Origin of the sequence: Flavobacterium sp. RSSA_27, from assembly GCF_051547125.1 — a bacterium.
Taxonomy (GTDB): Bacteria; Bacteroidota; Bacteroidia; order Flavobacteriales; family Flavobacteriaceae; genus Flavobacterium.
Window position 1 is genome coordinate 1 of record NZ_JBPTTN010000004.1, and the last position, 338,702, is coordinate 338,702.

290 protein-coding genes and 5 tRNA genes are annotated in these 338,702 nt (G+C 35.1%); 125 read left to right on the forward strand and 170 right to left on the reverse strand.

Annotated features, from left to right (window positions below; all coding sequences use genetic code 11):
* The coding region (locus tag ACSVH5_RS06415; RefSeq protein ID WP_438060623.1) for a beta strand repeat-containing protein at positions 1-3,968 on the reverse strand (3,968 nt) is incomplete at its 3' end.
* Positions 3,969-5,032: 1,064 nt separating this feature from the next.
* Entirely contained in the window at positions 5,033-6,946 is a 1,914-nt protein-coding gene (abc-f, locus tag ACSVH5_RS06420) for a ribosomal protection-like ABC-F family protein (RefSeq protein ID WP_438060624.1), read from the reverse strand.
* Between the two features lie 63 nt (positions 6,947-7,009).
* Here abc-f and ACSVH5_RS06425 point away from each other — a divergent pair, with 63 nt between their 5' ends.
* A complete protein-coding gene (locus tag ACSVH5_RS06425; protein ID WP_438060625.1) occupies positions 7,010-7,396 on the forward strand; it encodes a DUF983 domain-containing protein in 387 nt (128 codons plus the stop codon).
* Between the two features lies 1 nt (position 7,397).
* Here the strand turns inward: ACSVH5_RS06425 and ACSVH5_RS06430 are convergent, their stop codons facing one another.
* The 7 genes from ACSVH5_RS06430 to topA form a co-directional block, all read right to left on the reverse strand.
* Entirely contained in the window at positions 7,398-8,450 is a 1,053-nt protein-coding gene (locus tag ACSVH5_RS06430; RefSeq protein WP_438060890.1) for an NAD(P)/FAD-dependent oxidoreductase, read from the reverse strand.
* A gap of 75 nt (positions 8,451-8,525) precedes the next feature.
* Complete coding sequence (gene gldN, locus ACSVH5_RS06435; RefSeq protein ID WP_438060626.1) at positions 8,526-9,515, reverse strand: gliding motility protein GldN; 990 nt, start codon at positions 9,513-9,515, stop codon at positions 8,526-8,528.
* Positions 9,516-9,561: 46 nt separating this feature from the next.
* Positions 9,562-11,097 (reverse strand): gliding motility protein GldM, encoded by a 1,536-nt coding sequence (gene gldM / locus ACSVH5_RS06440; protein WP_438060627.1) that lies wholly within the window; start codon positions 11,095-11,097, stop codon positions 9,562-9,564.
* Between the two features lie 49 nt (positions 11,098-11,146).
* A complete protein-coding gene (gene gldL, locus ACSVH5_RS06445) occupies positions 11,147-11,791 on the reverse strand; it encodes a gliding motility protein GldL (RefSeq protein WP_438060628.1) in 645 nt (214 codons plus the stop codon).
* Positions 11,792-11,850: 59 nt separating this feature from the next.
* Positions 11,851-13,248, reverse strand: a complete 1,398-nt coding sequence (gldK, locus tag ACSVH5_RS06450; protein WP_438060629.1) for a gliding motility lipoprotein GldK — start codon at positions 13,246-13,248, stop codon at positions 11,851-11,853.
* Positions 13,249-13,355: 107 nt separating this feature from the next.
* On the reverse strand, positions 13,356-14,507 hold the full coding sequence (locus ACSVH5_RS06455; protein WP_438060630.1) for a formimidoylglutamase: 1,152 nt from the start codon (positions 14,505-14,507) through the stop codon (positions 13,356-13,358).
* A gap of 3 nt (positions 14,508-14,510) precedes the next feature.
* Positions 14,511-17,045 (reverse strand): type I DNA topoisomerase, encoded by a 2,535-nt coding sequence (topA, locus tag ACSVH5_RS06460; protein ID WP_438060631.1) that lies wholly within the window; start codon positions 17,043-17,045, stop codon positions 14,511-14,513.
* Between the two features lie 315 nt (positions 17,046-17,360).
* Here topA and miaB point away from each other — a divergent pair, with 315 nt between their 5' ends.
* The 7 genes from miaB (at position 17,361) to groL (ending at position 24,073) form a co-directional block, all read left to right on the forward strand.
* Complete coding sequence (gene miaB, locus ACSVH5_RS06465; protein WP_438060632.1) at positions 17,361-18,806, forward strand: tRNA (N6-isopentenyl adenosine(37)-C2)-methylthiotransferase MiaB; 1,446 nt, start codon at positions 17,361-17,363, stop codon at positions 18,804-18,806.
* Positions 18,807-18,894: 88 nt separating this feature from the next.
* Entirely contained in the window at positions 18,895-20,148 is a 1,254-nt protein-coding gene (locus ACSVH5_RS06470; RefSeq protein ID WP_438060633.1) for a sigma-54 interaction domain-containing protein, read from the forward strand.
* 81 nt (positions 20,149-20,229) lie between these two features.
* On the forward strand, positions 20,230-20,733 hold the full coding sequence (locus tag ACSVH5_RS06475) for an LptE family protein (protein WP_438060634.1): 504 nt from the start codon (positions 20,230-20,232) through the stop codon (positions 20,731-20,733).
* Between the two features lie 27 nt (positions 20,734-20,760).
* Complete coding sequence (locus ACSVH5_RS06480; protein WP_438060635.1) at positions 20,761-21,612, forward strand: tetratricopeptide repeat protein; 852 nt, start codon at positions 20,761-20,763, stop codon at positions 21,610-21,612.
* 3 nt (positions 21,613-21,615) lie between these two features.
* A complete protein-coding gene (secG, locus tag ACSVH5_RS06485) occupies positions 21,616-21,954 on the forward strand; it encodes a preprotein translocase subunit SecG (protein WP_438060636.1) in 339 nt (112 codons plus the stop codon).
* A gap of 141 nt (positions 21,955-22,095) precedes the next feature.
* Positions 22,096-22,371 carry a co-chaperone GroES gene (locus ACSVH5_RS06490; RefSeq protein WP_024982279.1) on the forward strand — a complete coding sequence of 92 codons (276 nt, stop codon included), beginning with the start codon at positions 22,096-22,098 and terminating at the stop codon, positions 22,369-22,371.
* Between the two features lie 70 nt (positions 22,372-22,441).
* Positions 22,442-24,073 carry a chaperonin GroEL gene (gene groL, locus ACSVH5_RS06495; RefSeq protein ID WP_064716469.1) on the forward strand — a complete coding sequence of 544 codons (1,632 nt, stop codon included), beginning with the start codon at positions 22,442-22,444 and terminating at the stop codon, positions 24,071-24,073.
* Between the two features lie 117 nt (positions 24,074-24,190).
* On the opposite strand, the gene ACSVH5_RS06500 is transcribed toward groL, so the two are convergent.
* The 8 genes from ACSVH5_RS06500 to xrtF form a co-directional block, all read right to left on the reverse strand.
* Positions 24,191-24,862, reverse strand: coding sequence for a DedA family protein (locus ACSVH5_RS06500; RefSeq protein ID WP_438060637.1), 672 nt, complete (start codon positions 24,860-24,862; stop codon positions 24,191-24,193).
* Between the two features lie 139 nt (positions 24,863-25,001).
* Complete coding sequence (locus tag ACSVH5_RS06505; protein WP_438060638.1) at positions 25,002-25,346, reverse strand: heavy-metal-associated domain-containing protein; 345 nt, start codon at positions 25,344-25,346, stop codon at positions 25,002-25,004.
* A gap of 20 nt (positions 25,347-25,366) precedes the next feature.
* A complete protein-coding gene (locus ACSVH5_RS06510) occupies positions 25,367-27,376 on the reverse strand; it encodes a TonB-dependent receptor plug domain-containing protein (RefSeq protein ID WP_438060639.1) in 2,010 nt (669 codons plus the stop codon).
* 229 nt (positions 27,377-27,605) lie between these two features.
* Complete coding sequence (locus tag ACSVH5_RS06515; protein WP_438060640.1) at positions 27,606-28,013, reverse strand: HYC_CC_PP family protein; 408 nt, start codon at positions 28,011-28,013, stop codon at positions 27,606-27,608.
* A gap of 51 nt (positions 28,014-28,064) precedes the next feature.
* Positions 28,065-29,420, reverse strand: a complete 1,356-nt coding sequence (locus tag ACSVH5_RS06520) for an MBL fold metallo-hydrolase RNA specificity domain-containing protein (RefSeq protein ID WP_438060641.1) — start codon at positions 29,418-29,420, stop codon at positions 28,065-28,067.
* A gap of 25 nt (positions 29,421-29,445) precedes the next feature.
* On the reverse strand, positions 29,446-30,273 hold the full coding sequence (locus tag ACSVH5_RS06525) for an ATP cone domain-containing protein (RefSeq protein WP_438060642.1): 828 nt from the start codon (positions 30,271-30,273) through the stop codon (positions 29,446-29,448).
* A 58-nt stretch (positions 30,274-30,331) separates the two neighbouring features.
* Positions 30,332-30,772, reverse strand: coding sequence for an exosortase F system-associated membrane protein (locus ACSVH5_RS06530; protein WP_438060643.1), 441 nt, complete (start codon positions 30,770-30,772; stop codon positions 30,332-30,334).
* Complete coding sequence (gene xrtF / locus ACSVH5_RS06535) at positions 30,747-31,313, reverse strand: exosortase family protein XrtF (RefSeq protein ID WP_438060644.1); 567 nt, start codon at positions 31,311-31,313, stop codon at positions 30,747-30,749. Before xrtF ends, ACSVH5_RS06530 begins: the two co-directional genes overlap by 26 nt.
* 55 nt (positions 31,314-31,368) lie before the next feature.
* Between xrtF and ACSVH5_RS06540 the strand changes: the two genes are divergently transcribed.
* The 6 genes from ACSVH5_RS06540 (at position 31,369) to rpe (ending at position 37,738) form a co-directional block, all read left to right on the forward strand.
* Positions 31,369-31,824: a GAF domain-containing protein gene (locus ACSVH5_RS06540; protein WP_438060645.1), complete on the forward strand. Its 456-nt coding sequence runs from the start codon at positions 31,369-31,371 to the stop codon at positions 31,822-31,824.
* A gap of 49 nt (positions 31,825-31,873) precedes the next feature.
* Entirely contained in the window at positions 31,874-32,791 is a 918-nt protein-coding gene (locus ACSVH5_RS06545) for an energy transducer TonB (protein ID WP_438060646.1), read from the forward strand.
* Between the two features lie 155 nt (positions 32,792-32,946).
* Positions 32,947-33,216 (forward strand): 30S ribosomal protein S15, encoded by a 270-nt coding sequence (gene rpsO / locus ACSVH5_RS06550; RefSeq protein ID WP_438060647.1) that lies wholly within the window; start codon positions 32,947-32,949, stop codon positions 33,214-33,216.
* Positions 33,217-33,459: 243 nt separating this feature from the next.
* Positions 33,460-35,592: a polyribonucleotide nucleotidyltransferase gene (locus ACSVH5_RS06555; RefSeq protein WP_438060648.1), complete on the forward strand. Its 2,133-nt coding sequence runs from the start codon at positions 33,460-33,462 to the stop codon at positions 35,590-35,592.
* A gap of 266 nt (positions 35,593-35,858) precedes the next feature.
* Positions 35,859-36,722, forward strand: coding sequence for a sigma-70 family RNA polymerase sigma factor (locus ACSVH5_RS06560; protein ID WP_026707723.1), 864 nt, complete (start codon positions 35,859-35,861; stop codon positions 36,720-36,722).
* Between the two features lie 350 nt (positions 36,723-37,072).
* A complete protein-coding gene (gene rpe, locus ACSVH5_RS06565; protein WP_438060649.1) occupies positions 37,073-37,738 on the forward strand; it encodes a ribulose-phosphate 3-epimerase in 666 nt (221 codons plus the stop codon).
* 47 nt (positions 37,739-37,785) lie between these two features.
* On the opposite strand, the gene ACSVH5_RS06570 is transcribed toward rpe, so the two are convergent.
* The 16 genes from ACSVH5_RS06570 to ACSVH5_RS06645 all read right to left on the reverse strand — a co-directional run bounded on the left by ACSVH5_RS06570 (position 37,786) and on the right by ACSVH5_RS06645 (position 55,086).
* Positions 37,786-38,205 carry a CBS domain-containing protein gene (locus tag ACSVH5_RS06570; protein WP_438060650.1) on the reverse strand — a complete coding sequence of 140 codons (420 nt, stop codon included), beginning with the start codon at positions 38,203-38,205 and terminating at the stop codon, positions 37,786-37,788.
* 384 nt (positions 38,206-38,589) lie between these two features.
* Positions 38,590-38,663, reverse strand: a tRNA-Arg gene (locus ACSVH5_RS06575).
* Positions 38,664-38,678: 15 nt separating this feature from the next.
* On the reverse strand, positions 38,679-39,128 hold the full coding sequence (locus tag ACSVH5_RS06580; RefSeq protein WP_438060651.1) for a GatB/YqeY domain-containing protein: 450 nt from the start codon (positions 39,126-39,128) through the stop codon (positions 38,679-38,681).
* A gap of 197 nt (positions 39,129-39,325) precedes the next feature.
* Positions 39,326-41,266 carry a cell division protein FtsZ gene (gene ftsZ, locus ACSVH5_RS06585; RefSeq protein WP_438060652.1) on the reverse strand — a complete coding sequence of 647 codons (1,941 nt, stop codon included), beginning with the start codon at positions 41,264-41,266 and terminating at the stop codon, positions 39,326-39,328.
* Between the two features lie 75 nt (positions 41,267-41,341).
* Complete coding sequence (gene ftsA, locus ACSVH5_RS06590) at positions 41,342-42,739, reverse strand: cell division protein FtsA (protein ID WP_438060653.1); 1,398 nt, start codon at positions 42,737-42,739, stop codon at positions 41,342-41,344.
* Between the two features lie 6 nt (positions 42,740-42,745).
* Positions 42,746-43,468 carry a cell division protein FtsQ/DivIB gene (locus ACSVH5_RS06595; protein ID WP_438060654.1) on the reverse strand — a complete coding sequence of 241 codons (723 nt, stop codon included), beginning with the start codon at positions 43,466-43,468 and terminating at the stop codon, positions 42,746-42,748.
* Complete coding sequence (murC, locus tag ACSVH5_RS06600; protein ID WP_438060655.1) at positions 43,455-44,804, reverse strand: UDP-N-acetylmuramate--L-alanine ligase; 1,350 nt, start codon at positions 44,802-44,804, stop codon at positions 43,455-43,457. The genes ACSVH5_RS06595 and murC overlap by 14 nt, the downstream gene beginning before the upstream one ends.
* A gap of 32 nt (positions 44,805-44,836) precedes the next feature.
* Positions 44,837-45,928, reverse strand: a complete 1,092-nt coding sequence (gene murG / locus ACSVH5_RS06605; protein WP_438060656.1) for an undecaprenyldiphospho-muramoylpentapeptide beta-N-acetylglucosaminyltransferase — start codon at positions 45,926-45,928, stop codon at positions 44,837-44,839.
* Positions 45,929-45,968: 40 nt separating this feature from the next.
* Positions 45,969-47,258: an FtsW/RodA/SpoVE family cell cycle protein gene (locus ACSVH5_RS06610; protein WP_438060657.1), complete on the reverse strand. Its 1,290-nt coding sequence runs from the start codon at positions 47,256-47,258 to the stop codon at positions 45,969-45,971.
* A gap of 30 nt (positions 47,259-47,288) precedes the next feature.
* Positions 47,289-48,620, reverse strand: coding sequence for a UDP-N-acetylmuramoyl-L-alanine--D-glutamate ligase (gene murD / locus ACSVH5_RS06615; protein WP_438060658.1), 1,332 nt, complete (start codon positions 48,618-48,620; stop codon positions 47,289-47,291).
* Between the two features lies 1 nt (position 48,621).
* Positions 48,622-49,851 (reverse strand): phospho-N-acetylmuramoyl-pentapeptide-transferase, encoded by a 1,230-nt coding sequence (gene mraY, locus ACSVH5_RS06620; protein WP_438060659.1) that lies wholly within the window; start codon positions 49,849-49,851, stop codon positions 48,622-48,624.
* Between the two features lie 68 nt (positions 49,852-49,919).
* Entirely contained in the window at positions 49,920-51,383 is a 1,464-nt protein-coding gene (locus ACSVH5_RS06625) for a UDP-N-acetylmuramoyl-L-alanyl-D-glutamate--2,6-diaminopimelate ligase (RefSeq protein ID WP_438060660.1), read from the reverse strand.
* The gene (locus tag ACSVH5_RS06630; RefSeq protein ID WP_438060661.1) at positions 51,380-53,386 is read right to left on the reverse strand and encodes a penicillin-binding protein; all 2,007 of its coding nucleotides are present in this window, start codon (positions 53,384-53,386) and stop codon (positions 51,380-51,382) included. The genes ACSVH5_RS06625 and ACSVH5_RS06630 overlap by 4 nt, the downstream gene beginning before the upstream one ends.
* Positions 53,377-53,724, reverse strand: coding sequence for an FtsL-like putative cell division protein (locus tag ACSVH5_RS06635; protein WP_438060662.1), 348 nt, complete (start codon positions 53,722-53,724; stop codon positions 53,377-53,379). The genes ACSVH5_RS06630 and ACSVH5_RS06635 overlap by 10 nt, the downstream gene beginning before the upstream one ends.
* A gap of 5 nt (positions 53,725-53,729) precedes the next feature.
* Complete coding sequence (rsmH, locus tag ACSVH5_RS06640) at positions 53,730-54,632, reverse strand: 16S rRNA (cytosine(1402)-N(4))-methyltransferase RsmH (protein ID WP_438060663.1); 903 nt, start codon at positions 54,630-54,632, stop codon at positions 53,730-53,732.
* Positions 54,613-55,086 (reverse strand): division/cell wall cluster transcriptional repressor MraZ, encoded by a 474-nt coding sequence (locus ACSVH5_RS06645; RefSeq protein WP_438060664.1) that lies wholly within the window; start codon positions 55,084-55,086, stop codon positions 54,613-54,615. The genes rsmH and ACSVH5_RS06645 overlap by 20 nt, the downstream gene beginning before the upstream one ends.
* A 369-nt stretch (positions 55,087-55,455) precedes the next feature.
* Between ACSVH5_RS06645 and ACSVH5_RS06650 the strand changes: the two genes are divergently transcribed.
* Both ACSVH5_RS06650 and yihA read left to right on the forward strand, forming a co-directional pair.
* Entirely contained in the window at positions 55,456-56,229 is a 774-nt protein-coding gene (locus tag ACSVH5_RS06650) for an alpha/beta fold hydrolase (RefSeq protein WP_438060665.1), read from the forward strand.
* 24 nt (positions 56,230-56,253) lie between these two features.
* A complete protein-coding gene (gene yihA, locus ACSVH5_RS06655; protein WP_438060666.1) occupies positions 56,254-56,874 on the forward strand; it encodes a ribosome biogenesis GTP-binding protein YihA/YsxC in 621 nt (206 codons plus the stop codon).
* A gap of 83 nt (positions 56,875-56,957) precedes the next feature.
* On the opposite strand, the gene gldC is transcribed toward yihA, so the two are convergent.
* Both gldC and gldB read right to left on the reverse strand, forming a co-directional pair.
* Positions 56,958-57,293 (reverse strand): gliding motility protein GldC, encoded by a 336-nt coding sequence (gene gldC, locus ACSVH5_RS06660; RefSeq protein ID WP_438060667.1) that lies wholly within the window; start codon positions 57,291-57,293, stop codon positions 56,958-56,960.
* On the reverse strand, positions 57,293-58,249 hold the full coding sequence (gene gldB, locus ACSVH5_RS06665) for a gliding motility lipoprotein GldB (protein WP_438060668.1): 957 nt from the start codon (positions 58,247-58,249) through the stop codon (positions 57,293-57,295). The genes gldC and gldB overlap by 1 nt, the downstream gene beginning before the upstream one ends.
* 179 nt (positions 58,250-58,428) lie before the next feature.
* Between gldB and nadE the strand changes: the two genes are divergently transcribed.
* Both nadE and ACSVH5_RS06675 read left to right on the forward strand, forming a co-directional pair.
* The gene (gene nadE, locus ACSVH5_RS06670) at positions 58,429-59,229 is read left to right on the forward strand and encodes an NAD(+) synthase (protein WP_438060669.1); all 801 of its coding nucleotides are present in this window, start codon (positions 58,429-58,431) and stop codon (positions 59,227-59,229) included.
* 89 nt (positions 59,230-59,318) lie between these two features.
* Positions 59,319-59,948, forward strand: coding sequence for a LuxR C-terminal-related transcriptional regulator (locus ACSVH5_RS06675; protein ID WP_438060670.1), 630 nt, complete (start codon positions 59,319-59,321; stop codon positions 59,946-59,948).
* Between the two features lie 62 nt (positions 59,949-60,010).
* Here ACSVH5_RS06675 and dnaG read toward each other — a convergent pair whose 3' ends face one another.
* The 6 genes from dnaG to rlmN all read right to left on the reverse strand — a co-directional run bounded on the left by dnaG (position 60,011) and on the right by rlmN (position 67,144).
* Positions 60,011-61,987, reverse strand: a complete 1,977-nt coding sequence (dnaG, locus tag ACSVH5_RS06680; RefSeq protein WP_438060891.1) for a DNA primase — start codon at positions 61,985-61,987, stop codon at positions 60,011-60,013.
* 595 nt (positions 61,988-62,582) lie between these two features.
* The gene (locus ACSVH5_RS06685) at positions 62,583-63,626 is read right to left on the reverse strand and encodes a hypothetical protein (protein WP_438060671.1); all 1,044 of its coding nucleotides are present in this window, start codon (positions 63,624-63,626) and stop codon (positions 62,583-62,585) included.
* Positions 63,627-63,668: 42 nt separating this feature from the next.
* Positions 63,669-64,337 (reverse strand): hypothetical protein, encoded by a 669-nt coding sequence (locus ACSVH5_RS06690; protein ID WP_438060672.1) that lies wholly within the window; start codon positions 64,335-64,337, stop codon positions 63,669-63,671.
* Entirely contained in the window at positions 64,324-64,884 is a 561-nt protein-coding gene (locus ACSVH5_RS06695) for an RNA polymerase sigma factor (protein WP_438060673.1), read from the reverse strand. Before ACSVH5_RS06695 ends, ACSVH5_RS06690 begins: the two co-directional genes overlap by 14 nt.
* A gap of 158 nt (positions 64,885-65,042) precedes the next feature.
* Positions 65,043-66,020, reverse strand: a complete 978-nt coding sequence (locus ACSVH5_RS06700; RefSeq protein WP_438060674.1) for a polyprenyl synthetase family protein — start codon at positions 66,018-66,020, stop codon at positions 65,043-65,045.
* Between the two features lie 80 nt (positions 66,021-66,100).
* The gene (rlmN, locus tag ACSVH5_RS06705; RefSeq protein ID WP_438060892.1) at positions 66,101-67,144 is read right to left on the reverse strand and encodes a 23S rRNA (adenine(2503)-C(2))-methyltransferase RlmN; all 1,044 of its coding nucleotides are present in this window, start codon (positions 67,142-67,144) and stop codon (positions 66,101-66,103) included.
* Positions 67,145-67,632: 488 nt separating this feature from the next.
* On the opposite strand from rlmN, the gene ACSVH5_RS06710 reads away from it, so the two are divergent.
* The 7 genes from ACSVH5_RS06710 (at position 67,633) to ACSVH5_RS06740 (ending at position 74,241) form a co-directional block, all read left to right on the forward strand.
* Positions 67,633-68,199, forward strand: coding sequence for a YceI family protein (locus tag ACSVH5_RS06710; protein WP_438060675.1), 567 nt, complete (start codon positions 67,633-67,635; stop codon positions 68,197-68,199).
* 19 nt (positions 68,200-68,218) lie between these two features.
* Positions 68,219-69,616: a hypothetical protein gene (locus ACSVH5_RS06715; RefSeq protein WP_438060676.1), complete on the forward strand. Its 1,398-nt coding sequence runs from the start codon at positions 68,219-68,221 to the stop codon at positions 69,614-69,616.
* A 293-nt stretch (positions 69,617-69,909) separates the two neighbouring features.
* Positions 69,910-70,662, forward strand: a complete 753-nt coding sequence (locus ACSVH5_RS06720) for a LamG-like jellyroll fold domain-containing protein (protein ID WP_438060677.1) — start codon at positions 69,910-69,912, stop codon at positions 70,660-70,662.
* A 335-nt stretch (positions 70,663-70,997) separates the two neighbouring features.
* The gene (locus ACSVH5_RS06725; protein ID WP_438060678.1) at positions 70,998-71,558 is read left to right on the forward strand and encodes a YceI family protein; all 561 of its coding nucleotides are present in this window, start codon (positions 70,998-71,000) and stop codon (positions 71,556-71,558) included.
* A gap of 8 nt (positions 71,559-71,566) precedes the next feature.
* Positions 71,567-72,976, forward strand: coding sequence for a hypothetical protein (locus ACSVH5_RS06730; protein ID WP_438060679.1), 1,410 nt, complete (start codon positions 71,567-71,569; stop codon positions 72,974-72,976).
* A gap of 3 nt (positions 72,977-72,979) precedes the next feature.
* On the forward strand, positions 72,980-73,540 hold the full coding sequence (locus ACSVH5_RS06735) for a YceI family protein (RefSeq protein WP_438060680.1): 561 nt from the start codon (positions 72,980-72,982) through the stop codon (positions 73,538-73,540).
* A 59-nt stretch (positions 73,541-73,599) separates the two neighbouring features.
* Positions 73,600-74,241, forward strand: a complete 642-nt coding sequence (locus ACSVH5_RS06740; RefSeq protein WP_438060681.1) for an O-methyltransferase — start codon at positions 73,600-73,602, stop codon at positions 74,239-74,241.
* 174 nt (positions 74,242-74,415) lie between these two features.
* Here ACSVH5_RS06740 and ACSVH5_RS06745 read toward each other — a convergent pair whose 3' ends face one another.
* The 3 genes from ACSVH5_RS06745 to ACSVH5_RS06755 all read right to left on the reverse strand — a co-directional run bounded on the left by ACSVH5_RS06745 (position 74,416) and on the right by ACSVH5_RS06755 (position 76,820).
* Positions 74,416-74,985 (reverse strand): phosphatase PAP2 family protein, encoded by a 570-nt coding sequence (locus ACSVH5_RS06745; RefSeq protein ID WP_438060682.1) that lies wholly within the window; start codon positions 74,983-74,985, stop codon positions 74,416-74,418.
* Positions 74,985-75,383, reverse strand: coding sequence for a Sec-independent protein translocase subunit TatA/TatB (locus tag ACSVH5_RS06750; protein ID WP_438060683.1), 399 nt, complete (start codon positions 75,381-75,383; stop codon positions 74,985-74,987). The genes ACSVH5_RS06745 and ACSVH5_RS06750 overlap by 1 nt, the downstream gene beginning before the upstream one ends.
* Positions 75,384-75,536: 153 nt before the next feature.
* Positions 75,537-76,820, reverse strand: a complete 1,284-nt coding sequence (locus ACSVH5_RS06755) for an acetyl-CoA hydrolase/transferase family protein (protein WP_438060684.1) — start codon at positions 76,818-76,820, stop codon at positions 75,537-75,539.
* A 195-nt stretch (positions 76,821-77,015) separates the two neighbouring features.
* On the opposite strand from ACSVH5_RS06755, the gene ACSVH5_RS06760 reads away from it, so the two are divergent.
* From ACSVH5_RS06760 to ACSVH5_RS06785, 6 genes are read left to right on the forward strand one after another with little or no spacing between them, the layout of a single operon-like run.
* Positions 77,016-77,657 (forward strand): leucine-rich repeat domain-containing protein, encoded by a 642-nt coding sequence (locus tag ACSVH5_RS06760; protein ID WP_438060685.1) that lies wholly within the window; start codon positions 77,016-77,018, stop codon positions 77,655-77,657.
* Positions 77,658-77,673: 16 nt separating this feature from the next.
* Positions 77,674-78,462, forward strand: a complete 789-nt coding sequence (locus ACSVH5_RS06765) for a DUF2490 domain-containing protein (RefSeq protein ID WP_438060686.1) — start codon at positions 77,674-77,676, stop codon at positions 78,460-78,462.
* A 7-nt stretch (positions 78,463-78,469) separates the two neighbouring features.
* On the forward strand, positions 78,470-79,147 hold the full coding sequence (locus ACSVH5_RS06770) for a TetR/AcrR family transcriptional regulator (protein ID WP_438060687.1): 678 nt from the start codon (positions 78,470-78,472) through the stop codon (positions 79,145-79,147).
* Positions 79,147-80,805: a peptidase domain-containing ABC transporter gene (locus ACSVH5_RS06775; RefSeq protein ID WP_438060688.1), complete on the forward strand. Its 1,659-nt coding sequence runs from the start codon at positions 79,147-79,149 to the stop codon at positions 80,803-80,805. Before ACSVH5_RS06770 ends, ACSVH5_RS06775 begins: the two co-directional genes overlap by 1 nt.
* A 4-nt stretch (positions 80,806-80,809) precedes the next feature.
* Entirely contained in the window at positions 80,810-82,165 is a 1,356-nt protein-coding gene (locus ACSVH5_RS06780) for an HlyD family secretion protein (RefSeq protein WP_438060689.1), read from the forward strand.
* Positions 82,165-83,565 carry a TolC family protein gene (locus ACSVH5_RS06785; protein ID WP_438060690.1) on the forward strand — a complete coding sequence of 467 codons (1,401 nt, stop codon included), beginning with the start codon at positions 82,165-82,167 and terminating at the stop codon, positions 83,563-83,565. The genes ACSVH5_RS06780 and ACSVH5_RS06785 overlap by 1 nt, the downstream gene beginning before the upstream one ends.
* Before the next feature lie 243 nt (positions 83,566-83,808).
* Here the strand turns inward: ACSVH5_RS06785 and ACSVH5_RS06790 are convergent, their stop codons facing one another.
* A complete protein-coding gene (locus ACSVH5_RS06790) occupies positions 83,809-84,840 on the reverse strand; it encodes a substrate-binding domain-containing protein (protein ID WP_438060893.1) in 1,032 nt (343 codons plus the stop codon).
* A 168-nt stretch (positions 84,841-85,008) separates the two neighbouring features.
* On the opposite strand from ACSVH5_RS06790, the gene ACSVH5_RS06795 reads away from it, so the two are divergent.
* Genes ACSVH5_RS06795 through ACSVH5_RS06810 form a run of 4 tightly spaced genes read left to right on the forward strand, consistent with a single transcriptional unit; the run spans position 85,009 to position 88,235 of the window.
* Positions 85,009-86,016, forward strand: coding sequence for a PfkB family carbohydrate kinase (locus ACSVH5_RS06795; RefSeq protein WP_438060691.1), 1,008 nt, complete (start codon positions 85,009-85,011; stop codon positions 86,014-86,016).
* Between the two features lie 50 nt (positions 86,017-86,066).
* A complete protein-coding gene (locus ACSVH5_RS06800) occupies positions 86,067-87,110 on the forward strand; it encodes a PfkB family carbohydrate kinase (RefSeq protein ID WP_438060692.1) in 1,044 nt (347 codons plus the stop codon).
* Between the two features lie 10 nt (positions 87,111-87,120).
* Complete coding sequence (locus tag ACSVH5_RS06805; RefSeq protein WP_438060693.1) at positions 87,121-87,570, forward strand: YhcH/YjgK/YiaL family protein; 450 nt, start codon at positions 87,121-87,123, stop codon at positions 87,568-87,570.
* Between the two features lie 5 nt (positions 87,571-87,575).
* On the forward strand, positions 87,576-88,235 hold the full coding sequence (locus tag ACSVH5_RS06810; RefSeq protein WP_438060694.1) for a bifunctional 4-hydroxy-2-oxoglutarate aldolase/2-dehydro-3-deoxy-phosphogluconate aldolase: 660 nt from the start codon (positions 87,576-87,578) through the stop codon (positions 88,233-88,235).
* A 281-nt stretch (positions 88,236-88,516) separates the two neighbouring features.
* Here ACSVH5_RS06810 and ACSVH5_RS06815 read toward each other — a convergent pair whose 3' ends face one another.
* Positions 88,517-89,746, reverse strand: coding sequence for a DUF445 domain-containing protein (locus ACSVH5_RS06815; protein ID WP_438060695.1), 1,230 nt, complete (start codon positions 89,744-89,746; stop codon positions 88,517-88,519).
* 188 nt (positions 89,747-89,934) lie between these two features.
* Between ACSVH5_RS06815 and map the strand changes: the two genes are divergently transcribed.
* The 3 genes from map (at position 89,935) to ACSVH5_RS06830 (ending at position 94,660) form a co-directional block, all read left to right on the forward strand.
* Entirely contained in the window at positions 89,935-90,753 is an 819-nt protein-coding gene (map, locus tag ACSVH5_RS06820) for a type I methionyl aminopeptidase (RefSeq protein ID WP_438060696.1), read from the forward strand.
* A gap of 145 nt (positions 90,754-90,898) precedes the next feature.
* A complete protein-coding gene (locus ACSVH5_RS06825; protein WP_438060697.1) occupies positions 90,899-91,663 on the forward strand; it encodes a class I SAM-dependent methyltransferase in 765 nt (254 codons plus the stop codon).
* A 90-nt stretch (positions 91,664-91,753) separates the two neighbouring features.
* Positions 91,754-94,660: a DEAD/DEAH box helicase gene (locus ACSVH5_RS06830; protein WP_438060698.1), complete on the forward strand. Its 2,907-nt coding sequence runs from the start codon at positions 91,754-91,756 to the stop codon at positions 94,658-94,660.
* 57 nt (positions 94,661-94,717) lie between these two features.
* On the opposite strand, the gene ACSVH5_RS06835 is transcribed toward ACSVH5_RS06830, so the two are convergent.
* The gene (locus ACSVH5_RS06835; RefSeq protein ID WP_438060699.1) at positions 94,718-97,531 is read right to left on the reverse strand and encodes a M16 family metallopeptidase; all 2,814 of its coding nucleotides are present in this window, start codon (positions 97,529-97,531) and stop codon (positions 94,718-94,720) included.
* A gap of 171 nt (positions 97,532-97,702) precedes the next feature.
* On the opposite strand from ACSVH5_RS06835, the gene ACSVH5_RS06840 reads away from it, so the two are divergent.
* The 3 genes from ACSVH5_RS06840 (at position 97,703) to pruA (ending at position 101,172) form a co-directional block, all read left to right on the forward strand.
* Complete coding sequence (locus ACSVH5_RS06840) at positions 97,703-98,965, forward strand: DUF5103 domain-containing protein (protein ID WP_438060700.1); 1,263 nt, start codon at positions 97,703-97,705, stop codon at positions 98,963-98,965.
* 69 nt (positions 98,966-99,034) lie between these two features.
* Positions 99,035-99,421 (forward strand): Co2+/Mg2+ efflux protein ApaG, encoded by a 387-nt coding sequence (gene apaG / locus ACSVH5_RS06845; RefSeq protein WP_438060701.1) that lies wholly within the window; start codon positions 99,035-99,037, stop codon positions 99,419-99,421.
* 122 nt (positions 99,422-99,543) lie between these two features.
* A complete protein-coding gene (gene pruA / locus ACSVH5_RS06850) occupies positions 99,544-101,172 on the forward strand; it encodes an L-glutamate gamma-semialdehyde dehydrogenase (protein ID WP_438060702.1) in 1,629 nt (542 codons plus the stop codon).
* A gap of 350 nt (positions 101,173-101,522) precedes the next feature.
* Here pruA and ACSVH5_RS06855 read toward each other — a convergent pair whose 3' ends face one another.
* From ACSVH5_RS06855 to rsmG, 3 genes are all read right to left on the reverse strand, one after another.
* On the reverse strand, positions 101,523-101,825 hold the full coding sequence (locus tag ACSVH5_RS06855) for a type II toxin-antitoxin system RelE/ParE family toxin (protein WP_438060703.1): 303 nt from the start codon (positions 101,823-101,825) through the stop codon (positions 101,523-101,525).
* A complete protein-coding gene (locus tag ACSVH5_RS06860; protein ID WP_438060704.1) occupies positions 101,822-102,058 on the reverse strand; it encodes a hypothetical protein in 237 nt (78 codons plus the stop codon). Before ACSVH5_RS06860 ends, ACSVH5_RS06855 begins: the two co-directional genes overlap by 4 nt.
* A gap of 85 nt (positions 102,059-102,143) precedes the next feature.
* Positions 102,144-102,773, reverse strand: coding sequence for a 16S rRNA (guanine(527)-N(7))-methyltransferase RsmG (rsmG, locus tag ACSVH5_RS06865; protein WP_438060705.1), 630 nt, complete (start codon positions 102,771-102,773; stop codon positions 102,144-102,146).
* 109 nt (positions 102,774-102,882) lie between these two features.
* Between rsmG and ACSVH5_RS06870 the strand changes: the two genes are divergently transcribed.
* Positions 102,883-103,977: a fatty acid desaturase family protein gene (locus tag ACSVH5_RS06870; RefSeq protein WP_438060706.1), complete on the forward strand. Its 1,095-nt coding sequence runs from the start codon at positions 102,883-102,885 to the stop codon at positions 103,975-103,977.
* Between the two features lie 46 nt (positions 103,978-104,023).
* A complete protein-coding gene (locus tag ACSVH5_RS06875) occupies positions 104,024-105,211 on the forward strand; it encodes a pyridoxal phosphate-dependent aminotransferase (RefSeq protein WP_438060707.1) in 1,188 nt (395 codons plus the stop codon).
* A gap of 118 nt (positions 105,212-105,329) precedes the next feature.
* Here ACSVH5_RS06875 and ACSVH5_RS06880 read toward each other — a convergent pair whose 3' ends face one another.
* Positions 105,330-106,460 (reverse strand): ATP-binding protein, encoded by a 1,131-nt coding sequence (locus ACSVH5_RS06880; RefSeq protein ID WP_438060708.1) that lies wholly within the window; start codon positions 106,458-106,460, stop codon positions 105,330-105,332.
* 401 nt (positions 106,461-106,861) lie between these two features.
* On the opposite strand from ACSVH5_RS06880, the gene ACSVH5_RS06885 reads away from it, so the two are divergent.
* From ACSVH5_RS06885 to ACSVH5_RS06915, 7 genes are all read left to right on the forward strand, one after another.
* A complete protein-coding gene (locus ACSVH5_RS06885) occupies positions 106,862-108,736 on the forward strand; it encodes a peptidase U32 family protein (RefSeq protein WP_438060709.1) in 1,875 nt (624 codons plus the stop codon).
* A 77-nt stretch (positions 108,737-108,813) separates the two neighbouring features.
* Complete coding sequence (locus tag ACSVH5_RS06890) at positions 108,814-109,134, forward strand: DUF6370 family protein (protein ID WP_438060710.1); 321 nt, start codon at positions 108,814-108,816, stop codon at positions 109,132-109,134.
* Entirely contained in the window at positions 109,135-109,710 is a 576-nt protein-coding gene (locus ACSVH5_RS06895) for a Crp/Fnr family transcriptional regulator (protein WP_438060711.1), read from the forward strand.
* Between the two features lie 125 nt (positions 109,711-109,835).
* Positions 109,836-110,552 carry a pirin family protein gene (locus ACSVH5_RS06900; protein ID WP_438060712.1) on the forward strand — a complete coding sequence of 239 codons (717 nt, stop codon included), beginning with the start codon at positions 109,836-109,838 and terminating at the stop codon, positions 110,550-110,552.
* A 44-nt stretch (positions 110,553-110,596) separates the two neighbouring features.
* The gene (locus ACSVH5_RS06905; RefSeq protein ID WP_438060713.1) at positions 110,597-110,878 is read left to right on the forward strand and encodes a GNAT family N-acetyltransferase; all 282 of its coding nucleotides are present in this window, start codon (positions 110,597-110,599) and stop codon (positions 110,876-110,878) included.
* Positions 110,879-110,895: 17 nt separating this feature from the next.
* On the forward strand, positions 110,896-111,123 hold the full coding sequence (locus tag ACSVH5_RS06910; RefSeq protein WP_438060714.1) for a (4Fe-4S)-binding protein: 228 nt from the start codon (positions 110,896-110,898) through the stop codon (positions 111,121-111,123).
* Between the two features lie 5 nt (positions 111,124-111,128).
* A complete protein-coding gene (locus ACSVH5_RS06915) occupies positions 111,129-111,653 on the forward strand; it encodes an NADPH-dependent FMN reductase (protein ID WP_438060715.1) in 525 nt (174 codons plus the stop codon).
* Positions 111,654-111,769: 116 nt separating this feature from the next.
* Here ACSVH5_RS06915 and ACSVH5_RS06920 read toward each other — a convergent pair whose 3' ends face one another.
* The gene (locus ACSVH5_RS06920; RefSeq protein ID WP_438060716.1) at positions 111,770-112,327 is read right to left on the reverse strand and encodes a hypothetical protein; all 558 of its coding nucleotides are present in this window, start codon (positions 112,325-112,327) and stop codon (positions 111,770-111,772) included.
* Positions 112,328-112,675: 348 nt separating this feature from the next.
* Positions 112,676-113,227 carry a sugar O-acetyltransferase gene (locus ACSVH5_RS06925; RefSeq protein ID WP_438060717.1) on the reverse strand — a complete coding sequence of 184 codons (552 nt, stop codon included), beginning with the start codon at positions 113,225-113,227 and terminating at the stop codon, positions 112,676-112,678.
* A gap of 255 nt (positions 113,228-113,482) precedes the next feature.
* On the opposite strand from ACSVH5_RS06925, the gene fabD reads away from it, so the two are divergent.
* The 3 genes from fabD to ACSVH5_RS06940 are packed head-to-tail and all read left to right on the forward strand — an operon-like array spanning position 113,483 to position 114,816.
* Positions 113,483-114,355 carry an ACP S-malonyltransferase gene (gene fabD, locus ACSVH5_RS06930; RefSeq protein WP_438060718.1) on the forward strand — a complete coding sequence of 291 codons (873 nt, stop codon included), beginning with the start codon at positions 113,483-113,485 and terminating at the stop codon, positions 114,353-114,355.
* Positions 114,356-114,372: 17 nt separating this feature from the next.
* Complete coding sequence (locus tag ACSVH5_RS06935; RefSeq protein ID WP_438060719.1) at positions 114,373-114,552, forward strand: hypothetical protein; 180 nt, start codon at positions 114,373-114,375, stop codon at positions 114,550-114,552.
* Between the two features lie 12 nt (positions 114,553-114,564).
* A complete protein-coding gene (locus ACSVH5_RS06940; RefSeq protein ID WP_438060720.1) occupies positions 114,565-114,816 on the forward strand; it encodes a hypothetical protein in 252 nt (83 codons plus the stop codon).
* A gap of 132 nt (positions 114,817-114,948) precedes the next feature.
* On the opposite strand, the gene ACSVH5_RS06945 is transcribed toward ACSVH5_RS06940, so the two are convergent.
* The 4 genes from ACSVH5_RS06945 to ACSVH5_RS06960 all read right to left on the reverse strand — a co-directional run bounded on the left by ACSVH5_RS06945 (position 114,949) and on the right by ACSVH5_RS06960 (position 117,731).
* A complete protein-coding gene (locus ACSVH5_RS06945; RefSeq protein WP_438060721.1) occupies positions 114,949-115,173 on the reverse strand; it encodes a hypothetical protein in 225 nt (74 codons plus the stop codon).
* A complete protein-coding gene (locus ACSVH5_RS06950; RefSeq protein WP_438060722.1) occupies positions 115,161-115,358 on the reverse strand; it encodes a hypothetical protein in 198 nt (65 codons plus the stop codon). The genes ACSVH5_RS06945 and ACSVH5_RS06950 overlap by 13 nt, the downstream gene beginning before the upstream one ends.
* A gap of 146 nt (positions 115,359-115,504) precedes the next feature.
* Positions 115,505-116,518 (reverse strand): UDP-glucose 4-epimerase GalE, encoded by a 1,014-nt coding sequence (gene galE / locus ACSVH5_RS06955; protein ID WP_438060723.1) that lies wholly within the window; start codon positions 116,516-116,518, stop codon positions 115,505-115,507.
* A gap of 82 nt (positions 116,519-116,600) precedes the next feature.
* The gene (locus tag ACSVH5_RS06960; protein ID WP_438060724.1) at positions 116,601-117,731 is read right to left on the reverse strand and encodes a DegT/DnrJ/EryC1/StrS family aminotransferase; all 1,131 of its coding nucleotides are present in this window, start codon (positions 117,729-117,731) and stop codon (positions 116,601-116,603) included.
* A 144-nt stretch (positions 117,732-117,875) separates the two neighbouring features.
* Between ACSVH5_RS06960 and ACSVH5_RS06965 the strand changes: the two genes are divergently transcribed.
* From ACSVH5_RS06965 to ACSVH5_RS06980, 4 genes are all read left to right on the forward strand, one after another.
* Positions 117,876-119,108 carry a 3-deoxy-D-manno-octulosonic acid transferase gene (locus ACSVH5_RS06965; protein ID WP_438060725.1) on the forward strand — a complete coding sequence of 411 codons (1,233 nt, stop codon included), beginning with the start codon at positions 117,876-117,878 and terminating at the stop codon, positions 119,106-119,108.
* Entirely contained in the window at positions 119,105-119,548 is a 444-nt protein-coding gene (locus ACSVH5_RS06970; protein WP_438060726.1) for a GNAT family N-acetyltransferase, read from the forward strand. The genes ACSVH5_RS06965 and ACSVH5_RS06970 overlap by 4 nt, the downstream gene beginning before the upstream one ends.
* A gap of 30 nt (positions 119,549-119,578) precedes the next feature.
* Entirely contained in the window at positions 119,579-121,741 is a 2,163-nt protein-coding gene (locus tag ACSVH5_RS06975; RefSeq protein ID WP_438060727.1) for a S46 family peptidase, read from the forward strand.
* 163 nt (positions 121,742-121,904) lie between these two features.
* Positions 121,905-122,126 (forward strand): hypothetical protein, encoded by a 222-nt coding sequence (locus ACSVH5_RS06980; RefSeq protein ID WP_438060728.1) that lies wholly within the window; start codon positions 121,905-121,907, stop codon positions 122,124-122,126.
* Between the two features lie 107 nt (positions 122,127-122,233).
* Here ACSVH5_RS06980 and ACSVH5_RS06985 read toward each other — a convergent pair whose 3' ends face one another.
* The 3 genes from ACSVH5_RS06985 to ACSVH5_RS06995 all read right to left on the reverse strand — a co-directional run bounded on the left by ACSVH5_RS06985 (position 122,234) and on the right by ACSVH5_RS06995 (position 122,868).
* Entirely contained in the window at positions 122,234-122,581 is a 348-nt protein-coding gene (locus ACSVH5_RS06985) for a YegP family protein (protein WP_438060729.1), read from the reverse strand.
* 113 nt (positions 122,582-122,694) lie between these two features.
* Positions 122,695-122,780 (reverse strand) — tRNA-Leu (locus tag ACSVH5_RS06990).
* Positions 122,781-122,795: 15 nt separating this feature from the next.
* Positions 122,796-122,868 (reverse strand) — tRNA-Gly (locus ACSVH5_RS06995).
* 671 nt (positions 122,869-123,539) lie between these two features.
* Between ACSVH5_RS06995 and ACSVH5_RS07000 the strand changes: the two genes are divergently transcribed.
* Together ACSVH5_RS07000 and ACSVH5_RS07005 are read left to right on the forward strand one after the other, a co-directional pair.
* The gene (locus ACSVH5_RS07000; RefSeq protein WP_438060730.1) at positions 123,540-124,208 is read left to right on the forward strand and encodes a GLPGLI family protein; all 669 of its coding nucleotides are present in this window, start codon (positions 123,540-123,542) and stop codon (positions 124,206-124,208) included.
* Positions 124,186-126,849 (forward strand): carboxypeptidase-like regulatory domain-containing protein, encoded by a 2,664-nt coding sequence (locus ACSVH5_RS07005; RefSeq protein WP_438060731.1) that lies wholly within the window; start codon positions 124,186-124,188, stop codon positions 126,847-126,849. The genes ACSVH5_RS07000 and ACSVH5_RS07005 overlap by 23 nt, the downstream gene beginning before the upstream one ends.
* Here ACSVH5_RS07005 and mutS read toward each other — a convergent pair whose 3' ends face one another.
* Entirely contained in the window at positions 126,850-129,456 is a 2,607-nt protein-coding gene (gene mutS, locus ACSVH5_RS07010) for a DNA mismatch repair protein MutS (protein WP_438060732.1), read from the reverse strand.
* A 149-nt stretch (positions 129,457-129,605) separates the two neighbouring features.
* On the opposite strand from mutS, the gene ACSVH5_RS07015 reads away from it, so the two are divergent.
* From ACSVH5_RS07015 to ACSVH5_RS07025, 3 genes are all read left to right on the forward strand, one after another.
* Positions 129,606-130,046 (forward strand): DUF1573 domain-containing protein, encoded by a 441-nt coding sequence (locus tag ACSVH5_RS07015; RefSeq protein WP_438060733.1) that lies wholly within the window; start codon positions 129,606-129,608, stop codon positions 130,044-130,046.
* A 68-nt stretch (positions 130,047-130,114) separates the two neighbouring features.
* Positions 130,115-130,645, forward strand: coding sequence for an RNA methyltransferase (locus ACSVH5_RS07020; protein ID WP_438060734.1), 531 nt, complete (start codon positions 130,115-130,117; stop codon positions 130,643-130,645).
* Positions 130,646-130,728: 83 nt separating this feature from the next.
* The gene (locus ACSVH5_RS07025) at positions 130,729-132,813 is read left to right on the forward strand and encodes a T9SS type B sorting domain-containing protein (protein WP_438060735.1); all 2,085 of its coding nucleotides are present in this window, start codon (positions 130,729-130,731) and stop codon (positions 132,811-132,813) included.
* Between the two features lie 157 nt (positions 132,814-132,970).
* Here ACSVH5_RS07025 and folK read toward each other — a convergent pair whose 3' ends face one another.
* Positions 132,971-134,110, reverse strand: a complete 1,140-nt coding sequence (gene folK / locus ACSVH5_RS07030; protein WP_438060736.1) for a 2-amino-4-hydroxy-6-hydroxymethyldihydropteridine diphosphokinase — start codon at positions 134,108-134,110, stop codon at positions 132,971-132,973.
* A 136-nt stretch (positions 134,111-134,246) separates the two neighbouring features.
* On the opposite strand from folK, the gene sppA reads away from it, so the two are divergent.
* Positions 134,247-136,007 carry a signal peptide peptidase SppA gene (sppA, locus tag ACSVH5_RS07035; protein WP_438060737.1) on the forward strand — a complete coding sequence of 587 codons (1,761 nt, stop codon included), beginning with the start codon at positions 134,247-134,249 and terminating at the stop codon, positions 136,005-136,007.
* A gap of 237 nt (positions 136,008-136,244) precedes the next feature.
* Here the strand turns inward: sppA and ACSVH5_RS07040 are convergent, their stop codons facing one another.
* Complete coding sequence (locus ACSVH5_RS07040; protein WP_438060738.1) at positions 136,245-137,042, reverse strand: DUF2797 domain-containing protein; 798 nt, start codon at positions 137,040-137,042, stop codon at positions 136,245-136,247.
* 184 nt (positions 137,043-137,226) lie between these two features.
* Between ACSVH5_RS07040 and ACSVH5_RS07045 the strand changes: the two genes are divergently transcribed.
* Entirely contained in the window at positions 137,227-138,741 is a 1,515-nt protein-coding gene (locus tag ACSVH5_RS07045; protein ID WP_438060739.1) for a GH3 auxin-responsive promoter family protein, read from the forward strand.
* A 69-nt stretch (positions 138,742-138,810) separates the two neighbouring features.
* On the opposite strand, the gene ACSVH5_RS07050 is transcribed toward ACSVH5_RS07045, so the two are convergent.
* Positions 138,811-139,245, reverse strand: a complete 435-nt coding sequence (locus ACSVH5_RS07050) for a VOC family protein (RefSeq protein WP_438060740.1) — start codon at positions 139,243-139,245, stop codon at positions 138,811-138,813.
* 8 nt (positions 139,246-139,253) lie between these two features.
* Positions 139,254-139,694: an SRPBCC domain-containing protein gene (locus ACSVH5_RS07055; RefSeq protein ID WP_438060741.1), complete on the reverse strand. Its 441-nt coding sequence runs from the start codon at positions 139,692-139,694 to the stop codon at positions 139,254-139,256.
* A gap of 122 nt (positions 139,695-139,816) precedes the next feature.
* Between ACSVH5_RS07055 and ACSVH5_RS07060 the strand changes: the two genes are divergently transcribed.
* Positions 139,817-139,890, forward strand: a tRNA-Pro gene (locus tag ACSVH5_RS07060).
* Between the two features lie 172 nt (positions 139,891-140,062).
* On the opposite strand, the gene serB is transcribed toward ACSVH5_RS07060, so the two are convergent.
* The 7 genes from serB to ACSVH5_RS07095 all read right to left on the reverse strand — a co-directional run bounded on the left by serB (position 140,063) and on the right by ACSVH5_RS07095 (position 147,293).
* Entirely contained in the window at positions 140,063-141,292 is a 1,230-nt protein-coding gene (serB, locus tag ACSVH5_RS07065; RefSeq protein WP_438060742.1) for a phosphoserine phosphatase SerB, read from the reverse strand.
* A gap of 224 nt (positions 141,293-141,516) precedes the next feature.
* Positions 141,517-142,749: an ATP-dependent Clp protease ATP-binding subunit ClpX gene (gene clpX, locus ACSVH5_RS07070; protein ID WP_438060743.1), complete on the reverse strand. Its 1,233-nt coding sequence runs from the start codon at positions 142,747-142,749 to the stop codon at positions 141,517-141,519.
* Between the two features lie 87 nt (positions 142,750-142,836).
* Positions 142,837-143,508, reverse strand: coding sequence for an ATP-dependent Clp endopeptidase proteolytic subunit ClpP (gene clpP / locus ACSVH5_RS07075; RefSeq protein ID WP_438060744.1), 672 nt, complete (start codon positions 143,506-143,508; stop codon positions 142,837-142,839).
* A gap of 216 nt (positions 143,509-143,724) precedes the next feature.
* A complete protein-coding gene (locus tag ACSVH5_RS07080; RefSeq protein WP_438060745.1) occupies positions 143,725-145,050 on the reverse strand; it encodes a trigger factor in 1,326 nt (441 codons plus the stop codon).
* 364 nt (positions 145,051-145,414) lie between these two features.
* Complete coding sequence (locus ACSVH5_RS07085) at positions 145,415-145,759, reverse strand: phage holin family protein (protein WP_438060746.1); 345 nt, start codon at positions 145,757-145,759, stop codon at positions 145,415-145,417.
* 44 nt (positions 145,760-145,803) lie between these two features.
* A complete protein-coding gene (locus ACSVH5_RS07090; protein ID WP_438060747.1) occupies positions 145,804-146,571 on the reverse strand; it encodes an alpha/beta fold hydrolase in 768 nt (255 codons plus the stop codon).
* 8 nt (positions 146,572-146,579) lie between these two features.
* A complete protein-coding gene (locus tag ACSVH5_RS07095) occupies positions 146,580-147,293 on the reverse strand; it encodes a pyridoxine 5'-phosphate synthase (RefSeq protein ID WP_438060748.1) in 714 nt (237 codons plus the stop codon).
* Between the two features lie 114 nt (positions 147,294-147,407).
* Between ACSVH5_RS07095 and ACSVH5_RS07100 the strand changes: the two genes are divergently transcribed.
* From ACSVH5_RS07100 to murI, 8 genes are all read left to right on the forward strand, one after another.
* Entirely contained in the window at positions 147,408-148,067 is a 660-nt protein-coding gene (locus ACSVH5_RS07100) for a CBS domain-containing protein (RefSeq protein ID WP_438060749.1), read from the forward strand.
* 30 nt (positions 148,068-148,097) lie between these two features.
* The gene (locus ACSVH5_RS07105) at positions 148,098-148,982 is read left to right on the forward strand and encodes an NAD kinase (protein WP_438060750.1); all 885 of its coding nucleotides are present in this window, start codon (positions 148,098-148,100) and stop codon (positions 148,980-148,982) included.
* Positions 148,983-149,147: 165 nt separating this feature from the next.
* Positions 149,148-149,834, forward strand: a complete 687-nt coding sequence (locus ACSVH5_RS07110; protein ID WP_438060751.1) for a DUF6089 family protein — start codon at positions 149,148-149,150, stop codon at positions 149,832-149,834.
* A 1-nt stretch (position 149,835) separates the two neighbouring features.
* Entirely contained in the window at positions 149,836-150,576 is a 741-nt protein-coding gene (locus ACSVH5_RS07115) for an isoprenyl transferase (protein ID WP_438060752.1), read from the forward strand.
* Between the two features lie 7 nt (positions 150,577-150,583).
* The gene (locus ACSVH5_RS07120; RefSeq protein ID WP_438060753.1) at positions 150,584-153,265 is read left to right on the forward strand and encodes a BamA/OMP85 family outer membrane protein; all 2,682 of its coding nucleotides are present in this window, start codon (positions 150,584-150,586) and stop codon (positions 153,263-153,265) included.
* A gap of 37 nt (positions 153,266-153,302) precedes the next feature.
* Complete coding sequence (locus ACSVH5_RS07125; RefSeq protein WP_438060754.1) at positions 153,303-154,343, forward strand: OmpH family outer membrane protein; 1,041 nt, start codon at positions 153,303-153,305, stop codon at positions 154,341-154,343.
* A 20-nt stretch (positions 154,344-154,363) separates the two neighbouring features.
* Positions 154,364-154,861: an OmpH family outer membrane protein gene (locus ACSVH5_RS07130; RefSeq protein WP_438060755.1), complete on the forward strand. Its 498-nt coding sequence runs from the start codon at positions 154,364-154,366 to the stop codon at positions 154,859-154,861.
* An 89-nt stretch (positions 154,862-154,950) separates the two neighbouring features.
* Complete coding sequence (gene murI, locus ACSVH5_RS07135; RefSeq protein ID WP_438060756.1) at positions 154,951-155,727, forward strand: glutamate racemase; 777 nt, start codon at positions 154,951-154,953, stop codon at positions 155,725-155,727.
* 17 nt (positions 155,728-155,744) lie between these two features.
* Here murI and ACSVH5_RS07140 read toward each other — a convergent pair whose 3' ends face one another.
* Both ACSVH5_RS07140 and ACSVH5_RS07145 read right to left on the reverse strand, forming a co-directional pair.
* The gene (locus ACSVH5_RS07140; RefSeq protein ID WP_438060757.1) at positions 155,745-156,263 is read right to left on the reverse strand and encodes a gamma carbonic anhydrase family protein; all 519 of its coding nucleotides are present in this window, start codon (positions 156,261-156,263) and stop codon (positions 155,745-155,747) included.
* Between the two features lie 18 nt (positions 156,264-156,281).
* Entirely contained in the window at positions 156,282-157,280 is a 999-nt protein-coding gene (locus ACSVH5_RS07145; protein WP_438060758.1) for a PorP/SprF family type IX secretion system membrane protein, read from the reverse strand.
* Between the two features lie 149 nt (positions 157,281-157,429).
* Here ACSVH5_RS07145 and ACSVH5_RS07150 point away from each other — a divergent pair, with 149 nt between their 5' ends.
* From ACSVH5_RS07150 to ACSVH5_RS07160, 3 genes are all read left to right on the forward strand, one after another.
* Complete coding sequence (locus tag ACSVH5_RS07150; RefSeq protein ID WP_438060759.1) at positions 157,430-158,323, forward strand: NifU family protein; 894 nt, start codon at positions 157,430-157,432, stop codon at positions 158,321-158,323.
* 156 nt (positions 158,324-158,479) lie between these two features.
* Positions 158,480-158,923, forward strand: a complete 444-nt coding sequence (locus ACSVH5_RS07155; protein ID WP_438060760.1) for a YtxH domain-containing protein — start codon at positions 158,480-158,482, stop codon at positions 158,921-158,923.
* Between the two features lie 77 nt (positions 158,924-159,000).
* Positions 159,001-159,825: a mechanosensitive ion channel family protein gene (locus tag ACSVH5_RS07160; protein ID WP_438060761.1), complete on the forward strand. Its 825-nt coding sequence runs from the start codon at positions 159,001-159,003 to the stop codon at positions 159,823-159,825.
* 2 nt (positions 159,826-159,827) lie between these two features.
* Here ACSVH5_RS07160 and tsaB read toward each other — a convergent pair whose 3' ends face one another.
* The 7 genes from tsaB to ACSVH5_RS07195 form a co-directional block, all read right to left on the reverse strand.
* Positions 159,828-160,493 (reverse strand): tRNA (adenosine(37)-N6)-threonylcarbamoyltransferase complex dimerization subunit type 1 TsaB, encoded by a 666-nt coding sequence (gene tsaB / locus ACSVH5_RS07165; protein WP_438060762.1) that lies wholly within the window; start codon positions 160,491-160,493, stop codon positions 159,828-159,830.
* A gap of 75 nt (positions 160,494-160,568) precedes the next feature.
* On the reverse strand, positions 160,569-161,864 hold the full coding sequence (locus ACSVH5_RS07170; protein ID WP_438060763.1) for an efflux RND transporter periplasmic adaptor subunit: 1,296 nt from the start codon (positions 161,862-161,864) through the stop codon (positions 160,569-160,571).
* A 6-nt stretch (positions 161,865-161,870) separates the two neighbouring features.
* Positions 161,871-163,238: a TolC family protein gene (locus tag ACSVH5_RS07175; RefSeq protein ID WP_438060764.1), complete on the reverse strand. Its 1,368-nt coding sequence runs from the start codon at positions 163,236-163,238 to the stop codon at positions 161,871-161,873.
* A gap of 81 nt (positions 163,239-163,319) precedes the next feature.
* Positions 163,320-164,435 carry an efflux RND transporter periplasmic adaptor subunit gene (locus ACSVH5_RS07180; protein WP_438060765.1) on the reverse strand — a complete coding sequence of 372 codons (1,116 nt, stop codon included), beginning with the start codon at positions 164,433-164,435 and terminating at the stop codon, positions 163,320-163,322.
* A gap of 34 nt (positions 164,436-164,469) precedes the next feature.
* Positions 164,470-165,735: an ABC transporter permease gene (locus ACSVH5_RS07185; protein WP_438060766.1), complete on the reverse strand. Its 1,266-nt coding sequence runs from the start codon at positions 165,733-165,735 to the stop codon at positions 164,470-164,472.
* Between the two features lie 2 nt (positions 165,736-165,737).
* The gene (locus tag ACSVH5_RS07190) at positions 165,738-166,982 is read right to left on the reverse strand and encodes an ABC transporter permease (RefSeq protein WP_438060767.1); all 1,245 of its coding nucleotides are present in this window, start codon (positions 166,980-166,982) and stop codon (positions 165,738-165,740) included.
* Positions 166,975-167,676, reverse strand: a complete 702-nt coding sequence (locus tag ACSVH5_RS07195; protein WP_438060768.1) for an ABC transporter ATP-binding protein — start codon at positions 167,674-167,676, stop codon at positions 166,975-166,977. Before ACSVH5_RS07195 ends, ACSVH5_RS07190 begins: the two co-directional genes overlap by 8 nt.
* A gap of 166 nt (positions 167,677-167,842) precedes the next feature.
* On the opposite strand from ACSVH5_RS07195, the gene ACSVH5_RS07200 reads away from it, so the two are divergent.
* Positions 167,843-169,252 (forward strand): DUF4403 family protein, encoded by a 1,410-nt coding sequence (locus ACSVH5_RS07200; protein WP_438060769.1) that lies wholly within the window; start codon positions 167,843-167,845, stop codon positions 169,250-169,252.
* A 34-nt stretch (positions 169,253-169,286) separates the two neighbouring features.
* On the opposite strand, the gene ACSVH5_RS07205 is transcribed toward ACSVH5_RS07200, so the two are convergent.
* From ACSVH5_RS07205 to ACSVH5_RS07335, 27 genes are all read right to left on the reverse strand, one after another.
* On the reverse strand, positions 169,287-169,547 hold the full coding sequence (locus ACSVH5_RS07205) for a hypothetical protein (protein ID WP_438060770.1): 261 nt from the start codon (positions 169,545-169,547) through the stop codon (positions 169,287-169,289).
* Positions 169,537-170,079: a DUF420 domain-containing protein gene (locus tag ACSVH5_RS07210; RefSeq protein WP_438060771.1), complete on the reverse strand. Its 543-nt coding sequence runs from the start codon at positions 170,077-170,079 to the stop codon at positions 169,537-169,539. Before ACSVH5_RS07210 ends, ACSVH5_RS07205 begins: the two co-directional genes overlap by 11 nt.
* A gap of 1 nt (position 170,080) precedes the next feature.
* Positions 170,081-170,767 carry an SCO family protein gene (locus ACSVH5_RS07215; RefSeq protein WP_438060772.1) on the reverse strand — a complete coding sequence of 229 codons (687 nt, stop codon included), beginning with the start codon at positions 170,765-170,767 and terminating at the stop codon, positions 170,081-170,083.
* A gap of 1 nt (position 170,768) precedes the next feature.
* Positions 170,769-171,410, reverse strand: a complete 642-nt coding sequence (locus tag ACSVH5_RS07220; protein WP_438060773.1) for a hypothetical protein — start codon at positions 171,408-171,410, stop codon at positions 170,769-170,771.
* A gap of 76 nt (positions 171,411-171,486) precedes the next feature.
* Positions 171,487-171,837: a cytochrome C oxidase subunit IV family protein gene (locus ACSVH5_RS07225; protein WP_438060774.1), complete on the reverse strand. Its 351-nt coding sequence runs from the start codon at positions 171,835-171,837 to the stop codon at positions 171,487-171,489.
* Positions 171,838-171,857: 20 nt separating this feature from the next.
* Positions 171,858-172,835 (reverse strand): cytochrome c oxidase subunit 3, encoded by a 978-nt coding sequence (locus ACSVH5_RS07230; protein ID WP_438060775.1) that lies wholly within the window; start codon positions 172,833-172,835, stop codon positions 171,858-171,860.
* 43 nt (positions 172,836-172,878) lie between these two features.
* Positions 172,879-173,466 (reverse strand): cytochrome c oxidase subunit 3, encoded by a 588-nt coding sequence (locus ACSVH5_RS07235; protein ID WP_438060776.1) that lies wholly within the window; start codon positions 173,464-173,466, stop codon positions 172,879-172,881.
* 1 nt (position 173,467) lies between these two features.
* Entirely contained in the window at positions 173,468-174,388 is a 921-nt protein-coding gene (gene cyoE / locus ACSVH5_RS07240) for a heme o synthase (RefSeq protein ID WP_438060894.1), read from the reverse strand.
* An 83-nt stretch (positions 174,389-174,471) separates the two neighbouring features.
* Positions 174,472-176,577: a gliding motility protein RemB gene (locus ACSVH5_RS07245; RefSeq protein ID WP_438060777.1), complete on the reverse strand. Its 2,106-nt coding sequence runs from the start codon at positions 176,575-176,577 to the stop codon at positions 174,472-174,474.
* Positions 176,578-176,593: 16 nt separating this feature from the next.
* Positions 176,594-177,337 carry a deoxyribose-phosphate aldolase gene (deoC, locus tag ACSVH5_RS07250; protein ID WP_438060778.1) on the reverse strand — a complete coding sequence of 248 codons (744 nt, stop codon included), beginning with the start codon at positions 177,335-177,337 and terminating at the stop codon, positions 176,594-176,596.
* Positions 177,338-177,527: 190 nt separating this feature from the next.
* Complete coding sequence (locus ACSVH5_RS07255; RefSeq protein ID WP_438060779.1) at positions 177,528-177,902, reverse strand: VanZ family protein; 375 nt, start codon at positions 177,900-177,902, stop codon at positions 177,528-177,530.
* On the reverse strand, positions 177,895-178,275 hold the full coding sequence (gcvH, locus tag ACSVH5_RS07260; protein ID WP_159690201.1) for a glycine cleavage system protein GcvH: 381 nt from the start codon (positions 178,273-178,275) through the stop codon (positions 177,895-177,897). The genes ACSVH5_RS07255 and gcvH overlap by 8 nt, the downstream gene beginning before the upstream one ends.
* An 81-nt stretch (positions 178,276-178,356) precedes the next feature.
* A complete protein-coding gene (gene sprA / locus ACSVH5_RS07265; protein WP_438060780.1) occupies positions 178,357-185,496 on the reverse strand; it encodes a cell surface protein SprA in 7,140 nt (2,379 codons plus the stop codon).
* Between the two features lie 24 nt (positions 185,497-185,520).
* Positions 185,521-186,102: a Holliday junction branch migration protein RuvA gene (gene ruvA / locus ACSVH5_RS07270; RefSeq protein WP_438060781.1), complete on the reverse strand. Its 582-nt coding sequence runs from the start codon at positions 186,100-186,102 to the stop codon at positions 185,521-185,523.
* A gap of 87 nt (positions 186,103-186,189) precedes the next feature.
* Complete coding sequence (locus tag ACSVH5_RS07275) at positions 186,190-188,475, reverse strand: NADP-dependent malic enzyme (protein ID WP_438060782.1); 2,286 nt, start codon at positions 188,473-188,475, stop codon at positions 186,190-186,192.
* A gap of 142 nt (positions 188,476-188,617) precedes the next feature.
* Positions 188,618-189,043: a CBS domain-containing protein gene (locus tag ACSVH5_RS07280; RefSeq protein WP_438060783.1), complete on the reverse strand. Its 426-nt coding sequence runs from the start codon at positions 189,041-189,043 to the stop codon at positions 188,618-188,620.
* A 177-nt stretch (positions 189,044-189,220) separates the two neighbouring features.
* Positions 189,221-205,414, reverse strand: a complete 16,194-nt coding sequence (locus tag ACSVH5_RS07285) for a PKD domain-containing protein (protein ID WP_438060784.1) — start codon at positions 205,412-205,414, stop codon at positions 189,221-189,223.
* A 97-nt stretch (positions 205,415-205,511) separates the two neighbouring features.
* A complete protein-coding gene (gene queG / locus ACSVH5_RS07290; RefSeq protein WP_438060785.1) occupies positions 205,512-206,435 on the reverse strand; it encodes a tRNA epoxyqueuosine(34) reductase QueG in 924 nt (307 codons plus the stop codon).
* Between the two features lie 2 nt (positions 206,436-206,437).
* On the reverse strand, positions 206,438-207,460 hold the full coding sequence (ruvB, locus tag ACSVH5_RS07295) for a Holliday junction branch migration DNA helicase RuvB (RefSeq protein WP_438060786.1): 1,023 nt from the start codon (positions 207,458-207,460) through the stop codon (positions 206,438-206,440).
* A 72-nt stretch (positions 207,461-207,532) separates the two neighbouring features.
* On the reverse strand, positions 207,533-209,329 hold the full coding sequence (locus ACSVH5_RS07300) for a cytochrome c oxidase subunit I (RefSeq protein WP_438060787.1): 1,797 nt from the start codon (positions 209,327-209,329) through the stop codon (positions 207,533-207,535).
* 28 nt (positions 209,330-209,357) lie between these two features.
* Positions 209,358-210,515 (reverse strand): cytochrome c oxidase subunit II, encoded by a 1,158-nt coding sequence (locus ACSVH5_RS07305; protein ID WP_438060788.1) that lies wholly within the window; start codon positions 210,513-210,515, stop codon positions 209,358-209,360.
* Between the two features lie 20 nt (positions 210,516-210,535).
* Positions 210,536-211,903 carry a quinol:cytochrome C oxidoreductase gene (locus ACSVH5_RS07310; protein WP_438060789.1) on the reverse strand — a complete coding sequence of 456 codons (1,368 nt, stop codon included), beginning with the start codon at positions 211,901-211,903 and terminating at the stop codon, positions 210,536-210,538.
* A 27-nt stretch (positions 211,904-211,930) separates the two neighbouring features.
* On the reverse strand, positions 211,931-212,476 hold the full coding sequence (locus ACSVH5_RS07315; protein ID WP_438060790.1) for a c-type cytochrome: 546 nt from the start codon (positions 212,474-212,476) through the stop codon (positions 211,931-211,933).
* A gap of 8 nt (positions 212,477-212,484) precedes the next feature.
* Positions 212,485-213,009, reverse strand: coding sequence for a DUF3341 domain-containing protein (locus tag ACSVH5_RS07320; RefSeq protein WP_159690111.1), 525 nt, complete (start codon positions 213,007-213,009; stop codon positions 212,485-212,487).
* Positions 213,002-214,405 (reverse strand): NrfD/PsrC family molybdoenzyme membrane anchor subunit, encoded by a 1,404-nt coding sequence (nrfD, locus tag ACSVH5_RS07325; protein ID WP_159690109.1) that lies wholly within the window; start codon positions 214,403-214,405, stop codon positions 213,002-213,004. Before nrfD ends, ACSVH5_RS07320 begins: the two co-directional genes overlap by 8 nt.
* A gap of 35 nt (positions 214,406-214,440) precedes the next feature.
* Positions 214,441-217,491, reverse strand: a complete 3,051-nt coding sequence (locus ACSVH5_RS07330) for a TAT-variant-translocated molybdopterin oxidoreductase (protein WP_438060791.1) — start codon at positions 217,489-217,491, stop codon at positions 214,441-214,443.
* Positions 217,492-217,525: 34 nt separating this feature from the next.
* Positions 217,526-218,863, reverse strand: a complete 1,338-nt coding sequence (locus ACSVH5_RS07335) for a c-type cytochrome (protein ID WP_438060792.1) — start codon at positions 218,861-218,863, stop codon at positions 217,526-217,528.
* A gap of 216 nt (positions 218,864-219,079) precedes the next feature.
* On the opposite strand from ACSVH5_RS07335, the gene ACSVH5_RS07340 reads away from it, so the two are divergent.
* Positions 219,080-219,469, forward strand: coding sequence for an SPOR domain-containing protein (locus ACSVH5_RS07340; RefSeq protein WP_438060793.1), 390 nt, complete (start codon positions 219,080-219,082; stop codon positions 219,467-219,469).
* A gap of 212 nt (positions 219,470-219,681) precedes the next feature.
* On the opposite strand, the gene tsf is transcribed toward ACSVH5_RS07340, so the two are convergent.
* The 4 genes from tsf to rplM all read right to left on the reverse strand — a co-directional run bounded on the left by tsf (position 219,682) and on the right by rplM (position 222,417).
* A complete protein-coding gene (gene tsf, locus ACSVH5_RS07345) occupies positions 219,682-220,506 on the reverse strand; it encodes a translation elongation factor Ts (protein ID WP_438060794.1) in 825 nt (274 codons plus the stop codon).
* A 126-nt stretch (positions 220,507-220,632) separates the two neighbouring features.
* Entirely contained in the window at positions 220,633-221,403 is a 771-nt protein-coding gene (rpsB, locus tag ACSVH5_RS07350; protein ID WP_438060795.1) for a 30S ribosomal protein S2, read from the reverse strand.
* A 172-nt stretch (positions 221,404-221,575) separates the two neighbouring features.
* Entirely contained in the window at positions 221,576-221,962 is a 387-nt protein-coding gene (gene rpsI, locus ACSVH5_RS07355) for a 30S ribosomal protein S9 (RefSeq protein WP_024980376.1), read from the reverse strand.
* Positions 221,962-222,417, reverse strand: a complete 456-nt coding sequence (gene rplM / locus ACSVH5_RS07360) for a 50S ribosomal protein L13 (RefSeq protein ID WP_064715636.1) — start codon at positions 222,415-222,417, stop codon at positions 221,962-221,964. Before rplM ends, rpsI begins: the two co-directional genes overlap by 1 nt.
* 334 nt (positions 222,418-222,751) lie before the next feature.
* Here rplM and ACSVH5_RS07365 point away from each other — a divergent pair, with 334 nt between their 5' ends.
* Positions 222,752-223,777, forward strand: a complete 1,026-nt coding sequence (locus ACSVH5_RS07365; RefSeq protein WP_438060796.1) for a LacI family DNA-binding transcriptional regulator — start codon at positions 222,752-222,754, stop codon at positions 223,775-223,777.
* A gap of 58 nt (positions 223,778-223,835) precedes the next feature.
* Here ACSVH5_RS07365 and polA read toward each other — a convergent pair whose 3' ends face one another.
* A complete protein-coding gene (gene polA, locus ACSVH5_RS07370) occupies positions 223,836-226,697 on the reverse strand; it encodes a DNA polymerase I (protein WP_438060797.1) in 2,862 nt (953 codons plus the stop codon).
* Positions 226,698-226,923: 226 nt separating this feature from the next.
* On the opposite strand from polA, the gene ACSVH5_RS07375 reads away from it, so the two are divergent.
* On the forward strand, positions 226,924-228,159 hold the full coding sequence (locus tag ACSVH5_RS07375; RefSeq protein ID WP_438060798.1) for a metallophosphoesterase: 1,236 nt from the start codon (positions 226,924-226,926) through the stop codon (positions 228,157-228,159).
* 71 nt (positions 228,160-228,230) lie between these two features.
* Positions 228,231-228,527, forward strand: coding sequence for a thioredoxin family protein (locus ACSVH5_RS07380; protein ID WP_064714270.1), 297 nt, complete (start codon positions 228,231-228,233; stop codon positions 228,525-228,527).
* Between the two features lie 46 nt (positions 228,528-228,573).
* On the opposite strand, the gene ACSVH5_RS07385 is transcribed toward ACSVH5_RS07380, so the two are convergent.
* Positions 228,574-229,212 carry a polysaccharide deacetylase family protein gene (locus ACSVH5_RS07385; protein ID WP_438060799.1) on the reverse strand — a complete coding sequence of 213 codons (639 nt, stop codon included), beginning with the start codon at positions 229,210-229,212 and terminating at the stop codon, positions 228,574-228,576.
* Between the two features lie 81 nt (positions 229,213-229,293).
* Positions 229,294-232,575, reverse strand: coding sequence for a glycosyltransferase family 117 protein (locus ACSVH5_RS07390; protein WP_438060800.1), 3,282 nt, complete (start codon positions 232,573-232,575; stop codon positions 229,294-229,296).
* 237 nt (positions 232,576-232,812) lie between these two features.
* Here ACSVH5_RS07390 and ACSVH5_RS07395 point away from each other — a divergent pair.
* A tRNA-Gln gene (locus tag ACSVH5_RS07395) sits at positions 232,813-232,883 on the forward strand.
* 60 nt (positions 232,884-232,943) lie between these two features.
* On the opposite strand, the gene ACSVH5_RS07400 is transcribed toward ACSVH5_RS07395, so the two are convergent.
* Entirely contained in the window at positions 232,944-233,768 is an 825-nt protein-coding gene (locus ACSVH5_RS07400) for a universal stress protein (RefSeq protein WP_438060801.1), read from the reverse strand.
* A gap of 186 nt (positions 233,769-233,954) precedes the next feature.
* Here ACSVH5_RS07400 and rimP point away from each other — a divergent pair, with 186 nt between their 5' ends.
* The 3 genes from rimP to infB are packed head-to-tail and all read left to right on the forward strand — an operon-like array spanning position 233,955 to position 238,594.
* Entirely contained in the window at positions 233,955-234,419 is a 465-nt protein-coding gene (gene rimP / locus ACSVH5_RS07405; RefSeq protein WP_438060802.1) for a ribosome assembly cofactor RimP, read from the forward strand.
* 13 nt (positions 234,420-234,432) lie between these two features.
* Positions 234,433-235,686 (forward strand): transcription termination factor NusA, encoded by a 1,254-nt coding sequence (nusA, locus tag ACSVH5_RS07410; RefSeq protein ID WP_438060803.1) that lies wholly within the window; start codon positions 234,433-234,435, stop codon positions 235,684-235,686.
* 52 nt (positions 235,687-235,738) lie between these two features.
* Positions 235,739-238,594 carry a translation initiation factor IF-2 gene (gene infB, locus ACSVH5_RS07415; RefSeq protein ID WP_438060804.1) on the forward strand — a complete coding sequence of 952 codons (2,856 nt, stop codon included), beginning with the start codon at positions 235,739-235,741 and terminating at the stop codon, positions 238,592-238,594.
* Between the two features lie 368 nt (positions 238,595-238,962).
* Here the strand turns inward: infB and ACSVH5_RS07420 are convergent, their stop codons facing one another.
* Positions 238,963-240,204, reverse strand: a complete 1,242-nt coding sequence (locus tag ACSVH5_RS07420) for an MFS transporter (protein ID WP_438060805.1) — start codon at positions 240,202-240,204, stop codon at positions 238,963-238,965.
* A gap of 206 nt (positions 240,205-240,410) precedes the next feature.
* On the opposite strand from ACSVH5_RS07420, the gene ACSVH5_RS07425 reads away from it, so the two are divergent.
* From ACSVH5_RS07425 to ACSVH5_RS07435, 3 genes are all read left to right on the forward strand, one after another.
* On the forward strand, positions 240,411-241,469 hold the full coding sequence (locus ACSVH5_RS07425) for a Ppx/GppA phosphatase family protein (RefSeq protein WP_438060806.1): 1,059 nt from the start codon (positions 240,411-240,413) through the stop codon (positions 241,467-241,469).
* Positions 241,470-241,595: 126 nt separating this feature from the next.
* Positions 241,596-242,255, forward strand: a complete 660-nt coding sequence (locus ACSVH5_RS07430; RefSeq protein WP_438060807.1) for a queuosine precursor transporter — start codon at positions 241,596-241,598, stop codon at positions 242,253-242,255.
* Entirely contained in the window at positions 242,252-242,827 is a 576-nt protein-coding gene (locus ACSVH5_RS07435; RefSeq protein WP_438060808.1) for a DNA-3-methyladenine glycosylase I, read from the forward strand. Before ACSVH5_RS07430 ends, ACSVH5_RS07435 begins: the two co-directional genes overlap by 4 nt.
* An 11-nt stretch (positions 242,828-242,838) precedes the next feature.
* Here ACSVH5_RS07435 and aat read toward each other — a convergent pair whose 3' ends face one another.
* From aat to ACSVH5_RS07450, 3 genes are all read right to left on the reverse strand, one after another.
* Entirely contained in the window at positions 242,839-243,474 is a 636-nt protein-coding gene (gene aat / locus ACSVH5_RS07440) for a leucyl/phenylalanyl-tRNA--protein transferase (protein WP_438060809.1), read from the reverse strand.
* A gap of 107 nt (positions 243,475-243,581) precedes the next feature.
* The gene (locus tag ACSVH5_RS07445; protein ID WP_438060810.1) at positions 243,582-243,962 is read right to left on the reverse strand and encodes a DUF3127 domain-containing protein; all 381 of its coding nucleotides are present in this window, start codon (positions 243,960-243,962) and stop codon (positions 243,582-243,584) included.
* Positions 243,963-243,974: 12 nt separating this feature from the next.
* Positions 243,975-244,850, reverse strand: coding sequence for a flavin reductase (locus ACSVH5_RS07450; protein ID WP_438060811.1), 876 nt, complete (start codon positions 244,848-244,850; stop codon positions 243,975-243,977).
* 89 nt (positions 244,851-244,939) lie between these two features.
* Here ACSVH5_RS07450 and ACSVH5_RS07455 point away from each other — a divergent pair, with 89 nt between their 5' ends.
* Both ACSVH5_RS07455 and ACSVH5_RS07460 read left to right on the forward strand, forming a co-directional pair.
* Positions 244,940-246,085 carry a sensor histidine kinase gene (locus tag ACSVH5_RS07455; protein ID WP_438060812.1) on the forward strand — a complete coding sequence of 382 codons (1,146 nt, stop codon included), beginning with the start codon at positions 244,940-244,942 and terminating at the stop codon, positions 246,083-246,085.
* A gap of 61 nt (positions 246,086-246,146) precedes the next feature.
* Positions 246,147-246,386 (forward strand): GlsB/YeaQ/YmgE family stress response membrane protein, encoded by a 240-nt coding sequence (locus ACSVH5_RS07460; RefSeq protein WP_438060813.1) that lies wholly within the window; start codon positions 246,147-246,149, stop codon positions 246,384-246,386.
* 102 nt (positions 246,387-246,488) lie between these two features.
* Here the strand turns inward: ACSVH5_RS07460 and ACSVH5_RS07465 are convergent, their stop codons facing one another.
* Together ACSVH5_RS07465 and greA are read right to left on the reverse strand one after the other, a co-directional pair.
* Positions 246,489-246,878 (reverse strand): HIT family protein, encoded by a 390-nt coding sequence (locus ACSVH5_RS07465; protein ID WP_438060814.1) that lies wholly within the window; start codon positions 246,876-246,878, stop codon positions 246,489-246,491.
* Between the two features lie 11 nt (positions 246,879-246,889).
* Complete coding sequence (gene greA / locus ACSVH5_RS07470) at positions 246,890-247,366, reverse strand: transcription elongation factor GreA (RefSeq protein WP_342690055.1); 477 nt, start codon at positions 247,364-247,366, stop codon at positions 246,890-246,892.
* Positions 247,367-247,615: 249 nt separating this feature from the next.
* Here greA and ACSVH5_RS07475 point away from each other — a divergent pair, with 249 nt between their 5' ends.
* Positions 247,616-248,029: a Rieske (2Fe-2S) protein gene (locus tag ACSVH5_RS07475; RefSeq protein WP_438060815.1), complete on the forward strand. Its 414-nt coding sequence runs from the start codon at positions 247,616-247,618 to the stop codon at positions 248,027-248,029.
* A gap of 185 nt (positions 248,030-248,214) precedes the next feature.
* On the opposite strand, the gene ACSVH5_RS07480 is transcribed toward ACSVH5_RS07475, so the two are convergent.
* The 13 genes from ACSVH5_RS07480 to ACSVH5_RS07540 form a co-directional block, all read right to left on the reverse strand.
* Positions 248,215-250,848: a TonB-dependent receptor gene (locus ACSVH5_RS07480; protein ID WP_438060816.1), complete on the reverse strand. Its 2,634-nt coding sequence runs from the start codon at positions 250,846-250,848 to the stop codon at positions 248,215-248,217.
* Between the two features lie 81 nt (positions 250,849-250,929).
* Entirely contained in the window at positions 250,930-251,640 is a 711-nt protein-coding gene (locus ACSVH5_RS07485) for a GLPGLI family protein (RefSeq protein ID WP_438060817.1), read from the reverse strand.
* Positions 251,641-251,704: 64 nt separating this feature from the next.
* Entirely contained in the window at positions 251,705-251,944 is a 240-nt protein-coding gene (locus tag ACSVH5_RS07490) for a hypothetical protein (protein WP_438060818.1), read from the reverse strand.
* Positions 251,945-252,135: 191 nt separating this feature from the next.
* Entirely contained in the window at positions 252,136-252,819 is a 684-nt protein-coding gene (locus ACSVH5_RS07495; RefSeq protein WP_438060819.1) for a GLPGLI family protein, read from the reverse strand.
* Positions 252,820-252,942: 123 nt separating this feature from the next.
* Positions 252,943-253,197, reverse strand: a complete 255-nt coding sequence (locus ACSVH5_RS07500) for a hypothetical protein (RefSeq protein WP_438060820.1) — start codon at positions 253,195-253,197, stop codon at positions 252,943-252,945.
* Positions 253,198-253,475: 278 nt separating this feature from the next.
* On the reverse strand, positions 253,476-254,198 hold the full coding sequence (locus ACSVH5_RS07505; protein WP_438060821.1) for a GLPGLI family protein: 723 nt from the start codon (positions 254,196-254,198) through the stop codon (positions 253,476-253,478).
* A 49-nt stretch (positions 254,199-254,247) separates the two neighbouring features.
* Positions 254,248-254,517, reverse strand: coding sequence for a hypothetical protein (locus ACSVH5_RS07510; RefSeq protein WP_438060822.1), 270 nt, complete (start codon positions 254,515-254,517; stop codon positions 254,248-254,250).
* A gap of 160 nt (positions 254,518-254,677) precedes the next feature.
* Entirely contained in the window at positions 254,678-256,840 is a 2,163-nt protein-coding gene (locus ACSVH5_RS07515; protein ID WP_438060823.1) for a TonB-dependent receptor, read from the reverse strand.
* A 246-nt stretch (positions 256,841-257,086) separates the two neighbouring features.
* Positions 257,087-257,488 carry an alternative ribosome rescue aminoacyl-tRNA hydrolase ArfB gene (gene arfB / locus ACSVH5_RS07520; RefSeq protein WP_438060824.1) on the reverse strand — a complete coding sequence of 134 codons (402 nt, stop codon included), beginning with the start codon at positions 257,486-257,488 and terminating at the stop codon, positions 257,087-257,089.
* A 2-nt stretch (positions 257,489-257,490) separates the two neighbouring features.
* The gene (locus tag ACSVH5_RS07525) at positions 257,491-259,626 is read right to left on the reverse strand and encodes a DUF4301 family protein (protein WP_438060825.1); all 2,136 of its coding nucleotides are present in this window, start codon (positions 259,624-259,626) and stop codon (positions 257,491-257,493) included.
* Positions 259,578-260,207, reverse strand: a complete 630-nt coding sequence (gene pnuC / locus ACSVH5_RS07530) for a nicotinamide riboside transporter PnuC (protein WP_438060826.1) — start codon at positions 260,205-260,207, stop codon at positions 259,578-259,580. Before pnuC ends, ACSVH5_RS07525 begins: the two co-directional genes overlap by 49 nt.
* Positions 260,204-260,920: a geranylgeranylglyceryl/heptaprenylglyceryl phosphate synthase gene (locus tag ACSVH5_RS07535; protein ID WP_438060827.1), complete on the reverse strand. Its 717-nt coding sequence runs from the start codon at positions 260,918-260,920 to the stop codon at positions 260,204-260,206. The genes pnuC and ACSVH5_RS07535 overlap by 4 nt, the downstream gene beginning before the upstream one ends.
* A gap of 63 nt (positions 260,921-260,983) precedes the next feature.
* On the reverse strand, positions 260,984-261,622 hold the full coding sequence (locus tag ACSVH5_RS07540) for a 4'-phosphopantetheinyl transferase family protein (protein ID WP_438060828.1): 639 nt from the start codon (positions 261,620-261,622) through the stop codon (positions 260,984-260,986).
* 296 nt (positions 261,623-261,918) lie between these two features.
* On the opposite strand from ACSVH5_RS07540, the gene ahcY reads away from it, so the two are divergent.
* The 3 genes from ahcY to ACSVH5_RS07555 all read left to right on the forward strand — a co-directional run bounded on the left by ahcY (position 261,919) and on the right by ACSVH5_RS07555 (position 266,886).
* Positions 261,919-263,235, forward strand: coding sequence for an adenosylhomocysteinase (gene ahcY / locus ACSVH5_RS07545; protein ID WP_438060829.1), 1,317 nt, complete (start codon positions 261,919-261,921; stop codon positions 263,233-263,235).
* 191 nt (positions 263,236-263,426) lie between these two features.
* Positions 263,427-264,530 (forward strand): fatty acid desaturase family protein, encoded by a 1,104-nt coding sequence (locus ACSVH5_RS07550; RefSeq protein ID WP_438060830.1) that lies wholly within the window; start codon positions 263,427-263,429, stop codon positions 264,528-264,530.
* Between the two features lie 43 nt (positions 264,531-264,573).
* The gene (locus ACSVH5_RS07555) at positions 264,574-266,886 is read left to right on the forward strand and encodes a patatin-like phospholipase family protein (RefSeq protein ID WP_438060831.1); all 2,313 of its coding nucleotides are present in this window, start codon (positions 264,574-264,576) and stop codon (positions 266,884-266,886) included.
* Positions 266,887-266,950: 64 nt separating this feature from the next.
* On the opposite strand, the gene rpmA is transcribed toward ACSVH5_RS07555, so the two are convergent.
* Complete coding sequence (gene rpmA / locus ACSVH5_RS07560; RefSeq protein WP_159687546.1) at positions 266,951-267,211, reverse strand: 50S ribosomal protein L27; 261 nt, start codon at positions 267,209-267,211, stop codon at positions 266,951-266,953.
* A gap of 24 nt (positions 267,212-267,235) precedes the next feature.
* On the reverse strand, positions 267,236-267,664 hold the full coding sequence (gene rplU / locus ACSVH5_RS07565; RefSeq protein WP_438060832.1) for a 50S ribosomal protein L21: 429 nt from the start codon (positions 267,662-267,664) through the stop codon (positions 267,236-267,238).
* 249 nt (positions 267,665-267,913) lie between these two features.
* Between rplU and ACSVH5_RS07570 the strand changes: the two genes are divergently transcribed.
* Positions 267,914-269,236 carry a M16 family metallopeptidase gene (locus ACSVH5_RS07570; protein ID WP_438060833.1) on the forward strand — a complete coding sequence of 441 codons (1,323 nt, stop codon included), beginning with the start codon at positions 267,914-267,916 and terminating at the stop codon, positions 269,234-269,236.
* Positions 269,237-269,299: 63 nt separating this feature from the next.
* Complete coding sequence (locus tag ACSVH5_RS07575; protein WP_438060895.1) at positions 269,300-271,300, forward strand: M16 family metallopeptidase; 2,001 nt, start codon at positions 269,300-269,302, stop codon at positions 271,298-271,300.
* 161 nt (positions 271,301-271,461) lie between these two features.
* On the opposite strand, the gene ACSVH5_RS07580 is transcribed toward ACSVH5_RS07575, so the two are convergent.
* On the reverse strand, positions 271,462-272,328 hold the full coding sequence (locus ACSVH5_RS07580; RefSeq protein WP_438060834.1) for a DMT family transporter: 867 nt from the start codon (positions 272,326-272,328) through the stop codon (positions 271,462-271,464).
* A gap of 97 nt (positions 272,329-272,425) precedes the next feature.
* Here ACSVH5_RS07580 and ACSVH5_RS07585 point away from each other — a divergent pair, with 97 nt between their 5' ends.
* Entirely contained in the window at positions 272,426-272,800 is a 375-nt protein-coding gene (locus tag ACSVH5_RS07585; protein WP_438060835.1) for a heavy-metal-associated domain-containing protein, read from the forward strand.
* Positions 272,801-272,951: 151 nt separating this feature from the next.
* On the opposite strand, the gene gldD is transcribed toward ACSVH5_RS07585, so the two are convergent.
* From gldD to mutY, 3 genes are read right to left on the reverse strand one after another with little or no spacing between them, the layout of a single operon-like run.
* Entirely contained in the window at positions 272,952-273,512 is a 561-nt protein-coding gene (gene gldD, locus ACSVH5_RS07590; protein WP_438060836.1) for a gliding motility lipoprotein GldD, read from the reverse strand.
* Positions 273,513-273,535: 23 nt separating this feature from the next.
* Complete coding sequence (locus ACSVH5_RS07595; RefSeq protein ID WP_438060896.1) at positions 273,536-273,973, reverse strand: single-stranded DNA-binding protein; 438 nt, start codon at positions 273,971-273,973, stop codon at positions 273,536-273,538.
* A gap of 35 nt (positions 273,974-274,008) precedes the next feature.
* A complete protein-coding gene (gene mutY, locus ACSVH5_RS07600) occupies positions 274,009-275,058 on the reverse strand; it encodes an A/G-specific adenine glycosylase (protein ID WP_438060837.1) in 1,050 nt (349 codons plus the stop codon).
* 133 nt (positions 275,059-275,191) lie between these two features.
* Between mutY and ACSVH5_RS07605 the strand changes: the two genes are divergently transcribed.
* Positions 275,192-275,482: an HU family DNA-binding protein gene (locus ACSVH5_RS07605; protein WP_024981932.1), complete on the forward strand. Its 291-nt coding sequence runs from the start codon at positions 275,192-275,194 to the stop codon at positions 275,480-275,482.
* Between the two features lie 372 nt (positions 275,483-275,854).
* Entirely contained in the window at positions 275,855-277,399 is a 1,545-nt protein-coding gene (locus ACSVH5_RS07610; protein WP_438060838.1) for an Rne/Rng family ribonuclease, read from the forward strand.
* 322 nt (positions 277,400-277,721) lie between these two features.
* Here the strand turns inward: ACSVH5_RS07610 and ACSVH5_RS07615 are convergent, their stop codons facing one another.
* Positions 277,722-278,165: a nucleoside deaminase gene (locus tag ACSVH5_RS07615; RefSeq protein WP_438060839.1), complete on the reverse strand. Its 444-nt coding sequence runs from the start codon at positions 278,163-278,165 to the stop codon at positions 277,722-277,724.
* A gap of 87 nt (positions 278,166-278,252) precedes the next feature.
* On the opposite strand from ACSVH5_RS07615, the gene ACSVH5_RS07620 reads away from it, so the two are divergent.
* Positions 278,253-280,031 (forward strand): 1-deoxy-D-xylulose-5-phosphate synthase, encoded by a 1,779-nt coding sequence (locus ACSVH5_RS07620; RefSeq protein WP_438060840.1) that lies wholly within the window; start codon positions 278,253-278,255, stop codon positions 280,029-280,031.
* Between the two features lie 24 nt (positions 280,032-280,055).
* A complete protein-coding gene (locus ACSVH5_RS07625; RefSeq protein WP_438060841.1) occupies positions 280,056-281,126 on the forward strand; it encodes a DUF3078 domain-containing protein in 1,071 nt (356 codons plus the stop codon).
* A gap of 53 nt (positions 281,127-281,179) precedes the next feature.
* Here ACSVH5_RS07625 and ACSVH5_RS07630 read toward each other — a convergent pair whose 3' ends face one another.
* From ACSVH5_RS07630 to ACSVH5_RS07655, 6 genes are all read right to left on the reverse strand, one after another.
* Entirely contained in the window at positions 281,180-283,840 is a 2,661-nt protein-coding gene (locus ACSVH5_RS07630) for a T9SS-dependent M36 family metallopeptidase (protein ID WP_438060842.1), read from the reverse strand.
* A gap of 93 nt (positions 283,841-283,933) precedes the next feature.
* Positions 283,934-285,277: a deoxyguanosinetriphosphate triphosphohydrolase gene (locus ACSVH5_RS07635; RefSeq protein ID WP_438060843.1), complete on the reverse strand. Its 1,344-nt coding sequence runs from the start codon at positions 285,275-285,277 to the stop codon at positions 283,934-283,936.
* A 58-nt stretch (positions 285,278-285,335) separates the two neighbouring features.
* Positions 285,336-286,052 carry an AAA family ATPase gene (locus ACSVH5_RS07640; RefSeq protein ID WP_438060844.1) on the reverse strand — a complete coding sequence of 239 codons (717 nt, stop codon included), beginning with the start codon at positions 286,050-286,052 and terminating at the stop codon, positions 285,336-285,338.
* A 92-nt stretch (positions 286,053-286,144) separates the two neighbouring features.
* Entirely contained in the window at positions 286,145-288,568 is a 2,424-nt protein-coding gene (locus ACSVH5_RS07645; protein WP_438060845.1) for a ribonucleoside-diphosphate reductase subunit alpha, read from the reverse strand.
* A 193-nt stretch (positions 288,569-288,761) separates the two neighbouring features.
* A complete protein-coding gene (locus tag ACSVH5_RS07650) occupies positions 288,762-289,739 on the reverse strand; it encodes a ribonucleotide-diphosphate reductase subunit beta (RefSeq protein WP_438060846.1) in 978 nt (325 codons plus the stop codon).
* Between the two features lie 258 nt (positions 289,740-289,997).
* The gene (locus tag ACSVH5_RS07655; RefSeq protein WP_438060847.1) at positions 289,998-290,570 is read right to left on the reverse strand and encodes a DUF3109 family protein; all 573 of its coding nucleotides are present in this window, start codon (positions 290,568-290,570) and stop codon (positions 289,998-290,000) included.
* Between the two features lie 251 nt (positions 290,571-290,821).
* Here ACSVH5_RS07655 and ACSVH5_RS07660 point away from each other — a divergent pair, with 251 nt between their 5' ends.
* The 3 genes from ACSVH5_RS07660 to ACSVH5_RS07670 all read left to right on the forward strand — a co-directional run bounded on the left by ACSVH5_RS07660 (position 290,822) and on the right by ACSVH5_RS07670 (position 292,335).
* Positions 290,822-291,400, forward strand: a complete 579-nt coding sequence (locus ACSVH5_RS07660) for a MarC family protein (protein WP_438060848.1) — start codon at positions 290,822-290,824, stop codon at positions 291,398-291,400.
* 95 nt (positions 291,401-291,495) lie between these two features.
* A complete protein-coding gene (locus ACSVH5_RS07665; RefSeq protein ID WP_438060849.1) occupies positions 291,496-291,699 on the forward strand; it encodes a hypothetical protein in 204 nt (67 codons plus the stop codon).
* Positions 291,700-292,335 carry an FAD-dependent oxidoreductase gene (locus ACSVH5_RS07670; protein ID WP_438060850.1) on the forward strand — a complete coding sequence of 212 codons (636 nt, stop codon included), beginning with the start codon at positions 291,700-291,702 and terminating at the stop codon, positions 292,333-292,335.
* Positions 292,336-292,337: 2 nt separating this feature from the next.
* Here the strand turns inward: ACSVH5_RS07670 and ACSVH5_RS07675 are convergent, their stop codons facing one another.
* The 3 genes from ACSVH5_RS07675 to ACSVH5_RS07685 are packed head-to-tail and all read right to left on the reverse strand — an operon-like array spanning position 292,338 to position 294,937.
* A complete protein-coding gene (locus ACSVH5_RS07675; protein ID WP_438060851.1) occupies positions 292,338-293,909 on the reverse strand; it encodes a S41 family peptidase in 1,572 nt (523 codons plus the stop codon).
* Positions 293,910-294,341 (reverse strand): deoxycytidylate deaminase, encoded by a 432-nt coding sequence (locus ACSVH5_RS07680; RefSeq protein WP_438060852.1) that lies wholly within the window; start codon positions 294,339-294,341, stop codon positions 293,910-293,912. It abuts the gene before it with no gap.
* 2 nt (positions 294,342-294,343) lie between these two features.
* The gene (locus ACSVH5_RS07685) at positions 294,344-294,937 is read right to left on the reverse strand and encodes a HupE/UreJ family protein (protein WP_315173008.1); all 594 of its coding nucleotides are present in this window, start codon (positions 294,935-294,937) and stop codon (positions 294,344-294,346) included.
* Positions 294,938-295,200: 263 nt separating this feature from the next.
* Between ACSVH5_RS07685 and ACSVH5_RS07690 the strand changes: the two genes are divergently transcribed.
* Positions 295,201-295,632 (forward strand): TerB family tellurite resistance protein, encoded by a 432-nt coding sequence (locus ACSVH5_RS07690; protein WP_438060853.1) that lies wholly within the window; start codon positions 295,201-295,203, stop codon positions 295,630-295,632.
* Positions 295,633-295,859: 227 nt separating this feature from the next.
* Here the strand turns inward: ACSVH5_RS07690 and fbp are convergent, their stop codons facing one another.
* Entirely contained in the window at positions 295,860-296,873 is a 1,014-nt protein-coding gene (fbp, locus tag ACSVH5_RS07695) for a class 1 fructose-bisphosphatase (protein WP_438060854.1), read from the reverse strand.
* A gap of 169 nt (positions 296,874-297,042) precedes the next feature.
* On the opposite strand from fbp, the gene ACSVH5_RS07700 reads away from it, so the two are divergent.
* Together ACSVH5_RS07700 and ACSVH5_RS07705 are read left to right on the forward strand one after the other, a co-directional pair.
* A complete protein-coding gene (locus tag ACSVH5_RS07700; protein ID WP_438060855.1) occupies positions 297,043-297,519 on the forward strand; it encodes an N-acetyltransferase family protein in 477 nt (158 codons plus the stop codon).
* Positions 297,520-297,588: 69 nt separating this feature from the next.
* Positions 297,589-298,848, forward strand: coding sequence for an aspartate kinase (locus tag ACSVH5_RS07705; protein ID WP_438060856.1), 1,260 nt, complete (start codon positions 297,589-297,591; stop codon positions 298,846-298,848).
* Positions 298,849-298,918: 70 nt separating this feature from the next.
* Here the strand turns inward: ACSVH5_RS07705 and ACSVH5_RS07710 are convergent, their stop codons facing one another.
* A complete protein-coding gene (locus tag ACSVH5_RS07710) occupies positions 298,919-299,281 on the reverse strand; it encodes a DUF2200 domain-containing protein (protein ID WP_438060857.1) in 363 nt (120 codons plus the stop codon).
* A 23-nt stretch (positions 299,282-299,304) separates the two neighbouring features.
* On the reverse strand, positions 299,305-299,673 hold the full coding sequence (locus ACSVH5_RS07715) for a nuclear transport factor 2 family protein (RefSeq protein WP_438060858.1): 369 nt from the start codon (positions 299,671-299,673) through the stop codon (positions 299,305-299,307).
* Between the two features lie 150 nt (positions 299,674-299,823).
* Between ACSVH5_RS07715 and ACSVH5_RS07720 the strand changes: the two genes are divergently transcribed.
* The 3 genes from ACSVH5_RS07720 to ACSVH5_RS07730 all read left to right on the forward strand — a co-directional run bounded on the left by ACSVH5_RS07720 (position 299,824) and on the right by ACSVH5_RS07730 (position 305,866).
* The gene (locus tag ACSVH5_RS07720) at positions 299,824-303,255 is read left to right on the forward strand and encodes a hypothetical protein (RefSeq protein WP_438060859.1); all 3,432 of its coding nucleotides are present in this window, start codon (positions 299,824-299,826) and stop codon (positions 303,253-303,255) included.
* Between the two features lie 829 nt (positions 303,256-304,084).
* Positions 304,085-304,642: a hypothetical protein gene (locus tag ACSVH5_RS07725; protein WP_438060860.1), complete on the forward strand. Its 558-nt coding sequence runs from the start codon at positions 304,085-304,087 to the stop codon at positions 304,640-304,642.
* 162 nt (positions 304,643-304,804) lie between these two features.
* Positions 304,805-305,866 carry a glycosyltransferase gene (locus ACSVH5_RS07730; protein ID WP_438060861.1) on the forward strand — a complete coding sequence of 354 codons (1,062 nt, stop codon included), beginning with the start codon at positions 304,805-304,807 and terminating at the stop codon, positions 305,864-305,866.
* Positions 305,867-306,019: 153 nt separating this feature from the next.
* Here ACSVH5_RS07730 and ACSVH5_RS07735 read toward each other — a convergent pair whose 3' ends face one another.
* The 9 genes from ACSVH5_RS07735 to ACSVH5_RS07775 all read right to left on the reverse strand — a co-directional run bounded on the left by ACSVH5_RS07735 (position 306,020) and on the right by ACSVH5_RS07775 (position 315,526).
* Entirely contained in the window at positions 306,020-306,736 is a 717-nt protein-coding gene (locus tag ACSVH5_RS07735; RefSeq protein WP_438060862.1) for a hypothetical protein, read from the reverse strand.
* A 318-nt stretch (positions 306,737-307,054) separates the two neighbouring features.
* On the reverse strand, positions 307,055-307,717 hold the full coding sequence (gene phoU, locus ACSVH5_RS07740) for a phosphate signaling complex protein PhoU (RefSeq protein ID WP_438060863.1): 663 nt from the start codon (positions 307,715-307,717) through the stop codon (positions 307,055-307,057).
* 79 nt (positions 307,718-307,796) lie between these two features.
* On the reverse strand, positions 307,797-308,555 hold the full coding sequence (gene pstB / locus ACSVH5_RS07745) for a phosphate ABC transporter ATP-binding protein PstB (protein ID WP_438060864.1): 759 nt from the start codon (positions 308,553-308,555) through the stop codon (positions 307,797-307,799).
* A gap of 155 nt (positions 308,556-308,710) precedes the next feature.
* Entirely contained in the window at positions 308,711-309,658 is a 948-nt protein-coding gene (gene pstA / locus ACSVH5_RS07750) for a PstA family ABC transporter permease (RefSeq protein WP_438060865.1), read from the reverse strand.
* 3 nt (positions 309,659-309,661) lie between these two features.
* Positions 309,662-310,846 (reverse strand): phosphate ABC transporter permease subunit PstC, encoded by a 1,185-nt coding sequence (gene pstC / locus ACSVH5_RS07755; protein ID WP_438060866.1) that lies wholly within the window; start codon positions 310,844-310,846, stop codon positions 309,662-309,664.
* Between the two features lie 74 nt (positions 310,847-310,920).
* On the reverse strand, positions 310,921-311,754 hold the full coding sequence (locus ACSVH5_RS07760; RefSeq protein ID WP_438060867.1) for a phosphate ABC transporter substrate-binding protein: 834 nt from the start codon (positions 311,752-311,754) through the stop codon (positions 310,921-310,923).
* A 194-nt stretch (positions 311,755-311,948) separates the two neighbouring features.
* Complete coding sequence (locus ACSVH5_RS07765) at positions 311,949-313,139, reverse strand: porin (RefSeq protein WP_438060868.1); 1,191 nt, start codon at positions 313,137-313,139, stop codon at positions 311,949-311,951.
* Positions 313,140-313,575: 436 nt separating this feature from the next.
* Positions 313,576-314,532, reverse strand: a complete 957-nt coding sequence (locus ACSVH5_RS07770) for a sensor histidine kinase (RefSeq protein WP_438060897.1) — start codon at positions 314,530-314,532, stop codon at positions 313,576-313,578.
* Between the two features lie 310 nt (positions 314,533-314,842).
* A complete protein-coding gene (locus ACSVH5_RS07775; RefSeq protein WP_438060869.1) occupies positions 314,843-315,526 on the reverse strand; it encodes a response regulator transcription factor in 684 nt (227 codons plus the stop codon).
* A gap of 318 nt (positions 315,527-315,844) precedes the next feature.
* Here ACSVH5_RS07775 and ACSVH5_RS07780 point away from each other — a divergent pair, with 318 nt between their 5' ends.
* The 4 genes from ACSVH5_RS07780 to ACSVH5_RS07795 all read left to right on the forward strand — a co-directional run bounded on the left by ACSVH5_RS07780 (position 315,845) and on the right by ACSVH5_RS07795 (position 321,534).
* Positions 315,845-318,592, forward strand: coding sequence for a TonB-dependent receptor domain-containing protein (locus ACSVH5_RS07780; RefSeq protein WP_438060870.1), 2,748 nt, complete (start codon positions 315,845-315,847; stop codon positions 318,590-318,592).
* Between the two features lie 179 nt (positions 318,593-318,771).
* Complete coding sequence (locus ACSVH5_RS07785; RefSeq protein ID WP_438060871.1) at positions 318,772-319,980, forward strand: hypothetical protein; 1,209 nt, start codon at positions 318,772-318,774, stop codon at positions 319,978-319,980.
* Positions 319,981-320,082: 102 nt separating this feature from the next.
* A complete protein-coding gene (locus tag ACSVH5_RS07790; protein ID WP_438060872.1) occupies positions 320,083-320,421 on the forward strand; it encodes a T9SS type A sorting domain-containing protein in 339 nt (112 codons plus the stop codon).
* Between the two features lie 111 nt (positions 320,422-320,532).
* Positions 320,533-321,534, forward strand: a complete 1,002-nt coding sequence (locus ACSVH5_RS07795) for an acyl transferase (RefSeq protein WP_438060873.1) — start codon at positions 320,533-320,535, stop codon at positions 321,532-321,534.
* A 43-nt stretch (positions 321,535-321,577) separates the two neighbouring features.
* Here ACSVH5_RS07795 and tyrS read toward each other — a convergent pair whose 3' ends face one another.
* Positions 321,578-322,870 (reverse strand): tyrosine--tRNA ligase, encoded by a 1,293-nt coding sequence (gene tyrS, locus ACSVH5_RS07800; protein WP_438060874.1) that lies wholly within the window; start codon positions 322,868-322,870, stop codon positions 321,578-321,580.
* 82 nt (positions 322,871-322,952) lie between these two features.
* Between tyrS and ACSVH5_RS07805 the strand changes: the two genes are divergently transcribed.
* A complete protein-coding gene (locus tag ACSVH5_RS07805; protein ID WP_438060875.1) occupies positions 322,953-323,945 on the forward strand; it encodes an NAD-dependent epimerase/dehydratase family protein in 993 nt (330 codons plus the stop codon).
* On the opposite strand, the gene ACSVH5_RS07810 is transcribed toward ACSVH5_RS07805, so the two are convergent.
* Genes ACSVH5_RS07810 through ACSVH5_RS07820 form a run of 3 tightly spaced genes read right to left on the reverse strand, consistent with a single transcriptional unit; the run spans position 323,942 to position 326,444 of the window.
* Positions 323,942-324,364, reverse strand: a complete 423-nt coding sequence (locus ACSVH5_RS07810; protein WP_438060876.1) for a DUF4296 domain-containing protein — start codon at positions 324,362-324,364, stop codon at positions 323,942-323,944. The genes ACSVH5_RS07805 and ACSVH5_RS07810 overlap by 4 nt on opposite strands.
* A gap of 1 nt (position 324,365) precedes the next feature.
* Complete coding sequence (locus tag ACSVH5_RS07815; RefSeq protein ID WP_438060877.1) at positions 324,366-325,706, reverse strand: dihydroorotase; 1,341 nt, start codon at positions 325,704-325,706, stop codon at positions 324,366-324,368.
* A 12-nt stretch (positions 325,707-325,718) separates the two neighbouring features.
* A complete protein-coding gene (locus tag ACSVH5_RS07820; RefSeq protein ID WP_438060878.1) occupies positions 325,719-326,444 on the reverse strand; it encodes a polyprenol monophosphomannose synthase in 726 nt (241 codons plus the stop codon).
* 133 nt (positions 326,445-326,577) lie between these two features.
* Here ACSVH5_RS07820 and ACSVH5_RS07825 point away from each other — a divergent pair, with 133 nt between their 5' ends.
* The 3 genes from ACSVH5_RS07825 (at position 326,578) to ACSVH5_RS07835 (ending at position 328,821) form a co-directional block, all read left to right on the forward strand.
* Positions 326,578-327,219 (forward strand): DUF4271 domain-containing protein, encoded by a 642-nt coding sequence (locus ACSVH5_RS07825; protein ID WP_438060879.1) that lies wholly within the window; start codon positions 326,578-326,580, stop codon positions 327,217-327,219.
* 12 nt (positions 327,220-327,231) lie between these two features.
* Complete coding sequence (locus tag ACSVH5_RS07830) at positions 327,232-327,981, forward strand: uroporphyrinogen-III synthase (RefSeq protein ID WP_438060880.1); 750 nt, start codon at positions 327,232-327,234, stop codon at positions 327,979-327,981.
* Positions 327,982-328,350: 369 nt separating this feature from the next.
* Positions 328,351-328,821 (forward strand): Lrp/AsnC family transcriptional regulator, encoded by a 471-nt coding sequence (locus ACSVH5_RS07835; RefSeq protein WP_438060881.1) that lies wholly within the window; start codon positions 328,351-328,353, stop codon positions 328,819-328,821.
* 92 nt (positions 328,822-328,913) lie between these two features.
* Here the strand turns inward: ACSVH5_RS07835 and ACSVH5_RS07840 are convergent, their stop codons facing one another.
* A complete protein-coding gene (locus tag ACSVH5_RS07840) occupies positions 328,914-329,600 on the reverse strand; it encodes a zinc metallopeptidase (protein ID WP_300977673.1) in 687 nt (228 codons plus the stop codon).
* Between the two features lie 163 nt (positions 329,601-329,763).
* Positions 329,764-332,655: a leucine--tRNA ligase gene (gene leuS, locus ACSVH5_RS07845; RefSeq protein ID WP_438060882.1), complete on the reverse strand. Its 2,892-nt coding sequence runs from the start codon at positions 332,653-332,655 to the stop codon at positions 329,764-329,766.
* Positions 332,656-332,817: 162 nt separating this feature from the next.
* Between leuS and ACSVH5_RS07850 the strand changes: the two genes are divergently transcribed.
* Genes ACSVH5_RS07850 through truB form a run of 4 tightly spaced genes read left to right on the forward strand, consistent with a single transcriptional unit; the run spans position 332,818 to position 335,515 of the window.
* Positions 332,818-333,693 carry a cell division protein FtsX gene (locus ACSVH5_RS07850; protein WP_438060883.1) on the forward strand — a complete coding sequence of 292 codons (876 nt, stop codon included), beginning with the start codon at positions 332,818-332,820 and terminating at the stop codon, positions 333,691-333,693.
* A gap of 38 nt (positions 333,694-333,731) precedes the next feature.
* Entirely contained in the window at positions 333,732-333,974 is a 243-nt protein-coding gene (locus ACSVH5_RS07855; RefSeq protein ID WP_315156650.1) for a DUF3098 domain-containing protein, read from the forward strand.
* A 51-nt stretch (positions 333,975-334,025) separates the two neighbouring features.
* A complete protein-coding gene (locus ACSVH5_RS07860) occupies positions 334,026-334,826 on the forward strand; it encodes an undecaprenyl-diphosphate phosphatase (protein WP_438060884.1) in 801 nt (266 codons plus the stop codon).
* Complete coding sequence (gene truB, locus ACSVH5_RS07865) at positions 334,826-335,515, forward strand: tRNA pseudouridine(55) synthase TruB (RefSeq protein ID WP_438060885.1); 690 nt, start codon at positions 334,826-334,828, stop codon at positions 335,513-335,515. The genes ACSVH5_RS07860 and truB overlap by 1 nt, the downstream gene beginning before the upstream one ends.
* A gap of 355 nt (positions 335,516-335,870) precedes the next feature.
* On the opposite strand, the gene ACSVH5_RS07870 is transcribed toward truB, so the two are convergent.
* Positions 335,871-336,482, reverse strand: a complete 612-nt coding sequence (locus ACSVH5_RS07870; protein WP_438060886.1) for a thioredoxin family protein — start codon at positions 336,480-336,482, stop codon at positions 335,871-335,873.
* A gap of 89 nt (positions 336,483-336,571) precedes the next feature.
* Between ACSVH5_RS07870 and ACSVH5_RS07875 the strand changes: the two genes are divergently transcribed.
* The 3 genes from ACSVH5_RS07875 to frr form a co-directional block, all read left to right on the forward strand.
* Positions 336,572-337,357, forward strand: coding sequence for a patatin-like phospholipase family protein (locus tag ACSVH5_RS07875; protein WP_438060887.1), 786 nt, complete (start codon positions 336,572-336,574; stop codon positions 337,355-337,357).
* A 61-nt stretch (positions 337,358-337,418) separates the two neighbouring features.
* Positions 337,419-338,126, forward strand: coding sequence for a UMP kinase (pyrH, locus tag ACSVH5_RS07880; protein ID WP_438060888.1), 708 nt, complete (start codon positions 337,419-337,421; stop codon positions 338,124-338,126).
* A gap of 70 nt (positions 338,127-338,196) precedes the next feature.
* Positions 338,197-338,702 (forward strand): ribosome recycling factor (frr, locus tag ACSVH5_RS07885; protein ID WP_438060889.1); only part of this gene is annotated, 506 nt, incomplete at its 3' end.

The window sequence follows — 338,702 nt, forward strand, 5'->3', positions numbered from 1 at the left end:
GCAGTTACAGAACCTGTACTGGCTCCAAAGCAAGCCGCATCGGTTTTAGAAGATACTGCCAATGTTATTATCGAATTTATAATTACCGTTGCACTAGCAGTTAACATTCTATTACAAGTTCCGTTACTAATACTTGTTATGTTTAAAGTGGTGTTCGCTATCACTCCAGATACGGTAACATCTACCGTTCCTCCAGCTCCAATTGTAGCTGTTCCTGAAATCGCTCCTGTATAAGTAACCACATTTCCAGCTGTTCCTTTTATAGTAAAAACTGCATTAGTTCCTGAACAAATTGGACTAATTGTCTCGATAGTTGGCTCTGCAGGCGTAGCCGGCTGTGCATTAATTAAAACATTACCACTAGCAACTGAAGTACAACCAAAGGAATTCGTTACAGTATAGGTATAAGTCCCTGGATTCAATCCAGAGATAGTAACTGATGTTCCAGTTCCTGTAGAGGTTACAGATCCTGGCATTCTTGTTAATGTCCAAGTTCCTGTAGATGGCAAACCAGTCAACTCAACACTTCCAGTGGATACTACACAAGTAGGATTAATAATAGTTCCTACGGTAGGTGCAGTTGGTGTACTATTTATTGTAACAACATGCGTAGTAGTCACTGGCCCGCCGCAACCTGCGGCACTAGCAGTAATTGTTGTCGTTCCTGACCATCCTGCGGCATAAGTCACTGCACCTGTTACCGAATCAATACTATTCCCTCCAATTATACTTGCTGCATCCAAATTGTAGGTAATTCCAGTAGTATTTAGTGCTGTAGTGGTTCTAGTTTCAGTTCCTGATCCTTGACAACGAGTTGACGTTGTTGGTGAAAAAGGATTTATGATTACGGCTGGTGTTACCGTCAACAAAGCTGGATTTGAAGTAACACTTCCATTTGCATTCGTGACAATAACCCTATATAAGTACCCATTGAAACCCGTTCCGTTTGAAATGGTAAGGGTTGCGTCACTTGCAGTTGTTGCAGTAGTATAAACTCCTCCATTTGAAATTGGTAAGTAAGTTCCTCCTCCATTTGTACTAACCTGCCACTGATAACTTGTTGGTGTTCCAGTAGCTGAAACAGTAAAAGAAGTTCCTGCACCGCTACAAATAATACTCGGAGCTGGTTGTAAAGTAATTACTGGTGGACTTGTAGCAGTATAAACAGTTATCGAAATAGGGTAAGTACTTGAACATGAAGACCCTCCGGTAATTGTTAAAATGGCATTATAAGTTCCTATTGCAGCAGTAGTTGGGACAGTAACATTAATTGGAGATGCAGACAATGGTGTACTAGTTACATCAGCGAAACCTTGATTTTGAGCAGCTATAGAAAAATCAATACTATAATTTGTTGGCGAATTCGAAGGACTTGAATAGGTGAAAGCTGCAGTTGTAGTTCCTCTTAAAACTGAGACATTAGTACTTGTTAGGTTAATCCCCGGAGAAGGTAACTGCGTATCAAAATTAATTTGTACTGTAGAGGTTATTGAGCAACTTGTATTCAAAAGTTTATAAGCTTTTACATATAACCCCGTTAAATTTGAAGACAAAGCAAAAGTAGATAACGTAATGGCTCCACCTGTACCTACAACAGAAGGCCCTACTTTCACACCTGTACTATTGACTAGTTCATAAATAACTCCCAATTCAGATGCCGCTAATTGTATCGTTCCCGATTGACCATTACAGTAACTTTTACTACCTCCACTATAGGTTTGAATTGCAGGAGGAACACATTGAACAATAGTTGATGATGTCGATAAGGCACTTTCACAACCACCTGTTGAAGCTGTTGCTGTTTTAACTTGTAATACCGCACCTAAATAAATAGCATTAGTATTAACGGTTACAGACCAATTGCCAGCAGTTGATACTTGAACGCGACCTATAGGCAGTGTTTGTGCCAAATCTAAATAAGGAATAGCCCCATCTACATACAATTGAATCCATTCTCCTGGAACACCTGTTCCCGAAACTGTTGTTGCGTTTTCTAAAACAGGTCCAGTTATAGTTGTTGCTGTAGTTATTGAAGGCGATAAAGAAAGAGTTACTGGAGCGGAATAATCGCTATTGGCCTTACAATTCACCCCTTCCACTCTAGCTACAATAGTTGTACCTGACGCTATTGGTGCAGTCGGTATAAAAGTCCAAACACTTCCTGCATTGGTACTAGAGCCAGAAATAGGAGTATATGTGGAACCGTTGAAAGAATAGAGTTTGATAATATTTGTCCCAATTTCTGAAGAAAACACCTGTACTGAATTTAATGAAGCAGCAATACAAGCAGTTTGGTTAAGAATGGGAGTTGATGCTTTTCCTTGAACTGTAACCGATGAAGTTAATGGTGAAATACATTTTCCAGGCTCTGTTTGTTGAGCTGTAATCAATTGACAGGCCACTAATCCTGAAACAGGAATCGACCAATTACCAGAAACTACAGTAGTGGTTCCTATTTGAACACTATTGGCGTATAAATAAATAGTTGAACCAGTTACTCCTGTACCAGAAATTGAAGATGTTGAAGTAGATAATGGCGTAAATGTTATTGCTGGAGTAGCTGAGTTAGTACAATTAGAAGGAGGAGATTGGCAACCAGACCCAGGAGCTTCAGCTGTGGCATACAATTGCCTACCATTAAATCCGTTCCCAGTTGTCGAAAATGTAACAGTTTGTGGAGTAGTAGTTGTAGTAATTATCGCTAAAGGAGTACTATTACCAACCTCATAAAGTCTTATTATTGTACCAATTCCTTGACTAGTAGTAACATTTATTTGATTGCCGTTTTGTTGGGAAAAAGTAGGTGATACGCTAGAACATGGTACCACAAGAGTATTTTGTACTATTTCAACATCACAATTCCCAATCGAAACCCCTTCTCCAGGTGCTTGAGCTGTGGCTCCAATGTTGTCTCCAGTTGCAACTGCTGCTATTGTAATTGTTAATGTTTGAGGGCTTGTTGTGGTTGGACTTGAGGTTCCAATTAATGTCGACCCACTATACACTTTTATAATAGTACCTATGGCTTCGTTTGTAGTCACACTAACCGTAGTAGCTCCATTAACTATAGGCCCATTAATTGTCGGACAAACTGAACGATCTGGACACACTTCCCCTGGTTTACACGGGGTGTAATTGTCTATAATTTCTGTATAACAAGTCTCTAGATTGCCTGAATTACAATCCGTTCCTGCAACATCTGAAGCCGATGATGGATTACATACTGACGATTTTTGGGCTCCCATATTATCCACTATGGCCATACGCATAGGAGTAGTTGCATTGATTGTAGTTGGATTTGGGGTTGTAGCAGCAAAAACGCTTGTCAAATCACTCATCTTCACATAGAAATCATAAAAATAATCGGGATTACCACAACTTGTAGTGAGTGCGACTGATTTTTGGTAATTGGTAGTACCTGCATAAGATATCACTGGGGTACAATTATTATTATTTACATCGTACACAAAAACACCAAAATTGGTAGCCAGTACAATTTCTATTTCAAAACCAGGATTCGAAGCGGAATACTGAGGATCTCTATTAGGACCAGAACCCCCAAATAATCCATCGGTATCTATTAAAATACTGTAACTTTTAGAATTGGGAGAAGAACTCCCCATACGCATTCTGAACAACCAATTTCCGCTGGCATCAATATAGGATTGTACAGGATCTTGATCCCCTTGATCAACAAAATCTGTAAAACTACAACTTGGACCTGCACTCAAATCACTATTTGGTTCAACCTTTGGAAAAACTAATGAAGTATAAGGTATTTCGCTTTCAATTTGATCATCAGTTACAAAACCAAATGATGAAGCAGAAGTATACCCATCACCGTTAGGGTCTAATACTGCTTTGCCAGCCCCAGAAGCAGGACTATAAATTAACCCTGGTGTTTGTCCGCTAACCTTACTTAAAGACAGCAACAATAAAAAGGCAATGAAAATTAGATTTTTCTTCATTATAAACTTAGTATGTATAAATAGATATATTTTTTTCATGGGGTCAAAAGTAATTACGTAACATCATCGATAGCTCGACTAGTTTTCTAATATGCTAAGTAGATTTTTTAAAAAAAGGCTTGAAAAAAATAAAAAAAGATACTTCTTTGAAGAAAAAGATAAAAAAAGTATAGGAGGAGTAAAGTTTTTATTCATAGGCCCTATGTTTTAAACAAAAAAAATCATTGCTTTTAATAATACTATCCTAAAATAATGTTAATAAATTACAAAAAAACAATATTTATTACCTGCAAAAATAACATCTTATTCTATATAACCGAATAATAATGAATGTTTTACGCAAAAAAAGACAAATAATCGACAAAGTGTTCATAAAAACCGACAAAATGCACAATAAAACCAATATTAAAATTATTGGAAACAAAAAAATATTCAAAAAAAATCGACTATTGACATAAAATAAAAAAATAAACAATACATGTCTTGTTAAAAAAAATATATATTTTATTATTTCTAATTACAGTACGATTTATAAATTCTTACATATTAAAAATCAAGATGTTGCAAAAAAAATATGCGCAGCAGCTGAAATAAACTTCATTTTGAGACAGAAACAATCCACAAATAAGTGAGAAATCGCCTAGTATTTTCTATTTTGAATTTAAACCACTTTTCTGAATAGGAGAATCAAGTCAACTATACTTCAACGCTACTTTAAAGTATCAAAAAAGAGGCAATTGGATCTAATAGATTAATTCCAGAATCCGTAGTAGAAAGCTACTACAGCTGAATTCTCTTAAAACCAAGAACTTACTCCTCCCTAAAGCTTTCGGGATAAATTCAAAATACGAAAGTATTAGCTCATTGGTATATATTTTACATAGGTATTCGCTGAACATTGTTTCCTTCTTCAAAAATAGTCCGTGAGTTCTTGCTTTTATTGAATAATTCAGTTTCGATAGGAAGTCTAATGCAGATTCTAGGTTAATAACGGAAATTTTGGCCAATGAATTATAGAATCATTGTTTGAAAAAAAATGGTTCCCTATTTAAGTATAATCCTACCTATAGATTATCAATTTCTTCCTGTACCAATTCCCAGTCTAAAAGCAATTGATCTAATGCCTCCTTCTTTTTATTGTAGGCAACAAAAAAATTAGCATCTTCGATATGTTTATCATAGTTTGAGGCCAACATTTTGTCATCATGTTGAATATCAAGCTCTAATTGGTTGATTTGATTTTCGATTTTATTCAATCTATTGTGCAAAGTCTTATGCTTCTTTTGGTCCTCATAGGAAGTTTTAGACTTTGTAGTGTCTTTGGGAGTGACTTGTTGCGCTATTTCTTTTTTCTCCACTTCACGCATGTTTTCTAAGTTACGTTGCTCTAAGAAAAAATTAATATCCCCAAGATATTCTTTAATTTTTTGATCCTTAAATTCATACACTATGTTTGACATTCCCTGCAAAAAATCTCGATCATGTGATACTAGTAATAAGGTGCCTCCAAACTTTTGAAGTGCTGCTTTCAAAACGTTCTTAGACTTGATGTCAAGATGATTCGTAGGCTCATCCATCAATAATACATTGATGGGTTGCAACAAAAGTTTACACAATGCCAATCGGTTTCGTTCTCCTCCAGAAAGTACTTTTACTTTTTTTTCTACATCATCTCCACGAAATAAAAAGGCACCTAACATGTCACGCACTTTCATTCGATTCGTATCTGTAGCCGCATTTTCCATGGTTTCTAAAAGGGTAATCTCGCCATCCAAATACTCTGCTTGATTTTGAGCAAAATACCCTAACTGAACATTATGTCCTAGCTTTATATTCCCATCATATTTAAATTCATTTACAATGGCTTTAATAAAAGTTGATTTTCCTTGTCCATTTTGTCCAACAAAAGCAATTTTGCTACCCCGCTCAACCAATAGATTGATGTCTTTTAAAATAGTAGTATCCCCATAGGATTTAGATACATTTACCGCTTCAATCACTACTTTTCCAGGCTCTTTAGACACCGGAAATGTAATACTCATAACGGAGTTATCATCTTCATCTACTTCAATACGTTCCACTTTATCTAATTTCTTGATCAGCGATTGTGCCATAGATGCTTTAGAGGCTTTGGCGCGAAACTTCTCAATTAATTTTTCGGTTTCTTCAATTTTTTTTGCTTGATTTTTTTGAGTAGCCAATTGTTTTTCTCTAATCTCATGACGTAATTCCAAATATTGAGAATAGGGTTTATTGAAATCATAAGCTTTACCTAAAGAAATCTCAATGGTCCTGTTGGTTACATTATCCAAGAACATTTTATCGTGAGAAACAATAACTACAACCCCTGGAAAATTTCTTAAAAAACCTTCTAGCCAAATGATACTTTCAATATCCAAATGGTTGGTAGGCTCATCCAGCAAAAGAATATCATTGGATTGCAATAATAATTTTGCAAGCTCAATACGCATTCTCCAACCACCAGAAAAAGTATCCGTTTGATTATCAAAAACTTCCCGTTTAAATCCTAATCCCAAGAGAATTTTTTCGGTATCACCAACATAATTATACCCACCTAAAAGCTCAAATCGATGGGTATAATCCGATAAATCCTCAATGATTTGACTATATTCTTCACTCTCATAATCTGTTCTTGAAACCAATTGATGATTGATCTCTTCTAGCTTTTTTTCAACAATTTTGATTTCGGTAAAAGCTTCATAGGCCTCTTCAAGAACCGTACGTCCTGCTTCAAAATCAATATCTTGACGAAGAAACCCCATGCGTACTTCTTTTTCTTGCGCGATACTCCCTGAGTCTGGAGCAAAATCACGAGCTAAAATCTTTAGCATGGTAGATTTTCCAGCGCCATTTTTACCTACAAGTCCAACCCTATCGCCTGCACCCAAACGAAAAGTAACTTCTTCAAACAAATACGACCCCCCAAAAGAAACTGATAAATTATGTATATTAAGCATAGAATGTGACTAATGTTACATCGGTAACAATCTAAAATTGTACCTTTGATAAAATTTTTGCAAATGTTAAAAAAAGGATCCAAACTAAATAGCATTTTAACAGGAAGTTGTCCGAAATGCCAAAACGAAAGCATGTACGAGGATAAAAACCCACTTAATCTCAGTAAAGTACTAAAAATGAATGAAACTTGCAGCCATTGTGGATTGAGGTATCAAATAGAACCCTCATTCTTTTATGGCTCAATGTATGTTAGTTACGCCTTAAATGTAGCTGTAGGCATAGCAGCATTTATTATATCCTATGTGTTTCTTAAAACCTCTGTAAAAAACTCTTTTTTTGTCATCCTTGGTGCATTGTTACTTTTATTTCCATGGATCTTAAGATGGTCAAGAAATATTTATATCAACTTATTTATAAGTTATGACCCCAGCAACTCAAATAAATTATAAATTATTTCCAATTCTTATTTAGAAATCTTACCCAATTGATTTCTGGAACCAAAGGCATTTTATTTTCGATTTGATTATATAATGCCTTTGCCATTGATGGTCCAAGCATAACCCCTCTCGTTCCGAGTCCATTCAAAATATGAAGTTGAGGATAAAGATTATGAGTACCCACAAGAGGTTTACGATCCCTCACTGTTGGCCTGACTCCAGCAAAGTGCTGCACTACCTCAAAATCACAATTGATGATTTCCTTAATGCGTTCTATCAATTCTATACGCCCTTCTTTTGTTGGCAAATCCGTTTTATCTTTCCAATTATACGTTGCGCCTACTTTAAAAAGTCCCTCTCCTAAAGGTAAAATAAAAACACTTGTATTTACAATAACGTCAATATTCAAGTCGTTTGCTTTTATAATAAACAATTCCCCTTTGGTGCCATCAAGAGGCAAAAAATTAAAATAAGGATTATTATGTAAACCAAAGCCTTCGGCAAAAATGACATGTTTAGCTTCAACTCCATTATACGCTACTCTATCATCTTTTAGAGACAAAGCAGAATAGTTGAATTCTTCCTTACGATACCACCCGAATTTTTTAAGGAAATCATGGTAGTGCTGTAAAAGTAGTGCTGTATCAACATACCCAGTATGTAGTACTTCACCATAACCATATGGCGCATGAATCCCTTTAAAATTTAAAAATTGTAAGTTTGTAGATAAAAAAGGAGAAAGCGCTTTTTTATCAGCTGCCAAAAACCAATTGTTTTGCTCTTCAACAGAAAAAAATTTCCTGTATATAGGTAATTTATGATCCAAAGTAACCGAAAACTTATCCTTCAAAGAATCATAAAAATCGGCCATATCTTTTAACTGATTTTCAGCATCCCAAACTTCAGAAAAACGCTTAAGAATAACCGGATTATAAAGGCCTCCAGCAATACGAGAAGAATTTTGTGAATCATTATCAAAAACAACAACTTGTTTTCCATTATTTATTGCCAATTCTGCAAAAGAAATTCCAGCTAAACCAGCACCTACGATTAAATAATCAATCATATCAATATCCATAAGGTTAAAAACAAAAAACTCTTACCTTATAGTAAGAGTTTTTTGGTGAATGAACTAATTGCATTAGTAGTTCCACATATCTTGTTCGAAATTGCGAATTTTTTCTTTAATTCTTTCCGACTCTAAAAGTTGATTTTGAGAATTATCTTTCATGTAATCTTCAATAGCACGATCACCATAGATATTTTCTTCTTTATATACAACAGCATTAAATCTTCTAGAATTTAAAATCTGATCGAAAGATACTGGCATTGAGGAGTTTTTTTCATTAAATGTTTTTGCCTCATGCAATACTTCTCTTGCAGCTGGGAAAAAGATCCAAAACAATTCTATATAATCTTTCTCTTCACTATTCATCGTGTAAACATCGGGTGTTACAGGACAAATTCCAAGCAAACGATACTTTAATTCACTTTGACGTTTATCAAAATACCAAAACCCTTTAATCTTATATTGACTAACATCTTGCGCAGTAAGATCTTGCTTTAAGATATATTCAGAAGGAATTGATTTAGTAGGACCAACCGTTTCGTCAACATACGTTACGGTTTTCTTTTTTCCAGTTCCAGTAACAACTTTTTTCTTAACCACTCTTGTTCTGTAGGCATCAGGGTCTTGATTGATTAATTCACGTCCTGCATCAGTAGTATCAATACGAGATAAAGAAGCTTGTATATCTTTTAGCGATTTTTTGGTATTAAAATAACTATCGGTATATACTTCGGTAATTTTACCAGATTTCATTGCTTTAGTTAAAACATCATACAACGAACGTCGGTCTGGCCCAATATTAGCAGTATCAATAGGGAAATACAAAGGAAAATTGATTTTTTCTCCTAAATCAATAATTTCCCATGTTGTTTTGCCCATCAATATATCTCTATCATGAACATAACCATAAGCTAATGGTTTATCATTATCAGAAATACGTTGCGCTGCAGTCTTAAGTCCAATTTCACTAGGCTTTTTGGCATTCAAAAGATTGGATTGTGCAAACCCAGTCACACTACCTAAGATAGTGACAATAGCTACTAAAAAAATTCTTACATTCATCATGGTGTCCTTATAAAATATTGGAGTAGTTTTTACAAACGTACTATTATTGTATTTCAAAAATTACTGGAGAAGTTCTTGGTAATAACAATGAACTTCCAACTAATTTAGTCTTGATCTCAGAAATTGTAACTTGATCCCCTCTTCCTGCCTTTGTAAGTGCAGAGATACATTGTGCATTTAAACGATTTCCTTGTACTACAACTGTAGGTTGTCCAGCTATTTTAAAATTAAATCCTACAACATCTAGAACTACATCAAAATCAAAATCAACTAATTTAGCGCCAATGGTTGCCACCTGAAGATTGGATTTAGGTCCTTTAACAACACCCATTTCTCCTCTAATAGTACCAGATGGACCAGGAATACCTTTTATTCTATATACTTTTTTATCCGTAGCAATTTTCCCGTCAGACATTTTACCTGAAACATTTATTACCACTTCTGTTCCATTTCCTGGACTCATGTTGTACTTACCATTACCTACTTTAGTCAAACCAGGTGCAGTTGCCACAACATCTTTATCAGAAATTCCAGCAAAAGAAATCGCCATTGGATTCACCACACCACGATACACAACGTTCATTTTTTCAGCTGCAATAGTAGCAGAATTAGGTCTTGGAACAACTACATATTTCCCTGCAAATTTTAATGGTATTGTTTTTCCATCTTCTAAGAACGAAAACTGTCCGTTGATGTTTTGTTCACCAACACCTCCTGCAGTAAGAGATATCATGGCTTGACCGTTTACCAATTTACCTGGCCCTTGGAAAGATGTTGGTTTCGTGTTCTCATCATAACGACCCAAAACTACTTTACCAGTTACCTGTTCCCCTTGGAAATAAGCATTTTTATCCAATACTACAATCGCTTGATAGTTACTGTAAGATGCTGCTTCAACAGCTGCTTTTCCTAAGGCAGAATTGTAAACGTCTGCTTCTGCTTTTTTAACATCATTTTGCCAAGCTGATAATTTTGCTACTGAAGCTACAGCAGGGAATCCTTTAAAGTGATAGTTTAAATATTTTATATTTACACCCTCTTTATTTTTAACATCAGCTACACTAAACTTACTTTCAACTTCCTTAACGATAGAAGCATATTTTTTATCAGTTCCTAAAGCAGCTTTCATATCTGCTTTGTACTTTTCAATCTTTTCAATAATCTCGTTCCCTTTTTTGGTGTATCCTTCACCAATGAACCAGTTATCGATATTGTCACCTTTGTCCATACTTTCATATGGCAATTTTCCGGTTTCCGAATCAACAGTAAAACCTTTTAATACATCTGCTTTTAAAGTCGCAATATAGGCATCAAATTCTTTAGTGATGACCTCAACTTTATGAGCTGTTGCAGCAGCAGCCACGAAATCACCTTTTGCTTCTGAAGCTTTGGTGTCTAAAGTCATTAATAAAGACTGATTTGTCTGAGTAGAAGCTGCATTTGCACTCTCAAATTTTTCGTTCATTAATCCAAAAGCAGATAATACTTCTTTGGACATGTTCATTGCTAACATTGCGATGAAAACCAGATACATCAGGTTGATCATCTTCTGTCTAGGGGTTAATTTTCCTCCTGCCATTTTTTCTAAATAATTAGTTTAATAAATAATAATTGTAGTTTAAAACTAATTATCCTTTGTTGTTCATTGCAGAAAGCATACCTCCATAAACATTGTTTAATGAAGCAATATTTGCAGTCATAGAAGCCATTTGCTCTTTCAATTTGCTTGCATTTTCAGCAATTTCTTTGTTCGCTTCAGCATTTCTTGAAGCACTTTCTAATTGAACTTTGTATAAACTATTCAAGGATTCCATTTGAGCTGCAGCCATAGATAACTCTTCGCTGTATTTTTTAGTAGAAGCAATTGAATCCACTGTTGGAGAAATTGCTTTAGCCGCTCCTTCAAAATTTTTGATGCTATTTCCTAAACTTGACATCAACTCAGAGTCAATTTTAGCTTCTTTCAACATTGCATCTAATTTTTGAGATAAAATTCCTTGAGCGTCAACTTTCTCTTCTTTTTTAACTTGAGATTTTGCTTGACCATTGGCTAATTCTGGATATACTAAAGTCCAATCCAATTCGTCTTCAACTGGTTCGAATGCAGATAAGGCAAAAATTACTGCTTCAGTTACTAAACCAATAGATAACATTAAAGTTCCTGTAAGTGGTCCAATTTCAAAGTGTGTAATTTTGAATAATGCACCGATAATAACTACTGCCGCTCCCATCCCGTAAGCGAAATTCATTGCTTTTTTGCTTAAAATTGCCATAATAATTTGTTTTTTAGGTTAATTTAAAATATTTAGATTTGGTTTTATTGTTTACTGTATTATTTTTTTCCTTTATTTCCTGTTACTTGAGTCCCCATGTAATCTTGAACCGTTCTAAAACCGATAAAACTTCTTGCAGAATCTGCATATTCAAAATCTCTGGTACTTACTTGTAAAAAGTAGGCTACGTCTTTCCAAGAACCTCCACGTACTACTTTACGTTTATTTGAATTATCTGAAACATTAGGGTTCATAGTCGAAACATATTCGAATCCATTTGGATCGTAGGCATCATTGGTCCATTCTGAAACATTACCTGCCATATTGTATAAATTATAACCATTTGGGTCATATGACTTTGCTTCTACGGTATATAATGCATTATCTGCAGCATAATCTCCACGACTTGGCTTAAAGTTTGCCATGAAACATCCGCGGTCATTTTTTGTATACGGACCTCCCCATGGGTAAGTTGCAGATTCTAGACCACCCCTTGCAGAATATTCCCACTCTGCTTCAGTTGGCAAACGGAAAGAATTCACCAAATTGCGTCCTTTTTGTTTGTTTTTAATATAGGTGTTTTTATTTTGAGTTCTCCAAGCACAGAAAGCTTTAGCCTGGGTCCATTTCACACCAACAACGGGATATTCTCCATAAGCCTCATGCCAAAAATAGTCATTATGCATAGGTTCATTATAAGAATAAGCATAATCTTTAATCCAAACTGTTGTATCAGGATATATATTTATTTCTTCAGTTCTAACAAATTCTTTTCTAGATCCTGTCTTTGCTTTTGCTGCTGCTTGAATATCCATCCATGTATACTTGTATTTCAATTTATTTACATCAATTGTTCTTAGACCGTTGTAGGATTGGTCCATTGGTAAATACATTGAATCCATAACTTCAGTATAATATTCATCTGGATATTTTTTAGTGTCTTTGATCAATTTTACCTTACGATTTAATTTTCTAGAAGCATAAGGATCTTTTTCATTACCTACACTATAATAGTTGTCATACATGTACTTATCGTAAGCAGTCATCTTGGCAGGGTCAGAATCATTAAAGGCAAAATCTCCAATACTTCCAGCATTTTTACCTTTGCTATCGGCAGCTTTCTGCCCATTCATGTCTGCTAGAATTGCTAAACGCATTCTAATTGTTGAATCTTTTACCCATTCAACAAATTGACGATACTGTCTATTCGTAATTTCGGTTTCGTCCATGTAAAAGGAACGCACGGTAACGGTTTTAGTGGGAGCATCGTCGACAGCGGCAATATCTTGATCTGATTTACCCATAATAAAAGAACCTCCTGGAACCAACGTCATTCCATACGGCTTTTCTGGGTGCCACTTACCTCCTTTAACACCTACTAATTCTCCTTTATCGCTTGATTTACCACAGCTAATTAACAAAGTTAAAAATGCCGTAAACACAATGATTTTTTTCATACAAATTTGGGGTTAACTATTCATTATTTAAAGTTTGTAAACCTATTTATTATTTTTTAAATAAACAATTTTTACAAGTAACAAATCTCTCTTTTTTTTATTTTCTTTTAAACGCTGTTTTTACGCTGAGCTTTCCACCATCGCTCAGGCAACTCTTGGTTGCAAGCCGCTAAATACTCTTCATACGAACAGGGTAACAACGTATTCCTTTTCAATTTATTGTTGCCATTAATCAAAAAAGGAATTTCAATCCACCAGCGATCGGTTTTATTACTTTTATAAAAAACCAGCTCATCTTCTTCTAGTGGCACGATGTATTTGATATAATTTTCTTTAGTACCAAAGGGATATTCTCCAGAACGAAATTGGTACCCTTCAATAAAATACCATATAATTTGCGCAATTAAAACGGCTTCTTGTACTGTATTATAATGATTAAAAATACCAAACAAAGACACCTTATCACTTATTCCCGCATAGCGAGACAAAGAACATATCTCCTTCCCATTAAATCCATTCGGCGCGAAAATATTAAAATTTCCGGAATCCGAAGACTTTACAGCTGTTAAATCTAAACTTACTACATCAGCATCTCTAAAAACAGGCTCTGCGAGTGCAATATTATTAGAAATCTCTCCTAATCTGTAGGCATCAAAATACAATTTTTCTATTATATCAATCTCTTCCTGAGAATTATAATACGTTTGATAACCAATATTACAATAGTTAAATAGATTATTAGGAGAATCAATGACCATTTTCGTTAAATACGAAGTGCTTGATAAGCGCTCTGTTTCTTTTCCAAAATCAAATCTATTATCAATCGCAACTAAATTCACCATTTGTTCTAACTCATCATAAGCCCTATAAAGCGCATAAGTTAAGTCTTGCGAACCTCCAATAACAATTGGAACAATTCCTTTTTTAATCAAACTAGCGACTACTTTCTTAACTGCAAAATATGTGTCCATAGCCGTATTACCGGGTAAAATATCACCTAAATCTGCAATTCCCATTTGCCAGTTTCCTAAGAACAACCCATAAAATGATTTACGTACTGCGCTCAAATCAACCACAGATTGCACATTATCTGCACCTCTATTCTCAAGCACTCCAAGTAAAGCAATCTTAACTTCGTTTAAATCTGGAAACGCGTCATCAGTATGCAAGGCAATACTTCCACCAATATGCTGAGCAGACAATTCATTTTTAAAATCTATGATTTCATTATCTATAGGTACAAGAAAATCAAACTCCATGGTTTACTTTTTTTTAGTTACCGTTTTTTTTGCGGTGGTGGTTTTCTTTGCCGTTGCCTTTTTTGCTGCTGCCTTTTTCGCAGGAGCTTTTTTCACAGGTGTTTTCTTTGCAATCATTTCCTGAACTTCGGCTAAAGTCAGTTTCGACGCATCAACATCTTTACTTAATTCGATTTTTATCTTACCTTTTGTAATAACCGAACGTCCCCAGCGTGCTTTTTCAACTAAAATTCCTTCGTCTTCCCAATTGTGAATGACTTTATCTATGTTCTTTTGTAATTTATCCTCAATTAAAAACTCAATATCCGCTTGAGACAAATTATCAAAATCAAATTTTTTCGAAACATTGATGAAAATGCCATTCCATTTAATAAAAGGACCAAATCTTCCGGTTCCTTTCTGTACACTTTCTCCTTTATAAACAGCAATAGGCGCATCGGCCAATGCTTTTTCATCAATTAATTCTTGCGCACGTACCAAAGAAACATCCAATGGGTCTTCACCTCTTGGCAAAGAAATAAAAACTGCTCCGTGACGAACATAAGGTCCAAAACGTCCGTTACTTACTTCAACTTCTTCTCCTTTATAGGTACCTAAATTCTTTGGTAATAAAAATAAATTCAGTGCCTCTTCTAAAGTTATGTTTCCGATATTTTGTTCGTTACGCAAACTAGCAAACTTTTTGTCTTCATCTTCAGCATCTCCAATTTGAGCCATTGGACCAAACTTACCTAAACGAACCGAAACAGGTTTTCCTGAGACTGGATCAATTCCTAAAATACGTTCTCCACTTTCTCGATCTGCATTTGCCTCAACATCTTTTACATTAGGATGAAACTTATCGTAGAACTCTTGCATCATTTTAGCCCATTCGATGTTGCCCTCTGCAATCTCATCGAAATCTTGCTCCACTTTTGCAGTAAAATTATAATCCAAAATAGAACCAAAATTTTTCACCAAGAAATCTGTTACTATGGTCCCAATATCTGTAGGTACTAATTTTCCTTTATCAGAACCTGTATTTTCTTTTAATACTTTTTCAGCTATTTTTCCTGCTTGAAGTGTAAGTTGTGTATAATTTCGTTCTTGCCCTTCTAACGTTCCTTTTTCAACATAATTTCTATTGATAATCGTAGAAATTGTTGGCGCATAAGTAGACGGACGACCAATACCAAGTTCCTCTAACTTCTTCACCAAAGAAGCCTCTGTATACCTTGCAGCAGGTCGAGAATAACGTTCTGTTGCCGTTATGAATGAGTTGGCCAATGGCTCATTTACTTTCAAAGCAGGCAACATCCCTTCTTGCTCTTCCTCATCATCATCATGTCCTTCTAAGTAAACTTTTAGAAAACCTTCAAAAAGCAACACTTCGCCAGAAGCCACAAAAACCTCACTGTGATTATTCGCTTCAATTTTTACATTGGTACGCTCTAATTCGGCATCACTCATTTGAGAAGCTAAAGTTCTTTTCCAAATCAAATCGTACAAACGCGCTTGATCTCTATCCACATTTACGGAATGCAAAGACATGTCTGTTGGACGAATTGCCTCGTGTGCTTCTTGTGCTCCTTTGCTTTTATTAGCAAAAGTTCGTGGCTTAGAAAATTCCTTTCCGTAAGATTTTATGATTTCAGCTTGAGCCGCATCCATCGCTTCTTTAGACAAATTCACACTGTCCGTTCTCATATAAGTAATCAATCCCGCCTCATACAAACGTTGTGCTAACTGCATCGTGATTCCAACTGGTAAATACAATTTACGAGCCGCTTCTTGTTGTAAGGTTGAAGTGGTAAAAGGTGCGGTAGGTGATTTTTTCGTTGGTTTCGTTTCTAAATCTGAAACCTTATATAAGGAGTTGGTATTTTTATTTAAAAAATCTTGTGCTTCTTGTTTGGTAGCAAAACTTTTAGGCAACTTAGCTTTAACCGTTTTTCCTGCTTCGTTAGTAAACTCGGCAACAACTGAATAACTAGCTGTTGGTGTAAAATTCTGAATTTCTCTTTCACGTTCCACAATCAAACGAACTGAAACAGATTGTACACGTCCTGCAGAAAGTCCTCCTTTGATTTTTCTCCAAAGTACTGGAGACAACTCATACCCTACTAATCGGTCCAAAACACGACGAGCCTGCTGAGCATTCACTAAATTATAGTCAATCTCACGAGGATTATCAATGGCTTTCAGAATAGCATTCTTCGTAATTTCATGAAAAACGATACGTTTGGTTTTTTTAGCATCTAATTTTAACTCTTCTGCTAAATGCCAAGAAATAGCTTCTCCCTCACGGTCCTCATCGCTCGCTAACCAAACCATTTCGGCATTCTTAGAAAGTGTTCTTAGTTTACTCACCAAAGCCTTTTTGTCCGAAGAAACTTCATACTTGGGTTTGAATCCATTTTCAACATCTACCCCTATTTCTTTGGAAGGCAAGTCGGCAATATGCCCATAACTTGACTCCACTTGAAACTCACTTCCTAGAAATTTTTCGATTGTTTTGGCCTTTGCAGGTGACTCCACTATTACTAAATTCTTTGCCATATCCCGATTGTTTGTGTCGGCAAAAGTATAGGATTTTTTTAAATTTCAAGATTATTACACTTTAAAAGTAAATTTTATAGTTGAATTGCATAATCTTTAAACGATCAAAAGTGCCATTTTGGAGGCTTCCAAAAAACAATGAAACTATTTTTTACCTTAATTAAATAAATAAAAAACACTGCCAGTAATTCGTTCTTTATCCCATTAAATCATGATTTACAACATAAAGAAAACTCTAAAAACAATGTTAATTCTTAATCTGACATCTTGTCATATTCGTTAATTTTCGCTTATATTTGCGGTTTTAAAATACCCATGGAAAAGATTATTGAAGAAAGTAAACAAGGCGAAAGTCTTGTTTTAGAAAATAAACCAGAAAACTCAAAAAAACTCTTTATAGAAAGTTATGGCTGCGCTATGAACTTTTCTGATAGTGAAGTTGTTGCCTCGATATTATCTACTAATGGATACAACACTACTCAAAAACTAGAAGAAGCTGATTTAGTTTTAGTAAACACCTGTTCAATTAGAGACAAAGCAGAGCAAACTATTCGTAAAAGATTAGAAAAATACAATGCCGTAAAACGAATCAATCCAAAAATGAAAGTTGGCGTTTTAGGATGTATGGCGGAACGTTTAAAAAGTCAATTTTTAGAAGAAGAAAAAATTGTAGACTTGGTAGTTGGTCCTGATGCATACAAAGACTTACCAAACTTACTAAATGAAGTTGAAGAAGGTCGTGATGCTATTAATGTAATCCTATCCAAAGAGGAAACGTATGGCGACATTTCTCCCGTTCGTTTAATGACCAACGGAATTACTGCCTTTGTTTCTATCACTAGAGGTTGTGATAACATGTGTACGTTTTGTGTAGTCCCATTTACTCGTGGTCGCGAACGTAGTCGTGACCCGCAGAGCATTCTGAACGAAATTAAAGATTTATGGAATAATGGCTACAAAGAAGTAACGCTTTTAGGACAAAACGTAGACAGTTATTTATGGTATGGTGGCGGATTGAAAAAGGACTTTGTCAATGCTTCTGAAATGCAAAAAGCCACAGCGGTAGATTTTGACCAATTACTCGAAATGGTAGCTGTAGGATTTCCAAAAATGAGAATTCGTTTTTCGACTTCCAATCCGCAAGACATGCATGAAAGCATTTTGCATGTAATAGCAAAATACCCAAACATTTGTAAACATATCCATTTACCTGTTCAATCCGGAAGCAACCGAATTCTAAAAGAGATGAATCGTTTGCATACTCGTGAAGAATATATAGCATTGATTGACAAAATCAATGCAATTATACCAAATTGTGCTATTTCACAGGACATGATTGCGGGATTCCCAACCGAAACCGAGCAGGACCATCAAGATACATTGAAACTGATGGACTATGTTAAATATAGTTTTGGGTACATGTACAGCTACTCTGAACGCCCAGGAACTTTAGCAGGAAGAAAAATGGAAGATGACGTTCCAGAAGAAACAAAAGCAAGAAGATTACAAGAAATTGTAGATTTACAACAAGCCCACGCTCGATACAGAACAGAACAATACATAGGTCAAACCGTAGAAGTTTTAGTTGAAAAAGTATCCAAAAAGTCGCCAAACGAATTCTCAGGAAGAAATTCACAAAGCATCACTGTTGTTTTTCCTAAGGAGAATTATAAAATTGGTGATTTTGTTAATGTACTAGTAGAACGAACAACAGGTGCTACGCTTATTGGTAAAGCAATTGGGCTTAGCGAGATGAATTAAGAAAAAGTTTAATAGTTTAAAATGGTTTAAAGTCCGTCCCCAAAACAACTTCAAACCATTAAACACTTAAACCTTTAAACAAAACAATATGGAAACAGTTCAAGCAATAAAACAACGATTTGAAATTATTGGGAATGACCCCAAACTCAATCGCGCCATTGAAAAAGCCATTCAAGTGGCTCCAACAGATATTTCGGTGCTGGTTTCTGGCGAAAGTGGTGTAGGTAAAGAAAATATCCCAAGAATCATCCATTCTCTTTCCCATAGAAAACACGGCAAATACATTGCTGTAAACTGTGGCGCCATCCCAGAAGGAACTATTGATAGCGAGCTTTTTGGTCACGAGAAAGGCGCTTTTACTGGAGCAACGAATACTCGAGAAGGCTATTTTGAAGTTGCCGATGGCGGAACCATATTTCTAGACGAAGTGGGAGAACTCCCTCTTACTACTCAAGTTCGTTTACTACGTATTCTTGAAAATGGTGAATTCCTAAAAGTTGGTTCGTCTCAAGTACAAAAAACGAACGTTCGAATTGTGGCAGCCACCAATGTTAATCTTTTTGATGCCATTGAAAAAGGAAAATTCAGAGAAGATTTATACTATCGTTTAAGTACAGTGGATATTACTTTGCCACCACTCCGTGATCGTAAAGACGACATTCATTTATTGTTTAGAAAATTTGCTGCCGATTTTGCGCATAAATACAAAATGCCACCACTAAAGCTAGACGATAACGCCGTTCATGTTTTACAAAAATTCCGTTGGAGCGGAAATATCAGACAGCTAAGAAACGTTGCAGAGCAAATTTCCGTTTTAGAAACCAATCGCGATATTAGTGCGGCTACTTTACAATCGTATCTCCCAATGGAGAGCAGTAATTTGCCTTCTGTCATCAAAGACAAGAAAAGCGAAAGCGATTTTAATACCGAAAGAGAAATTTTATACAAAGTTCTTTTTGATATGAAAAGCGACTTGCATGATTTAAAAAAGCTAACGTTGGAATTAATGCAAAACGGAAGTTCAAAAGTGCAAGAAACCAATCAAAACCTAATTCAAAAGCTATATGGTTCAAAATCAGATAGCGAAATTGAATTTGAAGAAGAGCCAAGAACAGCAGTAATTACCACTCAAAATATTGATAACAATTATCAAGAACCTGAGGAAAATTATCTTTTTGCCGAAACGATTGAAGAGGAAGAAATCCTCAAACTAGAACAAAAAGAAATTGAGTTGATTAAAAAGTCGTTAGAAAAAAACAAAGGAAAACGAAAGGCGGCCGCCGATGAATTGGGAATTTCAGAACGTACTTTGTATCGAAAAATCAAACAATTCGATTTATAAAAATGAATAAATTCCAAATTACTATATTTGAATAAATTTGGAACTAAGAACTTAAAATGGTATTCCTTTCACCACAACTTTATGAGAAAATTATTTTTTTTATTTGCAATCATTTGCCTTTTCACACTGAATAGCTGTGGCGTATACAACTTTACTGGTTCTGGTAAAATTGATGCTAAAACATTTCAGGTGAATTTTTTCCAAAACAATGCCGAATTGATTGAACCTGGAATAGACAGAACGTTCACCTTACAATTACAAGATTTAATTCAGAATCAAACCAATTTGAACTTGGTAAAAAACGGCGGAGATTTAGTTTACGACGGAGAAATTACCGATTACAGAATCAGCCCAATGACTGCAACGGCCGATCAGCGTGCTGCACAAAACCGTTTGAAGATCAGAATTAATGTTCGTTTTACTAATAAAAACAAAGAAACCGATAACTTTGAAAAATCATTTGAGTTTTTCTATGATTATGATGCCAATCAACAATTAACGGGTCCAACATTGAGTGCGGGTCTAAAAGAAATTTTTGATAGAATTTCGCAAGACATTTTTAATGAATCACTTGCTAAGTGGTAAACCAATTAATCCTATCTTGACTATAAAATGAACGTTACTGATTATACCTTTTTGATAAACAAACCCGACACTATTAATAGTGCCTATACGGATGCACTTGGCAATATTCTGAATGAATTTCCATACTTTCAAAGCGCAAGAGCCTTACGTTTAAAAGGTCTTTTCAACCAAAATAGTTTCAAATACAATTATGCCTTAAAGGTTACAGCTGCGCATACCACAGACCGTTCTATATTATTTGATTTCATTACCTCAGAGCATTTTGACACCCTTCAAAATGACTTGTACGACAAAAAAAATCTTGAGCTTATGAATATGGAAGTGGTAGATAGTGAAATCGTACATCCAAAAACTATTTTGGAACAACAACAAAAAGCACTAGAATTATCTATACTAACGTCTATAAAAGAAGCGACTAATAATAACGATACTATTTCCGAAAACAAATCGGAATCGGTTATTGAACTCGGCAAACCCATTGACTTCACTCCAAATGAAAAGCACTCCTTTCAGGAATGGTTACAATTATCGAGAACACAGCCTATCGACCGAAGTATAGAAAACAATTCAAAAACCTTCGAAGATAGTATGGAAGAAGAAAGAAAGAAAAAAGCAGCATTGATTGATAAGTTCATAGAAACCAATCCTAAAATTGCGCCAATCAAACCTGGCACTGCTCCAGCCCCACAATTTGAACTCAATTCTTCAGACAATACCCACTTAATGACAGAGACTTTAGCAAGAGTTTACTTGGAACAAAAAAAATATCAAAAAGCGATACAAGCTTATGAAATATTAATTTTGAAATATCCAGAAAAAAGTAGTTTCTTTGCAGACCATATATCAGAAATAAGGAATTTACAAAATAACAATAATTAAACAATGAGCACATTTTCAATTTTTTTAGTTTTAATAACTATAGTTTGTTTTTTACTAATCGTAGTAATTATGGTTCAAAACCCTAAAGGTGGCGGATTATCATCATCAATAGGAGGATCACAAATGTTGGGTGGTGTTCAAAAAACGACTGACTTCTTAGATAAAAGTACTTGGACATTAGCTACTATCTTGATTGCTTTAATTTTGCTTTCAAGCTTAAGTTTCACTGGTTCTATGAGTGATACCGATTCTAAAATCATCGAAAAAACAGAAACTGCTGCTCCTCAAACAGCTCCAGTTCAAAATGCACCTGCAACTCCTGCTGCACCTGCTACAAAATAAGAGAAACACATACATTATAAAAATGCCAGCCTGTCAAAGCTGGCATTTTTTTTAGGAAAAATTGTCAGTTTATAAGGGTTGGCACAATTTCTGAAATTCAAGAATCGATTAAAAATTAATTCTAAATAAAAAATAAAAACCATGGCATTAAACATTAAACCCCTATCGGATAGAGTTCTTATCGAACCTGTTGCCGCTGAAACAAAAACAGCTTCAGGGATTTTTATTCCTGATACCGCAAAAGAAAAACCTCAAAAAGGAACTGTAATTGCTGTTGGTAATGGAACCAAAGACCACGCAATGACAGTAAAAGTAGGCGATACCGTACTTTATGGTAAATATGCGGGTACAGAATTAAAATTAGAAGGAACCGATTATTTGATTATGCGCGAGGATGATATTCTTGCAATTATCTAAAAAATTAAACAGTACGGACAAGTCGCAACTTGTCCCTTCAATTTATTAATTATTCTAAAAAAATAAAAAAATGGCAAAAGATATTAAATTTGATATTGAAGCACGTGACGGTTTAAAACGTGGGGTAGACGCATTAGCTAATGCAGTAAAAGTAACACTTGGACCAAAAGGACGTAATGTTATTATTGGAAAAGCTTTTGGAGGACCAAATGTAACGAAAGACGGTGTAACGGTAGCTAAAGAAATCGAATTGAAAGACCCATTAGAAAATATGGGAGCTCAAATGGTAAAAGAAGTAGCTTCAAAAACCAACGACTTAGCGGGTGATGGTACTACAACTGCAACTGTTTTAGCACAAGCCATCGTAAAAGAAGGTTTAAAAAACGTAGCCGCTGGAGCCAATCCAATGGATTTAAAAAGAGGAATCGACAAAGCCGTTGAAGCTATTGTTGCCGACTTAGCCAAACAAGCTAAAGTTGTAGGAAGCGATTCTGAGAAAATCAAACAAATTGCTTCTATTTCTGCTAACAATGACGAAGTAATTGGTGAATTAATCGCTACTGCTTTCGCAAAAGTTGGAAAAGAAGGTGTAATCACTGTTGAGGAAGCCAAAGGAACCGAAACCTTTGTAGATGTAGTAGAAGGAATGCAATTCGACAGAGGTTATTTATCTCCTTACTTCGTAACGAATCCAGAGAAAATGGAAGCTGAATTAGAGAATCCATTCATCCTTTTATACGATAAAAAAGTTTCTTCATTAAAAGAATTATTGCCAGTTTTAGAACCGGTAGCGCAATCAGGAAAACCATTATTAATTATTGCAGAAGATGTTGATGGCGAAGCTTTATCAACATTGGTAGTAAACAAATTACGTGGTGCCTTGAAAATTGCTGCTGTAAAAGCACCTGGTTTTGGAGATAGAAGAAAAGCTATGTTGGAGGATATCGCTATCTTAACAGGAGGAACTGTAATCTCTGAAGAAAGAGGCTATACGCTAGAAAACACTACTATCGATATGTTAGGAACTGCCAACAGAGTAACTATCGACAAAGACAATACTACTATTGTAAACGGTGCTGGAGATACGGAATTGATCAAAAACCGTGTGAACCAAATCAAAGGTCAAATGGAAACTACGACTTCTGATTATGATAAAGAAAAATTACAAGAGCGTTTGGCTAAACTAGCTGGTGGTGTTGCTGTTCTTTATGTAGGTGCTGCTTCTGAAGTAGAAATGAAAGAGAAAAAAGACAGAGTTGACGATGCTTTACACGCTACTCGTGCCGCTGTAGAAGAAGGTATTGTTGCTGGTGGTGGTGTAGCATTATTGAGAGCAAAAACTGTTCTAAGCACACTAAAAGCAGACAACGCTGATGAAGCAACTGGTATCCAAATCGTATCTCGTGCGGTAGAAGCTCCTTTGAGAACTATCGTAGAAAACGCTGGATTAGAGGGTTCTGTAGTAGTAGCCAAAGTAGCTGAAGCAACTGGAGATTTTGGTTACAATGCCAAAACCGACGAATATACAGATATGCTAAAAGCAGGTATTATCGATCCTAAAAAAGTAACTCGTGTAGCTTTAGAAAACGCAGCTTCTGTTTCTGGAATGATCTTAACTACAGAATGTGCTTTGATTGATATTAAAGAAGAAAATGCCGGAGGCGGAATGCCAATGGGAGGCGGAATGCCTGGAATGATGTAATTTCAAGTACGAGGTACGATATACGAAGTTAGAAATAAAAAAAATCCGAAGTTTAGCTTCGGATTTTTTGTTTGTATAAATCAACTAAGGACTGATCACTATTTACTATGGACTAAATTATTCAGGTCTCTTCTTCAACATTTTCATAAAAACTGGAAAAGTAGAAACCAAAATAATCCCAATTACAATATATTCAATGTGTTTTTTCAAGTCGATACCATATTCAAGAAAAACCCCATACAAATAATGTCCAGCAAATATTAAAAGAAACGCCCACAAAAAAGAACTTAAAATATTGAAGAACATAAATTTCTTTTTATCCATAGAAACAATACCCGCCACTATAGGAGCAAACGTTCTGAAAATAGGTAAAAATCTAGCATAGATAATAGCTTTTCCTCCATACTTTTCGAAGAAATCTTTCGATTGTAATAAATACTTTTTCTTAAACCAAAAAGTATCTTCTTTTTTGAATAAATAATACCCACTTTTGGCACCAAACCAATAGCCTACCATATTCCCTAATACTCCAGCAATAGCAACCATAACAGACAAGAACGTTACGTTGATAAAATCACTTTCAACCACGAAAAGATTTTCAACTAAACTACGACTATAAATTCCTGAAAGAAAAAGTAAACTATCACCTGGAAGAAAAAAACCAGCAAACAGTCCTGTTTCGGCAAATACGATAAACAAAACCACATACAACCCAATTTGAACGCCACCAATACTCAATGTGATATAAAACTCAGGATTTAATAATTGGGTCCATTCAAAATTATTCATATTCGGGCTTAAATTTGGATTTATAAGTTGGTGAAAATAGGCATTTTTTAACAAAGGCACAAAATAAACCCCGATTTTAAACTTTTATTAACGGTTTAAAAAAAACACCCAAAACAAGAGTTTTGGGTGTTGTAAAAAATTATTCTTTTCTCTCATACATACAACAGGTATGCAACTTATCATAATCTTCTTTTGTCGCTTTTACTTCATCAGTGTCATGCCCCACTTTGGCAATAGCTTTTTTTACCGCCAATGGAGAACATTTCTCTTCATTAATAATCAAGGTTAATTGATGACTATCAATGTCCCAAGTAGCTGACTTCACTCCTTCTACAGAAAGAGCAGCCTTTTGAATGCGTTTTTGACACATGCCACAATTTCCATTTACTTCGGTTACATATTTGGCATTTTTGCTCTTTTTTTCTTGTGCTTGAGCAACAAAACCTACTAAAGCAACTAATACAACTAAAACTATTTTTTTCATGATTTCTATTTATTAAAGGTTTATTTTATTTTAAAACGTAGCCCTGCATAATACATTTGACCAAAGATTGGCGCATATACAATTGAGGCATCAAAAGTAGGGCCAAAAGGAGCTTCTGCTCCAAGTATGGCCTTGCTTTGCTTGTAATTACCAATGTTTTCTCCTCCAACATATATTTCAAAATTAGAAGAAAACACATGCGTAACTTGAGCATTAATCAAGTTATAAGATGGAGAAAAATCAGGCAAACGATCTTGAGCAGGATTCGAGGCTGTAACTGGCAATTGTTGTTTGCCTAACCAGTTATAAGTCGCATCAAAACGCCATTGGCTTCCTGATTCACTTCGCCCTGTTTCATATTCTAAATTCCCAAAAAAACGATGCTTCGCTTGTAAGGGCCTTTGGTAAACACCTGATAAATATTGCGTCTGAATATCATAATACTTATAAGCAGAACGCAAACTAAAACGATTCGCTAGTTCATAATTGAATTCGATTTGCAAACTCGTCGCATAAGATTTCCCTTTTAGATTATAAAACAAAACTTGCTGCGGCGATTGCATAACATCAACAACCGCTTGATTTTGAAAATCGGTTCTGTAAAGATCAAATCCTGTATCGCCGTTTCGTCCAAACAATTGAAATTTTTGATTAAAACTTAAACCATAATTCCAAGCAATTTCTGGATTCAAACCATAGATTTTTCCATCGGTATCCAAAATAGAATGCGTTCTAGAACTAGCAAACAACGATTGATTTTCGGCAAAAATATTCGCCGCACGTTTTCCTCTTCCTGCCGAAAAACGAAGCACCGTTTTCTCCCAAGGATTATAACGAAGATGCAAACGGGGCGTTACAAAAGTCCCCAATCGATTGTGATTATCAACTCTTCCGCCTAAAACCAAACTAAAATTATCATCGTTATCATACGTATATTCAAAAAAAGCACCTACCGAATTATCTACCCTTCCATAATCTGTCAACCCTACAAACTCTTTGTAATTATCGTACGCAAAGTTGATTCCAGTTGCAAACTTATGTTTGGTGTTGTTAATGATAGAGTTGAAAATCAAATTCGAATAGAAGCTACTTTGCTTAATATCGTACACATTCAATCCATAATACGAATTTTGATCGTGTAATGTAAAAGCATTTTGAAAACCAATACTTTGAAACGGCATATCTTTGAAGACATACCCCACTTTCGTTGCCAAATCCAATCGTTGGGTATTGATTTCAGAACCCCAACGATTAGTGGTACCTCGGTCTGTATCGGGATCAAAATCAACCTCGCCCGATTGTTTTTTATCATTCATATACCTGAAATTGATAAAACTCACTAACCCGTTCTCCGCATCATAATATTGGTAGCGATTCATAACATTGATTTGCTTGGCCAACGGATTATCCATAAAACCATCGTTGTTCTGGTCCATTTTAGACACACGAGTGTTACCGTGTACAAACAAACTACTACTCCACTTTTGAGACAATTGCGTGTTAAAATGTGTGTTCAACTCAAATCTCGAATCTGTAGAACCATAGGCATTCAAAAAGAAAGGAATATCGTTGATAGGCTTAATCAATTCGGTGTTTATTTGTCCCGAAATGCTCTCGTACCCATTCACCACACTTCCCGCGCCTTTGGTAATTTGAATACTTTCAACCCAAGTTCCCGGAGTAAACGACAAGCCATACGCTTGGGATGCCCCACGAACGGATGGCACATTTTCTTCCGTAATCATCAGGTACGGACTCGTCAAACCTAACATTTTGATTTGTTTCGTGCCCGTCAAAGCATCCGAAAAATTCACATCGATAGATGGATTGGTCTCGAAACTTTCGGCCAAATTACAACAAGCCGCTTTAAGCAACTCTTTGCTGGTTACCAAGGTAGTGTTGGTGGTAACCGTGAAGGATTTTTGCAATCCTTTTCGCTTTTTGGTCACCTTTACTTCGTCTAGATTTTCTTGTGAAAAAACCGGAAACGCTAGTAAAATGGTGGCTAAAAGCACTATTTTTTTCTGCATTGTTTAATCTGATTTATGCCGTCGTTTCAGCTTATTATGGGCGTAACCCCATTTAGTCAAGGGGGCAACAAAACCAACGTGCTATTTGCCCCCTCGCCTAAATGCGGTCGGGCTATACGCGTCCGCCGCGGCGGACTGCTGCTATCCCTTACGCAAACCTGCACATAAGGACAAAAATGCTCAAACGACAACTGTTTATAAAATTTTTAAGAAATTAAATAAACAAAAATCAGGCGTAAAAAATGTATTGATGGTATAATTGGTAGAGCGGAGGCGCATTGATAGCAACATAATAATCGTTGACTACCGCTTTTTGAAAATGAGGTGTTGTTGTAAAAACTGGAACTTGTTGCACTGGCACTAAGAAAGGAGCCGAAATGTCAAAAAGTACAATTTTTACAGTCGCATTATCCGACTTTTTCTCAAAATGCACCACTTTATCTTTACAGCAAGAATCTTTTTCGACAACTGCTGTTTTTTCACAACAGCCTTCTGGCTCAGTCAAAGATAAAAGTTCAGAATGCAAACTTATCGAAGCAATAGAGTCGCCACAATAATGCACATTAATAGCCATCCCTATATTGGAAACCAATAACAGGAATGCCAAAAATAAACTAGTGCTCTTCTTTACATTCATACTGCGAAATTAATAATTGGATTATAGTAACAACTAAAATATTTGTTAAAATTACAAATCAAACGTTTGTCCCATCATCGGAACCACACAATCAAAGCCAAATTGCTCTTGTATTTTTATTCGCAATTCATCTGCAGGTTGATTTTCTCCATGCACCAAAAACACTTTCTTAGGTTTGTTTTCTAAAGCCGATAACCAATGTAATAAGTCCATTTGATCACCGTGAGCAGACAAACCTTCAATCTCTAGAATGGTTGCTTTCACCCCATAATATTTCCCGCGAATCTTAATTTCTTGAGCACCTTCTAATAATTTTCTACCTCGAGTTCCTTCGGCCTGATACCCAATAATAATTACTGTTGTTTCTGGCAAACCAATATAGCGTTCTAAATAACTTAAAACCCTTCCTCCAGTTATCATTCCACTTGCAGCAATCACAACTTTGGGCTGTTTATTGTAAATTATTTCGATAGTTTCTTTATAATCTGAAACCATAGTAAACATTTTACACATTCCAACATACTGTTCTTGTGTTAATTTATGCCATTTCGTATTGTGCTCAAAAAGATCTAGCATACTAATTCCCATTGGAGTATCCATAATATAAGGAACCGAAGGAATTCGCCCTTCTTGTTGTAGTTGCCATAATAAAAACATCACACTCTGAGCTCTTTCGACCGCAAAACTGGGCAAAATCACCGTTCCTCCTTTGGCAATTGTGTTGTTGATGTACATTTCCAACTCCAATTTTGGGTCGGTGTCGGGGTGCAATCTGTTTCCATATGTACTTTCCAAAAACAAATAATCGCCTCGAGTTGGTAAGGTTGGTGGAAATAGCAATACATCATTGTCGCGCCCAATATCACCAGAGAAAACCAAATACTGATTTTCTAAATGCAATTCGATACTACAGGCCCCAAGAATATGCCCAGCATTACTAAAAACCGCTTCAATTTCGGCATCCAAAGCGATAGGCGTTTTGGTTTGAATCACTCTAAAATGGGAAAACACTTCTTCGGCTTGAGCCACCGTATAAAGTGGTTTAGCGATTTGATGTTTTGAATAATGGCCTTCATTCGCTTTATTTGCTTCTTCTTCTTGGATTTTGGCACTGTCTAGTAAAATCAGTTTGGCTATAGCAGCCGTGGGACTCGTACAATAAATTTTTCCATTAAACCCTTGATCGACCAACCTTGGCAACCAGCCACAATGATCTAAATGTCCATGAGTCAGCAAAACAAAATCAATGGTTGCTGGCAAAATAGGCAAAGGCTCCCAGTTCAATTCTCGCAAAGGCTTGATCCCTTGAAACTGCCCACAATCAATCAAAATTCGAATTCCGTTACTTTCGACGAGGGTTTTAGAACCTGTGACGGTTCCTGCTCCTCCAATACAGGTAATTTTCATGAGAACTATTTTTTAAATTAATGCATTAAGTACCGCACAATTCTCTTGCTTCTTTGAGTACATTTTGAATTCTATTAGAACTCAAGCCAATCGCATTCAAAATCGAAGAATGGGTCAAAATACCTTTAACCAACAACAAATCTTCTTGTAATAAATGTTCCTTTTCAGCAAGAGACAATGTGGTCAAACATGTGATGGGATATAACTTATTTTGATCCACTTTAGACTTTAAACAATTATTTTCAGGATAATTCCAACTCAAAAGTTGTAATCCTGAACAATGTGCAAAAGTGATTGCATCAGTCGTAAATCGATTATTGGTTACTATCCAACAAGAAGACAGAGTACTTTTGGAATCAAAAAAAGGATGCAATTTTGTTTTTAAATCATTAAATCTAGACAAAATATACATCGGCACTTTTACATCCGAAGCCACTTCTCTACCCGCGTGAAACTTGCATTCCACCATCCCCATTTCCGAGTCTTTTTGAATCAAAACATCTATTTCGTGCGTGACACATTTGCCTTGTAAAACTAAATTGGTTTTCGTGAAATAACCTTCCGATTCAAAAAGGCTGGCAATATATTTTTCAAAATAAAAACCAGCGGGACCTAACATTCGTATCGCTTCACGCAAGTTGTAACGCGCTGCATGTGCATTTGAATTTTTCTTTAGCAAGGCAAAAGCCAACTTGTAAATTTGTTTGGTGGCCATCCCATCAAAAAGTTGTGAACTGATAGTAGTAATAATTTGTTGGGCTTGTTCAGTATTGGCCCCAGCTTTTAATAGCGATTTCAATAACTTATTGGAATTAAAATCAACCACATCCCCTGAAAATTTGACAACTTTCATTACACTTTAGTTTTAACATTGAATATCTAAAATCCAACTAAAGGTACGTATAAATAAGCTACTTAAGGCGTTTTTGGTAATAAAATCCAGGGATAAAAAGCAGGATAAAAATAGGTTGAATCAAAAACCTACGCACATAAAAAAGTAACAAATAGTTTTGATTATGAAAAGAAAGTATGTAAAAAAAAGCCAGTAGTAAAACCACAAAGAAAACTGCAAACAGCACACCCGAAAACTTAACTATATCCCGGTCTTCAAAAATAACATACAACAAAGCCAAGGATAGCAAAGAATTCAATCCGTATCTCAAAAGCAATCCTAAAAACAATCGAAACGGTTCATATTTTGGGAAGGGCAAAGTAGCATACTCACTTTTAAAAAAAGTCAAAAAAGGATCATAAAACAATTGCGTTTCAAATTCGCGAATTAGTGCTAAAAGAAAAACAAGCAGTAACCCAAGAACGAGTTTAACTTTATTTTGATGTAGATTTTTTTGCATAAGTAGAAAAGTAGTTGACCCAGACAAACCATAAAATAAAAACAACCCCATAAATAAACAAAGGAAAAATCACCCCATGCAAAAGGTGCTCATAGGCAGGAAAACGATACAAGAGTAGACTCAAAACAGCAATTCTAATCACGTTGAGCAGATAAATCAATACACTACCTCCAATCAAAAACAACAAAGTTGTCCTCAACCTTCCTGCAAAAGCAATCACAAAAGAAACAAAAAGTATTATAACACTTATCGCATTACATCCTTCAATTATTCTTGCCACTTCTCTTTGGTGAATCATGATGGTTATTTTGGTATTTTGCTGATATTCCACAGCCGAATTGGATTCGCATACTTGCAAGACTCTTTCAACGTGACTAGCCACAAGTCGGGTGATACCATCCAATTGATTATTTTCATTTCCAGACAAATACCATTGATACAAAAAAGTAAGTAAGATATACGAAAATAAAAAAGCCCCAATGAATTTCAAAAATGGCTGATAAAGCGTCCAATAGTTTTTCAAAATTGATTTTTTTTTCAAATTTATGTAATTTATAAGACTAGCATTAAATACTTTTGTGTAAAAACAATTTAAAATGACATTTCAAGAATTACAACCAAAGGTAATTGCCATTACAAGCAACGATACTATTACTAGAGACGAGAAATTATTGGCCATTTGCCAACTTTTGAACAAATCGATTGAATACTACAATTGGGTGGGATTTTACTTCGCCAACCACGATACCAAAACCTTGCACTTAGGACCTTATGTAGGAGCCGAAACAGACCACACCGTTATTCCTTTCGGAAAAGGAATTTGCGGACAAGTAGCCGATTCGAATGCTAACTTTGTAGTTCCTGATGTGTCAGCACAAGACAACTACATTGCATGTAGCTTTACTGTAAAATCAGAAATTGTGGTACCACTATTTGTAAACGGCATAAACATTGGCCAAATTGATATTGACAGTCACGTTATCGACCCTTTCACTGAAGCCGACGAACGATTCTTGGAGTTTGTGAATGAGGAAATTGCTAAACTTTTTTAATACAACCATCTTTTCAATGTGTAAAAAAAAATTTCTATTTTGTCTGGTATTGATACTTTTCATAACTCATGTTAATTCACAAAGCAACAACAAAAAATTATTTTATGTAGATTCCTATTTAACCACCTCTAACGAAAATAATTTTGAATACATCAAAGAAATTGAAGATTATGATTCCAGAAAAAAAGAATACAATATTAAAATCTATTACAAGTCAGGCAAAATTTACTTAATCGGAACAACGACAAATAAAGACCGGGTAAAATTAGAAGGAAAGTGTCTGTATTATTTTGAAAATGGCAAAAAGAAACAAGTAGCTAATTATCATGACAATCTTCCAACAGGCAAACAATTTTATTATCATGAAAACGGTGTTTTTAAAGCCGAGACAGAAGTCGAAATTAGTAAAGACAAAAAAATTTCTTATACTAAAATTCTCAACTATTTCGACGAAAACAATGTTCAAAAAGTAGTTAATGGCGAGGGAGAATATAGTGAGGACTATGATCACAACAAAGAGAGGTCTAAAGGACTGGTAAAAGACTTTCTCAAAGAAGGATTATGGAACGGTGAAATAAAAGAGCTTAAAGCGTCTTTTAGTGAACAATATAGCAAAGGAAAATTAGTAATAGGCCACAGCATTGATTCATTGAACAACAAATATACTTATACTGAAATTGAAGAAAGAGCCCATCCGAAAAAAGGAATTAATAATTTTTATAGTTATGTACAAAACTGTGGTATAATACCCAAAAACATTGAAGGAGGAGTTTATGGCCAAATATTGCTTAGCCTTGAGGTAACCGAAACTGGAAAATTAGAAAACATCACAGCTTATGCAGATGATAAATTTGGTGTTACAGCAAACGCTATACAATTAATCTCTCAATATGAAAACTGGATACCAGGAAAACACAGAGGCATTATTGTTAAAACACATTTCACGTTACCTATTACTTTTAAGTAAATTAAAAATATTTCATGATTCACAATAGATTAAGCTGGTGCTCAAAATAAAATAAAGAAACGTTTAATTTGTTCATATCGTAATTATTTTATACTTTTGCACCCGTCTTACAAGAGCTGTAAGTCATACATAAAAATCATTTAAATAATATTAGCATGTATTTAACTAAAGAAGTTAAAGCGGAAATTTTCGCTAAACACGGAGGAAAAGCAGAAAATACTGGATCTGCAGAAGGACAAATCGCTTTATTCACACACAGAATTAGCCACCTTACTGAGCACTTGAAAAAAAATCGTCACGATTATAACACTGAGCGTTCTTTGGTACTATTAGTAGGTAAAAGAAGAGCTTTGTTGGATTACTTGAAAAAGAAAGATATCAACAGATACCGTGAGATTATCAAAGTATTGAATATTAGAAAATAATCAATATACAAAAAAGAGGTGCGAAAGTGCCTCTTTTTTTATTCAAAATATACATTGAACAAATTAAACAAAAACACCTGATAATCATCAGAATAAGTAGTCTAATTTCTATAAATGTATAGCGTCTTTTGCTATATTTGCAATAGGTAAAAAAGTTTGGTTTTTCATTGGGTTTTAGGCAATAACTACACACAACAACTACAACACAACTAAAACCCATTGTTTAATCACAAAAAAATAAGTATGATTCCACAAGTTTCAAAAGAAATTATCGATTTAGGAGATGGCAGAAGCATCTCAATCGAAACCGGAAAATTAGCAAAACAAGCTGACGGTTCAGTAGTAGTTAGAATGGGTGATGCCATGTTATTGGCTACAGCCGTATCAGCAAGAACTTCCAATCCAGGTGTAGATTTTTTACCCCTTACTGTTGATTACCGTGAAAAATTTGCTGCAGCTGGCCGTTTCCCCGGAGGTTTTTTCAAAAGAGAAGCACGTCCAAGCGACAGCGAAGTACTAACTATGCGATTAGTAGACCGTGTATTGCGTCCACTTTTCCCAGACGATTACCACGCAGAAACACAGGTAATGATTCAGTTGATGTCTCATGACGAAAAAGTAATGCCAGACGCTTTAGCAGGTTTAGCCGCCTCTGCAGCATTAGCCGTTTCTGATATTCCATTTTACAACTTAATTTCTGAAGTACGCGTAGCTCGTGTAAACGGAAAATTAGTAATCAACCCAAGTAGAGAAGAACTAGCAAACTCTGACATCGATATGATGATTGGTGCCTCTAAAGATTCTGTTGCTATGGTGGAAGGCGAAATGAAAGAAATTTCAGAAGCCGAAATGGTAGAAGCCATCAAATTTGCTCACGAAGCCATCAAAATCCAAATTGAAGCACAAGAACGTTTAAGAGCTGCGGTTGGTTCTCCAGCCTACAGAACTTACGAAGGCGAAAAAGAAGATGAAGCTATTTATGCAAAAGTAAAAGCAGCTGCGTATGACAAATGCTACGCTATCGCTCAAGAAGCTTCTGGAAAAAGCGAAAGAGGCGAAAAATTTGCCGCTGTAAAAGAAGAAGTAAAAGCCTTGTTTACCGAAGAAGAATTAGCCGAAAACGGCGATTTAGTTGGTAAATATTTTTATAAAACAAACAAAGAAGCGGTTCGTAATGTAATCCTAGAAAAAGGATTGCGTCTTGACGGAAGAAAAACTACTGAAATCAGACCTATTTGGTGTGAAACCGATTATTTGCCTTCTGTTCACGGGTCCTCTATCTTTACTCGTGGAGAAACCCAAGCATTGGCTACCGTAACTTTAGGAACTTCTAGAGAAGCAAACCAAATCGACTCTCCATCAGAACAAGGTGAAGAGAAATTCTATTTACACTACAACTTCCCTCCTTTCTCTACTGGTGAAGCAAAACCACTAAGAGGAACTTCAAGAAGAGAAGTAGGTCACGGAAACTTAGCACAACGTGCATTAAAAAATATGATTCCTGCTGATTGTCCTTATACTATTCGTGTGGTTTCTGAAGTATTAGAATCCAACGGTTCTTCTTCTATGGCAACCGTTTGTGCGGGCACAATGGCCTTAATGGATGCCGGAGTTCAAATGGTAAAACCAGTTTCTGGAATTGCTATGGGATTGATTACTGACGGACAAAATTTTGCAGTACTTTCAGATATCTTGGGCGATGAAGATCATTTAGGAGATATGGACTTTAAAGTAACCGGAACAGCTGACGGAATCACAGCTTGCCAAATGGATATTAAAATAGAGGGTTTACGTTACGATATCATGGAGCAAGCCTTAGCACAAGCACGTGATGGACGTTTGCATATTTTAGGCAAATTGACTGAAACTATCGCTACACCTAGAGCTGATGTAAAAGCACACGCTCCAAAAATCATTACTAGAACTATTCCTGGAAACTTTATTGGCGCTTTGATCGGGCCAGGTGGAAAAGTAATTCAAGAATTACAAAAAGCCACAGGAACTACTATCGTAATCAACGAAGTAGACGAGCAAGGTGTGATCGAAATTTTAGGTACAGATCCTGATGGAATACAAGCAGTATTAGCAAAAATTGCTTCCATTACTTTCAAGCCTGAAATAGGCGAAGCTTATGAAGTGAAAGTAATTAAAATGCTTGATTTTGGTGCTGTGGTAGAATATACTGCTGCTCCAGGAAACGAAGTGTTATTGCACGTTTCTGAATTGGCCTGGGAAAGAACAGAAAATGTAGCCGATGTCGTAAAAATGGGCGATGTTTTCCAAGTGAAATACTTAGGTATTGATCCTAAAACTCGTAAAGAGAAGGTATCTAAAAAAGCATTAGTACCTAGACCTCCACGTGAGGAAAAAAAATAAGTACTTTTAGATCAAAATGTTATTTAAAAAGCCCTTTATTCATTCCTGAATAAAGGGCTTTTCTATAATGAATCACAAAATAACATTTAAAAGTGTCTCATTTATTTAATCTAAAAAATTCATTTATATTTATCTAGAGTCCCATTTTTAAACTAAAATTGAATGTATATTTTTTATTATTGGAAAAAAATTGATAAATATGTAACTTTTTTGAAACAACATCCGTATAAGTATTTGTACGCTTAAACAATAAGGAGACAAATACCATGAGACAACTAAAAATCACCAAGCAGGTAACCAATCGTGAAACTGCATCATTAGACAAGTACTTACAAGAAATCGGAAAGGTAGATTTAATTACTGCCGATGAAGAAGTAGAATTAGCACAAAAAATCAAAGCCGGTGATCAAAGAGCTTTAGAAAAACTTACTAAAGCCAATTTACGTTTCGTTGTATCTGTAGCTAAACAATATCAAAACCAAGGATTAACATTACCCGATTTAATCAATGAAGGAAACTTAGGATTGATTAAAGCAGCTCAGCGTTTTGACGAAACTCGTGGTTTCAAATTCATTTCGTATGCCGTTTGGTGGATTCGTCAATCGATCCTTCAAGCTTTAGCAGAACAATCACGTATCGTTCGTTTACCCTTAAACAAAATTGGCTCTATCAATAAAATCAACAAAATGTACGCCTTATTAGAACAATCTAATGAGCGACCACCTTCTGCTGAAGAAATTGCAAAAGAGTTAGACATGACTGTAAATGACGTTAAAGAGTCCATGAAAAACTCTGGTCGTCACTTATCAATGGATGCACCTTTAGTTGAAGGAGAAGATTCTAACCTATATGACGTTTTACGTTCAGGAGAGTCACCAAATCCAGACAGAGAACTAATTCACGAATCATTGCGTACTGAAATTGAGCGTTCTTTAGAAACGCTTACTCCAAGAGAAGCAGATGTAGTTCGTTTGTATTTTGGTTTAGGTGATCAACATCCAATGACTTTAGAAGAAATTGGCGAAACCTTTGACTTAACCCGTGAACGAGTGCGTCAAATTAAAGAGAAAGCTATCCGTAGATTAAAACATACTTCTAGAAGTAAAATATTAAAAACCTATTTAGGATAAAATATAAATTCCAAAAAACAAATTCCAAATACCAATTTTACTATTTTTGGAGACTGGAATTTCAAATAATTGGAATTTTAAAAGTAACGACAGCCTGATTAACTGTTCGTTTTTTGATTGATGATTGAAAACTCCGGCTGATTACCGGAGTTTTGTTTTTTGCAGGACAAACAAAACTCCGGTCAGTTCGTTTCACTCGGGTTTCCGGAGTTTTGTTTTTTGCAGGACAAACAAAGCCTAGACTTTTATTAGAATACTATTTATATACAACTAGCTTGAATCCCTATAAATTCTATGCAAACATTGCCATTAAAAAATTTATCTTTGCGAAAAATTAATACAACACAACAATGAGTAAAAACACAATTATAGCGCCATCAGTTCTTGCGGCCGATTTTGCTAATTTACAACGCGATATTGAGATGATTAATAACAGCCAAGCTGATTGGTTTCATATTGACATCATGGATGGCGTATTTGTACCTAACATTTCATTTGGCATGCCTGTATTAGAAGCAATTGCAAAACATGCAAGCAAAACAATCGATGTACATTTAATGATAGTAGACCCTGATCGTTACATCAAAACGTTTGCTGATTTGGGCGCCAATGTGCTAACTGTTCATTACGAAGCTTGCAATCATCTTCACCGAACATTACAGGCTATTAAAGCTGAAGGAATGCTGGCAGGGGTAGCTATCAACCCACATACATCTATTGATTTATTAGAAAATATAATCAACGATATTGATTTGGTTTGTATTATGAGTGTAAATCCAGGATTCGGAGGACAGTCTTTTATTGAGAATACCTATAATAAAGTGACTAAATTAAAAGATTTAATTATTCAAAAGGGAGCCAACACCATAATTGAGATAGATGGCGGAGTTACAAATAAAAATGCTAGAGCATTAGTTGAAGCCGGAGCTGATGTATTAGTAGCAGGAAGTTTTGTTTTCAAAGCTGAAAATCCTACAGCAACTATTACTGATTTAAAACAAATTACAACGATTTAATAAAGAAAAAAGGCTATTGCTGACTTCAGCCAATAGCCTTTTCTTTTTTAATACTCATCAATCAAATATTGTATCAAATCGGTGGTAGTAACTATTCCCACCAAAAGTTCACCTTCACAAACTGGCAAGGCATGAAAATCATTATGGATTAAAATTGCTGCAGCTTCCTTAATAGTAGTTTCAGGAGAAATTGTTGTTACTTTTTTAACCATTACTTGTTCTACTGAAAACATATTATAAACAGTGGTATCCACTACTTCTTCATCCTCATCAATCGCATCTGCAAAAGAAATACGAAGTAAATCAGTATAGCTTAAGATGCCTAAAATTTTATTTCCATTTACTACTGGAATATGACGAATTTTATGGTGTTTAAACAAACTTTCTGCTTTAGTTAAATCATCGGACAAATACAGTTTAACTAAATTTGTAGACATAATTTTTGAAACTGGAACATTACTTTTCATAACCCTTACATTTAAAATCCATCAAATTTAATTGAAAAAAAAATCATGAAACCTGATGATTGTCAGGTCATAAACAAATTGTTTTGAGTAAATTATATCAACTGTAAGAATTATAGACAGCTTTTATAGAAACAAAATAGCCTTTTAAATACAATCCCTTTAATTTACTATGTCTATCAGCATTAGCAATTTCACTTATGTTCTTAAAGATTCAAAAAAAAATGCACTAATCGAACCTTAATTGCTACTTATAGATTTTGAAAAGAATATAATTCAAAGCATAGCCACTCATAGTCACCTTGTCTTTTTTATAACTTCCAGGATGATTTTTTAGTAAAAAAAATAATGCAACCACTAGAAAACCAAGTGATTGCATTAATTTTGTGACCGCGACAGGGTTCGAACCTGCAACCCTCAGAGTCGAAATCTGATATTCTATCCAGTTGAACTACGCAGTCGATAGTGGTAAAAAATTAAGTCAATAATTTTTTAACTATAGTAGAAATAGTTTTCCCTTCAGCTGTACCTCCTAACTGAGCAGCAGCTATACCCATAACTTTCCCCATCGCTGCGATGCCAGATGCCCCAGTATCGGCAATAATTTTAGCTACAATAACTTCTACTTCAGCTTCACTTAATTGAGCAGGTAAAAACTTTTCTATTACTGCTACTTGTGCTAATTCTGGCTCTGCTAGATCTAATCTATTTTGCTCTGCGAAAATCTTAGCACTGTCTTTTCGAGTTTTAACAAGCTTTTGAAGCAATTTAATTTCTTCAGCTTCTGAAATTTCATCTTTAGAACCAGTTGCGGTTTGAGCTAAAAGCAATTCTGATTTAATAGCTCGTAAAGCTTCTAAAGCGACGGTATCTTTTGCTCTCATGGCGTTTTTAATCTCGTCCATGATTCGTATTGATAAACTCATTTTTTATGTGTGTTTTTTTTTATTTTTTTTTCTTAGAACTCTATGGCTTTGGCAGATTGATGTTACCGCATTAAAGCGTAGCAAATTTAGAACATTTATGTTGTAATAACAACTCACATTAAACATCCTAATCACAATAAAAATCAAAAAAATAGCCTGAAATAATTTCCAGGCTACTCAATATTGTATTTATAGCATTAATCTACATTATCATGTAAATAAGAATTATTCGAACGAAATTGTAAATCGTTATTACTGTCTGTACTTACCGAAATTCTTGAATTCTGATTTACAGCTTGTGTATTAGATAAATCAAGTCCAAGCCTTTTATAAGCTGGCTCTCGTTCTAATTCATCTATTCTATTAACGTTGTTATGAAACTTATAATTAAATTCCTTTAGCTTTTTTCTTCTTTCCTCAGCTCTAAAACGTAGCGTTTCTTCAATAGTCATGTCCATTGGAGAAATAGATTCTGTACTCACTTGATTATTTTCCATTGGAGAAATTTGCTTCATTGTGATATTCAATTCGGCAGGAATTTCTTCTTGAACTACTTGTGGTTTTGACTGCATAAAATCATTTTCAACCTCCATATACTCTTCTAGAGAGTATTTAATAATTCCATTGTCAGTCAATTCGGTTACAGGAACTAAATGCGTTGGCTGTACAACATTAATATCATGAGCCTCGCTTGCTAATTCAAAAACTACTTTTTCCTCCACCACTGGAGGAACAAAAGAAGGCTTTGGACTTAAAGGTAATTCAAATGAAAAAGCAGTCTGTTTTGATTCCTCTTTCATAATAGTTTGAGGAATTTGGGCTTCTTCTCTTGTTGGCAAAGAAATATTAAAATCAAAGTCTTCAATTGGAGAAACGATTTCGAAAGTTACATCTAAATTTTTGATAAACTCTGACATCACAATCAAATCCTCATTGTTCATTGATGGATTTTTAACTTCCAAAACAATAGGTGTTTCCTCTTCCAATTCCTCTTCCAATTCAAAAACTACCCTCTCGGATTTTAAATCTTCATTGCTCTCATTTAGATTAAATGTAGTTACTGGAGTAGGAATCAAATTGTGTTCACTTTTTTGCTCTTCACCTAGAGTATGAATGATTTTTTTTGGTTCTGTATTGACAATTTCATTCTGCTGCTCAACATCAAAACCGGTAGCGATAATCGTTACAGAAATAGCATCTCCTAATGATTCATCTTCACCAACACCCATGATAATATTAGCATTATTACCAGCTTCATTTTGAATATGATCATTAATTTCCCCAATTTCATCAATAGTAATCTCATTTGTTCCAGAAACGATAAGCAACAATACGTTTTTGGCGCCGGTAATTTTATTATCATTTAATAATGGAGAGTCCAATGCAGCAATAATGGCCTCTTTAGCTCTATTTTCACCAGATGAAGTTGCAGAACCCATGATAGCTGTACCGCTATTATACAAAACAGTTTTAGCATCTCTTAAATCAATATTTTGGGTATAGTGATGCGTTATCACTTCAGCAATTCCTCTTGAAGCAGTGGCCAATACTTCATCAGCTTTAGAAAAACCAGCTTTAAAACCTAAATTACCATAAACTTCTCTTAACTTATTATTATTGATTACAATCAAAGAGTCAACTTGTTTTCGTAATTTTTCGATCCCTATAATCGCTTGTTCTTGACGCACTTTACCTTCAAATAAAAAGGGCAAGGTAACGATACCAACTGTCAAAATATCTCTTTCTTTGGCTAATTGAGCAATTACTGGAGCTGCACCTGTTCCTGTACCTCCACCCATTCCAGCAGTAATAAAAACCATTTTGGTATTACTATCTAACATTTTTTCAATGTCACCAATACTCTCAATAGCAGACTGATGCCCCACATCTGGGTTGGCACCAGCACCAAGTCCTTCAGTTAAATTTACTCCCAATTGAATTTTGTTGGGTACAGAACTATTTTGCAGCGCTTGAGAATCTGTGTTACAAACTATAAAGTCAACACCGATAATACCTTGCTTAAACATGTGGTTAATGGCATTACTACCGCCACCACCTACTCCAATAACTTTTATCACATTTGATTGGTTTTTAGGTAAATCAAATGAAATGCTTCCAAATTCTGAGTTGCTTGTCATCTTATTGGGTTTTTGAATTTCTTATTTATATTTTTTGCTCTCTTGCTTGGGGCAAAAAGGGCTTTAGTTTCGTATTTATTCTGCGTTATCTAAAAATTCTTTGATCTTATCTACATATTTATCAAGAAAAGATCTTCGGATTTTTGTTTCTGTAGATTCTGGATTTGGTACATGTTTATCTTCTTTGACATCCAAATCTACAACGACTGGAGTTTCTATTTCTGGTGCTTTAATGGTTTCGACAACACGGTCTCTCGGATAGGGCACTCTTTCTACAACTGGGTTTCTGTTAATTTTAATAGCGCTTTGAGTGTTTTTATCAATGCTATTCATCACCAAACCTACTGCTGTAGCATAAAGTGGACTTGAAATCTCAACATCTGAATTACCTGCAAGATGTTCATTTGGATATCCAATCCTAGTATCAATTCCTGTAATGTACTCTACCAATTGCTTAATGTGCTTTAATTGAGCGCCACCACCAGTTAAAACGATACCTGCGATTAATTTTTTACGTGGATCTTCATGACCGTATAATTTGATTTCTGCAAAAACTTGTTCGATAATTTCCACAACTCTAGCATGGATAATTTTAGACAAGTTTTTCAAAGATATTTCTTTGGGTTCTCTTCCACGTATTCCGGGAATAGAAACGATTTCATTGTCTTTGTTTTCACCAGGCCAAGCAGAACCAAATTTTACTTTTAACAACTCAGCTTGTTTTTCTACAATAGAACAACCCTCTTTGATATCTTCGGTTATCACATTTCCGCCAAAAGGGATTACTGCTGTATGGCGAATAATACCGTCCTTGAAAATAGCTAAATCAGTAGTTCCTCCACCAATATCAATTAAAGCAACACCTGCTTCTTTTTCTTCTTGACTCAACACAGCATCAGAAGATGCCAATGGTTCCAAGGTAAGACCAGACAACTCAATCCCTGAACTTTGAATACATCTTCCTACATTCCTGATAGAGGAAGCTTGTCCTACTACAATATGAAAACTACTTTCTAATCTTCCACCGTACATCCCAACAGGTTCTTTGATATCAGACTGACCATCGATTTTAAATTCTTGAGGAAGGACATGAATTATTTCTTCACCTGGTAACATGGCCAATTTGTGAACCTGACTAATTAATTGATCAATATCACAATCACCGATAACCTCTTCTGGATTATTTCTACTGATATAATCGCTATGCTGAATACTTCGAATATGCTGACCAGCAATACCTACTACAACATCTTTGATTTTATATCCCGAATTGTTTTCGGCTTCATAAATAGCTTGTTGAATAGACTGGATAGTTTGAGTTATATTATTAACTACACCTCTAGCCACGCCAAGGCTTTTGGATTTTCCAACACCTAATATTTCCAACTTTCCGTATTCGTTTTTTTTGCCAATCATGGCTACTATTTTGGTTGTTCCAATATCTAGACCTACCGCAATATTCTCTTTTTCCATTTTCTATTATTTAGTACACACTACTTGTTGCGCAAATCGAAGATCAATTTTTTTATAATTAGCAATTGAACTGTCTAAAACTACTTTTTGAAAAAACGCTTTATAATTTTTGAATTTCTGTTCTACATTTACCAATTGACCAAAATCAATTTTAAAATTATAATTTCTATTCAACATTAAAACGCTACCATTTGGCATAATCTGCATTCCAATGATGTTTTTTTTAAGAAAAACATCGTCGTAAATCACACGAAAAAGCTTCGCAAAATCGGTTCTATTTTCATCGTTTATTTCACCCGAAACAAGAAGAACTCGTGCTGTATAATTTGAAGACAAAGGCATTTTATTTCCTTTATAATCAATATAAAAAGAAGCTCCTCCATCATAAATTCTTGCAATTGGAGTCTTTTGTTTAACCACAGCTTTTAAAACACCATCAACACTAATTGACACTTGTGATTTTTCAATCATAGGGTGCGCATCGATAGATTTCTCGAGTTTATTCAAATCTAAGGCATCCCTACCAATAGTTTTAGGGTCTGTTCTATTTTCTATTAACAATTTATTAACCGTTTTTTGATCAATAAAAAGTTGATTTTCTCCTACAAAAACAACTTCTGCTTTAGTGATTTTTCGGTCAATACTTCGCTTTCCTGTAAACGAATACAAGAAAACAACTACTGCTAACATGAACAGCAATCTAACGGTTGACCAATTAATTTTTTTCATCTAATGCTTGTTTTATACTTGGAACCATTTCCCCTAAGTCTCCTGCTCCGATAGTTACAATTACAGTAGCATCAGAAGAGAGCATAGCTTCAATCAATTGCTCTTTTAACACTAATTTTTTATGCTTAGTATTCATTTTATCCATAAGCCATTGCGAGGTAATCCCTTCCATGGGTAACTCTCGAGCGGGATAAATATCTAACAACAATACTTCATCAAAATCAGACAAACTCGATGCAAAATCATCTGCGAAATCTTTGGTTCTACTGAATAAATGAGGTTGAAAAACGGCCAACACTTTTTGATTAGGATACAATTCTCTTACGGCTTGATGCACTGCGTTAATTTCAGTAGGATGATGTGCATAATCATCGATATACACTAAATTCGAACGTTTGATTTGATATGAAAAACGTCTTCTTATCCCTCTAAAAGTTGATAATGCATTAGCAATAGCCTCGGTTGGGGTGCCATAAGTTTTTGCCATTGCCAATGCCATCAACGCGTTCATTAAATTATGTCTACCAGGCAAGCCAAAACGCAAGTCAGTAATAACTTCTGTTGGTGTTTGTACATCAAAAACATAACTAGAATCCTTAACTCGTATATTAAATGCTTTAAAATCAGCCTCATTATTTATTGCACAAACTAATCCTTTTAGAGGCAATCCCTCAGCAACAAATAATTTGGATCGATCTTGTACTTTATCAGCAAATTCTTCGAAAGAAGCTTCGATGGCTTGGCTCGTTCCATAAATATCTAAATGATCGGCATCCATGGAAGTGACACAAGCAATATCTGGATGCAAATGCAAGAATGAACGATCGAATTCATCGGCCTCGACCACGGTTACAGTTTTGCCAGCTCCAATTAAATTTGAATTATAATTCTCTACAATTCCGCCAATAAAGGCCGTTACATCAGCCCCGCTTTCATACAAAATATGCCCTAAAATACTTGAAGTAGTTGTTTTTCCATGAGTCCCAGCTACTGCAAAACTAAACGTATCTTTTGTTATAATACCCAAAACTTCAGCACGTTTTTTTACTTCATAATTATGAGATAGAAAGTAATTCCATTCCAAATGCGATTTTGGGACCGCTGGAGTAATAATCACTAGCGTATTTTCAGGTTCAAAATTGGCAGGAATCAATGCAATATTATCTTCAAAATGAATAGTTATCCCACTTTCTATCAGCTCATTCGTTAGCATTGATGGCGTTTTATCGTATCCGCATACTTCCTTGCCTATATTTTTAAAATAGCGAGCCAAAGCACTCATACCGATACCACCAATACCAATAAAATAAACGTTATGTATTTGATTTAAGTTCATGTTTCGATATTAAAAATTCAACTTCATTCTATTTATTTTTTAATCAATTTTTCAATTGCATCAACAATTTGAACTGTTGCTTGTGGCAACGCCAATTTTTTAATGTTATCCCCCAAGAGTTGTTGTTTTCCTTTGTCCTTCAATAAAGCTTCAATAACTATACTAAATTCATCATCTAAGGCAGCTTCCTTAATCATAATTGCCCCTTTTTTATCCACTATAGCTTGTGCATTTTTAGTCTGATGATCTTCGGCAACGTTAGGAGATGGGATAAAAATAACTGGCTTACCAACTATGCATAACTCTGAAACAGATGAAGCACCTGCTCTTGAAATCACAAAATCAGCAGCAGCATATACTAAATCCATTCTTTCAATAAATGCCACTACTTGTACTTGTCCTGAATTGTATTTAGAATAATCATCCAAATACAACTTCCCACATTGCCAAATAATTTGAACTTGTTGGGCTAAAAGGTGATTTAGTTCTTTTTCTATCAATTGATTAATTCTTCTAGCCCCTAAACTGCCACCCAAAACTAGAATTGTTTTCTGATTTGGATTCAATTTAAAATGTAAAATAGCTTCCTCTCTTTTACTTTCTACATCAATCAAATCTTGACGAACTGGATTACCTGTCAAAATCATTTTTTCTTTCGGAAAAAAACGTTCTAAGTTTTCATAAGCCACACAAATTGTTGCTGCTTTTTTACTCAGTAATTTATTTGTTATTCCTGGATAGGAATTTTGTTCTTGAATAACTGTTGGGATATTCAAAAAGTTGGCAACTTTCAACAGTGGTCCACTCGCAAACCCGCCTGTACCAATAACTACATCGGGCTTGAAGTTTTTAAGAATTTTTCTAGACTCCCATAAACTACTTATTAATTTTAAAGGGAATAAGGCATTTTGAATCGTTAATTTTCTTTGTAAACCAGCAATCCAAAGTCCCTTAATAGCATAGCCTGCCTGAGGAACTTTTTGCATTTCCATCTTGTCTTTGGCTCCTACAAAAAGAAATTCGGCGCTTGGATACCTGTTTTTTAGTTCATTTGCAATTGCAATTGCAGGATAGATATGACCACCTGTGCCTCCACCACTCAATATGAATTTTAATTTTGTCATAATAAAAAATTTAAAACAAACAATTGACTACTATCAGCAACTATCGATTAAGTATCGCATTCATTGGTTTAGCATGATCTTCTATAGAATATTTTTCTTCCACATTTTGATTTTCAGATTCGATTTGTGCATCGATCAATTTTTGCAAGGCTTCTTCTCGAATTTGTTTTTCTTTCAATTCTTGAGCGACTTCCTCTTCCTTTTTGGTTACACTTAGAATTACTCCAAGAGAAAAACAGGTCATCCAAATCGAACTACCTCCACTACTTATTAAGGGTAATGTTTGGCCTGTTACAGGCAATAATTCAACAGCAACAGCCATATTGATCATGGCTTGAAAGATCATCGGAAACCCTAAGGCAACTACAATTAATTTTCCAAACAAAGTTGTAGCTTTATGGGATGCAATTACAAAACGAAACATTAATAAAAGGTACAAACAAACAACAGATAAGCCACCTATCAATCCCCACTCTTCTACTATAATGGCAAAAATAAAATCAGAGGAGGATTGAGGTAGAAAATTTTTCTGTACACTTTTTCCGGGTCCTAAACCATAAAGACCACCTGTAGCTATGGCTGTTTTGGCTTTTTCGATTTGGTAGTTGTCTTCATCTGATTTATTTGACATGAATCGTTCGATACGATTCTCCCATGTACCTACTCTACTAAAAAATCTAGAATCGGGAAATGCTTTTGCAACAAGTACAAAAAACAGCAGCAACACTATTCCTGAACCAATGATAAAACCAATGTATTTTAAAGGATATTTACCTATAAAAGTTAACATGATTACCATTGAAAAAATTAAAGCTGTGGTAGAAAAGTTAGAGGGCAAAATAAAAATCAATGTAATAAATACCGGCAACCATAATTCTAATAATGAGGATTTAAAATCTATTGGAGTTTCCCTTTTTTTGGATAAGTAGCGAGCAACAAAAACAAACAAAACAATGGCAGCCATTGTAGAAGGCTGAAAAGTAATTCGAATAAATGGTATTTGAATCCATCGACTTGCGTTAGCTCCTGCTATGACAGTCCCTTTTATTAGAGCATAGGCTAACATTATCCAAACTACAGGCAATGCAGCTTTTGAAATGGCTCTAAAATACAAATAAGGAACTTTGTGAACCCAGTAAATAATTAAAAAACCTATACCAATATGGGCGAGATGTTTCAGCAAATATCCTAGCGTATTTCCTTTACCCAAACCTATATATGCCAAATTACTACTGGCACTAAAAACAGGCATAAACGAAAACAAAGCTAATAAAGCCACGAATGACCAAATTACTCTATCTCCTTTTAACTTGTTTACTAGTTCCTTCATTATCAACTATTTTATACTGATTTATTGTATTTACAAATTATACACTGCTTGTTTGAATTGACGACCTCGATCTTCATAATTCTCAAATAAATCAAAACTTGCACAGGCTGGAGACAATAGTACAGCATCTCCTTTTTCAGTATAGCGTTGCGCCATTCTTACAGCATCGTTCATAGTATTAACTTCAATCAAATCGTCGACCACATTGCCAAAGGCTGCAATAATCTTGGAATTATCGATTCCCAAACAAATAATTGCTTTTACTTTTTCGCGAACCAAAGACATTAACTCATTATAATCATTTCCTTTATCAACGCCTCCAACTATCCAAACTGTAGGAACATTCATGCTATCCAAAGCAAAATAGGTAGCATTTACATTGGTTGCTTTTGAATCATTGATGTATTGTACATTTTGAATTTTAAGAACTTTTTCTAACCGATGTTCTACACCTTGAAAATTGGATAAACTTTCGCGTATCGTAGCATTTCGAATATTCATCAATTTTGCTACAGATGTTGCTGCCATAGCATTTTTCATATTGTGTTTGCCTTCTAATGCGATGTATTCGGTCTCCATTGAAAATTCTTCTTGATTCATTTTAACTTCCATAATGTTATTTTTTAAAAATGCTCCTAATTCTAGTGTTTTTGATATTGAAAAAGGTATTAATTGTGCTTTTGTTGTATTGTGTTGTAACCATTCTTGAGTTGCTTCATCATCTGCATCATAAATCAAATAATCTGATTCAGTTTGATTCATGGTAATTCTGAACTTTGAAGCAATATAATTTTCATACTTGTATTCGTATCGATCTAAATGATCGGGACTAATATTAGTTAGAATTGCTATATGTGGTTTATAATTAAATATCCCGTCTAATTGAAAACTACTAAGCTCTAACACATATACATCGTAATTGTTCTCTGCAACTTGCCAAGCAAAACTTTTTCCAATATTACCCCCTAAAGCCACATTCAAGCCCGCTGTTTTTAGTAAATGATACGTAAGCATGGTTGTGGTTGTTTTCCCATTACTTCCCGTAATCCCTATTGTAATTGCATTAGTAAAAGGAGCTGTGAATTCAATTTCTGAAATAACTGATATTCCTTTTTCTACTAATTTCTTTACTATCGGCGCTTTATCAGGAATACCCGGGCTTTTCATTACCACAGTAGCATTTAGAATCAACCCCTCAGTGTGCCTTTCCTCTTCCCAAGGAATTCCATATTGATTAAGAACGTCTTTATAAGTTGGCTTAATTTTACCAAAATCGGAAACAAAGACTTCGTAACCCTGTTTTTTTCCTAAAATAGCAGTTCCAACGCCACTTTCGCCACCTCCTAAAACAACTAATCTCATGTTATCTCAATTTTAGTGTTACTATAGATAAAATAGCCAACATGACAGCTACAATCCAAAAACGAGTAACTATTTTACTCTCATGATAGCCTTTCTTCTGATAATGATGATGTAAAGGCGACATTAAAAATATTCTTCGCCCTTCACCAAAACGTTTTTTGGTATATTTAAAATAGCTTACTTGTAATACCACTGAAAAGTTTTCAACTAAAAAAATACCGCATAATAATGGAATCAACATTTCTTTTCTTACTGCAATGGCTAAAACCGCTATGATCCCCCCAATGGTTAAACTTCCAGTATCACCCATAAAAACAGAAGCGGGATAAGAGTTGTACCAAAGAAAACCAATAAGTGCACCTACAAAAGAGAAAATAAAAACTGTCATTTCTCCCGAATGGGGGATATACATAATGTTGAGATAATTGGAAAAAATGATATTCCCAGAAACAAATGTGAATATACCAAGTGCAAAAACCGATACTGCCGAGGTACCCGCAGCTAAACCATCGATTCCGTCTGTTAAATTGGCACCATTTGAAACAGCAGTTATGATAAAAATAACAACTGGAATAAAGATTAACCAAGCCCATTTTTCATAACCTTCGCCAGTCCAAGCTAACAACTCTGCATAATCAAATTCATTATTTTTAAAAAATGGAATTGTTGTAGCAGTAGATTTTTCTTCAATTGGAGCTGGAAGGATTTCTGTTTGAGCAACCGACTTAAAAACATCAACTTTACCAGTATCGGTTCTAACAGTTACTACTGGGCTAAAGTAAAGAACGGAGCCTACAATAAGGCCTAATCCTACTTGACCAAAAACTTTAAATATCCCTTTTAATCCTTGTTTATCTTTTTTGAAAATTTTGATGTAATCATCCACAAAACCAATAATTCCCATCCACAAAGTGGTTACAATAAGCAGTACGATGTAAATGTTTTGTAGTCTTGCAAACAAAAATACAGGTACTAAAGTGGCAAAAATAATGATAAGACCACCCATTGTAGGTGTACCTGCTTTTTCATTTTGACCAGCTAGTCCGAGTTCACGAACAGTTTCACCTACTTGCTGTCTTCTTAAGAAACCGATAATTCGTTTACCATATATTGTAGAAAGCAATAAAGACAACATAAATGCCAAAGCTGATCTGAAAGAGATGTACTGAAAAACTCCTGTTCCAGGAATATCCATTGTTTTGTTCAAATATTCAAATAAGTAGTACAGCATATTTTTCTATTTTTAAATTTAAATTTTAATCTCCGTTTAAAGAATGATGAAAGGAATTTAGTCCTTAGTTATTTTCCTAACTGAATTAATGTTTCTTTTACAATTTTCATATCATCAAAATCATGACGAACTCCTTTGATTTCTTGATAGTTTTCGTGTCCTTTTCCAGCAATGAGAATAATATCATTGGGTTGAGCCAATTGACAAGCGGTTTTTATAGCCTGTTTTCTATCTGTGATTACTAAAATATTTTTGAGGTTTTTTACTGCTACCCCAGCTTCCATCTCGGCAATAATTGTTTCTGGATCTTCATCTCTTGGGTTATCCGAAGTGAGGATAGCTTTATCACTTTTTTCTGAAGCAATTCCCCCCATGATAGGACGTTTGGCTTTGTCTCTATTTCCGCCGCAACCAACCACAGTTATTAATTGTTCATTTTGAGTACGCACATCATTTATCGTGTTCAAAACATTCTCTAGTGCATCTGGCGTATGAGCATAATCAACAATAGCCGTTATATTTTGAGCCGAAACAATAAATTGAAACCTTCCCGAAACACTTTCTAATTCAGACAACAAACGAAGTACTTCCAAACTTTCTAAACCTAATTCAATTGCAGTACCATAAATTGCCAATAAATTATAGGCATTGAATGTACCTATCAATTTTACCCAAAGTTCATTATCATTAATTTTTAGCAATAAGCCCGACAATTGATTTTCAAGAATCAAGGCTTTATAATCAGCATAAGTTTTAAGGGCATAAGTACGTTTGATTGCTTGGGTGTTTTGCAACATCACAGCTCCATTTTTATCATCAGCATTAGATAAAGCAAAAGCAGTTTTGGGTAGAAAGTCGAAAAATGACTTTTTCACATCACGGTATTCTGCAAAAGTGGGATGATAATCCAAATGGTCGTGTGAAAGATTGGTAAACACTCCTCCTACGAAATGCAATCCTTCGGTTCTTTTTTGATGAATTCCGTGGGAACTTACTTCCATGAAACAGTAGTCGACACTAGCTGCAACCATAGTTGCCAAATAATGATTGATGGTTAGAGAATCTGGAGTCGTGTGTGTTGCTTTGAACTCAGTCTCATCAACTAAAATTTTAACCGTAGAAATCAAACCTACTTTGAACCCCGCTTTTTTAAAAAGTTGATATAATAGAGAGGCAATGGTAGTCTTACCATTAGTTCCTGTTATTCCAACCAATTTTAATTTTTGAGAGGGATTATCATAAAAGTTAGCGGCCATGTAGGCTAATGCAGCATTAGTATCATTTACTCTAACATAAGTCACATTTTGATGTAAAACTTTTGGAAAGACATCACAAACAATAGCAGTTGCGCCTGATTCTATGGCCTTCTGAATATAATCATGTCCGTCAGAAACAGTACCTCTGATTGCTATGAATACATCATTGGATTCTAATTTTCGTGAATCAAAATGCAAATGATTGACCGCGATATTGGTGTCGCCATGCAACGCCTCAATTGCTACTTTATACAGTATTTCTTTAAGTGTTTTCATGATAATTCTAATACTATTGTTGCATTTTTAGCTATATCTTCTCCAGCTTGAAGCGATTGTTTTTTTACTTTACCTATTCCAATTGCTTTTACTTTTAAACCTAAATTTTCAAGTAACGCAACGGCATCCATTCCTATCATTCCCTGAACATTTGGAATTACTTTTATTTTTTTTTGAGCTTTGGCATAATAGGAATTATAATTTTGCTCTTGCTTTTGAATTTTTTGATTTAGGTTTTTAATTTCATTAGTTGTTGGTGAATCGGTAAATATTTTTTGAGCAATTCGCTTAAAAACAGGTCCCGCTACATCAGCTCCATAGTAATTATTATTGATTGTATTGGGTTTGTGCACTACTACAATACAAGAATATTTTGGATGATCTGCTGGAAAATACCCTACAAATGAGGAGGCGTAGTATTTCTCAGCACCGCCCGATTTTGCATAATTTACTTGAGCTGTTCCTGTTTTTCCTGCCATGGAAAAATCTTTGGAATACAACTTAGATCCGGTTCCTTTTTTGACCACATTTGCCAAAACTGCTTTGAGTTTCTTTATTGTCTCTTGTGAACAAATTTTGGGATTCAAAACTACTTTGTCATATTTCTTGATGGTTTTGTTCCATTCTTTAATTTCAGACACAAACAAAGGCTTCACCATTTCTCCATTATTGGCTACTGCATTATAATAGGTTAAAGTTTGCAAAGGAGTTACAGAAACACCATAACCATAGGCCATCCATGGCAATGATAATTTAGACCAACTTTTGTGAGAAGGCTGAGGAATATATGGATTTCCCTCGCCATTAAATCCTATACCTAGCTTTTTATTTAAGCCATACGCATTAATATGGTTTACAAATTTTATAGGATTGGATTTATAATTATTGTAGACCGCTTGAACCATTACGGTATTAGAGGAAACTTCAAACCCTCTTGCTAATGAAATTTTACCATAACCCCCTTTATGAGAGTCCCTAACCGATTTACCAAAATATTTAATTTCGCCACCTTTAGTATCAAAAACAGCACTAGTATCAATTAATTTATCTTCTAACAAAGCCATTAAATCTACCAACTTAAAGGTAGAACCGGGCTCATGTGATTCTCTTACTGCATAATTCAATCGCTCAGAATAGAGGCCTGTCTTTTCATTTCTTCCAAGATTAGAAATCGCTTTTACATAGCCTGTTTGTGTTTCCATTACTACCACACAACCATGATCTGCTTGGTATTCTTCTAATTGCTTCAACAAAGCGTGATGTGCAATATCTTGAATAAAAACATCAATGGTAGAAATCACATCATAGCCGTCTTGTGGCTCAACTTGATTGACATCACTAATTGGTTTCCATTGTCCTTTAGCAATTTTTTGTTTGAGAATACGACCATCTTTTCCATTCAAATATTTACTATACGCTCCTTCTACTCCAACTGGATTGATGTGTCCGTTTACATCTCTTCCTATATAACCTATTGTTCTCTCGGCAATTTTACCAATAGGATGTTCACGAACTGTTTCTTGTTCTACTATAATCCCCCCTTTATAAGGCCCTAGATTGAATAAAGGAAAACCTTTGATTGCTATATATTCGGTATAACTCAAATCTCTAGCTACTAGAAAATATCTGTTTTTATTTACTCTTGCCCTTCTTAAATCACGCTCAAATGTATCTGAAGATTTATTTAATAGTTTTCCTAAAGAATCCGCTAATGGTTTAATGTTTTTTTCAAACACTTCTGTTTTAGGTGCACTAGCATCAAATCGAATCTCATAATTAGGAATTGAAGTTGCCAGTAGGCTTCCATCAGCTGAATAAATATTCCCTTTATTGGCAGGAATTACAAAGTTTTTAACCGTTCTTTCTTTGGCTAATTTTCTATAGTAATCACCTTCAACCCATTGAATATTTGTGAGCTTCACAGTAATCGCAGCAGCCATGATGAACAGAAAAAATGCTACTAGATAAATACGATACGATATGTTTTTATCTTCTACTGCCATAATTTTTCGAATATATTCGGGTCTTCTTCTTTTTTAACTTTAATTTTTACTGGTGGCACCGTTGATGGATAAATTTGTTTTGACTCCATTTTTTTTGAAACGGTAGACTCCATCTTTAACTTCATCAATTCGGATCTTTTATCAACAAATTCAGAACGGAGTTCTTTAACCTCGTTGTTTAGCTCATTGATTTCAAAAACCTTTTGCTCGAATCGTTGAGTATTTGCAATCATAAGAATAGCAAGTACAATCAGGAAAACGATAAAACGCCAATTCTTGATAGCATCATCATGAATCAAATATTTCGCTTTTAAAATGGCGTAAATTCCTTGTTTCATAATCATTATCTCTTTTCTGCAATACGCAATTTGGCACTTCGTGCTCTGTTATTACTTTTTATTTCTTCATTCGAGGGAACAATCAACTTGCCAATAGTTTTGAAAGGCACTGAAAAATTGCCAAAAAAATCACGCTCAGGTTCCCCTTCAAACATGCCATTTTTCATAAATCGCTTTACTAATCGATCCTCAAGGGAGTGATATGAGATCACACTTAATCTGCCTTCAGGGTTCAAAATCTCTAAGGATTGTTCTAAAAATTCTTTTAAAACATCCATTTCCTGATTCACTTCAATTCGAATGGCTTGATAGATTTGAGCCAAAACTTTATTACGAACTTTTTCTGGTAAATATTTCGCCAAAATCAACTTCAGCTCCTCGGTTGTTTTGATAGGGTGCTTTTCTCTTGCCTCAATAATGGTTCTGGACAAAGCCGGAGCATTTTTTAGCTCACCATAATCCCAAAAAACTCTTCTCAAATTTGCATCATCATATTCATTGACCACACGATAGGCACTCAAATCATTCTTCTGACTCATACGCATATCCAGTTCTGCATCAAAACGAGTAGAAAAACCTCTTTCAGCTACATCAAATTGATGGGAAGAGACACCTAAATCAGCTAAAATCCCATCCACACTTTTAACGCCATAAAAACGAAGAAAGCGTTTTATGAATCTAAAATTCTCATTAATTAAGGTAAATCGTTCATCCGGTAAGGCATTTGCCAAAGCGTCTTCATCTTGATCAAAAGCAAACAATTTACCATCAGGTCCCAATCTTCTAAGAATTTCGGCCGAATGCCCTCCTCCACCAAATGTCACATCTACGTAGACACCGTCTGGTTTGATATTCAAACCATCAACCGTTTCTTTTAACAATACTGGATTATGATATTCCATTGTCATTATTATTAAGGTTACCCATAACTTCTTCTGCTAAATCAGCAAAATCAAGATCCTCTCCACTTATCGATTTCTCATACAAATCTTTATCCCATATTTCTACTATAGTCACAGCAGAGGAAAATACTACGTCTTTAGTAATACTAGCAAAGCCAACTAAATCCTTAGGAATCAACATTCTTCCTAAAGCATCAATCTCGACTACTTTCACACCAGCAGTAAAACGACGAATAAAATCATTGTTTTTTTTCACAAAACGATTCAATCCATTTACTTTTTGCATCATTACATTCCATTCTGCCATCGGATACAACTCTAAACAAGGCTGAAACACCGAGCGCTTCAAAACGAAACCGTCTTGAAGAGAAACTGCCAATTGCTTTTTTAAAGGAGAAGGCAACATGACCCGTCCTTTAGCATCGACTTTACACTCATATGTACCAATAATTGCGTCCACCAATTTTTTATTTGATTGTATAAAGCAAAAATATATAAAATTTTACCACATTTTACCACTTTATACCACTTTGTTGATAAGTTTACCCACTTAAATATAAAAAACCTTAATTTATGGACAATCAACACGTTACCTCCTTGGAATTAATTTTGTAAGAAAGTTAATATCTCTAAAAAAAGAGCTAATTAATCTTATTAAAACCTAAGCAAAAACAAAATGATTTTCTAGTTAATTTGACTCTATTTTTAACTATGAGTAGTATATAAATAGATACTATTTGGAATTATATCAGTAAAAATCAACCCTAACAAATTATTTTAATTTAATAAATCCTATATTTGTAAAAATTGAAATTGAGCAACATAATAAATGGAAAAATACTATAAAATAGAAGACAAGTATAGCTATTACGAAGCTGGCGAAGGCATCCCAATTGTAATCCTTCATGGGCTAATGGGCGGATTAAGTAACTTTGACGCTGTTGCAAGCTATTTTTCTGAAAGGGGATATAGAATAATCATTCCCGATTTACCTATTTATACCCAAAATATTTTAAAGACCAATGTAAAAAGCTTTGCCGTGTATGTCAAAAACTTTATCACTTATAAAGGGTTGGATCGCGTTATACTTTTGGGCAACTCCTTAGGGGGGCATATAGCTTTGTATCATACCAAAATGTTTCCTGAAAAAGTAGCTGGCCTTGTAATTACAGGAAGTTCCGGACTTTATGAAAGTGCCATGGGTGATAGTTACCCCAAAAGAGGAGACTATGAATACATCAAGAAAAAAGCAGAAGATGTTTTTTACGATCCAAAAATTGCTACACCAGAATTAATAGACGAAGTGTTTGCAACAGTGAATGACCGTATCAAATTAATCAAGACCTTAACAATAGCCAAGAGCGCTATCCGTCATAATATGGCCAAAGATTTACCAAAAATGCATGTACAAACCTGTATAATTTGGGGAAAAAACGACAAAGTAACTCCTCCAGATGTTGCAGAAGAATTTCATAAACTAATGCCAAACTCAAGTTTATATTGGATTGACAAATGTGGGCATGCCGCCATGATGGAGCACCCTGAAGAATTCAACAAAATTTTAGAAGATTGGTTAACCCATACCCATTTACCGACTCATTAATCCAAAAGATTTAGGTACCTAAAAATGAAAATCACTACTGCAGAATTTATAATCAGCAATTCTGATGTGAGCAAATGTCCAAAAGATTTTTTGCCAGAATATGCTTTTATTGGTCGATCTAACGTCGGGAAATCTTCATTGATTAACATGCTAACCAATCATAAAAAATTAGCAAAAACTTCGGCAAGACCTGGAAAAACACAATTGATTAATCATTTTTTAATTAATAATAATTGGTTTTTAGTTGATTTACCTGGTTATGGCTATGCTAAAGTATCCAAGAAGACAAAATCAATATTTCAAGAATTCATTACAGATTATTTTGAATCAAGAGAACAATTAGTATGTGCTTTTGTGCTTATTGATATCCGCCATGAGGCCCAAACTATCGATATTGAATTCATGTCGTATATGGGTGAAAGCGAAATTCCATTTTGTATTATTTTCACTAAAGCTGACAAAATAAGTCGCGTAAAGATTGATTCGCATATTGCTGCCTATAAAAAGAAAATGTTAGCCAACAATTGGGCCGAAATGCCTCAGTATTTTGTTACTTCTTCTACAGAATCAACTGGCAAAGAAGAAGTATTACACTATATAGACGAAGTAAATCAAGAAGTTTTCAAAAACAACAATACGTTTTAAAAACAAATTCCAAAATTAAAAATCCAAATTCCAAGTTATTACCTTTTGGAATTTGGATTTTTTTATGAGTACTGGATTACTATCTATTTTTTCAATTCTAATTTTTCGGCAAAATAATCACAAAAATCCATCATAGTGTCTGCCATTTTTTCGTCATTGGTAGCTCTTTTGAATGTTTCTGACATTGCCACCAGCGTTTGATGAAAAAAAATCTTCATTTCATCAACTGGCATATCTTTGGTCCATAAATCAATTCGCATACTTTCTTTATGATTGCTATCCCAAATAGAAAGCATAATTGCTTTTGCCTCTTCGGCAGTTACTCCACCATCTTCTGCGGACCAAAGTAACTTTTCGGGCACTTTATTTTCATCTAATTCAATTTGAAACTTAATTTCTGAGATATGAGTATTTGACATTATTTTTTAGGTTTATATTTTGATAATTCGAAAATTTCTTTGGATTTCTTAGTCAACAATTCGTTAATCGAAATGTCATTATTTTTCATATAAGAGCGCACAATTTGCCAACCTATCCATGCTCCTACTTGTCCTGGTGAATCATTATCGATCTCTAGATAAAATTTAGAAAACGGAGCTGGGCTTAAAAATCTAGGGATCAATTTTGAATCCATACTATACAGCATTTCTTTATCAACAAAATAGCGCCAAATATAACCTTCATTTTCAACACACCAATTGAGTTGTTCTGTGGTATATCCAATTCTATTTGCATCAGCATATTCAGGCAACAACAATTCTTTCAAATACAATTCTTTTCCTAAATAAATCATCTGTGATAAAAAACTTTTATCCACTTCAGGTGCAATCTTGGTTTGAACAAAACTTGAAGCTATATCGGCAACAATCTGGCTTTGTTCCAAATTTTGCTTAATATACTCTGGAAACTGATAAAATTTATGGTTTTTGCCCAAATACAATTCCAAAGGAACAAGTACTAAACTATCAGCATAGATAGATTTTGTATTATAATCCATTTCTGATATTAAGGTTACTACTTTGGGAGTTTTTGTTTTTGGGAAATATATTTTAATATGTTTGAACAAGGTCTCAATTTCTTGACGTACGGGTTCAAAATCACGATACTTTTTTTGCACTTCTGCATACAATTCTCTCCATTGTGGATGTTGCATTTTTTCAATCCAAACGGCATCTTCGGTTCCTGTTGGAAAAAAATAAGGGTATTTTTGTTTTAATTGACTCAAATCTTCAGGTCTTGTTTCAAAAAAAGCTTGATCAAATCGATCTGCTTTTATTTCTATTGAAATTTCTTCTACAGTTGTTTCAACTTTATTTTTTTTATCACAAGAGAGTAAAAAGAAACAAATTAGTAATGGTACTAAATAGATTTTCATGAATATAAAATTTATTTGTGCTTTAATTGAAGGACCGTTAATTCTTCCAGATTATGTCTTGGATTCATCGCCCTTTCATATTAATTATTTAATTTAGCTTTTAAATGTTTTAAAACAAAAATCCCGTTTTGAAAACATTTTGCAAATATACATTCCTGCTTTTTAAAACATAAACTAATATGATTAAAAAAACGACTTTATCGCCAGAAAAAGTAAACACTCAAATAGTAAAATGGCTAAAAGATTATGCATTAAATGCAAAGTCAAATGGATTTGTAATTGGAATTTCTGGCGGTATAGATTCTGCTGTAACTTCTACTCTGTGTGCACAAACAGGTTTAGAAGTGCTTTGTATCATGATGCCAATTCATCAAGCGCCATCACATGTTAGTCGAGCTGAAGAACACATTAAACAATTACAAGAGCGATTCCCAAATGTAAAAAATGCCACTTCTGATTTAACTCCTGTTTTTGAAGCTTTCAAAACAGCAGTTCCCGTTTATGAAAATACAGCTAAAATGAATTTGTCTTTAGCTAATACGCGAGCCCGTTTACGAATGAGTACTTTATATTACTATGCTGGAATTCACGGACTATTGGTTGCCGGGACTGGAAACAAAGTGGAAGATTTTGGCGTTGGTTTTTTTACTAAATATGGAGATGGTGGTGTAGATTTAAGTCCAATCGCCGATTTGCTAAAATCAGACGTATATGCTCTTGGTCATTTTTTGAAAGTGCCCAACTCAATCTTGGTTGCAGCTCCAACTGATGGCTTATTTGGTGATGACAGATCAGACGAAGATCAATTGGGGGCTAGTTATGACGAACTCGAATGGGCCATGCTACAAGTTGAATTAGGAAAATCGATTTCGGAATTTGAGGGTAGAGAGAGAGATGTTTTTGAGATCTACAATCGCCTACATACAGCTAACCAACACAAAATGAATCCAATACCTGTATGTTTAATTGAAAAAAAATAAAAAAAATATACTAGTTAACAGTTTTATTGTATTTTTTTTACTACATTTATGACATCATTTTGATAGACAACTCTTAAAAAATAAATACCATGATTAAAGTTTGTTTAGCAGATAATTATCCTGTAACCCATTTTGGAGTTAAATCGTATTTTAAAGACCACGATGAAATCTCTATAGTAGCCAATGTTGGTAATTTTTCAATGGTACAAGACATCCTTCAAAATAAGGACATAGATGTATTGATTATTGACTTAGAACTGGAAGGACTGGCGAGTATTTTTGAAATTAAGGCAATGTTGAAAAACTTCCCTAAAACAAAAATTATTATTTATAGTAGTCTTTCGGAACAAATTTATGCACCAAACGCCATTAAAGCTGGTGTTTCAGGGTATGTTCACAAATCCGAAAAACTTGAAACCCTTGGACAATCCATTGTAAAAGTACAGCAAGGAAAAATTATTGTAAACGAAAATGTTCGTAAAAACATGGCTTTAATAGCCAAACAAAGTAAAAGTGAACGTTTGTATCGTAAACTTTCTAACAGAGAAATAGAAGTATTACGCTATTTGAGTGACGGTAAGAAAAACCATGAAATAGCTGAAATTCTTACTTTAAACGAAAAAACAATTAGTACCTACAAGTTGCGTTTGTTAACCAAACTAAATGTAACCAATTTGGTTGACTTGGTTAATAAAGCAAAAACTTTAGAAATCGTATAATTCGATTTAAAATTTACTTAATACTACATAAACAAAAAAGGAAGTCAATTGACTTCCTTTTTTTATAAATATGTAGAACGAATTCTCCCTATAGCACCTGTCAAGTTGACCTTTAGCTTGTTGTAATCATTGATCATCACCTTTAACTCTTCTACATCTGCTTCAGGGTTTGAAGTGAATTCGTTCATTAAATCCAAGATTAGTTTATTAATTAGATATTCCCGAATGGATATGATAGTTTCTGAAGTGTGTTGACTTACTGTTTCTGTTTTTTGTTTCACAAAAATGTTTTGTCCTTCCCAATTATGAAGAACGATTTGTTCTTCTTCCATTAAAATATCGGTAACTTCTTGGGCAAATTCAGGATTTAAATTTTTTAGATAATTATCGATTCCATCCGTTTCATTTTGAAGATAATACGAAATCAGATCATTAAAAATAGCCCTAAAAAGCGGATGAGCAAGCTCAACCTCATCTTCTTGTAAGCTCAAATAAATTCTCTGAAAAACTTTGTACTCCTTTTTTTCAACCACATGAACGATATCACCATCGGGATTCGCTTTTAAAAGTACATCTTCAAAAATTTCGCTTTTATTCCCGTAGAGTAATAAGATTTCTATGATTTTCCTTTCTAAACGATACAGTACATCTACTTTCTCTGTTGGAACTGGATTCTCATTTTTAACAACTTCAAAAGCTTTTTGCTCTTGTTTTTGTTTTTTCCCAATCTCTGCAATGTCTTTTTGGACTAACTGAGCCAAGGTACTCACCAAAACTTGCTCCGAGATATCCATAATTCTGGAGCACTCTTGCAAATAAATCTCTCTTTGAATTCGGTCAGGAATTTTGGAAATACTCGTGACCATATCCCGAATCAAATCGGCTTTTTTGATAGGATCATTCTTAGCTTCATTCATTAAAAGAGAAGCTTTGAACTGAATAAAATCCTTTGCATTGTTCTCCAAGTAAGCTACCAAATCATCATAAGATGTTTTTTTGGCAAAACTATCTGGGTCATCGCCATCAGGAAAAGTACACACTTTTACATTCATCCCTTCCTCCAAAATCAAATCGATTCCTCGAATGGAAGCACGAAGACCCGCAGCATCACCATCAAAAAGTACGGTAATGTTTTTGGTCAACCTATTGATTAATCGGATTTGGTCGGGTGTTAAAGCCGTACCTGATGAAGCAACAACATTTTCTATTCCAGCTTGATGAAATTGAATTACATCGGTATACCCTTCAACTAGATAACAATTATTTTGTTTGGCAATGGCTTGTTTAGCTTGGAAAATCCCGTACAAGACTTTGCTTTTATGATAAATTTCGCTCTCGGGTGAGTTTAAATATTTTGCCGCTTTTTTATCATTTGTTAAGATACGTCCTCCAAAACCTAAAGTTCTCCCCGACATACTCTGGATAGGAAACATCACCCTGCCTTTGAATCGGTCAAAAGGGCGGTCTTCTTTTGGAATAGTTAAACCTGTGCTTTCTAAATACTGCAACTGGTATCCTTTGCCCAAAGCTTCTTTGGTAAAAGCATCCCAAGTTTCTGGGGAATAACCTAAACCGAATTTTTTTATGGTTTCGTTGGTGAAGCCTCTTTCTTTGAAATACGAATAACCAATCGCCTTGCCTTCTTCGGTATTTAATAGTGTGGAATGAAAATAATTCTTAGCGAATTCAGACACCAAAAACATACTTTCACGAACATCAGTATTGGCTTTTTCGGCATCGGTTTGTTCTGTTTCTTCGATTTCGATATTGTATTTTTTGGCTAAATATCGAATGGCTTCGGGATAGGTAAAATGCTCGTGCTCCATTAAAAAAGCTACTGCATTACCGCCTTTTCCAGAGCTAAAATCTTTCCAAATTTGTTTAACTGGCGACACCATAAAAGATGGTGAACGCTCGTCTGAGAAGGGACTCAACCCTTTGAAATTGCTTCCTGCTCTCTTTAATTGTACAAAATCTCCAATAACCTCCTCTACACGAGCGGTTTCGAAAACGGTATCTATGGTTGTTTTTGATATCAATGTATAAGAGTATAAAGTTGGCAAAGGCCAAAGATACAAAGTTAATTTTGGATTATTAAACTTAGCATTATTACGCAGGCGTTCGCTTTTAAAAGTTTCGCCACGAATTACACGAACAAACACTAATTATGACTATTTGTATTTCACTAATTTTTAAAAACAAATTGAATTAGTGTAATTCAAATTTAAGTTCGGTAAAAAATTAGTGACAATTGGTGTAATTCGTGGCTAGCTTTTTTAAATGCGAACGCCCTGATTATTACGTCATAGATTCGTCTATAAAGTTTTTAGCCACGAATGCATTGATTTACGACAAATTAGCGTGAAATTTTAATCGCAAGGTTCGCAAAGGAAAAATCGCAAGGTTCTCAAAGTTTTGGATTTGTGGTTCAATTGAAAAAAGTTGGATAGAATGCTACTAATTATTTTTAAAAACATTATTATTCCTATTCTTTCTTCCAAGTAAAAAAACCATTCTAGTCTTATAGCCCCGACAGAAGGGAAAAACCTCGTGAGCTGGGGTTCAGCTCACGAGGTTTAGGAATGATGGCGGGAACGATGTTGCCTGAAAAAGCCTGATGATTCGCTCCTAATTTTAATTAAAATCGAAACGAATTCCCATTGAAATATTGTTTTGATCTACCGCATTGTTTTTAAATAATGGATTCAAGTCGTATTTTACATACAAACTAGTCTCTTTGTACCCGATGTAGGAACTCAAACCATAAATAAAGTTATTAGTATTGAAATCAGATTTATTTTTAACAAAAACTTTATCATCGTTTTCACGGTATTCTAACTTCTGTTTGGATTTTAAATTGATTCCTGCATAGCCTCCCACTCCAAATCGTAGGGATTTGTGGGTTCTGAATTGACGTTTATCATCGTTCATTGTACTGCCCGAAAAATCAAATTCTAAATGCATTGGCACTACTAAATAGACGTTTCTAAAACGGGATTCTTTCAAATTTTTGGCGTACACTTCTAGGTTGGTTTGGTCACCGTTTACGACAAAAGCACGGTTTTCGGTAGGGCGTAAATTATTATACATTACAGACATACCGTATTTGAAATGCAATAAATTATGCTCTTTAAGTATTCTAGTGTTATAAGTTGTTCCCCATTCGTAAAAATGAGACCCCATAAATTTAAAGTCTTTGTCTTGATATTTACCATCAACCATAAGATTGTTTAAACCTGCCGCGAAAACAAATTGACTCGTGGTTCTTCTTTCCCCAAATTTCTTTTCTTTCTTTTTATTTTTAAAGTCGAAATCGTCGTCCCAGTGAATTACTAAGGTTCGGGAAGAATCACTTTCTTTGATTTTTCCGTCTACTTTTAGCTGTACCAATTCGTTCAATTGTTCTTGTTCTTTGGCTACTCTGGCTTCGATATTGATGGCTCTTGCTTCGGCCAATACTTTCTTTTTCTCGTCAGCTTGTTCTTTGGTAATTTTGCCTGCTTGTTGCTGAAGATTTACGGCCTCAATTTCTTCTTTCAGTGCTGCTTTTTCTTCCTTGGTGATTTTTTCAATGCGTGTTGCAATTTCCTTAGCTCTTTTTTCGAAGGATTCTTGCCCTATCATTTTGCTGGCGAATAGACAAAATAAGGCGGCTAGATAAATGGTAAAATTTCTCATGATTACTAGTTTTTAAAAAATTTGATTGATGATTGATTGTTTTTATTCTTGATTGTTTCTGTTGGCCAAAGCCACTTTAACGGTTTGATAATTTTTATTCACTTTTGCAATTACTTTTTCTCTAAAAGAGAGTTCTAATTCTCCATCAACTTGAGATAATAATGTAGAAGGATCGACTTGAATTTTTTGCTTTTTTTGAATTCCTGTAGCTACTACTGGCACATTTTCGTCTATTGCAGCAATAGCTTTATGTTCTGTGTTTTTTTCGATAGTAGTACTAATTGGATTGTTGGTGGTTGTGATTGGATTGTTGATTGAAAGCTCCTGATGATTTGTTTTTGTAGTTCTTATTGCATTATTGGTAAACTTAGAGACATTCGTTACTACAGCGGATTTAGACTGAATCTTTACTTCGTTTGTTGGTTCAATAGAAGATTGTGTAGTAACCGAATCTTTATCTGCAGAAGAAGTCACCACGATTTCTTGAGATGGTGTTATAACATTACTTTCTTCTGATGTGCTAAAAAAGAGTGTTCCTACCAATAATAGTCCCGTTACACTTGCTGCCACATACCACCAAGTCATTTTTTTCTTTGGCTTTTCTTGGACAGACAACATGGCGTCTAGTCGGTCCCAAGCTTGAGCTGATGGAGCAATTTCTCGATTGGAAAGCTTCTCTTTGGCTTGTTGTTCAAAATTATTTAGTTCCATTTTGCTTATTTTTTAAGCAGTTGATCTGCTGTTGTAACATTTTTCTAGCGTGCGATAATTGTGATTTTGAAGTACCTTCTGAAACACCAAGCAATTGAGCAATTTCCTGATGTTTGTATCCTTCTATAGCATATAAATTAAACACCATTTTATAGCCTTCTGGAAGTGTGTCAATTAAAGTTTGGATTTCTTCTACGGAGAACTGATCTCCAATGGCATCAAAACTTTCTTCTACAAAAAACTCGTCTTCGGTATAGTTCATTTTTTTATTAACTCTCAAAAAAGAAATACATTCATTGACCATAATTCTGCGGATCCAACCTTCAAAACTTCCTTTATGTTCAAAATTTCTTAGATTCACAAAAACCTTCATAAATGCGGTAATCATTACATCTTCGGCTTGATGAATGTCTTTGATATACTGTCTGCAAACTCCTAACATTTTTGAAGAAAATTTTGAATACAGCTGTTGTTGCGCCTGCCTATTGTTTTCAATCGCAAGTTGAATCAATTTTTGTTCTTCATGATGTAATGGAATTACTTTCATATAATAAAGCGTGTTGGTCAGCAGTTGTTGTTTTTGTAAAACCGACTTCTATTAGCATAGACGAGGCAAGCAACAAAAAGGTTGCATGCAGTTGTTTTATTTTTGATAAAAAAATAGAAACACCAATGATTACGTTACTTTACAGACGAAAAAAAAAATTATTTTTTTCTTTCGATTACATAATTGACCATTAAGGTCAAGGCCGATTTATAATCTGAAGTGGGGAAATTTTCAAGAATAGCTAATGCTTCTTGTTGAAAGTCAATCATTTTTTGTTCGGCATAAGAAAGTCCACCATTGTTAACTACAAAAGCAATGACTTCTTTTACTCGCTTTTTGTCTTTGTTATGGTTTTTGATGGAATTAATTAACCAACTTTTTTCTTTTGAAGTACATGTATTGAGTACATGAATTAAAGGCAAAGTCATTTTTTGCTCTTTGATATCAATTCCAGTAGGTTTTCCGATAGCTTCTTCGGTATAATCGAACAAGTCATCTTTAATTTGAAAAGCCATACCTATAAGCTCTCCAAACTTGCGCATTTGTTCAACGACAACTTCATCATCACTTACAGATCTAGCGCCCAATGCACAGCAAGCCGCAATAAGTGTAGCCGTTTTTTTTCGGATAATTTCGTAGTACACCTCTTCAGTAATATCGAGTCTTCTGGCTTTTTCTATTTGCAATAATTCTCCTTCACTCATTTCGCGAACGGCTACTGATATGATTCGTAGCAAATCAAAATCGCCGTGGTCAATGGATAACAATAAACCTTTGGACAACAAATAATCCCCAACTAAAACCGCGATTTTATTTTTCCATAAAGCGTTGATGGAGAAAAAACCTCTGCGGCGATTGCTATCGTCTACAACATCATCGTGTACTAAAGTAGCAGTATGAATCAGCTCAATCACACAAGCACCTCGATAAGTACGCTCTTCTACTGTTCCTCCAGAAATCATCTTTGCAGTAAGAAAAACAAACATTGGTCGCATTTGTTTTCCTTTTCTGTTTACTATATAATAAGTAATTCGATTGAGTAAGGCTACTTTTGAAGACATTGATTCATAGAACTTTTTCTCGAAAAGTTCCATTTCATCAAAGATGGGTTGTTTTATTTGTGAGGTGATATTCATTTAGGATTCAAATATAGCACATAATATAAAAAAAGACATATATAATACTAGTTTAAATTTATAGGATAATGTTTCAATTATTACGCTTCTTTATTTGCTAATTGTCCGCAAGCAGCATCAATGTCTTTTCCTCTACTTCTTCTCACTTTGACAACAACACCAATCGCCTGCAAGCCTTTAATATAAGCAGCTATCGCCTCTTCAGATGCTTGCTGAAACTCACCATCATCAATAGGATTGTATTCTATCAAATTGACTTTACAAGGAACATATTTGCAAAATTTCACCAAGGCATCAATTGACGCTTTATCATCATTGATTCCTTTCCAAACAACATATTCATAGGATACCTTACTTTTGGTTTTACGGTACCAATACTCTAGAGATTCACGTAATTCTTTCAAAGGAAAATTGGCACTAAAAGGCATAATTCTAGCCCGAGTTTCGTCTATTGCAGAATGAAGTGAAACGGCTAATTTGAATTTCACCTCATCATCGGCTAATTTCTTGATCATTTTTGGAATACCAGAAGTAGAAACCATAATTCGCTTTGGAGACATTCCTAAACCTTCTGGAGAAGTTATCATTTCGATGGCTTTCAAGACATTGTTATAATTCATCAAAGGCTCGCCCATTCCCATAAAAACAATATTAGACAAGGGATGATTATAATAGAGTCTACTCTCTTTATCAATAGCCAATACTTGATCATAAATTTCAGCAGGTTCTAAATTTCGCATTCTTTTTAATCGTGCTGTTGCACAAAAATTGCAATCCAAACTACAACCCACTTGACTCGAAACACAAGCTGTGGTTCTCGTTTCGGTAGGAATTAAAACCGATTCAACCACCAACCCATCATGCAAACGAACGGCATTTTTGACTGTGCCATCTTCACTGCGTTGCATGGTATCTACTTTAATATGATTGATTACAAAATTTGCCTCTAACATGGCTCTAGTAGCTTTAGACAAATTAGTCATGTCGTCAAAGCTATGCGCTCCTTTGGTCCATAACCATTCATACACTTGTTGACCTCTATAGGCCTTGTCATTATTATTTAAAAAAAAGAGCTGTAACTCTTCTTTAGACAATGCTCTGATATCTTTTCTTTCTAAATTCATCATACAAATTTATTCATTTTTTACACGAACAACGCATTTATTAACGAATCCCTTATTTTTCCACAAAACCATCGAATTAATACCATTTCACCACTAATTCCTGTAAAAATATAGGTAAAAACCATTTTTAAAATAGTTAATGGTTTTATTTAACATTTTTAATTACAATTTACTAAATACAAGACCTAAAAAAAACAACATAGTTGCCCAAGAATAAACAAAAAAATCAGCACTCTAAATATATTTTTATAGTTTTTTTCTGATTATTTTTTTCATAATTACCATTCCAAAACAATTAAACTTGTCACTAAAACGATATAATTATGTTAATTATTTCTAAAATTTTCAATACCTGATTTTTATCATATTGCACCAACTGAATTCTAGTGAAATTTGTCATATTAATAATCAACGATATTTATTTTGAGATATCACTAATCAAAACGTTCTTTTTAACAAACTAATTAACAAGTTTACAATTTTAAACCATGAAAAAAAATAAATTAAAACCGTTCTTATTATCCTTAATAGTAATGACTATTGGATATACAAGTTTTGCACAGAAAAAATATGCGCTAGACACCAAAACCCTTTTCACAGTTGCGGGAACATCGACCATGCACGATTGGGAAATGAAATCAGGTTCTCAAACAGGAACTGCAACTATTACAGTTACTGATTCAAAAGTAGAAGACATCAATGCTATAAACATTGATTTGGCCGTTGAAACCATCAAAAGTGGTAAAAGCGGTATGGATAAAGTGGCTTATGAAACCATGAATACCAAAAAATTTAAAACAATTAAATATGTTTTAAAATCAGCCACCAAAGTAAATGAAACCACTTGGAATCTTGTTGGAACTTATACCATTGCAGGAGTGAGCAAAGAATTAAAAACTCAAGTAAAAGTTAGTGTATCCCATGGAATAGTAACTATTAGCGGAACCAACAAAATCACTTTTGATGAATTTGGCATGAAAGCCCCTACTGCATTATTAGGAACCATCAAAACTGGAAAAGACCTTACTATAAAATTCAATCTTAATTATAAATAAACAACAAATAACAAACAAAATGAAAGTAATTTATTTTTTAGCAGCTGCTTTATTAGGTATTACTGCTGTACAAGCACAAAATAGTTTTGGACAAATGCAAAACATGATTCCAAGAGACAAATCTGGGCTTAATGTTTTTGACGTAAAAAAAGACTCTGTTGAATTCAAAGGTCTTAGTGTAGACTTAGGAGCTGCTTTTGCTTTACAATTCCAAGCTATGAACTCATACAATGGACAAACTGAAGGTTCATTCCTTGCTCCAAATGGCAATCAAATTACTGGGTATAGATTAAACAATTTGAGTAATAACTTTAACTTACCTACTGCTAACATGACTATTGGTGCTCAATTATTTGATGGGGTACGTGTAAATTTAGATTTATATTTAGCTTCTAGACACCACAATGAAACTTGGGTAAAAGGTGGTTACTTACAAATCGACAAGTTAGACTTCATTAAAAAAGATTTCTTGAAAGACTTCATGAAATATGCTACGATCAAAATTGGTCAAATGGAGAACAACTATGGAGATGCTCACTTCAGAAGATCAGATAATGGACAAGCTTTAATGAACCCTTTCATTGAAGGTAACATTATGGATGCCTTCACTACTGAAATGGGTATGGAAGTATACTACAACAGAAACGGTTGGGTTAGTATGTTAGGAGTAACCAACTCTAAACTAAACCAAAACGTTGTTGAATTTGTACCTTCAGCTCCAACTGCTACAGCTCCAAATCCTAACACTACTGTTAGCCCAACTATCTTGGCTAAATTTGGTTATGACAAACAATTGAACGAAGACTTAAGAGTACGTTTAACAGGTTCATTATACCACAATGCTAACACAAGTGGTAACTTATACTCTTCTGAAAGAGCGGGTAGCCGTTACTATGGTGTAATGACAAATCAAGCTTACAAAAATGGTACTACTACTGTAGACAACAACCAAACTAAAGATTTAGCTGCTAACCATACTACAGGTCGTTTTAACCCAGCATTTGGAAACAAATTAACTTCTTTCATGATCAACCCATTTGTAAAATACAAAGGATTAGAGTTCTTCGGAACATTTGAAAGAGCTGAAGGTGGAAAAGCTAGAGGTATTGATGACACAAGAGTTGTAAATCAATATGCTGCAGATTTAGTGTACAGATTTGGTAGCACAGAACAATTCTATGTAGGTGGTAGATACAATGTAGTTTCAGGACAATTAGACAACAACAACTCAAAAGAAGCATCTATTAATCGTGTTGAAGCTTCTGCAGGTTGGTTCATGACTAAAAACATCTTAGCTAAATTAGCTTATGTAAACCAAAATTATGTTGACTACGATCAATTTATTGGAAACAACGTTAACAATTTATACGAAGGAAAATTCAACGGTTTAATGTTTGAAGCTGTTATTTCTTTCTAATACCATACATTAATAATAAGATTGTTATTGGATTTTTGGGTGTGGTACTTCTTTACAATAAGAAGTGCTGCACCCATTTTTTTTTCATATGCTCATTTCATCAAAGAATTACATCCAATCTTAAATTCCAAAAATAGTACCCGTAGAACTTCAAAAAACAATCCATCGAAAACAAAAAAATAGGTTTTAAACGAGTTTTTAGACCGTTTATCGTAAAAGTTTCATACCTGAAAAAAAAGAATTTAGTTTAGTTGCTATAATTAATCTAACCTTTTCATCCAAAGGCTTTTACCATGAAAAAAATAACACTTTCAACACTTCTATTGACTTATTTTGTTTCGTTTGCTCAATCTCCAATACATGAGTTCACTTTTGATGGAAATTTAAGCAATTCCAACAAATCAGTCGCTTTTCAAGGCATAGGTAAGTTTACAAAGGATCGATTTGGAGTAGACAAAAAAGCCCTAAGAGTATCTAACGAAAGTTTGGTAGCCAACATAGATAACTTACCACAAAATGACTCACCACGCACCATTTCCATATGGGTCAAATTTAATGATATTACCAATTCCAATTACATTTGGGGTTATGGAGCTGCAAGAAACAACTCCTATTGTGGCCTTATCCATCAAGGCACATCCACTGCCGAATCTTCCTTGAATATAGCCGCTTGGGGTTTCAAAAACGACTTCATCATAGCCTTACCACTTTCAAAGGAAATATGGTATAATTACACCTATGTTTACGACGGCAAAAATGCCGCTATCTATAGAAATGGTATTTTACTCGAAACTTTTTTCGCCCCCAATAGACAGACTATTGGCAACTTCTTCAAAATAGGAAATGTAAATTCATTAGTTAGCATTGATGCCGATATTGATGATTTAAAAATTTATAACATAGCCTTATCGAATGAAGCAATAAGTAACCAATACCTTTCAAATGTTCCTACCATAATAGTAGAGAACAATAGTTCTATTAAAAAAAGTAAACAAGAAGTCAAGAAAAAGATTCCAAGCACCAAAGCAATTGTAATGAATAAATAAATTTTCACAAGAGTAATAGCACAACTATGTAGCATTACTCTTTTTTCATTTATATATACTAGCAAATCAAGTCATTATGAAGTATTATAAATATTTCATTTACAAAAAAAATTTTTTTATCAATTAATTATTCCTACTTTTACTAATATTAATTCACTAACTAATAGCGATTTGACCTTGATGCCTATAAAATTATAAACAACCAACTCCAATTTTAGTTCTTACAAATACAGCTTTTTCTCAGCTCCAAGTTCGTTTTCTTTCCGTTTTTTTTTAATTAATTATATATCATTAATTCCTAAAAAATAATAACTAATAACTAATAACTAAAAAAGATGAAAAAAATCCCTTACTTTATTTTGAATTGCTTACTTATCTGTTCCCTTTGGACAGCAAAAGCACAAAAAAATTATGTTTTAGACAATAAAACAAGTTTTGTTGTAGAAGGAACCTCAACCATGCATGATTGGGAAATGACATCAACAGCAAAAAATGGTACGGCCAATATTACTGTTACTGACGGAAAAATAGTAGACATCAATCATATCACTATTGATTTACCAGTAGAAACCATAAAGAGTGGTAAAAGTGGCATGGATAAGGTAGCCTATGAAACTTTAAATACTAAAAAATTCAAGACAATCAAATATGTTTTGAAGTCTGCGGACAAAGTCAATGAATCCACATGGAATTTAACTGGAACCTACACTATAAATGGTGTTAGTAAAGAAATCAAAACTCAAGTTAAATCTTCTGTCAGTAATGGAATAGTGTCTCTTCACGGATCCAACAAAATTACTTTTGAGCAATTTGCTATGAAAGCTCCAACTGCAATGTTAGGAACCATTAAAACAGGAAAAGACCTTACACTAAAGTTTACTCTTAATTTTAAATAAAAACAACTATGAAACTAACTAAAATTTTAACCGCAACAGTATTCTGCATTTCAGCAATGAATGCACAAGATCGCTTTGGACAAATACAGAACCTCATTCCAAGAGATAAAAATGGAATTAACGTTTTTGATGTAAAAAAAGACGACGTAGAATTTAAAGGAGTTAGTATTGATATAGGTGCTGCATTTTCATTACAATTTCAGGGAATCAAGTCTTATAATGACCATCCTACAGGATCATTTCAGAATAACAATGGAGGACAAATTACCAATTATCGTTTAAACTCCCTTGAAAATAATTTTAATTTACCCACTGCCAACATGACCATTGGTGCACAGTTGTATGATGGTGTTCGAGTAAATCTAGATTTATATCTTGCTTCAAGACATCACAATGAGACTTGGGTAAAAGGAGGATACTTACAAATTGACAAACTCGATTTTATAAAAAAAGATTTCCTTGCCGATTTCATGAAATACACTACTATAAAGATAGGTCAAATGGAGAATAACTACGGTGACGCCCATTTTAGAAGATCAGACAATGGAAACTCCTTGGTGAATCCTTTTATTGGTAACAATATCATGGATGCTTTTATTACCGAAATGGGAATGGAAGTTTACTACAACCGCAGTGGTTTTGTGAGTATGATTGGAGTAACCAATTCTAAATTGAATCAAAATGTTCAAGAAATCATTGGTGCTAAACCAACTACAGCAGCTCCAAATCCAAACACCACTATAAGCCCTACCATTTTAGCTAAATTAGGCTTTGATAAACAGGTCAGTGAAGACTTAAGAATTCGAATTACTGGGTCTTTATACCATACTGCAAATTCAAGCGGAAACTTATATTCCTCAGATAGAGCAGGAAGCCGTTTTTATGGCGTGATGAGTCATGCTGCCTATACAGGCATCCCAAGTTCTTCAAATACTACAGGAGCTGTAGCTAATAATTTTGATCCTGCAGCCAATAAAGATACTGGGCGATTCAATCCTGGTTTTGGAAATTGGGCAACTTCTTACATGTTTAACCCATTTATAAAATATAAAGGATTAGAATTTTTTGGAACACTCGAGTTTGCTTCTGGAGGTGACGGCAGAGGGGTTGATACCAAAAGAACTGTTAATCAATATGTTGGTGACATAGTCTATCGTTTTGGTTCTGAAGAAAAATTTTATTTGGGGGCAAGATATAATCTTGTTGATGGCAAGCTAAAAAATGCTGATGCCAATAATGTTTCTGTAAATCGATTTGAAGCTGCAGCGGGCTGGTTTATGACTAAAAATATTTTATCTAAACTGGTATATGTGAATCAAAATTATAATGATTTCCCACAGTTTGTTGGAGGAAATCCTAATGATTTATATGGAGGTAATTTCAAAGGTATCATGTTTGAAGCAGTAATCACATTCTAATACATGTTACAAAAAATTTCATTACTTTTAATAGGTTTGGCACTTTTCTCTTGGACAGAAAGTGCCAAACCTACTTTTTTTTACCAAAAACTACCCAGAGTAATTCAAAAAATTGAGATTAATATCAAAGGGAATTCTACTGTTGGCAAATACACTTGCGGCACTGTATTATATAAAAAAGACACTTTAAATATAGAAGCTTTAGAAAAAAATGTAATTAAAGCCACTATACCCATGACAAGTATAGACTGTGGAAATAGAATAATGACAAAAGATTTGCAGAGCACTGTAAAAGTAAAAACATTCCCTAATAGTTTTGTTACAATCAGCAACCTAAAATATACTGCCAATAATTCTTTTAAATGTACTCTTGTTTTTACTTTAACGAATAAAACACTCACTTATAGAGATTTCGTATTGACTTACAACAAATCAACGCAGCAGGCAACAGGTAGATTACCGCTTACTTTTTCTGATCTAGGCCTAAGCCCACCGGTAAAAATGGGAGGAATAATAAAAGTAAAAAATGAGATCGAAGTAGATTTTGATTTGTTTTTTAAATAACGAATCAATTTTAGCTAGTGAATTAATACCTTTGCAGCTTGAAACAAAAACAACTTCAAATGCATTTTTTATCTCAAGATTTAGAAGATTATATTGAGCAACATTCCGAAAAAGAACCCGCTCATTTAGCTGCTTTGAGCAAAGAAACCTACCAAAAAATTCTATTACCTAGAATGCTTAGTGGTCATTTTCAAGGAAGAGTTTTGAGTATGATTTCTAAACTAATTCGTCCGAAGAATATTCTTGAAATCGGGACTTACACTGGCTACTCGGCTTTGTGTTTGTGCGAAGGAATGCAAGAAAATGGACAACTTCACACCATAGACATCAAAGAAGAATTGGTTGATTTTCAACGAAAACATTTTGACAAGTCGGCTTGGGGAAATCAAATTGTACAGCATTTAGGAGAGGCAATTGATATTATTCCGACCATTAATTTGACCTTTGACTTGGTTTTTATTGATGCCGACAAAGAAAACTACTTGAACTATTTTGAACTCATTATTCCAAAAATGAACCAAGGTGGAATTATTCTATCTGATAATGTTTTGTGGAGCGGTAAAGTTGTGGAGCCTTTGCAAAAAAATGATTTGAGTACCAAAATATTATTGGAATACAATACTTTATTAGCCAATGACCCAAGGGTAGAAACAGTTTTACTTCCCATTCGAGATGGACTTACGGTGAGCAGAGTGCTTTAAATTCCAATACCTCTTTTCAAAATACGATTCCTAGCCCAGATGGGAATGAAAATCCTTTTGGATTGAACGGTATTTTTTCTTGACTAAAAAAAGCGACTGGAAGAAGCTCTTTTTTGGTCTTAGAAAAAAACAGTTTCAAGCCAAAAGATTGTAATGGACAGCTGGATCAAGCTCCTAAAAAGAAACTGGAAAATATTTTTTTTGAAAGATTTGATACCCTTTATAGAAAACAAAACCAAAGGTAAAACCACAAAAATATCCTGTAAGAATGTCTAACGGATAGTGCAGACCTAGGTAAATTCGGCTATAGGCAAAAATTAAAGGCCATAAGAAGAGTAGTCCAAAATACCGAAACTTTTTTCGCAATACCAAAAACAAGAAGCTAGCCACCGCCATAGAATTGGCTGCGTGACCTGAGAAAAAACTAAAAGAATTTCTGGATTGCACTATGCGAATTATGGTGTTGATATCCGTATTATTGCAAGGACGCAAACGTTGCACTGTATTTTTCACCAAATTGGTTGTCTGGTCTGTAAAAGTGATTAAAACCGCAACAAAGAGCAATAAAAAAAGGGTTTGCTTGGCTCCAACTTTTTTGTAAATGATGTATAAAAGCAACAAAAAAAAGGGAGTCCAATTGACTTGCTTGGTGATGAACAACCACAAACCATCGAAGGTTGCAGAACCTAAACCATTTAAAAAAACAAACAACTGAACATCTAATGCTTCTAGCTTGTCTAACATTACATTTGTCTTTTTATAGGTCCTTCGATTTGACTACTCTCTTCAGTGATTGGTGCCTCAGAAGGTTTTCCTTCTACCGCGTTTGCTGCATTGTTGATTTCGGAAGTTAAATTATTGGCAAAACTAGTAATGGAATTGGTTGAATCGCCAAATAGATTTTGTTTGGCTTTTTCTATTTCGGTATTGATGCCTCCCGTTAAATCGGTTACTGTTTTCTGATCCAATCCGTTGGCCTCTGCCCCTTTTTGAATTTCATATTTAATATCATTTGTTGCATGTTTTAATTGTGCCATTGCTTTGCCCATAGTACGCGCAATTTCTGGCACTTTATCAGAACCGAACAACATCAAAACGATAAACATGATGAAAATTAATTCTCCTCCTCCTATTCCAAACATAAGGTTACTTTTTTGTTGCGACAAATATATTAATTTTAATACAGTTGCTTTTTAAATATTTCATAAATATAAGGGAGCTAAAGATAGACATGAACCCTCTCTTATTGCGATAGTATAAAAATAAAGGCAATCGCTATTTAATGTATGCCCTTACTAAAATCTTCTACCAGTAGTAAGTAATTCAAAATAAGCTTTATCAATCCACTCTTGATGGTCTGGATGTGCTATTTTAATCATTTCCTTAGCTCTATCTTTAAGTGTTTTACCATACAAATCTGCGATTCCGTTCTCGGTAATGATGTATTGCACATGAGATCGGGTAGATACTACTCCAGCGCCTTGCTTTAAAAAAGGTACGATCCTACTCTCTCCTTTATTGGTCACTGAAGGCAAAGCGATAATTGCTTTTCCGCCTTCGCTTAACGAAGCACCACGAACAAAATCCATTTGCCCCCCCACTCCAGAATACAGACTTCCACCAATAGAATCTGCACATACTTGGCCAGTTATATCAACTTCTATTGCCGAGTTAATAGCTACCATTTTAGGGTTGCGTCGTATTTTAGCAGTGTCATTTACATACGATGATTCTCTTAACTCAATAAAAGGATTATCATTTGCAAAATCGTATAATCGTTTAGAACCCAACATAAATGTTGACAATACACGTCCACGAGTAACGCCTTTGTAATTGCAATTGATGACATCTTTCAAAATTAAATCTATTACACCATCGGAAAACATTTCTGTATGGAGTCCTAAGTCTTTATGATTCATCAAATTGGCTAAAGCTGCATTTGGAATGGACCCAATACCTAATTGCAACGTACTTTTATCATCTATTAAGGAAGCAATATGGGCTCCAATTTTTGCTTCTAAAGGTGAAATAATGTCTTCTTCTTTTTCAAAAATAGGACAGTCCACTGCTACTAAATAATCAATCTCAGAGACATGTAAAATTCCATCTCCAAAAGTTCTAGGCATATTAGGATTGACTTGTGCAATAACGGTTTTGGCACTTTCTATAGCCGCTACAGTGGCTTCTACCGAAACCCCTAAAGAACAATAACCATGATTATCAGGAGGCGAAACGTGGATAAAAACCACATCTAGTGGAACCACTCTTTTTCGGAACAATCTCGGCAATTCACTTAAAAAAACAGGAGTATAGGATCCATTTCCTGCTGTTAACGTGTGTCTTACATTTTTGGCTATAAAAAAAGAATTCACATGAAAACTTGCAGCCAATTCTGGATTAGCATAAGGTGCTGGGCCTTCGGTATGTAAATGACAAATTTCAACATTCTTTAACTCTGAAGCTCGATCCGCTAATGCTTTTGTTAACGCATTGGGTGTTGCCCCTGCGGCATGAACATATACTCTATCATTGGATTGAACTGCTTTTACTGCTTCTTGGGCAGTGACATACTTACTCATAAATACTGCGTTTAATTCTTATAAAGGTAGTTTTTAAATCTATTATCTCAAAACACAGTGATGATTACAGCCCGATTAAAAAGGACTAAAAGCCTAATAAAAAGTTAAAAAATATTTTAATTAAAAGTAATACTATTACTTTTGTGACTATAATTACTATATTGTAATATGATCACTTTTTAAAAAATACAGCGTATGAAAACTATTATTCATTTTGTGTTGGTATTTGTATTGGGGCAACAGCTATGTTGTGGTCAAATTATTGATTCTCCTGAAACCAAAAAAGTATATACCAGTTGGGAACAAGCTATAAAAGAACCAGAAAAAGTATATCGTTTGAATTTAAGCAACCAATCTTTGAATTTAGATTCTCCAGCTTGGTCCACTTTCCAAAACCTTGAATACCTTAATCTAAGTAATGATCATTTAAAAAGATTACCTGCTGGTATATCAAAATTGAAAAAATTAAAAGTATTAGAATTGAGCGGCAATGACTTTAGCAAGGTTCCCGATGAAATTAGTGCTATTGAAAGCCTTGAAGAAGTGTACTTGAATGAATTTAAAAACATCAATTTACCACAATCCCTAGAGGCATTGGCAAAACTACCAAAACTTACTATGCTCCATTTAGAAAACAATAATTTAGAACGTTTACCTGGTGAGATTACCTTGTTAAAAAATTTAGCCCAATTGTATTTGAACCAGAACAGATTCAAAGAATTCCCAAAAGAAGTTAGAGGTTTAAAACATTTAGAGCAATTGGATCTTAAGGACAACGCTATGCCAATTCCTATGAATCCTCAAGATATGAATTTTGGATTTAGAATAAATTTCTAAATGATAGTTCTTCTGCATGAGAAATAAAATATTTTTACTACTACTGTTCCTTACCGAAATCGTATTTGCACAAAGTACAAGAATTACAGACAACAATTCGATTGGATGGTTAAACTATATGGGTACTTTCAAACTTAACTCAAAAGTAAGTCTTCACACAGAATTCCAATGGCGAAGAGATGAATGGATTAAAAACCACCAACAAAACTTACTTCGCCTTGGTGTAAATTATCAATTAGATCCCAAAGTACAATTGCGTCTGGGTTATGCTTTGGCAGAAACCTATCCTTATGGAGACATCCCAATCAACCGCTTTGGGAAAGATTTTACAGAACACCGAATGTATGAAATGGTAACACTTACTGAAAAAGTAAAAAAGGTAGAATTGTCACATCGTTTCCTACTAGAACAGCGTTGGATTGGAAGATATTCAACTGCCAATCTCTCTATAGAAGACGATTACTTATTTTCGAACCGTTTTCGATATATGTTCCGCGCACAAGTTCCTCTAAAAGGCAACACTATAAGCGACCACACACCTTATGTAGCAATTTACGATGAAATTCTGATTGGATTTGGTAATACTGTCATCGAAAACATCTTTGATCAAAATCGTTTTGGGCTGCTTTTTGGATATAAATTTAGCAGCACTTTTAAACTTGAAGCAGGATACATCAATCAAATTTTACAATTGGGTCGCGAGATAAACGGACGTAACGTTATACAACATAACAACGGATTTATCATTAATACCCTATTTAACTTTGATTTACAAAACAAATTTAAAACTATATCGAAATCCTAATTACAACATGGATAGTATTTTAAACAACCTAAAAATTCAAGTAAATAGTAAAATCTATGTAAAAGATCCTGAAACATCTACTTTAGGAAAAAAAATCATTGAACATAGTATTTTACTGATTAACGAAATTGGTTTTGAAGAATTTACCTTCAAAAAGTTGGGAGAATTAATTGGCTCCAACGAAAGTTCGATTTACCGTTATTTCGAGAACAAACACAAATTATTAGTATATTTATCTTCATGGTACTGGAGTTGGATGGAGTATCGTTTGGTATTTTTGACCAACAACATTACCAATCCTCTAGAAAAACTTACAAAAGCAATTCAAGTAGTGACTGAGAAAGTAGAAGACGACAGCGCTACTACTCATATTAATGAAAGTATTTTGAATAAAATCATTATACAAGAATTTACCAAAACCCTACACACCAAGGATGTTGATGAAGAGAACCGAGAAGGCTTCTTTTTGATATATAAGCGAGTCATAAATCGAATTGTACAAATGGTTCTAGAGGTGGATCCTGAGTATCCTTTTGCTAAAAGTTTAATTTCATCGATAATGGAAGGGGCTTCACATCAACATTTTTTGATGAATCACTTAAAAACTATCACCAATTGCAACTCAGAGGTAAGCCCATCCGATTTTTATACGCATTTAATAACGACTCTTTTAAAACGAAACTAATGACACCATTACAACGCTATTATAATTTATTGTTACTAGACAAAAAAGATGTTTACCAAATTATTTTTTATGCCATTTTTGCTGGTTTAGTGAGTTTGTCACTTCCATTGGGTATTCAGGCTATTATCAATTTTATTCAATCGGGTAGAGTAACTGTTTCCTGGGTAGTTCTTGTTGTATTTGTAGTTATCGGAGTAGCCTTAGTTGGAATTTTATCGCTAATGCAACTTAGAATCACTGAGAATTTACAACAAAAAATATTTGTTCGCTCTTCATTCGAGTTTGCAGCACGTTTACCTAGAATCAAATTTGAAGATTTATATGATAGCTACCCACCTGAATTAGCCAATCGTTTTTTTGATACAATGACAATTCAAAAAGGGACTTCAAAACTACTAATCGATTTTTCGGCGGCTTTGCTACAAATCATTTTTGGTATCATCTTACTATCGTTCTATCATCCCTACTTTATTATGTTAGGATTTTTATTGATCGTATTACTCTATTTAATCTTTAAATACTCCTATTTCATTGGACTAGAGAACAGTTTGAAAGTTTCTAAATACAAGTATAAAGTGGCGGGTTGGCTACAAGAAATGGCGCGCAACAATTACAGTTTTAGAAAAGAACGCAATTATGATTTTGCCTTACAAAAAAACGACAAATTCGCAAGTGAATACCTACACTACAGAGAATCGCTTTTTAATGTTTTGAAAAGACAGTTCAGCCATTTGATTGTTTTTAAGGTGATCATTACTGCCAGTTTACTTTCCATAGGTGGCTATTTAGTGATTTCTCAAGAAATGAATATTGGTCAGTTTGTCGCTGCCGAAATCATTATTTTATTAGTTATCAATTCTGTAGAAAAAATCATTTTAGGACTTGAAACCTTATATGATGTCTTAACTGCAGTTGAAAAAATAGGATTAGTTACCGACCTAAATATGGAGGAAGATACCAATTATGAAGCCAATAAATGTTTTCATGCTATTTCGCTTACAACGGAAGGATTGGGTATTCAATTTCCTGGAGCGGCAAAGAAAATTTTAGACAACATCAATTTGAAAATAGAACAAGGAGAACGCGTTTTTATTGATGGTAAAAATGGTTCAGGCAAAACAACCTTGATACGAATTTTGTCGGGTTTACTTCAATCTTCAGAGGGCGCTTTATATATTAATGACGATACTTTTAAGAAAATAAATCTCAAACAATATCGCTCACAAATTGGTAACATTATTCATAGTGAGACACCTTTTGAAGGGACTATCTTGGACAACATTATCTTTAATAATCCAAATTGTTCTGATGAAGATTTGAAATGGGCTTTGGATGGTGTGCAACTTAGCCCTTACATCAAAGCATTGCCAAAAGGTCTCGATACTCAAATTTTCCCTGAGGGCCAACAATTATCCTCCTCGAATGCACAAAAAATACTTTTGGCAAGGAGTATCATCAACAAACCAAAAGTATTGTTCTACGAAGATCCAACGGATGCCATGGACGAAAAAGTAGCTAATGAAATTATTGATTTTATTACCTCAGACCTAAACAAATGGACGATAATTGTATCGTCAAAAAATCCGTATTGGAAGACAAAATGCAACAGATTCCTGACTATGGAAAAAGGACAAATCATTTCGGATATAAAAAAATAAAACCATGTTAAATATTTCAGAAGGCAACAAAACCAGCTTAGAATCATTACAGCGTTATAAAACTGTAAAGGATTTAAGTAATAGAACACATTATAAAATTTTAAATAGAATCATCTGGACGGTTTCTATCCTATCGGTTATCGCGTTATTTTTACCTTGGACACAAAACATTTCGGGATCTGGAGCCGTAACGACATTAAAACCCAACCAAAGACCGCAATCCATTCAAAGTGTGATTTCTGGACGAATTGAAAAATGGTACGTTCAAGAAGGAGATTATGTAGAAAAAGGCGACACCATCATGTTCATTTCAGAGATCAAAGAAGATTATATGGATCCAAATTTGGTAGCCAATACCAAAAATCAAGTCAATGCCAAAAAACAGGCTTTACAATCGTATGGTTCAAAAGTAACCACACTTTCCTCTCAAATACAAAATATAGAAAACGAAAAAACGCTCAAATTAGAACAAGCCCAAAACAAAATCAAACAAGGTTTGTTGAAAATAAAAAGCGACTCAATTGATTTAGAAGCCGTAAAAACCCAACTCAAAATCGCCAACACTCAATTTAATCGCGCGGTACAACTGAACAAAGAAGGTTTAAAACCGCTGACCGATGTAGAGGAAAAAAGATTGAAATTACAAGAAGTTGAAGCCAAAATCATTACCCAAGAAAATAAACTTTTGACCAGTAAAAATGAGTTTATCAATGCCAAAGTGGAAGTAGGCAGAATAAATGCAGAATATGGTGAAAAGGTTGCCAAAGCACAAAGCGATCAATTTACTGCACTGAGTAATCAGTATGACACTGAGGCGCAAGTAAACAAATTAGAAAACCAATATGCCAACTACAGTATCCGTAATGGAATGTATTATATCAAAGCGGTACAAAGTGGCTATATCAACCGTGCGATACAAGCTGGAATTGGAGAAACCATCAAAGAAGGAACACCAATTGCTACCATTATGCCTTCCAACTATGATATAGCTGTAGAAACTTTTGTGAATCCTGTTGACTTGCCACTAATTAGAAAAGGAGAAAAAATCAGGGTTTGGTTTGATGGATGGCCAACTATTGTTTTTTCGGGTTGGCCCGATATGTCCTACGGAACTTTTGGTGGACAAATTGTAGCCATCGAAAATTTCATTAGTGATAATGGAAAATTCAGAGTTTTGATTGCTCCAGATCCCAACGAAGATCCTTGGCCTAAACAACTACGAGTAGGCTCTGGTGCAGAAACAATTGCGTTGTTAAACACCGTTCCTGTTTGGTTTGAAATTTGGAGAACCCTCAACGGATTCCCACCAGATTACTATAAATCAACAGCTAAACAAAAATCATCCAAAGAGAAAAAATAATGAAGAAGTTCCTACTTGTTTTCATACTATACGGTACTTTTTTACAAGCTCAAAACACTACTGCTGTTAGTCCAAGTAACGAATTCAGCTATAATGAGTTTTTGGGTTATGTTAAAAAATACCATCCTTTAGTAAAAAATGCCGATTTAGAAATCACCCGTGCTCAAGCCAATTTGATGATGGCAAGAGGTGGATTTGACCCAAAAATAGAAGTTGATTTTGACAAAAAGCAGTTCAAGGATAAAGACTATTATTCTATTTTGAATAGTAGTTTTAAAATTCCGACTTGGTATGGCATAGAAGTTAAAGCGGGTTTTGACAACAGTGAAGGAATTTACTTAAACCCACAAAATACGCTTCCTAATCAAGGATTAACCTCTTTCGGGATTAGTGTGCCGTTGGGGCAAGGTCTTTTGATTAACCAACGAATGGCTGATGTTCGCAAGGCCAAAATGCAAGTACAATTGAGCCAAGCCGAAAGAAAACTTGAAGCCATTGCGGTATTGTATGATGCTTCGGTAGCGTATTTCAACTGGAAAAGAAACTATGATGAAGTTCAGTTATACAAAGTCTATCAAAAAAATGCACAAATTCGTTTTAAAGGTATCGAATCCTTAATCCAACAAGGAGACAAACCCGCGATTGATAGCATAGAAGCAGGCATCATTGTAAAAAACCGAACGCTAAGTTTGGAGGATTCGGAATTGAAATTAGCAAAAGCCAAATTGGAGCTTTCCAACTATTTGTGGTTGGACAACAGTATTCCACTAGAACTTTCGGATGCGTTGATTCCAGAAAGTAAATTGGCTACTACGATTCAGGAAACCTTACGCACGAATGATTTGCAAAATCAAGATTTTTCGATAACCAACCATCCAAAAATCAATGCGTTGGAACGCAAAATAGATATGCTCAATGTAGACCGAAAACTCAAAGCGAATGCCTTATTACCCAAAATCGATTTGAGCTATTCGTATCTATCGGAACCCAGTTATATCGATAATTATCAATTTAATGATTATAAAATTGGAGTAAATTTTGCCTTTCCTTTGTTTTTAAGAAAAGAACGAGGTGGATTGAAATTGGCGCAATTTAAAGTACAAGAAACGCAATATGCTTTGAGTTTAGAAAGAGTCCAATTGACCAACAAAATTACGGCTCAAAAAACAGAAATCACCTCGCTTACCAAACAACGCAGTTTGATTGAGGGCTTGGTTAAAAATAATGAAACAATGCTGCAATCTGAAGAACGATTGTTTTCGTTTGGAGAAAGTTCGTTGTTCTTGATCAACACGCGTGAAAATAATTTAGTTTCGGCTCAACTGGCGGCGATTGCCTTAGAAAATCGGTTTTTGATTTCGAATTCGGAGTTGTTTAAGATTATGGCAAATCCTGATTGATTTTTTGGGAGTTAAAACATATCAGCCATAGAAGTTATGGTTAAAATTATGGGTGTTTTTGAACCATATAAGGAAATGAAGGACATATAAGAGTTAACCTAAAAGCAAAAAATGCGTGTGATTTAAACGCTAAGGTCGCAAGGGTTTACGCAAGGATTAACAAAGTCTAAAGTACCTTTTTATAAGACTAATCAATTATCCGATTGGTTGATTCCCTCCTTATTTTTTTGTTTTCTGCTACATTTACCATTTTTTGTAATTCTCTTTAACTATTATTTCTAATGGCATGGCATGTGATTGTGATGAAAAATTTTCATTCAAAACTATTTTTTTATACAAATGATTGATCGCCAAATACCCTTGCTCTTCGGGTTTTTGATGAATCAAAAAATGAATGACACCACTGTTTAAAAATTCAACATTCTGATCCAAAAGTTCATAACCTACAACACGAATTCCTTTTAATTGATGATCTTGTATGAATTTAGCAATTAAATATGCCCTTGAATTAGGAACAAAAACACCATCAATTCCTTCAAATAGTTCTTTGGTCAAAAAATGTTCCGTATCAAATCCACTTTGAATTTCGGTAAATGTAAAAAGAGACTCTTCTGTATTTTGCTCAAAATAATCATAAAACCCCTTTAACCGTTGCAAATTAACATTAGTTCTAACAGTACTTTTAATATTTCGAGTAATATTTACAATTAGAATTTTGGTGGGAATGGTACAACCAAAGCTGATGAGTTTACCTCCCAAAAATCCACTTTGATAGGAATCCTGACCTATGTAAGTGTGCCAATTAATTTCTTGCAGATTGGAATCAATCAACACCACTGGGGTTTCCTTTTTTTGGTATTTTTCTAAAAATTGAACCGACTCATCATGAAAAACAGGAGCAAAAACCAACCCATCATAATCTTCCTGTAATACTTTTTGAGCTTGATTTAAAAAAGAAACCTCGTTATCTTCAAAAAAACAAAAATCAGCGGAAACGCCAAAAATCTCAATTTCCTTTATCGCTTTTTCAATACCAATAATAGGGTAATTCCAATAGTCTATTTCTTTAACTCTTGGAATCAAAATAGCAAATTTTATTTTTTTATTCAACGCCAAATTGCTGGCCAATACGTTTTTTTTGTACCCTACTTCTTTTATAATAGCGTTTACTTTGGCAATATTCTCCTTCGAAACTTGTCCTCGATTGTGAATAATCCGGTCTACCGTGCCTACTGATACATTGGCCATCTGTGCTATTTCTTTTATAGTAACGATAAGTTTTGACTTTTAAGGATTTAGACTTTTTTTTAATTGAATTTAACTCAATTTTAAGTAAATAGATAAAAACAAATATAGAAAATTAATTTATATTTGCAATCTCCGTGTGCGCACACGAAGCAAATTAACTTAATGATATCGATTACAAATAGCCTCTACAACACTATGGGAAAAAAAATTGTTACGTTTGGAGAAATTTTATTACGATTAACCCCTCCAAGCCATTTACGCCTTACACAAGCAACCGCTTTCGACATCTATTATGGTTGTGCTGAGGCTAATGTAGCGGCTTCTTTAGCCAAATTTGGACTACCTGTAAAATTTATTACTGCAGTTCCTCCCAATGAACTTGGCGAATCCTCCATTAGCATGTTGCGTTCTTTCGGAGTTGAACCTATTCCGTTTATCCAAGGTAAACGTTTGGGAATTTATTATTTTGAACACGGAGCGTCTGAACGACCAGGAAAAGTAGTATACGATAGAGAGGATTCCTCTTTTTCAACTCTACGCAAAGGAATGATCGATTGGGAAACGCTATTTAAAGATGCTGATTGGTTTCATTGGTCAGGTATCACACCCTCCCTTTCTTTAGAATTAGCCGAACTTTGTGAAGAAGCTTTAGAAGTGGCTTCCAAAATGGGTCTAACCATTTCGGCCGATTTGAACTACCGCCCTACCCTTTGGAAATATGGTAAAGAAGCCTATGAAATAATGCCTCGTTTAGTACAACATTGTCATTTATTATTAGGCGGAGCCGATAATTCGGAACAAGTATTGGGCATTCCGACCCAAGCTGAAGATGCCGAAGATCAAGTTTTTGCTGCCTGGATGAAGCAATTTCCAAAACTCAAAACTATAGTAAGTACACATCGTATGCATGCCAATGCTTCTTCCAATGGAGTGGGCGCCTCTTTATGGAATGGCCAACAATTATTACAATCCCGTCAATACAATATTTCTCACATTATTGATCGTATAGGAGCTGGAGATGCTTTTATGGCCGGAATAATTTATGGAATAATCGCTTGGCCGGATGACCATCAAACCGCACTTGAGTTTGCAGTGGCTGCCACTTGTTTGAAACACTCCATTTCGGGAGACATCAATTTGGCCACAGTCAACGAAATTAAAGCACTCATGTCGGGGCATGGAGGCGGAAGAGTGTCACGATAATACACAATTAAAACAATAAATAAGATTATAACAATTTAAAAAACAGTACAATGGCAAAAAAAGTAGTAACATTTGGAGAAATCATGTTAAGATTAGCTCCACAAGGATTTTTAAGATTTTCTCAAGCAGACAATTTTGATGTAGTATATGGTGGTGGTGAATCGAATGTGGCTGTTTCTTTAGCAAACTTCGGAATTCCAGTTGATTTTGTAACGCGTTTACCAAAAAATGATATTGGCGAATGTGCTATGATGGAAATGCGCAAAAGAGGTGTTGGTGTAGATAAAATTGTTTGGGGTGGTGACCGTTTAGGGATTTACTTTTTAGAAACTGGAGCTGTATCCAGAGGTAGTAAAGTAGTATATGACAGAGCGCATTCTTCTATGTCTGATATCCAACCTGGTATGGTAAATTGGGAAGAAGTATTTCAAGGAGTAGAATGGTTCCACTGGACAGGAATTACTCCAGCTATCTCTCAAAGTTCTGCAGATGCTTGTTTAGAAGCTGTTAAAGCAGCTAGCAAACTAGGAATCACAATTTCAACCGATTTGAATTACCGTGCGAAATTATGGAAATATGGTGGAGATCGTGAAGCGATCATGACTGAATTAACTTCTTATTGTGATGTGATTTTAGGAAATGAAGAAGATGCTGAAATGCACTTTGGTATCAAACCAGAAGGTTTAGCGGTTCAAACACACGGACACGATGTAAAAGCAGAAGCATTCTTATCGGTTTGCCAACAAATGATGGCTAAATTCCCAAAAGCTAAAAAAGTGATCACGACACTTAGAGGTTCTATCTCGGCTTCTCACAACACTTGGGCTGGAGTTTTATATGATGGAAAACAAATGTTGCAAACACGTCAATACCAAATTACTGATATTGTTGACCGTGTAGGAGGTGGAGATTCTTTCATGGGTGGATTAATCTACGGATTGTTAACTTACCCAGACGATGACCAAAATGCATTAGACTTTGCAGTAGCTGCTTCTTGTTTGAAACACACCATTAAAGGAGATGCTAACTTAGTAACTGTTGATGAAGTAGCCAAACTTATGGGAGGTGATGCTTCTGGTAGAGTAGCAAGATAATCTAGAAACCATGATTATAGATTCTTTAAAAAACGCAGCAAAATACACTAGCTTGCACCCTTTGTTTGCTCAAGCATTTGATTATATTCATCAAAATGATATTGCAACAATGGCTGACGGAACCACTACCATTGCCGAAGGACTAAAAGTAATTGTAAATACTGCTCAAGGCAAAAAAGCCGAAACTAGTTTGGCAAAGTTTGAATGTCATGATCAAAATATCGATATTCAAATTTGTGTGAGAGGCAAAGAAACCATTGCTTGGATTCCAAGAGAGAAGTGTTCTATTCCCAATGGTGAGTACAATCCTGAAAAAGATGTGCGCTTTTTCCACGACAAACCCGATATGTTTTTTGACTTAACCGATGCACAGTTTGTGATTTTCTTTCCAGAAGATGTTCACGCACCGATGATAGGTGAAGGAGAAATTAAAAAAATAGTAATCAAAGTAAAAATATAATCCGAATGAGCAATATTCAAAAAGTTACCAATGCAATTAAAGAGCAAGGAATGTTACCGTTGTACTTTAATGCAGACGAAAACGTAACAATCGAAATCCTAAGAACCATATACAAAGCAGGAATCAAAGCAGTAGAATATACCAGCCGTGGAGAAGCAGCATTGAGCAATTTCACTAAGATGATTGAAGTGCGAAATACTGAAATGCCTGATATGTTGTTAGGTATTGGAACAATCAAAAACCTGCAACAAGCCAAAGACTATTTGGCAGTGGGTGCTGATTTCTTTATTAGCCCAGGGTTTGTTCCTGAAGTAGCCGAATTTTTAATTCCTAAGGACATTTTATACAGCCCAGGTTGTATGACCCCTACCGAAATTATTGCTGCCGAAAATGCTGGTGTTACCTTTATTAAATTATTTCCTGGCAACATGTTAGGACCTGATTTCTTAAGCGGTATTAAAGATATTTTCCCAAAGTTAGTGTTCATGCCAACAGGTGGCGTTGACACAACCAAAGAAAACATCGAAGGATGGTTTAAAGCTGGTGTATCCGCAGTGGGAATGGGTAGCAAATTGATTAGCAAAAAATTAATGGCTGATCAAGATTATGCTACTATTGAAGCCGAAACCAAAAAAGTATTGGCTTTGATTCACACGATTCAATAATCAGATGTAGTAATGGTTTTGTATTTGTATTGTATTTAGTATTCAATTGAAAACATATGGCTTTTTTCTTAAAAAGTCAGTTGTAGTACAACCATTTTATTCTATTTTTTAAGTAAAAATGATCGCTATTTTTGGCGATCATTTTTTTTCTTGTTTTTAAAAAAAGGAAATTACTCTTTTTTAGCAATTAGTAGATTGATTACCTTCCATTTCAGTTGATCAAAACATGGAAGTACAAATTAAGGAGGCCATTAGCAAATATGGAAATTCATTAACTACAATCAGAGCAATAATTCAATGAAATAAATGAACAACCCTACAATTCCACCAACAAGAGTTCCGTTAATTCTGATAAACTGTAAATCTTTCCCAACCTGTAGTTCTAACTTTTCAGATACTTCGGCAGCATCCCAACTTTTAACCGTAGAAGCAATCAATTCGCCAATAGCATGCTTATTTTTGATTAACACCTCCAAAACATCATGTTTAACAAAAAGATTTATTTTTTCTCTCATCAAAAAATCTGAAGCTATATTTTTTCCAAATTGCTGAAGCAAACTCACTATACTTGTTTGAATCAAAGAAGCATCACCTTTGGCAATATCTTCGGTAATTCCTTTTTTTACCTCGTCCCAAATTCCTATCAAGTAGGATTGTACTTCTTCTTTTTGAACAAAATCTAAGACCGTATCATTAACTTTTTTTTGCAATTCAGGCATGGTTTGTAGCTCCATTACAAATTCCTGAATATAGGAATCGATGCGTTCTCGAACTTTACTTTCAGGGTAACTGGCTTGTTCTAAAAACTCATACAATCCATTAAAAATGGCAGTAGTAATTTTTTTATCTGCTAGTCCAAATGTCAAAAAAGGAGTGGACTTTTTTACTTTCTCCTCAATAACATCTTTATTGTTTTGCAATTCAACCAATAAAGTTTTCAAAACATTTGTAACCAACTGTTGTTGTTTTTTGCTTTTAGACAAAGCTTCCAAGCCTATTGCAATCCATTGGCTAAAATTGATGGTACGCACCCTTTTTTGAAATTGCTCTTGAACAAATCTTTGAATTTCGACATCATCAATACTTTTTAAAATCGAAGGCAAAACATGTTCAACAATTAGACTACCTACCATCAAAGCATTTTTTTGCTCAGCCAACCAATGTGCTGCTTTTAATCCAGGATTGAATTGATCTACTTTGAGTTCCAAATTCTTTTTCACCAAAAATTCTTCCGAAACAAAACTCCCTAAGTTATCGCCAATTTTGTCTTTTTTATTTGGGATAATGGCCGTATGTGGAATAGGAATACCTAGAGGATGTTTAAACAAAGCCACTACCGCAAACCAATCGGCTATTCCACCTACCATAGCTGCTTCACCGAAAGCCTTTAGAGGACCGCAGTTTAAAAAGAGGCCTAGCAAATAAAGCACAAAAGCAATTCCTAAAACCACTAAAGCAAATCGTTTCATTTTGAACACCTCTTTTTCATTTAGATTTTTTTGGTTATCCATAGCGCTAGTATTAACAACTTTTAGCTAAGTTATTGTTTTTTTCTTGTTGATTTACAAGCAAAATGAGCATGTCAATCAGTAGCTTAAATTCCATAGGTACATCCTATTTTAAACTTGAATTAAAGAAAAAGTTCAATCGATAAATTATTTTAAAAGTCGTACTTTTGCCCACTGAAAATTTAGCTGCTATGATTATTGTAAAATCAAGAGAAGAAATTGAATTGATGCGCGAAAGTGCTTTGATTGTTTCCAAAACGTTAGGAATGATTGCCTCCGAGATTAAAGAAGGAGTGACTACTTTATATTTAGACAAATTGGCCGAAGCATTCATTCGCGACCACGGTGCAGTACCGAGTTTCTTGGGATTGTACGGTTTCCCGAATTCGTTGTGTATGAGCCCAAATTCTCAGGTAGTACACGGTATCCCGAACAACAAACCGCTAGAAAGTGGGGATGTGATTTCGGTGGATTGCGGGGCTTTCAAAAATGGATTTCATGGGGATCACGCTTACTCTTTTGAGATTGGCGAAGTAGCACCTGAAACGAAAAAATTATTGCAAGTTACCAAAGAATCATTATATGTTGGAATTCGTGAATTCCGATTAGGCAATCGCGTGGAAGATGTAGGAAATGCGATTCAGAAATATACCGAAGCCCACGGTTATGGCGTGGTTCGTGAATTAGTAGGTCACGGTTTAGGGCAGAAAATGCACGAAGATCCTGAAATGCCAAACTACGGCAAGAGAGGTCGCGGTAAACTTTTTGTAGAAGGTATGGTGGTGGCCATAGAACCGATGATCAATATGGGAACCAAAAACATCAAACAACACAAAGACGGCTGGACCATCACTACTGCCGATGGAAAACCAAGTGCTCACTTTGAACACGATGTAGCCATCATTGATGGAAAACCTGAAATTTTATCGACTTTCAAATACATTTACAAAGCATTAGGCATTGAAAGCGATGAAGAAGAGGAGTTTAGAAAGGTGCCTTTGGTGGTGTAAACACTAATTGCACGAATTTGAATTAAGACAATATCTACTGCGATTGCTAATCAATTATAATTCAAAAATTTCAAAAAATAATATAAAACGATTCATAAACACCGCTAGAGAATTCTAAATCTTTGTGAATCTTAGTGTAACAACTATGAAAAGACTTTTCAAAACCGTACTCAATACCATTCCGCGTCCATTATTAATTCGTTTGAGTTATGTGGCGCGACCCATCATTGCTTATACCTTAAAAGGTGACAAATTTACGGACCCAATTGATGGCAAAAGCTTTAAATCGATGTTGCCTTACGGATACGAAACGCAACGCAATAACGTGCTTTCTCCAAGTACGCTTTCGCTAGAAAGACACCGCTTGTTGTGGTTGTACCTCAACGAGCAAACGGACTTTTTTACAGCACCAAAAAAAGTCTTGCATTTTGCTCCTGAACAAGCTTTTTACAAATTGTTTCGCAAACAAAAAAACTTGGACTACACCACAACCGATTTGTTTTCGCCTTTGGCAGATGTAAAAGCAGACATTTGCAATTTGCCGTTTGAAGACAATCAATACGATGTGATTTTGTGTAACCACGTTTTGGAGCACATCCCAGACGATACCAAAGCGATGCAGGAATTGTACCGCGTGTTGAAACCTGGTGGAATGGCTATTTTACAAATTCCGCAAGACTTAAATCGTGAAGTGACCTTTGCGGATGACTCGATTACCGACCAAAAAGAACGCGCCAAAATATTTGGACAATACGACCATGTACGCATTTATGGGCGTGACTATTTTGACAAATTAAGAAGCATCGGTTTTACTGTAATCGAAGAAGATTATACCCGCAAAATTGCTCCTGAATTGGTAGAAAAATACTGTTTGGCCAAAGGCGAAATTATCCCGGTTTGTTATAAATAAAACTTTGACAAATCAACACGAATGTCACGAATTAGCACGAATTGTTTTGGTGTAATTTGAGTTAGTTTACCATCAATCACAAATAAACTTTTGGAACCCGAAAATCATTTCCAGTTTTGCTTTGACATCAGTTTCGAAGCGAGACTCAATTACTATATTCCTACTGCCTATGTAGTTGGGCATACGGATACCATTACCTATTTAGAAAAAAAAGCCAGTCCAGAAGTCCTTCAAAGTATGGGGATAACTCTGGGAAACTTGGATGCTGCAACACAAAAAATAGTATCGCTTTGTGAAGTACTCCAACCTGAAGCCTTGTTTAAGAAATACCGAACTAAATCCAAATCGGCCAAAACTATTGAAGATTTACTGAAGGATGAAAAGTTAAAATTAGGTATTGAGCAATTTATAAAAATAAGCTTAGCGCAATTTTATACTTTAGTACAAGAGAACGATTTCCCTCTTTCGTTGAACTTGGGGAAAGAAAAAGATTTTCGTATCAGCCGAATCAGCACTCAAAATCAAGCTTTGGGCACCGAACTGCATTTTGACAAACACGACAACGGGATTTCGTACACCTTACAACTGAAAGATGCTGATACTACATTTTACCCCTCGAATACTAAAATTACACTTTTATTAGACGAGCCGGCTTGGGTTGTGGCACATCATAAACTGTATCAACTACAAGACATTAATTCTAAAAAAATCACGCCTTTTTTGTCCAAAAAAGTAGTGGAAATCCCCTCAAAATTAGTGCCCGATTATTTTGAAAAGTTTATCAAAGACATAGCCAAAAAAGTAGACATTACGGCTACAGGATTTGAGGTCATTACTCGCGAAACCATACACCATTGTAGCCTACAATTGGTCTATGACTTTTTCAAAAACAGCTATTATATTGGGCTTTTATTTGATTATGACGGCTATGTGTTTGATGCCACCAAACCCAAAAACACTCATTCAGAAATCGACCTGAAGGATTTGAACAACATCCAATTGGTACAATTCAAACGAACGGATGCCGAACTCACCTATAACGAGGCCTTATTGGATTTGGGACTAAGTAAAAACGAGAATAATTTGTTTTGGTTGAACGAAAATACAGCCAATCAAGACCCATATGTTAGTATTCAATGGGCTATCGAAAATAAAGAAAAGCTAGAATCCTTAGGTTTTTCATTAGAAAATTTAAAAATAGACGGAAAGAAAATCGATAGCAATACCGTAACGATTGCATTCTCCAACACCATTCAAAACGACTGGTTTGACATCAAAATGACGGTGGTTTGTGATGATTTTGAATTTAATTTCAGCGAGTTAATTCCGAATATAAAAAACAAAAATCGCTTGTTTGCCTTGCCCAACGGAAATTACTTTTTGATTCCGTCAGAATGGATGACGCGCTACAGTGCGATGGCAAAATTAGCCAAAATCAAAAATGGAAATCTTGCGGTGCTCAAAAGTAATTTTGCGGTTTTTGAAGACATTCCGCAGTTGAAACAGTCCTTGCACGTGAAGGAATCTATTCAATACCAACCTTCGCCTTTGGTTAAAGCCACCTTACGACCGTATCAAATAGAAGGCGTACAATGGCTTTTGGAAAATTACAACAACGGATTAGGTGCTTGCCTAGCCGATGATATGGGATTGGGAAAAACATTGCAAACCTTATCCACGCTGGTCGCGGTACAAGAAAAACTAGAAATTGAAAAAGCCGAAAACATTCAGCTCGATTTGTTTGGCAATGAAATTCCTGTAGCCAAAGAATACTTAAAAGCGTTAATTGTGCTTCCCTCCTCTTTGGTGTTCAATTGGTACAATGAAGCTAGAAAATTTACGCCTCACTTTCGAAGAATTCAGTATGTAGGTCAAGACCGAAAATTACTATCTAAAAAATTAGAAAAATACGACTTGATCTTTACCAGTTATGCGGTGGTAGCGAGAGATTTTTCGATTTTAGAAAAATACCATTTTCGCTATTTGATTTTGGACGAAAGTCATTACATCAAAAACAAAAATTCGAAAATCTTTAAAGCGATTAATCAACTGCAAACCACTCATAAAATCTCGTTGAGCGGAACGCCGATAGAAAATTCATTAGACGATTTGTGGTCACAAATGCAATTTATCAATCCGAATATTTTGGGGAGTTATGCTTTTTTTACTGAACATTACAAATTTCCGATTGAGAAAAAACAAGACGAAAACAGTCTGGCAGAACTCAAAACCTTAGTGAGTCCTTTTATTTTAAGACGTACCAAAGAGCAAGTTTTAAAAGACTTACCCGAACTCTCGGAGCAAGTATTCTATTGCGAAATGGAACCCGAACAAGAGAAATTATACGAAGAAGAAAAGTCGAAAGCGAGAAACGCCCTTTTAAAAACAGATGGTTCTGGCATTGACAAAATCAATATTATCAATACGTTGATGCGTTTGAGACAATTGAGCAATCACCCAAAAATGGTCGATGCTAAGTCTGAAATGGATTCTGGAAAATATATGGCAGTGACGCGTTATTTGGAAACCTTGGTACAGTCGAATCAAAAAACGATAGTATTCAGTTCGTTTGTGTCGAATCTGGAATTTTATAAAAAATGGAGCATCGAAAACAATATTGATTTTTGCGAACTCACTGGCGCTACCCCACAAAAAGAACGCGCCTATCAAGTCCAGAAATTCCAAGAGCAAGAGCGCACAAAATTGTTTTTCATTTCCTTAAAAGCCGGTGGCGTGGGGCTCAACATTACCAAAGCGTCTTATGTTTTGTTTTTGGATCCTTGGTGGAATCCTTTTGCCGAAAAGCAAGGTATCGGTCGTGCCCATCGCATTGGACAGTTGAACAAAGTAAATGTAATTCGATTCATCACTAAAAATACTGTAGAAGAAAAAATCATTCGTTTGCAGGAAAACAAAAAACTGCTTTCGGATGCATTACTTGATGAACAGCACATCAGCCCAGAACTTGAAGAAAATTTAGATTTTATTTTAACCTAAAAAAACCTGCTACTTCATTGAAATAGCAGGTTTTGGTTTTGTGTTCTCTTTTGTGATTTATGATTTGCTTTCAGGCATCAATATCCCGATTACTTTGTCTTTTGTTAAATACTTTTTAGCCACATCTTGAATGTCTTTTGCAGTTATAGCATTCACTTCTGCTTCGTATTTCAAGGCGTTTTCAGGATTGTTGCCATTGATGTATGATCTAGTAAAATTAGTCAACCAAAAACGGTTTTCTTTACTGTCTTTTCTATAATCAGCTAATTCTCCTTCTTTGTATTTCACTACATCTTTTTCCTCTGGACCGTTAGCGATTATTTTTTGCAATTCGTTCAATGCCGATGCCGTAAGCTTCTCCGCATTATCAGGACCACAAGGGAAACCAATATTGAAACTAAAAGAACCATAAGGCACTTTGTTCATACTACCACGAGCAGAAACACCATATACCCCACTTTCGGTCTCACGCAATTGCTCAACTAATTTGATAGTCAAAACTTCTCCTAATGCTTCCAAAGCCAAGGCTTCTTTAGGAGAATATTTAGCCTCTCCGTAGAACATAATGTTCACATTACTTTTTGGATCGGTTCCTTTGTTTACCACTTTCTTCAAATCACCTTTTAGCATTCGGTAACCTAAGTCTACTGTTTTCTCTTTAGTTGCTGTTGCAGTTAAAGACGCCAAGTATTTAGTAGCAAAAGCTTCAATGGTTTTATCATCTACATTTCCAACGAAGAAAAATTCAAAATCGGCTGCATTAGCAAAACGCTCTTTGTATTTGTCATACGCTAATTTATAATCTGTTTCCGCCCATGATTTATCTGTTGGTAAAATTCCGTTAAATCTTGGATTTTCTTTATTCAAATAGGCATAAAACTCTTGTTGAAAAAAATATTGAGGATCAGATGCCATATTTTTGAAGAAACTCACCTGTTTTTGTTTAAACCCTTCAAAAGCTTCTGGATCAAAATTCAAATCAGTGAAATAAGCATGCACCATTTGGAACAAATATTCTAAATCTTTTGGAGTAGTATTCCCTCTAAGTCCTTCTGTTGTCCCTCCAATGTATGGATTGACACGTGCAATTTTTCCAGTCATGAATTTGTTGATGTCATTCAATTTCAATCCAGAGAATCCTGCTTCGGCAAGAGCACCGTTGGCAAATTGTACTTTTTTCATTTCTTCATTCGAGTACAAATTGCTTCCTCCTAAACTTACAGCTTCAAATAGCACTTCGTCGTTTTTGAAATCGGTAGTTTTGTAAACTACTTTTACGCCATTAGACAAGACTAACGTTTTCGTACCTAAAGTAGCATTGGCTTCTCTTTTCACTACAGTTCCAGCTTTTACCTCTTTTCTAAGTAAACTAGTCGCTACCGCCTTGTCTTCATAAGGTTTCAAATCCGCTTCATTAACTTTTAAAGCATCTAGAACTTCTTGCTCAGTCACTTTTTTTAAGTTATCTTTTTGAGGCCCAGTCAAAACAACCACACGGTTATCTTCTTTGATGTAATTTTTTATCAAATCATTTACATCTTTTAGAGTAATAGTTGGCATTAATTTTTTCATGGTCTCGAAAGTCCATTCTATTCCAGGCATCGGTTCTTTCTCAAGAAAGTTCGATTGCATTTCACTAACAAATCTCTCTGAATTGGTTTTATCCTTATCGTTATAGCTTTTTTCAATTTGTGCTAAGAAACTCGCTTTGGCTCTATCCAATTCACCTGAAGTAAAACCATATTTTTTAGCTCTTTCATTCTCGTTTATCAAGACTTTCAAAGCACTTAACTGCTTATCTTCAGCCATCATAGCAAAGGATTGATACGCTTTTTTAGTTCTAGCATAGGTTCCCCCATAATAGGAAACGCCATAAACAAAAGGAGGTGTAGCTGTATTTGTCAATTCTCTCAAACGATTATTCAAAAGAGTAGAGAACAAACCATCTACAAGATTACTTCTAAAATCTCCAACCGTCACGATTTCCTTAGGCGCATTGTAATCTTTATAAAGTAATTGTACTTGAGCATCAGTTGCTTCTTTATCATTTTCTACCGCCACAAAAGTTTCTTTATGATTAGGCACTTCAAAAATTTTTCTTACTTTTTCATTGACTGGATTTTTATAAGCTGAGAAATGTTCTTTAATTTTTTTTTCCATTTCAGCCACATCAATATCTCCAACCACAATGACGCTCATCAAATTTGGACGGTACCAATCTTTGTAAAAACGAGTTAAGGTTTCGTATTTGAATTTTTCTAAAATTTCTTTTTGACCAATAGGCAAACGATCGGCATACTTTGAATTGTGCATCATTTTAGGAAGATAATGCCCCAACATACGATTGTCTGCGCCTAATCCTAAACGATATTCTTCTAAAACGACACCGCGTTCTTTATCAATTTCCTCAGGTGTCAATACCGTATTGAATGCCCAATCCTCGATAATTTGAAATCCTTTTTCTAATTTTTCTGGATTATCAGAAGGAATCGGAAGAAAATAAACAGTTTCGTCAAAGCTGGTATAGGCATTCAAATGCTGACCAAATTTAACTCCTATACTTTGCAAATAATCTACTAATTGATTCTTCGGAAATCGTTTGGTTCCGTTAAAACACATGTGCTCCATAAAGTGAGCTAAACCTTGTTGGTCATCGTCTTCCAAAATAGAACCAGCGTTTACCACCAATCGTAGGTCAACCTTTTTTTCTGGTTTGGCATTCTTTTTAATGTAATAGGTCAACCCATTATCGAGTTTACCAGTTTTGATATTCGGATCAAATGGAATAGCTTGTCCATAATCCATAGTTTGGGCTAATATTGTTACTGGAAACAATAATATACCCAATGCGAATTGGTTGAATTTTTTCATAAAAAATGTTTTGTTGATAAAGTAAAACTATAGATTTAACGTCAAATCAAAATCATTATTATAAAAAAATTAACAGAAATTACTTCCAAAAAAAACTCGCCAACGATTTAACTACAAAAAAACGTAATAAACAAAGGGGTTTAGTATATTTACAGTACAAAAAAATCAAAAATGCGATATTGTTTTTTAAAAATATTCATAGGATTGCTTAGTTTTTTATATTGCAAAACTATTGAAGCCCAAGCACTTCAAGAAACAATCCCTCCTTATAACATTAAAACTGTTTCCTTCATGGACAATGGTCAAAATGTAATTCCGGTTTTTAAATTAGGGGAATCTTTTGAGTTGAATTTTGATGATTTATTTGGGAATGAAGCCAATTACTACTACGAAATCGTTCATTGTGATTACAATTGGGTGCCTTCGGATATTCCCAAACAAGAATATTTAAAAGGCCTTGATAACCAAAGAATTATTGATTATTCAAATTCTTTCAACTGTCTTCAATTGTATTCGCATTACCAACTAAGTATACCGAATCAGTTTACGCAATTGGCCTTGAGCGGCAACTACGTGGTCAAAATATTGAATGAAGACAGAGACGTTGTTTTTTCTAGAAAGTTTATCATCTACGAAGATCTAGCCTCGGTTAGATTGCAAATCAAAAGAGGTAGAAATTTAAGTACCATCGAAAGCAAACAAAATCTAGATTTCTCAATAACGTCTAAAAGCCTTACATTCCAAAATCCGCTGCAAAATGTCAAAGTTTTATTGCTACAAAATCGTCAATTCAATACCGGCATCAAAAACATTACTCCACAATACACTATTGGCAACGAATTAATATACAAATACGATAGCGAAACTCAGTTTTGGGCAGGCAATGAATTCCGTTTTTTTGACAATAAAGAAATCCGAAACGCCTCAAACAATGTTGCTAAGATAAGTTCGAATGGAGGTATTTATAACAGTTACTTATTTACAGACGAAGCCAGAGCCAATTTTCCTTATAGTTTTACTCTTGATGCCAATGGAAACTTTGTGGTACGAAACTTAAATGCCACCAATCAAAAAATTGAAGCAGACTATGCTTGGGTGTATTTTAGTTTGTCTGCACCAAGCTTTCGTTTAGACAAAGATATCTACATCACCGGAATGTTCAACAACTTTGCCCTTACTCCTGAAAACAAAATGGAGTACAATGAGAAAAAAAACCTTTATGAAAAAGCGCTTCTGATCAAACAAGGGTTTACCAATTATCAATATGTGATTGCAGATGCTAAAGGAAAGCTAGATCCCGAAAACAGTATTGATGGTAATTTTTATCAAACTGAAAATGAATATGAAGTAATCGTATATTACAGAGAAAACACACAAAGATATGATCGCGTAATTGGCTTTGTAGCCTTGAATTCTGTTAGTATTACGAACTAGCCAAAAAAAAAGTAATACTTTGTTTTTTTTTGTAAATTTGTCGCTCATTACATAGTAGTTAACCATCCCATGGTATCACAAATAACAAGAGGTATAAAAATTTCAGTAATCACTAGTTTTGAAGGTACTTACTTCAAAAACTACAAAATTCATTTTGCCTTTAGTTATCAAATTACTATTGAAAATCATAGCAAAGATACTGTTCAATTGAATTTGCGTCATTGGGAAATCTACGACTCTTTAAATCATAAAGAAGTAGTAGACGGCGAAGGTGTGATTGGCAAAAAACCAGTTCTAAAACCTGGCGAACAACATACCTATAGCTCAGGCTGCTTGCTATCTTCTCCTTATGGTGCCATGCAAGGTTATTTTAGCATGGTCAATTTTACCACTACTAAAAACTTTAAAGTTATTGTACCAACTTTTCGATTGTGTGCTTCATTTGCTTTAAACTAATTTGACTTTAATTCTTGTGTTTCGCTCGAAGTTTTGATTTTTTGTTCGTACTTTTGCAACAATTTAAAATCTAAACACTATCAAAACAACTTTTTATAATTTAATTTTTTAATCAAAATATTATGCTAAAAGGATTTTTTAACGTACCCAAAGCGGTCAATGAACCTGTTAAAACTTACGCCCCCAACTCCCCAGAAAAAGCAGCAGTTCTAGCAGCATACAAAGCCATGTGGAATTCAAAAATTGATGTTCCTTTATACATTGGTAGCGAAGAAATCAAAACGGGTACTACTAGAACTATGACCGCGCCACACGATCATCAACATGTGGTAGGAACGTATCATTTAGCCGAAAAAGCACATATTGAAAAAGCCATTGCTAGCGCCCTAGAAGCCAGAACAGCATGGGCAAATATGGCATGGGAACAACGTGCAGCTATATTTTTAAAAGCTGCCGAGTTGATTGCTGGACCATACAGAGCTAGAATCAATGCTGCAACGATGATTGCGCAATCTAAAAATATTCACCAAGCCGAAATTGATGCAGCTTGCGAGTTGATCGACTTTTTACGTTTCAACGTAGAGTTCATGACTCAAATCTATGCTGATCAACCTAAATCGACTTCTGATATGTGGAACCGATTAGAATACCGTCCGTTAGAAGGATTCGTATACGCAATCACTCCATTCAACTTTACTGCTATCGCTGCCAATCTTCCAGCAAGTGCTGCTATGATGGGTAACGTGGTGGTTTGGAAACCTAGTGACAGCCAAGTATTCTCTGCAAAAATCATCATCGATGTATTCAAAGAAGCAGGAGTTCCTGATGGCGTAATCAATGTTGTTTTTGGAGATGCTTTAATGGTTACCGACACGGTTCTAGCAAGTCGCGATTTCGCAGGAGTTCACTTTACAGGTTCAACACACGTATTCAAAGATATCTGGGCAAAAATCGGAGCCAACATTCACCATTACAAAACCTACCCAAGAATTGTAGGAGAAACTGGTGGAAAAGATTTCGTGGTAGCGCATCCAAGTGCTAACGTAAAACAAGTAGCGACTGGAATTGTTCGTGGGGCATTCGAATTCCAAGGACAAAAATGTTCTGCTGCTTCAAGAGCTTATGTGCCTCAAAGTATGTGGCCAGCCTTAAAAGAACAATTGATTACCGATGTAAAATCAATGAAAATGGGATCTCCAGAAGATTTCAGCAACTTCATTACAGCCGTAATTCACGAAGGTTCTTTTGACAAATTAGCTAGCTACATTGATCAAGCGAAAAAAGATGCTGATGCTGAAATTATTGTTGGTGGAAATTATGATAAATCCGTTGGGTACTTTATCGAACCTACCATTATCGTAACCAGCAATCCAAAGTACACTACAATGGAAACCGAATTATTCGGTCCTGTAATCACCATCTATGTTTACGAAGATGCCAATTGGACAGAAACCTTAAAATTGGTAGACACCACTTCTGAGTATGCTTTAACAGGAGCTATCTTCAGCCAAGACCGTTACGCCATCGAAGAAGCGACAGTTGCTCTTCAAAATGCAGCTGGTAATTTCTACATCAATGATAAACCTACAGGAGCTGTGGTAGGTATGCAACCGTTTGGTGGCGCTAGAGCTTCAGGAACCAACGACAAAGCGGGTTCTGCCTTGAACTTATTGCGTTGGGTTTCGCCAAGAACCATCAAAGAAACTTTTGTAACGCCAGAAGATTACAGATATCCGTTTTTGGGAGAATAATTTTCTAAACACAACTATTTAAAAACCCCACATAAATCAACATTGATTTTTGTGGGGTTTGTTGTTTACTCTATTTTAGGAACAGCATCAAAAAGGCATTTTGGCCAGCAAAGTCCCGCTGTCCGCTATATCTTGCTTGGCGAACCCCGCCAAACAAGGATGCCGCTACCATCGGGGTTAAAAGGACAAATAGGTGTGTTTTTGTGAGCAATATAAATTACACTACAAACTTCAACGGCAAGTGCACATCTGGCTCACAATGAAAAAAACTCTAAAATTAGTGCTGTGCCTCGGATTTGTTAAAAAAACAAAATAATGTTAATAAAAATTAGGCAACTAAGTAGCTTATTTTACTTTCTGCCAGTAAAATTTAAGTTTTCTCTTTTAGAGAATTCAATTGCAAGAATAACAATCTGTTTATTTTCGTGGTCAATGTAATAGTGAATATGATATGGAAATTGGTATAAATTGTGCATTCTAATTTCGTTATACATTACATCGTCCCCTTGGGGATTTTGGGCAATATATTTTTTAGCTTCTCTAATTCGGTACAAGAAATCTTTGGCTAAGGTAGGAGAAATAGCTTTATAATAATTGGTAGCGTGTTGTAAATCTTGTTTGACAAAAGGTCTATAGACAAATTTATATTTCATATTCCACTTTCTAGCTCGTCCAATAATCCTTCAAAATCCTGAACATCATTCGAGTTTTGTAAATAATCATTTAAGCGAACATCAAGCAAACTTTTAGTTTCTTTAGAGCATACAAAACTAGAATCCTCCTCAATAGTAATTGTAATAGGTCTTGATTTAAAAGCTATTTTAATAGCTTCTAAAATATCAGGAGTAAAGTCTTGGGCAGAATCTAAATGATAAGTGGTATACATAATCGTTGGATTAATAAATTATATTACTTTATTTAATAACTATTTTAAACCAAATTTACAAAAAATTTACAATCCATATTTTGTTTCAATTCACAAACTTCAACGGCAAGTGCACGACTTTCTTGGTTTCAAAAAATTCATCTTCAAAAATGTCGGCCAAATTATACTCAGTAGCTTTCGGAAAATCCTTTAGCTCTTCGGTCAAATCCCCTCCTTTTAAATACAAAATACCATTTTTCAATTCGTGCTTGTGTTGCTTTTTGATTTTGGTTTTTACCCAAGAAACAAAATCTGGCATATTGGTCACCGCACGACTCACAATAAAATCAAAATCACCTTTTACATTTTCGGCACGAATTTGTTCAGCTTTTACATTTTTCAATTCCAAAGCTTCTGCAACTGCTTTGACCACTTTTATCTTTTTGGCGATTACATCAATCAAATAAAAACGTGTTTCAGGAAACAAAATGGCCAAAGGAATTCCAGGAAAACCACCTCCAGTACCCACATCCAAGACATAAGTTCCAGGCTCAAACTTGTTTATTTTGGCAATTCCTAACGAATGCAAAACATGTTTGGTGTACAAAGCATCAATATCTTTTCTAGAAATAACATTAATTTTTTCATTCCATTCGTGGTACAAAACATCCAATTTGGCAAACTGCGCTTTCTGTACATCCGTTAGATTAGGAAAATACTTTAGAATTTCATCCATGGTATTAAATTTTTAACAAAAGTACTTATTTTACCGCGGAAATTTTTAACGCATTAATGCATATTCGAAAATTTATAATAGTTACATTTGCCAATATTTAAAAATTCCTATGAATACTACTGCACCTACTTTTTCAAAGCAAGACAATTTAAAATTTTTTAGAACCCTTAACTCTCGGGTTAACAGTTACTTTAAAGAAAACAACATACAAAAAACAGGAAACTGGAAATTGCATTTAAAAACCATTATCTTATTTACTGTTTTTCTAGCTCCATATTTTGTTATTCTTACGCTTGATCTTCCGTTTTGGGCTTATTTATTGCTTACTATCGTTATCGGAATTGGAATGGCTGGAGTAGGAATGAACGTAATGCACGACGGTAATCACGGTTCGTATTCCACTAAAAGTTGGGTCAACAAATTTATGGGTGGTTCTATTTACATCCTAGCCGGAAATGTGTACAACTGGCAAGTGCAACACAATGTTTTACACCACACTTACACGAATATCCCTGGTCACGACGAAGACTTAGACGCAGGTAGAATTATTCGTTTTACGAAAGAAGCCAAATGGCAAAAATTCCACCGTTTTCAACACTATTATTCCATCTTTTTATACGGTTTATTGACCTTCAATTGGGCCATTACTACCGATTTCAAACAAATGAAGAATTATTTGAAACGCAAATTATCGTATGGCGAACCTAAGAGTCCAAAAATTCTTTGGACCACATTAATCATTACCAAAATGATTTATGTAGCCATTTGGATTGTTTTGCCAATGGTAATAGGCATAACTTGGTGGAAAGTATTGATTGGCTTTTTTGTAATGCATTATACTGCAGGACTTATACTAAGTGTTGTATTCCAACTAGCTCACGTTGTAGAAGAAACCACCAATCCATTACCAAATGAAAACGGTGAAATCGAAAACACTTGGGCCATCCACCAATTGTTTACAACAACTAATTTTGCTCCTAAAAACTGGATAATCAATTGGTACACTGGAGGGTTAAACCACCAAATCGAACATCACATTTTCCCAAACATCAGTCATATTCACTACGGAAAAATTGCAAAAATAGTGAAGGAAACCGCTCAAGAATGCAACCTTCCTTACTATGAATACAAAACGATGCGAAGTGCTGTAATCGCCCATTTCAAACACTTAAAAGAATTGGGAATGAAACCAGAATTAGCCTAAAAATCGCTGCTAAATCCAAAACGAACTAATTACTTTTTACTATAAAATGAATCCACTTTCAGACAGAATTAACAACCTTGCCACTTCGCAAACTTTAGCGATGGCAGCATTAGCAAGAGAATTAAAAGCACAAGGAAAAGATATTATCAGCTTGAGTTTGGGAGAACCTGACTTTAATACGCCTGACTTTATTAAAGAAGCCGCAAAAAAAGCAATAGACGACAACTACAGTACCTATTCTCCAGTTGATGGTTACCAAGATTTAAAAGAAGCTATTTGTAGAAAATTTAAAAGAGATAATGATTTAGATTATACGCCTTCTCAAATTGTAGTTTCTACAGGTGCCAAACAATCGTTGTACAACATTGCTCAAGTAATGTTAAACGATGGTGACGAAGTAATTTTACCAGCGCCTTACTGGGTTTCTTATTATGAAATCATAAAATTATCAGGTGGTGTTCCTGTAGAAGTTCCTACATCTGTAGAAACCGATTTCAAAATCACACCAGAACAATTAGAAGCAGCCATTACTCCTAAAACAAAAATGATGTGGTTCTCTTCTCCTTGTAACCCTTCAGGTTCAGTGTACAACAGAGAAGAATTGACCGCTTTAGCTAAAGTATTAGAAAAGCATCCAAATATTTATGTAGTAGCTGACGAAATCTACGAACATATCAATTTTTCAGGAACTTTTTGCAGTATTGCTTCAATTCCAGGTATGTTAGAAAAAACCATTACAGTAAACGGTGTTGCAAAAGCATTTGCTATGACAGGTTACCGAATTGGATATATTGGAGCGCCTGAATTTATCGCAAAAGCATGTACAAAAATCCAAGGACAAGTAACTTCGGGAGCTAACTCTGTGGCACAAAGAGCAACTATTACCGCTGTTGATGCCGACCCAAGCGTATTGAACCATATGGTCCAAGCTTTCCACAGCCGTAGAGATTTAGTAGTAGGTTTATTAAAGGAGATTCCTGGTGTCAAAATCAACGTTCCAGAAGGTGCTTTCTACGTTTTCCCAGATGTTTCTTCTTTCTTTGGAAAAACACTTAGAGGAACTGAAATTAAAGATGCTAATGATGTATCGATGTATCTTTTGGCAGAAGCTTGTGTAGCAACTGTAACAGGAGATGCTTTTGGAAATCCAAATTGTATTCGTTTCTCATATGCTACCAGCGAAGCTTTATTAACCGAAGCTTTAAAAAGAATCAAAGACGCTTTGGCTGGATAAACCAAAGTGCTACTGCTTTAGTAAGCCTCAAGGATTATTTCTTGAGGCTTTTTTTTGTGACCTAAAACAATTTTGGAACCTTGACTTGCCTCAGTGAGAAAGGGACAACTTACTAAAATTACATCAAAAAATCCTCTATGGTATTTGGAGTAATCACCAAAGTGGTTTGAGGTAGATAATTATCCAAAAAGGTTTTGGAAAACTTTGTATTCGCTTTGTTTATATTCCATTTGAATTCAAAAGCCGAAAAAGCGCCATCTGTTTCTTCAACCCAATCTATTTCTTGATGTTGGTAGGTACGCCAAAAATAATAGCGCCCGTGCCAACGTTCATAATTTAGCTTTTTTACTCGTTCAGCAACTACGAAATTCTCCCATAATGCTCCGGTATCCTGACGAAATTCGAGTGATTTGAAATTGCCAATGATCGCATTCCGTATACCATTATCATAAAAATAAACCTTTCGTGAGGTGTTCAACTCGTTGCGTACATTTCTACTTAAGGGCTGCAATCGAAATACTACAAACGCCTTTTCCAACAAAGCGATGTAATTTTCTACTGACGCCCTGTCGACACCAACCGTTCTCGAAAGTTCGTTATAATTCACCTCCGAACCCAACTGCAACGCCAAAGCCAGTAATAGTTTATCTAAAACTTCCGGTTTGCGAATGCCCTGATATTGCAACAAATCTTTATATAAATAACTCCCTGCGATTTGTTTTAAAACAGCCTCACTTTCAATAGGATGCGTAATCACCTCGGGATACATCCCGTAAATCATATAGCGTTGCAAATTCTTTTTATGGGTCAAATAGCCAAAATGATTTTGAAGCTCCAACCACGTCAAAGGAAACAAATTAAACTCCCATTTTCTTCCTGTTAAAGGCTCATTTATTTCATTGGCAATCTCTAAAGCGGAAGAACCACTTACGATCAATCGCACGCCTTTTATTTGATCGTGAATGATTTTCAAAACCATTCCTATGTTTTTTATTCGTTGTGCCTCATCAAAAAAAACAGTAGTATAATCGCCAATAATTGTCCGCAATTTGTTTTCTCCGGCATTTTCTAACAACAATCTATCTTCTGAATCGTCTCCATTGACGAAAAGATAGTTCCCTTCAGCTTCACAAAGCGACCGAATCAAAGTGGTTTTTCCTACTTGGCGAGGTCCGATCACAATCAATACCTTGCCAGAATCCCATTTTGCCAGTACATTTTCTTTGAGTGTTCTGTTTATATCCACCATATCCCACTATATTTCAATTCATTAATTCCAAACAAAGATAGTAAAAACACCAGAATCCAACTATTTAATCTACAATTTAAATAAAAATATGAGATTATATTCTGCAATTTATATATAATTATAAGATTACGTTCTATTATTTATATATAAAAAACAGATTATACAAGTTGTTTTTTAATAGAATACAAAGAAAATAATTCGGTAGAAAGCATAAAAATTACATTAATTCAATTGCCAACGTATACTTATTTCGATTGTAATGAAGTCGACTATTTCAATTTGTGAATAAGAGTAGGCGTCAATCACCAAAAAAAACCAATCTAGAATTAGAAATCTTAACTTTTTTATAAGACCTTTGCACACTTTTTTTCGGGTACGTCCGAAAGCCTAAAGTTTTAAAAATGAAGAAGAAAATAGAAATACTAGCGCCCGCCAAAGATTTAATTCACGGTATGGCAGCCATCAATGCTGGTGCCGATGCTCTTTACATTGGTGCACCAAAATTTGGCGCCCGATCTAACGCCACCAACCCCATCAACGATATTGCAGAATTGGTGAAATATGCCCATTTATTCAACGTGCAAGTATTCGTAGTTATCAATACCATTTTGTATGATAACGAATTGGAAGAGTGCCGTCAAATGATTTGGGAGTTATACGAAATAGGTGTGGATGCGCTAATTGTTCAGGACATGGCCATTATGGAAATGGACTTACCTCCTATCGTTTTACATGCTAGTACTCAAGCCAACAACCGTGATCCTCATAAAATCAAATTTTTGAAAGAAGCTGGAATGAAACGCGTGGTTTTGGCCCGGGAATTGAATTTACATCAAATTAAAGAAATTGCCGATACCGCCGATGTTGAGCTAGAATTCTTTGTAACTGGTGCGCTTTGTGTATCATTTAGCGGTAACTGTTATATGAGTGTGGCCAATGGAGAACGTTCAGCCAATCGTGGTTCTTGTGCCCAAAACTGTCGTTTACCTTACAACTTAATTGATGGCAACGGTGATACCTTAATCAAAAACAGTCACTTACTTTCAATCAAAGATTTTGACGTTTCCGACCAAATTCCAAATTTAGTGGAAGCAGGAATTTGCTCTTTCAAAATCGAAGGCCGTTTGAAAGACATTGTTTATGTAAAAAACAACGTGTCGTATTTACGTCAAAAATTAGACGCTTTCTTAGAAGGAGATGGCTATGACAACTACACCAAAGCCTCTTCTGGAACGTGTACTTATACTTTTGACTCGGCTTTGGATAAAACCTTCAATCGTGGCTATACCGATTATTTTGTAAACGAAAGACATCAATCTATTGGTTCTTGGGAAAGTCCAAAATCGAAAGGACAATACATTGGAAAACTCATTAAAACTGTTGGGAAAGGCTACGAAATCGAAAATGGCGAATTCCTAAACAATGGCGATGGCCTTTGTTTCATAAACGAAAACAACGAAGCTGAAGGACTTTACATCAACAAAGTAGAAAACGGTTTGACCTATCCTAATGTTTTGAAAGACATCAAACCTGGAACTTTTATATATCGCAACAACGATGCCGCTTTCATCAAATTGGTAGCTCGAGAAGATAGCGCCGTGCGAAAAATTAGCACCAGTTTATTACTCACCGAAAACGAACAAGGTTTCGAACTAATTGCAACTGATGAAGATGACAATGTAAGTACCGTTACTTTAGTTCATGCCAAAGAACGCACCAAAAACAATGAATCCTTAGCAGAAAATTTCAAAGCCAATTTGGCCAAAACAGGATTCACCCCATATAAAGCTGATGAAATCAACGTGATTTTTTCAGACAATTGGTTCCTTCCGATTTCCAAAATCAACGAAATGCGAAGAACCGTTCTAGAACAATTGTCAGAAATACGATTGAAAAATTACCATCGCGAAGAGCAACAATTGGTAAAAACTTCTCATCCTTATCCAGAAACCAAGCTGGATTTTATGTACAATGTTTCCAACAAATTGGCTCGAAAATTCTACGAACGTCATGGTGTTACCGAAATCGAAAAAGCCTTTGAATTGCAATGGGACCCTGGAAAATCACGTGTGATGACCACCAAATATTGCATCAAATACGAATTGGAGCGTTGCCCAAAATACCACCGCGAAAACATGGACAAGAAGGTAAAAGAACCTTTGGTATTAAAACAAGGCGAATTGGAATACAAACTCAAATTCAATTGCAAACCCTGCGAAATGGAAATTTGGGAAAAAGATGCCGAATTTGAAATCGAAGAAGATCATTTTCATTAAAAGAGTACGGACAGGTCGCAACCTGTCCTTTTTTATTACTATTTTTGAAAAAAACTAACACTATTTTTATAGCACTTATGAAAAAATTAATTACTCTTTTTGTGGCATTATTCAGTTTTGTGGTTTCCGCTCAAGAAAAAAAAGAAACTCCTAAGAAACAAATTGTAGAAGCTTCTTGTGGGCAATGCCAATTTGGTATGGAAGGAAAGGAATGTGATTTAGCCGTACGAATTGAAGGCAAAACGTATTTTGTTGACGGCACCCACATAGACAAACACGGAGACGCACATGCAGATGATGGCTTTTGTGCTAAAGTAAGAAAAGCCGAAGTGGTTGGCGAAGTAGTTGACAATCGTTTTAAAGTAACCTACTTCAAATTGTTGCCAGAAAAAAAGTAAATGGCTTTAATTCTTCAAAATATTGCCAAACACGTGGCCTTAACCCCCGAGGAAGAGGCCTTATTTTTGTCTAAAACAACGACACAAAAACACAAAGCCAAATCGGTTTTGTTGCATGCAGGTAAAGTGGCCGAAAGTACTTTTTTTGTCAACTCAGGGATTTTGAGAAGCTTCACTATCAACGACAACATAATCGAACACGTATTGCATTTTGCCTGCGAAGGCTGGTGGATGGGAGATATGTATAGTTACATTTCTGGAAAACCCGGCCACCTTTTTATTGAAGTACTTGAAGACGCCGAAGTTGTCATTCTGACCAAAGAAAACCATCAAGAACTCTACAAAGCTCTCCCTAAACTAGAACGCTTTTTCAGAATACTCGCCGAGAATTCTTTAGTGACCCACCAAGAACGCTTGATGGATAATTTGAGCTTGACCGCCGAGGAACGCTTTGAAAAGTTCTGCAAAAAATACCCCACTCTAATTCACAAACTCCCTCAAAAACACATCGCCTCCTATATTGGCGTTACGCCTGAATTCTTCAGTAAAATGAAGAGTAGGCTGTTGAAGAAGTAAATAGCAGCCTATAATCTAGTGAACAGTCCCGAACACTAAGTACTTTTTTCTTAATCTAGGTTAAGTAACTTTTCCTTACAACGAGTATACCTTTGTATCCTAGTAATCACTAAATTTATACGAAGATGAAAAAATCAGTTTTACATACCGCAGATTCAAGAGGACACGCTAACCACGGATGGCTGAATGCATATCACAGTTTTAGCTTTGCTAGTTGGTACAACCCCGATAGAATTCAGTTTGGAATGCTTCGCGTTTTGAACGATGACACCATTGCTGCTGGAATGGGTTTTGGCACGCATCCACACGACAATATGGAAATCATTACTATTCCGCTAGAAGGCGATTTGGCACACAAAGACAGTATGGGGAATGCCGCAACTATCAAAACAGGCGATGTACAAGTAATGAGTGCAGGAACGGGTATTCAGCACAGTGAATTTAATCCCAATGCGGACCAACAAACCAAGCTATTCCAAATTTGGTTGTTCCCAAAATACCGCAATGTAGCCCCTCGCTACCAACAAATCACTTTGGACATTACCGAGCAAAAAAATGATTTTGCTCAAATTCTATCGCCAAATCCTGACGATGCTGGGGTGTGGATTCATCAAGACGCTTGGTTTTATTTGTCTGATTTTGATGCCGATTTTTCTAAAAAATTAGCCTTACAAAAAGAAGGTAACGGTTTTTACATTATGACTATTGAAGGCGAAATAGAAGTCAACGGAGAACGATTAAGCAAAAGAGATGCCCTTGGAATTTGGGATACTCCAGAAATTGACATCAAGGCCACAACAGCTGCTAAATTTTTGGTGATGGAAATCCCGATGGAACAATAAAAAGTAGTCAGTAATCAGTTCCTAGTAATCAGTAAAAAATAATTATGAACGAAGTACAAGTAAAAATCAACGATAAAAAAGGGAGTTTTTTTATTGAAATTGAGGGCAAACAAGAAGCAGAAATGACGTTTGTTTTTGCTGGGGAAGACAAAATCATAATTGACCACACAGGTGTAAATCCTGGCAATGAAGGGAAAGGTTTTGGTAAACAAATGGTCGCTCAAGCTGTTGCGTATGCGCGAGAAAAAAACATAAAAATCATACCGCTTTGTCCGTTTGCCAAAAAAGTATTCGACACAACTCCAGAATTTCAAGATAGATTATAACCTAAACTTTAATAATCATGGATGCTAAAGATTTAACTAAAGAGTACAGCAATGGCGAGGTAACCATTGTTTGGAAAAACAGCTTATGCAAACACGCTGCCGAATGTGTAAAAAACAATCCCGACGTATTTAAACCTAGAGAAAAACCGTGGATTGTTCCCGAAAATTCCACTACTGATGCCATTATCAGTACAGTAAAAAAATGCCCGTCGGGAGCTCTGACATATTACATGAATAAAAAGTAAACCTCATGAAAAAAATAGTAGCTTTTGGCGCATCCTCTAGTGCGAACTCTATCAACAAGCAATTGGCAACGTATGCCGCGAATCAATTTACCAATGCTTTGGTGGAATTATTGGATTTGAATGACTATGAAATGCCTCTCTTTTCAGTAGATAAAGAAGCCAAAACGGGAATTCCTCAATTGGCTCACGATTTTTTTGCCAAACTGGGCAGTGCAGATCTTATTGTCATTTCTTTTGCCGAACACAATGGCGCGTATTCGACTGCTTTCAAAAATATTTTAGATTGGACTTCCCGCATCAACGGTAAAACTTTTCAGGAAAAACCCACGCTTTTGCTCGCCACGTCACCCGGACCACGAGGAGGTGCTTCGGTTTTGGAAATGGCCAAAAACAGATTCCCTTTCCAAGGAGCCGATGTAAAAGGTGCTTTTTCACTGCCGAGTTTTGCCACCAATTTTGATGCAGAAAAAGGAATCACCAACGAAGAATTAAAAGCCCAATTGCTAGAAATTATTGCTTCAATAGAGTGAGAAGTGAAAAGTAAAAGTAATTAGTAAAAAGTGATTAGTGATTTATTTCGTAATCACTTTTTGCATTTAAGCCACTATGAGTTAAGATCACAAATGCACAGCTAATAACTGATAACTTAAAAAACACTCTCAATCGCTTCGATGGCTTTGTAAAAATCAATGGGTTTTACTTCTTCAAAAAAGTCTATTTCGTGGGTATGGGGCAAGAAATCCGAAATAATACGCACGATAAAATCCTGTGGTTGTTTGAGGTACATAAAGGTATAATCTTCCATATTCACCACGGTGCGATCGGCCAAATTAGTCGTTTTCACAAATTTGTCCGAAGTCAACGAAGACAAACAAAGCAAGTTGGTTTTGGGTTCCGATAAAATAGGTTTGCCGTTTTCGAACAATTGTCCTTCATAACCATAAAGCGAAGCATTGGTAATTTCAATGGGCATTCCTAATTGTAATTCGGCAGGCAAATTTTCGGGTTTTCCTACTATGGCGGCAAAGCCGATTAACACACACAAATCGTGTGGAGGCAAATGCATCATCGCTTTGGCAGTGGTTTCTCTTCCCACTCCAGAGATCACAATTTGGTAGTCATTTTGTAAAGATGGAAAACGTTGCAAGGCATTTTGCACTTTCTCGGCTTCGATTTCCATTGGGGTCAGTAGGATAACTTTCATAGATTAATTTTATTTTCGGGATGTTGGCTAATCAAGCCCTTTCTTGCCCTCTAGTCCAATGTGATTACCTTAAGAGATTTTAGATTGAAGATTAACGATTCTTGATTTTAGATTTTGTGCTAATAAATAAAAAAGACTAGTTTTTTTTCAGTGGTTTACACATCTGAAATCAAAAATCGTTATTCAAAAATCAGCAATCAAATTATTGATTTTTCCTTAACTTAATGACATTGCCTTCTAGCCCCGGGAGGAGCGGCATCCTTTGTGGCCGGGGTTCGGCCGCAAAGATACAGCGGATCACGGGACTTTGCCTATAAAAAAGCCCCTTCTTTCTGCTCCTAAAAAAGATTACTGCAATTTTCGAATGACCCGCGCGGGATTGCCTACAGCCAGCGAATGAGGCGGAATCATTTTGGTCACCACCGAGCCTGCGCCAATGGTGCAACCGTCGCCAATGGTCACTCCAGGGCAAATGACGGTATTGCCGCCAATCCAGCAGTCGTCGCCTATTGTAACGGGTTTAGATACCTCGAAAGTGCGTCGCTCTAGGATGTCCAAAGGATGCGAGGCAGTATAAATATGCACGCCTGGTCCAAAAAACACGTTGTTGCCAATGGTGATTTTCATCGTATCGAGCACCACACAATTGAGGTTGAAATACACATTTTCGCCCGTGTGAATGTTGTACCCATAGTCGCAATGAAAGGGCGGTTCGATATACAAACGCTTGTGCGCATTGGGCAGCAATTGCTTGAAAAGCCCGCGTGTTTTGCCGTTTACTATATACTCAGCATTGATTTGTTGGAGCATTTTCTTGGCCCACAATCGCTCTTGCACCAACTGTTTGTCGTTGCTGAGATAGGATTCGCCAGCGAGCATTTTTTCTTTTTCAGAAGGCATACTTTTAAAGTTATTGAATTTAAAATTAAAATGATTTGGGCGTGCCCCTACGTAAAAACTTCGGGTCGCGCTGTACGTTCCCGCTTCCATCGCTCACGCAAAAAAACGTCCTCGTAAAGATAAACAATCCATCATTTCACTAAAGGTTCAGTAAAGAAATTCAACTTCAAAAGAGCATTTTGCCAAAAAACACTATTTTTGTTGCCCAATTGGTTTACGAAACGACCAATTTTTTAAACATTTAAACTAAAAAAAATGAAAGCATACGTTTTTCCAGGTCAAGGCGCACAGTTCACAGGAATGGGCAAAGACTTATATGAGAACTCTCCTCTAGCCAAAGAATTATTCGAAAAAGCCAACGAAATTTTAGGTTTCCGCATCACCGATATTATGTTTGAAGGTACCGCGGAACAACTAAAAGAAACCAAAGTAACTCAACCTGCCGTGTTTTTGCACTCGGTTATTTTGGCTAAAACTTTAGAAAATTTCCAACCTGAAATGGTCGCTGGACATTCTTTGGGCGAATTCTCTGCTTTGGTGGCCAATGGCGCTCTATCTTTTGAAGACGGATTGAAATTAGTATCTCAAAGAGCTTTGGCAATGCAAAAAGCCTGCGAAATAACCCCTTCGACAATGGCTGCTGTTTTGAACCTAGACGACAAAATAGTAGAAGACATTTGTGCTTCGATTGATGGAGTTGTAGTTGCCGCAAATTACAACTGCCCTGGTCAATTGGTAATTTCTGGGGAATACAAAGCCGTAGAATTGGCTTGCGAAAAAATGAAAGAAGCAGGTGCCAAAAGAGCCTTGATTTTACCTGTAGGTGGTGCGTTTCACTCTCCAATGATGGAACCAGCTAGAGAAGAATTAGCCGCAGCTATCGAAGCGACAACTTTTGCTACTCCAATTTGTCCTGTGTACCAAAATGTAACGGCAAATGCAGTTTCAGACCCTAACGAAATCAAGAAAAACTTAATCATTCAGTTGACTGCTCCAGTAAAATGGACACAATCAGTACAACAAATGATTGCAGACGGAGCAACACTATTTACCGAAGTAGGTCCTGGAAAAGTATTGACTGGACTGATTGGAAAAATCAATAAAGAAGCCGCTACTGCGAATGCTTAAAAATTTAAGATGGCAGATTGCAGAATTTAGACAGCAATTCTTATCAACAGCATCCTCATAAACGTAAAGTTTGTGGGGATTTTTTATTTATCTTTAGTTTTCACAACAACAACAACAACAACAACAACAACAACAACAACAACAACAACAACAACAACAACAACAACAACAACAACAACAACAACAACAACCCATAAAAACCATTGACTATGAGAAAAATAATTTTAGGATTGGCATTTTTAGCAGTAGTAACCGTTTCTTGCAAAGAAGAAACCAAAGAAAAATTGGATGAAGCTAAAGAGGCAGTGACCTCTGAAGTAGAAGAAAAAATAGATACTGCCACCGTAAAAGTAGAAAAAGTAGTAGATACTCTTCAGGCGAAAACGAGTAAAGTCCTCGAAAAAGGCGCTGAAAAACTAGACAAAGCCGCTGATAAAATGAAAGAAGCTGCTAAAAAGTAACCAAAAAGCCGAATCTTTGAGATTCGGCTTTGCTTTTATTTACAACTCGGTTGCTTCTTCACAATGATAATTGCTAATTCCAGTAATCAAAATAGCAGTTGCTTTCTTTTCGAAAAAAATATACCAAGTAGTTCATTTATTCGAATTGTAAAAAATATAATAAGTACCTAAATGAGAAAGTACTAAAGGTGTTTTTTTATGCGGAAAACTAGCTATTTCTGAAACTATAAAATCAACAATTTTATTTACATAAACTTGCGCATTCTCACTATAGCTAAAATACTCTTCTTCAAAAAGCACATATACTAATTGATCCAAATAATTCGAAACCTTATCCGCAAAAATTATTCTTTCCAAGGATAGGCTTTTATTCTTTTGAGCATCTCGACTTTAAACTCTTCTGGAGTCAATCCCTTAGCGAACTCGGTATCGAAATCAAATGTTGCTCGATCTATTCCTTTCGGCTTCACCTGCGAAGATTCATAAACCACAGCTGGTTCTTCTACTTTGGGCAATTTTGAGGATTTTTTTTTAGCACTCATTCCTTTATATTTTTACCTAACGAATTACAAATAGTTCTTCAAAGAAAAAAACACCAAATTATCAATCGATACTTTGGTGCTTCTTACTGATTACTTTTTACTGATTACTTTTTACTGATCACTGAGTACTGATCACTGTCTACTATCTATGAGCGTATTTTTTGTTCCCATTTCCAGGCGCTCGCCATCGCTTCGTCAAGTGTAGACTCTGCTTTCCATCCCAAAACGGTGTTGGCTTTGTGGGTATGGGCATACGCTTCGGTAATATCGCCTTCTCTTCGAGGTACAATTTTATAAGGCAGTTTTTGACTACTTACTCGCTCAAAACTCTGAATCACTTCGAGTACTGAACTTCCTGTACCTGTTCCTAAGTTAAAAGTCTCTACTTTGTTTGTATTTTTCTTTTCTAACAAGCGTTCTAGCGCAACAACGTGGGCTTTGGCCAAATCCACCACGTGTATATAATCGCGAATTGCGGTACCATCAGGTGTTGGATAATCGTCTCCAAAAACAGATAATTCTTGGCGCAATCCAATACCCGTTTGTGTGATAAAAGGCACTAAATTTTGTGGCACACCAATAGGCAATTCTCCAATTTCGGCACTTGGGTGTGCTCCTATAGGATTGAAATAACGCAATAAAATCGCATTGATAGATGACGCTTTTGCAGTATCTCTGATGATTTCTTCTCCAATTTTTTTGGTATTCCCGTAAGGTGACATCGGTTGTTGTACCGGAGCGTCTTCGGTAATGGGCATTTTTTCGGCCTGACCGTAAACGGTACAAGAGGAACTAAATATAAAGGAAGCCGCATCTTTTTGCTGCAATTCTTGCAAAAGATACACTAAAGCTGCAATGTTGTTTTCGTAATACAATAACGGATTCTCAACACTTTCTCCTACAGCTTTGGAAGCCGCAAAATGGATGACACCAGCAATATCTGAATATTCTTTGAAGAGTGCCTGTACGGCTGCTTTGTCGCGCATATCCATATTTTTGTAATGCGGCGCAATACCTGTTATTTTTTTAATTCCCTCTAATACATCTATAGAGGAATTGTACAAATTATCAACAATTACGACTTCAAATCCTTTGTTTTGCAGTTCTACAACCGTGTGGGATCCGATGAAGCCTAAGCCTCCTGTTACCAATATTTTCATATTTGATGCTTTTTTAGAAAATAGAAAAAAGAGCGTAGAAAATAGATTCAAATCCAATTTCTTTATTCTATGTTCTTTTCTCTTATTTTAAAAATTCTAAAACACTATCGGTAATAAATTTAATTTGCTCGTCATCGAGTTCAGTATGCATAGGCAATGAAAGTACTTCTTTGGCCAATTGATTCGTAACTGGAAAATCTTCTTCTTTGTAACGTGGATCCAAATAAGCCTTTTGTGCGTGCAAAGGAATTGGATAATAAATGGCACATGGAATACCTTTATCTAGCAAATGTTGCATCAAACCATTGCGATCAGCATTGATGATGCGCAAGGTATATTGATGAAAAACATGACAATCGCAGACATCGCAAATACTTGGTGCAACGATATTGGCGTGACCTTGAAAAGCCAAGGTATATTTGCGAGCTGCATCTTGACGCGCTTTATTGTATTGATCTAACAACGGTAATTTGGCATTTAGAACTGCCGCTTGAATACTATCCAAACGCGAATTTACGCCCACCACATCATGATGGTATCTTTCGTACATTCCGTGGTTTACAATTCCGCGAAGGGTGTGTGCTAAAGCGTCATCGTTCGTAAAAATAGCGCCACCATCACCATAACAACCTAAGTTTTTGGATGGAAAAAACGAAGTCGCTCCTACATGACCGATTGATCCTGCTTTCTTTTTGGTACCATCTGAAAATTTGCAATTGGCACCAATAGCTTGCGCATTATCTTCGATTACATATAAATTATGCTCATTAGCCAAAGCCATAATCGCTTCCATATTAGCAGCACGACCAAACAAGTGTACAGGTACAATCGCTTTGGTTTTTGGAGTAATGGCTTTTTTGATAGCTTCTAGAGAAATGTTCATATTGTGCATGTCAACATCTACCAAAACTGGGGTAAGTTGCAATAAAGCGATTACTTCTACGGTTGCTGCAAACGTAAAATCGGCTGTGATTACTTCGTCTCCGGGCTGTAAACCCAATCCCATCATAGCAATTTGCAAAGCATCGGTACCATTTGCACATGGAATGACGTGTTTTACGCCCAAATACGTTTCTAATTCTTTTTGAAAAGTATGTACTTCTGGCCCGTTGATATAAGTATTGGTATCTAAAACGTTTTGAATAGAGGCATTTACAACGTCTTTTATTGTATCATATTGACTTTTTAAGTCAACCATTTGGATTTTTTTCATTGGAAAATAATTTAAGGTTTGAAAATAAAGAGAAAATATCCTGATTTATTTTCGAAAAAAAAGTGGTACAAAAATAGTTATTTAATCCCTCTTAGACAATGAAAAAACCATAAAGAAACTGTATTTTAGCCAAAATTTATACTCATGTTTTTTCTGTATAATCAAATCGTTTTTACAGCAGGTTTTTTATTGAAAATCGTTGCCCTTATTAACCCAAAAATGGCTCTTTTTATAAAGGGTCGAAAGGCTATTTTTAAGACTTTAGAAGAAAAAATTCAATCCAACGACAAATCCATCTGGTTTCATGCCGCATCCTTAGGCGAATACGAACAAGGACTTCCTGTCATAGAAAAAATAAAAGAAAAATACCCTTCCCATAAAATTATAGTTACCTTTTTTTCTCCTTCAGGTTACGAGGTGCGAAAGAACAATACTGTGGCTGATTGCACAGTTTATTTACCATTGGATACTCAAAAAAACGCGAAACAATTCATCGAGTTAGCCCATCCCGAACTGGTTTTCTTCATCAAATACGAATATTGGCCGAATTACTTAAACGAACTCAAGAAACGACAGATCAAAACCTATTTGATTTCGGGAATTCTACGAGAAAACCAAGCCTTTTTTAAATGGTACGGCGGTTTTTATAGAAAAGCATTAGATGCTTTTGATTACTTTTTTGTACAAAACGAATCTTCCAAACAACTCTTACAGAGCCTTGGTCATCAAAATGTTTTGGTTTCTGGAGACACGCGTTTTGACCGTGTGAGCACCATTTTAGAGAAAGACAACACCCTTGATTTTATAGCCGAATTCAAGAACAACAAAACCACAGTTGTAGTAGGTAGTTCTTGGCCAAAAGACGAAGAAATTATCGCCCAATACATTAACGAATACAGCAACGAAAACCTGAAATTCATCATTGCTCCGCACAATATCAAAGCAGAGCAAATCACAAACTTAAGAGCACTAATTACAAAACCGACGGTCTTGTTTTCTGAAAAAGAAAATCAATCCCTATCCGACCAACACGTTTTTATTATTGATACTATTGGGATTTTAACCAAAATCTACAGTTATGCCGACGTAGCTTATGTAGGCGGTGGCTTTGGAAATCCTGGAGTTCATAATATTTTAGAACCCGCTACTTTTGGAATTCCAATCGTAATTGGACCTAATTATTCGCATTTTGCTGAAGCAACAGCTTTAGTAAAAACAAAAGCTTGTATTGCTATCAAAAACAAGACTGAACTATCTTTAATATTTAACGAATTGTTAAACAATACCCGTATTCGAAAAGAAAAAGGCGTAATTTGTAGTGAATTTGTCCAAAACAACAAAGGCGCAACCCATTCGATTGTAAACCACATTTTATGATACAATTTCAGCCATTAGAGAAAAAAGATATAGCCATCGCTCTTCGTTTAATGGATGAATTTTACTCAATTGACCAATATCCTTTTGATCCGTTAGTTGCCGAAAAATTGTTTGAAGCGTTTCTCGAAAATGATTACCTAGGAAGTTGCTGGCTACTATTTCAAAACAAGAAACCTGTTGGTTATTTGATTCTGACTTTTGTTTTCAGTTTTGAATACCAAGGCAAAATTGCTTTTTTAGATGAATTATACATTCAACCCAAAGTACAAGGCCAAGGAATTGGAAAAAGCGCCGTAGCTTTTGCCAAAACACAAAGCGAAGAATTAGGTTTAAAACTACTTTATTTAGAAGTCGAAGAACACAATTTTTCGGCTCAACAATTGTACCTCAAAAGCGGCTTCAGCATTCATCCCAGAAAATTGATGAAACACAAATTATAATTATATTACCTTTTAAATATCACAACACTTATGAAATTCTTAAAACTATTCTTATTGCTTTTTGCAATCCAAACGCAAGCCCAACAAGGCGGAATGTGGATCCCTTCTTTGTTGGAAGGAATGAACGAAAAAGAAATGAAAAGTCTAGGCATGAAAATGACTGCTAAAGACATTTACGACACCAACAAATCCAGCTTAAAAGACGCTGTACCTCAATTTAACGGAGGCTGTACATCCGAAGTTATTTCACCAAAAGGACTTTTGTTAACCAATCATCATTGTGGTTACGGACAAATTCAATCGCATTCTAGTACCGAGCACGATTATTTAGCCAATGGTTTTTGGGCCTACAAAATGGAAGATGAATTACCCAATAAAGACTTGGTCGTAACTTTTATTGTCAAAATAGAAGATGTGACCAAACAAGTCTTGGAAGGAGTAAATACGCTATCAAACGAAACTGAAAAGCAAAAGAAAATTCAAGAAAACATAAGCGCCTTAAGCAATTCATTTCCTAAAGAAGCTTGGCAAGAAAACAAAATCCGAACGTTCTACGATGGCAATCAATACTTACTTTTTGTTACCGAAACCTTCAAAGATGTTCGTCTAGTAGGTGCGCCACCAACTTCGATAGGAAAATTTGGTTCGGATACGGACAACTGGGTTTGGCCACGTCATACGGGTGATTTTTCACTTTTCAGAATTTATGCTGACAAAAACAATCGTCCGGCTTCCTATTCAAAAGACAACGTTCCTTACACACCCAAACACTTTTTACCAATTTCTTTAGATGGAATAGCTGAAGACGATTTTACTTTAGTTTTTGGATACCCAGGAAGAACTAATGAATACTTACCTGCTGTTGCCATCAACCAAATTGCAAACGAACTGAATCCTGCCAAAATTGAAATCAGAGAACAAGCCTTAAAAGTGGCTGATGGTTTTATGAGAAAAGATAATGCTATCAAAATTCAATATGCTTCAAAATATGCAGGAACTGCTAATTATTGGAAAAAATGGCAAGGCGAAACATTAGGCATCAAGAAATCAAATGCAATTGTCGTAAAAAAAGAAGCCGAAAAGAAGTTTCAAGAAAAGGTTAGCAAAGCCAAAAAAGAAAAAGAATACGGCAGTCTTTTGAGTGATTTCGAAAAAAATTACACTGAAATCGCGCCTTACGCTTTGGCAAGAGAGTATTTTAACGAAACCGTTCTAAGAAATACAGAACTACTTACTGTTGCTTACAAATTCTATCAATTAGAGCAACTTTACAACACCAAGGGAGAGCAATCTTTTACCGACAGAAAAAACAATTTGTACAACGGATTGGGTGATTTTTATAAAGATTTTAGCGCCAAAGTTGACGAAAAAGTATTTGAACAACTCATCAATTTATACGCAACAAAAGTACCAAAGCAATTCTTACCGAACACACTCAACAATGTGGATGTTAACCAACTGACAAAAAACATTTATACTAGCTCCAAACTAACTTCGTACTCTGGCTCAAAAGAATTACTTACAGGTGACACAAAAACAGTATTAGAAAATATCAACCGAGATCCTGCTTTTATTCTTGTAAAAAGTATGACCGATAAATATCTAAAAGACGTAAACCCTGCTTATGAGGCTTTGAATTTGAAAATAACAGAATTGCAACGCAATTATATGAAAGCCCAACTAGAACTAAGCGAAAATTCAAGGATTTTCCCAGATGCCAATAGTACTTTGAGGGTGACTTATGGAAAAGTAAAAGGATACGAACCAAAAGACGGTGTGTATTACAATCCCATAACTTATCTAGACGGCGTAATGGAAAAATACATTCCTGGTGACTATGAATTTGACGTTTCTCCAAAATTGATTGATTTGTATAAAAACAAAGATTTTGGAAATTATGGTGAAAACGGAAAAATGCCCGTATGCTTTATTGGTACCAATCATACTACAGGCGGAAATTCAGGAAGTCCAGCGCTAGATGCCAAAGGAAATTTAATTGGATTGAACTTTGACCGTGTTTGGGAAGGCACTATGAGCGATATCTATTACGATCCTAGCATCTGCAGAAACATAATGGTCGACATTCGTTATGTGCTTTTCATTATGGACAAATACGCAGGTGCAAAAAACTTGATTGAAGAATTGCAATTGGTACATCCTAAAAAAAACAAAAAAGGAAACATTAGTAACTAATAGCTACTAATTTAACACACCCTTTACATTGGCATACTATTTGATATTTGAAGCAACGTGAACAGAGAATATAATTTAAAAAAAATACAAAAAAATATATTGTGTATCAATTTTTTTATATCTTTGCCACGAATTAATAATTAACCTTTATAATAAAATTAAGATGAAAAAAGTATTTTTAAGTTTAGCTGCTGTTGCTGTATTAACTGTTGTATCTTGTAAAAAAGCTGACGCTGCTGCTGAAGAAACTGTAGCTACTGATTCTGCTGCTGTTGCTGTTGATTCTGCTGCTACTCCAGCTGTTGATTCTGCTGCTACTGTAGTTGATTCTGCTGCTGCTCCTGCTGCTCCTGCTACAACAACTGAAGCTGCTCCAGCTAAGTAATTTTTAAATTACAGAAAAAATCAAGCCATCATGTGATGGCTTTTTTTATGTCAAAGAAAAGCTCAAGAATCATCTTGAGCTTTTCTTCATTTTATTACATTAGCCAATCAATCTGGAAAAACAAAGGCATCTTCTGAGAAGTCCAGAATTTCAGCTACAGCCGCAGATTTTTTTATCTCTTCTATCCCTTTTATCAATCGCAATTCCGTGGTATACTTTCTACTGGTTGCCATATGTCGCTCTCCTAGCAACAATCTAAAATAATACTTGCCAGCCGCTGATTTTAATTTCACAAAAACCAAAGCATCAATCGACTGCTGTATCAAGACAATATCCTCCTCCCCTTCAAACTTCAATTCATAGCTTTGACTGGTGAAAATCACCTTCCCTTTGCGTGATGTAAAAACAAACTTATAAGTATCATTAAACCGTTTACTAATCACAAAAGCACCCATACATTAATTTATACGTTAAAGATTTTAGAATCAAATTACTCCATCCTCATCAGGCCGATGTTAGGATTTGTCATAAATAAAAAAAGCTCCAAACATAGTTTGAAGCTTTCTTGTACTCAGAGCGGGACTTGAACCCGCACGAACATTGCTGTTCACTGGATTTTAAGTCCAGCGTGTCTACCAATTTCACCATCCGAGCATTATGTGGTGTTTGAGCGAAAAACGGGGCTCGAACCCGCGACCTCGACCTTGGCAAGGTCGCGCTCTACCAACTGAGCTATTTTCGCGTTTCAAATTCTCAAAAGAACTGCAGTACTTGTTTCGTATTGCGGTGGCAAATTTAGCACAAATATTCAATAAAACAAGCCTTTTTCAGAAAAAAAATTCAATATAAATATAACTTTCTGATAACCTATTCTTTATACTGCAATTATTTTCGACTGAGCATTCGTTTTATTCTTTTACAATCAACTTCAATAATAAAAAAGCAAGAAAATATTTGCTTTATATTAATATTAACATTAATATAGCAAAATTATTAACTCATAAACCATTTATAATTATGAAAAAAAATGTTTTTGCATTAGCTGCCTTTTTAATGTTTAGTAGTGTTGGATTAGCAAATACCCACGAAATTAAAAAAGAAAAAAAAAGAAAATTTAAAGAATGTAATTACTAACAAACTTGAAAAAAAAGACAAAGATCTTACAATTTGTTACGAAATTAGCAGAACCGAAAGGCAAATTAATGAATTCGTAACAGAAGTTACAACAACTTACCAGTGTTTTACACACCCTGGCTTAGGGACTGGAACAGTTTATATTGATGCTCAACAATAAGATAATACTCTAAACAAAAATCAACTACTTTAGTATCTTATACTAAAGTAGTTTTTAATTTACTCTTACTAAATTATCATTATTTAATACGAATCTTAACTTCATTAATACGTTGAAATATGAAAATGAAACTTTTAGTCCTATTCTTTTTAATAATTTTAACCAAAACGTACTCTCAAACATTAAGAGGTTTTTTCATTAAACAGTCAATAGCAGGAATTGGAGATGACACAAAACTTAGTGAAAAAGCAAAAGCTCCAGTTTTTTATGAGTATCTTTTTTCTAATAACAAATCCTCCCAAACTTTAATTGACGGAAAAGGAACAAGTATTGATACAATTCATAAAAAACATGAAAAATACGATATTGTATTGGAATCAACATTAAAAACAATTTTAACTTCTAAATATGTGCTGGTAAAAGATTTTAAAAATCACACATTTGAAAAGAAATTTACAATTGATAATAAAGAAACCTATTCTAGCGGAAAAATATCCGATTTTGAATGGAAAATAACTAATGAAACAAAAATAATTGATGGCTTTTTATGTAAAAAAGCTACTACAAATATGAAAACCAATGGCGGTACGCTGGCTGTTGTCGCTTGGTTTTGTGAAGATATTCCTGTAAATGATGGTCCTTTAACTATTGATGGACTCCCAGGCTTTATTTTTGAAGCAACATCAGGTGATTTATTTTCATTAAAATTCAAAAACTTCTCATTCAACGAAAAAGAAAATGTAAACATTGAGTCCATAAAAAATATTGAAAAAACTCAAAAACCATAAACAAAGCGTGAACAAAAAAAGCATACTCTTTCTTTTTTTTATTTTTTTTATTAGCCTCCCTTTTCTTTGTGCACAAAGTAAAATCTACGGATTAGTGTATAACGATGAAAATACTGCCATTGAAAATGTAAACATTATTCTTAAAGATGCAAAAACAAGTTCGATTATAAACTTCACAAAAACAAGTATTAATGGATTCTTTGAAATCAACAATTTAAAACTAAATAATGTATACGTACTAAAATTTAGTCACTTAGGTTATAAATCTCAAGAAAAAACATTTGAAATAACTAAGAACAACATAAACTTAGAAAAAGTTATTCTTTTAAAAAATGCCGTAGAATTAAACGAAATAATTTTGGATGCCAAAAAAAACGCAATGTCGATTAGTGGAGACACTACTAGATACAACTTAAATTATTTTAAAAATGGAACCGAAAATAACTTAAAGGATTTATTAAACAATCTCCCAGGAATAAGTACCAATTCCAATGGTAAAATCATTGTAAATGGCAAAGAAATTAGCGAATTACTCATTGACGGAGAAAACTTATTCAAAAAACAACATCAATTAGCTACAGAAAATTTTTCAGCAGAAGCCATTAAATCAATCGAACTTTATAAAAATTATACTCCTTTCGATCAATTAAAAACTAATGCTCCATCTAGTTTGACTGCTCTCAATGTACTGCTAAAAGATAATCATAAAAATAAAACAAAAGGGTTCATTCAATCTGAATACAATTTCGATAATAGAAAACAAATCAATATTTATGCCTATAATTTGGCGAAAAAAAATAAATTTTCTTTAATTCAAAACAATAATAATTTGGGTAAAAACGCAATCGGAATAGCTGATTATTTATCTCTTAATGAAGAAGATGAGCAGTTAGAAACAAAAAAAAGTGGAGTTGTTTTTTCAAACTCAGATGACATTCCTCGATTTTTAAAAATTGGTGAAAATGCTGTTAGAATAAACCATGACTTTTTGAATATATCGAACATTTTTACACCAAATAAAAAAACAAAGGTTTCATTTTATTCTTTAGCAAATCTTTCTAAAATAAAAGAAAAAGTAATAACTAAACAAGACTTTACAAACTCTGACCTGGCATTTGTTGAAAACATAATTACGTCTGAAAATAACACTTATGGATTAACAAACCTAAAAGTTATCAACAAACCCAACGAAAACACCATCATCAATTTTTCAAATTCATTAATTATCGACAATATAAAAAATGAGAATCTAATTGACAATACTTCCTTAAATAATAACACCTATCAGAAAAATGACAGCGACAAATTGCTATTAAAAAGCAATCTACGACTCTCAAAAAAAATTAAAAAAAATTTTATTTTGATAAATACGTTTCTAAATTATAACCAAACAACATTTGACAATACAATATTATCAGATACCCCTTTTTTAAATTTGGATTTTAAAGATGAGTTTCTATTTAAACAAAATAGCGATAAAATAAATAAAGAAATTGGTTACAATGCAAAATATACTTGGAATTTAAGGAAATTTTTTATTGACTTTAAAACTGACTTTACAATAAATAAATATTATTTCAACAATACTAGTAGAACTAATTTAGAATACAAAAACAACTATATTAGTTCTTTTCAAGATTCATTTCAGGAGGTAGGAATAAATTATGAATTATTTAAAAAAACTAATTTATCATTTTATTTAAACAACAATCAAATACAACAATTCGTTAATTATCGCGATAAATATTCAAATAATTTTATTGGTTATACCGCTTCTATAAAGTTTACATTTGACACTAATTCGAATTTACAAATTTCACATTCATTAACAAACAACATTAGTAATCAAGATAATTTAATTGAAAACTATCAAGTAAAAGATTATCGAAACATCTGGTCAAATTTAAACCTAGAGCCCAATACACTATTTCCAATAAATAAATTAAGCTTAAACTACTTCAAATTTAATGTAATCAACAATACTGCATTAATATTCAATTTGAATCACACTTATTCAAATAAAGCATTAAGTTCAAATTTGATTTATGACAATAATTTTACAACAACACAGTATACTATTAGCCCAAAAGATAATCTAACAACTATGATGTTCTTTTTTGAAAAAAAAATTAACCAATTTAATTTGAATATCAATATTGATTTTAATAAAATTGAAAAAGAATATTTTATAAATTCCATTCGCTCAAACTACAGTTCAAACTACTTGTCTAATTCTGTTAATTTAAAGTCAAGTTTCAAACATTCACCCGTGCATTTTAAAATAGGTTACAATTATTCATTTGCCAACTATATAAACAATGGCTTAAAAAACAAACAATTCACTCTACAAAATTATATAGGTTTAAATGGTCTTTTTAAAAAAGACTTTTACTGGAATATAATCGCAACAAATACATTGTTCAAACTTGAAAGTTCAGAAAGAACAATGCTGCAAATATCCCCAAGTATTAGATATTCAAAAAGAACTTCTGGTTGGGAAATTTATACCAGTGCGCATAATATTTTAAACCTCAACAACTCCGAAATTCTTACTAATTCAAATAATGCTGGTTACAATACAGAAACTATAGTTTCAACATTAGCAGGTTATATAAATATTGGCGCCAAATACAAATTCTAATTATTTTCGACTGAGCATTCTTTTTATTTCATTTAGCTTCATCAAAGCCTCCATTGGCGTTATCGAATTGATATCTAATTGTAAAATTTCGTCTTTAATCTCCTCCAACAAGGGGTCATCTAGGTTAAAGAAACTCATTTGCATCTCTTCTTTTGCGGACTTTAATCCATTTAAAGCATCACCTGAATGGTCTTTTTCTAATTTCTTTAATATTTTCTGAGCCTTCAAAATCACCAACTGCGGCATTCCAGCCATTTTGGCTACGTGAATCCCAAAACTATGCGCAGAGCCTCCTTTTACTAATTTTCGAATAAAAAGCACGTTATCTTTTAATTCTTTTACAGCGACATTATAATTTTGTATGCGCCGCAATGAATCACTCATTTCATTCAATTCGTGATAATGCGTAGCAAAAAGGGTTTTGGGTTGCGAAGGATGCTCGTGTAAAAACTCCGCAATAGCCCACGCAATAGAAATTCCATCATAAGTACTTGTTCCTCGACCTATCTCATCCAAAAGTACCAAACTTCTATCTGAAATATTATTCAAAATAGAAGCCGTCTCGTTCATTTCGACCATAAAAGTAGATTCTCCCATCGAAATATTATCTGAAGCTCCTACCCTAGTAAAAATTTTATCCACAATACCCATTCTAACACTATCTGCGGGAACAAAACTTCCCATTTGAGCCAAGAGTACAATCAAGGCCGTTTGCCTCAAAATAGCCGATTTACCCGACATATTGGGCCCCGTAATCATAATCAACTGCTGTGTATCTCTATCTAGAAAAACATCATTAGCAATATAAGGCACACCAACGGGCAATTGTTTTTCAATTACAGGATGACGGCCGTTTTTGATATCCAATTCAAAGGTTTCATCCAATTCAGGGCAAACGTATTGGTTTTCGATGGCCAATTGCGTAAAGGAACACAAACAATCCAACTGCGCAACCAAATTGGCATTCATTTGAACTGGCTTGATATACGTTGAAATCCATTGCACCAATTGCTCAAAAATCTCTCCTTCAATTTTATGAATTTTTTCCTCGGCACCTAAAATTTTGGTTTCGTATTCTTTCAGCTCTTCAGTAATGTAGCGTTCCGCATTCACTAAGGTTTGTTTACGAATCCATTCGCTTGGCACTTTATCTTTATGCGTATTTCGAACTTCGATGTAATAGCCAAAAACATTATTAAAAGAAATTTTCAAAGATGAAATCCCTGTACGCTCCGATTCTCTTTTTTCAATTCCTTCTAAAAATTCTTTTCCAGAAGTAGAAATCGCGCGTAACTCATCCAATTCAGAATGTACACCAACTGCAATTGCATTTCCTTTGGCAATGGCCACTGGCGCATCTTGATTTAAGGTCGTTTTTATTTTCTCTCGAAGTAAATCACAACTATGCAAACTATCACCAATTACTTTTACAGCATCTTGAGGACTTTGCAATGCTATTGTTTTGATTGGCAAGATCGCATCTAAAGACTCTTTCAAATACACCACTTCACGAGGAGATACTTTGCCTGCTGCGATTTTTGAAATCAAACGTTCCAAATCAGAAATCTGCTTGATTTGATATTGTATTTGTTTTAAAACTTCTTGGTTTTCTTTTAAATACCCCACCACTTGATGACGACTCTGAATTTTAGCTGCATCTTTCAAGGGCAAAGCCAACCAACGCTTCAATAATCGCCCACCCATAGGCGAAAGTGTTCGGTCGATTACATCTAGCAACGTCACCGCATTAGGATTATAACTATGGTACAACTCTAGATTACGAATGGTAAAACGATCCATCCAAACATAAGCATCTTCTGCAATGCGCTGTATGGCCGTAATATGCTGCACTCTATTGTGCTGTGTTTCGGACAAATAATACAAAATAGCGCCCGAAGCCACGATTCCTTCTTTCAATTCTTCGACACCAAAACCTTTTAAAGAAGTGGTTTGAAAATGCTTCGTTAAGCTTTCAAATGCATAATCCTCTTTGTAAATCCAATCTTCAAGATAAAAACTATGGTAATCGTCTCCGAATGTTTCTCGGAACGTATTTTTGTTGTTTTTTGGCACTAAGACTTCACTAGGATTGAAATTTTGCAACAACTTATCAATGTATTCTGCATTTCCTTGTGCGGTTAGAAATTCCCCTGTCGAAACATCTAAAAATGAGATTCCAATATTCTTATTGGTAAAATATACCGAAGCCAAAAAATTATTGGTTTTGGATTGCAACACCTCATCGTTCATAGAAACCCCGGGAGTCACCAATTCGGTAACGCCACGTTTCACAATCGTTTTGGTCATTTTAGGATCTTCTAGCTGATCACAAATAGCTACACGTAGTCCAGCTTTGACTAACTTGGGCAAATAGGTATTGATAGAATGATGGGGGAAACCCGCTAGCGCAGTCTCGGTATCGGATCCTGCACCTCTCTTGGTTAAGGTAATTCCGAGTATTTTGGATGTACGAATCGCATCTTCACCAAACGTTTCATAAAAATCGCCTACACGAAACAACAAACAAGCATCAGGATACTTTCTTTTTATTTCATTATACTGTTTCATCAATGGCGTTTCTTTCACGCCTTTTTCTTTTGTTGCCAAATTAGTGGGAATTAAATGCTGTAAATACGACAGCGAATTTATAGATTTTAAAGCGAATAATGAAGGTTCAAAAATTAAATTTTAAGCGAATTTTAAGCGCTGATTTGTATTTTTTGTATAGATTTGCGTGTACTAAAAAATTAAATCTTATGAAAAAAATAATTACACTATTATTAGTTTTAGGACTAGGAATAACTTCTGCTACAGCACAAGAGACTTCAAAAAAAGCTAAAAAAGCTAAAACTACAGTAGCAAAAGTGGATGGTGCTGGAATGGCATTCGTTAACGAAACTATTGACTATGGAACTATTGCTCTCAATTCTGACGGAAAACGTGAATTTGTTTTCACCAACAACGGAAATGCACCTTTAATCATAACCAATGCTCAAGGATCTTGTGGATGTACGGTACCAAGTTTCCCAAAAGAACCAATTATGCCTGGAGCAAAAGGGGTTATCGGTGTAAAATATGCTACAGACAGAGTGGGTCCATTTACAAAAACGGTGACGATTACTTCTAATGCAGCTGGTCAAACTACAAAGACTTTGACTATAAAAGGAAATGTATTACCTGACCAAGTAAAAAGCTAAAAAACAGAAATATTACTTAAAAAGCTTCCTTCCTTTAGGAAGCTTTTTTTATTAAAATTGACATTGTAATGAGAAAATTGGAGAATAGTGAACTCGAAAGGAAGTCGATTGAAGATTTCAAACAATCTGCAAAAACACCAATAACAATTGTTTTGGATGATGTTAGAAGTTTGCACAATATTGGGTCTGTATTCAGAACTGCTGATGCCTTTTTGGTTGAAAAAATTATACTCTGTGGTATAACGGCAACACCTCCCAATAAAGAGATTCACAAAACCGCTTTGGGTGCAACAGAAACTGTAGCCTGGGAGCATTATGACAACGTTTTGGACGCTATTACTACTCTAAAAAAAGAAGCCGTTATTACTTTGGCCATTGAACAAGTGGAAAGCGCTATTTTCCTTCAAGATTTCAAGGTAGATCCTTCAAAAAAATATGGTTTAGTTTTTGGCAATGAAGTACATGGCGTAGCACAAGAAGCGGTAGCCCTTTGTGACGGATGTATCGAAATCCCTCAATTGGGCACCAAACATTCCTTGAATATATCAGTAAGTGCAGGAATAGTGGTTTGGGATTTATTCAAACAATATCATTATTAGCAAAATGGTGGACAAAATTAATAGCTAACACTCAAAGTATGTTTTCAATACAAAGAATACTATTTTTTTTCCTTCTTAATTTGATGCTACTTTTAGTTAGTTCCTTCAACTTATATGCTATTGACCCTCCAAAAATAGCAGCCATAGGAAACCAATTGTATTGCCCCGGCAGCAAAATTAAAATAGTGGAATCCATTTCGATACTGGCTGACCCCAATGATACCGGAACTGAAGCATTTTATATACAAATAAGTTCAGGATTTGTAGAGGGAGAAGATTTTTTAAGTTTACCATTCACTCCATTGATGACATACAATTATGATAAAGCAATCGGAAAACTTAAATTATTCCCTCAAAATGGAGGCAAACTACCCTATTCCGAATATATAAAAGCCATAGAATCCATAGAATTTGAGAGCAAATCGACCAAACCCTCAGGAACCAAAAAATTCTCAATATCCTTGGGACAAGCCAATTATCTACCTTCAACAAATCATTATTACGAATTCATTTCATCAATTGGTATAACCTGGAAAGATGCAAAAATTGCTGCCGAAAACAAATCCTATTATAATTTAAAAGGATATTTGGCTACAATTCTAACGGCAGATGAGGCTCAATTTGCTGGAGCACAAGCATCAGGAACGGGATGGATTGGAGGCACTGATGAAACAACAGAGGGAGTCTGGAACTGGGTAACTGGCCCTGAAGGCTTAGCTAATGGAGGTGCTGGTACAAATTTTTGGAATGGAGGCCCCAATGGCAGTACTACAACGTATGCCTATTGGAACAACCTAGAACCTAATAATTTAAACGGATTTGAACATTACGCCCATATTACAGCTCCAGGTGTGGGTATAAAAGGCTCTTGGAACGACTTGGGAAACACCGGCGATACTACTCCCGGAAGCGATTACCAACCCAAGGGATACATTGTAGAATATGGAGGAATGCCTGGCGATCCGGCAGCACCAAATTTTACCACAACAACATCAATAACGATTCCTGCGATAACAAGTACAGGGGACGCCTCAAGATGTGACCCGGGAAGTGTTCAACTACAAGCAACGGCTTCCATGGGCGAGATTTATTGGTATGATCAATATACCGGAGGAAACCTTGTGGGAACTGGACCTACATTCACAACACCTATTTTACAATCGACCAAAGAGTATTATGTAGCAGTAATAACAAATGGTTGTACCACTTTACGATCTAGTGTAACTGCAACAATTAATACGACTCCAACTATAATTTCAACCAACTCTCCTGTTACAAGTTGTGGTCCAAATGTGATTTCTTTAGAAGCCGCTTCTTCCCTTGGACCTGATACCATTTATTGGTTTGAAGATGCAACAAGTTCGAACATAATTGGAAAAGGAAATGTTTTTTATACAGCATATATCAATTCAAACAAAACCTTTTATGTTGAAGCCCGCAACAACAATTGTTCGAATACTACTCGGGTTCCAATAGAAGTAATCATTTATCCTTTACCCATTGTTGCCGATGAAGAGAAAATCATTTGCCAATCGAATCCAATAACACTTGATGCCGGACTGACCGGTATGTCTTATTTGTGGTCAACGGGAGCCAGAACCTCAACCATTCAGGTGAATGCTATTGGCAATTATTATGTAGACCTTACAAGTCCAGCCCCTGAGAATTGCACGATTAGAAAAAACTTCCGGGTGAGTAGACAGCTAGTTCCTGAAATAAAAGCGGTGACGTTTAAAGAAACTACTGTAACAATAGAAGTAACAAATCCAGCACCTTATTTTGAATACTCTTTAGACAATAATAGTTATCAAAGTTCAAATATTTTTACGAATGCACCTGCTGGAATTCAGACGGCTTATGTGAGAGATGCTACTTATTGCAATTGGGACCGTGAGCAATTCATAGTAATAAATCCTCCTCGATTTTTCACCCCAAATAATGATGGTTTTAATGATGTGTGGTATGTAAAAGATTTTGAGATTTACCCGAAAGCGACCATTTCTATTTTTGACCAATTCGGAAAATTACTGATTGAATTATCACCCTTAAAACTATCCTGGGATGGCAGTTTTAATCAAAGACCTTTGCCTTCTTCAGATTATTGGTATGTGCTGAAACTTGATGATTCTGGGGTTGAAAAAAGAGGTCATTTTTCTTTGAAAAGATAACACACTTTTGATTCTTTTACTTTGAAGCCCAATGCTAACTTTTAGCCCCGATCGCAGCGGCATCCTTTGTGTACTGTAGCTTACACAAAGATAAAGGGGAGAGCGGGAAAACGTGTTGGCACAAAAATACTATTGATTCGCTCCTAAAATGTATCCACTATCTTAATTGTATTTTCTTTTGAATTTCATTTAAAACAAAAAGATAATCGGATTGATTTTTGACAAAGTCAAGGTCTGATACATCGATGATTAATACGTTCAAATCCTTTTGAGATTTGATATAATCGAGATAGCCAATGTTAATTTTGTCTAGGTATTCTTCTGAAATATTTTGCTCATATCCTCTGCCTCTTTTTTTGATATTTTGAAGCAATCTTGTCGTGTTTTGATACAGATAAATATACAAATCAGGCTTAGGCATTTCTTTGTAAATGATGGTAAAGAGGTTTCGATACAAGCGATACTCGTCTTCTGCCAGTGTAATTTTGGCAAAAATTAGCGATTTGAAAATATGATAATCGGCTACGATAAAATCCTTGAACAAGTCGAATTGTGCCAAATCATCGGATAATTGTTGGTACCTGTCGGCAAGAAATGACATTTCGAGAGGAAAAGCGTAACGGTTTTGGTCTTTGTAAAATTTGGGCAAAAAAGGATTGTCGGCGAATCGTTCTAACACCATTTTGGCATTAAAATCTTCGGCTATTTTAGTGGTCAAAGTTGTTTTTCCTGCCCCAATATTGCCCTCGAATGCGATATAATTGTAATGTTCAAGAGGAATACTACTCAATGGGGATGGTATAGATGCTACAGCATGACATACACTTTTGTCTGTTGTTTCTGAAATCAATTCTGTGATTGATTTTTTCAGCAAGGGATGTATCCAATCCGATTGTAAATCGCGAAGTGGCCATAAAACAAAATTGCGTTCTTGCAACAACGGATGTGGTATTTTGAGCTTTTCGGTATCGAGTACCAAATCATCAAAAGCAATGATATCAATATCGATACTTCTAGCGGCATAGCCAACTGTAGTCGTCCGAACGCGACCCAAACGCTTTTCTATTTTAAGAATTTTGTTTAAAACTTGAGTGGGAGAAACGTTTGTGTGCAAAACTAAGGCGCAGTTGTAAAAAGGTGTACTTTCAAAACCCCAAGCTGGCGATTCATAAACTGGGGAGATTTTTAAAACGGTACCTACCTCAAGATGCAATACATCAATACATTGGATAATGGTTTCTAACCTTTGCCCCTGATTACTACCTAACGACAATACTACTTGATGCTGTGACTTCATAATAGTTACAAATTAAGGAAAAGAAAATTAAAATCACTACTGATATAGAAGCAGATTATTTTGAAAAAAGAAATTTAAATCTACTTTTGTAACAATACAATTAGGTTATAGACTTATTGATAAAAAATAACTAACTATGAGATTTTTAGGGAATGTATTGGCAACCGTTATTGGTATTTTTGTTTTTATGATGCTTTCATTCTTCGGAATTGTACTCATTGGCGTACTTTTCGAAGGTGAATCGGATGCTGTCGAGGTAAAAAACAATTCTGTCATTGAATTGAATTTAGAAAGTATCGCCGATGATTATGCGGGCAAATATACAGACCCATGGGTAACAGCCTTTTCTGAACGTAAAAAAATTGGATTAACCGATGTAATCCAAGCAATTGAAGTGGCAGAAACGGATGATGACATCAAAGGAATTTCTATTTTGAATACCAACTCAAGTTTGGGAATGGCACAAAGCAAAGAACTGAGAGACGCCTTGGAACATTTCAAAAAATCAGGAAAATTTATCCTTTCTTATTCCAATGGTTACTCTCAAAAAGAATATTATTTGAACTCTGTGGCCAATACCATTTATCTAAATCCTATTGGTGAATTAGACTTTAAAGGTTTAGCTACCGAAGTGATGTTTTTCAAAGACTTTCAAGAAAAATCAGGATTGAAAATGGAAGTGATCCGTCATGGAAAATACAAAAGTGCCGTTGAACCTTTCCTAGAAAATAAAATGAGCGATGCTAATAGAGAACAAACTACCGCTTTATTGAATTCGATTTGGGAGAACATGGTTACTGATATTTCGAAAAGCAGAAATGTTTCTGTAGCAAAACTAAATGAAATTGCCAATGGTCTTTTGGCAAGAACTCCCGAAATGGCCAAAGCACAAAATTTAATTGATGTTATTGCTTATGAAGATGTTTACCACAATGCCATAAGAAAGGCGTTGAAAGTAGCCAAAGACGAAGATTACAATAGTGTCTCGATAGCTGATTACACCCAAAAAACAAGCACTACATCCATCAATATGGATACCAATGATGCTATTGCTATTGTATATGCACAAGGCGAAATTGGAAGCGGCGAAGGCGATGTAAACGAGATTGGAGAAGGATCCATGCGCCGTTCGCTTCAAGAAGCTAGAAAAGATGACGATATCAAAGCAATTGTTTTACGTATCAATAGCCCTGGCGGAAGCGCCTTAACCTCTGACTTAATTTGGAGAGAAATAGAATTGACCAAAAAAGTGAAGCCTGTAGTGGTATCGATGGGGAATTACGCAGCTTCTGGCGGGTATTATATTGCATGTAATGCTACTACTATTTTTGCTGAAAAAAACACGATTACAGGTTCTATTGGCGTATTTGGAACCCTACCCAACTTCTCGGTTGCAGCCAATCGTTACGGCATCAATTCTGAACAAGTGAGAACTCACGAAAACGCCTCTAACTATAGTCCGTTTGTTCCGATGGATGAAAAATTCAAAGCAATTACTCTTGAAGGAGTAGAACAAATCTATAGTACTTTTATTAGCCATGTTGCGCAAGGCCGAAAAATGACAACTGCACAAGTAGATGCCATCGGGCAAGGTCGTGTTTGGACAGGATCTGAAGCGATAAAAATTGGACTAGTAGATAAAATTGGCGGTTTAAAAGAGGCTTTAGCGGAAGCGGCGCGTTTGGCAAAAATCAAATCATATAGCACGGTGAATTACCCAGAATATGAAAAAAGTTTTGAAGATCTATTTGCTAATTTCCCATTTGCAAAATCAAAATCGGCTTTTATAAAAGAAGAAATTGGCGAAGAAAATTACCAATTGCTGCAAGAAATTAAGCGTATCAAACAACGCAAAGGAATACAAGCTATTCTTCCGATGGAACTAAAAATAGAATAATACTTAGCTACTAAAAAAACCGTTTAAGCATTTTACTTAAACGGTTTTTTTTTATCAATTTGGTTTCCTGAATGGCACTATGTATCCTTTTAGCCCTGATGGGAGGGAAAATCCTTTTTAAAAATTAACCCTTACAGAGTTTTGAACTCTGTAAGGGTTAATTTTTAAAAAGATTGGAAGGACAGCAGGACTATGCATCCAAAGAAGCCCAAATCATTCCGCTCCTAAAATTCAAGATTATTGTACTTCTATTTTTACCTCATAGCCTTCATAGCTTCTAACATTAAAAACGGTACCATCAGCAAACAACAAATATTGGCCTTTTACCCCAATGAGTTGTCCTTGATAAAAAGGGGTTTTATCTAAATTTAAGCTATTCACTTTTGATGGATAAGTTATAACCGGATAATGCATGGTGATGATTTCGTTTTTTTCTAAACTAAAATAGTCTCGAACTTCATCGGGAAGCCAAGCTTGAACTTTGGCTTTTTCTTGCATCAAATCGACCGTATCAAAAGTATTGGTCAACATTTTTCGCCAATTGGTTTTGTCTGCAAAATGCCTTTTTAGAGCTACCTCTGTAATTCCTGCCAAATATCTATTAGGAACCTCGACTACTACTATCGCTTCTTCGGCACCTTGGTCAATCCAACGCGTAGGCATTTGGGTTTTACGCGTTACCCCAACTTTGACCTCGCTTGACAAAGCCAAATAAACGATATGAGGTTGTAATTGCACTTTTTCTTCGTAGGCCAAATCTCTGTCTGCTATACCTAAATGCGCTGTACTCAATTCGGGTTTCATAATCCAATCGCCCACTGCTGGACTCGAATAAAAACAGTCGTAACAAAAGCCTTGTCGAAATATTTTCTTCTTCTTACCGCAATTCAAGCATTGATAGCCTACAAACTGTATGCTTATCTCTTTGTTTAACAACTGATTGATGTTAAGAAAACTGGATTCGAAAACCAAATAATATTGAATGGGATTTCCTATTTCGGTTCGCATTTTTGAGAGTACTCCTTCGTATATCATTTGGGATGTGAATTTAGATTAAGATTTTACTCCCAATTAACCTGTTTTTGTCCTAGAATATTTAACAACAAATGGGCTATTTTTTATAAAAAACACTATTTTTGGGATTACCGCAAAGTTAGTATTTGAATCGATATGTTCCAATCTAAATCCTGTGGACTAATTTAAAAAACGATATACCTTCATGCCTTTATCCATTATCAACTCCATAGCTTCTTGGTTTTTAAAACAACGTATTCACCAAATCGAATTGTTTTTAAAATATCCCAATGAGGTACAAGAAGAAGTATTGATGAATCTACTTCGGGCAACCGAAAACACCCAATTGGGAAAGCAATATGATTATGGTTCGATAAAATCGTATGCTGAATTTGCTTCCAGGATTCCGATTTCGAGTTATGAGGATTTAGAGCCTTTGATAGAGAGAACCCGCCAAGGGGAGCAAAATATACTTTGGGAAACTCCAATAAAATGGTTTGCAAAATCCAGTGGTACAACCAATGCTAAAAGCAAGTTTATACCTGTGAGTCCTGAAGCTTTAGAAGATTGTCATTACAAAGGCGGTAAAGATTTATTGTGCTTATACCTCAACAACAACGAAGATTCGGAGATGTTTTTAGGAAAAAGCCTTCGTTTGGGTGGGAGTTCACAAATCTATGAAAACAACAATACCTTCTTCGGGGACTTATCTGCTATTTTGATTGAAAATATGCCTATTTGGGCAGAATTTAGTAGTACTCCTAGCAATAAAATTTCTTTGATGAGCGAATGGGAAACGAAAATTAATGCCATTATCAAAGAAACCATCAACGAAAATGTAACAAGCTTTGCGGGTGTTCCTTCATGGATGCTAGTATTAATGAATAAAGTTTTGGAAGAAACGGGCAAATCAAATTTGATTGAATTATGGCCCAATCTAGAAGTCTACTTTCATGGAGGCGTGAGCTTTGATCCTTATCGCGAACAATATCATAAAATTTTACCCAAAAACGATTTCAAATTTTACGAAATATACAATGCCTCCGAAGGTTTTTTTGCCATACAAGACTTAAATTATTCGAGTGATTTGTTGTTGATGCTTGATTACGGTATTTTTTATGAATTTATCCCGATGGATACTTACGGCACTCCTAACCAAAAAGTAGTGCGTTTGGCAGATGTGGAATTGTTTAAAAATTATGCTATGGTGATTACTACTAATGGTGGATTATGGCGCTATTTGATTGGCGACACCGTTCGATTCACTTCATTAAGTCCATATCGTATTCGAGTTACCGGCAGAACAAAACATCACATTAATGTGTTTGGCGAAGAACTAATGGTCGAAAATACAGACCAAGCTTTGGCGAAAGCCTGCCAAGAGACACAATCTGAAATTGTTGATTATACTGTTGCCCCTATTTTTATGGAAGGCAAGCAAAAAGGAGCACACGAATGGATGATTGAATTCAAAACACCACCCCAAGATCTAACTCTTTTTCATAAAATATTAGACACCACACTACAATCCTTAAATTCTGATTACGAAGCCAAACGCTACAATAATATGACTTTAAATCCTTTGGTTATTAATGTGGCGAGAGAAAATCTGTTTTATGATTGGCTCAAACAACGAAATAAAGTGGGCGGTCAGAATAAAATTCCGCGTCTTTCTAACCAACGCGAGTATATAGAACAATTGAAGGAATTACAAAGATAAACATAGTAAAAAGCCAGATTTCGGTTTTTTCAATCTGGCTTTCATCTGATGACTTATTATTTCAAACTTTTACTCTTTAACTTCGTCATAATTCACCATCCAATTTACGCCAAACTTATCGGTACACATTCCGAAATAAGCTCCCCAAAAAGTATCCGTCATGGGCATTGTTATGCTTCCGTTTGTAGCTAATCCATTGAAAAACCTATCAGCTTCTTCACGACTCGATACATTGATAGATATCGAAATGTTTTGACCAAAAGTCACTGCACCAGAAGCACTATTACTATCGCTACCCATTAAAACAGAATTTGCTCCTATTGGTAAAGAAATATGCATGATTTTGTTGCTATCCTCCTCAGACAAAGAAGGATTTCCATCACCCGAAGGCATATCACTAAATCTTCCTACATAAGGAAACTCACCACCAAAAACGGATTGGTACAACAAAAAGGCTTCTTCACAATTGCCATTAAAAATTAAATAAGGATTGATTGCTGTCATGTTAAATGTTATTTAGTTTCTGAAAGTTCTTTTACAATAGTTAAAGCTTTAGGAAAAGTATCTAAAAAATACTGCTGATATTGGGCTAAACAGTCCATCGTAGTTTCGAGCAAAACGCCATCGGATGTTGTTGTTAATCTGTAGGTTTCCATTGCTCCGGTCCATACTTGCGTTGCTTCATCTATTGGCATTTCTTGAAAGTTTTTCAATTCACCTAAATGCTTAAAGGCCATATATTCATATTCTTTTTTGGTTTGAATCAGGCTATTCATTCCATCGCCAGTGGGAGATAAAAAATGTATTTTACTTCCCTCCTCCCAATCACTAACAGCATAAGTACCTTCACAAAAAGCAGCAGTCCATTGCCTGTATGTTGCATCATCCCATAAAACAGCCCAAATTTTTTCTTTTGGGGCCTGAATGAAAATTGAAAAATGTAAGGTTTCCATGGTTTATAATTTTGTTTAACCAATTGATAGTACTAAAGTTACCCATTTAAATGAACTGTCTATTAAAAAAAGACAAGTTTTCCTTTGATTTTTTTACAATAGATAGTAATTTCGGCACCTCTCGGGATGTAGCGCAGCCTGGTAGCGTACTAGCATGGGGTGCTAGGGGTCGCTGGTTCGAATCCAGTCATCCCGACTTCTTTAATCAAAAATCCCATTTACCGAGTGTAAATGGGGTTTTGTTTTTCTATAAATAATATAAAACTTACTGTAACCTTGTTTTATTGCTTTTGTCAAATCGAGCTCAGTCGAGATTGATTGTTCTCGACTGAGCTCGAACTAACAAATACAAGTTTGTATTGCAACCATTATTCCTGCATCATATCGATGTGTCGATCATGATACCCTAATAAATATAAAACTCCGTCGAGACCTAAACTTGAAATTGAGGTCGAAGCACTTTCTTTTACTTTTGGTTTAGCATGGAAAGCAATTCCTAGTCCAGCTAAATTCAGCATAGGTAAATCATTGGCACCATCTCCTACGGCTATGGTTTGATTGATATGAATGCCTTCTTTTTCTGCTATCGCTTTTAAGTATTCGGCTTTCTTTTGACCATCTACGATTTCTCCCAAATAATTCCCCGTTAACTTACCGTCTTTAATTTCTAATTGATTGGCATACACATAATCAATGCCCAATTCTTTTTGCAAATATTCTCCAAAATAAGTAAAGCCTCCAGAAAGAATAGCTGTTTTATAGCCATAATATTTCAAGGCCTTCATCAAGCGATGAGCCCCTTTGGTTATTGGAAGATTGATGGCTACATTTTGCAATACTTCTTCGCTCAAGCCTTCAAGTAGCGCCATACGTTTTTTGAAACTTTCGCTAAAATCAATTTCTCCATTCATAGCCGATTCAGTGATAGCCTTTACTTCTTCCCCTACACCAGCCAACTCAGCCAATTCGTCGATTACTTCGGTTTGAATTAATGTCGAATCCATATCAAAACAAACCAAACGACGGTTGCGACGGTACATATTATCTTCTTGAAAAGAAATATCTACATTCAAATCACGGGACACATCCATAAAACTTGCTGTCATAGCCGTTTTGTCTTGTAAACTTCCCGTCACTGATAATTGGATACAAGAACGAGGATACTCTTCTTTTTCGACTACAGAGGCTCTTCCTGTTAATCGAATTATGGAATCAATATTTAGATGGTTATTGGACAAAATTTGAGTCACCGCAGATAATTGTACTGCTGTCAGTTTTTCTCCTAACACATTGATGATATAGCGCTGTTTGCGTTGGGCCTTCACCCAATTTTCATAGTCTTCGATTGATACTGGAGTAAACTTTACTTTGATTCCCAATTCGTAGGCTTTAAACAATAAATCTTTCAAAACTGGCCCTGAATTTGACCCCTTTTCAATTTCGAATAATATTCCTAATGACAACGTATCGTGTATATCGGCTTGGCCTATATCCAAAATAGTGGCACCATAAGTCGCCAAAATAGAGGTTAATCCAGCAGTTACACCCAATTTATCCTGACCAGAAACCTTTAATAAAATTATTTCTTTTTCTTTCATTGTTGTTTTCGAACGATTTAATGAATCCCAAAAATCGGCATTCTATTGTTGAAAAAAAAAGACTTTGTTCTTTTTATCGAAAGTGGAAAAAATGTTTTAAACGGTCTAACTTTATCAGCGAATTCGAATTATTTTCCCTCTTTTAAGGTCAAATCATTAACGAATAAAGCTCAAAAACGAATGTTTTTGAGCTTTATTTTACTTTTCATTGCGCTTGAAATTACTTACGAAGCCATCTCCAATCGCTTCAATAAGTTTTTATTCAAGGTTTCTTGAGCATAGTCTTTATCGATTGCCAATACTTTATCGTCTGAACTTGGTAATTCATACATAGCATCGGTTAAGACAGCTTCGCATAAAGAACGCAAACCACGTGCTCCTAATTTGTATTCCAAGGCTTTATCCACAATAAAATCTAAAGCTTCGTCTGTAATACTAAACACTACGTCATCCATCAAGAATAACTTTTCATATTGTTTAATTAATGCATTTTTTGGTTGCGTCAAAATCGCTCTCAAAGTCGCTCTATCCAAAGGATCCATATGGGTTAAAACAGGCAAACGACCAATGATTTCAGGAATAAGACCAAAATCCTTAATGTCTTTTGGAATAATATATTGTAATAAATTGTCTTTGTCGATGTTATCCTCATTTTTAGAAGTGGAATACCCTACCGCTTGGCGATTCAAACGCTTTGAAATAATTCTTTCGATTCCGTCAAAGGCACCACCTGCAATAAACAAAATGTTTTGAGTATTTACTTCAACAAACTTTTGGTCTGGGTGCTTGCGTCCACCTTTTGGCGGTACATTTACCACGGTTCCTTCTAACAATTTCAATAAAGCTTGTTGCACTCCTTCGCCCGAAACGTCGCGAGTTATAGAAGGGTTATCGCTTTTACGAGCAATTTTATCTATTTCGTCAATAAATACAATTCCTCGCTCTGCTTTAGCAACATCATAATCTGCCGCTTGTAACAAACGAGTCAAGATACTTTCTACATCTTCTCCAACATAACCTGCTTCTGTCAAAACAGTCGCATCGACAATCGCTAAAGGAACATCTAGCATTTTGGCAATACTTTTGGCTACCAATGTTTTCCCAGTACCTGTTTGCCCCACCATAATGATGTTGCTTTTTTCGATTTCAACATCGTCGTCTAATTGTTGTTGCATCAAACGCTTGTAGTGGTTGTACACCGCTACCGACATCACTTTTTTGGTTTGCTCTTGACCAATAACGTATTGATCCAAAAACGCTCTAATTTCTTTTGGTTTTTTCAAAATCAAATCGCCTACTAACTTGGAGCTGCCATTTGATTTTAATTCTTCGAGAACAATTCCGTGTGCTTGCTCGATACATTTGTCACAAATATGTGCATCAATACCTGCAATCAATAAATTGGTCTCTGATTTTTTCCTTCCGCAGAAAGAACATTGTAACTGTTGTTTTGCCATCTTTTGAGGTTAGAAGTCAGAGGTTAGAAGTTAGAAGTTGTTGGGTATTCCACCTCTAACTTCTAATTTCTAATTTCTAACTTTATTTTATCTTCTTAAAACTTCATCTATCATTCCGTATTCTTTGGCTTCATCAGAAATCATCCAATAATCGCGCTCACTATCGGCATATACTTTATCAAAAGGTTGACCTGAATGATGCGAAATGATTCTATACAATTCGTCTTTCAATTTCAACATCTCGCGTAAGTTGATTTCCATATCCGAAGCTACACCTTGTGCTCCTCCTGATGGTTGGTGAATCATTACACGGGAATGAGGTAAAGCAGAACGTTTCCCCGCTGCACCTGCACATAACAAAACAGCTCCCATAGAAGCGGCCATACCTGTACAAATAGTCGCTACATCGGGTTTGATATATTGCATAGTGTCATAAATTCCTAAACCTGCATACACGCTTCCTCCCGGTGAATTCAAGTAAATCTGAATGTCTTTGGAAGCATCGGCGCTTTCTAAGAATAACAATTGTGCTTGTACAATATTCGCAATTTGATCATCGATTCCCGTTCCTAAGAATATGATTCTGTCCATCATTAATCTTGAAAAAACATCCAACTGAGATATATTCAACTGACGTTCTTCAATAATGTATGGAGTCATATTTGTTGGATTCATTGCTGCAACGATTTTATCGTAATACATAGCATTTACTCCCTGGTGCTTCGTAGCAAATTTTTTAAATTCTTTACCGTAGTTCATTTTTTTAAAGTTTAAAAGTTTAACGTTTAAAAGTGTAAGACGTACTCTATGAATCCTAACTGTTTAAACAAAAGAGCGTCAAAAAAACATTCTTTTGACGCTCAAATATAACTAATTTTTATCGTTCCCGTTTTCAAATGAAATCATAAAGTTTCGCTTTACAAAAGCGATTAAACTATTACTTCTATTTTCCAACTTCGTATTTCTAACTTTACTTTATTCTCCGTAAGAAGCAGCAATAAACTCTTCGTAAGTCACTTCTTTAGTTGTTGGATTCGCTTTTTCTTTGAACAATTCCAATAATTTAGCCGCTACAACTTGATCAGAAAGTCTTCTTACTTCTTCTTGATTAGACAATACTCTAGCTACAATTCCTTGTACTTCCTCATCCGATGGATTCGTTTGTCCGAATTGTGCCATTTGTTGTTTAATTGCATTGGTAGTAAAGGTTTTCAAATCCTCAAAAGTAATTTGAATGTTACTTTGTGCCATTGCTTTTCCTTCGATTAACTGAAAACGCAATCCTTTTTCAGAACGTGCATATTCAACTTCTGCTTCAGCAGGAGATAATTTTTTCTCACCAACAGTTTGTAACCATTTTTTCAAGAATTCAGCTGGCAAATCAAATTTAGTGTTGTCAATTAAAAAGTTTTGAACATCAGCCAATAATTTTTGATCTGCTTGTTGAGCGAATTGCGCCTCAGCATCTTCTTTGATTTTTGCTTTCAATTCTTCTAATGTAGCCACATTTCCTTCACCAAATAATTTATCGAACAATTCTTGGTTCAATTCTGCTGGCTCAGAAGCATTGATTGCTTCGATAGTAAAATCAACATCAACGGCTAAATCGTGTACATTATCGTGTCCTACTTTTAGGTAGTCCATCAATTGATGATCGTCTTCAAATAAACCTTTAGTGTTTACGGTTACAACATCACCTACTTTTTTACCAATAAATAAATCTTGAGTCGCTTTGTCTTTGAAAGTATCTAATGCAATGGTTGTTGGATTGTTGATTCCGTTTGCTTCGCTAGAAAAAATTCCAGTTAAGTCACATCCTTCAGCAACCACTTCTTGAGGAATTGCTTTTCCAAATTGTTTTTGGATACGCGCTACTTGCCCATCGATTAATTTATCATCAGCAATAACGGTGTATTTTACGATGTCATTTTTGGCTTCTAAATCCAATTCAAAGTTAGGCACTATCCCAATTTCGAATTCAAAAGTTAGCTCCTCAGCAGACCAATCTCTATCTTCCACTTCTTTTGCAAGAGGCGTTCCTAACAAATTCAATCTTTCAGACTGGATGTAGCGCTCCAAAGCTAAATCAATTACTTTTTTAACTTCTTCTATTTTGATTGCTTTTCCGTATTGTTTTTCAACCAAGTCTCTTGGCACTTGCCCTTTTCTAAACCCTTTAACTTGCGCTAAAGGCATTTTTTCATTGATTCTTTTGGCTACTTGACCTTTGTAATCCATGTGTACCACATTCATCACAATCGTTTCAGTCACAGCATCTATAGCTACTCTTTTAATATCCATCTTCTTCTTTAATTTACATAATAAAATTGGGTGGCAAAATTATAAAATTTTCAGCACCCAAACAAGCTTTTTATTTTCAAGCTTCGAGCCTGAAAAAGAGTAACTCTTCCTTTTGATTTATTGAGTAAATTCAAAGTTCTGAATGTTGTAGTAGTTTTTTTTGAAGATTAACAGCTCCTATTTTGTACTGTTTACCAACATGCAAATTGTAGCTCTCTAGCCCCGGCAGCAGTAGCATCCTTTGTTGCCGGTCTCGGAAGCCTTCGGGACGGCAACAAAGATAAAGCGGATGACAGGAAGATGCCAGCAAGAAAGCCTTTTGGTTACTGCTCCTGACGCTTATAAAAATAGCAGTTAGTAGGTTTTATTTATCATTGACCAATAGTTTGTATGCGATTGATTGTGAGAGGGAGAGCAGCAAACTAAAGAGTAAGGCCGTCCAAAAAGAATCGACCACAAACCCGCCAACGATTTTGGTACATAAAATAATTACCAATCCATTGATGACTAATAGAAATAATCCAAAGGTAATGATGGTAAATGGAAGGGTTAAAAGAATCATAATGGGTTTGATGAAAATATTGATTAACCCCAAGACAAAGGCCACAATTATTGAAGTAACAAAGCTTTCCACATGAACACCTGTCATGAAATTTGAAATTAACAACACCAATACTGCGGTAATTAATAGACGTAATAGCATATTCATTTTGTTTTTATTTTGGATTAAAAATAATAAAAAGATACTGCTTTCTAGCTATTTGTTAAAAATTCAATAGTGTATTGATAGAAAAGTGTTGGATTTTCGGCATGCAACCAATGTCCTGCATTGGGAATAGTTTGAAGTTGCATGTTGGGAAAATGACGCTGAATCTGTTCTAGATCCTGATCCAAAATATAGTTTGATTTCCCTCCGCGAATAAAAAGCGTAGGTATCATTGCTAAAGCATTATCTGGCAAAGCTTTACCAATTTGGTCAATTTTTTGATTAAAAACCGCTAAATTGAAGCGAAAGGCTAATTGACCCGGCTCTTGCCAATACAAACTTTTTAATAAAAATTGTCGCGTTCCAAAGTCAGGAATATAAGTTGTAAGTAAAGCATCTACCTCGTTTCGACTTGGCTTTTGGGTAAAATCGACAGCGTTCAAACCCGCTAATATATCTTGATGATGCGGTGCATAATATTTAGAACCAATATCTGCGACTATTAGTTTACGAATCAATTCTGGATAAGTCGCAGCCAAAAGCATGGCCACTTTGCCACCCATAGAATGACCAATGATATCGATGTTTGCTAAATTATTGGCTTTACAATAGTCATACACATCCTGCGCCATTACCTCATAACTAAAATCTTCTGAGTGAAAACTGCGTCCGTGATTTCGCAAATCCAAAAGATGTACTTCATAACCTTCGGAAGCAAACTGAACTCCGAATGTTTTCCAATTATCAGACATGCCCAGAAATCCATGTAATATAAGTAACGGTTTACCAGATCCCTCAATTTTTGAATATAACATACCTACTTTTATTTTAGCTTTTGAAGATACATATTCACAACATTATCTAATCCAAGATAAATAGCCTCAGAAATTAGTGCGTGTCCAATAGACACCTCTAACAAACCTGGAATATTTTGTTTGAAAAATTGAATGTTATCCAAACTCAAGTCATGTCCTGCGTTTATTCCAAGACCTAATTCATTGGCCAGTTCGGCGGCGGTTACATAGGGTTCGATTCCTTTTTCGTTGCCTAAACTGTATTGATGCGCAAAGGCTTCGGTATACAATTCAATCCTGTCGGTTCCAGTTTTTTTTGCTCCCTCAACCATGTCAAGCAAAGGATCAACAAAGATTGAAGTTCGAATACCATTGCGTTGAAATTCTTGAATAACCTCAGTCAAATACGATTGATTCGTAAGTGTATCCCAGCCAGCAGAAGAAGTGATGGCACCTATAGCATCTGGAACCAAAGTAACTTGTGTAGGCTTGCACTCTAAAACCAAATCGATGAAGTTATGCTGTGGATTGCCCTCAATATTATATTCGGTATAGACAATTGCTTTTAAATCACGAGCATCTTGATAACGAATATGACGCTCATCAGGACGAGGATGTATGGTGATGCCTTGTGCTCCAAATTTTTGAATATCGGTGGCTACTTGTAACAAATTAGGAACGTTACCGCCTCTAGCATTACGTAAAGTAGCTATTTTGTTGATGTTTACACTTAGTTTTGTCATGTTAGCTTAAAAAATTAATACCTATACATTATTGCGGAAACAAAAATACAAAGTAAAACCTAGGACTTTTTGCCTTTTTTTGATTATTTTGCATAAAAAATTTCGAAACAAACGATGACAGAAATTTTAAATTATATCACCAACGATTATAAAGCTATTGACAGTCAAGAAACCATTACGGCTGTTCAAGACCATTTGCATGACTTACCTTTTTCTCATTTTCCTGTCGTGGAAGAAGGCATATATTTGGGATGTATTATTAAAGACGACTTAGAGACCTTTGACGGTGATAAAAAAATAGCAGATTATCGTTTTACGTTAGAGCCTTTTTTTGCCAGAACACAAATGATTTGGCTAGATGTTTTGGAGGTTTTTGCCAAAAATCACACCAACTTAGTACCCGTTCTAGACGAAAACAACGCCTATAAAGGGTATTATGAAATAGAAGACATCATCAAGTTTTTTCATGAGACGCCATTTTTGAAAGAGCAAGGTGGCATAGTAGTGGTTCAAAAAGGAATTTTAGACTACTCTATGAGTCAAATTGCACAAATTGTAGAAAGCAATAATGGCAAACTTTTAGGTCTTTTTGTTTCGGAAGCCAATGCAGAATCTGTTCAAGTTACCATTAAAATAAGTTTAGGGGCAATGAATGATATTATTCAAACTTTTCGTCGCTATAACTATGAAATCATTTCGGAACATCAAGAAGACAACTACATCAACAACCTAAAAGAACGATCCGATTATTTGGATAAATACCTTAATATATAATTTATTCCTAATCGAACATTTTTAAATCACATGAAAGTAGCTATATACGGACAATATTATTTAGTGAGCACAGAACCCATTATTAAAGATATTTTTATTTTTTTTAATGAAAATAAGGTTGAAATGGTGATTGAAGCTACTTTTCTTGAGATGTTATATGAGAAGAAAATCATCAAAAAAGAATACAAAACCTTTAGTTCATATACAGAACTAGATAGCGGTTTCGACATGCTGATTAGCATTGGAGGTGATGGTACCATGTTAAGAGCAGTGACTTTAGTACGCAATTCCGGAGTGCCATTATTAGGAATAAATGCAGGTAGATTGGGATTTTTGGCTAATGTTCAAAAAGAAAATATAGCCGCCTTTATGCAATTGGTTTTAGACAAAAAATACACTTTATCCAAAAGAACTTTGCTCAGTTTATCCTGCTCACCTGAAAACGAAGCCATTCTCGATCTAGACTTTGCATTAAATGAAGTCACTGTCAGCAGAAAAGATTCTACTTCGATGATCACTATTGAAACCTATTTGAATGGTGAATTTTTAAATTCCTATTGGGCAGATGGTTTAATTATTGCCACACCTACAGGAACTACTGGGTATTCTTTAAGCTGTGGCGGCCCCATTTTAACACCCGATGTAAAAAGCTTAGTCATAACTCCTATTGCGCCACATAACCTTAACGCGAGACCCTTAGTCATTTCTGACGAAACAGAAATTGTGCTTCGTGTAACGGGTCGCGAGAATCAGTATTTGGTTTCACTCGATTCTAGAATTACAACCGTGCAAAACGAATCAGTGTTGACCATTAAAAAAACACCGTTTCAAATTAATATGATCGAAATACAAGAAGAAACCTTTTTAAAAACCCTTCGAAATAAATTACTTTGGGGAGAAGATCGAAGAAATTAAATTTTATTTAAAGCCTACTATACGATACTTCTAGAAATTGTCGTATTCAATAACCATAACAATAGATAAACCTAATTTTTTTTATTTCTCAAAAATATAGACATTTATGCTATTGAGCATTGATTCGTATTGAATATTATTATATTTGCACGCAATTTTATAAGTATGACTAAATTACTTTATTTGTTTTTAGCTGTTTTTTCCTGCGGGGTTTCTTATTGTCAAATTCATGAAATAGGAGTCTTTACAGGAGGGAGTAACTTTATTGGAGACATAGGCCCAACCACTTATGTTGCACCAAACAAATTAGCTTTTGGTGTATTGTACAAATGGAACAAAAGTCCAAGACATGCTTATCGGTTTTCGTATACCCAATCCATGCTGAACAGCAATGATTTAAAATCTAAAGAAGGAAGCCGAAATCAACGCGGTTACTCATTCAGCAATCAAATAAAGGAACTCTCTGCAGGATTAGAATTCAACTTTTTTGACTTTAACTTACATGAATCCAAATTAAAAGTGACACCTTATGTTTTTTCAGGAATCAATTATTTTTTTCATGACGAACTTTACATTAATTCCGCAGGAGATACTTTTAAAGAAAAAACAGGAAGTTCATTTGCTATTCCAATGATTGTGGGTGTAAAATCAAATCTATCACGTAACTTTATCATCGGATTAGAAGTTGGAGCAAGATATACATTTACAGACAATATAGACGGAAGCCATCCTGAAAGCGCTACTTTACGACAATTCAGATTTGGCAACATCAATAACACGGACTGGTATGTTTTTTCGGGTGTAACATTAACCTATACTTTTGGTGAAAAACCATGCTATTGCGCATACTAATATGAATTTACTACAACAAATAGATACAGAAAAACTACCCAAACACTTAGCCATCATTATGGATGGTAATGGGCGTTGGGCAAAAAAACAAGGGCTATTAAGGGCTTTTGGCCATGAAAGTGGCACCAAATCAGTTAAGAAAATCATTCAAGCTAGTGTAGAATTAGGGATTAAAAACCTAACCTTGTATGCCTTTTCAACGGAAAATTGGAACAGACCCAAGTTAGAAGTAGACACTTTAATGAAAGTTTTGATCAATGCATTGAAAAAAGAAGTTGAGACAATGCAATTGAACAACATAAAACTCAATGCAATTGGCAATTTAGAACTATTGCCAACTAACGCTCAAAAACAACTTTTAGAAGTGATTAACAGCACTAAAAATAATGATAAAATGACACTAACTCTTGCCTTAAGTTACGGATCAAGGGAAGAATTAACAAATGTAGTGAGAATAATTAGTGAGAAAGTTAAAAATAATATAATTTCAATTGACGCTATTGACGATTCAATTATAAATGAGCATCTTTACACGCATAATTTACCAGATGTTGATTTAGTAATACGCACCAGTGGCGAACATAGAATAAGTAATTTCCTCCTTTGGCAAATTGCTTATGCAGAGTTTTACTTTACCGATATTTTATGGCCTGATTTTAAAGAACAAGATTTATATGAGGCCATCCTAAGTTATCAAAAGAGAGAACGCAGATTTGGAAAAACAAGTGAACAAATTAAATAAAATTTTAGTGTTACAAAAAAGTATAAAAATAGCCCTTACCCTACTCCTTTTAGGAAGTTTTTCACAAATAAAAGCACAAGAACGCGTCCCTTTTGACCAAGGTAAAAAGTACATTCTAGCCAACGTGGACGTTACAGGAAAAATCAGCTTTAACAAACAAACCGTTGTTACTTTTTCTGGCCTTGAAAAAGGACAAGAAATCACTGTTCCTGGCGAAGAAGTGAGCAGTGCCATCAAAAAACTAGGAAAACTAGGTTTGTTTGATGAAATCACGTTTTATGTCAATAAAATTGAAAATGATAGTATCTATTTAGAACTCTACATACAAGAGTTACCTAAACTAAAAGAGGTAAAATTTGTAGGGATTAAGAAAAATAAAACCGAAACCTTAATTAAAGACAACAACTTAATTAAAGGAAAAGTAGTCAACGAAAATTTAATTACTACCACTAAAAACTACATCGAAAACAAATACAAAAAAGATGGTTTTTACAACACCAAAGTAGTAATTACCAATACTCCTGCAGATTCAGCAACCAGTAACCAAGTCAACATGTTGATTAATGTTGATACTGGAACTAAAGTAAAAATCGCAAGTATCGATTTTGTTGGAAACGAAAAAATAGCCGACAAATCCTTACGCGCGGCTATGAAAGATACCAAACAAAAGAAACTTACGCGTGTTTTCAAGAAATCTAAATTCATAAAAGCCAAATACAAGGAAGATTTAGATAAAGTAATCGCTTCCTATAAAGAAAAGGGCTATCGAGATGCACGAATTGTATCGGATTCAGTTTCCTACAACAAAGAGCAAAACGCTATCACTATTAAGGTTAATGTTGAAGAGGGAAACAAATATTATTTTGGAAATATAAAATTCTTAGGAAACACAGTATATACAGACCAAGGTTTGTCTCAAGTTTTGGGAATCAAAAAAGGCGAAACTTACAACGGAGTACTTCTAGAAAAACGAATAGCTGATAAATCAAAACCAGATGGTGAAGATATTACCAATTTATACCAAAACAATGGTTATTTATTTTCGAACATCAATGCTGTAGAAGTAAAAACAGTCAACGATACTATTGATTTTGAAATTAGAATAACCGAAGGACCAATAGCTTATTTCAACAAAATATCGGTAGTTGGAAACGACAAAACTAACGACCGAGTGATTTATCGTGAATTAAGAACAAAACCAGGTGAAAAATACAGTAAAGACGAATTGGTTCGTACCATTCGTGAAATTGGACAATTAGGTTTTTTCGATCCTGAGGCCATTGACCCTAAATTCAAAAATGTGGATGCTGGAGCAGGCACCGTAGATATTGAATACCATTTAGTAGAAAAAGGCGCCAGTCAAATCGAATTACAAGGAGGTTATGGTGGTGGCGGTTTCATTGGAACCTTAGGATTATCCTTCAATAACTTCTCGGCCAGAAACATGTTCAATAAAGAAGCCTACAGACCACTTCCAATGGGTGATGGTCAAAAAGTATCGCTTCGTTTGCAAGCCAGTACTTTTTTTCAAACCTACAGTCTTTCGTTTTCTGAACCATGGTTTGGTGGTAAAAAACCGGTATCTTTTAGTTCATCATTGTCTTATAGTAAGCAATTTTTACAAAACTTTTCTACAGGCAATGCTAGAGCAGACAGAAGTAAAAGCTTTAATATTTTAGCCCTTTCATTAGGAATCTCCAAACGTCTAAGTGAGCCTGATGACTTTACTTACATATCGCATGCTATTAGTTTCCAAAACTATGATTTGAATAACTATTTTACAAATTTATTTCGCTTTGGAAATGGAACGTCAAACAACTTAGCTTATACCATAGGAATCACACACACTAACAAAGGATTCAACCCTATTTTCCCAACTTATGGATCTGAATTTAGTTTTTCGGCAAAATTCTCTCCACCTTATTCTTTGTTTAACGGAATTGACTATAAGAACTTAGATAAACTGGAGGAGAACAAATACAAATACGACGGAAGCAAAGGAGATTCTTATGTTGGTGATAATGGAATAATAGTAAATAAAGGAGATTATGTTGAGGCCATTCCAACACAAACCACAACGCCCAATAGAGTAACCGATTATAAAGATGCCGCCGCAGACCCAGCAAAAGTGGACCAACAAAAATTCAATTGGTTAGAATTTTATAAAATCAAATTCAAAGCCGACTGGTATACTAAAGTATATGGAAAACTCGTTTTAAGAACATTGGGAGAATTTGGGTTTTTAGGAGCGTACAATCAAGCGCGTGGGGTAATTCCTTTTGAACGTTTCTTTCTAGGGGGCGATGGTATGCAAAACTTTGCCATGGATGGTAGAGAAGTCATACAGTTAAGAGGATATCCAAACAACTCATTAACACCTTTGAACAATGGTACTCAAGATGGAGCCATAGTATATAATAAATTTTCAATGGAGTTACGTTATCCTATAACCTTAAAAGCATCGGCCTCTATTTATGCCTTAGCGTTTGTAGAAGCGGGATCCTCTTATTTGGATTTCAAAAACTATAATCCTTTTGACTTGAGTCGTTCTGCTGGTTTTGGTTTGCGTGTTTTCATGCCTGCTTTTGGATTATTAGGAATCGATTTTGGTCATGGATTTGATCCAATTCCAGGGCAAACCAAAGCTAATGGTTGGGAAACCCATTTCATTATTGGACAACAATTCTAGAATTATTGAAACTAACCACATTCAATACTATAAAGTTATGAGAAAACATATTTTATTTATATTTTTATCCCTTTTTGTAGTTGGAATTGGTTATTCTCAAACTAAAGGTCCAAAAATTGGTTACATCGATATGGAATACATTCTACAAAATGTAAACGGCTATATTGAAGCAACCAATCAATTGGACGTAAAAGCCCAGGCTTGGAAACAAGAAATAGAAACCAAAAAAGGGGAAATCAAAAAATTAAGAGACGCTCTTACCATTGAAAAAGCATTATTAACTAGAAATTTAATTGAAGAAAGAGAAACCGAAATTAAATTTCTTGAAACCGAATTGATAGAATTTCAACAAAAATATTTTGGCGCTAATGGTGCCTATATTGCTCAAAAAAGTTCATTATCAAAACCTGTGCAAGATCAAGTATTTACAGTAGTTCAAGATATAGCTGAAAAATTAAAATTTGATTTTATTTTTGACAAAACTTCAGATATGACCATGCTTTTCGCTGCCAAAAGATATGACATAAGCGATCAAGTTTTACGAAAGCTAAATAACACAGAGAAAAGAGAGCAATTGAGTAAAAAACAACTTGAGGCACAACAGATTAAAGAAAAAGTTCAAGAAGCCCTAGATGAAAACCCTGAACTAAACGAAAGAAAATTAGAATTAGATGCAAAAAAAGCCGCAAGGGATAAAGCTTTACAAGATCGTCTTTTGCTACAAGAGCAAAAACGAAAAGAATATGAAGAAAATAGACGAAAAATAAAAGAAGAAAGAGAGGCTAAGAAAAATGGCACAGTTTCTGCTCCAGCTGAAAATACAATTACAGCTACATCAGCAACCGATAAATCAACCACGAATAAAAAAGAAGAGTCAGCTACTGTGACCAAGACAGAGGCTGAAATTGAAAGAGAACGAATTACAGCTGAACGAGCAAAAGCCGCAGAAGCCAAGAAACAAGAAATTGCCGAACGCAAAAAAGCCCTAGAAGAAAAAAGAAAAAAGATATTAGAAGAACGAGAAGCTCAGAGAAAAGCTAAAGAAGAAGAATTAAAACAAAAAACAAACGGAAATTAATTACTAAATATTTTAAAACAATGAAACAAATCAAAACTTTATTAATTGCAGCAATGGTAGTGTTGGGGGCAAATACAATGAATGCTCAAGCAAAGGTTGCACATGTAAATGTTGGTGAAATTATGACTAAAATGCCAGCTATGTTAGACGCTCAAAAACAATTAGAAAAATTGAGCACTACTTATGATGCTGAGTACAAAAAAATGGTTACTGAATATCAAGATTTATTAAAAAAATACGAAGCTGAAGCTAAAACAGCTGGAGATGCACTTAATGAAACTCGTGGCAAAGAAATGCAAGACATGCAACAACGAATTGTAGCTTATAGAGATAATGCTCAAAAAGAATTACAACAAAAAGAAACTGACATTACAAAGCCTTTATACGACAAAGTAAGAGCATCCATCCAAAAAGTTGCTAAAGCTAAAGGAATGCAATATGTTTTAGATGGCGCTTCACTTTTATTAGCTGATGGTCCAGACTTAACTGCTGACATTAAAAAAGACTTAGGTTTCTAAAAACTAACAAACCTTATTAAAAACTGCTCCATTATTTTGATTGAGCAGTTTTTTTTTGACTATTAATTTAAATAAGTACCTTTGTTTACATGAACAATAATCAACCTATTGGCGTTTTTGATTCTGGTATTGGTGGCACTTCTATCTGGAAAGCCATTCATGAATTACTTCCTAACGAACAAACTATATATTTGGCCGATAGTAAGAATGCTCCTTATGGACAAAAGTCCAAACAGGAAATCATTGCATTAAGCATGAAAAACACAGAATTCTTGCTAAAAATGGAATGCAAATTAATCGTAGTAGCCTGTAACACAGCAACCACCAATGCCATTAAGGAATTAAGAGCTAAATACGACATCCCTTTTATAGGAATAGAACCAGCCATCAAACCTGCAGCAACCCATTCAAAGACTCAAACCATTGGTATACTTGCTACTCAAGGCACTTTAAACAGTGAATTATTCCATAAAACAGTAGAGAGGTATCATGAAACCAGAATCATTGAACAAATAGGCCATGGGTTAGTGCAACTGATTGAGAGCGGCAACATTGACTCTGCTGAAATGCATCAATTACTAACAGAATATCTTACACCTATGATCGAGGCCAACATCGATTATCTTGTTTTAGGCTGCAGTCATTATCCTTATTTAATACCCCAGATCAAAAAAATACTTCCTCCCCATATTCACATTATAGATTCAGGAGAAGCAGTTGCGAAACAGACTCAAAATGTCTTGAAAGATAAAGTCGGACTCTCAAATCTATCCGAAAGCCATCCTGTTTTTTATACCAATACAGATCCAAAAGTACTATCGGATATTCTTGACAATAAATTTGAAGTAGTCCGTAAAGATTTCTAAATACTTTCAAGAAAAAACTATGCTTCCTCTTTAAACCAGCTTGAATACATTACGTAATTATTAGAAATACGTTCGATTTCACCAGCAAAATCTGATTGATCAATATCTTTTACTTTTTTTGCTGGAACACCAGCAAAAATTGTCCCCGAAGGCACCACTGTATTTTGAGTAATAACAGAACCCGCTGCCACGATTGCATTGCTTTCGACAACACAATTATCCATTACAATAGCACCCATCCCAATTAAAACATTGTCATGAATGGTACAACCATGCACTATTGCGTTGTGTCCAATTGACACATTATTACCAATAACTGTTGGGTGTTTTTGGTAGGTACAATGAATCACTGCACCATCTTGGATATTAACCTTATTCCCTATGGTTATCGAATGGACATCGCCTCTAATAACAGCATTAAACCAAACACTACATGAGGCTCCAAAAGTAACCTCTCCTACAATAGTTGCATTTTCGGCAACATAGCAATCTGCTGGTATCTGAGGAGTTTTTCCGTTTACTGTTTTAATCAACATAAAAAATTTGAATTAGAATTAATTGATTGCGGGGCATTCACAATCATATTTTTCTTTTTTACAAAATAAATTGAGCCCTAAGGTAATTTGATGGTAGCCTCCATTATCAAATCGAACTGCTCCAGTAATTTGAGAATAAGTATAAGCCACCATAAAATTTTTATAATTAACACCAAGAATTGGGCTAATAAACTCTAAATTTTGAGTAGCTGTAACTCCATTGTTGCGATATTCTGTGCCGTCTAAAGACCTTCTATAAGAAACTCCTGCCCACAAACTACCAAATTCCAAATTCTTATAAGCTTTTAAATTGATATCTAAAGCACTTTCTTTCGTTTGTTCTGTGAATTGAAACAAAACTGAAGGTTCCCACAACACTTTTTCACGATTCCCAAAAAGATAACCTGTACTCAAGAGATACTTCCTTAGGTTATCACTTTCGAAAACAGAATAAATTTCGCGGCGTGTTTCTATTACATTTTTGATTGTAGCATGTGCATAAAAGTTGAGATAATTATACGAGGTACCTATATCAAAATTCATATAGGAATCTCTTTGAACAATATTCCCATTGATATTAGGATCAAAATCACCGGATTGCAGAAACTCCGTTTCGTCCAAAAGACTTTGTACAAGTCCTCCACTAATACCGAATGACAACTGATTCAGGTCTATTTCATCTCTTGAAAACAACAAATGGTAGGCATATGTTACTTTAAGACCTTTTTGGGAGTGATACCCGTTTTTGTCATTAAACACAATAATTCCAGCTCCAGCTTTATCCGTAATACGTCCATTAAAACTGAGCGTTTGCAATTGTGGAGCATCTTCCTGTCCAAACCATTGTTTTCTTGCTGTCAAACGTACTTTAGCACAATTAGCAGCACCAGCCATAGAAGGGTGAATTAAATAATAGTTATCAGAAAGATAATCAGAATAAACAGGTATGCCTTCTTGAGCATAACTTGAAATCCCTATAAAAAAAAGAAATCCTAATAACCAATTATTTATAAACATCTTATTTGATCTTTTAATAGAAGTAACTATAGCAAATTACACAACTCAGGATGTAAACCATCCTAACATTTGTTAATAAAACTTAAAAAAATCAAATATAACTATTACTAGAAAATATCTTTAGTAATTTTACCAAAAATAAAAGCACTATGATAAATTTAACTATAAAAGAAACACAAAATCCAACAATATTGAAATTTGAATTTCCAGATTTCATCACACAAAATGAAAACTATGAATTCAAGAACATCGATGAGACCAAAAACTCTCCTTTGGCCCAACAATTATTCTATTTGCCATTTGTAAAAACAGTGTATATTTCTGGAAATTTCATTGCTATAGAACGCTTTAGCATTGTTGAATGGGAGGATGTGAAAGAGGCCGTAGCAGAACAAATCGAGAAATTTGTCAATGACGGAGGAACAATCCTAACTGTTGACGAAAACAAAAGTAAAAAACAACCTATTACAGTATACGGAGAAACGACTCCTAACCCAGCTGCACTGAAATTTGTAGTAAGTAAAATGCTTACCAAAACTCCTGTAGAATACAAAAACATTGACCAAACGTCGTCTTCTCCTTTGGCACAAGAATTGTTCAAATTCCCATATGTTAAAGAGGTTTTTATTGACGAGAACTATGTTTCGGTGACCAAATACGAAATCAACGACTGGCAAGAAATTACCTTAGAACTAAGAACTTTCATCAAACAATTCATTGAAAATGGAGGAACAGTTATTGACGAATCGCTATTGGATAGTGCCTTAAAAGACGAAAAAGTAAAAGATGCCAACTTTAACAGCCTTGACGAAACTTCTCAAAAAATTATCAATATCTTAGAAGAATATGTAAAACCTGCCGTAGCAGCCGATGGTGGTAATATTGTTTTTGATTCCTATGACGACCAAACTGATACTGTAAAAGTAATGATGCAAGGCGCTTGCAATGGGTGTCCTTCTTCAACTTTCACTTTGAAAAGTGGGATTGAAAATATGCTAAAAAGCATGTTGAATAATGATAACATCAAAGTAGAAGCAGTATAATTCCATTCTATTTCATTTTAAGCGTCTCCAATGAGGCGCTTTTTTTATTTCCAAAATATCTAAATAGTTAATTTTCAGTTATTTTAAAACCACAAAAGAAAATTTTTCATAATAAATTGTTTATTATTGTATACTAATCTTTAACTATCAAATACCATGGGAGTAACATCATTTTTTAAAAATCTATTTGGATCTGCCAAAGAATCCGCATCAGAATTAGCCAAAGAAGCTGAATCAACATTTGAAGAAGTAAAAGAAGCCGCAGCACCTCACATCGACAATGCTATTAAGTTTGCCGATGAATCCTTAGAAAAGGTAAAAGAGACCACTGCACCCTACCTTGAGAAAGCTGAAAAATTAGCTGATGAAACTATTGATAAAGTAAGTACCGCAGCTGCTCCAGTTATAGAAAAAGCAGAAGAATATGCCAATCAAGCCAAAGAAACCATCAGTGAATACGCAGATAAAGCTGAAACAGTACTTAGCGATCTTGTCGATCAAGTAAAAGAAAAAACTTCAGCAGCAACAGAGAAAGCCACAGAAGATGTTACTGAAAAAGCAGAGGAAATTAAAAAAGACGTAGATGATGCTACAAATTAACTTTTAAAAAATTGTACTTTTGCATATCATAAAACCTTCTCAACGAGAAGGTTTTTTAAATTAAAAAAACAGGCATTATGGAAGTAAACCCAAACCAATTAACTAATTACGCATCGCTACTTTGGAATGCAGTTCTTGATTATTCTCCAAAAATCATATCCGCATTTGTAATTCTAATCGTTGGTATTTACGCTATCCGATTCATCACTCGGTTGATTAAAAAAATAATGATAAAGAGAGAATTAGATCCAACTCTCACTAAATTTTTAGCCGATATACTGATTTGGGCATTGCGAATCCTTTTATTTATTGCTTTTATATCGAAACTAGGCGTAGAAACCTCTTCTTTTGTTGCTATTTTAGGAGCTATGGGATTAGCTGTAGGTTTATCACTTCAAGGCTCTCTTTCAAATTTTGCGGGAGGAATGTTAATTATTCTTTTTAAACCCTTCAAAGTAGGTGATACGATTGAAGCTCAAGGACAAATTGCCACGGTCTTAGAAATACAAATTTTTGTAACCAAACTGGTTACCGCAAACAATCAAACCATTTTTATACCGAATGGCATTTTATCCAACGGAACAATTATCAATTATTCGACACAAGGGCAACGCAGAGCTGACTTGACCATCGCTATTTCGTATGAAACAGATATTAAGAAAGCTAAAGAAATTATTGCAGAAGTTATGCAAAGTAACCCAAAAGTTTTGTCTAATCCAGCACCAGAAGTTGCCGTAAAAAACCTAACCGATAATGCTATTCAGCTTGCGGTGCGTCCGTGGGCTAAAAATGAGGACTTTGGCGCTGTCTTTTCGGAAACATTAGAAAATTGCAAATTGGCTTTTGATGCTGCTGGTATTGTAATTCAACCTTATATCCGAGAATCTTCGACTCAAAACTAAAATTACTTTTTGGTAGTAATCATAAAATCTTTCAAGTAAAAAGGTTCAAAATAAGCGACATCTACAATGTCGCTTTTTTGGTATTTCTCAAAACTCAAAGCACTCATTTCTTTGGCAGAAGGATATTGAATCCCTTCTAAAAAAACAAAATTAGGAGCAGTTAGTACGGTTTTACATTTATCGTTGCAATCTCCAATAAAATAGACAGTTTCCTTGTTATCAGCAAACGAATTTTGGGTAATTATTTCGGCTTGAATGGCTCTTTGCTGCTCATAATTCGCATCAAAAATAGCACTATACACTTCCATTCTTCTGGCATCAATCATTGGAACGATACAACCATCGGTTTGCTTTACTTGTCTAGCTAAAGTTTGCAAGGTATCAATCGCAATCAAAGGAATATTTAATGCGTAACACAAACCCTTTGCCGCAGAAACCCCAATTCGTAATCCTGTATACGAACCCGGGCCTTGACTTACAGCAATAGCACTAAGATCTTGAAATGCAATTCCCGATTCTTTAATTATTTCTTCAATAAAAACGTGTAAGCGTTCGGCGTGAGAATAACCTTCTTCGGACATCTCTTTGCATAAAAGTGTAGTCCCATCTTTCGCCAAAGACACGGAACAATTCTTGGTAGCTGTTTCAATATTTAATAGGTATGCCAAAAGGTAAATTATATAAACTTAAAAAATCACAATCTTTTTTGACGATTGTGATTTTTTAAGTTGTTAGACTATTTTTTATTTCTTTCCATCTTTTGTGTTGTCGGTTTTCAAGGAGACTTTATCTCCTGAATTGAGCTCTTTAGAAACCGTTGTGTAAGGCCCTGTAATAACTACATCCCCTTTTTTCAATCCTGATAAAACCTCAATATTGGCATCATCTTGAATACCTGTTTTAATGATTCTAATCTTCGCTTTGTTTCCAACTTTTACAAAAACACATTCGAATTTTTTATCGCTTTTCGGTTTTGATTTATCCTCTTTGGGATCCTCTACTTTAATTTCTTTTACGGCTGCAGTATCAGATTTTACGACAACTGAACTAATTGGCACAGTTAAGATATTCGACTTCGTATTGGTAATAATATCTACTGTAGCGGTCATTCCTGGTCTAAAAGGCGAATAGGTACTTGGCTTGCCTTCTAATAAATCCTGATATGATTCTTTCAAAATTCTAACTTTTACCTTAAAATTTGTCACCTGATCAGCTGTTAAAGCAGTACTTGCAGAATTTGAAATACTAGTTACAACGCCTTTGAATTGCTTTTTCAAATAAGCATCTACTTCTACATTCGCTTCGTCACCAACTTTTATTTTAACAATATCATTTTCGTTTACATCAACTTCAACCTCCATATTGTTCAAATTGGCTACACGCAAAATCTCAGTTCCAGCCATTTGTTGGGTTCCCAAAACACGTTCCCCTAATTCTACATTCAATACAGAAATTGTACCGTCTGCTGGAGCGTAAATTGTAGTTCTGCCTAAGTTATCTTTGGCTTCCAATACCGTTGCTGAAGCACTTTGTACGTTGAAATATGCGTTTTGTTTATTGGCTTTGGCTACTTCAAAAGAAGCAATAGCTTTGTCCCAATCTGCTCTAGAGATAATCCCTTTTTCGTACAACGATTTATTTCGATCATAATTGGCTTTGGCTTCTTTATAAGAAGCTTCTGATTGATTTAAAACTGCTTTACTTCCTGATAAATTAGAAACCGTTCTGTTATATCCAGAAGTATATAAATCAGGATTTATTTTAACTAATAAATCTCCTTTTTTTACAACCTGACCTTCTTTTACATTCAAAGCAATGATTTCTCCTGACACTTCAGAAGATATTTTCACTTCAATTTCGGGTTGAATTTTTCCAGTTGCTGAAACTGTTTCTACGATGGTAGACGCTGCGACATTGGCAATCTCAACTTCAGTGCCTTTATCTTTGTTTCCGATAATTCCTGCTTTTGACAATCCTACTAAAGTACCGATTAAAACAACGGCAACAGCTAATAAAATATAAATGGTTTTTCTAGACATAATGGTTTAGTTTTTTATGATTGGAATTCCGAAATAGAATTCAAGAATTTTAATTTTAAAAATATAATCGTATTTGGTGCGAATTACTTCAGATTGCGCATTGGTCAACAAGGTTTGTGCTTGGTTAAAATCGAAGGAATTCATCATCCCCACCGCATAACGCTCTTTGGCGTAATTGAAAGCTTCTTGTCTGGACTCCAAAGAAACAATAGCTGATTCGTGTGTTTTTAAAGCGCCTTTAGCATCGGTAAAAGCAGTATATACATTTCTTTGTAGGTCTAATTCTTGTTGTTCTAAAGCTATTTTAGATTTCTCTAAATTGACTTTGTTGCGCTCCACATTATTTTTTACTGACCAACCATTAAAAATTGGAATAGATAATTGTGCTCCGAATGCTTGTCCTTTATTGTCTCTAAACTGATCCCAAAAAGGTAATGGTGGTCTAGAAACTGGATTTCCATTTTGATCTAGCCCAATTCTATCAGCATAAGCAATCCTTGTATTATAATTATAAAATCCTTGCAAAGTAGGTTGAAAAGCTCCTTTGGCGATTTGTAAATCTTTTTGAGCTACTTCCAAATTTGTTTTTGCAATTTTCAATTCGGTTCTAGAATCTTTTGCTTTATCGTAAATAGCGGTAGCAGGCTGAGCCAATATATTATTTTCATCTTTGATGTTATCACTATCTACCACATCAAAATCATAAAAATCTTTTAACTGTAATAATTGTGCTAAACTCAATTTTGAAATCAATAAAGCGTTTTCTGCTGTGATTACATTTTGTTTATTAGTAGCCACGTTTGCCTTTATATCTAACACATCGCCTCTTGGAATAGATCCCGCTTTAACCAACTCTTCAGAACGAGCCAATTGTTTTTCGCTTATGGCCAATTGCTCATTTTGCACTTTCAAGTTTTCTTTATTGAACAAAACTTGTAAAAATGCATTGGCAACATTCAAAGCAATGTCTTCTTGCATTTTTAGCAATTGGTATTTTGAAGCTACAATGGCCAAATTCGCTCTACGTAATGTATTTTGATTCTGTAAACCTTTATAAATATCCACTCCAACAGTAGCACTTAAAGAAGAAAACTGTGTGGTTTGATTTCGTAACAAACCTGTTGTAATATCTTGGTTTAAACCAATGTTCCAAGAGTGAGAGGAATTTGCATTTAAAGAAGGGATAAAATTTCCTACTGCGCCTTTTTTATTAATTTCGGCAGTTTTGATGTCGAGTTCGGTGTTTTTAATAGAAATATTATTTTCTATGGCATATTTTACACACTCTTCTAAAGTCCAGGTTTTAGTTTGTGCCGTTCCAACAACGGAAGCGAACAAAAAGAACACTAAACTCAAATAATTATTTTTTTTCATAGATCAGGAATGAAAGTGCAACAAATATACTGCACAAATTTAACATTTTTTCAAAATTAGCAACTAGTTTGTGGGGCTTAATTAGGGCTTGGGCTCTTCGGTTAACAATCCTTGATTCCATACTTTTATCTTGTCTGTAGCCTTAATTCCGCTTTTTATCTGAACATAAATTCCATCGCTTACGCCCAAAACCAAATCTTTACGAGCAAATTTTTGTGGTCCTGTTTGGACTTCAACATAAGGTTTCTGAGTTTTTTTATCAAATTGGACTAACGCTTCTTTGATAGCCAAAACTTTATCGGCTTTTTCCAAAATAATAGAAGCGTTTGCGCTTAATCCTGCTCTAATAAAGGTGTTATCGCGATTGGTCATTTTGGCTTTGATTTCAAATTGAATCGCACCGTTTTCAGTTTTCCCTTTTGGAGCAATGTAATTCAAAACCGCATCGAATTTTTTGTTTTCGATGGCACCAACCGTAATCTCAATAGGCAAATTTTCTTTGATTTTACCCACTTCAGATTCGTCGATTTTTCCAACAAAAATCATTCTTCCTACATCGGCCACACTTGCAATAGTCGTTCCTTCATTGAAATTGTTACTTTCAATAACTTGATTTCCTACTTTCACAGGAACATCAAGCACCATTCCGTTTACCGTAGAACGAATCAAAGTGTTCGCATAATTCCCCATTCCAGATGTAGTACCTGTTTTTACGATGTCGTTACTTTTTTTGGCTGCAACGTAATTCTGTTTTGCTTGCTTATATGCCACTTGAGCAGCGTCAAAATCATTAGCAGAAATCACGCCTTTGTCGAATAATGTTTTTTGCCTTTGGAATAATTTTTCTTGGTTATCCAAATCAATTTTGGCCGTTTGCACTTGATTTTGAGTATTGTTCAAAGTAGAAACATTGGCTACTACTTTAATTTTAGCAATCAAATCGCCAGCTTTAATTGTCTCGCCAGCTTTTATGTACACTTCTTCAATAATTCCAGAAATATTAGGCTTGATTAATACCTCCTCGTCAGGAACGATATTACCTGTAGCGATAGTTGTTTTTACAATGGTTTTTGTTTCGGTTTTATCGGTTTGAAAAACTACCGGTGGCTCTTGATTTTTAGTATACAAGTAATACAATGCACCAAAAAACACAAGTGCAATTACAATTAAAATAGTTATGGTTATTCCTTTTTTCATTTTATTGATTAGTTAATCGTTTTACTTTTATCTTTTATTCTGTTCTCAAAGCATCTACGGGCTTTATTCTAATAGCGGTTTGTGCAGGAATAAATCCTGCAAGTAATCCTGAGCCAATCAAAATGAGTAGCGCAAAAAACACTACTGCTAAATCTACACTTGGATTCGCAAACATCATATCATCACTCGGCATGCTATCCAAAACAAAATTCAAGACCCACAATACTCCTGTTGCCAATGCAATCCCAGACATTCCTGCAACAATAGTCAAGAAAATAGCTTCGGTTAAAATCTGTGTTCTTATGGCACCAGGTGTAGCTCCAAGGGCTCTTCGTATTCCTATTTCTTTGGTTCGTTCTTTTACTACGATTAGCATAATATTAGAAATTCCAATCACGCCTGAAAGCAATACCAATGTACCAACGAAATAAGCTATGAATCTCAAAATACTAAAAAGGCTTTGTACTTTGCTAAACTCGGCATACAAATCAAAATTACCAATAGCTCGATCATCAGCAGGATTTATGGAGTGTCTCCCTTTCATAAACTCCAAAATTTTCGATTTTAAATCCGTAATTGAAGCGCCATCATTCGCCGTTAGCGCCATCCAACCAACGGTATCTCCAAAATTAAAAGCTTGTTGAAAAGTAGTAAAAGGAATAAAGATTTTTTTCTGTTCTTCCTCTCCTCCGCCTCTATTGTTTGACTTTGATTTATAGACACCAACAATCATGAAATTTACGCCATTAATCTTGATATAAGTCCCGATTACCTCTTCGGTTGGAACATACAATTCTTTGATAACCCCTTGGCCTATAACTGCAACCTTACGCTTTAAGGTTATATCTTGTTGGTTCAAAAATCGCCCTTTTGGAATATCCATTGGCTCTTGTTTGATCAATTCAGGATAATCACCGTAGATGGTATAAGCTGCTGTTTTGGTACCTCGAACAACATTATTGGCTCCCTCAAAACCCCCTAGCTGATTTCGTGGTGAGACATACAATAAATCAGGGAAATTTTCTTTTAACGCTGCAACATCTGCATTTTTAAAATTAAATTTTCGGTTAGCCGGCAATCCTTTATACGGTTTTGAAGCCGTTTGAGACCACATAAACATAGTGTTGGTCGCAATACCATCAAATCCTTTCTTAACTCCATTCTCTAAACCATTACCAGCTGCTAGCAGTATTACCAAAATGAAAATACCCCAAAAAACACCAAAAGCCGTAAGTATTGTCCGAAACGTATTCGCGGTCAATGCTTCTAATATTTCATCCCATTTGTCTCTATCAAACATAATTATTCGTCTCTAAGTGCTACAATCGGTTTGATTTTGGCGGCGTGATAAGCAGGAAAAAAACCTGCCATTGCTCCAGCAAATACTAATAAAATTAAGGTTGTAATGGCTACTCCAAAATCTACTTCTGGATTTAAAAAATAATCGCTTTTTACATACGGCCCTACTAATTCTAATAACAATAAACTAGATAGCAACCCTACGAAACCTGCAATGGTAGTGATAAAAATAGATTCGTGTAAAATCATCCCCACAATAGAAATAGGCGATGCACCAAGTGCTTTTCGGATTCCAATTTCTTTGGTACGCTCTTTTACAATAATCAACATAATATTACTAACCCCAACTACCCCTGCTATAATCGTACAAATTCCTACCCACCAAAAAAATAGACGGATGTACAAATTCAAATCATAAAATTGTTTGGCATTTTCGATAGAATTATTAATCCCTATGGCACTTTCATCATCTGGCGCCACGGTATTTTTACTGCGTAACATCTGCCCTAATTCTTTTGTAAACTTGGTAGATTGTGCCAACGCTTCTTCATAAGTTGCCATTTTATTCAATGTGAATTGCATATTACTTATTTTGTCGCCTACACTAAAAGCTTTCTGAGTCGTGGTGATTGGCAAATAAATTCTTGATTCCTCTCGTTCTCCTGATGGATCCGTAAACACACCTACAACCTTAAAATTCACATTATTGATTACGATTTCTTCTCCAATAGAATTTTTATTTTTAAACAAATCCAACTTTACTTTCTGGCCAATAGCAGCCACTTTTTCGTTATGCAACAAATCATTTTCGTTGATAAAACGTCCGCTAACTATAGTTGCATTTTCTAAAGCTAAGTAATCAGGATAAATCCCTCTGAATTGATAATTCCCAGTTTCTTTCCCATAGACAATTACACCATTCCAATAGGAGTACACTGCAGATCTTCGATCCAGTTTATCGTCAAATTTGGTAACCGCTAAGTCGTAATCACTATTCCTGAACTGCACTTCTCTTCCTGGATTCAGCCCTTTATATTCTTTGGTTGTAGTACCCGTCCATACTTCAATTATTCCTTCCGCATCACGTTCGAATTGTTTGGCAATTCCGTTTTGCAATCCTTTCCCTGCGCCAAGGAGAATGACCAAAATAAAGATACCAGATGCCACAGAAATTCCCGTCAAGAAAGTTCTCAACTTGTTTTTGGCGATAGCCTCAAAAATTTCCTGCCAGCGTTCCGTATTAAACATAAGAAGAAGCTCTTACTTGTTCAACTAATTTATCATCTATAATCAACCCGTCTTTCAAGACAACATTTCGCTTGCACATTGCAGCAATATCTGGCTCGTGAGTTACAATTAGAATGGTTTTCCCTTCATCATTAATGCCTTGAATTAGCTCCATAACTTCATAAGATGTTTTGGTATCTAATGCTCCTGTTGGTTCGTCGGCCAACAATACTTTTGGATTCGAAGCCAAAGCTCTAGCTATTGCAACCCTTTGTTTTTGCCCCCCAGAAAGTTCGTTGGGCAAATGATGCGAGTGACTATCTAATCCTACTTTTTTCAAGTATGCCATCGCAATTTCGTTGCGTTCTTTTCTTTTAACTCCTTGATAATACAAAGGCATGGCAACATTGTCTAATGCCGTTTTATAATTGATTAAATTGAATGATTGAAATACAAATCCTAAAAATTGATTACGGTATTTAGAAGCTATGGTTTCATTTAATTTTTTTATTGGTACACCATCGAGCGTATAGCTACCCGAATCGGCTTCATCCAAAATTCCCAAAATATTAAGCAAAGTCGATTTGCCAGAACCTGAAGAACCCATAATCGCCACCAATTCTCCTTCTTGAATATTGAAATTAATTCCTTTTAAAACATGTAATTCAGAAGATCCCATTTTATAGGATTTATGTAAATCTTTAATTTCAATCATCTTACACTTTTTTATCAATACTATCGTTTCTCAATACAACTATGTGATGATTTAAGATAACTAATCATCAATAGTCAAGCATAAGACTCTTTTGTTTTGAAAATGTTACAAATTATTAGGAATAATAATTGTTTTAGTACTTTTACTAAAAACAAACCTTTATTAGATGCCAAAATTCCATTTTTTTAGTTTGCTTGTTTTTCTTGTATTACTATTTGAAAGCTGTTCTACGTCAAGCAAAATAGCGACTTTAAAACCCGAACCAGACGATGCTGTCCCTTTAATTTACGAAACCAGTCCTTCATTTGTCAACCTCCCTGTTGCGATTAAACTCAAAGACATTGAAAACAAAACCAATGCTTATTTGAATGGTTTGATCTATGAAGACAACGCTATTGAAGACGATGACATAGAATTGAAAGTTTGGAAAGAAGCTCCTATAACCATCAACAATGCACACGAAGGAACCACTGAAAAAATCAAAACCGTTTTACCACTGAAAGTATGGGTTAAATACCGCATTGGAACCAAAAAATTAGGAGTAGAATTGTACACCTATAAAGAATTCAACTTAAATGGCGTGGTTACACTAAATAGCGAAGTAAACCTCACCAATTGGCGCATGCATACAAAAACCGTATTGAAATCTTTGGACTGGAAAGAGAGCCCAACCATGGTAATACTTGGAAAAAATGTACCCATCACTTATATCATTAACCCAACCATAAGTCTTTTCAGATCAAAAATTGAAAAGAAAATCGATGAGTCTATTGAAAAATCAATGGATTTTAAACCTAATGTTTTAGAAGCATTAGAGAAGATCTGTACACCTTTTGAAATGAGCCAGGCCTATTCGAGTTGGTTGCGAATTACGCCCATTGAAGTCTATACTACCAATGCCCGATTAAAAAACGACACTTTTGTATTAGAGATGGGGATGAAATGCACTATGGAAACTTTGATTGGAGCAAAACCTACATCAAAATATGATAAAAATAAAATAATACTAAAACCTGTAACTCAAATTCCTCAACAAATCAATACTAATATTGCAGCAGTTTCAACGTACCAAGAAGCTTCAAAAATTATGACAAAAAACTTTAACGGTCAGGTTTTTGGTTCTGGAAGTAAAAAAGTTAGCGTTCAAAACGTAAACATTTGGCACAAAAACGGCAAAATGGTAATTGCTTTAGAATTATTAGGAAGTGTTAATGGCACCATCTATCTATCAGGTTTTCCACAATACAACGAAAAAACTAAAGAAATTTATTTTGATAAATTAGAGTATGTTTTAGACACCAAAGACAAACTAATAAGAACCGCCAATTGGCTTGCACAAGGTATTATCTTGCGAAAAATTGAAGCCAACTGTAAGTATTCCATCCAACCGAATTTGGACGAAGGCAAGAAAAACATGATGGCTTACCTCAATAATTATTCACCTTTGCCAGGAGTTTTTGTAAATGGCAAAATGGAGGACATCCAATTTCAAAAATTAGAATTGACCAATCAAGCCATTATAGCCTTTATCAACATAAAAGGTTCGGTAAAAGTCACTATTGATGGATTAAAATAAAGCACAAAATAGGTTGAGTCACATCAGCCTATTTTTATGATTTTTTCTTTTTCATTCTATAAATGTAATAGCCTATACCAGCTACAAGTAAATAAGGAATCACCATCAAATATACAATTCCATCATTAACTGCTGCAGCTTTAGTAGCATTGCCTTCGCTTGTTAATGCAGCTCTACACATAGCACATTGTGCATAAGATGAATATTCAAAAAGGAAAAAACAAATTCCAAAAAACAAGAATTGTAATGCACTCTTTCTTATTTCTCTCCTCTCACTTCTAACTTTATTTTGCATAATACGGTGCTATCATTAAATAAACGATTACTCCAGTTACAGCAACATATAACCAAATTGGGAAGGTGATTTTGGCAATTTTCTTGTGCTTATCAAACCTTTCAGCGAGTGCACGAACATAAGTAATAAGTACCAAAGGAATTACAGCTATAGACAAAAGGATATGGGATAAAAGAATGAAGAAATAAACATAGCGTAAAACTCCTTCACCACCATAACTAGTAGAATCTGTTGTCATATGATACGCGATATACATAACCAAAAAAGCTAATGAACAACCTATTGCAGTTTTCATTAAATTTTCATGCAAAACTCTATTCCCTTTTTTAATGGCTAGTACTGCCCAAATTAGCAAAACCGCTGTTATCCCATTGATTGTAGCATAGATTGGAGGTAAAAATCGCAATGGAACCACTTCTATTCCAAAGTCTTTTAATTTAACCTTAAACAATATAGCAACCGCTACAGGGATTAAAATAGATAATAGTATAATCCATTTATTGTATTTCTGCTCAACTGAATTTTGTTCCATTTTATTCTTTTAAAAGTAATTTAATATCTTCTTGAATGTCTTTAACCCCTTTTTTATCCAATCCATCATAGTACAAAATAGGATTTCCAAACTCATCATTTCTACAACGAATATGCCCTTTTTTATCTATTAAAGCAAAAAGACCAGAGTGCTCAAAACCACCACTCACTTTGTTATTGGCAGCGGCATATAGATTAAAACCTTTGTTAGCCAAATCAAAAATCGCCGTTTTGTCTCCGGTTAAAAAATTCCAATTGGAGGAGGTAACCCCTAATAACTTGGCGTGTGCTTTTAAAACTTCAGGAGTATCTGTTTTTGGATCTATAGTAATAGAAACAATACCAAAATTTGGATTACCAAAAAATGTTTTCTCTATTTGCAACATGCTCAAATTCATCTTTGGACAAATAGTAGGGCAAGTAGTGAAGAAAAATTCTAAAACATATACTTTGCCTTCATAAGATGCATTATTTATGGTTGTATTGTCTTGATTAATCAATTCAAAAGATGGTGCTTTGCCAATATCTTCCAAACTTTCTGCTGCCATCCCAGAACCAGTAGCTTTATCTAATCTATCGGATTTAACAATTGCATTACCTTGCACACGATCGATAATTTTAGGAATCGCATAAATCCCAAAGATTAAAATAATAAATGAGATTCCGATATAAGATTTATTTTTAAACATATTACAATTGTTTAGTAGCGTTATTATTTTTTTTCAAAGCCGCTTTGTATTCGTATAAAAGAATTTTAAAATCATCTAACATTTCGTTACTCAACTCTGCTGGATGAAAGGTATTATACCCTTCTTTATATTCATCTTTATCTTTTCTTCCTCTTAAATTGCGTTCTTTATCAAAAATAAAAACGTTGGAAGTACCATAATTGGAATCCAATTGACTCTTAAGTTGCATTTGCTTGTAAAAGTTCGTAATCTCTTCAGGAGTTGCGAAAACAAAATTCCACTGCTTTACATCGGTAAAAGCTTTCAAGGCATCCAAAACAGCTTGGGCGTCTTTTTCGGTTCCAAGTGGACAAAGCATAACAAACTGCAAGTCTTTGAAGGTATGATAACGCTGATAAATTTTTTGATTCAAATTGAATAAATTCCCTCTGTTGGCAAGCAAATTTGCTCCTGAAAACCCAAGAACAGTTATCTTTCCCTCTAAACGAACAGCGTCTCCACGTAACGATTTCCAATTACCGAAATCGGCAACTTTTGGAGTAATAGTAGGCAATTTGGTAAAACTATTCACTCCAGAGGCAAAAAACAAATAAGCAACTATTGGGAGTATAAACAAGACAAAAAGAACAATATTTTTTTTCATCAGAAGGGTGGTATTGAGAGTGTAAAAATAAAAAAAGCTCCGATATTTCGGAGCTCTTTTCTGAATTAATATTTAGTTAAAAATTCCATTTAATGATAGAATTTTTAAAAACCCCGAATACATAATCACCTTCAGTTAATAGAATAAAAAGTAAATATAAAATCAAAAATAGTAGTGGAGCAACTACAGCAGCTTGCAAGGATTTTTTCTCACCTTCCATGTGCATAAAAGCCCATACAATATAATATGCTTTAACAATTGTCAAGATGTAGAATATCCAATTTAGCAAATTCATTCCAAGAAAATTAGTAAAATGTAGCGCTTCTGGCTTAAGAATACCCAAAATAACCTCTACTGTTGTAACAACAGATAGCAAACCAAATACAAACCAAATTCTTTTTGTGTTAGAAACGTGTTCGTGTGACATAATAATAAGATTCTTTAAAATTAAACAAGATAAAATACGGTAAATACGAATACCCAAACTAAATCTACAAAGTGCCAATACAATCCCACTTTCTCTACCATCTCGTAGCTTCTTCGTTTTTCATAAGTTCCTAACAATACATTAAAAAAGATAATGATGTTAATTACAACTCCAGAAAATACGTGAAATCCGTGAAATCCAGTAATAAAGAAGAAGAAGTCAGCAAATAATTTACTTCCGTATTCGTTATGCGTCAAATTTGCACCTTCAATAACTAATTTTGCATCTGCTAATCTAGCTTCAGACTCTGCTCTTGAAAGCACTAATTTCTTTTTATCTTTAGTGATAGTTTCTGTTCTAATCAATAAATCTGGGTTTGCTTTGAAACCTGCTTGAATTTCTGCAACTGAATAAGTTGGCAAGGTTGGCTCACTCATAAACCATTTGGCTTTGTTACGAGTCAATTGCTCACGTTCTTCAGGTAATGTTTTAGCAAAATCAGCTAAAGCTACTCGTTTTCCGTCTTTATCAACAAACTGAAGTAAACTTCCGCCTGTTGTTTCTACTGCTCCATATTCACCTTTAATAAAGTTTTTCCATTCCCATGCTTGAGAGCCCACGAATATTAAACCTCCAATGATCGTCAAGAACATGTAAATTGCCACTTTATCTTTCTTCATTTGATGTCCAGCATCAACGGCCAAAACCATTGTTACAGAAGAAAAGATCAAAATAAACGTCATTAAAGCCACATAATACATAGGAGCTGATACTCCGTGTAAAAAGGGAAAGTGAGTAAACACTTCATCGGCTAAAGGCCAAGTTTCAATAAATTTAAATCTAGAAAATCCATAAGCAGCAAGAAAACCTGAGAAAGTCAAGGCATCAGATACGATAAAAAACCACATCATTAATTTACCATAACTTGATCCCATTGGCTCATTTCCGCCACTCCAAGTCTTTCCGTCGTTGTTTGCAGTAGTAACTGTCGCTCCCATAAAAATTAATTCGTTAAAAAGTTCCCAAAATTACATTTTTTTCTTATTTAAAGAAATATAAAAACAAAAATAAATAAACCCATAATAAATCTAGAAAATGCCAATACATCACACCTAGTTCAATACCAAGAGTTTGTGAAGCGTTGTATTTTTGTTTATAATGATTATAAATAATAATCAGTAAGGAAATTAAACCACCAGCCAAGTGCAACAAGTGCATAACGGTTACTATATAAAGGAATGTTGTAGTAATAGAACTAGCTGGTCCTGTAAAATAATACCCTTTGGCAACGATTTGACCAAACCCTTGAAATTGGAGCACTACAAATGAAATTCCTAAAACCAAAGTCAATAACAACCACTGCATCGTCGTTTTTTGTTGGTCTTTTTGTATGGCTTTTTTGGCCAAATGAAATGTTAAACTGCAAGCCACTATTACAAAAGTACTCACAAAAAAAGCTGTGGGCAATTCAAAATTTTTCAACCAGTCTACTCTTGATTTACTTACTACAAAAGCACTAGTTAATCCTGCAAACATCATGGTCATACTCACCATAGCAAACAACAAAATCAATTTATAGGATCTTGCGGTCCTAGATTGGTATTCATCTTTAGTCATTGTCATATCCATACTATCTTAAAAATTTATCTACTATATATATTAATTGTAACAAGGTAATATAAGAAACACTTACCAACATCAAAGTTCTTGCCGATTTGGCTGTACGTAATTGGTATACTTTCACCGCATAATACAACATCCACAATCCTAACAAAAACACTAAAACAGCCGCAATAGGTGTTAAAAAAAGTGAACCTGTATAGCCAAACATAGGTAAAAGCGAAGCAATAATTAACCAAACGGTATATAAAATAATCTGTAAAGCTGTCCCATTATCTTTTTTACCTGTTGGCAACATAAAAAAACCGGCTTTTTCATAGTCTTCATACAAGAACCAACCTATAGCCCAAAAATGAGGAAACTGCCAAAAAAACTGAATCAAAAACAAAGTGCCTGCTTCAATGCCAAATTCTCCTGTAGCTGCGACCCAGCCCAACATGAACGGTATTGCTCCTGGAAAGGCACCCACAAAAACAGACAAAGAGGTCATTGTTTTCAAAGGTGTATAAACACTTGTATATAAAAAAATTGAAATTGCGCCAAACATGGCTGACTTTGGATTGATACTATACAACAATACCAATCCTGAAATAGTTAACAATGTAGCTACAAGTACAGCTACTCGAGGTTGCATTCTTCCCGAAGCCACTGGACGATTTTTAGTTCGATCCATTAATGCATCTAAGTCCTTTTCTATAACTTGATTGTATGCATTAGAAGCTCCAACCATACAATACCCGCCAATGGCTAATTTGAGTACGACCCACCAAGTGCTTGTTTCGAAATGATCGATCCCTAAAACAAAACCTGCGATGGAAGAAAAAACTACACTAATGGCAAGACCCGCTTTAGTGATGGCTTTAAAATCTAAATAAATAGATTTGAGGGAAACTGTATTTGTCAAAACGAATAAAACTAGTGTTATTTTTATAAAAACTTTTGCAAAAGTAGGTTATCAAAAGGGATTTGACAAAAAACAACTCATAAAAAAAGTTGCTATTAAAAATGGACCTTTTAATAATCAAAATAGAAATTAAAAATATCCGATCGAACCCCAACAGTGAACCAATTCGTACTCTGATTAAAAGTAGTAATTGTGTTTTTTGAAGGATCAAAATTTCTATAAATATAACTGGCAAAAAGCTTTAAATTGGTAGCTGGATTGACCAAATAACCCGTTTGAATGTCTGCAATAAACACTTTGGTTTTGTTACCTTGCCCCACTTTTACACCTGTATCAAAAGGACGTTTTTCATCGTAGTCTTTGTAAATATTACCCCCATAGTTAAAGCTATCTTCGGAAGTATTAAAATCTAGACCACGTGTTCCTACAGTAACTTTAGCATCTGCAAAAAGTCTGCCTTGGTTATAGCGAGCAATCACGATTAACTCTCTAAAATTCCCTCCCCATTGATGTCCCAAACTCTGATTATTGTGCGCGTAATTTGTAATAGGATTACTATGTGAATACACATAAGGACGTACATGATTGTATTCTAACTGCATTAAAAGATTCTTTACTTTGAAAGCATTGTAATACTTCACCCCTACTTGATATCCAAATTTGTTTTTCCAACTATTATCTCCACCTTTTACGTCGCCTAATGAGAATTCATCTAGCAAAAATTGTCCGTAGGCATTAATTGAAGCATCCCATTTGTACTTAAATGTAAGACCCAACAAAGCATTTCCACTTCTAGAGGAAGAACCAAACTCTACCGCACGGTAAAAAATAATTGGATTCACAAAACTCATATCAAAGCCACGATTGTTATCTTTTGTCCAAACTACCGACTCAAAAAAACCTAAATTCAAACGATTCGAAACATTCCAGCTCAAGTAATGATTGGCCATAAATTTGGTAGCATACGTTCGATCTACAGTCACTTCAGGACGCACATCTTTGAGCCACATATACGTATTGGTGTATTTAATTTTCCAAAAATTAGTGTTGATTTTGAAATAAGGATAAGGACTAGCACCATCACTTTCCAACAAAGAACGATACCCATCTCCAATAAAATTTCTTCCATAGCCCAACTGCAAATCAATAAATTTATTGGGAGTAAAAGTAATATTGGCTTCTGCCAAAGGAAAATCATACGCATCGTCTTTGAATCTCTTGGCGATGCCAATACCAGGAATTATGGCTGGATTCCCTCCCGATGGCTTGATAGATTCTGCATATTGATTGTAATAATCTGCAAAACGTCCTTGGCTTTCAAAAACAGTGGTAGTAAAATTTAATTGTTTACCTAATCCTCCTCTAAAATTTAGCGCACGAGTATTTACATAAGTATATGAATTCTCCGTTTGTGATGCTTTTCCTAATTGCAAATCAAAAATAGGATTTAAAGTAAACCAATAATCTTCTCCTTGGATCTCAACAGTGTTTTCGTTCCATAATTTTCTGGCCCACCATCCAGAAGCTTTCTTTTTCAACTGTTCATTGGCCGCTTTCAAATCATAGTACTTGGCTACTTCGGCATACGTATAAGGCTTAGAAGCGGTATGATTATTACTTCCTACTTGGTTCATTTTGGCCTCAAATTGCGCATAAAGACTGTGCGAAAAAGGGATATTTAAATGACTATCATACTCAGGATTACGGTATTTTTTATAAACAATACTATCTAATTCTGTTAGCTTGGGACTTTTAACATTAAGAATTTCTGCTTTGGCAAGTGCCTCTGCTTCCAACTGTTCTTTTGATTTTAAAGGAATAGCAATCGAAATTGTAAATTTAGAATACGTTGGCTTCCCATTGTATGTCGCAGGACTCACTTTGGGCATGCTAGCAAAAACTCTTTTCGCCTCATTACTATAGGATTCTGACACAGCATCAACATACAAAACTTTAAATTGTCCCTCTGTAGTAACTTCAAAAAGCACTTTTATATTTCCTTTGAAAACATCGTTTTGTGGGACTTTGAAATTTGCAAACACAAAATCTTGCACTTGATCGTAAAAACATTTTTCTACTTCTTTTGGTTGAAGGTTTTGACACGAGGTAAAAACAGGAAATTGTTCTACTTCATTGAAAGCCGAAACAGTTAGGTTTTGACTATAACACCAGTGTAATCCAAGAAAAAAGAATAGTGCACTGTAAAGTTTGTACATAGTTTTCTATTAGAAATTAATATCCATTTTGAGTATGGGCACCATCCACAATGGCTTTTGCTCCTGAAGTTCCAATGCGTTGTACACCTAGCTGAATCATTGCAACAGCATCTTCATAATTACGAACACCTCCCGCAGCTTTTACAGGCAGAGGAGAGGCATTCTCAAGCATTATCTTAATGGATTCAAGAGTAGCGCCGTTAGGCTCATTGTTAGGTGTGACATAAAACCCAGTTGAGGATTTTACAAAAACTGAAGCGTATTGCTCTTCTTTAAAATTTTGCATGATCACATTTTTGATTAAAGCAGAAAGCTGCATTATTTGACCATTATTCAAAGCCGCTACTTCAATAATCCATTTTACTACTTTTTTATGAGCCAATCCCAATTGTGTTCCTTTCAAAATCTCCTCTTTCACTAACCCAATATCCCCTTTTTTAAAAGCTTCATAATTACAAACAAAATCCAAATCGTCAGCTCCGTCTGCAATAGCTTGTTGTGCTTCGGCTAGTTTGCTGGCTAAATCAGATTGCCCTTTTGGAAAATCAATCACTGTCCCAACCAATACATTGGAATGCGCTTCCTGAATCATTTTTTTGGCCAAAGCTACCCGATCCGGTCGAATCATAATAAGTTTGAAATGCTCTCGAATAGCCTCTTCAATAAAGGTTTTTACTACCAATACATTATCAGCTTCAACTAAATTAGCTTGTTCGTTGGTCTTTAAATAGGTTGAATCAAGGTAGGCTCTAATATCCATTTTTACAAGGAATTGGAATTGATAAATAAGTCGTACAAAAATACATTTTTAATTGAATACAACGGCGTCAAGTCCTCATTTTCTCTATTCTGACAAACAAAAAATGAGATTTAAAAAAAGAAACTTTGAAAAATAAAGTTGCTTTATTTCCAAAAAAAATCCCATCGAAATGGGATTTTAAAGTATTTTATTAAGTTGCTAATTTTTCTTTATATCGACACAAAAGAGCGATGGCAAAAAGCGCTCCAAAGTTATTGGCCAAAACATCGGTAAGATCAGCACTTCTGCTAGTGGTGAAATTTCCTTGAAGGAATTCAATCAACAACCCAAATACAAAAGAAAGTAAAAATGAAACAAACATCACTTTTGAAAAACTACTCCATTTGCCACTTTTGACCAAGGTAATGCCCCAAAAAAAAGTAAAAAGCAAATGCAATATAATGTGCACTATTTTATCAATTCCAATAATGTTGATAGTAGGCACCTCTGATGAATTGATTAAACAAACATAAAGCATCAATAGGGTCCAAGACAGGGCAACATAGAAAAAAAAATGTTTATGCACCAATTAATTCTTTATAAGAAGCATCAGAAAGCAATTCTTCAATTTCAGCTGGATTTGCAATCTTTACTTTAATCATCCAACCAGCACCATAAGGATCCGAATTTACAGTTTCTGGAGCGCTTTCTAAATCGTCATTAAATGCAATGATTTCGCCAGAAAGTGGTAAAAATAAATCAGATACGGTTTTCACAGCTTCCACAGTTCCAAAAACTTCGTCTTTATCCAAAGTTTGGTCTAAGGTTTCTACTTCTACATATACAATATCTCCTAACTCTTTTTGAGCAAAATGAGTAATTCCTACTGTTGCAATATCTCCTTCGATACTAACCCACTCGTGATCTTTTGTGTACTTTAAATTTGATGGTACGCTCATAATATATAAATGTTGTGTTATTAATAATGAAGCGCAAAGATAACTATCTTGTATTGAATTTTTACATAGAATAAATACAAATTAATTACCAAAATTGTATCGAAGCGTAAATCCTGAGCGAATATTAGTAAGCGGGAAAGTAGTTGAAATTACTGCTTTGGAGAATGAATGATCGTAATAGAAAATAGCCGTTAGGTTTTTACTAAAAGCATAATCGGCAGCTACACGCAGTTGCCAAATGTTTTGTCCCGCAGCCAATTGATTGTTATCATAATCCAAATAACGAACAATAGTTTGATTGTTTCGATAAGACAAATCTGCTTTTACATTGATATCACTTTTGATGATACCTGTTGGATTATCGGCCAAACGAGATGAAAAAATTACATCCTTGAAACGATATCCTAAGCCTACAATATATTCTACACCTTTTACCTCAGTCAAAAGATTATTATCAAAACTCATTGATAAAGCTCGGTCTTTTTTGATTTCGGTTAACACTTTAAAAGAATTTTTCAATTCAAAATCCAAACGCATAAGCGGACTGAATTGTTCTACTAAGTTCACGTTGGATATTACGGTAGGATTATAAAAATTACCATTAGCATCTACTCCATTTGGAGTTTTGGTGTATTCAAAATTAGAACGATAATCATTGATCGAATACGAGGCTCGGTAGTTGTGCAATAGTGAAACTCTTTTAAAATTATTCTTAAAAAAAGTGTACCTCATGAAACCATTGTATTTGATAGACCAGTTTGGTATAGGGAAACTTCTAAAAATTCCAGTCGATACATCATTGGCATTACCTCCAGTATATGCGGCTAAAAATGCAGGTAACAAAACCGCTTGGTTATTTTTACCATACCCAATTGGAAAACCATCTGCATCAATATTTCCAGGATTAGTAAGATCTATACCTTTTTGTTTCGCTAATCGATTGGCTACAATAATTCGATTGGCTCTGAAATCATCAAAAGCGGCAGAACCACTCTCATCACTCCTTGAAAATGCTGTTTTTACCAAAACTGTAGATATAGAAAACATTCCATAACTATAAGGAGACAAGGGAGTATACTCTCCAGCTATTACACTATACTGTTCTGATGAATTCTCAGAATACGCTCGGTCTGCAGTTAAGTCTATTTTGAAATCGGGAAACAAATCAACATTAGCAGTAGCTTTTAGTATTTTATTAGTTACTTGTGTATAATTTTGATTAAAGTCTTGATAGGTGGTCAACCAACCTCTTTTGGCCGATTCATATCGAATATCATCTTGACTTCCAAATATGAACCCAACTGAAGGACGAGAAGAGCCCAAGAAACCAACACTAGGAGTAAAACCTGGCAATACAGTTCCGCTATTGTGAGTATAATTGACTTGAACATTTTTCACACTTGTCACTACCCCAATCAATCCGTCCATAAACGGACTTCTTTGCTGTAATGGCTTAACGGCTGTATTGACAACTTTTTCGCCTGGTTTTGGGGCTACAGCTTTTGGTTGAGCAGCACTCGTAGCTGGTGATTTTTTGGACAATCCAATGTATTTATAGAAAGTTTCCATAGCAAAAGAAGCATTCAATATTTTCGAACTCGCGTTTTGAATTGTATTTCCTAAATTATAGTCTACACCACCAATTGTAACGTTATCAAAAGCATTAGAAGCTCGTTGCCAACTGTAATCGCCTTGATAGGTGAAATTGGCTTTTACAAAACCAAATACTGGTATTTTATTTAGCGGAATATCATAATTCACAATAAGTTGTTGCATGTGCTGATTAGGATCGCCTATGTCAAAATAACTGTCCCATATAGTAAACGAATCAATAGGTGTATTATCAGCATTCAAATAATTTTTTACAATGTTATTAGAAGAGGCTGTGTAATTTACTCGTAACGATTTGGTTAAATTATAATTGAAACCGTATTGATAATTAAAATTAAAATTTCTTCTGTATAAAGGTTCTAGACCAATTCCAACTACATCTACTTGGCGAAATTGTTGGCGATTGTATTGTCTGATTACACTACTGTTAAAGGTAATATTGGTAGGTAGAAAATTGAAATTAAAATCTTGCAACCACTTCCAATACTCGCTTTTCTTTACAAATGTTTTTTTCTTAAATGGCTCATAAGGGTTGCTTTTAAAACTATAGGCATAATTTACTGTAGTGTTACTCAGTTGATCGGTATAACTTTCGATTTCGTAATCATGGCGTTCTACTTCATTATAAGATTGTGAAAAAGTAAAATTCTCAGGATCATACACATTAGGTTTTTGCTCTGGACTTCTTTCCTTTCTAACACCAATAAAATTAATACTGGTTCGTTTCGTATAATCAATTGCGCGACTTTCGAGGTTATCTCTTGTTTCTTTATCCGAGGTTTCTCTAATTAATTGTTTTAATTTAATATCTTGATTAAAAGGGTCATATTCTGGAGTAATCACTTCTTCTCCAATTCCGTAATTAAAAGGCAAGTTGATTCCCCATTTTTTTGGCAATAATTGTCCTAAATTCAAATTGGTCACTACGCCATATTGTTGTATATCTTCTCTACTTCTTTCGTTCGGACTTTGTTCTAATGCCCCAAAACCAATGGTTGTTTTTCTTCCTGTTAGCGAAAGTGTAGCAAAATCTGCCATATTGGTATCAATATTTAACAAAGCAGCCATTCCCCCTTGGTTGTCCATATCAGCCAAACGGAGTTCATTGAACCACACTTCTCCAAGAATTGGTTGTCTTAACTCATCACTTTTTACCCCAACCATCAAAGTTCTTACTAATCCAAAATTAGGATTCCCTTTGATTCCTATTCGTAATCTATTGGTTTTACCAGACAATGAATTATCCAATTCGTCTTCAAATTTATAAAAGACACCATCTGCAGGAAGTGTGGAAGGATCTATACTCATGGCTAGAATTTTCAATTTGGTCAACAAATCCAATTTTAAATCCATTTCATTGGCTTCAGGCCAAACAGATGAAGCATCTGCCTTGCAATCGGAGGAGGGAGCGGTTACTTGTAAAGGGATTTCTATTTGATAAAAATTTTCGGTGAAATCATTTCCAAAACGAATAAAACCTACCATTTGGTTGTCTCTCAAAGCAACTTCATTAGGCAAGGATTCCGCATGAAGAAACATTTTCAGTTTGTTATACTGACGCATATCAATACTCACGTTTTTAAAAACTGCTCTTGAATCATTGGGTTCTAGGCCGTCTCCTGAAACACGCAATGCCAAAGATTGCTCATTTTGATTAATTACGGTATTGTTATTATACAATTGCTCTCTTATAACTCCTGGAGGTGTTACATAATTAATAGGACAACGCTCATTGTTTTCTTGAATATTAATTGCCAAAACATCTAATGTTGTATTGTCATCAGCAATGTTGGTGTCATTAAAATCCAACGAATTGGTATACCTTCTCCACTCGCCTCGTACCAAATCTAAGGCTCCAAAACGAAGTGTAATGGGCGACTCAAAATTGGTCATAAACATTCTCATGAATCGGATAGAACGAAAATCAGATATACCACCAATAGTATTTTGAGGTTGTGATACTGGAATTTTAAACTGAATCCATCGAGCTTCTGTAGCCGAACCATCAGGCAATGTTACCTGTGTATTTCTAATATCAGTAATATAATTTTCTCCCACATTCATATTGGGCTTCATATCAATACTGTATTCATAATAAGCATTGATCGTATTCATAGTATTATCGCGGTTGATATCTTCTACATCAGGAAAAGTAGTCGAACCTCTGTTGGCATCCGAAATATTGACTGCTGAGTTTCCATCCGTTCCGTTGTAGTTTTTATAACGATCTAAAACACCTCCCGTAGTATTCTCAAAATAGGTGTAATCATCCCCAGCAGGGTCTTTTTCAGAAGCATAATTAGCATATACTGTAGCTTCTTGATCGTTTTTCATTCCATCTAGACCTATGTCTTGATTGGTTCTATTGGAAGCATTTCCATCAAAAGCATAAATCAAGGATTGGGAGGCTGGAACATCTCCCCAAATAGGTCTTGGGTTTACAACTAATTGATCTGGACCTAAACCATTTTCATATTGTTTCCTACCATCTTTTAAAACATCTTCCGATATTTCACCTAAATTAAAATAGACCTTACCTGAATTTGTAGGAGCAATATTTCCCTTTCCTACATAAGGATCTAATACCCAAAATTGAATATATTCTACGTTGCCTTGTTCAAAATTGGTGGTATTGATCGCACGCATAATTCCGCCAAAATTATCTTTTGGTGTATTGGCAAAGGTTGTCGAATTGTTGTAAGGTCCTCTTTCTTGAGGATAATAACTCAAATCGAGCGTATTTACTACTTGAGTTTGACCCTGTGCAATATCCGTATTGGGATACAATTCTTCGCTAAAAATTCGACGAGTTGCATTTAAAGAAATATCATCATTTGAAATTCCTGTTGGTTTTTGAGTATAAAATAAGGGATCAATGGTATACCAAGCCAATTTGGCTCTTTTGAAACCATAACTCAAATCGTTGGAACTTTCGTTAAAATTGTAGAGACTTTCGGAATCGTTTACTGGTGTTGACGACAAACTCCAAGCAAAAGGAGAGCGCAAATCGATAGTAGATTGAGAGCCTTCAAAATCATCTACATAAATGGTGGATTCGCCATCAAAACGATCGGCTTTTGGGGTATCAGGTTTCAAGAAGGCAACCTCAGCTCTAACCGATAAATTAGAGGGTACATCCGTATCAATATTGGGTAATTTATTGACTAATCTGGTAAAAAAGGGGACTTCGGAAGCAAAATTTCCATTGAACCCAAAAATGGTGTTATTTACAGATTCTTGGCCGTAATTGGATTTTTGAGTAAATGGCCTTTCGGACATTTTCAAATAGGTTCCTCCAAGTACAAACTTATCTGAAATTTTATGTTCTACATTTACTCCAATAAATCTTCTGGTTTGTTGCCCAAAAATGGAATTATTTTCTAATGAAACTTCAACTGGAGTATTCGAAGCTAGTAAAGATGGATCCAAAATTTGCACTCTCCCTAATTGGTAATTCACGCTATAATCTACACCTTCTACCAAGCGTCTTCCTGCAGCAGTCACCACTACTGATCCTTGCGGCACATTGAGCGCACCAATTGGAATTCCATCACCGGCAGATGATTTATATTTACCTCTAATCAAATACTTATTTTTATCAATATCTTGTAATGCTCCCGCTTGAGTGTTGCGATACATGCTTCTAAAAACATATTTCTTTTGATTGGGGTTATAAGTATCAATATCTGCATAATTCTCTAACGAATTTGGTGTCTTCAACTTAGAGAATATCAATTCTCCAAACGGTTCTTTGGTAGTAAACATGATTCTACCATTTTGAGCGTCGATGGTTGTTCCTGGAATAAAATCAAAAAAACCATCTCCACCTGTTTGTGGATCATTATTAAAATTTAAGCGATCTAAATTGAATACTTTCAATAGAGGAGTTTCGGCGACTTTATTCTCTGGAGTTGGATTAGAGGGAAAAGGAGTTCCTGCAACCTCAGTAATATAATTAATAGGCGAAGGATCAGCATACAAGATATTCATTCGAAAATCTTCTTGCTTCAATTGATACCCCCCGGGTACTTGATAAATGTTTTTCATCATCAAGTTCCAGATTGGATCTTTCACATTGGTCAAGTTGCTTTTGAGCATTTTCAAAATCAAACTTTGAGTAATAATTGCTTGAGGAGCATTATTATTCCCCCCCACAACATTGGTGGCATCTACCCCATCATTTCCAAATTCACCCACCTGATATACTTGATCTCCAATGGTATATTGATAGGCTACAGCCAAAACCTCATCATTACTCAAACGCTGCTGTAATGAAATGAACCCTAGTTTGGAATTAAAAGTATATTCATTTGCTGTAAGTTTTCTTGCATTTTCTAACTTAGAATAATCCCTTCCCTCGGTGACGGTGGTATTAAAACCAGAACTTGAGGTGGCTATTTCTCTAATATTTGAATTCAACAATCCTGTTCCAGTAGCAATCTGAGCAGGATCATAATCATTATTCGAATTATCTGAAGGTGAATTCGCTGGGTTGTTAAAAATGCCTGTTGATGGATTCAAAACAACCACTTCATTATCGGTTAAATCCGTTAATTGAGCTTCTCCTAAATCCTGAAGCGCAATAATATTTCTTAAATTATTGGAAGTTGCATTTACTCGATTTTGTTTATTGGTAACCCATACTTCAATACGGGTAATTTGTACTCTACTATCAATAAAAGGGTAGCCCTCAAGAGCTTTGTCGTATCGACTTCTAAAATATTGAGACAAGAAAAAATGACGATCATTGTCATAATCCAAAGCAAAAAGTTCATAATTCTGAACAGTACCTCCACCCTCGGCAACCAAACTTCTGGTTTGTGATTTTTGCTCTGAAAAAACACCTGTAAGGGTAGTTTTTCCAAATTGCAATTGTGTTTTTACACCAAACAAACTCTGCGCCCCACGAATTAAAGAGCTGTTGAGAGGCAAGCTGACGTTTCCTACTTCAATTTTCTGTATAATATCATCTTCTGAAGGAGTATACTCTAACTTGATCAAGTTTTGAAATGCAAAAGTAGATTGCGTATCATAATTGGCATTAACGCCCAATCGTGTTCCCACTTTCCCCATCAAGCTCATACTGATGCGCTGATCAAAATCGAAAGAGGTATTAGCCCTATTTCTAGGCGAGAAAGAAGGATTATCTTGTTTGGTATAGCGTACCCCTAGATCCATTTCTACTGAACCTGTTGGTTTTACATCAATGGTATTACTACCAAAAACCGATTCAAAAAAACTAGATTTAATATAATAACGAGGCAATAAATCTTTTTTAGCGGCTTCTGATCCTTGTTTTTTTCCATCAATGGCATCGGATTTTTTCTTGAAGTAATTGCGTCTTGATTCTTGTAGCACTAACTTTTCGTACTCTGCAGGAGTAAGAATTATAGGGAAATTGATGGTGATTCCGTCAATAGAATTTGTATACACATAGCGATCTGTTATTGGATCGTAAGTGTAGGCAGCTAAGATACTTTTCGGGTCTTTAATTTGAAGTTTCCCTACCGTATATCCTTTTTTTACCGTGTCTTGTACTGATGGGCTTGCTTGACCATACGATACAAAACTGGCACATACCACAAGTAAAAAAATACAAATTTTATGCATGCAATGGGACTCTCTTGGTTCTATTTACAAACTTTTTAAGGCTTTCTTAATAATTGTTTCAACAGTAGCTTCAGGTTCGGCTAAGACAATTTTTTCGATAACTTTCTCGCAAGTCTTTCGAACAAAACCTAAAACCTCTAGTGCAGATAACGCTTCATCTTTGTTTGTATTGCTTTGTGATACGGAAAGTTCGTCTAAATCGTATAATTTTATTATTTTATCTTTCAAATCCAAAATAACACGCTGCGCCGTTTTGTTTCCAATCCCTTTTATAGATTGAATAGTAACCACATCTCCTGAAGCAATAGCATTGGTAATTTGTTTGGGATCCAAAGAGGAAAGCATTGTTCTAGCAATTCCAGCTCCAATTCCTGAAACAGATAATAGTAACCGAAAAATTTCTCTTTCGGATTTTTCTATAAAACCATACAAAGTATGAGCATCTTCCTTGATTTGAAGATGAGTAAATACTTTTACAAAATCCGTATTGGGCAATAAAGAATAAGTGTGTAACGAGATATTGATATGATACCCCACACCACCACAATCTATAACGATATGGGTGGGGGATTTTTCTACTAATTTTCCTTGTAAATGTGCAATCATTTATTTTTTTTAATGAACCAAATATAACAAAAAAGTCCAGCATTTGGTTGAAAATCATCTGCTGGACTATAAGTAATTTCAATTGGTTTAATTAGCTGCTTTTTTCTTTTCTTTTTCTTGAGCATCTATGATGGCTATGGCGGCCATATTTACCATTTCTTCTACACTTGCACCTAATTGAAATATATGAACCGGTTTACCCATACCCAACATAATTGGACCTATAGATTCCACTTTATCCAATTCTTTCAAGAGTTTAGAAGTAATATTGGCCGATTCTAAATTGGGAAACACCAAGGTGTTGACTTTTTTATCCGCTAGTTTAGAAAAAGGGAATTTAGCTTTAAGCATATCTGGATTCAAGGCAAAATCTGCTTGAATTTCTCCATCAATACATAAATCTGGATAATTTTCATGCAAATAGGCCACTGCCTCACGAACTTTCCCTGCACTTGAACTGGTTGAAGAACCAAAATTAGAATACGAAACCATTGCAATTACTGGTTCTACCCCAAACATTCTTGCTGTTTTAGCGGTCATCAATGCAATTTTAGCCAAATCATCTGCCGAAGGATTTATATTGATTGCAGTATCAGAGAAAAACATGGGACCACGTTTGGTCATCATAATGTTTGCAGTAGCTACTATTGAAGCTCCTGGCGCTTTATCCACCAATTGCAACATGGGTTTTACTACAGAGGGATAACTTCTTGAATGGCCACTTACCAATGCATCGGCTTCACCAACATTTACCATCATTGCGGCAAAATAATTTCGTTCGCGCATCAACTTTTGAGCATCCAAAAACGAAATTCCCCTTCTTTTTCTGGTTTCCCAATAGGCCGTTGCAAAACGATCTCTTCTTTCTTCTTCTTCTTTTTCCTTGGGATCAATGATGGGAACATCAGCATCAAAACCAATTTCCGCTTTCAATTCTAAGATAATTTCTTTGTTACCCAACAAAACAGGAAATCCAATGCCTTCATCGTGAACAATTTGAGCTGCTTTGAGCACATCCAGATGGTCTGCTTCGGCAAAAACTATAGATTTAGGATTTGATTTGGCCCTAGTAGTAATCATTCGAACCAATTTGTTATCATGCCCTAAACGATCCAATAAATCGACTTTATATTTTTCCCAATCAGTAATGGGATTTTGTGCTACACCAGAATCCATAGCCGCTTTAGCAACAGCTGGAGCTACAACTGCAATCAGTCTTGGATCGAATGGTTTTGGAATAATGTATTCGCGTCCAAAAGTCAATTTTGTGGCGCCATAGGCTACGTTCACTTGTTCAGGCACCGATTCTTTGGCCAAAGAGGCCAACGCTCGAACGGCAGCCATTTTCATGGCTTCATTGATTTTAGTAGCACGAACATCTAAAGCACCTCTAAAAATATAAGGAAATCCCAACACATTATTTACTTGATTTGGATAATCCGAACGTCCCGTTGCCATAATGATGTCTTCTCGAGTAGCTATGGCTAAATTGTATTCAATCTCAGGATTTGGGTTGGCCATGGCAAAAACAATTGGATTTTCGGACATGCTCAAAAGCATTTCGGGGGTCAAAACATCGGCTGTAGATAATCCTAAGAACAAATCACAACCTTTCATCGCTTCTGCCAAGCTTATTGACTCGCAATCTCTTGCGTATTTGCGTTGTAATTCGGAGATAGAAGGATTGTCTTTTGTCAACAAGCCTTTGCTATTAAACATGTATACATTCTGTGGTTGTATTCCTAAAAGCACGTACAAATCTGTACAAGCAATAGCAGCAGAACCCGCTCCAGAAACGACCATTTTAATATCTTCAGCTTTTTTGCCAGCTAATTCTAAGGCATTAAGTAAGGCTGCCGAAGAAATAATGGCTGTTCCATGTTGGTCATCATGCATTACCGGAATATTCAATTCTTCTACCAATCGCCTTTCGATTTCGAAAGACTCAGGCGCTTTGATATCTTCGAGATTTATTCCTCCAAAAGTAGGAGCGATATTTTTTACTGTATCTATAAATTCGTCTACATTTTTAGTCCCAATTTCGATATCAAACACATCGATATCCGAAAATATTTTGAACAAAAGTCCCTTTCCTTCCATTACTGGTTTGGAAGCTTCTGGACCGATGTCACCAAGTCCCAAAACCGCAGTTCCATTGGTAATTACGGCAACTAAGTTTCCTTTTGCAGTGTATTTATAAACGTTATCTACATCTTTTGCGATTTCTAAACAAGGTTCAGCAACACCAGGTGAATAGGCCAATGACAAATCTCTTTGTGTGGCATATTTTTTTGTTGGAACTACTTGAATTTTTCCAGGAGTTGGCTTTGCGTGGTATAATAAAGCTTCCTTTCTTTTATTGTTATTTTCCATTTTTTTTAGATTTTATATGGATTACAAAGATAAAGTACAAATCATAAAACTGTCTTCAAGAATTTAATTAATGTACTAAACTTTGTTATTCAACAAAAAAGGCTGTAAAAACAGCCTTTAAAAAGTCATAATTTATTTTTTTCTATTGTGTAATATATGAATTTAATTGTGCTATAATGTCTTTTTGCATTTCTATGGTTGCTTTTACTACATCACTGATTGAAATTATTCCAATTACATCGCCATTTTCAATAACTGGTAAATGACGTACTCTCTTAGCATTCATCAACTCCATACAATATTCTAATTTATCTGAGGGTTTCACTGTGTACACTTCAGTTTCCATAATCTCGCTAACTAAAGCTTTTTTGGATGATTTTGCTTTCAAAACAATTTTTCTCGCATAATCTCTTTCCGAAAGAATTCCTTTTAAAACTCCATCTTCAATGATTAAAATAGCTCCAATGTTCTTATCACTCATTACCGTTAACGCTTCGTAAACAGTATTGGTAGAAGGAATAGAATAAACTATCTTTCCTTTATTACTTAATATTTGATTGACTGTCATATACTTAAAATTTTAATCAGCATAAAGTTAAAAAAATAAACACTCCAAAAACATAAATTATATATTAAAGTGAAAATATTAATTTAAAATAGATTTAGACAAGAAAAATACTATACTTTAAAATACTACTCTCTATTAATCTTTTCATTGTATTATTAAAAATGGGTTTATTATTAATTAATAAGAAATAAACAAATACCCCACTTTTTGTATAGTATTCCCACGATAATTTTGATATTTTATTACATAATAGTAGGTTCCATCTGGAAGTCGGCTGCCTTTTTTAAGTGTTGATCTTCCTTCTGAAATTCCTACAAACTTCACGGTATTGTTATCATAATTCAATCCAGAATAAACTAGTACGCCCCAACGATCAAAAATTTCTACGTTCACATTTTGGTAACATTCTACACCATTTATTTTGAAATATTCATTGATTCCATCTCCATTTGGTGAAATGGCATTGAAAATTTCCAATCTACAACTATCAAAATTAATCAAAGTAGGATTATCCGACGTAAAAGAAACTGGATCAGAGAGATCTTCAATGGTTAAACCTTGCGAAGTCGTTCCTTTTACTTTTGCCTGATTTTCAACAAATCCTGCTTTAATATCTTCTGAAGTTAAAACATATACTGCTCTGAAAGTATTCGTGTCTGTTGTTCCTACAGCCATAGTAATAGGCGAGCCTTGGATTCTTATACCAGGTTTATCATCTTCTATAAAAACATTAGACAATGGCACATTACCATTATTAGTAATAGAAAATAGATAGGTTACCGTTTCACCAACATCTGCTTTGCCATCATTGTTATTATCATCAAAAGTAGCGGTTTTGATTAGAGCTATTTTGGGCTGGGCAATTAATTGAACGATTGTTGGGTCGTCAGGTCCAGTAGCGGTAAGATTATCTGAATCAGAAATATCTGTTACTAGGGTACCATCAGGTGCATCTCCTTGTCCTATTGCGGTATTTATTACTTCTCCCAACGCATAATCTTTTGCTGTAATAGTATAAACAACTTCTAGTGTTCCTACTTGCCCTGGGAGTAAGGTTGAAGGAGTCACGCCAAGAGGACTTGCAGATAACATGGGGTCAATAATTGCAACATTAGTTAAAGAAACTGTTCCACTATTTCTTAATTCAAAACTGTATTTGATGGTATCCCCTACTACACCAATTCCTTGTACCACTCCTTTTTTGATCAATGTGATTTGTTTGGATGGCAATAAAGGAGTAACGGTAGGATCTGTGTCCCCTGTTAATGAAACATCATCACTATCGGACAAGAAAGTGCGTAAACTTCCAACTATAGGTTGTACGGTTATTGTAGCTTGATTGATTACTTTTCCTGCGTCGATATCTGCTTGTTTTAGAATATAAGTAGCATTAAAATTAGACACATTTGATTCTCCAGCTTGTAATGATGCTATTGGAGCTCCAGTAATGGTAACTTTTGGATCAGTCAACTGCAGGTTCGTTAGGGTCATAGTCCCCGTATTTGTTATGGTGAAGGAGTAATTTATTTTCTCACCAACTTGAGGTATTCCGTCCCCGTTTCCATCAACAAAAACACCTTTTTTGATTAGTTTTACATTGGGCACTTGTACCAAAACAGTAACTTTTGCAAGATCACAATTGGAAGGATTTAGTAAGGAGCAAATTGCATAATTTAGGGTATAGGTCCCCGAAGGAGTATTTGGGGCTACATTTACTGACCCATCACTATTTATCGTTATAGGACCACTTGGAATACTCACGATTCTGACATCATTTAAGGTGGCATTTCCATTGTTGTATTGGTCATTGTTTAGTACATTAAGAACAGAAGTTGCTCCATCATTACCATTTACAATTTGATAAACATCATCAACAGCATCAATACTTGTAGTGGTTACATTTATTTTAACGGAAGCAATATCGCAGTTGGTTGGATTGAGTTTTTCGCAGATTTGATAAACGATAACATAATTTCCAGCAGCAGTACCCGCAGGAACGCTAACAGTTCCATCATTTATATTCAATTTAGGCTCTAAACGATTTCGAATGGGCAATGCGGGTTCGATTATTCTAATGGTAAGTTTATTCAATTCTAGAGGGAAGCCGTTATAGGTATCATTCGCAAAAGCATTAATGGCATTTGGATTACCAATAAATCCGTTAATACCAACCACCTCATCATCAACAGCATCAACAGCCGCAGCAGTCACTTGAAGGCGAACAATTGCCTCTGCACAATTTAGTGGATTGAGGCGTTCGCACAACTTATAAACGATAGTATATACCCCAATAGGAGTATCGGCTGGAACACTCACTATTCCGGTAGTACTGTCTAAACTAGGTACATTTGCACCAGTAAATCTTGGAGAAGCTGGATTGATGATGCTCACATTTACCAATTTTTGGGTGATCGCTGAACCGTTAAAAGTATCATTCGCAAAGGCATTCATAACGGAATTATTCCCTATCAAACCATTAATTGGTCCTTCAAAATCATCTACAGCAATTATCGGAGCAGCGGTAACTTTGATTTGAATTGTTGCTACGTCACAGTTAGATGCATTTAAATTTTCACAAATTTGATATTCAATTGAATAGGTTTCTGCTGGAGTACCCGAAGGAACACTAATGTTGCCATTAGAAACATCAAGATAAGGAACAGGAGCACCTACATATAATGGTTTTGCCTTTTTGATCACACTAATTTTAACCATTGAATTATTGAGTGAAACCCCATTCAATCTATCGTTCTTTAATGCATTCATTACTGTATTTTTCCCGTTAGTTCCAATAACTACAGGAGTAGTATCATTTATTGCATCAATAATTGGTGGATTTACAACTACATCAACCGAGGCTACATCACAGTTACTTGGGTTTAATTTTTCACAAATAGAATAATCAATTCTATAAAATCCTGAAGGTGTTGATGGAGGAACAATAAGTTTTCCATTACCATCAATATAAGGAACCTGTCTTCCATTGATTGAAATTGCAGGGTTAATTATTTTTATAACAACATCAGAGCGTACAACCGCAAGTCCATTGATTTTATCATTAGTCAACACATTTAATGAACCCAAATCGCCCACAAAACTATTGACATTAATTAAAAAGTCATTGTTTGCCTCGATAATAGGGGCTTTTACTAATACAAAAATGTTGGCTTTGGCACAATTTGTTGGATTTAATTTTTCGCATATTTCATATTGCATTTGATATATACCAGCGGCAGTTCCCTTTGGCACAGAAACACTACCTGAATTTGGGTCTATAAATGGTACTTGACCACCATTGATTGGAACGGCTGATTGAATAATTTGCAAATTCACATCTGTTATTGCAATAGGAATAGCATTCAATTTATCGTTAGTAAGTATATTCAAAACATTATTAGCCCCATCAAAACCGTTAATAACTCTAGTTAAATCATCATTGGCTTGAATGGGTGCATCTACTACTTTGATTTGAATTAAGCCTAGACCACAATTATTGGGATTTAGCTTTTCACATACAGCATAAGTAATAGTATAAATACCACTTGGAGTACCTGCTGGTACACTTACTATTCCGGTGGTAGTATCCAATTTTGGAAATGGAGTATTGGATGTCGTAGACCCCGCCTCTCTTACTACGCTTACATTCAATTCATTAAGATTCAAACTCAATCCATTAAAGGTGTCATTTTCAAAAGCATTGATTACAGATGGATTACCTGAGTTACCAATGACTGGTAGTAAAGGAATATCTTCATTGATATCTAATGGAGCGGCATTCACACTGATGAGTGCATAAGAAACATCCGAAACACTTTGGTTGAGTTTTTCATTAATACCATAAACAATAAAATAGTCTCTTGAAGGTGTTCCAGCAGGTACCGAAATCCAACCAGAATTTACATCAAGTATTGGTACTGGAGCACCGTTTATTGATTGAGCAGGATTAATGACGACAATAGCTACATCATTATTATCTGCAGGTAAATTGGACAAGAAATCATTAGAAAGAACGTTAAGAACATTTGTTTCACCTTGATATCCATTAACATCAAAAACGGCATCAGCATTTGCAACAATATTAGATAAGCCAACTACTATTTTTACTGAAGCAATGCTACAATTTAGAGGGTTTAGCTTTTCGCAAATTTGATACACTATTAAATAGCCTCCTTGTTTGGTACCTGGAGGGATCGTTACTTTTCCGGTTGCTAGATCTAAGAATGGTACTTTTCCTCCACTTGCAGAAGTAGCCGGCAGAACTTCATTAAGAATTATATTGGTTAGAGTTGCAGTTGTGCCATTTAAGGTGTCATTCGTCAAAACATCAATTGCATCTACAACCCCTACAAATCCATCAACACCTGTAATTTCATCATTGTTAGCTATGATTGTACCAGCAATTACTTGTATTGAAATTTCATTTTCACTACAATTGGCTGGGTTTAATTTATCGCAAATACGGTACACAATAACATATTCTCCCTCTGGTGTATTTTGAGGAACATTTACGAATCCGTTGGTAACATCTAAAACAGGAACCAATCCACCTGCTAAAGGTGCAGCAGGGTTTACTACAGTCAACAAGACATCCGACAGTGAAAGAGCTGCTCCATTCAATATATCATTAGTTAATGCATTGATTACATTTGTTGCTCCCAAAGAGCCATTGATGCCTTCAACCCGATCTTCAACGGCTATGATATCAGTTTCAATTACTTGAATAGTGATTGTTGCTACATCACAATTTGTTGGATTTAGCTTTTCGCAAATTTTATAGGTTATGGTATAAGATCCTGCTGAAGTACCTGCTGGAACACTTATCAAACCTGTAGTAGTGTCTAAAACAGGGACGTTTCCACCAAGAGAGATTGCTGGAGCAACTAAAGAAATAACAATGGCCGATACATCAACTTTTGAACCATTTAATAAATCATTGGCAGTAGCTTCGATGACATCATTGGCGCCAATGAAACCATTAATTCCCGTCACTATATTGTCTACTGCATTAATTTCAGCTGGAATAACTTCAATTGTAATTTTAGACGCATCACAATTACTCGGATTCAACAATTCACACACTTGATAACCAATTACATAGGTTCCTGCTGGAGTTTGAGGTGAAACAGAAACTATTCCTGTCGCTCTATCTAATATTGGAACAGCTCCTCCTAGAGAAGTTGGGTTAGATACTACCGTTATTCTAACTTTACTTGGATCTATGGGTTGCGTATTTATCTGATCATTGGTTAATGCATTAATTGCGTTTGAATTACCTTCAAAACCATTAATTTGAGTAACATTATCAGCATTTACTATAATTCTTGGAAGGCTAACATTTATAGTTACTAATGCTTTGTCACAATTTGAAGGATTCAATTTATCACAAATACTATATTGAATAAAATAGGTCCCCGCTGATGTACCTTGAGGCACATTTATGAAACCAGTGGTGGTATCTAAGTAGGGAATAGCTCCTCCGTTTATAGCAATTGCCGATGTTTGTACGGATACATTTACAGATGAAATATCTGTAAGCACTCCGTTTAGAGTATCATTTTGTAAAACATCTAATACGTTACTTGTCCCATCAAATCCATTTACATTTGAAATCAAATCATCATTGGCTACAATAGAAGGTGCAACAACAGTGATGGATACAATTCCGCTATCACAATTCAGTGGATTTAATTTCTCACACAATTCATATTCGATGGTATAGGTTCCTGATGAAGTACCTGCTGGTATGGTGACTTTACCCGATGCTTCATTTAAAATTGGAACAAGACCTCCGTTTATTGCAACTGCGGGAACCTTTACGGTTATCGTGGCCAAATTGATAGTGGCATTGATGGCATTAATTTTATCATTGGAAAGAACATCTAAAATCTCGGTTGCCCCTATTAAACCATTTACTGAGGTGATGATATCATCATTAGCTTGAATAGTTGAAGAAACCACTTGTACCGTAACTGTAGCATAGGCACAACTATCAGGGTTGAGAATTTCACAAATAGAATATTCAATGGTATACTCTCCGGCTGCTGTACCAGGGGGTATTGTAATGGCCCCTGAGGCGGTATCTAAATACGGAATAGCATTACCGTCAATTGCATTAGCAGGCACCACTTCAGAAATAATAATCTCATTTAATTTTACTTTGGCTCCAGCCAATAAATCATTATTCAATACATTAATAGCATTAGGTTGACCTAATTGACCATTAACTCCACTAATTAAATCATCAAACGCTTCAATAGTTGGAGCCAAAACTTCAATAGATACAGTGGCCAAGTCACATACTGATGGATTTAATTTTTGGCAAATAGAATAAATAATTGTATAACCACCTGCTGGCGTATTAGCCGGAACATTTACTAAGCCAGTTGTGGCATCGAGTACTGGAACTGTTCCAACATTGTTGGAAGAAGCAGCTCTTACTACGGTCAAATTAACATTGCTTAAATTGGCTGGCAAATTACTGTTGATATCATTTGCCAAAACATTTAGTATACCTTGAGCACCAACATATCCATTTACATTAGTAACATTGTCATTAACGGCTCTAATGGATAATGGCCCTTGCAAAGAATTTACTCCAATTCTAACAATAGCTCGATCACAATTGGATGGATTTAATCGTTCACAAATTTCATATTCAATGAAATAATTACCAATTGGTGTTCCTGGCACTATATTTACTGAACCATTTGAAGTATCTAGTATAGGGACAGCACCACCATTGGATTGGGCAGGTTGAATCACATTTAATACTACTTGATTCGGATTAAGTTGTCCTCCATTTAAAACGTCATTAGTAAAAACATTACCAATATTTGCCTCTCCTATAACTCCATTGATACTCGTGAAAGCATCATTAATGGCATCAATAGAAGTAGGCAGAACGGTTATTGTGATAAATGCCGAATCACAATTCGTCAGGTTTAGTTTTTCACAAATCTTATATTCAATAACATAATCTCCAGCAGGGGTACCCGCTGGTACAGATACAAATCCTGTAGATGGGTTCAATATAGGTATTTGTCCTCCATTTATTGGAACTGCCCCTTTTACTAAAGAAATAGCAACATCTGACAATGCAGGTTGTACTCCTAATAATTTATCATTTGACAAAACTAGCAATACATTATTCCCACCAGTAAACCCATTAATCAAAACAAAATTATCATTGGCTTCAATTGGAGAAGGATCTACATTAACTACTATTGTAGCAGGGTCACAATTTTGTGGGTTTAAATTTTCGCATAATCTATAAGTAATCGTATATCTTCCTGCAGGAGTATTGGGAGGAACACTCACAATACCTGTTGCCAAATCTAAAGTTGGCACAGGACCACCTAATATTGGAACTGCTGGTGTAATAATTACTTTCGTCAATTCGCTTAAGGATAATGAATTTCCATTAAACGTATCATTAGTATAAGCATTTAATAATTGTGGACTTCCAATTTTACCATTTACGGATATTGAATTATCATCATTGGCTACTAAAGGTGCAGCAGCAACCCTTATATTAATTAAGGCAACATCACAATTAGTTGGATTTAAATTTTCGCATAATTGGTATTGAATAGCATAATCATCGGCAGGAGTACCTACAGGTATAGTTACGTTACCAGTAGCAACATCAAGAACAGGGACTAATGCACCTGGACGAACAGGTATAGCTGCGTTTAAAAGTGTGGGTGTTACCAATGACAAATCTACAACACTACCATTGTATGTATCATTTACCGTATAGGCATTTATCACATTGATAGCTCCAACATAACCATTAACAGGGCCTAAATCATCATCATTGGCAACTAAAGTGGTAGCCGATACTATAACAGTTACTGATGCTGTATCGCAATTGGATGGATTTAATTTATCACAAATTCTATAAGAAAGGGTATAAGTTCCTATAGGAGTACCCATAGGCACACTAACAACACCTGTGGTTACATCTAAAACAGGAATTAATGCTCCTGGTCTTATTGGAGTAGCAGCCGTAACAACAGTAACTACAATGTCATTAGGAAGCACTGCTTTGTTATTTAACAAATCATTGGAAAGTACATTAAGTACATTTGTATTTCCAACAAATCCATTAATCGCAATAGAAGTATCATTAGTAGCTTCAATAATTGGAGCCACTACAGGTATGAATACGGTTGCTTTATCACAATTATTTGGATTTAATTTCTCACAAATCTCATATTCTATACTGTAATTATTTGCGGGTGTTCCAGAAGGTACATCAATATTACCTGTAATTGGATTCAATACTGGAATTGGGGCACCTCCAATTGGAATTGCTGGAGTTATAGTAGTAACCGTAACTTGTGATACATTTGTAATAAGACCATTTAATTTATCGTTGGATAGCACATTTATCACACTGAGTTGCCCTTCAAATCCATTCACATTCGGATTGACTATATCACTTACTGCATCAATGGGTGATTGTAGTACCACAACGGATTCTGTAACAGTACTACAATTACTTGGATTTGCCCTTTCACAAATGGTATAAATTACTGTGTACGTCCCTGCTGGAGTTCCTGGAGCTACTGTTATTATCCCACTGGTAGGGTTTAACTCAATATTAGGTGAAGAAGTGCTGTTTTTAGTAAGGGTTACCTGATTCAATGTAACTGCTGCTCCCTGTAATGTATCCGTTCCTAAAACACTAGTTGTAGCTCCTCCCAATGCCCCATTAATAGAAGCAAAAACTTCTGAATTAGCACATAGTCTATTGTTGATGGTGAAATCTGTTCCAAGAGATACACAGGTGGTGGCTCCTATTTTTCGAACCGTAATTGTTTTTACTCCGCTTGATAAATTAGAAAAAACAGAACTATTTTGATAGCTTGAACCTCCGTTAATAGAATACTCAAATCCAGAATTTTCAGCTGGTGAATTGATCTTAATAGTTCCAGTAGCAAAACTGCAATTGGGTTGTTGTACCACATTACCTATTGGTCTTGATGGTAAAGCTGAAATCGTTAATACAACTACATTCGAAAATGTTTCACAACCAGAAGCATTTTGTTTGACTAAAGCCCTATAATACCTTGGAGTTGTAGTTGTAAAAGTGGGGGTAGTATAATTGTTGGTAGTACCACCAATACCGTTAACGACATTGGTAAATGGTCCAGTTAAAGCATCGGCAATTTGCCATTGATAAGTAATTCCGCCTAAAACAGGATCTCCAGTTGCTGATACAGTAAATGTATAATTATTTCCTACACATATTGCCCCATCAAGAGGTTGTGCTGTAATTATTGGATCTGGAATTACAGCAACAGTGGCTGGATTTGAAATAACCGTTGTACATCCGTTTGCCGAGGCACTTACAACAACTCTAAAATAAGTAGTTGTAAGTAATGACAAGGTAGTATAATTAGCGCTAGTTGCTCCAGTTATATCGGAATATGGACCGTTTATGGAAGTACTTGATTGCCATTGATAGGTTAAAAAAGGAGAGCCATTCGTAGCTACTACATTTAAATCATAGGCACCTCCTGAACATACAAAACCATCTAGTGGTTGTGTTGTAATTATTGGGTCTGGCACCACTTCAATTTTTACAACATCCGAAATTATTGTACAAGTAGGATTGGAAGATGTTACAATACATCGATAAAACGTACTAGTCGATAGTGCTGGGGTTGTAAAACTATTCGAAGTAGCCGATGGAATTGAAGTCCAAGCGCTTATACCATCCAAAGAAGCCTCCCATTGATAGGTAAAAGTTGCTGTTCCTCCATTAGCAGAAGCAATAAGTGAAATTGTTGCTACGCCACCATCACAAATAGGGGCAGCTGGTGCTACAGGTTGTGTAATAATATCCCCTACAAATACAATGGCTTCATTAGATGTTAAGGTATTACAACCTGAACCAGAATTGAATACCAATACTCTAAAATAAGTAGTAGCTGATAAATTAGCTGTTGAAAACGTAGCTGAAGTAGCTCCTAGAATGTCTGTATAATTACCACCTAAAGACGTTGCACTTTGCCATTGATATGAAAAAGTCCCAGAACCACCACTTGCTACAACGGATAATGTAGTCGAACTATTTTTACAAATTGTTGTATTTGCAACTGGTTGCGTTACAATTATTGGATCTGGAATAACCGTAACCATAGCTTCATTAGAAGTAATAGTAGTACATCCATTTCCAGCGGCAGAAACAGATACACGATAATAGGTTGTTTGGGATAATGATGTTACATTTAAACTTGAGTTTACGGCTCCTACTATATCTGTAAATCCTGATCCAGAAGTCGTACTTGATTGCCATTGATACGTTAATGAGGGAGTTCCATTTGAAGCCAGAACATTTAAATTGAAATTTCCACCTATACAAATTGTTCCTCCAACAGGTGGGGTATCGATTGTTGGATCTGGAACTACAGTTGCAGATACCACAGAAGATGTTAATGTACAACTTGGATTAATAGTTGTCACAATGCATCTAAATTGTGTCGTAGCATTTAAAGCATCCGAAGTAAAATTAGCAGTAGTTGCAGACGCATTCAATTCATTATTCCAAATTGTTCCATCGGCAGAACTTTGCCATTGGTAAGCATAAGTAGTTCCAGGAACAACTGTTGTTGTAACAGCAACCGAAATAATACCTCCAACACAAATTGCAACTGGCGTAGTAGGCTGCACGGCTATTTTTGCAACACTCACTTTTGCTTCATTAGAAACCACTCTACAACCACTTGGAGCTTGGGTAATAACCACCCTATAAAAAGTATCTGTAGTTAAAATTGGTGTAGTATATGAGTCTGAAGTAGCTCCAGCAATATTAGAAAACCCACTAGAAGATGTTGCACTTGATTGCCACTGATAACGCAGTGCTCCTGTGGATGAATCTCCCGTTGCAACTACATTCAAAGTGGTTGAAGTTGCGTCGCAAATGGTTATGTCATCAGGCTGATCTGTAACTACAGGATCAGGAACAACTGTAACTATTGCTTCAGAAGAAGTAATGGAATTACATCCATTTCCATCAGCTGAAATGACAACCTGATAATAAATGGTTTGAATGGAATTAAAATTCCCAGTTGTGTAAGAACTACTATTGGCTCCAGCAATATCAACAAAACCGCTACCCGAAGTGGAACTGGACTGCCATTGGTATTTCAAACCTGGAGTTCCTCCTGTAGCAGTTACACTTAATGTGTGATTTCCTCCTATACAAATCACCTCTCCTATGGGTTGAACTGTAATACTCGGATCGGGTACAACAGTCACCTTAACGCTACTTGAAAATAGTTGACATGGAATGGTGCTTGATGTTATTTTACATCTATACCATGTGGAATTGGTTAAATTTTCAGTAGTAAAAGTTGTGCTTGTAAATCCACTTCCGGTATTTACATCAGTCCAAGATGATGTTCCATCTGGGGAAGATTGCCATTGAAAACTTATCGAACCAGAACCTCCATTTAAAGAAGCATCAACTGACATAGATGCTGTTCCACCTACACAGATATCAGCAGGAGTTGACGGCTGGGTAGTTATAGTTGTAACATAAACAATAGCAGCAGTTGAGAACACTTCACAACCGCTAGCTGCTTGGGTAACTCTTACACGATAGTATTTATTTGAATTTAATGCCGTTGTTGTATAGGAACTACCGTTTGCCCCTGCAATTGGAGTAAAGGATGTACCATCATTTGATTCTTGCCATTGATAAAGCAACACACCAGTCCCACCTGTTGCAACAACATTCATTGTATGGGTATTTCCACTACAAATTGTAGTCCCTATAGGCTGAGTTGTAACAACTGGATCATTCACTACAGTCAAAGAAGCAGCATTAGAATAGATTGTTGTGCAACTGTTTGATACTTCAACTCTATAAAAATAATTTCCTAAATTTAAAGTATTAGCTGTTGTGTATTGACTAGTATTTGCTCCAGAAATCGGTATCCAATTCACATTATCTGTCGAGCTCTGCCACTGATAAGAATACGGACTTTGACTTCCAGAAGTTGTTGTTGTAAAAGTTGCAGTTCCACCTAAACAAATAGTTTCATTATTTAAAGGAGTAGTTACTAAATCCGATAACCGTTCAATATTTACTTCTATAAAATTACTACCACAGGCATTTGATATGGTCCAACGTAAACGATTTATCCCGACATTTAAACCGGTTACGGTGGTAGTAGGATCATTGGGATTGGTTATGATGGCCCCATTAGGATTACTAACAAAACTCCATTGTCCGATGCCTTCTAGTGGAGTATTACCATTCATTACTGCTGTATCAGTATTACAAATTGTCTGTTTTAGTCCAGCACTAGCGATGGTCGCTTCTGGTTCGATAATAACTCTCAACAAGTCTATACTAGGTAAGCAACTACCATTGCTTATTTCCCAAACAAAATTGTATTCCCCAACTTCAAGTCCAACAACTTGAGTAGTAGGTGAGTTTGGATTTAAAAATACTGGATTACTAGGCCCTCCTTTCGATGTCCACCTACCCTCCCCAACAATTGGTGTATTGGCCTTCATAAACAAAGGGGTTCCCTTGCAGATACTAATTTCTGGGCCTGCATCAGCAACTGTTGGTATGGCATCTACCACTATTTCAACAGTATCTAGCAATTGACAAGTAGGGGTTGCTGCTTGCCAAACTAAAGTATAAGAACCCGGCCCAGATGGCGTGAATAATGTTTTCGGATCATTACTATTTGCAAAACTTCCGTTAGGTCCATTGCTTATTGACCAAGTACCAGTACCTTTTGTAATACTATTAGCATTTAATTGTACAAAGGGAAGATTACCACACACTTGTTGATTTGGACCTGCATCGGGTTGGGTGGGGTTTTCAAATACAGTTATGACAACTTGATCGCGCTCTATTGGGCAAATAGTTCCATTACTAATACTCCATTCAAAAACATAAATTCCAGGTACTAAATTTGATACTGTTGGATTAGGCAATATTAAGGAACTAAAACTAGCAGTACTAGGCCCAGAAACTTGTCTCCAAGCACCTACACCCACACTTGGTGGATTAGCCCCTAAAGTAGTAGAATTGCCACATACTTGTAATTGGTCAGGGCCTGCATTCGGGTTAGTAGGACTTTGATTGTTTTCAATTCGAACTTGGTCAGTAGAATTACAGCCAAAATCAGTAATCACCCACTGAAAAACATATACACCTGGAGATGCATTTGAATATATCGCTTTTGGATCTGTTGCATTAGGCAAAAAAGTTCCAGTAGCTGGGCCAGAGAGAATTTCCCATTTCCCTTTGCCTGAAAAAGGCACATTACCATCTAGTTGAAATTGGGTTGCATCACATAAATTTTGATCCGAACCAGCATCCGATAAAGTGGGTTCGCTTACAATAAGTACTTGAACATCATCAGAAGAAGCAGGACAATTCCCAACGGCGGGTATAGTATAACGAAAGGTAGCGATACCTTTACTCAAATTTGAAATTGAAGCCGAATTTCCTCCTGTTATTGTCAAAGTTGGATTTATAGTACCCCCAACATAAGACCAAGTTCCTACGGTACCTATTGTTCCAACCAAAGGTATTACACCTACATCACAACTTAAAATATCTTCTCCGGCTTTTGCATAATCACGTACAACAACCTTTACCGTATCAAAATTATCTGGGCATAATCCATTGGAAACTGTCCATTTAAAAACATAAGTCCCAGAAATAATATTTTCGATTACTGTCGTAGGAGAATTAAAATCAGAATATATTGGAACATTTGGCCCACTTACTAAATTCCATGTCCCTAATCCAACTCTAGGATTATTTGCACGCATAATCAAAGGGGAATTATCACAAATCTCCTGATCATTTCCTGCAAATGCAACTGATGGTTTTTCTTCAACAGTGATTTGCATATTCGAAACAGAAGTCCCACAGCCATTATTTGTTATTGTCCAAGCAAAAACCCAAGTCCCGACAGGTATGTTTTCGACAATAGTATTAGGATTAAACTTATCTCTAATTAGTATATCTGGATTTGCTGACACTAAACTCCATTCTCCATTTCCAACTACCGGTGTATTTGCATTCATAGTTGTGGAACTGTTACAAATAATTTGGTTAGCACCAGCTATCGATGTTGAGACATTGGGAGCAATTGCAATAGCAACATCATCAATTGAAGGTGAGCAACCTCCACTACTTACTTCCCATCGGAAAACATAATTGCCATCTATTACTCCAGAAATCGAGGTATTAAAGATTGAAGGATTATCAATAATTACATTGGGTCCTGATATTTGTTTCCAAATTCCGACACCTGGACTTGGGTCGTTACCACTCAAAAGAAATGTTTTAGTCCCAGAAGGAAAACAAGCATCTTGCCCTGCATTGGATTGTATAGGACCTAAGGCATTTGTAGTAGTAATTGTAATTTCATCGAAAGATACATCACAGGAGTTGGATACTGTCCAGCGAAGAGTATATTGAGCATTAGGGTCATTTCCTGTAAATATGGCTGAGGGGTTTTCGAGATCACTAATATTAAAGTTCGAGCCAGTTGAGGAAACAATCGTCCATACCCCTTTTTCGTTAGCTAAAGGCAATGTGGCATTCAACTGAACTGGTGACGAAAAACATACTGTTTGATCCGGACCTGCATTGGGAAGGTTTGGTTTCACATTAGAAACTAGAATCCTAGCAATCCCCGTAGAAACAATACATTGGGGCCCTCCAAATATATTCCATTGAAAAGTATACAATCCGTTGGTCATACCTGATACCTCAGTAGCAGCAGCAAAAGGATCGGCAATAATGGCTGTGGTGGGACCAGAAGCTTGTGTCCATTTTCCAATACCAAATTCTGGTATATTCCCTGCTAAAACAGCCGTAGTACTTGAACATTCTAACACTTGAGGTGTCCCAGGATTTACACCTGATGGTTCAGATGAAACAACGACTTTTATTGTTGCTGAAACTGTTGAACAAGCATTTCCTTCTGGTATCGATTTCACAACCCGAATATCGTAGGAACCATCTTTAATTAATCCGTCAATAGTTAAAACATTTCCAGTAAAATTGACTGGATTTGTGGGATACACTGGAAAATTAGGATTCGCCGGTCCATTAATAATTCGCCAAGAAGTAGTACCATTTCCTGTTTGTTGGATAGGTATATTTACTTCTGTACTATTACACTCAAGGCTTATATCTGGACCTAAATTTAAAGTAGGCGTATCTGCAAAAACTAAATTGTAATTTGCAGAAGAGGTACATCCTGTTACAGTATTTGAAATGGTATATTGAAAAACATATGTCCCGGTGGAAATAAGATTAGTTACGTTTGTAGATGAGGTGTTAGGTGAAGTTATAGTTGCCTGAGAGGGTCCAGAAAGTTGCACCCAAGAGGCTACCTCATTATTATATAAAGGGATTTTACCCACTAATAAAGCACTTGTCGTTTGATCACAATAGTTAATTGTTTTTCCTTCTAAGGGCGTGACATCAGCAGTTGGGGGCGGAACTGTAATTTGCACTTCATCAAATCCTGAAACACATGAACCAACTACGGTCCATCTAAATACATACACTCCCTCTTTTAAATTAGAGACAGTGCAAGTATTACTATTACTATTTGAAAATGTAGGAACCGATGGGCCATTTATCACCGTCCATGTACCTTGCTGCCCTCCAAGACCATTACCTGCAAAAGAACCTGATAGTGATGTTTTTTGAGTACTCGAATAGCATTTGGATAAAACTTCATCTGGTCCAGCAGAAACAGGTGATATCCCTCCAAAACTTGTAATAATAACATCATCACTAGAAGTACATCCTAAAATTGGATTAAAAATAGTCCATCGTAAGGTTGTAGATCCTGCAGATGTTCCTGAAATAAGGTAAGTAGCATTAGGCAAAGTTGTATCATTAAGCTGAACTCCGGCATTATTTGCGCCAATAATACTCCATTCACCTCTTTCACCAACCCCTGGTGTAGTAGCATTTAAAAGATATGTACCTTTACAGGAAGTAAAATCTGACCCAGCATTTGCAATAGTAATTGGATTTACAGTAATAGTAACATCATCATTTACCGTAGCACCATCTGAACATATTCCGGTTAATCTAAAAACATACTTATTCCCTGGTAAAAATCCAACAACATTGGTAACTAATTGGGAGGGTGTAAGAATATTAACTGTAGGCCCACTGAGCTGGGTCCATCCTTTCAACACAAAATTGGCATCACCATTCGCATTTCCTACTAAAGTCAAAGTTTCATTTGAACATATAGTTTGTGCGATATTAGCATTTACAGTACAATTTTGGGCATGTAATGAATTTAGTACTAATAAAAAAATTACCCCTATAAATTTTTTAATACAACTATTCATATGCTAACCGTATAATATGTTAAAAAACTATACTATAAAGTTAACAATAATAATTCAATAATCAAGAAATTTTGAATTCATAAGGTTTTTAAGGAAATCACTTCAAAAAAGAAACATTTTTAGACAGCCCTTTCCATTTAGTTCTTTTAATAGGAGAATCTTTAAAAACAACAGTAAATGTTTCATTAGTTATCTCTTCCCAATCTTTTTTAGACCATTGAAGCATTTCAGGATTTGGCTGAAATAATGGTTCTTGATGCGATTTCGAAAAACGATTCCAAGGACAAACATCTTGACAAACATCACATCCAAAAATCCAATCGTCAAATTTTCCTTTGAATCCTATTGGAATAGCATCTTTTAACTCAATCGTAAAATATGAAATACATTTACTACCATCCACTACATAAGGCGCAACAATAGCCTGTGTTGGACAAGCATCAAGGCAAGCAGTACAAGTACCGCAATGATCTGTTGTAGCATTATCATACTCTAAATCAAGGTCAACAATCAACTCAGCAATAAAGTAAAATGAGCCAACCTTTTGAGTGATTAAATTACTGTTTTTTCCTATCCATCCTAAACCACTTTTAGCAGCCCATGCTTTATCGAGTACTGGAGCCGAATCAACAAAAGCTCGTCCCGAAACTTCACCAATTTCAGTTTGAATCGATAACAATAGCTCTTTTAATTTGTCTTTAATTACAAAATGATAGTCTTGACCAAAGGCATATTTTGAAATCTTATAAGAATCAGGATTTTGTTCTTCAGAAGGATAATAATTCAATAACAAAGATATTACACTCTTAGCACCATCAACTAACAAAGTTGGATCAAGTCTTTTGTCAAAGTGATTCTCCATATAGCTCATTTGACCATTCATTTGATTAGTCAACCACTTCTCTAATCTTGGCGCTTCATTCTCTAAAAAACCAGCTTTAGAAATACCGCAAGACAAAAAGCCGAGTCTTTTAGATTCGGCTTTTATAAATTGAGTATATTTTCCTTTGTTATTAATCATTACTAAAACAATCCTCCTTGAACATTCATTCTAACTTTACCTAGATGTTGATAGGCTTTTTCAGTTACTTCTCTTCCGCGGGGTGTTCTCATAATAAAACCTTCTTGAATTAAAAAAGGCTCATATACCTCTTCAATAGTTTCACTACTTTCAGAAACAGCAGTAGCTAAAGTAGTTAAACCAACAGGACCTCCTTTAAACTTATCAATGATGGTTGTAAGAATCTTGTTATCCATTTCATCTAAACCATGTGCATCCACATTAAGTGCCTTAAGGGCAAATCTTGCTATTTCAATATCTATAGTACCGTTACCTTTAATTTGTGCAAAATCACGAACTCTACGAAGGAGGGCATTCGCAATACGTGGTGTTCCTCTACTTCTACCAGCAATTTCAATTGCGGCTTCCTTTGTAATAGGCATTTTAAAAATGGATGAACTGCGCTCAATAATAGTAGTTAGCAACTCAGTCGAATAATATTGCAAACGAGATGAAATACCAAAACGAGCGCGCATTGGTGCGGTCAAAAGACCAGAGCGTGTTGTCGCGCCAATCAATGTAAAAGGATTCAAATTGATTTGAACTGTTCTTGCATTAGGCCCAGATTCAATCATAATATCAATTTTAAAGTCTTCCATCGCCGAATAAAGGTACTCTTCAACAATAGGACTTAACCGATGAATCTCATCGATAAATAAAACATCACGTTCCTCTAAATTGGTCAATAAGCCAGCTAAATCTCCTGGTTTATCAAGCACTGGACCAGAAGTTATTTTGATTCCCACTTGCAATTCATTTGCCAAAATATTAGCTAATGTAGTTTTTCCTAATCCAGGAGGACCATGAAAAAGGGTGTGATCTAATGCTTCTTTCCTTTGATTAGCTGCAGCCACAAAAACTTTAAGATTCTCCAAAACTTGATCTTGGCCAGCAAAGTCATCAAAACTAAGAGGCCTTAATCTTCTCTCAATATCAAGCTCTTCAGAATTGTAATTACTATTGGTTGGGTCTAAATGTTCATTCATTCGATAAAGGTAAAAAAAGGGACTGCAATAAAAAAGCCTTTCTTTACGAAAGGCTTAATATGAATTTTGAAATTAATGATGAAGTACTTCTTCACCTTCTTTCATAGGAACATTTTGAGGAACAAAGTCTACATCATGACCAGGTTTACTGTAATCATAAGGCCATCTGTGTACTTCAGGAATCTCACCTGGCCAGTTACCGTGTATGTGTTCTACAGGTGCAGTCCACTCAAGAGTGTTAGATTTCCATGGATTTTGCTCAGCTTTTTTGCCGTAGAAAATACTTACAAAGAAGTTATACAAAAATACCAATTGAAATGCACCACCAATTAAAGCAAAAGTGGTAATCAATACATTCACATTTTGTAAATCATCAAAAAGTGGGAAGTTAGTATTAGTATAATAACGTCTTGGTAGACCAGCTAATCCAATAAAGTGCATTGGAAAAAATACACCATAAGCACATACAGCAGTTACCCAAAAGTGAACGTATCCTAGGTTTTTGTTCAACATTCTACCAAACATTCTTGGGAACCAATGGTAAACACCAGCAAACATACCATAAAGTGCAGAAATACCCATTACCAAGTGGAAGTGAGCTACCACAAAGTAAGTATCGTGTACATTAATATCTAGTGTACTATCACCAAGGATAATTCCAGTTAAACCACCAGTAATGAAAGTAGAAACTAAACCAATTGAAAACAACATAGCTGGATTCAATTGTAAATTACCTTTCCATAATGTAGTAATGTAGTTGAAAGCTTTAACTGCAGATGGAATTGCAATCAATAGAGTTGTGAATGTAAACACAGACCCCAAGAAAGGATTCATACCAGAAATAAACATATGGTGTCCCCATACAATTGTTGACAAGAACGCAATCGCCAGTATAGACATAATCATCGCACGGTAACCAAAGATTGGTTTACGAGAATTAGTAGCAATAATTTCAGAAGTGATACCCAAAGCAGGTAACAATACAATGTAAACCTCTGGGTGCCCTAAGAACCAGAACAAGTGCTCAAAAAGTACTGGAGAACCACCTTGATAGTGTAAAACTTCACCAGCAATATAAATATCAGATAAGAAGAAAGAAGTACCAAAACTTCTATCAAAAATTAATAATAAAGCTGCAGAAAGTAAAACCGGAAAAGAAATAATTCCAATAATGGCAGTTACAAAGAAAGCCCAAATAGTAAGAGGCATTCTTGTCATTGACATCCCTTTTGTTCTCAAATTAATAACAGTTACAACATAATTCAAAGATCCCATTAATGAAGATGCAATGAAAATAGCCATAGATACTAACCAAAGAGTCATACCTGTACCAGAACCTGGAATTGCTTGAGGTAAAGCACTCAAAGGAGGATAAATTGTCCATCCTGATGATGCTGGACCAGCCTCGACAAAAAGAGAACAAATCATGATAACACTAGACAAGAAAAATAGCCAATATGAAATCATATTCATAAATCCAGAAGCCATATCTCTGGCTCCAATTTGAAGTGGGATCAATAAGTTACTAAATGTTCCACTCAAACCCGCAGTAAGTACAAAGAATACCATTATGGTACCGTGTATTGTTACTAAAGCTAAATAAATATCATTTGCCATTACACCTTCTGGAGCAAATTTATCACCTAATAAAATATTAAATATTTTAAAAGACTCTTCGGGCCAAGCCAATTGCATTCTGAAAAGCAATGACATTCCAACACCAATAATTCCCATAACAATACCAGTAATCAAGTATTGTTTTGCAATCATTTTATGATCAATACTAAAAATGTATTTAGTAATAAACGTATCCTTGTGGTGGTGTTCGTGTTCGTGATCGTGTCCGTGATCGTGAGCTTCTGCTGACATATATATACTTTTAAATATTCTTAAATAATTATTTCATAGCTACTTTAACAGCAGCAGCTTCTTTTGCTCCGTCTAAACTATCTGACTTAGCAGCTCCGTCTGTAGAGGCTGGTGTTTCTTTAGAAGCTTTATATTCTTTAACTAAAGCTACTTTATCACTTAACCACTTTTTATAATCTTCTGGGGTATCTACAACAACTTTCATTTGCATATTGTAATGTGACGCTCCACAGATTTTATTACACAACAAAAGATAATCAAAAGTGTAAGGATCAAGTGCAGTTCCTCCCTTAGCAACTAATTCAGTACTTTTCTTAGCACGCAAATCATTAATTCTAGCTACTTTTTCAATCATAAAAGGCAACTCTCTATATTCTGCTGTAGTATAAATAGGAGTAAAAGCAAACTCAGTTACCATTCCTGGAACACAGTTCATTTGAGCTCTAAAATGTGGCATATAAGCAGAATGTAATACGTCTTGAGAACGCATTTTAAAATGTACTTTTTTTCCTTTTGGGATATGAATCTCTGTAGTTAAAAAATCATCTTGTGCGTTTTTATCTGCTAAATCCATACCTACAGAATTTACACCATCAATTAAACGAACGTTAGCTTTGCCTAAAACTTGATCAGCTCCTGCGTATCTAGCTGTCCACTTAAATTGTTGCGCATATAATTCAATTACAACAGTATCCTCTTCATCATCTATGAACATAATATTCGTCCAAGCATACAAACCATATAAAATCAAACCCGCTAATACCACTGCCGGTATTACACTCCAAACCGCTTCTAATTTATTATTATCTGCAAAATAAAGTGCTTTTTTATCTTTATTACCTCTGTATTTGAATGCAAAATAATGCAATAAAACTTGAGTAATTGCTTGAACAGTAAAAATTAATATCCAAGTAATATTCATTAAGTTATCAACTGTACCTCCATGCTCAGAAGCTGGTGTATGTAGTGGCAGATCACCCCATTTTAATAATGAATAAATTGTAAAAATATAAATGAATGCTAAAAAGCCAAACATCAAATATCCTTGAATGTTATTATCATTATCGGTTGCGATTTGCGAATCATTAGATTTTGAACCTACTTGTGTAAGATCAAATATCTTAGTCAATTGCCAAAGTGCAACAGCTAATAAAACTAAAACTATAATTACCAACAAACTTGTCATCTGTTTTTCTGTTTAAAATATTAATAATGGAAGTGCTTACTTTCCTCAATGAAAGGATTTCTTTTTGGCAATAAAGGTGCTTTTGTAAGTGCAGTAAATACAACATAAATAAACAACCCTAAGAAGAATAAAACCGATGCAATTTCAGGTATTCCGATAAACCATTGATCACCTACAGTACCAGGCATAATCATATTGAAGAAATCAATGTAATGACCTAATAAGATAACAGTTCCTGCCATCACCAAAACCCATGTAATTCTCTTAAAATCAGTATTGATTAAAATCAAAAGAGGGAACAAGAAGTTCATGACAACAGCACCAAAGAATGGTAAATTAAATTCTGTAATTCTAGTCACAAAATAAGTAACCTCTTCTGGAATATTTGCGTACCAAATCAACATAAATTGAGAAAACCATAAGTACGTCCAAAAAACACTGATACCAAACATAAACTTAGCTAAATCATGGATATGACTAGTATTTACATGCTCTAAGTAACCTTTAGATTTCAAGTATAATGTAACCATACAAATAGTAGTAATTCCACTTACGAAGAAACTAGCAAAAACATACCATGCAAATAACGTACTAAACCAATGAGGATCAATTGACATAATCCAATCCCAAGACATAATAGATTCGGTAACAATAAAGAAAACTAAGAAAGCAGCAGACATTTTGAAATTCTTTTTATAGAAAGAATTATCATCAGCTTCATCTTGTGCTAAACAATTTTTTCTTGAAAAATATCTATAAGCATTCCATCCTAACAAGAAGATACCTGCCCTAACAATCCAAAAAGGAAAGTTTAAATAACCAGATTTAGTTTGTATTAATTTATCATGAGCAACCACTTCAGGATCTAACCAGATAAACAAATGATTGAAGTGTAAACCACATAAAACCAATATAACAAAGAAAATTACAGAACCTATAGGCAAATAGGCAGTTATACCTTGCATTACTCTAAATAAAACTGGAGACCAACCTGCTTGCGCTACTTGTTGTATTGCATAGAATGCTAATGTACCTAACGATAAAAGCATAAAAAATATACAAGCTACATATACAGCAGCCCATGGCTTATTGCTTAATTGATGCAAAACATGCTCTAAATGTTCTTTGTGCTCAGCGTCTTCCTTAACACTATGACTTGGTTTTTCAGCTTTATCAGAATGTGAAGTTGTAGCAGCATGCTCATCATGAGCAACAGCTGTAGTAGCATGAGATGCTTCTCCATGACTTCCGTGTGAATCAGCAGCAAGAAGCGCTTCTACTTCTTGAATATCTTTTGGTGCACTATAAAAACCATAACCAATACCTAACAAGCCAACAGCCATTAGAATAAGAGAAAAAGTTTTTAATCTACTTGAAAATGTATACATATCTATTACGATCAGTTTGTTCAACAATTATAATTCGCTTTTTAGTTTAAGAACATAGTCTACAACTAACCAACGCTCATGGGCACTCAATTGGTTTGCATGCGATCCCATAGAATTTAATCCATAAGTAATAACATGAAATACACTTCCCTCAGTAATTGGACGGTCAGCGTAACTAGGTACACCAAGAAACTTTTCTCTTTCAACTAATTTTCCTTTACCATTTCCAGTAGCTCCATGGCAACTGATACAATAAATTTCAAAAAGTTCTTTTCCTTTTTCAGAATTTCTTTCTAACGAATCTAAAGGTGATTTTAAATTAGCTTTGGCCAATTCATAACCAGCTGTAGAATTTTCATATTCATACACATCAAAACCTCTTTTGATAGTACCTTTTGCTGGCAATTGGCCCTCTTTTCCGTCTTTAAATGCTTTAGATTCGGAATATGTTTCGTAACCAACCGATTCATACATGTTTGGAAAATACTGATAGTTTGGTGCCAATTTATCATGACAAGATGAAACTAACAAAGTAATACCAGCCAAAAGTGTTAATTTATATATACTTCTCATAGCTACAATTAATTCTTATCTATTACATTTACTTCAACTGCTCCTGTGCTTTTGAAAAAAGAAACTAATTCTTCTTCATTATCATTTACAGCTACTTCCATTAAAAAATGATCGTCTGTAGTTCTAACATCAGGATTTTCGGCTTCTTTAAAAGGCCATAATCTACTTCTCATATAGAAAGTAATAACCATCAAGTGAGCAGCAAAGAAAACAGTCTCTTCAAACATAATTGGTACAAATGAAGGCATATTTTCAATGTAACTAAAACTTGGCTTACCTCCAATATCTTGAGGCCAATCTTGAATCATAATATAGTTCATCATCCAAGTTGCGAAGGAAATACCACACAAACCATAGATAAAAGCACAAATAGCTAATCTAGTTGGTGCAAGTCCCATTGCTTTATCTAATCCGTGAACCGGAAAAGGGGTAAAAACATCTTCAATATGATAATGTGCTGCACGTGTTTTCTTAACAGCATCCATTAATACATCATCGTCGTTGTATATAGCGTATATTACTTTATTACTCATGGTGTACATCTTTATTTGCTTCTCTTTCTCTTTTGTAGTTATCTCCACTTCCTTTTAATATTGTTTTTACTTCAGCCTGAGCGATAACAGGGAAAGTTCTAGAATATAACAAAAACAATACAAAGAAGAATCCAATAGTTCCAATAAAAATACCTATGTCAACAAAGGTTGGTGAAAACATTGTCCAAGAAGATGGTAAATAATCTCTGTGCAAAGAAGTCACAATGATTACAAAACGTTCAAACCACATTCCAATATTTACCACAATCGAAATGATAAATGAGAACATTATACTTGTACGCAATTTTTTAAACCACATAAATTGAGGAGAAAATACATTACATGTCATCATCGCCCAATATGCCCACCAGTAAGGTCCGGTAGCTCTATTCAAGAAAGCATATTGTTCATACTCAACTCCTGAATACCAAGCGATAAATAACTCTGTGATGTATGCAACACCAACTATAGAACCCGTAATCATTATTACGATATTCATTAACTCAATATGTTGGATTGTAATATAAGACTCTAGGTTAGATACTTTTCTCATGATAATCAACAAGGTATTAACCATTGCGAAACCAGAGAATACAGCACCTGCTACGAAGTAAGGAGGAAAAATGGTTGTATGCCAACCAGGAATAACAGAAGTAGCAAAGTCCATCGATACAATAGTATGAACAGAAAGTACAAGAGGGGTTGCCAAACCAGCTAAAACTAATGAAACTTCTTCAAAACGTTGCCAATCTTTTGCTCTACCACTCCAACCAAAACTTAAAATAGAATAAACTCTTTTATTGAATGGTGTAATCGCTCTATCACGTAGCATCGCAAAGTCAGGTAAAAGACCAGTCCACCAGAAAACTAATGAAACAGAAAGATATGTAGAAATTGCAAATACGTCCCATAATAATGGTGAGTTGAAGTTAACCCAAAGAGAACCAAATTGATTTGGAACTGGTAGTACCCAATAGGCTAACCAAGGACGACCCATGTGGATAATTGGAAATAAACCTGCTTGGATAACAGAAAAAATAGTCATTGCTTCTGCTGAACGGTTAATGGCCATTCTCCATCTTTGACGGAATAATAAAAGTACAGCTGAGATTAATGTTCCAGCGTGACCGATACCAACCCACCAAACGAAGTTAGTAATATCCCAAGCCCATCCAACTGTTTTGTTTAATCCCCAAGTTCCGATTCCGGTAGATACTGTGTAAATAATACAACCCAATCCCCAAAGGAAAGCGGTTAATGCGATTGTAAATACAATCCACCAATGCTTATTGGCTTTACCTTCAACAGGTGCAGCTACATCTACAGTTACATCGTGATAAGACTTATCACCTATAACTAAGGGTTTTCTAATGGTTGCTTCGTAATGAGACGACATAATCCTTTATATTGATTCTTAATTAATTTTTTTTACTAGATATTCCTAACTTTAACTTGATAAACCACGTTTGGTTTTGTCCCAACATGCTCTAACAAATGGTATGATCTTTCGTCTGCAGCTAATTTAGTAACTACCGCTTCTTTATCATTAACATCTCCAAATATCATAGCTCCTGAAGAACAAGCATTTGAACAAGCTGTTTGGAATTCACCATCTTTGATTTCTCTACCTTCTCTTTTTGCTTTAAGAATTGTTGCTTGTGTCATTTGAATACACATAGAACATTTCTCCATAACTCCACGAGAACGAACGTTAACATCTGGATTCAATACCATTCTACCCAAATCATCATTCATATGGTAATCGAACTCACTGTTTTTGTTATACAAGAACCAGTTAAAACGACGTACTTTATAAGGACAGTTATTTGCACAGTAACGAGTTCCAACGCAACGGTTATATGCCATTTGATTTTGACCTTGACGACCATGAGAAGTCGCAGCAACTGGACAAACTGTTTCACAAGGTGCGTGATTACAGTGCTGACACATAACAGGTTGGAAAGAAACTTGTGGATTATCTCCAGCTTTTTCCATTTCGTTAAAAGTAGACAATGAACTTGAAAGACCAGCGATATTTTCTTTTCTTTCTACATCACCTTCAAAAGTACTTTCTGAAGAGTAATATCTATCAATACGCAACCAGTGCATATCTCTACTTCTTCTTACTTCATCTTTACCAACAACTGGTACGTTATTTTCAGCATGACAAGCTATTACACATGCACCACAACCAGTACAAGCATTCAAATCAATTGAAAGGTTGAAATGATGACCAATCGAACGATCGAAAGAATCCCACAACCCAACAGAAGTAGCTTCTACTTCTTTATGATCTAAAGATACCATCGGTTTCTCGTTCCAAATTTCGGCATCTTTAGTATTGAAAATTTCTAAAGTTGTTTCTTTAATAATATCTCCACGACCCATTAATGTTTTTTGACCTTGTACACAAGCAAACTCATGTTCTCCAGAAGCCAATTCTAGGGTTACGTTTTGTAAATCATTAAAATCATTATATAATGAGTAAGCGTTAATACCTACTTGCATTTCTTCTTTAAGAGCAGCTTTACGACCATATCCTAAAGCCATACCTACAGTACCAACTGCTTGACCAGGTTGAACAATTACAGGAACATTTTCTAAAGTAACCCCATTAGAAGTTAATTTTACATATGAACCATTCAATCCACCATTAGCAACTATTTCATTAGTAAGTCCTAACTTTTTTGCATCTGCATTAGATACTGTAATGTAGTTATCCCAAGAAACTCTTGTTATTGGATCTGGAAACTCTTGTAACCAAGGATTGTTTGCTTGTTGACCATCACCCATTCCTGTTTTGGTATACAATACCAACTCAAGTCCTTTTGAGCTAGATGAACTAGCTAAGGCATTAGCTGCGCCAACATAATTTGCAGTACCAGCTGAAACAGCTGAAATAGCTCCTACATAAACACCATCATGTAATACTTTATTCCAAGAAGAACCAGCAATAATTCCTGATGAAACAGATTTTAAATAATCATAATAAGTACCTGCTATACCATTTAAAGACAATAGTACATCTTGAAATTGTTTAGTATTGAATAAAGGACGAATAGTCGGCTGAGTAATACTGTAAGTACCTTCCGTTAATTGCAAATCACCCCAAGACTCTAAATAATGAGGTACTGGAGCTGCAATAGTAGCTAATAAAGCGGTTTCATCCTCTTTTATTGTTAAAGCAACTGAAGTCGTTACTTTCTTTAAACCATTGGTAAATGATTTACTATCTGCTAGTGTATACACCGGATTAACTCCACTCATAATCAAAGTATGAACAGCACCAGCATTCATATCTTTTATTAATTGAGTAACAGCAGCGTTAGAACCTTTTCTAATTAAACGAGCACCAGAGGTAACAAACGCTTCACTAGACAAAGATTGATTGATAGCTAAAACTAACAATTGAGCATTAACATCCTGGATTCCTGACACTAAAACACCTTTAGATCCAGCAGATTTTAATTGTTGCGCTGCTTTTGTAACTTCTGCTTTGAATTTATCATCTAATTTTACTGAAACATTGTTTCCAGTAACAATATTATAGATTTGAACTAAAGCTTGCTTTTGATTAGCAACAGTCATCGGTACACGTTTATCAGCCGCAGCACCAGATAGTGTCATATTCGCTTCAAATTGAAAATGACGTGACATTTTTCCTGCTTTAGGGATTCTTCCTTGTGCATAACCAGCATCAAATCCACCACCTTGCCAATCTCCTAAGAAATCAGCTCCTACAGAAACAATCAAAGAAGCTTTTGAGAAATCATAGTCAACTAAAGCTCTTTTCCCATAAACAGTTTGAAATGCATCTAAAGCTTCAGAAGAAGATACAGCATCATAAACTACATGTTTAGCATTTGGGTTTTTAGCTATAAATTCACCAATTAATTTTTCAGTAGAAGGACTCGCTAAAGTATTTGTTAAAAAAACAACCTGACCACCTTTAGCTTTAGCTTCAGCGATACTTGATTTTAATTTTGAATCAACAGATGACCAAGAAGCAGCATTGCCTGCAACTTTTGGTTCTTTTAAACGCATATTGTCATACAATGACAATATAGACGCATGTATTCTAGCATTGGCAGAAAATTTAGCTCCTGCAATGGTATTATTATCAATTTTAATAGGTCGCCCTTCACGAGTTTTTACTAATAAATTAGCAAAATCAAAACCATCAAAAACAGTTGTAGCATAATAATCCGCTACACCAGGAATGATTTCCTCAGGTTGCAACACATAAGGTATTGATTTGTTAACTGGTCCCTCACAGGCTGCTAATGTAGCAGCTGCTGTACTGAAACCAACGTACTTTAAAAAATCACGACGTGAAGTAGAAGAAGATAATTTATCACTATTACCCAAAAATTCATCGGTAGGAATCTCTTCAACAAACTCGTTATTCTTAAGCGCCTCAACAATAGAACTATTTCCGTCTAGCTCTTCAACACTTTTCCAGTATTTTTTGTTTGATGACATATTATATATAAATATTAAATCTTAATAATTTCTTTTAATAGTGGCATTTACCACACTCTAAACCTCCCATTTGAGCAGCTGTCAATTTCTCAACACCGTACTTTTTAGAAAGTTGTTCGTGAATTTTGGTATAATATTCATTACCCTCTGTCTTAACATCCGTTTTTCTATGACAATCAACACACCATCCCATAGTAAGAGGAGCAAATTGCTTTTGAATTTCATACGTTTCAACAGGCCCGTGACAAGTTTGACATTCAATTCCAGCAACAGTTACGTGCTGAGAGTGATTAAAATATACAAAGTCTGGCAAATTATGAATACGCACCCATTTAACTGGTTGTGTTTTACCAGTATATGACTGAGTAGTTTTATCCCAACCTACAGCTGCATATAATTTTTGAATTTGCTCATCATAAAAAGCTTTGCTGTATTCTGGAGTAGCTGTAGTTTCAGCTACTTCAGAAATGTTTTTATGACAGTTCATACAAACATTCAAAGATGGAATACCAGCATTTTTACTTACTCTTGCAGCAGAGTGACAGTACTTACAGTTAATTTCATTATCGCCAGCATGTATTTTGTGAGAGTAATGAATAGGCTGAATAGGAGCATAATCTTGATCAACTCCAACCTGCATTAAGTAACCATATACAAAATAAGCACTACTCAACAACAAAAGAATTGCAGTAACCAAAACTAAAAATTGGTTTTTTGCAAATGCTTTCCAAATCGGTAACGAAGGCGTTTTTGCCTCCACTTCAATACCATTTGCTTTTGCAACTTTTCTCAAAACGTTGTTTACCAAAAACAACAAAACAACCAACATTGCCATTACTAATGCCAAAGCACCAAGAATCACATTGTTGCTTATTCCACCTTCTTGATTTTGAGCACCCACTGCTGGAGCAGCACCTGCAACTGCTGTTGGAGCTTCTGCTTTAGGCTCAGATGTATAAGCTATAATATTATCAATATCCCCTTCCGATAATTGTGGAAAAGCAGTCATAACCGCTTTATTGTTTTCTTCAAAAACTTTTACAGCAGCTGCATCACCAGATTTAATCAAATCGGAACTATTTTTAACCCATTTGTAAATCCAAGCCATTTCATATTTAGAAGCAACACCTCTCAAAGCAGGACCTGTAGCTTTAGCATCTAATTTATGACAAGCAGCACAATTAGCATTAAAAAGCTCTTTCCCTTTAACAGGATCTCCACCAGAGGTTGGAGCCGCCGCTACTGCAGCAGCATCTGGAGCTGGCGCTGGCGCAGCCTCTTGAGCTAATGAAGATATGGAGAAAATTAACGTCAGCCCAATGCTTAAGATTAAATTCCTTGTGATCGAATTATGGTTACCCACCTTTTTCATATTATATAATGATTATCTACTAAAATTTAATTATTTTATACTATTTTTAACGACAGTAAAAACAACCCTTATTTAAAAACTCGGACAAAAATACGACTTAAGAACTATTCTCAAAACCTTAAAATAGTCTTAATTTCAATTTATATTCATTCTAAATAATTATTAAAAACCTAACACAACAGACTTTTTTCTATTTAATATAAAAACCAATTAGTTATGAAAATTTTAACATCTAAAAAAATAGCACTACTAATAATAATATTAACATTTGCCATTACAAAGACAAGCGCCCAAACGAAAAGCATCACTGTAAATCAAAACCAAAGAGTTGACCAATTATTAAATGAAAAAAGAAAAATAAACACCTCACTAGTTGTAAATGACCGATACAAGATTCAAATTTTTAGTGGAGTAAGCGAATTGGCTAAGAAAACACTGAACGAGTTCAAACTCGACAATATCCATATGGATGCGACCATAGTTTTCCAAACCCCAAATTATAAAGTATGGGTAGGCAACTATAGAACAAGAATGGAAGCAGAAAGAAATTTAATTGAACTACAAAACAAATACAAAAACATACTTTTGATAAAACCTAGTAGATAAATAAAAACCTCAATTAGTTTTTTTTAATCCTAAAGATAGAATTGGTTTAGACTATATTAAATGTTGACAAAACTGAGTCGGCAAATTCCAATACAAAACAAATCAATTGTAAAAATCGAGACATCAAATCAATTACTTCAAAATATAAAAAGTCCCAACTTCAATGAAGTTGGGACTTTTGTTTGATAGTACAAGAAGTAAAATCAGTTATTTTATCCTAAAGCAGCTCTTTTGAAACCAGTTACGACAAGATCTTTATCTAAAGATTTAGCATAAGCAGCAACGCTTAATTTGTTATCTTTAATATAATCTTGGTTTACTAAAGTGTTGTCTTTAAAGAAACGAGCTAATTTACCTTTAGCGATATTGTCTAACATTGCTTCTGGCTTACCTTCTTGACGTAATAAATCTTTAGCGATTTCGATCTCTTTAGCAATAGTTTCGGCATCAACACCTTCTTCGTTAAGAGCGATTGGCGCCATTGCAGCAGCTTGCATAGAAATATTTTTAGCAACTTCGTCAGCACCTTCAATGTTTTTAGATAAAGCAGTTAACGTAGCGATTTTGTTACCTGCGTGGATGTAAGAACCGATGAAAGCACCTTCTAATCTTTCGAAAGCACCAATTTCGATTTTTTCTCCAATAACTCCTGTTTGCTCAATTAATTTTTCAGCAACAGTAATTCCGTTGAAATCAGCAGCTAATAATTCTTCTTTAGTATTGAAGTTTAATGCTAAAGCAGCTAAATCTTGAGCTAATTTTACGAAAGATTCGTTTTTACCCACGAAGTCAGTTTCACAGTTCAATGAAACTACTACACCAGCAGTTTTTTCAGCATTTACAACAGCGATAACAGCTCCTTCTGTAGAGGCTCTATCAGAACGGTTAGCCGCTACTTTTTGTCCTTTTTTACGTAAGTTTTCGATAGCTAAATCAAAATCTCCTTCTGCTTCAACCAAGGCTTTTTTGCAGTCCATCATACCTGCACCTGTGATTGTTCTTAATTTATTTACGTCTGCAGCAGTAATTGTTGCCATAATATTTTGTATTTAAATGTTAAAAGTAAAAATTCCAATTCTCAAATCCCAAATTCCAACTTTACCAGAAAGTTACTATTCTGATTTTGGATTTTGGAATTTAAGTTTTGGAATTTAAAATTTGATTTATTCTTCAGTTGCTGGAGCCTCTTCAGCTTCGGCAGCTACTTCTTCGGTAGCTGGAGCAGCTTCAACTTCTTTCTCAGCACCTCTATCAGAAAGGCCTTCGATTACAGCAGTAGTCACTAAAGATAAAATTTTGTCAATTGATTTAGAAGCATCATCATTTGCAGGGATAACATAATCTACTTCACGTGGATCAGAGTTAGTATCAACCATTGCAAAAACTGGAATGTTTAATTTTTGAGCTTCTTTTATTGCGATGTGTTCCGCTTTGATATCTACTACGAACAATGCTGCAGGTAGTCTAGACATATCAGCGATTGAACCTAAGTTTTTCTCTAATTTAGCACGAAGACGATCTACTTGCAAACGCTCTTTTTTAGAAAGTGTGTTAAAAGTTCCGTCTTTTTTCATCTTGTCGATAGAAGACATTTTTTTAACAGCTTTACGGATAGTAACAAAGTTTGTTAACATTCCACCAGGCCATCTTTCAGTGATGTAAGGCATGTTTGCAGCTTTTGCTTTTTCAGCTACGATGTCTTTTGCTTGTTTTTTGGTAGCAACAAATAATATTTTTCTACCTGATGCAGCGATTTTTTTCAATGCTTCATTAGCCTCTTCGATTTTTGCTGCAGTTTTATATAGATTGATAATGTGGATTCCATTACGCTCCATATAAATATAAGGAGCCATATTTGGATCCCATTTTCTAGTCATGTGTCCAAAATGAACACCTGCTTCTAGTAATTCTTTTACTTCTACTTTGTTTGACATTTTTTGTACTAGTTTACGTTCTGTTGAATATAGCAATGTAAGAATGGCGATAAATCGGCTACTTACATTTAGATGCTAAACTAATTTCCCGACGCATCGGGACAACAACAACATTGTTTTTAAATTCAATAAATAAACGAAGTCTTGTACGTATTGCACAAGACAGGCAATATTAACGTTTAGAGAATTGAAATCTCTTACGAGCTTTCTTCTGACCGAATTTCTTACGTTCAACCATTCTTGGGTCTCTTGTTAATAAACCTTCTGGTTTCAATACTCCTCTGTTTTCAGCATTTACTTCACACATTGCGCGAGCGATTGCCATTCTTACAGCTTCTGCTTGACCAGTTACACCACCTCCATAAACGTTTACTTTTACGTCAAAGTTTGATGCATTTTCTGTCATAGACATTGGTTGCATTACTTTGTACTGTAAAGTAGCAGTTGGGAAGTAAGTTGCAAATTCTTTTTTGTTTACAGTGATTACTCCTGTTCCTTCTGAAACATAAACACGTGCAACAGCGGTTTTTCTTCTACCGATTTTGTGAATAACTCCCATTACTTAAGATCGTTTAGGTTAACAGTTCTAGGTTTTTGAGCCCCTTGTTTGTGCTCAGCTCCTACAACAACATTTAAATTTCTAAAAAGTTCTGCTCCTAATTTGTTTTTAGGTAGCATTCCTTTCACTGCTTTTTCAACTAATAACGCTGGGTTTTTAGATTGCAAAACTTTAGCAGTTAAAGTTCTTTGTCCTCCTGGGTAACCTGTATGACGCATGTAAATTTTGTCATCCATTTTGTTTCCTGTAAGGTTAATTTTCTCTGCGTTGATAACAATTACGTTATCTCCACAGTCCACGTGTGGTGTATAACTTGGCTTGTACTTACCTCTCAAAATCATAGCGACTTTTGAAGCAAGACGTCCTAAGTTATGACCGTCTGCATCTACAACGATCCATTCTTTAGTAGAATTGGCTTTTGTTGTTGAGATTGTCTTGTAGCTTAATGCGTTCACAATAATATATTTTAATTAAACATTCCATCCCCAATAAAGGGGTTGCAAAAGTACAATTAATTATTTTAAATACAAATACCTCAAATGATTATTTTTTGTTGCTTTCTATGTTGATAATCAATTGTATATTCTTTTAGTTGATTTCTCACTTATTGATTTTGTGTCACCTACCGGTAAAAATATAAAACCTTGAATTTCTTTTTTTTGCGAAAAATCAGGTGGTTTTAGTATATATAAAATAAATATAATCACTATCTTCGCTTGTTTAATGCATATAATTTAAATTATTCATTATTTTTAATTTCATTCAAATTTCGAACTACATTTCTATCATATGAAAGCAAAAGCAACCCTTAAACAAATTGCCAAAGAACTCAATGTTTCGGTTTCTACAGTGTCCAAAGCATTAAATGATAGCCCAGAGATAAGCGAACAAACTAAAATTAAAATTAAAGAGTACGCAAAGCTTAAAAATTACAAGCCGAACGTTATTGGTTTGAATTTAAAGAACCGTAAAACAAAAACAATCGGTGTTATTATCCCAAATATTCTAAATTCATTTTTTGCTAAAGTGTTCAGTGGCATTGAGAAAGTTGCTGACGAAAATGGATACAATGTAATTATGTGTATTTCTAATGAATCGTTGGAGAAAGAAGCTCATACTTTAGAAATGTTAAGTAATGGAACTATAGATGGGTTTGTTTTATCCATTTCTGAAGAAGCACAAAAGCAACACGAATACAATCACTTTAAAGAAATTATAAGTGAAGGAACTCCAATAGTTCTGTTTGATAGAACCACAGACGAGTTGAATTGTGATAAAGTGATTGTTGATGACTTTGATTCTGCCTTAGATTCTACCCAGTATTTAATTGATTCAGGGTGTAAAAATATTGCTCTTATTTCTACTATTGACAATTTGAGTATTGGTAAATTGCGTTTAGAGGGGTATTTGCAAGCTTTGAAAAACAATAATTTACCTATCAATGAGAATATCATTTTGAGAACCGATTCTAGTGAAGGACTTAATGAAAAAGTTGAAGCGATTTATGCCAATAATACTATTGACGGTGTTTTTGCTTTAGCTGAAGATGAGTCTGTTGCTGCTTTGAAGTTTGGTTTAAAGAAAGGATTGCGTATTCCTGAAGAGTTATCGATTATTGGCTTTGCTGATGGAATTTTAGCTTCAAGACGTTTGTCTCCAAGTTTGACCACAGTAAGTCAACATGGTGTTGAAATAGGTGAAGTAGCCGCTCAATTATTAATTGATCGTCTGGAGTCTAAAGAAGAGCATTTGCCATATCAGACCAAAGTAATTAAAACAAAACTAAAAGAAAGAGAATCTACTCGTTTAAACTAATCTCTTAAAATTATAGAAAAAAGGCTCGTAACAAAATAGTTGCGAGCCTTTTTTTATTCTAATGCGCTTCCAGCCAATTTTTTCCCAATCCAATTTCAACATCCAATGGAACTGTCATTTTGAAGGCATTTTCCATTTCGTGTTTGATCATCGGTTGTATTTTTTCGAGTTCAGAATGGTGAACATCAAAAACCAATTCGTCATGAACTTGTAATAACATTTTGGACTGCCAATTTTCATCAGTGAGTTTTTTATGAATATTAATCATAGCAATTTTGATGATATCGGCTGCGGAACCTTGTATTGGTGCATTGACAGCATTTCGTTCTGCACCACCACGAACAATGGCGTTGGCAGAATTGATGTCTTTCAAATAACGTCTTCTGCCTGAAATGGTTTCTACATAGCCGTTTTCTCTGGCAAAATCAACCTGTTCTTGTATGAATGATTTTAATCTTGGATAGGTTTTGTAATAGGCTTCAATCAAATCAGCACTTTCTTTTCTAGATAAATTGGTTTGATTGCTTAATCCAAAAGCCGATACACCATAGATAATTCCGAAGTTGACCGTTTTAGCATGACTACGTTGTTCTTTAGTTACTTCTTCTAAAGGAACATTGAATACTTTGGCGGCCGTACTTTTATGGATGTCTTCTTTGTTTTGAAAGGCTTTAATCATATTTTCTTCCCCACACAAAGCGGCGATAATGCGCAATTCTATCTGAGAATAATCGGCAGAAAGTAGTGTGTAATTTTCATCACGTGCGATAAATGCTTTTCTGATTTGTCGTCCTCTTTCGGTACGAATAGGAATGTTTTGAAGATTGGGATTATTAGAACTCAAACGACCAGTTGCGGCAACTGTTTGCATGTAATCGGTATGCACTCTTCCTGTTTTTTTGTCAACCTGATTGGGTAAGGCATCAATGTAAGTACTTTGCAGTTTTACCATTTGACGCCATTCGAGTATATCGCGAACAATTTGGTGTTCATTGGCTAAGTAAGATAAAACTTCTTCACCAGTAGCATATTGTCCTGTTTTGGTCTTCTTTTGCTTAGCACCTCCAATTTTTAGCTTATCGAATAATATATCACCTAGCTGTTTTGGGGATGCCAAATTAAATTTCTCACCCGCTGTTTCATAAATTTGTTGTTCGAAAGTATCAATCTCTTTTTGCATATCAATCGACATCTTTTTTAGGAAATCAACATCCAAATTGATGCCTTCTTTTTCCATATCAGCCAATACTTGTACCAAAGGAATTTCAATTTCATCAAATAATTTTTTGGTACCAACCTTTTCTAAAATTGGTTGGAAATGCTCTTTTAATTGAAAAGTGATGTCAGCATCTTCGGTGGCGTATTCTTTAATCGCCTCCAATTCTACTTGACGCATCGATAATTGGTTCTTTCCTTTTTTGCCAATTAAAGTTTCGATAGATTTTGGACTGTATTTTAGATAGGTTTCAGATAAAATATCCATATTGTGTCGCATATCTGGATTAATCAAATAATGCGCAATCATGGTATCAAACAGTTTTCCTTTGACTTGAATGTTATAATTGGATAAAATTTTCAAATCATATTTCATATTTTGACCAATCTTCTCAATGGTTTCATTTTCGAAAAAAGGACTAAATTTTTCAATTAATTCTTGAGCTTCTTCTTGATTTTCGGGAAAAGGAACGTAAAATCCTTTGCCTTTCTCCCATGAAAAAGATAAGCCAACTAGCTCGGCATTCAAAGCATCTATTCCTGTAGTTTCGGTATCAAAACAAACTGAAGTTTGTTGTAATAAATTTTGAAGCAATAATTTTACTGGAAAATCTCCTTGAATGATTTGGTAAAAATGTGGAGTATCTTCGAGTGTTTGGTAAAACTTATTCAAACCATTTTCGTTGCTATTCTCATCATCAGAGAATCCAAACAAATCCATTTGGTTTTCAGCAGATTTTTTTGACGCCGTCTTTTTTGAAACTGTTGGATTCGTTTCTTTTCCATCTCCATTTCCATCTATTTCGTCATACTCTTTTCCTGTGCCAAAGAGTTTATCGAATTGTGTTTTCATTTGACGGAATTCCAATTCTTGAAACAAAGCATCTGTTTTTTCTACATCTGGTTTCGATAATTCATAATCTTGTGCATCAAAAGCAACAGGACAATCGAGCAAAATAGTAGCTAGTTTTTTGGATAAAATTCCTAATTCGGCATTGGCTTCAATTTTTTCTTTCATCGCCCCTTTAAGTTGATGCGTATTGGCCAACAAGTTTTCTAAGGTTCCATATTCGGCCAAAAATTTCTTTGCGGTTTTTTCCCCAACTCCAGGTAATCCTGGAATATTATCCGCAGAATCTCCCATCATTCCCAAAAAGTCTATTACTTGTTCTGGTCGTTCAATTTCAAATTTAGCCAAAACCTCTGGAATTCCCCATATTTCAATGTCATTCCCCATTCGAGCGGGTTTGTACATGAAAATATTTTCTGAGACCAATTGTGCAAAATCTTTATCAGGTGTAACCATAAATACTTGGTAGCCTTCTTTTTCAGCTTGTTTGGCTAAGGTGCCAATAAGGTCATCGGCCTCAAAACCTGCTTTTTCAATAATTGGAATATGCATTGCTTTTAGCAATTCCTGAATATAGGGAACTGCAATTTTTATGGCTTCGGGTGTTTCGTCACGATGGGCTTTGTATTCTTGATACATTTCATAACGATAATCACTGCCGCCTTTATCAAAAGCTACTGCCAAGTGATCGGGTTTTTCTCTTCGGATAACATCCATCAAAGAGTTCATAAATCCCATAATGGCCGAGGTATCCATTCCTTTGGAGTTGATTCTAGGGTTTTTGATAAAAGCATAGTAACCACGAAAAATTAGTGCGTAAGCATCTAAAAGGAAAAGTCGTTTTTGAGTAGACATGTATTTTGTATCTAAAATTTGAAAGGGTAAAAATAAACAAAGCAATTTGATTTTGTTCATTGTGTTTCTTCAATCTCTCCAGTTGATTGCAATTTATTGATTGGAAATGGTGAAAAGTTGAAAAGGAAAGAATATTGCTAACTTTTTTCTAAAACATAAGTTAAAAAAGGAGTAAGACATTTATAGCGTATACTTTCTTTGTTAATTTGTGCTAAATTCAAACAACATGATTTTTCGATTACTCGTTTTTTTACTGATTTTTACACTTATAGAAACTTATGCTTTTCAGGCAATCAGAACTTTGGTAAAAAATAAAACTTTTTTATGGGGCTATGTGGTACTTAGTTTAGTTCTGCTTTTATACATTATTTACGGTTTTACTCAGTTTGATCGTTCTGTTGGACAAACACAATCAAGTCTTCGCACTATGGGATTAATGTTGTTGGTTTATGTTCCAAAGATTTTAATAACGCTTGTTTTATTCGGAGAAGATGTATTTAGAATTGTAATGGGCGGAATCAACTATTTTGTTGAGTATAATAATGACGCTGCATTCTTGCCTTCTCGGAGAAAATTTGTAAGTCAAGTGGGATTAGGGTTAGCTGCAATTCCTTTTTTGTCTTTGATTTATGGAATTTTTGAAGGGAGATACAATTTCAAAGTCATCAAACAAGCTATTTTTTTCCCCGATTTACCTGATGCTTTTGACGGATTTACTATTACCCAAATATCGGATGTGCACAGTGGGAGTTTTGATAATCCAGATAAAATTGATTATGCAATCGATTTGATCAATCAACAAAAAACGGATTTGATATTGTTTACAGGTGATATTGTTAATACGCATGCAAAAGAGATGCATCCTTGGATTACTACTTTTAACAAAATAGAAAAACATCCTTTCGGGAAATATGCAGTATTAGGAAACCATGATTATGGGGAGTATGTTACTTGGAAAACAAAAGAAGATAAAGTTAAGAATTTTGAAGAAATTAAACAGCTTTATGGTCAAATAGGATTTAATTTGTTACTAAATGAACATACCTTTATTGAAAAAGACGGACAAAAAATAGCTTTGGTAGGCGTTGAAAATTGGGGGCACAATTTCAAACAAGCCGGTGATTTAGATAAAGCGGCTACTGGTTTAACCAAAGAAGATTTTAAAATCTTAATGAGTCACGATCCAAGCCATTGGGAACATGTAGTAAAAAATGATGACAAACATTTTCATCTTACCCTTTCTGGGCATACCCATGGTATGCAGTTTGGGATAGAAATTCCTGGTTATTTTAAATGGAGTTTGGCGCAATACGTTTATAAGCAGTGGGCTGGATTATACGAAAATTTAGGAAGATATGTTTATGTAAACCGTGGTTTTGGTTTTCATGCTTATCCTGGTAGAGTTGGTATTATGCCGGAGATAACTGTAATTCAACTAAAAAAAGGAGAAAACAGAGCGTAATTAGTTAAAAATGCTATATTTGCATGATATTATCTCTGTAAAAAGTAGTATAAATTAAATATTTTGGTTTTATGTCAAAATTTGGAGAACTAATTAATGCTCAGGTTCCAGTGTTAATCGATTTTTACACAGATTGGAACGAATCTTCAGTTTCGATGCATCCCGTTATAAAAGATGTAGCTGCCGCTCTTGGTGATAAAGCCAAGGTCATTCGAATAGATGTTGATAAAAATCAAGAATTAGCTGAAGTGCTTCGCATCAAGGGCTTGCCTACACTAATGATTTACAAAGAAGGAGTTATGATGTGGAGGCAATCTGGAGAACTCGATGCCAATACAATTATTGGCTTAGTACAAGAGCAATTGTAACATTTACTTGTAAAAAAATACCTGAATATGGATTTATAGTTGAAACTCAGACTATGGTTTCAAATATAAATCCTTTTTGTTTTAGTTGTTTTATAGCTAGTGGCAATGCGAATTTTAGATTTTTTGAAGCTTTTAAGCTATCATGAAAAACAATAATACTACCTGGCTTAACCGATGAAGTTACATTGGTCAAACATTTTTCTGGGGAAATTTGCTGGTCAAAATCAGCACTAAGCACGTCCCACATAATGATTTTATAGCCTAGCTCTTTAATCTTTTTGGCTTGCCCCCTTTTAATTTTTCCGTATGGTGGTCTAAAGAGTTGTGGTTGCTTAGTTGAATTGGCTACAATAATCGCTTCACATTTTTTGGTGTTTTCTAGATAAATTTCATTGCTTTTTTTCCAGCCGTTATAGTGGTTATAGGTGTGGTTTCCAACTGTATGTCCCTCTTCTATAATTTGTTTAAAAAGTTCCGGTGCTAAAAGAATATTTTTACCAATACAGAAAAATGTGGCTTTAATGTTTTCTTTTTTTAATAATTCAAGTAACCAATCCGTAACATCGGGTGTCGGTCCATCATCAAAAGTCAAATAAATCTTATTTTTTTTGTTAGGAATGTCCCAAATATAATTGGAAAAACACCTTTTGATAATTGCATTTGTCTTAATCCAATAGAATGACATGCTTTCTTTTTTTTTATTTAAAAGTAAAAAAAATGTAGCATAAACTAGTTATGCTACATTTATTAAAAAGTGTTTTTTGTATTATTCTTTCTCTCTTCCAAATCTTTCAAAAATAGTTACATAGGTATTGAATTGCCCTTTATTTTTGTTGTAAAAAATTAAATCTCCACTTTCTTTCATGACCGATAATAAACTTCTATAACGTTCGATATCGGTAATAATATCAATAGCAATACCTGATTGATCCGAGGGTGGTAAGGTACTGTAGTAATTAAGATTTTCTTTGTACTTCACGATTAGCTTTGATAATAAATCTTGTGCTTTTGCTTTTTCACCGATGTCATAATAACCTTTTGCAAAAGGCTCTACTAAAGAATAGTAGCCAAATTTGTCTAAAGGCATTTTGGTCATGGCTAGTTCAATGATGTTTTTTGCCTTGTCTTTTTGGCCTTCTAAAATCAATTGATTCATCAATCTTGCCATGTATGAACGATAGGTAATGCTATTTTTTCTGGTTTCAGGATCGTGATAAATAGACAAACTCTCACTATTACCCCAATCCCATTTCATGACATTTCCATACATTTTATCGCTATCTATTCCACCCATTTCTAATGGGCTAGCATCTTTTGGAAGTGCTGTTTTGATAGGAACTAATTTGTAGGTCATTCCGTCTAGTTGAAGATAGTTTTTCATCCAAAGAAAATCTTCGTCATCATAAGCGCCACCACTGAAATAAATTGGTCTTTTCCAGTTGTTATTTGCTATTAAATCAAGCATCATCAATCGGTTTTTGTATAAAGCACGACCTTTCATGTCGATATCAATATAAGGAACAATAGAGTCATATTGTTTTGGAGAAACTACTTTGTTATTGATAACAGCTTCTTTATCAACTGCAAGTCTGATTTTATTAGTGGGGTAAAAATGTATCGATTGACCGTTTTCCATCTCAACCAAAGATTTTGGATGTTTGATAAAAGTAATCATGTCTTTAACGTCCCATCTACTTTCTATTTTTGGAATATGTGCTACATAATCTAATTTGTCACCCACATAGTCTTCATGGTTGAAAGATATTGGTAGCGGCTCAGATTCGTAAGCTTTTCGCTTCATTTGATCGATATACCAATCGGTCATAAACAAACTTGTATTTACAATTCGAATATCGGTACGGACTTTTTCAATTTCTTGAGCATACCATAATGGAAACGTATCATTGTCACCAATGGTGAACAAAATAGCATTTTTGTCGCATGAATTTAGGTAGGCTTTTGCCATGGCTACTGCGGTGTATTTATTCGAACGATCATGATCGTCCCAGTTTTGTGAAGCCATAAGCACTGGAGCCGCCAAAAGACTTGAAGCAATAAGAATTGGTCCAGCAAATTTTGGTGCTACATATTTTTGTAAACTTTCGTACAAGGCATATACACCAAATCCGATCCAAATAGCAAAAACATAAAAAGAACCTACTAATGCATAATCTCGTTCGCGAGGCTCAAATGGACGTTCATTTAAATAAATTTTGAGAGCAAATCCTGTAAATAAAAATAAGACCAAAAGCACATAAAAGCTTTTTTTATCTTTAGTGAAATGATACATTAACCCGATCAAACCTAAAATGAAGGGTAAAAAATAATAGGTATTCCTACCTTTATTATTAACTACATCTGAAGGCAAATTTTCTTGTGAACCAAGATGAATCGAGTCCATAAATGGGATACCGCTTATCCAATTTCCATCAAGATTATCGTATTTGCCTTGAATATCGTTTTGTCTTCCAACAAAATTCCACATCAAATACCTCCAATACATATAACCAAACTGGTATTCGAACATAAAAGTAAAATTATCTATAGTCGAAGGTTTATCGACTATAAGATAGTCTCCGTAACTTTTTAAGAATTTAATATAACCCTCGTTGTCAATTTGCTTTTGAGCATAAGCCGATCTGAATTCAGTAACTATTTTTTCGATTTCGTTACGAACTTGTGCAGTTGCTTTGTTTAAATCTTCCTCACTCAATTGACTTGGATCAATGCCATATTTTACCAAATCTTCTTCATATTGATAATTTGGATTCAGCCTAAACTCTGGCGGATTGGTAAAATTCATATAGTTTTCAATATGATCAGCACTTCTCATTCTTGGCAGAATTGTTTTATGGCTATCATCACTATTTTGCTCGGCGTTTTTGAAATTATTCACAATAACATACTTACCGCTTTTATAATCTCTTTCATAGTTAGGTGCTTTATCTAAATAGGGATTATTAGGATCTAATCCAGCAAAAGCTTCTGTATATTGTGATCCATAAAATAAGGGACTTGCACCATACTGTTCTCTATTGTAATAAGCCAAAACCTCTCTTGCATCAGAAGGTTTGTTTTCGTTAATCACCACATTTGCATTGGCTCTAATAGGCAGCATCATCCATGTGGAAAAACCTATTAATATAAATAAGATACAAAGTATAATCGTATTGTAGAAAACTAGCCCTTTTTGACGCGTGTATTTTAATCCAAAATAAAAGAATGCAGCAAAAAGCAAAGCCACAAAAATAGTCCCTGAATCAAAGGGTAAGCCAAGTGAATTCACCATGAATACTTCCGTTTTACCAAAGAAAGCCATGGTTAGTGGTAGCAGCAATTTGAAAATAAATAACAATACAGCTATTACTACAACATTAGCAATAAGGAAGTTTTTAAGAGTCACCTCTTCATAATGCTTGAAAAAATACAAGAAGCCTATGGCTGGAATGGTAAGTAAAGCCATGAAATGAACTCCAAAAGACAAACCAATTACTAAAGAGATAATCAATAGCCATTTGTTTCCTTTAGGCTGGTCCATATCTTGTTCCCAACGCAAACCTAACCAAAACAATAATGCTATAAGTAAGGAAGCCATAGCGTAAACTTCTGCCTCTACGGCATTGTACCAAAAACTATCAGAAAAAGTATAGGCTAAAGCACCAACCAAAGAACTTCCTAAAACTACAATACTATTATTCTTGTTGATAACAGAAATACGTCCTATTATTTTTTTCAAAATCATTGAGCTCGACCAAAACATAAATAAAATGGTAAAAGCACTAGAAAACACAGACAACATATTGACCATTAAAGCAATGTGTTCATTGTCTGTGGCAAACATGGCAAAGAATGCGCCCATCATTTGAAACAATGGAGCTCCAGGAGGGTGACCAACTTCTAATTTGGCCGCAGTTGCAATATACTCACCACAATCCCAAAAACTCATGGTGGGTTCTACAGTTAAGGAGTAAGTAATTAATGCTATTCCAAATGCTATCCAGCCTAAAATGGTATTCCATTTATTAAAATTGAAAGAGGTCTTATCCATGAATTTGTATAGGTTTTGATTTCAAATACAAAGAAAATGTTTTTTTAGTTAAAGCGGCAACCATTAACAATATTTTCTACAAAAGTATTTCACTAGTGCAAACCTCTGATAAATAGAGATTTTGCTTGATAGAAGTTTTTCCAAGCAAAATATTTTCGTTTTTTTTGAATAAAATCATCTTAAAAATTTGTACAACTTAAAATTTGTATTAAATTTGCACTCGCTTAATCGCACTGCTGGTCTATGGTGTAATGGTAACACAACTGTTTTTGGTGCAGTCTTTCTAGGTTCGAGTCCTAGTAGACCAACAAAAAAAGCCTCTCAATCGAGAGGCTTTTTTTATGCCCTGTTTTTTGGAATTCTGGTTATTATTGCCTAAAAGTAATCACTGGTTTTTGGGTATGATTCACCAAATCTTCCGCAATACTTCCATTAAAAAAATGAGCTAAACCTGTTCTTCCATGAGTGCAGATACCTATTAAGTCGGCGTTTGTAGCGTTAGCAAAATTCAAAATTCCTTTTTCAACATTGGATTCGTTATAGATGTTGATACTAAAATTTTGGAGATCAAAATCAGCTGCAAAAGATTTCATTGTTTCAGTTGCCGCTGCTGTAGTTTTAAAACTATTTGGCGTACAAATAGTAACTAAATTAATTTTTGCATTTAAAAGATTTGCTAATGCTTTCATTTTTTGGAAAGGAACTTTGACTTCATTTGAAAAGTCAGAGGCAAAAACAATCTCTTTTGGATCAAATTCACCTTCATCTTTCTTGATTACTAAAACAGGAATTTCTGAAAGACGAACTATTTTTTCTGTGTTTGAACCAATAAAGATTTCTTCAACACCTGAGGCGCCATGAGACCCCATAACAATAAGGTCAACATTATTTTTTTGAATAAACTTCAGCACTCCATCAGAAGCTTTTTCAAATTGAATAAATTCAGTTACCTCAATACCCTCAAGATAAGGGCGATCAAAAATTTCGACAAAAGTTTCTTTTGCTTTTTGAATAAAAAACATCACTTCAGGAATACTTTTTCCAGAAGAAACCGCGTCACTCATCTGGTTTGGAAGTTCTAACATATGAAGCAATACGATTTCAGCTTGCTGTTTTTTAGCTAATTGAGCAGCAGCTTTTAAGGCATTTTCAGCATAAATTGAAAAATCGGTTGGGACTAAAATCCGTTTCATGATTAATTTGGGGTTTAATTGTGAGAATTTACTTCACCTAAAAGGTTGTAGTAAAGATAAGATTTTTTTTTACTGTAATCAAATAAAATGATTTGCAAAAAAACACTATATTTGCACCGTTATTTATTAAAAGTTAAGTAATGAGGGGACTAATGTCCCCTCTTTTTATAAAATAATTATTAAAATATGACATTTAAAGAAAAAGTAAATGCATTGGTTGAAAAAGCGTTATCGGAAAGACCTACTGTTTTTTTGACAGATTTAACCATTACAGATGCATTTAAGATACTAGTGTCACTTGATGGTGATAATGGAGTAGCTCTTCAAGATTGTATCGATATTAGTCGAGCCATCGAGAGCAATTTGGATCGTGAAGAGCAAGATTTTTCTCTAGAAGTTGCCTCGGTAGGTATAGGCTCTCCACTAAAAATGATTCGTCAGTATAAAAAAAATGTGGGTAGAACATTAATTGTTAAAACGGGATCCGAAATTATTGAAGCAGAATTAGTTGAAGCTAACGATGTTTTTATAATTTTGTCATGGAAAGCAAGAGAACCCAAAAAAGTAGGAAAAGGAAAGGAAACCGTTCAAAAAGAACTTAAGTTGCCTTACGCAGATATTAAAGAAGCAATTGTTACAGTAACATTTTAATTAAAGAATTCGCATGGAAAATTTAGCATTAATCGATTCATTTTCAGAGTTTAAAGACGATAAACTTATTGATCGTGTAACGCTTATGGCAATTTTAGAAGATGTATTTAGAAATGCATTGAAAAAGAAATATGGTTCAGATGATAACTTTGATATAATCATAAATCCTGACAAAGGAGATATGGAAATTTGGAGAAGACGCGTGATTGTAGCTGATGAGGATTTGGATTTCGAAAATGAAGAAATTACTTTAACAGAAGCCCGTAAAATTGAAGCAGATTTTGAAATTGGTGAAGAAGTATCAGAAGAAGTTAAATTAATTGATTTAGGAAGAAGAGCGATTTTGGCTTTACGTCAAAACTTAATTTCTAAAATACATGAACATGATAATACAAATCTGTACAAACAATTCAAAGATATTATAGGAGACATTTATACAGCCGAAGTACATCATGTACGTCCAAGAGTTGTAATTTTGGTTGATGATGAAGGAAATGAAATTGTTTTACCAAAAGAGAAACAAATCCCTTCTGATTTTTTTAGAAAAGGAGATAATGTACGTGGAATTATAGAGAGTGTTGAACTAAAAGGAAATAAACCTCAAATTATTATGTCTAGAACTTCCGAGAAGTTTTTGGAAAAATTATTTGAACAAGAAATTCCAGAGGTTTCCGATGGTTTAATCATGGTGAAAAACGTAGTTAGAATCCCTGGTGAAAAAGCAAAAGTTGCTGTTGATTCTTATGATGATAGAATTGATCCAGTAGGTGCTTGTGTGGGAATGAAAGGATCTCGTATCCACGGAATTGTAAGAGAGTTAGGTAATGAGAATATTGATGTAATCAATTATACTAATAATATTCAATTATATATTACAAGAGCATTGAGTCCTGCTAAAGTATCTTCCATTAAAATTAACGAAGAGACTAAGCGTGCTGAAGTGTTTTTGAAATTAGAAGAAGTTTCTAAAGCTATCGGACGTGGTGGACACAATATTAAATTGGCAGGAATGCTTACGGGTTATGAATTAGATGTAATTCGTGAAGGTGATATTGCTGGTGCTACAGCTGATGAGGACGATGTTGAATTGACTGAGTTTTCAGATGAAATAGAAGACTGGGTAATAGAAGAATTTGCAAAAATTGGTTTAGATACAGCCAAAAGCATTTTGAGCCAAGACGTAGAGGATTTAGTTAGAAGAACAGACCTAGAAGAGGAAACTATTCTAGATGTAATGAGAATTTTGAAAGAAGAATTCGATAGTTAAAACTATGTTCTTCTAGCAACACAACAAAAAAAGATAATAATAAAAAGGTTTTATGTCTGAAGAGAGAATAATTAGAATAAACAAAGTTTTAAGGGAATTGAATATTTCTTTAGAAAGAGCTGTGGATTATCTTAAGGATAAAGGAATTGCCATTGAGTCAAATCCAAACACAAAAATTTCTGAAGATGTATACAATGTCTTGTGCGGTCAGTTTGCTGGTGACAAAGGGAATAAAGAGGCGTCTAAAGAAGTAGGGGAGGAAAAAAGAAAGGAAAAAGAAGCGTTGCGTATTGAACGTGAAAAAGAAATCGAAAACAAACGCAAAGCAGACGAAGAACGTTTAAGACAACAAGAAATTATCAAAGCAAGAGCTGTAGTTACAGGTCCTGTTCAAGTAGGCAAGATTGATCTTAACCCGAAAAAAGTCACTCCTGTTGCTAACCCAACAATTGCTGTTGAAAAGCCAGAAGTCCCAACTGTTAATGCAACTGTACCTATAGTAGAAACTAAAACAATTTCTCCAGAAAAACCTTCAACAGACGAACCAGTAGCAAAACCAATTACTGGTAGTAAAGAAAAAGAAGTAGTTAGAGAAGTAACTCCAGTTATAGAGAAAACAACTTCAGCACCTGTTGCTCCTGTTTCTGACGAACAAGTTGAGGAAACTATTACTACTCAATACCAAAAGTTGTCAGGTACAACACTTACAGGTCAAATTATTGATTTGTCTCAATTCAATAAGCCTAAAAAGAAAAAAGAAGATCCGAAGATTACTCCAAATAAACCTGGTACTCCTGGGGCTGCTGGGGCAAACAATGCCAATAAGAATAAGCGTAAAAGAATTGCACCTAAACCAGGTGCGCCTAAACCGCCAACTACACCCGGCACTCCCAATCCAAATAAAATCACTCCTAATACAGGTGGCGGATTTAATGCGAATAGAAGTGCAAGACCTGGATTTGTAAAAGGAAATCGCCCTGCTATTGTGGCTAAGGTTGAGCCTACGGAGGAAGAGGTGAAAAATCAAATTCGCGAGACTCTTGAAAAACTTCAAGGGAAAGGTGGAAAATCAAAAGCAGCTAAGTACCGTAGAGAGAAAAGAGAAACGCATCGTCAGAAAACCGATGATGAACAAAGAGCACTAGATGAAGGAAGCAAAAGAATCAAGGTAACCGAGTTTGTTACTGTTGGTGAAATTGCGATTATGATGGATGTGCCAATTACTAAAGTTATTGGTACTTGTATGTCGCTTGGAATCATGGTAACCATGAACCAACGTTTGGATGCTGAGACTTTGACTATTGTTTGTGATGAATTTGGATATGAAGTAGAATTTATCACTGTTGATATTGAAGAAGCAATTCAAGTAGTTGAAGATAAAGAAGAAGATTTAGTAACACGTGCTCCTATTGTTACCGTAATGGGTCACGTTGATCACGGAAAAACATCTTTGCTGGATTATATTCGTAAAGAAAATGTAATTGCAGGAGAATCTGGAGGTATCACTCAGCACATTGGAGCTTATGGGGTAACTTTAGATAACGGACAAAAAATTGCTTTCTTAGATACACCAGGTCACGAAGCTTTTACCGCCATGCGTGCACGTGGAGCTCAAGTTACGGATATCGCAATTATTGTTATTGCAGCAGATGATGACATCATGCCACAAACGAAAGAGGCAATTTCTCACGCTCAAGCTGCAGGTGTTCCAATTATTTTTGCTATCAATAAAATTGATAAGCCAAATGCTAATCCTGACAAAGTAAAAGAAAGATTAGCTGGTATGAACCTTTTGGTGGAAGACTGGGGAGGAAAAATTCAATCTCATGACATATCTGCTAAGGTAGGTACAGGGGTAAAAGAATTACTTGAAAAAGTATTATTAGAAGCCGAAATTTTAGATTTAAAATCAAATCCAAATAAAGCAGCACAAGGAACAGTTGTAGAAGCATACTTGGATAAAGGAAAAGGATATGTGTCTACCATTTTAGTACAACATGGTACTTTAAGGGTAGGAGATTATATGTTGGCCGGAAAACACCATGGTAAAATAAAAGCCATGCATGATGAACGCGGACATGTTGTTAAAGAGGCAGGACCTTCAACTCCGGTTTCTGTTTTAGGATTAGATGGAGCTGCAACAGCTGGGGACAAATTCAATGTATTCGAAGACGAAAAAGAAGCAAAACAAATTGCATCTAAACGTTCTCAATTAATGCGTGAACAATCTGTAAGAACCCAACGTCATATTACTTTGGATGAAATTGGACGTAGAATCGCATTAGGGCAATTTAAAGAATTGAACATTATTCTTAAAGGAGATGTGGATGGTTCTGTAGAAGCTTTATCAGATTCTTTCTCTAAATTATCAACTGACGAAATACAAATTAACATTATCCACAAAGGAGTTGGTGCCATTACGGAAACCGATGTTATGTTAGCTTCAGCTTCCGATGCAATTATTATTGGATTTAACGTTCGTCCTGCTGGAAATGCAAGACAATTAGCCGATAAAGAAGAAATTGATATTCGTTACTACTCTATCATTTATGCCGCAATTGACGACTTAAAAGATGCGATGGAAGGTATGTTGGCCCCTGAAATGAAAGAAGAAGTTTTAGGTACTGCTGAAATTAGGGAGATATTCAAAATTTCTAAAGTAGGTTCAATTGCTGGTAGTATGGTTATGGATGGTAAAATAACCAAAAACGCTAAAATCAGAGTGATTAGAGAAGGTGTGGTATTATTTGATGGTGAACTTTTAGCTCTTAAACGATTTAAAGACGATGTTCGAGAAGTTACCAAAGGATATGATTGTGGTATTCAAATCAAAGGATTTAATGACATCGAAGAGCGTGATATCATTGAAGCCTATCACGAAGTTGCCATTAAAAAGAAATTGAAATAGCAGTAAAAATCCCGATGTATTCGGGATTTTTTTTATGCGAATTTCTCAAATGCATAATAAGCAAACTAGAGTAACCCTTTGGGTGAAATAGAAATAAAACAAGCACTAAAGGCTATTTTTGTCAAATTAAGGAAGGTAAATGGAATACAAAATTGTTTGCATTTAACCATACTATAGCAATTTTTCAGAAACCTAAGTAATAAAAATAAGTACTATTTTTAAAAAGAAATTGAAATCTTGCGCTCTTACATAACTTTTATATTCAATTTAGCTACCAAGTGGAATTAGGTTCTTGGTGACATTTTTCCATAAAAAAAGGACAGTAGTACTCAATTACTACTGTCCTAAATATTGTAAACTTTAAGGACTTAATTTCTATTATCGTTTTCAACTCGAATCATGGTAGCTTTACTCAAGTCTTCTTTTTCTACCATTGCAAACAATTTAAACACTAAAAGCGAGCCCACTACACCTAGAATTGACATCACTACCCAATTAGCCTCATAACCAGCGTTTTGAATGATTTCCATACCCGTTTTAGCACTCAAAATATGTGCAAAACTATAACTCATAGTAAAAGCAGCCATATACTTACCCTCTCTTTGTTCATAAGCCCTATCCATTGCAAAGGAATTTGCAAAAGGAAAGGTCAACATAACACCACAAGTCATAAAGAGCATCATAGGAATTAACATGCCAACTACAGGATACAACAAGAATAAAAAACTACAAGCCATGAGTACTAGTCCGAGGAAAATAACCCTATGATTATTGATTTTGTTTCTACTTACATAGTTCACAATTGGAAGCTCAAACAATAATATAAGTAATCCATTTAAACTTAATAAAAGTCCACTGTCAAACTCAGACATATTGAACTGTTCCTTATGATACAATGGCAAAGTAGTGAAAATTTGAAAAAATAAAATCCCTGTAATTAAACAGATGACCAAGTGCAACATAAATGGACGATCTTTCATGACAGATACATTCTTAGGCAATGCTTTTTCAGTGGCCGTTTTGATAGGCAATTGCTTTTCTTTAACAAAAAGCACAAAAACCAAAATAGCTAAAATACAAGTAATTCCGTCTGCATAAAATATGAACTCATACCCCGATTGCATAATTATCAATCCACCCAATACAGGTCCAAAAAGAAAACCAAGATTAACCGCTGCTCTTGTTAAAGAATAGGCACTTGCGCGATTTTCCTTTGTTGTAATTGTTTTAAGACAAACCAACATAGCTGGTCTGAACATATCGGCGATAGTCGTAAGTATTAGTATCCCAACACAAAGCGCTTCGAAAGTAGTGGCATAATGCAATAAAATAAATACTATCCCACTTGCAAACAAACTAAACACCATAACCTTGTAAAAGCCTATTTTATCTGATAATTTGCCACTTAACCAGGTTCCAATAATCGAACCTATTCCAAAGAAAACCATTACCCAACCAATTTGGCTATAAGTAAAATGTAAATTTTCTTTCATGTACTTTGACAGAAAAGGAATCACCATCGTTCCTGCTCTATTAATAAAGGTAATTAAAGTAAGAATCCAAACTTCCCTTGGAAAGTCTTTAAAATTGTTTAGGTATTTTTTTATCATAATTAAATTTTTTTGGGGCAAAAAATAATTTTATAAAAGCAAAAATAGATTTTTTTTTGACCATCACAACATTGAAATGTTAAATTATATAAGGTCCTCAAAAAAAAATATAGTTTTCATTTTTTTGAAAATAAAAATTAAAAAAATGATACATTTTTCAAATTTTACTATAGATTTGCAAGCGAACCCCAAATTAAAAAATTATCATGAAAGAAAAATTGTACTTTATTGTAGCGCTACTATTCTTTTCTTTTTCCTCTTTCGCCCAACTTTATGGCGGAATAGAAATCGGTAGTAAAGGTGTTAAAATGACCGTTCTTGAGGTTGAAAACCTAAAGAAAAACAATTATGATGTAAAAGAGTTTTGGACTGAAAACGTTGGTATTGCTACAGGTATCTCAATTGATGGTACCCTATTCCAAGAAGATATCGATAGAGCAGTTGCAGTTGTAATGATGAATTACAAAAAAATGCTAACGGAATACAAAATCGAAGATAAAAATATCTTTATTGTAGCTTCTTCTGGAGTTGGATTGGCGTCAAACACAAATGAACTTACCGACAAAATCAAAGCTTTAACCAAGAAAAACACTGAAGTTATTTCATCATCAATTGAAGCAAAATTGTTATTAAAAGGATGCATTCCTCCAAAAAATTATTTAAACTCCGTAATTGTTGATATAGGTGGAGGGAATACTAAAGGAGGTTTTGCCAAAGAAATGAATGGAGCAGGTGTCTTCTTCCCTATTTCATCAGACATTGGTACAGTAACATTAACCGAGTTGATTAATAAAAAATGCAAACAAAAAACGGTTTTTGAATTCAACGAACAAATGTTTGAATACTTGCCTACTTTGAGAGAAACCTTCAAAAAAATGTACCTTAATCGCCCAGAATCTCAACAAAAAAGCAATGTTTACATTTCTGGTGGAGCTGCTTGGGGATTGTATACTTTGCTAACTGGTAAAGTAGCCGAAGAAAACTTTACACCTGTAACCTATGATGATATTTTATCCTTAAAAGCAATAGCAGAAAACAACTACCAACGATTTGTTCTTGATGCTGAAAGCAACGAAGAAAAGAAAAAAGTATTAAAGGTGTACCAACAAAAAAACTTGATTGCAGCCTTCAACCTTTTAGAAACTTGTCTTGAAGTAATTCCTGATATCAATAAAAAGAAGATATTTTTTGCTAAGCAAGGTCAAATTGCTTGGTTGGTGAGTTATGTTTTCGACAATGCTAGAGGAATTAAACAGATTTACTAAAAGTTATTCCAGCTGCTACATAATTAAAATCCCATTCTAAAAAAACGAATGGGATTTTTTTGTATAGAACACCTTTTCAAATTATACTAATCAAAATAAAATAGTACTTTTGAGAAACTCAAAACTATGTTTAAAACTCGAAAAGATTTTGTTTTTGTAATTCTTGCAGGGATTTTCATCACCAATGCAGTAACTGCAGAATTGATTGGCGGTAAATTAATCCAAATTGGACCTTTTGTGATGAGTATCGGAATTTTGCCTTGGCCGATAGTATTCTTGACCACCGATTTAATCAATGAATATTTTGGAGAGAAAGGCGTTCGCAAACTTTCCTTTATTACGGCTTGCCTTATTGCTTATTCGTTTCTCATTTTATTATTGGCTATGAGTATCCCAGCTGCTAAAGGAATAAGCCCCGTTACCGACGAACAATTCCAAGCTGTTTTTGGACAAAGTATGTGGATTATTGCAGGAAGTATCATTGCTTTTCTCGTGTCACAACTCATTGATGTAACAGTGTTTTGGTTTTTTAAAAACCGCACCGGCGATACTAAAATTTGGTTAAGAACCACAGGCTCAACTCTAGTTTCACAACTGTTTGATTCTTTTATAGTCTTAGGTATTGCTTTTTGGCTTCCTGGAAAAATAAATTTTGAAACCTTTTTAAGTTCTGCATTAACTGGTTATACATTCAAACTTTCTATTGCCATACTGCTCACGCCTGTAATTTATGCAGGCCATCATTTGATTAAAAAATTCTTATCCAAAGATACAGACATCCTATGAAAATTATTTTAGATAAAAAAAAACGCTGTGGTTGGTGTAATTCAAGTGAATTATATCAAAAATACCACGATAAAGAGTGGGGAAAGCCAATTTATGACGATGCTACTTTATTTGAATTTCTGCTATTGGAAACCTTTCAAGCAGGCCTAAGTTGGATTACGATCTTAAACAAAAGAGAGAATTTCCGTAAGGCATTTGATACTTTTGATTATAAAAAAATCGCCCAATATTCTGATGATAAAATTCAAGAATTATTACAAGATTCAGGTATCATTCGCAACAAGCTCAAAGTGTATTCCGCTGTAACCAACGCACAAAACTTCATTAAAATACAAGAAGAATTTGGAAGCTTTTCAAAATACATTTGGGCATTTGTAGCGCATACCCCCATAGATAATTGTCCTAAAACCTTGAAAGAAGTCCCTGCAACTTCGTCTATTTCTGATGCGATAAGTAAGGATTTAAAAAAACGAGGATTTAAGTTTGTAGGCTCAACAGTAATTTACGCACATATGCAAGCTACAGGAATGGTAAATGACCATGTTGAAAGTTGTTGGACCAGGAATGAATAGGAAAATTGTATTTACCCTTTTACTATTCGCATAAAATCCTCTCGCTCAATTTCTACACAACCCAAACTGGCTAAATGGTCATTATAGACTTGACAATCCAAAAGATGGTAGTTATTGATTTTAAGATGATTTACCAACGCAATAAATGCCACTTTAGAAGCATTGGAAACCAAAGAAAACATACTCTCACCACAAAAAATATGTCCTAAATCAACACCATACAATCCTCCTACCAATTGATTGTCTTGCCATACCTCAACCGATTTTGCAATACCTAATTCGTGCAGTTTACAATAAGCCTCAATCATTGCATTGGTAATCCAAGTTCCTGTTTGTCCATCGCGTTTTACTTGTTGGCAATGAGCAATAACCGCTCTAAAATTTTGATTAAAGGTGACTTTAAAGATATTTCTATTCAAAATGTTTCGCATACTTTTGGAAACCACTAAATCATCCAAAAACAGCACCATTCTAGGATTGGGCGACCACCAAATAATGGGTTGATCCTCTTCGAACCAAGGGAAAATTCCACTTGAATAAGCCAACTGTAATCGCTCTGGAGATAAATCGCCTCCAATAGCCAATATCCCATCAGCATTTGCCTCTGAAACAGGTGGAAAAAATAAATTTTTAGACAAATGATACATCTTTTGTTCAATAATTTAATTAACAATGCCATCAAAAAAAATCCAAATTCCAATCACATCGTAAAAATGTTTTGGAATTTGGATTTTCAAATTTGAATTTTACTCTTTTAGAAAGGCAAATCGTCTGCTTCTTCTTCATTAAAATTAGTCGCTGGAGCAAACGTTTCTACCGCTGGTACAGGTGGTGCTTGAACAGGTGCTGCTGCTGCAACTGGAGCTTGTTTCTCAATTCTCCATCCAACTATAGTATTAAAATGTTTTACTTCCCCTTGAGGACTCACCCATTCTCTCCCTCTTAAATTGATAGAAACTTTCACTGGTTCTCCAACAGCATAATTGTTCAACAAATCGGTTTTGTCTTGCTGAAATTCAATCAAAATATGCTGAGGGTATTGCTCATCAGTCGTTACTACAACTTCTCTCTTTTTAAAAGAAGCGCTTACTTGTTGCACAGGGTTGATTACTTTTACTCTTCCTAAAACTTCCATAATACTTAAAATTTACTTTTTGGCTAATAATAACTTCCAAGCCTCTAGTGCTTTTCCATTAACTAAATACTCTTTTGCTTTTTGAAATTTCTTATCCATATCGTCGGCACTTAGGACCGCTTTGACATCGAAATTATCTTTTACAAATATAGTAATTTCTTCTTCGGTTGGAATTTTTTCTATGTTACCTAATTTACCTAAGTCATTCCCATCAAAATAAGTACTTTCTTTAATAAAATCAGGGATAGCATCTACGCCAATACCCAAGGTGTTTAAAGGTTTTTCAACCTCAAAAAGACCTTTGTTCGATCTAGAATACCAGTTTCCGCCTAATCTAGAAACCAAATCAATTTTGTGTTGATCAATAGCACCATTACTGTCCAAAATCGACTCATCGATATGTAACTTTACGACTTCACACAAAATTAAATTGCCTGCTCCTCCTTCTGTTCCCAAAGGAATAATTTGAGTGACTTTGCATTCAAATTGTACAGGAGACTCTTTTACGCGATAGGGCTTTACGATAGTAGATGGAATGGGTGTAAAACCCGATTTTAAAAATTCATTCACACCTTCTGGGTATTCGGTACTCGACAAAGAGGTTTGCTGCACCATAGCATAATTTACTACATTTATCACCACTTCACGAGTAGCTTCGGCATTTTGCAAGGTATGTTTTGTCGTATTATCCCGAACTCGACGCGCGGGAGAAAAAACCAAAATGGGAGGATTGGCACTGAATACATTAAAAAAACTAAAAGGAGATAAATTAGGCACTCCATTACTGTCTATTGTGCTTGCAAAAGCAATGGGTCTTGGACCAACTGAACTTTGCAAATAACCTTGAAGCTGAGCGGTAGGAATACTTTTGGGATCTATAGTTACCATAAATTGAAGTTAAAGCGCTATTTTGTTTTCACAAAAGTAAAATACAACCATCATAAATTCGTTATATTTATAGTTAAAAAAAGAAACTTATGCATTTTTCGAATAAAAGAAACACCACCCGTTGGATCATTATCGCTTCCTCGTTCTGTTTGGTTTCTTTAATTTTATGGAATACTTATACTTTTTTTCAAATTTTTAAAAATGAAGAACGATTAAAAATGAATCTTTGGGCACAAGCGCAAAAAACTTTAATCAATGCCGATGAAAACACCGATGTAGATTTGCCATTACTCATTTTTAGTAACAACACTTCCATTCCAATAGTGCTAACAGAGAAAGATAGCATCATAAATACCGTTAATATCGATGCTTCTATCATCCAAAACACTGAAAAATCAAAGCTCTTTTTACGAAAATTAAAAGGTGAAAACGAACCTATTACTATTGTTTATGCCCCTGGAAAAACACAAAAACTCTATTATGGCAACTCTTCACTTTTGAACCAATTAAAATATTATCCCATTGCCTTACTGCTCATCATCATATTGTTTGCCGCACTTGTTTTCAATTATTACAAAAGCACCAAAATGGCTACACAAAACAAACTTTGGGCAGGAATGGCAAAGGAAACCGCTCATCAAATTGGCACTCCATTATCCTCATTGATTGGTTGGATTGAACTCTTAAAAACCGAAGACATTGCTGAAAGCACCACCAAAGAAATTGAGAAAGATATCGAACGCCTTCGAACCATAACAGATCGATTCTCAAAAATTGGTTCAGTACCCAACCTTGAACAAATGGATATAGTTTCCGAAACCTTACTTTCTTATGATTATTTGCAATCCCGCTTTTCCAAACAAATTACATTCACACATGCTGCTCCACAAAAAAGTATATTAATACCATTAAATGCTACTTTGCATAGTTGGACCATAGAAAATATGGTGAAAAATGCCATTGATGCGATGAAAGGGAAAGGCAAATTACATTTAGCCATTGAAGAAGAAAACGATAGTGTAACTATTACCATAACAGATACAGGAAGCGGCATACCAAAAAATCAATTTAAAAAAATCTTTGAGCCTGGTTTTACGACTAAAAAAAGAGGATGGGGACTAGGTTTGTCCTTAACCAAACGTATAGTCGAAGAGTATCACAAAGGAAAAATCAAAGTACTACAGTCAGAAGTTGGGAAAGGAACTTCAATGCAACTTATTTATGTAAAAAATTGATTCACTGTATTTTATAACTATTTTTTTATTATTTTAGTTACTTAACTTTAAAAATATACTTATGGAATTTTTGTATTTTCTTTTGATAGGCGCCATTTCTGGGTGGCTAGGTGGACAACTTTGGAAAGGTAGTGGTTTTGGGTTATTTGGAAATATCATTATGGGTATTATAGGGAGTAGCATTGGAGGCTGGCTCACTGGGAAATTAGGAATTGGCGGCGGTGGTCTTCTTTGGCAAATCATTATTGCCGCTGGAGGCGCTTGGGTACTGCTTTTCGTTATCAGTTTATTCAAAAAATAATTTCATAGTTCCTTCTCAAAACAATTTTCAAAATGGGTATAAAAAAACACGAACAGCACTTAAGAATCGCTATTCGTGTTTAACTATATTAAAAAAAGAATTTTATAAATTTTGTTGAATCTTAGTTGCTAAAGCTTCGAACTCCTCTTTTGTCAAAGCGACTTTATTTTGAAAACGCATCTCGTTCATTTCATTAATCGGAATCAAATGCACGTGTGCGTGAGGTACTTCTAATCCAATTACAGCCATACCAATACGTTCGCAAGGGACTGTTTTTTCAAGTGCAGCGGCTACTTTCTTTGAGAAGCGCATCAAACCAAGATACAATTCCTCATCCATATCAAAAAGTTTGTCAATTTCTTGCTTAGGAATACAAAGTGTATGACCCGCTGCGTTGGGATTCACATCCAAAAAAGCTAGAAATTGCTCGTCTTCTGCTACTTTGTAGCAAGGAATTTCGCCATTTACAATTTTGGTAAAAATACTACTCATCACTATTACTTTTAGTCTCGAGAAATTTCTATAATTTCAAACTTCAAAACTCCGTTAGGTACAGTAATTTCGGCTACTTCACCTACTTTTTTACCCAACAAACCTTTCCCGATAGGAGAAGTTACTGATATTTTTCCGGTTTTCAAATCCGCTTCACTTTCAGCTACCAAGGTATATTTCATTTCCATGCCGTTCCCTTGATTTTTAATTTTCACATTAGAATGTACCAATACTTTAGAAACATCCAATTGTGATTCGTCAATCAAGCGGGCATTGGCGTATACTTCCTCCAATTTAGAAATACGCATTTCTAACAAACCTTGTGCTTCTTTGGCAGCATCATACTCTGCGTTTTCAGACAAATCGCCTTTGTCTCTCGCATCTGCAATATCCTGCGACGCTTTCGGACGCATCACTCCTTTTAGGTAATCCAATTCGTCTTTTAACTTTTTTAATCCTTCTGCTGTATAATACGATACTTTACTCATAACTGTTTTACATTAATAATTAAGTGGTTTTCACTGTCACCTTGCACATCAAACCCATACAATACTATTGGTTTTCTTACGTTTTACAGTACATTACCTGACGGATATAAAATAGAAAAAATCCCATCAGGACGGGATTTCTTTCCGCAAATATACTAATTTTTTTTTGCTATAATTAAATGTTAACCTTAACTATTCCAAAGTTAATTAAATTAAATTTGTTTCACTAATCTTTGATCCTATTTTAAAATGATAAAAAAACTGCTTTTCTTATTCGTAATTGTACTTATATTAAGCTGTAGCGACAATGGAGTCACAAACAAAAACCCATACATTCCCAATTACTCCTTTACCGTAGATATCAACACTAGTTTGCCGGCCTACTCCAACTTAAAATTCCCAAGTAATGCCATTTTTTACGCAGGAGCAGGCGCTCGAGGGCTTATCGTATTCAATACCGGAAGTGGTTACAACGCGTTCGATGCCGCTTGCCCGAATCAAGCACTTAGCAGTTGCTCTACCCTAACCATCAAAGGCATCAACGCCATTTGTCCCTGCGACAGCAAAGAATACAGCTTATTTACTGGCTTAAGCGACCTACAATATCCCCTAAAACAATACCGAATAGAAGTTATCGGAACTGTGATTAGAGTGTATAATTAAGATTTGGGCGTGCCACCTCACCACAAAGGGGGCAACTCATCTTGCTGGTGAGTGGCCCCCTTTGTCGTGAGCTGTCGGACTATCCGCGCTACTTCGGTAGCCAGCTCCAAATGAAATTCACTGAACTCCTATGAAAATAAATGTATAGTGAAGTAATCCCTCACGCGGGTAAAGAGATTTCCAAACTACAATTTATAACTTACTGACAACATAAATACTCTTGGTAAAACGAAAGTACTTCGCTCGCTGATTAAGTAATCCGAAAAGGAATAATCATTTTTTACGGTGGTATTCAATACATTATTGACTGTTACTTCAAAACCAAAAGGGCTGTTTTTCTTCTGATAGCGCAAAGAAGTATTGGCAATATCATAAAAATTACGTTGCTGGTTAGCGTTAGTATTGCTTGTATTTTCATAGGCTAATTTGTAGGTCCAATAGTTAAAAAACGTAATTTCAGCATCTCCATTCCAAGCATCCGATTGGAATTGAGATTGAGTTATCCCTTTAAACTGACTAAATCCTTTAGTATAACCCACACTAACTGTTGGCCATTTCTTATAGGCTGTTTTAATCAAGAACCCTACTTTTTGGTTATTCCTATCATTTGAAGTTGTCACTCCATTCAAGGTTTGCAAATAATTGAACCAACTTAAACTCGTATTGAGTCGAAGATTAAAACGGTAGATTTTTTTGGTAAATGCCCCATTTATAGTATAATTCGTCTCTGGATTGTCTCTCAAAAAAGGACTGTTGACTTGATTAATTCCTTGCAAAATCACTTCATTACGAATGGTCTTTTCTTTTTTAAGAAAGCTCGCCATAGCATTCCAAGTAATTCCCCGATACATATTCATTTTGGAATACCTCAAATTTGCGGAATGAAACTGTTCATTTTCCAACAAGGCATTCCCTTTAAAAACCAAATTATAATTTTGTAGCGTGAACTGATCCGCTAACTGACTTACTTCAGGAAATCCTACTTCGAGTTTGTAATTAAAATTTAGGGTTTCTGATTTATTGAATTCAAATTCACTAGTCCATTGTGGCAACCAAACTTGCTTTTCGACCACTCTATTTCCAGAGGCTTGTTCCGTTTTCATAGCATACCAATGGCTATATAATGCGGGCTTATTCGTCCATTTTCCAATTCTAAATTTGTACTCCAATCCTACATAAGCATCATTGAGTTGATAGTTGATATCGTTACCAAAACCAGCGGTACTAAAATCATTACTACCATTGGTGGTCAACAACTGTTTTTCGGAGGTAAACAACTGAGAGCGCCCGTTGTTGTTTCCTAAAATAGTATACAAATGATTGGCATTGTTTAACACCCAATAATGCTTAAAAAGTGCATCAATAGAGTGATTTTGCACTCTTTTGATTTGATCTATTGTATAAGTGTTATCGGCTTGAATGGGAATGATACCCGTTAAAAAAGGTTGGTCCGTAAACCAACGTGTTTGTGGCGTATTTTTGTCATAAGCTTGATTCACTACAAAAGTCGTTGTATGAGCATCGTTATAACTTTTATGCCATTCTAGGTATTGTTTTATCGCGGTATTATCGGCTTGATTTAAGGTTTGAAAAACACTGCTCCCCAAATTGGTCACCGAATTAATAGTACTGTTCAAATCATTGGTACTCGATTGGTATTGCCCGTTGTAATACCATTTTTCTTTGGCATTAGGGGAATAATTCAATTTTATATTAGAAATCCCTAATAACGAACGATTGTCCCCTTTTTGCAATTTGTTTTCAAAAGCTACAGCACTATTTTGCAAATAGTCGTTGCTACTCTCCGATTGAGAAGCGGCAAACACTTTTGAAAAAATGGAGAACCCAGAAATCTCTAATTTACTTGATAAGTCATGGCTAAAATTGAGCGCCGCAAATTGTGATACACTCTGTACAAGCTCATTAGTATCATTGGTAAAACTATACAAATTGGTAAACGATTTTCGTCCCGAAAGAAAACTACTCATTCCCCCACCAAAGCGCAACAAATCATCAAAAGTAAAGGTGCGTTTTCCAATGTTGTTGGCATCGCCTATACAACTTAAATTGGTTTTTGGACTGTAATAAAACAAAGCGGCATGCGCCAAATAAAAACCATTATCGGCATTGCCAACTTCGGCTCCGGCTTCTACATCCCCAAAAACAAACTTCTTTTTATCCGCTTTAAGCTTCACATTCATAGCTAGATCCTCACTATCTGAAACCTGCTTCATGAATCCCACTTCGTTAAAATGGTCTATGACTTCGATTTTATCGAGTGCATCAGCAGGAATATTTTCTACGGCTAATTTGCTTCCGCCGCCAAAAAACGATTTTCCTTCTACCAACATTTTGGTTACCTTTTTGCCTTGTACGGTAACATTTCCTTTTTTGTCTACTTCAACACCTGGCAACTTTTCTAAAACCTCTTTCATTTTACGTTCGTTTCCGTTAGCAAAACTCTTCACATCAAAAGTCATGGTATCTTTTTTGATGACGATCGGTTTGAATTCATGTTTAATAACAATTTCTTTGAGTTGTTCGCCTGTAGGTTTTAATTTAAAATCGTGCGTCGCAATAACTGCATCTGCTTCAAGGATAAATACTTCCTCTACAAACCCAATGTAAGACACTGTGATTTCGTATTTGACCTCTTTCTCTAACTCTAAGCGGTAGCGCCCTTTATTATCTGCAATAGCAAATTTCAAACTTGCTTTTTCTTGCAACGGTTTAGCAATGACATTCGCGGATTCTAAGGGTTTACAATTAGCCTCGCCTACTACGCCAGTTATCACACGATTTTGGGCAAAGGCAAGCATTGTAAAAAAAAGAAAGAAATAAAGGAATTTGGACATGGGTTGGTTTAGTTCGCTTGTGGTAAAATTTTTTTAGGACAAAAATTAATAAATCTTACCAACAAAACTCTTTTGATATTCTTTATAATCTATCATTTTTCCTTTGGGCAGTTCAATAACTTTGTTAGAAGTTGTGTTCACTTCAATATTAGTTGCCAAAAATACCGATTTATAAAAATGTAATTCTAAAATCAAACCAGGTAAACCATTAAAGTCTTTAGGTCCATAACCATAAGGTAATATTGGAGCAAACCAAGCTATTACATTTGTAACTTTTTTTTCACCATTCCTATTCACACCCAACTTTTGGCATGTTGCTTTATAACAAACATAATCACCAATTTTTTTGGACTCTGAAGTTATGACCCAATCTTGTTTTTCATCTAAAAAAAACAAATTACCATCATCTTTTTTGATAATTATTCTAGAAGACTCTTTATCATAGTAGAAAGTGTCATTTGTGCCATATAAAATGCTACTAGTTTTTTGCAATAATCGTTCTTTTTCATCAGAATGTGTACTTACCCCCAAAACATCATTTTTATAAAACCGACTTTTTGTAGTATTAAATTCTAAAAAATATTGTTGGTTTTCTGCTCTTTTTTTCATCTCTTGATGAAGCATTTTAACTTTTGGATTTTCAGATTTCACTTCCATTTCCAAAGGCTGTATACTATAAGTTACTTTACCGAATATAGTTTGGCAATATATATTAGTGTTAATAATAACCAGTGTAATAATTAAATATTTTTTCATCTTTTTGGTTTATTAATTCAAGGTGGCTAAATCACCACCTTGAAAGTTAATTTACTTACAAACATTAATTACCATAACACCAGTCAAGCCATGCTTGATAATAATCGTGAGTTAACGTTGGGTCGTCAAAATCTGTCCCATCTGTCATCTCCATTGCAAGCTCTTGGCAAGTATCTGAATCATCTGAAAGAATAGTTTCCTCCACTTTACTCTCGTTGTTTACTACAACTTCTACTTTTACTTCAATAGTGTTTGCCATTGAAACAGCGCTAAACGCCAAAACTGCAATAGCAGTAAAAATCATTTTTTTCATTTTTGTAACGGTTTTAAATTTATAAAAAAATGTTATCCGTTACAGCACTCGAGATTAATTACAAACAATTTACTTTAATTTTCACCAAAAGATTGAAAGTTTTTTACAGCAATTCTCTCAGAAAAAAATCTTGAAAAATAAAGAAACCATTAAATAATCTATTCATTGTAGAACCTATCATACTATTTTTTAAAAAGGTTTTCAAATTCTTTTTCAGATATCATCTGATAAGATTTTTGCTTTGGTGGCACTGAAGCTTCTGTAGGTTTTAAATCTATTTTTTTGACGCCAAATAAAATATTTCTAACTTGTAATTCTAAAATTAAACCAGGCAATCCGCCGTATCCATTTGGACCATACGAAAGAGGAATTTGTGGACAATACCAAGCAATAATCGGAAAACGAAAAACACCAACACTATTTACTACTGTTTTTACAGCATTGGCCTTGTAACATACAAATCCATTTATTTCTTTGGTCACATTCTCCAAAGACCATTCGATACTTTTGTCTTTTTTTACGAGATAATTCCCGATTTCGCTGGTGGTTTCAGTATAAGAAAAAAATGCATCTTGATAAACCTTTCCTTGATATCCTGAAAAAAGCTTAGCATATCCATACCCTTGATCATCCAACCCTAAACCTTCTTTGAGTAAAAAACACGACTCTTTTGTGTCAAAAATTAATTCAAAATTTAAAAATGCAGCATTCTCCATTGCTTTCAAATAAGCGGCTTTCATCCTTGTTGTTTTTTCTAAACCCTCAAATGTGGTAATATGAACCCCATACTGAACTTTTCCATTACTAATTTGGCTCAAACAACCAAAACTAACCAAAAGCAAAAAAATGCAAAGTGTTTTTTTCATTATCATGCAGTAAAAAAAGGCCGCTTCTTGATAATGAAGCGGTCCTTGTATAAAAATGTTAATTATTTATCACATAAGAAATTTCAACAGAATATTAGTCGTGATTGCAAACTTTCACTACTGTTATGCAGGCTTAATACTTAGTTCTTTCATGCAATCCCCCCAAGCTTTAAGCCCAAACCAAAATGCTTCACTATCAGAACAGCCATTAGCTTTACATTCTGCTACAGCAGCATCTTGATCGTCTTTACAAGGATCTTCAAGTACAACGACCTCCATAGATACTATTTCACCAGCTTCTTTTACTTCAATAGTGTTTGCTACTGAAACAGCGCTAAACGCCAAAACTGCCATAGCAGTAAAAATCATTTTTTTCATTTTTGTAACGGTTTTAAATTTATAAAAAGTTTTTTGGTTAACCGTTACAAATATGTAAGAAAAAAAAACCAATTCACAATACCCACTTTTAGTGATATTTCAAAAAAAATACAAATTATCAATATATTACAAATTATTAGACTAAACGATACTGTAAGAATTTAGCAATTATATTGATGGATTTTAAGGGTTTAGTCTTTTGCTCTATTACATTATCCTTTTAAGAAATAAATTGTAAAAAACTATAGCGCTAATTTCAAGTATGGATACAATGAAAATTATAGTTTATCATAGTAAAATTTTAAAGTTTTTTCTTTAACCATAACTGAATATTCGGCTTCCCAAATTTCTTTATATTTTTTATTGAAATTACTACTGATTAGTTTATCACTCTTAAAATTAATTTTTTCTGCCAAAAAAACTACTTTGTCATCTTGATATTGTAAAACTAAACCTGGTAAACCTATTGATTCTTTTGGGCCATAAGAAATTGGAATACTTGGACAAAACCAGGCAATAATATCAAAATATTTATTTATTCGTTTTGAAGGATTGTATTTTTTGGCTATTGCTTTATAGCATTTATAACCACTAATTATCTGTGTTTCTTTTGTTGTTTCCCATACTAGGTTTTCAACTTTCACTTTAAACCTCTCTCCCATTAAGTCTGAAAAATAATACAAACTATTTTTTTGAGCAAAATACTCAATGCCACCAGAAACATTTTTTGCCATTCTATTCTCTCTTGTAGAAAAATCTAACGTTTGCTGTATGCAAAAAGTTGCTATAGTATCTGTTACTAAAAGTTCATATGAAATTTTCTTTAAAGCCTCATCAACTCCAAGATAGTGGTTTTTATTTGGACTACTTTTAATAATTTCACTGTTTTCATAGGTTCCATTCAATGGACTAACTTTATAAACTACTGAAATAGATTTTTGTGAAAAAACTTGAATCGTTACTAAAAAAAGGAATAAGTATCTTACTTTGTCTTTAAACATAATTTTATTTTTTAACTAAGACTGAATTAACAGTCTTAGTTTTCTATAATTACAATTGACCCGTTTGACAAGCGTAGTAAACACCTTCAGCTTCAGTAGCACATGTTGTAAAATGGTCACCATTAGCTTCCAACTCAAGATACGTTGCAAGAGCAAGAATTGCACAAACATCAATTACAGGCACAACTTTTTTTGTAACAGTAGCTTCTTCTTCTGATATAACTGCCTTAGCTATATCTTCTTTTACTTCAATAGTGTTAGCCATTGAAACAGAGCTAAACGCCAAAACTGCCATAGCAGTAAAAATCATTTTTTTCATTTTTGTAACGGTTTTAAATTTATAAAAAGTTTTTTGGTTAACCGTTACAAATATGTAAGAAGAAAAAAAAACATTTCACAATACCTACTTTTAGTGATATTTCAAAAAAAAAATCCAGTATCATAACAACACTGGATTTTAAAAATAATTAAACTAAAAATTAAAACTTTAAATTCAATCCTGCTAAGAAATTAATTCCTGCTTGTGGATAGTAATAAGGATAGATATCATACATATACCCATTAGACACATACTTTTTATCCAAAATATTATTCACTAATCCGCTTAACACAATTTCTTTAAAAATTGTTTTGGGTTTAAAGGTATAACTCACATTGAAGTCATTTACAAAGTAATCAGCCAGTTTTGCAGCAGGCAACTCGATGTTGTTCATAAATTGCTCTCCTACAAATTTTTGCAACAAAGACAAATGCAAAGCTTTAATAGGCGAAAACACCAATACATTGCCCACAATTACTGAAGGAGAATAAGCAATATCTCTTGTTCCATAGTACGTTCCTGTAACATTCAAATCTTCATTCTTATTAGCACTTAAAGTAAAGTTAGGACGCACCATCCATCGTTCAGACAAAGCAATAGTGGCATCCACCTCAAGACCTAAACGATAGCTTTTTTCACTATTGGAACGAATAGGTGCTCCCACATCATCTAACTTTCCAGTCAAAATCAACTGGTTTTTATATGCCATATAGTAGATATTGGTATTCAGTTGTATTGTTGAATTGTTCAAACGCCATCCCAATTCAAAGTCATCTAAGGTTTCAGGTCGAACGCCTCCATTTTCATAATCGGTGCGATTCGGTTCGCGGTTGGCTCTCGCATACGAAAAATACATCGTGTTTGCCTCGTCGAACTTAAAATTCAAACCTGCTTTGGGATTAAAAAAGCGAAAGGTATCATTCACCAAGCCCGTTTCTGGACTATCGGCTTTGTACTGTACGTGACGGTATTGCAAATCACCATACAAACTCAATTGCTCTGAAACTTGATAATTGGCTTTAGCAAAAAAGTTCCCATCAGTTTTAGTAGCAAAATCTTCATAATAACGGTCTCCCAATTCACTTTGAGAAGCGTAACGTGCCCAAATTACTTTTCCAAAATGAAGACCTTCATACTTATTATAACCTCCACCCAAAATTAATTGTAAGGCATCATTACTATAATTAGCAGAAAAAGTGGTGCCATAAAAATCATTGTCTAACCATTTTTGGCGCACCAAATCCGTTTTGTCAATCGTAGTTCCATTAATGACAATCGGGGTCAATCCATAACTAGAAAAGGTAGCGTCTTCTTTGTAATTTTCGTAATAGCCTTTCCCTTTGGTATAATGCAAGGCAAAATTAGAACTCCAGTTATCCGACCATCTTTCGTTCCAATGCAATTGCGAGTGGTCTTGTTGGTAGTTATCGGTTTCATTATCATAAAAACGAGTATTTCCTGCCTCGTCTGTATACATTCCAGCCGAATTAAAGGTTCGGTCGCTATTCAGCGTTGCACCATCAATCCCGTTCCAAGCTTGGTATGTTTTTTCTTTTCCACCAAAAACCAAGGCTTTTAGTAAAGTAGTTTTCCCTACATAAGTTCCTTGCAAGAAATACGATTTTAAGTCTGAACTAGCGCGGTCAATGTACCCGTCAGATTGTAAAACAGATAAACGTCCTGCGATTTCAAAATGGTCGTTTAACAAACCCGTACTGAATTTAACTGTGTTTTTTAAGGTATTAAAACTTCCTACTGAGCTGGCAATTTCAGCACTTGCTTCCTTGGTATACGAATCGGTTAGCATATTCAAACTCGCTCCAAAGGCTCCTGAACCATTGGTAGAAGTTCCTACACCGCGCTGCAGTTGAATACTTTCTACCGAAGAAACAAAATCAGGCATATTCACCCAATAGGTACCGTGGCTCTCAGAATCATTGTATGGAATGCCGTTGATGGTTACGTTTACTCGGGTGGCATCGCTACCACGAACACGTATCCCAGAATAGCCAATTCCGTTACCTGCATCCGAAGTAGTAACTACCGAAGGCATATAATTCATAAGTGTTGGAATGTCCTGACCTAAATTGCGGAACTGGATTTGCTTTTTAGTCAAATTGCTAAAAGAAACCGGAGTTTTAGAAGTTACACGTACTGCCGACACCAAAACATCATCCAATTGGTTGACTTTGGTAGTGTCTTGTACTTGTGCAAAAGTGATACTAGAGCATAGAAAAAAGAGAATAGAAAAAAGACGTAAAAGAACTGTCTTTGTGCTTTGTACATTGTTCTTTGTACTTTTTGAAAAAAATAAAGTGTTCATCCGTAAATAGTTTTACGAATAAAAGGGGGAATTATTCTTTTGTTTTAAATTAATAAATGATTTGTTTCTATGACAAGACAATAGCGTGCACTCTAGTATTTTGTCATTTTTTCCCTTGGCAGCATTACCCGCCCAGGTTCTTTGGGTATGATCTCAGCTCGTTATTTAGAGCACCCCTTTGAGACGGGGCAAATATAAATCATTTGTTTGAAGTTCCAAGTCTAAAGTTTAAAGTTTTTGAAACTACTAAAAATCGGGCTTCCTTCTAGATTGTTTTATATCTGACAAACTCTTTTTATCCTTAATGCGTTTTCTTATGGCCGATTTTGGGATTTTAGTGGCTTTTCTTTCTTTGGCTACAAACAAACCTGCTCGGATTATCGTCAAAAAACGCTTGATTACAATCGCTTTGTTTTTGAGTTGACTTCGGTCTTCATCACATTGCAAGATCAGGAGTTGTTCTGAGGTTAATCTATTGGCTAATTTGTTCTCTAATACTATTTTTTCTTCATCGGTTAAGGCCTGAGATTGTTTCAAATCAAAAGTTAAAACCACTTTAGAAGCTACTTTATTGACGTTTTGCCCTCCTGCTCCACTGCTTCTAACGGCCTTAAATTGCAGTTCACTTACTATTTTTTCGGCATTCATTTTTACAATGTTTGATGGGGTTGATGGGTAGGCTTGAGCAAATCATTGACATTTTTAACAGGATTAAAAGTCACCATTGGAACCTCAACAAAAACGGTAATCCACTTGGCCATGGCTCCATTCCATAAACCTGGCAATTCATAGGATTTTATGATGTCGTTTCCCAACTTTCTTTCTACGATAAATCCGCTATTATGATCTACAAACTGGCTTAAATCAAACTTTTGATTCTTGTAATTTTTTATTCCACATACCAAATCTACTGGGTTAAAATGAGTAGCACTTTCTAATATAAGTTGCTGCTTTTCATTTTTTAAATCAACTTGAGAAGACTCAACAATTTGTAAAGTCGTTCTCCCTTTGCCATCAATTACCCAAAAAGGACCGCCACCAGGTTCTCCTTCATTTTTCACCATACCACATACGCGAATAGGACGATCTAAAACATATAGCAAGTCGTTTAGCTTATTTTCAAAAGTAAATTTTGAAAATCCTTTGTTTAACTCAATACTCAATTCATTTTGGATAAAAGTCATGATTTCGGCAACCTCTGATTCACTTACTTGTTGTTGCTGAATGGCTGCTACATACTTAAAAACGCGCTGTTGCAATGTTACTAAAATCCCAGCCAATCCTTTTTTGTATAGGGCAATAGCCTCTAAATGATTTTGAATGACATTATCGATGTTCTTAATAAAAACAATGTCAGCATCCAAAGCATTAAGGTTTTCAATCAAAGCACCATGACCACCTGGTCGAAATAAAAGTTCATTAAATTGGTTCTTCACCAAATGATTATTGGCATCAACTATTACAGAATCGGTAGATTTATCTTGATACGAATACCCAATCTCAATTGTTGTTTTGGACTGCGCTTCGATGTTACTTTTTAATTCTTGCTCTAATTTTTCAAATAATACTTGATGTTCCTGAGTAATGGTAAAATGCAAAAATGATTTTTGTTGCACTGAGGCATAGACCACACTTTCATTTAAATGTTCTTCAAATGGAGTAGCAACATGATCGCTATACTGATGAAAAGGCAAAACGCCTTTGGGTTTACTCGCAAAATCAAAATAATCCGAATGCAATAAATAGGTAATAAAATAATAATTTTTCTGATCTGCTGACCAAAAATCAAAATCAGAAAAATCAGCTCGAAGTTGTTGATCTATGGCCTTATAAAAAGGAAATTTATCCATCCCAACAATAAAAAGTGACAGTTCCAAATCGTGTTTCCTATTTATGTAAGCATTAATACTTTCTGAATTATAATGGAAATCCTTTAAAAATTCGTTCAAGAAGTTGAACATACGCGTTGCCGCACCTGAAGCTGGTACTAATTTTTTTAACTTTAAAGAGGCTTTATTAGCATCAAAAAAAGCAGCTTTCTCTACAAACATCTCCGTTGTTAAATGCAAAATTCCATCATCAATTGTTGCAGGTCTATCTAAAATGGTTTTGACAATTCCGTTTTTATAAATAGTCAATTGTTCTTGTACTTTGGCTATGGGAATACCGTGTTCATAGATCTGTACAAAATCCAAAGAATCGATTCCCATTTTTTTAGCCTTACGTAACTCTTCTAGGATAGCTATTGCTTTGTTCAAACGGGTTTCTTTATCACCCGTTAGCGTAATAAATGGTTTTTTGTTATCAACAAGTGACTGTTTGAATACCGAAAAAATAGATTCTCTTCCTTCGGGACTATCTCTCAAACCGTCATCTTCCCAAGGCACGTCAATATCAGTAAGGAAAAACAAATCGTATTGATGCGCTCTAGCCGCTTTATCCAACAAGGAATCGCAAAAATTGTAATACAGTTCAGAAAACACTTTGGTCACCATTAGATTGGTATCACAAAACAAATAACCATTTGCGATAGCAGCGCTTTCATTTTCTAATTTGGTTTGGCCATAAGCAATAGGCAGCATATCATCGATGTCACAAATGCCACGCCCGCTATCTAATTTTTCTTGGAGATAATCTCGGGCAAATTCGGGCACCCAAACTGTTTTATAATACTCGGCTAATTGTTTGGCCAAAGTAGTTTTACCTGTAGATTCAGGCCCAAAAATAGCAATTCGTATTATTTCTGAAGCTCCTGCTTTGGTGAGCTGTTTAAGATTTTCTTCCATTCTAAATAAGCCAAGATGGCCAAAATTGTAAAAATTAAATATTGTAAAGCCAGCATTCCTAATCCTCTATAGGCAAATAACGGGACTGCAATACAATCGCCAAGAATCCATAAAGACCAGTTTTCAATTTTCTTTAAGGCCATATACCACATGGCTGTAAAAAAAATACCTGACGTAAAAATATCAATATAATTAGGAATTTCAAGTGTATAGTCAAAAAAATCATACACCAGATAAGTGGCAAAAAGAGTGATTAGAAATAGAACTAAACCAATTGTTTTTTCGTATTTTGATGTGCGTGTAATTGCCAGATTCGATTGGTTGGATTTTGACATCCACTTGTACCAGCCGTAAACACTCATGATGGAATAATAAATATTCATGGTCATGTCGCCATAATAACTGGCTTGGTATAAAAGATAGACCGTTATGATGGTCGAAATTAAACCGGTGGGATACACCCAGATGTTTTCTTTTCGTGCAAAGTAAACACTCAGAATTCCAAAAACGAATGCGATGAATTCTAAGGCAATTTGTGTATTTGTTGCGTTTTGGTATTGCTTGATGAAAAATTCTATCATGAAGTAAAGAAATTTAGGTCATTTTCAAAAGCAGTTCCGATTACTACCACATCAGCTCCTGCTTCATACGCATTTTGTATCCCTAACAAAGAGGTAATGCCTCCACCAACAATCAAAGGAATAGTGGTATTTTTTGCAACTTCCCGAATCATTTCTAGTGGAACCGATTGTTTTGCGCCACTTCCTGCCTCGAGATAAATGAGCTTATGCCCTAGCATTTCGCCTGCCATCGCGGTATTACAAACCTCCTCGACATCGATTCGTGATATGGGTGTTGTTTTACTCACGCGAGCTACTGCCGTTTCGTTACCACTTTCTATTAATAGATAACTGGTAGGAATAATTTCTAAGTCGGTTTTTTTGAGAATTGGCGCTGCTTTTACCTGATGTTCGATTAAAAAATCGGGATTGCGGCCTGATAGTAAGGACAAAAACAAAATACCATCGGCGTGAATAGAAATTTGAGATGGATTGCCAGGAAAAAGCACAATAGGTAACTCACAACTGCTTTTAATCAGGAGAATCAACTCATCTATAATATTATGAGTTACATGGCTTCCTCCAATAAAAACGTGAGTTGCAGGTGATGTTATAATCTTATCTATTAAAAGAGGAACTTCTTTTAAACTAATTTTATCGGGATCGAGAAGAATAGCAAGGAGCTTGCGTTTTTCTTTTTTTGCCAATAGAATATCTTGATAAATGTTTTTCATAATAATCATCTTACAGCTATTTGCTGAGTTGACACAAAACTACTGAAAGAATACATACTATTGCTAGTTTTTTTCAAAAGCATAAACTAGAGTAAAAGAATCGAACTCATCAAAGCAAATAGTAAACCATTGCTGCTTTTTTTCGAAATCCAAAATGGCTGTGGTTTCTTTTTGGTCTAACTCAAATGGACTGACTTTGATGTGGTTCTTAAAACTAATACCTTTCTCGTTGCATATTTTGAAAATGGCTTCTTTGGCACCCCATTTTACGGTTACCTTGCGAATATAATCTTCTGTTGAGAAGCTTTGCAGTCGAGATAACTCAGCAGTATCGACAAATTTATCGGCGATGCGAAGGATTTTTTCTCGTTGCAATTCGATATCAATCCCGACGGTTTGAGTGCTTATGATAATGGCAGAGAATTCGTGGGAATGGGTGATGGATATGTATTTTTTGTCATTCAAATGAGGTTTACCTGAAGCATCGTAATACAAATCAAAGTCGGTATATCCAGCTTCGGCTAGTAATTTTCGAACACTCAAAAAGGCGCGTTGGTGCAGTTGGGACTTCATTCCGTTGAGTCGTTTTGTACTTACTGCATTTAAGTGCACTTGTTCGTATAAATCCGAGAACGTCTCGGTGATGTGCCAAACGTAGAGTGTGGTTTCTTGAGTATACTGGAGGGTTTTGAATAACGGCATTTGTAAATAAGGTATCGTTTATAGTTTGGTTTTTGAATACAATTCTCTTGTTGTTTAGCACATTGCCTAGCCCTGATGGGAACGGCATCCTTGTATGGCGGGGTTCGCCATACAAGATATAGTGGACAGCAGGATTAGCTCCTTAAAAAAAACTACTCCTTTTGATTCAACAGCGACTTTAGTTAAGAATCTAATTATTAACAAATTAAACAATTCACAAATCTTATAGAAATTCGTTTATTTCTAAACTTATTGCGTAAATTTGCAAAAAATTTCAATATACAAATATACTATAAATGAGTACAGCAACTATGCCTTATGTGGCTTACAAAGTGAAAGACATTTCCTTAGCAGCTTGGGGAAGAAAAGAAATTGAATTAGCAGAAGCTGAAATGCCAGGTTTGATGGCACTTCGTGAAGAATACAAAGACGAACAACCTTTGAAGGGAGCTCGTATTGCAGGATGTTTACACATGACGATTCAAACTGCAGTTTTGATCGAGACTTTGATTGCGCTTGGAGCTGAAGTGACTTGGAGTTCATGTAACATTTTTTCTACTCAAGATCAGGCTGCTGCTGCTATTGCTGCTGCTGGAATTCAGGTGTATGCTTGGAAAGGTCTTGACGAAGAATCGTTTGATTGGTGTATTGAGCAAACATTATTCTTTGGTGAAGACAGAAAACCATTGAATATGATTTTGGATGACGGTGGAGATTTGACTAATATGGTTATTGATCGTTACCCAGAATTAGTTCCTGGAATCAAAGGATTGTCTGAAGAAACTACTACTGGTGTTCACAGATTATACGAAAGAGTAAAAGCGGGAACATTACCAATGCCAGCGATCAACGTAAACGACTCGGTTACTAAATCTAAATTTGACAACAAATACGGTTGTAAAGAATCTGCTGTTGATGCAGTTCGTCGTGCTACCGATATTATGTTGGCTGGAAAAAGAGTAATCGTTTGTGGATACGGAGACGTAGGAAAAGGAACAGCTGCTTCTTTTAGAGGTGCTGGATCTATTGTAACGGTTACTGAAATTGATCCAATTTGTGCTTTACAAGCTGCAATGGACGGTTTTGAAGTTAAAAAATTAGACACTGTTATCGCTACAGCTGATATCATTATCACTACAACTGGAAACAAAGACATCGTTTTGGGTTCTCATTTTGAAAAAATGAAAGACAAAACTATCGTTTGTAACATCGGACACTTTGATAACGAAATTGATATGGCTTGGTTGAACAAAAACCACGGTGCTTCAAAAATTGAAATCAAACCACAAGTTGACAAATATACTATCAACGGTAATGACATCATCATCTTAGCTGAAGGTCGTTTGGTTAACCTTGGTTGTGCTACAGGTCACCCAAGTTTTGTAATGAGTAACTCATTTACTAACCAAACGTTGGCTCAAATCGAATTGTGGAAAAACAGTGCCGCTTACAAAAATGAAGTGTATATGTTACCAAAGCATTTAGATGAAAAAGTAGCAAGATTACACTTAGCCAAATTAGGTGTTGAATTAGAGACTTTACGTCCTGATCAAGCAGAATATATTGGTGTTGAAGTTCAAGGTCCATTTAAGCCTGAATATTACAGATACTAGTAGTAAGAATTAAGTACAAAGAATTAAGACAAAACCCTTACAGGAAACTGAACTACATTCAGTTGTACTGTAAGGGTTTTGTATTTAAGAAATCATCGATAACAAACTAAACCACTACAAATCAAAACAAAATTAATTTTTTTTGAATATTTTTATGATGTAAATAAATTCTATTACTAAACTATTGCGTTATGAACAATACTGAAGTTAAACCCGAATTTCTACGCCCTGGGAAAGATGATTTTTTCAGAAAATTAAACAAAGAAGTCCAAGAAAAGGTTTTGAAAGATAAAAAACCTAAGTACAGAAATAGGCTAAAAGCCTTATTGTTGTTGCTCATTTTTATAGCTTCCTATAGCAGCATTCTTCTTTTTGGCAACTCCACTCCCCTATTATTTCTTTCGTATCTTTTTATGGGGTTTTCGATGATTTTACTATTTGTAAACTCCTTTCATGATGCCAGTCACGGCGCCCTTTTTTTTACTAAAAAGCAAAACAGAACCTTTTGCTATATTGTGGATCTCTTTGGATCGAATAGCGAGATTTGGATTCAGCGCCATTTAATACTACACCATCCATACCCAAATATCCAGCATTGGGATTGCGATATTAAGCAAAGTGATGTGGTTCGTATATTTCCCAATAGTCCAAGATATTCATTTCATCAATACCAACATATTTATATGTGGTTGCTGTATCCATTTTACACCCTTATTTGGTTGTTCATTCGGGATTTTAAAGATTTTTTTGGCACCAAAGACAATTATCTTAAACGCGTATATACCATTCCTCGTATGGAATACCTTAAACTTTTTGTTTCTAAAATTTTCAATTTATGCTATATGCTGTTAATCCCATTTTGGATGCTTGATCAAAAATTCACAACGATTCTTTTGGCTTGGCTTGTCATGCACCTTTGTTCTAGTCTCTTTGGTGTAGTAGCACTAATCTCGACTCATGTTGACGAAGACTCTATCTTTCCAGAAGTACCAAAAGACGGCAAAATGAATCTTACTTGGGCCGAACATCAAATGAGAGTAACGAGAGATTTTAATGCCGGTCATCCCCTCTTTGATTTTTTATACGGAGGATTTACCCATCATGTTGCGCATCATCTGTTTCCTACGGTTGGACACACCTATTATCCCAAAATAACCCCCATTATTCAAAAATATGCAGAAGAAAATCAGTTGCCCTACCAAAGTCGTCACGCACTAAATGCGATACATTCCCATTTTAAATTATTAAAAAATTCGGGACAAAAGGACACCCTTTTATTTTCTTCTGAACTTTAATCCTATCTTTAGAGAACATAAATCACATTAAATCCACAGTATTTTGAAAAAAACCATCCTTTATTTTTTCTGTCTAGGTTTATGGACGAGTACCACGATTCTGTGGGGTCAAACTCAAAAACCAAAAGTTGCTTTAGTACTTAGTGGTGGTGGTGCCAAAGGGGTGGCTCATATCCCCCTTTTACAAACCCTAGATTCCTTAGGAATAGTTCCAGACCTAATCGTTGGTACTAGTATGGGCAGCATAGTGGGTGGCTTATATGCCATGGGATATTCTGGAGATAGTATTGCCAAAATTGCCAAAACAGTCAAATGGAACGAACTCCTAGGCGGGAAAATTTCCTTAAACAATGTAAGTGTTGAAGAGATGGGTGAATTTGATCGTTATCTAATCGATATTGACGTCAAAAATTATAAACCAAAAATCAAACCTTCGCTCTTAAATGATCAAAATTTAAGAGAATTTTTAGCCGTTCTAACCAATCCTGTATATCATGTGACCAATTTTGATGAGTTGACTATTCCCTATCGTGCTGTAGCCACTGATATTCTTAATGGAAAATTAGTGACCCTAGACGAAGGGTCTTTAGCTTTGGCTATGCGTGCAAGCATGTCCATTCCTGGTGCTTTTAGTCCTATATTTCATAACAATACGGTCCTTGTTGATGGTGGGTTACTTGATAATTTCCCTACAGACATCGCAAAAAAAATGGGCGCTGATATTATAATAGGTAGTGATGTAGGTGATGAAAAAGTTACCGCAAAAGATTTAGAAAATTTATCCAATTTACTTTTTCAAGCTACCATGCTTACAAGTAACCTTAAAAACGAAGACAATAAAAAACTGTGTGACATTCTTTTAAGTCATTTTCCAAATTTAACTTATTCCACAGGTGATTTTGGGGCCGCCAACGAAATCTATAATCAAGGTAAAGTGGCCACCAACCAAAACCTAAGTGCACTTATTGCACTAGCCAACCAACTAAAACCTTACAAAAACATTAAGCACACAATTACAACCCATCAAAATAGTCAGTTAATCGACTCTATTGTTTACAAAAACATAAGCAAAGCTAATCTTAATCTAGTCGAGCAACGATCAGGACTTGCTCCGTTTCAAAATTATACAGTCAATGAAATTGCTGATGGAGCTAGAAAAGCTATGGGAACCAATTTGTTTAATCAAATTTATTTTTCGACTACTAGTGAAAAAAATAAAAATATAGTAACCATTGAAGCCTCTGAGTATTATAAACATCAAATCAAAGCCTCGTTACATTTTGACACCTTTCGTGGGTTTGGTGCCATTGTAAATTATACCGGAAGAAATCTTTTAGGCGAATCATCAAGAATACTTATCACAGGTGATATTGCTCAACAACCTCGACTTAGAGTGCAATATCAAAAGATATTCTCCAAAGATAAATCATGGTGGTGGCGATCAGAGTTGTATACCCAATCGTTAACCCAAGATGTTTATATAGACAACAAAAAAGCTGAAAATATTTTATTTAACGGGATTGTATTCGAAAACCAAATCAATAAGAATATTAATTTCTTAAAGAGTTATTTTGGTTTTAGTTTAGATTATAATTACACCCATTTACGCCCTAAAACTGGGGCCGAATTTAATAACCGTTTCTTTTTATCGAGTTATTATCTCAACTTGTTTCAGGCCAATGTTTATTATTCCTTAAATAATTTAAACAAAGTTTTTTTTGCAACCAATGGAAACAAAATTGAGATTAAGCTTAGCCGTTCATTGATACAGGATATAGACTATAATTTAGTGAACACGAATATCCCTAATTTTAGTGGAGCATTGACCCCTTTCACACAATTTAGTACAAATTATGAAGCCCGCATTCCGCTTGATAAAAACACCCTAATTCTTGGTGCCAATGCAGGTTTCACTTTTGAAGACAGTGCTAAAGGGGAGAAAATCTCGGCAACAATTTATGGCTATACTTCCAATTTCTTTTTGGGAGGTTATTTTGCCAACCCAATAAAAAGAGGGGTGAAATTTATGGGATTACAAGAAAATGAAGTCAATCCAAGTCAATTTATTAAAGGCAATATCGGACTACAAACCCATTTGACTACTAACATTTATTTAATCCCACATTGTGATTTTGCTATATTAGGCTTTAAGAACTTTAACGAGTTTAGCAAAAACTTTAGCAACCCAAAAGGTGAATGGCAAAATCAAGTCAATACAAGCCTTTTACTTTCTGGCGGGGCTACGGTTTCTTTTGACACCTTTCTAGGGCCTATTTTATTTGATGCTTCATGGATCAATAATAAAAAAATTAAAGCTTTTTTCAATATTGGGTTTGTTTTTAACCCTTCTTTATAAAGGTATACCACAAAAAAAGACCTATCAAAATGACAGGTCTTTTACATAATTATAATCCTATTTCTTATGCTTCAAATGGAAGTACAGAAACGTATGATTTATTATCTTTTTTCTTTTGGAACTTCACAACTCCATCAACCTTAGCGTGTAAAGTATGATCTTTACTAATGTAAACATTAGCACCTGGATTGTGTTTAGAACCTCTTTGTCTTACGATGATGTTCCCAGCAATAGCAGCTTGACCACCAAAAATCTTAACGCCTAGACGTTTTGATTCTGATTCTCTACCATTCTTAGAACTACCGACACCTTTCTTGTGAGCCATGACGTATTGGTTTTAATATTGTTATTATTCTTTTGTATCTTCTTTTTTAGCTTTAGGAGCTTTTTTTACTTTAGGAGCTGGCGCTTCTTCAGTGGTTGCTTCAACTGCTGCTTTTTTTGGAGCTGCTTTTTTAGTTGTTCCTGCTGCAGTAATACCTTCAATTACAATTTGAGTAAGATATTGTCTGTGACCATTTCTTTTTTTGTATCCTTTTCTTCTTTTCTTTTTGAAAACGATAACTTTATCTCCTTTTAAGTGTTGTAACACTTTAGCTTCTACTGAAGCACCTTCTATAGCTGGGGCGCCTAAAGTTACATTTCCATTATCGTCTAATAAAAGAACTTTGTCAAAAGAAACTTTTGAACCTTCTTCATTAGCCAAACGGTGAACATAAACCTTTAAGTCTTTGCTTACTTTAAATTGTTGCCCTGCTATCTCTACGATTGCATACATACCAAATTGATTTATTGATTTTTAAGGTTGCAAATATACAACTAAAAATTAATCCTGCAATCTAATGACTAAAAAATATTTACAGACCTGTTACCCTCTGATTTTTAAGCTATTTACAGTGCTTGAACTAATGTTAAAATCAAATTAAAACAAGATTAATTTTACAATAAAGACTAAAATAAAGTACATTTGATGTAACATTTTTTATAGAACCAAAACTAATGCAACAACAAAATTTTAATAATCTTTATGAAAAAAACAATAATGGCTTTGAGTAGCGTATTGATGCTTGGAGGCGTTGCCTCGGCTCAAAAAGTAGCGTTTGAAGAGTACGACTTAGACAATGGAATGCATGTCATTTTACACCAAGACCCGTCTGCTCCAGTAGCAATCACTTCAGTAATGTATCATGTAGGTTCTAAAGACGAAAGGCCAGACCGTACTGGTTTTGCTCACTTTTTTGAGCATTTGTTATTTGAAGGAACCGAAAACATCAAACGTGGCGAATGGTTCAAGATTGTAACTGCCAACGGAGGTGTTAACAACGCCAATACTTCAGAGGACAGAACCTATTATTACGAAGTTTTTCCTTCAAATAATTTAGAACTAGCCCTTTGGATGGAATCCGAAAGATTATTGCACCCAGTAATCAACAAAATTGGTGTAGACACGCAAAACGAGGTAGTGAAAGAGGAAAAAAGAACCCGAATGGACAACCAACCTTATGGTAGATTTCAAGCGGTAGTAAAAGAAAACCTGTTCAAAAAACACCCTTACCGTTGGGCAACAATCGGTTCTATGGAACATTTAGATGCTGCTACTTTAGAAGAATTTCAAGCGTTCAACAAGAAATTCTACATTCCTAATAATGCTGTTTTAGTTGTAGCAGGAGATTTCAAAAAAGACCAAGCTAAAAAATGGATTGCACAGTATTTTGGAACAATTCCTAAAGGAGCTCCGATTAAAAGAGAACAATTCATCGAAGAACCTATAACCGAAACCATAAAAGCTAGATTTGAAGACAACAACATTCAAATTCCAGCTATTGTTGCGGCTTACAGAACGCCTTCAATGAAAACAAGAGATGCACGCGTTTTAGACCTTATTTCTTCTTATTTAAGCGATGGTAAAAGCTCTAAATTGTACAAGAAAATTGTAGACGACAAAAAAATTGCACTACAAGTAGGTGCTTTTAGCAACAGCCAAGAAGATTACGGAATGTATATTTTGTACGGTTTACCAATGGGACAAAATTCTCCAACAGCTATCTTGAAAGAAATTGATGAAGAAATAACAAAATTACAAACCGAATTAATTTCCGAGAAAGATTATCAAAAACTACAAAACAAGTTCGATAACAATTTTGTAAGCTCTAATGCTTCTATTGAGGGAATCGCCGAGAATTTGGCTAGCTATTATTTGTTGTATGGTGATATCAACCTAATCAATACCGAAATCGAAATGATTCACTCTATCACTAGAGAAGAAATTAGAGACGTGGCCAAAAAATACTTAAACCCAAATCAACGTTTAGTTTTAGATTATGTACCAGCTGCTGAAAAGTCCAAATAACAAGATATGAACATTATGAAAAATATAAGCATCCTCTTAACCCTATTCTTAGTAACAGGAATTATGCAAGCGCAAAACAGACCACAACCCAAACCAGGACCAGCTCCTATAGTTCAAATCAAGAAACCACAAAGCTTTGTCTTAAAAAATGGTCTCAAAGTGATGGTCGTAGAAAACCACAAATTGCCACGTGTTTCTTTTACTCTAACATTAGACAACCCTCCTTTTGCTGAAGGCAACAAAAAAGGAGTAGATGATTTGACCAGCAGCTTGATTGGCAACGGAAGTCAAAAAACTCCAAAAGATGCATTCAATGAAGAAATTGATTTCTTAGGTGCCAACATCAACTTCTCTTCTCAAGGTGCTTCTGCAAGTGCACTGTCTAAATATGCTGGACGCGTTTTAGAATTATTAGCCGAAGGCTCATTGTTTCCGCTTTTCACACAAGAAGAATTCGACAAAGACAAAGCGAAAATGATTGAAGGATTAAAAGCCAATGAGAAAAGCGTAGCCGCAATTTCTAGTCGAGTTGTTGATGTACTCGCTTTTGGCAAAAACCATCCTTCCGGAGAATACATTTCTGAAGAGACTTTAAAAAATGTAACGCTAGCTGATGTTCAAAACAACTATGCTACTCGTTTTGTTCCAGAAAACGCTTATTTGGTAATCATTGGAGACGTAAAATTCAAAGAAACCAAAGCTGCTGTTGAAAAACTATTTGGCGCTTGGGAGAAAAAAACCATTACCAAAGAAAACTATACGGCTAATCCAAACGTAGGTCAATTACAAATCAACATAGTAGACGTACCAAATGCTGTACAATCCGAAATTTCGTTGGTCAACACCTTAAATCTAAAAATGAATGACCCAGATTTTTTCCCAGCAGTGATTGCTAATCAAATTTTAGGTGGTGATTTCAATTCGTATTTGAATATGAATTTGAGAGAAAAACACGCTTGGACTTATGGAGCTCGTTCTGAAATAGGCAGCGGAAAATATGTGACCAAATTTGTAGCTACTTCTGCCGTTCGTAATGCTGTTACTGATAGTGCTGTGGTTGAATTCATCAAAGAAATCAAAAAAATCAGAACAGAAAAAGTAGATGCCGAAGTCTTGAAAAACGTAAAAGCAGGTTATATTGGTCGTTTTGTAATGAATGTACAAAAACCACAAGCCGTGGCGCGCTATGCTTTAAATATCGAAACAGAACAATTGCCTGCCGATTTTTACGAAAAATACATTCAAACTATTAATGCCGTAACACCTGATGATATTCTACGCGTGGCTAATAAATACTTCTTATTAGACAACACCCGAATTGTAATCGTTGGAAAAGCAAGTGAGATAACATCTGGTTTAGAAAAACTAAAACTACCATTGTTCTTTTTTGACAAATATGGTAATCCAGTAGAAAAACCAGTAACCAAAAAAGAAATTCCAGCTGGAGTTACCGCCAAAAGTGTTTTAGAAAACTACATCAAAGCTATTGGTGGAGACAAAGCTGTAGCTACTGTAAAAACGATTGCTATGACGGGTTCTACAACCATTCCACAAGCGCCTTCTCCATTAAGCTATACCTCAAAAATTGACAGTAAAGGAAAGTTGATGGTAGAATTAGCTATGGGAGCTATGAGCTTGATGAAACAAGTGGTAAACGAAAAAGGAGCCTACGCTATTCAACAAGGACAACGCAGAGATTTTACTGGCAAAGACTTAGATGCTATGAAAGCTAGTGCCACTACATTTGAAGAAGTAACTTTACTAAAAAAAGTAGACATCACCTTGTCTGGCATCGAAACCATCAATGGTAAAGACGCTTACGGAATCAAAGACGGCAAAACAACTTATTTCTATGACACCACAACTGGTCTAAAAGTAGCCGAATCAAAAGTTCTAGAGCAAGGAGGTCAAAGTATGACGCAAACCACCAATTATGGCGATTATAGAGCGGTAAAAGGCGTAAAAATTCCTTTCAATATCATCCAAAATGTAGGTTTTGAACTTGACATCAAAATGTCTGATGTAAAAATCAACGAAGGCGTAACCGATGCCGATTTTCAATAATCACAACTTAAATTAAAACAATAAAGACTGCTTTTATCGGCAGTCTTTTTCGTTTACAATATTTTGTCTCGGCTATCAAAAATGATTTCCGTTATCGGTTATTGTATCTCTACTTTTTCTAATTTGTAGCTTTATGCCTTCTCTTTTCTATAATCTACAGTCTATTTTCTGGCCGATAAATACACCCCAACCAAAACAATAAAGGCGCCAAAAAGCTGTACAGGCGTTAACAACTCTTGGTCTAACATTCCCCAAAAGAAAGCTACTACTGGAATCAAATACGTAACCGAAGTAGCAAAAACAGGCGACGAAATCTGAATGAGTTTAAAGAAAATGATATTGGCAATTCCCGTTCCCAATACTCCCAAAATCAAAATATACAACACCGATTCTTGAACTTCCACCCCATAAGATATTGCAAAAAAATCAGTACTGTACAACACTGCCAAAGCAGGAAAAAGCAAAACCAAAAAATTACCCGTTGTAATACTCAACGAAGGCAAATCCGATAAATATTTCTTAATCAAATTGACATTTGTAGCATAGCAAATCGAAGCAATCAACACTAAAAAAGCATAATAATAATTTTGATTGGGATGATGCACCGCGCCATTCCAAATCAACAAAGCACTACCCACTAAACCAATCAATACTCCAAAAATTTGATTGCGTCTAAAATCCAATCTAAAGAAAAGCGCTCCAATCAACAAAGTATTCAAAGGCGTTAAGGAATTGAGAATAGAACTGATGGAACTATCAATTTGCGTTTGTGCAATAGCAAACAAATAAGCAGGTAAAAACGTTCCAAACATAGAAGTTAAAGCAATGTACTTCCATTGATGCTGCGGGATTTTTACCAAACTTCTAAAGCCAATCAACAACAAAAACAGCGCTGCAAAAATAATACGCAAGGACCCTAATTGAAAAGCCGTTAATCCTACCAATCCCTTTTTAATCAATATAAAAGAACTACCCCAAATAAGCGATAAAAGCAATAAAAAAATCCACTTGAATTGTTTAACAACCATACTTTTTAATTTGATCCAAAATTGTAATTATTTTGGGAATTTCTAGGTGTTTTTTTGATTAATTTTGCCGCAATCAACAATTGCAATAACAAGAACTATGAATATTACAAAAACAATAACAGCTTTAGCCCTTATCGGTCTAGCTGTGATAAGCTGTAAACACGAGGAAAAAGCTACTGAAGCAGCAACAAAAGAAACAAAAACTGAAGTAGTTAAAAAACCAATTGCTGCCGCTAATGTACAAACCGCAAGTTTTGCTATCGAAGGAATGACTTGTGCCGTTGGTTGCGCAAAAACTATCGAGAAAAAATTAGCAGAATCTGAAGGGGTAGAAAAAGCTACCGTTGATTTTGATAAAAAATTAGCTACTGTATCTTTTGACAAAACGGTTCAAACTCCAACGAAATTAACTCAAGTAATTGAAGGCGTTGCCGATGGCAAAACCTATAAAGTTGTAAACACTAAGTCATAGGTAGAAAAATTCTTAAACTAAAAAGCATTCGCAAAAACGAATGCTTTTTTTATTTTTTGTTCTTATAAAAAACCAAGCGTTCTGGCTAGCCTTGATGGAAGTAGCAGAAGGATTCGTTATTGAGAAACCAATTGTTGTGCTCCTAAAAAAATTACTTCCACTTTAATGTTTCTAGCAAATGTTGCATGTCGTTTTTGATATAACTTGCAGCAGGCATAATGGAATCAAAATTAGGCTTGGCATAGAAATAAACCGAGCCTGTGATGAAATGTCTTGTGCTATCTGTAGCGTAAAACTGAGAATTGGTAGCAGCATTACCATCTACTTGATAAAACATGCCATATACTTTTTTGTCCGGATTCAAGTACGGTTGCTCAATAATATCATCGGCCTTGATCACGTGTTCAAAAGTTAATTTCTGTGCATCACGTAATAATTTTTTGATATTGTTTGATACTGGTTTGTAGGTCAAATAAATGGTAGCTTTCATTTTGGGATAGGTAATTGTGTAGCTACAATCTGATTTTCCTTCGACTATGGCAGCATCATTACTTTCGAAAGTGAAGGGACAAGGGGTTTTAAAATCTGCATATTGGGCTACGGGATAATCCAATCGTAAGTAGCCTGCAGGTTTGGGCAACACGTCATTTTTACAACCCGTTACGGCCAACAACAATAGTCCTAAAATAACTATACTAACTTTTATTTTCATTTTTTATTCAGTTGCAACTTCCCTTAAAATGGCAAGTCGTTTATGGGCAAACCACTATTTGAGGCGTCAAAGTTAGTGTTTTTTGATGATTCTTGACTAGGATTGCTTTTGTTCTCATGTTCCTTTTTGGTAGTCAAAAAAGTAAATTCAGTGACTTGAATTTCGGTGGTGGATTTCATGGTTCCATCTTCGGCTTGCCATTGTCGTGATTTAATGCGACCTTCTACATATATTTTATCGCCTTTAGAAAGGTATTTTTCGCAGATCTCGGCAGCTTTGTTGCGTACTACTAAGTTATGCCACTCTGTGGAAGTGATTTTTTCATTGGTCGATTTATTGATATACACTTCGTTGGTGGCCAATTGAAAGCGTCCAATACAATTACCTCCTTCAAAATAATGCATCTTAATATCGTCGCCAAGATGCCCTATCAGCATCACTTTATTTAATGTTCCGTTCATAGCTTTATGGTATTTCAACCAAAGATACATTTTTTTTAAAACTTTTTTGCAGCATCTTCTAGGATGAAATTATGTATCACAATAGGAAATGGAAAAGTTTGCAATTCATTTGTACCAATACCATCAATTAGCACCTCATCAATACCTACTTTCCAAAATTTGATATGCAAATGTTGATGTGATAATTTATGAATTTTACTTATAGGATTCATTTCTTGAATACTTACAACTGTTGATCCAAAGGCAGCATTTTTTTGAATTAATGGAGCTATGGTTTCAAATCCTTCTTCTTGTGTGGTTTCAAATAATGGGAATTCATACAGATTGTGCCAAATACCTTTGTCTGTTCTTTGTTGTATTTTGGTATTGCCTTTTTTGTCTTGTAGTACTATATAATTAAAGTATCGCTTTCTGATTTTTATTTTTTTTGATTTGAAAGGCAATTGTGCAACGAGTCCTTTTTGCAAGGCAACGCAACTAGAATTGAATATGCAATTTTCGCAATCTGGATTTTTGGGCACACATTGTAAGGCTCCAAACTCCATTATGGCTTGATTGAAAAGTGCAGGCTGATCTTTGGGTAACAATTCGGTAGCCAAAGCAGTGAATTCCTTTTTGGTTTTTCCTGAACTTATATCTGACTCCATTCCGAAATAACGTGACAAGACCCTGAAGACATTTCCGTCGACAACTGAAACAGGTTCGTTAAACGCAAAAGAAGCAATTGCCGCTGCCGTATATTCCCCTACTCCTTTTAATTGTAAAAGATGGGAATAAGAATCTGGAAAAACACCATTCAACTCCTTATTTATATATTGAGCGGTTTGATGCAAATTTCTAGCTCTAGAATAATACCCTAAACCTTGCCAAAGTTTAAGCACTTGTTGTTCATCGGCTAGAGCCAAATGTCTAACTGTAGGAAATTGATTCAAAAAGGCGTTAAAATAAGGCATTCCTTGAGCCACCCGCGTTTGTTGAAGTATAATTTCTGAGAGCCAAATAGGGTATGGATTAGTGGTATTTCGCCATGGTAAATCCCTTTTATTTTGTAAATACCATTGGATTAGCGAATTAGAAAAAGTCATTGTAAATTATTTGTAAGCAAAAGTAAAAGTTTATGTAATTAAATTTTAACGAATTAGGTTGATTTATTGTTTTTTATATTCGTATATTTGCAACCTCAAAAAAAATAGTACAACATATTAAAAAGGAAAGAAAATGACGAAAGCAGATATCGTAGCGAAAATTTCAGAAAAATTAGGTCTAGAAAAAGGAGATGTTCAAGCAACAGTTGAGACTTTTATGAATGAAGTTAAAACTTCATTAGAAACTGGAGACAATGTGTATCTAAGAGGTTTCGGAAGTTTTATTGTGAAAACAAGAGCGGAAAAAACAGGAAGAAATATTTCTAAAAATACCACTATTAAAATCCCTGCCCACAACATCCCAGCTTTTAAACCAGCTAAAGTGTTTGTAGAAGGTGTAAAAACGAATAACGAAGCAAAATAATCTATTAATTAATCATAAAATCTTCAGGATATGCCAAGTGGTAAAAAAAGAAAGAGACATAAGGTAGCGACGCACAAACGTAAAAAAAGAGCGAGAGCTAACCGTCACAAAAAGAAAAAGTAGTTTTAAACTACTTTTTTCTTTTTAAAAGTTCATTGAAATTTGAATTTCAGACATTAGATTTCAGACTTCAGATTGCAGCTTAAACTGCATATTGCCCTCTGAAAACTGCCGACTGAAACTTCATCCGGGTCAAACCTGTTAAATATTGTTTAATCCATCCTTACAATTCAGTTATGAGTTATGAGTTATGAGTTGTAAAACTGAAAACTGAAAACTGAAAACTTTAAAGTCTGGATAAAAATGTACCGCGTGAATAAAGAATTAATTATTCGTTCTAGTTCTGATGCCGTAGATTTTGCCTTATTAAAAGATGGAAAACTAATTGAATTACACAAAGAACAAGAAACAAGCAACTTTCAAGTTGGTGATATTTTTATTGCCAAAATAAGAAAACCAGTTGCTGGACTCAATGCTGCTTTTGTACATGTAGGCTATGAAAAAGACGCCTTTCTACATTATCATGATTTAGGTCCAAACCTTGCTTCTCAACTGAAATTCATAAAACTTGTAAGCGCAGGTAAAATAAAAGATTTCTCCCTAAAAAACTTTCAGTTTGAAAAAGAGATTGATAAAGACGGCACCATTACTGATGTTTTGAATGCCAATCAATCTGTTTTAGTACAAGTAGTCAAAGAACCGATATCCACCAAAGGCCCAAGAATTAGTGCAGAACTATCCTTGGCTGGACGTTTTATCGTTCTTGTCCCTTTTTCTGATCGCGTATCTATTTCTCAAAAAATAGAAGACAAAAAAGAAAAAGACAGACTCAAAAAACTTGTACAATCCATCAAACCAAAAGGCTTTGGCGTTATTGTTCGCACAGTAGCCGAAGGCAAAAATACAGCCGAATTAGAAAAAGATTTGCAGAACCTGCTCAGCAGATGGACTGCAATGTGTAAGAAATTACCAACTGCTCATCATCCGTCAAAAGTGCTAGGTGAGCTCAACAGAGCCTCCTCTATACTTCGCGACGTGTTTAATGATACCTTTAGTGGTATTCAAATAGATGATGAAGAGTTGTACCAACAAACAAAGGATTACTTGCAAGAAATTGCACCATCCAAACAATCAATTGTAAAGTTTTATCAATCGAAAGACACTCCAATATTCGAGAAATACAATATAGAGAGACAAATCAAGACTTCCTTCGGAAAAACAGTTTCCATGAGCAAAGGAGCTTATTTAATTATCGAACATACTGAAGCCCTTCACGTTATAGACGTAAATAGCGGCAACCGTTCGAACAAAGCTACCAATCAAGAAGACACCGCAATGGAAGTAAACATGATTGCTGCCGCCGAAATCGCAAGACAATTGCGTTTAAGAGATATGGGAGGCATCATAGTAGTTGATTTTATCGATATGGCCAATCCCGAAAATCGCAAAGTCTTATTCGACTTCCTAAGAGAAGAGATGAGTGATGATAAAGCCAAACACAAGATCTTACCTCCTAGTAAATTTGGTTTAGTTCAAATTACTAGACAAAGAGTAAGACCAGAAGTCAATATCAAGACCAGAGAAGAAGATCCTAACAATGAACATGGCGAAATTGAAGCGCCAATTCTAATCATTGACAAAATCACTTCCGATCTTGAAAGACATCTAAAAACCCACAAGAAAGTGGTACTTAATGTACACCCGTTTGTGGCTGCTTACCTCAGTAAAGGTTTTCCATCCTTACGTTCGAAATGGTTTTTTGAACATAAGAAATGGGTGAAAATTATACCGCGTGACGCTTACACGTATTTAGAATATCATTTCTACGACAAAAAAGGAAATGTTATTACAGACTAAAACAAACAAAACCGTTATTCGAAAGAGTAGCGGTTTTTTTGTGTCTTTTTTTTGCCACAAATTTCAAGAAAACGGAGAAACTTTGACAGCAGCTTGGCTAACTTTTTTTGCCGCTGATTCGCTGATTTTCAAATATTAAAAAAAGTGTTTGATAGAATTCCCGAATTATAATCAATTCTAATTCGTCAATTCTCTTTATATACTTTTAAAGTTCAAAACGATAAGTGGGAGCTATTCCAGCTATCCACTATATCTTTTCCTGCCCAAAGAAGGCAGCAAAAGGATGCCGTTGCTATCTGGGCTAGGACTTTATAGAGTTCAATTACTTTCTTTTCTCTGCAAAAAAACGCTTCATCAAATCGGCTGCTTCCTCTGCTAAAACACCACGAACCACCGTAGTTTTGGGGTGTAATTGTGTACCCAATTTTTCATAGCCCCGATGCGTATCACTGGCGCCAAAAACAATTTTAGCAATTTGACTCCAATACAAAGCCCCTGCGCACATTTGACAAGGTTCTAAAGTCACATACAAGGTGCAATCCTTCAAGTATTTTCCACCTAAGAAATTAGCAGCTGCGGTTATGGCTTGAATTTCGGCATGGGCCGTAACATCGTTGAGCAACTCGGTCAAGTTATGTGTTCGAGCAATCACTTTATCCGCCACTACAATAACGGCTCCCACAGGAATTTCACCTTTATCAAAAGCCATTTCCGCTTCTTGCAAAGCTTTTTTCATGAAATATTCGTCGGTGAAAGGATGTATCATAACTTGCACACCCCAAAAGGGGAATAATTAAGTGAATCGCAAAAATAATAAAAAACAAAACCGTAAATTCGCTTTTTTAATCATTAAATGAAAAGTAACCTACTCGAACATATCAATTCCCCCGTAGATTTACGCTTACTAAATGAAGCGCAACTTCCTCTTTTGGCACAAGAATTACGCGATTTTATAATCAATATTGTGGCCGTAAAAGAAGGGCATTTAGGCGCCAGCCTTGGTGTAGTTGAATTGACTATTGCTTTGCATTATGTATTTGACACCCCAAATGATTTATTGATATGGGACGTAGGCCATCAAGCCTATGGGCATAAAATTTTAACAGAAAGAAAAAATAGTTTTCATACTAACCGACAGCTCAATGGCCTTTCTGGATTTCCAAAAAGAAGCGAGAGTGTTTATGATGCCTTTGGCGTAGGGCACTCCTCTACCTCTATTTCGGCAGCATTAGGAATGGCGATTGCTTCTAATCTAAAAGGAGATACCGAAAAGCAACATATTGCTGTAATAGGAGATGCTTCAATTGCTTCAGGAATGGCTTTTGAAGGACTCAATCATGCGGGTGTAACCGATGCGAATTTGCTGGTCATTTTAAACGACAATGCCATAGGAATCGACCCTAGTGTTGGCGCTTTAAAAGAATATTTAACAGCTGTTAAAAAAGGAAAAAATCATTGGCAAAACAACATGATTAAATCCTTAAATTTTGATTATTCAGGCCCTATAGATGGACATGACCTCAAAGCCGTTATAAAAGAACTTCAACGATTAAAAAAGGTAAAAGGCCCAAAATTTTTGCATGTGATTACTACCAAAGGTAAAGGACTACAACAAGCCGAAGAAAACCAAGTACAATATCATGCTCCAGGTAAATTTGATGCCACAACAGGAGATTTACTCCCTAAATCAGAAGAGCATTTACCCCCAAAATACCAAGATGTTTTTGGTTTAACCCTTTTAGATTTAGCCAAAAAGAATGAAAAAATCATCGGAATAACACCAGCGATGCCTTCTGGTAGTTCTTTAAAATTCATGATGGACGAACTTCCAAATCGCGCCTTTGATGTAGGCATTGCTGAACAACATGCAGTCACATTAGCCGCTGGAATGGCTACTCAAGGAATGATGGTCTATTGTAACATCTATTCTACTTTTTTGCAAAGAGCCTATGATCAAGTTATCCACGATGTGGCTTTACAAAACTTGCCTGTCATCTTTTGTTTGGATAGAGCTGGATTGGTTGGTGAAGACGGCGCTACGCATCATGGTGTGTTTGATTTGGCCTATTTGAGATGTATCCCTAATCTTATGGTTTACGCTCCTTTGAACGAAATTGAACTTCAAAATATTCTATATACAGCACAATTAGGAATCGATCATCCCATTGCCATTCGCTACCCAAGAGGTAGAGGTGAGTTCATCAATTGGAAATCTCCTTACAAAAAAATTCCATTTGGGAAAGCCATATGCTTAAAAGAAGGAACTTCTATTGCCATTCTTTCTACAGGAACTATAGGCAACAATGTCATAAAAGCAATCGAAGAATTAGAGCAAACATCTATTTTCGCTCATTATCATTTTGGCTTTGTAAAACCACTAGACGAGACACTTTTAAGGGTTATTTTCGATCAGTTTGAAACTATAATTACAGTAGAAGATGGAGTGATAACAGGAGGTTTTGGTTCGGCTATACTCGAATTTTCAGCTACACATAACTACCAAAAAACAATAAAAACATTCGGTATACCCGACACTTTTGTTGAACAAGGAACAATAATCGAATTACAATACGCTAGCAAAATTGACGTTAATAGCCTGAAAGATTTTTTTTCAACTTTTAAAAACTGTTAATTTGCATTTATTTAAAAACAAATAATGAAACTTTTTTTTCTAACCTTTTTAGTTTGTATATCTAGTTTTTCCATTGAAAGTTTCGCACAAGGAAACCCTGTTTTAGAAGAACAAAAAAACGACTCTATTACGATATTAACTCCAACTTTCATCCCTAATTTTAAGCGTTTTTTAATTCCTAAATCGCTTCCGCCAATAAAAGCACCTCACATAAAAAAAACCACCGTTAACACATTAGGAATTTCAAATTGGGTTAATACAAATAAAGTAGGTTTTGATATCACTCAAATTGCTTTTGTAAATTGGAATGCAGGAGGTACTAGTTCCATTTCTGTATTAGCAAAAGGAAATTTCACAAGAGTGTATACTAGAGAAAATTATAAATGGCAAAATGAATTGATAGTGCGTTATGGTCTCAATAAGCAAGATGGAATCGAATTGCGAAAAACAGACGATGCTATTATACTAAATTCCACATTTGGTTATCGAAAAGACACCTTAACCTCTTGGTATTATTCTGCAAAATTCAATTTCAACACCCAATTTACCGATGGATATTCCTATCCAAATACCGAAATAGCAATTTCTCGACCCTTTGCACCTGCCTATATTTTTATCGGATTAGGTGCTGAAAACATCAACAAGGAAAAAAAATATTCCTATTATATTTCCCCATTTACATCAAAAACAACCTTAGTTATGGATCAACGATTAGCCAATCAAGGGGCATTTGGAGTTGATAAAGCCATTTATGATCCTAATGGAAATCTTTTGATTAAAGGAAAAAAATCGAGAACAGAATTGGGTTTTCTATTCAACGGACAGTTCAAAAAAGAAATTTTCAAAAATATTATTTTAGACAATAGACTGTCTCTTTACTCAGACTACATTCATAATTTTGGAAACATTGATATTGATTGGAATGCTCAATTAGAACTTGTGGTAAATAAATATGTAAAGGCCAATATTGGAGCCCACCTCATCTATGATGACGATATAAAATCTAAAAGAGAAGTGAATGGCAATCAGATAACAGAAGGACCTAAAGCCCAGTTAAAACAAGCCTTAGGAGTGGGAATAGTATATGAGTTTTAGACATAAAAAATCCGTTTTACAACGGATTTTTTTTTTATAAATGATTGATTCAATTATTTAACAATTATTTTTTCTACATAATCTAGTCCTACACCAGTTACTTTTATCAGATACATTCCAGATTGCAAACTACTTAAATCCATTTGTTTTTGATTTTCGAATGGTTGGTTATCAAATTTTAAGACTACTCTACCATTGAAATCAAGAACCTTGATAGAAGCTAATCCGTTATATTGATCTATTTTAATTGTAACTAAGCCTTCTGAAGGATTTGGATAAACAGACATTATATTTAGTTTTTCAATATCATTTACAGCCAATGTACAATTTGCTCCATTAGCAGGTCTAGTGAAATCTTCAGTCTGGTCATTACCTTTAAATCGGTCACCTGATGAAGCATTAAGGCCTAATCCTCTTGCGGCAAATACTTCCCAAATCATACAAAAATCCTGCCCCCCAGTCAACAACTGATCAGCCCTAATTATTGCATCTCTTGCTTCAACAAAAGTTGGTTGGCAAGGCTGAAGTTTAATTCCGTCCAAAACGATTTTCATAACTTTATTATTACCACCATTCCCATTGTATTTATTAGCATCAAAACCATATTTATTAACATAAGCCCATGTTAAGTCCCATAAAATTGTAGCCCAAACAGAACCTACTCCATGAACAGAAGTTTTTTCTGCACCATTTTCTAGAAATTGAAAATTATTTGTAGATGCAAAAGTCATTGGATTTATACTTCTATCAGTAGAATATGGGAAAGATCTTATCCCTAAACCATCTGTTGGCTCAGATGAAACAAAAGTCCCAATCCCTCGTTTTGCTCTAGGGTCATCACCAGCTTTAATTTGCATCATTAAGGCAAACCAGTCAGACCATCCTTCTCCCATTTGATCAGCATTATTTAAACAACTTGAGTTATTGCTACCTCCTGCCAAACGCGTTGAGATACCGTGTCCATATTCATGTGCTATTATGCCGTTATCAAAATCTCCATCCGCATTGACAAAATTCAAATCTGTATCTAATTGTATCTTAACATTTACAGGCGTGGAAAGCATTTGCGTTATTAATAATTCTCCAACATCTTTCGTTACACTAATTGAAGGAATAGTTATAGTCACATCTGCTCCCGACATTGTTATTTCACCATCAACATTGTTAACAATAATAACTGCAGCTGCACCAGCTGTTTGTGCAGCTAAAGTTTTAGTAACGAAATTGCACCCTCCCCTTCTTATAACAACAATTTTACCTGTCATTGCCGCGGCATTAGACGGAGCTACACATGCCTCTGATGTACCTCCTACACTATCCAAGTATAACACTAAATCAGACTGAATCAAATTAGGAGCCACTGGCAAGTCTACTTTTCCTGGATTAAATGAATTTTGTTTAGCAATATAAACTCCAGCAATACTTGCTGGGGAATTCACCTTAATTGGCTTTAACTGCGGTAGCTTATCCCATAAATACATTTGCATTCTTCCAGAAATCCCGTCAACAGGTGTTGAGAAATTAGCATTATTTAACTTTACTTCTGTTGCCTGTGATCCATCCTGTGCTTCGGCTATAACAAAATCACCTGCTATTCCACCCTTGCCATAATTATTAGCTTGAAAATTCCCATTTACTTCATCAAAACCATATTGGTACCAGACATCATGCATTATATTGTTCATATAAAACAAATTAGTGGTAGCTGCATCAATATATATTGGAGCGGGCACACTAATACCCCCATATTGAAAATCGAATTTTAGATCCGGCCCACCATCGGGGCTGTAACCTAACGGGCTGTTGGTGCCATTAAAATCTTCTTTGGCCCATACATTATTTCCCCTAGTTATTGTATATTCAGGACCAACAGCTCCATTTGTATCATGCCAACCAAACGGTGATGCAATGGCGTTCTCTACATTAGTTAATAACTTGAATGGGCCGTGATTAGGACTTTCAATCTCAAAAGGTAGAACTCTATAAGTTCCTGAATTAACAACTAAAGATTTTGGTGTATATATTTGTTTATAAGTGATATCAAATACCGAAGGATCAAACCTATTTGATGTTACACCTTCTGCTTTATGATCAAAACTACAAGAGATGACAAAATCATTTTTCTCTAATAAATTCCCATTATTAGCATCAACCCTTACACTCCAAATATGATCGTGTTTAGGGGTATAAATTGTGTAATCCCAAGCTAAAATTAAATTACCCTCTTTGGTTTGATGATACACCAAATTAGCCAATACAGGCTCGGCTATGTCTAAACCATTCGAAACCTTGTATTTATTAACAGTTGTTGTTTCAAGTAACGCAAACTCTTTGATTGGAACAATTCCTAATTGTGAATAAGCCTTTTTCAATCCTTCGATTACTGACAAATTAGCTTTAGTACTGTTTGCTTTTTTAGAAAGCCCATTTACAACTCTTTGTTGAACTGCAATAACTTCATTATTTTTAATGGCAAAATTTGAAATCGCATTAAAAATCTCAATCCCTCCATAGCGCTGAACTACATAACAATTTTTAATTCCTGAAGTTGTTGTTCCGCCATCACTCTGGATTACCCAATCAGAAAAATCGTCTTTGGGGAAAGAAGATTTTGATGTAGTAGAATTTAAATATCGCTGAATAATCTCTTTATTTGATTGAGAAAAACCTAAAAAAGAAATCATAAATAAACAAAAAAGTAAAGTTTTTTTCATGTTTTTTTAGTCAATTAGTAATAGAAACACAAAAATGTAACAAAACTATTTGATATCCAATATTTTGAAAACAAATTTATTCTACAACACTTGTTAATTTTTTGCAGCCGTAAGTGTTTTATATATCAATAAGGCATTCCCGTCCGTCAACATTGAAATATAATAACAGATGTGTAATAAGCGTTCATATAAATTTTCTTTCTCGAGATGGTGTTTCTCTGGAAGCATTTTTAAAATCAAATCATCATAATTAGAGCTTTTTCCTTCAAAAGAGTTGTTATAAGCAGTAATGAATTTATCCAAAAGAGTTTGAATGATTTGATACCCTACCAATTCTTTTTCTATCACTTCCCTACTTTGGTAGATTTTCTTGACGCTGATACTAATAATATCATCCATTTGCGCTTTGTATTTGCTTTTATCCATTAAAGCAAAAGGGAAATTACCTTCCAAAATACTGCTTTCATTTTCGACAAAAACTTTCACTGCATCATTGATCAAGCTTCCAATAGCCAATGCTCTTAAATAGCTAATTCGATCTTCTTTGGTAGTTAAGGTCTTGTATTTCGAAGAATCGATACTGTCTTTTACCAATTTGATTAAATATTCTAGTGCAAAATCTTCCGAAATCAAACCTAAATTAATTCCATCTTCAAAATCAATAATCGTATAGCAAATATCATCGGCAGCTTCGACCAAATAAGCCAAGGGATGTCTTTCGAAGCCAATATCTGGTTTGTTTTTATTAGAAATCATTCCCATTTCTTGGGCTATCTCTTGAAAAAAATCTTTGTCCGTTTGAAAGAAACCATACTTTTTATCCGCAATATTTTTGGTAGGCTTCTTTGGCAAACTCTCTTTTGGATATTTCATAAAAGCACCTAAAGTGGCAAACGACAATCGAATCCCACCTTCGACACCTGGGCGAGAGCTATTCAATACTGAAAAACCATTAGCATTACCTTCAAAATCTACCAAATCTTGCCACTGCTTAGGACTCAATTGATTTTGGTATTGTTGTCCTTTTCCAATTGAAAAATACTCTCCAATAGCTTTTTCACCTGAATGTCCAAATGGGGGATTCCCAATGTCGTGTGCGAGAGAAGCCGCAGCAACAATGGCTCCAAAATCATTCATTTGATAGCCATGAATATCTTGTAAATAAGGATATTTTTCGATAATTTTTTTCCCAACCAATCTCCCTAAAGAACGTCCGACAACTGAAACCTCTAGGCTATGTGTCAAACGAGTATGCACAAAATCAGTTTTAGACAACGGAATCACCTGAGTTTTGTCTTGCAAACTTCTAAAAGCAGACGAAAAAATGATGCGATCATAATCTACTTCAAATCCTAAACGAGTTTCATCTTGTTCGATGCGCAATCGCTTTCCTGTGTCGCCTTGGCGTTTTAATGATAATAGTTGTTCCCAGTTCATATTACTTTATGCATGATTAGTTGTCAAATATACAAATACGATTGGTTTTATATTTCTATTAGGATAAATCCTGAGGATGATTCGCAATCGCATCTTGAATCACATTGTTCTTCACTGTTTGTAGCAAATGATTTTTGGCTTCAGCAAAAGTAAGGTCGTACAAACGTTCCATTTTTTGAAATTGTGGGGGATACTTTTGAAGTAATGAATCATAATATGAATCCAAAACGACAGCGTTGGGAGCTGTAAACTCAAGTTGTAATTCAAAGCGACGTACTAAAGCTTCATCAATCATTTGAATTTGATTCGTAGCAGCAATTAAAACAGAACGACTCGGAAAACTATCAATCAACTGAATAATAGAATTGACTACTCGTTTCATCTCTGTATTGTCTTTGTTGTCGTAATCCCTTATTTGTCCTAAAGAATCAAACTCGTCAAAAAACAATACGGCACTTTCGTACTGTACTTCTTTAAATAGCCCTTCAATATTTTTGGAAGTTTCTCCTAATTTGGACGAAACAATTCTTGATAAATTAACAATGATCAATTTTTTATCTAATTTTTTGGCAATGGCTTTGGCAGTCATCGTTTTTCCACAACCTGTTTTGCCGTAAAGTAACACTTTATTGGCTACTAGTAAATCATATTTTTCGAGTACTTTTCGAAACTGATATTCTTTCAAAAATTGATTGATTTGTTGTGAAACGGCTTCATTAAAGACCACATCTTCAAGCCGAACAGTACTTCGGTCCGTAAAATATAATACACTCAAGGGGATTGGATTAGATGTTATAGCTACAAAAGTATAAAAAAACAGCTATCTAATGGGATAGCTGTTTTCATTTGTTTCAATGGATAATTCATTTAAGACCCACACATTTCACAATCGTCTGGTCCTGCGTTTTTGGCCAATTCTATCATGGCTCTATATTCTTCGGCGGTCATTTCTTGGGTTTCTACTTCAACCGCTTCCAAAGGTCTTGTTTTTGGTTTGATCTCTGGAACAACCATTTTCTTTTTGTCATTATTCAAGGTGAACTTAATAGCATCAACTGCAGCTTTAGTTCTCAAATAGTACATTCCTGTTTTCAATCCTGATTGCCAAGCATAGAAATGCATAGAAGTCAATTTGGAGTAATTAGCATCCTGCATAAACAAATTCAACGACTGAGATTGATCAATGAAATACCCTCTTTGTCGTGACATATCGATAATGTCTTTCATAGACATCTCCCAAACCGTTTTGTATAAATCTTTTAGATCTTGAGGAATAGCATCAATATTTTGTACTGATCCATTATGTCTCATGATTTCTTGTTTCAAAGTTTCATTCCACAAACCACGCTCTACTAAATCATGTAATAAATGTTTGTTTACTACGATAAACTCACCAGAAAGTACACGTCGGGTATAAATATTAGAAGTGTAAGGCTCAAACGCTTCATTATTACCTAAAATTTGAGAAGTTGAAGCAGTAGGCATAGGTGCAACCAACAAAGAGTTGCGTACACCATTGGCCATCACTTCTTTTCTCAAAGCAGCCCAATCCCATCTTCCGGATAATTCTTCGTCTTTCAATCCCCAAAGATTGTGTTGAAACTCTCCTTGAGAAATAGGAGAACCTTCAAAGGTTGAATAAGGACCTTCTTCTTTAGCCATTTCCATAGAAGCAGTAACTGCAGCGAAATAAAGGGTTTCAAAAATTTCTTGGTTCAATTTCTTAGCTTCATCACTGGTAAAAGGCATGCGCAACAAAATAAAGGCATCGGCCAAGCCTTGTACTCCCAATCCAACTGGACGGTGGCGCATGTTGGAATTTTCAGCTTCTTTTACTGGATAGTAATTTCTGTCGATTACTTTATTCAAATTTCGAGTCACACGTTTTGTTACTTTGAACAATAAATCGTGGTCGAACTTCCCGTTTTCAACAAACATCGGTAATGAAATAGACGCTAAATTACATACCGCAATCTCATCTTTTGAAGTGTACTCCATAATTTCGGTACACAAGTTAGACGAGCGAATAGTTCCTAAATTCTTCTGATTCGATTTGCGGTTAGCAGCGTCTTTGTATAGCATATAAGGCGTTCCCGTCTCAATTTGAGATTCTAGAATTTTCTCCCATAATTCTCTAGCTTTGATCGTTTTTCTTCCTTTTCCTTTACTTTCGTATTCAGTATAAAGTGCTTCGAATTCTTCGCCATACACGTCATACAGACCAGGACATTCGTTTGGACACATCAACGTCCAATGTGCGTCTTCTTGTACTCGTTTCATGAATAAATCCGAAGTCCACATAGCGTAGAATAGGTCTCTAGCACGCATTTCTTCTTTTCCGGTATTCTTTTTCAGATCTAAGAATTCGAAAATATCAGCATGCCAAGTTTCTACATACACTGCAAAACTTCCTTTACGTTTTCCACCTCCTTGATCTACATAACGAGCCGTATCGTTGAATACACGCAACATTGGCACAATTCCATTTGAAGTACCATTTGTACCACGAATATAAGAACCTGTTGCTCTCACGTTATGAATAGATAGACCAATTCCTCCAGCGGATTGAGAAATTTTGGCCGTTTGTTTCAATGTATCATAGATTCCATCAATACTATCGTCTTGCATCGCCAAAAGGAAACAAGAGGACATTTGAGGTTTTGGGGTTCCAGCATTGAATAAAGTTGGTGTTGCGTGTGTAAAGAATTTTTTAGACATTAAATCATAGGTTTCAATAACAGAATCTAAATCATTCAAATGAATTCCTACTGCCACACGCATCAACATATGTTGAGGGCGCTCTACAATTTTACCATTAATCTTTAGCAAATACGAGCGCTCTAAAGTTTTAAAACCAAAATAATCATAGTTAAAATCACGGTTATAAATAATATGGGAATTCAAAAATTCAGCATTATCCATGATTACTTTATGTACCTCATCTGAAAGCAAGGGTGCTTTTTGACCATTTCTAGGGTTCACATAGTGATACATTTCGTTCATGGTTTCGGAGAACGACTTGTTCGTGTTTTTATGCAAATTCGAGATAGCAATACGAGCGGCTAATTGTGCATAATCTGGATGCGCAATAGTCATAGAAGCAGCAGTCTCGGCCGCTAAATTATCCAATTCAGAAGTGGATACTCCATCATACAAGCCTTCGATTACTCGCATGGCTACTTTTACAGCATCTACTAAATCATTCAAACCATAGCATAGTTTTTTAATTCTGTCTGTGATTTTGTCGAACATTACTGGCTCTTTGTGGCCGTCTCTTTTTACTACGTACATAAGTTTTGGTTTTAAAAAACAGCAAATCCCTTTGCTATTTTGGGGTATTTGTAATAATGATTTTGGGAAACTAATCCCGAGTATTATTTTAAATTAAGACAATAAAAATCTATTCCCGCAACAATTTGTGGTGATCAAAGACAATTAAATGTCTATAAGAAGTCGCAAAAGCTACTCTTGTAAATAAATTTTTTTAAAAATCGGCGTCGAATGAAATTTTTTGTGCATCACTGTCCGTGTTCATCACACCCGCTTTCTGATATTCTGCTACTTTTTTCTCAAAGAAATTGGTCTTTCCTTGCAATGAAATCATATCCATGAAATCAAAAGGGTTGTTGGTATTGTATTCTCTTTCGCAGCCCAACTCGACTAACAAACGGTCAGTTACAAATTCTAAATATTGTGTCATCAAACCTGCATTCATTCCAATCAAACTTACTGGTAAAGATTCAGTGATAAATTCTCTTTCAATATTTAAGGCGTCTACTAAAATTTCTCTGATACGTTCTTTTGAAACTTTGTTGATCAAATGGTGATTGTGTAAATGCACTGCAAAGTCACAGTGTACCCCTTCGTCACGAGAAATCAACTCATTTGAGAAAGTCAATCCTGGCATTAAACCGCGTTTTTTTAACCAAAAAATAGAACAAAAACTTCCTGAAAAGAAAATCCCTTCAACAGCAGCAAAAGCAATCAATCGCTCGGCAAATGAATCTGACTTGATCCATCTCAAAGCCCAATCTGCTTTTTTCTTGATGGCAGGAAACACTTCAATTGCAGTAAACAACTCGTTTTTCTCTACTTCATCTTTTACATAAGTATCAATTAGTAAAGAATAGGTTTCGCTATGAATGTTTTCCATCATAATTTGAAAACCATAGAAAAATTTAGCTTCAGCGTATTGCACTTCGTTTACAAAGTTCTCGGCTAAATTTTCATTAACAATTCCATCAGAAGCGGCAAAAAAAGCTAAAATATGTTTGATGAAATATTTCTCATCCTCATTCAACTTATTGTTCCAATCGTTCAAATCTTGAGACAAGTCAATTTCTTCAGCTGTCCAAAAACTGGCTTCCATTTTCTTGTACCATTCCCAAATATCATGATGCTTGATAGGAAAAATTACGAAACGATTTTTATTTTCTTGTAAAATTGGCTCTAAATGTGACATTTATAGGGTTTCTTTTTTTTGATTATTTAAAATGATTTAATCAATCTGGGGAATACAAAGATTGTGAAATATTGCGGGTATTAAAAGTCAAACTTATTCACAATCAACCCTAGTTTTTAACAAAGTGAAGATTTTGAAAATATTAAATTTTAATTTATCAATTGCTTGATTTTAAGTGTTTTATGATTTTAACAATGTACACAACTACAGTAAAATAAGGGAATTTCAAAATTGTAATTTAACGAAAAAGTCTTGAAATTAAATTTGATTTTTTAATTCAATTGCCACTTTTTCTAGCTCCATGTACCAATCTTCTCCAAACCTTCTGATCAATGCTTCTTTAACAAATTTATATACCGGAACCTCTAACTCTTTTCCTAAAGCACAGGCATCATCACAAATATCCCATTTATCATAATTCACTGCAGCAAAATCGCTAAAATCTTTCACTCGAATAGGATACAAATGACAAGACACTGGTTTTTTCCAATCAATTACACCTTGATTATAGGCTTGTTCAATACCACAAAGTGCTGTGGTGCCATCAAAAATAACGTATGCACAATCCTTGTTATCGATTAAAGGGGTTTCTAAATCCCCATCACCACCCTTTATCCAAGTACCTTGAGCTTCTATCGCTTCGATGCCTTGTTTTCGCAAAAAGGGTTTTACTTTAGGAAAAACAGCTTCCAAAATTTTGGTTTCCTCACTATTTAAAGGCGCTCCTGCATCACCATCCACACAACATGCACCTTTGCAAGCCGATAAATTACAAACAAATTCTTTTTCTAAAATATCTTCAGATACGATGGTTTTTCCTAATTGAAACATGATGATAGGTTACTTTTTATGAAGCTACAAAGTTAGTCAAACTCTAGGAGTCTTTTGCGAAATATTTCTTCTTTAACTATTGTATTATTTTATGAGAACATGAAAAAGTCGCATTCAAAACCGCTAAAACAAGCTGCTTTTTTGCTCAATTAGCCACAATTTTTTATATAATTCACTAAAAAAACTTCATTTCCTCACACAAATGATTAAAAACACAGACAATATTTTACCTTTGTTGACAAAAAAAAAGTATGTTAGAATTCGACTTAAGAGAAGTGGCAACTGTTGGAATGGTTCTATTTGCAGTTATTGACATTGTAGGATCAATTCCTATTATCATAAACTTAAGAACCAAGCACGGACATATCGAATCTGAGAAGGCCTCTCTAGTGGCTGGTCTAATCATGATTGTTTTTCTTTTCCTAGGGGAAGAGTTTCTGAGCTTAATTGGAATTGACGTCCATTCGTTTGCAGTAGCTGGGTCCTTTGTACTCTTCTTTTTGGCTCTTGAAATGATTCTTGGTATTCATTTGTATAGAGACGAAGAAGCTAATTCAGCCTCAATAGTCCCTATTGCCTTTCCTCTCATTGCTGGTGCTGGAACCATGACGACTTTGCTATCTCTTCGTTCTCAATTTCATACTATAAATATTGTAACTGGAATAGTGCTCAATATTATTTTGGTTTATATTGTACTAAAATCTTCTGGAAAAATTGAAAAAATGCTAGGCAAAAACGGCCTTGGAGTCGTCCGAAAAACCTTTGGTGTAGTCCTTTTAGCTATAGCTGTTAAATTATTCGCCGCTAATGTTAAAGGTTTGTTTGTCTAAATTAAATTTTTATAAATTTGTCCACTTGAACAATTTTAATTTCCCTCATGATAGTTAAAAACTATCTGGTTTTTAAAATATAATTGTAGAATACCATGAAGATCTTTACTACTGTTTTACTATTTTTAGCTGTTGCATTAATCATTTTTAATATTACTTTGTTAGATTTTACACAACCTTTCAAAGGCAATAGTGGTGTAGCCCTAATAGGAGTAGGAGCCTCATTTTGCGCTATTTTAATTCTTCTGATTTTTAGAATTTCTAAAAAAATTGAAGAAAAAATGAACGACAATCTATAAATGTTTGATGTTCTAATTATTGGAGGTGGCGTTTCTGGTGTTTCCTGCGCCTTAGTATTGGGTTCGGCTCAAAACAAATCTTTTGTTGCCAACAAAAAAATTGGAATTATTACCCATCAAAAAGCCTCTTCCCTACAAGAAGCCTTGTTCAATAATGCTTACGGAATTCCAGCTGGCACTCTTGGTAGTGATTTGTTACAACAAAGCCTCTTGCACTTAAGCCATTCTTACCCTCACATCATTCAAATTCCTGAAGAAAAAGTAGTAAAAATTGAACGTAATTTTACTTCAACAATTCAATCTTCATCCTCAGATTCTGAATTTAAAGTTAGTACGAACAAAAACACTTATACCACCCGAAATATCATTGTGGGAATAGGATCAGCCAACACCTTTGCTATCGAAGGCTTGATGCAGTTTGTAGAACCTCATCAAAAAGCCTTGCCAGAAAAACAACGCATACAATTGCGAAATACCGACCACAAAGTAGCGGAAGGAATTTATGTAATTGGCACATTAGCCGGTTGGAGAAGTCAATTAGCCATTGCGGCTGGAAGTGGTGCAGCCGTAGCTACAGATCTACTTACGTTATGGAATGATGGGGTGCAAACACATTCACATGACAGCATTCGTTAATACTATTTCTTTGTCAAAACTTTTTTCACCATTTCATCTTGTTTCAAGACAATTTGATAAAAATAATTTTCACCAAATAATTGTCTAGCAAATTCTGCCTTGATATAGGGATTCACTGCTATTTTACTTTTTTCCAAAGGAAGGAACAAACCATTCTCTCTGAGATAGTGCTGAAATAAACCAAAATAGTGATCAGCATTGTATTTTGACAGAAACTCTGGAAAACTTAAGCCTTTGAATGCTTTTCGATCTCGATCTAATTCTTCAAACACAAAATGTCCCACCATACCCGATTGTTCTAGCAAAGAGGCACTTTCTTCACCTTTTTCAGCACTAATTGGCACAAAGACATCAGGAACGATTCCGCCGCCACCATATACTAATTTGCCTTTTTTGGTTTTGAATTTCAGAGTATCTGCAACTTTAATGCTGTCTTTATGATACAATTCGCCATTCAAAAAACGGTGTTCTGATTCTTTAAAATAATCGGTATTGCCTTTAGCATAAGGTTTTTGTATCGAACGTCCTGAAGGAGTATAATACCTAGCCACTGTCAAACGCACGGCAGAACCGTCTTTAAAATCCATTTCGCGTTGTACTAATCCTTTACCAAAAGAACGACGCCCAACTATAGTTCCGCGATCGTTGTCTTGTATCGCTCCAGCCAGAATTTCACTTGCAGAAGCACTATTTTCGTTGATTAAAACAAATAATCTGCCCGATTCAAAATTCCCTTTTTCAGTAGCAAAGGTTTTTTCTATTGTTCCGCTCTTACTTTTGGTAAAAACAATCAAGTCGTTATCTTTCAAAAAATGATCGGCTATCGCTATGGCTTCTTCCATATATCCTCCACCATTATCACGCAAATCCAAAACCAGAGTCTGTGCTCCTTGCTTTTTCAATTGTGTCAATCCTGAATTAAATTCAGCAAATGTAGTTTCAGAAAAACGGTTAATTTTGATATAACCCACAGTAGGATTCAACATCAAAGCCACGTCAACACTTTTCAGTGGAATTACCGCTCTTTTAATTTTGAATTTCAGCTTCTGACGTGTAGTTTTTCGGTAAACGGTCACTTCTATATCAGAACCCACCGCACCTTTTAGTGTTGCGTAAAGACTATCACTCGGCAAAAGACGTCCGAATAATTTCGTTTTTCCAGCATAGAGTAATCGGTCACCCGCTTGTATTCCTGCTTTTGCTGAAGGGCCATTAGCAACAGGTTTTATGACTGCAACGGTATCTTTGTACATGTAAAAATTGATTCCAATCCCTACAAAATCGCCTTTCATACTCTCGGCAACCTGTGTTTGTACACTTGGTGGAATATAAACAGAGTGCGGATCTAACTTTGCCAAAATATTATCTACTGTCAAATTCACAATAGAATCTGTATTGACATCATCTACATATTCATTATTGATGAAATCAATTAATGAGTTCAACTTTGATTTGGAAGTATTAGAAGCGACCAAACCTGGATCTCTCGAAACATTCAGCCATCCGCCAATACCAACGCCAAGCGCTAAAGTAGCACTCAATAGTATGGGCAAATATTTGTTTTCGAATTTCATTTAGTCTTCTAAAATAGGAATATGAATGACCTCAACACCTGCTTTTATTAAAAATTGTATACCAGAATCATCACGATATCCGTTTTGGTACACCACTCTTTTAATTCCAGATTGGTGAATCAACTTACTGCATTCTTTGCAGGGAGAAAGTGTGATGTACAAGGTGGCTCCTTCGCAAGACTGTGTTGATCGCGCTACTTTGAGAATGGCATTCGCTTCGGCATGCAGGACATCCCAACGCGTTAATCCTTCATCGTCTTCGCAACAATTTTCAAATCCTGAAGGTGTTCCGTTGTAACCATCCGAAATAATCATTCGGTCTCTTACAATGATAGCTCCTACTTGTTTGCGTTTGCAATACGACAACAAACTCCATTCTCTCGCAATTCGCAAGTAGGCTTTGTCGTATTTATTTAATTTTACTTCGTTCATTTTTATCGTAACCAAAATTCACTTTCAACAATCATTGGAAGCACTACACCTATTATAAAAGAAGACATGACCAAAGTCCAATCTCTTTTTGAAAATCTAAAAACTGTTTGTACAATGTAAGACAGTACCAAAACTACAAAAACTACTGCAATCTGCGCCGCTTCTATTCCTAAAGCGAACTCGCATAAGGGTAATAATTTGGAATTGGCCGTTCCGCCTAATATGGTTTTGAAATAGTTAGAAAATCCTAAACCGTGAATGATTCCAAAGAACAAAGTGATAAAAAACACCAGATTAATACTCTCTTTTTTGCTGGACTTCCCAGCGGTAAACAAATTAAACAATGCGGTTATCAAAATCGTAATGGGAATCAACAACTCGACCACATTTACTTTTATAGCAACAATACCATAAACCGATAGGAATAATGCCATGGTATGCCCTAAAGTAAACAAGGTTACCAATAACAAGATGCGCTTCCAATCATTAAACGAATAAGGAACTGCTAAAGCGATTAAAAATAAAACATGATCATAGGCATGAATATCTAAAACGTGACGTAAACCGATTTGAAAATAAATCCAAAATTCTGACATAGGTAATTATATAAATTTGATTAAGGGTCTGTAAACTTACGACAATTTTTGAAAAGGAGTTGCTTGAAAATTGGCCACGAATTCACTAATTTTCATTAAAAATAAGGATTGGATGGCACTAATTTTCATCTCTCTCGGGATTTAGGTTGAATAAAGCATTTGATACTGCTATTTTTAAAGTCCAATAGTGGATTATTTCAACCTGGCATTCCTACTTTTTTAAAAAAAATCGTATCTTTAATACAACCATAAAAACAACTATTATGTCAATTTCAGATTTATTTGATAACGAATTCAAAAGTCGCAACAAAGGTCATTTTTCTGCTATTGTTCGTGTAGCTTTAGCAGACGGAAATGCAACACCAGAAGAACAAGCTTTTTTGGACAAACTGGCTTCTCGCTTGGAAATCTCAGCCGAGGAATACCGAGAAATTTTAAAAAACCCATTGAACTATGACATTAACCCTCCGTATTTATACATCGAAAGATTAGAGCGTTTGTATGATTTGGGCCGCATGGTTCACGTAGACCATCATTTGGGGGATAAACAAGAACGACTGTTGGTGCGTTTTGGTTTAGCACTAGGTTTTACTCCAGGAAATGTGAACTATATTGTACATAAAGCATTAGCCTTACTCGATAAAAAAGTAGATTTAGATACTTTTATCTTTGAAATGAAGAATATGAATAAATAACTTTAGTGATTAGTCCTGAGTACTTAGTGATTAGTAAAAAAGTGTTTTAAAAACAAAAAACCGGTACCTTTTTAAAAGCTACCGGTTTTTTTATGCTTACAAAGAAGCGAATTGTTTTTCTTGTAGCCCTGATCGCAGTGGCATCCTTTTGGGGCGGGGTTCGCCCCAAAAGATATAGCGGAGAGCAGGAACCCATGTTTCCAGAAAAGCCAGATGTTTCGCTCCTGTTATATGTTTTCAGCTTTGGCCATAAATTCTTCCGCTTTTTCGACCATATTGTAGCTGCCACAAAAAAATGGAACGCGTTGGTGCAATTCGGTAGGTTGAATTTCCATGATACGGCCAAAACCATCAGAGGCTTTCCCACCAGCTTGCTCGGCAATGAAAGCCATTGGATTGCATTCGTACAACAAGCGCAATTTTCCTTTTGGAGCTTTGGAACTTGTAGGATACAAATAAATACCACCCTTAATCATGTTGCGGTGAAAATCAGAAACTAAACTTCCAATATATCGTGAAGTATAAGGACGATCGCCTTCTTCTAACTGACAGTATTTTAAATAATTCTTAACTCCTTGTGGGAAATGCACATAATTTCCTTCGTTGATGGAATAAATCTTTCCATCTTTTGCATATTGCATATTGGGGTGTGACAGGTAAAACGTTCCGATAGCGGGATTTAGTGTAAAGCCGTTTACACCGTGACCCGTTGTGTATACCAACATCGTTGATGTTCCGTAAATTACATAACCTGCCGCCACTTGATTGATACCGGGTTGCAAGAAATCCTCGATAGTTACAGGAGTTCCAATTGGCGTAACACGACGATACACGGAGAAAATAGTTCCTACCGATACGTTTACATCAATATTAGAAGAGCCATCAAGAGGGTCCATCAACACAACATATTTGTTGTTGTGACTGCTGTCCGAACCTTCTACGGTGATGAAATCGTCGTTTTCTTCGGAGGCGATACCGCATACAATCTCGCGATTGATTAGGGTTTGAATAAATACTTCGTTGGCATAGACATCTAGTTTTTGTTGGTCTTCGCCTTGAATGTTTTGTTCTCCTGCTGCGCCAACGATATCTACTAATCCAGCTTTGTTTACTTTATAGTTTACGACTTTGGCAGCCAAACGAATGGAGTTGATGATTCGGGATAATTCCCCCGAAGAATACTGAAATTGTGATTGTTTTTCGATGATAAATTCACCAAGTGTTTTGTTGCGTTCTTCCATTACGAAATCGTTGTAGTTAGTTTGAAGTCACAAATATCGTTTTTTTTGTGAAAATGAATTCATAATTATTTAGATAGTTTAGTACTATTGTATCTTTGCAAATAAATTGACAAAAAAATTGTATTTTTATATGTTTTTGTTGCCAATTTAGAATCTAAATCTCAAAAAAATGATATTACGAAAAGGAACTGCCTCTGACATGAAAGGTGTATTAGCCCTTATTAAAGAACTGGCAGTATTCGAAAAAGAGCCCGAAGCGGTTGTGATTACCGAAGAAGATTTAATAAGAGACGGTTTTGGTGAAAATCCTTTGTTCTCTGTCTTTGTAGCCGAAAAAGAAAAAGAAATTGTTGGAATCGCTTTGTATTATTATCGCTATTCTACCTGGAAAGGGAAAACGATTCATTTAGAAGATTTGGTAGTCAAAGAAAGCATGCGTGGGACGGGTCTTGGTTCTGCATTGTACTCTGCCATAATAGAGCAAGGTAAAATCGATGGTGTGAGAAGAATCGAATGGAATGTTTTGGATTGGAACACACCCGCCATTTCTTTTTATGAAAATTCGGGGGCCAAAGTTTTGGAGGATTGGAGAGTAGTACAAATGGATCAAAACGGAATTGATGCATTTTTGGAAAAAAGTAAATAACCGTAAAGCAACTCTTTTGGCTCGAAAGACACCAAAACAAGAGTTGGTTTTACAATTTAAGTTGATACAATGAGAGTATTTAAATTTGGAGGTGCCTCTGTAAAAGATGCCGAAGGCATAAAAAATGTACACCACGTATTAGAAACGGTTGGGTATGAAGACGTATTATTGGTAGTTTCGGCTATGGGCAAAACCACCAATGCGCTAGAAGTTGTTATCAAAAATTATTTTGATAAATCGCCAGAACTACAATCCTCAGTTCAAGAAGTAAAAAAATACCACAACCAAATTATTTTGGATTTGTTTGAAAACGAAAGTCATCCCGTTTTTAGCGCTATAAACTTATTATTCGCTGAATTAGAGTACTTCTTAGCACACAACAAATCTCCCAATTATAACTTTGTATATGACCAAGTGGTAAGTTTTGGAGAATTGATTTCGACTACCATTTTGAGTTACTATATGAATCATGCTCAGATTGAAACCCAATGGGTAGACGTGCGTAATTTAATTAAAACCAATGCCAATTATCGTGATGCCGAAGTGGATTGGGAACTCACTAAAAAAAATATTTCCAAAGCTATCAAATCAAAATCGTTGATCATTACCCAAGGATTTTTGGGGTCGGATGAGAATAACTTTACGACCACTTTGGGAAGAGAAGGATCGGACTATACTGCTGCTATTTTTGCCTATTGCTTGAATGCAGAAAGCGTAACGATTTGGAAAGACGTTCCTGGCGTAATGAATGCCGACCCAAGGTATTTTGAAAATGCGAGTTTGTTGAATCAGATTTCATATCGTGAAGCGATTGAACTAGCTTTTTACGGCGCCACGGTAATTCATCCGAAAACCCTACAACCTTTACAAAAAAAGGAAATTCCCTTATTCGTAAAATCATTTGTAAACCCATTACTAAAAGGAACCGCTGTTGCAAAAGGTCCCGACTTGGAGCCTAAAATGCCTTGTTTTATAGTAAAACGCAATCAGTTGATGATTTCTCTTTCGTCTATTGATTTTTCTTTCATTATGGAAGAAAACATTAGTGAAATCTTTGCTTTGTTCCATAAGTACAAAATCAAAGTGAACTTGATTCAAAACTCGGCGATTAGTTTCTCGGTTTGCGTGGAAGACAAATTTGGCAATTTCGGGGAATTGAATGCTAAACTCGCTAAGAAATTCAAAGTAGAGTTTAACGAAGATGTGACCTTGTACACCATTCGTCATTTTAACGACCAAGCCGCTAAGCTGGTTGAAGAAAATAAGATTGTATTGCTTAAACAAGTCAGTCGCGAAACGATGCAAATCATCACCAAAGAGACTTTATAAAAACAAAAAGACCATTTTAAAGCAATTTTAAAATGGTCTTTTTTTATTGAAAAAATTCTTGGTTACTATTCTACCCCCTCAAAATCTTCTCCATAGCTTTTCCTTTGGCTAATTCATCGACCAATTTATCTAAATAGCGAATTTTCTGCATCAATGGATGTTCGATGTCTTCAACACGATAGCCACAAATCACTCCAGTAATTTGGCTAGCGTTCGGGTGCAATTGAGGTGCTTGAGCAAAAAAAGTTTCAAAATCTACTTTCGTTTCCATTTGATGCTGCAAGGCTTGTGGTGTATACCCTGTTAGCCAACAAATAATGATATCAAGTTCTTCTTGGGTGCGATTTTTTTTGAGGACTTTGGCTAAATAATGAGGATAAACACTGGCAAAAGTCATTGCAAAAACGCGTTCATAATTTTTAGGATGTGCCATAGTATAATTAGATTTTGTGATTATTAAAACATCCCATTTTCAATGACTACTGTTTCAGGAACGGCTTGCCCAAAATCCCATAATTCGACAATCTTATCGCCCTCAAATTGCATGATATGCATAATAGCCAAGGTTATCTCTTCTTTTTCTAGTTGTACTTTTGAATGAACCGCCACTAAATTCCCGTCTTCCAAAATGCGCTGAATTTCGAATACTTTATTGGGACTCGATACGGCACTTTCTTCAATAGCAATCATCAGTGATTCGCGATCCCCTTTAAAGAATGCATTGTGATGTTTAAATTCATTGGCAACATACAACTCAAATGCTTGTCTTGATTCTCCTTTTGCGCAAAGTATTAAAAAATGTTGGGCGATTTCTTTTTTGATCATAGCAGTTTTTTTCAAAAATATCATAATTTTTTTAATCTTAACTAGTCAAAAAGGAAAGTAAACTATAAAATTCCAGCACTACTATTCACTAATTACTAACTGCTATTCACTATTAAATACTACTTTTGAACATTGGACGTTATCGTAACTATGTGGAATAAAATTGTGCTTCTTGGAGTCTTCTTTTGGCTTTCTGGCGTATATGCGCAGGAAAATCAGTCGTCCTATCGCACCAAAAAAATCCGCGTAACTACCGATACCATTTGGTTAGAAAAGACGAGCATCAATCCGAGTTTTTTTAAAATTACAACCGACAAAAAGGAAACACTTCCCAGCGCAAGCTATAAGGTGAATTTTGAAAAAGGCTATTTGTTGTTACAATCCCTTTCACAACTTACCACCGAAGAACTAACGGTTAATTATCTTAAGTATCCCGATTTTTTAACCAAAACCTACCAAGTCTACTCGGATAGTCTAGTGGTCAACAACGAGGCGCTGAAGGGTACTTTATATCAAATGGCAGGGACGAATCCCAAAAAAACTACGCCTTTTGATGGACTCAATACCTCGGGAAGCATCACGCGTGGGGTGACGGTCGGCAACAATCAAAACGCGGTGCTCAACTCAAATTTGGATCTGCAAATCAGCGGTAAACTCTCCGACAAAGTCAGTATTAGCGCCTCGATTCAAGACAGTAATATTCCGCTACAAGACGGAGGCTATTCGCAAAGACTGGATCAGTTTGATAATATTTTTATGGAATTGTACAGCAAGGATTGGAGAGTCCGCGGAGGCGATTTGTTTTTAGAAAATCGAACGTCTCAGCTGATGAATTTCAATAAAAAAGTACAAGGTTTGAGTACCCAATTCGATTGGGGCAACACCAAAAAACACACCAAAATCGAGGCTGCTATTGGTTTGGTCCGAGGACAATATGCTAGAAGTGCGTTTACAGGTCAAGAAGGCAATCAAGGACCTTATAAACTCAAAGGTAATAATGAAGAAGCCTACGTATTGATCGTTTCGGGTTCGGAGCGCGTGTATGTCAATGGCAATTTGCTAAAACGAGGAGAAAACAACGATTATGTGATGGATTACAACGCGGGTGAGTTGGTCTTTACCCCTTTATTTACCATCACTTCCGAAATGCGAATTGTAGTCGAATACCAATTTACAGACCAAAACTATACCCGAATTGTTGCCTATGGAGGCGGAATACACGAGAACAAAAACTGGCGTTTTGGTAGTTATTTGTATTCCGAAAGCGACTTGAAAAACCAACCTGTGCAACAAAGCCTATCCAAAGAACAAGTCGCCATTTTACAAAATGCGGGCAATGACCCCAACAAAATGAATGCGCCATCGGCCTATGAAGATTCCTATTCTGAAAATAAAATCTTGTACGAGAAAAAAAGTGCCAATGGTGAAGAATACTTTGAATTTTCAACCAATGACCAAGCCGTTTTGTACAATGTTCGCTTCAGCAAAATAGGGCCGAATCAAGGAAATTATCTCTTGAAAAACTCTGGAGCCATAGGCCGAATTTACGAATACATAGCACCCATCAACGGGGTTTTACAAGGAGAATATGAGCCAACGATTCCGCTCATTGCTCCCAAAAAAATACAAATCGCTACTTTTTTAGGACAATACCAGCCAAATGAAAAAAGCAGTACTGATTTTGAAATTGGTGTGAGCAACAACGACCAAAACTTATTCTCGAGTCTTGATGACAATCAAAACAAAGGACTAGCCGCAAAACTCAACACCAAACAACGCTTGTTTACCGGAAAATGGAATTTGGATTTCATAGGCAATTACCAATACATAGCCGAAAGTTTCAAAACCGTAGAACGCTTGTTCAATATCGAATTCAATCGAGATTGGAATTTGGGCACCACAACCACTGGTAATCAAAGTTTCTGGACCGCAGGAATCCAAAGCGAATGGAACCCAAACTACAAAGGAGCACTAAAAGGCAATGCGTCTTATCAACTGGAAAAATTAGATTTTACCGATTCTTTTTCTGGGCAAAAACACCGTATAATGGCGCACTTGCAGCTTCCGAATTGGCGTTTTCAAAACCAAACCAGTGTACTCAAAAGCGACAATTTGTTGAGCACTTCTAATTTTGTTCGCCAACAAACCCAAGTCCGTTTTCACAAAAAGAAAAACTGGGTGGGAGCAACCTTCCGTTTAGAAGACAACCAAGAGAAAATAAAAAGCACCCAAACCTTCACCCCCATCAGTCAGCGTTTTTCAGAAATAGGAGGATTTGCGGGTCGTGGTGATAGCACCAAAGTTTTCGTGGCTTTGGGATATTTGCAAAGAGTCAACGATAGTATCCAAAATGGCGTGTTACAACGCGTCAACCATTCGCAAACCTTCAGCTTAAAATCGAAAGTATTCCAAACTGCCAAAAGCGATTTGTCTGTTTTTGCTAATTATCGTGTGTTAGAATACACCAATAACTCGGCACAAAAAGAACCTTCACTCAATTCGAGAGTCGTGTACAACGATCGTTTTTGGAAACAATTGGTACAAAGCACCACCGCCTATGAAACCAATTCGGGCTCGATTGCCCAACAAGAATTCACTTTTTTAGAAGTCAATGCGGGGCAAGGTGTCTATGCTTGGAACGATTACAACGGCAACGGCATTCAAGAATTACAAGAATTCGAAATTGCGCCGTATCCCGATTTGGCCAAATACATACGTGTGTTTTTGCCCAACCAAATCTTTATCAAAACCCATCAAAATAAGTTTTCGCAATCCCTAATCATTAACCCAAACCAATGGCAAAACGAAAAAGGAATCAAAAAAATAGCCTCCTATTTTTACAACCAAACCTCGTTTATTATGGACCGAAAAATTAAAAACGAAGGCGGCAATTTCGATTTGAATCCGTTTGGAAGCCCTAAAGACGATGTTTTGGGACTCAACTCTGTATTTAGAAACAGCTTATTTTTCAATCGAGGCAAGCAAAAACACTCGGTCACTTACACCTATTTGCAAAACAAATCCAAGAGCTTATTGTCCAATGGCTCACAGGAAAACAGCAATGCCTCGCACCAATTGCAATACCAACATTTGTTTCAAAAAAGTTGGTTACTGAACTTCTTTACCAAAACATTGGCGACCGCCGTGGTTTCCGAAAATTATGCCGAGAAAAATTTCGACATCAACGGCTACCAAATCGCTCCAAAAATCAGCTATTTGTTTACTAAAAACGCCAGTTGGGAATTGTTTTACGAATTCCAACACAAAGAAAACCAACTCGCTCAAGCCGAAATCTTGAAACAAAACCGATTGGGAACCGCCTTCAGTTATGCGCGCAATGCTAAATTCACACTCAACGGTGAACTCTCTTTTTATCAAAATCAATTCGATGGCAATGCACAATCGGCCGTAGGTTTCCAAATGCTCGAAGGCTTACAAACCGGTCAAAATCTCACTTGGCGGGTGTTATTGCAAAAAAACATCACCCAATTTCTCGACATTAATTTCAACTATCAAGGTCGCAAAAGCGAAACCAGCGCCGCCATTCACACCGGCAATGTGCAATTAAGAGCTTATTTTTAGGACAGCTATAAATTGTTAAAACATATAAGTCATTCAAGTTTTTTGGGCAAAAAAAACAAAAATAGCAGTCCAATTAAGCAAAGTCAGAGAAACTTGAAAACAATAGCCTCAACTTTTATGGACTTATATCCACTACTTCACAAAGTGATATCCTCAAAATTTTCAAACTTATTTGACTTATATGTTAAAAATAAAACACTATAAATAACAGCTATAAATTGTTAAAACATATAAGTCATTCAAGTTTTTTGGGCAAAAAAAACAAAAATAGCAGTCCAATTAAGCAAAGTCAGAGAAACTTGAAAACAACAGCCTCAACTTTTATGGACTTATGCATTACCTCACAAAGTGATATCTTCTAATTTTCAAACTTATTTGACTTATATGTTAAAAATTAAATGCTACAAATAACAGCTATAAATTGTTATAACATAGGAGTCATTCAAGTTTTTTTATTGACTTTTTTGAACCATATAAAATTAAAGGGCATATAAGAACCCAAATTACGCAATGTTCGCAAAGAATAATGGACTTTTAAACGATTAAACTCTTAAACCTTTAAACGATTAAACTTACTTGACTTATATGTTAAAATTAAATAATCAGGAGAGCCAACAAAAGGCTTTTTCAGCCAGCAGGGATTCCTGCTATCCACTATATCTCTTGTCTTGTTGTAAGGACAAGACAAGAGGATGCCGTTCCTATCAGGACTAGAAGCAAAATTGAGGCCTACTTACAGACAGTAACACTAAGATTTCTAGAACTTTATACTCAATTACCAAAAATAATTAGTAGCTTTAGTATTCCATTAATTTAAAAACCTAAAACCATGAAAAGGATACTGATTTTATGTTTCTTGTTTATCGCGTCCAACACCATTTTCGCTCAAGAAACAGCCACAAAAAAGAAAACCACAACTGCTAAAACCGAACTTTCGGCTGCCGAAAAAGAAGCCAAACAAAAAGCTGCCAACGAAAAACGAAAAGCAACCATAGCCGCCAAAAAAGAAGCCGAAGCCAAGGAAGCTGAAGCCAAAGCTGCCAAACAACAAGCCGCTAACGAGAAAAGAAAAGCAACTATAGCTGCCAAAAAAGCAGCCGCCGAAAAAGAAACCGCTGAAAAAGAAGCCAAAAAAGCCACTGCAGCAGCCAAAGCCGAAAAAAGTAAGGCCGAAAAAGCAGTAACAGAGAAAACTTCCAAAGCCAAAAAAGAAGCTACAACAACCAAAAAAACTACCGAGAAAAAACTAAGAGAAACTACCGAAAAAGCACCAAAAACTCCAGACAAAGTAACGGGTGAATACAACGGAAAAAAAGTCTATACAGGCCCTAGAGGCGGGAAATATTACATCAATAAAAACGGGAATAAAACCTATATCGAAAACTAATTTTATAGTAAAACACAGATTTTCAAAGGCTTTCTTTTTACAGAAAGCCTTTTTTTTACGCAAACAGTTGTTAAATTAAACTTTTAGTAATGTTGCCTAAACTTAAAAAAATAGGAGTATTGCTACCTTGCCTTCGTATAAATTCTTAATTTTGATTGCGAAATGACTTTGGATTCTAGCTCAAAAACGATACTCATCGCTCCATTAAACTGGGGCTTAGGCCACGCCACTCGCTGTATCCCAATTATAAAGGCGCTGCAAGAAAACAATTTTACGCCCATCATCGCTTCTGATGGCATAGCGCTCGAATTGTTGAAAAAAGAATTCCCTTATATTCAAACCCTACAACTACCCTCCTACCAAATCGAATATGCCAAGAATGGCAAAAATTTCAAATGGAAACTCATTCAAAGTTTGCCCAGAATGCTCGAAGCCATAAGAGAAGAGAAGAAATTAGTTCAAAAATGGGTTGCCAAATACGAAATAGATGGCATCATTTCGGATAATCGCTTAGGTGTGTTTAGCGCCAAAATACCTTCTGTTTTTATCACCCATCAATTGAATGTAATGACAGGAAACACTACTTGGTTTACTAGCAAATTACATCAAATCATCATTAAAAAATACAAACAGTGTTGGGTGCCCGATGTGGCTGGAACACCTAACCTAACAGGTGATTTGGGTCACTTAAACGGAAAACATTTTCCAGTGCGTTACATTGGTCCACTAAGCCGTTTACACAAAAAAGACAGTCCAAAACTATACGATTTGATGATCATACTTTCGGGGCCTGAACCCCAAAGAGGCATTCTAGAAGATAAATTAACCGAAGAGGTAAAACGCTTCAAAGGCAAAGTGGTTTTCATCAAAGGAATCATCGAGAAAACACAAGTTAAGGAAACAGTAGGCGACGTAACTTTTTACAATTTTATGAATACCCGCCAATTAGAACAAACCTTTAACGAAAGTGAATACGTCCTTTGTCGCTCTGGCTATACAACTATTATGGATTTGGTTAAACTAGGCAAAAAAGCCTTCTTTATTCCTACTCCTGGGCAATATGAACAAGAATATCTAGCAGTCAAACTAGACCAAGAACGCATAGTTCCTTTTGCCAATCAAGAAGATTTTACCATTGAAATGCTGACAAAAATTGCCGATTACAAAGGACTTTCAGAAATGGATACCACGATAGATTGGGAGGAACTCTTCGGGTTTTTTTAACATCGAAATTTTGTAGTATTTATACCAAAAAAAAAAATACATTTACCTTATAGAGCGCAATTAGGTAGATAATTTTTTAAATTAAACCAAGTTGAAATCATAAACCACATAGGGAAAAAACGTTAGTAAGGTTTATGATTTCAAATTAGATGCTTAATTGGAACCTAGTTTAGGGTTTAGTAATAACAATTCACCCCAAGATCTTTCTGAACTACTAGGGCTATTCAGCCATTCTTCATATGAACCCTCTCCGTAGATACTTTCATAACGCTCTTTCATTGGTTTTCTAAATCCCGGTTCTTTTTCTTTCCAACCCTCTTTATGACGATACACGATTGAAAACTGAGGTGGACCAGAAAAATGAGCTTCATATACCACTACACTTTGACCAGAAGCTTCCCAAACTTTTTTAAGTTTTTTTAATCGAGCTTCTACTTTATGACCTTCTCCTTGTTTTGGATAGATATGGCTGATAGAGATTTTATCTACAAAATCACTAGCCTTTACCGTACTCAAGTCTTCTCTAATTATCGCATAACTCGAACTACCCCTACCTTCGGTTAACACTTCAACATTTTTGACCCAATCTGCAGTATGAGCATCGCCTAAAGTACCTCTACTATCATGTGACGACCAACTATTAGGTCCTTCTACAATATGATACCCTCCTGCATCGGGTCCGGATTGAATTTCAAAAACACGCCATTTCCAATCACCAGTGTGATATCGTTGTGCATGTGCACTCAATGCTTTTTCTAAATCAATTGATTTTCCTGGCTTGGCAAAGATTCTAAATGACGAAATCATGTTTTTTGTTTGGCTAAATCCGATAAAAGGAAGTAATGCCAACACTAAGAGCAGTTTTTTCATAGCTATCTTGTTTTAATTTTGCCTACTCTAGTCGGTTTTCGGCATATCCGTTTTGGTAGGATTTTAATTAAAATCGTTTCATTTTGAATTTATTAAATTCTTAAAGTCAACGCACAAGATTTGAAGCGAATTTTATGCAATACATTAATAATGACGAAGTTATAAAATAAAAAAATAGAAAACAATAAATTAAACCTTTATTATTTTCTATTCAAATGTGTAGGATCTCGTTATAAAACAAAGTCTTTGAAGGTACTTGTAAACAACTATTATAACGTATTTCCTGATTTAAATAAAGTCAAACCTGAAATAACTATTTTAATTGAAGTCTTCTAGCTTATCATGCTTAATGATTTTGGCGTGAACCATAAAATAAACCGATTCGGCTATATTGGTACAATGCTCTGAAATGCGCTCCAAATGTTTCAACACCATCACCAAATTGGTTCCAGAAACCACTACTTTCGAATTGGATTTCATTTCACTGATAATCTCGTGAATGGTATCGTCGGTTTTGTTTTTGATGGCTTTATTCAAAACAAATATTTCACCAATGGTATTTTCGTCTTTAGAAGCAAAACAAGCATTGGTTTTTGATAGAACCAATTCGATTTCGCGAGCCAATCCTTCAACTTCAAACTTAGCAATCAAATCGTGCTTGTCTTTGATGCTTTTTGTCTTCTTGATGATGCTCATCGACAAATCCCCAATTCGCTCAAACTCGTTACTAATTTGCATCGCCGACATAATGAATCGCAAATCAGAAGCAACAGGTTGCTGCAACGCAAAAATATTTTGACAAATCTCATCGATTTTTACATCCAATTTGTCAATCTTATGTTCCGTTTTTTTAACCTCTTTACCTTCGATGGGTTCAGACAAAATAGCTTTTACTGCCTCTCCAACTTGGGATTCAGCTAAAACACCTATTTTGGTGATAATGTCTCTTAATTTTTCTAATTCTATTTCAAAATGTGTCATCTTGTATTTTTTTAGTTTAATAGGTTAATCGGTTAACCGTTAATCGATTAAACAAATAACCGATTAAACAGTTAAACCATTAACCAAATCTTCCTGTAATATAATCTTCTGTTTGTTTCTTCTCTGGTTTGGTAAAAATATCTTTGGTTTTACCCATTTCTATCAATTCTCCCATATAGAAAAACGCAGTATGATCACTAGTTCTTGCTGCTTGTTGCATATTGTGTGTCACAATAATGATGGTATAGTGTTCTTTCAAATCGTGTACCAATTCTTCAATTTTTGAAGTAGAAATAGGGTCTAACGCACTAGCAGGCTCATCCATCAAAATAATATCTGGGCTTACGGCCAAAGTTCTAGCAATACACAATCGCTGTTGTTGTCCTCCTGAAAGCCCCAAAGCCGAGTCATCCAAACGGTCTTTCAACTCTTCCCAAATAGCGGCTTGTCGCAAAGAAGTTTCAACAATTTCGTCTAACTGTGTTTTATCTTTAATCCCATTAATCTTAGGACCATAAGCTATGTTTTCATAGATAGATTTCGGAAAAGGATTCGATTTTTGAAAAACCATTCCAATCTTCTTTCTAATATTAACCACATCTACATTCTTATCATAAATATCTACGCCTTCTACAAGCATTTGTCCCGTAATTTTCACATCCGGAATCAAATCATTCATTCTATTAATACATCTCAAGAAAGTAGATTTCCCGCAACCCGATGGTCCAATCAAAGCCGTCACCTTATTCGCAGGTACTTGCATCGAAATCTCCTTTAATGCCTTTTTTTCGCCATAATATAACGACAAATCATTAACGTGTATTTTTATATCCTTCATAATACTATCTAAATCAAATTTTTAAAATATAAGTTGGGCGTGACCCCATTTGCAAAAGGCTTCCTTCAGCAACCCGTTAGTTTGCGCCTTTCGCAATAGCGGTCGGGCTATACGCTGTACTTCGGTACATTGCTTCTATCCCTCACGCAAAAAAATTACCCTTTTGCTCTTCGTCTAATTCTAGATCGTATCAATACCGCAACTAAATTCAACGACAAGGTAAGAATTAATAAAACCAAAGTGGTGGCAAACTGAATCGGCATCGTTTTTTCCACATCCGAAGATTGTGTAGACATAATATAAATGTGATACCCTAAATTCATAAACTGATCACTCAACGAACCTGGTAGCGATGCTAAGTAATACGCTGCACCGGTAAACAAAATCGGTGCTACCTCTCCAGCACCACGACTCACAGCAAGAATAGTTCCTGTCATAATTCCAGAAACAGAACCTGGCAACACCACATTTTTGATGGTTTCCCATTTTGTAGCGCCCAAAGCCAAACTCGCTTCACGCAATTCCCTTGGGATGGTTTTTAACGCTTCTTCCACCGACACAATGATTACCGGAAGGGTTAATAAGGACATTGTCAAACTCGCCCATAGAATGTTAGGTTGCCCCCAACGCAATGCTCCGCCGTTAAAAACGGTATCAGCACCAGTACCCACAAACTGAATAAAAAAGCCCAATCCAAAAAGGCCAAAAATAATCGATGGCACTACCGCTAAGGTACGAATCGAGAAACGAACCGCAGCAGCAAATTTTGATTTTTCGCTGGCATATTCGGTAAGGTATAAAGCTGTAATAGTTCCAAATGGTACCGCAGCAATCGACATAACTACCACTAGAATAAAAGTACCAATCAAGGCAGGAAATATACCCCCATCAGTCATTCCGTTCGTAGGAAAAGAAGAGATAAACTCCCAAGAAAACTTAGATCTTCCTTGATATACTATAATTCCTAAAATGATAAATAAAATAGCTATGATTAAAAGAACCGCTAATTGAGTAATTCCGACAATAGCTTTTCCTTTCAAATCCTCTTTTTTGTTTTCTGTTTTAAAAAAAGGATGTTGCATTTCGGTTGTAGAAGTTTCCATAATTTATTTTCCTTGAAATTTTTTGATCAACTTTCCTTTTACATAAAACTCTGCAATGGCATTCAAAGCAAAAGAAAAAATAAAAAGTAAGGATCCTATAAAAAACAAAACACTATAATGTGTTTCTCCAAACACCGTTTCGGCCATTTCAGAACCAATAGTAGCGGCAAAAGTACGCACACTCTCAAACGGATTGGCAGATAGTAAAGCGGCATTACCCGTGGCCATCAAGGCAATCATAGTTTCACCAAACACACGTCCTATACCCAATAACAAGGCGGCAAAAATACCTGGAGTAGCTGCAGGCAAAGTCACCAAAAAGGCTGTTTGCGATTTACTAGCTCCTAGAGCCAAACTCGCTTCGGTATACGTTTTAGGCACAGCCGAAAGCGCATCTTCTGCAATAGTATAAATAATGGGAATAGCAGCCAATGCCATCGCTACTCCACCAATAAAGGCATTTAAACGAGAATCATACCCAAAAACATCTTGAAAAAAAGTGGCCAACACCATCAAAGCAAAAAAACCAATCACCACCGATGGAAAAGCAGCTAGCATTTCTATAATAGGTTTAATGATTTCTTTTCTTCTTTTGGAAGCAAAACAAGAAGTGTAAATTGCCGCCAAAATAGCTAAAGGTCCTGCAATAAGCATGGCTATAATAGTCACTTTTAGTGTTCCAACTAATAAGGCTATCAATCCAAAACGAGGATTATCCGAAACGGGAACCCATTCTGTAGACACAAAAGTGCTCCAAGTTTTATCCGCTCCTTCTTGATTTGGTGCTGCAGTTTTAGCCACTTCTTCAGTGCCAACTGCTAATTCTTCGACAGGCTCACCATAGGTTTCAGGAGCTAAATCTTCAACTGCAGCTTCAGGTGCTTGTAAATCTTCAACAGGCGCTCCGTATGTTTCGGGCTCCAAATCTTCAGTGGCTCCGCCATAGGTTTCGGGTTGTAATGTAGTAGATGTAGTAGTAGCTTCTATTTCAGTTATAACAGCTTCTTTGCTCGAACTAAAAAGAGGCAAGGATTCTTTGAAAACAAAAATAAAGATTAAGAAAATGATAGCGATGGATAAAAAAGCTACAGTAGAAATCACCTTTTCGGCTAAAAACTCAGACCAACGGAATTGTTTTTTTAGACTGTCTTTGGTAAACTTAGAATTCGAGGGGAAAGAAGAATTCATGATAGGATTTTAGAAATTCAAATTAAAAAAAACTTCCTTCTATGATTGACATCAGAAGGAAGTTTTGCATTTTGTTATTTTACTGGATAGTATCCAACTTCAACAATCACCTTCTGTCCTTCGGCACTCAAAATCCAGTCGATGAACTTCTTGGTTTCTCCTGTTGGCTTCTCTTTCAAGTACATAAACAAGTACCTAGAGATAGGATACGTTTTGTTTTTGATAGTCGCTGCTGTTGGTAAAACCCCTTTGCTTTTAGCATCTTTTTTAACTTTACAATCTTTAACTCCTTCAGCGTAAGCTGCTCCACCGTATCCAATTCCGAATTTATCTTTCTTCACGGCATTGATTATTGCAGCTGTACCTGGCAAGGTTTGACAAGTAGGTGCAAAGTCAGTTTTAACAACATGTTCTTTAAAGAATTCAAAAGTTCCTGAACTACTTTCTCTTCCGTATAATTGAATTTTCGCATCTGGACCACCAACTTGTTTCCAATTAGTAATTTTTCCAGAAAAAATAGCTCCTAATTGATCGATTGTTAATTCATTAACAGGATTGGCTTTGTTTAAGAAAACAGACAAACCATCTTTTGCACAAGCAATTTGAATACTGCTTTTGTTGTATTTAGCTTTTATTTTTTCTAATTCTGCAGGTTTAATTGGACGGCTTGAATTAGCGATATCCGTAGAACCATTGATCAAAGCTGCGATTCCTACACCTGACCCTCCACCTGTAACTTGAATGGTAGTTCCTGGATTTTTCTTCATATATATTTCAGCCCACTTTTGAGACAGAATAACCATCGTATCGGATCCCTTTACTGTGATTTTTGTTGCAGTAGTAAAAGAAAATCCAATTACCATAACAATAGCTAATGCAGCGACTAGTTTTAATTTTGTTTTATACATTTTTTAAAGTTTATTTAATTTTGAGGCAAAAATAAGGGGTCAATATTAAGTGTATGTTAAGTGAATATTATTCAATCTTTATACTTTGATTGAAATTGTCACTATAATGTAAAATAAAAAGAGACCAAAATTACTGGTCTCATTTTATTATCTGTATCTAATTTATTTCTTATGTTTTAAGTGAATAAAAAGTTCTAGAAAGTCACTACACCTGACATTTTGAAAACGATACTTTTATTTGGTCCGTTTTCGAGATAGGTTAAATCATTTTGCAATTTAAGGTTGTGTTTATTAAAGTAATGTGAAAAACCTACAACATATTCTTTTTGCTCATGCATCTTTGCTGCTACTTTTGCTAGTGGAATAATTTGAGCATAACGAGCGGCAACTTCATTTTTTTTGGAAACAAAATAACCTGACTGCACCATAAATGTTGTTCCTGAGACGATATAATTTGACTGCGTAACGTCTTTTTTATTTACAATTATAGCTGTATCCGAATTCCTGTTATACAGTTCGGATTCAAATGAGAATCCATTATATTTAAACAATAAATCAGCACCAAAATAATTAATATTTGCTGTTTCAGCATTGAACAAGTAATCCCCTAATTGTCCCATGGTCCTTGTTGCATCGTTATTATAACTATACACTCCTGCTATTGATAGCTTTGGCTTTTTTTCTCTATCAATGTCAGCTTCTACAAATTCACCCTTATTAGAAAACTCTCCAAAAGGCAAAAATTCCATTCTGGCAGAATAACAAATCTTACCATTTTTGTCAGACACAATTCGCCCTTCACCACTAGATAATGCCAAAGTAGTTTTTAAAACTGCGTCACTAATATTGAAGTTGGTATAAAACCATACTCCTTTATCTCGATCTAATGTAAAATTATTGTTTGCAATAGAACGTTCAACCAATTGAAGATTAGCAGAAGAAACTTGTCTTTGTCTGTTGCCTGGCAATTTGGTTTGCCCAAATCCAATGCGAAGCCACTTTTTAGCGTCATAAAACAACATTGCATCTCTTAATATCAAATTGTTTTGTGCTGAACTATTCGCTGAAGAAATGTCACCTTGTGCAAAACCCAATTGAATACGGTATGAAAATTTAGGATTAAAAGCTTTACCTGCAAAGTTCAAACGCGCTCTTCTTAGCAAAAAATCATTTGCGGTAGTTTCATTAGTAATATCTCGTGATGATGAAAATAAACTTTGAATACGTCCTCCAATAGCCAATGTAAAAGTTGAATCAGCTGATGTAAACTGAATTCCTTTTCCAGCTTCCATTTTTATGGATGGTTTACCCGTTTGAGCTGTGCAAGCAAAATTAAATACTAAAAAAGAAAAGGTCGTCAGATAAAATAATTTTAAAGTAGTCATATTTAAAAATAAATGGTTTTAGAAAATGCAAGGGACTAATAAAAATAATCCTTTAAAAATGAAAATAATATTTCTTTGTTAATTTTTATGCAAATGTCTAGGTGTAATGTTAAGATAACGTTAACACAATATTATCAAGATAATAAATTATCATTAAATATGCGAAATGGGCTTTTTAGAATGACTATTGCGTACTAATTTGTACTATTTTTTGTTTTTATACCACTATTAAGCAATTGTAAATTAATTGTTTACAAATGAACTTCGATTCAAAACAAGGAAAAGAGAAAAAACGCTAATGAGAGCTAAATTACAAGGAAAAGCAATAGCTAAATAGACTAAAATTTGCCTATAGCAACCATTTTATTAGGTATTTTAGTAACCTTTGGAACATTAGGTAACACAATAGCATTACCTTTTTAGACAATAAAGTGGATTATTTATCCTCTTCAGAAGTTTTTTGAATGGCTTTTTTATTCTTTGCTTTTTCTAGTGTGAAAGAAAATTCTGAGCCAATACCAAATTCACTTTCAACATAAATTTTTTCTTTGTGTGCTTCAATAATATGCTTAACTATAGAAAGCCCTAACCCTGAGCCTCCTTCAGAACGAGCACCACTTTTGTCAACTCGATAAAAACGCTCAAAAAGTCGGGGTATGTTTTGCTGCTCGATTCCTTCGCCGTTATCTGTAACGCGAATTAAGACTTTTTTGTTGGTCAAATTAACAATGGTAACTTCAGTGGTTCCACCTACTCTACCATATTTAATGGAGTTCACAATAAGATTCTCTACTACTTGCTGAATTTTATCTTTATCACCATGAACATGAATTGGTTGAATATGATAATTTTCAAAAGCGAGGGTAATTTTCTTTTTATCTGCTTTCATTTCAAGCAAATCAAAAACGTTCTGAATCAAATCTACGATATCAAAATTAGAAAACTCCAAATTCAAATCACCCGACTCCAACTTGGTAATCATATCCAAATCCTCGACGATATATATCAATCGCTCTACACCTTTTTCAGCACGTTTTAAATACTTTTTACGAATAGATTTGTCATCCATAGCTCCGTCCAAAAGTGTCTCTATATAGCCTTGCACCGTAAATAATGGCGTTTTTAGTTCGTGAGAAACATTGCCCAGAAATTCGCGACGATATGCCTCACGAACTTGTAACATTTCAATTTCCAACTTTTTATCCGTGGCAAATTTTTTAACTTCACGAGTCAGCGTTTCCATATCCGTGGTAATCGGCTGATTGATAAACGAACTGGATTCTAACAAGGCTACATCATCGTATATTTTTTTTACTCTTCGATAAATAAAACGTTCAACGCGATACTGAATGACTAAAAAAGAAAAAATATACGTCCCCGCAAAAGCAATCATTGCAAACGAAAAAATAATTCTAGAAGCCGGTCTAAAAAAAGCCTGAAGCAATATCGCAGAAGCCAATGCAACAAAGATACTGACATACAAAGCCGACTTTATGGCAAATTTATACGTCTTCTTAAAATTGATTTTTACCATAGTATTCAGTTCCAATGTTACGTTTTTTTTAAGTGTTGAAGTGACAATAGCTGCTAAAGGTACTTGTAGTAGCGCAAAATTCACAAATTACAACCAAAAATAGATTGTCATTTGTGAATTTTTTACTCTTTATTATTTTAGAAACAGGAGAAAACGGAGAGATAACGAATTATACTTCGAACTTATATCCTACTCCTTTGATGGTTTTGAATAAATCTTCTCCAATTTTTTCTCTAAGTTTACGGATATGAACATCTATCGTTCTACCTCCAACTACCACCTCATTTCCCCAAACTTTATCCAAAATCTCATCGCGTTTGAATACTTTTCCTGGTTTTGAAGCCAATAAATAGAATAATTCAAACTCTTTTCTTGGTAACGCAATTTCAATATTGTCTTTTATGATTTTGTATTCTTCACGGTTAATTTCGATTCCTCCTACATTGAGCGTTTCACTGTTTTGAGATTCTTCTTTCAATCTGCGTAACAAGGCTTTTACTTTACTCACCAAGAGTTTCGGCTTAATGGGCTTAGTAATGTAATCATCCGCACCTGCATCAAATCCTGCTACTTGTGAATAGTCTTCACTTCTGGCAGTCAAAAAAGTAATAATAACATGATTCAATTCGGGGATTTTACGAATATGCTCACAGGCTTCCATGCCGTCCATTTCTGGCATCATGACATCCATAATTATTAAATCTGGCAATTCTTTTTTGGCCTTAGTAACCGCTTCTTTTCCATTGCTTGCGGTTACAATTTGATAGCCTTCTTGCGAAAGATTGTACCCCACAATTTCCAAAATATCTGGTTCATCATCAACCAATAAAATCTTTGTGCTTCTTTTTTTCATAAAAGTAAAATTATTTCAAATAGAACTATGATGCTATTACCAACTTTTGCAACACTACAAAAGGATTTGGAATCTCATAAAAAATAGTCCAAAAACTATTAAAACAAATCAAATTTAGGCTTTTAAATCTATCAAAATTGAAAAACCCATGTAAATGTAGCGATAAACCATCCATTTCTAAAAACGGTTTTCAAGGACTTAACCTTAATTTAATATGTTAACATTTGCATAATAGTAATAAAATACAATGTTAATATTCGAATAACATCGAATTTACAGCTTGGTCGTTATTTTGCACCAACAAACAAAGACAACAGAATGAAATTAAAATTTTTAATCCTTACCTTATTTATAACTGTACTTGGATTTTCTCAAAACAAAGGAACAATTACTGGCACCGTTACTGACAAAGATGTCAACAATCAATCCCTACCTTTTGCAAATGTGACATTAAAAGGAACAAAAATTGGAGTCAACACAGATATCGATGGAAAATACTCCATTAGTGTTGTACCAGGAAATTATGTTATCCAATTTAGTTTTGTGGGTTACGAAATGATCGAAGTTCCAGTTACTGTTAAAGCAAATGAAACAGTAACTATTAACAAATCCATTGGATCAGGAAGTTACAAACTAGAAGATGTAGTAGTAAAAGCATCGGCGCCGAATAGACAAAAAGAAACTGCATTGTTACTAGAACAAAAAAATGCTGTAGAAATCAAACAAAGCATAGGAGCGCAAGAACTAGCTCGAAAAGGAGTTAGTGATGTAGCAACAGCGGTAACCAAAACAACAGGAATTACCAAGCAAGAGGGATCTGGAAATATCTTTGTTCGAGGATTGGGAGATCGATACAATTCTACAACTATGAATGGCATGCCCATTCCGTCTAATGACCCAGAAAAAAAGAACATCAACCTTGACATTTTTTCAACGGATATTTTAGAATACGTTTCTATTGACAAAGTATACAGTAGCCGATTGTATGGCGACTTTGCAGGCGGAAATGTAGATATCATTTCAAAAGATTACAAAGGAAAAGGCTTCTTAAAAATTGACATTGGTTCCAAAGTAAATTCGAATGCAGTGGGTAACGATAATTTTTCTTTACAAAATGGCATCAATAGTTTTGGATTTAGCACTTCTAGTATTCCAACTAATGCCTTATCAAATTACAATTATAATTCTTTGAATTTGGATACTAAAAATCCAATTGCAAGTACAGTAGGAATTTCAGGGGGCAAATTATTCAACGTAGGTTCTGAGAGCAAATTAAACCTATTTTCCACTGTAAATTTTGGGAGTGATTTTACCTCTCGTAATGATGGTACCGCAAAAGGAGCCGTAAACGGAAGTGGAGTTGTAAATAAAAATTTTGAAAAATACACACTAGATAGCTATAACACCAATTTTACAGCTATGTTGAATGTAGGATTCAAAATCAACAATGCTAATAAAGTAAGTTTCAACTCAGTTTTTATCAATACTTCTTCTTTAAGTAAAGAAGAATATACCGGATTCATAGTTGATATTGCAAATGATGGCAACGGATTAATTCGCAGAAACAAATACGAAAAAAACACATTATGGATCAATCAATTATTGGGAGATCATAAAGTAAGTGAACGCTCTAACTTCAACTGGGGAGTTTCTTTGAACTCAATTGATGGCGACATGCCTGATAGAAATCAAAATATCTTTAGAAAAGAAGCGGCTGGATACCAATTGTCAACTATTTCAGCACCTGACAACCACAGATACTTCCAGAATCTTCAAGAGACAGAAGCTGCAGCTAACTTGGCTTTTGACTATAAATTCGATAAAACTGGGGAGGGCGAATACAATGGGAAATTCACTCTTGGTTATAATGGGCGTATGAAAAAAAGAGATTTTGAAGCTACTCAATTCAATTTCAAAACTGCGGCAAGTGCTGCGGCAACAATAGTAGATCCTAATAACCTTGATTCATTTTATAACCAAACCAATTTAAGTAATGGGGTATTTCAGATAGCAACATTTAGAGGTAACGATCAAGTTTCAAATGCTTTAGATCCTCAAACATACAATGGTGAACAATTTATCAATGGTGGTTTTTTAAATACCGAATATAATTTTGGCAAACTTACAGGGGTACTTGGGTTAAGAGGAGAATATGTTTTTCAAAACATCAACTGGAACACCCAATTAGATCCATCAGGCGGATATGATGAACTTGAGAAAATTGCATTTTTACCAAGCCTTACCTTAAAATATGAATTGAACGAAAAACAAAATCTAAGATTTGGATTTAGTAAAACCTATACGCTACCCCAATTTAAAGAAAGAGCTTTATTCGTATACGAAGATGTAACCGAAGTAAAAGTGGGTAATCCTGATTTATATGCTTCAGATGATTATAACTTTGATTTAAAATGGGAGATGTTTCCAAACGCTGACGAATTAATCTCTGTGACTGGATTTGGGAAATACATTATGAACCCAATCAATGAAGTAACTATTGCTTCATCAACAAACGATATTTCTTTTATTAATACTGGAGATTTTGGTTATGTTGCTGGTGCAGAATTAGAGTACAGAAAAACCATTTTCAATAGAGATGACAATAACAAACTATCAGCAGGTATTAACGCTTCTTACTTATACAGTACCCAAGAGTTAAGCACTGAAAAAGTTATAAAGGAAACAGACTATAATGTAGTTTTTACTGATGACAAAAGTAAATTTACTGGGGCATCTGATTTATTACTCAACACTGATATCTCCTACTTCAAATCATGGAATAACAACGAAAGTACACTTACCTCAACTTTAGCTTACACCTATTTCTCTGACAGAGTATATGCTATTGGAACTAACGATAGAGGAAACTTAGTTGACAAAGCTTTTGGTTCCTTAGATTTTATAACAAAAATTAAATGGAACAAAAAAATAGGAATTGACTTTGTTGTAAAGAATATTCTTGACCCAAAGATCAATCGAGTTCAAGAAAATGCCTCAGGAGATATCAATGTGCTCTCATACAAAAAAGGCCTCAACGTAGGCTTAAACCTAAATTTTCAATTTTAATCATACAAAAGAGTAGTTAATCGCTACTCTTTTTTTATCTAAACAACCCAGTAACATTAAGTTAATATTGATATAAGCATTTATTAAATCAACAATGATATTTACTTAACCTTCACAAAACAATAATGCTAGACATTTGTCTTGTTAATAAAAAACAAACAACTATTACAATTACAATTATGAAAAAAAACGTTTTACAATTATTCGGAATTTTAGCTTTAACTGCTTCTTTTTTTACTAGCTGTTCTAGTGACAACAATGAAAACGACAAGCCATCTTCTACATTCGTAGTTGACGCTAACAATTTCCAAGGCACAATTGCTGATGGAGAAGTTACATTAGAGGCATCAAAAACATATAAATTAACTGGTAAATTACAAGTTAACAGTGGCGCTACCTTAAACATTCCGGCAGGAACAAAAATAGAAGGTGTTGGAGGAACAGCGTCTTATATTGCAGTAGCTCAAGGTGGAAAAATCAACATTAACGGAACTGCTTCTAATCCTGTAGTTATGACAAGTGGTTTGACTACTAAAAAAGCAGGTGACTGGGGAGGTTTAGTAATTTGCGGAAAAGCTCCAATTAACCGTGTAACGGGTGGTGCAAGTACTGCACAATCTGAAGTTGCAGATTTGACTTATGGAGGAACTGTTGCAAATGACAATTCAGGTTCTATTCGCTATTTAAGAATAGAATATGCTGGAGCGGCATTTAATAGTGAAAAAGAGTTTAATGGCGTTTCATTATTTGGAGTTGGTTCAGGCACTACATTTGAATATGTTGAAGCATATCAAGGTGCTGATGATGGATTCGAATTTTTCGGTGGAACTGTAAATACTTCAAACCTGATCTCTTTTGGAAATGAAGATGATCAATTTGACTGGACTGAAGGTTGGAATGGAACCAACACTAACTGGTATGGTAAATTATCTTTTGGTAAAGGTAACCGAGGGATAGAAGCAGACAACTTTGAATTTGGTTTTGCTAATACCCCAATCTCTTCACCCACTATTACAAACATTACTTTAGTTGGCCCTGGAAGTGCTCCAACTTCGGGAACATGGCAAGAAAATCAAGCTATGAAATTAAGAAGAGGAACAAAAGCAATTTTTACCAATGTAGTTTTAAGTGGATGGGCTAGAGGTGTTGATGTTGAACATGACGAAACATTAAGTTTTATTGGAACTGCTTTGAAATTAAGTAGCGTTAACTTTATTGCTGACGTAACAACAAAAACTAGAGGAACAAAAACGGTAGTTGCACCTGCAACAAGCGGTGTTGTCGTAGATGCATCAGCTGTACTAGCATCTGAATTAACTACAGCTACTGGTGCTGGAAATGGTGTTGGAGCTCCAGGATGGGCGGCTTCGTGGTCAGTAGGTTTTTAATTGAAAACTACAATATAAAGAGAAAGAGGGTGAAAGGAATTTTCACCCTCTTTTTTATATATTTAAAAGGATTTTTATATCTTTACTATTAAATCTAAGCTAATGGTAAAAAACTACTCTTATATTATACTCTTATTGGTTTTGTTTTTTTCTGTAGGTGTTTCAGCTCAAGAGGTAAAGCAACAACCAAAGCCACAAGAAAACACTTCGATCGAAGGGTTGAGCTTGTATCCAAATCCTGTGAGTAATGGTAAAGTATACATTTCTACCAAAGAGGATTTAGATAAAGAAATCACCATTTTTGATGTTTTAGGAAAAAAAGTGCTTCAAACCCAATTAAGCTCTAGAGAACTAAATGTTTCTGCACTGCCACCAGGAGTTTATATTATAAAAATTACTGAAAATCAAGCCACTGCCACTCGAAAACTTATCATTAGGTAACTATAAAAACCATAAAACTCCACACCGATGGAGTTTTTTTTTGCCTACAACTCATTTTTTATAAACTCAAAAAAGAGCAAAAAAGTATACCTTTGTCAAAAATAAACTGCATTGGTCTCAAATTCTGATCTTTTTTCGATTTCCAACCAAAAGCAATTTGAAAAAATAGCTTTAAAAACGTTTCGTTACCAATACGAAAACAACTTGGTTTATCAAGAATTTTGCAACCTATTACATACCGATGTACAAAAAGTAAAAACACTACAACAAATTCCGTTTTTACCCATTCAGTTTTTCAAAAGTCATGCTGTTGTGAGCAATAACGAAGCTCCTCAAGCTATTTTTACGAGCAGCGGAACTACTGGCATGACCACAAGTCAACACCTAGTTACTGATATCACTCTTTACGAAGAAAGTTACCGTCGAGGGTTCTCACAGTTTTATGGCAATATTGAAAATTATGTCGTTTTGGCTCTTTTGCCTTCTTATTTAGAGCGCGAAGGCTCCTCTTTGATTTATATGGTTGAAGATTTGATTCGGTTATCCAACCAACCCGAAAGTGGTTTTTATCTCAACAATCACGACGAATTAATCAAAAAGATGATGGAGCTGCATCAAGCCGAAAAAAATGTGATACTAATTGGTGTTACCTATGCACTTCTCGATTTAATAGAATATTCTAAATCTATTGCATTCCCCCTTTGGGGGTTAGGGGGCTCCACCATCATTATGGAAACGGGCGGTATGAAAGGCAAACGTAAAGAAATGATACGCGAAGAATTACACCAACAATTATGCGCTGGTTTTGGGGTTTCTAGTATTCATTCAGAATATGGCATGACCGAATTGCTCTCACAGGCGTATTCTCTTGGAGAAGGCATATTTGAATGTCCCTCTTGGATGCAAATCCTAATTCGCGACACCGAAGATGCTTTGAGTTATATAGCTAATGGTAAAACTGGTGGTATCAACGTGATTGACTTGGCCAATCGCAACTCCTGCTCTTTTATTGCCACTCAAGATTTGGGTAAAAAATATCCCAACAACTCTTTCGAGGTATTGGGACGTTTTGATCATTCAGATATTCGTGGGTGTAATTTGATGGTGGTGTAAAAAGTTTAATCGTTTATAATTAAACAGTTAAACGATTAACCGATTAAACCACTCTAATCACAAAATAATTTTTCTTACCACTTTGTAACAAGACAAATCGGTCATTGATTAAATCATTTGCCGTCAGTACAAAGTCTTCTTTTATTTTTTCTCTATTTACCGAAATAGAATTGGCCGTCAAAGCTCTTCTCGCTTCACCGTTTGATTTAAAGAAACCTGTTTTTTCATTTAAAACTGTTATGATGTCCAAACCTGCTTCCACTTCATTTTTGGCAATTTCTGCCTGAGGAACACCATCAAAAACTTCTAAGAATGTGGCTTCATCCAACTGCTTCAAATCATCGGCTGTGGCATTTCCAAACAAAATCCCAGAAGCTTTTATTGCGTTTTCTAAATCTTCCTTAGAATGCACCATAATCGTGATTTCCTGGGCTAATTTCTTTTGCAACAAACGCAAATGCTGTGCTTCTCTATGTTGCAACGTCAACTCCTCGATGGTTTCTTTGGTCAAGAACGTAAAAATCTTGATGTATTTCTCAGCGTCAACATCAGAAGTATTCAACCAATATTGGTAGAATTTATAAGGAGAAGTTCTAGCCGCATCCAACCAAATATTCCCTCCTTCGGATTTTCCAAACTTAGTTCCATCGGCTTTGGTAATCAAAGGACAAGTTAAAGCATAGGCTTTTCCTCCTTCTTTTCTTCGAACCAATTCGGTTCCTGTGGTAATATTCCCCCATTGGTCACTTCCTCCCATTTGTAGGGTACAACCTTTGGCTTTGTACAAATGCAAGAAATCATAGCCTTGCACCAACTGATAGGTAAACTCCGTGAAAGACATTCCCTCGGCTGCTTCTGAGGACAAACGTTTCTTTACCGAATCTTTCGCCATCATATAATTCACTGTAATGTGCTTTCCGATATCGCGAATGAAATCCAGAAACGAAAATTCTTTCATCCAGTCATAGTTGTTCACCAATTCGGCAGCATTATCAGCATTCGAAGTAAAATCTAAGAAACGAGCCAATTGACCTTTTATCGCTTCTTGATTATGACGTAAAGTGGCTTCGTCTAATAAATTTCTCTCATTTGATTTCCCAGATGGATCCCCAATCATTCCAGTGGCGCCACCAACCAAAGCTAAGGGTTTATGCCCTGCTAACTGAAAATGCTTCAATAACATCACACCCACCAAATGACCAATATGCAATGAATCGGCAGTTGGGTCAATACCCACATATGCCACACGCATTTGCTCCAACAAATGATCTTCGGTGCCTGGCATAACATCGTGAAGCATTCCTCTCCAAGTCACTTCTTCAATAAAATTCTTCATTTTTTTTTCAATTTTGACAAAGATAACAATTTCGATGGCAATGACAATTTGAGTTGTGAGTCAAAATAGTATATTTGTCCATATGATATTAGTAACAGGAGGAACCGGCTTAGTTGGCGCACATTTATTACTTCATTTGATAGAAAATGGAGAACAAGTTCGAGCAATGTATCGAACAGCATCTAGTTGTTCTAAAACCAAAGCGCTATTTAGCTATTACCAAAAAGAACATTTGTTTGGCGCAATTGAATGGATCGCTGGAGATATTTTGGACATTCCCTCACTAGAGATAGCATTCCAAGACATTAAGCAAGTGTATCATTGTGCGGCTTTGATTTCGTTTGACCCCAAAGACGAAGAAGCTATCCGAAAAACGAATATCGAAGGAACGGCCAATATGGTCAACCTTTCATTAACCAACAAAGTAGAAAAATTCTGTTTTGTCAGTTCGATTGCCGCATTGGGTGACTTAGCTCCTCACGAAACCGAAATCACCGAAACTACCGAATGGAATCCAGAAAAACCGCATAGTGATTATGCAATTTCAAAATATGGTGCCGAAATGGAAGTTTGGCGCGGTCAGCAAGAAGGGCTGAAGGTTATTATTGTAAATCCGGGTGTGATTTTAGGTCCAGGTTTTCCATCGCAAGGAAGCGGAATTTTGTTTTCTAATGTGAAGAAAGGATTGTTGTTTTATACTTTAGGAACCACTGCTTTTATAGCTGTCCCAGATGTTATAAACAGTATGTACCGCTTGATGAAAAGTGATTGTTGTAATGAAAGATTTACTGTAATCGCTGAAAATTTAGCCTACAAAAACGTTATTTTCAGTATGGCTGATGCCTTAAAAGTAAAAAGACCAACTCTAAAAGCTGGCCCTTTACTTACTAGTATTGCTTGGAGATTGGATGCATTAGCTTCTTTTCTTCAACTTAAGCAACATACTTTTAGTCGTGTAGCTGCCAAAGCTTCGCATTCAAAAACCCCCTATAGCAGCAAAAAAATAGTTGATGAATTAAACCCTTCTTTTATTAGTATAAAAAAATATATTCACGAAATAGCTTCCACTTTTTAAGGTTGTTTTGCTACTTTTTCCACTCTTCTTTTGGAATGTGTTTTTGAGTTAAGCTTTAACTTTTCTTGTTTACGCTTGATAATCGTATCCAGTTTATCGCTATTGGTTTGTAATCGTTTTTGGACTTCTTCAAACATTTTCTTGTACTCTTCAATAGACGAGGCATAGTATATATTGCTTTGTGAAAACTGTGCACTATCTATTTTGTATTTTTTATAGATAAATTCTTTGGGCTCAATTTTTTGGTAATCTGAATTGGAAATCATCTGGTACTTTGAAGCTTCAAGCAAAGCCAAATCATAAAAAACATTGACCATAACGGCTTTGTCAATCAACTTTTTTGGAGCTTTGACTGTTTCTTCTTTTCGACATCCAACGAATGAAACTAAGAGTACAAAAAATAGAATTCCTTTTTTCATTTTATCTATCAAATAATAATCGTTTACCAGCTTTTTTTGGACTTACTTTGAATCCTTGGTACACCAATTGACCGTTAACAAAAGTATGCGTAATTCTAGATTTGAAAGTATAACCTTCAAAAGGAGACCAACCACATTTGGCTAAAATATTCTCTTTTTTCACACTCCAAGGCAAGCCTGCATTCACAATGGCCAAATCGGCATAATACCCCACTTTTATAAAACCACGTTTCTCGATTTTGAAAAGTGAGGCTGGATTGTGGCACATTTTTTCCACAATTTTTTCGATCGTTATTTTTCCTTGATGATAAGCTTCAAACATCGCCACTACTGCGTGTTGCACCAAAGGTCCTCCAGAGGGGGCTTTAGTATACACTTGACTTTTTTCCTCTAATGTGTGAGGAGCGTGATCTGTAGCAATTACATCAATTCTTCCATCATTTACTGCTTTCCATAAAGCTTCGCGGTCATTGGTTGTTTTAACCGCTGGATTCCATTTGATCAAGTTTCCTTTGGTTTTATAATCTTCGTCCGAAAACCATAAGTGGTGAATACATACTTCAGCAGTAATCATTTTCTCAGCCAATGGAATTTTATTAGTAAACAAATCCAACTCCTTAGCAGTAGAGATGTGAAAAACGTGTAATCTTGCCCCAGTTTTTTTGGCCAATTCTACAGTTCGAGATGACGATAAATAACAAGCCTCTTCAGAACGAATTAACGGATGGCACTCCACAGGAATATCGTCACCGTATTGCTCTTTGTATTTGGCTAAATTCGATTTCACTGTACTTTCGTCTTCACAGTGCACAGCGATTAATAATTTTGTGCTTGAAAAGATTTTCTCCAAAGAATCCGTGCTGTCTACTAACATATCACCTGTTGAAGAACCCAAAAAGAGCTTAAGTCCCGCAACATTTCGCGGATTTGTCTTTAAGATTTCCTCCAAATTATCGTTGGTTCCACCCATCATAAATGAGTAATTGGCAAAAGAAGACTCCGCTGCGATTTGGTATTTTTGTTCTAATAATTCTTGCGTTACAGCATTTGGAACGGTGTTAGGTTGCTCAATAAACGAAGTTATTCCTCCTGCAACGGCTGCTCTAGATTCGGATTCAATATCACCTTTATGCGTAAGACCTGGCTCTCTAAAATGCACTTGGTCATCAATTGCACCCGGAATCAAATAATTCCCTTCGGCATCAATTATTTTACAATCGGATGACTTTGGACTAATCTTTTCAGCAATTTCAACAATTAAATCATTTTCAATTAATAAATCGCCTTCAAAAATAGTTCCTTCATTTACAATCTTAGCATTCTTTATTAAAATCTTATTCATAGTTAAAAGGTTTTAAAGTCTTCTTAATAATTGGCGTAATCGAAGTGAAATTACTCCAAAAACAGCTTCTATAATAATGGAGTTACTCATTTTTGAAACTCCTTTGGTACGATCCGTAAAAATAATGGGAACTTCGGCAATTTCAAATTTATTGCAGTAGGTCCTGTATTTCATTTCAATTTGAAAAGCGTAGCCCACAAATTTTATTTTATCTAGATTAATACTTTCGAGTACTTCTCTTTTATAACACACAAATCCTGCTGTTGCATCATGAATCATCATTCCAGTAATTATCCTTACATACACCGAAGCAAAGTAGGACATCAAAACACGACTTAAAGGCCAATTAACAACATTTACTCCTGTTTTGTATCGAGAACCAATGGCTAAATCTGCGCCACCAAAATGGCAAGCATCATATAATTTTTCTAAGTCATTTGGATTGTGCGAAAAATCGGCATCCATTTCAAAAATGAATTGATATTGGTGTTCTAACGCCCATTTAAAGCCGTGTACATAAGCCGTTCCAAGCCCTGATTTCTCTTTTCTTTTTTCTAAAAACAATCTTCCAGGATATTCTTCTTGAAGCAAGATCACTTTCTCGGCGGTATGATCCGGCGAATTATCATCTATAATAAGAACATGAAAAGATTTGTGTTGAGAAAGAGTGGCTCGAATAATTTTTTCGACATTCTCAATTTCGTTATAGGTTGGAATTATAACTATACTATCATTCATATTTGCAGCAATTTCACGGCAAAAGTAAACTTTTTAAAGCATTTCATTCATAATAAATCTATAATAAAAAGATTGATACAAAAAATTAGTAATTTTGTTGACTATGATGGATCCTATACTTCACCCGAGACTAATGGAGCAGACAGACTGGGCCACTGCGCTTTTTGTCTTGTCTTTGATATTGATTGCCTCCACCAAATCTGTTTTCGAAAATCGTTTCAATGATTTCACCAAACTTATCTACTCCGACAAATACATCAAAATGTATCGAGACAGCAGCCATTTGATGAGTGGATTTACAATTAGCTTATTTGTAGTCCAAATCATTTCCATTGCTTTTTTCATACAACTCTTTTTGACGTATCAGGGTCGTGCTTCCAAAACAGATTGGATGCTTTTTGTACAACTGTTTACTTTTATTACTTATTTCATCCTGGCTAAGTTCTTGATTGAGAAGATCATTGCAACAGCATTTAAAATAGAAGACTTTATGGAGCAATTTAATCTCAAGAAGGTAACTTATCGTACTTATATTGGACTAATTATCTTACCGATTGATTTTATACTTTATTATTTTGATGCTTTTTCTAAAAACATTTTTATTCCCATTTTTACTATCGCACTGATTATAAACGTCTTCACTTATTTACTTACAATAAAAAATTACCAAAGCTTAATATTGAGTAAATTGTTTTATTTTATTTTATATCTTTGCGCACTTGAAATAGCACCCTATTATTTTATGTATTATTGGTTTACAAAAGGGAATACTTAGACAATATTAACTATGAAAGTGAAAACAATTTTGGTCTCACAGCCAGAACCTAAAGTAGAGAACTCTCCTTACTTTGAGTTGCAACAAAAGCATAAAGTAAAAGTAGATTTCAGGCCTTTTATTCACGTAGAAGGAGTAAGTGCCAAAGAAATTCGTTTACAAAAAATTGATCTTAACAATTACAGTGCTATCATCTTAACCAGCCGTAATGGTGTAGACCACTTTTTTAGAGTAGCGGAAGAAATGCGCTATAAAGTCCCGGAAGATTTAAAATATTTTTGTCAATCTGAAGCTATTGCTTTTTACCTTCAAAAATATGTAGTGTACAGAAAACGTAAAATTTACGTTGGACCAAAAGATTTCGCAGATTTATCACCGCTAATCAAAAAGTACAAAGACGAAAAATTCTTATTACCTGCATCCGACCAATTGAATGCAGATATCCCTGTTACTTTAAATGCCCTGAAAGTAGATTGGACGCCAGCTACTTTTTACAAAACAGTAATGAGTGATTTATCCGATTTGGCCGATGTTTATTATGATGTTTTGGCTTTTTTCAGTCCAACTGGTATTAAATCATTGTACAAAAACTTCCCAGATTTTGAACAAAACAATACTCGAATTGCTGTTTTTGGAAGCACCACTCAAAAAGAAGCTTTAGATCATGGATTGCGCGTAGATATTATGGCTCCAACTCCTGGAACTCCATCAATGACCATGGCTTTAGAAAAATACATTGCCGAAGTTAATAAAGGAAAATAACACATTCAAATCCCAAAATATAAAATCCAAATTCCAATTAAAAATGGAATTTGGATTTTTTTTTGTACCAACAAACACTTAGCACTAACAATTCCAATATTTTATACAATCAAAACATATAAGACATTGAAGCTTTACTTTGACAAGTAGAGCAAATAAATAGCTCATTAAAGCAGTCAAATCGTTTTAAAAAGAATAACAGTAACTTATATTTACTTTTAACTATGAACAGTAGTACACTAGCTAAAAAAACTTAGCTGACTTATATGTTTATAATCAAAAGCTACTGATTTTGAAAAATAACACCGCAGCACTATATTTACTTTCAAATTGAAATCAAAATGACTATTTTAGTTGAAAATTTACTACATGAAAATCAATTCTCTAATAGTTGAAATTGACGGTATCGACAAAGAAATTTTACGCTACCTGATGGAGGATGCCAGAAAACCTATTTTGCAAATCGCCAACAAAATTGGGATTTCGGGTGCAGCCATTCATCAACGACTGCGCAAATTGGAACAATCGGGAGTAATTTCTGGGTCAAAATTTACGGTAAGCCACAAAGTATTAGGCTATAACACTATGGCTTTCGTTGGAGTATATTTAGATAAAGCCGCCCGAAATTTAGAAGCTGTAAAAGAATTGAAAAAAATTCCAGAAGTGCTCGAATGCCATTACACCACGGGCAATTGGTCTATTTTAATAAAAATCATTTGCCGTGATAACGAACACTTAATGCAACTTTTGAATTCAAAAATCCAGACCATCGAAGGCGTTTCCAGAACTGAAACATTTATTTCTCTAGAGCAGCAAATAGAACGACAAATACAACTCTAAAAACCTCAAATTCCAAATTTCAAATAAAACAAAAAATTCCAACCTCAGACTTCGAGATTGGAATTTGGAATTTATATTTTGGAATTTTTCTTTTATTCTCTTCTACCTCCCAAATAAATAGAAACGTAGTACAATAAAGTCGCAATAGATCCCAAAGCAGCTACTACATAAGTTCTGGCTGCCCATTTTAAAGAGTCTTCGGCTCCATCATACTCGGCACGATTGAGCATGTTTTTGTTTTTCAACCAAGCCAAGGCTCGATTACTTGCGTCATATTCTACGGGCAAAGTAACAATAGAAAATAAAGTTGTTGCTGCAAAAATCACAATACCAATCAACAACAAGCTTGGAAAGGTTTTAATCATTAGAATTCCTGCTAACAAAATCCATTGCACAAATCCAGAAGCCACACTTACAATAGGTACCAACTTAGAACGCATTTGCAACCATTCGTACCCCACAGCATGTTGTACAGCATGACCACATTCGTGCGCCGCAACAGCTGCCGCTGCGGCATTACGCTGATTGTATACCGCCTCACTCAAATTCACAGTTTTATCTACCGGATTATAATGGTCCGTTAATTGCCCTGGAGTCGAAATGACACGAACATCATAAATTCCATTATCTGCAAGCATTTTTTGAGCAATCTCAGCGCCCGACATGCCATTTTGCAATTGTAATTTAGAATAGTGTTCAAATTTACTCTTCAATCTTGAACTCACTAACCAGCTGAAAAGCATAATGGCTCCAGCCAAAATCAAATAACCACTTCCCATATATTTATTTTTTAGTTTATATTTTTTGTCTCAGTTGTAGACAACAATTTACGAACCAAACTCCAAAAATGCCATTTTGACACGAGTTAAATATTCCATAAAAAAATCCAAACTCCAATCGTGAATTTGGAATTTGGATTTTCAAAAATTGGAATTTATTTGATTACCCTACCAAGTTGATGATTTTCCCTGGCACAATAATCACTTTATTTGGCGTTTTGCCGTCTAATTGTTTTTGGGTTCTTTCGTCTTGCATTACGATTTCCTCGATTTGTTCTTTGGTTAAATCCAAAGGCAATTTGATGGTAAAACGCATTTTACCGTTGAAAGAAACTGGATATTCTTTTTCACTTTCAATCAAATGTTGTGGGTCAAAAACTGGAAACGGAACCGTTGCAATAGACCCTTGATGACCTAACAACGACCATAATTCTTCTGCAATATGAGGCGCATAAGGCGAAATCACAACCGCCAACGGTTCTAAAATAGCACGAGAATGACAGTTTTGTGAGGACAATTCATTCACACAAATCATAAATTGTGACACCGAAGTATTGAAAGAGAATCCTTCAATGTCTTCTGCGACTTTTTTGATGGTTTTGTGCAATGATTTCAAGTTGTCTTTGGTAGGTTCGTCGTTGTTTACAATCAAACCATTTTCATCAAAGTACAAACGCCATAATTTTTTCAAGAAACCAAAAACTCCCGAAATTCCAGCGGTATTCCAAGGTTTGGCTTGCTCTAATGGGCCTAAGAACATTTCATACAAACGCAAGGTATCGGCTCCGTATTCTGCACAAATATCGTCTGGCGTTACCACATTGTATTTCGATTTCGACATTTTTTCGACTTCTCGACCTACAATGTATTTGCCGTTTTCATCTAATATGAATTCAGCGTCTTTATAATCTTCCCTAAATTGTTTAAACTTCTCAATATCTAATTCATCTGAAGCATTAACAAATGAAACATCAGTATGAATAGGTTGTACATTTTGTCCATTGATTTGATTTTTCGAAACAAAAACATTTTGCCCTTCTAATCGATACACAAACGCACTCGTCCCCAAAATCATCCCTTGATTAATCAGCTTCTTAAATGGTTCTTCGGTTGGAGCAAAACCTTTGTCTTTTAGAAATTTGTTCCAAAAACGAGAATACAACAAGTGACCCGTTGCGTGTTCGCTTCCGCCAATGTATAAATCTACGCTTTCCCAATATTTCAAAGCCTCGATAGAAGCAAATTCGGTTTCGTTTTGCGCATCCATATAACGCATCCAATACCAAGAACTTCCTGCCCATCCCGGCATCGTATTCAATTCTAAAGGAAAAATGGTTTGGTTGTCTATCAACTGAGTACTAACCACTGAACACTGAACACTATCCCAAGCCCAAACGGCTGCGTTCCCCAAAGGAGGCAATCCTTCTTCGGTTGGTAAATACTTCTCTACTTCTGGTAAAACGATTGGTAAATGTTTGGCATCAATCATTTGTGGCAATCCGTTCACATAATACACAGGGAAAGGCTCTCCCCAATAGCGTTGACGCGAGAACACCGCATCACGCAAACGGTAATTGATTTTCCCTTTACCTTGACCTATTGCTTCAAGTTCTGCAATAACTTTCTGAGTCGCTTCTTTATAACCCAAACCGTTCAAGAAATCAGAATCGATTAATTGGAACCCTTCTTTGGCGCCATAAGCCGCTTCCGAAATGTCTTGGTCAAAAATATTTTTGATAGTTGGCATTCCCTTTTGCCCTTTGAAGAAATTCGCAAAAGCATAATCTCTTTCGTCTCCACAAGCTACCGCCATTACTGCTCCAGTTCCGTAACCCGCCAACACATAATCGCCAATCCAAACCGGAATAGGCTCTTTGGTAAACGGATGTTCCGCATAAGCACCAGTGAACACTCCCGAAATAGTTTTCACATCAGCCATACGCTCTCTTTCGGAGCGTTTTGCTGTTTTTTCAATATAAGCTTCTACAGCTTCTTTTTGTTCAGGAGTCGTAATTTGAGCCACCAAATCGTGTTCTGGAGCCAAGGTCATAAACGTTACTCCAAAAATTGTATCAGGACGAGTGGTAAAGACATCAATACTTGCTTCGTGATTTTGCACATTGAAAGTTACCATCGCTCCAACCGATTTTCCAATCCAGTTGCGTTGGCTTTCTTTGATACTTTCGCTCCAATCAATATCGTTTAAACCTTGCAACAAACGTTCGGCGTAGGCCGAAATTCGCATACTCCATTGGGTCATTTTCTTGCGAATCACAGGATAACCACCGCGCTCCGAAACGCCATTTACAATTTCGTCATTCGCCAAAACCGTTCCCAATCCAGGACACCAGTTTACTTCGGTTTCTGCTAAATACGTTAATCGGTACTGCAATAATATTTTTTGTTGCTCATCGGAAGAAAATGCGTTCCATTCCTTAGCTGAAAAACTAATGATATTGTCATCGCAAACGGCATTTACAGTAGTATTTCCCTCTTTTTCGAAAATAGCTGTCAAAGTCGAAATATCTTCGGCTTTGTCGGTGTCTTTATTGTACCATGAATTGAACAATTGGATAAAAATCCATTGCGTATGTTTATAATAATCAGGATTGGATGTTCTCACTTCTCTGTCCCAATCAAATGAAAATCCAATTTTGTCTAACTGTTTTCTGTAACCTGCAATTGCATTTCCTTCTTTATCAACTCCTCCGTCTATATTTACATGTGTAGTATCTTCTGGACGTTGACCTGTTTGTATGGCATATTGTTCAGCAGGTAATCCAAAACTATCATAACCCATTGGGTGCAACACATTAAAACCTTGATGTCTTTTGAAACGCGAATATACATCTGATGCGATGTACCCCAGAGGATGCCCAACGTGTAATCCCGCTCCAGAAGGATAAGGAAACATATCCAAAACATAATATTTTGGTTTAGCTACGCTCTGTTCGGCATTGCCTCGGGTTTCTGAGTTGTTTTGCGCTGCAAAAGTCTTGTTGTCAGCCCAATATTGTTGCCATTTGGCTTCGATTTCGTTCGGATTGTATTTCATTTTCGAGTTGCAAAGCTAAAAAGTAGCTGAGTTTCTAAGTTTTACTAATAAAAATTTTAAAGCGCAAATTTACATTTATTGTACGAAAGTTGAAAGTTTGGGCGTTATTAACTTCAAATAAAGAATTTGTTTGTTATTTTTACGCCATAATTAAAGTATGCTATGAGTTCTAACTTCGACAAATTTCAAAAACGCAGGTTAATTTCCTCTTATTTTTCGGTAGTATTGAGTGTTTTTTTGGTGTTATTCCTATTGGGAACATTAGGACTTTTCATCGTGAATTCTAAAAAATTAGCCGATGATTTTAGAGAAAAAATTGCGATGACTGTTTTCTTCAAAAAAGAAGCTACCGACAGTACTTTTCAGGCCTTTGAAAAAGAATTAAAAGCGGCTAAATTTCCGAAACAATTTGTTTATGTTTCCAAAGAAAAAGCAGCTAAAGAACACACCGATATCATTGGAGAAGATTTCCTTACTTTCTTGGGAGAAAATCCACTTCAAAATTCCTACGACATCAACCTAAAAGCAGATTATGTGGTTCGTGATAGCATCGCTAGAATTGAAAGTCATTTTCGTAAAAACCCAATGATTTCTGATATTGTTTATGACAAACAATTGGTAAATCTGGTAAACGATAACATCAAGAAAGTGAGTATGTGGATTTTAATCATCAGTGGTTTTCTAACCGTAATTGCTGTCTTGTTGATAAATAGCTCCTTGCGTTTATCCATCCACTCTAATCGTTTTATCATCAAAACAATGCAAATGGTGGGTGCAACCAAATCTTTTATCCGTAAACCTTTTGTTATTAAAAGCATAAAATTAGGAATGATTGGAGCTGGCTTAGCTATTGTGGCTTTGATTTCTCTATTAATTTATATCGAAACCAATTTCCCTGATTTAGGCATAATGGAAGACAAATTAGTAACAGGATTAATCCTATTGATTGTATTCGGACTAGGAGTTTTAATCACTTGGCTAAGTACTTATTTTGCTACCCAACGATTCCTCAATTTAAGAACAGACGATTTATATTAATCCCTCCCTATTCGATAATTCATTCAGTTGAAATAAAAATGAAAAACAACGAAATAAAAAAAGAATTTCTTTTTGAAAAAACCAACTACATCGTATTGTTGATTGGTATTGCAGTAATAACGCTTGGTTTCATCTTAATGTCTGGCGGAGGAAGCGATGATCCTGCCGTTTTTAGTGAAGCTATTTTTGATTTTAGGAGAATTCGCTTGGCTCCAACAACGGTACTTATAGGTTTTGGAATCACCATTTATGCTATTCTTAAAAATCCTAAAAAACAGTAATTAGTTATTAGTGCATAGTAACTAGCTTTTCTCCATTTTACAAACATAAAAATGAATACACTACAAGCAATCATCCTTGCAATTATTGAGGGAATTACTGAATTTTTGCCTGTTTCTTCGACTGGACATATGATTATTGCTTCGTCTTTTTTTGGAATTGCGCACGACGATTTCACCAAATTATTTACTATCGTAATTCAATTGGGAGCGATTTTATCGGTAGTAATTTTGTACTTCAAACGGTTTTTCCAATCCTTTGATTTTTATTTCAAATTAGTAGTGGCTTTTATTCCTGCGGTAGTTTTAGGATTGCTATTGAGTGATATTATTGATGGGTTATTAGAGAATCCAGTTACTGTAGCAGTATCATTACTTATTGGCGGTTTTATTTTATTAAAAGTAGACCAGTGGTTCAATCCCACCACCACCGATAACGAAAAAGAAAAAGAAATCACTTATCAGCAAGCCTTTAAAATTGGTTTGTTTCAATGTTTGGCTATGATTCCTGGAGTCTCTAGAAGTGGAGCGAGTATTGTTGGCGGTATGTCGCAAAAATTATCCCGAACTTCTGCTGCAGAATTTTCATTTTTCCTAGCAGTACCAACGATGTTGGGTGCTACAGTCAAAAAATGTTACGACTATTACAAAGACGGATTTGTTTTGAGCAACGATCAGATCAATTGTCTAATTATTGGTAATATCGTGGCTTTTATTGTGGCCTTATTAGCTATTAAAACTTTCATTGGTTTTTTGACTAAAAACGGCTTCAAAGTTTTTGGTTACTACCGCATACTAGCAGGTATTGTTTTGCTAATCATCCATTTTTTCATTCATCCCCTCACCATCATTTAATGACACCCGAAGACTATTTAGAAGGACAAATTCTCTTGATTGACAAGCCCTTGCATTTTACTTCTTTTCAAGCGGTAAATAAGTTAAAGTATTTGTTGATTAACAAAGTGGGATTGCCAAAAAAATTCAAGATTGGTCACGCAGGAACCTTAGACCCATTGGCATCAGGTTTATTATTAATCTGCACGGGTAAATTCACCAAACGCATTACAGAATTACAAGGGCAAGCCAAAGAATATACCGGCACTTTTCATATTGGTGCTACTACTCCATCCTACGATTTAGAAACCGAAGTAGACCAGCACTTTCCTACCGAACACATCACTGAGGCATTAATACACGAAACGGTGCAGCAATTTTTGGGAGAAATTGATCAAAAACCACCTATTTTTTCTGCTATTAAAAAAGAAGGCGTCCGTCTATACGAGCACGCCCGAGCAGGAGAAACAGTAGAAATAGCCAGTAGAAAAACCACCATTCACGAATTTGAAATCACTAGAATTGCACTTCCCGAAATTGATTTTAGAGTAGTGTGTAGCAAAGGGACCTACATACGCTCATTAGCTTTTGATTATGGCAAAGCCTTGCAATCTGGTGCGCATTTGACAACTTTACGTCGCACAAAAATTGGCGATTATTCTGTTGATGAAGCCATCACACCAGCAAACTTCGAGGAAACCTTAAAATAAAAAAAACACAAAACAATTTCTAAATGAATTTGTTTTGTGTGTTTTAAAATCAAAGTACTTTTTAAACCATACTTTTGCTTTTTTTTACGGACTGGGGCTTAACCGTGTTTAATAATGAATTGTAGTCTTTCCTCCAAACAAAACAGAAGAAACAAAATCATAGAACTTTTCGAATAGCTTTTTCATAAAGATGTTTTTTAAATTGTGAGACACTATTTTAAACACCAATAAAAAAGTAAATCAAATCAGTAAATCTGGTTAGCTTCTGCTAAGTTATAATTATATTATTAAAAAGCAAAATATTATTAAATAATTAATTGTTAAAAAACTGAAATAAAGTGATTTATACCAAAAACTAGCTCATTACTAAACACTCTGGAATTGAACCTAAAATTTCTTGTTGCGTGCTCAACCCTTTATCGTGCAGATACCATAATTGCAATTGTGATTTTGCCGTTTCATCTACTACACCAAATTCCTTTTTATAATTTACAATTAATTCTTTAGCTCCATTAGGTCTTGGCCCCCAGTCACTCACAACTTCGGAGGTGGTTTTATCGATAATAATCAATTTCGGAATAGCTCTCGCACCATTGGTCAAAAAATGTTGCATCAATTCCTCATTTTCGTCTCTAAAAACAATTCTCAACTCAATTTTATCAGATTCTAAAGCCATTTTATTGATAACTGGTAGAACTTGGGCGGCATCCCCACACCAGCCTTCTGCCAATACCAACCAAATGTATTCGTTTTGTAAGCCTTTTAATTGTTCTGCTACAGCATCATCAATTTTAATTGTTTTATCCAAACGATTCATTCTGGTTTCATTAAGCGCACTATAGTGTGTCAAATCCTCCGATTGTTCTTTACCTGATGATTTTCCTTCTTTGAGTAAATCAGAAACTATTTTTCTATAATTAGCATAAGGATGACTATGAAATAATGCTTTTGCGATTGAAGTTTTCATTTTATTATTATTTTTAGGCAAAATTAAATATATCTACCCAATCCAAGTGTGATAAAAATCACCTTTAGAAGAACCAATACCTATCTTTAATGTTAAATAATTCAAAAAATATTGGACTAGTATTATCCGGAGGAGGCTCCAAAGGAATTGCCCACGCTGGGGTTTTACAATTTTTAGAGGAACAAAACATCGCACCGACTCATCTTTCAGGCTCAAGTGCTGGCGCTATAGTAGCTGCACTTTATGCAAATGGTATGTCTCCAAAGGAAATTCTTAGCTTCTTTAAGTCCATTTACTTTTTTCATTGGAAACATTTCACGTTTTCAAAAGCTGGATTTATCGATCCTGAATCGTTTAAAAATTATTTTTCCGGAATTTTTCAAGATACACTACTAGCTGATTTAAAAATTCCCATTCACATTACCGCAACTAATATGGTAAAAGGAAAATTAACTGTGTTTGATGCCAAAACCAAAACAATTGATGCTATATTGGCCTCAAGTGCTTTTCCAGGTGTTATTTCACCTTATGAAATCAATGGAGAGTGGTATAGCGATGGTGGAATCCTGAATCACTTTCCCACCGAGCCACTTCGAGATCTTTGTGATTCTTTGATAGGGGTATATGTGAGCCCCATGCAAAAAATAACCGCAAATGACCTAACCTCAATTAAATCTGTAACAAGTAGAGCTTATGATCTCTTAACGGCAAACTCGAGTATTGCTAAATTTTCGCAATGTGAATGGTTGATTGAACCTGAAGAATTATCGAACTATAGCACCTTTGAAACCAGTAAAAGTAAGATGGATGCTATTTTTAAAATTGGTTACGAAGCAGCCAAAAAAAGTTACCAAAAACAAAATGTAGATAATTAGAAAACACTATTTCACAAAAAACAGAATATCGCTATATTTGCACAAACAATTCAACTATCAAATGAAATACAAAAGAATTCTTCTCAAATTAAGTGGCGAAGCTTTAATGGGTGATTTAAACTACGGAATTGATCCTAAAAGATTGGCAGAATATGCTCAAGAGATCAAGAAAGTTCATGAACAAGGCGTAGAAATTGCCATTGTAATTGGTGGAGGAAACATTTTTAGAGGAGTTGCAGGCGCAAGCTCAGGAATGGATCGTGTTCAAGGAGATTATATGGGAATGCTAGCAACGGTAATCAACGGAATGGCATTACAAGGAGCATTAGAAGATAACGGAATGAAAACCCGTTTGATGACTGCTTTAAAAATGGAGTCTATTGCTGAACCGTATATCAAAAGAAGAGCCGATCGCCATTTAGAAAAAGGACGTATTGTTATTTTTGGTGCTGGAACAGGAAACCCCTATTTTACAACAGACACTGCAGCCGTTTTGAGAGGAATCGAAGTAAGTGCCGATGTAATTTTAAAAGGAACACGCGTAGATGGCGTGTATGATTCTGATCCAGAAAAAAATGCTTCTGCTGTAAAATTTGACTACATTTCATTTGAAGATGTTTTAAGCAAAGGATTGAATGTTATGGACACCACAGCATTTACTTTGAGTCAAGAAAACAAATTGCCAATTGTTGTTTTTGATATGAACAAAGAAGGTAATTTATTGAAAATCTGCCAAGGAGAAAACATAGGAACCGTAGTTAATATATAAGTTTATGGTTAAAGGTTTGTAGTTTATAGTTGACTGCGAACCACCAACAACAAACAACAACATTAAGATTATGACTGAAGAAATTGACTTTATATTAGAGAGTACAGAAGAATCTATGGAGGGTTCTATTGCGCATTTAGAGAAATCATTTTTGAATATTCGCGCAGGGAAAGCTTCTCCTGCAATGCTAGGAAGTGTTTTTGTAGATTATTACGGGTCTGCTTCACCACTTTCTCAAGTGTCGAAAATTAGTGTGCCCGATGCGAGAACCATCACTATTCAACCCTTTGAAAAAAGCATGTTACACCCTATAGAAAAAGCAATTATGGTGGCTAATTTAGGGTTTAACCCAATGAACAATGGAGACGTGATCATTATTAGTGTTCCGCCTTTGACCGAAGATCGTCGTAGAGAATTGGCCAAACAAGCCAAAGCCGAAGCCGAAGACGCCAAAATTGGAGTTCGTAACGCTCGTAAAGACGCCAATACCGATATCAAAAAATTAGAAAAAGACGGCACCTCCGAAGACATATGCAAAAGCGCCGAAGAGCAAGTACAAAACTTAACCAACACTTT

Excerpts from the sequence above, each read along its gene's own strand:
- ACSVH5_RS07585 (WP_438060835.1), top strand. The coding sequence starts at position 272,426 with ATGAATATTACAAAAACAATAACAGCTTTAGCCCTTATCGGTCTAGCT.
- rlmN (WP_438060892.1), bottom strand. The coding sequence starts at position 67,144 with ATGAATTTAGAAAGAAAAGATATCAGAGCATTGTCTAAAGAAGAGTTA.
- aat (WP_438060809.1), bottom strand. The coding sequence starts at position 243,474 with ATGTATCATTTGTCTAAAAATTTATTTTTTCCACCTGTTTCAGAGGCA.
- ACSVH5_RS07775 (WP_438060869.1), bottom strand. The coding sequence starts at position 315,526 with ATGAAAAAAAGAAGCACAAAGATTTTATTGGTTGATGATGAACCAGAT.
- ACSVH5_RS07145 (WP_438060758.1), bottom strand. The coding sequence starts at position 157,280 with ATGTTTATAAATAATTGGTTATTAGGATTTCTTTTTTTTATAGGGATT.
- ACSVH5_RS07055 (WP_438060741.1), bottom strand. The coding sequence starts at position 139,694 with ATGGAAACCTTACATTTTTCAATTTTCATTCAGGCCCCAAAAGAAAAA.
- ACSVH5_RS07815 (WP_438060877.1), bottom strand. The coding sequence starts at position 325,706 with ATGAATAAGATTTTAATAAAGAATGCTAAGATTGTAAATGAAGGAACT.
- ACSVH5_RS06695 (WP_438060673.1), bottom strand. The coding sequence starts at position 64,884 with ATGAAAGTAATTCCATTACATCATGAAGAACAAAAATTGATTCAACTT.
- ACSVH5_RS06835 (WP_438060699.1), bottom strand. The coding sequence starts at position 97,531 with ATGAAAAAATTCAACCAATTCGCATTGGGTATATTATTGTTTCCAGTA.
- ACSVH5_RS06555 (WP_438060648.1), top strand. The coding sequence starts at position 33,460 with ATGATTCCACAAGTTTCAAAAGAAATTATCGATTTAGGAGATGGCAGA.
- ACSVH5_RS07720 (WP_438060859.1), top strand. The coding sequence starts at position 299,824 with ATGTGGAATAAAATTGTGCTTCTTGGAGTCTTCTTTTGGCTTTCTGGC.
- ACSVH5_RS07505 (WP_438060821.1), bottom strand. The coding sequence starts at position 254,198 with ATGTTTAAAGACAAAGTAAGATACTTATTCCTTTTTTTAGTAACGATT.
- ACSVH5_RS07125 (WP_438060754.1), top strand. The coding sequence starts at position 153,303 with ATGAGAAAACATATTTTATTTATATTTTTATCCCTTTTTGTAGTTGGA.
- ACSVH5_RS06740 (WP_438060681.1), top strand. The coding sequence starts at position 73,600 with ATGCATTTTTTATCTCAAGATTTAGAAGATTATATTGAGCAACATTCC.
- ACSVH5_RS06880 (WP_438060708.1), bottom strand. The coding sequence starts at position 106,460 with ATGGTGGATATAAACAGAACACTCAAAGAAAATGTACTGGCAAAATGG.
- ACSVH5_RS07830 (WP_438060880.1), top strand. The coding sequence starts at position 327,232 with ATGAAAGTGAAAACAATTTTGGTCTCACAGCCAGAACCTAAAGTAGAG.
- ruvB (WP_438060786.1), bottom strand. The coding sequence starts at position 207,460 with ATGAATGAACATTTAGACCCAACCAATAGTAATTACAATTCTGAAGAG.
- ACSVH5_RS06630 (WP_438060661.1), bottom strand. The coding sequence starts at position 53,386 with ATGGCAGTAGAAGATAAAAACATATCGTATCGTATTTATCTAGTAGCA.
- ACSVH5_RS07080 (WP_438060745.1), bottom strand. The coding sequence starts at position 145,050 with ATGGATATTAAAAGAGTAGCTATAGATGCTGTGACTGAAACGATTGTG.
- ACSVH5_RS07280 (WP_438060783.1), bottom strand. The coding sequence starts at position 189,043 with ATGACAGTCAATCAAATATTAAGTAATAAAGGAAAGATAGTTTATTCT.
- ruvA (WP_438060781.1), bottom strand. The coding sequence starts at position 186,102 with ATGATTGCACATTTACAAGGAAAATTAGTAGAAAAATCCCCCACCCAT.
- ACSVH5_RS07140 (WP_438060757.1), bottom strand. The coding sequence starts at position 156,263 with ATGTTGATTAAAACAGTAAACGGAAAAACTCCTCAGATACCAGCAGAT.
- ACSVH5_RS07430 (WP_438060807.1), top strand. The coding sequence starts at position 241,596 with ATGTTTAAAACTCGAAAAGATTTTGTTTTTGTAATTCTTGCAGGGATT.
- ACSVH5_RS07210 (WP_438060771.1), bottom strand. The coding sequence starts at position 170,079 with ATGGAACAAAATTCAGTTGAGCAGAAATACAATAAATGGATTATACTA.
- ACSVH5_RS06795 (WP_438060691.1), top strand. The coding sequence starts at position 85,009 with ATGGGAAAAAAAATTGTTACGTTTGGAGAAATTTTATTACGATTAACC.
- ACSVH5_RS06760 (WP_438060685.1), top strand. The coding sequence starts at position 77,016 with ATGAAAACTATTATTCATTTTGTGTTGGTATTTGTATTGGGGCAACAG.
- ACSVH5_RS06815 (WP_438060695.1), bottom strand. The coding sequence starts at position 89,746 with ATGGATAACCAAAAAAATCTAAATGAAAAAGAGGTGTTCAAAATGAAA.
- ACSVH5_RS07620 (WP_438060840.1), top strand. The coding sequence starts at position 278,253 with ATGAAAAGTAACCTACTCGAACATATCAATTCCCCCGTAGATTTACGC.
- rpsB (WP_438060795.1), bottom strand. The coding sequence starts at position 221,403 with ATGTCAAACAAAGTAGAAGTAAAAGAATTACTAGAAGCAGGTGTTCAT.
- rpsI (WP_024980376.1), bottom strand. The coding sequence starts at position 221,962 with ATGGGAGTTATTCACAAAATCGGTAGAAGAAAAACCGCTGTTGCACGT.
- ACSVH5_RS06520 (WP_438060641.1), bottom strand. The coding sequence starts at position 29,420 with ATGAAAATTACCTGTATTGGAGGAGCAGGAACCGTCACAGGTTCTAAA.
- ACSVH5_RS07425 (WP_438060806.1), top strand. The coding sequence starts at position 240,411 with ATGAAAGAAAAATTGTACTTTATTGTAGCGCTACTATTCTTTTCTTTT.
- ACSVH5_RS06690 (WP_438060672.1), bottom strand. The coding sequence starts at position 64,337 with ATGGAACTAAATAATTTTGAACAACAAGCCAAAGAGAAGCTTTCCAAT.
- ACSVH5_RS07535 (WP_438060827.1), bottom strand. The coding sequence starts at position 260,920 with ATGAAAAACATTTATCAAGATATTCTATTGGCAAAAAAAGAAAAACGC.
- rpsO (WP_438060647.1), top strand. The coding sequence starts at position 32,947 with ATGTATTTAACTAAAGAAGTTAAAGCGGAAATTTTCGCTAAACACGGA.
- ACSVH5_RS07805 (WP_438060875.1), top strand. The coding sequence starts at position 322,953 with ATGATATTAGTAACAGGAGGAACCGGCTTAGTTGGCGCACATTTATTA.
- infB (WP_438060804.1), top strand. The coding sequence starts at position 235,739 with ATGTCTGAAGAGAGAATAATTAGAATAAACAAAGTTTTAAGGGAATTG.
- gldN (WP_438060626.1), bottom strand. The coding sequence starts at position 9,515 with ATGAATGTAAGAATTTTTTTAGTAGCTATTGTCACTATCTTAGGTAGT.
- arfB (WP_438060824.1), bottom strand. The coding sequence starts at position 257,488 with ATGAATGCCGAAAAAATAGTAAGTGAACTGCAATTTAAGGCCGTTAGA.
- ACSVH5_RS07335 (WP_438060792.1), bottom strand. The coding sequence starts at position 218,863 with ATGAAAAAGGTGGGTAACCATAATTCGATCACAAGGAATTTAATCTTA.
- ACSVH5_RS07710 (WP_438060857.1), bottom strand. The coding sequence starts at position 299,281 with ATGGCACATCCTAAAAATTATGAACGCGTTTTTGCAATGACTTTTGCC.
- rsmG (WP_438060705.1), bottom strand. The coding sequence starts at position 102,773 with ATGGATGAAATTCTAAAGTATTTTCCTAATCTAACGGATGTACAGAAA.
- gldB (WP_438060668.1), bottom strand. The coding sequence starts at position 58,249 with ATGAAAATCTATTTAGTACCATTACTAATTTGTTTCTTTTTACTCTCT.
- ACSVH5_RS06700 (WP_438060674.1), bottom strand. The coding sequence starts at position 66,020 with ATGAATATCACCTCACAAATAAAACAACCCATCTTTGATGAAATGGAA.
- ACSVH5_RS06780 (WP_438060689.1), top strand. The coding sequence starts at position 80,810 with ATGTTAAATATTTCAGAAGGCAACAAAACCAGCTTAGAATCATTACAG.
- ACSVH5_RS07690 (WP_438060853.1), top strand. The coding sequence starts at position 295,201 with ATGTCAATTTCAGATTTATTTGATAACGAATTCAAAAGTCGCAACAAA.
- ACSVH5_RS07235 (WP_438060776.1), bottom strand. The coding sequence starts at position 173,466 with ATGGATATGACAATGACTAAAGATGAATACCAATCTAGGACCGCAAGA.
- ACSVH5_RS06770 (WP_438060687.1), top strand. The coding sequence starts at position 78,470 with ATGGATAGTATTTTAAACAACCTAAAAATTCAAGTAAATAGTAAAATC.
- ACSVH5_RS06470 (WP_438060633.1), top strand. The coding sequence starts at position 18,895 with ATGGAAACAGTTCAAGCAATAAAACAACGATTTGAAATTATTGGGAAT.
- ACSVH5_RS06855 (WP_438060703.1), bottom strand. The coding sequence starts at position 101,825 with ATGAAATATAAATTTGTCTATAGACCTTTTGTCAAACAAGATTTACAA.
- rplU (WP_438060832.1), bottom strand. The coding sequence starts at position 267,664 with ATGTATGCAATCGTAGAGATAGCAGGGCAACAATTTAAAGTAAGCAAA.
- ACSVH5_RS06510 (WP_438060639.1), bottom strand. The coding sequence starts at position 27,376 with ATGCAGAAAAAAATAGTGCTTTTAGCCACCATTTTACTAGCGTTTCCG.
- ACSVH5_RS07155 (WP_438060760.1), top strand. The coding sequence starts at position 158,480 with ATGGGAGTAACATCATTTTTTAAAAATCTATTTGGATCTGCCAAAGAA.
- ACSVH5_RS06475 (WP_438060634.1), top strand. The coding sequence starts at position 20,230 with ATGAGAAAATTATTTTTTTTATTTGCAATCATTTGCCTTTTCACACTG.
- ACSVH5_RS07485 (WP_438060817.1), bottom strand. The coding sequence starts at position 251,640 with ATGAAAAAATATTTAATTATTACACTGGTTATTATTAACACTAATATA.
- ACSVH5_RS06840 (WP_438060700.1), top strand. The coding sequence starts at position 97,703 with ATGCGATATTGTTTTTTAAAAATATTCATAGGATTGCTTAGTTTTTTA.
- ACSVH5_RS06425 (WP_438060625.1), top strand. The coding sequence starts at position 7,010 with ATGTTAAAAAAAGGATCCAAACTAAATAGCATTTTAACAGGAAGTTGT.
- ACSVH5_RS06900 (WP_438060712.1), top strand. The coding sequence starts at position 109,836 with ATGAAAAAATCAGTTTTACATACCGCAGATTCAAGAGGACACGCTAAC.
- ACSVH5_RS06715 (WP_438060676.1), top strand. The coding sequence starts at position 68,219 with ATGAAAGTAATTTATTTTTTAGCAGCTGCTTTATTAGGTATTACTGCT.
- ACSVH5_RS07230 (WP_438060775.1), bottom strand. The coding sequence starts at position 172,835 with ATGGGAGCGACAGTTACTACTGCAAACAACGACGGAAAGACTTGGAGT.
- ACSVH5_RS07490 (WP_438060818.1), bottom strand. The coding sequence starts at position 251,944 with ATGATTTTTACTGCTATTGCAGTTTTGGCGTTTAGCGCTGTTTCAATG.
- ACSVH5_RS07285 (WP_438060784.1), bottom strand. The coding sequence starts at position 205,414 with ATGAATAGTTGTATTAAAAAATTTATAGGGGTAATTTTTTTATTAGTA.
- murG (WP_438060656.1), bottom strand. The coding sequence starts at position 45,928 with ATGACAAAATTAAAATTCATATTGAGTGGTGGAGGCACAGGTGGTCAT.
- ACSVH5_RS06560 (WP_026707723.1), top strand. The coding sequence starts at position 35,859 with ATGAGACAACTAAAAATCACCAAGCAGGTAACCAATCGTGAAACTGCA.
- ACSVH5_RS07190 (WP_438060767.1), bottom strand. The coding sequence starts at position 166,982 with ATGTTTAATACGGAACGCTGGCAGGAAATTTTTGAGGCTATCGCCAAA.
- ACSVH5_RS07525 (WP_438060825.1), bottom strand. The coding sequence starts at position 259,626 with ATGGAAGAAAATCTTAAACAGCTCACCAAAGCAGGAGCTTCAGAAATA.
- clpP (WP_438060744.1), bottom strand. The coding sequence starts at position 143,508 with ATGAACTACGGTAAAGAATTTAAAAAATTTGCTACGAAGCACCAGGGA.
- rpe (WP_438060649.1), top strand. The coding sequence starts at position 37,073 with ATGAGTAAAAACACAATTATAGCGCCATCAGTTCTTGCGGCCGATTTT.
- ACSVH5_RS07480 (WP_438060816.1), bottom strand. The coding sequence starts at position 250,848 with ATGCTTGCCTTTGCCCAAAATCGTGTGATAACTGGCGTAGTAGGCGAG.
- deoC (WP_438060778.1), bottom strand. The coding sequence starts at position 177,337 with ATGGATATTAGAGCCTACCTTGATTCAACCTATTTAAAGACCAACGAA.
- ACSVH5_RS06455 (WP_438060630.1), bottom strand. The coding sequence starts at position 14,507 with ATGGAGTTTGATTTTCTTGTACCTATAGATAATGAAATCATAGATTTT.
- ACSVH5_RS07665 (WP_438060849.1), top strand. The coding sequence starts at position 291,496 with ATGAAGATCTTTACTACTGTTTTACTATTTTTAGCTGTTGCATTAATC.
- ACSVH5_RS07455 (WP_438060812.1), top strand. The coding sequence starts at position 244,940 with ATGCATTTTTCGAATAAAAGAAACACCACCCGTTGGATCATTATCGCT.
- ACSVH5_RS06525 (WP_438060642.1), bottom strand. The coding sequence starts at position 30,273 with ATGAAAGTTGTCAAATTTTCAGGGGATGTGGTTGATTTTAATTCCAAT.
- ACSVH5_RS07375 (WP_438060798.1), top strand. The coding sequence starts at position 226,924 with ATGATTTTTCGATTACTCGTTTTTTTACTGATTTTTACACTTATAGAA.
- ACSVH5_RS06775 (WP_438060688.1), top strand. The coding sequence starts at position 79,147 with ATGACACCATTACAACGCTATTATAATTTATTGTTACTAGACAAAAAA.
- ACSVH5_RS07765 (WP_438060868.1), bottom strand. The coding sequence starts at position 313,139 with ATGACTACTTTAAAATTATTTTATCTGACGACCTTTTCTTTTTTAGTA.
- topA (WP_438060631.1), bottom strand. The coding sequence starts at position 17,045 with ATGGCAAAGAATTTAGTAATAGTGGAGTCACCTGCAAAGGCCAAAACA.
- ACSVH5_RS07000 (WP_438060730.1), top strand. The coding sequence starts at position 123,540 with ATGAAAATGAAACTTTTAGTCCTATTCTTTTTAATAATTTTAACCAAA.
- murD (WP_438060658.1), bottom strand. The coding sequence starts at position 48,620 with ATGAGATTAGTTGTTTTAGGAGGTGGCGAAAGTGGCGTTGGAACTGCT.
- gldC (WP_438060667.1), bottom strand. The coding sequence starts at position 57,293 with ATGTCAAATACTCATATCTCAGAAATTAAGTTTCAAATTGAATTAGAT.
- ACSVH5_RS07725 (WP_438060860.1), top strand. The coding sequence starts at position 304,085 with ATGAAAAGGATACTGATTTTATGTTTCTTGTTTATCGCGTCCAACACC.
- galE (WP_438060723.1), bottom strand. The coding sequence starts at position 116,518 with ATGAAAATATTGGTAACAGGAGGCTTAGGCTTCATCGGATCCCACACG.
- phoU (WP_438060863.1), bottom strand. The coding sequence starts at position 307,717 with ATGACACATTTTGAAATAGAATTAGAAAAATTAAGAGACATTATCACC.
- ACSVH5_RS07855 (WP_315156650.1), top strand. The coding sequence starts at position 333,732 with ATGAAAAACAACGAAATAAAAAAAGAATTTCTTTTTGAAAAAACCAAC.
- ACSVH5_RS07605 (WP_024981932.1), top strand. The coding sequence starts at position 275,192 with ATGACGAAAGCAGATATCGTAGCGAAAATTTCAGAAAAATTAGGTCTA.
- ACSVH5_RS07515 (WP_438060823.1), bottom strand. The coding sequence starts at position 256,840 with ATGAACACTTTATTTTTTTCAAAAAGTACAAAGAACAATGTACAAAGC.
- ACSVH5_RS07150 (WP_438060759.1), top strand. The coding sequence starts at position 157,430 with ATGATAAATTTAACTATAAAAGAAACACAAAATCCAACAATATTGAAA.
- sprA (WP_438060780.1), bottom strand. The coding sequence starts at position 185,496 with ATGCATAAAATTTGTATTTTTTTACTTGTGGTATGTGCCAGTTTTGTA.
- ACSVH5_RS06970 (WP_438060726.1), top strand. The coding sequence starts at position 119,105 with ATGATACAATTTCAGCCATTAGAGAAAAAAGATATAGCCATCGCTCTT.
- ftsA (WP_438060653.1), bottom strand. The coding sequence starts at position 42,739 with ATGGAAAAAGAGAATATTGCGGTAGGTCTAGATATTGGAACAACCAAA.
- ACSVH5_RS06860 (WP_438060704.1), bottom strand. The coding sequence starts at position 102,058 with ATGTATACCACTTATCATTTAGATTCTGCCCAAGACTTTACTCCTGAT.
- abc-f (WP_438060624.1), bottom strand. The coding sequence starts at position 6,946 with ATGCTTAATATACATAATTTATCAGTTTCTTTTGGGGGGTCGTATTTG.
- ACSVH5_RS07215 (WP_438060772.1), bottom strand. The coding sequence starts at position 170,767 with ATGTTTAAAAATAAATCTTATATCGGAATCTCATTTATTATTTTAATC.
- ACSVH5_RS07090 (WP_438060747.1), bottom strand. The coding sequence starts at position 146,571 with ATGTTATATTCAAAAATTGAGGGATCTGGTAAACCGTTACTTATATTA.
- ACSVH5_RS07645 (WP_438060845.1), bottom strand. The coding sequence starts at position 288,568 with ATGTACGTAGTAAAAAGAGACGGCCACAAAGAGCCAGTAATGTTCGAC.
- greA (WP_342690055.1), bottom strand. The coding sequence starts at position 247,366 with ATGAGTAAAGTATCGTATTATACAGCAGAAGGATTAAAAAAGTTAAAA.
- ACSVH5_RS06905 (WP_438060713.1), top strand. The coding sequence starts at position 110,597 with ATGAACGAAGTACAAGTAAAAATCAACGATAAAAAAGGGAGTTTTTTT.
- ACSVH5_RS07015 (WP_438060733.1), top strand. The coding sequence starts at position 129,606 with ATGAAAAAAATAATTACACTATTATTAGTTTTAGGACTAGGAATAACT.
- secG (WP_438060636.1), top strand. The coding sequence starts at position 21,616 with ATGAGCACATTTTCAATTTTTTTAGTTTTAATAACTATAGTTTGTTTT.
- ACSVH5_RS07820 (WP_438060878.1), bottom strand. The coding sequence starts at position 326,444 with ATGAATGATAGTATAGTTATAATTCCAACCTATAACGAAATTGAGAAT.
- ACSVH5_RS07650 (WP_438060846.1), bottom strand. The coding sequence starts at position 289,739 with ATGTCACATTTAGAGCCAATTTTACAAGAAAATAAAAATCGTTTCGTA.
- ACSVH5_RS06890 (WP_438060710.1), top strand. The coding sequence starts at position 108,814 with ATGAAAAAATTAATTACTCTTTTTGTGGCATTATTCAGTTTTGTGGTT.
- pnuC (WP_438060826.1), bottom strand. The coding sequence starts at position 260,207 with ATGATAGAATTTTTCATCAAGCAATACCAAAACGCAACAAATACACAA.
- ACSVH5_RS07685 (WP_315173008.1), bottom strand. The coding sequence starts at position 294,937 with ATGTCAGAATTTTGGATTTATTTTCAAATCGGTTTACGTCACGTTTTA.
- ACSVH5_RS07095 (WP_438060748.1), bottom strand. The coding sequence starts at position 147,293 with ATGACAAAACTAAGTGTAAACATCAACAAAATAGCTACTTTACGTAAT.
- ACSVH5_RS07160 (WP_438060761.1), top strand. The coding sequence starts at position 159,001 with ATGGAAGTAAACCCAAACCAATTAACTAATTACGCATCGCTACTTTGG.
- ACSVH5_RS07705 (WP_438060856.1), top strand. The coding sequence starts at position 297,589 with ATGAGAGTATTTAAATTTGGAGGTGCCTCTGTAAAAGATGCCGAAGGC.
- ACSVH5_RS07040 (WP_438060738.1), bottom strand. The coding sequence starts at position 137,042 with ATGATATACGAAGGAGTACTCTCAAAAATGCGAACCGAAATAGGAAAT.
- ACSVH5_RS07715 (WP_438060858.1), bottom strand. The coding sequence starts at position 299,673 with ATGATCAAAAAAGAAATCGCCCAACATTTTTTAATACTTTGCGCAAAA.
- gldM (WP_438060627.1), bottom strand. The coding sequence starts at position 11,097 with ATGGCAGGAGGAAAATTAACCCCTAGACAGAAGATGATCAACCTGATG.
- ACSVH5_RS07790 (WP_438060872.1), top strand. The coding sequence starts at position 320,083 with ATGGTAAAAAACTACTCTTATATTATACTCTTATTGGTTTTGTTTTTT.
- ACSVH5_RS06490 (WP_024982279.1), top strand. The coding sequence starts at position 22,096 with ATGGCATTAAACATTAAACCCCTATCGGATAGAGTTCTTATCGAACCT.
- pstC (WP_438060866.1), bottom strand. The coding sequence starts at position 310,846 with ATGAATTCTTCTTTCCCCTCGAATTCTAAGTTTACCAAAGACAGTCTA.
- nusA (WP_438060803.1), top strand. The coding sequence starts at position 234,433 with ATGGAAAATTTAGCATTAATCGATTCATTTTCAGAGTTTAAAGACGAT.
- ACSVH5_RS06595 (WP_438060654.1), bottom strand. The coding sequence starts at position 43,468 with ATGAAAAAAATTAATTGGTCAACCGTTAGATTGCTGTTCATGTTAGCA.
- ACSVH5_RS07300 (WP_438060787.1), bottom strand. The coding sequence starts at position 209,329 with ATGTCAGCAGAAGCTCACGATCACGGACACGATCACGAACACGAACAC.
- ACSVH5_RS07195 (WP_438060768.1), bottom strand. The coding sequence starts at position 167,676 with ATGATTGAAATTAAAGATTTACATAAATCCTATAAAATGGGATCTTCT.
- clpX (WP_438060743.1), bottom strand. The coding sequence starts at position 142,749 with ATGGCAAAACAACAGTTACAATGTTCTTTCTGCGGAAGGAAAAAATCA.
- ACSVH5_RS06785 (WP_438060690.1), top strand. The coding sequence starts at position 82,165 with ATGAAGAAGTTCCTACTTGTTTTCATACTATACGGTACTTTTTTACAA.
- fabD (WP_438060718.1), top strand. The coding sequence starts at position 113,483 with ATGAAAGCATACGTTTTTCCAGGTCAAGGCGCACAGTTCACAGGAATG.
- ACSVH5_RS06635 (WP_438060662.1), bottom strand. The coding sequence starts at position 53,724 with ATGAAACAAGGAATTTACGCCATTTTAAAAGCGAAATATTTGATTCAT.
- ACSVH5_RS06920 (WP_438060716.1), bottom strand. The coding sequence starts at position 112,327 with ATGAAAGTTATCCTACTGACCCCAATGGAAATCGAAGCCGAGAAAGTG.
- ACSVH5_RS06960 (WP_438060724.1), bottom strand. The coding sequence starts at position 117,731 with ATGAAAAAAATCCAAATGGTTGACTTAAAAAGTCAATATGATACAATA.
- ACSVH5_RS07495 (WP_438060819.1), bottom strand. The coding sequence starts at position 252,819 with ATGAAAAAAACACTTTGCATTTTTTTGCTTTTGGTTAGTTTTGGTTGT.
- ACSVH5_RS06580 (WP_438060651.1), bottom strand. The coding sequence starts at position 39,128 with ATGAGTTTATCAATACGAATCATGGACGAGATTAAAAACGCCATGAGA.
- ACSVH5_RS07435 (WP_438060808.1), top strand. The coding sequence starts at position 242,252 with ATGAAAATTATTTTAGATAAAAAAAAACGCTGTGGTTGGTGTAATTCA.
- leuS (WP_438060882.1), bottom strand. The coding sequence starts at position 332,655 with ATGAAATACAATCCGAACGAAATCGAAGCCAAATGGCAACAATATTGG.
- serB (WP_438060742.1), bottom strand. The coding sequence starts at position 141,292 with ATGAAAGAAAAAGAAATAATTTTATTAAAGGTTTCTGGTCAGGATAAA.
- rimP (WP_438060802.1), top strand. The coding sequence starts at position 233,955 with ATGACATTTAAAGAAAAAGTAAATGCATTGGTTGAAAAAGCGTTATCG.
- ACSVH5_RS06685 (WP_438060671.1), bottom strand. The coding sequence starts at position 63,626 with ATGAGAAATTTTACCATTTATCTAGCCGCCTTATTTTGTCTATTCGCC.
- yihA (WP_438060666.1), top strand. The coding sequence starts at position 56,254 with ATGAAAATCACTACTGCAGAATTTATAATCAGCAATTCTGATGTGAGC.
- ACSVH5_RS07385 (WP_438060799.1), bottom strand. The coding sequence starts at position 229,212 with ATGTCATTCTATTGGATTAAGACAAATGCAATTATCAAAAGGTGTTTT.
- ACSVH5_RS06910 (WP_438060714.1), top strand. The coding sequence starts at position 110,896 with ATGGATGCTAAAGATTTAACTAAAGAGTACAGCAATGGCGAGGTAACC.
- ACSVH5_RS06530 (WP_438060643.1), bottom strand. The coding sequence starts at position 30,772 with ATGCAAAAAAATCTACATCAAAATAAAGTTAAACTCGTTCTTGGGTTA.
- ACSVH5_RS07510 (WP_438060822.1), bottom strand. The coding sequence starts at position 254,517 with ATGAAAAAAATGATTTTTACTGCTATGGCAGTTTTGGCGTTTAGCTCT.
- ACSVH5_RS07465 (WP_438060814.1), bottom strand. The coding sequence starts at position 246,878 with ATGAGTAGTATTTTTACCAAAATTGTAAATGGCGAAATTCCTTGCTAC.
- ACSVH5_RS06755 (WP_438060684.1), bottom strand. The coding sequence starts at position 76,820 with ATGAGTAAGTATGTCACTGCCCAAGAAGCAGTAAAAGCAGTTCAATCC.
- ACSVH5_RS06950 (WP_438060722.1), bottom strand. The coding sequence starts at position 115,358 with ATGAGTGCTAAAAAAAAATCCTCAAAATTGCCCAAAGTAGAAGAACCA.
- ACSVH5_RS06750 (WP_438060683.1), bottom strand. The coding sequence starts at position 75,383 with ATGTTTGGAATAGGAGGAGGAGAATTAATTTTCATCATGTTTATCGTT.
- pstA (WP_438060865.1), bottom strand. The coding sequence starts at position 309,658 with ATGGAAACTTCTACAACCGAAATGCAACATCCTTTTTTTAAAACAGAA.
- ACSVH5_RS06675 (WP_438060670.1), top strand. The coding sequence starts at position 59,319 with ATGATTAAAGTTTGTTTAGCAGATAATTATCCTGTAACCCATTTTGGA.
- ACSVH5_RS07365 (WP_438060796.1), top strand. The coding sequence starts at position 222,752 with ATGAAAGCAAAAGCAACCCTTAAACAAATTGCCAAAGAACTCAATGTT.
- ACSVH5_RS07870 (WP_438060886.1), bottom strand. The coding sequence starts at position 336,482 with ATGAAAACTTCAATCGCAAAAGCATTATTTCATAGTCATCCTTATGCT.
- ACSVH5_RS06745 (WP_438060682.1), bottom strand. The coding sequence starts at position 74,985 with ATGTTAGACAAGCTAGAAGCATTAGATGTTCAGTTGTTTGTTTTTTTA.
- ACSVH5_RS06710 (WP_438060675.1), top strand. The coding sequence starts at position 67,633 with ATGAAAAAAAATAAATTAAAACCGTTCTTATTATCCTTAATAGTAATG.
- pstB (WP_438060864.1), bottom strand. The coding sequence starts at position 308,555 with ATGAAGGATATAAAAATACACGTTAATGATTTGTCGTTATATTATGGC.
- ACSVH5_RS07025 (WP_438060735.1), top strand. The coding sequence starts at position 130,729 with ATGCTACTTTTAGTTAGTTCCTTCAACTTATATGCTATTGACCCTCCA.
- ACSVH5_RS07595 (WP_438060896.1), bottom strand. The coding sequence starts at position 273,973 with ATGAACGGAACATTAAATAAAGTGATGCTGATAGGGCATCTTGGCGAC.
- ACSVH5_RS07660 (WP_438060848.1), top strand. The coding sequence starts at position 290,822 with ATGTTAGAATTCGACTTAAGAGAAGTGGCAACTGTTGGAATGGTTCTA.
- ACSVH5_RS07580 (WP_438060834.1), bottom strand. The coding sequence starts at position 272,328 with ATGGTTGTTAAACAATTCAAGTGGATTTTTTTATTGCTTTTATCGCTT.
- ACSVH5_RS07115 (WP_438060752.1), top strand. The coding sequence starts at position 149,836 with ATGAATTTACTACAACAAATAGATACAGAAAAACTACCCAAACACTTA.
- ACSVH5_RS07540 (WP_438060828.1), bottom strand. The coding sequence starts at position 261,622 with ATGCCGTTATTCAAAACCCTCCAGTATACTCAAGAAACCACACTCTAC.
- ACSVH5_RS07500 (WP_438060820.1), bottom strand. The coding sequence starts at position 253,197 with ATGAAAAAAATGATTTTTACTGCTATGGCAGTTTTGGCGTTTAGCGCT.
- ACSVH5_RS06985 (WP_438060729.1), bottom strand. The coding sequence starts at position 122,581 with ATGGGTGCTTTTGTGATTAGTAAACGGTTTAATGATACTTATAAGTTT.
- ACSVH5_RS07760 (WP_438060867.1), bottom strand. The coding sequence starts at position 311,754 with ATGTATAAAACAAAATTAAAACTAGTCGCTGCATTAGCTATTGTTATG.
- ACSVH5_RS06800 (WP_438060692.1), top strand. The coding sequence starts at position 86,067 with ATGGCAAAAAAAGTAGTAACATTTGGAGAAATCATGTTAAGATTAGCT.
- fbp (WP_438060854.1), bottom strand. The coding sequence starts at position 296,873 with ATGGAAGAACGCAACAAAACACTTGGTGAATTTATCATCGAAAAACAA.
- queG (WP_438060785.1), bottom strand. The coding sequence starts at position 206,435 with ATGATTAATAACAAAGGAAAATATACTCAATTTATAAAAGCCGAATCT.
- ACSVH5_RS06480 (WP_438060635.1), top strand. The coding sequence starts at position 20,761 with ATGAACGTTACTGATTATACCTTTTTGATAAACAAACCCGACACTATT.
- ACSVH5_RS07770 (WP_438060897.1), bottom strand. The coding sequence starts at position 314,532 with ATGATTGCTTTTGCGGGGACGTATATTTTTTCTTTTTTAGTCATTCAG.
- ACSVH5_RS06965 (WP_438060725.1), top strand. The coding sequence starts at position 117,876 with ATGTTTTTTCTGTATAATCAAATCGTTTTTACAGCAGGTTTTTTATTG.
- ACSVH5_RS07225 (WP_438060774.1), bottom strand. The coding sequence starts at position 171,837 with ATGTCACACGAACACGTTTCTAACACAAAAAGAATTTGGTTTGTATTT.
- ACSVH5_RS07305 (WP_438060788.1), bottom strand. The coding sequence starts at position 210,515 with ATGACAAGTTTGTTGGTAATTATAGTTTTAGTTTTATTAGCTGTTGCA.
- ACSVH5_RS07570 (WP_438060833.1), top strand. The coding sequence starts at position 267,914 with ATGAAAAAAACAATAATGGCTTTGAGTAGCGTATTGATGCTTGGAGGC.
- ACSVH5_RS07730 (WP_438060861.1), top strand. The coding sequence starts at position 304,805 with ATGACTTTGGATTCTAGCTCAAAAACGATACTCATCGCTCCATTAAAC.
- ACSVH5_RS06730 (WP_438060679.1), top strand. The coding sequence starts at position 71,567 with ATGAAACTAACTAAAATTTTAACCGCAACAGTATTCTGCATTTCAGCA.
- ACSVH5_RS07655 (WP_438060847.1), bottom strand. The coding sequence starts at position 290,570 with ATGTTTCAATTAGGAAAAACCATCGTATCTGAAGATATTTTAGAAAAA.
- nadE (WP_438060669.1), top strand. The coding sequence starts at position 58,429 with ATGATTAAAAAAACGACTTTATCGCCAGAAAAAGTAAACACTCAAATA.
- polA (WP_438060797.1), bottom strand. The coding sequence starts at position 226,697 with ATGTCTACTCAAAAACGACTTTTCCTTTTAGATGCTTACGCACTAATT.
- ACSVH5_RS07475 (WP_438060815.1), top strand. The coding sequence starts at position 247,616 with ATGATAAAAAAACTGCTTTTCTTATTCGTAATTGTACTTATATTAAGC.
- ACSVH5_RS07205 (WP_438060770.1), bottom strand. The coding sequence starts at position 169,547 with ATGCAAAATAAAGTTAGAAGTGAGAGGAGAGAAATAAGAAAGAGTGCA.
- ACSVH5_RS07735 (WP_438060862.1), bottom strand. The coding sequence starts at position 306,736 with ATGAAAAAACTGCTCTTAGTGTTGGCATTACTTCCTTTTATCGGATTT.
- ACSVH5_RS07200 (WP_438060769.1), top strand. The coding sequence starts at position 167,843 with ATGCCAAAATTCCATTTTTTTAGTTTGCTTGTTTTTCTTGTATTACTA.
- ACSVH5_RS07310 (WP_438060789.1), bottom strand. The coding sequence starts at position 211,903 with ATGTATACATTTTCAAGTAGATTAAAAACTTTTTCTCTTATTCTAATG.
- apaG (WP_438060701.1), top strand. The coding sequence starts at position 99,035 with ATGGTATCACAAATAACAAGAGGTATAAAAATTTCAGTAATCACTAGT.
- ACSVH5_RS07835 (WP_438060881.1), top strand. The coding sequence starts at position 328,351 with ATGAAAATCAATTCTCTAATAGTTGAAATTGACGGTATCGACAAAGAA.
- tsf (WP_438060794.1), bottom strand. The coding sequence starts at position 220,506 with ATGGCAACAATTACTGCTGCAGACGTAAATAAATTAAGAACAATCACA.
- ACSVH5_RS07275 (WP_438060782.1), bottom strand. The coding sequence starts at position 188,475 with ATGGAAAATAACAATAAAAGAAAGGAAGCTTTATTATACCACGCAAAG.
- ACSVH5_RS07575 (WP_438060895.1), top strand. The coding sequence starts at position 269,300 with ATGCAAGCGCAAAACAGACCACAACCCAAACCAGGACCAGCTCCTATA.
- ACSVH5_RS07445 (WP_438060810.1), bottom strand. The coding sequence starts at position 243,962 with ATGGAAGTTTTAGGAAGAGTAAAAGTAATCAACCCTGTGCAACAAGTA.
- ACSVH5_RS07460 (WP_438060813.1), top strand. The coding sequence starts at position 246,147 with ATGGAATTTTTGTATTTTCTTTTGATAGGCGCCATTTCTGGGTGGCTA.
- ahcY (WP_438060829.1), top strand. The coding sequence starts at position 261,919 with ATGAGTACAGCAACTATGCCTTATGTGGCTTACAAAGTGAAAGACATT.
- ACSVH5_RS06610 (WP_438060657.1), bottom strand. The coding sequence starts at position 47,258 with ATGAAGGAACTAGTAAACAAGTTAAAAGGAGATAGAGTAATTTGGTCA.
- ACSVH5_RS07130 (WP_438060755.1), top strand. The coding sequence starts at position 154,364 with ATGAAACAAATCAAAACTTTATTAATTGCAGCAATGGTAGTGTTGGGG.
- ACSVH5_RS06765 (WP_438060686.1), top strand. The coding sequence starts at position 77,674 with ATGAGAAATAAAATATTTTTACTACTACTGTTCCTTACCGAAATCGTA.
- ACSVH5_RS06540 (WP_438060645.1), top strand. The coding sequence starts at position 31,369 with ATGACATTTCAAGAATTACAACCAAAGGTAATTGCCATTACAAGCAAC.
- ACSVH5_RS06720 (WP_438060677.1), top strand. The coding sequence starts at position 69,910 with ATGAAAAAAATAACACTTTCAACACTTCTATTGACTTATTTTGTTTCG.
- pyrH (WP_438060888.1), top strand. The coding sequence starts at position 337,419 with ATGAAATACAAAAGAATTCTTCTCAAATTAAGTGGCGAAGCTTTAATG.
- ACSVH5_RS07850 (WP_438060883.1), top strand. The coding sequence starts at position 332,818 with ATGAGTTCTAACTTCGACAAATTTCAAAAACGCAGGTTAATTTCCTCT.
- ACSVH5_RS06735 (WP_438060680.1), top strand. The coding sequence starts at position 72,980 with ATGTTACAAAAAATTTCATTACTTTTAATAGGTTTGGCACTTTTCTCT.
- gldD (WP_438060836.1), bottom strand. The coding sequence starts at position 273,512 with ATGAAAATAAAAGTTAGTATAGTTATTTTAGGACTATTGTTGTTGGCC.
- mraY (WP_438060659.1), bottom strand. The coding sequence starts at position 49,851 with ATGCTGTACTACTTATTTGAATATTTGAACAAAACAATGGATATTCCT.
- ACSVH5_RS07700 (WP_438060855.1), top strand. The coding sequence starts at position 297,043 with ATGATATTACGAAAAGGAACTGCCTCTGACATGAAAGGTGTATTAGCC.
- ACSVH5_RS07175 (WP_438060764.1), bottom strand. The coding sequence starts at position 163,238 with ATGAAAAAAAATAATTATTTGAGTTTAGTGTTCTTTTTGTTCGCTTCC.
- nrfD (WP_159690109.1), bottom strand. The coding sequence starts at position 214,405 with ATGTCGTCTCATTACGAAGCAACCATTAGAAAACCCTTAGTTATAGGT.
- ACSVH5_RS07670 (WP_438060850.1), top strand. The coding sequence starts at position 291,700 with ATGTTTGATGTTCTAATTATTGGAGGTGGCGTTTCTGGTGTTTCCTGC.
- gcvH (WP_159690201.1), bottom strand. The coding sequence starts at position 178,275 with ATGAGCGTACCATCAAATTTAAAGTACACAAAAGATCACGAGTGGGTT.
- ACSVH5_RS06650 (WP_438060665.1), top strand. The coding sequence starts at position 55,456 with ATGGAAAAATACTATAAAATAGAAGACAAGTATAGCTATTACGAAGCT.
- ACSVH5_RS07245 (WP_438060777.1), bottom strand. The coding sequence starts at position 176,577 with ATGTACAAACTTTACAGTGCACTATTCTTTTTTCTTGGATTACACTGG.
- ACSVH5_RS07785 (WP_438060871.1), top strand. The coding sequence starts at position 318,772 with ATGAAAAAAAACGTTTTACAATTATTCGGAATTTTAGCTTTAACTGCT.
- ACSVH5_RS06625 (WP_438060660.1), bottom strand. The coding sequence starts at position 51,383 with ATGAAAACACTTAAAGAAATACTGTATAAAGTAGCAATTGAGGCGTTG.
- ACSVH5_RS07380 (WP_064714270.1), top strand. The coding sequence starts at position 228,231 with ATGTCAAAATTTGGAGAACTAATTAATGCTCAGGTTCCAGTGTTAATC.
- groL (WP_064716469.1), top strand. The coding sequence starts at position 22,442 with ATGGCAAAAGATATTAAATTTGATATTGAAGCACGTGACGGTTTAAAA.
- map (WP_438060696.1), top strand. The coding sequence starts at position 89,935 with ATGATTATTGTAAAATCAAGAGAAGAAATTGAATTGATGCGCGAAAGT.
- ACSVH5_RS07420 (WP_438060805.1), bottom strand. The coding sequence starts at position 240,204 with ATGATAAAAAAATACCTAAACAATTTTAAAGACTTTCCAAGGGAAGTT.
- ACSVH5_RS06980 (WP_438060728.1), top strand. The coding sequence starts at position 121,905 with ATGAAAAAAGTATTTTTAAGTTTAGCTGCTGTTGCTGTATTAACTGTT.
- ACSVH5_RS07635 (WP_438060843.1), bottom strand. The coding sequence starts at position 285,277 with ATGAACTGGGAACAACTATTATCATTAAAACGCCAAGGCGACACAGGA.
- murC (WP_438060655.1), bottom strand. The coding sequence starts at position 44,804 with ATGAACTTAAATCAAATACATAACGTTTATTTTATTGGTATTGGTGGT.
- murI (WP_438060756.1), top strand. The coding sequence starts at position 154,951 with ATGAACAATAATCAACCTATTGGCGTTTTTGATTCTGGTATTGGTGGC.
- ACSVH5_RS07105 (WP_438060750.1), top strand. The coding sequence starts at position 148,098 with ATGAAAGTAGCTATATACGGACAATATTATTTAGTGAGCACAGAACCC.
- ACSVH5_RS07050 (WP_438060740.1), bottom strand. The coding sequence starts at position 139,245 with ATGACAGCAATCAATCCTTATTTAATTTTTAATGGCAATTGTGAAGAA.
- ACSVH5_RS07400 (WP_438060801.1), bottom strand. The coding sequence starts at position 233,768 with ATGAAACGGATTTTAGTCCCAACCGATTTTTCAATTTATGCTGAAAAT.
- ACSVH5_RS06895 (WP_438060711.1), top strand. The coding sequence starts at position 109,135 with ATGGCTTTAATTCTTCAAAATATTGCCAAACACGTGGCCTTAACCCCC.
- miaB (WP_438060632.1), top strand. The coding sequence starts at position 17,361 with ATGGAAAAGATTATTGAAGAAAGTAAACAAGGCGAAAGTCTTGTTTTA.
- ftsZ (WP_438060652.1), bottom strand. The coding sequence starts at position 41,266 with ATGACAAGCAACTCAGAATTTGGAAGCATTTCATTTGATTTACCTAAA.
- ACSVH5_RS06885 (WP_438060709.1), top strand. The coding sequence starts at position 106,862 with ATGAAGAAGAAAATAGAAATACTAGCGCCCGCCAAAGATTTAATTCAC.
- ACSVH5_RS06570 (WP_438060650.1), bottom strand. The coding sequence starts at position 38,205 with ATGAAAAGTAATGTTCCAGTTTCAAAAATTATGTCTACAAATTTAGTT.
- ACSVH5_RS07220 (WP_438060773.1), bottom strand. The coding sequence starts at position 171,410 with ATGAAAAAAAATATTGTTCTTTTTGTCTTGTTTATACTCCCAATAGTT.
- ACSVH5_RS07045 (WP_438060739.1), top strand. The coding sequence starts at position 137,227 with ATGCCTTTATCCATTATCAACTCCATAGCTTCTTGGTTTTTAAAACAA.
- folK (WP_438060736.1), bottom strand. The coding sequence starts at position 134,110 with ATGAAGTCACAGCATCAAGTAGTATTGTCGTTAGGTAGTAATCAGGGG.
- mutY (WP_438060837.1), bottom strand. The coding sequence starts at position 275,058 with ATGACTTTTTCTAATTCGCTAATCCAATGGTATTTACAAAATAAAAGG.
- ACSVH5_RS07630 (WP_438060842.1), bottom strand. The coding sequence starts at position 283,840 with ATGAAAAAAACTTTACTTTTTTGTTTATTTATGATTTCTTTTTTAGGT.
- ACSVH5_RS06430 (WP_438060890.1), bottom strand. The coding sequence starts at position 8,450 with ATGATTGATTATTTAATCGTAGGTGCTGGTTTAGCTGGAATTTCTTTT.
- ACSVH5_RS06810 (WP_438060694.1), top strand. The coding sequence starts at position 87,576 with ATGAGCAATATTCAAAAAGTTACCAATGCAATTAAAGAGCAAGGAATG.
- ACSVH5_RS07110 (WP_438060751.1), top strand. The coding sequence starts at position 149,148 with ATGACTAAATTACTTTATTTGTTTTTAGCTGTTTTTTCCTGCGGGGTT.
- truB (WP_438060885.1), top strand. The coding sequence starts at position 334,826 with ATGACACCCGAAGACTATTTAGAAGGACAAATTCTCTTGATTGACAAG.
- ACSVH5_RS06915 (WP_438060715.1), top strand. The coding sequence starts at position 111,129 with ATGAAAAAAATAGTAGCTTTTGGCGCATCCTCTAGTGCGAACTCTATC.
- ACSVH5_RS07020 (WP_438060734.1), top strand. The coding sequence starts at position 130,115 with ATGAGAAAATTGGAGAATAGTGAACTCGAAAGGAAGTCGATTGAAGAT.
- ACSVH5_RS07675 (WP_438060851.1), bottom strand. The coding sequence starts at position 293,909 with ATGAAATTCGAAAACAAATATTTGCCCATACTATTGAGTGCTACTTTA.
- ACSVH5_RS07840 (WP_300977673.1), bottom strand. The coding sequence starts at position 329,600 with ATGGGAAGTGGTTATTTGATTTTGGCTGGAGCCATTATGCTTTTCAGC.
- tyrS (WP_438060874.1), bottom strand. The coding sequence starts at position 322,870 with ATGAAGAATTTTATTGAAGAAGTGACTTGGAGAGGAATGCTTCACGAT.
- pruA (WP_438060702.1), top strand. The coding sequence starts at position 99,544 with ATGCTAAAAGGATTTTTTAACGTACCCAAAGCGGTCAATGAACCTGTT.
- ACSVH5_RS06925 (WP_438060717.1), bottom strand. The coding sequence starts at position 113,227 with ATGCCTTCTGAAAAAGAAAAAATGCTCGCTGGCGAATCCTATCTCAGC.
- ACSVH5_RS06875 (WP_438060707.1), top strand. The coding sequence starts at position 104,024 with ATGAATCCACTTTCAGACAGAATTAACAACCTTGCCACTTCGCAAACT.
- ACSVH5_RS07390 (WP_438060800.1), bottom strand. The coding sequence starts at position 232,575 with ATGGATAAGACCTCTTTCAATTTTAATAAATGGAATACCATTTTAGGC.
- ACSVH5_RS07085 (WP_438060746.1), bottom strand. The coding sequence starts at position 145,759 with ATGAATATGCTATTACGTCTATTAATTACCGCAGTATTGGTGTTGTTA.
- ACSVH5_RS07330 (WP_438060791.1), bottom strand. The coding sequence starts at position 217,491 with ATGTCATCAAACAAAAAATACTGGAAAAGTGTTGAAGAGCTAGACGGA.
- ACSVH5_RS07550 (WP_438060830.1), top strand. The coding sequence starts at position 263,427 with ATGAACAATACTGAAGTTAAACCCGAATTTCTACGCCCTGGGAAAGAT.
- gldL (WP_438060628.1), bottom strand. The coding sequence starts at position 11,791 with ATGGCAATTTTAAGCAAAAAAGCAATGAATTTCGCTTACGGGATGGGA.
- rsmH (WP_438060663.1), bottom strand. The coding sequence starts at position 54,632 with ATGACAATGGAATATCATAATCCAGTATTGTTAAAAGAAACGGTTGAT.
- ACSVH5_RS07825 (WP_438060879.1), top strand. The coding sequence starts at position 326,578 with ATGGAGCAGACAGACTGGGCCACTGCGCTTTTTGTCTTGTCTTTGATA.
- ACSVH5_RS07315 (WP_438060790.1), bottom strand. The coding sequence starts at position 212,476 with ATGAGAAGTATATATAAATTAACACTTTTGGCTGGTATTACTTTGTTA.
- ACSVH5_RS07170 (WP_438060763.1), bottom strand. The coding sequence starts at position 161,864 with ATGTCTAGAAAAACCATTTATATTTTATTAGCTGTTGCCGTTGTTTTA.
- gldK (WP_438060629.1), bottom strand. The coding sequence starts at position 13,248 with ATGAAAAAAATCATTGTGTTTACGGCATTTTTAACTTTGTTAATTAGC.
- ACSVH5_RS07780 (WP_438060870.1), top strand. The coding sequence starts at position 315,845 with ATGAAATTAAAATTTTTAATCCTTACCTTATTTATAACTGTACTTGGA.
- ACSVH5_RS06500 (WP_438060637.1), bottom strand. The coding sequence starts at position 24,862 with ATGAATAATTTTGAATGGACCCAATTATTAAATCCTGAGTTTTATATC.
- ACSVH5_RS07450 (WP_438060811.1), bottom strand. The coding sequence starts at position 244,850 with ATGGTAACTATAGATCCCAAAAGTATTCCTACCGCTCAGCTTCAAGGT.
- ACSVH5_RS06515 (WP_438060640.1), bottom strand. The coding sequence starts at position 28,013 with ATGAATGTAAAGAAGAGCACTAGTTTATTTTTGGCATTCCTGTTATTG.
- ACSVH5_RS07625 (WP_438060841.1), top strand. The coding sequence starts at position 280,056 with ATGAAACTTTTTTTTCTAACCTTTTTAGTTTGTATATCTAGTTTTTCC.
- ACSVH5_RS07185 (WP_438060766.1), bottom strand. The coding sequence starts at position 165,735 with ATGTTTGATAGAGACAAATGGGATGAAATATTAGAAGCATTGACCGCG.
- ACSVH5_RS07680 (WP_438060852.1), bottom strand. The coding sequence starts at position 294,341 with ATGAACGAAGTAAAATTAAATAAATACGACAAAGCCTACTTGCGAATT.
- ACSVH5_RS07320 (WP_159690111.1), bottom strand. The coding sequence starts at position 213,009 with ATGAGTAATAAAGTAATATACGCTATATACAACGACGATGATGTATTA.
- ACSVH5_RS07615 (WP_438060839.1), bottom strand. The coding sequence starts at position 278,165 with ATGATACATCCTTTCACCGACGAATATTTCATGAAAAAAGCTTTGCAA.
- ACSVH5_RS06805 (WP_438060693.1), top strand. The coding sequence starts at position 87,121 with ATGATTATAGATTCTTTAAAAAACGCAGCAAAATACACTAGCTTGCAC.
- sppA (WP_438060737.1), top strand. The coding sequence starts at position 134,247 with ATGAGATTTTTAGGGAATGTATTGGCAACCGTTATTGGTATTTTTGTT.
- ACSVH5_RS06940 (WP_438060720.1), top strand. The coding sequence starts at position 114,565 with ATGAGAAAAATAATTTTAGGATTGGCATTTTTAGCAGTAGTAACCGTT.
- ACSVH5_RS07810 (WP_438060876.1), bottom strand. The coding sequence starts at position 324,364 with ATGAAAAAAGGAATTCTATTTTTTGTACTCTTAGTTTCATTCGTTGGA.
- rpmA (WP_159687546.1), bottom strand. The coding sequence starts at position 267,211 with ATGGCTCACAAGAAAGGTGTCGGTAGTTCTAAGAATGGTAGAGAATCA.
- ACSVH5_RS06825 (WP_438060697.1), top strand. The coding sequence starts at position 90,899 with ATGAAAAGACTTTTCAAAACCGTACTCAATACCATTCCGCGTCCATTA.
- ACSVH5_RS06725 (WP_438060678.1), top strand. The coding sequence starts at position 70,998 with ATGAAAAAAATCCCTTACTTTATTTTGAATTGCTTACTTATCTGTTCC.
- ACSVH5_RS07100 (WP_438060749.1), top strand. The coding sequence starts at position 147,408 with ATGACAGAAATTTTAAATTATATCACCAACGATTATAAAGCTATTGAC.
- ACSVH5_RS07340 (WP_438060793.1), top strand. The coding sequence starts at position 219,080 with ATGAAAATTTTAACATCTAAAAAAATAGCACTACTAATAATAATATTA.
- ACSVH5_RS06870 (WP_438060706.1), top strand. The coding sequence starts at position 102,883 with ATGAATACTACTGCACCTACTTTTTCAAAGCAAGACAATTTAAAATTT.
- ACSVH5_RS07860 (WP_438060884.1), top strand. The coding sequence starts at position 334,026 with ATGAATACACTACAAGCAATCATCCTTGCAATTATTGAGGGAATTACT.
- ACSVH5_RS07875 (WP_438060887.1), top strand. The coding sequence starts at position 336,572 with ATGTTAAATAATTCAAAAAATATTGGACTAGTATTATCCGGAGGAGGC.
- ACSVH5_RS06505 (WP_438060638.1), bottom strand. The coding sequence starts at position 25,346 with ATGAAAAAAATAGTTTTAGTTGTATTAGTTGCTTTAGTAGGTTTTGTT.
- ACSVH5_RS06975 (WP_438060727.1), top strand. The coding sequence starts at position 119,579 with ATGAAATTCTTAAAACTATTCTTATTGCTTTTTGCAATCCAAACGCAA.
- ACSVH5_RS07180 (WP_438060765.1), bottom strand. The coding sequence starts at position 164,435 with ATGAAAAAAGGAATAACCATAACTATTTTAATTGTAATTGCACTTGTG.